The sequence below is a fragment of the Bacteroides difficilis genome (genome assembly GCF_048319815.1).
Lineage (GTDB): Bacteria > Bacteroidota > Bacteroidia > Bacteroidales > Bacteroidaceae > Bacteroides > Bacteroides zhangwenhongii.
Genome location: NZ_CP182814.1, coordinates 1,557,127 through 2,018,499, shown reverse-complemented (window position 1 = coordinate 2,018,499; position 461,373 = coordinate 1,557,127). Strand labels below are relative to the sequence as shown.

At 42.1% G+C, this 461,373-nt stretch carries 344 protein-coding genes, 11 tRNA genes, 6 rRNA genes and 10 pseudogenes (2 of these 371 cut by a window edge); 101 read left to right on the top strand and 270 right to left on the bottom strand.

Annotation, left to right across the window (positions count from 1 at the left end; genetic code table 11):
* The 13 genes from ACNOGP_RS07490 to ACNOGP_RS07430 form a co-directional block, all read right to left on the bottom strand.
* A protein-coding gene (locus ACNOGP_RS07490; protein WP_418214443.1) for a hypothetical protein crosses the window boundary here: on the bottom strand, positions 1–1,348 show its 5' portion. The gene continues 386 nt to the left of window position 1, outside the view; only the first 1,348 of its 1,734 coding nucleotides appear in the window; it begins with the start codon at positions 1,346–1,348; its stop codon lies off the left edge, out of view.
* A gap of 14 nt (positions 1,349–1,362) precedes the next feature.
* Entirely contained in the window at positions 1,363–2,877 is a 1,515-nt protein-coding gene (locus ACNOGP_RS07485) for a glycoside hydrolase family 28 protein (protein WP_418214442.1), read from the bottom strand.
* Positions 2,878–2,963: 86 nt separating this feature from the next.
* On the bottom strand, positions 2,964–5,441 hold the full coding sequence (locus ACNOGP_RS07480; RefSeq protein WP_418214441.1) for a hypothetical protein: 2,478 nt from the start codon (positions 5,439–5,441) through the stop codon (positions 2,964–2,966).
* Positions 5,442–5,558: 117 nt separating this feature from the next.
* A complete protein-coding gene (locus ACNOGP_RS07475; protein ID WP_418214440.1) occupies positions 5,559–7,895 on the bottom strand; it encodes a hypothetical protein in 2,337 nt (778 codons plus the stop codon).
* 22 nt (positions 7,896–7,917) lie between these two features.
* Positions 7,918–9,192, bottom strand: coding sequence for a DUF4861 family protein (locus ACNOGP_RS07470; RefSeq protein WP_418214439.1), 1,275 nt, complete (start codon positions 9,190–9,192; stop codon positions 7,918–7,920).
* Positions 9,193–9,197: 5 nt separating this feature from the next.
* A complete protein-coding gene (locus ACNOGP_RS07465; protein ID WP_418214438.1) occupies positions 9,198–10,361 on the bottom strand; it encodes a glycoside hydrolase family 88/105 protein in 1,164 nt (387 codons plus the stop codon).
* 21 nt (positions 10,362–10,382) lie between these two features.
* Positions 10,383–12,548 carry a formylglycine-generating enzyme family protein gene (locus tag ACNOGP_RS07460; protein WP_418214437.1) on the bottom strand — a complete coding sequence of 722 codons (2,166 nt, stop codon included), beginning with the start codon at positions 12,546–12,548 and terminating at the stop codon, positions 10,383–10,385.
* Between the two features lie 36 nt (positions 12,549–12,584).
* A complete protein-coding gene (locus tag ACNOGP_RS07455; RefSeq protein ID WP_418214436.1) occupies positions 12,585–14,114 on the bottom strand; it encodes a RagB/SusD family nutrient uptake outer membrane protein in 1,530 nt (509 codons plus the stop codon).
* A gap of 12 nt (positions 14,115–14,126) precedes the next feature.
* Positions 14,127–17,318 (bottom strand): SusC/RagA family TonB-linked outer membrane protein, encoded by a 3,192-nt coding sequence (locus tag ACNOGP_RS07450; protein ID WP_418214435.1) that lies wholly within the window; start codon positions 17,316–17,318, stop codon positions 14,127–14,129.
* Positions 17,319–17,458: 140 nt separating this feature from the next.
* Positions 17,459–21,430, bottom strand: a complete 3,972-nt coding sequence (locus ACNOGP_RS07445; protein WP_418214434.1) for a two-component regulator propeller domain-containing protein — start codon at positions 21,428–21,430, stop codon at positions 17,459–17,461.
* A 131-nt stretch (positions 21,431–21,561) separates the two neighbouring features.
* A complete protein-coding gene (locus ACNOGP_RS07440; protein WP_418214433.1) occupies positions 21,562–22,431 on the bottom strand; it encodes a TIM barrel protein in 870 nt (289 codons plus the stop codon).
* Positions 22,432–22,437: 6 nt separating this feature from the next.
* Positions 22,438–24,012 (bottom strand): glycoside hydrolase family 28 protein, encoded by a 1,575-nt coding sequence (locus ACNOGP_RS07435; protein WP_418214432.1) that lies wholly within the window; start codon positions 24,010–24,012, stop codon positions 22,438–22,440.
* A gap of 58 nt (positions 24,013–24,070) precedes the next feature.
* The gene (locus ACNOGP_RS07430) at positions 24,071–26,035 is read right to left on the bottom strand and encodes a hypothetical protein (protein ID WP_418214431.1); all 1,965 of its coding nucleotides are present in this window, start codon (positions 26,033–26,035) and stop codon (positions 24,071–24,073) included.
* A gap of 398 nt (positions 26,036–26,433) precedes the next feature.
* Here ACNOGP_RS07430 and ACNOGP_RS07425 point away from each other — a divergent pair, with 398 nt between their 5' ends.
* Positions 26,434–27,300 carry a hypothetical protein gene (locus ACNOGP_RS07425; protein ID WP_195531610.1) on the top strand — a complete coding sequence of 289 codons (867 nt, stop codon included), beginning with the start codon at positions 26,434–26,436 and terminating at the stop codon, positions 27,298–27,300.
* Here the strand turns inward: ACNOGP_RS07425 and ispF are convergent.
* The 3 genes from ispF to ACNOGP_RS07410 are packed head-to-tail and all read right to left on the bottom strand — an operon-like array spanning position 27,297 to position 29,057.
* Entirely contained in the window at positions 27,297–27,776 is a 480-nt protein-coding gene (gene ispF / locus ACNOGP_RS07420) for a 2-C-methyl-D-erythritol 2,4-cyclodiphosphate synthase (RefSeq protein ID WP_418214430.1), read from the bottom strand. The two genes, ACNOGP_RS07425 and ispF, sit on opposite strands and share 4 nt — an antisense overlap.
* 16 nt (positions 27,777–27,792) lie before the next feature.
* On the bottom strand, positions 27,793–28,407 hold the full coding sequence (locus ACNOGP_RS07415) for a fumarylacetoacetate hydrolase family protein (protein ID WP_186966654.1): 615 nt from the start codon (positions 28,405–28,407) through the stop codon (positions 27,793–27,795).
* Positions 28,407–29,057 carry a redox-sensing transcriptional repressor Rex gene (locus tag ACNOGP_RS07410; protein WP_143868369.1) on the bottom strand — a complete coding sequence of 217 codons (651 nt, stop codon included), beginning with the start codon at positions 29,055–29,057 and terminating at the stop codon, positions 28,407–28,409. Before ACNOGP_RS07410 ends, ACNOGP_RS07415 begins: the two co-directional genes overlap by 1 nt.
* A 165-nt stretch (positions 29,058–29,222) precedes the next feature.
* Here ACNOGP_RS07410 and ACNOGP_RS07405 point away from each other — a divergent pair, with 165 nt between their 5' ends.
* The gene (locus ACNOGP_RS07405; protein ID WP_007764314.1) at positions 29,223–29,573 is read left to right on the top strand and encodes a translation initiation factor; all 351 of its coding nucleotides are present in this window, start codon (positions 29,223–29,225) and stop codon (positions 29,571–29,573) included.
* A gap of 62 nt (positions 29,574–29,635) precedes the next feature.
* Here ACNOGP_RS07405 and tsf read toward each other — a convergent pair whose 3' ends face one another.
* From tsf to rplM, 4 genes are all read right to left on the bottom strand, one after another.
* Complete coding sequence (gene tsf, locus ACNOGP_RS07400; RefSeq protein ID WP_302827554.1) at positions 29,636–30,628, bottom strand: translation elongation factor Ts; 993 nt, start codon at positions 30,626–30,628, stop codon at positions 29,636–29,638.
* A gap of 121 nt (positions 30,629–30,749) precedes the next feature.
* On the bottom strand, positions 30,750–31,586 hold the full coding sequence (gene rpsB, locus ACNOGP_RS07395) for a 30S ribosomal protein S2 (protein WP_007749457.1): 837 nt from the start codon (positions 31,584–31,586) through the stop codon (positions 30,750–30,752).
* A 120-nt stretch (positions 31,587–31,706) separates the two neighbouring features.
* A complete protein-coding gene (gene rpsI, locus ACNOGP_RS07390) occupies positions 31,707–32,093 on the bottom strand; it encodes a 30S ribosomal protein S9 (RefSeq protein WP_005679151.1) in 387 nt (128 codons plus the stop codon).
* Positions 32,094–32,099: 6 nt separating this feature from the next.
* Positions 32,100–32,561 (bottom strand): 50S ribosomal protein L13, encoded by a 462-nt coding sequence (gene rplM, locus ACNOGP_RS07385; protein WP_007749464.1) that lies wholly within the window; start codon positions 32,559–32,561, stop codon positions 32,100–32,102.
* Between the two features lie 365 nt (positions 32,562–32,926).
* Between rplM and ACNOGP_RS07380 the strand changes: the two genes are divergently transcribed.
* Positions 32,927–34,060: an AAA family ATPase gene (locus ACNOGP_RS07380; RefSeq protein ID WP_418214429.1), complete on the top strand. Its 1,134-nt coding sequence runs from the start codon at positions 32,927–32,929 to the stop codon at positions 34,058–34,060.
* A 328-nt stretch (positions 34,061–34,388) separates the two neighbouring features.
* Here the strand turns inward: ACNOGP_RS07380 and ACNOGP_RS07375 are convergent.
* The 11 genes and pseudogenes from ACNOGP_RS07375 to carB all read right to left on the bottom strand — a co-directional run.
* Positions 34,389–34,568, bottom strand: a pseudogene (locus tag ACNOGP_RS07375) (glucuronyl hydrolase); the annotation flags it as partial.
* A 47-nt stretch (positions 34,569–34,615) separates the two neighbouring features.
* Positions 34,616–34,999, bottom strand: coding sequence for an L-rhamnose mutarotase (locus ACNOGP_RS07370; RefSeq protein WP_007764308.1), 384 nt, complete (start codon positions 34,997–34,999; stop codon positions 34,616–34,618).
* A 74-nt stretch (positions 35,000–35,073) separates the two neighbouring features.
* Positions 35,074–35,565: a DUF4488 domain-containing protein gene (locus tag ACNOGP_RS07365; protein WP_143868400.1), complete on the bottom strand. Its 492-nt coding sequence runs from the start codon at positions 35,563–35,565 to the stop codon at positions 35,074–35,076.
* 139 nt (positions 35,566–35,704) lie between these two features.
* A complete protein-coding gene (gene asnS / locus ACNOGP_RS07360) occupies positions 35,705–37,108 on the bottom strand; it encodes an asparagine--tRNA ligase (RefSeq protein WP_007764306.1) in 1,404 nt (467 codons plus the stop codon).
* Between the two features lie 25 nt (positions 37,109–37,133).
* A complete protein-coding gene (locus ACNOGP_RS07355; protein ID WP_007764305.1) occupies positions 37,134–38,597 on the bottom strand; it encodes a pseudouridine synthase in 1,464 nt (487 codons plus the stop codon).
* Positions 38,598–38,670: 73 nt separating this feature from the next.
* Positions 38,671–40,017, bottom strand: coding sequence for an adenylosuccinate lyase (purB, locus tag ACNOGP_RS07350; protein ID WP_007749493.1), 1,347 nt, complete (start codon positions 40,015–40,017; stop codon positions 38,671–38,673).
* 141 nt (positions 40,018–40,158) lie between these two features.
* A tRNA-Val gene (locus ACNOGP_RS07345) sits at positions 40,159–40,233 on the bottom strand.
* Positions 40,234–40,269: 36 nt separating this feature from the next.
* A tRNA-Val gene (locus ACNOGP_RS07340) sits at positions 40,270–40,344 on the bottom strand.
* A gap of 159 nt (positions 40,345–40,503) precedes the next feature.
* Positions 40,504–41,055: a sugar O-acetyltransferase gene (locus ACNOGP_RS07335; protein WP_418214428.1), complete on the bottom strand. Its 552-nt coding sequence runs from the start codon at positions 41,053–41,055 to the stop codon at positions 40,504–40,506.
* 3 nt (positions 41,056–41,058) lie between these two features.
* Entirely contained in the window at positions 41,059–41,832 is a 774-nt protein-coding gene (gene yaaA / locus ACNOGP_RS07330) for a peroxide stress protein YaaA (RefSeq protein ID WP_418214427.1), read from the bottom strand.
* 91 nt (positions 41,833–41,923) lie between these two features.
* Complete coding sequence (carB, locus tag ACNOGP_RS07325; protein ID WP_418214426.1) at positions 41,924–45,145, bottom strand: carbamoyl-phosphate synthase (glutamine-hydrolyzing) large subunit; 3,222 nt, start codon at positions 45,143–45,145, stop codon at positions 41,924–41,926.
* A gap of 347 nt (positions 45,146–45,492) precedes the next feature.
* Here carB and trpS point away from each other — a divergent pair, with 347 nt between their 5' ends.
* From trpS to ACNOGP_RS07295, 6 genes are all read left to right on the top strand, one after another.
* Positions 45,493–46,587 (top strand): tryptophan--tRNA ligase, encoded by a 1,095-nt coding sequence (gene trpS, locus ACNOGP_RS07320; RefSeq protein WP_022274822.1) that lies wholly within the window; start codon positions 45,493–45,495, stop codon positions 46,585–46,587.
* 236 nt (positions 46,588–46,823) lie between these two features.
* Entirely contained in the window at positions 46,824–49,022 is a 2,199-nt protein-coding gene (locus ACNOGP_RS07315; RefSeq protein WP_418214425.1) for a TonB-dependent receptor plug domain-containing protein, read from the top strand.
* A 24-nt stretch (positions 49,023–49,046) separates the two neighbouring features.
* Positions 49,047–50,282, top strand: coding sequence for a DUF4374 domain-containing protein (locus ACNOGP_RS07310; RefSeq protein ID WP_195476674.1), 1,236 nt, complete (start codon positions 49,047–49,049; stop codon positions 50,280–50,282).
* A 91-nt stretch (positions 50,283–50,373) separates the two neighbouring features.
* Entirely contained in the window at positions 50,374–51,531 is a 1,158-nt protein-coding gene (locus ACNOGP_RS07305; RefSeq protein ID WP_272721331.1) for a PepSY-associated TM helix domain-containing protein, read from the top strand.
* 130 nt (positions 51,532–51,661) lie between these two features.
* Complete coding sequence (locus tag ACNOGP_RS07300; RefSeq protein WP_272721332.1) at positions 51,662–52,270, top strand: TetR/AcrR family transcriptional regulator; 609 nt, start codon at positions 51,662–51,664, stop codon at positions 52,268–52,270.
* A 118-nt stretch (positions 52,271–52,388) separates the two neighbouring features.
* Complete coding sequence (locus ACNOGP_RS07295) at positions 52,389–53,090, top strand: hypothetical protein (RefSeq protein WP_195476675.1); 702 nt, start codon at positions 52,389–52,391, stop codon at positions 53,088–53,090.
* Positions 53,091–53,249: 159 nt separating this feature from the next.
* Here ACNOGP_RS07295 and ACNOGP_RS07290 read toward each other — a convergent pair whose 3' ends face one another.
* The 12 genes from ACNOGP_RS07290 to tig form a co-directional block, all read right to left on the bottom strand.
* Positions 53,250–54,437, bottom strand: coding sequence for an OmpA family protein (locus tag ACNOGP_RS07290; RefSeq protein WP_007764270.1), 1,188 nt, complete (start codon positions 54,435–54,437; stop codon positions 53,250–53,252).
* Between the two features lie 103 nt (positions 54,438–54,540).
* Positions 54,541–56,442 carry a DNA mismatch repair endonuclease MutL gene (gene mutL / locus ACNOGP_RS07285; protein ID WP_418214424.1) on the bottom strand — a complete coding sequence of 634 codons (1,902 nt, stop codon included), beginning with the start codon at positions 56,440–56,442 and terminating at the stop codon, positions 54,541–54,543.
* Between the two features lie 17 nt (positions 56,443–56,459).
* On the bottom strand, positions 56,460–56,759 hold the full coding sequence (locus ACNOGP_RS07280; RefSeq protein WP_007764266.1) for a hypothetical protein: 300 nt from the start codon (positions 56,757–56,759) through the stop codon (positions 56,460–56,462).
* 4 nt (positions 56,760–56,763) lie between these two features.
* Positions 56,764–58,467, bottom strand: coding sequence for an OstA-like protein (locus tag ACNOGP_RS07275; protein ID WP_143868415.1), 1,704 nt, complete (start codon positions 58,465–58,467; stop codon positions 56,764–56,766).
* Positions 58,468–58,488: 21 nt separating this feature from the next.
* Entirely contained in the window at positions 58,489–59,871 is a 1,383-nt protein-coding gene (locus tag ACNOGP_RS07270) for a peptidylprolyl isomerase (protein WP_007749541.1), read from the bottom strand.
* A gap of 9 nt (positions 59,872–59,880) precedes the next feature.
* Positions 59,881–60,723 carry a peptidyl-prolyl cis-trans isomerase gene (locus ACNOGP_RS07265; protein ID WP_418214423.1) on the bottom strand — a complete coding sequence of 281 codons (843 nt, stop codon included), beginning with the start codon at positions 60,721–60,723 and terminating at the stop codon, positions 59,881–59,883.
* A 54-nt stretch (positions 60,724–60,777) separates the two neighbouring features.
* Positions 60,778–62,325 (bottom strand): peptidylprolyl isomerase, encoded by a 1,548-nt coding sequence (locus ACNOGP_RS07260; protein ID WP_418214422.1) that lies wholly within the window; start codon positions 62,323–62,325, stop codon positions 60,778–60,780.
* Between the two features lie 100 nt (positions 62,326–62,425).
* Complete coding sequence (guaB, locus tag ACNOGP_RS07255; RefSeq protein ID WP_007749555.1) at positions 62,426–63,904, bottom strand: IMP dehydrogenase; 1,479 nt, start codon at positions 63,902–63,904, stop codon at positions 62,426–62,428.
* Positions 63,905–63,990: 86 nt separating this feature from the next.
* Positions 63,991–66,171, bottom strand: a complete 2,181-nt coding sequence (gene recQ / locus ACNOGP_RS07250) for a DNA helicase RecQ (RefSeq protein WP_007749569.1) — start codon at positions 66,169–66,171, stop codon at positions 63,991–63,993.
* A 169-nt stretch (positions 66,172–66,340) separates the two neighbouring features.
* A complete protein-coding gene (gene clpX / locus ACNOGP_RS07245; protein WP_418214421.1) occupies positions 66,341–67,585 on the bottom strand; it encodes an ATP-dependent Clp protease ATP-binding subunit ClpX in 1,245 nt (414 codons plus the stop codon).
* 2 nt (positions 67,586–67,587) lie between these two features.
* On the bottom strand, positions 67,588–68,250 hold the full coding sequence (gene clpP, locus ACNOGP_RS07240) for an ATP-dependent Clp endopeptidase proteolytic subunit ClpP (RefSeq protein ID WP_004297164.1): 663 nt from the start codon (positions 68,248–68,250) through the stop codon (positions 67,588–67,590).
* A 142-nt stretch (positions 68,251–68,392) separates the two neighbouring features.
* Positions 68,393–69,748 carry a trigger factor gene (gene tig / locus ACNOGP_RS07235; RefSeq protein ID WP_143868423.1) on the bottom strand — a complete coding sequence of 452 codons (1,356 nt, stop codon included), beginning with the start codon at positions 69,746–69,748 and terminating at the stop codon, positions 68,393–68,395.
* A 397-nt stretch (positions 69,749–70,145) separates the two neighbouring features.
* On the opposite strand from tig, the gene ACNOGP_RS07230 reads away from it, so the two are divergent.
* Positions 70,146–70,391: an RNA recognition motif domain-containing protein gene (locus ACNOGP_RS07230; protein WP_007757556.1), complete on the top strand. Its 246-nt coding sequence runs from the start codon at positions 70,146–70,148 to the stop codon at positions 70,389–70,391.
* Positions 70,392–70,468: 77 nt separating this feature from the next.
* Here the strand turns inward: ACNOGP_RS07230 and ACNOGP_RS07225 are convergent, their stop codons facing one another.
* Together ACNOGP_RS07225 and ACNOGP_RS07220 are read right to left on the bottom strand one after the other, a co-directional pair.
* The gene (locus ACNOGP_RS07225) at positions 70,469–71,239 is read right to left on the bottom strand and encodes an ABC transporter ATP-binding protein (protein WP_007757557.1); all 771 of its coding nucleotides are present in this window, start codon (positions 71,237–71,239) and stop codon (positions 70,469–70,471) included.
* Positions 71,236–71,979 carry an MlaE family ABC transporter permease gene (locus ACNOGP_RS07220; RefSeq protein WP_007757558.1) on the bottom strand — a complete coding sequence of 248 codons (744 nt, stop codon included), beginning with the start codon at positions 71,977–71,979 and terminating at the stop codon, positions 71,236–71,238. Before ACNOGP_RS07220 ends, ACNOGP_RS07225 begins: the two co-directional genes overlap by 4 nt.
* A 75-nt stretch (positions 71,980–72,054) precedes the next feature.
* Here ACNOGP_RS07220 and lptB point away from each other — a divergent pair, with 75 nt between their 5' ends.
* A complete protein-coding gene (gene lptB, locus ACNOGP_RS07215; RefSeq protein WP_004308626.1) occupies positions 72,055–72,816 on the top strand; it encodes an LPS export ABC transporter ATP-binding protein in 762 nt (253 codons plus the stop codon).
* Between the two features lie 175 nt (positions 72,817–72,991).
* On the opposite strand, the gene der is transcribed toward lptB, so the two are convergent.
* The 13 genes and pseudogenes from der to ACNOGP_RS07150 all read right to left on the bottom strand — a co-directional run.
* Positions 72,992–74,305: a ribosome biogenesis GTPase Der gene (gene der, locus ACNOGP_RS07210; protein ID WP_007764253.1), complete on the bottom strand. Its 1,314-nt coding sequence runs from the start codon at positions 74,303–74,305 to the stop codon at positions 72,992–72,994.
* Positions 74,306–74,352: 47 nt separating this feature from the next.
* The gene (gene era, locus ACNOGP_RS07205; RefSeq protein ID WP_007757561.1) at positions 74,353–75,234 is read right to left on the bottom strand and encodes a GTPase Era; all 882 of its coding nucleotides are present in this window, start codon (positions 75,232–75,234) and stop codon (positions 74,353–74,355) included.
* Between the two features lie 90 nt (positions 75,235–75,324).
* A complete protein-coding gene (locus ACNOGP_RS07200; RefSeq protein WP_007757562.1) occupies positions 75,325–76,329 on the bottom strand; it encodes a beta-ketoacyl-ACP synthase III in 1,005 nt (334 codons plus the stop codon).
* An 87-nt stretch (positions 76,330–76,416) separates the two neighbouring features.
* On the bottom strand, positions 76,417–76,602 hold the full coding sequence (gene rpmF, locus ACNOGP_RS07195; RefSeq protein ID WP_004296852.1) for a 50S ribosomal protein L32: 186 nt from the start codon (positions 76,600–76,602) through the stop codon (positions 76,417–76,419).
* A 12-nt stretch (positions 76,603–76,614) separates the two neighbouring features.
* Complete coding sequence (locus tag ACNOGP_RS07190; RefSeq protein WP_007757564.1) at positions 76,615–77,202, bottom strand: YceD family protein; 588 nt, start codon at positions 77,200–77,202, stop codon at positions 76,615–76,617.
* A 165-nt stretch (positions 77,203–77,367) separates the two neighbouring features.
* Positions 77,368–77,478, bottom strand: a 5S ribosomal RNA gene (gene rrf, locus ACNOGP_RS07185).
* A 77-nt stretch (positions 77,479–77,555) separates the two neighbouring features.
* Positions 77,556–80,435: ribosomal RNA gene (locus tag ACNOGP_RS07180) — 23S ribosomal RNA — on the bottom strand.
* A 139-nt stretch (positions 80,436–80,574) separates the two neighbouring features.
* A tRNA-Ala gene (locus tag ACNOGP_RS07175) sits at positions 80,575–80,648 on the bottom strand.
* Positions 80,649–80,683: 35 nt separating this feature from the next.
* A tRNA-Ile gene (locus ACNOGP_RS07170) sits at positions 80,684–80,760 on the bottom strand.
* Between the two features lie 232 nt (positions 80,761–80,992).
* A 16S ribosomal RNA gene (locus ACNOGP_RS07165) occupies positions 80,993–82,521 on the bottom strand.
* Together the 16S, 23S and 5S rRNA genes with 2 tRNA genes alongside form the textbook arrangement of a ribosomal RNA operon.
* Before the next feature lie 1,471 nt (positions 82,522–83,992).
* Positions 83,993–84,901, bottom strand: a pseudogene (locus ACNOGP_RS07160) (IS3 family transposase); the annotation flags it as partial.
* Positions 84,902–84,933: 32 nt separating this feature from the next.
* Positions 84,934–85,302: a hypothetical protein gene (locus tag ACNOGP_RS07155; RefSeq protein ID WP_270539437.1), complete on the bottom strand. Its 369-nt coding sequence runs from the start codon at positions 85,300–85,302 to the stop codon at positions 84,934–84,936.
* Between the two features lie 39 nt (positions 85,303–85,341).
* Positions 85,342–85,580, bottom strand: a pseudogene (locus tag ACNOGP_RS07150) (Arm DNA-binding domain-containing protein); the annotation flags it as partial.
* A gap of 533 nt (positions 85,581–86,113) precedes the next feature.
* On the opposite strand from ACNOGP_RS07150, the pseudogene ACNOGP_RS07145 reads away from it, so the two are divergent.
* Both ACNOGP_RS07145 and ACNOGP_RS07140 read left to right on the top strand, forming a co-directional pair.
* A pseudogene (locus ACNOGP_RS07145) lies at positions 86,114–86,592 on the top strand (hypothetical protein).
* Positions 86,593–86,825: 233 nt separating this feature from the next.
* Entirely contained in the window at positions 86,826–90,626 is a 3,801-nt protein-coding gene (locus ACNOGP_RS07140) for an NACHT domain-containing protein (protein ID WP_186968554.1), read from the top strand.
* A gap of 223 nt (positions 90,627–90,849) precedes the next feature.
* On the opposite strand, the gene ACNOGP_RS07135 is transcribed toward ACNOGP_RS07140, so the two are convergent.
* Both ACNOGP_RS07135 and ACNOGP_RS07130 read right to left on the bottom strand, forming a co-directional pair.
* On the bottom strand, positions 90,850–93,171 hold the full coding sequence (locus ACNOGP_RS07135) for a DUF2357 domain-containing protein (protein ID WP_418214420.1): 2,322 nt from the start codon (positions 93,169–93,171) through the stop codon (positions 90,850–90,852).
* Between the two features lie 3 nt (positions 93,172–93,174).
* Entirely contained in the window at positions 93,175–95,061 is a 1,887-nt protein-coding gene (locus ACNOGP_RS07130; protein ID WP_418214419.1) for an MrcB family domain-containing protein, read from the bottom strand.
* Positions 95,062–95,439: 378 nt separating this feature from the next.
* Here ACNOGP_RS07130 and ACNOGP_RS07125 point away from each other — a divergent pair, with 378 nt between their 5' ends.
* Positions 95,440–96,126: a hypothetical protein gene (locus tag ACNOGP_RS07125; RefSeq protein ID WP_186968551.1), complete on the top strand. Its 687-nt coding sequence runs from the start codon at positions 95,440–95,442 to the stop codon at positions 96,124–96,126.
* Positions 96,127–96,190: 64 nt separating this feature from the next.
* Here the strand turns inward: ACNOGP_RS07125 and ACNOGP_RS07120 are convergent, their stop codons facing one another.
* Complete coding sequence (locus ACNOGP_RS07120; RefSeq protein WP_186968550.1) at positions 96,191–96,898, bottom strand: TIGR02757 family protein; 708 nt, start codon at positions 96,896–96,898, stop codon at positions 96,191–96,193.
* Positions 96,899–96,940: 42 nt separating this feature from the next.
* On the bottom strand, positions 96,941–98,233 hold the full coding sequence (locus ACNOGP_RS07115) for an MATE family efflux transporter (protein ID WP_418214418.1): 1,293 nt from the start codon (positions 98,231–98,233) through the stop codon (positions 96,941–96,943).
* 438 nt (positions 98,234–98,671) lie between these two features.
* Between ACNOGP_RS07115 and ACNOGP_RS07110 the strand changes: the two genes are divergently transcribed.
* Complete coding sequence (locus ACNOGP_RS07110) at positions 98,672–99,985, top strand: aspartokinase (RefSeq protein WP_418214417.1); 1,314 nt, start codon at positions 98,672–98,674, stop codon at positions 99,983–99,985.
* Between the two features lie 62 nt (positions 99,986–100,047).
* On the opposite strand, the gene ACNOGP_RS07105 is transcribed toward ACNOGP_RS07110, so the two are convergent.
* Positions 100,048–101,388 (bottom strand): sigma-54-dependent transcriptional regulator, encoded by a 1,341-nt coding sequence (locus ACNOGP_RS07105; RefSeq protein ID WP_418214416.1) that lies wholly within the window; start codon positions 101,386–101,388, stop codon positions 100,048–100,050.
* A gap of 129 nt (positions 101,389–101,517) precedes the next feature.
* Between ACNOGP_RS07105 and ACNOGP_RS07100 the strand changes: the two genes are divergently transcribed.
* From ACNOGP_RS07100 to ACNOGP_RS07085, 4 genes are all read left to right on the top strand, one after another.
* Entirely contained in the window at positions 101,518–103,998 is a 2,481-nt protein-coding gene (locus tag ACNOGP_RS07100) for an FAD-dependent oxidoreductase (RefSeq protein WP_418214415.1), read from the top strand.
* Between the two features lie 34 nt (positions 103,999–104,032).
* Complete coding sequence (locus ACNOGP_RS07095) at positions 104,033–104,398, top strand: winged helix DNA-binding protein (protein ID WP_418214743.1); 366 nt, start codon at positions 104,033–104,035, stop codon at positions 104,396–104,398.
* 235 nt (positions 104,399–104,633) lie between these two features.
* Positions 104,634–105,269, top strand: a complete 636-nt coding sequence (locus ACNOGP_RS07090) for a DUF4136 domain-containing protein (protein ID WP_195477155.1) — start codon at positions 104,634–104,636, stop codon at positions 105,267–105,269.
* A 15-nt stretch (positions 105,270–105,284) separates the two neighbouring features.
* Positions 105,285–105,911 (top strand): outer membrane beta-barrel protein, encoded by a 627-nt coding sequence (locus ACNOGP_RS07085; RefSeq protein ID WP_007756808.1) that lies wholly within the window; start codon positions 105,285–105,287, stop codon positions 105,909–105,911.
* 98 nt (positions 105,912–106,009) lie between these two features.
* On the opposite strand, the gene ACNOGP_RS07080 is transcribed toward ACNOGP_RS07085, so the two are convergent.
* From ACNOGP_RS07080 to ACNOGP_RS07070, 3 genes are read right to left on the bottom strand one after another with little or no spacing between them, the layout of a single operon-like run.
* Positions 106,010–109,021: a glycoside hydrolase family 3 N-terminal domain-containing protein gene (locus ACNOGP_RS07080; RefSeq protein WP_418214414.1), complete on the bottom strand. Its 3,012-nt coding sequence runs from the start codon at positions 109,019–109,021 to the stop codon at positions 106,010–106,012.
* The gene (locus ACNOGP_RS07075) at positions 109,018–109,848 is read right to left on the bottom strand and encodes a bifunctional metallophosphatase/5'-nucleotidase (protein ID WP_007764175.1); all 831 of its coding nucleotides are present in this window, start codon (positions 109,846–109,848) and stop codon (positions 109,018–109,020) included. The genes ACNOGP_RS07080 and ACNOGP_RS07075 overlap by 4 nt, the downstream gene beginning before the upstream one ends.
* 26 nt (positions 109,849–109,874) lie before the next feature.
* Entirely contained in the window at positions 109,875–110,660 is a 786-nt protein-coding gene (locus ACNOGP_RS07070; RefSeq protein WP_007764172.1) for a 5'-nucleotidase C-terminal domain-containing protein, read from the bottom strand.
* Between the two features lie 155 nt (positions 110,661–110,815).
* Here ACNOGP_RS07070 and rplS point away from each other — a divergent pair, with 155 nt between their 5' ends.
* Positions 110,816–111,166 carry a 50S ribosomal protein L19 gene (rplS, locus tag ACNOGP_RS07065; RefSeq protein ID WP_007764170.1) on the top strand — a complete coding sequence of 117 codons (351 nt, stop codon included), beginning with the start codon at positions 110,816–110,818 and terminating at the stop codon, positions 111,164–111,166.
* Between the two features lie 160 nt (positions 111,167–111,326).
* Here rplS and ACNOGP_RS07060 read toward each other — a convergent pair whose 3' ends face one another.
* A complete protein-coding gene (locus tag ACNOGP_RS07060) occupies positions 111,327–112,307 on the bottom strand; it encodes an ROK family protein (protein ID WP_022275422.1) in 981 nt (326 codons plus the stop codon).
* 179 nt (positions 112,308–112,486) lie between these two features.
* Here ACNOGP_RS07060 and ACNOGP_RS07055 point away from each other — a divergent pair, with 179 nt between their 5' ends.
* The 6 genes from ACNOGP_RS07055 (at position 112,487) to msrB (ending at position 119,334) form a co-directional block, all read left to right on the top strand.
* A complete protein-coding gene (locus ACNOGP_RS07055; RefSeq protein WP_186968543.1) occupies positions 112,487–113,203 on the top strand; it encodes an ABC transporter ATP-binding protein in 717 nt (238 codons plus the stop codon).
* A gap of 13 nt (positions 113,204–113,216) precedes the next feature.
* The gene (locus ACNOGP_RS07050; RefSeq protein WP_418214413.1) at positions 113,217–114,476 is read left to right on the top strand and encodes an ABC transporter permease; all 1,260 of its coding nucleotides are present in this window, start codon (positions 113,217–113,219) and stop codon (positions 114,474–114,476) included.
* Between the two features lie 4 nt (positions 114,477–114,480).
* A complete protein-coding gene (locus ACNOGP_RS07045) occupies positions 114,481–115,722 on the top strand; it encodes an ABC transporter permease (RefSeq protein ID WP_418214412.1) in 1,242 nt (413 codons plus the stop codon).
* Positions 115,723–115,772: 50 nt separating this feature from the next.
* Positions 115,773–116,873 carry an efflux RND transporter periplasmic adaptor subunit gene (locus ACNOGP_RS07040; RefSeq protein WP_418214411.1) on the top strand — a complete coding sequence of 367 codons (1,101 nt, stop codon included), beginning with the start codon at positions 115,773–115,775 and terminating at the stop codon, positions 116,871–116,873.
* Between the two features lie 9 nt (positions 116,874–116,882).
* Complete coding sequence (locus ACNOGP_RS07035) at positions 116,883–118,220, top strand: TolC family protein (protein WP_418214410.1); 1,338 nt, start codon at positions 116,883–116,885, stop codon at positions 118,218–118,220.
* An 85-nt stretch (positions 118,221–118,305) separates the two neighbouring features.
* Positions 118,306–119,334: a peptide-methionine (R)-S-oxide reductase MsrB gene (msrB, locus tag ACNOGP_RS07030; RefSeq protein ID WP_418214409.1), complete on the top strand. Its 1,029-nt coding sequence runs from the start codon at positions 118,306–118,308 to the stop codon at positions 119,332–119,334.
* A gap of 207 nt (positions 119,335–119,541) precedes the next feature.
* Here msrB and ACNOGP_RS07025 read toward each other — a convergent pair whose 3' ends face one another.
* The 3 genes from ACNOGP_RS07025 to ACNOGP_RS07015 form a co-directional block, all read right to left on the bottom strand.
* Positions 119,542–120,666 (bottom strand): hypothetical protein, encoded by a 1,125-nt coding sequence (locus ACNOGP_RS07025; RefSeq protein ID WP_418214408.1) that lies wholly within the window; start codon positions 120,664–120,666, stop codon positions 119,542–119,544.
* 57 nt (positions 120,667–120,723) lie between these two features.
* Positions 120,724–121,401 (bottom strand): DUF4476 domain-containing protein, encoded by a 678-nt coding sequence (locus tag ACNOGP_RS07020; protein WP_007764148.1) that lies wholly within the window; start codon positions 121,399–121,401, stop codon positions 120,724–120,726.
* Between the two features lie 114 nt (positions 121,402–121,515).
* Entirely contained in the window at positions 121,516–122,355 is an 840-nt protein-coding gene (locus ACNOGP_RS07015; protein WP_143865289.1) for a S1 RNA-binding domain-containing protein, read from the bottom strand.
* 304 nt (positions 122,356–122,659) lie between these two features.
* Between ACNOGP_RS07015 and ACNOGP_RS07010 the strand changes: the two genes are divergently transcribed.
* Together ACNOGP_RS07010 and ACNOGP_RS07005 are read left to right on the top strand one after the other, a co-directional pair.
* Positions 122,660–124,147: an RNA-binding domain-containing protein gene (locus ACNOGP_RS07010; RefSeq protein ID WP_418214407.1), complete on the top strand. Its 1,488-nt coding sequence runs from the start codon at positions 122,660–122,662 to the stop codon at positions 124,145–124,147.
* 244 nt (positions 124,148–124,391) lie between these two features.
* Positions 124,392–125,393 (top strand): malate dehydrogenase, encoded by a 1,002-nt coding sequence (locus ACNOGP_RS07005; RefSeq protein ID WP_418214406.1) that lies wholly within the window; start codon positions 124,392–124,394, stop codon positions 125,391–125,393.
* 68 nt (positions 125,394–125,461) lie between these two features.
* Here ACNOGP_RS07005 and ACNOGP_RS07000 read toward each other — a convergent pair whose 3' ends face one another.
* The 3 genes from ACNOGP_RS07000 to ACNOGP_RS06990 all read right to left on the bottom strand — a co-directional run bounded on the left by ACNOGP_RS07000 (position 125,462) and on the right by ACNOGP_RS06990 (position 129,585).
* Entirely contained in the window at positions 125,462–125,896 is a 435-nt protein-coding gene (locus ACNOGP_RS07000; protein ID WP_186968535.1) for a Fur family transcriptional regulator, read from the bottom strand.
* An 8-nt stretch (positions 125,897–125,904) separates the two neighbouring features.
* Positions 125,905–127,857 carry a heavy metal translocating P-type ATPase gene (locus ACNOGP_RS06995; protein ID WP_418214405.1) on the bottom strand — a complete coding sequence of 651 codons (1,953 nt, stop codon included), beginning with the start codon at positions 127,855–127,857 and terminating at the stop codon, positions 125,905–125,907.
* A 231-nt stretch (positions 127,858–128,088) separates the two neighbouring features.
* Complete coding sequence (locus tag ACNOGP_RS06990) at positions 128,089–129,585, bottom strand: hypothetical protein (RefSeq protein ID WP_418214404.1); 1,497 nt, start codon at positions 129,583–129,585, stop codon at positions 128,089–128,091.
* A gap of 609 nt (positions 129,586–130,194) precedes the next feature.
* On the opposite strand from ACNOGP_RS06990, the gene ACNOGP_RS06985 reads away from it, so the two are divergent.
* On the top strand, positions 130,195–132,291 hold the full coding sequence (locus ACNOGP_RS06985) for a BT4734/BF3469 family protein (protein WP_287666575.1): 2,097 nt from the start codon (positions 130,195–130,197) through the stop codon (positions 132,289–132,291).
* Positions 132,292–132,413: 122 nt separating this feature from the next.
* On the opposite strand, the gene ACNOGP_RS06980 is transcribed toward ACNOGP_RS06985, so the two are convergent.
* Genes ACNOGP_RS06980 through rpoN form a run of 6 tightly spaced genes read right to left on the bottom strand, consistent with a single transcriptional unit; the run spans position 132,414 to position 137,845 of the window.
* On the bottom strand, positions 132,414–132,848 hold the full coding sequence (locus ACNOGP_RS06980; RefSeq protein WP_418214403.1) for a DUF6078 family protein: 435 nt from the start codon (positions 132,846–132,848) through the stop codon (positions 132,414–132,416).
* Positions 132,849–132,893: 45 nt separating this feature from the next.
* The gene (locus ACNOGP_RS06975) at positions 132,894–134,732 is read right to left on the bottom strand and encodes a 4-hydroxy-3-methylbut-2-en-1-yl diphosphate synthase (protein ID WP_418214402.1); all 1,839 of its coding nucleotides are present in this window, start codon (positions 134,730–134,732) and stop codon (positions 132,894–132,896) included.
* On the bottom strand, positions 134,732–135,241 hold the full coding sequence (gene purE, locus ACNOGP_RS06970; RefSeq protein ID WP_007756780.1) for a 5-(carboxyamino)imidazole ribonucleotide mutase: 510 nt from the start codon (positions 135,239–135,241) through the stop codon (positions 134,732–134,734). Before purE ends, ACNOGP_RS06975 begins: the two co-directional genes overlap by 1 nt.
* 16 nt (positions 135,242–135,257) lie before the next feature.
* Positions 135,258–135,638, bottom strand: coding sequence for a glycine cleavage system protein GcvH (gene gcvH / locus ACNOGP_RS06965; RefSeq protein ID WP_007756779.1), 381 nt, complete (start codon positions 135,636–135,638; stop codon positions 135,258–135,260).
* A gap of 29 nt (positions 135,639–135,667) precedes the next feature.
* Positions 135,668–136,339 (bottom strand): membrane protein, encoded by a 672-nt coding sequence (locus ACNOGP_RS06960; RefSeq protein WP_007756778.1) that lies wholly within the window; start codon positions 136,337–136,339, stop codon positions 135,668–135,670.
* Positions 136,340–136,360: 21 nt separating this feature from the next.
* Complete coding sequence (rpoN, locus tag ACNOGP_RS06955; RefSeq protein ID WP_418214401.1) at positions 136,361–137,845, bottom strand: RNA polymerase factor sigma-54; 1,485 nt, start codon at positions 137,843–137,845, stop codon at positions 136,361–136,363.
* A 139-nt stretch (positions 137,846–137,984) separates the two neighbouring features.
* Between rpoN and ACNOGP_RS06950 the strand changes: the two genes are divergently transcribed.
* The gene (locus ACNOGP_RS06950) at positions 137,985–139,358 is read left to right on the top strand and encodes an aminopeptidase P family protein (RefSeq protein ID WP_418214400.1); all 1,374 of its coding nucleotides are present in this window, start codon (positions 137,985–137,987) and stop codon (positions 139,356–139,358) included.
* Positions 139,359–139,428: 70 nt separating this feature from the next.
* Positions 139,429–139,577 (top strand): annotated as a pseudogene (locus ACNOGP_RS06945) (acetylxylan esterase); the annotation flags it as partial.
* A 210-nt stretch (positions 139,578–139,787) separates the two neighbouring features.
* Here the strand turns inward: ACNOGP_RS06945 and ACNOGP_RS06940 are convergent.
* From ACNOGP_RS06940 to ACNOGP_RS06910, 7 genes are all read right to left on the bottom strand, one after another.
* A complete protein-coding gene (locus ACNOGP_RS06940) occupies positions 139,788–141,914 on the bottom strand; it encodes a hypothetical protein (RefSeq protein WP_418214399.1) in 2,127 nt (708 codons plus the stop codon).
* Between the two features lie 24 nt (positions 141,915–141,938).
* The gene (locus ACNOGP_RS06935) at positions 141,939–143,540 is read right to left on the bottom strand and encodes a RagB/SusD family nutrient uptake outer membrane protein (RefSeq protein WP_418214398.1); all 1,602 of its coding nucleotides are present in this window, start codon (positions 143,538–143,540) and stop codon (positions 141,939–141,941) included.
* Positions 143,541–143,552: 12 nt separating this feature from the next.
* Positions 143,553–146,462, bottom strand: coding sequence for a SusC/RagA family TonB-linked outer membrane protein (locus ACNOGP_RS06930; protein ID WP_272719595.1), 2,910 nt, complete (start codon positions 146,460–146,462; stop codon positions 143,553–143,555).
* A gap of 128 nt (positions 146,463–146,590) precedes the next feature.
* A complete protein-coding gene (locus tag ACNOGP_RS06925; RefSeq protein WP_418214397.1) occupies positions 146,591–150,607 on the bottom strand; it encodes a two-component regulator propeller domain-containing protein in 4,017 nt (1,338 codons plus the stop codon).
* Positions 150,608–150,689: 82 nt separating this feature from the next.
* Positions 150,690–152,654, bottom strand: a complete 1,965-nt coding sequence (locus ACNOGP_RS06920; RefSeq protein ID WP_418214396.1) for a beta-L-arabinofuranosidase domain-containing protein — start codon at positions 152,652–152,654, stop codon at positions 150,690–150,692.
* A 313-nt stretch (positions 152,655–152,967) separates the two neighbouring features.
* Positions 152,968–153,369 (bottom strand): hypothetical protein, encoded by a 402-nt coding sequence (locus ACNOGP_RS06915; RefSeq protein ID WP_007767559.1) that lies wholly within the window; start codon positions 153,367–153,369, stop codon positions 152,968–152,970.
* Positions 153,370–153,466: 97 nt separating this feature from the next.
* Positions 153,467–155,140 (bottom strand): nucleoside kinase, encoded by a 1,674-nt coding sequence (locus ACNOGP_RS06910; RefSeq protein WP_143865298.1) that lies wholly within the window; start codon positions 155,138–155,140, stop codon positions 153,467–153,469.
* Positions 155,141–155,223: 83 nt separating this feature from the next.
* On the opposite strand from ACNOGP_RS06910, the gene ACNOGP_RS06905 reads away from it, so the two are divergent.
* The gene (locus ACNOGP_RS06905) at positions 155,224–156,921 is read left to right on the top strand and encodes a Na/Pi cotransporter family protein (protein ID WP_186968527.1); all 1,698 of its coding nucleotides are present in this window, start codon (positions 155,224–155,226) and stop codon (positions 156,919–156,921) included.
* Between the two features lie 96 nt (positions 156,922–157,017).
* On the opposite strand, the gene rd is transcribed toward ACNOGP_RS06905, so the two are convergent.
* Positions 157,018–157,182, bottom strand: a complete 165-nt coding sequence (rd, locus tag ACNOGP_RS06900) for a rubredoxin (RefSeq protein WP_007767584.1) — start codon at positions 157,180–157,182, stop codon at positions 157,018–157,020.
* Between the two features lie 223 nt (positions 157,183–157,405).
* Here rd and ACNOGP_RS06895 point away from each other — a divergent pair.
* The 5 genes and pseudogenes from ACNOGP_RS06895 to ACNOGP_RS06875 all read left to right on the top strand — a co-directional run.
* Positions 157,406–157,888, top strand: a pseudogene (locus ACNOGP_RS06895) (hypothetical protein); the annotation flags it as partial.
* A 108-nt stretch (positions 157,889–157,996) separates the two neighbouring features.
* The gene (locus ACNOGP_RS06890) at positions 157,997–160,702 is read left to right on the top strand and encodes a calcium-translocating P-type ATPase, PMCA-type (RefSeq protein ID WP_418214395.1); all 2,706 of its coding nucleotides are present in this window, start codon (positions 157,997–157,999) and stop codon (positions 160,700–160,702) included.
* Complete coding sequence (locus tag ACNOGP_RS06885; protein WP_143865310.1) at positions 160,692–161,315, top strand: HAD family hydrolase; 624 nt, start codon at positions 160,692–160,694, stop codon at positions 161,313–161,315. Before ACNOGP_RS06890 ends, ACNOGP_RS06885 begins: the two co-directional genes overlap by 11 nt.
* 10 nt (positions 161,316–161,325) lie before the next feature.
* Positions 161,326–162,306, top strand: coding sequence for a riboflavin biosynthesis protein RibF (gene ribF, locus ACNOGP_RS06880; protein ID WP_418214394.1), 981 nt, complete (start codon positions 161,326–161,328; stop codon positions 162,304–162,306).
* A gap of 143 nt (positions 162,307–162,449) precedes the next feature.
* A complete protein-coding gene (locus tag ACNOGP_RS06875; protein WP_418214393.1) occupies positions 162,450–163,223 on the top strand; it encodes a lysostaphin resistance A-like protein in 774 nt (257 codons plus the stop codon).
* On the opposite strand, the gene ACNOGP_RS06870 is transcribed toward ACNOGP_RS06875, so the two are convergent.
* The 8 genes from ACNOGP_RS06870 to ACNOGP_RS06835 all read right to left on the bottom strand — a co-directional run bounded on the left by ACNOGP_RS06870 (position 163,213) and on the right by ACNOGP_RS06835 (position 175,204).
* Entirely contained in the window at positions 163,213–164,100 is an 888-nt protein-coding gene (locus ACNOGP_RS06870) for a ChaN family lipoprotein (RefSeq protein WP_418214392.1), read from the bottom strand. The genes ACNOGP_RS06875 and ACNOGP_RS06870 overlap by 11 nt on opposite strands.
* Positions 164,093–166,939: a M16 family metallopeptidase gene (locus ACNOGP_RS06865; protein ID WP_418214391.1), complete on the bottom strand. Its 2,847-nt coding sequence runs from the start codon at positions 166,937–166,939 to the stop codon at positions 164,093–164,095. The genes ACNOGP_RS06870 and ACNOGP_RS06865 overlap by 8 nt, the downstream gene beginning before the upstream one ends.
* Positions 166,940–166,957: 18 nt before the next feature.
* Positions 166,958–168,178 carry a DUF4929 family protein gene (locus ACNOGP_RS06860; RefSeq protein WP_418214390.1) on the bottom strand — a complete coding sequence of 407 codons (1,221 nt, stop codon included), beginning with the start codon at positions 168,176–168,178 and terminating at the stop codon, positions 166,958–166,960.
* A 26-nt stretch (positions 168,179–168,204) separates the two neighbouring features.
* Positions 168,205–169,596 carry a RagB/SusD family nutrient uptake outer membrane protein gene (locus ACNOGP_RS06855; protein WP_418214389.1) on the bottom strand — a complete coding sequence of 464 codons (1,392 nt, stop codon included), beginning with the start codon at positions 169,594–169,596 and terminating at the stop codon, positions 168,205–168,207.
* 12 nt (positions 169,597–169,608) lie between these two features.
* Positions 169,609–172,665 carry a SusC/RagA family TonB-linked outer membrane protein gene (locus ACNOGP_RS06850; protein WP_418214388.1) on the bottom strand — a complete coding sequence of 1,019 codons (3,057 nt, stop codon included), beginning with the start codon at positions 172,663–172,665 and terminating at the stop codon, positions 169,609–169,611.
* 140 nt (positions 172,666–172,805) lie between these two features.
* Positions 172,806–173,231, bottom strand: coding sequence for a SufE family protein (locus tag ACNOGP_RS06845; RefSeq protein ID WP_007756730.1), 426 nt, complete (start codon positions 173,229–173,231; stop codon positions 172,806–172,808).
* 10 nt (positions 173,232–173,241) lie between these two features.
* Entirely contained in the window at positions 173,242–174,225 is a 984-nt protein-coding gene (locus tag ACNOGP_RS06840) for a M20 family metallopeptidase (protein ID WP_418214387.1), read from the bottom strand.
* 70 nt (positions 174,226–174,295) lie between these two features.
* A complete protein-coding gene (locus ACNOGP_RS06835) occupies positions 174,296–175,204 on the bottom strand; it encodes a S66 peptidase family protein (protein WP_418214386.1) in 909 nt (302 codons plus the stop codon).
* A 187-nt stretch (positions 175,205–175,391) separates the two neighbouring features.
* Between ACNOGP_RS06835 and ACNOGP_RS06830 the strand changes: the two genes are divergently transcribed.
* Together ACNOGP_RS06830 and buk are read left to right on the top strand one after the other, a co-directional pair.
* Complete coding sequence (locus tag ACNOGP_RS06830) at positions 175,392–176,351, top strand: phosphate acyltransferase (protein ID WP_418214385.1); 960 nt, start codon at positions 175,392–175,394, stop codon at positions 176,349–176,351.
* A gap of 23 nt (positions 176,352–176,374) precedes the next feature.
* Positions 176,375–177,436, top strand: a complete 1,062-nt coding sequence (buk, locus tag ACNOGP_RS06825; protein ID WP_418214384.1) for a butyrate kinase — start codon at positions 176,375–176,377, stop codon at positions 177,434–177,436.
* Between the two features lie 548 nt (positions 177,437–177,984).
* Here buk and pnp read toward each other — a convergent pair.
* Positions 177,985–180,111: a polyribonucleotide nucleotidyltransferase gene (pnp, locus tag ACNOGP_RS06820; protein ID WP_007767627.1), complete on the bottom strand. Its 2,127-nt coding sequence runs from the start codon at positions 180,109–180,111 to the stop codon at positions 177,985–177,987.
* Positions 180,112–180,306: 195 nt separating this feature from the next.
* Here pnp and ACNOGP_RS06815 point away from each other — a divergent pair, with 195 nt between their 5' ends.
* The 3 genes from ACNOGP_RS06815 to ACNOGP_RS06805 all read left to right on the top strand — a co-directional run bounded on the left by ACNOGP_RS06815 (position 180,307) and on the right by ACNOGP_RS06805 (position 182,551).
* Entirely contained in the window at positions 180,307–181,458 is a 1,152-nt protein-coding gene (locus ACNOGP_RS06815) for a DUF4369 domain-containing protein (RefSeq protein ID WP_195533820.1), read from the top strand.
* A gap of 183 nt (positions 181,459–181,641) precedes the next feature.
* On the top strand, positions 181,642–182,106 hold the full coding sequence (gene greA / locus ACNOGP_RS06810; RefSeq protein ID WP_007756719.1) for a transcription elongation factor GreA: 465 nt from the start codon (positions 181,642–181,644) through the stop codon (positions 182,104–182,106).
* Positions 182,107–182,158: 52 nt separating this feature from the next.
* Positions 182,159–182,551 (top strand): HIT family protein, encoded by a 393-nt coding sequence (locus ACNOGP_RS06805; RefSeq protein ID WP_007756718.1) that lies wholly within the window; start codon positions 182,159–182,161, stop codon positions 182,549–182,551.
* An 80-nt stretch (positions 182,552–182,631) separates the two neighbouring features.
* Here ACNOGP_RS06805 and ACNOGP_RS06800 read toward each other — a convergent pair whose 3' ends face one another.
* Positions 182,632–183,546 carry a DMT family transporter gene (locus ACNOGP_RS06800; RefSeq protein ID WP_418214383.1) on the bottom strand — a complete coding sequence of 305 codons (915 nt, stop codon included), beginning with the start codon at positions 183,544–183,546 and terminating at the stop codon, positions 182,632–182,634.
* 3 nt (positions 183,547–183,549) lie between these two features.
* Positions 183,550–184,773 carry an MFS transporter gene (locus ACNOGP_RS06795; protein WP_418214382.1) on the bottom strand — a complete coding sequence of 408 codons (1,224 nt, stop codon included), beginning with the start codon at positions 184,771–184,773 and terminating at the stop codon, positions 183,550–183,552.
* A gap of 190 nt (positions 184,774–184,963) precedes the next feature.
* Between ACNOGP_RS06795 and ACNOGP_RS06790 the strand changes: the two genes are divergently transcribed.
* From ACNOGP_RS06790 to ACNOGP_RS06765, 6 genes are all read left to right on the top strand, one after another.
* Positions 184,964–186,406: a glutamate decarboxylase gene (locus ACNOGP_RS06790; protein ID WP_143865334.1), complete on the top strand. Its 1,443-nt coding sequence runs from the start codon at positions 184,964–184,966 to the stop codon at positions 186,404–186,406.
* Positions 186,407–186,413: 7 nt separating this feature from the next.
* Positions 186,414–187,379, top strand: coding sequence for a glutaminase A (glsA, locus tag ACNOGP_RS06785; protein WP_007767643.1), 966 nt, complete (start codon positions 186,414–186,416; stop codon positions 187,377–187,379).
* 179 nt (positions 187,380–187,558) lie between these two features.
* The gene (gene gadC / locus ACNOGP_RS06780; RefSeq protein WP_418214381.1) at positions 187,559–189,208 is read left to right on the top strand and encodes a putative glutamine/gamma-aminobutyrate antiporter GadC; all 1,650 of its coding nucleotides are present in this window, start codon (positions 187,559–187,561) and stop codon (positions 189,206–189,208) included.
* Between the two features lie 185 nt (positions 189,209–189,393).
* Positions 189,394–189,466 (top strand) — tRNA-Phe (locus ACNOGP_RS06775).
* Positions 189,467–189,479: 13 nt separating this feature from the next.
* Positions 189,480–189,552 (top strand) — tRNA-Pro (locus ACNOGP_RS06770).
* A gap of 71 nt (positions 189,553–189,623) precedes the next feature.
* Positions 189,624–191,261, top strand: a complete 1,638-nt coding sequence (locus ACNOGP_RS06765; protein ID WP_418214380.1) for an alpha-galactosidase D — start codon at positions 189,624–189,626, stop codon at positions 191,259–191,261.
* A gap of 92 nt (positions 191,262–191,353) precedes the next feature.
* Here the strand turns inward: ACNOGP_RS06765 and ACNOGP_RS06760 are convergent, their stop codons facing one another.
* The 12 genes from ACNOGP_RS06760 to ACNOGP_RS06705 all read right to left on the bottom strand — a co-directional run bounded on the left by ACNOGP_RS06760 (position 191,354) and on the right by ACNOGP_RS06705 (position 202,810).
* Positions 191,354–192,820: a tetratricopeptide repeat protein gene (locus tag ACNOGP_RS06760; protein ID WP_418214379.1), complete on the bottom strand. Its 1,467-nt coding sequence runs from the start codon at positions 192,818–192,820 to the stop codon at positions 191,354–191,356.
* A 21-nt stretch (positions 192,821–192,841) separates the two neighbouring features.
* Positions 192,842–193,789: a PstS family phosphate ABC transporter substrate-binding protein gene (locus ACNOGP_RS06755; RefSeq protein ID WP_418214378.1), complete on the bottom strand. Its 948-nt coding sequence runs from the start codon at positions 193,787–193,789 to the stop codon at positions 192,842–192,844.
* A gap of 4 nt (positions 193,790–193,793) precedes the next feature.
* A complete protein-coding gene (locus tag ACNOGP_RS06750) occupies positions 193,794–194,609 on the bottom strand; it encodes an energy transducer TonB (RefSeq protein ID WP_007758107.1) in 816 nt (271 codons plus the stop codon).
* Positions 194,610–194,635: 26 nt separating this feature from the next.
* Positions 194,636–195,289: an ExbD/TolR family protein gene (locus ACNOGP_RS06745; protein WP_186927314.1), complete on the bottom strand. Its 654-nt coding sequence runs from the start codon at positions 195,287–195,289 to the stop codon at positions 194,636–194,638.
* 16 nt (positions 195,290–195,305) lie between these two features.
* A complete protein-coding gene (locus tag ACNOGP_RS06740; RefSeq protein WP_007767754.1) occupies positions 195,306–195,911 on the bottom strand; it encodes an ExbD/TolR family protein in 606 nt (201 codons plus the stop codon).
* 29 nt (positions 195,912–195,940) lie between these two features.
* Positions 195,941–196,744 (bottom strand): MotA/TolQ/ExbB proton channel family protein, encoded by an 804-nt coding sequence (locus ACNOGP_RS06735; protein ID WP_143865346.1) that lies wholly within the window; start codon positions 196,742–196,744, stop codon positions 195,941–195,943.
* 164 nt (positions 196,745–196,908) lie between these two features.
* The gene (locus ACNOGP_RS06730) at positions 196,909–197,349 is read right to left on the bottom strand and encodes a hypothetical protein (RefSeq protein WP_186968508.1); all 441 of its coding nucleotides are present in this window, start codon (positions 197,347–197,349) and stop codon (positions 196,909–196,911) included.
* A 251-nt stretch (positions 197,350–197,600) separates the two neighbouring features.
* Positions 197,601–197,711, bottom strand: a 5S ribosomal RNA gene (gene rrf, locus ACNOGP_RS06725).
* A 94-nt stretch (positions 197,712–197,805) separates the two neighbouring features.
* A 23S ribosomal RNA gene (locus ACNOGP_RS06720) occupies positions 197,806–200,685 on the bottom strand.
* A 139-nt stretch (positions 200,686–200,824) separates the two neighbouring features.
* Positions 200,825–200,898, bottom strand: a tRNA-Ala gene (locus tag ACNOGP_RS06715).
* Positions 200,899–200,975: 77 nt separating this feature from the next.
* Positions 200,976–201,049, bottom strand: a tRNA-Ile gene (locus tag ACNOGP_RS06710).
* A 232-nt stretch (positions 201,050–201,281) separates the two neighbouring features.
* A 16S ribosomal RNA gene (locus tag ACNOGP_RS06705) occupies positions 201,282–202,810 on the bottom strand.
* 405 nt (positions 202,811–203,215) lie between these two features.
* Between ACNOGP_RS06705 and ACNOGP_RS06700 the strand changes: the two genes are divergently transcribed.
* Positions 203,216–203,392, top strand: a complete 177-nt coding sequence (locus tag ACNOGP_RS06700) for a hypothetical protein (protein WP_418214377.1) — start codon at positions 203,216–203,218, stop codon at positions 203,390–203,392.
* A 251-nt stretch (positions 203,393–203,643) separates the two neighbouring features.
* Here ACNOGP_RS06700 and ACNOGP_RS06695 read toward each other — a convergent pair whose 3' ends face one another.
* From ACNOGP_RS06695 to ACNOGP_RS06630, 14 genes and pseudogenes are all read right to left on the bottom strand, one after another.
* Positions 203,644–204,006 (bottom strand): hypothetical protein, encoded by a 363-nt coding sequence (locus tag ACNOGP_RS06695; protein ID WP_229092508.1) that lies wholly within the window; start codon positions 204,004–204,006, stop codon positions 203,644–203,646.
* Between the two features lie 1,117 nt (positions 204,007–205,123).
* Positions 205,124–206,338, bottom strand: coding sequence for an IS256 family transposase (locus ACNOGP_RS06690; RefSeq protein ID WP_121765586.1), 1,215 nt, complete (start codon positions 206,336–206,338; stop codon positions 205,124–205,126).
* Positions 206,339–206,561: 223 nt separating this feature from the next.
* Positions 206,562–207,470 (bottom strand): annotated as a pseudogene (locus ACNOGP_RS06685) (IS3 family transposase); the annotation flags it as partial.
* Positions 207,471–207,502: 32 nt separating this feature from the next.
* Positions 207,503–207,871, bottom strand: coding sequence for a hypothetical protein (locus ACNOGP_RS06680; RefSeq protein ID WP_186968665.1), 369 nt, complete (start codon positions 207,869–207,871; stop codon positions 207,503–207,505).
* Between the two features lie 326 nt (positions 207,872–208,197).
* Positions 208,198–209,196, bottom strand: coding sequence for an aldo/keto reductase (locus ACNOGP_RS06675; protein ID WP_418214376.1), 999 nt, complete (start codon positions 209,194–209,196; stop codon positions 208,198–208,200).
* 43 nt (positions 209,197–209,239) lie between these two features.
* Entirely contained in the window at positions 209,240–210,727 is a 1,488-nt protein-coding gene (locus tag ACNOGP_RS06670; protein WP_418214375.1) for an MBOAT family O-acyltransferase, read from the bottom strand.
* Positions 210,714–211,631 (bottom strand): SGNH/GDSL hydrolase family protein, encoded by a 918-nt coding sequence (locus tag ACNOGP_RS06665; protein ID WP_418214742.1) that lies wholly within the window; start codon positions 211,629–211,631, stop codon positions 210,714–210,716. The genes ACNOGP_RS06670 and ACNOGP_RS06665 overlap by 14 nt, the downstream gene beginning before the upstream one ends.
* Positions 211,618–213,009: an SGNH/GDSL hydrolase family protein gene (locus tag ACNOGP_RS06660; RefSeq protein WP_418214374.1), complete on the bottom strand. Its 1,392-nt coding sequence runs from the start codon at positions 213,007–213,009 to the stop codon at positions 211,618–211,620. The genes ACNOGP_RS06665 and ACNOGP_RS06660 overlap by 14 nt, the downstream gene beginning before the upstream one ends.
* A 167-nt stretch (positions 213,010–213,176) precedes the next feature.
* The gene (locus ACNOGP_RS06655) at positions 213,177–213,470 is read right to left on the bottom strand and encodes a PG0541 family transporter-associated protein (protein ID WP_007758092.1); all 294 of its coding nucleotides are present in this window, start codon (positions 213,468–213,470) and stop codon (positions 213,177–213,179) included.
* A gap of 12 nt (positions 213,471–213,482) precedes the next feature.
* Entirely contained in the window at positions 213,483–216,641 is a 3,159-nt protein-coding gene (locus ACNOGP_RS06650; RefSeq protein ID WP_418214373.1) for an efflux RND transporter permease subunit, read from the bottom strand.
* Between the two features lie 28 nt (positions 216,642–216,669).
* A complete protein-coding gene (locus ACNOGP_RS06645) occupies positions 216,670–217,689 on the bottom strand; it encodes an efflux RND transporter periplasmic adaptor subunit (protein ID WP_007761911.1) in 1,020 nt (339 codons plus the stop codon).
* Between the two features lie 33 nt (positions 217,690–217,722).
* Entirely contained in the window at positions 217,723–219,069 is a 1,347-nt protein-coding gene (locus tag ACNOGP_RS06640; protein WP_007761914.1) for a TolC family protein, read from the bottom strand.
* Positions 219,070–219,116: 47 nt separating this feature from the next.
* Positions 219,117–219,773, bottom strand: coding sequence for a TetR/AcrR family transcriptional regulator (locus tag ACNOGP_RS06635; RefSeq protein WP_007747978.1), 657 nt, complete (start codon positions 219,771–219,773; stop codon positions 219,117–219,119).
* A gap of 318 nt (positions 219,774–220,091) precedes the next feature.
* Positions 220,092–220,736 (bottom strand): DUF6563 family protein, encoded by a 645-nt coding sequence (locus tag ACNOGP_RS06630; protein WP_418214372.1) that lies wholly within the window; start codon positions 220,734–220,736, stop codon positions 220,092–220,094.
* A gap of 133 nt (positions 220,737–220,869) precedes the next feature.
* Between ACNOGP_RS06630 and ACNOGP_RS06625 the strand changes: the two genes are divergently transcribed.
* Positions 220,870–222,684 carry a MutS-related protein gene (locus ACNOGP_RS06625; RefSeq protein ID WP_418214371.1) on the top strand — a complete coding sequence of 605 codons (1,815 nt, stop codon included), beginning with the start codon at positions 220,870–220,872 and terminating at the stop codon, positions 222,682–222,684.
* Positions 222,685–222,759: 75 nt separating this feature from the next.
* On the opposite strand, the gene ACNOGP_RS06620 is transcribed toward ACNOGP_RS06625, so the two are convergent.
* The 37 genes from ACNOGP_RS06620 to pckA all read right to left on the bottom strand — a co-directional run bounded on the left by ACNOGP_RS06620 (position 222,760) and on the right by pckA (position 244,224).
* A complete protein-coding gene (locus tag ACNOGP_RS06620) occupies positions 222,760–223,299 on the bottom strand; it encodes a hypothetical protein (RefSeq protein WP_007761922.1) in 540 nt (179 codons plus the stop codon).
* A 108-nt stretch (positions 223,300–223,407) separates the two neighbouring features.
* On the bottom strand, positions 223,408–223,803 hold the full coding sequence (locus ACNOGP_RS06615; RefSeq protein WP_418214370.1) for a hypothetical protein: 396 nt from the start codon (positions 223,801–223,803) through the stop codon (positions 223,408–223,410).
* Between the two features lie 148 nt (positions 223,804–223,951).
* Positions 223,952–224,458 (bottom strand): 50S ribosomal protein L17, encoded by a 507-nt coding sequence (gene rplQ, locus ACNOGP_RS06610; protein WP_007761926.1) that lies wholly within the window; start codon positions 224,456–224,458, stop codon positions 223,952–223,954.
* Between the two features lie 3 nt (positions 224,459–224,461).
* On the bottom strand, positions 224,462–225,454 hold the full coding sequence (locus ACNOGP_RS06605) for a DNA-directed RNA polymerase subunit alpha (RefSeq protein ID WP_004296325.1): 993 nt from the start codon (positions 225,452–225,454) through the stop codon (positions 224,462–224,464).
* 11 nt (positions 225,455–225,465) lie between these two features.
* Positions 225,466–226,071: a 30S ribosomal protein S4 gene (gene rpsD, locus ACNOGP_RS06600; RefSeq protein WP_005675444.1), complete on the bottom strand. Its 606-nt coding sequence runs from the start codon at positions 226,069–226,071 to the stop codon at positions 225,466–225,468.
* A gap of 118 nt (positions 226,072–226,189) precedes the next feature.
* Positions 226,190–226,579, bottom strand: a complete 390-nt coding sequence (rpsK, locus tag ACNOGP_RS06595; RefSeq protein WP_004296327.1) for a 30S ribosomal protein S11 — start codon at positions 226,577–226,579, stop codon at positions 226,190–226,192.
* A gap of 11 nt (positions 226,580–226,590) precedes the next feature.
* Complete coding sequence (gene rpsM, locus ACNOGP_RS06590) at positions 226,591–226,971, bottom strand: 30S ribosomal protein S13 (protein WP_004296328.1); 381 nt, start codon at positions 226,969–226,971, stop codon at positions 226,591–226,593.
* Positions 226,972–227,004: 33 nt separating this feature from the next.
* Positions 227,005–227,121 (bottom strand): type B 50S ribosomal protein L36, encoded by a 117-nt coding sequence (gene ykgO, locus ACNOGP_RS06585; RefSeq protein WP_002558051.1) that lies wholly within the window; start codon positions 227,119–227,121, stop codon positions 227,005–227,007.
* A gap of 8 nt (positions 227,122–227,129) precedes the next feature.
* Complete coding sequence (infA, locus tag ACNOGP_RS06580; protein WP_002558052.1) at positions 227,130–227,348, bottom strand: translation initiation factor IF-1; 219 nt, start codon at positions 227,346–227,348, stop codon at positions 227,130–227,132.
* A gap of 1 nt (position 227,349) precedes the next feature.
* Positions 227,350–228,147, bottom strand: coding sequence for a type I methionyl aminopeptidase (gene map, locus ACNOGP_RS06575; RefSeq protein WP_418214369.1), 798 nt, complete (start codon positions 228,145–228,147; stop codon positions 227,350–227,352).
* Between the two features lie 15 nt (positions 228,148–228,162).
* The gene (gene secY, locus ACNOGP_RS06570; RefSeq protein ID WP_007761929.1) at positions 228,163–229,503 is read right to left on the bottom strand and encodes a preprotein translocase subunit SecY; all 1,341 of its coding nucleotides are present in this window, start codon (positions 229,501–229,503) and stop codon (positions 228,163–228,165) included.
* A 4-nt stretch (positions 229,504–229,507) separates the two neighbouring features.
* Positions 229,508–229,954 (bottom strand): 50S ribosomal protein L15, encoded by a 447-nt coding sequence (rplO, locus tag ACNOGP_RS06565; protein WP_007761937.1) that lies wholly within the window; start codon positions 229,952–229,954, stop codon positions 229,508–229,510.
* Between the two features lie 32 nt (positions 229,955–229,986).
* Positions 229,987–230,163 carry a 50S ribosomal protein L30 gene (gene rpmD, locus ACNOGP_RS06560; protein WP_004296332.1) on the bottom strand — a complete coding sequence of 59 codons (177 nt, stop codon included), beginning with the start codon at positions 230,161–230,163 and terminating at the stop codon, positions 229,987–229,989.
* Positions 230,164–230,172: 9 nt separating this feature from the next.
* Positions 230,173–230,691: a 30S ribosomal protein S5 gene (gene rpsE / locus ACNOGP_RS06555; RefSeq protein WP_007747952.1), complete on the bottom strand. Its 519-nt coding sequence runs from the start codon at positions 230,689–230,691 to the stop codon at positions 230,173–230,175.
* Between the two features lie 5 nt (positions 230,692–230,696).
* Positions 230,697–231,041 (bottom strand): 50S ribosomal protein L18, encoded by a 345-nt coding sequence (gene rplR, locus ACNOGP_RS06550; protein WP_007747951.1) that lies wholly within the window; start codon positions 231,039–231,041, stop codon positions 230,697–230,699.
* Between the two features lie 21 nt (positions 231,042–231,062).
* Positions 231,063–231,632: a 50S ribosomal protein L6 gene (rplF, locus tag ACNOGP_RS06545; protein ID WP_004296335.1), complete on the bottom strand. Its 570-nt coding sequence runs from the start codon at positions 231,630–231,632 to the stop codon at positions 231,063–231,065.
* Between the two features lie 15 nt (positions 231,633–231,647).
* Complete coding sequence (gene rpsH, locus ACNOGP_RS06540) at positions 231,648–232,043, bottom strand: 30S ribosomal protein S8 (protein ID WP_004296336.1); 396 nt, start codon at positions 232,041–232,043, stop codon at positions 231,648–231,650.
* A gap of 53 nt (positions 232,044–232,096) precedes the next feature.
* Entirely contained in the window at positions 232,097–232,396 is a 300-nt protein-coding gene (gene rpsN, locus ACNOGP_RS06535; protein ID WP_004310885.1) for a 30S ribosomal protein S14, read from the bottom strand.
* A 5-nt stretch (positions 232,397–232,401) separates the two neighbouring features.
* Positions 232,402–232,959 carry a 50S ribosomal protein L5 gene (gene rplE / locus ACNOGP_RS06530; RefSeq protein ID WP_004310886.1) on the bottom strand — a complete coding sequence of 186 codons (558 nt, stop codon included), beginning with the start codon at positions 232,957–232,959 and terminating at the stop codon, positions 232,402–232,404.
* Entirely contained in the window at positions 232,959–233,288 is a 330-nt protein-coding gene (gene rplX / locus ACNOGP_RS06525) for a 50S ribosomal protein L24 (protein ID WP_007747948.1), read from the bottom strand. Before rplX ends, rplE begins: the two co-directional genes overlap by 1 nt.
* Before the next feature lie 20 nt (positions 233,289–233,308).
* On the bottom strand, positions 233,309–233,674 hold the full coding sequence (rplN, locus tag ACNOGP_RS06520; RefSeq protein WP_004296340.1) for a 50S ribosomal protein L14: 366 nt from the start codon (positions 233,672–233,674) through the stop codon (positions 233,309–233,311).
* Between the two features lie 2 nt (positions 233,675–233,676).
* Positions 233,677–233,946: a 30S ribosomal protein S17 gene (gene rpsQ, locus ACNOGP_RS06515; RefSeq protein ID WP_004296341.1), complete on the bottom strand. Its 270-nt coding sequence runs from the start codon at positions 233,944–233,946 to the stop codon at positions 233,677–233,679.
* On the bottom strand, positions 233,943–234,140 hold the full coding sequence (gene rpmC, locus ACNOGP_RS06510) for a 50S ribosomal protein L29 (RefSeq protein WP_007747942.1): 198 nt from the start codon (positions 234,138–234,140) through the stop codon (positions 233,943–233,945). Before rpmC ends, rpsQ begins: the two co-directional genes overlap by 4 nt.
* Before the next feature lie 5 nt (positions 234,141–234,145).
* Positions 234,146–234,580: a 50S ribosomal protein L16 gene (gene rplP / locus ACNOGP_RS06505; RefSeq protein WP_004291234.1), complete on the bottom strand. Its 435-nt coding sequence runs from the start codon at positions 234,578–234,580 to the stop codon at positions 234,146–234,148.
* Between the two features lie 23 nt (positions 234,581–234,603).
* Entirely contained in the window at positions 234,604–235,335 is a 732-nt protein-coding gene (gene rpsC / locus ACNOGP_RS06500; protein ID WP_005675430.1) for a 30S ribosomal protein S3, read from the bottom strand.
* Between the two features lie 5 nt (positions 235,336–235,340).
* A complete protein-coding gene (rplV, locus tag ACNOGP_RS06495; RefSeq protein WP_005675428.1) occupies positions 235,341–235,751 on the bottom strand; it encodes a 50S ribosomal protein L22 in 411 nt (136 codons plus the stop codon).
* A 35-nt stretch (positions 235,752–235,786) separates the two neighbouring features.
* Entirely contained in the window at positions 235,787–236,056 is a 270-nt protein-coding gene (rpsS, locus tag ACNOGP_RS06490; RefSeq protein ID WP_007747939.1) for a 30S ribosomal protein S19, read from the bottom strand.
* A gap of 20 nt (positions 236,057–236,076) precedes the next feature.
* Positions 236,077–236,901, bottom strand: a complete 825-nt coding sequence (gene rplB / locus ACNOGP_RS06485; protein ID WP_007747936.1) for a 50S ribosomal protein L2 — start codon at positions 236,899–236,901, stop codon at positions 236,077–236,079.
* Between the two features lie 5 nt (positions 236,902–236,906).
* Positions 236,907–237,197, bottom strand: a complete 291-nt coding sequence (gene rplW / locus ACNOGP_RS06480; protein ID WP_007747932.1) for a 50S ribosomal protein L23 — start codon at positions 237,195–237,197, stop codon at positions 236,907–236,909.
* 16 nt (positions 237,198–237,213) lie between these two features.
* Positions 237,214–237,840 carry a 50S ribosomal protein L4 gene (gene rplD, locus ACNOGP_RS06475; protein WP_007747930.1) on the bottom strand — a complete coding sequence of 209 codons (627 nt, stop codon included), beginning with the start codon at positions 237,838–237,840 and terminating at the stop codon, positions 237,214–237,216.
* A complete protein-coding gene (gene rplC, locus ACNOGP_RS06470; protein WP_007761947.1) occupies positions 237,840–238,457 on the bottom strand; it encodes a 50S ribosomal protein L3 in 618 nt (205 codons plus the stop codon). The genes rplD and rplC overlap by 1 nt, the downstream gene beginning before the upstream one ends.
* An 18-nt stretch (positions 238,458–238,475) precedes the next feature.
* Entirely contained in the window at positions 238,476–238,781 is a 306-nt protein-coding gene (gene rpsJ / locus ACNOGP_RS06465) for a 30S ribosomal protein S10 (protein ID WP_002558075.1), read from the bottom strand.
* Positions 238,782–238,862: 81 nt separating this feature from the next.
* Complete coding sequence (gene fusA, locus ACNOGP_RS06460) at positions 238,863–240,980, bottom strand: elongation factor G (RefSeq protein WP_007747921.1); 2,118 nt, start codon at positions 240,978–240,980, stop codon at positions 238,863–238,865.
* Between the two features lie 46 nt (positions 240,981–241,026).
* On the bottom strand, positions 241,027–241,503 hold the full coding sequence (rpsG, locus tag ACNOGP_RS06455) for a 30S ribosomal protein S7 (protein ID WP_005675420.1): 477 nt from the start codon (positions 241,501–241,503) through the stop codon (positions 241,027–241,029).
* 144 nt (positions 241,504–241,647) lie between these two features.
* A complete protein-coding gene (rpsL, locus tag ACNOGP_RS06450; RefSeq protein WP_005675419.1) occupies positions 241,648–242,049 on the bottom strand; it encodes a 30S ribosomal protein S12 in 402 nt (133 codons plus the stop codon).
* A gap of 136 nt (positions 242,050–242,185) precedes the next feature.
* A complete protein-coding gene (locus tag ACNOGP_RS06445) occupies positions 242,186–242,494 on the bottom strand; it encodes a DUF3467 domain-containing protein (protein WP_186968308.1) in 309 nt (102 codons plus the stop codon).
* Positions 242,495–242,616: 122 nt separating this feature from the next.
* The gene (gene pckA, locus ACNOGP_RS06440) at positions 242,617–244,224 is read right to left on the bottom strand and encodes a phosphoenolpyruvate carboxykinase (ATP) (protein ID WP_007761960.1); all 1,608 of its coding nucleotides are present in this window, start codon (positions 244,222–244,224) and stop codon (positions 242,617–242,619) included.
* Between the two features lie 270 nt (positions 244,225–244,494).
* Between pckA and upp the strand changes: the two genes are divergently transcribed.
* Complete coding sequence (upp, locus tag ACNOGP_RS06435) at positions 244,495–245,148, top strand: uracil phosphoribosyltransferase (RefSeq protein ID WP_186927610.1); 654 nt, start codon at positions 244,495–244,497, stop codon at positions 245,146–245,148.
* Between the two features lie 4 nt (positions 245,149–245,152).
* Here the strand turns inward: upp and ACNOGP_RS06430 are convergent, their stop codons facing one another.
* The 8 genes from ACNOGP_RS06430 to ACNOGP_RS06395 all read right to left on the bottom strand — a co-directional run bounded on the left by ACNOGP_RS06430 (position 245,153) and on the right by ACNOGP_RS06395 (position 257,139).
* Entirely contained in the window at positions 245,153–246,028 is an 876-nt protein-coding gene (locus ACNOGP_RS06430; protein WP_186968309.1) for an AraC family transcriptional regulator, read from the bottom strand.
* A gap of 38 nt (positions 246,029–246,066) precedes the next feature.
* Positions 246,067–247,704, bottom strand: a complete 1,638-nt coding sequence (locus ACNOGP_RS06425) for an MFS transporter (protein WP_418214368.1) — start codon at positions 247,702–247,704, stop codon at positions 246,067–246,069.
* Positions 247,705–247,774: 70 nt separating this feature from the next.
* Entirely contained in the window at positions 247,775–248,866 is a 1,092-nt protein-coding gene (locus tag ACNOGP_RS06420) for an HlyD family secretion protein (protein WP_418214367.1), read from the bottom strand.
* Between the two features lie 11 nt (positions 248,867–248,877).
* The gene (locus ACNOGP_RS06415; protein ID WP_418214366.1) at positions 248,878–250,209 is read right to left on the bottom strand and encodes a TolC family protein; all 1,332 of its coding nucleotides are present in this window, start codon (positions 250,207–250,209) and stop codon (positions 248,878–248,880) included.
* Positions 250,210–250,433: 224 nt separating this feature from the next.
* Entirely contained in the window at positions 250,434–252,956 is a 2,523-nt protein-coding gene (locus ACNOGP_RS06410; RefSeq protein WP_418214365.1) for a YfhO family protein, read from the bottom strand.
* Between the two features lie 17 nt (positions 252,957–252,973).
* Positions 252,974–254,392: an adenosylhomocysteinase gene (gene ahcY, locus ACNOGP_RS06405; RefSeq protein WP_418214364.1), complete on the bottom strand. Its 1,419-nt coding sequence runs from the start codon at positions 254,390–254,392 to the stop codon at positions 252,974–252,976.
* 23 nt (positions 254,393–254,415) lie between these two features.
* Positions 254,416–256,104, bottom strand: a complete 1,689-nt coding sequence (locus tag ACNOGP_RS06400) for a S41 family peptidase (RefSeq protein ID WP_287669548.1) — start codon at positions 256,102–256,104, stop codon at positions 254,416–254,418.
* Between the two features lie 45 nt (positions 256,105–256,149).
* The gene (locus ACNOGP_RS06395) at positions 256,150–257,139 is read right to left on the bottom strand and encodes an adenosine kinase (RefSeq protein WP_418214363.1); all 990 of its coding nucleotides are present in this window, start codon (positions 257,137–257,139) and stop codon (positions 256,150–256,152) included.
* A 77-nt stretch (positions 257,140–257,216) separates the two neighbouring features.
* Between ACNOGP_RS06395 and ACNOGP_RS06390 the strand changes: the two genes are divergently transcribed.
* Both ACNOGP_RS06390 and ACNOGP_RS06385 read left to right on the top strand, forming a co-directional pair.
* Positions 257,217–257,290 (top strand) — tRNA-Asn (locus ACNOGP_RS06390).
* A gap of 28 nt (positions 257,291–257,318) precedes the next feature.
* A tRNA-Asn gene (locus ACNOGP_RS06385) sits at positions 257,319–257,392 on the top strand.
* Positions 257,393–257,453: 61 nt separating this feature from the next.
* Here the strand turns inward: ACNOGP_RS06385 and ACNOGP_RS06380 are convergent.
* The 10 genes from ACNOGP_RS06380 to ACNOGP_RS06335 all read right to left on the bottom strand — a co-directional run bounded on the left by ACNOGP_RS06380 (position 257,454) and on the right by ACNOGP_RS06335 (position 279,456).
* Positions 257,454–258,479 (bottom strand): GntR family transcriptional regulator, encoded by a 1,026-nt coding sequence (locus ACNOGP_RS06380; RefSeq protein ID WP_186968320.1) that lies wholly within the window; start codon positions 258,477–258,479, stop codon positions 257,454–257,456.
* A 131-nt stretch (positions 258,480–258,610) separates the two neighbouring features.
* Positions 258,611–260,863 (bottom strand): FAD-dependent oxidoreductase, encoded by a 2,253-nt coding sequence (locus tag ACNOGP_RS06375; protein WP_418214362.1) that lies wholly within the window; start codon positions 260,861–260,863, stop codon positions 258,611–258,613.
* Positions 260,864–260,936: 73 nt separating this feature from the next.
* Positions 260,937–263,432, bottom strand: a complete 2,496-nt coding sequence (locus ACNOGP_RS06370) for a beta-glucosidase H (protein ID WP_418214361.1) — start codon at positions 263,430–263,432, stop codon at positions 260,937–260,939.
* A 16-nt stretch (positions 263,433–263,448) separates the two neighbouring features.
* The gene (locus ACNOGP_RS06365) at positions 263,449–265,494 is read right to left on the bottom strand and encodes an SGNH/GDSL hydrolase family protein (RefSeq protein ID WP_229092506.1); all 2,046 of its coding nucleotides are present in this window, start codon (positions 265,492–265,494) and stop codon (positions 263,449–263,451) included.
* A 2-nt stretch (positions 265,495–265,496) separates the two neighbouring features.
* Positions 265,497–268,925, bottom strand: a complete 3,429-nt coding sequence (locus ACNOGP_RS06360; protein WP_418214360.1) for a hypothetical protein — start codon at positions 268,923–268,925, stop codon at positions 265,497–265,499.
* Positions 268,926–268,928: 3 nt separating this feature from the next.
* Positions 268,929–271,541 carry a glycerophosphoryl diester phosphodiesterase gene (locus tag ACNOGP_RS06355; RefSeq protein ID WP_418214359.1) on the bottom strand — a complete coding sequence of 871 codons (2,613 nt, stop codon included), beginning with the start codon at positions 271,539–271,541 and terminating at the stop codon, positions 268,929–268,931.
* Positions 271,542–271,559: 18 nt separating this feature from the next.
* Complete coding sequence (locus tag ACNOGP_RS06350; RefSeq protein WP_287667635.1) at positions 271,560–273,266, bottom strand: DUF5017 domain-containing protein; 1,707 nt, start codon at positions 273,264–273,266, stop codon at positions 271,560–271,562.
* A 31-nt stretch (positions 273,267–273,297) separates the two neighbouring features.
* A complete protein-coding gene (locus ACNOGP_RS06345; protein ID WP_272720643.1) occupies positions 273,298–274,905 on the bottom strand; it encodes a RagB/SusD family nutrient uptake outer membrane protein in 1,608 nt (535 codons plus the stop codon).
* 23 nt (positions 274,906–274,928) lie between these two features.
* Positions 274,929–278,069, bottom strand: a complete 3,141-nt coding sequence (locus ACNOGP_RS06340) for a SusC/RagA family TonB-linked outer membrane protein (protein WP_255508142.1) — start codon at positions 278,067–278,069, stop codon at positions 274,929–274,931.
* Positions 278,070–278,418: 349 nt separating this feature from the next.
* Positions 278,419–279,456, bottom strand: a complete 1,038-nt coding sequence (locus ACNOGP_RS06335) for a LacI family DNA-binding transcriptional regulator (protein ID WP_186968328.1) — start codon at positions 279,454–279,456, stop codon at positions 278,419–278,421.
* A 211-nt stretch (positions 279,457–279,667) separates the two neighbouring features.
* On the opposite strand from ACNOGP_RS06335, the gene ACNOGP_RS06330 reads away from it, so the two are divergent.
* On the top strand, positions 279,668–281,347 hold the full coding sequence (locus ACNOGP_RS06330) for a sodium:solute symporter family protein (protein WP_418214358.1): 1,680 nt from the start codon (positions 279,668–279,670) through the stop codon (positions 281,345–281,347).
* Positions 281,348–281,580: 233 nt separating this feature from the next.
* On the opposite strand, the gene ACNOGP_RS06325 is transcribed toward ACNOGP_RS06330, so the two are convergent.
* Both ACNOGP_RS06325 and ACNOGP_RS06320 read right to left on the bottom strand, forming a co-directional pair.
* Positions 281,581–282,288, bottom strand: a complete 708-nt coding sequence (locus tag ACNOGP_RS06325) for a ComF family protein (RefSeq protein ID WP_186968330.1) — start codon at positions 282,286–282,288, stop codon at positions 281,581–281,583.
* Between the two features lie 36 nt (positions 282,289–282,324).
* Positions 282,325–283,128, bottom strand: coding sequence for an inositol monophosphatase family protein (locus tag ACNOGP_RS06320; protein ID WP_186968331.1), 804 nt, complete (start codon positions 283,126–283,128; stop codon positions 282,325–282,327).
* Between the two features lie 283 nt (positions 283,129–283,411).
* Here ACNOGP_RS06320 and ACNOGP_RS06315 point away from each other — a divergent pair, with 283 nt between their 5' ends.
* The 10 genes from ACNOGP_RS06315 (at position 283,412) to ACNOGP_RS06270 (ending at position 297,990) form a co-directional block, all read left to right on the top strand.
* Positions 283,412–284,398, top strand: a complete 987-nt coding sequence (locus tag ACNOGP_RS06315; protein ID WP_418214039.1) for an IS30 family transposase — start codon at positions 283,412–283,414, stop codon at positions 284,396–284,398.
* A gap of 643 nt (positions 284,399–285,041) precedes the next feature.
* On the top strand, positions 285,042–286,589 hold the full coding sequence (locus tag ACNOGP_RS06310) for a hypothetical protein (protein ID WP_418214357.1): 1,548 nt from the start codon (positions 285,042–285,044) through the stop codon (positions 286,587–286,589).
* 183 nt (positions 286,590–286,772) lie between these two features.
* A complete protein-coding gene (rbsK, locus tag ACNOGP_RS06305; protein WP_418214356.1) occupies positions 286,773–287,696 on the top strand; it encodes a ribokinase in 924 nt (307 codons plus the stop codon).
* 29 nt (positions 287,697–287,725) lie between these two features.
* Entirely contained in the window at positions 287,726–288,634 is a 909-nt protein-coding gene (gene rbsK, locus ACNOGP_RS06300; RefSeq protein ID WP_418214355.1) for a ribokinase, read from the top strand.
* 101 nt (positions 288,635–288,735) lie between these two features.
* The gene (locus ACNOGP_RS06295) at positions 288,736–291,630 is read left to right on the top strand and encodes a SusC/RagA family TonB-linked outer membrane protein (protein ID WP_418214354.1); all 2,895 of its coding nucleotides are present in this window, start codon (positions 288,736–288,738) and stop codon (positions 291,628–291,630) included.
* A 12-nt stretch (positions 291,631–291,642) separates the two neighbouring features.
* Positions 291,643–293,085 carry a RagB/SusD family nutrient uptake outer membrane protein gene (locus ACNOGP_RS06290; protein WP_418214353.1) on the top strand — a complete coding sequence of 481 codons (1,443 nt, stop codon included), beginning with the start codon at positions 291,643–291,645 and terminating at the stop codon, positions 293,083–293,085.
* Positions 293,086–293,112: 27 nt separating this feature from the next.
* Positions 293,113–294,270: a hypothetical protein gene (locus tag ACNOGP_RS06285; RefSeq protein WP_418214352.1), complete on the top strand. Its 1,158-nt coding sequence runs from the start codon at positions 293,113–293,115 to the stop codon at positions 294,268–294,270.
* Positions 294,271–294,288: 18 nt separating this feature from the next.
* Entirely contained in the window at positions 294,289–295,896 is a 1,608-nt protein-coding gene (locus ACNOGP_RS06280; protein ID WP_418214351.1) for a DUF4832 domain-containing protein, read from the top strand.
* A 25-nt stretch (positions 295,897–295,921) separates the two neighbouring features.
* The gene (locus ACNOGP_RS06275) at positions 295,922–296,974 is read left to right on the top strand and encodes a nucleoside hydrolase (RefSeq protein ID WP_418214350.1); all 1,053 of its coding nucleotides are present in this window, start codon (positions 295,922–295,924) and stop codon (positions 296,972–296,974) included.
* A gap of 11 nt (positions 296,975–296,985) precedes the next feature.
* Positions 296,986–297,990 carry a GRP family sugar transporter gene (locus ACNOGP_RS06270; RefSeq protein WP_418214349.1) on the top strand — a complete coding sequence of 335 codons (1,005 nt, stop codon included), beginning with the start codon at positions 296,986–296,988 and terminating at the stop codon, positions 297,988–297,990.
* Between the two features lie 64 nt (positions 297,991–298,054).
* On the opposite strand, the pseudogene ACNOGP_RS06265 reads toward ACNOGP_RS06270, so the two are convergent.
* The 6 genes and pseudogenes from ACNOGP_RS06265 to ACNOGP_RS06240 all read right to left on the bottom strand — a co-directional run.
* Positions 298,055–299,323 (bottom strand): annotated as a pseudogene (locus ACNOGP_RS06265) (DEAD/DEAH box helicase); the annotation flags it as partial.
* A 116-nt stretch (positions 299,324–299,439) separates the two neighbouring features.
* Positions 299,440–301,265 (bottom strand): annotated as a pseudogene (locus ACNOGP_RS06260) (endonuclease/exonuclease/phosphatase family protein).
* A 170-nt stretch (positions 301,266–301,435) separates the two neighbouring features.
* Positions 301,436–302,419, bottom strand: coding sequence for a glycosyl hydrolase family 18 protein (locus tag ACNOGP_RS06255; RefSeq protein ID WP_418214741.1), 984 nt, complete (start codon positions 302,417–302,419; stop codon positions 301,436–301,438).
* Between the two features lie 60 nt (positions 302,420–302,479).
* A complete protein-coding gene (locus ACNOGP_RS06250; RefSeq protein ID WP_418214348.1) occupies positions 302,480–304,153 on the bottom strand; it encodes a BACON domain-containing protein in 1,674 nt (557 codons plus the stop codon).
* A gap of 23 nt (positions 304,154–304,176) precedes the next feature.
* Positions 304,177–305,811 (bottom strand): RagB/SusD family nutrient uptake outer membrane protein, encoded by a 1,635-nt coding sequence (locus ACNOGP_RS06245; RefSeq protein WP_009001007.1) that lies wholly within the window; start codon positions 305,809–305,811, stop codon positions 304,177–304,179.
* 20 nt (positions 305,812–305,831) lie between these two features.
* A complete protein-coding gene (locus ACNOGP_RS06240; RefSeq protein ID WP_418214347.1) occupies positions 305,832–308,792 on the bottom strand; it encodes a SusC/RagA family TonB-linked outer membrane protein in 2,961 nt (986 codons plus the stop codon).
* A 367-nt stretch (positions 308,793–309,159) separates the two neighbouring features.
* On the opposite strand from ACNOGP_RS06240, the gene ACNOGP_RS06235 reads away from it, so the two are divergent.
* From ACNOGP_RS06235 to ACNOGP_RS06225, 3 genes are all read left to right on the top strand, one after another.
* A complete protein-coding gene (locus ACNOGP_RS06235) occupies positions 309,160–313,107 on the top strand; it encodes a hybrid sensor histidine kinase/response regulator transcription factor (protein WP_118299412.1) in 3,948 nt (1,315 codons plus the stop codon).
* Between the two features lie 188 nt (positions 313,108–313,295).
* Complete coding sequence (locus ACNOGP_RS06230) at positions 313,296–314,003, top strand: hypothetical protein (protein WP_258977350.1); 708 nt, start codon at positions 313,296–313,298, stop codon at positions 314,001–314,003.
* Between the two features lie 50 nt (positions 314,004–314,053).
* Positions 314,054–316,570, top strand: a complete 2,517-nt coding sequence (locus tag ACNOGP_RS06225; protein ID WP_418214346.1) for a glycosyl hydrolase family 95 catalytic domain-containing protein — start codon at positions 314,054–314,056, stop codon at positions 316,568–316,570.
* 167 nt (positions 316,571–316,737) lie between these two features.
* Here the strand turns inward: ACNOGP_RS06225 and ahpF are convergent, their stop codons facing one another.
* Positions 316,738–318,288: an alkyl hydroperoxide reductase subunit F gene (ahpF, locus tag ACNOGP_RS06220; RefSeq protein WP_418214345.1), complete on the bottom strand. Its 1,551-nt coding sequence runs from the start codon at positions 318,286–318,288 to the stop codon at positions 316,738–316,740.
* Positions 318,289–318,300: 12 nt separating this feature from the next.
* Positions 318,301–318,867, bottom strand: a complete 567-nt coding sequence (ahpC, locus tag ACNOGP_RS06215; protein ID WP_004307892.1) for an alkyl hydroperoxide reductase subunit C — start codon at positions 318,865–318,867, stop codon at positions 318,301–318,303.
* Positions 318,868–319,078: 211 nt separating this feature from the next.
* On the opposite strand from ahpC, the gene ACNOGP_RS06210 reads away from it, so the two are divergent.
* The 3 genes from ACNOGP_RS06210 to ACNOGP_RS06200 all read left to right on the top strand — a co-directional run bounded on the left by ACNOGP_RS06210 (position 319,079) and on the right by ACNOGP_RS06200 (position 324,444).
* Positions 319,079–319,600, top strand: a complete 522-nt coding sequence (locus ACNOGP_RS06210) for an NUDIX domain-containing protein (protein ID WP_418214344.1) — start codon at positions 319,079–319,081, stop codon at positions 319,598–319,600.
* A 70-nt stretch (positions 319,601–319,670) separates the two neighbouring features.
* Entirely contained in the window at positions 319,671–322,688 is a 3,018-nt protein-coding gene (locus ACNOGP_RS06205; RefSeq protein WP_418214343.1) for a tetratricopeptide repeat protein, read from the top strand.
* A gap of 28 nt (positions 322,689–322,716) precedes the next feature.
* Positions 322,717–324,444, top strand: a complete 1,728-nt coding sequence (locus ACNOGP_RS06200) for a TonB-dependent receptor (protein ID WP_418214342.1) — start codon at positions 322,717–322,719, stop codon at positions 324,442–324,444.
* 66 nt (positions 324,445–324,510) lie between these two features.
* Here the strand turns inward: ACNOGP_RS06200 and ACNOGP_RS06195 are convergent, their stop codons facing one another.
* The 14 genes from ACNOGP_RS06195 to ACNOGP_RS06130 all read right to left on the bottom strand — a co-directional run bounded on the left by ACNOGP_RS06195 (position 324,511) and on the right by ACNOGP_RS06130 (position 348,741).
* Positions 324,511–326,511 carry a glycoside hydrolase family 97 protein gene (locus ACNOGP_RS06195; RefSeq protein WP_418214341.1) on the bottom strand — a complete coding sequence of 667 codons (2,001 nt, stop codon included), beginning with the start codon at positions 326,509–326,511 and terminating at the stop codon, positions 324,511–324,513.
* 66 nt (positions 326,512–326,577) lie between these two features.
* Positions 326,578–327,666, bottom strand: coding sequence for a hypothetical protein (locus ACNOGP_RS06190; protein WP_418214340.1), 1,089 nt, complete (start codon positions 327,664–327,666; stop codon positions 326,578–326,580).
* Positions 327,667–327,673: 7 nt separating this feature from the next.
* Positions 327,674–329,875, bottom strand: coding sequence for a glycoside hydrolase family 3 N-terminal domain-containing protein (locus ACNOGP_RS06185; RefSeq protein WP_418214339.1), 2,202 nt, complete (start codon positions 329,873–329,875; stop codon positions 327,674–327,676).
* A 224-nt stretch (positions 329,876–330,099) separates the two neighbouring features.
* Positions 330,100–332,958, bottom strand: coding sequence for a sugar-binding domain-containing protein (locus ACNOGP_RS06180; protein WP_418214338.1), 2,859 nt, complete (start codon positions 332,956–332,958; stop codon positions 330,100–330,102).
* 132 nt (positions 332,959–333,090) lie between these two features.
* Positions 333,091–333,813 carry a gamma-glutamyl-gamma-aminobutyrate hydrolase family protein gene (locus tag ACNOGP_RS06175; protein WP_418214337.1) on the bottom strand — a complete coding sequence of 241 codons (723 nt, stop codon included), beginning with the start codon at positions 333,811–333,813 and terminating at the stop codon, positions 333,091–333,093.
* Positions 333,814–333,833: 20 nt separating this feature from the next.
* Positions 333,834–336,023, bottom strand: a complete 2,190-nt coding sequence (locus ACNOGP_RS06170; RefSeq protein ID WP_418214336.1) for an alpha-galactosidase — start codon at positions 336,021–336,023, stop codon at positions 333,834–333,836.
* A 75-nt stretch (positions 336,024–336,098) separates the two neighbouring features.
* The gene (locus tag ACNOGP_RS06165) at positions 336,099–337,187 is read right to left on the bottom strand and encodes a hypothetical protein (protein WP_418214335.1); all 1,089 of its coding nucleotides are present in this window, start codon (positions 337,185–337,187) and stop codon (positions 336,099–336,101) included.
* A gap of 10 nt (positions 337,188–337,197) precedes the next feature.
* Entirely contained in the window at positions 337,198–338,361 is a 1,164-nt protein-coding gene (locus tag ACNOGP_RS06160) for a hypothetical protein (RefSeq protein ID WP_186925889.1), read from the bottom strand.
* 15 nt (positions 338,362–338,376) lie between these two features.
* Entirely contained in the window at positions 338,377–340,008 is a 1,632-nt protein-coding gene (locus tag ACNOGP_RS06155) for a BACON domain-containing protein (protein WP_418214334.1), read from the bottom strand.
* A 32-nt stretch (positions 340,009–340,040) separates the two neighbouring features.
* Positions 340,041–341,777 carry a BT_3987 domain-containing protein gene (locus ACNOGP_RS06150; RefSeq protein ID WP_418214333.1) on the bottom strand — a complete coding sequence of 579 codons (1,737 nt, stop codon included), beginning with the start codon at positions 341,775–341,777 and terminating at the stop codon, positions 340,041–340,043.
* 14 nt (positions 341,778–341,791) lie between these two features.
* On the bottom strand, positions 341,792–343,648 hold the full coding sequence (locus ACNOGP_RS06145; protein ID WP_022276228.1) for a RagB/SusD family nutrient uptake outer membrane protein: 1,857 nt from the start codon (positions 343,646–343,648) through the stop codon (positions 341,792–341,794).
* A 20-nt stretch (positions 343,649–343,668) separates the two neighbouring features.
* Entirely contained in the window at positions 343,669–346,809 is a 3,141-nt protein-coding gene (locus ACNOGP_RS06140) for a SusC/RagA family TonB-linked outer membrane protein (RefSeq protein ID WP_272720665.1), read from the bottom strand.
* 314 nt (positions 346,810–347,123) lie between these two features.
* Positions 347,124–348,077: an Rpn family recombination-promoting nuclease/putative transposase gene (locus tag ACNOGP_RS06135; RefSeq protein WP_186965965.1), complete on the bottom strand. Its 954-nt coding sequence runs from the start codon at positions 348,075–348,077 to the stop codon at positions 347,124–347,126.
* A gap of 61 nt (positions 348,078–348,138) precedes the next feature.
* Positions 348,139–348,741 carry a DNA-binding protein gene (locus ACNOGP_RS06130; RefSeq protein WP_195532017.1) on the bottom strand — a complete coding sequence of 201 codons (603 nt, stop codon included), beginning with the start codon at positions 348,739–348,741 and terminating at the stop codon, positions 348,139–348,141.
* Between the two features lie 406 nt (positions 348,742–349,147).
* On the opposite strand from ACNOGP_RS06130, the gene ACNOGP_RS06125 reads away from it, so the two are divergent.
* Positions 349,148–353,227: a two-component regulator propeller domain-containing protein gene (locus ACNOGP_RS06125; RefSeq protein WP_418214332.1), complete on the top strand. Its 4,080-nt coding sequence runs from the start codon at positions 349,148–349,150 to the stop codon at positions 353,225–353,227.
* Positions 353,228–353,362: 135 nt separating this feature from the next.
* Positions 353,363–355,711 (top strand): type I DNA topoisomerase, encoded by a 2,349-nt coding sequence (gene topA / locus ACNOGP_RS06120; protein ID WP_418214331.1) that lies wholly within the window; start codon positions 353,363–353,365, stop codon positions 355,709–355,711.
* Positions 355,712–355,784: 73 nt separating this feature from the next.
* Here the strand turns inward: topA and argS are convergent, their stop codons facing one another.
* The 10 genes from argS to ACNOGP_RS06070 form a co-directional block, all read right to left on the bottom strand.
* Entirely contained in the window at positions 355,785–357,602 is a 1,818-nt protein-coding gene (gene argS / locus ACNOGP_RS06115) for an arginine--tRNA ligase (protein WP_143866163.1), read from the bottom strand.
* 39 nt (positions 357,603–357,641) lie between these two features.
* Positions 357,642–361,955 carry a two-component regulator propeller domain-containing protein gene (locus ACNOGP_RS06110; protein WP_418214740.1) on the bottom strand — a complete coding sequence of 1,438 codons (4,314 nt, stop codon included), beginning with the start codon at positions 361,953–361,955 and terminating at the stop codon, positions 357,642–357,644.
* A gap of 210 nt (positions 361,956–362,165) precedes the next feature.
* Positions 362,166–363,872, bottom strand: a complete 1,707-nt coding sequence (locus ACNOGP_RS06105; protein ID WP_272720670.1) for a sialate O-acetylesterase — start codon at positions 363,870–363,872, stop codon at positions 362,166–362,168.
* A 14-nt stretch (positions 363,873–363,886) separates the two neighbouring features.
* Positions 363,887–365,629 (bottom strand): RagB/SusD family nutrient uptake outer membrane protein, encoded by a 1,743-nt coding sequence (locus tag ACNOGP_RS06100; RefSeq protein ID WP_418214330.1) that lies wholly within the window; start codon positions 365,627–365,629, stop codon positions 363,887–363,889.
* A 12-nt stretch (positions 365,630–365,641) separates the two neighbouring features.
* Complete coding sequence (locus ACNOGP_RS06095; RefSeq protein ID WP_418214329.1) at positions 365,642–368,815, bottom strand: SusC/RagA family TonB-linked outer membrane protein; 3,174 nt, start codon at positions 368,813–368,815, stop codon at positions 365,642–365,644.
* Positions 368,816–368,854: 39 nt separating this feature from the next.
* Positions 368,855–370,546, bottom strand: coding sequence for a fasciclin domain-containing protein (locus ACNOGP_RS06090; protein WP_418214328.1), 1,692 nt, complete (start codon positions 370,544–370,546; stop codon positions 368,855–368,857).
* 24 nt (positions 370,547–370,570) lie between these two features.
* Entirely contained in the window at positions 370,571–372,370 is a 1,800-nt protein-coding gene (locus ACNOGP_RS06085; protein WP_418214327.1) for a fasciclin domain-containing protein, read from the bottom strand.
* 12 nt (positions 372,371–372,382) lie between these two features.
* The gene (locus ACNOGP_RS06080) at positions 372,383–374,005 is read right to left on the bottom strand and encodes a RagB/SusD family nutrient uptake outer membrane protein (protein WP_418214326.1); all 1,623 of its coding nucleotides are present in this window, start codon (positions 374,003–374,005) and stop codon (positions 372,383–372,385) included.
* A 12-nt stretch (positions 374,006–374,017) separates the two neighbouring features.
* On the bottom strand, positions 374,018–377,347 hold the full coding sequence (locus ACNOGP_RS06075; RefSeq protein WP_272701936.1) for a SusC/RagA family TonB-linked outer membrane protein: 3,330 nt from the start codon (positions 377,345–377,347) through the stop codon (positions 374,018–374,020).
* A gap of 30 nt (positions 377,348–377,377) precedes the next feature.
* Positions 377,378–379,819 (bottom strand): fasciclin domain-containing protein, encoded by a 2,442-nt coding sequence (locus tag ACNOGP_RS06070; RefSeq protein WP_418214325.1) that lies wholly within the window; start codon positions 379,817–379,819, stop codon positions 377,378–377,380.
* 327 nt (positions 379,820–380,146) lie between these two features.
* On the opposite strand from ACNOGP_RS06070, the gene ACNOGP_RS06065 reads away from it, so the two are divergent.
* Both ACNOGP_RS06065 and ACNOGP_RS06060 read left to right on the top strand, forming a co-directional pair.
* Positions 380,147–381,637 (top strand): glycoside hydrolase family 28 protein, encoded by a 1,491-nt coding sequence (locus ACNOGP_RS06065; RefSeq protein ID WP_195476505.1) that lies wholly within the window; start codon positions 380,147–380,149, stop codon positions 381,635–381,637.
* Positions 381,638–381,657: 20 nt separating this feature from the next.
* Positions 381,658–383,544 carry a rhamnogalacturonan lyase gene (locus ACNOGP_RS06060; RefSeq protein WP_418214324.1) on the top strand — a complete coding sequence of 629 codons (1,887 nt, stop codon included), beginning with the start codon at positions 381,658–381,660 and terminating at the stop codon, positions 383,542–383,544.
* A gap of 309 nt (positions 383,545–383,853) precedes the next feature.
* Here ACNOGP_RS06060 and ACNOGP_RS06055 read toward each other — a convergent pair whose 3' ends face one another.
* From ACNOGP_RS06055 to ACNOGP_RS06035, 5 genes are read right to left on the bottom strand one after another with little or no spacing between them, the layout of a single operon-like run.
* Positions 383,854–384,786 carry a GDSL-type esterase/lipase family protein gene (locus ACNOGP_RS06055; RefSeq protein ID WP_418214323.1) on the bottom strand — a complete coding sequence of 311 codons (933 nt, stop codon included), beginning with the start codon at positions 384,784–384,786 and terminating at the stop codon, positions 383,854–383,856.
* Between the two features lie 40 nt (positions 384,787–384,826).
* Positions 384,827–385,615: a fimbrillin family protein gene (locus ACNOGP_RS06050; protein WP_418214322.1), complete on the bottom strand. Its 789-nt coding sequence runs from the start codon at positions 385,613–385,615 to the stop codon at positions 384,827–384,829.
* Positions 385,616–385,661: 46 nt separating this feature from the next.
* On the bottom strand, positions 385,662–387,476 hold the full coding sequence (locus tag ACNOGP_RS06045) for a fimbrillin family protein (RefSeq protein WP_418214321.1): 1,815 nt from the start codon (positions 387,474–387,476) through the stop codon (positions 385,662–385,664).
* Positions 387,477–387,496: 20 nt separating this feature from the next.
* Positions 387,497–388,396 carry a fimbrillin family protein gene (locus ACNOGP_RS06040; RefSeq protein ID WP_418214320.1) on the bottom strand — a complete coding sequence of 300 codons (900 nt, stop codon included), beginning with the start codon at positions 388,394–388,396 and terminating at the stop codon, positions 387,497–387,499.
* A gap of 49 nt (positions 388,397–388,445) precedes the next feature.
* The gene (locus ACNOGP_RS06035) at positions 388,446–389,315 is read right to left on the bottom strand and encodes a FimB/Mfa2 family fimbrial subunit (RefSeq protein ID WP_272720688.1); all 870 of its coding nucleotides are present in this window, start codon (positions 389,313–389,315) and stop codon (positions 388,446–388,448) included.
* Between the two features lie 255 nt (positions 389,316–389,570).
* On the opposite strand from ACNOGP_RS06035, the gene ACNOGP_RS06030 reads away from it, so the two are divergent.
* From ACNOGP_RS06030 to ACNOGP_RS06005, 6 genes are all read left to right on the top strand, one after another.
* Entirely contained in the window at positions 389,571–391,691 is a 2,121-nt protein-coding gene (locus tag ACNOGP_RS06030) for a hypothetical protein (RefSeq protein ID WP_418214319.1), read from the top strand.
* A gap of 119 nt (positions 391,692–391,810) precedes the next feature.
* Positions 391,811–393,052: a rhamnogalacturonan acetylesterase gene (locus ACNOGP_RS06025; protein ID WP_143866201.1), complete on the top strand. Its 1,242-nt coding sequence runs from the start codon at positions 391,811–391,813 to the stop codon at positions 393,050–393,052.
* A 27-nt stretch (positions 393,053–393,079) separates the two neighbouring features.
* Positions 393,080–395,605, top strand: coding sequence for a glycosyl hydrolase 115 family protein (locus tag ACNOGP_RS06020; protein ID WP_418214318.1), 2,526 nt, complete (start codon positions 393,080–393,082; stop codon positions 395,603–395,605).
* Between the two features lie 21 nt (positions 395,606–395,626).
* Positions 395,627–397,561 carry a hypothetical protein gene (locus ACNOGP_RS06015; RefSeq protein ID WP_418214317.1) on the top strand — a complete coding sequence of 645 codons (1,935 nt, stop codon included), beginning with the start codon at positions 395,627–395,629 and terminating at the stop codon, positions 397,559–397,561.
* 12 nt (positions 397,562–397,573) lie between these two features.
* On the top strand, positions 397,574–400,402 hold the full coding sequence (locus tag ACNOGP_RS06010) for a glycoside hydrolase family 2 TIM barrel-domain containing protein (RefSeq protein ID WP_418214316.1): 2,829 nt from the start codon (positions 397,574–397,576) through the stop codon (positions 400,400–400,402).
* A gap of 56 nt (positions 400,403–400,458) precedes the next feature.
* Positions 400,459–401,223, top strand: a complete 765-nt coding sequence (locus tag ACNOGP_RS06005; protein WP_418214315.1) for a hypothetical protein — start codon at positions 400,459–400,461, stop codon at positions 401,221–401,223.
* 76 nt (positions 401,224–401,299) lie between these two features.
* Here the strand turns inward: ACNOGP_RS06005 and ACNOGP_RS06000 are convergent, their stop codons facing one another.
* The gene (locus tag ACNOGP_RS06000) at positions 401,300–401,572 is read right to left on the bottom strand and encodes an HU family DNA-binding protein (protein ID WP_007762033.1); all 273 of its coding nucleotides are present in this window, start codon (positions 401,570–401,572) and stop codon (positions 401,300–401,302) included.
* A 218-nt stretch (positions 401,573–401,790) separates the two neighbouring features.
* Between ACNOGP_RS06000 and ACNOGP_RS05995 the strand changes: the two genes are divergently transcribed.
* From ACNOGP_RS05995 to secDF, 5 genes are all read left to right on the top strand, one after another.
* A complete protein-coding gene (locus tag ACNOGP_RS05995) occupies positions 401,791–402,465 on the top strand; it encodes a rhomboid family intramembrane serine protease (protein WP_007762035.1) in 675 nt (224 codons plus the stop codon).
* Positions 402,446–403,351 (top strand): rhomboid family protein, encoded by a 906-nt coding sequence (locus tag ACNOGP_RS05990; protein WP_288213771.1) that lies wholly within the window; start codon positions 402,446–402,448, stop codon positions 403,349–403,351. The genes ACNOGP_RS05995 and ACNOGP_RS05990 overlap by 20 nt, the downstream gene beginning before the upstream one ends.
* Positions 403,352–403,355: 4 nt before the next feature.
* The gene (locus ACNOGP_RS05985) at positions 403,356–404,441 is read left to right on the top strand and encodes an endonuclease/exonuclease/phosphatase family protein (RefSeq protein WP_143866209.1); all 1,086 of its coding nucleotides are present in this window, start codon (positions 403,356–403,358) and stop codon (positions 404,439–404,441) included.
* A 31-nt stretch (positions 404,442–404,472) separates the two neighbouring features.
* Positions 404,473–406,560, top strand: a complete 2,088-nt coding sequence (locus ACNOGP_RS05980; protein ID WP_418214314.1) for a M3 family metallopeptidase — start codon at positions 404,473–404,475, stop codon at positions 406,558–406,560.
* A gap of 165 nt (positions 406,561–406,725) precedes the next feature.
* Positions 406,726–409,740 carry a protein translocase subunit SecDF gene (gene secDF, locus ACNOGP_RS05975; RefSeq protein ID WP_418214313.1) on the top strand — a complete coding sequence of 1,005 codons (3,015 nt, stop codon included), beginning with the start codon at positions 406,726–406,728 and terminating at the stop codon, positions 409,738–409,740.
* A 172-nt stretch (positions 409,741–409,912) separates the two neighbouring features.
* Here secDF and ACNOGP_RS05970 read toward each other — a convergent pair.
* The 24 genes from ACNOGP_RS05970 to ACNOGP_RS05855 form a co-directional block, all read right to left on the bottom strand.
* Positions 409,913–409,993: transfer RNA gene (locus tag ACNOGP_RS05970), tRNA-Arg, on the bottom strand.
* Positions 409,994–410,209: 216 nt separating this feature from the next.
* Positions 410,210–410,827 (bottom strand): DUF6549 family protein, encoded by a 618-nt coding sequence (locus ACNOGP_RS05965; RefSeq protein WP_008642540.1) that lies wholly within the window; start codon positions 410,825–410,827, stop codon positions 410,210–410,212.
* Positions 410,817–411,413, bottom strand: coding sequence for an N-acetylmuramoyl-L-alanine amidase (locus ACNOGP_RS05960; protein ID WP_005650556.1), 597 nt, complete (start codon positions 411,411–411,413; stop codon positions 410,817–410,819). Before ACNOGP_RS05960 ends, ACNOGP_RS05965 begins: the two co-directional genes overlap by 11 nt.
* Complete coding sequence (locus ACNOGP_RS05955) at positions 411,410–412,009, bottom strand: hypothetical protein (protein ID WP_009038912.1); 600 nt, start codon at positions 412,007–412,009, stop codon at positions 411,410–411,412. Before ACNOGP_RS05955 ends, ACNOGP_RS05960 begins: the two co-directional genes overlap by 4 nt.
* Entirely contained in the window at positions 412,006–412,386 is a 381-nt protein-coding gene (locus ACNOGP_RS05950) for a hypothetical protein (RefSeq protein ID WP_418214312.1), read from the bottom strand. The genes ACNOGP_RS05955 and ACNOGP_RS05950 overlap by 4 nt, the downstream gene beginning before the upstream one ends.
* Positions 412,383–412,811, bottom strand: coding sequence for a hypothetical protein (locus tag ACNOGP_RS05945; RefSeq protein WP_005650561.1), 429 nt, complete (start codon positions 412,809–412,811; stop codon positions 412,383–412,385). Before ACNOGP_RS05945 ends, ACNOGP_RS05950 begins: the two co-directional genes overlap by 4 nt.
* Complete coding sequence (locus tag ACNOGP_RS05940) at positions 412,774–413,961, bottom strand: reverse transcriptase/maturase family protein (protein WP_008642534.1); 1,188 nt, start codon at positions 413,959–413,961, stop codon at positions 412,774–412,776. Before ACNOGP_RS05940 ends, ACNOGP_RS05945 begins: the two co-directional genes overlap by 38 nt.
* Before the next feature lie 332 nt (positions 413,962–414,293).
* The gene (locus ACNOGP_RS05935) at positions 414,294–415,655 is read right to left on the bottom strand and encodes a hypothetical protein (RefSeq protein ID WP_418214311.1); all 1,362 of its coding nucleotides are present in this window, start codon (positions 415,653–415,655) and stop codon (positions 414,294–414,296) included.
* A 2-nt stretch (positions 415,656–415,657) separates the two neighbouring features.
* On the bottom strand, positions 415,658–415,954 hold the full coding sequence (locus ACNOGP_RS05930; protein ID WP_024986348.1) for a hypothetical protein: 297 nt from the start codon (positions 415,952–415,954) through the stop codon (positions 415,658–415,660).
* Between the two features lie 173 nt (positions 415,955–416,127).
* Positions 416,128–421,521: an N-acetylmuramoyl-L-alanine amidase gene (locus tag ACNOGP_RS05925; protein WP_279071721.1), complete on the bottom strand. Its 5,394-nt coding sequence runs from the start codon at positions 421,519–421,521 to the stop codon at positions 416,128–416,130.
* Positions 421,503–422,687: a hypothetical protein gene (locus tag ACNOGP_RS05920; RefSeq protein WP_418214310.1), complete on the bottom strand. Its 1,185-nt coding sequence runs from the start codon at positions 422,685–422,687 to the stop codon at positions 421,503–421,505. The genes ACNOGP_RS05925 and ACNOGP_RS05920 overlap by 19 nt, the downstream gene beginning before the upstream one ends.
* A 1-nt stretch (position 422,688) precedes the next feature.
* Positions 422,689–423,198 carry a hypothetical protein gene (locus ACNOGP_RS05915; RefSeq protein WP_005655404.1) on the bottom strand — a complete coding sequence of 170 codons (510 nt, stop codon included), beginning with the start codon at positions 423,196–423,198 and terminating at the stop codon, positions 422,689–422,691.
* A 2-nt stretch (positions 423,199–423,200) separates the two neighbouring features.
* Complete coding sequence (locus ACNOGP_RS05910; RefSeq protein WP_418214309.1) at positions 423,201–428,612, bottom strand: tape measure protein; 5,412 nt, start codon at positions 428,610–428,612, stop codon at positions 423,201–423,203.
* Positions 428,612–428,740, bottom strand: a complete 129-nt coding sequence (locus ACNOGP_RS05905; protein WP_005655406.1) for a hypothetical protein — start codon at positions 428,738–428,740, stop codon at positions 428,612–428,614. The genes ACNOGP_RS05910 and ACNOGP_RS05905 overlap by 1 nt, the downstream gene beginning before the upstream one ends.
* A gap of 104 nt (positions 428,741–428,844) precedes the next feature.
* Complete coding sequence (locus ACNOGP_RS05900; protein WP_032592241.1) at positions 428,845–429,501, bottom strand: hypothetical protein; 657 nt, start codon at positions 429,499–429,501, stop codon at positions 428,845–428,847.
* A 68-nt stretch (positions 429,502–429,569) separates the two neighbouring features.
* A complete protein-coding gene (locus tag ACNOGP_RS05895; RefSeq protein ID WP_024986349.1) occupies positions 429,570–430,079 on the bottom strand; it encodes a hypothetical protein in 510 nt (169 codons plus the stop codon).
* A gap of 11 nt (positions 430,080–430,090) precedes the next feature.
* Positions 430,091–430,519 carry a hypothetical protein gene (locus ACNOGP_RS05890; protein ID WP_024986350.1) on the bottom strand — a complete coding sequence of 143 codons (429 nt, stop codon included), beginning with the start codon at positions 430,517–430,519 and terminating at the stop codon, positions 430,091–430,093.
* Positions 430,516–430,986 (bottom strand): hypothetical protein, encoded by a 471-nt coding sequence (locus ACNOGP_RS05885; protein ID WP_005655410.1) that lies wholly within the window; start codon positions 430,984–430,986, stop codon positions 430,516–430,518. Before ACNOGP_RS05885 ends, ACNOGP_RS05890 begins: the two co-directional genes overlap by 4 nt.
* Complete coding sequence (locus tag ACNOGP_RS05880; RefSeq protein WP_005655412.1) at positions 430,977–431,309, bottom strand: hypothetical protein; 333 nt, start codon at positions 431,307–431,309, stop codon at positions 430,977–430,979. Before ACNOGP_RS05880 ends, ACNOGP_RS05885 begins: the two co-directional genes overlap by 10 nt.
* A gap of 1 nt (position 431,310) precedes the next feature.
* On the bottom strand, positions 431,311–431,646 hold the full coding sequence (locus ACNOGP_RS05875; protein WP_005655413.1) for a DUF6706 family protein: 336 nt from the start codon (positions 431,644–431,646) through the stop codon (positions 431,311–431,313).
* Positions 431,647–431,651: 5 nt separating this feature from the next.
* Positions 431,652–431,978: a hypothetical protein gene (locus ACNOGP_RS05870; protein WP_024986351.1), complete on the bottom strand. Its 327-nt coding sequence runs from the start codon at positions 431,976–431,978 to the stop codon at positions 431,652–431,654.
* 11 nt (positions 431,979–431,989) lie between these two features.
* Positions 431,990–433,225, bottom strand: a complete 1,236-nt coding sequence (locus ACNOGP_RS05865; protein WP_065539753.1) for a hypothetical protein — start codon at positions 433,223–433,225, stop codon at positions 431,990–431,992.
* 19 nt (positions 433,226–433,244) lie between these two features.
* Positions 433,245–433,892 (bottom strand): hypothetical protein, encoded by a 648-nt coding sequence (locus tag ACNOGP_RS05860; protein WP_065539754.1) that lies wholly within the window; start codon positions 433,890–433,892, stop codon positions 433,245–433,247.
* Positions 433,893–433,900: 8 nt separating this feature from the next.
* Entirely contained in the window at positions 433,901–434,512 is a 612-nt protein-coding gene (locus ACNOGP_RS05855) for a hypothetical protein (protein ID WP_118337020.1), read from the bottom strand.
* A 476-nt stretch (positions 434,513–434,988) separates the two neighbouring features.
* Between ACNOGP_RS05855 and ACNOGP_RS05850 the strand changes: the two genes are divergently transcribed.
* From ACNOGP_RS05850 to ACNOGP_RS05775, 16 genes and pseudogenes are all read left to right on the top strand, one after another.
* Complete coding sequence (locus ACNOGP_RS05850; RefSeq protein WP_418214308.1) at positions 434,989–435,240, top strand: hypothetical protein; 252 nt, start codon at positions 434,989–434,991, stop codon at positions 435,238–435,240.
* 11 nt (positions 435,241–435,251) lie between these two features.
* The gene (locus ACNOGP_RS05845; protein ID WP_005655422.1) at positions 435,252–435,617 is read left to right on the top strand and encodes a hypothetical protein; all 366 of its coding nucleotides are present in this window, start codon (positions 435,252–435,254) and stop codon (positions 435,615–435,617) included.
* Positions 435,618–435,658: 41 nt separating this feature from the next.
* Entirely contained in the window at positions 435,659–435,799 is a 141-nt protein-coding gene (locus tag ACNOGP_RS05840) for a hypothetical protein (protein ID WP_162487773.1), read from the top strand.
* An 11-nt stretch (positions 435,800–435,810) separates the two neighbouring features.
* A complete protein-coding gene (locus tag ACNOGP_RS05835) occupies positions 435,811–435,990 on the top strand; it encodes a hypothetical protein (RefSeq protein WP_024986356.1) in 180 nt (59 codons plus the stop codon).
* Between the two features lie 11 nt (positions 435,991–436,001).
* Positions 436,002–436,214: a hypothetical protein gene (locus ACNOGP_RS05830; RefSeq protein ID WP_008642513.1), complete on the top strand. Its 213-nt coding sequence runs from the start codon at positions 436,002–436,004 to the stop codon at positions 436,212–436,214.
* 164 nt (positions 436,215–436,378) lie between these two features.
* Entirely contained in the window at positions 436,379–436,654 is a 276-nt protein-coding gene (locus tag ACNOGP_RS05825) for a DUF3846 domain-containing protein (protein ID WP_024986357.1), read from the top strand.
* A pseudogene (locus ACNOGP_RS05820) lies at positions 436,654–437,714 on the top strand (DNA cytosine methyltransferase). The gene ACNOGP_RS05825 and the pseudogene ACNOGP_RS05820 overlap by 1 nt, the downstream one beginning before the upstream one ends.
* Positions 437,715–437,719: 5 nt before the next feature.
* Positions 437,720–437,953 (top strand): hypothetical protein, encoded by a 234-nt coding sequence (locus ACNOGP_RS05815; RefSeq protein ID WP_128824230.1) that lies wholly within the window; start codon positions 437,720–437,722, stop codon positions 437,951–437,953.
* Positions 437,950–438,183, top strand: a complete 234-nt coding sequence (locus ACNOGP_RS05810) for a hypothetical protein (protein ID WP_024986359.1) — start codon at positions 437,950–437,952, stop codon at positions 438,181–438,183. Before ACNOGP_RS05815 ends, ACNOGP_RS05810 begins: the two co-directional genes overlap by 4 nt.
* Positions 438,184–438,361: 178 nt before the next feature.
* Positions 438,362–438,616, top strand: coding sequence for a hypothetical protein (locus ACNOGP_RS05805; protein ID WP_024986361.1), 255 nt, complete (start codon positions 438,362–438,364; stop codon positions 438,614–438,616).
* A gap of 11 nt (positions 438,617–438,627) precedes the next feature.
* Positions 438,628–438,912 carry a hypothetical protein gene (locus ACNOGP_RS05800; protein WP_289689544.1) on the top strand — a complete coding sequence of 95 codons (285 nt, stop codon included), beginning with the start codon at positions 438,628–438,630 and terminating at the stop codon, positions 438,910–438,912.
* A 5-nt stretch (positions 438,913–438,917) separates the two neighbouring features.
* Positions 438,918–439,247, top strand: coding sequence for a hypothetical protein (locus tag ACNOGP_RS05795; protein ID WP_024986363.1), 330 nt, complete (start codon positions 438,918–438,920; stop codon positions 439,245–439,247).
* 95 nt (positions 439,248–439,342) lie between these two features.
* Complete coding sequence (locus ACNOGP_RS05790) at positions 439,343–439,594, top strand: hypothetical protein (protein ID WP_024986364.1); 252 nt, start codon at positions 439,343–439,345, stop codon at positions 439,592–439,594.
* Positions 439,587–439,862, top strand: coding sequence for a hypothetical protein (locus tag ACNOGP_RS05785; RefSeq protein ID WP_024986365.1), 276 nt, complete (start codon positions 439,587–439,589; stop codon positions 439,860–439,862). The genes ACNOGP_RS05790 and ACNOGP_RS05785 overlap by 8 nt, the downstream gene beginning before the upstream one ends.
* Before the next feature lies 1 nt (position 439,863).
* Positions 439,864–440,637 carry an ADP-ribosylglycohydrolase family protein gene (locus tag ACNOGP_RS05780; RefSeq protein WP_024986366.1) on the top strand — a complete coding sequence of 258 codons (774 nt, stop codon included), beginning with the start codon at positions 439,864–439,866 and terminating at the stop codon, positions 440,635–440,637.
* Positions 440,630–440,953, top strand: coding sequence for a hypothetical protein (locus ACNOGP_RS05775; RefSeq protein WP_024986367.1), 324 nt, complete (start codon positions 440,630–440,632; stop codon positions 440,951–440,953). Before ACNOGP_RS05780 ends, ACNOGP_RS05775 begins: the two co-directional genes overlap by 8 nt.
* Positions 440,954–440,993: 40 nt before the next feature.
* Here the strand turns inward: ACNOGP_RS05775 and ACNOGP_RS05770 are convergent, their stop codons facing one another.
* From ACNOGP_RS05770 to ACNOGP_RS05640, 27 genes are all read right to left on the bottom strand, one after another.
* Entirely contained in the window at positions 440,994–443,603 is a 2,610-nt protein-coding gene (locus ACNOGP_RS05770) for an ADP-ribosyltransferase (RefSeq protein ID WP_065539757.1), read from the bottom strand.
* Positions 443,604–443,737: 134 nt separating this feature from the next.
* Positions 443,738–444,067 (bottom strand): hypothetical protein, encoded by a 330-nt coding sequence (locus ACNOGP_RS05765; protein ID WP_024986368.1) that lies wholly within the window; start codon positions 444,065–444,067, stop codon positions 443,738–443,740.
* On the bottom strand, positions 444,067–445,491 hold the full coding sequence (locus ACNOGP_RS05760) for a phage portal protein (protein WP_005655441.1): 1,425 nt from the start codon (positions 445,489–445,491) through the stop codon (positions 444,067–444,069). The genes ACNOGP_RS05765 and ACNOGP_RS05760 overlap by 1 nt, the downstream gene beginning before the upstream one ends.
* A 15-nt stretch (positions 445,492–445,506) precedes the next feature.
* Positions 445,507–446,937: a phage terminase large subunit gene (locus ACNOGP_RS05755; protein WP_418214307.1), complete on the bottom strand. Its 1,431-nt coding sequence runs from the start codon at positions 446,935–446,937 to the stop codon at positions 445,507–445,509.
* On the bottom strand, positions 446,924–447,397 hold the full coding sequence (locus ACNOGP_RS05750) for a hypothetical protein (RefSeq protein ID WP_118337034.1): 474 nt from the start codon (positions 447,395–447,397) through the stop codon (positions 446,924–446,926). The genes ACNOGP_RS05755 and ACNOGP_RS05750 overlap by 14 nt, the downstream gene beginning before the upstream one ends.
* 99 nt (positions 447,398–447,496) lie before the next feature.
* Complete coding sequence (locus tag ACNOGP_RS05745; protein WP_118337035.1) at positions 447,497–447,736, bottom strand: hypothetical protein; 240 nt, start codon at positions 447,734–447,736, stop codon at positions 447,497–447,499.
* Between the two features lie 32 nt (positions 447,737–447,768).
* Positions 447,769–448,374, bottom strand: a complete 606-nt coding sequence (locus ACNOGP_RS05740; RefSeq protein ID WP_148332181.1) for a hypothetical protein — start codon at positions 448,372–448,374, stop codon at positions 447,769–447,771.
* 6 nt (positions 448,375–448,380) lie between these two features.
* Positions 448,381–449,496, bottom strand: coding sequence for a DUF4417 domain-containing protein (locus tag ACNOGP_RS05735; protein WP_418214306.1), 1,116 nt, complete (start codon positions 449,494–449,496; stop codon positions 448,381–448,383).
* A complete protein-coding gene (locus tag ACNOGP_RS05730) occupies positions 449,486–449,923 on the bottom strand; it encodes a hypothetical protein (protein WP_065539758.1) in 438 nt (145 codons plus the stop codon). Before ACNOGP_RS05730 ends, ACNOGP_RS05735 begins: the two co-directional genes overlap by 11 nt.
* Positions 449,924–450,007: 84 nt before the next feature.
* Positions 450,008–450,448 (bottom strand): hypothetical protein, encoded by a 441-nt coding sequence (locus ACNOGP_RS05725; protein ID WP_065539759.1) that lies wholly within the window; start codon positions 450,446–450,448, stop codon positions 450,008–450,010.
* Entirely contained in the window at positions 450,448–450,864 is a 417-nt protein-coding gene (locus tag ACNOGP_RS05720; protein ID WP_065539760.1) for a hypothetical protein, read from the bottom strand. Before ACNOGP_RS05720 ends, ACNOGP_RS05725 begins: the two co-directional genes overlap by 1 nt.
* Positions 450,861–451,118: a demethylase gene (locus ACNOGP_RS05715; RefSeq protein ID WP_065539761.1), complete on the bottom strand. Its 258-nt coding sequence runs from the start codon at positions 451,116–451,118 to the stop codon at positions 450,861–450,863. The genes ACNOGP_RS05720 and ACNOGP_RS05715 overlap by 4 nt, the downstream gene beginning before the upstream one ends.
* A gap of 1 nt (position 451,119) precedes the next feature.
* Positions 451,120–452,127 (bottom strand): Fe-S-oxidoreductase, encoded by a 1,008-nt coding sequence (locus ACNOGP_RS05710; RefSeq protein ID WP_065539762.1) that lies wholly within the window; start codon positions 452,125–452,127, stop codon positions 451,120–451,122.
* 12 nt (positions 452,128–452,139) lie between these two features.
* Complete coding sequence (locus ACNOGP_RS05705) at positions 452,140–452,316, bottom strand: hypothetical protein (protein ID WP_167371346.1); 177 nt, start codon at positions 452,314–452,316, stop codon at positions 452,140–452,142.
* A gap of 5 nt (positions 452,317–452,321) precedes the next feature.
* A complete protein-coding gene (locus tag ACNOGP_RS05700; RefSeq protein WP_165450631.1) occupies positions 452,322–452,483 on the bottom strand; it encodes a hypothetical protein in 162 nt (53 codons plus the stop codon).
* The gene (locus tag ACNOGP_RS05695) at positions 452,480–453,295 is read right to left on the bottom strand and encodes a ParB/RepB/Spo0J family partition protein (RefSeq protein WP_065539763.1); all 816 of its coding nucleotides are present in this window, start codon (positions 453,293–453,295) and stop codon (positions 452,480–452,482) included. The genes ACNOGP_RS05700 and ACNOGP_RS05695 overlap by 4 nt, the downstream gene beginning before the upstream one ends.
* Positions 453,296–453,615: 320 nt before the next feature.
* Positions 453,616–454,086: a hypothetical protein gene (locus ACNOGP_RS05690; protein WP_065539764.1), complete on the bottom strand. Its 471-nt coding sequence runs from the start codon at positions 454,084–454,086 to the stop codon at positions 453,616–453,618.
* A 7-nt stretch (positions 454,087–454,093) separates the two neighbouring features.
* Positions 454,094–454,357, bottom strand: a complete 264-nt coding sequence (locus tag ACNOGP_RS05685) for a hypothetical protein (protein ID WP_007219318.1) — start codon at positions 454,355–454,357, stop codon at positions 454,094–454,096.
* The gene (locus tag ACNOGP_RS05680; protein WP_225665232.1) at positions 454,354–455,013 is read right to left on the bottom strand and encodes an AAA family ATPase; all 660 of its coding nucleotides are present in this window, start codon (positions 455,011–455,013) and stop codon (positions 454,354–454,356) included. The genes ACNOGP_RS05685 and ACNOGP_RS05680 overlap by 4 nt, the downstream gene beginning before the upstream one ends.
* Positions 454,934–455,749 (bottom strand): hypothetical protein, encoded by an 816-nt coding sequence (locus tag ACNOGP_RS05675; protein WP_418214305.1) that lies wholly within the window; start codon positions 455,747–455,749, stop codon positions 454,934–454,936. The genes ACNOGP_RS05680 and ACNOGP_RS05675 overlap by 80 nt, the downstream gene beginning before the upstream one ends.
* A gap of 47 nt (positions 455,750–455,796) precedes the next feature.
* Positions 455,797–456,555, bottom strand: coding sequence for a hypothetical protein (locus tag ACNOGP_RS05670; protein WP_065539766.1), 759 nt, complete (start codon positions 456,553–456,555; stop codon positions 455,797–455,799).
* A 26-nt stretch (positions 456,556–456,581) separates the two neighbouring features.
* Complete coding sequence (locus ACNOGP_RS05665) at positions 456,582–457,016, bottom strand: hypothetical protein (protein ID WP_007219315.1); 435 nt, start codon at positions 457,014–457,016, stop codon at positions 456,582–456,584.
* 44 nt (positions 457,017–457,060) lie between these two features.
* Positions 457,061–457,642 carry a hypothetical protein gene (locus ACNOGP_RS05660; protein WP_418214304.1) on the bottom strand — a complete coding sequence of 194 codons (582 nt, stop codon included), beginning with the start codon at positions 457,640–457,642 and terminating at the stop codon, positions 457,061–457,063.
* Between the two features lie 131 nt (positions 457,643–457,773).
* A complete protein-coding gene (locus ACNOGP_RS05655; protein WP_065539768.1) occupies positions 457,774–458,205 on the bottom strand; it encodes a hypothetical protein in 432 nt (143 codons plus the stop codon).
* A 4-nt stretch (positions 458,206–458,209) separates the two neighbouring features.
* Entirely contained in the window at positions 458,210–458,938 is a 729-nt protein-coding gene (locus ACNOGP_RS05650; protein ID WP_065539769.1) for an MBL fold metallo-hydrolase, read from the bottom strand.
* Between the two features lie 6 nt (positions 458,939–458,944).
* Positions 458,945–459,883 (bottom strand): recombinase RecT, encoded by a 939-nt coding sequence (locus ACNOGP_RS05645; RefSeq protein WP_008642484.1) that lies wholly within the window; start codon positions 459,881–459,883, stop codon positions 458,945–458,947.
* A gap of 8 nt (positions 459,884–459,891) precedes the next feature.
* Positions 459,892–461,373, bottom strand: partial view of a hypothetical protein gene (locus ACNOGP_RS05640; protein WP_032530963.1) — the 3' portion only. The gene runs 480 nt beyond the window's last position; 1,482 of the gene's 1,962 nt are visible here — the last part of the coding sequence; its start codon lies off the right edge, out of view — the gene reads right to left on this strand; it ends in the stop codon at positions 459,892–459,894.

The following is a 461,373-nucleotide window of genomic DNA, read 5'->3' as shown; positions in this document are numbered from 1 at the left end:
GCATCTCATATAAAGCCTCATCTACCGCATCTTTAGCTATAATCTCATCAAAAATATGACTCAGTCGATCCACCCCTCCTAAAAAATGATCCCGCGTCCAAGCAACGTTAACCGGATGTATCAAGGAACCTCTCCCACGTATTATAGCATCGGGAGTCAACAGACATAGTTTACGGAAATAAGGTAATGTTTCTGGAGTTATTCCTTTCTTTATAGCATATTCATTAAATATTTCTTCCTCGCTACGTTCCGTTTTTACCGCCCAGTGACTCATTACATAGGTATTTAAATCACACCAAAGTTCGTTCGTTATATAAGGCCCTTGCCATCCGCCGCCACGCGACCATGTCCATACACCATAAAATAACGGATTTTCTTTGATATCATTCAAACAACGAGGAAGGGAATCATGTTTGTTTTCTTCAAAACCATTAATAACATCATTAGCAATATAATTCGGATAAGCCCCTTTTCCTTCATATTCTCTTTGACATTGGACTTCGACCACCTGCTTATGTTTTCCCAACATCAATGTCTTGTTAAAGGGAAACGTACGAAAATAATCTCCCTGAGTATGTTTCACCGCAATGTACAAATTAGAATGTGGTTCAACCGCATCTGTCACAGATAAATAATACTCCGGTCGTGTATGGAAGAATCCAAAATCCCATGTTCTATATACAATCTTTTTATTCCGTTTTACACAAACTTCCTCCCTGAGTAAGTTTAGTAATTGTGTATGTATCTTTATACTCTCATCCAATTTATTTTTGTAATCTACCGGACCGTTCCCAATATGATAAGGAATATTATGAATATAAGTTTCCCCTGTACGTATGACCAATCCATCCATTTCAGGGAATAATTCAAACAACTCGTCCAGCATTATCTTGTGAATTTCCCAGGTTTTAGGTTTTTCAAATGATATATGCCCATCCTTATCACAAATCTCATCTTTATACAATTCGATCAGTTTCTTGGGCAGAACAATTATATCAGTAAAATAAAAAGCCTGTAATCCATTCTTATGACATTCTCTAATCTGTGCGCGTATTTCTTCCGCTAACAGATTGATCCATGTACGTTCCGGAGATTTTCGGGGGAAAATATTCTTATTCAATTTATCAAAAGATACGGCACATTGAGGAAACTTAAATTCATTTATCACCATGCCATTAAAATGATAGGAAGCTAATTTCCCCGGATCACGAAACGAGGTTTGTGTCATAGCCTCCCCCGGATTATGATGTACCATATCCATCACCAGATATCCCTCTTTCTTACATTGCTGGGCACCAATGGCAGAGATAAAAAAACAGAATATAAATAGTAAAGTGTATTTATTCATGATATTTTGATACATTATTGTTGTAGTAGCTTCTTGTCAACTGACAAATATTCAACCTTTACATCTTTTAGGATGATATGTGGCATATTTTCTCCTCCCTGCACATCTATATCCTGAAGATTTAAACCATTCACATCGTCAAAGACAAAAGCTGGTCTGAAATCTTTAGCCATCGCCTTCACTGATACATTCTTCATCTTCAACCCCTTGACATGACGAACATAAAATCCCCATGCCGGTAATTCACCGAACATTGAAAATTCAGGATATGCAGTTTCCTGTTCCGGCACATCATCCAGTCTGTCCAATGGGATGATAGCCATTCCTTTATTTCCTCTACCCGGGAATATTATTTCTATATTTTCCAGTGTTACATTCTCTACACAATGTCCGGGTATTCCTGTTATAGATGAAGGTATGGGATTATGCAGCACAGATAAATCCGGTCCACGTAATTCATAGTTTTTATCCGGACGATCGAACGGAACTTCCACCTTTATATTTTTCAAAGTAACATTCCGCAATGTTCCCACATCTCCCTTATTACGATGTCCTAGTCTTACCAAAATAGCATTTCCGGTATTCGTTGCATTAATTCCGTCCACCAACACATTTTCTAAACATCCACCATCGACAGATTCAATAGCAATAGCAGAGCGAAATGTATCAAAAACCCGTATATTTTTAATAACTACATTTTTAAACCCACCTCTAGACACAGTTCCAAACTTCACGGCATTGGCACTAGAACGTACTGTACAATTTTCAATGTGAATATTATCATTCCAACATCCTTCTGTATGTGATTTAAGACATATACCATCATCTGCAGAATTTACATAACTATTAGTAATACGCACATTCTTACAATCACTGACATCAATACCATCATTATTCCAGTAAGCATCACTTTCAACTCTAATACTATCCATTACAAGATCTTCACATCTATCATAAGTCTGTAGCCAACAAGCTCCGTCTTTAATTGTAACCCCCTTTATCTGTATGTTTTTACACTTTACCATTTCTATGATTTCTGGTCGAGCTCCTTCGTTTGGTCTTTTTCGTGAACGGTTATACAATCTAGGTTCTAATTTTCCTACATAAAAAAGGCTGTCTATATACAAAGCCAACTCACGTCCCTGACCATCAATCACTCCTTCGCCTGTAATAGATATATTCTCCTGGTGATCTGCAAGAATTAATGCCATTCGTCTTTTCAAGCGGGTATAGTCTTCTACTTTTGTACTTCCCAGCAAAGTCCCACCTTTTTGAATATGGAGTTCCACATTAGATTTTAAAATAACACTACCAGTCAAGAAAGTGCCTTCCGGAACAATAACTTTTCCTCCTCCTGCATCCGCCGCAGCATCTATCGTTTTTTGTATAGCCTTGGTATTCAATACTTCAGAATTTGATTTAGCACCATAGCGTGTTATATCATAATCTTTTTCTTTCAGACTATCACTTTTCACCTGCGCCAACAGAAATAAATTAGCAGCTACCAACAAAAATATCTTTTTCAACATAAGCTCTATCTCTTTTATAGATTTATAATTATAAAACCGTGAATTAACTCATTACCAATGATTACTTATCAAAATATCCCCAAGTACTACCGTGTCCGGTTCACCTTCCATTGCTCATCCGTTTTTAAAAGAATCTCCAGCGAAGGAGTTTTCCAATATTTATCAGACAAAACAACCCTTACTGTATATTCTCCGTTACCCTTATTCACAATCTTTACCGCTTTAGCTATTTTTCTACTATCCAGCTTTTTATGATGTGGAAGCAATACGGAAAGCCAACGAATAGGTTTTCCTGCTTTCAAAACATGTTTACTATAAATCGCATAATCATCATTCTTCCAATGCTTCGGCTGATACTGTATTCCCTTCTCACTACTTCCAGGAGCATCGAATGTTATAAACAGTTTTTTATCCGCTTCTCCATATTTATCAGTAAAAGCCCTGACCAAAGCCGGATAATGTAATAAAGAGGCATCAAACCAAGTAGCTGTTGCCCCATCAGCATCACCACATTGAGGAGCAGAAGGAACATGCCATACAGGTCCCGCAACCAATCCGTCAGCTTCTTTACCTGGCATAAATTCATCTAAAACAACTAATACTCCTTCTTCTGTCAACAACATTCTTCTTTTCCAAGAAGAGTCATGTGTCCAAATTTCACGATAAGAAACTGATCCATAACTATCCTTTTCTTTATTCTCTACTGTTGCACTAGTTAAAATACCTCCTTGTTGACGATCCAAACGAAGATTATATTTCAGGTCACATCCATTTATAGCCAACTGAATAGGTACTCGCGTCCATCCTTCAATAGGAGTCACATATTTATAAGATAATCCCATACGACTATACTCTTCTGTCAGACTGAATTTTTCATTTAACTTGACACGCAGTATGGTACGTCCATATCGAGTTCGCAAACGAAGCACTTTCTTTCCTGTTTCTGTATCCGTCACTATCGCATAGTCCTCTTTAGCCAATGGTGTTTCTGTAAAGGTCTGCGTATTATCCGGACCTGTAAATGAAAAAGTTATATTGTCGTTCAACTCATCGAATACCACCATTTTTTTTTCGCCTTTAGCCCCTCCAATAAAAAGATCGCTGATATATACATCGACAGGGATATCCGAAGGACACACATTTCGATACTCATATCCTCCAAACCAAGTACGACCTGGAAAAATTTTACCCACAGATTTTTCACCGGCAGCAGGTAACAAAGCGAATTCAATCTTGACTTCCTGCAAATCCAGCAGATCGTTTTTTCCGGCAATAGCATCCGGATTCCCCCACATATAGCCTAATGGATTTTTCACTTCTGTCAATGCATAATTTACACCAGCAGTTTTTTTGTTATTAATCACATAATCTTTAGAAGGCATATGCGTCCGCGCTATTCTCAAATTGGCAGAAGAACGGTACCAACGTCCTGAAAATACTCCGGAAGTTTCACGGAAAGGATATTGTGCATCCGGCTCTGAAACCAATAAAGTATTATTCCATGCAGGCCATTCATAACGTCCGCGATCCGTAATAATCATAGTTCCATCGACTTCATAATGCACTAAATCCCCACGTGTATCAGCTACTCCTCCGTGATACAACATATTGCAGTCATCTTGAATCCAAAACTGCGCAAAAGGTGCTCCCTTTTCTCGTGAAGGAGCTAGTATTAAGCGATCCTTACTCTTATAAGTATCCGGGAAAATACATTGTACAGCCGCTCCAACTTCAGGCTCTTTCACCTCACTATCCGCATATTGAGGAAATGCTTTGGCGAAAGCTTCTTCGGGCAAGCGACCGGTCTTCATATTCCCCGCCAGATAAGTCTTCTTCAATGCCCATAAAATAGTAGGATCCGGACAAACTTCCATTATGGTGGTAAATGCCTTTACATAAGATTCCTGATCATACGGTTCTCCATCACCTGTAGACGAAACCAAACCTGAAGAACTGATATGGTCTCTATAACGATAATAAGCTTTCTTCAACTTCTCACTTTTCAGTTCTTTCAACTTTCCCAACCTTACTCCTAAAGCTATCAACCGGGGAACATTATGAGCAACATAAGCCGGTTCATAACTATCTCCAGGAATATACCAGTCATTCCACACCGCCTCTGCATAAGTTCTCCATTTTTTCATATCCGGATGTTTAGGATATAATTCAGCAGCAGCCAACGCGCCAATAGCATAATTGGCAGCCCGGTTATTCGGCCCTCGCTCCTCACATAAATTTAACTGATTTATAACTTCATCTGACAACCGCTTAAATTCCTGATCCATCAAGCCTTTTTCTTTCAATAAACGCATTGAATCAAAAAACTTTTCTCGAGCAAAAAAGGAGATTTCGAGTTTTCTCATTCCAGAATGTTTCTTCACATAGTCAAATGCATCAAGAATTCCCATAATAATTGTTTTTCCTTGCTCTTGTTCAGTCCTGCTATCTGATACAATTAAATCATAAGCCGCATAAACATCCACATCATTACTATGATAGAATGTGACCTCATCGGGAATCTTAATCTTGTCGAGAATCTTATTCTTCACTTCTATGCGTGTCATACTCTCAATCTTTTTATCTTGAGCAAATGCATATCCACCTAGTAAAAAAGAGATAATATATAATACAAACAGGTTTATTCTCATGGCTTTCATGTTTTTAAATTCAATCCGCAATGATTATTTACGTTCTACATTCCATCTACCATCTTTAGCAACTTCGATATGCAATACCGTTTTATCAGCTAGTTTAATCTGTATATTGCTACGCTGCATTTCATCTGTTTTAGTTGAAATAGACTTGGCTATATCCTCTGAGCGCCAACCTGCTGAATGAGGAACAACCACCGTTACGAAAGTTACAGGTTCTCCCGGCCTTACTTTTTGTTTAGCAAAAGCCGTTACCGGTTTCACCGTATATTCCTGCTGTTGCGCACCGTAACTACGTCCTTTCTGCTTATCAAAATAAACGAGTAACTGACTTCTGCCAATTTCCTCATTTGCACGATTTTTCCAAACTTTCGTCTCGCCCAAAGAGTTAAACCAGTTCTTACCGCTCTTATCTAAAGAATACAATTGCCACAAGCTACCAGCCACACATTCTTCAGTCCCCTGCCCCGGTAACAAGCAATCTTGTAAAACAAGGATACCTTCTTTTGTCAGCACAATATTACGCTGCAAAGTCGTTCCCTCCACACATTGATCATCCAGTATGATTTGTCCATAAGAATCTCCACCTTTCGTCTCTGCCTTTGCACTTTTCACTGTATTCGAATTTAACAATGTACCCGCTTTTTCATGAATATATTCTTCACCGGGAAGAGTTACTTTATTATATGCACGTATTACAAAATCAAGAGTGGACTTCTCTGTTTTCTTTTTTGATATGTGCTTCCAGTCGCAACCAATATAACGATATTCATTCAAGTCAAAATTCATCGCCACATTCAAATTAACAAACGTAACATTTTTATCACGAAGTACAATCTTTACAATCTTTCCCTCTTTGCCATAATCTACCACCGTTGCATTCTTGCTCCAATATTCTTTAAACGTGGATTCATGAATGTTTTTTTCTCCTGCTTTTCCCATCAATCTCACATTCTTAATATAGATTGTTTCTCCCGGCTCTCCCTGAAAACGGAACGACAGACTTTTCATTCCCCGCATGGACGGATTAGCGGAAATTTCCGTAGATTGAGTGAAATCTATAAAATCAGAAAACCATGTATTAGTCAACAAACGACTTTGCTTCATTTCAAAAGGAAATCCGTCAGCCGATTCTTTCATCACAACGACTGTATTGCCATGACGGGCATCAGTAGCATGACGCTGTACTCCATGAAACAGAGGATTATCGTCTACTTCAAAATAGTTAATCGTACCGCGTAAATTAGGATGCTGATGTGTACCGGAAGCATATAAATCACTCATGATAAAAGGAGTTCCCGGTTCCGTTGAAGCACGTAATAACAATTGGTCGGGTATTCCTGCTTTCCCCTTTCTATTTACACGGGCCGTTACCATAGAAAGCCCAACAGGAGAATCTATTTTACCTTTAAAAGTAGGCAATAAAGCCACTTCTGCCAAAATGGCCCAATCACACGCCTGACGAAGATTCCAACCCGGCTTAAAATACTTGTTTTCATCTAAATTGGGATAACCTATCGTAAACAATTTCCAGGCAGCCTTCCGAAAAGAAGCATCTCCCGTCAAACGGGCTATTTTCTCAAATACCAATATCCAATTATTATATGCAAAGAAATAATCGTCACCATACTCCGGCATATATCCACTCGGTGCTTGCTGATCACGATAACGTTCAAACCACTTTTTGATTTCAGGAGTCTTCAACAATTTAACCTTACCACTTTCGATGGCGATGGAAATGATATCATTCAAATGAATAGAAGCATATAAAGTAGCAGCTTCGTCCACATCTTTATTCCGATACCAAAAATCCCACATTTTATCAATATACTTTTTCCATTGAGGAGCATTCGGTGCTTCGGGGAATAAATTATACATCCGTACAAATCCTAAAGCGCGTTCCTGTCCCTGATTATTATCAATGACAAATCCTGGTTCAAAATGAAGATCGGCAAAACGCACCATCACATCATCAGCCTCATTGTTCAAACGCCCATTATCTCTCAAAATTTCATAAGTTAATGTAAGATTCTGCAAAGCAAAAAAATCATCTCGTCCACGCATAAGCTTTTCATCTTTGCGCCAAGCGAGTATTGCACTTTTAAATACTTGCTCCGACATATTCAAATAACGTTCCTGATGCGTTGCTTTATAAAAAAGTGCAAATGAAGACATTAGATTGGTTATCCAACGAACATTTTTATTTTTAATTTCATTTGCGATACGCGCTTCACTATACCCCAGTGTTAACCGATCAAATGCTTTCACTGCCTTTGGCAGAAAATCTTCTTTTTTCAGTTCCTGTGACCAGGCATAACCAGACAAAAACAAGCAGCAAACAACCAGTAATAAATATCTAAGTTTCATAACCATCTTACTTTTTATTAATTTACTTAATCGTGACAACAACAGGATGATTTATATTTTCAGCGTACATATCTATCAGATTTATGAATTCATCTCTTTTAGAAAAACAATCCACACCAAGTTCCCATCCAGCATATACTTGATAACGGTATCCATCTTTTCCCGGTTTCAATTTAACACACCACGTCTTCAGAATACCATAGCCTTCATCCGGCGTATGATAAGTTTCCAAGAACTGCTCACAAGGAATAAGTAAAGCCATTCCCAGCCCATAATCTCTGTTAACTGTCTGTTTATCATACGTAATCATTGATACGCATTTATTATCATACTGCTTTTCTATCGGCTTCCGAGTATTATAGTTAGCTACAATTCCTGTAACCAGTACTCCATTTTCCGGTAGAGGTGAAGTACGAATCTCTTCCTCATAGCCACACTTCCCAGCCCATATTGTCACTTTTTCATGAACATCCACTTTACTTCCCAATACATCCCAACCTATAAAATCCAGCCTAAAGACAGAACGTACCGGTCCTTCGGTTATCACCTCAAAATGAGAAGAATCAATAATGTCAACCGTATCTTTATAATCCACTCCCATACGAACTAACGTATCCGGCAATTGTAAAGCAATACCGCCCAATCCAAAAGAATTGGCCGCACTTAAAATATCTCCTCCCCATTCTCTTAACTCCTGGTAAGTATTACTAGGATGACCATCAGCACAAATTCCCACAGTGTCCAATACCATATCGGAAATTCTTTTGCCAAATAAATCACGACAATTACGTCCATCAAAATAATGGCGGAAACCAACTTTATCATTTTCCCATGCCGGGCCGTCCATTTGATAGGGATAATCAACTCCTCCCCTAGGAAGACTCTGTTTTCCATGAGTATCGGAAACCAAATCTTCTATATGACCGGGAGTAGTCATTTTTCCATAACGAATATTGGTACGTCTTTCAAAAGCCGGATACTTAGTTACATCAACCCACTTTATGCACAATTCAACATTCTCATTTCTTTCTAATGTATATACAAATGCCAACTCATCCCATACACCGTCCTGATTTATATCATCCACTTGGCAAGGAATACGCGTTCCATCGGTTTTCTCTATTACAGGCAACAAGCTATTCTCTACTGCTCTCAGATCAGCACGCGACAAAGTAAAACTTTCATCTATCCGTACCCTGTCTGTAGGATTCTGAAGTAGCACAGAAGTAGCAGAGTGCTCTCTCATACATGATGAGAACACTACCACCAATACATATAAATAACCGATTATTTTCATTTGTATTATTTGAAATCCGTAACTAAAGCATATGCACACCAAAGCATCGGTGCTTGTCCGTGAAGATCTCCCGTCAATGGAAGACGATTCACATAATGTTCGCGACTATCTTTAATCGAAGTACCTTCGCACACATCCTTCACGTCGCCTTTTTCATCAATGTATGTACACAAAGTAATCCAACTTTTACGAACGGCTTCTCCATATTCTTTCTCGTCAAGCCATCCTTTCTTCAGACCGACAATCATAGCATATGTAAACATGGCACTTCCGGAAGTCTCTTCCCACAATTCAGGGTCATCTACCAATTGTCGCCACATTCCTTTCTCATTCTGCATCTTTTTCAATGTCTTCATCATTTTAAGATAAGCAGTCATAATTGCTGGTTTATCCGGATTACTTTCCGGCAGAATACGTAATAATTCTGCCATACCAACCGCCATCCATCCATTAGCACGTCCCCAACAATAAGGGGCTGAAGGAGCGTGATAAAATAAACCATTATCCAGTTGTAAGGAGTCCAAGTAGACGACCATCTCACTGGCAGCACGATTAATATACTTTTCGTCTTTTGTTACCCGATAGGCTTGTGCTTGAATGGCTGTGATCATAAACATATCATCCATCCACAAACGCGTTTGCCAAGAATACCCTTTATCAGTCCATACTTTTTCTTCAGCAGTTAATTCCTGTGTAGCGGGAGCATTCCACTGTTCATCTGCATATTTCATACCCAATTCCAAATATTTATCATCCTGTGTTTGTAGATACAGTTCCAAAGGAACTGTACCAAACACATTATTATCTACATGATTAGCTTTAGGCTGCAAATAAGCTTCAGTTGTAAAAAGCGGTTGAAAACGTGCTTCCAATCTATCTTTCAATCCAACATTATGGGTAGCTTGCGCAAACCATAACCCTCCCAACCAAGTACAGACATCCGGATAGGTTATTTGTGTACGCGGCTCATTTATGCGTAACGGACTACCATATTGTGAATGCCATTGTTCCAAATAGCGGTCTGCTAATTTATTACCGACTTGTACCGGATCTGCCTCTACCGGAAAATTACTCAATAAATCATTTACAGTTTGTTGTTTTCCCGACTTACAAGCACACAAACCTACACAAATCATTACCCAAAATACAAGAATATTATTCTTCCTCATTTTCACCTTATTTTAATACATTTATTTACCTGTCGGCCTACATACCACCCTGAAACCAATAGTTATATCACGTGCACTCAAGCTTTTTCCATTACGCACCAGCACCCGACATGGACTAGGTCTGTCATTAAATCCTCCTCCACGAATCACTCTCGTCAAAGTAAAATCTGTAATTGATGCCTCTTTACCTGGATTAATCTGCTCATCCGCTGTATAATTTTTAAATTCATCCTTACAAATTTCAATTATGTTACCGGACATATCATACAATCCCAATTCATTGGGCTCTTTCTGCTTCACACGTTGTGGCCATGCTTCTTCCTTACCTGATACCCCATTGAGACGAACACAATCTTCATTACAAAAACCTACTTTTGTAAAATCATTGCTTCCGGAGAACATAGTCTGCTTTCTTTTTCTTCCACCACGTGCTGCAAATTCCCATTCTGCTTCTGTAGGGAGATCGAATGTATATTTGTTTCCCGTTAACTTGGATAGATTTTCACAGAATGTTTTAATATCACTCATATTACGCTTATCAGCAGGATAGTCAGCATACAACCCGTCGCCGTAACTCCAAATATACCATTTACCGATAACATAAGAATATAACTCTTGAGTCACCTCAAAACGACACATGTAAAAATCATCTACTGTCACTTTGTGTACCGGAAAGACATTATCGCTTAAACCGTCACCTTGTTCAGCCGTTCCTCCCATCAAGAAAGTTCCGCCTTCCACAAACACCATATCCTTATCAAAAAAATCATTAAAATACTTAATTCGCTTTTGACCGGCATCAGTCGCAAGCCAATCCCACCTTGCCTGTTTAGCATTCGCATCCTTAGAAGATACATTCGGCAAATCCGAAGCGTAAAATTCATAGAACGGTTTTGTTGAGTTATAATCGTTCTTATCAGAATATATCACCGGAATCCTATTCAATAACTCTGTTTTTAGCTCATCTGTCAACAAAGACGCACCTTCTTTCAGCGGAGCATCACTAAAATATGCATCCCCCGGTTCTTCCGGGCGAGTCTCATCTGTTTCATCTCCATCATCAGGCGCCTCGGTAGAAATTCTACATATCACTCTAAATCCAATAGTGGCATCATTCTTTTCCAAGTTCTTTCCACCACGCACTGCGATCCGACAATAATCAGGAGTCACACTGTATCCTCCTCCACGAGTTACCCTTAATAAATCAAAATTTGTAGTATTGATCATTTCATCTTTTCCCGGATTTACTTGATCGGATTCAGTATAGTTTTTAAACTCATTCTTACAAATTTCAATCATATTGCCGGACATATCATATAATCCTAATTCATTAGGTGCTTTCTGCATTACACGTTGTGGCCATGCCATCATTTTGTTACTAACCGCATTGAAACGGAAACAATCTTCATAGCAATTTCCTACTTTCGAAAAATCATCGCTACCTGCAAACATCGTAGAAACCCTCTTTCGTCCACCACGCGCAGCAAATTCCCATTCCGCCTCCGTAGGAAGGTCAAATATCAACCTTTTCCCTGTTAGCTTAGACAAATTATCACAGAAGGTTTTAATTTCTGACATTTTACGTTTATCTGCTGGATAATCAGCATACATACCATCGGCATAAGACCACTTATACCATTTTCCTATAACATAGGAGAACAACTCTTGAGTCACCTCAAAACGACACATATAGAAATCATCTACTGTTACTTTATGTACTGGAAAAATAGAAGTATGTAAGCCATCACCTTGTTCTGCTGTTCCTCCCATCAAGAAAGTACCACCTTGTACAAATACCATATCTTCTGTCAGAAACTTCTTAAAATATTCTAATCTCTGTCTACCCGCTTCAGTCTCCAACCATTCTTTTCGTGCTACAGTGGCATTATAATCATCAGAAGCAACATCGGGTAAATCCGACACATAAAAATCAGCAAACACTGTCCCTGCTGTATAATCATTTTTATTAGAATATATCGGCATTATATTTTTCTTCAATGCAGCTTCAAGCCCTTCAATATTCCACAGCGATGCACCTTCCGTTATCGGTGCAGAACTAAAAGCTGCATCTCCTGGTTCTTCCGGACGGTCATACATTGTATCATTGGATGTATTGTTGTTATCATCATCATTACAAGCGAATAGGGATATAGACAATGCAAGTCCCCATAATATATGTTTCATCATTTTTTGTATCATAGTTATTTCATTATTGACGAATTATTAATAACCTTCATTCTGCCACATAATATCTTCATTTCCATAAGTCAACAGATCAGACAAAGGAATAGGAGCCAATTTATTATATGATTTCATACTATAGGTTGGAACATTAGAATTTATATTATATTCTTCCGAAGCCAATGCAAAGTGTTTTTCCATCGCATCTTCTGCCAAATCCCAACGAATCAGATCCGGCCAACGAATCCCTTCGAAAGCGAACTCCACAAAACGCTCTTTAACCAAACGATCAAAAACATCTTTCTTACTTGCAAAATTCCCATTTTCGAATGTTTCCAAACCAGCTCTTTCTCTGACTTCATTAATAATGCCTACAACTTCTGTTAGATTCCCATAGAAATCTAACTCATTTAATGCTTCAGCATACATCAATTTGACATCTGTATACCTCAAAATAGAGATATTATTTCCAAATTCATCATAAGCAGTCGGAGTCGTTTCCGACATTTGTAAGAACTTACGGACAAAGTACTGGTCCGTCACCGGTTTGTCCTTATCCAAATACAATCCTGTTACAACCGTAATATCTTTTCTTTTATCACCCTCTTCGTATGTATCTCCTCCCCATAAAGATTCCGAAGCACGAATAGACCCGGAAGCTCCAACAAAAGAAACGCCATTCATCAATTTAGAATCCTTAGAAACATTAATATTAGAAGGAATGAACCAACCACTAAAACTTTGGCTAAGCCCTAAGGCCTTACCACTTTTTCCACCTAAATATTGTACCTCCCAAACTCGCTCCGGACCATTATTATATGCATCACTAAAACAATCTTCATATTTTGTGGCCATTTTATAAGGTGCCCCCTCTTTATCCACTACTACTTTCAACCAATTAGCTGCTTCTGTATAATTTTTCATATACAGATATATCCGTCCCAACATTCCTGCCGCAGCATACTTCGTTACTCTTCCGGCATTGGCATCCGTCCATTTTTCCGGAAGATTATTCCAAGCATCTTTAAAATCAGAAATAGCCTGTTCATAGGTCTTCTCCTGACTCTCTCGACGGACTGTATATATTTCTTCACGAGGCATTTCATGAATAATCAGAGGTGCTCCTCCCCAACACCATGCAAACTGAAAATAAGCTAAACCACGCATTGCATACGCTTCACCTTTCAAATTTTTCTTTTGTTCCGCTGTAGCAGATCCCGTAAATTCAATGGGTTCAATTCTGTCTAATAACTGATTACAACGATATATCAACGTCCACCAATCCGACCATGGTCCTTTCCATTTTGGCTCCATAGCCGTATCTAAAAAACGACTGATTTCTTTATAATTTCGCGCTTCATCTCCACGGCTAACAATAGCCTCCAACCAATTTTTATTATACAATTTCTGTAACTGTGCATAACAACCATTAATCGCCAATTCAAAATCCGACGGTTTTTTATAATAATTCTCATCCGTATAGATAGAAGGCTGTTCTACATCCAAATACCCCTCACAAGCAAAGAGAGAGAGAAAACAGCACAAGGTCAGTAATTTAGCAAATATTTTCATAATAATAGTAGATTAAAAAGTCAAATTTACTCCTAAAATATATTTTCTCGCTTGAGGATAAGTCGTATAATCTACTCCACGAATCATCGGGTTATTCGGTGAATAACTATTCACATCCGGATTACCAACATAATCAGTAAAAGTATATAAGTTCTCTGCTGTCACATACACTTTAGCAGATTGAATATGAGACTTCCTCAACCATTTAGTCGGTAACTTATAACTCAAACTTATATTCTGTATACGCAGGAAAGTTGCATTATAAATATACTGATCCGTCGTGTGTAGTACTCCGTCTCTTAATGGAGAGTTATTACCAAATCCATAAGGCAACGGTGTCTTTCCATCCCAAGACATATCAACTCCAAGTCCTGTCGGGATAGGATTTCCGCCTGCATACTCTTCTTTATAACAATGTAGCCATTGCTTCATCTGATTATAATTAGAACGTCCGGAACTCAAATTACGACTAGCCAAATAAAGAACTTTACCACCAATCTGCCCACGTAAGAAGACACTTAATTCAAAACCTTTGTATGAGAAACGATTTGTAAAGCCATAAAGCAAATCTGGATCATTAGAGCCATAAGGTATCATATCATCAGAATTGATTTCCCCATTACCATCCGTATCTACATACTTTAAGTTTCCTGGAATCTGATTTTCCAAAACCGGAACCAGAGGCTTACTCTTATCATATTTTCCATCAGCCCCTACACCGAAATCAGCACTCGTCAACAAACCATCGGTTTTATATACATAAAATTGAGAAATCGGTCCACCAACCTTAGTGATAAAACGAGCATCCCAAGCTTCTGTTATAACATTGTCATTGCCTCCCATATCCAATACTTTATTCTTATTGGCAGACAAATTCAGTGTAGTAGACCATTTAAAATTTCTCTTATGAATATTCACAGTAGTCAAATCCATTTCCCAACCTCTATTTTCAATGGATGCCAAGTTTGTATTCATCGTATTAAAACCTGTAGCAGCAGGTAATTTCAAAGAATAAAGCAAATCATCAGTACGATTAATATAATAATCAAGATTCAACTGTACCCGGTTACGGAACAAAGAAAGGTCAAGACCGAAATTCAATGCTTTTGTTGTCTCCCATTTCAAGTTACTATTTGCTAAATTTTTGGCATACATTCCAACATGAGAGGTCCCTCCATATACCGCATTGATTACATTATAATTCGAAATATAATCAGCCACTCCTACACGGTCATTTCCCGACATACCCCAAGAAGCACGTATTTTTAGCAAATTGATAACTTTGATATTTTTCATAAAGTCCTCACCGCTTATTTTCCAGCCGGCAGAAACAGAAGGAAATAATGCCCAGCGATTACCTGGTCCGAAACGCGAAGAACCATCACGGCGAATAGAAGCTGAAGCCAGATACTTATCAGCATAATTGTAATTCAAACGACCAAACAAAGAAGAAGTACGTAAAATCTGTCTGGCACTATTAGCCTTATTCGGGGTAGCTCCCATATTCAATGTTGACACATAATCTAAAGGGAAATCAAGAGCACCGGCGTCACTATTAAAGTAGTTACGTTCATCAATACTCTGCCCCAATAAAATATCCAATTTATGTTTCTTCCCAAACTTCGTTACATAATTCAGTGTATTCTGAATACCCGTACGAGATATGGAGGAAGTAGCTGTAGTACCAATAGCACTTGAAGCAGAAAACGGTTGTACATTCAACGGAAGGAAATATTCTGAAATTTTAGACTCTGTATTATAATTAAACAACGTCTTAAATGTCAATCCTTTCAATATCTTCACTTCTGCCCACAAAGCAGTGTTATATACTCTTTTCTCAATTTTATCAGTGACATTCATCAAACGCTCATAAGGATTCACTTGTGTCTGGTAACTAGGATTAAATCCAAAATCCCGCGTATTTTCATCCAAACGTAAAGTTGCCGGCAAATAAAGAGAACTCATTATCACTTTATCCTTACCTTCAGATTCGCCACGGTTCTGTGTAGAAATAGTAGGTGCAAAGTTAATTCCTGCTCTCAAATATTTATTAATATCCAATGCAGCATTCATACGGAAATTAAAACGTTCGTAATCAGTATTCTTCACAATACCATCCTGATTCATATACCCTGCGGACAAGTAGATAGCATATTTTTTACCCTTAGAAGATACAGATACTTGATGATTGTGCGTCCATGCAGTTCTCAAAATCTGATCCGTCCAATCCACCGTAGAAAGTAACGGATTCAATGACCAGTCCGCTGTTTCCGACTGCGGGTTGGCCAACCAATCTTCATTTATCCTACGATTGGATGGTCTGTCTTTATTAGGAGTTGTCATGCTATAACCCTCTGAAAGATATTTAGCATTCATGTACCATATATTATAAGCTAGAAACTCCTTAGCACTCATTACTTCCGGTAAGTCATAAGCATTCTGCACACCCAAATAAGATTCCCATGTAATGATCGGTTTCGCTCCTTTAGCCTGCTTGGTTTCAATCAACACGACACCAGCCGAACCTCGGGCACCATAAATAGAGGTAGCAGCAGCATCTTTCAAAACCTGGATAGAAGCTACATCCGAAGGATTCACATCACTCATAGATTCAGTAATTACTCCATCTACAACAATTAATGGAGACGATGAACTATTAATAGAGCTGGCCCCTCTGACCAAAATTTGCATTTCTTCACCAGGAATACCACTAGCCGTTTGCGTCTGTACACCGGATAATTGTCCGGAAAGAGCATCGCTTAAACTTGTAATAGGACGCCCTTCAATCGCATCCGCAGAAATCTTTGCAACAGAAGTAGTCAGGTCCGACTTCTTCATTGAACCGTAACCCACAACTACTACTTCATCTAATGTCTTTGAGTCTTCTTCGAGTTTAATCAGAAGTTGTTGCTTACCATTCACACTGACTTTCTTTTCCACATAGCCCACATAGGTAACAATCAGTGTGGCATTCTTCCCTACATTTAAGGTAAACTTACCATTCAGGTCTGTAATCGTTCCTACAGCTTTATTGCCATTCTCTACAATATTGGCACCAATAATGGGTTCCCCCATCATATCGACCACAGTACCTGTTACTTTCATTTGCGCCCAGACGACGCTACTTAAACATAATACTAAAAGAGTCGTCAAGAGTCTATGTTTCTCATAGAGACTGCTTCTCCGATTTACTTTGTCGTTCATACACTAAATTTTACAAGGTTAATAAATCGTTTATCATTCCTTAACGCCGCAAATATAGATATACGATATCCAACAGATTGGGAATATTGTATCAAACACTCGAAAAATAGGGTACACTTCCTCCTTTCCGGACTTTTTTACTAAGAAATGACACTTTTATCATGTTGTTTCAAGTAACTTGTAGGTGCAATACCATAAGTTGCCTTAAAAACTTTACCAAAATAGGACGGGTCAGAATACCCAACACTATAGGCAACTTCAGAAATAGAATATTGACCGGTTGCCAACATCTCAACGGCCAATTTCATACGAACGTTTTGAATCAATTTATTAGGAGAGACATTCGATATGGCTCTCACTTTCCGAAAGAATTGAGAACGTCCCATATTTAAAGTTTCATATAAGTCGTTAACAGACAGTTCCGGTTCATGCGCCTTTTCACGAATTAGATCCATTACTTCCTGTATAAAACTATCTTGCGCGCTCAATTCAGCTACCGGCACTTCAATAGAATCCAACTTCTCCCTAAAAATCAGACGAAGTCTGTTACGATTCTTAAGTATGCTATCTAACTTTGCCAAAAGTACTTTAGGAATAAATGGCTTCAATACATAGTCGTCTGCCAAAGCCTCATACCCCTCTTCGATATGCTCACTCAAAACCTTTGCAGTCAACAATACTACAGGAATATGAGCTGTAATCTTTTCATCTTTGACAGCCTTACATAATTCAACTCCATTCATGACGGGCATCATAACATCACTGACAATCAAATCCGGAACTTGCTCGACAGCAATTTCCAATGCTTTCTTACCATTGGAAGCCGTATTAACAACATATTGTTTTGATAATAAAAGAGAAGTATACTGCCGCATATCATCGTCATCTTCTACCAATAATATATGAGGGCGTTTCTCTCCCTCCTTCTGTTTTACATTTTTTTCTTCAATAGGAGTTATACACTCACGTTTTATTTTTTTCAAGTATGTATCCTCGTCGTTTTCCACAAATTCGACATTGGCTTCAGCGAAACATTCTTTACCTAAATTCAATTCTACAAAAAATTCCGCACCACATCCGAGAGTACTTTCCACCCATATCTTTCCTTTATGTAGCTTTACTGCATATTGTGCCATGTTCAGCCCTATACCACTGCCAAATAAATTAGATTTACCACCTTGCTCTACTTGAAAGAACAAATCGAATATTTTAGATATATTTTCTTTTGAAATCCCTTCACCACAATCTTTTACTGAAATCACAACACTACTTTCTCTTGCAACGGAACGTACCAAAATGCGTGTTCCCTTAGGTGAATGTTTCACAGCATTTGACAGCAGATTAAATAAAACTTTCTCCATCAAATCTATATCAATCCAAAGTTCTTCACCATAATAATTATTAGTATAGCCAATAGTCAACTCTTTCTTCTTTAGCAAATCAGAAAAGCTATCTATCTGACCTGTCAGAAACACTCCAAGGTTGACCCTACTCAGTCTCAATTGCATAGCACCATATTCGAGTTTCCGGAAATCCATTAACTGATTTACCAAAAGTAACAAACGATTAGAATTCTTGTATATCTGTTTCATTGGATACAAAAATCGTTCAGGTAAAGTGTCATCCTGCAGAATATCCTCAACCGGTCCCGTAATCAAAGTCAATGGAGTACGTAATTCATGAGAGAAGTTTGTGAAAAGCTCCATCTTCATCCGATAGTTACGTTCCACATTTTCTTTTTTAATTTCTTCTATCTTTCTTTTATATTTATCAGTTTTACGCTTATACCAATAATACAACGCAAGGGCAATTATCATTAATGACAATAATACATAAATAACTTTTGCCCATAAAGTGAGCCAAACCGGTGGATGAACAATTACATTAACAGTCGTTTCCTGTCCCCATATACCATCACTATTGCAAGCTTTTACATAAAAGGTATAGTGACCAGCAGAAAGATGTGAATAGACAACTTCATTCCGGTCACTATAATTCCAATTATTATCCAACCCATCCATCCGATATGCATACCGATAAGCCTTAGGAAAGATATAGTCCAACGAAGAAAATTTAATAACCACAGCAGCATTTTTATAGGAGAGTTCAACATGTTCCAAACTACGTGCATTATCATACTTCACCTGTTCTGTCTGGTTATCAGAAGCAAGACTATTTATAGAGGACAGATAAACAATCGGCTTCTCTCCTTCCTCCCATTTGACAAGCTCTTGCGGATCAAATTCAGCAATACCATTATTTCCACCAACATAAATCCGCCCCTCTTTCGTCTGTAATAATGCTTTTCTGGACACCTCATTCAATGGAAAAGCTGTATCACAGGTATAGTTTACAATTTTCAAATCATTGAAAGATAATCTAGACAACCCAATGATGGTAGAAATCCAAATATCACCTGTCTTCCGATCCTCTACCACACCACAAACAGAATTATGTATCAGACCTTGCTCTACACCAAAATGTTCAATCGTCTTTTTCTGTGGTTCGTAACAATACACTCCTGAATCAAATGTTCCAACCCACACATTTTTATTTTTATCCTGATAAAGGACACTTACATTTTTATTCTCCACCTCTTCAAATCCGGTATGGTCACCTTTAAAATAAGGAGCTTGTTCATTGGGGGAATAATTAAAATGCCAAACTCCACTCGTACGTCCTCCTACAAGCATAGAGGTTCCATACGCAAGTAAATCTTGTGTAAGCATGAAACGAGTGCTTCCATCCTGATTGGTTGTAAATGAACGATTCAAGATCTTTGTGTGAGGATCATAGCACGTAAGTTCATCTTCAGCAATCCATATATTGCCCACAGAATCCTTCGCCATTGATCGTACCTGCCGCTCCGAAGAAAGAACCGTTATCTCACGACAAACAGTACTCGTTTTCATATTAAGCGAATAAATTCCTTTATTCAATATATAAAATAGAATTTGATCCGCTTCATAAGGGAACATATGATACACTTCATCCTTCGTTGCCATCTGTGATTGTTCATCCGACAACCTGATCTCATTTACATGACCATCTTTTAAATCAAGCGTACAAATTCCCTCATTATGTCCTATCCACAATTTACCTTCACCTTCGATCAACTGTCCGTTTACTCGCACAGAATGAAAAGGATCAGTAGTCAATGGATGATAACGGAACAGATATTGCCTAGGATGATAAAACAAAACTCCTTCATTGAAAGTTCCAGCCCATAATCCCCCCTGACGATCCTCGTAAAGACTCATTAAACGACAGCTACCAAATAAACCGGAAGGTTGCCATTCTCCCAATTGTCGTCGAATGGCATGAGTCCGTTCATTCATCGCCCAAAGTCCATTATCTGTAGCAAATAATAAAATAGAATCATTATAGACGAGCATATCATGAATCTGCCCCTTCCAACTAGTAGCATCAACTGGCAACAAAGTCTTTATCTTAGTAACAGAGTGATTCTGTGGCTGATAAAGCAGTACATTATCCAATCCTGACGCCAACCATGTCCTTCCTTTACTATCCTGGAGTATTTTCAGAAAAGCCTGATAGTTGTCTCCATTTATATCATAAAAAGCTTTCATAGTTTCGGTATCCAGACGAGCAATTCCCCGTCCGGACACACTTAGTAATAGCTGATTATTTCCACCAGGAGCCATACTGTTTATATCCAACCCTCTAAATTCATCCAATCGGGTACATCTTCTGTCATGCATCACATAAACTCCAATTTTGGTAGCTACCCATACAGCCTCATCTGGCGCAATCCAGACTCCTACAACTACTCCTTTAGGTAACTCCTCCCCTTGATACATAATGGAAATATCCAAATATTTTTCACTAAAAGGATCAAACACAGTAACCCCATTAAATGTACCAATCCACATCCGTCCCTGTCGATCGGAAGTTATGCTAACAATATCATTTGATTGCTTTACATTTGTATCCGACTTGTAGAAAAAGTTTTTTACTTCGTATCCATCCAAACGGTTCAAACCATCCCTTGTTCCTAACCATATATATCCCATATTATCCTGATAAATTGCTTTTACCGAACTATTAGATAAACCATCAGTTACAGTGTACGAACGATATGGAGTCTTCATGCTAAATAATTCTAAGCAACTTAATAATATAGTCGACAATAAGATAATTCTCTTCATCCTGTAGTCATATTAAAAAAAGTTTCTTACTCAAGTTCTTTCAAAGGAAATGATGGGAACACTTATTTGCACATTCATATTTTAGGTAAAGTTTCTTCCAGTTCAAATTCCAAAATCTTAATAGATTTTTGTATATGAGGAAATACTTCTCTTGTTATCAAATATTCATGACCAATATATCCATCATATCCATAAGAATAAATAGTCCTCATTATTTCTTTAAAATCAATCGGTTCATTATCCGATAAAGCTTTTCTCCCATCACCTGCTACGTGATAATGGGCAATATAGTCATGATACTTACGAATATCACTTAATATATCAAATTTCATATCATACATCTGCCAAATATCATATAGTAATCTGAAACTCTTCGACCCTAGCTTTCTACATAACTCAACTCCCCACTTCACATTATCACAGGCATAATGAGGATAACTATGTTTGAAATATTCTTCTTTTCCCTCATTTGAACTAAATAATTCCATGACAAGGACTACATTATTCTTTTCAGCAATTCTCATCAAAGGTTGTAATCCACGGACACAATTTTCTAAAGCCTCTTCTGAAGAAAAACTAGTATTGAGTCCCGAATAGCAGATTATTTTACGTATGCCATTCTTTGCAGCCAGCGGAATAAGCTGTTTATACCTCCAGATTAGTTCTTCATGAAAGTCCGGATTACAGAACCCCCTTTCTACTCCTAAATCGGCTCCATCAGCTACCGCTATATCATACCCATAACTTTTTATCAGATCCCATTTTTCCGGTCCAACCAGTTCTATAGATACTACCCCTAAAGACTTAACGCCTTTGCACAGTTCTTGTAATGGAAAACGGAAACTCCATTGGGATAACGAATGTTTTATCTTTGTAGCTTGCACTATACCACAAGACAATATCAAGATTACAATTAATAAGATTCTTCTGATTGATATTTTCATTTCTACTTATTTTTCAATATTAGACATCATAATCACGTTCTCTTTTTCAACCTCTGGCGAAAGTTCCACGACTTTTTTCACCGTAGAAAAATCATTCATCATCAATTTTATTCGAGAATTATCCTTACCCTCTGTTTTTAAGAACAAAGGCAAAACATTAGGAGAAGAATAACCGGATACTGTTACATTATTGGAATTCTTAACATACACTAATGCCTCATCTGAAGTATGATCATCAGACTCCGGATTCAAGACTTTTACATTGAAAGCATCATCCAGCCAGAAAGCATGACGAACATCTTTATATCTCAAATTAAAACACACATTTTCCAATGTTACATTGCGGGCATGACGAACAAAAAAGCCATAAGCCGGCAAATTGGGACCAAACATTTTATTTTCAGGATAAGTTTTCTCTTTTTCAGGAATCTCTCTTTTCACATGATCTATCAATCCTCCTCCGGGACAATTGAATATCACATTACTGATTTTTATATTTTCTGCATAATATCCGGGAATACCTGTAATTGAACTCGTCATCAGGCTTTCACCATTAGCTATAATATTAGAAATTACAATATCCTTCAAATACTTGACCGGGCGAGGACGCCGCGCCCCCAATCTTATAAAAATAGGTGTCAAGACATCCTGCATAGTAATATTGGTTATCGAAATCTTCTCCAATATACCGGCATCAACCATCTCAATAGAAATACCGGAATTATTATTTACCGGTGCTGTCACACCCGGCACCATATGTGCCTTATACCCGAACAAATCATTTTCAGACGGAGTTTTTATCACACAATTACTAACTGTTATATTCTTAAATCCGCTCATAGAAGCTGTACCAAATTTGATAGCATTGCAATTGGAAGCAATTATACAATTAGTCACTGTCACATTCTCACAAAGTTTTTCCTTATGATTGCTTTTAAAACAAATACCATCATCGGTAGACTCAATCATACAATCGCTAACCACTACATTACGGGCATCAATATCGATTCCATCATTATTAAAATTACAATGTGAATATATGCGAATACCATGAACAAACACTTCATCACAATCCCAAATACGGAAAGTCCAGTTGGCCGAATTACGCAAAGTCACATTCTGAATATGCATCCTTCGACAATTCTTGAAAACAACGACATAAGGTCGCAACGGAGCACTGTCTCCACTTTGGAATACTAAGTCACATCCGTTACCATTAATTGTGCCAAATCCAGTAATGGATGCATCTTCAATATTGGCCGCATGTACAATTCCCTTCCTATCTTTCGCTAAATTAGGATAATCATCCAAGTCTTTACTACCTGATAATTCAGCATTCTGTTCCAAATGTAAATTGACATGACTTTTCAAGAAAATAGTACCAGTTACATACACTCCGGAAGGAATAATCACTCTCCCCCCTCCTTCTTCCGCGCAACGATCAATAGCTAGTTGAAGATAAACTGTATTTTTTGTATTCCCATCACCTATCGCCCCAAAATCTATGACATTATAATCCTTTGCATTCATTACAAAAGCCAATAGGACAAACAATAAACATAAAAAGTTTTTCTTATTCATTCCCAATCTATCTTTATCACAAGTTTGTTAAAATAAATTCTATTACCAATACAATGGACTATTCTAGCAACAAAGTCTTAATACCTGTCTTCGTATTAAATCGAACACTACCATCACCAGCCTTTTGTTGCATATAATCACTTCGTGATATACATTCAGTATTTAAGTCCACCACTTTTCCATTAATCTTATACTGCCCATCGTAAGGTGCTTCCGGTGAAAAGAAAGTTAGTTCCAATACATCACCCTTGATATTCATATAAGATATAGCCGGTGCATTGCTTGTTTCATAATCCTTTGAAAGTTGAATTTTTACCTTTGTACCAATATCATCGGCAAATCTCCCCAATTCAATATCCATATCCCCTTGTACATCCTTATATCGTTCATCAATCTCTGTCGTTTCCAATACCCATGCTCCCCTACGTCGGTTACTATCCTTCAATGTCAATATATCATGTTCCTTGATAATATATTTAGTATCCTGCAGGCCGAAATCCCAGTCCTCCGGAGTAGCAAAAGCAAACATCATCGTCCCGGTATGACACAATACCCAACGCATATCATTAATTTTTCTAATAACTCTTTTCTTAATTCCTTTACGAGTGAAAGGCACATACATTTGATAAAATTTAGGTTGGTCCATATAATCATCAGCCACATTATATACTCCAATAGCACTTTTTTCATACCCTAATACCCGATGATAAGGATTTTCACCATACCCCGGTTTATTCGACACAGTCTGATTTCTCTGTGGGCGCTCCGGATTGTCAAGACACACGCTGAATATAGAAACGTCCGACAAATCAGATTGCCACACTAAATGCAGATTTTTAGTTTCTTTAAAGGCATATGTATATTGGAATGCTTTCAGTTTATCAGAAAACGCCTCAATAGTTTGTGTAGACAAACCATATTTTTCACTTTGGTAGGTATATCTACAGCAAAAATGGTCATCATTTATCCTCAAAGCTTCAAAACTATAAGGATAGTGTTTACCTGCGTTTAAGGTCTGAAGAAAAGAAAGTGGTTTGACTGTTCGCTGATAAGCCATCCAGAAATTTATACAACCAAAATTATCCTTATCAGCTGCTAAACGAATCATACGTTTGACTTGTCCACCATAAAATAACCAAGCCAACTGTACAATCTGTACATCCACATTCAAATTGCCTGTACATAAATTTGCCCAGCCTTTACTACGAGAAGGATTAGCACAATAAATTCCCCGATTCCACGGTAACATTAATTGTGCTACCATATGCTGATAAGTGGCTGTCGCTGTCTTTCTGATTTCTTCATTGCGACTAAATTCAGCCAACATTCTTACATATTGGAGATTAACCCCAATATAAGTAAAACCATCTGCTTCGGGACAGTTGTCTGTAAAAAACAGCCTCAAATCTTTTATTATCTTATCATGTAAAAAGCCTTTTAACCACACTGCAGTATTACCATCCGCATCTCTGAAATCAGTCCATTCTTCTGCTGCAAGATAACCACTTGCCTGACGCATCAATCTCATATTCAAGGTTCCTTTTTCAGAAGCATATTTTCCCAACTGCATAAAGTTTTTCACTTTCTCCCGCAATTGTTCCGGCATACGCTCTTTAGTAAGCATATATCCATGCATAGTAGCGTGAACGGAAAACTCAAGATCAGAATCGGAATTATAAATTTCATCCATATGTTCCAAATGATATTGATATATCTCGGTTAACTTTATTATTGCCTCTGCCATCTCATAATTACTCCATAACCTAGCATAGTAGAATGGAGACAAATATTTGATACTGTACCCTTTGTTTAGAGATACACGTAGCATACAATTAATAAGCGACTTTCCTCTCTCTTCATAGGTAGTCCCCTCCATAAAAGGACCTTCATTTCCCGAATTTTCCTCTGGAGGTAACGGAAAGTATTGATTGAAATTATCATTGACATCATTATCGCCACAAGCCGAAGTGCTTAAGGAAAAGAATATACAAATGATCAAATACAAATAAACTCTCGATTTCATTATTTTTAGAAGTTAAAAAGTTTCTAATTTATCTCAAAATTACAAGAAAGCAGCCTAATTATATTCATATACCATCGTATGAAAGATAAACTACAAAATTTTTATCTGGATTAAAAAACTCCTAGCCTTCAGATTTTCCCAAATACATAATATCAAATAAAAAAAGCCATACAAACAACTGAAAATTCTTTCAAATATAAGCATTCATTTGAAACAAGACAAAAAATATTAGATTTTAAAGATACATAAAGAGAATTTTAATAGATTAAGAGACTGATAACAAGAAAGATGGACACTTATAATAAAAAAAAGAATAAGTCAATGGATAAAGTAACCACCAAAGTTGTTTCTTTCAATTAAAATCCTTATATTTGAGATATACAAAAGCAAGAACAATTATGGCTAACCCAAGATTACCGGGCATTTCCGAAAATGAGCAAGCCTTATTGTATGCCAAACTGAATGAATACAACCGAGGTAGGGCCTCTTTCAAAGAGGCGGGAGTTTACTTGGTGGTATTACCCCGACCGGGTAAACCCAACTATTCGTTATGGCTTTATTCTCCTCTACCGGAAAAACAATCCATCCTTTACATACATGATTTGTCACCGGACATTAACGAATCCCTCCGTATGGCAAGTACTATGTTCTATTATTCAAGGCGCTGCCTGATTCTTGTAGATTATAACGAAAAGAGAATGCAAAGCAATGGCGACGACCTTATCTTTTTCGGGAAGTATCGGGGGCATTTCCTACATGAGATATTGAAAGTGGATCCGGCTTATTTGAGTTGGATAGCCTATAAGTTTACACCGAGAATCCCCAAACAGGAACGTTTCGTCAAGATAGCGCAAGCTTATCACTCCGTACATTTAGACCTCATGCAAAGGAAGTCGAAAGAGAAACATTCAGCAAGCCGGTATTTGGGTGAGCTGGGGGAGAAACTCACGGACCTCAGATTAAAAGTCATACGGGTGCGGTTGGAAGATGATCCGTATAAGACAAGAATAAATGGTACTGTACCACAATTCTTTGTAAAGCAGGTACTGACATTGGCCGATGCAAGCGGCAACCTGGTTATCATGAGTATACCGTCAAAAAATCCCAGTGCGGTTTCATGCACACTATCCGGGATAGAACATGAATACCGACCGGGAGAAATCATTTATGTCGCATCTGCGCGGGTGTCACGCCGATACGAAAGTTACGGATCAAAGTATACCCGTATCAGTCACGTCAAACTTGCTATGGCCACAACAGTTTAATCCTTTTCTATCAGTACTGTGGCATAAGCCGAGATACCTTCTTCCCGACCAGTAAATCCGAGTTTCTCGGTAGTGGTCGCTTTAATGGAAATATCATCAACGTCGATACCCATCACGTTTGCCATTGTTTCCTGCATCAAAGGAATATGCACTTTCAGCTTCGGGCGTTCGGCGCAGATAGTCGCGTCAATATTACCGACCTTATATCCTTTGGAAGCAATCAGTTCTACAGTCTTTTTCAGAAGGATTTTGCTGTCGATATTCTTAAATTCTCCCGCTGTATCCGGAAAGTGATAACCGATGTCACGCATATTCGCAGCTCCCAGCAATGCATCACAGACGGCGTGCAATAGCACATCAGCGTCCGAATGCCCCAGCAATCCTTTTGTGTGTTCCAGAAGAACGCCTCCGAGCCACAGCTCACGTCCTTCAACCAATTGGTGCACATCGAAACCAAAGCCTACTCTTATCTTCATAATTTACCTTCCTCCATCAGCGGACATAGAAGTCCAATAGTTTTTCCCCCTCCAGATATCCTTGCAAATGTTGTCCGATACTGACCGGACCTACACCGGCAGGTGTACCGGTAAATAGCAAATCACCTATTTTCAGTGTCACGAATTGACTGACATACGCTATGATGTCATCCACTTCGAAAAGCATATCCGCCGTACACCCTTTTTGCACTTCTTTACCGTCAATCAACAGATTGAAGTTCAAATGCCGGATATCCTTGTAACGGTCTACCGGAACAAAATCTCCGATAGCCGCTGAAGAATCGAAGCCTTTGCAAAGTTCCCAAGGATTTCCCTGCTCACGGAACTTTCGCTGAAGATCACGGGCAGTAAAATCGATACCCACAGTCACGGCGTCATAATAGCGGTTAGCAAAACGAGGAGCGATGTTCTTCCCCAAACGGTTGATACGGACTACCAATTCCGTCTCATAATGTATCTCGTTAGAAAAGTCAGGAATGAAAAACGGCTTGCCGTCCTTTAAAATGGCAGAGTCCGGCTTCATAAAAATGACCGGTTCCGTATTTACCTGTGTATGTCCCAGCTCCTGATTATGCTGAGCGTAGTTCATTCCTACTGCGATAATCTTCATTATTTCTCGTTAAAATTCAATCGGTTAAACATAACGGCCAGATGCGCATAAAGAGAAGTGTTCTGTACGACAATATTTTCCGGCACGCGAATACGGAAAGGAGTAAAGTTCCACACTGCCTTTATACCTCCGTCTACCATCTTATTTGTAATTTCCTGAGCGATATTAATAGGCACTGTCAGCACACCGATATTCACATCATATTCCTTCATCTTTGCTTCAAAGTCATCAGAATGGAAAATTGGAATTCCACCTAAGTCCTTCCCTACCAATTCCGGATTGACATCAAAAGCCGCCACGATTTCCAGGCCGAAATGACGCAAACCTGAGTCACGGAGTAACGCACCTCCCAAACTACCTACACCAAACAAAAAGGCTTTGTGCATATTAGTAAATCCAAGAAAGCTTTCCAAAACCTCAATCAGCGCATCAATATTATAGCCCACTCTCGTACGTCCCGATATGTTCACATACGACAAGTCTTTGGCGATTTGAGAAGCGTCAATATTTATTTCCTTAGAGATTTGTGTCGAGGAGACATATTGCTCTCCTTTTTCTTTCATTAGTTTTATATTGGACAGATACCAGGGAAGTCTGCGCAAGGTAGGCTCCGGCACTTTATCCGCCTCTTTTCGTATATAAGTGCTCATACTTCTTACAAAATTTGGTATTTTGCAAAAGTACATTATTTTTTGAGACTGACAACCCAATAACGGAAAACCTTAATAGAGATTAAACAAAACAAGGAAAACAGGCTCAAATTTTGCCCTTTTCCATAAGTTTGATACTTTTGAGAAGAAATAAATATGACGAGTATGAAAAAGAATGATTGGAAAGATCGATTGAACGTTGTGTATTCTACTAATCCCGACTTCGGCTATGAGATGGACGATGATGAAGAACAGTCCACCCTTGACAAAGACAAACAAAACCTCCGGGTTTCCATTGATAAGAAGAATCGCGGCGGAAAAGTGGTAACATTAATTACCGGATTCGTGGGTACGGAGAATGACTTGAAAGAATTAGGCAAGCTGCTTAAAAGCAAATGTGGAGTAGGCGGTTCGGCCAAAGACGGAGAGATAATGGTACAGGGAGACTTCAAGGTCAAAATTATAGAACTGCTCATCAAGGAAGGCTATACCAGAACCAAAGGGGCAGGCGGTTAATCCATTCAATAAAAAAAGGGGAGCTTTGACACCTCCCCTCCATATCTTATTTCCGAAGAAAATTATTCAGCTTTCAAAGTGAAACGTTTGAAGTCAACAATCTTCAATTCAGGATCAGCAGCAGTCAATACTTCTCTTACAGTCTTCTTACCGTCCATGATATCTTCCTGATTCAGCAAGCAAACTTCTTTCAAGAACTTAGCCAAACGACCCTTAGCGATATTCTGAATCATCTGTTCAGGCAAGTGTGCAGCTTTCTCAGCAGAAACAGTAGCGATGATTTCTTTTGCTTTCGCTACATCTTCAGCTGTAATCCAGCCCTTAGCCATGTTGCTTTCCATGTGCTCTTCGCTGTCTACGTGAGCCGGGTTGATATTAGCTTTCTTCAAAGCAGCCTCAACTGCTTTCTGTACCTGTTCAGCTTTTGTCTTCTCAATAGCAACTTCGATTTCTTTCTGTTTGATTTCTTCTGAAACACCGTCCTCATCAATAGCAATCGGGTTCATAGCAGCAATCTGCATAGCTACCTGCTTAGCCAGTTGCTCGTCAACAGACTTGTTGAAAGCAACAATCGTGCAAAGGCCATTTCTGTTCATGTGATTGTAAACAGCAGTGCTTACACCTTCTACAGTCATGTAGCCATCCAATTCCATTTTCTCACCTGTGATACCGCTACGGTCAGTCACTGCATCCTGTACAGTACCGTTACCCATAGGCAATGCCTTTACTTCGTCCAAAGTCTTGCATTTGTTAGCCACAGCAAGATCAAGAATATCCTGAGTCAACTTCACGAAATCAGCGTTCTGAGCCACAAAGTCAGTTTCACACTTCAAAGCAACGATAACAGCACGGTCACCGGTAGTCTTAGCAAGAACACAACCTTCAGAAGCCTCACGTTCCGAACGCTTAGCAGCAACAGCTTGTCCTTTCTTACGGATAATCTCCATTGCCTTGTCGAAATCGCCCTCAGCTTCAGTCAACGCGTTTTTGCAATCCATCATACCAGCTCCGGTCATTTTACGCAGCTTGGTAATATCAGCCATACTTACAGCCATAATAATTTCCTTTATTTAAATGAATAATAATTTCCTAAACAAAAAATGTGCCAATCTGCCAATCAAGATACAAGTGTATAAGCATACTCTTGCACATTAGCAAATTGGCACATTTTATATATTAAGCCTCTTCGTCTTCCTTGATGAAAGCAGCAGCTTTAGCTGCGTTGATAGCTTCTTCGTCAGACTTGTCGAGTCTAGCTTTCACTGATTTCTTCTTGCCTTTGTTGGCAGGAGCTTCACCAGCAGCTTCCATGTCGATCTTTTCAGCTTTTCTTTCTTCCAAACCTTCGATCATTGCAGCACAGCAAGCATCCAAGATAACTTCTACAGATTTAGTAGCGTCATCGTTAGCAGGAATTACGAAGTCGATGTTTGTAGGATCAGAGTTAGTATCAACGATACCGAACACAGGAATACCCAAACGGTTAGCTTCGCGAACTGCGATATTTTCTTTCATCACGTCGATAACGAACAAAGCAGACGGCAGACGAGTCAGGTCAGCGATAGAGCCCAAAGTCTTGTCCAATTTTGCACGTTGACGAGAGATCTGAAGGATTTCTCTCTTAGAAAGGTTAGCATAAGTACCATCGTTAGTCAATTTATCGATAGTAGCCATTTTCTTCACAGCCTTACGGATAGTCGGGAAGTTGGTCAACATACCACCCGGCCAGCGTTCGATTACATAAGGCATATTAACAGATTGAGCTTTCTCAGCTACAACTTGTTTCGCTTGTTTTTTAGTAGCAACAAAAAGAACTTTCTTGCCGGATTTGGCAATCTGTTTCAAAGCTTCAGCAGCTTCGTCTACTTTTGCAACTGTTTTGTGGAGGTCAATGATATGAATACCATTGCGTTCCATGAAAATATAAGGAGCCATTGCAGGATTCCACTTTCTCTTAAGGTGTCCGAAGTGGCAACCAGCTTCCAATAATGTATCAAAATTTGTTCTTGACATCTTGTTTTTCTTTAAATCGTTTACTTTCTTTTTTGTTTTTTCTAAACCAACCGCCGGGTAGTCCGCAAGCAGAGTCCCAGTAGTTTAGATACTAAACATATTCCTCTGTCAGGCAGCCCATTAACGCTTGCTGAACTGGAATCTTCTACGAGCTTTCGGCTGTCCCGGTTTCTTACGTTCAACAGAACGCGGGTCGCGAGTCATGAAGCCTTCAGCACGAAGAGCAGCTTTGTCTTCAGCGTTGATTTTCACCAGTGCACGGGCGATTGCCAGACGCAAAGCCTGAGACTGACCTGTGAAACCGCCACCACACAAGTTAACCTTGATGTCATACTTCTCAGCAGCACCAATCTTGTTCAATGGTTGTTTTACAACATACTGAAGAATAGTTGATGGAAAGTACTCTGCAAGGTCTCTCTTGTTAATAGTAATCTTTCCTGTACCTTCGCTTACGAATATGCGTGCGATAGCACGTTTACGTCTGCCTAATGCATTTACTACTTCCATTATATCTTATTTATATGAATTAATATCAATCATTTTCGGGCTTTGAGCTTCGTGCTTGTGTTCGCTACCAGCGTAAACATACAAGTTGTTCAGCAATTTAGCTCCCAGAATGTTCTTAGGAAGCATACCCTTCACTACTTTTTTCAGTAATCTCTCTTCACCGTTCGGTTTAGCGATCAAACGGGCAGGAGTCATTTCTCTCTGACCACCGGGATAACCAGTATATGACAAATACACTCTGTCATTCCATTTGTTACCAGTCAGTTTTACTTTGTCTGCATTGATGATGATAACGTTATCACCGCAGTCTACGTGAGGAGTAAAGTTCGGTTTGTACTTTCCTCTCAGCAATTTTGCAACTTTTGCCCCCAGACGACCTAAAGTCTGGTCTGTAGCGTCAACAATAACCCATTCTTTGGTTACGGTTGCCTTGTTTGCAGAAATGGTCTTGTAACTTAAAGTATCCACTCTTAAATTTGTTTTTTAAATGTTACTACTAAAATTTCTTCACCACTTATTAGTCCTCCCCGGACAAAGGACGACTAACTCGCTATGAATTAATCTCTTATCATTTTGTGATAATAATCGGCTTGCAAAAGTACGGCTTTTCTTTGAATTGGCAAACAAATTCTTCCTTTTTTTGGATTTATTCGGTTGAATGACAAGGAGTAGATAATAAGGTATACAAAAATTCGGCACTGGGAAACATCCGGAAAACGGAAAGACACTATTTACCAGATTTATCCCCAATCTTCACTAAATATCGGGGCTGATACAGCATTATTATAAATACAATTATTATATTTGCAATAATTGTATTTATAATAATCAGTATGGCAGCCATTCATAACCCTTTTATTGTAGGCGGATACATATCCCCTCATTATTTCTGCGACCGGGAAAAAGAAACAGAACAGTTGATACGCAACATTACGAACGGAAGAAATGTCGTTATCATTTCTACACGCCGTATGGGAAAGACAGGCTTGATTCGCCACTGCTTCTATCAAAACGAAATAAAGGAACATTACCATACATTCTTCATTGATATCTATGCCACATCCAGCCTGCGGGAGTTCGTTTTTGCACTCGGAAAAGAGATTTTTGAGAAACTCAAGCCTAAAGGCATGAAATTTATCGAACGCTTCTTCTCTGTCATTTCTTCACTACGCGCAGGGTTCAAGTTAGATTCCATTACAGGCGAACCGACTTTTGATATCGGTCTGGGAGATATTCATGCGGCGGAAGCCACATTGGATGAAATCTTTGCTTATCTGGAGCAGGCAGACAAACCTTGTATCGTAGCCATTGATGAACTCCAACAGATAGGCAATTATGCTGAAAAGAATGTAGAAGCCATCTTGAGAACCAAAGTTCAGCATTGCCGGAACACTCATTTTATTTTTGCCGGGAGCCAAAAGCATATTATGATGAATATGTTCAACAGTCCTGCCCGTCCTTTCTACCAAAGCGTCAACATGATGCAGCTACAAAGTATCCCGCTCATTGCATATAAGCCATTCGTGGAAAGGCTCTTCCTTGAAAACGAAAAGAGTATTGAACCGGAACTGATAAAACAGGTATATGATTTCTTTGAGGGACACACTTGGTATGTACAGCTTATGTTTAATGAACTATACATACTGACCGGAAAAGGGCAATTATGCGACCGCTCCTTACACGATACTGCCTTGACCAATATTCTTCAAATGCAAGATTTCACCTATCAGGAGATTTTCTCCCGACTTCCGGAAAAACAAAAAGAAGTACTGATTGCCATCGGAAAAGAACGAAAAGCAACAGGAGTCGCTTCCGGAAAGTTTATCAAAAAGTATAGGCTAAGCACTCCAAGCTCCGTACAGGCAGCACTCAAAGGGCTACAGGAGAAGAATCTGGTATCTCAAGAGCAGAATCAATATGAAATATCCGACAAGTTACTGGGGGTATGGTTACAAAAGAATTATTAATAAACATTCTTATCCGAATAAATCCTATAAAAAGCGGTTTATACATCAAAACCGCTAAATACGGATACAGATTACATACCATTTCTTTCTGCCCCACTCTTGCTTTTCTCTATTTAATTTTGTATCTTTAGGGATTTCTCTCCTCTTGAAAAAAGGTAATCACCTTACAGAGTGACAATGGTCACCTTACAAAGTGCCATTTATCACTCTATAAGTGACCATTGTCCCCTTATAACGGGACGACTTCCCGGCTCCCTAAAAGGCCACTGTTTTGTGCGCTGAAAGACCTTGGTCTTCGCACCGGGGAACCTTAAAACTGGTAGTCTAACTAAAATTTCTTCAAGTCTTTATACCGTTTCATTGCTTCCAAATAATAATAGTCGGCATAGTTCAACGGAACATTCACCTCGCTGTCATGCGGGAAACTGCCTACAGAATGCATCAGGATAAATCCCTTATTCTCATTCTCCTTCGCCAGATAATCCGGTGAGGACAACTGCTTTAATATATCCTTTCACGGATAATGTACGCAATTCACTTTATCGAAATGCTATTTCATTTATATAAATAGAACATACGATCCATCAATTGCCATTTCTCAGCAGAAGTCGCTGTTGCATCCGCCTGCTGGAATATAGACATATAGGCTTCCCATTCAGCCTGACGAGGCAGGGTGGCGAGACGTGCCATCGCAGTCTCCCAATCAAAATCAAGCGGTGTCTCGACTATCATGAACAGACGGGTCCCCAATATATAAATTTCCATTTCCAGAATACCCACTTCACGGATTCCATCCCGGATTTCCGGCCACGCCTCTGCTTCACTATGACGCTTTACATATTCTGCTATCAATTCGGGGTTGTCTTTCAAATCCATTGTCTGGCAGTACCTTTTCACCGGAACTTTATATTCCTGTACTACATAACCATTTTCTTTCATTTTCTAGTGTTCCTTAATTCAATTATATTTTAATTAGTTGGATATATGTTCTTTTTATAGCTAAACAGACTAGACTATCTCACGATGTCTTCCGGAAACTTGGCCGGCATTCCCAGTCTCTTCCAAGTCTCATAATACCAGGCATTGAGTTCGTTTCCATTCAAATCGTTCTTGATAAAGTATTTCAGATGCAAGTAATCCTTATCCTTGATTTCGAATTGCAGAATATTATCCTGATTGTCCAACATCGGAAGATGGATATTCTTCTCGATACTCTCTTTATAAGAATCATCCGTCAGTTGCTTCCACGTTCCATATCCCGTGATAATAGCATCGGAACCGGGAATAATCGTGAAGTTCACGATTCGTCCGTCATCACTCAGAACCTTGAACGTGTTACTGGGCTTTAAGGCTCCCGGAACATCAGGAGATTCGGACACATAATGGCAAAGCTGCCAAATACCTTTCAAATCGGCCAATTGGAATTTTGTTTTCTTCTGGGCCATCGCACCTGTTACCGCCAACAACATTATTGAAAGCATGGTAAAGAAATAGAGCTTTTTCATGATAGTATTATTTTAGTTAACACTCTCGAATGCGTATGTCCAAATATAAAGATTTATTTTGAGAAAAGAAACAGAAAGCGCATAAAAAAACTCGCATAACCAGAAGATTATGCGAGTTTTACATAAATATACCGAAATATTAGAAATCAGCATTTCGCGGTGTACGCGGGAACGGTATTACATCACGGATGTTGGACATACCCGTTACAAAGAGCAACAGGCGTTCAAAACCCAGTCCGAAACCGGAATGAGGACAGGTACCGAACTTACGCGTATCCAGATACCACCACATATCCTTCATCGGAATGTGAAGTTCTTCGATACGGGTCATCAGCTTGTTGTAGTCCGATTCACGTTCGGAACCGCCGATAATTTCACCGATCTTCGGGAAAAGAACATCCATCGCACGTACCGTCTTGCCATCCTCGTTCTGCTTCATATAGAAGGCTTTGATTTCCTTCGGATAGTCAGTCAGGATGACCGGACGTTTGAAGTGATCTTCCACCAAGTAGCGTTCGTGCTCGGAAGCCAAGTCCACACCCCAGTAAACGGGGAACTCGAACTTATGACCTTTCGCTACGGCATCTTCCAGAATCTTGATACCGTCTGTATAGGGCAGACGAACAAAATCATCTTTCAATACACCTTGCAGACGCTCAATCAAGCCCTTGTCGAACATATCGTTCAGGAACTTCACATCATCCGCACAGTTATCCAACGCCCATTTCACACAGTACTTGATGAACTCTTCAGCCAAGTCCATATTATCTGTAATGTCGTTGAAAGCAACTTCCGGTTCAATCATCCAGAACTCTGCCAAGTGACGGGGAGTATTGGAGTTTTCGGCACGGAACGTGGGACCGAATGTGTAAATAGATCCCAAAGCCGTAGCAGCCAACTCACCTTCCAACTGACCGGAGACTGTCAGACTTGCCTGTTTGCCAAAGAAATCGTCATCATAAATGATAGAGCCTTCTTCGTTTTTCTTCAAGTCATACAAGTTCATGGTGGTCACCTGGAACATCTGTCCGGCACCTTCGCAGTCGGAAGCCGTAATGATCGGTGTATGGAAATAGAAGAATCCTTTTTCATGGAAGAACTTATGGATAGCGATCGCCATATTGTGGCGGATGCGGAACACAGCACCAAATGTATTGGTACGCGGACGCAAATGAGCTATCTCACGCAGGAATTCCATGGAATGACCTTTCTTCTGCAATGGATATGTATTGTCGCAAGTACCCAGCACTTCGATTTCGCGAGCCTGCACTTCCACCTTCTGGCCGGAACCTACTGATTCTACCATTTCCCCGTTCACGCTGATACAAGCGCCGGTGGTGATCTGCTTCAACATCTCTTCGTCGAAATTAGCCAAGTCTACTACAACCTGCAAATTATTTATTGTAGAACCGTCATTCAGTGCGATAAAGTTTACTTGTTTGCTACCTCTGCGGGTGCGAACCCATCCTTTCACATTGACCATAGCGCCAATATCCGTGCGCTTCAACAGATCAACAATTTTTGTTCTACCAATCTTTTCCATTTAACTTATTCTTTTATTAACGTTCTTATTCAAACGAACCCATACGGAGGTAGTTTACTTCTGCTTCCGTCAGGTAACGCCAGTCTCCGCGTCGCAGACCTTTTTTAGTCAGCCCAGCGAAGAATACACGGTCGAGTTTCACTACTTTATAACCCAGTGATTCGAAAATACGGCGAACGATACGGTTCTTGCCGGAGTGGATTTCGATACCTACCTGGTCTTTTTTAAAGTCATCTGTATAGCTGATGGCGTCTGCATGAATCTCGCCGTCTTCCAACTGGATACCGGCTGCAATCTGATCCATATCCGCTTTCGTCAGGTTCTTGTCCAGATGAACATGATAAATCTTCTTCTTCAGGAATTTCGGGTGTGTCAGCTTGGAAGCCAGATCACCGTCATTCGTCAGTAACAGCACCCCGGTGGTGTTACGGTCAAGACGTCCTACCGGATAGATACGTTCATTGCAGGCGCCTTTTACCAAATCCATTACTGTACGGCGTTCCTGCGGATCATCCGATGTCGTAACCGTATCTTTCGGCTTATTCAGCAACACGTATACTTTGCGTTCAATGCTAACCGGTTCTTCGTGGAACTTAACCACATCCGAGCGTTTGATCTTTGTACCCAATTCAGTTACTACCTCACCGTTTACAGAAACCACACCCGCCGTAATAAATTCATCAGCCTCACGGCGTGAACAAACACCGGCATTTGCCAAGAACTTATTCAGACGAATCGGTTCGTTCGGGTCAACAAACTGTTCCTTGTACTCAATCTGTTTCTTCACGCTGTACTTAGCATTCGGATCATAATCAGCGGTACGTGGACGAGGACGGTATCCTCCTTGACGGTCGTTGTTGAATCTCGGACGGTAACCTCCGCCATTGTTGCTGCGATAGCCGCCACCTTCACCGCCATTGAAACGGGGACGATAGGGACGGTCACCACCTTCGCGGTTGTAAGGACGCTGAGGACGGTCGCCACCTTCACCGTTATTGAAACGGGGACGATACGGGCGATCACCACCTTCACGATTGTAAGGACGCTGAGGACGGTCGCCACCTTCACCGTTATTGAAACGAGGACGGTAAGGACGGTCACCACCTTCGCTATTGAAACGGGGACGTTGAGGACGGTCACCGTATGAACCACCTTCGCTATTGAAACGGGGACGTTGAGGACGATCACCGTATGAACCTCCTTCGCTATTGAAGCGGGGACGCTGAGGACGGTCACCGTAAGAACCACCTTCGCTATTGAAGCGAGGACGTTGAGGACGGTCGCCGTATGAACGCTGCGGACGTTCACCTCCTTCATTATTGGCATTAAATCTCGGGCGATACGGACGATCCCCTCCTTCACGATTGTAAGAAGGACGATACGGACGGTCGCCACCTTCTCTGTTGTAAGACCTGTTACCATCACGGCCGGCACCTGCATTCTCTTCATTGAAAGAATTTTCGCGCCATTCTTCGTTTTCTGTGCTCATTTTTTTATTCGAATAAAATTAGACTTTGGCCTCACGGCCTATTTAAAAACACGTTTATTATATTAGTAAACAATTAAAGCCCCGTATAAGTATGGGGAGTGATTGCTCTTAACTCTTTTTTAATATCTTCGCTTACATTCAATTCTTCGATAAACTCTTTAATAGAACTTTCTGTAATAGCCTGGTTGGTCCGGGTCAAAGCTTTCAAAGCTTCATACGGATGCGGATAAGCCTCACGGCGCAGAATTGTCTGAATAGCTTCTGCCACTACACTCCAACAGTTATCCAAGTCACGATAGATAGCCGGCTCGTTCAGCAACAGTTTGCGCAATCCCTTCAAAGAACTTTGGATGGCAATCACAATGTGACCGAAAGGCACACCCACATTACGCAACACCGTTGAATCTGTCAAGTCACGCTGTAAACGGGAGACAGGGAGTTTCACGGCCAAATGTTCCAGAATGGAAGTCGCAATCCCCAGATTACCCTCCGCATTTTCGAAGTCAATCGGGTTGACCTTATGCGGCATAGCGCTCGAACCAACTTCTCCGGCTTTGATCTTCTGCTTGAAGTACTCCATAGAGATATACTGCCAGAAGTCACGGTTCATATCCACCATAATGGTATTGATACGCTTCATTGCATCAAAAACAGCAGAAAGGTTATCATAGTTCGAAATCTGCGTTGTATACTCTTCGCGCTCCAACCCCAACTTCTCTGCAACAAATCTGTTACCGAATTGTTTCCAATCGTACTGGGGATATGCGACATGATGTGCATTGTAATTTCCGGTAGCGCCACCGAACTTGGCAGTAATCGGACTGGCTTTCAACGTTGCCAACTGACGTTCCAGACGGTAAACGAATACCATCACTTCTTTACCCAAGCGGGTGGGAGAAGCCGGTTGACCGTGAGTTTTGGCAAGCATAGGGATATTTGCCCAGTCCGTTGCGTATGTTTTCAATTGTGCAATCAGTTCTTCAATCAACGGATAGTAGACCTGTTCCAATGCTTCTTTGATAGAAAGAGGAACAGACGTATTGTTGATATCCTGAGAAGTCAGTCCGAAATGAATGAATTCCTTATAGTCATCCATCCCGCCCATCTTGTCAAATTCTTCTTTCAGGAAGTATTCTACTGCTTTCACGTCGTGGTTAGTCACACTCTCGATATCTTTAATGCGCTGTGCATCCGCTTCTGAGAAGTTACGGTAGATATTCCGTAAAGTTTCAAACACGCTGCTATCGATTCCTTTTAATTGCGGCAAGGGAAGTTCGCACAAGGTGATAAAGTATTCCACCTCTACCTGTACACGGTATTTGATCAGTGCAAATTCAGAGAAATAAGCTGCCAAAGCTTTCGTTTTGCCTCTATATCGACCATCAATCGGGGATATGGCCGTCAATACATCAAGTTCCATACGTTTTCTTAGATAATTATCAGAGCGCAAAATTAACTCTTTTTCCTGAGTTATAAGGCAAAAGGATAAAGAAAGTTTGTATAAAAGCGGTAAGAAATAAAAAAAGTCTCACGAATTTCTTCGCAAGACTTCTGTTTTATGTGGGCGTTGACGGATTCGAACCGCCGACCCTCTGCTTGTAAGGCAGATGCTCTGAACCAGCTGAGCTAAACGCCCTTGTTAATGAGCCGGAAGTGTTTCGTTTTTTTCGTGTGGGCGTTGACGGATTCGAACCGCCGACCCTCTGCTTGTAAGGCAGATGCTCTGAACCAGCTGAGCTAAACGCCCGTACACTTCCGTTTCAAAAGCGATGCAAAGGTACGGCTTTTTTTGAAACCTCCAAACATTTCTAATAATATTTTTCAAGAAAGTTTTTATCCGGCAAACGAATCTACTGATTATCAGCAAATAATAAAGGAGATTTTTTCATGCAATTTTTCCTGACGGTTACGCTTGTTTCCGAATTACACGTGCCGGATTCCCGACTGCAACACAATCGTCGGGTATATCTTTTGTGACGACACTACCCGCCCCTATCACACAGCGACTGCCAATCGTCACACCGGGACAGATGATAGCTCCACCGCCAATCCAGCAATCTTCACCAATCATCACTGGATAAGCGTATTCCTTAGAGCCTCTTCTTTCCAGATAATCCATCGGATGATGCGGAGTGTAAATCTGTACACAGGGGCCAATCAACGTATGAGCGCCAATCGTGATATATCCGCCATCCAGGAATGTACAATTGGCATTGACAAAAACGTGCTCGCCCAGTTTGATTCCATCTCCATGATCACAATGGAAAGGCGGACAGATAATCGATGTCTCAGGTATCCCGGGCACTAATTCCTCCAATAGCTTTCTGTATCCGTCTTCGTATGTACTCATTCCTCCCATACGAGCCAGCAGTGCTTTGGCATGCGCAAAACGTTCTTGTATTTCCGGCACAGCCATATCGGCCAATCGACTGCTACGCATTTTTTCTACTTCTGTCATACATTATATTTCTTTACCGTTAGTAAACACAAACTTTTTCTCATCCGAAAGAGACTCATTAAACTCGAATCCTTCCCAAGAGAAATGTTTCAGTTCTTCCGGATTTTCTATTTTATTCTTTAGGACGAAACGTGTCATTTCACCACGCGACATCTTTATATAGATAACAACCGAAGCCCACTTCCCGTTTTTCCACACCTGAAATTCTGGAGTAATGACACGTACTTCTTTTTCTACCCGCTTCCAGTCGAACAGGCTTTTCATCTCATCACTTGCCAAATTGCAGAGTATACCACCCGCGTTCTTTATATCTTCTATGAATATATCCGTCAGACGGGACTGCCAATAAGAGAACATTGTCTGATTCCCCAGTTCCGGCAACACGACATCCCCCTCCAACCGATAAGAACGGATAATATCCAGCGGCCTCAACAAGCCGTAACAGAATGAAGTCAACCGTAGATGTTCCTGTGCATATTCAAATTCTTCTTTGGAGAAATCTTTCGCATTCAAACGCTTGAACACGATTCCGGTGTAAGCCAACAAGGCCGGAAGTTCCGGAGTGCCTTCCGCATGAAAAACCTGATAACGCCTATAATTCTCCACAGCTATCTTTGCGTTTACACGCAACAGACGTTCCAGCTCGTCCACCGAGAACTGCGACACCTGCAAAGCTATCTCGGACGCTTCTTTTTGAAAACGCGGAACTGTGTTCAAAGGAACTTTCACCTTTGAAGTCTCACTCATAGTCTTGGCGCAAGATAGAAGTACTAACATGATGAATCCTATTTTATCTACAACTCCCTCCTTGAACAAGCCAAAGAGGGAGTCTTACTTAGTTTAATATACCATACCGCTCAAGCAGTTTTTATTTATATTCTTGCCAGCTCTTAATCTGAATATCATTCAATTTCAAGTCACAGAATGCTTCGATAAAAGCACTTGCCAGACGAGCATTTGTAATCAACGGGATGTTATGGTCAATAGCGCCACGACGGATACGGTAACCGTTTGTCAGTTCACGTTTGCTATGATTCTTCGGAATGTTGACGATCAAATCAAACTTGTGATCGGCAATCATCTTCATCACGTTATTTTCTGCACCCGTTTTTTCATCCGGCCAATAAACCGGAGTAGTATCCACACCATGAGCATTCAGGAAGGCTGCGGTTCCGGCAGTAGCGTAGATCTGATATCCCTTAGCGAATAACATACGGCTGGCATCCAGCAAATCAACCTTTGACTTCATGGCACCGGAAGAGAACATCACTGCTTTTTCAGGAATCTTGAAGCCGGTAGCAATCATTGCATTCAACAATGCTTCAGAGAAATCATCACCGATACATCCCACTTCACCCGTAGAAGACATATCCACACCCAATACCGGGTCAGCCTTGTGCAAACGGGAGAAAGAGAACTGAGATGCTTTTACACCAATCCAATCGATATCGAATGCAGATTTATCCGGACGTGAGTACGGAGCATCCAGCATGATGCGGGTAGCCGTTTCAATGAAGTTACGTTTCAGTACCTTAGAAACAAACGGGAAGCTACGAGAAGCACGCAAGTTACACTCGATTACTTTCACCTCATTGTTACGGGCCAAGAACTGAATATTGAACGGGCCGGAGATATTGAGTTCTTTGGCAATCTGACGGCTGATCTTCTTGATACGGCGTGCTGTTGCAAAATAAATCTTCTGAGCCGGGAACACCAGTGTAGCGTCACCGGAGTGAACGCCTGCAAATTCCACATGTTCGGAGATTGCATACTCTACTACTTCACCGTTCTGGGCAACTGCGTCAAACTCAATCTCTTTTGTATTTTCAAGGAATTGAGAAACAACCACCGGATATTCTTTAGAAACTTCGGCAGCCATCTTCAAGAAATTCTCCAGTTCCTCGTCATCGTAGCAAACATTCATTGCAGCTCCCGAAAGTACGTAAGAAGGACGAACCAATACCGGATAGCCTACTTTTTCTACGAATCCTTTGACATCCTCAAGGCTCGTCAGCTCTTGCCAAGCCGGCTGGTCGATACCCAGTTGATCAAGCATAGCGGAGAATTTGTTACGATTCTCGGCGCGGTCGATCGAGATTGGAGAAGTGCCCAATACAGGAACCGACTGACGGTAAAGTTTCATGGCCAGGTTGTTCGGGATCTGTCCACCTACGGAAACAATCACCCCACGAGGCTGTTCAAGATCGATTACGTCGAGCACACGTTCAAAAGAAAGTTCGTCGAAGTACAGACGGTCGCACATATCATAGTCTGTAGAAACTGTTTCCGGGTTGTAGTTAATCATAATTGATTTATAGCCCAGCTTACGAGCGGTCTGAACTGCATTCACCGAACACCAGTCAAACTCAACCGAGCTACCGATGCGATAAGCACCCGAGCCCAACACGACTACTGATTTTTCGTTCTTATAATAGTTTACATCATAACCTTCCACTGCATATGTCATATACAGATAGTTGGTCAGTTCCGGATGTTCAGAAGCAACTGTATTGATACGTTTTACAGCCGGAAGGATACCCATAGATTTACGATGAGCACGTACCGCCAAGTTTTCTTTCTCCATATTTCCTGTCGGATTCAGAACAAAACGTGCGATCTGGAAGTCAGAGAAACCTAAAATCTTTGCTTCACGCATTACATCAGCCGGAATATCTTCTACCTTATTATAAGTAGATAACTTAGCTTTATAATCAACAATATTTTTTAGTTTGCCGAGGAACCAAGGATCAATCTTTGTCAGATCATGGATACGTTCGATAGTGTACCCTTCTTCCATAGCCTGCGCAATGGAGAAGATACGCAAGTCAGTCGGACGTGAAAGTTCCCTATCGAGATCGTCGAAATGGAGTTCGTCATTACCTACGAAACCATGCATACCCTGTCCAATCATACGAAGACCTTTCTGAATGATTTCTTCGAAAGAACGACCGATAGACATGATCTCACCTACCGACTTCATGCTCGAACCGATTTCACGAGATACACCGGCAAACTTTGTCAAGTCCCAACGAGGGATCTTACAGATATAATAGTCAAGCTGAGGAGCAACATATGCAGAGTTAGGAGTTCCCATCTCACCAATCTGGTCGAGCGAGTAACCCAAAGCAATCTTGGCTGCGACAAATGCCAACGGATAACCGGTAGCCTTAGAAGCCAAAGCGGAAGAACGACTCAAACGAGCGTTTACTTCAATCACACGGTAATCATCCGTATCAGAGTTGAAAGCATATTGAATATTACATTCACCTACGATACCTAAATGGCGGATACATTTTGTAGAAAGCTCCTGCAACATTTTCAGTTCCTTGTCGTCCAGTGAGCAAGTCGGAGCAACAACGATAGACTCACCGGTATGAATGCCCAGAGGGTCGAAGTTTTCCATGCTCGCTACTGTAAAACAGTGGTCATTAGCGTCACGGATTACCTCAAACTCTATTTCTTTCCAGCCCTTCAAAGACTCTTCAACAAGAATTTGTTTAGAGAACGCAAATGAACTTTCAGCCAGCTTCAGGAATTCTTCCTCATTAGCGCAAATACCGCTACCAAGACCTCCCAGCGCATAAGCCGAGCGCACCATAACCGGATAGCCAATCTTACGGGCAGCAGCAATCGCGTCTTCCATACTTTCTACAGCTTGGCTGACAGGAGTTTTCATACTGATCTCATCGAGCTTCTTCACGAACAGATCGCGGTCTTCAGTATACATGATAGCCTCAACAGACGTACCAAGCACTTTTACTCCATATTTATCAAGAATACCCTGTGTATAGAGTTCTGCCCCGCAGTTCAACGCGGTCTGTCCGCCAAATGCCAACAGAATACCGTCCGGACGTTCCTTCTTGATAATTTCTTCTACGAAATAAGTAGTTACGGGAAGGAAATACACTTTATCGGCAATGCCTTCAGAAGTCTGAATGGTTGCGATGTTCGGGTTTACCAATACTGAGCTGATACCTTCTTCTTTCAAAGCTTTCAGTGCTTGTGAGCCTGAGTAGTCGAACTCTCCGGCTTGTCCGATTTTGAGTGCTCCAGAACCCAAAACGAGAACTTTCTTGATTTCCTTTTCCATTTCTTTTGTTGTTATAATAAGTTGTTATTTCTAAGTTCGTCCATAAAAAAAATGCGTTACCCTCAAAAAAGGATTAACGCATTACCAAAGAACTAAAATATCGTTTTTGGAGAAAAAAGAAGAAGCCTGCCGTTTCCGGGTGCAAAACATCCGAATGTAGATAATACTTACTTCTGATTTCCTGTTGATTCATTGTCGGTTCCAAAATTTGTGCAAAGTAACGACATATTTTGCAAATGGCAAAAAGAAACGTCTACTTTTTTACAGTGAAGTGCTCCCATTTTGATACATCTTTCAGTTTTTATCCGTATCTTTGTCGCTAAATAGATATTAATAAGGTAATAACAATGGGAAAAGAAAAAATAATATTGACGGGCGACCGTCCTACCGGCAGACTTCATATCGGCCATTATGTAGGTTCGTTGAAACGCAGAGTGGAGTTACAAGACGCGGGTGATTATAGCAAGATGTTTATCTTCATTGCCGATTCGCAGGCATTGACAGACAATATAGACAATCCGGAGAAAGTACGTCAGAATGTTATTGAGGTTGCCCTCGACTATCTGGCTTGCGGAATCGATCCTTCCAAAGCGACCATCTTTATTCAGTCGCAAATACCGGAACTGTGCGAACTTAGTTTCTATTACATGGACCTTGTAAGTGTATCGCGTCTGCAACGTAATCCGACGGTTAAAGCGGAAATCCAGATGCGTAATTTTGAAGCAAGTATTCCTGTAGGTTTCTTCACTTATCCTATCAGCCAGGCTGCGGATATCACTGCTTTCCGTGCTACGACTGTTCCCGTAGGTGAGGACCAGGAACCAATGCTTGAACAGGCACGCGAAATTGTCCGTCGTTTTAATTATATTTATGGTGAGACATTGGTAGAGCCGGAAATCCTGTTGCCTGACAATGCCGCTTGCCTGCGTTTGCCGGGAACTGACGGTAAGGCAAAAATGAGCAAATCACTTGGGAACTGTATCTACCTTTCGGAAGAGCCGGAGGAAATACAGAAAAAAATCATGAGTATGTACACCGACCCGGGACATCTCCGTGTGCAGGATCCGGGAAAAATCGAAGGCAATACCGTGTTCACATATCTCGATGCTTTCTGCCGTCCGGAACATTTTGAACGTTATTTACCGGATTACCCGAATCTGGCTGAATTGAAAGCTCACTACCAACGCGGCGGACTGGGGGATGTAAAAGTAAAACGCTTCCTGAATTCCATCATGCAGGAGACGCTGGAACCGATTCGCAATCGCCGCAAAGAATTCAGCAAAGATATTCCTGCTGTCTACGAAATGCTCCGAAAAGGATGCGAAGTGGCAAGAGCTACCGCAGCCGAGACATTGGCTGATGTAAAGAAAGCAATGAAGATCAATTACTTCGATGATAAAGAACTGATCGAAGAACAGGTAAAACGCTTCTCTCAGGAATAAGAGATTAATCTGCGTTTTAGCAGACTCTCCTACACTAAAAAAGTCCGGACTCATTTGCCCGGACTTTTTATTTCTATGAATAAATTCCAAACTACGGTTTCCCAATATACCAATAAATAATGATTGCGTAAATCCTCCGACAAACAGCAGCCGTACAAATACCCAAATATAGCGATTGCCAGGCATATCCCGTTTATCTACTTTTGCACCGCAAACTATTCAGGATAACGATTGATATGAAAAGAAAGAAAAAAAGTATGTTTAAATGGTATTTGTCGGTTATACCTATTCTCATTAATATTCCTCTGATTTCTGAAGCTCAGAACACAGTTTCCGAAGAACACACTTCGATACCGGACATCAAAAACAGCAATTATGTAGAACTCGACGAGGTAGTTATTGTCGGTAAAAGTGAGGCCCGCCGACAGCAAGAGCAGGCATTCGCCATCTCGGTTGCCGATTTGAGCAAGAACTATAATACTTCTGTCGATATCGGTACTATCACCAACCGTATGGCAGGAGTCAAACTCCGTGTAAATGGTGGAGTCGGCTCTGATTACAATTTCACCTTGAACGGTTTTTCCGGACGACAGGTAAAATTTTTCATGGACGGTCTGGCAATGGACAATTTCGGTGATGCTTTCAGCATAAATAACCTTCCTGCCAATATGGTGGAACGAGTGGAAGTCTACAAAGGTGTACTCCCCGTAGGCTTGGGAGCTGATGCTTTGGGTGGTGCGGTCAATGTAATCACCCGCAAGACTGCAAATTATTTGGATGTTTCATACTCCTTCGGCTCATTCAACACACACAAAGCCTCCATTAACGGAGCATATACTAACGGAAAAACCGGACTCACAACCCGCCTCACTTCTTTCCTCAATTATTCGGATAATAATTATAAGGTATATGTACCGATCATTGACTTGGAAAGCGGGCAGAAATTGGGCAATCAATGGGTTAAGCGTTTCCACGACGGATATAAGTCGTTGGGAGTACGATTAGAAACCGGTTTCGTAAACCGTCCGTTCGCTGATTATCTGCTGGCAGGCATTATTGTTGCCGGAAACGACAAAGATATTCAGAACGGAGTCGTCATGGATCTCGTATATGGAGCTCGAACAACGGACAGCCGTTCGGTCATTCCAATGCTGCGTTATAAAAAATCAGACCTGTTCATAGAAGGGTTGGGACTTTCTTTTTACGGTTCTTACAGTGACGTTGACAATAACAGTACGGATACTGTCCCAAGGCGATACAACTGGCTGGGCGAATGGGTGCCAAACGCTTCCACCAGTTCAGGCGAAAGATCGCGTTCACAACTCCATATCAATAACAGAGAATGGAGAACAAATACCAGTCTGAACTATACATTCAATCAGTATCACACTTTATCACTAAATCATGTCTACTCCGGACTGACACGCAAAGTGTCCGATGTAGAAGATCCTGCCAACGAATACAATAAAGTTCCTCAGAGTATTGACAAGCATATACTTGGTCTGGGATGGATGACCAAATATACACGATGGAATGCTACCTTGTTCGGTAAGCTATACGAAATGAAAGGAAAGACATATATAACTAACACCCATGCTTCAGGATTTGAAAATGTAACGAACCATTACACTGAATATGGTTACGGCGGGGCATTTACTTATTTCCTATTTTCCAAACTGCAAGCCAAAGTCTCTTACGAACATACTTACCGTTTGCCGGAGGCTTTTGAGATGTTCGGCGACAACCAAGAGAACAGCCGTAATGCCGAGTTGAAACCCGAAAGCAGTGATAACATAAATCTGGGGGTCATGTATGAAGTCAACTTCCTAAAGAGAAACACCCTGCAATTTGAACTGGGACTACTCTACAGAAATTCCAAAGATTTCATTCACCGGGAGCTGAAACAGCCCAGCATGATGTATATCAACTTGGGGAAAGTCTTAACGAAAGGTGTTGAGTTTAATACCCAATATACTTGGAACAGCCTCATCCATGCAAGTATAAACGTGACATATCAGCATATCACCGACAATAGGAAAACAACCCCTTCGCAGACGATCGGAGGCACAGAAAACGAGAACTTTAATTATAAGGAGAAACTACCGAATATTCCTTATCTGTTCGGCAATGGAAACATCGGGCTAAACAAGAAGGATCTTTTCATCAAAGACTCCGAACTTACCATAGAATACTTCCTCAATTATGTGAAGGAATATTATCTGTCATGGCCCGGCCTGGGTTCAAAAGACAGCAAAGATCAGATCCCCCAACAACTGTCACACGACCTAGCCATCAGTTATTCATTGTGCAACGGACGTTACAATTTTGCGCTGAGTTGCGATAACATGACTAACGAGATGCTGTATGACAACTTCAAACTCCAAAAACCGGGTCGTTCATTCACTGTGAAATTCAGATATTATCTTAGTAAATAAACCATTAATTAATAGAAAGATCAAATGAGAAAATTTAAAGTATTCGCCAGCTACTTATTGAGTGCAACTTTCCTATTAGGAGTTACCTCCTGTGACAATGATACAGATTTCGAGGGAGATAATACTCTTGCCAATGCTCCTTATGTGGTCTGTCTAGGCATTACATCAAACAGTGCCACCAGTTATTACGTCGTTCCGGTATCCGATTTCATGAACGGTACCATCTCGGCTTCCGGCAATCAGGGAATTGAACAGAATGGATATCGTTCGTTCCAAATCGGCAACAATTCTATCTTCAGTATCGGAGGATTGGGGCTGACTGACGCTAATATCATCACCAAAGGAGCAGATGGGAAACTGCAACAGAAAAGTTCCTTCGTTTTTGAACAGTCTTTGTCCGGCATAGAACAGGCAGATTCTGAAAATATGGTAGCAGTAGACATACCTACATCACCGACAGGAGGTAATCAATTCAAGATGTATTTACTGAACATCAATAGTGGAGCTATTACTAAAAAGGTGACAAAACCTGTGAATGAACTGTCAACTTCGGACTGGCCCCGCCTTACCGGTATGACTGTCAGTGACAACAAGATTTATATCACATATTACTTGACAGACGAAACACAAAAGCCGAGTGTAACACGTTACATCGACAAAGCGTATGTAGCTGTATACTCTTATCCTGAACTGGAATATATCACGACAATGGAAGATGAACGTGCAGCCATAGCCGGTTCATGGAATGCTTACAATGGGATCTTCCAAACCGAATCAGGTGACATGTACACGTTCTCAAATACATCCATAGCTAACGGTTTTACAGAGAACAGTACAAAGAAAGCCGCATTCTTACATATCCCGAAAGGAACAACCCAATTTGACGACTATTACTTTGACGTTGAAACCGCAGCCGGAGGTCTGAAACCCGTTCATTTGCAATATTTGGGTAACGGTAAGTTCTTTGCTCAAGTAAGTACATTGCAATCGGAAGAAATGACTAGATGGGCAGATAAAGAATTGAAAGCCTGTATTATTGACGTAAAAGAGAAAACGGTAAAAGATATTCCTCAAATTCCTGTTCATGATGGCGATGGCGGTCAGCGAATGAGCGGAGTAATTGAGAATGGCTATTTCTATATACCGCTTGCTACAGACGGCGCACTCTATTTCTACAAGGTCGATATCAACAATGCGACTGCCGAACGTGGAGCTAAAGTTGCAAGCAACTTCGTCTCTGCCACTTTTAAAATGAACTAACAGCGATATCAAAACTCAGATTATCGCAGATTTATGTAGAGATTAAAAACAATCCGTGATAATCTGTGTTTTGAATGAATAATTAACAACAATGAATCTCATCCACAAAAACTTCAGAAAGTTCTGTCTGCGACTCCACCTGTGGTTGGGCTTGCTTTCGGGTATCGTCGTATTTATCGTATGTATCACCGGGTGCCTTTACGCCTTTAAGGATGAGATCAACGATGCAACCCAGCCTTGGAGATTCGTATCACCGAAGCCCTCCCCCCTATTAATGCCGGAAGAGATTTTGAAAGTTGCCAATAACCATACGGGCAAAAATACTCCCACCGCTATCACTTACGGTGAAACGACAGATGCGGTATTCGTTGATTATATGGATTTCAAAACGACTTCCTACACTGTCTTTATCAATCCTTATACGGGAAAAGTCATTCACAGTGTCTGCAAAGAACCCGGAGAAACGGATTTTTTCTCCTTTATCTTGAAAGGTCACAGAACATTATGGATACCCGGCAAGGCGGGAAAATTAATGATCGGGTACAGCGTTGTAATATTCGTAATTACATTAATAACAGGGCTTGTACTCTGGTATCCCCGGAAATGGAATAAGAAAACTGCCCTCCGTAATTTCACACTGAAAATCAACTCTCCTTTTGCACGGCTCAATTATGACCTGCATAATGTTTTAGGCGGATATGCCGCCATCGTATTGTTCGTCCTCTCTGCTACCGGACTAGTATGGAGTTTTAACTGGTTCAGCAAGGCAACATATTACATCACTTCCGGAGGAAAAGAACTGAAACCTTATGTACTTCCGCAATCGGACACTTTACATATCGAAGCAGGAAAAGCCAGTCTGAATGTCCTCTTTAAGAAATTAAAAGAAGAATCTCCCAACGCCGCCACATTTTATTTTGCCCTGCCACAGAAAAAGGAAGAGGTAATACGTGTCAGCGTAGTTCACGAAAGAGGCTCTTATTATAAAACCGACAACTTATTCTTCGATCAATATACACTTGCTCCCTTGCAAGGCTCAGGAGCTTATGCCGGAAAATACACAGAAGCATCACTTGCCGACAAACTAAGACGGATGAATCTTGAAATTCACGATGGAAGAATTTTGGGTATCTTCGGGAAAATCATTGTATTCGTATGTGCACTAATCGGAGCATCGTTACCTGTCACCGGCTTTATTATTTGGTTCAAAAAGAAACGGAATCATTCATTACACCTTCGTAAGTCTTAAGTACTACATTTCTCACCATAAGCATACAAAAATTGAATAAAGCTAATTAACAAACTCTATCCAATAAAAATAAGGAGCAATTTGAAAAATTCTGTATCTTCGTAATAAAAATATAAAACCTGCAAGAAGTATGATTACCAATCGGGAAGAAGTGCTGGAAAAGGCCTTTAAGGTATTTGTCAAAATGAACTACGAGAAAGCCAGCTTTACAGAGATTGCGAAAGCCTGCGGACTATCAAGAGCAGGCATCATCCACTACTTTCCATACAAATTAGATTTATTTGTAGCAGTAGTGGACAAATTTGTATTTCAAATCCATCATCCGAATAATAAGTTCGATGTAAAAGAATGTACCTTAAAAGATTTTATCGAACTGTATTTGAAAGGTGTAACCGCTACCATGAAGCGATTGGTGGAATTAATAGATGACGGCGACAATCCTTATGATTCTTGTCCCAACTTTTACTATTTTCACTTCTTCACACAGGTCAGGATGTACTATCCCAATATCCGGAAACAGATACCCAAGTTTTATGAACAAGATTATCATTTGTGGACTACCATTATACAACAAGCAAAAGATAGTGGAGAAATACGTCCTGATATAGATGTGAAGAAGGCGGCAACCATGTTCCGTCAAATGTATTTCGGCCTGTCTTATGAGCAATCATTCTTAAACGGATTGGATGTCGATCTTCTTGCTGAAAATTTCCGTTATATTTACTCATTACTGAAATGATAAGCCACTGATAAAGTGTACATTGACAGAAAGTTAAGCAAAAACCAAACAATTGTATGGTTTTTGCTTAACTTTTTTATATATTTGCACCTAAGTCAATAACTTAAAAAGATAAATTATGTCAATTTACACACTCATTCCCATCGTTTTTATCGCCCTATATTTAGGGTATTGGTTCTATATAAAGAACAAGAACTCACAACAAGCTCAAATTGTCAGCAACACTGATTTCAAAGCAGAATTTGCAAATGCCGAGAAGTATAAAAACCACTTCCTGACTTCCGAACTACCTTTCTTAAAGAAAGCGATGGAACAGGAAAAGATTGATGCTTTCAACTATGCCAGCAATGAATATGGGGTAGCTTCTGCCCTCAAAGACGGAGTAAAAGATAAATTAAAAGGAATGGCAACTTTGGGAGCAGTACGTTTCACCACAGTGCAAACACCTAAATATCTCGTACTAAGCGGAAAAAACTTACATTTATTCGACACAGATACGGACGGTGAGATCGATCGGCACTTTATCTTCGATGCAGCACGTCTTGAGAATTCCAGACTTACCAAACTTCCACTGACCGGTTCGGTACAGGCACAGGCTCAAGCTCGTGGAAATAACATAAAAGCCTATAAGTTATCACTACAGACTGATGACAAACCTGTCGAACTCATCATCTACTCTTGCTTGATTTTTACAAATATTGCAGAAATACCAACGAATCCCCAAGAGACAATAGAAGCCATTATCATAGCAAATGATTTTTTGAAACAACTAGGCGACCTGTATCCGAACCTAAAAGTTTCACTGCCGATATTCGACTAAAAGAAAAATATAGGAGAGAAAAATAAAACTGTATTCAACAGGGTAACTAATAAAAAGACGGCTGAAAGCGAGAACACCTACTTTCAGGTTTCGCTTTCAGCCGTTTTTCTTTTTTCAGCAAGCGACTATAAAGAATCGTTGAATGCTGAAATCATTTCGTTACTGTGCTGATTCTACTAATACTACACGGTTCAGGATCGGTTGACCGAATTTATCGACACCACCACCGGCAGCAACTTTCAGTCTATCGGCAGAAATGCCATACTTCTTGACGAGCAAATCTTTAACAACTTGTGCACGTTCCAGACTCAACTTCTGGTTGAAAGCCGGAGTACCGGTTGCAGAGTCTGCATATCCATTGATTGTGTACGTAGTATTCGGAGATTCTTTTATCTTATTAGCAAGGTATGACAAGTTCATTTCTTCTTGCGGAGACAACTTATCAGAGCCAATCTTGAAGAATACGGTACGTGGAGCAATGTTGGTATCTGCAATCACAACTTCCTCAGTGTCTTCTATTTCCACCGGTTGTTGTGCGTTAGCCAACTGCTGTTGCAACTGCAGATTAGCGGCAGCCATCGCATTCATCTGATCACGCATCTGACTTAATTCGATTTCAGAGATAATCTGTGGTACAGGACGTTGGAATCCACGAGTCGGGAAATAATAGGTTACACCTACAGTAGCACCTAAGATACCGTCATAGTCACGTTTACCTCCGTGTTCACCGTCAAACTTACCTTCCAGCCCTGTTGCACTCAATTCCAGATTCAAATCGACAGCATTCGACAAGCGGAAACGGTTGATGATACCTGCATTGAAAGTAGCCGAATTGGTATGAGGACGAGTATAGGAGTGAGCCCAACCTGCACCGATATAAGGTATGATCTCATAAATACGATCCGGATTATATCCACCGAATAATGCATTTAAGTTAATCATCAAATCACCGTGAAGGTTCATATAATCCCATCTCTGTTTGTAAGAACCATCTTCTCTCGGACCACCGACTACATAATCGGCCGTTTCATTCATTGTGAATCCCTTAGCTTGCAGTCCGCTGTATTGCAAACGTACACCAAAACCCGGAGTCACCCATTTGCCGACAGATACATTAAAAGTAGGAGCGACACGGTCTCTGAATTTGCCGATATGGTCATTGTTGCCATACAGCACCTGAGCACCACCTCCTACAGAGAAGAACCAGTTACTCCAGAAAGGATTGGTTATTACTTGATATTTATCCTGTACCTGAATCACTTCGTATTCAGTTACCGTCATAGTCTGCTGCGCAGAAGCGACAGACGCAACGCCGGCAAAAGCCAGCAACATCAGAATCTTTTTCATATACCTAATAGTTAAGTGGTTATTTAAATCTTTTTCTTTGTTTAACTAATTAAATAACACGAACCGAACTAAAAGGTTTTATGAATAGAAAAAATAATTTGTTTTATTTGAATAAACGTTCGATATCTTCCTCCTTGATCGTTGTCAACACTGTTTTCCCATCCGGAGTGTAATTCGGTGAAGGACAGGCAAAAAGATTATCGACAAGGCTTACCATCTCTTCATTGCTCAATACTTGTCCGTAAACGATTGCCGCCGCACGCGCCAATGTTAAAGCCAATATATTTTGGATTTCTTCCTTTACATCGTTTCCTTTTTCCATTGCCGTATGCAGCATATTACGCACCAATTCAACCGGATTCAATCCTTCGATACCCGATGGAATGCCATTTATAGCATAACTTCCGCCACCTAAATTACTCAAATCAAAACCTACCGCTACCAAATCATCCATGATACCTTGCAACACGGCTGCTTCCGAAGCCGGCAACTGCAATATCTCCGGGAAGAGAACACCTTGAGATACTCCTTGTTTCTGCCGAATCTGTTCCATATAACGGTCAAAAAGTACTCGGATATGTGCCCGGTGCTGATCGATAAGCATCAAACCGGATTTCACAGAAGTCAGAATGAAGCGCCCTTTAAATTGCAAATGTTGGTTTCCTTTTTCCACCACAGGCTCATCGCCATACAAGGTCGAAGCTATGGATGTCAGCGTTTCTCCCTCTTCCTCCGTGACAAACGATTGTTGTTCACCACTAAAAGGGTTTTCCCAATCTGTCTCAGGCTCGGGCATCGGATTGTTCATTTTGCTAGCCTTTGTCAATCCCCCGTATAAATCTTCCCATTCCACTTTGGAGCGACTATATGAGCCGCCATTACTGCCTCCGACCGAAACCTTGAACGGATTATAATCTGAATTATAATGAACTTTAGGAGGTTCGGAAGAGGCGCCCTGCTCAAACGCCGGAATATCGGGCATGTCTTCCGTATCAAAATCAATAGAAGGAATAGCGCTGAACTTACCCAATGATTCTTTGACAGAAGCCGAAAGAATCTGCCAGATAGCCTGTTCATTCTCAAACTTGATTTCTGTTTTTGTCGGATGGATATTCACATCGATATTAGCCGGATCTACTTCAAAATAAATGAAGTAGGAGATCTGTTCACCGGCGGGAATCAACTGCTCATAAGCTTCCATCACCGCCTTGTGAAAGTAAGGATGGCGCATATAACGTCCATTGACAAAGAAATACTGATGTGCACCTTTCTTGCGGGCAGTCTCCGGCTTAGCTACGTATCCGGAGATTTTCACCATCGTAGTATTCACCTCTATATTCAGCAGTTGCTGATTGAGCTTTTTACCGAAAATAGCCATGATACGCTGGCGCAACGGAGATACGGGAAGATTGAAAAGCTCGGAATCATTACTGTAAAGCGAGAAGGCAACTTCCGGATGAACGAGAGCGATCCGTTCAAATTCAGCAAGGATATTACTCAGTTCGGTGGAATTAGCTTTCAGAAACTTACGCCGGGCCGGCACATTAAAGAACAGATTCTTTATAGAGAAATTGCTTCCTTTAGAACAGGAAACAGCTTCCTGACTCTCCACTGTAGAGCCCGCTATCACCAGCTTTGTCCCTAGCTCTTCTGATTCCGGCCGTGTCTTCAGCTCCACCTGCGCCACTGCGGCTATGGAAGCCAAAGCTTCTCCTCGAAATCCCATCGTGCGCAAAGCAAACAAATCGGAAGCCTCACGTATTTTGGATGTAGCATGGCGTTCGAAAGAAAGACGGGCATCCGTTTCGGACATTCCCTTTCCATCGTCAATAACCTGAATACTCGTTTTCCCCGCATCAGTCACCAGCACATGTATATTTTGCGCCTCTGCATCAATTGCATTCTCCACTAGCTCTTTGACTACAGACGCCGGACGTTGTATCACTTCACCGGCAGCAATCTGATTGGCTACCGAATCCGGCAACAAATGAATAATATCGCTCATACTTCGTAAATTAACAATTAAAAACTCCAGCTTCCTGTTGCTAAATAATGCCACAGATAGAGAAGAAAGGCAATGATAATCAATATGATTCCGAAAGAGACCGGCTTGCGGCCACTTGCTTTTCTTCTTTTCAAGTGGGTAGTTCCTTCGATAAACTTACCACGGATATCTTCCGGATTAAATTCTTTCTCCGGCAACATCCCCAAGTCGCGTTTAGCGTTCTCTTCCATCTTGGCGAGTTTCTCTTTACGCTCGTCTACATAAATGTATTGATGATTAAAGCCACGGGGTTTCCTCATCGAATTAAACATTCCCATACTGCTACATATTAATTAAGTTACGCTTATCTGTCTTTGGACGTCTGTCGGTAGTCGGTTTTAACGTTTCTCCCGCACGTTTGCCACGCCAGTTGAAAATATCATCTTTATTCAACGGACGGACATAGTCAAACCAGGCAAAAGTAGGGAGACGCAGTTTGTCAGGAGGGATTTGGTCCATCGGATACATCGTTCCGTTAGATTTGCCGACAAACAACCCTTTTTCCATTTTCTTATCCTTCATATAAAGATGGAGCACGCTGCCCTCCAAACAGTTAAATCCCGTCATAGTACTGTCTTTCTCTTCCGGATAGAAAGCCGTTTGCACATTACCGACTACCTCGATATGACGCATATCACCATTTATGAAATAAGCCTTCATCTCCTTTCCGGACACTTGATTATAGTGAATGGAATCCTTCATCTCCACCGTTAATGCCTGATTGATGATATGTGCCCAGTCGATAGTACTGTCGTTCATATAAATCTTGATTTCCTCACCTAATAACTGCTGACCGTCATTCCACAGAATCGGATCGGTATACATGGTCATACAAGAATCTTTCGAATTATAAACCAGTGAATCGCATACTCCTTGCACGTCTGTACGATACATACGTACTTTATGATAAGCTTTCATTAAACGATACAACGAATCGGTATTCAGATTGTAAGACACCAGCTGCAGAGTATCTCCGTGCATAAAGAGGCTATCCCCCTGTGAGTAGTCGATAGCCACAGCCCGTTTTGTTGCGAAGGCGGAGTCAGTCAATTCATTGTAGAAACAATAATCGCCTGTCAGCATATTCTTATTGATGGTATCCGTCATCTTTACATTGTCGAACGCTTCCCCATAACCGGCAACACGGTCGTAGAACAGACTGTCGCCCACCAATTTCTTTCCTTGATTGGTCAGAATGGAACGGTCCAACAGTTCAGCTTGCTCGGTCAATGTATTATAGAATCCACGCTCGGAGTAGATATGGTTATTGTCACTAACGATGTTTGAAGGACCGAGAATAACCGCGATTTTGTTCTCTGTATTATACCTTAATGTATCGGAAGTCAATACAAACTTCGGGTTAACCAATTTCACGTCATGATTAAACACCGACTGTTTGGTAGCAGGACTATACTCCCCCCAGTCGGAAGTCAGCACATTCTCTTCATCCATCAAAGTCCCTCCCTCGAAGTAATACCCGAGATCATAAAGACGGTCATAATTCAAGCTATCCGTCAGCAAAGTCGTATTACGGTTAATCATTTTCACGTTTTCACGGAGTTGCGCAATCTGCGTCATTCCGTCGTAATATAGATAATCACCGTAAATAAACAAGGTGTCTCCCTGCTCCATACGAACATTACTGAAAGCCTCTACGGAATTGGTTTTCTCAAAAATCAGCGCACTGTCACAATACATATACATACTGTCATGGCGCATTTTCACATTACCGATCAGTACTTGCACGTCCGGACGAGACAGTTTATCCGCCTGTCCCTCATCCGCATGAAGCAAATAAACCTTTGTCTTTTTATTTTCCGGCTGCTTCTTACTTTCCGACTGTTGCTTATTCGCCGGTTGTTGTTTCTTATCTGCCGGTTTCTTGGGGTTTTGCGCCACAAGACATACGCCAAACAGGCATAGAAAGCCTATAAGGAGCCATCTATGCCTGTCTTGTTGTTTATCTTTCTTATTTCGTTTCAGCATATAAAATCAAGCTGTTAAACATCAATCCTTCTTCACCCAACCCGGGTATTTGAAGTCACACTTCTGCCAGTTTTCGTTGATACGTACATAGGTATGTTTCTGTTTGTCCAGAATCCATTTTTGTAACATCTCTTCACGACGCTTATCCATTACAATTTCTTTCAAGTCCTGATAATCTTCCGCAATGGTAGCCTTATGACCATTGATCTTTGTTTTCAACTTCACAATTGCACAAACTTCTTTTCCATCCTTCTCGTTTATCATTGTAAAGGCTTTAGAAATCTCTCCCACATTCATCTTGTCCACAACTTTGGCAACGTCCTGTGGAAGATCCTGCATCTGGAACTTAGAAGTAGTAATACCCGAGTGCTCATTAACATTCACCATGATACCATGGTTGTTACGGGTATCCTTATCTTGTGAGATAACGGCTGCTGCTTCATCAAAAGAAAATTTGTTCGCACGGATATCGTCAGCAATAGAATCCAGACGTGCACAAGCTTCGGTCAGTTCTTTCTCCGATACTTTCGGACGCAACAGGATGTGGCGGGTATTCACACGGTCACCGCGCTTTTCAATCAACTGAATGATGTGATAACCAAATTCCGACTCCACGATCTTGGAAACTTTCTTCGGATCCTGCAAGCTGAATGCTACATTCGCATAGGCCGGATCCATCATACCGCGTCCCATAAATCCACACTCACCACCTTTGATGGCAGAAGCTTTATCCTCAGAATACAAACGCGCCAATGTAGAGAAGTCAATTTCCCCTTTTGTCACACGATCTGTGTAGTCACGCAATTTCTTCTTCACATCTTCAATTTCCGAGATAGGAATCTTCGGTTGCAACGTGATAATCTGCACTTCCACCTGTGTCGGGATATAAGGAATGCTATCCTGCGGAAGATCTTTGAAGTAACGGCGTACTTCCGCCGGAGTCACCTTGATCTCTCCCACCAATTTCTGCTGCATCTTCTGCACTGTCAACCCGTCACGCGCATTATCACGCAAAGTTTCGCGAATCTGTGTCGAAGTCTTATTGAAGTATTCCTCCATTTTTTCTTTTGAACCGATCTGCTGGATATACATATTGGTCATCATATCTACACGCTGGATGATCTCCGCTTCGGAAACCTCAATACTATCCAACTTAGCTTGATGCAAAAATAACTTCTGCACGGCAATCTCTTCAGGAATCACACAATACGGATCGCCTTCGAATCTGCGTCCATTATACAGGGCATCCATACGAGCCTCTTCTACATCTGATTTCAAAATAGCTTCGTCACCTACTACCCAAACTACTTCATCAACCACATTATCCTGAGCATAAGTTGCCACATTAGCAAATACTGCCAAGACAAGGGTAACAACAAATCTAAAGTTCACAAACTTCTTCATTCTTTGTATTTAATAATTATATATAATCTTCTTGCTTACTGCCTGCTGATAGAGATCATTCTTCACTCGTTCCATAAAATCTACCCGCTTCTGATTGACCAGCAGGTCTTTCACTTCCGGACGAGCAAACTCATACGGTTTTTCCTCTCCCGCTCCACGATAGTCACTCACATTCAGGAAATAACAGAATGCCGTATCTTTCAATTCTATCTGACGGTGTTTATTCACATATTCTTCCGGAGCTTCCACTTTCAACGGAATCATATCCAGCACATCCGTCACGGATACCCATTTGTCGTAAAAGTACTCATATTTCACCGCATTCTGCAAACTATATTTTTCAAGACTTTCAATAGCATCCTGTTTATCAGATTTATACCACCTGCGCACATTATTCAGTTGGGGAGCCGTCAACGGCACTTTGATAAACAACCCCTTAATCAACGGATTCTCCAATTTGAACAGTTCCTTGTTCCGTCCGTAATAATCCGTAATTTCTTGTTCGGAGATATCATTCGTCAACTTCTGGTTTATCAATTCCTGCTGATAAGTATGCATAATCAACGCTTTCCGATAATTTTCCACCAGTTTGTCCACATCGACATTGTCCGGAATATTGTTTGCCGCTTTTTCATACAATAAAATCTCTTCCGCCCAGCTACGAATATAATGCTCGGCGAAGAGAATACTATCATCTTTTGACAATCCGACAGGAAGCACGGACATCAAATCTTCTTTATACAAAAAGTTACCGTCCACCTCTACCAAAGGAGTCTTTCCTTTGTGGTCGCGCTGTTCCTTGCACGCCCCACAACCGAGAAGGGTAATCAGTAAGAGGACTAATATTCGCATTGTCAACTGAAATCTACTTATTTAAGGTACGAAGATAGTGAATAATCGGTTACATCAGTTATTATTAACTGTTTTTAAAACCTCTTGGTTTATTTCAACCTTACCAGCCTCCCTCAATTCCCGCGTCCAGCACGTGTCAAGATAGGTTCTATAATCCTTCCGTACCCCGTCTATTACTTCCCGATAATCATCCGGACCTTTCTGCTTTTTGCCGACAACTATAGTAAAAGGATAAGACAATAAAGGTTCAAAATCTCCGCTCTTAAAAACCAGTTTATCGACATATTTATTCTCTCCGTCGGCAAACGTTCCCTGTTCAATCTGTATCTTTTCCGTTCCGGATGTATTAAAAGTTTGCCGGAGCTTATCCATCCATTCATCGGCGGGTAACTTCTTCAACATCTTTTTTGCCCGCTTCGCAATCTTTTTATCGGCACAGTGAAGAACAACACCTTTGTAGCGAGGGCTATCCCAGCGGTAATCAGATGAATGAAATTTAAAGTAAGTAGCCAATCCGGCCCGATCATTCATTGCAGGCAACTCCACTTTCTGCCGTGTCATTCCCTTTATAAGATAATCTTCATCCGCTTTTTGCAATGCGTACCGAACCTCCGGATACTTTTTATCCAAATTTCCACTTTCATAGTCCAATAGAGACTTTGCAACAAATTCCTCAAGTTGACGTTTCACAGTCATAGGATGGGAAGCGGCAAATTGTTTGAACCGACCTCCTGTATACTCCTGCCCATCAATAGCAAACAATGTCCGTTCCGTATCTCCTTTTGTCAACAGTTCCTCTATACCTGTCTGATTCGGAGTATACCTCCACTCCCTTTTCAGTCGCTCTATTACTTTTCCGATCCCCTGATTCCGAATTTCCTTATGTAATATGCGCTGTACAATTCCATCGACTACATCCTCATACACAGGCAACTCCTTCCTGTCCATGACCTTCAGAATATGGATTCCCGCAGGAGTAAAAAACGGTTCGGAGATTTCTCCCTTCGACAAAGCAAAAGCAATATTTTCAAACTCAACAGTAGTTTGCAATCCTTCAATCCAACGGCTTTGCCTATCATCCGAATAACGTTCCACCAAAGCAGAGAAATCCAATCCGGGCTGATTCCGGATAGCCTGATAAATAGAGTCCATCCGAGCTTTTTCTTCTTCCAAATGTCGAAAAGTTATTGTCTGTGGCAAATACTTAAAAATCTGCATTACTTGCACTTGCCCATTATGTGCTTTCAGTGCCATTTTCTGATAGGAAACACGAGCACAGCTATCTACCGTCTGTTTATCAACCAGATAATCCTCCATCAATTCAATCCGGTTCTCCTCTTGTTGTTTGCGAAAGGCAGCAGTTGTATCAAGTCCGATAGCTTTAGCAGCTTCAACTTTCTGTATTGCCTGAGAAAACAGCAGCGCATATTCTTTAGGGGAAAGCTCCCTCCCCTCACCCGTCCTATAATGATGATACGAATATTCAAATTCCGAACGGGAAACCTCTCTCCCGTTAACACGCATCAGCACAGGATCTTCCTGCGCAAAAGCCAGAATACCAAAGAGACAGGCACATAGCAGCAACAAACATCTTTTCATCATCAATTCTCATTTTACAAACAACAAACGGTGAGCAGCGAACATCTGCTGATTCATACAGCCTGTTCACCGTTCACCGTTAACAGTTCACCGTTTATATTTATTATTCCGGACGACTATAATTAGGCGATTCACTGGTAATCGTCACATCGTGCGGATGGCTTTCCATTACACCTGCATTGGTAATACGGGTAAACTTCGCGTCATGAAGTTTTTCAATATTAGCAGCGCCACAGTATCCCATACCTGCACGTAAGCCACCTGTCAATTGATAAACCACTTCGAAAAGCGTACCTTTATAGGGAACACGGGCAGCGATACCTTCCGGAACCAATTTCTTCACGTCAGCCGTTCCACTTTGGAAATAACGGTCTTTTGAGCCATTCTCCATTGCTTCCAATGAACCCATACCTCGATAGGATTTGAATTTACGACCGTTGAAGATGATTGTATCACCCGGAGACTCTTCCGTTCCGGCAACCAATGATCCGATCATCACACAATATCCACCGGCGGCCAACGCTTTTACCACATCACCCGAATAACGCAAACCACCATCGGCAATCAAAGGAATACCTGTACCTTTCAAGGCTTTCGCTACATCATATACAGCCGACAACTGCGGAACGCCTACGCCTGCAACCACACGAGTAGTACAGATAGAACCCGGACCGATACCGACCTTCACCGCATCGGCACCTGCTTCCACCAACGCTTTCGCAGCTTCTCCGGTAGCAATGTTACCTACTACAATATCAATATCCGGGAAGCGTTTCTTAGCTTCTTTCAGTTTCTCAATCACGTACATCGAATGTCCGTGAGCCGTATCAATGACAATAGCATCCGCACCTGCATCTACCAAAGCCTGCATACGGTCCAACGTATCGGCAGTAACACCCACACCGGCAGCTACACGCAAACGACCTTTGGCATCTTTACAAGCCATCGGTTTGTCTTTTGCTTTTGTAATGTCTTTATAAGTAACCAGACCGATCAACTTTCCATCCATTCCGACAATCGGAAGTTTCTCAATCTTATGCTTCTGAAGAATCTGGGCGGCAGACTCCAAGTCAGTAGACTGGTTAGTAGTCACCAATTTTTCTTTCGGAGTCATGACAAGATCGATATGCTTAGTCATATCTCTTTCGAAACGTAAGTCTCTGTTGGTAACAATACCTACCAAATAGCCTTCGTCATCTACCACAGGGATACCACCAATCTTGTATTCTGCCATAATGTCCAAAGCGTCTTGAACGGTAGAGCCTCTTTTAATCGTTACAGGGTCATAAATCATACCATTCTCGGCACGCTTCACAATGGCAACTTGTCTTGCCTGTTCTTCGATAGACATATTTTTGTGAATCACTCCGATACCACCTTCACGAGCAATGGCAATAGCCATTTTCGCTTCGGTAACCGTATCCATGGCAGCCGTCACAAAAGGAATTTTTAACTCAATGTTTTTTGAAAACTTTGTCGAGAGATCGACAGTGCGCGGTAAAACTTCAGAATAAGCGGGGATCAACAATACGTCGTCGTAAGTCAACCCGTCCATTACAATCTTATCAGCAATAAATGACATAGGGCTATGCGTTTAAAATTTATTGCGTGCAAATATACGTTTTTTATTCAAAACCGCATACCTGCACGCCTATTTTTTCGCTTTTTTTAATTAGCCATTTCAGAGATGAACTTAATACGTACCAAACGGACTTCCTCTTCCGTGAAGTCATCGCCCAGTTCATCAAGCGCATCATCAATCTTATCCGTAGTAGATTCCTTGAAGTAATCGTAGATATCGAGCATATGGTCTTCGTCCATGATCTCTTCCAGGAAATAATCGATATTCAGTTTCGTTCCCGAATAAACAATCGCTTCCACTTCATCCAGCAATTCGCCGAACTCAATTCCTTTAGAAAGAGCGATATCATCCAACGCCACTTTACGGTCGATAGCCTGAATGATAGACACCTTCATCTTCGATTTATTGGCAACCGTACGTACACGTAAATCTTCGGGACGTTCTATCTCATTCTCTTCACAGTGACGCTTGATCAGTTTACAGAACTCCTCACCATAACGTTTTGCCTTTCCGGCACCCACACCGGGAATGTTCTGCAACTCATCCAATGTTACCGGATAGATAGTAGCCATCGCTTCCAAAGACGGGTCCTGGAATATCACGTAGGGCGGAACTTCCAGTTTTTTCGAGAGCTTCTTCCGCAAATCTTTCAACATTGAATAAAGAGCCGGATCCACCGCACAAGAGCCACCGCCACGTGCCGGTGCTTCCTCTTCAGTCTCTTCAAAGTCGTTATCTTCAGTAATCTTGAATGATTTCGGCTTCTTCAGAAATTTGTGTCCCTCTTCCGTTACCTTCAGAAGTCCATAATGTTCCACGTCTTTGCTCAAGTAACCTCCAATCAACGCCTGACGGATCACCGCATTCCACGTCTTATCCTCTTCGCCCATACCGGAACCGAACACCTCCAGGTCTTCATGCAAATGAGCCTGTACTTCTGAAGTTTCTCTACCTTGTAGTATGTCTATAATATAATCTGCTTTAAAATTTTCTTTCACCGCGATAATCGCTTCAATCACGGTACATAATAAATCTTGAGCCTCCACTTGTTTTTTAGGGTTTAAACAGTTGTCACAATTTCCACAATTTTCTTCCGTGTACTCCTCACCAAAATAATGTAGTAATGTCTTGCGTCGGCATACGGAAGATTCGGCATAAGCAGCGGTTTCCAACAGAAGCTGCTTGCCAATTTCCTGTTCTGCCACAGGTTTGCCTTGCATGAACTTTTCCAGTTTCTGCAAGTCTTTGTTTGTATAAAAGGTTATGCACTGGCCTTCTCCGCCATCTCTACCGGCACGTCCGGTTTCCTGATAATACCCTTCCAGACTCTTCGGAATATCGTAGTGAATCACAAACCTTACATCCGGTTTGTCTATCCCCATACCAAATGCGATAGTCGCCACAATAACGTCTACCTTTTCCATCAAGAAGTCATCCTGATTCTTGGTTCTCGTCACCGAGTCCATCCCTGCATGATAGGGGCGCGCATTGATACCGTTTGCTTGCAGGATTTCAGCAAGTTCTTCCACTCTTTTCCGGCTCAGGCAATAGATGATACCCGATTTCTCCGGATTGTTCTTGATAAACTTGATTATATCCCTGTCGATATTAGCGGTCTTCGCACGTACCTCATAATACAAGTTCGGACGGTTGAACGAGGATTTAAAGACTTGTGCATCTACCATCCCCAGATTCTTCTGGATATCATGTTGTACCTTCGGTGTTGCCGTTGCTGTAAGCGCAATCAGCGGTGCCTTTCCTATTTCATTGATAATCGGACGGATTCGTCGGTATTCAGGTCGGAAGTCATGTCCCCATTCCGAAATACAGTGGGCTTCGTCCACCGCATAGAACGAGATCTTCACCGAACGCAAAAATTCCACGTTTTCCTCCTTTGTCAGCGACTCAGGTGCCACATATAGTAATTTTGTTTTTCCGGCAAGGATGTCAGACCTCACTTGTTCTATCGCGCCTTTATTCAATGAAGAATTGATGAAATGGGCGATGCCATCCTCTTCACTGAAATTACGCATTGCATCCACCTGGTTTTTCATCAACGCAATAAGCGGAGAAATTACGATTGCCGTACCTTCCATCAAGAGCGAAGGTAACTGATAGCATAAAGATTTCCCGCCACCGGTAGGCATCAGTACAAAGGTATCTTTGCCACTAAGCAAATTCTGAATGATTGCTTCCTGGTTTCCCTTGAACTTATTAAATCCGAAATACTTTTTCAGTTCATCTGTTAAATTAATCTTCCCTGCCATCTTAACTTAGGTTGTTTTATTCAGTTCATGGTTTAACTTCAAGTAAACCTCTCTTTTTCAAGAGAGCCAAACAAAGTTATAAACAACTTCGTAATTACCAAGCAAAAAGTGACTAATATTTTCAAGAAAAAACAGAAACAATCAATTCCAGTTACCTTACGTTCTGATTTTAAGCCGTTTGCAATCGTGCCATATTCGCTTTTTCCAGTTGGCTTTTTGCATATTCCAGCGTCACCTCATACGTTTTCTTGTTCTCTGAAGGGATTTCAAACATGACATCCATCATGATTGTTTCCACAATAGAGCGCAATCCGCGGGCACCCAACTTATATTCCACAGCCTTGTCGACGATATACTCGAAAACAGACTTCTCGAATGTAAGTTTAATACCATCCATCTCAAACAACTTGATATACTGTTTGATGATTGAGTTCTTGGGTTCGGTAAGGATAGCACGAAGCGCATCACGATCTAACGGATTCAGATAAGTCAGCACCGGAAGACGTCCGATAATTTCGGGAATCAGCCCGAATGACTTCAAATCCTGAGGAGCGATATATTGCATCATGTTGTTCCTGTCTACCGTCGCTGTTTTTTGTGAAGCCGTATAACCTACGACGTGCGTATTCAACCGTTGAGCGATTTTCTTCTCGATACCGTCAAAAGCACCGCCACAGATAAAGAGGATATTCTTGGTATTTACCGGAATCATCTTCTGGTCAGGATGCTTACGACCTCCCTGAGGAGGGACATTCACCACCGAGCCCTCAAGCAATTTCAGCAATCCCTGCTGTACACCTTCACCACTCACATCGCGAGTAATAGAAGGGTTGTCCCCTTTACGGGCTATCTTGTCAATCTCATCGATAAACACGATCCCCTGTTCCGCTTCGGGTACATTATAATCTGCCACCTGAAGCAGACGGGTTAAAATACTTTCAATATCTTCGCCCACATAACCGGCTTCCGTCAATACCGTAGCATCCACAATCGTAAACGGCACGTGCAACAACTTGGCAATGGTACGTGCCAACAACGTCTTTCCTGTTCCTGTACTACCCACCATAATGATATTAGATTTCTCAATCTCCACATCATCGCCGCTATCTTTCTGCAGCAGGCGCTTATAATGGTTGTAGACCGACACGGAAAGGAAACGCTTCGCGTCATCCTGTCCAATCACATACTGGTCGAGGAATTTCTTGATTTCTACCGGTTTGGGGAGTTCTTTTAAATTAAGCTTGGTAGCTCCGGCACTTTTTTTACTCTCTCCCAAAGCCTCCTGAGTTATCTCGTAAGCCTGAGTAGCGCAACTGTCGCAGATGTAGCCATTCATCCCGGTAATCAGGAGTCCGACTTCATTCTCCGACCTGCCGCAAAAGCTACATCTTTTCTTTGTCTTTGAATCAGCCATTTTTATTTCTTAATCAATACCTCATCAATCATACCGTATTCTTTCGCTTCCTGAGCTGTCATCCAGTAGTCACGGTCTGAGTCCGCCCATACTTTATCGAAATCAGTATGCGAATGATCGGCGATGATCGTATAAAGTTCCTTCTTCAATTTCTGAATTTCACGAGCTGTGATTTCAATGTCCGAAGCCTGTCCCTGTGCGCCTCCCATCGGTTGATGAATCATCACGCGTGAATGAGGCAACGCAGAACGCTTGCCTTCGGCACCGGCTACCAGCAATACAGCTGCCATTGAAGCCGCCATACCCGTACAAATCGTAGCGACATCGCTTGATATAAACTGCATGGTATCATAAATACCTAATCCGGCATATACACTTCCACCCGGTGAATTGATATAAATTGAAATATCCTTGCCCGGATCAACGGAATCCAGATACAGCAACTGTGCCTGAAGCGTATTGGCTGTATAATCATCCACTTGTGTACCTAAGAAAATGATGCGGTCCATCATCAAACGGGAGAAAACGTCGAGTTGAGTTACATTCAACTGTCTCTCTTCCAGAATATAAGGATTCAAATACCCGGCCTGCGATTTAATCACATCATCCAATACCATGCCATTCATTCCTAAATGCTTGGTTGCGTATTTTCTAAAATCATCCATATTAATTGTTCCTTTCTATAAATTTAAAATAAATGTAAGCGCAAAGAAACGAAAAAGAATACAGAGACACAAAAAAACACAGAGTTATAATTCTATAAAAACTCTGTGTTTCTGTGACTTTATGTTCGGTTCAACCGAATGATTATTCAAACATCTTATTGAATTCTTCGATAGAAACGTTCTTGTTTTCCAAAGTTACCTGTGCTTTCAAGGCAGCAGCCAACTTCACTTCCACAACGCGGCTCACCAGGTTGTTTACGGTTTCTTTCTTCTTCAACATCTCCTGTACGTAGTTGTCGAGTACATCATCAGGAACAGACAACATGCCATATTGGGCGAACTGTGCCTTCGTTGTATCTTTTGCTACTTTCAGAACATCTTCCTGCTCCACCTTGATATCGTTAGCCTCTACCAACTGTTCCTTAATCAAATGCCAAGTCAACTCCTCAATGCTCTTATCATAGTTCTCAGCAACATATTCTTCTCCCTTTTCTTCGTTGTTCAGCAACATGATGCGTTTCAGCAGTGCATCCGGGAATTCCAGCTTACCCACTTTCTCCATCATCATCTTGCGAACATCGATCAAGAACTTATAATCGCTGTCAGCAACGAATCTTGCTGCGATTTCTTCCTTAATCTTAGCACGGAATTCTTCTTCTGTCTTCACAACACCCTCACCGAAAGCCTGATCGAACAGTTCCTGATTCAATTCACCAGCAACAAAGCGAGTGATTTCTTCTACCTGGAAGCTGAAGTTGGATTTCACATCCTTAGCAATATTCTTGTCGATTTTCAGCAAAGAACCCAGTTCCGTCTCGTTTCCGTCAAAAGCAACGTTCGGATTGAATACCAATACATCGTTTACTTTTGCATTAGCGAAGATAGCTTTCTGTTCGTCATTCTTCATATAAGAAGGCATCATAACCGCACCTTCTACCTGAATGCCGCCTTCTTTCGTATTGCCTTCTTCGTCCAACTGAGCCAACAGACCTTTCAGCATATCATTATCCTGATAAGTATCTACTGTATCGTATTTACCGGTGCGTTGAGTATACATCTTCACCTGGTTGTCGATCATCTCGTCAGATACTTCAATCGTATAATAATCTACCTTATCCTTAGCACTTACTTCTGCCTTGAATTCAGGTGCCAAAGCAATGTCGAACACGAAATCGAATTCATCCATTGTATCGAAATCAATATTCTGTTGCTTTTCTTCGTTAGGCAACGGTTCGCCCAACATATTCACCTTATTTTCTTTGATATAATTGTAAACAGCCTCTTGCAGTGTCTTATTCACTACCTCGGCAATTACAGACTTGCCATACATCTTTTTAACAAGACTTGCAGGAACCATACCTTTACGGAATCCCGGCATATCTACCTTTTGGCGGAGCGTTCTCAACTCTTTGTCTACTTTCTCCTGATAGTCGGCTTTCTCAAGCTTCACAGTAAGCTCGGCGCTTACTTTGTCAATGTTTTGTAATGAAACGTTCATTCTGACAATTATTTATTTGATTTATACTTTGTTCTATCCTTAAATGAGGGTGCAAAATTAGTGCTAATCTTTTAAATTTCAAAAGACATTGCAGATTTATTTCGTATCTATTTGGAATACCCGTGCAACAATTCACTGACACAGAGGGCTTCTTTGAAACCTCCGGTATCTTTTTTTCTCATTTTTCACAAATTAAACCTACAAAAAGATGGTCAATCCAAAAATTATGCTTTTCTTTGCTGCGGATTGATGGACCATTAGTTTCTCGATTTGATTACAAGGTTTTTACTTCCGTTCTAAAAACGCATTTGTAAACTCTCTGTCGTTTTAATCCTTTTATTAGTAACCATCTATCCAGAGAGTTTTATTCATTTATTTATTTTTTATCATTTTCATTATGAACATTTATGTTGGAAACCTTAACTACCGCGTTAAGGAAGGAGATCTGCAACAAGTGATGGAAGATTACGGAGCAGTATCATCAGTCAAAGTTATTATGGACCGTGAAACCGGTAAATCCAAAGGATTCGCTTTCATCGAAATGGAAGACGATGCTGCAGCTGCTAAAGCTATCGCTGAATTGAACGGAGCTGAGTACATGGGCCGCACCATGGTAGTTAAAGAAGCTAGACCTAAAGCTTAAATGCCGACGCTACATAGCTAAGAAAAAAGAAACTTCTGCCACCCGATGACAGAAGTTTTTTTATTGCCTATATACAATCAGCCTTCCATATTCTGTACTTCCAGCTCCTTCACCTTACGAAGCAAGTCGGAGGCGAAAATAAAGTTATTCAGACGTTCGTTGGTAGAAGTGAAGATATCGTCTTTCGTCCCTTCCCACTCCTTGTGACCTTCATAAATATAAATCACCTTCTCGCCGATTCCCAAAACGGAATTCATGTCATGCGTATTAATAATGGTGGTCATATTATATTCCTGAGTGATGTCATGAATCAAGTCATCAATCACCAATGAGGTTTTCGGGTCTAGTCCCGAGTTCGGCTCGTCGCAGAACAAATATTGCGGATTCAAAGAAATAGCACGTGCAATAGCTACACGTTTCTGCATACCTCCACTGATTTCTCCGGGATACTTGTCCTTCGCTTCGGACAGGTTGACACGATCCAGGCAGAACATAGCCCGTTTGGTACGATCGCGCAACGTATCGTTGCTAAACATATTCAAAGGAAACATCACATTATCCAACACCGACATGGAATCGAAAAGAGCCGCACTTTGGAAGATCATTCCCATCTCCTTGCGAAGCATCTTTTTCTCTTTCTTCCCCATCAGCACAAGGTTACGTCCGTCATACAAAACCTCCCCTTTCTCCGGTGTGAGCAACCCCACAATACATTTCATCAACACCGTCTTTCCGGAACCACTCTGACCGATAATCAAGTTCGTCTTTCCGTTCTCAAAAGTTGCATTGATATCACTCAATACTGTTTTATCATCAAATGATTTATAAAGTCCTTTAATATCAATCATCCCATCAAAAGTTTAGTTAATACCAAGTCCGCAAACAGAATCAACACACTGCTGGATACTACGGAATCCGTCGAGGCTTTTCCCACAGCAATCGAGCCGCCGTCCACCGTATATCCGAAGAAAGCGGATACACTTGCAATGATAAAGGCGAAGAAGAGAGATTTGATGATACCCGCCCAGATAAACCATTCGTTAAACATATATTGCAAACCATATTCCAGATCGACGGCATTCATCACACCGGCAAACCAACAGGTACAAAAAGCGCCGATAATCCCGGCAAAAATACTGAACGTCACCAATATAGGAATAACAGTCACCATTGCCGTAATTTTAGGCAATATCAGATAATTGGCCGAGTTGACTCCCATGATTTCAAGCGCGTCGATCTGCTGTGTCACCCGCATGGTTCCCAGCTCCGAAGCAATATTCGATCCGACCTTTCCCGCAAGAATCAGACACATGATAGAAGAAGAAAACTCCAACAACATAATCTCACGTGTCACGTATCCCACTGTCCAACGGGGCATCCACGGACTTTCGATATTCAACTTAATCTGAATGGTAATCACCGCGCCGATGAAAAACGAAATCAGCAGCACGATACCGATGGAGTTTACACCTAGCTGCTCCAACTCGTTTAGGTATTGCCGGAAAAACATACGCATCCGCTCGGGACGGGAAAAAGTCCGCCCCATCAGCATAAAATATCTTCCGACGGTTCTCAATGCTTTTATCATAACTCACACTATTTGTCTGCAAATGTACATTATTTCAGCTTATTTTTACTACATTTGCCGCAAAATAACTAGAATATGGAAGAAAGCAAGATGGTGCTCCGCACGGAAGACCTGGTTAAGAAGTACGGTAAACGGACCGTTGTAAGCCACGTTTCCATCAATGTGAAGCAAGGTGAGATTGTAGGTTTGCTGGGACCGAACGGTGCCGGTAAGACGACTTCATTCTATATGACCGTCGGGTTGATTACCCCTAATGAAGGCCGTATCTTCCTCGACGACTTGGAGATTACCAAATATCCGGTTTACAAACGGGCACAAACGGGAATCGGATACCTTGCACAGGAAGCCTCCGTATTCCGCCAGATGAGTGTGGAAGACAATATTGCTGCTGTGCTCGAGATGACCAACAAGCCTAAAGAGTATCAGAAGGAAAAGCTCGAAAGTCTGATAGCGGAATTCCGTCTGCAAAAGGTGCGCAAGAACAAGGGTAACCAGCTGTCCGGTGGCGAACGCCGTCGTACGGAAATCGCACGTTGCCTTGCCATTGACCCTAAATTCATCATGCTTGACGAACCATTTGCCGGTGTCGACCCGATTGCCGTAGAAGACATCCAACAGATTGTATGGAAACTGAAAGATAAAAATATCGGTATCCTGATTACCGACCATAACGTACAGGAAACACTTAGCATTACCGACCGCGCCTATCTACTGTTTGAAGGAAAGATTCTTTTTCAAGGCACGCCGGAAGAATTGTCGGAGAACCAGATTGTGCGTGAAAAGTATTTGAGTAATAGTTTCGTACTACGCCGCAAAGATTTCCAATTGGAAAAATAGGTTCACCACAGAGGACGCAGAGGACACAGAGGGAAATAATGGATTTATCCGAAATAATCAAAGATGATTCGGTGAATATCTCAGATCTCCAATCATAAAAAAGCAACCGACTCTTCATGAATCGGTTGCTTTTTATATTAAACCTCTGCGTCCTCTGTGTCCTCTGTGGTGAGTCTTATTTCTGACGGATATAGATATTAATCGGTGTACCTGTCAGATTCCACTTTTCGCGCATTTTGTTTTCCAAGAAACGTTTGTAAGGCTCCTTCACGTACTGAGGCAAGTTGGCAAAATAGACAAATGAAGGTACTTGCGTATTCGGCAACTGTGTGATATATTTAATCTTGATATACTTACCTTTATTTGAAGGAGGTGGATATGCCTCGATCAACGGAAGCATTTCTTCATTCAGACGGGCGGTCGGTATCTTTGTTGTACGGTTCTCGTATACGTTACGGGCTTCTTCAAGCACTTTCAGAATACGTTGTTTAGTCAGTGCCGAAGCAAAAATAATCGGGAAATCGACAAACGGGGCAAAACGCGAACGGACAGCTTCCTCAAATGTTTTCTGTACTTTCACTGATTTATCCTCCACCAAATCCCATTTATTAATTACAACTACCAGCCCTTTCTGGTTCTTCTGAATCAAAGAGAAGATATTCAAGTCCTGGCTTTCTATACCTCTTGTAGCATCCAGCATTAGAATACACACATCCGAACCTTCGATGGCACGAATAGAACGAATAACCGAGTAATATTCCAAATCCTCATTGACCTTGCTCTTTTTACGGATACCGGCCGTATCTACCAGATAAAAATCAAAGCCGAACTTATTGTAACGGGTATAAATAGAATCGCGGGTCGTTCCCGCAATCTCTGTCACGATATTACGGTCTTCACCGATAAAAGCATTCACAATAGAAGACTTACCGGCGTTCGGACGGCCTACCACTGCAAAACGGGGAATATCATCATCCAGAATCTCCGACGTTTCTTTCTTGAATTTGCTGACAATCAAATCCATCAAATCACCAGTTCCACTTCCCGTTATGGCAGAAACACAATACGGATCCCCCAATCCCAGTTTATAGAATTCCGGAGCATTATATTGTAACTCATGATTATCCGTCTTGTTGGCAACCATTATCACCGGACTTTTCGCACGGCGCAAGATAGCCGCTACCTGCATATCCAAATCAGTCACTCCGTTCATCACATCCACTACAAACAGAATAACATCCGCTTCTTCTACAGCCAGCAATACTTGTTTACGAATCTCTTCTTCAAAGATATCATCCGAGTTTACCACCCATCCTCCGGTGTCCACCACCGAAAACTCACGGCCCAGCCACTCGGACTTACCATATTGTCTGTCGCGGGTCGTCCCCGCAGTTTCATTCACAATAGCCTGACGAGTCTTCGTCAGACGGTTAAATAAGGTAGACTTGCCCACATTGGGGCGTCCTACAATTGCAACTAAATTTCCCATAGTTCAATACCTTGTTTTTCACGACTATCACAGTCGCATGAATACTCTTAATCTAACTGATAACCAAAATTACGCAACTCTTTATCCGAACTGCGCCAATCCTTATCAACTTTCACATACGTCTCCAAGAAGATTGTCTTTCCGAAGAAACGCTCCAGTTCACGGCGAGCCTCAGTAGCAACCTTCTTCAACGCCTTTCCCTGTTTGCCGATGATAATTCCCTTCTGCGATTCACGTTCCACATAGATGACTGCCCGTATATGAATTTTCTTGGCTTCTTCCTTGAATTCTTCCACAGCCACCTCTACCGAATAGGGAATCTCCTTGTCGTAATACAACAAAATCTTTTCCCGGATAATCTCGTTCACAAAGAAACGGGCAGGTTTGTCCGTCCACTGGTCCTTCCCGAAATAAGGAGGGGAATCCGGCAACAATTCCTTGATCCTCTTCATCACGTAATCCACGTTGAACTTAGAAGCTGCAGAAATCGGAATAATCTCGGCCTGCGGAAGCAGTTCCTTCCAATCCTCCACCAACTTGACCAGCTTCTCCTGGTCAGTAAGGTCAATCTTGTTAATGAGCAACAATACAGGCACCGTCATCTGACGCACCTTTGCCATAAACTCATTATTCTTATCCGGCGTCTCTACCACATCCGTCACATAAAGCAAGATATCCGCATCCGTCAATGCCGAAGTAGAAAAGTTCAACATAGACTCCTGAAGTTTGTAATTAGGTTTCAATACTCCCGGAGTATCAGAAAAAACTATCTGCATCTCATCCGTATTATAGATTCCCATAATCCGGTGACGAGTAGTCTGCGCTTTGAAGGTAGCGATCGAAATACGTTCACCCACCAAAGCATTCATTAATGTCGATTTTCCGACATTCGGATTTCCTACGATGTTCACAAAACCAGCTTTATGCATTTCTCTTCATTTTATTGGTTGAGACAAAAAAACGCATCGAATCGAAATAGGATGCGTTTTTGAGTGTTATAGTTCAGTAACTTTTGTTACTTATTCCTTCTTTCCGTCATAACCCCACTTCACGTATACCGCACCCCATGTAAATCCGGCGCCGAATGCAGTGAAGATGATGTTATCGCCTTTCTTGAGTTTATCCTCAAAATCCCAAATACACAAAGGAAGCGTACCGGCACTAGTGTTACCGTAATGTTCGATATTTACCAGCACTTTATCCATCGGCACTTCCATGCGATGGGCTACCGCCTCGATAATACGGACATTTGCCTGATGCGGCACAATCCAGTCGATATTATCTTTTGTCAGTCCATTCTTTTCCGCGATTGCGGCAGAAACATCCGACATACTGGAAACAGCATATTTGAACACTGTTCTTCCTTCCTGATGCAGATAGTGCATTTTATTGTCTACTGTGAAATAAGACGGAGGACAAACCGACCCGCCGGCTTTCATGTGTAGGAAAGGCAATCCTTTACCATCCGTTCTCAGTATCGAATCCATAATACCCACATCTTCCGTAGTCGGCTCCACCATAAAAGCGGCAGCACCGTCACCAAAGATAGGACAGGTAGCACGATCTGTATAGTTGACCATCGACGACATCTTATCGGCACCGACGATGATAATTTTCTTATATCTTCCCGAACGAATAAAATTCGCAGCCGTCTCCATCAAATAGAGAAAACCGCTACAAGCAGCCTGCAAGTCGAAAGCGAATGCATTTTTCAGTCCGAGTTTATCGCAAAGAATAGAAGCTGTAGAAGGGAAGTGATAGTCAGGAGTACTAGTAGCAACAACAACCAAATCAATATCATCAGGATTGGCGCCAGTTTTTTTCATCAACTGTTTGGCAGCCTTACGCGCCATATACGAACTACCTAATCCTTCCTCATTCAGAATGTGTCTTTCTTTTACTCCAATACGAGTCATAATCCATTCGTCGTTGGTATCCACCATCTTTGATATCTCATCGTTAGTCAAGATATAATCCGGAACGTATCCGCCGACTCCTGTGATTACTGCATTTATTTTTTCCATCAAACCTATTTTAAATTAGCAATACTATAATACTTAAAGCAGCCGGAGAGATTTACCCTCAGGCTGTTTTCAGTATGACTGTACTAATTATACAGCTGCTTCTTTCTCGATAGCGAGCTTACCTCTGTAATAACCGCAAGCGCCACATACAGTGTGGTAAACATGCCATTCACCGCAATTCGGACAGATAGCCAATGTAGGAGCTACCGCCTTATCGTGAGTTCTTCTCTTCGCTTGTCTCGTACTTGATTGTCTTCTCTTAGGATGTGCCATTTTCTTAAAACTTTAATTATTATCTAATATTTTTTTTAATTCATTCCAGCGAGGATCGATTTGTTCCTCCACTTCTTCCTCTATTACGATGTCTTCGCCACCACCTGCATCGAAGCTGTCATCTACATCGCTATCCTCATTCGCATTTGTCTTCAAATGCTTATTCAATTTACTAGTCATTGCTTTATTGCACTTACCGGGAGCATGTATATGCTTCATCGGAATAGCGAGCGCAATAAACTCATACATGAACCATGCTACATTGATTTCTCCTTCCTCTTCGGGAATCACGATAAGGTTATCTCCCTCTTCCGCATATTCATGTCCAAATTTCACCATCAGCTTATCAGAAGAGCTGATAGGCAACTCCATATCATCCAAACAACGGTCGCATGGTACCCATACCATTCCATCTGTCTGAAAACTCAGCTCGAAAGCACGAGAGGTTCTTTTTACGGTCAATGTAACATTCACCTTTCCTTTCTGAACTTCAGGACCATCAATGTGAGCGAAGTAAAGGTTATCCAACACAAACTCATACTTAGCAGAGTCTGCCTGCATACCTTTCAAGTCAATTTTATATTTATCAAATTTTCCCAAAGCTTCTCTCTTTTTAAAATCGTTAGCTTACAATTCGGGCGACAAAGATACAAATAAATATCCTCATAACATACAAATTATCAGTAAATATTCACTTTTTTAATAGGTATTATGAAGAAAAACAGAAAGCCTCGCCCGTCCAATAGACAAGCGAGGCTTCTTCAAAAACGGCGGCTACCTACTCTCCCACTGTTACGCAGTACCATCGGCGTGACGAGGCTTAACTTCTCTGTTCGGAATGGGAAGAGGTGGAACCCTCGTGCTATAACCACCTGAATAAGGGTATGACATGATGAAAAGTAAAATTTCAGTGTCTAGAAAGCTAAACGTATATACCCAACCGGTACATGTCCGAAAGAAAGTGAACGGGCAATTAGTAATGCTCGGCTTTGATGTTACCACCTTTACACCTGCATCCTATCAACGTCATCGTCTTTGACGACCCTAAGAAATCTAATCTTGTGGCTGGCTTCGTACTTAGATGCTTTCAGCACTTATCCAATCCCGACTTAGATACCCAGCAATGCACCTGGCGGCACAACTGGTAAACCAGAGGTCAGTCCAACACGGTCCTCTCGTACTAGTGTCAGAGCCACGCAAATTTCATACGCCCACGATAGATAGAGACCGAACTGTCTCACGACGTTCTGAACCCAGCTCGCGTGCCACTTTAATGGGCGAACAGCCCAACCCTTGGGACCTTCTCCAGCCCCAGGATGTGACGAGCCGACATCGAGGTGCCAAACCCCTCCGTCGATATGAGCTCTTGGGAGGGATCAGCCTGTTATCCCCGGAGTACCTTTTATCCTTTGAGCGATGTCCCTTCCATGCGGAAACACCGGATCACTATGCTCTAGTTTCCTACCTGATCGACTTGTATGTCTCCCAGTCAAGCGCCCTTATGCCATTACACTCTGCGGACGGTTACCAATCGTCCTGAGGGCACCTTTAGAAGCCTCCGTTACACTTTTGGAGGCGACCACCCCAGTCAAACTACCCACCAAACAGTGTCCTCGTTTCTACGAGTTAGAACTCAAATAATCAAAGGGCCGTATTTCAACAGCGACTCCACACAAACTGGCGTCTGCGCTTCAAAGTCTCCGGCCTATCCTACACATCAATTACCCAAATTCAATGTTAAGCTATAGTAAAGGTTCACGGGGTCTTTTCGTCCCATCGCGGGTAATCGGCATCTTCACCGATACTACAATTTCACTGAGCTCACGGTTGAGACAGTGTCCAGATCATTACACCATTCGTGCAGGTCGGAACTTACCCGACAAGGAATTTCGCTACCTTAGGACCGTTATAGTTACGGCCGCCGTTTACTGGGGCTTCAATTCAATGCTTCTCTTGCGATGACATCTCCTCTTAACCTTCCAGCACCGGGCAGGTGTCAGGCTGTATACGTAATTTTTCAATTTGGCACAGCCCTGTGTTTTTGTTAAACAGTTGCCTGGACCTATTCTCTGCGCCCAACTCTCGTTGGGACCCTTTATCCCGAAGTTACAGGGTCAATTTGCCTAGTTCCTTAACCGTGAATCACTCAAGCGCCTTAGTATATTCAACCCGACTACGTGTGTCCGTTTGCGGTACGGGTACCTCAAGGATTAAGTTTAGCGGATTTTCTTGGGAGTATGTTTACACGCACTATTACCTTATTCCGAGGAATTTGGTATACTATCAGGTTCGACTCTTATCCTGGATTTGCCTGGGATAATCAACATCTACACCCTTCAACGGACTATTCCGTCAGTCCGCGGCGCTGTCACTCCTCCGTCTCCACGTCACTCCTTAAGGTAGTACAGGAATATTAACCTGTTCTGCCATCGGCCTCACCCTTCGGCTGAGCCTTAGGACCCGACTAACCCTGATCCGATTAGCGTTGATCAGGAAACCTTAGTCTTTCGGCGAGGGGGTTTCTCACCCCCTTTATCGTTACTTATACCTACATTTGCTTTTCCACACGCTCCAGCAAGGCTCACGCCTCACCTTCGACGCAGAGTGGAATGCTCCCCTACCGATGTTTACACATCCCATAGCTTCGGTAAGATACTTAATGCCCGATTATTATCCACGCCAAACTCCTCGACTAGTGAGCTGTTACGCACTCTTTAAATGAATGGCTGCTTCCAAGCCAACATCCTAGCTGTCTTAGCAATCTGACTTCGTTAGTTCAACTTAGTATCTATTTGGGGACCTTAGCTGATGGTCCGGATTCTTCTCCTTTAGGACATGGACCTTAGCACCCATGCCCTCACTCCTGTGATAGGACTAATGCGCATTCGGAGTTTATCAAGACTTGATAGGCGGTGAAGCCCTCGCATCTTATCAGTCGCTCTACCTCACATTAGTAACTCACAAGGCTGCACCTAAATGCATTTCGGGGAGTACGAGCTATCTCCAAGTTTGATTAGCCTTTCACCCCCACCCTCAGTTCATCCGGAAGCTTTTCAACGCTTATCGGTTCGGTCCTCCAGTTAGTGTTACCTAACCTTCAACCTGACCAAGGGTAGATCACTTGGTTTCGCGTCTACTCCTTCCGACTGGTCGCCCTGTTCAGACTCGCTTTCGCTTCGGCTACACATTTTAAAATGCTTAACCTTGCCGGAAAAAGTAACTCGTAGGTTCATTATGCAAAAGGCACGCCGTCACTGCTTACGCAGCTCCGACCGCTTGTAGGCGCATGGTTTCAGGGACTATTTCACTCTTCTGTTCGAAGTGCTTTTCACCTTTCCTTCACAGTACTGGTTCGCTATCGGTCTCTCGGGAGTATTTAGCCTTACCGGATGGTCCCGGCAGATTCACGCAAGATTCCTCGTGTCCCGCGCTACTCAGGATACCACTACGCTTCGTTTAGCTTCGAATACCGGACTATCACCGTCTATGGTCCCATTTTCCAAAGGGTTCTTCTCACTAAAGTTCTTGCGATGTCGTGGTCCTACAACCCCAATATTGCCGTAACAACATTGGTTTGGGCTAATCCCCGTTCGCTCGCCACTACTTGGGGAATCATTATTATTTTCTTTTCCTACAGGTACTAAGATGTTTCAGTTCCCTGTGTTAGCCTCCATCCAGGATGGATGACATTCCTTCAGAATGTCGGGTTATCCCATTCGGAAATCTTCGGATCAAAGGTTATTTGCACCTACCCGAAGCTTATCGCAGCTTATCACGTCCTTCATCGCCTCCGAGAGCCAAGGCATCCGCCATGCGCCCTTGCTTACTTTCTTTCAAACTGACTTCCCTGTATATTAGACTATTGCTAGTCCGCATACCGGAAACGTACGGTTCGATATATACTTTTAGCTCTTACTAAAATTTTACTTTTTGTATCATCATGTCAAAGATCGTTTCTCTTTTCAGAGATCGTGGAGAATAACGGATTCGAACCGTTGACCCTCTGCGTGCAAGGCAGATGCTCTAGCCAGCTGAGCTAATCCCCCAAGAGGTTATCAAGAATTACTGTCGTTCTTGAGTTTGGTAGTCCCAGGCAGAGTTGAACTGCCGACCTCTACATTATCAGTGTAGCGCTCTAACCAACTGAGCTATAGGACTAGTTCAACCTTGTCTACCTGTTGAGTTAGACTCGGCTTCTTTTTCTCTTGTTTATCTCTATCTATAATTCTATAGATGGTTGATCTATATCTATAAATAAACAAGTACCAGTAGTACAAAAACAGAACCTTTAAAGTCATCATTTTTTTCAGTGAGAAAGCAAGTCCAGATAATGGGAGTAAACTCCTGGCTCTCAACTCTCAACTCTCAACTTATTACGGCATCGCTCCAGAAAGGAGGTGTTCCAGCCGCACCTTCCGGTACGGCTACCTTGTTACGACTTAGCCCCAATTACCAGTTTTACCCTAGGACGCTCCTCGCGGTTACGTACTTCAGGTACCCCCGGCTTTCATGGCTTGACGGGCGGTGTGTACAAGGCCCGGGAACGTATTCACCGCGCCATGGCTGATGCGCGATTACTAGCGAATCCAGCTTCACGAAGTCGGGTTGCAGACTTCGATCCGAACTGAGAGAGGTTTTTGGGATTGGCATCACGTCGCCGTGTAGCTGCCTTCTGTACCCCCCATTGTAACACGTGTGTAGCCCCGGACGTAAGGGCCGTGCTGATTTGACGTCATCCCCACCTTCCTCACATCTTACGACGGCAGTCTCTCCAGAGTCCTCAGCATGACCTGTTAGTAACTGAAGATAAGGGTTGCGCTCGTTATGGCACTTAAGCCGACACCTCACGGCACGAGCTGACGACAACCATGCAGCACCTTCACATTTGTCTTACGACTAACCAATTTCTTGATTATTCAAATGCAATTTAAGCCCGGGTAAGGTTCCTCGCGTATCATCGAATTAAACCACATGTTCCTCCGCTTGTGCGGGCCCCCGTCAATTCCTTTGAGTTTCACCGTTGCCGGCGTACTCCCCAGGTGGAATACTTAACGCTTTCGCTTGGCCGCTTACCGTGTATCGCAAACAGCGAGTATTCATCGTTTACTGTGTGGACTACCAGGGTATCTAATCCTGTTTGATACCCACACTTTCGAGCATCAGTGTCAGTTGCAGTCCAGTGAGCTGCCTTCGCAATCGGAGTTCTTCGTGATATCTAAGCATTTCACCGCTACACCACGAATTCCGCCCACCTCTACTGTACTCAAGACAGCCAGTATCAACTGCAATTTTACGGTTGAGCCGCAAACTTTCACAACTGACTTAACTGTCCACCTACGCTCCCTTTAAACCCAATAAATCCGGATAACGCTCGGATCCTCCGTATTACCGCGGCTGCTGGCACGGAGTTAGCCGATCCTTATTCATACGGTACATACAAAAATCCACACGTGGATAACTTTATTCCCGTATAAAAGAAGTTTACAACCCATAGGGCAGTCATCCTTCACGCTACTTGGCTGGTTCAGACTCCCGTCCATTGACCAATATTCCTCACTGCTGCCTCCCGTAGGAGTTTGGACCGTGTCTCAGTTCCAATGTGGGGGACCTTCCTCTCAGAACCCCTATCCATCGAAGTCTTGGTGGGCCGTTACCCCGCCAACAAACTAATGGAACGCATCCCCATCGATAACCGAAATTCTTTAATATGATTATCATGCGATAATCATATGCCATCCGGTATTAATCTTTCTTTCGAAAGGCTATCCCGGAGTTATCGGCAGGTTGGATACGTGTTACTCACCCGTGCGCCGGTCGCCATCTCCAGTTTGCAAGCAAACTGAAATGCTGCCCCTCGACTTGCATGTGTTAAGCCTGTAGCTAGCGTTCATCCTGAGCCAGGATCAAACTCTTCATTGTAAAAGTATTTTCATCTATCCCATAGGATAGCGTTTTGCTCTGTTCAGGATGCCGTACAATTTATTGACTCTATTACCTATACCTATATTATATAAGCATTGACGGTTCTATTTTAACTTGTACTACTTGTATTGTTTATCAATATTTCAAAGAACTTGCGCTTCGTTTTCAAAAGCGGGTGCAAAGGTAAGGGGTTTTATTTTAACTGCCAAACTTTTCGGAAGTTTTTTTCGTTTTTTCTTTTTCGGTTCGTTTCTCAGGCTCTCTTGGCGAAAGGGAAAGAAGGGACGAAAACGAAAAACGCTAAACCGCGTCTCTTTGCGAATCGGACTGCAAAGATAAGAACTTTATTTATTATGATCCAAACTTTTCAGGAGTTTTTTTGTTCTTATAGTTAGGCGGTCCTACGCTTTGTCATCATGTCAATTCCGCAAGGCTCTCCTCTCCTGGAAAGCGGGTGCAAAAGTACTCGCTTTTCGGATATACTCCAAATATATTCCACTGTTTTTTTGAAGTTTTTTGGAAAGGAAAAGATAAACCGCTGAAACATAACCAAGTGACGGGACATTTTTTTAAAGAATGGATGGGGCGGGGAAAAAGGCTGGAAGGAAAGGCACATTATTATATTCATGCGTGCGTATGTGTGCGCACGAAGGGGGAAAAGAAGGAAGCGGGCAGGACGGATATACACAGAAGTTTTTCGCACTTTCCTCTATCACCTATCACCTGTAATCATAAGCGTCCCTGTTCATCGGGGTTTAAGGCATGGTGATAGGTTGCTGTCAACCTATCACCACACCTGTCACCTATCACCCGCCTATCACCCGACGGAAGACGATGAAGGGGAACAATAAACAATAGATATACAGGATATTAACAGGCTAAATACGGGATAGGAATAACCAATATATAGGATATTAATAACTCACATATAGGATATTAACAACCTATGTACAGGGTGTTAATACTCAATACATAGGCTATTAATGACTGAGAAGACAGGTAGTAATGACTGAGAAGACAGGTAGTAATGACTGAAAAGCAAGTATCAAGAGCCGAAAGAGAGCGGTAGAACAGACAGTTTCAAGTAACAGAAAATGTAGTTTCACCACAGGAAACTAGAAGTTCAAGCAAATGAAACTAAAGGTTCAAGCAGGGGAAACTAAAGTTTCAGGCAGATGAAACCAAAGTTTCAAGCAGGAGAAACAAAAGTTTCAAGCGGGGGAAACTAAAGACACATTGTGGTTTAATGTTTTTAGTTGACCACTTTAAGGCTTATTTTCAAAGTCGGTTGACTCAGTTAATACTTATTTTTATTACAAGTTGACGCTCTTTTTCGCTATTTGCTATTAAGGTTGACTTTAAAAAATATCAAACAATAGCGAGGAGATTATCTTAGGGTATGATTCCTCTCTCCCTGCGGTTGTGTAGGACATTCTTTGTGGGTCAATGCAAAGTTAGTGATATTTCCCTAAGTTGCAACCTCTTTGATGGCTTTCTCGCGGTAACTGATCCATCTTTTTTTTATTTCTCCAACCTGCTTGCCCGCCTCTGTCGGCGTCATTCCGTCCAAACTCATGTGAGGCCGTTCGTTGTTGTAGAAGTCTATGGCGGCTTCGACGGCAGCTTTCACCCCGTGGATGCTGAAAAATTCCATATCCTTGAGCAGTTCGTTTTTGATGGTATTGTTTACCCTCTCGGCCACAGCGTTGTCCTTCGGATCCCCAGTTTCAGTCATGCTGATCTTGATGCCGAGGCTCTTCAAGCGACCGGTGTATTCGTAGCTGGCGTATTGCACGCCACGGTCAGAATGATGGATGAGAGAGTCTTTCAGGACTTTGACATCCTTTATACGTCTCAGGGCCATCTCCAGAGCCTCCATCGGGTATAGAGTTTCCAATGTTGCGCCAACGCTGTAACCGACAATCTCCTTGCTGTAACAATCTGTAACCAGTGACAGATAGCAGAAATCATATAGACCCTTTTCCGGTACAGTCCAGAATGGTATATAGGTAATATCGCTTACCCATAACTGGTTGGAGGACTCAGGGATGAGCCGTCGTGTCAGGTCGGGATAGGTAGGATAGGCATGATCGGAGTTCGTGGTGCGGGCGCGGCGATTCTTCTTGCGTACCTTGAGGTTGTACTTCTCAACGATGTCGTAGAAATGATTGTAGCCCACACCGTGATCTTTACCAAACTTCTTGTTGTACATCTCCCATAGCTTGCCCCCACCTATACCGGGATCTTTACCGCGGATTTCCCTGATATACTCCACGCAGAAAGCCTCTTCGGCCAGTCTGGACATCAGGGTGTCCACATGTTTGTAATAGGCTTGTTTGTTCTTACCAAGCAGTCCACACAGCGACGTCACAGGATAAACCCTGACATCGCGTGTGTGAAGCCTGCTGACTACTTGGTGCCAGCTTTTTTTAAGTCAATGCCATATACTTCCTTACCGAAGTTGACCATCTCTTCATAGAAGTCGGCACGCAGCTTCTCTGTTGCCAGTCGCTTCTTTAATAATGCCACTTCCTGCTTGAGCTTGTCATAATCTGCCGGAGTGACATCCTTGCCTTGTTTCTTCATCTCTTCAGCGATTTGGGGATTACAGGACTCAAAGGTACGAAGAACTCGATAGAAAGAAGAACGGGAAAGACCTGTTTCCTGAAAAATATCCGCTTTTGATTTTTTGTTGACATAATACATCTCATAGATGTGATGATGCATTTTCACCCGCTCCAAGGCAGATGACAGACGTAATGTTTGATCCTTTTCCATAATTGGGATTTTAGGAGTCAACCTTTTTTAAAACAAGACAATCTGATTCCGCATCTTCCGTAGCTCGCTGTTCATTTTCACGACCTCTGCAGCGGTAAAAGTAGAACCTACGCCATTCATAATCTTCCTTTCCGACTCGTCAAATACTTCTTCTTTCATCCGGTAGCCTGTATACAGTAATTGTTTCTCCGATTGTGTATCACCTGAAATACTAAAGGGTAACTGCCATTATTCAATATCCTACTCTTATTCAGCATAAGTTTCACTGATGTTATCATATCTTGTTTTTTTGTTTGAGACGTAAAAGTACGAAGTTCACCTTACTTATCAGAACTATTTTTCCGCCTGTTATGCAAGAAACAAGAAATGGAATAAGAAGTTTTTCCACTTTAAGAATAGTTATCGAATAAATATAGTTAAAATACACGTTCTACTAATCAGGACATTTTTGTTACATAATTCCAATATACATACACATAAATTAAATATATATGTAACTTACGATATTTCATTACATAATATAAATATTACCGATATTTATTATTTTGAAAATTTAGAATATTAGGCATAGCTTTGCACTATGGATTTTAGGGAGTCATCCGCTCCTTTAAAAGGAAGAGGTCATTCCTCGGTGTGCAACGGGTCGTTCCTTTAAAACCAACATACGTAACCATTTAAATTTCAACCTCTTACCGATTTAAAAATCCGTTCTCGTAACCCATGAAAGTTTTTCCAACAGACACGACGGAATCTACCGCATGAAGCGACAATCAGTATACAACAAATTTCAACAATTCAAAATTCAAATCCCATGGTTATAGTCACGTTTACCATTAAGCTATATCTGGCAAAGTATATGTATGTCCGATACGGACAAAGTTTAGAACTTCAATCGCACAGCAATCCACCATCAAGGCTCCACATTCCAATCCACCTCTCCCACCTCACTCCCATTTATCACTTCTTGCATCAATTATCTGTTCCTCATCCGCAAGGCGTTTCCTGGAAAGAGACTGGAAATATCACTTTTGTTCTTCCCAGCCCAAGGCTGGGGAAGAATCCGGAAGTTTATAATTATTTCGGCCAGGACAGTATCTTTATTATTGAAAAGGAAATTGAAGTGGAAATGAAAGCGGAGCTTTATTCATTCCCGTTGGAAAATAAGTTCAAAAATGGAGTGATGTATATAAAGTCAATGCATGATTTGTGGTAAAGTATGATATGGCGGAGTCGGTGGAAGAGGAAAGTTTGATGAGAGGTTTTCAGAGGTGGAGAAAGAAAATGAAATAAGAATTAGAATAATATTAAGATCTTTCTTGCAATAAATATATCACTACATATTAATACTATCAATTTATCAAGTAAGTAATGCAAATTAATAATTTCAACCAATATAGACTTATCTGAAAATCAAATACCTTAAGATCGATAACAAAAAAGTTTGAAAATCTAATTAACATTATAATTATTATTACTAATTTTGACTCATTAAAAACAATCTGTGAACACCAAACACATTAATTATGGACTATTTATACGAAAACTTGGGCGATGAAAGATTTCAAGAATTTTGCAGTACATTAATTGCAAAAGAATTTCCTAATTTGCAGGCCTTTCCTGTAGGCCAACCAGACGGTGGACGAGACTCTCTTGTATATATCATGAATTCCCTAGAAAAAAAGTTTATTGTTTTTCAAGTAAAATATGTTAGAAATCCAAAATCTATTACAGACCCACACAAATGGCTTACTAAAATAATAAAAGAAGAAAGTCTCAAAATTAACAGATTAATACCCAAAGGAGCAAAAGAATATTATTTGCTAACAAATATTGATGGAACTGCTCATTTTGAAAATGGATCCAAAGATAAAGTCAATGAAATATTAGAAAATAATATATCTATCCCTGCCCAATGTTGGTGGAGAGATGATATTTCACGCAGATTTGAAAAAGATCCAATATTTAAATGGTCTTTTCCCGAAATTCTTAATGGGCAAGACATTTTAAATTCATTAATATTTTATAATCTAAATGAGAATAATGAGCTCAGAGAAGCAGTAATAAAAGCCTATTTATCAGACCAATACAGAATAGACAACGAAGTAAAATTCAAACAAATAGATCTACAAAACAAACTTATTGATTTATATACAGATGTTCCTGTACGTATTAAAGAATTTGACCATAAAAATAAGAAAATAAAAAGAATTCTAGAAACTATAGACAATGCTAACATAACAATCAACAATGAATATTATAACATTAATGGAGGATTCCACCGAGAAGTTATTTTTGGAGCTGCCAAGTTTCTATTAAGTTCAAAAGTTCAAAATGGCATAGAACGTATCTTACTTGAGGGAGGACCAGGACAAGGAAAATCAACAATCTCCCAATATATTTGTCAAGTCCACAGAGCAAAGCTCTTAAATAAAATCGAAGATCTGAAATTACTACCAGATGACATTCGTAAGAGTCCAGTAAGAATTCCATTCAAAATAGATCTACGACATATTGCCTCTTGGATTGAAAAAAAAAATCCTTATGATTCGCAACTGAATGAATATACTTTTAATCATATCTGGGCTAAATCATTAGAATCATTTATGATTGGACATATATCATATCATTCACCCAACAGTAATTTTACGATTTCTGACCTAACTGCTATAGTCAAGAAAAATCCAATACTAATAGTTTTTGATGGATTTGACGAAATTGCGGATATTAATATACGACAAGAGGTTATAGACTTTATTGACAAAGGAATAGAAAGACTAAAAGCAAACACTAATCTTATACAAGTTATAATTACATCACGTCCAGCTGCATTTTCTAATGCAACTGGATTCCCGGTCGCCACATATCCACATTTCGAATTAACAGATATAACTCCTCAATGTAGCAAAGAATATGTCGATAAATGGGTTAAAGCCAATAAACTCGACAACAGAGAAGGAAATGATATAAAAAAATTAGTAGAAGAAAAATTACAAATTTCTCATTTAAGAGAACTTGCAAAAAGTCCAATGCAACTAGCTATTTTTATAAGTTTATTAAGAACAAGAGGAGAATCCTTACCTAATAAACGAACTGCATTATATGATAGTTATATTGACCTCTTTTTCAATAGAGAATCTGAAAAAAATCAAACAATCAGAGAAAACCGTGATTTAATAATAGATATCCATAAATATATTGCCTGGATTCTTCATTCAGAAGCTGAATTATACAATAACAACGGAACAATCACATTCAAAATATTAATAGAGAAAATTAAAGATTATCTACACAAAGAAGGTTATGAAACAGAAATTGCAGATAAGTTGTTCCAAGCAGTACAAGAACGTGTTTGTGCATTGGTTTCAAGAGTGCAAGGAACATATGAGTTCGAAGTCCAACCTCTTCGCGAATATTTTTGTGCAAAATATCTATATCAAACAGCTCCATATTCTCCTGCAGGAAAAGAACGTTCTGGCACTAAGCCTGAACGCTTTAATGCTATAGCTAGAGACTTCTATTGGAATAATGTAGTTCGTTTTTATGCTGGATGTTTTGATAAAGGCGAACTAGCTATGCTAGTAGATGAATTGAAAGAGTTACAAAACGACAATTTATTGAAATATACCAATTATCCAAGATTACTTACATCACAATTACTATCCGATTGGGTATTTACTCAATATCCCAAATACCTCAAAGAGGTAGTAAAAATCATATTAAACGGCATAAATATAAATGGGATAATTAATCAAAATAGACATTTTTATGGAAGCGAGGAACCAATTATGTTACCCAATGAATGTGGACGTCTTGAAATTATAAAAGAATGTTTTGAACAATTAAAACAGTATCCGCATCGAGATTATGCTAATGAACTAATAGGATTAATTAATAATAATCCCCATGAAGAAATTATAGATATATGGAAAAAAGAATTGAATAATATCTCCATAGAACGAACATTACAATGGTTAGAATATGGATACAGGATGCAAATTATTCACAAAATAGAAGACAATGTATTAACAGATCTAATCTTACAAGACACAAATACTTATTCACAAGAACAAAAAATTCAAATCATTATCAACGGAAATAGATTAGATATAATCAATAATAATATTAACATCAAAAAAATTACATTGAATGGAATTTTAGCTGGTAGAATTTCTATAATGCTTCAGAGAAAAAAACAAACTTCAAAGTTACAATATTTACTTATACTATTGCAACCATTTATCATTGCTAGTATAGTACATGAAACAGAGTCAACTAATGAAAGCCTCAATTCATATATACACAATAGATTTAGAATTAATGATTTTTTCAACGAAGAAGATAAAAATGATTTAGGTAACAAAATTTTTCCCGATGATGAAATAGATAATTTAATCAAGAACCTAGAAGATGAAATATCTAATTATCTAAATTTAAGTCTATCCGCATGGAGAAATGATTTAAATAATTGGGACTTACTTATAGAAAAAATGAGAGAAATTTTTAGTGACAGATGGATTTTCCACGTATTAGCCACTATAATCTCAGGTATCAAAGATAAAAAAGTACCTAGCAAAAAATATCAATCTTTAACAGATGCTTCATTATCATTATGTCAAAGAACAAAATACGCTCGTACAAAAAGTGGAGATTTAAATTATTGGAAAGAGCAATTTAATCAATCTCACAACCTAGACTTTATTTACCTTGTTTTTTTAACCTGGGCTACACCAAGAAGTATTATCAATTTATCTAAAGAAATCAAAAACTCTTTCAGCCACATCACAAAGGAAAATATTTTACGATTATCCAATAGTTTAATGAGTACCTCTTATTACACGAGAATAAAAAATGCGCAAGCTAGAGAGATAATAGACTCCACACAGTTTAAATCCCTACCTTTTGATATCCAATACTTAATTAGTTTTCGATTTCCAGATGAGCTACGCTCCAAATTTATATGTAATCAAGAAAATAATATCTCCACAATTTTCAATGCAGATATCATAAAAACTAAATTTGAGTCTTTAACTACAAAGTATTTAAATGACACCCAAAACATGGATTTACTAAATTCAATAAAAGAATATTATCTTCTTTTCTCTAATTGTCATATCAATGACGAGTATATTTTTCATCGATATTTCAGGCTACAAAAGGAAAATATATTAACAATACCAATTAATATAGCCCAAAATATTATGAATGACTCTAAATCTTATCCAAGAATAATAACATCAATTGCAGAAAAATCATGTAGACTATATGCTAATAGGAATGTAAAAATAGTGGGACAAGTGGCTAAAGACTGTAATTGGTTTGACTAAATAATACATATTACAATTTTCATGGCATAAACGTAAGCATCCGATAAAGTACCGGTTTTCTCTGTTATATTTTCATTATAAGGTACTTTATCGAATGCTTACCAAGATACAAAAATCTCAGAAATCGAACCTTGTTTAGACTTTACAGAGGAACATTTACTGAATATCCCTACGTATCATCCATACTAAAGCAGTTGTTTTCTATCTCGTTAATTCTTGAAACTCACCTATTACCAGATTGAAATTCATTAGTATACTCGTATTCATTACAAACTTTAACTTTCATCAAATCAGCCAACGAAACAGAAAAAGCACTTGCTGACAAATTTCCCTTCTTATACCCATCTAAAAGCCTTATATCCCATTTCACGCCTTCAAATTCAGGTTCAGGTATTCCTTCTATATTATAAATTAAATAGTAATCTCCCGAAGGTTCTTTATACCCTATTTTTTCCAACTTTTCTTTCGAAAAGATCCGAGGCCCTTTAGGAACCAATTTATATAATCTTCCAGTCAATAACTCTCCTTCTCCATGTAATAATAAATAACGCGCAGATATAACTTCTTTACTCAAATGTAGAGAACCATTAGCACTACCAGTACGAGTATTATATAATTTTCTTTTTAGAATCCAATCTAATTGTTGTTCATTTTTATAATACCCAATTAAGACGTATGTTTCATCAGGTAATAGATCACGATTTTTCCCATAAGGTTCTGGTAAAGGCTCACGTAAACTACGACTATTATTTTTACTCAATACAGAATATGTATGATAAGCTAGCTTCTCACGTAAAGAGGTTCGATTTAAGAAATTATCAACTACATCATCAAGAAAAGTTAGAAATGCCTGTATACTCTTATCATAATCCCTAGGAGAAATAGCAAAAGCGCCCAACCCAGGAATGATTTCATGAAAGCCATGAATAACTTGATTTTCTGTTCCTGGGTAAAGGATATAAGCTCCTCCTGTTCTTCGAATAGCATCTTTATAAGCATGCATTTTTAATAAATCAGCGCGCTTATAAGTTCCTCGCTCTTCCTCTCGCTTCACCTCCGATAAGTCATCGGATACTTCATCATCATTCTTATTTGTATTATCACGAAGAAATAATTGTTCTATTCTATATTTTGCATCAAAATGTATATGCGTAATCAGCTCTTCTCGTTCAGCTTCTTCACTAGTTATGTCTCCTGGCCATATTGTCAATGTATAGTCGGGACGAAAACTCCGAGTCCAGCTTCCTGATAATTGATAGTTATCTGTATAACTAAAAGTGCGATTATAAGAAAAACATATATTTAATTTACGACTATCTGTCTCATATATGCCACTCAACATAATCATTTTACCTTGCTTTAAGGTTAGATTTAACTCATTACTACAATCAATGAGTTCTTCTTTACTTTTTGGTGGAATGTGAAACTTCTGGCTCAAAACATCTAATAATTTGAAGAAAAGCCAATACTCATACAATCTGGCAATATCCTTTTTTCCAGCTCCATACACATCTTCACCACCTTGCCAAGTAAGTCGAGCAGCCATATCAAACATTAACCATTTCTGAAAGATTTCCCGATACCCTTCTTTTCTTTGTAGAATTGGACTATTTAGAGGCAGTACATTTATCTCTGAAATATTACGGAACAAAGGATATGACAGATACTGTAACAACTTCTCACAGACTAAAGAGGCTTCCTGTTTTAATCGTTGTCCAGCCTTAGAATGATGTTGTATAGAAGAACAAAATGTTAAAAATGAACGCAACGCATACTTTATAAAACGATTTTCTGGAATATCAGCAGTTTCTTTTCTAAAAGCAACAGGTACGCAGCGTGGCAATGTATCGAAACGCTCTTTCAAAGGATGTTGATTAGGCAAAGAAACTCTACTAGTTGCACGAGCAAGTTGCCTTAGCGTATGTTGCCCCCAACGTTTTACATTGCAAAGTTGTCTTTCTTCTTCTGAATCAATCCATCTTTTAACTGGAGACAACTGAATTTGATACATTGCATCGACAAAAGAGTCGCTATCAACAAGCGAACGGACAAAAGCAAAACGCTGATAATCTGATCTAGGAGCTTTAGTTATATCTACCTCATAACGTTGTATCACAGGAGAACTTTGCTGCATAAGTAGTTCTGTACAAAATTCTGTGATATCCTCTAACATTCTACGGTAGTCATCACGATAACCGACTTTGGCAGAACGAATCTCAAAAACAACTTCACCTACCTTTTTATTATCTTCTTTTTGTAAAACATCAATGCTATATGTACCCACATAAATTCCTGTAGATATACCTCCACGACTAATTGCTTGGCGACTTTTGCTATTAGTTAAAATATCTCTATCTTCTTGTAAATAGTAGCTATTCTTATCAAGCTCAAAATCATACATACAACCTTCTTGTAATTGAAAAGGAGATTCTCCATATTCTTTGGCGTCCTCACTTTTAAACAAAGTATTCTTTCGCCTAGCAAAAACATATAAGGTTGTACAATCACCATTATTTAAAGCAATATGTATTGATAACTCATCCATACGTCATGCTTCAGCAAAACTAGTAAAACCATTATCCAACGCAGCACAATACATACGCCATATTTTTTCTGCAGACAGTGGATATTTAAATTGGTCATTATGAACAAACTCTATTGTATTTTCTAAGGTTAACTCGGCCCCCTTAACAAGGCAAAGATTCCATAATGCTTTTAATACAGGTTCCACCTTCTTACGAGAACCATGTAGTTTTGGCAACAGTTTTTGTATAATTGCGGCATCAACAATAGCATCACCTTCCAACTTAGTGTTAACTTTCTCTGCTAAAGCCATAAATCGAAAAATCTCACAGGCTGTGCGATACCCAAATTCTGCATGTATTTTTTTTAACTCATAAAAGAAACATTCTAAAGAAGCAATAATAGACGCTTTACGTTCTTCAGGAATTTGCAAGTTCCAAGAATTAACTGCCATATTTACAAAGGAAGTTGCTTGCTCAACGCCTTTATTATTGATAATATCTTTATGAATAGGCTGAAGTTTCTGCAAGAAATCTTTCATATCCTTCTCCATAATACGAAATTCTAAGACATTTGCACGGTCTAAAACCTTAGGGCTAAACATATAAGTCGTCTCATCTACATTAATTGTTCCTATTATAAATAAGTTACGAGGCAATTTTATAACAGGAGCAATTTCTTTATCTAAACAATCCTTCATTAAAGGAATCCCTTCTTCTGACTCCATTACACTCAAAAAATCAGAAAAATAACGTTCAACATAACTTAGATTCATTTCATCAAGAATTAAGAAGTATGGCTTTCTTGGATTCTTGTTTGCTTCTATTATAAGATCCAATGCTCCATTATCGGGTTTTACATAAGCTCCTTTTTCCAGTGCATTAGGATATCCAATCAAGAATTCTCGATTTGTCCAATCTGCTCCAACAGGAATCATACAAACCTGTTTATCTACATCTTCACAAATCCATTTTGCAAACATCATAGCTAATTGCGTCTTACCAGAACCAGCTAAACCACTTAAAATAACAAAAGGCTTTGTCAACAATGACAAGATAAAACGAGAAACAAACTCTGATGAGAAAACAAGCCCTGTAGAATTTAAATCGCTCATAAATGATTCAGGCTCAAAATCTTTCTCGTCGTACTTTTTACTTTGACCAGATAAAGCAATTAACGAGTTTTTATCTGAAGTTACTATGTTCTTATACTGGGCTATTATTTTTTTCAAGTCTTCTTCAATTAAAGCATAATTCAAAGGTTTGGTTGTATCGTACACCGCATAAACATAAGAATCTCCATATCTATCTGGTATTATATTTCTTTTTTTTAAATAGGAATTAATTGTTTCTACATTATTATCTAAATTCCAGGTAACAGCCGGTACAGTCCCTTCGCTGACTCCATAAGCCAATACCAAAATATTATATTTCTTATAAAAGAGATATACAGGATATATTCCATTACTTGTTTTTTGTCCATGTGCTAAAAAAGAGATCCATGGCACACGTGCTAAACTGGCCATTCCGAAGCTTACTTTCACTTGTAAATCATCAAAATACCTTATATAATCTTTGGTTTTCAGACTATTACTTTTGGCTTGCTCCAAAAACTTTACTAATGTTTCCGATATAGAATTGGATTCGTTCTTCAAAACTATTTCAAAACCATTATCTTTCAATATCTTAAAACAAGTAGTACCTTTTCCGCCTTCAAATTCATTACGATCTAATTCTTCTCCATTTGCAAAAACATTAGCATAAGCCAAAACCAATTTAGGTGGAAACCTTTTTCCATTGTATAACAGATCATAAGTGGACGAATGAGCTTGAGGTGGAATACCCTCTTCTTCTATTTTACGGATACCCTGAAGAATATCATCGCGTTTTATGTTTCTAGGTAATTCTTTCATAATAAAGTTATTTGTACTTTTAACTTCCTAACTAAATCACCGTAAAAGTACAAATTATTTATATAAATCAAACAACAAACGGGTATATCATAATTATTATTTTACAGGATGTTATAATAACAACTATCATCGCACTATAACTATACCTAAAGAGGTATATTAAAAACATTAATCATCATTTTTACACCCGAAACAGACAAGTTAAATTGACTTTCTCGGTTATTATCAAATAAGGCCAAATGACCTAGACAAGAATCATTTGGAAAAGCTTCAAGCCAATGCGGTCGCTATCTGATGTACATTTTCTTAAAATAACAGGAAAAAAGATTCCATTCTCAAAAACAATCACTATATTCGAAAATTAATAATACTTTATTTATGGACACTGACATTATTACATTTCTAAGACTAAACTATAGTTTATCATCAAGCACCGGAAATATTGAAGAAGAGCGTTATATCAATAAATATAACATCGAGGTATACGAAGTCCAAATAGATGAGAACGACAAAGAAAGTTCTTCGCTAATAGGAAAAGTAGACGTTAAACTTTTCTTATGGGAGCTATGTATAGAAGATAATTATTGGGTTGATGATTTATTTTCCCAACTCGATCATAACGAATTAGGAGGTCTATTATTTGATTATGAGACTAATAGCTTTAAGAAAGAATGGCAAGAAGAAATCGATGAATCATCCAATTCAAATATTCTATATTTAGACCGAATTGAAATTTTACCAGAGTATCGCGGAAAAGGATATGGTAGACTCATTACGAAAGACATTCTCCTTCGATTAAATAGTTCATATGGAATTGCGATTCTAAAAGCTTTTCCATTACAATTAGAAGCCAGCCATCCTAACCCTTCTAAACAAAAAAATGAATGGAATACTAAAATGAATTTTAAACAAATGGAACAAGATAGTAATATCGCAAAAAAACAGTTATATAACTTTTATAAGGAAATGGGATTTAAACGTTACAAACGTAGTGAATACTTTTATTTAAACCCTGCTTTCCAAAACCCCAAACTAGATAAAATAGATATTAATGAGTTGTCCTAACAGGATCTTAACAACTCTCTGATTTTTCGATTATAATCGAAAAAATGTCTTATCAAATCACTCATTAAATCTCCCCATTCACCCCTAATCCGAATAAAGCAAAATCGCCCAGGCAAGGATCATCCGGAAATACTTTGGCCAATGCCATCGTTATCTGACGGGCATTTTTCAAAGAAAAAGTTTCCGTATCCGTCAACTTGAAATAATGTGCTACCCGGCATACATGTGTATCTAAAGGAACAATCAAATCTCTGCGATCAAAACTTTCCCAAATCCCCAAATCGACCTCCGAATCCCGACGAATCATCCAACGCAAAAACATATTCAGTTTCTTTTGAGGACTTTTGGCAGAGACTTCAAGAAATGCACATAACTTTTCCATTGGTATTCCGGGATATAACATCAAAGCTTCCTCCAGACTTTCAAACTGTGTATAAGCTGTATATAATCGCCGAAAGTATCCATAAAAATCAGCATACGACAACATCCGATAAAAGCTATTGGTCGCTCCCGAAGGAAAATCCTTCTCCCACTGGCGGGACAATACATATTGATAAGGTGAATCTCCCATTAATCTATGCAGTTCGTCCGCCTTCTTCAATATCTGTTTGCGATTGCCAAAACTCATAATTGCCGTCAACAGACCACTGATTTCAATATCCTGTTTCAACGTATATCGATGAGGGAACTGCACCGGATCACTTATAATAAAGTCTGCACGATGATAAATCTCCGCACACATCAAAAGTTTATTCTTTATATCTTCAGTCATTTTGAGAAAGTATCAAGTATTGAAAGCACAAAAGTACATATTCTAGTTGGATTTCCTCTTTAAGTAAATGACAGATTGTATCCCTAATAAAATAACAAACAGATATTCTGCCGTCATATACACAGTCAGAGAAGCATGAAAACATTCACTTAACAGATACAGATAAATCAAATATACCAGAATAGTGATTAACTGGAAGATAAAAGCGAGCTTCGTCTTTCCTGTACCGGTAACAGCATTAATATAAACATATCCGGGCAGTGCAAAAGCATAATTCAACAGCATAACTATAAAAGGATAGAAAGCTAATCTCACCAGATTATCGTTATTCGTATAAAATCCGACAATCCATTGATTGCTCCAAAGAGCTATCCCTATCAACGGAAGTCCCACCACATAGCCCAGCTTAAGAACTTTACGACAAACAGGAAAAAGTTCTTTCCCCGCTCCTGCTCCAATCAAATTACTGACTAACGCTCCCGTAGTGGATGCAAAAGAATTGACTATCACAAAAAAGACGGTAGAAACACTACGGGTAATATTGGAAATAGCAAGCTCTGTCTTTCCCAGATGCTCGATAGCAACGAAGAACAGAAACCAGGGAGCAACGCTGATAAAAGAGTGAAGCATACTCCATACAGATAGCCTCAACAACTTTATTAACAATTTCCCATCATAAACGACCTTCAGCCCATATTTCACTTTATCTACCCTCACCCACATATATAATAGGAGTACGATAAAAGCTCCGAACTCTGCCAAAGAAGAAGCCATCGCCGCCCCGGATATACCCAGATTCAGTTTGAATATCAGCAGATAGTTAAAAGGAATATTGATACAGATAGCCATGATAGCTGCTGCGGACAATGCTTTGGTCGTTGTTATCCCTACCAGAAAAGACCGGAAAGCTAAAAAAGGAAATGAGAACAACAAACCGAAGCTACGCCAATCCAGATAATGAATCACTGCCCGGTAAATTTCATCCGAAGTTATCAACCGGCGTAAGATAAATGGAGAAACAAACAAAATCAGCAAACAAAGAATGACTGCCATCCCCGACAGGAAATATAATCCCTGAAAAAATGTACGTCCCGTCTCTTTATAATGTTGTTCCCCATTTCTCCGGGCAATCATTACCTGCAGCCCGATGCTGAATCCGAAGCCCAGCATATAAACAGCCAAATAATAGATTCCGGCAAGCGCAGAAGCTCCCAGTTCGACTTCTCCCACATGCCCCAGGAAAATAGCGTCGGTAATATTGATTAATTGTTCCATCAGAATGCTCATCATCACAGGAAAGTTGATGAGCCATATTTGCTTATATGTATAATTCATTGCTCAACTTAAAAATAATACGATACGGTATACCACATCATAGCAGCACACAATTCCGTAAATTTATAAAAATGGATATAAAACTCTTTGGCAGGCGAGTAGTTGCCTGTCGGATAGCTGAATAGCCCTGTTAGAAATGATGCTATTCGTTGAGCGTAGCTATATGCAGAGTTTCATAAATAGATGAATACTGTTGGTTTATCAATCAATTACGCTACAAAGATAATAAATCTTACTCTATATCACAATATGGTACGGTATTAGCAGATTACTTATAGTAAAGAGATGTATTAAAAACATTGATCACGACATTAACAGATTGATTTATAAAGATATACCATATTCTAAAGCTAAAGAATGATTCTTAAATATCTTTCTCTTTTGAAAAAGGGCATATCATTTTGAAAAGAGTAGTAACCAATAAATAACCAGATAACAATGAAAGTTTGTAAATTCGAGAAAATTAAAGATGAGGATGAAATGAAGCAAGTAATCAATTGTATTCAGAAAGAACATCCTTATGTAGCTGTAGTCCCTATATTGGCACAATTACAGGAGTGGTTACAGGCTATTTCCATCAGTTGGTTTCACGAAGAAGATGAAGCTTCTCATGCCACAGTCAATGCCATCGAAACATATTGCTGTACCCTTGCCAATCATCTCATTACAGATTCGCACTTAAATCAGGAAATTAAAAACCGGATTCTGGAGTGCATAAAGAAAATACATATACTTGTAGAAGACAAAGCAGATTTACTGATTGATAAAATGATAAAAGCGGAAGTATACGGATTATCCAGCGATTTATTCACTTATTGCTTACGTCAACAGGGTCTTCGTGCCCAAACATTAGATACCGGCAAACTTATACAGATCAACCTGGAAAGAAAGCCGGATATCCCATATATTCAGGAATCTATCCAACAATACATTGACGAGAACCGGAATGTGGATATTTTTATCGCCCCACTTTCCATTTGCAGGAATGTGTATGGTGAAATAGACTTCATGAGCGAACAACGCAATGATTACTATGCAACAGTGCTTGCCACCCTATTCAAAGCGGACGAAATACTGTTATCCACCCCTATCAATCATATCTACGCAAACCGAAATTGCCTGCGAGAACAACATTCACTAACTTACATAGAAGCCGAACAACTGATTAACAGCGGAGTACACCTGCTCTACGCAGATTGTATCACCCTTGCGGCACGCTCTAATATAGTTATCCGCCTAACCGATACACACGATCTGTCAACAGAACGCCTCTATATATCTTCCCATGACACAGGCAACAGTGTCAAGGCCATCCTCTCACAGGATTCGGCTACCTTTGTACGTTTTACCTCATTAAATGTATTGCCCGGATATTTGTTTATGGGTAAGATATTGGAAGTTATCAACAAATATCAAATCAATGTCATCTCAATGGCCTCATCCAATGTATCCATCTCGATGATGCTGACAGCCAGCCGGGACACCCTGCGAATCATTCAAAGGGAACTACATAAATATGCCGAAATGGTTATGGACGAAAATATGTCTGTAATACATATCATCGGCTCCCTTCATTGGGAACGCACACAAGTAGAAAGCCATATTATGGATACTATCAAAGATATCCCCGTATCTCTCATTTCTTATGGAGGAAGCGATCATTGTTTCACACTATCTGTACATACCACAGATAAAAACAGACTGATTAGTTCGCTATCCAGACAATTTTTCGAGAGCCAGTATGCAGCCTGATCCAAAGCAAAAACACTTTCCAACATATCTTTCGTGTCCAGAATATGTATCCTTATCCGGCTTTATATCTTATATTCCTCTATCTTCCGATACAGGGTAGTAAGTCCAATTTTCAGCAAACGGGCAGTTTCCGTTTTATTTCCCTTAGTGTATTCCAAAACACGGGCAATATGCCTCCGCTCCATTGCCGCCAGTTCAAAGCCCTCCGCACTATCGTCCGAACATTCGTAATGAGTATTTTGAATTTCCAAAGGTAAATCGCAAACATCCAACCGCCCACCTTCGCAGACAATCAGGCTACGCTCGATAACATTTCGCAATTCGCGGATATTTCCTTTCCAAGACTGTTTCTCCAAAGCCTCCAGAAAAGCGGGAGTCATCTCACTAATAGAATACGAAAGTTTCTCGGAAAAGCTCTTGGCAAAAGCTGCTGCAAGAATACTGATATCCCCTGCCCGCTCACGAAGTGCAGGGAGATGCACCTGAAATACAGAAAGACGATAGAACAAATCTTCACGAAAACGTCCCTCTTTGATTTCTTCCTGCAGGTTGCGGTTCGTTGCAGCAATGATACGCACATTCACCCTGGTAGGCTTTGTGTCACCAACTTTTATATACTCGCCGATTTCAAGAATACGCAGTAACTTGGCTTGCAGTTCAAAAGCCATTTCCCCTATCTCATCCAGAAAAATCGTTCCGTTATGAGCTTCCTCAAAAAGCCCTTTCTTATCTTTCAAAGCACCGGTAAATGAGCCCGCCTTGTGCCCGAACATCTCACTCTCTAATAATTCCTTACTAAAAGAGGAGCAGTTAACCGCTACGAAATTCTGTTTACTCCGCTTACTATTATAATGGATAGCCTGAGCAAAAACCTCTTTTCCTGTCCCGGTCTCTCCGGTAAGTAATACCGGAACATCCGTGACAGACACCTTCTGTGCCAAAGAGATAGCCTCTTTCAGCACTTTCGATTCTCCTAAAATAGCATCGAACGAATACATCTGCCCGACTTTCTTCTCCAGTTTTTCCAACCGGACATTCATTCTTGCTTTCTCCGCAGCACGACTAATCAAAGGAATGATCTTATTATTATCATCTCCCTTCGTTATATAATCGAATGCACCATTCTTGATCGCCTGCACCCCGTCAGGAATATTGCCATGTGCGGTGAGAAGAATCACTTCCACATTAGGAGCCTGCTTCTTGATATTCAGCACTAAATCCACCCCATTCCCATCAGGAAGAAAAACATCACACAGAACCACATCGGGCGATTGGACTTCAAGTTGTTTGACAGCAGCTTTACAATCGCCAGCCTGACACACTTCGTACCCTTCAAGTTCCAGCATACGTGCCAAAAGGCTACGAATCTGGATTTCATCGTCAACAATAAGAATCTTACTCATACAATTTACTTACATTTAATGGAAGAATAAAAAACAGGGTGCGCAAATATAACTTTTTTCGATGAGTCTATGAACATTTCTTATATATAGTTCGTTATTTCCATAGGAAACTATTTACACTATAAAATTATGAAGATTATCATTATCGGAGGCGTTGCAGGAGGAGCTACCACTGCTGCCCGAATCAGACGAGTAGACGAGACAGCAGAAATTATCCTTTTGGAAAAAGGAAAGTATATATCGTACGCCAATTGCGGGCTGCCTTATTATATAGGAGGAGTGATTGAAGAACGGGAAAAATTATTTGTACAGACTCCCGAAGCATTCTCGACACGCTTCCGTGTTGATGTCCGCACGGAAAACGAAGTGATTTTTATTGACCGGAAGAAAAAGACGATCACCGTACGTCAGAGTAGCGAGGATACGTATGAAGAGAGCTACGACAAACTGCTGATATCAACCGGAGCTTCTCCCGTACGGCCGCCATTACCGGGAATCGACCTTCCGGGTATTTTCACGCTAAGAAATGTCACAGATACAGACCGTATCAAAGAATATATCAACAGCCATTCTCCCCGAAAAGCGGTAGTGGTAGGAGCCGGATTTATCGGTCTCGAAATGGCCGAGAACCTGCACGCACAAGGGGCGAAAGTCTCGATTGTGGAAATGGGGAATCAGGTAATGGCTCCTATCGACTTCTCGATGGCTTCGCTCGTGCATCAACACCTGATGGACAAAGGAGTGAACCTGTATTTGGAACAAGCCGTAGCTTCTTTCGAACGGGAAGGGAAAGGACTGAAGGTTACTTTCAAGAACGGACAGTCGATTTCTGCCGATATTGTCATTCTATCTATCGGGGTACGGCCGGCAACCAGTCTGGCCCGGGCTGCCGAGCTAACGATCGGCCCTGCCGGCGGTATTGCCGTGAACGACTATTTACAGACATCCGACGAAGCCATTTATGCTATCGGTGACGCTATCGAATATCGCCATCCAATCACCGGAAAGCCCTGGCTCAACTACCTTGCAGGCCCTGCCAACCGTCAAGGACGCATCGTTGCAGACAATATACTGGGAGCTAAAATTCCATACGAAGGTTCCATCGGCACTTCCATCGCCAAAATCTTTGATATGACGGTGGCTTCCACCGGCTTGCCCGGCAAACGGCTACGCTTGGAAGGTATCGATTATATGTCGTCTACCATTCATCCCGCTTCTCATGCCGGATACTATCCGGACGCTATGCCGATGAGTATAAAGATTACGTTCGACAAACAAACGGGACGGCTGTACGGAGGACAGATTGTCGGCTATGACGGAGTGGACAAGCGAATTGACGAGCTTGCGCTTGTCATCAAACATCAAGGTACGGTATACGACCTGATGAAAGTAGAACAGGCATACGCTCCTCCATTCTCCTCCGCCAAAGATCCTGTAGCAATAGCCGGATATGTAGCGGAAGATATGATTACGGGTAAAACGAATCCTGTCTACTGGAGGGAGCTGAGAGACATCGAGATGGAGAATAAATTCTTACTGGATGTCCGTACACAGGACGAGTTTGCATTAGGATCATTACCGGGAGCGGTCAATATCCCGTTGGATGAACTCCGGGACCGGATGTCGGAATTGCCGAAAGACCGTATGATTTATACGTTCTGCGCCGTCGGCCTGCGCGGTTATCTCGCTTACCGGATATTGACGCAACACGGATTTGACAAAGTACGTAACCTTTCGGGCGGATTGAAGACTTACCGTGCGGCCACAGCCCCCATCGTTATACACCAAGAGAATGAAGACCAAACAGACGAATCCCCTTCACCGCAAGAGAAGACACTTTCGAGCGAGCCATCAGCCGCACCGGAAATTCCCGTAGCAGCTGCAAAAACAATCCGTGTGGATGCGTGCGGACTGCAATGTCCCGGTCCAATACTGAAAATGAAAAAGACGATGGACGGACTGGCTTCCGGCGAGCGGGTAGAGATTACGGCTACCGATCCGGGATTCCCGCGTGATGCTGCCGCATGGTGCAGCTCGACCGGCAATCAACTCATTTCCAAAGAGGCATCCGGAGGAAAATCTGTTGTTATTATAGAAAAAGGAGAACCAAAAGCGTGCAATATTGTTACTTCTTGTGAGGGCAAAGGAAAAACTTTTATCATGTTCAGTGATGATTTAGATAAAGCTTTAGCTACCTTTGTACTTGCCAACGGTGCGGCAGCCACAGGACAGAAAGTTACAATTTTCTTCACTTTCTGGGGATTGAACGTTATCAAGAAACTGCATAAGCCGGAAACCGAGAAAGATATTTTTGGAAAAATGTTTGGCATGATGTTGCCTTCCAGCTCGAAGAAACTGAAACTTTCAAAGATGAGCATGGGAGGAATAGGCGGAAAAATGATGCGGTATATCATGAATAAGAAAGGTATTGATTCTTTGGAATCACTGCGTCAACAAGCTCTGGAGAACGGAGTGGAATTTATTGCCTGCCAGATGTCGATGGATGTGATGGGAGTGAAACAAGAAGAACTTCTGGACGAAGTGACTATCGGCGGTGTAGCGACTTATATGGAACGGGCCGACAATGCCAACGTTAATCTGTTTATTTAACGGAACGAAATAATAAATATATGCAATGAGAAATATGAAAACAATATGTGCCATACGCGATGTATTCAGAGCTATGACCAATTTTGAGGCTAGCTTTGAGCAAGTCTACCAGATAACGCTGAACGAGGCCATGATTTTGTGCGCTCTCAAGTGTTCTTCGGAAAGAATGACGGCAACAAACCTGTCGAAGCAAACGGATTTGAGCCCTTCCCATACATCAAAAATGCTCCGGATACTGGAAGAAAAAGGACTGATCATCAGAACTTTGGGAAGCGAGGACCGGCGGCAAATGTATTTTACCCTGTCTGCTGCAGGAAGAGAACGGGTTTGTGATATGGAAATACAGAAGGTGGAAATCCCCGAATTACTGAAACCTCTGTTCAAAGACGCAGAATCTTAAACGGATCTCTGCAAATCATAAAGAGAGTTCTAAACGCGGATTAATTCACGTTAATCCGCGTTTTATTATTCATTATGCCACACTCTCTTCTTTATTACAGACACAGAAAGAAAAATGTTAATTTTCCGGCAAAATAATTCTTCGTGCGAACCTTTTTATTTCTTTGTTGTTGTTTGTAACAAAAGCCCCAAGGTACCAGGGCCTGATTTTTATATAACCTAAACATTATAAAGATATGAAGAAATTAATTCCTATTTTATTGGCGGTCTTTGCACTCGCATCCTGCGAAAAAGACCCGGACATGGGTAAGCTGGATAACAACTATCTGGTATACACTAACTACGACAAGAAAGCTGACTTCAAAGTTCCTACATTCTATCTGGCAGATCAAATTCTGGTAATCAACGACAGTAAAGAACCGGAATATCTCGAAGGAGAAGGCGCTGAACAAATTCTGGCTGCTTACACGGAAAACATGGAAGCCAGAGGCTATACAGCCGCTGATACCAAAGAAAATGCTGATCTTGGTATCCAAGTAAGCTACATCGAAAGTACTTATTATTTCACCAGCTACAATCAGCCCGAATGGTGGTGGGGCTATCCCGGCTATTGGGGACCCGGTTACTGGGGCGGAAACTGGGGTGGCGGATGGTACTATCCGTACGCTGTAACTTACAGTTATAGCACCAACTCATTCCTGACGGAAATGGTGGACTTGAATGCCGACCAAGGTGAAAAAGCCAAACTCCCTGTTATATGGACCAGCTATCTGACCGGATTTGAAACAGGTTCGAGCGCTGTCAACCGTACTCTTGCAGTGGAAGCTGTCAATCAGTCATTCACTCAGTCACCTTATCTTACTAACAAATAAACAACTACAACTGTTATGAAAACAAGAAAAAATATATACTTCAAGGTAGTAGCCTTGGCGGCTATTGCCATCGCCTTCGCCATGCCGGCTAAGGCACAGCTATCAGACAACGGATATGCTAATATCGACTGGCAGTTTAATGTTCCCCTCGGCAATCATTTTGCCGACAAGTCCAGTGGTTGGGGTATGAACTTTGAAGGCGGTTATTTCGTGACTCCCAATATCGGTTTAGGTCTTTTCCTGAACTACCATACGAACCACGAATATGTAGGCCGTGAAACCTTCCAACTGGGAGCCGGTGAGGTTACTACCGACCAGCAACACACCATGTTCCAATTGCCTTTCGGTGCTGCTGCCCGTTACCAATGGAACCGCGGTGGATCCGTACAACCATACGTCAGCGCTAAACTAGGTGCCGAGTATGCTAAAATCCGTTCTAACTTCAATATGCTCGAAGCTAGAGAAAACAGTTGGGGCTTCTACGCTTCTCCTGAAATCGGTATCAATGTATTTCCTTGGGTATACGGACCGGGACTACACTTCGCTCTCTACTACAGCTATGGTACCAACAAGGCTGATGTACTGCATTACAGTGTAGACGGACTGAACAACTTCGGTTTCCGACTGGGTGTATCATTCTAAGGCTAAACTCTATCAGAATTACGTTAATAAAAAGAATGCCTCTCTGCTTCCACGAGCAGAGGGGCATTTCCTTTTATAGCTTGCCGGAAAAGGAGTGATTACTTTTTCTTCATCGCATCATAAATCGCTTCCTGTATCCTTTCACGAATGTGCAATTGATTCAATTTACGGTTGGTCGCGTCCGGATAAACCCGGTTACTCAAAAAGACATAGACCAACTCATTCACAGGGTCCACCCAAGCACAGGTTCCGGTAAACCCGGTATGGCCATATACTTCGGCAGGTACACCGGGAGCACAGTTCCCTTTTTTCGAATCAGTCATATCCGGTTTGTCGAATCCCAAACCGCGCCGACTTATCTTTGAAACTTCCGTAGTAAACAGTTGACAGGTTTCCTTACTCAGATAACGCTGTCCGTCCAACTCCCCTCCATTCAATAACATCTGATAGATACGGGCAACCTCACGGGCTGTGGAAAAAAGTCCGGCATTCCCGCCCAATCCACCAAAGAAAGCGGAAGCCTCATCATGAACAAAGCCTTGCAAAGTCTCTTTTCGCAAGAAACGATCTTTGTTGGAAGGCACAATCTCCGATTTGGCAAAGCAGCGTAAAGGCAAATAACCCGTGCGCTCCAGCCCCATCGGCCCGTAAAATTCACGTTGCAGATAGGCTTCCATCGGCATTTCCGCCAACTGTTCCACCAGCATTCCCAACAGGATAAATCCGATGTCACTATATACATAGCGTTTCTGTCTCAATGGAGTTTCCGCTATTTTCTCTTCTATCACTTTCCTGAATGAACGGTTCAGCCATATACTATCACAGATTTGAACGGTATAATCCCCGGTCCCGACAGACGAGATATATTCTTTTTTAAACTTAAAATCCGGATTCGCCCATGTGGTCGTACCAATCCGTAACGGATGTTTCGCATCCCTACGCGCACTGAACAATCGTCCGTCGTAACTATCCTTGTCTATCACTTCCTGATAGAACGGTATCCAAGATGGCAAACCGGACTGGTGAAACAGGATTTCCTGAATAGTGATATCTTTCTTGTCTGTACGTTGCAAGAACGGCAAATAATCCGAAATCTTATCGGTAAGGCTGAAACGTCCTTTATCGTAAAGTTTCATAATAGCCAGCAGAGTTCCCGTAGTTTTGGATAAAGAGGCCAAATCGTAAATATCCGTAGATTCGACACGAGGGCTGCCCTTTCCCGCATACGTACCGAACGCTTTATCATACATGATATGCCCGTTTCTCAAAACAACTATCTGGCAACCGGGATAGGCTCCCTGCTGAATGCCGTCCAGTGCAATGGCGTCAATCTTTTTCAGAAGAACGGACGAAAGACCGTGCTCCTCCGGAATGAAATGTAAAGGCGTTCTCGGTGTAATGGTCACTCCCGCCCCTGTGGGAAACAATCCGCCTATGCTTGCCGACAACCTGCCGTCCGCCGTGGCTTTGGCATATAAGATATCAGCCACCTGCCGCTGCACGTCACTATTATGGCTATGCCCCAATATCACGGCTGATGCGCGGGACACCGCACGTTGAATCTGCAACATCATTTTGCCGGGTGTAAAAAACAGATAGATAGTCGGGCTTTTAGGAACAAACTTGGCAAAGAAAGGCTGATAAGCCCCCAATCGTTGTTCACTGACCGCTACCACAATCCGTTTATAAGCAGCCAACGAATCACGCAACTTCTGATTTTCCTGTTCAGTCTGATTGGCACGAAGACGGAAACGTACCAATGAAGTATAACGGGACATCTGACTCGCCAGCGCATTCGTCTCACCCGGTTTTCCGACTTCGAGCAATGCAATCTTCTGTTCCTTGTCCGCGTGCAACGGTAAAATATGGTTCTTATTATTCAGCACAGTAATCGCCGCCCAATTCAACCGACGGATTAAATCGCGCGTCTGAGGAGTGTTAATACGCTGTTCCAAACCGGATACTTGCACAAACGGCTTTTTCTTTAATCCCAGTGCATATTTATAAGTCAGCACCTTACGGCATTTACTCTCAATATCCTCCCGGCTCAACTCCCCTTTTTCAATGGCTTCCAATACGGCAGATATCTCCGCTTTCAGATTACGGGGAGCCAGCACCATATCATTTCCCGCTTTCAATGCTTGCAGACTGACACTTCCATTCCCCGACACCCCTTTCATGGCAAGCGCATCTGTGAATATCAGCCCTCTAAAAGCCAATTCGTCCGTCAACAAATCATACACCACATTGCGGGACAATGACGATGGGAGTCCGCCCACCGGTTCTATGATGGGCACTTGCAAATGGCCGACCATCATACCGCCCAATCCTGCCCGGATCGCTCTTTTAAAAGGATAAAGTTCCACACTGTCCAACCGCTCGCGAGTGAAAGGAAGCACAGGCAACGCCTTATGCGAATCGACATCCGTATCTCCATGACCGGGAAAATGCTTGCATACAGACAGTACTCCTCCTTCTTCCAGACCAGATGCGTAAGCGATAACCTTATCTGCCACCTGTATCGGATTTTCTCCGAAAGAACGGGTATTAATCACCGGATTCTTCGGATTGATATTCACATCCGCCACCGGAGCAAAATTAACCTGAGCCCCAATCTGTTTGCACTGGCGGGCTACTTCACGCCCATACGCATGAATCAACCGATTGTCCTGAATACAGCCCAGTACCATATTTCTCGGGAAAACAGGTGTGCCGCGCAAACGCATTGCCAGCCCCCATTCTCCATCGAAAGTAATCATAACAGGTACTTTGGCTTGCCGCTGCGCCCGATTCGTCAAGTTGACCTGGTTCTGCAGTTTTCCACCGGAAAAAAGAAGTCCGCCCACTTTATAAGTATCAACAGCTTCACGCAGCAATTCCAGATTTCGTTTGGTATCCACAGGAGCGATGGTATAGATAAATAACTGCCCGACTTTTTCTTTGAAGGAAAGCCTATCCATTACCGAGTCTACCCAATGGCGGCAGTCCTTGTTCTGGAGAGCCTTATATACCAACTGCGGTTCAACGGCAGCAGCATTTTGAGCCGAACCCGTTACCGGTCCGGCTGAAATAAGAAATAAAAACGCTAAGATTGAGGAAAGTTTCTTCATTTATGTTCCAAAGTCAAATCAAGACGGCCTACACGCACACCACTCTTCCCCGTGTGCATGACAGCCACTTCTTCTCCATCCATGTTCAAATATGTTTTCGGGCCTTTCATAAAGGTGTGCGAATGCCCGCCCAAAATCACATCGATATTACGTGTATTCGCCACCAGGCGTTCGTCCATCTGAATTCCCAAATGCGACAGACATACCACAACATCACATCCTTTCTCTTTCAGCAAAGCAGCCACTTCATTCGATACCCCGACCGGGTCCTCATAAACTACTCCTTCACATTTATTAGCCTGAATCAGTCCTTCCGGTTCCGCTCCCAGACCGAAGACACCTATTTTCAAACCATATTTCTCTAAAATAACGTATGGCTTTACAATATCCTTCAATACCGTAGCTTCCAAATTATAATTGGCACAGACTACCGGAAACTTTGCCATCTTGAAAATACGGGCCATGTTATCCACATCGAAATCAAACTCATGATTGCCGATAGTCATCGCGTCATAGCCCATTTCGTTCATCAACTTAATTTCCACTTCCCCCTGAAACATATTATAATAGGGAGTCCCCTGCGAAATATCCCCGCAATCGAACAACAATACATTGTCGTGCTCTTTGCGGAACTGTTCAAGGAAAGTAGCCCGGCGGACAAATCCTCCTTCATTATAATTGCGGTCACCTTTCTGATTGACCGGTTCAATACGACTATGCACATCGCTAGTCTGCAAAAGTATAAGTTCTTTAGTATCCTGCGCAAATAGGGAAAAGGCAAAGCTTACCGCCAGGCACAGCAGGAAAGATATCTGAATTCTTCTCATATCCAACATTTTTAGTTTCTCCTTTTTTATTTTATAGAAATACGTCCATCCAGTTTGGAGGTAATCAGCTTACCTTCGGCAGTCTGCTTCCGCACATATTCAAGAAACAGGCCGCGCAAAGTAGCGTTCTCCGGACACACACGTTTCTCCGCTTGCAGAAGAGCGTCCATCCGCCCGTTTCCATCCGCCAGATAATCGATGGTAGCTACCGTATAAGATTGGTCATCCTTCACCGGTTGTCCGCCAATGGTTACATTCAGCAGTTCGCCTTCCTTACTGATTTCCATACGAATGCCGCTCACTCCTTCTCCATGCAAGGAAGCGATAGCCTTAAAAAGACGTTTCATGTCCGTCCCCTTCATTGTCAACACACAAAGCGAATTCTCGAAAGGAAGGATTTCGAAGATTTCACCAACGGTGATATCTCCCTTCGGCAGGATATTGCGCAACCCTCCCATATTTACCAATCCCATATCGGCAGGTTTACCCAATACCCGAACCGCCGCCTGCTGCAACACACCTGCCACAAGATTGGAAAGGAGGCTTTCCGGATTCCCTTTATCCATTATCATTTCACTGGTGCCAATGACTTCATACATCATCGCATCTACTTTGTCCTTATAGGGCTTCAATATCTCAGCAGCTCTTTTGTCGGGATTCGCATCCCAGACTGAATCGATCGTAATCATACTGCCTTTTACTCCAACCACTTCGTAGTTAGCCGTGGTTTCCCGTGCCGAGCGACAGGACGTAAAGAGGAAACCTCCCGCCAACACGGCTACAATCAGATACTTCACATAAGTCTGTTTCATGTTCGCTATTTTTAGATATGCTACAAATATACGAAAACATTTGGCTATCTGACAAATAATTCGTTACTTTGCACCGCTTTCGCGCAATCGCTGTCAAGAGAAGAGATACTTGGTATGTTGCGTTGTAACGATGAAACAATTTAATAATAACAACAATGGATTTAATTAAAATTGCAGAAGAAGCATTTGCTACCGGAAAACAGCACCCGAGCTTCAAAGCAGGAGACACTGTAACAGTAGCATATCGTATTATCGAAGGTAACAAAGAACGTGTACAGTTGTATCGTGGTGTTGTTATCAAAATCGCCGGTCACGGAGACAAAAAGCGTTTTACTGTACGTAAGATGTCCGGAACTGTAGGTGTAGAAAGAATTTTCCCAATCGAATCACCGGCTATCGATAGCATCGAAGTGAACAAGGTAGGTAAAGTTCGTCGCGCTAAATTGTACTACCTGCGTGCTCTTACCGGTAAGAAAGCTAGAATCAAAGAAAAAAGAGCTAACTAATCCTAGTTACTTTTCGATTCGAAATAAAAAAGGGAACTTCCATTACAGGAAGTTCCCTTTTTTATTGTCATTTCTCCCTCTGATCTTCCACTCTGAAACATAAAGCCCCGAAAGTCATAAACTCCCGAGGCTTCATTACCTTTATTACAATAATGATATATTATTCTTTCAGATCCTTCAATTCCCAAGCCAATGCACTGGCACCCAGTACGGCGGCATCAGAATCCTTCAGTTCGGAAACGAGCAATTTCGTCTTACCTTTATAGATATTCAGGATATTCCTATCGATTGATTCCTGAATCGGTTTCATGATATAGTCACCGGACTTAGCCAGACCACCGAACAATACAATTGCTTCGGGACTGGAGAATGCGATAGCGTCCGCCAAAGCTTCACCCAAAATATTTCCGGTAAATTCGAAGATTTCCTGTGCCAGTTTATCGCCTTGAACGGCTGCGTCATATACATCCTTTGAAGTAATGTTTTCTGCAGGAATATTACGGAGCAGACTTGCATCCGTGCGGGCAGCCAAAAATTCGCGAGCAGTGCGGGCTACACCGGTAGCCGAACAATAGGTTTCCAGACAACCTTTACGGCCGCAACCACAAAGACGACCATCGCGACGAGCGATAACATGTCCCAACTCACCGGCAAAACCGTCATGACCATACACCATCTGGCCGTTGATAACGATACCGCTACCTACACCTGTACCCAGTGTAATCATGATAAAGTCTTTCATACCACGGGCAGCGCCGTATGTCATTTCACCGATAGCGGCAGCATTAGCATCGTTTGTCAGGGCTGTAGGAATGCCCAGTCTTTCTTCAAACATAGCAGCCAACGGAAGAATACCTTTCCAAGGCAAATTCGGAGCGAACTCGATAGTTCCTGTATAGTAGTTACCATTCGGAGCACCCACACCGATACCTCTGATTTTATCCACACCGCCATTGGCGATAATCAATGGAAGAAGATTTTTGCACACTTCATCTGCATATTCTTCTACCGTAGGATAACCGGATGTTTTGATAGAACTGCTTGCTATAATAGTTCCGCGTGCGTCTACAATTCCAAAGACGGTATTTGTTCCGCCTATGTCAATACCTACTACGTAGGGTTTCTCCATGTTTGAATTCATGATACTTTTATTTAAAAGGGTTAGTTAATCATTAAGTTTACTGCACACAAATTACGTAAAGAAGATTGAGTCTACAAAATGTTTTTCAAAAAAAGTTCAACCTCTTTGCAACTTTTCTTATCTCGCTACCGTCTAATAGAAGAAATTCATAAGAAAACTGAAACTAAATAAAGGAAACTGTGATACAACTGACAAATATCAATAAGACCTATAATAACGGAGCACCTCTTCATGTGCTCAAGGGTATCGACCTTCACATCGGGCAAGGTGAGTTTGTTTCCATCATGGGAGCGTCAGGGTCAGGAAAATCGACTTTACTTAACATATTAGGTATTCTTGATAATTACGATACCGGAGATTATTATCTGAACAACGTACTCATCAAAAACCTAAGCGAAACCAAAGCCTCCGAATACCGGAACCGCATGATCGGATTTATTTTCCAATCATTCAATCTGATATCGTTCAAAGACGCAGTAGAGAATGTAGCACTTCCTTTATTCTATCAGGGAGTAAGCCGTAAAAAGCGCAATGCACTTGCTTTGGAATACCTCGACCGTCTAGGGTTGAAGGACTGGGCACATCATATGCCGAACGAGATGAGCGGCGGACAGAAACAGCGTGTAGCCATCGCCCGCGCACTCATCACCCAACCGCAGATTATTCTGGCGGACGAGCCCACAGGAGCATTGGATAGCAAGACCTCCGTAGAAGTGATGCAAATACTGAAAGACCTGCACCGGACGGGGATGACCATCGTAGTCGTCACACACGAAAGCGGAGTTGCCAACCAGACCGACAAGATAATACACATTAAGGACGGTATCATCGAACGAATCGAAGATAACATTGCCCATGACGCTTCTCCTTTCGGCAAAAACGGATTCATGAAATAAAGACCAATCAGACATGATCGACATCTGGCAAGAAATATACAGCACCATTAAGCGCAACAAGCTAAGGACTTTCCTCACAGGGTTCGCTGTGGCATGGGGAATATTCATGCTTATCGTCCTCTTAGGGGCCGGCAACGGACTGATTCATGCTTTCGAAGAGGCTTCTTCAGAACGTGCACTGAACAGTATCAAGATCTATCCGGGATGGACTTCCAAGTCTTACGACGGACTCAAAGAGGGACGGAAGATCCAGCTGGACAACAAGGACTTACGGATCACCGACACTCATTTTCCAGATTATGTAATTAAGGCCGGAGCTTCCATCTGGCAAGGTACCGTCACCATCAGTTTCGGCTCGGAATATGCCAGTGTCGGGGTGGCAGGCGTCTTTCCCAATCATATAGAAATAGAAACCATAAAGCTCTTTAAAGGACGTTTCATTAATGAGACGGATATTAAAGAAAGACGGAAAGTTATCGTCCTACATAAAAAAACGGCTGAGATTCTTTTTCATAAGACGCATACCGAACCTATCGGGCAGTTTGTCAATATGGGAAATGTTGCTTATCGGGTAGTGGGACTTTGCAACGACAAAGGAGATAGCGGTGAGAAACCTGCCCTCATACCTTTCTCTACCCTGCAAACGATCTACAATAAAGGAGACAAGCTGAGCTGTCTGACCATCGCTACGAAGAATCTGGAGACGATCGAAGCGAATGAAAATTTTGAAAAAGAGTATCGGAAAGCGTTGGGAGCCAACCACCGTTTCGATCCTACCGACAACAGCGCCTTATGGATATGGAATAAGTTCACCAATTATCTGCAACAACAAAAAGGTATGACCATTCTACGTACCGGAATCTGGGTGATCGGCATTTTCACTCTTTTAAGCGGCATTGTAGGAGTGTCCAATATCATGCTGATCACCGTTAAAGAACGTACACGCGAATTCGGTATCCGCAAAGCATTAGGAGCCAGACCGAGCTCGATCCTTTGGCTGATTATTGTAGAAAGTGTAATCATCACTACTTTATTCGGCTATATAGGTATGGTGGCGGGCATCGGAGTAACCGAATGGATGAATGCCGCTTTCGGCAATCAAGTCATGGATATCGGCGGATGGACAACAACCGTCTTCCTGAATCCGACCGTCGATATAAAAATCGCCATTCAAGCTACACTTACATTAATAATCGCCGGAACGTTAGCCGGATTGTTCCCTGCCCGCAAGGCTGTCAGCATCCGTCCGATTGAAGCACTTAGAGCAGATTAAGATTATGAAAATAGACATGGATACCTGTGAGGAAATCCTCATTACCATCACAAGAAATAAAACAAGAAGCCTGCTGACCGCATTCGGCGTGTTCTGGGGAATCTTCATGCTCGTAGCCCTTATCGGAGGCGGACAAGGATTGGAAGAGATGATGAAGAAAAATTTTGAAGGATTTGCCACCAATTCCGGTTTCCTTGCCGCACAAAGAACGGGTGAGGCTTACAAAGGTTTTCGGAAAGGAAGATGGTGGGATCTGGAAGCAACAGATATCAACCGCCTCCGGTCCCAAATCAAAGAAGCGGAAGTGATTACTCCTTCCGCAGCCCGCTGGGGCTCCAAAGCCGTATACGAAGATAAAAAATACGATTGCAGTGTAAAAGGACTGTATCCGGACTATCTCCATATCGAATCACAGGAGATAGCATACGGCAGATATATCAATGATGTAGATATAAAGGAAAACCGCAAAGTGTGCGTTATCGGGAAAAGAATCTATGAGAGTCTTTTCAAGCCGGGCGAAGATCCGTGTGGCAAATACATACGTGTGGATGGAATTTATTATCAGGTCATCGGAATGTCCGCTTCCGAAGGAAACATGAGCATACAAGGACAATCTTCGGAGGCAGTCATCCTTCCTTTTACTACCATGCAGCAGACTTACAATCTGGGAGGGCAGATTGACGTGATCAGTTTCACCGTGAAACATGGAGTCAAGGTATCCGACATACACCCCCGAATGGAACAGATTATCAAAGCTGCGCATTATATCGCTCCCAACGACAAACAGGCACTTATGTTCCTGAATGCCGAAGCGATGTTTTCTATGGTCGATAATTTGTTTACCGGTATCCATATACTTATCTGGATGGTAGGATTGGGAACTTTGCTGGCGGGTGCTATCGGCGTGTCCAATATCATGATGGTCACCGTAAAAGAGCGTACCACTGAAATCGGTATCCGCCGGGCAATCGGAGCACGTCCGAAAGATATCCTGCAACAGATTCTGTCTGAAAGCATAGTGCTGACCGCCCTTGCAGGAATGTGCGGAAACTCCTTTGCCGTCATAGTGCTGCAACTAACAGAAATGGCAGCTAACTCAAATGGAGGTGATATCCGTTTCCAAGTTACCTTCGGACTGGCAGTCGGAACGTGTATCTTACTGATTGGGTTGGGTATGCTAGCCGGGCTGGCACCTGCTTACCGGGCTATGGCTATCAAACCGATTGAAGCGATCCGGGAGGAGTAGAAGTTGAGAATGGAGAGTTGAGAATTAGAAATTAAACATATATATCCAAGATGAAAAAGTATCTGAAAATCGCATTATTGGTAGTCGTTGCTATCATTTTTGTCGGAACATTTGTGTTTCTTTATCAGAAATCCAAGCCTAAAGTAATCACTTACGAAACAGTTAGACCGGAAGTGACAGACCTGCAAAAGACAACAGTAGCTACCGGAAAGGTGGAACCGAGAGACGAAATCTTAATCAAGCCGCAAATTTCGGGCATTATAGACGAAGTATATAAAGAAGCCGGACAAGCTGTGAAAAAAGGGGAAGTCATAGCCAAAGTAAAAGTAATCCCTGAACTCGGACAACTGAATTCAGCCGAAAGTCGGGTGCGCCTGGCGGAAATCAATACCACACAGGCCGAGACGGACTTCGCTCGCGTCAGGAAACTGTATGAAGACCAGTTAATCAGTCGGGAGGAATACGAGAAAAGTGAAGTAGCCCTGAAACAGGCACGCGAAGAGAAGCAGACAGCCAAAGATAATCTGGAAATCGTAAAAGAAGGAATTACCAAAAACAGTGCCTCTTTCAGCAGTACCCTGATTCGTTCCACTATCGACGGGCTGATTCTGGATATACCTGTCAAGGCTGGTAATTCGGTGATTATGAGTAACACGTTCAATGATGGAACCACGATTGCCACAGTAGCCAACATGAATGACTTGATTTTTCGCGGCAATATTGATGAAACGGAAGTCGGACGCATTCACGAACAAATGCCGATAAAGTTGACAATCGGAGCTTTACAGAATCTGACCTTCAATGCCATTCTGGAGTATATATCTCCTAAAGGAGTAGAAACGAATGGAGCCAACCAGTTCGAGATAAAAGCCGCCATCTCTGTTCCGGATTCTGTTCAGATTCGTTCCGGATATTCGGCTAATGCGGAAATCGTGTTACAAAGAGCCAATCAGGTATTGGCAGTGCCCGAAAGCACTGTTGAATTTAGTGGTGACTCTACATTTGTGTATATCATGACAGATTCAGTGCCCGAACAAAAGTTCCAGCGTACACAGGTGACTGCCGGTATGAGTGATGGAATCAAGATAGAAATCAAGAAAGGGGTAACCGTTCAGGACAAAATACGTGGTGCAGAGAAAAAAGATAAATAATTGAATCCGATGAAAATAATTCGTAAAACCATATCAGCCCTTCTGCTTGCCGGAGTCGGAATCACCTCCATCCAGGCACAGAACAACTCTTCGCAAGCATGGACGCTGCGGCAATGTATCGACTATGCCATTGAGCATAATATAGAAATCCGTCAATCGGCCAATAATGTCGAAGCAGGCAAAGTGAGTGTAAACACCACTAAATGGGCACGCCTTCCGAATTTGAGCGGTAGTGCCAGCCAAAACTGGAGTTGGGGCCGTACTGCTTCTCCGATAGACAACTCGTATAGTGACATTAACAGCGCCAATACCAGTTTCAGCTTGGGAACAAACGTACCTATATTTACCGGTTTGCAATTGTCCAACCAATATTCACTTGCCAAACTGGATTTAAAAGCTGCCATAGAAGATTTGAATAAAGCCAGAGAAGATATTGCAATCAATGTCACTTCGGCTTATTTACAGGTTTTATTCAATCAAGAATTAAGTAAGATTGCTCATAATCAGGTCGATTTAAGCAAAGACCAGTTAAAACGTATTCAAGGTCTTCAGGGAGTGGGTAAGGCATCCTCTTCTGAAGTGGCGGAAGCACAAGCCCGTGTCGCACAGGATGAAATGACTGCTGTACAATCAGACAATACGTACAAACTATCCTTACTGGATCTCACCCAACTCTTGGAATTACCCACGCCTGAAGGATTTGTACTCGAAAGCCCTAAGGAAGAATTAGAGTTCGAATCTCTCACTCCGCCGGATGACATATATACACAGGCACTTACTTACAAACCAAGCATTAAGGCTGCAGAATATCGTTTGCAAGGTAGTCTTAATAGTATTCGTATTGCCCAAAGTGCATTTTATCCACAACTCTCTTTCAGTGCCGGTCTGGGAAGTAATTATTATACGGTTAGCGGAAGATCAGAGAGCAGCTTCGGCAGTCAGATGAAAAACAATCTGAATAAATATATAGGATTTAATTTGAGCGTGCCAATCTTCAACCGTTTTGCCACAAGAAACCGGGTACGCACGGCTCGTTTACAACAAATAGATTTATCCTTGAAGTTGGATAACAGTAAAAAAGTACTCTATAAAGAAATTCAGCAAGCCTGGTACAATGCTCTGGCAGCAGAAAGTAAATACAACTCCAGTGAAGTGGCAGTAAAAGCCAACGAAGAGTCTTTCCGTCTGATGAGTGAGAAGTTCAATAACGGCAAGGCTACCTTTGTGGAATACAATGAAGCCAAACTTAATCTGACGAAAGCTCTTTCGGATAAGTTGCAGGCAAAATATAACTACCTGTTCCGGACTAAAATTCTGGATTTCTACAAAGGACAAGTCATTGAATAAAAAAGAAATAAAGTTGAGTTTAGTATAGTAGTTCCTTAAAACATATCCGTTGGTTCATTCGTTATTATAGAAAGAACTAACGGATATGAAGTATTTTATCGCTATAGTGATTGTAATGATTAGTAATACATTTTTAGGAGTTGCTAAACCAATGAAGAATCAAGCAGAAATCTATTTTGCGGGAGGATGTTTCTGGGGAACAGAACATTTCCTGAAACAAATTCGAGGAGTAGAAAGTACTCAGGTAGGATATGCCAACAGTAATGTTGCCAATCCGAGTTATGAACAGGTCTGTTCAGGAAAAACCAATGCTGCCGAAACAGTAAAGGTGGTTTATGATCCGAAAACGGTAGATTTGAATTTACTGCTCGATCTATATTTCAAGACAATCGATCCTACCAGCCTCAACCGGCAAGGTAATGATAGGGGAACGCAGTATAGAACCGGAATTTATTATGTAAATAAAGAAGTTCTCCCTGTCATCAAGCAGGCAATTCAATTATTATCTGCGCAATACAAAACTCCTATCGTCCTAGAAGTAAAGCCATTGACAAATTTCTATCCGGCAGAGACTTACCACCAGGACTATCTGGATAAAAATCCGGGTGGATACTGCCATATCAATCCTGCTTTATTCGAAATGGCACGCAAAGCGAATGCGCCGAAAGCTAAAGTGTATCAAAAAGCGGATGATGCAACCCTCCGTAAGGAATTGTCGGCGGAACAATATGCCGTAACCCAAAAGAATGCCACCGAACCAGCTTTCCACAATGAATACTGGAATGAGCATCGTCCCGGCATTTATGTGGATATTACTACCGGAGAACCTCTGTTTGTCTCTACCGACAAATTCGATTCAGGTTGCGGGTGGCCAAGCTTTTCCCAACCAATTCAAAAAGATCTGATCGCAGAAAAGAAAGATACTTCGCACGGCATGATACGTACGGAAGTACGCAGTAAAACCGGAGATGCTCATTTGGGACACGTATTCACAGATGGGCCGAAAGAGAAAGGTGGATTACGCTATTGCATCAATAGCGCTTCACTTCGTTTTATCCCGAAAGAGAAAATGAAAAAGGAAGGTTATGGAGAATATCTACCACTCGTCAAATAGATATTGAAGAATTACAAAAGCTAATCGTAACTGTTCATTAGAAAAATAGAACGGTGTACGAAAACGAACGAGGTTGTGTCAAAATGCTGACACAACCTCATCCAAGTTACGGGCGCTGCCCGGAATAGTCTAGCCGGTGAAAACCCGGAGTCTAGTTCTCCTTCCGCTGAGGAGCAATGAGATTGATATAAATAATAAAGGAATAGGTTATCTTCTTGAACCGCTGCTGTTTCTTTCAGAGGAACGGGAAGAACTTTGAGTGCTATTGCTTCTCGCACTTCCGGAAGAAGAGCGTCTTTCTGTTTGTCCACTAGAGACATTGCTCCGGGTAGATCTACCACTACTGCGACCAGAATCACTGCGACTGGAGCTACTACGACTGGAACTACCGCGCCTGGAACTGGAAGAGCTGTTATTTCTCTCAGAACTGTTATTTCTATTATAGGAACTACTATCGTTTCGTCTACTTGAACTTCCTCTCGAACTACTACTTGTTTTTCCACTTTCACGATTGGAGGAACTGAAGCCAGTTGAACTTCCGCTTGTTGGTCTGCGATTAGAGCTTGAAGAACCGGGACCTGTTTCCGGACGACGACCGGAATTACGATCACTTCCTACTCTATTCGTATTCCTATTTTTATCAGGAGCAACATTGCTACCAGGTCTTGTTGTCGTTCCCGGACGGTAAGAATTACCCGGACGTGTCGGTGCATTATGCGGACGTACCGAAGAATTCGGACGAATCCGAACCGAGCCAAAATCCGAACGGCGGTAAGAGTGATACACTCTTTGATCCCTTACCCGATGAGGCGTAGAATAATGGTGAAAATTATTGTATCTACCCCGATAATAGCTGGCATGATGAATATGCGAACGATAGTGCGCTCCACAATAGGTATGATAATGATAAGGCACACCGAAATAGAACAAGCCGCGATTCGGATAATTGATATAAACCCGTAAACTCCATCTTCCTCCGGTCACATAAATCGGCCGATAAAAATAATCGGCTCCCATGAACCGGCGATATTGCCCATCACTCAATACCCAACGAAGATCGTCATTACGGATGTCCAACGCTTCATAATAGTCATCCATCGCCCATTCATAACCACGTGCCACGTAATCCATGATATTACGGACCGAATAAATAAAGTCGTAATTAATCTCATACGCATCATTATATTGCTGAGTGGTCAGATTCAGTTCATACGCCATCTTATCTGTAAGAAAACGCGTTTCCTTACGTATCTTGCTAGTACTCATTCCTGCCATCACAGTCATACCTGCACCCAAACCGATAGCAAAAAGTAAAAATAATATCCGCTTCATAATTCAACCTCCTATCATTTATTATTTCAATAAACACCCACACTTAATCATTTATCACTATCGACGTCTGCCGTAGCTTTGCACAAACTTATTCATCTCATCCTTGTTAGACGAAAATGTCAGCGTAGCAATGACTGTAAAGAAAGCCCCTTTATCAACGATACGCGGATACATCATCTTCATAATCTCCATCCGGTCATCATCAAAAGTATAAAGTCGAGTCAATTCAAGACATTGTCCGGAAGTAAAATCCGAACCGGCCAACGCCGTCTTAATCATCTCCATGCGGTCATCCTTAAAAGGTTCTTTCTTCACCTCACTGAGAAACTTCTTAAAAAGTCTCTCACTCATCACTCTGTCATATTGACCATTATCCGGACAATATCCCTCTTGTCCGGGGCGGCCAGGCCTACCGGGACGAATCTCTCCACGTCCATCCACATAAATCTCTTTCACGCTATTCCCATCAAAATAAATACGTTCATTATATAACCGCCTCCCTTTCCATACCCTCTCTCCCGGACGGGCAGAGCGTGTAGCATACACTTCAACGGTGTAATATCCTGATTTCAAGTTAGCGACAAAACATGTTGTAGTCGGCAGACACATCTGGTTTCCTCCAAAATATACAAGAATCGGGGTATCTCCGCCATCAATACGGATTCCACTTACAGTCTGAGCCTTTAAAGAGAGAGCAGCGAGTAGGATACAGAAACTTATTACAATCTTACGCATACTTATCCAGTTTTTATTATTAATATCTCTAATCTGATAGTACAAAAATAGGGTGAGAAAACTCCCCACCCCAATGATTCCCTCTATTCGTGCATAGGGATTTCCCTATTCTATTTAGGATTCCACCAAAGCAATGCCATCCTCATGCAAGGCAATCAGACGTTTCTTATACAAATCGCCTACTCCTTTCTTAAAGGTTTTCTTACTCACACCGAACGTATCATAAATATCTTCCGCAGGACTCTTGTCGTTCAGATGAATCCGTCCTCCCTGCTCTTTAATATAATCAAGCAATGTCTTCGCAAAATCATCGACCTTTTCAAAGCCCGGTTTCTGAAGAATCAAATCCACCTTTCCATCCTCACGCACCTGTTTCACAAAAGCCTTCATCTCCATTCCGGTCTCTATCGAACTGAATATTTCATTCTCATACAGTAAGCCGCTATATTTATTATCTATAATTGCCTTAAAGCCCAAGTCTGTTTTCTGCCAGATAAGAATATTTACCTCTTCCCCCGCAGTGTACTCCGGTTTATCCTTCGACAGATAACGTTCCACCTTTGCCGAGGCCACAATACGGTAACTTTCTTCATCAAGATGCGCATGAACCACATACTTCCGTCCAACCTGCATCTTCATCTTCTGTTCTCTGAACGGTACGAACAAATCCTTCATCAGTCCCCAATTCAGAAAAGCCCCATACTGATTCACCCAAGACACTTCCAGACAAGCAAACTGTCCTACTTGCACAAACGGAGTCAGCGTAGTAGCAATCAGCCTTTCATCCATATCCAGATAGAGAAACACATTCAAGATATCCCCTATCTTACAATCTTCGGGCACATAGCGGGTAGGCAATAAAATCTCACCTTCTTCCCCTCCATCAAGATATACGCCGAAGTCTACCTCCTTCACAACTTCAAGCTGATTGAACTTTCCTAATTCGATATTCATATTTTTCCTATTTATACACTATCATATTTATATCCATCGCAAAGATAGGAAATATAATCGAGACTTAGGGTAGAACGCAGTAATAAGACTGATGAATAGCGGTTTAGGTCACGGCCTTTTCATTTAAGAAATATTGCTCATTATTATTCAAAATAATTTCCTATATTTGAAATCTAATAGACGATATAAGCAAAATCAAGGAATTGCCATATCTATATTCATGGTGATAGACAGCTAATCGAACAAGGAGAAGACAAGAAAGGCAAGCTCTATAAAGCTTATTACAAAGAAGAACAACAGAAGTATGAACATAAAAGAGATACTTAACCAGCCCGAAGGGCGTAGATTGGAATTTAAGGCAGAGTTGCCGGAGCATTCCGATTTGGCTAAAACGGTTGTGGCATTTGCCAATGATGCAGGTGGCGACCTGTATATTGGTGTGGCAGATGATCCTCGTGAAGTGATAGGATTGGATGAGGACAAGTTGGTGGCTATCGAGGAGAAAATAAGTAATATTATTTTTAACCGTTGCTATCCTGCGATATTGCCGGAGATAAAATTTATAAGCGAAGAAAACAAACACTTGATTCAGGTGACTGTTTTCAGAGGTAGTACGCCACCTTATTATCTCAAAGAGAAAGGTAAGTTACAAGGGACATTTATTCGTGTAGGCTCGACCAATCGACTTGCGGATGAAGCTATCATCTCGGAATTGGAACGTCGGAGACGAAATATCTCTTTTGATAGCGAAGTTATACCCGATAAGACTGTAAATGATTTGAATATAGATGGCTTTAAGGCTATATTCAAGGAGAAAACAGGGGAAGAATTATCTAACCAAGCGTTAAGGAAATTAGATTTGGTTAAAGATATGCAAGGAGTAGAATATCCAACCAATGCGTTGATTCTATTCTCTGACGACCCTTTGCGAAACTCACTGTTTCACTATGCAAAGGTGGAGTGTGCTCGTTTTAAGGGCGTTAGTATTGACGATTTTATAGACCAAAAGAGTATTACGACCAATATTGCCACACAAGCAGAGGAAGCGTACAACTTTGTGTTACGTCATATCAATAAAGGAGCGACCGTTGAGGGAGTGTACACTGTCTCTCGTTGGGAGTACCCTGTTAAGGCAATACGTGAGGCGATTCGTAATGCGGTGGTTCATCGGGATTATTCTCTCACAAGAAAGGACGTTAAGATTGCAATCTATGATGATATGGTAGAGATAACCAGTCCCGGACTTCTGCCACCATCCATTGATTACGCTGCGATGGAAAGCCGCCAGAGCGATGCACGAAATAAAGTTATCGCACCGATTTTCAAGCGACTCGGAATTATAGACCAATGGGGCAATGGTTTAAAACTGATAGCGGATGAACTGAAAGAATATCCTAATATCGAACTTCGTTGGAAAGAAGTGGGATTGTCGTTTCAGTTACAGTTTGTGAGGCTGGATTATCTGCTGAATGCAGAGCGGATAAAAGATGTACAGCAAGAGTTACAGCAAGAGTTACAGCAAGAGTTACAGCAAGAGTTACAGCAAGAGTTACAAAAGACGACATTGTATTCAGAGGTATTGCGTTGTATAGTAAGTAATGCTTTATCAAGGCAAGGTATATCCCTTGCATTGGGACAAAAAAAAGTATCGGGACAATTGAATAAAATTATTCAAAAACTGATTGCCCACAACCTGATTGAAAGAACTATCCCTGAGAAACCTAACCATCCTGCTCAGAAGTTCCGGCTAACAGAACGTGGACAGTTATTTCTTGGTTTACTTGCAAAATGAAATGACTATGATATATAGCTATCTACATTGAAATAAAACTTTTCTAACTTTGTAACGAGATACAGAAAAGTGTCTTATCCGTATAAAAGATAATCTATTTTGAACAGAACTACCCTTTCAGGCACTATAACTTTTCGTTATCGGGTAAAACTATTTACAATGAACAATCAGGCTCGCAATATGTTAACTTTGTAACGGCAAAAAGAAATGAAAAAGTTATTCACCTTTAAATATATTAAGCTTTATGGAATTTTTGACTAACGAGAAACTTACAATTGTGGGAGCTGCCGGAATGATCGGCTCTAATATGGCGCAAACAGCCATGATGATGAAACTGACTCCGAATATCTGTCTGTACGATCCATTCGCCCCAGCTTTGGAGGGAGTGGCGGAAGAACTGTATCACTGTGGCTTTGAAGGCGTCAACCTCACTTATACCTCCGACATCAAGGAAGCGTTGACCGGAGCTTCTTATATCGTATCTTCCGGTGGAGCAGCCCGCAAGGCTGGCATGACTCGTGAAGATTTGCTGAAAGGTAATGCAGAAATTGCCGCTCAGTTCGGCAAAGACGTTCGCCAATATTGCCCGAATGTAAAGCACATCGTAGTCATTTTCAATCCTGCGGATATCACCGGGCTGATTACCTTACTATATTCAGGTCTGAAACCTTCACAAGTTTCCACCCTCGCCGCATTGGACAGCACCCGCCTACAAAACGAATTGGTGAAATACTTCCATATCCCCGCTTCCGACATTCAGAATTGCCGCACCTACGGCGGTCATGGCGAGCAAATGGCAGTATTTGCCTCTACAACAAAAATAAAGGGAGAACCGCTGACTGACTTTATCGGTACCACCCGCCTGCCATTGAACGAATGGGAAGAACTGAAAGTACGCGTCATACAAGGTGGAAAACATATCATCGACCTGCGCGGACGTTCTTCTTTCCAGAGTCCGGCCTATCTTTCCATCGAAATGATTGCCGCCGCTATGGGAGGACAACCTTTCCGCTGGCCTACCGGAACCTATGTCTCAAACGGGAAGTTCGATCATATCATGATGGCAATGGAAACTTCGATCACCAAAGATGGCATTACTTATAAGGAAGTAGCGGGAACACCTGCCGAACAGGAAGAATTGGAAAAGAGCTACGAACATCTGTGCAAGCTCCGCGACGAAGTCATTGAAATGGGAATCATCCCAGCCATCAAAGACTGGCATACATTAAATCCAAACATCCATTAAACGGATAATATTAGTATAACGCCGGAACTGAACGATATTTTCTATATCGGAGTTCCGGCTTATTTTGTTTATGAGTGCGACGCAGGCAGGGAAGAACATTCCGGGCAAACGCCCTTCAACACATAGTTTATACTACGCAATGCAAATCCCTTCGGCAGATCAATGACCGGAATATGCGTGCCTTCCAGGCAGAATGTCCTGTGACATTTCTCGCAATAGAAATGCGAATGTAAATCCTGAACCACACAATTGCAGGAATTATCACAAACAGCATATTTCAACGACCCGCTTCCATCATCTATACTATGTATCAGGTGATGCGATAAAAAGAGAGCGATTGTCCGGGATATAGTCGACTTGTCAACCGTATCCAATAACGTTTCCAAATCGAGCAATGATACCGCACGCCCGACTTCCATCATATTCTTCAGTATGAGAAGCCTTATCGCCGTCGGTTTGATATCTCTCCGCGCCAACTTATCCAAATAAATATTCTCTTCCATATTCTCTCCTATTTTATCATTTTCTGTATTCTTACAGCATTCATAATAGCAAGCAACGTCACACCGACATCCGCAAAAACGGCTTCCCAAAGAGTAGCGATTCCACCCGCTCCCAATATCAGCACTAACAGTTTCACTCCGAATGCAAGCGTAATATTCTGCCAGATAATCCGGTGCGTCAGTTTTCCTACCTTTATAGCTTCCGCCACCTTAGACGGCTGGTCTGTCTGAATCACCACATCAGCGGTTTCTATTGCCGCATCACTGCCCAAGCCACCCATAGCGATACCGACATGACTCAACGCCAATACGGGCGCATCATTCATGCCATCGCCTACAAACGCTATCTGATTAGCCTCATCCTGCCGCAGTTCTTCCAGATGTCGCACTTTCCCTTCCGGCAGCAAGTCTCCATACGCTTTCGATATACCTAGCTTTTCAGCAAAGTTAGTAACAATACTTTGTTTATCACCGGACAATATCTGAATGTTTTCAATATTCAACGCTTTTAGGTTATCAATCGCTGTCTTCGCATCGTCTTTCAGCGTATCAGCTAATAACAAATAACCGGCATAGTTAGTTCCGATGGCACAGACCACAACCGTATCGGTTATCTTCAGCAATTCTGCCGGATATGCAATATTAAATTTGGACAACAGCCGACTGTTTCCGACCAACACAGTATTTCCGCCAACCGTCGCCTCCAGACCAAAACCGGCAAACTCTCTCGTATCGGAGGTTGACATCAGTTCTACATTCTGTTGTTTCGCATATTCCACAATAGCTTTAGCTATCGGATGTGTGCTATTTCGTTCTACCGAAGCTATCAATCGGATCAGCTCTTCTTTCGCAATACCGGACACCGGTTTACATTCCTGCACCTCAAACGTTCCTTTGGTCAGAGTCCCTGTTTTATCGAATACAACTGCATTGATTTTCGTAATAGCATCCAGATAGTTCCCGCCTTTAAACAGGATGCCAAGCCGGGATGCGGCTCCGATACCTCCAAAATATCCCAACGGGATACTCACCACCAAAGCACATGGACACGAAATTACGAGAAAAACCAAAGCTCTGTACAACCAATCATTAAATGTAAATACAAAGTGCGTGCCAAACAACGAATAGACAAATGGCAGAAGAACGATTAATACTGCCATTCCTATTACAATCGGGGTGTAGACACGCGCAAACTTCCGAATAAACAACTCTGCCGGTGCTTTCCGTTCGGAAGCGTTCTGAACCAGTTCCAGTATCCGGGCAAGCGCACTTTTATCAAAAGGTCTTGTCACCTTTATACGAATAACCTTATCCGTCACAATCATTCCGGCAAGTACTTCCTCTCCTTTCCGAATATTGCGCGGCACACTTTCACCCGTTAGCGCCGCTGTATTGAATGCAGCGACCTCACTCTCCATCGTTCCGTCCAGAGGTACCCGCCCACCTGCTTTTACTTCAATTATCTCACCGACTTTGACATTCTTCGGGCTCTCTACAATCAGTTCATGATCTCTCAGCACCAAAGCTTTTTCCGGTCTCACATCCAAGAGAGCGCCAATATTACGTTTCGCTTTATCAACCGCTTTCTCCTGAAATAGCTCTCCGACTGTATAGAACAGCATTACAGCCACCCCTTCCGGATACTCGCCTATATAGAACGCACCGATTGTAGCCACAATCATTAAAGTAAACTCACTGAAATAATCGCGTTCCTTCATGCTTTCCCAAGCCTCTTTCATCACAGGAATCCCTACCGGGAGATAAGCTATGACATACCAGGCCAAAGCAACATATTCCTTCTGGAAAAATGCCACATCCAAAGCATTCATCACGATACCGGCTATCAGCAATATAAATGAAAGTCCGACTTTCCAATATTCTTGAAATACAGACCTCTTAACTCCAATTTCCTTTTCAGACGCACACCCGTGTCCGTGTGCACAACAACTGCAATGTCCCATATCTTTCCTCTTTTAGTTGCTGCAAAGATAGCGAATGATTCGTGCAACAAAGTTGCAAATTATCATACAACAGCAGTTCACCTTACCACAACAACCATTTCCAAACAGATACGACTTCTATGTCCAACTCATTTTCTGAATTAGAACGACAACTCTCTCCGGATTCGTATAAAAAAAGGTGTACCTTGTTTTTTACAGGCACACCTTTTAATATGTGTTATCAATCAACTTTTACTTATCCTTTACCGGACGGACTTTCATTCCAAAACAACGGTCATAACCGTTCAGTTGAGTGTAGTCGAAACCCATTGTCGCCAAGCTTTCATCACACCATCCTAACTTTTGACCGGCGCCAAAAAGGTAACCTCCATGACGTTTAGTACTTGCAGAAATCTGCGTAGACAAATCACTTGTCCAATAATACAATCCCGAATAAGGCCACCAAGCATCATCCAGTTCCTTTATAGTAATACTTTTATCCGTATCAGTTTTTTCATTACTGCCGTAATATCCGGTTTTAGGGAACACGATAGTATTGTTGGTGATTGTTGATGTAACCATCCACGCATCTACCTCTACCTCATAAGATTCACCCGTTTCATGGTTATAGCGACTAACTTTTGTTTTACCCTGTACGCACATTGTATTCGGACCGTTAAACAAGTCGTTCATTTCTTCACTGGTCGGCATACGCCATCCGTTTCCCCAACGCATCACAGCTACATCATCCGTAGGATCAAGACGCGTCTTTCCGTCCTGTGACACTTTATTTTCCGTCCACTGATATTTGGTCAATTTAGTCGTACCGTCAAAATAACGGTAATTATTGTAATTATAGTAGTTCTTGCCGGCTTTGTTGGTATATGGATAATAAGATGCATCGTTCTTATAAGTTACATCCCCATACGTAAACGAGGTATTCTCATTGTCTCCGGGATGGTCAATCGTTTTCCCTGTGAAAATCTCACCCCATGCATAGTAACCTTCGATATTCTCTTCAGACCAGATAATCTTACCCATATCTTTGCCCGGATGAGGATCTTCAGGAGTACTGCTTTTTACGCACATTAACGGATCGTGACTGTCAGCCAGAGCTTTAAGTTCTACTTCCGTCCAAGTATGCCCTGCGGTATTCTGCGGCCAAATCCACACTTCGAAAGTATTAATCACCGGTTCTTCATCACCGCCCTGCTTATTGCCTTCATAAAGATTGTCAAGACCACCGATAATAATATCAAAATCACCGGAAACCGACAAGTTGCCGTATTTATATTCGTTGATTTTATTTCCCTCTGCATCAACCCCATAGCAACCATCAAGATAAGTTCCATCTGTAGAACGGATAGCAAAGTCATCGGCTTTGCATTCAAGATGTTCGATATCTTTAAATGTAAGACGTAATTTCTCACACTCACTGGCGCACTCTTGATAGACGTGTACTGCTACTTTTATGTAGGGCACTGTGCCGTTTGACTGAAATCCGGCAGCCACATCATATTTGGCACAAAGAGTTTCCTCTTCACCTACAACAAGAGATCCTCCACCACGTGTAGCACTTTGCTTCTGTCCAATGCTCAGATTCGTTCCATTGGTGAAAACTGAAGTAATTTTTGATACCGTAGGAATAGAAGTTCCACCATCGGGGATTTGCTCGCCGATTGAATCATCAGAACAGCTGCCTGTTAACAGAGCACCCGCAACTAACAAATAAAAACTAAGCTTTTTCATTATCATCCTATTACATTACATATAAAGACTTAAACCCTTATTTACATATTTGCTTACCGAAATGAATATATAAATCAAGCAAATATACATATTATACAAAAATAATCAAGTTTTCCGTTACATCATTTAATATTAATTATCTTATACTGCTGAAAGGTCCGATGAAATATGAAAAACATCTGCCACCCTACACCATCTACAACTTATTTCACTGAACAACAACAAATTAGGCAGGTGTAGGATACAGGTGACAGATGGTGTAGGATATACGTATCTGTCACCCAATACGACTATACGATTCGCCCCATACGACCACACGATTCGACTAAAACGACTATACGTTTCACCCTAAACATACGGCATAGAGTGGCGTTTCATCAGCGTGAAACAATATGTTCGCCAGCGTGAAACAAAGTGTTTACCACCGTGAAACAGAATGTTTCACCACATGGAATAGAGTGTTTCAAACGCCTATGAAACAAAAGAATAAAGAGCAACAGGAACATTCGACCGGAGATTTCTACAAAGGACCTATATAACAACGAGTTTTCTTGCATGAACAGAAGAAATGTACTACCTTTATAGGATATTTCAAACAAAAAACAATTCATGAAAATTACTCAGTTAAGAGACAAAGAAGAGACTACTGCCCTCACCACAATGGACATAGAAACATGGATAGAAAAAACAAAAACTGAAATCAAGGCACGACCGGTTACCGTTTTCAGAGAAATGCTCAAGTATACCCTACCCGATGAACGCTGCTACGGAGCAGACAAGTTACCCAAGATTCTACCCGCCGCCGATTTCCGCCGGACAGAAGGGGGGAAACAAATGAAAAGCTATAACGGAATAGTAGAATTGACCGTCGGTCCGCTTTCCGGAAAATCGGAGATCGCATTCGTAAAAAAGCGGGCTTGGGAACAACCGCAGACATTCTGCACCTTTACAGGCTCAAGCGAGCGAACCGTAAAAATCTGGGTCCGGTTTACCCGTCCGGACGGTTCTCTCCCGCAAAAGAGAGAAGAGGCGGAAATGTTCCATGCGCACGCCTATCAGTTGGCTGTGAAATGTTATCAGCCGCAGATGCAGTTCAATATCTTACTCAAAGCACCTTCGCTGGAACAGTTTTCACGGTTGTCGTTCGATCCGGATCTGAAGTACCGCCCCGACTCCGTACCGTTCTATCTGTCGCAACCCGCCGGGATGCCCGAAGAGCTGTCCTATCGGGAAGCAGTACGCTCGGAAAAATCACCCTTGACACGTGCCGTTCCGGGATATGATACGGAGCGGGCGGCATTCATGCTCTTCGAAGCCGCTCTGAAAAAGACACGCGAAGAAATTTATAAAGCGGAAAATGACGGAGCACGTCCCAAAGAAAATGATTTTCAAGCCATAGTGACACGACTTGCCGCCAACTGCTTCTATTCGGGCATTCCCGAAGAAGAGACGTTGAAACGCACGGTCTACCATTATTATCTGCAAAGGCAGGAAACACTGATCCGGCAGTTAATCAGGAATGTATATGAAGAGTGCGAAGGCTTCGGCAAGAAAAACAGCTTAGGCAAAGAGCAACTGCTCGCCATGCAGACTGAAGAGTTTATGAAGAGACGTTACGAATTCCGTTACAATACTCAAATAGGGGAAGTGGAATATCGTGAACGAAACTCGTTCCGCTTTTATTTCAATCCGATCGACAAGCGGATATTGAACAGTATCGCGCTGGACGCGCAAGCGGAAGGTATTCCGTTGTGGGACCGGGATATCAACCGGTATATTTATTCGAATCGTGTGCCGGTATTCAATCCGCTGGAAGATTTTCTTTACCATCTCCCTGGCTGGGATGGAAAGGACCGCATCCGCAAATTGGCGCAAACAGTGCCTTGCGGAAATCCGCATTGGGTGGAGCTGTTTCACCGGTGGTTTCTGAACATGGTCGTTCATTGGAGAGGTACAGATAAAATGCACGCGAACAACGTTTCTCCGCTATTGGTGGGCGCACAAGGCACGCGTAAGTCCACATTCTGCCGCAGCCTCATCCCTCCTGCCATACGTGTTTACTATACGGATAGCATTGACTTCTCGCAAAAGAAAGACGCCGAACTTTATCTGAACCGGTTTGCGCTCATCAACATTGACGAGTTCGATCAGATAAGTGCTACGCAACAGGGATTTCTGAAACATATTCTGCAAAAGCCCATCGTTAATATACGCAAGCCTCACGCTACCGCCGTGCTGGAGCTGCGCCGTTATGCTTCTTTTATCGCCACGAGCAATCAGAAAGATCTTTTGACCGACCCTACGGGCAGCCGTCGTTTCATCTGTATCGAAGTGTTGGGAACAATAGATACCAATCGGGCGATAGACTATGAACAACTGTACGCACAAGCCATGTATGAGTTGGATCATGGCGAACGCTATTGGTTTGATCCGGCCGAAGAGCGGATTATGACCGAGAGTAACCGTGAGTTTGAACAGGTTTCACTAGAGGAGCAACTGTTTTACCGTTATTTCCGTGCCGCCAAAGAGGAGGAAGTCGGTGAATGGCTTTCCCCGGCAGAGATTCTGGATGAGGTTGGCAGGAACAGTGCTATTCCTTTGTCCAACAAGCGAGTAAGTGTGTTCGGGCGGGTGCTTCGCAAGCATGAGATTCCTTCGAAACGCACGAAACACGGGAGTGTTTATCATGTAGTAAGGCTTTCATAATATAAGGAACAGATGGGTGTAGGATAAAGTATCCTACACCCATCTGCAACCCCTATCTTACACCCCGTCAACTCACTGTCATTCAACAGGATACATACCATCCGGTGTAGGATGGCAGATGATTACCATTCAAATTCTTCTGTGTAGGAGTCGAACACAGGTTCTTCCGTAATACCTTTCTGACGGAACAGTCGACAAATGTATTCTTGTTGTTCGGGAGCAATATATTTCTCCTTACGATAAAAGCGATAATACATGGCACGACCGAAATGCCCTAGCAACATATTCTTCAAGGACACTGCATCCCGATGCGGAACTGTATCCAGCAAATGGGTAACTCCCCAAGCGACCCGTATCTTCCGAACCGACTTATAGAACGGACAGGTGTTCACCTCTTCCGGAACACATTTCGGATTTACCACAGAAATGATGGAATGCAGATCGGTACTGTGCACCGCCACCAAATGACGCAAACATTTTTCTCCTTTCGGACACCTGTCATTAAAGCAGTGGGCAAAATTGTATGGTACTGCCCCATAGTCAAAATTATCTTCCATTATCGTTTTTATTAGTCACACAGATATACTCCACAGAAAATGCTATCAGGAGTTTTCTTTCCTGTCATTCCGGATAAACTCCAGCAGCCTTTCCACCGCTTCTTCTTCCGGAATATTCTTTTCTACACAGACTTTCCCTTTATACAGGCTGATCTTACCCCGTCCCGCACCGACATAGCCGTAGTCCGCATCCGCCATCTCACCGGGACCATTTACGATACATCCCATAATGCCGATTTTCAGTCCTGTCAGATGTGAAGTAGCCGCCTTGATACGGGCAATCGTCTTTTCCAAGTCGTAGAGTGTACGTCCGCAACCGGGACAAGAGATATACTCCGTCTTTGAAGTACGGGCACGTCCCGCCTGCAAGATTCCGAAAGCCGTCGCATCAATTACCGCATGACTGAGGTTACCTTGATTGAATATAAAGATTCCGTCACAAAGCCCGTCAAAGATCAGAGCCCCCATGTCCGCCGCAGCTTTTATCTGCAAGTCCTCCGCATCATCCTCCGCATAATGCTGGAAGAAAACAACCGGATTTTGCAGCCCTTCTGTCATCAGTTGATGTACCAACGCACGATGTTCGCCCAAACGGTTCGGATGGTTGCTTTGAGAAACGACAACCACTTCGGGATGTTGTTTCAGACAGGCAATCACTTCATCCGTCTGTGCCATATAAGGCATAAACAGGAATTTGAGTTCCGCATTACATCCTCCCATCAACGGCAGTTGCTGATGATTATAAGCAGGCCAAGTTCCGGCTTCTCCGGTCCATACGTCCGCATCAAGAATATAGTCCACACCTTCTTCCCGTTGTTCGGGCAAAGCACGTCCGGCATAAATATAGTCCGGAGTAAATTGCGGATTCACTTCGGTCTTCCCGTCCATACGGTCGGCAATGACCACAGGCACGTGTTCACCTCCTATATTGCGGACAGCCCGCGTCTTACGGCGTTCGGGCGACAAATAGTTAAATCCAGGCGCTTCTAGTCCGGGAATATAAGGATGATTCCGCCTCAACAGTATATAGTCAACCAACTTACGGGCAACAGGAATTTCCGCTTCGGGAGCTTCGCTCAAAGATACCCGTATAGTATCCCCCAGTCCGTCGGCCAACAGCGCACCAATGCCGAGAGCGGACTTGATACGTCCGTCCTCACCGTCTCCGGCCTCTGTCACTCCAAGATGCAACGGGAAAGCCATCCCTTCTTTCTCCATCACAGCTACCAACAGACGGACGGTTTTCACCATGACAACCGTATTGGACGCTTTGATGGAAATAACCACATCGGTAAAGTTCTCTTCAACACAAATGCGAAGAAACTCCATACAAGACTCTACCATGCCTTCGGGCGTATCACCATAACGGGACATGATGCGGTCGGACAAAGAGCCGTGGTTCACACCGATACGGATAGCCGTGTGATTCTCTTTACAGATATTCAGAAAAGGCACAAAGCGGTCATGAATTTTCTGTATTTCCTGCGCATACTCTTCGTCGGTATATTCCAGCTTCTTAAAAGTACGTGCAGCGTCTACATAATTCCCCGGATTGATGCGTACCTTTTCCGCATATCGGGCTGCCACATCGGCAACTTTCGGATTAAAGTGTACATCGGCAACCAACGGAACCATATATTCCTGACTGCGCAAACCTATATTAATATTTTTCAGGTTCTCCGCTTCCTTGATACCTTGCGTCGTCAGACGGACATACTCACCACCCGCGTCGACAATACGTTTCGCCTGTTCCACACAAGCCTGCGTATCCTGCGTAGACGTATTGGTCATCGACTGGATACGAATAGAATTGGGGCCACCCAACGGTACGGCCCCAATATTCACTTCGGTAGTTTCCCTCCGAAAATAATTGAATAGATCCATTAGTTCGTTTTATATTCAAACTTGACTTCTTTCAGTTCTTCGTTTGCTTTTACGATTTTCTTTTTCAGTCCTTCTTTGTAAGCTGCAAATGCTTCCGCCAGCTTTTCATCACTCAAAGCAAGCATCTGAATGGCCAGAATAGCCGCATTCATCGCTCCGTTGATAGCAACAGTGGCTACGGGAATGCCCGGAGGCATTTGAATGATGGAATAAAGTGCGTCCACACCATCGAGCACGGAGCCTTTCACCGGCACTCCGATTACAGGAAGTGTAGTGTTAGCCGCAATTACACCGGGAAGGGCGGCAGCCATTCCGGCAGCAGCGATAATTACTTTAATGCCACGGGTACGGGCATTCTTAGCAAACTCTTCCACAGCCTCAGGCGTGCGGTGAGCGGAAAGCGCGTTCATTTCGAACGGTACATGCATATCATTCAGCAGTTGTGCGGCCTTTTCCATAACTGGAAGGTCGGACGTACTGCCCATGATGATACTTACAATTGGAGTCATATTTTTAATGTTTAATTTATCCGTTAATCACTTCTTTATACCCTTCCGCATCCAGCAAGTCTTCTACCGCCTTCACATCAGCAGGTTTCATCTTAATCAGCCAACCCTCGCCGTATGGGTCTTTGTTCACCAGTTCCGGGTTCTCTTCCAGCGCTTCATTCTGTTCCAGCACCTCACCTGCTACCGGCAGGAAAAGATCGGAAATTGTTTTCACTACTTCGATAGTTCCGAAAACCTCACCGGCTTCCAGCGACTCACCGACCGTCGGTATGTCCACAAACACAATATCGCCCAATTGCTCCTGAGCATAATCGGTGATACCTACGTATGCAATGTCTCCTTCTACGCGAATCCATTCATGTTCGTTCGTGTACTTCAAATTCTGTGGAAAGTTCATAATAATTAGTTTTTAGGATTTATACTGTTTTAAAATAAAAATACTCGAAATAAGATATTACTCACCGGATGAAGCACCAAAAGGGCGCATACCAGGCCGACCGTAAAACCGGAAATGACCTCTCCCAGCGTATGATGTCCCAGAATGATACGGGCAGAACCCAGCACACCGGCTATCAATATAAACAGGCACAGCCACCCTACCGGATTATAACCGAACAAGGCGCTAAAGGAAACCAATCCGCCTATCACTCCGCCTATGCCCGCCATATGCTCGCTCAGTTTCCATCTCAGATTTACTGCTATGCAAATGATGGAGACTACGAGAGAAGCCAAAATAATGCCGGTCATGTACCAAGGCAGATTCAGCCTACGCATCATCAACAGGCAGAATACATACGAAATGATAGTCAGCAGGATAGGTACAAAACGTTTCTTCCGTTCGCCCAGCTCCTGACGGGCAAAACCGTTGATCTTGCGGAACAGAAAGATGGTTATAGTGGGAGTCAATATAGTAAAGCAATAGACAATTCCCAATACAATCAACTTATATACCATCGGCATGATGCGGAGATAAGAAAACAGGAATAACACCAGAAATGACAAAAACGGAATAGAAAACGGGGTAAACACCATCGAAGTGACTCTTGCCACCTGCAACATTGTCTTATCCGCTATGATATGCTCTTTCTCTCTGTCCATTATCAATTATCTATTAATCAATTATTTTCTAAGTCTTGCCACCGGGATATTCAACTGCTGACGGTATTTCGCCACTGTCCGACGTGCAATGGGGTAGCCTTTTTCTTTCAGTATGTCCGCCAATTCATCATCTGTCAACGGTTTCTTCTTGTCTTCTCCGTCGATACATTCTTTCAAAATCTTACGAATCTCGCGGACAGACATCTCTTCCCCGTCTTCCGTCGTATATCCGTCGCTGAAGAAGAACTTCAACGGATAAATACCGAAATTGGTCTGCACATATTTACTGTTGCTGACACGGGAAATGGTCGATATATCCAGTCCCGTGCGTTCGGCCACATCTTTCAGAATCATCGGTTTCAGCAGGGATTCGTCCCCTTCGAGAAAGAAAGGACGCTGCAGGTCGATGATAGCTTGCATAGTAGTCATCAACGTATTCTGCCGCTGTTTGACCGCATCTATAAATCCTTGCGCCGCATCCATCTTCTGTTTCAGAAACATCATCGCTTCTTTGGACTCTTTGGACTGGTTGGCCTTATTCTTGGTATGTTCCTCCACCATCTCCGTAAAATCACGACTCATACGAAGCTCCGGAACATTGCGGTTATTAAGGCTGACATTGATAGTACCGTCATCATACGTTTCTACGATGAAGTCGGGGACTATCTGCTGGAGGTTCCTCCCGATAGCCTCTCCCAAAGAAGCTCCCGGACGGGGATTCAGCTTTGTAATCTCACTGATAGCTTCATTGAATGTCTCTTCATCAACATCCAGCTTTTTTATAATCTTTTCCCAATGCTTCCGGGTAAATTCTTCATAACAATCTCTGACGATGCGTTCTTCGATATCCAATATAGGAGCGGGATTCATCCCTTCTTCCTTCTTCCGGCGGATCTGTATCAACAGGCATTCTTGAAGGTCACGTGCTCCGATACCTGCCGGATCGAAATCCTGCAAGATGCAGAGTGCTTCTTCCTGCTCCTCTTCCGTAGATTCTATACCGGCATAAATAGCCAGTTCGTCACAGATACTTTCCAAAGATTTGCGGAGCAAGCCGTCATCGTCCAACGAGCCGATCAGGTATTCCACCAGTTCATGCTGGTGTTCTGTCAAATTGCGTTCACGAAGCTGCTCTTTCAGTATTTCGTAGAAAGAGGTAGAGTCGGAGAACGGAATATCTTCCGCCTGCTCGTCTTTGGATCGGTTGTTCTCTTGCAGTTTGTAGTCGGGAATATCGTCTTCGGTGAGATAATCACTCAAAGAATCGTATTCGTTGGCATCATTCTCCATACCCTCTCCGGAAGTGTCGCCATCGGAATATTCATCTGCGACATTCTCTTCTTTGCCCTCCTCAAGTGCCGGATTTTCAAGCAGTTCAGCATGGATACGGTCTTCCAGCTCTACTGTGGGAAGCTCCAACAGTTTCACGACTAGAATCTGCTGAGGCGAGAGCGTTTGGATTTGCTGCTGTGCCTGCGATTGTATTTGACGGGAACCTTGTGCCATATTCGTTTTTGCTTTCTACTCTGTTTCTCGCTACAAAAGTAACTTTTTAACCAGAGATTACACAGATTAGAGGAATAATTTTTAATCCTATAACACAAAAATCGTTATCTTTGTTGCACGAACTTAAAATTAGAACAATATGTTTGCCAAAGAAACGTATATGCAGCGAAGAGCCCTGCTGAAAAAGAAATTAGGCTCCGGAGTTTTGTTATTTCTAGGAAATGACGAGTGCGGACTAAATTACGAAGATAACACCTTCCGCTATCGTCAGGATTCTACTTTCCTTTATTATTTCGGACTGTCATGTGCAGGACTTTCGGCAATAATCGATATTGACGAAGACAAGGAAATTATTTTCGGTGATGAATTATCAATTGATGCCATCGTGTGGATGGGGTCACAACCTACACTACATGAAAAATGCGAACGGGTGGGCGTGGCTAACTTACTGCCATCCGCAGAAATTGTCAGCTATCTCCATAAATGTGTCCAGAAAGGGAAGTCTGTGCATTATCTGCCTCCTTACCGTCCCGAACATAAGCTAAAACTGATGGATTGGCTGGGTATTCCCCCTGCACATCAGGAAGGTTCCGTTCCATTCATCCGTGCCGTAGTAGCCCAGCGGAACTATAAATCGGCAGAAGAAATCGTAGAGATAGAAAAGGCCTGCAATGTGACTGCAGATATGCATATCACCGCCATGAAAGTACTTCGTCCGGGTATGTATGAATATGAAGTGGTGGCGGAAATGAACCGGGTAGCGGAGTCCAATAACTGCGAACTTTCTTTCGCTACAATCGCTACCATCAACGGACAAACTTTGCATAACCATTATCACGGCAATAAAGTAAAACCGGGTGATCTGTTTTTAATAGATGCCGGCGCGGAGGTTGAATCGGGATATGCAGGAGATATGTCATCTACCATTCCTGCCGACAAGAAATTCACGCCCCGCCAACGGGAAGTCTGCGAGATACAGAATGCCATGCATCTGGAATCGGTTAAAGCACTCCGACCGGGCATTCCTTATATGGATGTATACGAATTGTCCGCCCGTGTCATGGTTGATGGGATGAAAGTTCTCGGACTGATGAAAGGTAATACGGAAGACGCTGTTCGCGAAGGTGCGCACGCCTTGTTCTATCCGCACGGATTAGGCCACATGATGGGGCTGGATGTACACGATATGGAGAATTTGGGAGAAATATGGGTAGGCTACAACGGTCAGCCGAAGAGTACGCAGTTCGGCCGCAAGTCACAACGCCTTGCCATACCTCTGGAACCTGGATTTGTACATACGGTAGAACCGGGTATATACTTTATTCCGGAATTGATCGATATGTGGAAAGCGGAAAAGAAATTTACCGATTTCATCAACTACGACGTAGTGGAAACTTATAAAGATTTCGGCGGTATCCGCAATGAAGAAGATTATCTGATTACCGAGACCGGCGCCCGTCGATTAGGCAAGAAGATTCCTTTAACGCCGGAAGAGGTGGAGGCTTTGCGATAATAACCAATTATCGAAATAAGGCGAGATTATATTTATTTTCGCCGAAGTACCTAGAAACAAGAAATAGCATATGAAAAAATTACTTTTATTCGTATGTCTGTGTCAATCAGTTTATTATCTGCCATAACCGAGAACTATCCTTATAGAAGCGATGTACTTTGGATTACCGTTCCCAATCATGCCGATTGGCTTTATAAGACAGGAGAAAAAGCAACGATTCATTTCTTCAGAAAATCCGTAGATATGCATTGATCACTCCGATTAATGACCATTGGACATCAAACGATACCGAATACGGGCACTTGCTTTGGATAAAGAAGCATCTGAAATAAAGTATCGTTATCTTACAGGATGACAATATTTAAACGCCGGATAACTGACCCTTATTATCAGTATATCCGGCGTTCAAACATACTTTCATTAAACTTTTCAGTTCAAGCCGCACCATTCCAAGAACTCACTCTTCGCAACAAAAGCACAACCTGTAGTAGAATGACCGCCACCAAAATATGGATAGTCACGATCGGGCACCGCACCTTCGCATCCCCAACCTTCATAATACATATATAGCTTATCTCCGTATTCCAAGACCTCTCCAAACCATATTCCCCCCTGATCCCAAGTTTCAGCTTCTCCTCTTTTAAAGAATGGTTTTGTATTATTTACCTTTGTCCAATTCAATAGATCATCAGAATAAGCCACATGAAAGCGTTCCGGAAAGTCAAAATGCCGTGTACTTCCCTGATAAACCATAAACCATTTGTTCACATCTTTTAAACGAAATATACGAGAACCATTCACTGTCATACAATCGTGATTGGCCGGTCCACCTCCCGGAGTAAGTATTGTTCGAATTTCAGCATTATCAAAGTTCAGCGGGTCCGTGGTAATAGCACAATCAATTTTCATATGTGAACCATTATCATAACCGTAGCCATAGAATATATAGTATTTTCCATCATAAAATATAGCGTCACTGCATCCTACCCCATCACGTAGCATAATAGCATCACTAAATGTATATCCACCATCTACCGAATATCGACACGCCAGCGATCCACAACGATCCGCATCTGATGTACCCCGTACTGCCTGATAGTAAAAATACAGTCGCCCATCTCCCCCCATTACCGGCGCACAATCAAGTAAATGCAGTTCATCGCAAGTACCTTTTGCCCCATGTGGAATAACCGGATTAGTCGGATATGCTTCCCAACCTCCAACAGGATTAAATGAGTTCACATTCTGTCGAAAAAGTCCAATCTGGTCATGATACTCATTCATTGCATCATAGCCGCTCCCTCTTGCATACATCCACCAATTTCCATCAGGTGATTCTGCCGGAGACAGAATTGCAGCATTGGCAATATGTTCGCACATCCAACGTTCAGCCCCTTTATATGTCAACACAGGGTTGGCCTCATAACGGGTTAATAACTGTTCAGCCTCATTATTAGGTCCGATAATATCGTCAAAATAATATACATCTCCTACCCCACCTACATTGCCGGCATCAAAAACAAGTACAATTTTATCATAAGTCTCATCAGGAAGATTCCATGAACTAAAGTCAAAAGTCAATGTTTCCCATTGATTAGCTACCGTTGTCTTAACATTCTGTATCTCTTTACTATCCGCTCCACCGGTACTCTCCAATTTGAAATAAACAGGACTCCCCACTTTAGGAGAATAGACTTTTACCGTAAAACGTCCGCCATTCTTAGAAAAATTAAACTTTGAATTGTATCTGGACGTAACAGGTTCTGACCAGATAAGTTCCCATTGGTCACCTGCCGCAACGACTTTTCCACACTTACTGCTCGTATTTATACCGCTCATATGAGGATTATCCACAATGCTATACTCTAGCCGGTCATTGGTACGGAATGTGACAAGTGAAGTTTCGAAATTACAATAATTAATATATTGTTTTTCACCCGGCTCCGGTTCCGGCTCTGTTTTCACACCTGTCTTTTGGCGAATATTATCAAAATACCACTCTTCCCCCGAACCAGTTTCACCGGCATCAAAAAGTATAATCACTTTATCATAGACATTATCCGGCAGATTCAATAACGAGAAATCAAATTCCAATGTTTCCCATTCATTAGCAACTTTAGAAACCACGTTCGAGACTTCCTTAGCGTCTGCCCCCAACGAACTTTCAAGTTTAAAGAAAATATGACCACCTACTTTGGGAGAACGTACCTGCATGCTAAAACAAGCACCATCTTTCGTAAAATCAAACTTTTTCGTTAACGGATCAGACCAAATCAGTTCCCACATATCACCTGCAGAAACAACCTTTCCACATTTGTTACTTACATTGATACCCTCTTTATACGGATTATCAACAATATTATATTTCAATTGGTCATTGGTATGAAATGAAATGAGTGTAGTCTCGAAATTACAAATATCCACAAACGTTTCCTCTTCAACTGGCGGTTCAACAGGCGGCACAATCGGATTTTGCGCCGTTGTATCATCACTACAGGAGAAGAATGCAGTCAATGCCAGCAACCATAAATAGCTCTTTATTTTCATTGTTTTCATCTTCATACAAGTTTATAACATTCATCAATTAGTTGGATAACCTGGATTTTGTTCCAACTTCGGATTCGCCAAACGTTCTTCACGCGGAATGGGGAACAAGTTGCGATAAGAATCACTGGAATCATGCAAGAACCATTTCTTGGTAGTAAACTGTCCGAAACGGATCAGTTGTTGACGTCTATGACCTTCCTGACAAAATTCCCAAGCGTATTCTTGTAAAAAGCGATCATCATTCAATTCGGAAACTTTCAAGACCTTATCACCTGTAAAATCGGTAAAAGCACGTTTACGAACGTCATTTATAAGATCAACGATGTCCTGAGTGGCTACTTTTCCTGCTTTGCGATACATTGCTTCAGCTTTCATAAAAAAGACATCAGCGTAACGGAATAACACAAAATCATTAGCCAGCGTATTCAAGGCACCTTTTTTTACTTCATATTTATTAAGACGAGCCCCTGTCTGTTCACCTGTAGTCGGTATATCATCCCCCTCGAACAAAGGTACTTCTTTTGTGTAACAAAGCAATTTTCCCGCATCACGAGGGTCCCAAGGATCGCAATACATAGGAGCACCCGGTGTACCAAACTGCCCTGTATTATCATACAATTGACCAATCATCCATGATTTTTCAAATCGTTTATCATCAGGGTGATAACTATTAGCAAACTCAGGTGTAGCGCAACAGCCACCCCAAAAGCCTGTAACAGTAGCAGCATGATACTGATATTTCCAATGTTGCGTCCACAAGTGAGGAAGGAAAGTACCTTCTCCATCATAAATATCATCATTACTGATTCCCATTACAATTTCAGGCGAATCCTCATTATTAGTCACAAAAGGAGATTTATAATCAGCCTCCAACTGATATTGATGTGAGCCAATGATGTCATCACACAATCCTATCACTTCATCCCAATAAGTAACTCCCTTTCCTTCCCATATTTCCGCATTTAAATAAACCTTTGCCAATAACATGGAAGCAGCATTCTTATCCCAACGGCCATAGCTTTTATCGGCCAAATGTTCCATATTTTGAGAAATTTCACTTACTATGAACTGAAACACCTCTGCACGTTTTGAAGTTTCAGGCAACCATCCTTCCGGAGTATCGTATTGAGTCACCAATGGAATATTGCCAAACATATCTATAAGTATATAATACCAAAAGGCGCGCGCTACCTTAAGCTCTGCCATAACCATATCATTATTGACACCCGCATTGGCAAATTCGAATAACAATCGGTTACAATTATTAATAGCTGTATAAGCCCTGCGCCAATTACCCAAGAAATGAGCATCGTCATAAAGCCACTTGTGTTGATTCAACCGAAAATAAATTCCACCATCATACCAAGAGCCTCCACGTTTTGGAGTCACCCATAAGTCTGAGCATTCTTCATTCGTATATAGATAACAACCAGCCGTATGAGCATCGAAGCCACCATATAACATTTTCAAGTCATTATAGACTTTTCCTAACGCTCCGGGCACATCTTTATCCGTAAATCCCTTGAAATATTCATCTGCCGTAAGTTGGTCATAAACATTCTCGGTCAGATCGGTACATGAGCTAAAACCAATCAAGGAGAGCATCAGACCGCATATAATCTTTGTTCTTTTCATTGTCATTCAGTATTAAAATTCTATTTTTACTCCAAGTGAAAATGTTCTCGTTGTTGGATATCCGGTATAATAATCCATACCCGGAGTCAATCCGTTGAAGTTGACTTCCGGATCTACACCTTTATATCCGGTAAATGTATAAAGGTTCAACCCCGAAAGATAAACCCTCAGATTTTGCAGAACCGAAGACTTCAGCTTGAAATTATATCCTAATGTTACATTATCAATCTTCACATAATCACCATTTTCAATATAATAACTTACATAAGCCGGTGACTTCCTTACATACTGTCCATAAACCTTATCCAATAAGGTTTTCGGATAATTAAATTGCGTTCCCTTTTCAAATGTTTCATACAACATACGATATTGATTTAATATCTGATAGTCAAATGCTCCGCGAAGTGATACTGTCAAATCAAAATTTTTGTAGGATAATGCAGCTGTAAACCCTGCTCTCATTGTAGGGATACCATTTCCAAGCACAGTACGACTACTATTATCACCATATTCTCCTCCTTCAATAATCCACTCACCACTTTCCGTCATACCTACACTTTTCCATCCATAGAAATTACCAATAGCTCCGCCTTCTTTTACCAGATGGGTGGATTTTTGTACAGGTGCACCTGTAGAGCCTAACTCAAGAAAGTCTCTTTGGTATTTCTCATTCGATAGTTTCTTCAATTTGTTAGTATTATAAGAAAAGTTAGCTGTCAAATTCAACTTCCAATCCCGATTATTAACAACTAGTCCTGATAATACGGCTTCTATCCCGGAGTTTTCCACCGTACCGACATTGGCCAACGTAGTGGAAGCCAAATTAGGAGGTACCGGTACATTGTATGTATATAACAGGTCTCTAGTCTCTCTCCGATAATAGTCAACAGAACCTGAAAGGCGGTTCTTAAACAAGGCAAAATCCAAACCAATATTTAACTCATGTTTTTCTTCCCACTTTAAATCAGGATTGGCATTTTCTGTCGGAGCCACTGTTCGCACCCATTGTCCGTTGATCAAGACCGGATCACCGAATGCATAGCGCAAATGAGATTGATAAGGATTTGTCGGTTCAATGCCCGTTACACCATATCCAACTTTCAATTTTAGTTCATTGACAAATTTGATATTCTGCATAAACTTCTCCTGTGAAATACGCCATGCCCCAGATGCCGCATAAAACAAACCCCATTGGTGGTTTTTACCAAATTTGCTGGAACCTTCATAACGTAAACTGCCCGAAAACAGATATTTCTCATCATAATTGTAATTCACGCGTCCAAAGAAGGAGATCAGTTTGTTCATAAACTTATGTCCGTCCATAGATGCAAGTCCTTCTTTTAGCGCCATTCCTAAACCTGGTTTCGCATAGCCTAGAGCATCTGTCGGATAATTATAATTGTACAGATTAAAATTCTGTTCTTCAAAATCATTATAACTATATCCCCCAAGTATACTGAAATCGTGTTGTTTGATTGCTTTAGAATATTGTCCGTACAGTTCTAATGTCTTTGATTCATTATACATCGCTTCACGCCACACTTGTCCATCGTGTATGTCATCGTAATTACGGGTAGCAAATGTTCCGTTATTATTATTGTAAGTCCGCAGGCTTCCCAATGCAGTTAATGACAGTTCTTCTATCGGTCGGTAGACAATCTTGCCGGTAGAGGTGAACTCATTCCATTTCAAGTCTTTCTGGTATTCATTTATCAATCTTACCGGATTCTCTACTTCATAGAAAGTAGAATATTTCCCCGTATTTGCATCGTATACCGGATTTGTCGGATTTCCCGTTAGCGTAGCAAAATAGACTGCTCCCTGATCGACTGCCGAACCTTTTACTATCACATAATTAATATCTCCGCCTACTGACAATTTTCCATCAAAAAAACTACGGTCCAGCCCTATTTTAAAAGTAGTCCTTTCCTGGTCAGTATTTTTCATAATACCTTCCCGCTTCCGGTAATTCACACTGGCATAATAATTGGTTTGTACATCTCCACCCTGCAAGGAGATATGATGAGTATGACTCCAAGCATCCCGGAATACCTTATCTTTCCATACAGTATTTGCCCCTCCATCGTTAATAACGGAGACCAATCCGTCCGTCAACTCCGGCAGTCTACGAAATTCATCAGGAGAAAGGACATCTATTTCATTAGAAATTTGTTCGAGACTAAGATAGCCGTGATAAGATACGGTCGCCTTCCCTGTACTTCCTTTTTTGGTTGTAATCAAAATAACTCCATTCGTTCCCCGTGTGCCATAAATGGCAGCGGCCGAACCATCTTTCAAGACATCAATCGTCTCAATATCATCTACCGATACATTATTTAATGTACCAGGTACTCCATCAATAACAACAAGAGGCTGCTGATTGCCCGTGAGTGTGGATACACCGCGCAACATAAGCTGAATACCACTATCATTCGGGTCTCCCGAAGTGGTATTAATGGCTAAACCCGCGACCTTACCTTGTAACAACTGAAGCGGAGAAGTAACAGCCCCCTGCACGAACTGATCGCTGTTGACAGAAGATACGGCATTAGTCAAAGTGCTTCTTTTGACTGTTCCGTATCCCACTACTACGACATCGTCAAGTACAGTGACATCCTCCGACATTCTGATCTGAAGATTTGTTTGCGAAGATGTCACTGTTTTTTCTATTGTCACATAACCTATTGAAGAAAATACAAGCACAGGATTTACACCTGTCAATGTTAACGTAAAAGCCCCGTCGAGGTCAGTGCTAACCCCGTTGGTCGTTCCTTTTTCGACTACTGTCACTCCGGGAAGGCTACTGCCGTCAGCATCTCTCACTGTTCCTGATACTTTCCTGCCTTGTGCCGATATACTTACGGCAACCCAAAACAGAAAAACACTTAACATGATTTTTTTAAGTTCCAATGTTCCAATCATATGTACTAGTTTTTGTTAATAAGATGTATTGTTTACTCCGCAAACTTAGACATTTGTACATTTTAGAGGATGGACAATTATTTCAAATGGATGGATAATACCTCTAAAGGAGCTATTTATGAGTTTTTTCAGCCATTTTCGGACATTATGCCTGATTCACGCCACTGCTTGGGAGACTGTCCGAAACATTTTTTAAATGCACGACTAAAATAATAAGAATCAGAGAATCCCACGTCATATGCTATTTCAGCAACCGTCTTATCCGTCTCTATCAGTAAACGGGCAGCATACTTCAAACGTATATTCTGAATAAACTCATTGATAGACTGTCCAGTAATAGCATGTAGTTTACGGTAAAGGGAGGCTTTACTCATACCCAGTTCGTTACACAGGAAATCAACATTGAGTTCCGTATCGGCCAAATGTTTAAACACAATGGCCACAGCTTTATTCAAAAATTCTTCATCCGAATTTGAGTGAGTAACTTCCACATTAGACAAATCAATATCAATCTTATATTTTTGTTTCGCCTTAAAACTATTATAAAGTAGATTTCTAATCCGCAGTTCCAACAGGGACAACTCAAAAGGTTTGGTCATATAGGCATCTGCTCCCGACTTATATCCGGAATATTTATAACTATCCTCCGATAATACGGTCATTAAGATTACTCTAATATGACTCGTTTCGATATTACTTTTCAAAGTCTTGCATAAATCGTATCCACTCATCTCTTTCATCTTCACATCACTTACAATAATATCCACTTTCTGTTCTGCAATAAAAGAGATTGCAGCCTCAGCGCTATCCACTACCGAAACCTTGAATGAAGCTGACAGATAATCGGTAATAATCTCCCGCAAGTCCTGGTCATCTTCTGCTACGAGTACATGAGTACTCTCACACATTTTTATAAACTCCGGATCAGTGAACCCCTCATTATCAACATTCTGATAGGGATTCTCTGAAAAGACGTCCAATCTGTAATCGACCACCGCTCTAGGTGCTGCCTGTGCCAAATTATCACGAAGCGGTATAGAAAAACAAAAACTAGTTGTCTCTTGGGGCAATGAGGTCGCTGTGATTACTCCCCCATGCATCTCCACCAATGACTTCACATAGGAAAGTCCGACACCGGACGAATATCTGTCATAGGAGCTATTGGTAAAGAAACGTTCGAATATGAACGGCATTTTTTTCGGATCGATACCGTCTCCTGTATTGGTAAGTGTGGTAGTTACCTGCCTGACATCAGACTTCACTTCAACAGAAATGATGCCATTCTGATTGGTATATTTATAGGCATTCGATAGAAGGTTGTCGAAAATTTTTTCCAACTTATCTGCATCGGCATGAATCATCACATCTTCTTCAAATCCTTTTACTTCGACATGAATTCCTTTAGATTCAAACATCAGTGTATGCTTATGTAACACAGAGGCTATAAACTGCTCGTATTGAATAGGCTCTATGTGCAGTTTCAGATGTTCTAATTCTCTGAAGGCCAGCAACTCATTAATGAGATTCAACAGTTTATCCGCATTCTTCTTGATTATATTATAATAATGGTCAGCATTTGACTCCTTCACGCGATTCTCCATAAATTGATTGATAGGACCTAATATAAGAGAAAGAGGAGTTTTAAATTCATGAGATATATTCACAAAGAACTTGAATTTCAGTTCGTTTATTTCCTGATCTTTTTTCCTTTCCAACTTTTCCAATGCAAGTGCATGTTTACTTCGGGCATTGGCAAACAAAAGGAAAATTAAATAAAAAGCCGAGCCTAAAAGAATCAGTGTAAACGATAGTTTTGCAGGAAGCCGCTGCCACCAAGGAGGACGGATATAGACATTTAGAGTGCGCTTGTTATCAGCTAGATTTCCTTCTTTATCTACCGTGCAGATGCTCAACTGATAGTGTCCATAATTCAATCCCGTAAAGTCGATCCTGGTTTTGCTGCCCAATTTATGCCATCGTTCATCCTGACCGGAAAGTTGGTAAGCAAACTGCGGGCGATTGTAAGGTTCAAACACGTTACACGTAAAGTCAACCCCCCAAGAGGTATTGCGATAATCCAGGCATATTTCATCTATGATATTCAAATCCTGATGTAATACATTGTCTTTCCCTATTGCTTGTTTCTCACCATTAATATAAAAATTATTCCACCATATCGGATAGATATACGAGTCATTTTTTTCCTGTTCCGGTTCTACCACAACTAATCCTTCAGTACTCCCGAAATAAAGTTTACTTCCGATATTTGCCCCTGCTTTATAATTGAAACGGTTCGTAGGCAGACCGTCATTAATGGTATAATGCGTAAAAAGAGAGAAATCAGGATTACATTTACACAACCCCTGATTAGTAGACAACCAAATCTGATTATTTTTATCTTGCAAAATGGCATATATTGTATTATCGCACAAACCATTTTTCTCAGTATATCGACAAATAGACAAATCGGCAGGATTGATAATAGCAAGCCCAGTATTTTCCGAACCGACAGCTATTCTGCCGTCATTCAACTCACGAAGGGTTATATTGTTGTAAACCTGTTCCGGTAATGCTACAACTTTGTAATTCTGTGATTTATCCAATAAGAAGACTCCGTAATTATAAGAAGCAATCCATATATTACCACGTCTATCTTCCAATAAATCCCAGACAAAAAGATCGGTAGGTAACTCTACAGCAGCACGTTCAATGGTGTGGGTAACGGGATTATATACACACAATCCACCAAATTGTGTCCCCACCCAGATTGTTCCCTTACTATCTTGCAATATACAATATACATTATTGTATGAGATATTCTTCGAGTTCTGAATGTGTTGTCGATAATGCTTGAATAAAGAACTACCTTTGGAAAGAAGATTCACTCCACCATAATAAGTGCCAATCCAAAGATTCTGCAGATTGTCAACGCAGAGTGAATGTATATTGTTACTGCTGATATTACTATTATCCGTATTTAACATACCTACCAAATCATGATTCATATTAAGAACAAATAATCCGTAGTTTTCTGTCCCTACAAAAATTTTTTCTTTTTCACAAAGAATGGAACTAATGGCCCCCTGTTGGATTGAATACTCCCCTTTATTAGCAGCCACTGTGTGGAAAAGTCCCGAATGGGCATAATGCACATTCACTCCTCCGAAGAAAGTGCCTATCCACATATTCTTCTTTTCATCTACATAAATGCAATAAATAGCATTATCAGACAGCCCGTCTGTCTGTGTGCTTTTAGCATATACATATTCTGCTCCTATCCGGTTACAAACTGTAATGCCTTTTTCTGTTCCTATCCAGATATTACCTTTCACATCTGTACTAAAATCACGGACTATATTATTAGAAAGGTTGTGCTTTTCTTCACAATAATGAACAGAATGTAATGTTTGCTTATCCAGTTGGAAAGCTCCATCCCCATTACTTCCAACCCAAAGTTTCTTGTTTTCATCCTCATACAGTTTGTTGATATTCTCGCGACAAGGAAGCTGCTCATAAGATAAAGTTTTAAACTCTTTCCGTTCACGATCATACTTCGATACCAACCCATTTCCACCCCCTATCCACAAATTTCGGTCTGTATCTAATAATATAGTATAAATAAGATTAGTAACACGAGCATCTGTTGAATCATACAGACTTTGATAAACAACATTTGTACCGGCTACAATATCTAATTTATTAATTCCCCGATCTGTTCCTACCCAAATAATGCCATCTATATCTTCTTTCATGCAAAGTATGATATTGGAAGATAGACCAATAGGAGATTCTTTTTCATCGCTATATCGGATATATTGATTAGACAACCTGTTATAAAGGTACAACCCATGATCCGTACCGAACCACAGGTTGTTTTTAGAATCTTCATAAACGAAGTATATCTTTGACCGAAAATCGTTCTCTAAGTATTTGAAAGTATACTCTTCAAAACTATATCCATTATAGCGATAGGCACCATAAGTTGTAGAAAACCACATATACCCTCTACTATCTTTAAAGATATTCCATACCCAAGTATATTTAAGCCCTTCCCCACTGGAGATATGTCTAAAAGACATATCTCCAGCCCAGATTCCTATATGGTAAAAGAGTATTGTAAATACAAAAATAATACGTAGTCTCATCAATTATCATAGTTTTATGTTTTCATAGCCAAAGATATTAAAAATAGTTATGCTGATTATTTTTCAAGCATACTTTTAAGTGTCATTCAGGACTGTACTCTCCAATTTGGGGAAATTCTGTAATCCTGAGCGTAGTACAGCCATAAGGAATCAACTCAATATTCTCTATTTCTTCAGCAACTTCAGCACCATACATCACTGTATATGGTAAAGGGCCAGCACTTTTGTTGTACGATTTCCAATTTGGCATAAGCCTCGCCTTTGTCTTTATAGTGATAGGGGCATTAGCTACATTCCAAGGGTAGTTATTTTCCTTATTGACTTCGCCCACTTTACTCAAATCTATTTTGTAGTGCACCTGCATATTCTCTTTAGTAGTTTCAATCAGTGCATAATTCCAAGGGGTCTTGGCTATATGCTGATAATAACTAAGCCCCTCTGCTCCATTCTCTACTTTCTGTTGCTCCGTATCTATTTTAAGTGCATAAACAAGAGGTCCTCTCTCCACACTGCGTGAATTTTCTTTCCAAACGCTCAACCTTACTTCAGGAGTAAATGTTATATCTAATTGATCTCCTTGTTTCCACGTTCTCATGATAGTAACCAAATTATCTGAATCAGCCGTATACGAAACCTGTTCACCATTAACTTTTACTATGTTTTCAGTACTCCATGCAGGTATTCTAAAAACAAACGGAAAAGTAGTTTCCTTACTAATATCTGCAACAGTAAATGTTATTTGTTCACCGAACGGATAACTAGTATCTTCTATTATATGTACGTTTACGTCATCACCCACCTGTGTAACCACTTCCGAAGGAGCATACAATGTCGCAGCAATGCCTTTATCAATCGTAGCATACCATAAGTTTTGCACAAACTTAGGCCATCCCTGATGCATATTTGACGTACAACAAGGATAACCAGTCAACAAACCAAAACAATTGTCTAATCCAGAATGATTGACATCAAAATTCCGCTGATATTGTGACAATTCTATTTGGTTAACTTGTTGAAAATATTGCCGAGTCTGAAAATGGTCATCTACATGTGCCGGCAGAGCGTTATAGGTTACTTTTTCCAATAATTCTGCAAAACGCGGATTTCCAGTTATTTTATACATAGTTTCTAAAGAGAACATAAACTCCACAATTCCACACAATTCTATACCTTGTGTCGGGTCATTACCATGAATTGCCTCATCCACACTGAACATACCGATAGGATAACCCTGAAAATCACGAAGATCATCAAGGGCTATATCCAAAGCTTCCAAATATTTTGCTTGAGGATCTGCTTGATAATATACAATAGGAGTCTTTATGCCTTGCGCCAGATTGACTCCATGTATAGTCCCTACTTTCCTCAACATCTCACGTTTAAGAAATAAATCAGTATAGGGCTCCGTTTGTTCATAAACTAATTTACCCAATGTCAGCAGATCATTATTTCCTGTTATATTATAAAGCCAATATATCATCATCAAATTATCACCACCACGCATTCTTGCCCAGAAAGTCCACTTATCCAACGGCGTTTCTTTCAGATTTTTGAGCTGGTAGTCGAAATATTTCGTCATGAAGTCTATTACTCTTTGGTCATTTGTAGCCGAATAATACTGCTGTAGGATTTTAAGAACGACCATTCTAGGCCACCAATCCTGACAATTATCCCTTTGCAGACCGATTTCGAAAGGATAATCTTTCTCAGGACCAAAATATCCATTTTCCTTTTGACTATGTAAGGCCCATTCCACCCAAGGCTTTGTCTTTGCAATCAAAGCTGAATCTTTCAGAATATAGGCTAAAGGAAGCAAACCATCAATCCAATAAGGACCACGTTCCCATTGATCTCCGTCTCCTCCGAGCCACCCATTTCTAGCTCCCATCACCTCAGGATAGAGTACATCCAAGTTTCCGGTAGCTCCCTCTTTTTGCCTTATCAACATTTCTTTGATCCATCCTTTCGGCGAAATACTTCCCAAGGGTAGTTCTGCAAACCGATTCATGACTAATGGTGCACGATTAAACCCTTGTTGTTTTGTCATAGCTTTTTCTGTTCGTGTACAACCAAAACACAAAAGTGATAAACCACCCACAATGATACCTAAACTAAATAGTTTCATAATATACCTTATCAATTTAATATTAGAATTATGTATTATCGTTTTTTTGATAGGAGCAAAAATAGGGCTTATACTTCTGAATCGAATGGACTAACCATTCAATAGGATGGACAAACGGCTCAAAAGGGAAATAACAAGGGCTAAAGAAGAGTTATCAAAGGGGGAGAATAAATAAAAAGCTCTTTGTCTTCCATGAAGAGACCAAAGGGCTTTTTATTTGTTTACTTGTTTGTTGTCAATCATCCCAATCGGATAAAGGTAATACTTTCTTTCCATACCACCTCATCCAGGCATACGCCTTCCTTTTTCTAAGATAAAGTGTATCACCACAATTCTCCAGTGCCTCCCAATCAAAGACAGAGTGAGGACGGAACGACTTTTCCAACCAATAAAAGATATGGTAAGTCGCAAAGGGAAGCAACATCCACCACCATGAGAAGAACAACGACAAGACCAAAGCGGGTAGCAACGTCAACAAGAAGCATTCCCAGAACTGCCTTGCATGGATTCTGACTTCCATATCTTCCCAAATCTCCAAATATTTATATCGGGTAAAAAAAAGACCACCCAACATAAAACAATGCTTCTTTCCTTTTCCTAAGAACCATTTTGCCAAAAGATTATTATAAAAAATCATACTCTTACTATTTTTGTATATAATCTACTTAACAGAATATGAAATCAAAGGTTTAGGCTTTTAGCGTTTAATATCATTATACACACCCTCTTTCCACTTAATATTTAAAGCTGCTTCCCCCAAGAAATTCGCGAAGCAAAGAAGTCGGCGGAATTTCCTTATCCTGTACGGGAACGAAATATTTGATAAACTTCAATAACCGATAAGCCTCGCAATATTCGGGACAATTACGCGGTACTCCCATCAATATAGGCTCGGCATGGAGACGAAGCACGGCAAACTCGAAAAGCAGTGCCGAGTTAAACATTACATCTGCATTTTCCTGATAAGGGAAGATCCACTTGTCTTCACCCGCACGCACACTAGGCCAACGCGAGATTGTCTCACGGGCAGAATATCCCCGATAATTGAAATCACGGATAATACGGCGTAACAAACGATTGTCCGTTGTCGGAATCCAGTTGTGATCGTCCAACGAAATAGTCGTCAACGCAGAAACATAAATCTTGAACTTCCGTTCTGCCGGAATATGAGGAGTAAGCTCGGGATTTAAGGCATGAATACCTTCCAGGATTAAAATCGTATTATCTTCAATTTTCAGTTTATCACCCTTATACTCTTTCTTTCCGAGTGAGAAATTAAAACGGGGAAGTTCCACCTCCTCTCCACGAAGCAATGCCTGCAACTGCCGATTAAACAGTTCCAAGTCGAGCGCGTAAAGCGATTCATAATCATAGTTTCCGTTCTCATCCAACGGCGTATCTTCACGGTCTACAAAATAATTATCGAGAGAGATAGGATACGGCTTTAACCCGTTCGTCATAAGCTGAATAGAAAGGCGTTTGCTGAAAGTAGTCTTTCCCGAAGAAGACGGTCCGGCTATCAGCACCAGTTTCACCCGGTTTCCGTTTTCTCCCCGATGGAAGATGGTATCAGCAATCTGAGCAATCTTCTTTTCCTGCAATGCTTCCGCAACGTTTATCAAATCCGTCGCGTGTCCTACTTCACATGCCAGATTGAAATCACCCGCATTGTTAAGCCCCATGATATAGCTCCAATTCAGATATTCCTTAAAGACATCCAGCATCTTCTCCTGCTTCACGACATCTTCCAAGACTTCCGGATTCTCACGGCTCGGAATGCGAAGAAGTAATCCATCGTAATATTTCACAATGTCGAACAGCTTCAGATATCCGGTGCTGGGCAGCAGATTACCATAGTAATAATCAACCGTATCTCCCAACGTATAATAATAGGTATAGAGAGAACCGGAAGTTTCTAGCAATCTGACCTTATCATTCATTCCCCGTTCGCTGAAAATACGCACAGCCTCAGTTGTATGGCATTCAATGCGATGATAAGGAATATCCTCAGCAATAATTTCCTGCATACGCTGCTTGATACGCATCACGTCTTCCAGCTCCACAGGACGCCCAATCCGCAAATTGCAAAAATATCCTTTTGAAACAGGGTGCTCTACAAACAATTTTCCTTCCGGGAACAGTTCCGTGACAGCCTTGAACAGTACAAAGCAAAGCGAACGGACATAAGTCCGCATACCGGACTGGTCACGCACATCCAGAAACTCTATATCCTTATTATTATAGACTCTGAAATTAAGCCCTTCAGATCGGTTATTGACTTTGGCGCTAACCACCTGGTAAGGAAAATTAAGATTAAAACCGTAATAAATATCCAAAAGTGAGCTCCCGATAGGGAATTCTTTAGAAATATTATTATTTTTGCAACATATTTGTAACATCTGTTTCATCGAGTTCGTTAAAAGGTGAATATTATGGGACTAAATATACTTATAATCAGATTGAGAACAAATAACCATTAAAAATATTATAGATGGAATATTCTTTTTATGATTTTTTAAAGCTCATCGGTTCACTGGGACTCTTCTTGTACGGAATGAAGATCATGAGCGAGGGCTTGCAAAAGGTCGCGGGTGACAGGCTACGAAGTATCTTGACGGCAATGACTACCAATCGGGTAACGGGTGTTTTAACAGGTGTGCTAATCACAGCCCTTATCCAGTCCTCTTCAGCAACGACTGTAATGGTCGTAAGTTTCGTTAATGCAGGACTGCTCACTCTTGCCGAATCCATCAGCGTCATTATGGGCGCCAATATCGGTACTACCGTAACCGCCTGGATTATTTCTATTTTCGGATTTAAGGTTGACATGGCTGCATTCGCCCTTCCACTTCTGGCCATTGCCCTTCCGCTTATCTTCTCAGGCAAAAGTAACCGCAAATCCGTCGGTGAATTCATTTTCGGTTTCTCTTTCTTATTTATGGGACTTTCTTACTTGAAAGCCAATGCTCCCGACTTGAACGCCAATCCGGAAATGCTTGCCTTTGTACAGAACTATACGGATATGGGATTTTTCTCCATCCTCCTGTTCTTATTCATCGGTACTATACTGACCATGATCGTACAGGCCTCCGCCGCTACGATGGCAATCACGCTAATCATGTGTGCCAACGGCTGGATCAGCCTGGAATTGGGAGCTGCCCTCGTATTGGGTGAAAATATCGGAACAACCATCACCGCCAATCTCGCCGCATTGACAGCCAACACACAGGCTAAGCGGGCAGCATTGGCCCATTTTGTATTCAATGTATTCGGTGTTATCTGGGTGCTGATTATTTTCCATCCTTTCATGCAGATGGTTAACTGGGTAGTAGACACTTTCTTCCAAAGCAGCGATCCGGAAGTCGCCATCTCCTACAAGTTGTCGGCTTTCCACTCTATCTTCAACATCTGTAACGTATGTATCCTGATATGGGGTGTGAAATTGATTGAACGTACCGTATGCGCTCTCATCCACCCGAAAGAAGAGGACGAAGAACCACGATTGCGCTTCATCACCGGAGGTATGCTTTCCACTGCAGAGCTCTCTATACTTCAGGCACGTAAAGAAATCCATCTCTTTGCAGAGCGTACCCATCGTATGTTCGGCATGGTGCAAGATCTGCTACACACAGAAAAGGATGATGATTTCAATAAAGTATTTAGCCGTATAGAAAAATATGAAAATATCAGTGATAACATGGAACTTGAAATTGCCAATTATCTGAATCAGGTTTCTGAAGGACGCTTAAGTTCGGAAAGTAAATTGCAGATACGTGCCATGTTGCGGGAGGTGACGGAAATCGAAAGTATCGGTGACAGTTGTTATAATCTGGCACGTACTATCAACCGTAAACGCCAGACCAATCAAGACTTTACCGAGAAACAATATGAGCATATCCATTTCATGATGAAGCTGACTGACGATGCGCTCGCACAGATGATCGTAGTGGTGGAGAAACCGGAACATCAGAGCATCGACATCAACAAGTCGTTCAACATTGAAAATGAAATCAATAACTACCGAAACCAACTGAAGAACCAGAATATTCTGGACGTAAACAACAAAGAATATGATTATCAGATGGGAGTTTACTATATGGATATTATCGCCGAATGCGAGAAACTGGGTGACTATGTAGTAAATGTGGTAGAAGCCAGCAGTGATGTAAAAGAGAAGAAAGCTTCTTAATGGATTATAGAAAAAGAATGAGAATGTGTCATAATGAATAATCTCCGTTTTGACACACTCTCATTTTTCTCTCAATAAATTCTCTCTCTTTTAATTTTAACCTTCGTACGGTTCGAAATCTTCCTTTCCAACTCCGCACAGAGGACACGTCCAATCTTCCGGAATGTCTTCAAACGCAGTTCCCGGTTCAATTCCGCTTTCCGGATCTCCTTGTTCAGGGTCGTAAATATATTCACAGACCGTGCAAATGTACTTCTTCATAATGTTCGTCTTTTTATTGGTTTTCTGTATAATAAAACACATAAAGCAATATATTTGTTCAACACTTTATTCAAATATTGAAAGAAAAAACTATCTTTGTAGCTAGATTCATCAAACTAAAACAAAGATACCAGCCATGCTCATCGCATTATCATCCACTTTTATAGTCTTATCCATTATACTATTAGTCAGCTTCTTATGGGAGCGAAAGAAATGTCTTCGGATACAAAAACGATTATTCCGGGAATCCAGGAAATTAGACCGCACCAATCATATCACCAGCGCTATTCTAAAGAATGTACACGCCTACATCCTGCTGATAGATAATGATTTCAAAGTGCTCAAGACCAATTACTATCAAAAGACAGGGACAAGAAAAGGGCTGGAAGAAAAAAGAGTGGGTGACTTGTTACAATGCCGTAATGCCTTATCCTCTCAAGGAGGTTGCGGCACGCACGATCTTTGCGGCTTTTGTCCGATACGCCAAGCCATCCGTCAGGCTTTCGAACACAAAAAAAGTTTCACCGATCTCGAAGCGGCACTGACGGTTGTAACAGCCGATGATCAGGCCGTTGAATGCGATGCTATCATATCCGGCTCCTACTTTCTTCTGAATGATGAAGAAAACATGGTACTCACCGTGCATGACATCACCCGCTTGAAGAATACGGAAAAAGAGTTGGAACTTGCCAAAGAGAAAGCCGATAACGGAAAATCACAGTAATAAATCCAACTTCATAAAAAGTTTTAATTAAACAGTCAATCACAATTTTATATTGTACTTTTGCAACTCAAACTAAACGCATGTATCTGCATGAGTACAAATAAAGATGATATCTATCACATAGGACTTACTGATAATGAAGTCCTACAAAGTAGGGAAAAGAACGGCGCCAACCTGCTAACACCTCCCAAGCGTCCCTCTCTGTGGAAGCTGTATTTAGAGAAATTCGAAGACCCTGTTGTACGTGTACTGTTGGTAGCGGCGGCATTCTCGTTAATCATTTCTATCATCGAGAATGAATATGCCGAAACTATCGGAATTATAGCCGCTATCTTGTTGGCCACCGGAATTGGTTTCTTCTTCGAATATGATGCGAACAAGAAATTCGACTTACTGAATGCGGTCAATGAAGAGACTTTAGTTAAAGTCATCCGGAACGGTCGTGTACAGGAAATCCCACGCAAAGATATAGTAGTAGGTGATATCGTTATTCTGGAAACAGGCGAAGAGATTCCTGCGGACGGAGAGTTGCTCGAAGCCATTTCTTTACAGGTAAATGAATCGAACCTGACGGGGGAACCTGTTATCAACAAAACAACCATAAAAGCGGACTTCGATGAAGAAGCGACGTACGCTTCCAATCTGGTAATGCGAGGCACTACCGTAGTCGACGGTCACGGCACGATGCGCGTTCTCCACGTAGGCGATGCTACTGAGATTGGAAAGGTAGCTCGCCAAAGTACCGAAGAGAAGCTCGAACCGACTCCGTTAAACATACAGTTGACCAAGCTTGCCAACCTGATCGGAAAGATCGGTTTTACGGTTGCCGGACTCGCTTTCCTTATTTTCTTTGTCAAAGATGTACTGCTCTACTTCGACTTCGGAGCATTGAACGGGTGGCACGAATGGTTGCCGGTTTTTGAACGGACTCTCAAATATTTCATGATGGCTGTCACCTTGATAGTAGTGGCCGTCCCCGAAGGATTACCAATGAGTGTCACGCTCAGTCTGGCGTTGAATATGCGCCGTATGCTTGCTACCAATAACCTGGTACGCAAGATGCACGCTTGCGAAACAATGGGGGCCATCACCGTGATATGTACGGACAAGACGGGTACACTGACGCAAAACCTGATGCAAGTGCACGAGCCCAACTTCTATGGTTTAAAGAACGGCAGCGAATTATCCGACGACGATATCAGCAAACTTATCACCGAAGGTATCAGCGCCAATTCTACTGCTTTTCTTGAAGAGACCGGTACCGGTGAAAAGCCGAAAGGTGTGGGAAATCCCACCGAAGTAGCGCTATTGCTATGGCTCAATAGTCAAGGAAGAAATTATCTGAAACTCCGTGAAAACGCACAGATCCTCGATCAGCTGACTTTCTCCACAGAACGGAAGTTTATGGCAACGCTTGTAGAGTCGGCCTTGCTGGGAAAGAAAATTCTCTATATAAAAGGTGCTCCGGAGATAGTGCTCGGGAAGTGTAGAAAAGTCATGTTGGACGGACAGCAGGTAGACGCTACCGAATATCGTTCGACAGTTGAAGCACAACTGCTGAACTACCAGAACATGGCCATGCGCACATTGGGATTCGCTTTCAAGATTGTAGAAGAGAATGAACCGGACGACTGCACGGCATTGGTATCGGCCAACGACCTAAACTTCTTAGGTATCGTAGCCATCTCCGACCCGATTCGTCCGGATGTGCCGGCCGCAGTTGCCAAATGTCAGTCGGCAGGTATAGGAATCAAGATTGTGACCGGTGATACTCCGGGAACCGCTACGGAAATCGCACGTCAGATCGGTCTTTGGAATCCGGAAACGGATACGGAGCGGAATCGCATCACCGGAGTTGCTTTCTCCGAGTTGAGTGATGAGGAAGCATTGGACCGTGTGATGGATCTTAAAATCATGTCCCGTGCCCGTCCTACGGATAAACAACGTCTGGTGCAGTTGCTCCAACAGAAAGGGGCGGTAGTAGCCGTGACCGGCGACGGAACCAATGACGCTCCGGCTTTGAATCATGCCCAAGTAGGCCTGTCAATGGGAACAGGTACTTCCGTTGCCAAAGAGGCCAGCGACATTACCCTTCTCGATGATTCGTTCAACAGTATCGGAACCGCCGTGATGTGGGGACGTTCACTGTATAAGAACATCCAGCGTTTCATCGTATTCCAGTTGACTATCAATTTTGTCGCGCTATTGATTGTCCTGCTCGGTTCGGTGATAGGCACGGAACTGCCGTTGACCGTAACACAGATGTTATGGGTAAATCTGATCATGGACACTTTCGCCGCTCTAGCTTTGGCTTCTATTCCGCCAAGTGAAACCGTTATGCTTGAAAAGCCCCGTCGCAGCACTGACTTTATTATCAGTAAAGCGATGCGGTCTAATATAATAGGTGTAGGTTCTGTCTTCCTTATCATACTGCTCGGAATGATCTACTATTTCGACCACAGCACACAAGGTATGGATATACACAATCTTACCGTTTTCTTTACCTTCTTTGTCATGCTGCAATTCTGGAACCTGTTCAATGCCCGTGTATTCGGTACTACCGATTCGGCATTCAAAGGCCTTTCCAAATCGTATGGGATGGAGTTAATTGTATTGGCCATCCTGGTCGGACAGTTCCTGATCGTACAGTTCGGTGGAGCTGTATTCCGTACAGAACCGCTTGACTGGCAGACGTGGCTTCTTATTATAGGCGTTTCGTCCATGGTGTTATGGGTTGGAGAACTTATTCGCCTTGTTCAACGTATGATTCACAAAAAAGAAAGAAATGAAAAATAAAGGGATCAAAAACCTTCTTATTGATTTGGGCGGTGTACTTATCAATCTCGACCGCCAACGATGTATGGAGAACTTTAAGAAATTAGGGTTCACGGATGTAGAAGAACGTTTGAATATCCAACAGTTGAACGGTATCTTCATGCAACAGGAAAAAGGCTTGATTACTTCCGCAGAGTTCAGGAACGGGATGCGGGAAATGATCGGTAAAGCAGTCAGCGACAAACAAATCGACGAGGCTTGGAACAGTTTCCTGATAGACATCCCCACATACAAGCTTGACTTACTTTTGAAATTGCGTGAAAAATATGTAGTCTATCTGCTTAGCAATACGAATGAAATTCATTGGAAATGGGCTTGCGAGAATGCGTTCCCATACCGTACGTTCAAAGCAGAGGACTATTTTGAAAAGGCATACCTCTCATACGAAATGCATCTGGTAAAGCCGGAGCCCGAAATTTTTAAAGCAGTCATCGAAGATGCAGGCATCGAACCGCAGGAAACATTTTTCATTGACGATTCTGAGATAAATTGCAAAGCAGCCCGAGAACTCGGTATCTCGACTTATACCCCCAAAGCCGGAGAAGACTGGAGCCACCTTTTTAAGAACAAGTAAATTCGTAGAGATGCAGATTATACGTGACATATCGACTCTTCGCCCGGAACCCTCCGTAGCTACCATCGGCTTCTTCGATGGAGTGCATACGGGACATCGCTATCTGATCCGACAAGTGAAAGAGATAGCGGTCGCCAAAGGTTTACGTTCTGCATTAGTGACTTTTTCGGTACATCCCCGCAAGGTGATGAACGCCGATTATCGTCCTGAGTTACTGACTACTCCGGAAGAGAAAATAAGACTGCTGGATGACATCGGAGTAGATTATTGTCTCATGCTTAACTTTACTCCTGATATTTCCCGGCTGACAGCCCGCGAGTTCATGGCTCAAGTGCTGAAAGAACGCTATCAGGTAAAATGCTTAGTCATCGGTTACGATCACCGTTTCGGTCACAACCGCAGTGAAGGTTTCGAGGATTACGTACGTTACGGTAAGGAAATAGGCATAGAAGTGATTCGTGCTCACGCCTATACCGATAATATAAAGATAGGAGAACATCAGAATACCCCGATCAGCTCCTCCCTGATCCGCAAACTTCTGCATGAAGGAGAGGTGGAACAGGCCGCTCTTTGCCTGGGATACGAATACTTTCTGGACGGAACAGTAGTAGGCGGTTATCAAGTAGGCCGGAAAATAGGTTTTCCTACCGCCAATTTAAGTGTAGACGATCCGGATAAACTGATTCCCGCAGACGGAGTTTATGCCGTATGGGTCACATTCGACGGACAAACCTATATGGGAATGCTGAACATCGGTGTCCGCCCGACTATCGACAACGGTCCTAACCGTACAATCGAGGTGAATATCCTTCACTTCCATTCTAACATATATGACAAGTTTATCCGGCTTACGTTTGTCAAACGGACACGCCCCGAACTGAAATTCGCCGGCATTGACGAGCTGATAGTGCAATTGCATAAAGACGCCGAAGAGACGGAAACAATCCTTCTTGGCAAACAAGCAGAGCGGTCAAAATTACGACCGAACTAAATAACATATAACTGAGTAATAACTTTAAAAGCAGATTCGTATGCAAAAGACATTCATGAGTATCTCCCTGGTGGTAATAGCAATATCAATGCTAGCCATGTTTATATGCAGTTTCTTCACAACCCGATAAGACGTAAAGTGGTATGAAGACGGCTATCAAATTAATATTAATAGACCTTGTCATCGCACAGATCGCTGCCCCTATTCTGGTAATGATTCCCTATACCATCTATTTATTGGTCACTACCGGGAATCTGGATAAAGGTATACTGACACAAGCGATTATGATTCCGGCACAATTGGCGGGACAAGTGATGATGGGTATTTATTTATGGAAAGCCGGTTATATCAGTACGCAAAAAGCTACATGGTCTCCCGTATCAGCAGGCTATCTGTCATGCAGCGCATTGGCCATTCTCACGGCCGGATTTGCAGTATCCGCATTGATGGGGCTGCTGGATTGTATTCCTAATATCATGGAACAGTCTTTCGATATTCTCCAATCCGGATGGGGAGGCATTCTTGCCATATCCATCATAGGTCCTGTGCTCGAAGAGTTATTGTTTCGCGGGGCAATCACCAAAGCATTGTTACAGCAATACAGTCCGGCAAAAGCAATTCTCATTTCAGCATTCCTATTCGGTGCCTTTCATATCAATCCAGCCCAGATACTTCCGGCATTCTTAATCGGCATCCTGCTGGCATGGACATTCTACAAAACCGGCAGCTTAATTCCCTGCATACTCATGCATATACTGAATAATTCGTTGTCGGTATATCTCAGTATCAAGTTTCCGGAAGCTGAGAATATGGACGACCTGATAAACGGCAATTTATATATTTACGTTCTTGCAGGAGTCTGTCTCATATTCATAGCAACCATCCTGTATATGCAGCGCATGACCTCTAATAAGTAGAGGTCATATCTTCCGGAACACAAATATAGAAATCCGCTCTTCCTTTATTCTCTTCATCCAATTGTCCGATACTCTCCTGGCGCACCGAACAAACGGTCTTTACCGTTGTTCCCGGACGATATTGAAGCAGATACGGAATGATTCCGCCTTGAAAGTCCGAATGGTAGTTTCCATTGAAATGAAGGAACTTGCTTTTCATATTACGGGCAATAAACCATCCCATCGTAGCATCTTTGATGGCCTGTGCCTGTGCCAGATATTCCGCATTTCCCTTGCTTTTCCCCATCATGTGCATCAATGCGAAAGCTCCCTGTTCCTCTTCTTTATATGTGAACGATACCGGGAGAGGCGGCAAATAGCGTTTAGCCTCATCGGACAATGAGTCCAGATACTGCAATCCCCTGTCTTTCACCACGTTTGCATATCGACGGGGAACATTGGTCGCAATGAACGGGATACGGTTCTCCTTAGCAAAGAACACAAACGGAGCATAATCCGTACTATAATTGTCCCACAAACGCGCTTCCGCTTCAAAACGGTCATAAGAGATCTGCCGATTCATATATTCATCCAGAATCAGTTGATTGTCGGCCTCCAGCATTTCCGCCCCCATCATCAGTTTATCCTTATGAATGGCATACAAAGAACGGGCAAGCTCGTACTCCAACCAATGAGTAATGCAGCAATTATGAATCTCACCGATAAACACGACGTCCGGTTGCGCCAACGCAGCAACCAGTTCGTCATATCCAATCTCCTTGCCGTTCGCATCAAACAAGGTATACGCTTTCTTATAGCCTTTTTGGGCAAAGGCTGTCGCTCCTACCAAACATAGGAGTAACAACACACATACTTTTTTAGAAAATAGTTTATTCATTGTATTTCTGATGTTTTCCGATATATAATAATACAAACTTGTCAGGATTCACCAATTCCTTGAATGCTTTCCGAATATCCGTGGTGGAAATAGAAGACAGGCATTTTTCGTACTGTTCAAAGTCATCTATCGTCTCTCCGTTCTTCAGCAAATTCACCAGATTGGTACGCCATTCCGCAGACGCCTCGTTTGAAAGGACCTTTTGTTTTGTCAGCAAGAACGATTTTTTCATTGCATCCAGTTCCTCTTCCGACACTTTATGAGTACGGAGTTCATGAATGATTTCCTTTATCAATCCTTCCACTTTCTTCGTATTGCCCCAATCAACGGAAGCAGACAAATCAAAATAAAACACCTGCTGCGGCAGTCCATTATAAAACAAAGAAGCATACGGAGAATAAACGATATTTTCCCGTTCGCGCAATATACTCAACACACGGTTCTGCAAAATATCACGCATCAGCTTCAGTGTAAGACTATTCCTCAAAGAGGGTTGGTAATTGCCACAGAATACATAATCGAATATAGTCTGCGTATCATTCTCATTCGGGAATGCTTCGACATACGTTTTTCCGGGCAATTTGAATGGTTTGTCAGAAAAGGACAATCCCGTCTCTACTTTTTTCATACGGGCAAAAGTAGCGGTCAGCAACTTCTTAATGCTGTCCGTATCAAACTTACCGGTCACGACGAACACCGTTTGCGAGGGATTGGTATATAAGGAACGGTAATAGGCAGCAATCTTATCCAGATTAAGCGACTCTAAATCTTTCTTTGTCAACGCCGGGCGGGAAACCATATTCCCCATCAGCGAATCCAGACGATTCGTCAAGGCACGGTCCGAAGCACGTTTCATCATCTGCTCAAGTACCGTTTCCTTTCCCAAACGTTCTATCTCGTCCTGCCGGATTTCATCGAAGTCTTTATAACAAAGTTCCGGACGATAAATCTTCTCATACATCAGGTTAAACAATTCTTGTGCTTTGCCGGCAGGTGCCATTCCCATTATATCATGCCAGAAGTTACTAATGGCAAGGTTCATGGATATTTCTTCTTGTTGCATATAAGAAGACAGTGTATCATAAGGCACACATGCTATTCCTCCCATTTCCATATAGCCACCCGTTCCTTCGTAAAGCGGATAATCCTCATCCGACAAATCTCCAACGCCTCCCCTACCGAAAGCGGTCACAAAGAGAGACTGATTCTCATCATCCGTAGGACGGAGCAGAAAGCGCAGCCCGTTCTTCAAAAAGACTTCCGTCAAGTTCATCTCCGGATATTTCTTCTCACTGACAATATCAGAAGCATCAAACACGTGGCTTTTGGTCAGACATACAGGTGCCGTTACCGTCTCTTCCTTCACCTCTTTGGGTACGTAGACAAATTCTTTTAACGGACTCCGGATTCCTTTTTCCCATGCACGTAGTATGTCTTCTTTCTGAATAGAGTTCTGCTTACCCGTATTATTGCGATAGGCAACCAGCAAAGCCTGCTCTTTGTAGGAAAGCCATTCCTGCAATAGTTTCTGCAAAGTTGCACTGTCAGTCGACTGTACCTTTTCAAGCAATTGGCGCATCTCCTCCTCCGACTGTATGTAGCGGTCGCCGGATATAACGTAATCTACAAAATCATCACACCACTTGCCGGACAACTGTGCGGAACAGTCCACCTTCAATGTTCTGGAAAGCTCTTTGATAGCATCATCTAGCTCTTCCGGCGTAAAACCGTTCTTCAAGATACATTCCAGCTCGTTAGACAAATCGGATACTTGCTGCAAAAGACCGGATTTATCCGTTCCGGAGAAAGTAAACACAAAATGATTCTTATCGGAAAGGAACCAGGCATCGGATACATTACTACGAATCTGCCGAGCTTGCAAACGGTTAGTAATAGCCCGTACCAACAAAGAACCAAGCTCTTTACGGTAGATAGTTCCAACAGTATTTCCCACCACGCAAGGATGAGGGATCATCAATTCCAGTTCAGAACTACGTTTGAGATCATCTCCTATCTCATGAAGAGCTATTCCTTTTTCATAAGTAAGAGGATAAACACGATACCCTTTCACCTTCTTACGGGGAATGGAAGCGAACATTTCTTTGATCTTCTTCTCTATGGAAACCGGATCTACATCGCCTACCACTACAACAGTGGCCATTTGTGGAGAGTACCATTGCTGATAAAACTCAATCAGTGTTTTACGGTCAATGCTACGAATATCCTCCGAACTACCTAACGGCATACGGTCGGTAAAACGGTTTTGACCGATCTTCAAGCTATAAAAGTCATCTCCTATGTCATAGCCGCGCAACTCTTCCAAAATCACTCCACGTTCTTTCTTCGTCCGTTCTTCCTCAAAGGAGAGTCCGTCCAACCAATCTTTCAGTATCAACAGAACTTTATCACTTACGGCAGAATCAGTCTTATCCATCGGCACTGTCAGCATGAAAATAGTACGGTCATAGCCGGTCACAGCATTGATATCCCGTCCAAATTTCATTCCTAGACTTTCCAAGTAGTCCACCATGCCGCGTCCGGGAAAGTGTTTGCTACCGGCAAAAGACATATGTTCCAAAAAATGGGCGGCTCCCTTTTGCTTATCCGTCTCCTGTGCCGAGCCGAGCCGCATCACCAAACGAAACTCCGTTGTATGAGCCGGTGTCCCGTTCGGGAGAATCAGATAGTGCAAACCATTCGGTAATACACCTTCAACGGTGTTGGGAGGTAAACCGATTTTCTTCTCTGAAACGGATTGTTGCGCAAGCATATCTACAGATATTCCTCCTAAAAGAAATGCTAAGACTAGAATAGCTTTTGTTTTAATTTGTTGTAGCATAAATTAATTATAAGTCTGTTATTTATTTAAGGTATAAGTTACATAGATTTGGGTGTAACCACCTGAATTATAATGATCCCACGAAAATTGGAAAGTAAATGTATCCTCGTTAAAAGAGCCTTTCGGTTCAATAAAATCGGAAGGTTCATTTCCCCATCCATCTTCATCAATAGAAGAATAAAGGAGATAAGCTATCGGATCCAAAGTTGTAGCATACTCTGTTATTAGTTCAGCAACCGAATACTCTACCCAATTATTACCTTCCAACACAGATACAGTTTTTCCTTGCTCTCCCATAGTTTTCCATCTATCCCATGCTGTAAATGAATACTCAAAAGGAACATTTTCTAAATCATATCCATAAACATCCTGTACTGTCGTCACAAAAGAAATTGATTGCGCTTCCGGCTCCAGTTCAATATTATCAAGCAAAACTTTGAATTCTTCCTCATCTTCACTGAAATTAATAGCTTTCACCATTGCCTGATTATAAGGCTGCTCCATCCAAACCTCATCATCCTCTATCGTTTCTTTCTTTAATATCTCCCACAGGAATGAGGTCAGCCCCAACGGATTATCAATCATCTTCAATATCGGTCGTTCCGCAGTAGCATTATCACTTAATGTAATCACACTCTTACCTTCAAAAGAACGGGTTTCTTCATCATAGAATGTTCCAATATCATCTGCTGGATATATGACTGTCACATGACATTTCACCTCTCCTATAAACCGATTTAAATTCACCCCATATCTTTCTCTATATCCCTCTATCAACTCTATCTGTTCTTCAGTCAATTCGGGTAAAGTCGGGCTAGGTTTCGCTATTAATTTTAATTCATTCCACACACGCATACGTGAATCCGTAAAGTCTTTAACTTTAAGGGTCAGTACCTTTTGAGTATTCAACAAGCTCTTATGATTAGAAGCTACCTTAAAGCTCGCTTTTTTTTCGCCAGCCTTAATCAGCACACTCCCATCGTTCTCCATATTCAAAACTCCATCCTCATTGCCCGACAATTCAAAATGAATTGTAGCATCTGTTTCTACAGCAGTAGCCAAAAGCACATCTACAGTAACAGGACGATCATCATTTTCCGCTATGGCAGGGTCATCCGCCGTACTGATCTGTATATAATTACTTCCTTTGTAAGTATAATCAATATCGTTACTACAACTTGTCACTAATCCCAACAAGAAAAGGACGTGTAAACACAGATAATAATAGTTATATCTCATAATCTTCCTTTTTTATTGAATCAATTTTACCTATTCAAAGGCCATCCTTCATTCTGAGTTATATTCTCATTATATTTATATTCCGAACGAGGAATGGGAAAACACCAGCGATAATCATCCACCTTTATTTTGGTATCCTCTCTATCTCCCCACTGCGACAATCGGGACAAACCTCCCGAGTGCGAACGCTTCAAATCGAAGTAAAGCACGCCCTCACCGGCAAATTCCTTTTGTTTTTCTTTATGAATAGCCTCTATCAGATCGGTTCCCGTCAAATCATCCTCCATAGGAGTAGCTTGGCAAGCCTCCAGATATTCATTCATCTTTTCAATCGCCTTGCCTTCTTGCCCGGTCTGCCGACTATAAGCCTCAGCAGCAATAAAGTAAGCACCGGCATAGCGCATCACGTTGATGTACTGTATACTTTTGGATTCCTTATTCCATTTATTATATTTCCCCATCAGATTTCGGGACTCTCCATCCATCTCGAAAGGATATACATTGTAAGCTTGACGTATATCATCGTCTCCATAAGTGATAGCGGGATTCAATGCAAAGTAATCACCGTTCGTCGCATCAAACTGAATACCTGCATAAAAACTCTTCGATGTATAAAAAGCGAATATACGCTCTTTGCAGGAAGCCGTTTCCCAAAGTCTTCCGTAACCATTCTCCGTGAACATATCATCCGTCGCTTTTTCCAACACCTTCTCCGCATAAGTTGCGGCTTGCCCATACTGTCCGACATACAGTTCCAACTCTGCCAACAGATAATAAACCGCAGTCTGAGACAGCCAGCCGTTCTTATCCGGATTATTCTCAACCGCCACAGCTTCCGTCAGTAATGTACGGATAGTAGTCGTACAGGTTTCGATGGAAGAACGTTTCGGAAAAGCAAGTCCCAGTTCATCCTTCAATACAATCCCGTCCGCTTGCGGATTCTTGTCATAGGCAGGAGCAAACAGTCTCAACAGATTGAAATAGCAAAGCGCCTTTAATGCTTTCGCCTCACTAATGATAGCCGCTTTATCCTTCTCCTCCGATGCATTCTCCAGCGTTATGTTATCCACGCGTTCCAATAAAGCGTTGCAGGAAGCAATCGTATTATAATACTCCCCCCACAAACTTTCGGCAAGAGTCGTTATAGAATTATCCTGCCAAGCATAAAGGTTCTTCAGGCTCATATCTTTTCCCACAATGGAAGTCGGGCAAAAATCATCGCCCAAAATAGAAAGTTCATATTCGTAATGTGGATACAAACTATAAACAGAGGACAAAAGAGAGCGTGCCGTTGAAATATCCACAATAGCATCCGGATCCGAATACTGATCGGAAGGGGGAATGTCCAATGAACAAGAAGACAATCCCGACAGACTCCCCACCATGACGGCACATATATAAATGAGTTTCTTTATCATAATCGTTATCCTTTAAAAAGTCAGATTCATATTGAATGTATAAATAGGCTGCATACTTCCTGCAAGTGTACCGCTTTCCGGGTCGGACTCTTTGTATGAAGTCCAGGTAAACAGATTGGAACCTTGAAAAGCAAAAGTAGCATACTTCACGAACGGTATCGTTTTCCGCAAGAAACGTTGGTCTACACGATATCGCAGAGAAACCATAGAGAGTTTCAGGTAATCACTCTTTCCCACAGTCAAGGAGTTGGGATACAAAGTAAGGTTCTCTTCCGCAGTAGCCGAAGTATAAAAAGGAGTAGGATATACTTTCCCTTCATCACCGGCTTTGAACCACATTCTTTCCGTCTGTCCTGCCACAGCGTTCCGGTTCACATTATCCTTATCACGCACATACGAATAGTTGAATTGATGAATGCCGCCGTGTACATAATAGAAATCCACATCCAAGTCGAAGGCTTTGTAAGAAAGAGACAGGCCGAAGCTTCCGGTATACGGTGGTGTAGAATGCCCCAAAGCTACCACATCATCCACTGTCAATGTTTCACTCGCCTGCTTCTCCTTATTATCTTTCACCAGGAATACCGGATAACCGGTCAAAGGATTAATGCCTAAAGACTGAGGACCATAGATCATATCGTATGACTTGCCCACTTCATAATCCGGAATCAACGCATCCTCAGACGCATATATCTTGTCTGCATAATACAAGTCAATTACCTTGTTACGATTGTACGCCATATTCCATCTCAAATTCAAAATCCAATCTCTTGTATCCAGGACTTTCGCTTTCAATCCGAATTCGATTCCCCGGTTTTCCAATATACCGATATTGCGCTTCAATGTGGTATAACCGGTGGAAGAAGGAATGGGCACATCAAGCAACGCTTGTTCCGTGCGGCGATTGTACCAGCTTGTCTCCAAAGTCACCCGATTAAACAACTCGATACTGACTCCCGCATCAATGGATTTCGTCTGTTCCGGTTTCAAGTCCTTATTATAAAGTCCCATCAACTCCAGAACACGCTGATCCTCATACGCATTATTGGAATAGGCGAAAGTAGCTACCGTAGAGGAAACGGAAACACCATTCAGATTGGCTGTATATCCGTAAGACGCTTTCAGATTCAAGCGGGTCAGGACAGTATTGTCTGCCAAGAAAGAGTAATAGCTGGGAGTCCAGCCGATACCGACTGCCCAAGCGCTATTCCAACGCTTGTCCGAAGGCAGGATAGAAGACGCGTCCGCTTTATAAGTCGCATAGAAATCGTAAATATTATCAAAGGTATAACCTAATACAGCTCCCAATCCCAACTGCGCGTTTTTATCTTTCAGAGCGCCGACTTCCGCCTGACGGGTTCCCTGAATGGAGTGATTGATGGCAGCAGCCGAATTAATCGTTCCCACGCCATAACCGGTTATGGACACATTATCCAACTGAGTGAGGTAGTAGTCCATATTAGCTCCCAACGTAAGGTCATGCCTACCGGCAAATACATGATTATAAGTCGCACGAATGTTAGTAGAGATGTTCGTGGTCGTATTCTTTGATTTTGCGAAAATACCCCGTTTAAGTTCCGGAATACCACTTGTCATTTCCGAATAAGAAGTAGAAGGGGTAAACTGTTCCGTTTCATCCAACAGAAAGTCCAATCCCGCCACTGCGGCAATATCCAGTCCGGGCAAGGGATTCAAGGTCAGGCTACCACTGATTCCGGCAGTTTTCGCCGCACTCTCCTGGCTGAACTGATTCATCAAGTCCTTATAAGTACGTCCCGGATAAGAAATCAGTTCGCCACCGTCTTTCGTTTCATAAGGATTCAACTCATAAACCAACTGAGTCGGATCGGAAGTAGATCCGTTCGGGGTATTCGTCTTCGCATATCCACCGTTCACACTCAGCAGAGCGTAACCGATATGCCCCAGTTTCTGATCCAGATTCATACGCAAACTCATACGCTGCTTGTCGTTACCCGGCAAACGTCCTCCTTGCTTGGTATAATTGGCGGATATATAATAGGTAGTCTGTTCGCTTCCGCCCCGAATGCTTACATTATGTTTCTGATACAGATTGTTACGAATCAACTCTTTGAACCAATCTGTATTGATATTCCTCAATTCGTTCAACTTCTGTTCCCCCGACGCAATCAATTGCGACAGGTTAGGATCGCCCGCATAGTATTTATTGTAGTAATCAGCACTGTAACGATATCCCGGAGTCTCCGGATTCTGCAACAACCGTTCCAGCTCCAGTTTCTCCGCTGAGTCCATCATAGACACGCCGCGACGACCACGCGTCGTGACTCCCATGTCCAACGTATAAGTAACCATTGTCTGCCCGCTGACACCTCGCTGGGAAGTGATTTCCAATACCCCGTTGGCAGCCTTGATTCCATACAAGGCACAGGCAGCCGCATCCTTCAGCACCTTTATTTCCTTGATGTCCATCGGGTTTAGATTATAGAAAGTTTCCGGACTGATGACCTTACCGTCCATAATATACAACGGTTCATTCGTCGTATTCCCTTTACGTAAAGAAGAGTTTCCACGAATACGGATTTCAGGAGTCGACCCCAGTTCTCCGGTATTCTGGATAATCAATCCGGGAACAGAACCTTGCAATGCCAGCCCCATATCGATCATCGGCTTACTATTGATGCGTCGCATATCCACCTCTTGCACCACTCCGGAGCGGGCACGAATATCAATCTCGTTAATATTAGCTTTGGCTGTGACAACAACCTCATCCATATTATTCACATCATCAAGCAAAGTCACATCCAGCCGTGTTTGTCCTTTATAGGTAACTATTTTCCGCTTCATACCGATAAAGGAAAACTCAATACTCACACCGGACTCCCACTGTCCCTTCAACACATACTCCCCCTTTTCATTGGAGATAGCTCCATAAGGCGTATTTTTTACCTTAATATTAACTCCCGCTAACGGAAGATCCTGCGCATCGCGCACATGACCAGAAATTCGTTTTTCATCTCTTTGCGCTTGCAAAATGACACAAAATGAGAGAAAAGCTAAAAACAGTATCCGTCTCTTTAAATAGTAGTTCATACATTTTGTCTTTTAACTATATGGCATAAAAGAACAAAGAAAAGCTAATAAAGACAAATAATGTCTACAATAATTAAACTATTTTAAGGATTATACCTATCAATAGGTAGAGCGAGAACTGCCATCTGTTTTACTTTTAACTACTTCCCCTCTTTGGCTTTGAATGCCAACGCATACATCCGTATTTGTTTTACCATCGACAGCAAACCGTTGCTACGGGTAGGTGACAAATGTTCCTTCAACCCGATTTTATCTATAAAATAAAGATCGGCATTCAAGATTTCATCAGGAGTATGATCCGACAATACCTTGATCAGCAAAGCTATAATTCCTTTAACAATCAAAGCGTCACTTTCCGCCTTAAATACAATCTTACCGTCTACATCGTCCGCCTGAAGCCATACCCGGCTCTGACAACCTTCAATCAGATTCTGTTCTGTTTTATATTTTTCATCCAGCGGTTCTTGCTCATTTCCCAAATCAATAAGTAGCTGGTAGCGGTCCATCCAATCATCGAAGTCACTGAACTCTGCAATTACTTCGTCTTGTAATTCATTAATTGACATACTATTTATTTTATTTCTCGTTATAGATTACCTCCAATACAGTCTGACCGACTGCTTTCAATGTATTCTTATCAATGTGATCCATATTATCCGTGAGGGTATGCCAGGTAGGAGTAAATCCACCTTCCGGATCAGAAGCAATGATATCAATCGTCTTGATACGCGCCAACCGGTTAATGAACAAATGATCGTCCGTCACCCCTCCTCCATCTTCATTGATAAACAGATTGCCGTATCCCAGCTTCCGGGCAGCCTTCCAGACCTTCTTATTAACGTCCGGCGCAAACTTCTCGGAATAGGATTCTTTCAGAAAGACCGTATTCTTACCTCCTACCATATCAAGCAGAATTCCGAAACGGGCATTGTATCCTTGAACATGAGGATTGCGCGCCCAATACTGTGCTCCCAGGCACCATGACTCTTCGTTATCCTGATCGTGCGCTCCATAATCTTCCGCATCAAGAAAGATGATGTCGATTCCAAGCTCCGGTTGCTGTTGATGAACCAGACGGGCAATCTCCAGCAAAGCTCCCACCCCGCTTGCTCCGTCATTAGCACCGAGAATAGGTGTTTTATGATTCTTTTTGTCAGGATCATTGTCGGCCCATGGGCGTGTGTCCCAATGTGCGAACAAAGCAATTCTTTTCTTACTTTCCGGCTTATAGGAGCCAATGATGTTTCTAGCCTTCAGCAAAGTACCGTCATAAGCTATCAAGTCGGCATACTGATCGGTCACCTGTGCGCCAAACTCTTTCAATTGCTGCGCCAGATAGTTTCCACAAGCTATATGTCCCTTTGTGTTGGGGACACGAGGTCCGAAGTCCACTTGATTCTTTACGTACAAATAAGCACTGTCCGCATCAAACTGAGGTACATTCACCACCATCTTTTCGCTTTGTTCATTAGTTGTATTCGCTTTGTTGCCTCCTCCGCACGAAAATGCAGACAGTAGCAGAAAAGCAGTCGTCAGTAACATCATAGGTTTCTTTTTCATTATCCTCTTATCTATTAAGGTCTCAAAATTAGTTATTTTCATCAGAGTATCACCCGGATGAAATAGATTATTAACATATAAACTTTAATTCCACATTTTTCTTTCCAACGGTGAACTCCACTCTGGCTCCGTTGATAAGCGGCAGATTGTGCGCGACATGTCCCACCGGAAAATTAAAACAAACGGGATAATCATACTCTTTCACCAAATCCGCCAAAGCCGCATACAGTTCCTTTCCCAACGAACGGTCTTCTTCATATTCGGTAAACTGTCCGACGATGAGCCCGGACAATTTTTCGAGCACACCACCCAATTTCAAGTTATACATCATACGCTCAATAGCATGAGGACGTTCGCTCACATCTTCTATAAAAAGCACTGTTCCCGCTGCCGGAATATCGTATGGAGTGCCGCGTAAGCCATAAGCCACCGACATATTTCCGCCCCGCAAAATACCTTCCGCACTGCCCTGCCTGTTCAACTTATGCTTCTCACAAGTATAAACAGGAAGATTGCCCGACAATATATCCTTCAAATAAAACGAACACGGATCATCCTCCGGCTCCACCGTAAGATGGCGCGCCATCAATGAATGCAACGAAGCATAACCGTTTTTCTGGAACAGGTTATGCAGAGCGGTAATATCACTGAAACCAAGCAGCCATTTCGGATGTTCGCGGAAAGCGGTAAAATCAAGTTTGTCGATCAGGTGAACCGCTCCATACCCGCCCCGACTGCAAAGAATGGCTTTTACTTTCGGATCATCCATTGCATCCTGCAAATCATCCAAGCGTTGTTTGACTGTTCCGGCAAACCGACCGGAAGAGCCACCGGCATGCTTTCCCATAGCGACCTTCAAGCCCCATGACTCCAGCCGTTTCTTCGCACCTTTCAAGAACAGCTTGTCTATCTTACTGGAAGGTGATACGATGACCACTTTATCGCCTTTCTGCAAAAAGGGAGGAAATTGAATATCCATACTTAATAATCTATTTATGATTCGGTAGATTTACTCATGCAAAAATACACGAAAAAACGATTCTAAGCGCATCTACCCGACAAAACAAACAAAATATAGCAAAATGTTACACAACAAGCGCAACTTTTCGGTTTGGAATCGTTATTTTTTCAATGATTTTTCAGATATTTGCTAAAAATCTAACGTTATGGAACCTATTCGAAATTTCGCTCAACTGACAGCCCATCTTAAAGTACTGAACCGCAGAAAACGTATCGCCGTAGTCTGTGCCAACGACCCCAACACGGAATACGCCATTTCCCGCGCTTTGGAAGAGGGCATTGCGGAGTTTCTCATGATCGGAGATTCAGCCATTCTGGAGAAATATCCCACACTCAAGCAATATCCCGAATATGTGAAAACCCTTCATATAGAGGACCCCGACGAAGCGGCGCGTGAAGCGGTGTGTATCGTCCGCGAAGGGGGAGCCGATATCCTGATGAAAGGGATTATCAATACGGACAATCTGTTGCACGCCATCCTCGACAAGGAGAAAGGCTTGCTCCCTAAAGGAAAAATCCTGACTCATCTTGCCGTCATGGAGATACCAACGTACGATAAGCTGCTTTTCTTCTCGGATGCGGCCGTCATTCCGCGTCCTACATTGCAGCAACGCATTGAAATGATCTGGTATGCCATCTGCACCTGCCGTCATTTCGGGATCGAACAACCGCGCATCTCATTAATACACTGCACCGAAAAGGTCAGTGCCAAATTCCCTCATTCATTGGATTATGTGAATATCGTAGAGCTTGCCGAAGCCGGCGAGTTCGGCAATGTAATTATTGACGGACCATTGGACGTGCGTACTTCCTGCGAACAGGCAAGCGGGAATATCAAAGGAATCGTCTCCCCCATCAACGGACAGGCAGATGTACTGATTTTCCCGAATATCGAATCGGGGAATGCTTTTTACAAGTCCGTTTCCCTCTTCGCCAAAGCAGAGATGGCGGGATTGTTGCAAGGACCTATCTGCCCGGTGGTTCTTCCTTCGCGCAGTGACTCCGGATTGTCCAAATATTACAGTATCGCTATGGCGTGCCTGCAGGTGTCGGGAGACTGTGAATGCAGGAAGCAGGGTACTCAAGTTGCAAGTTCATCCATCTAAATCACACTTAAGCCTCACGATCCATGAAGATTCTAGTTATCAACCCCGGCTCCACGTCCACCAAAATAGCTGTTTATGAGAATGAAACGCCATTGCTAATCCGCAACATAAAACATACGACAGAAGAGTTAGCCGCATTTCCACGTATTATCGATCAGTTTGAGTTCCGCAAGAACCTGGTACTGAAAGTGCTGGAGTCCGAAAAGATACCTTTCGACTTTGATGCGATCATCGGACGGGGAGGACTGTTGAAACCGATTCCCGGTGGAGTGTATGAGGTAAACGATATCATGTTGGACGATATCATCCATGCCATGCGCAATCACGCTTGTAACTTGGGTTGTCTCATAGCTTCCGAACTCAGCCTCTTGCTTCCCGGTTGCCGGGCTTTCATCGCAGATCCGGGCGTTGTTGACGAGCTGGAAGACGTTGCACGCATCACAGGCTCTCCACTCATGCCGAAAATCACTATCTGGCACGCATTGAACCAACGGGCCATCGCCCGACGCTTCGCCAAAGAACAGCGCACAAAGTATGAAGATTTAGATCTGATTGTCTGCCATTTAGGTGGAGGGATTTCCGTAGCCGTCCATCGGCACGGAAGAGCGATAGACGCCAACAATGCATTGGACGGCTCCGGTCCTTTCTCCCCCGAACGTGCCGGTACACTGCCTGCCGGGCAGTTGATTGACTTGTGCCACAGCGGCCGGTTCACGAACGACGAACTTAAAAAACGTATTTCCGGACGTGCCGGACTGGCCGCCCATCTGGGAACAACCGACATCCCCACCGTCATACGTTCCATTGAAGCAGGCGACCATCACGCCAAACTGATATTGGATGCCATGATTTACAATATCGCCAAAGAGATAGGAGCCGCCGCTACCGTACTCTACGGAAAGGCGGATGCCATTCTACTGACAGGCGGTATCGCGCATTCCGATTATGTAATCAGCCGATTGAAAGAACGCATATCATTCATTGCTCCCGTATATGTGTATCCCGGAGAAGATGAATTGGAAGCATTAGCCCTCAACGCGCTCGGTGCATTACGGGGAGAATTGCCGATACAAGTATATAAGTAAGGTTGCTCCACGCAGAGAATAAGGAATTGACGCGCACAAAACAGTACCTTTTTATGCACGCGGGTAGTCGTCACCTTACAAGGTGACCAATGTCCCCTTATAAGAAGACAAATGGCACTTTATAGAATGACAAATATCACTTTGCAAAGTGACCACCCAAACAGGCAAAAACAAAATTTCTTAAGATACGAAATTAATATAAGAAAAACAAGAAAAGCGACATTAAAAGCCAAGTAAACTCACTCCTTTATAACAGCCGATAAACATCCCAAGCAACAACAAACGGAAAAGCATATTATCCTCGCAGTCTAAACTTTTTTGCGTAAAAAGTCCTTTCTAAGAAAAAAATCTCATATATTTGCAACGTGTTAAGTTAATAAATTGATTAAGGTCGATTTTTGACTGTTTCGAATCGGGAAGTATGGGGGTACTTTCCGATTCTCTTTTTTAGCCCGATTCTCTCTCCTTATTCCCTATTCATCGTATAAAAAAATAGCCCGAAAACTAAGTTTTCGGGCTATCCTTACTATTATAAAGCTATTCGCTCTTTACTTCTTTTCCGGTCTTGGCAACAAAACTTTTCTAGAAAGTTTGAATTTACCTGTTTTCGGATCGATATCGATCAACTTCACGTCAATCTCATCACCTTCCTTAATTCCGGCTTCTTCTACAGTCTCAAGACGTTTCCAATCAATTTCGGAGATGTGCAGCAAACCGTCTTTGCCCGGCAAGAATTCGATAAACGCACCATAAGGCATGATAGAACGAACTTTACCTTTATACACTTCGCCTACTTCGGGAACAGCAACAATCGCTTTGATCATGCGCATTGCGTCATCAATACATTTCTTATTTGTTCCTGAAACCTCGATACGTCCCATACCATCAATTTCCTCGATAGTAATCACAGCACCTGTCTCTTCCTGCATACCTTGAATAATCTTACCGCCAGGACCGATCACTGCACCGATAAATTCTTTAGGAATCGTCATTGTCTCGATGCGCGGAGCGTGTTCTTTCAGTTCAGCACGCGGCTCGGCAATTGTTTCGGTAATCTTGTTCAGGATGTGCATACGACCTTCTTTTGCTTGATTCAAAGCACGTTCCAAAATTTCGTATGACAGACCGTCTACCTTGATATCCATCTGAGTAGCAGTGATACCATCCTTTGTTCCGGTCACTTTGAAGTCCATATCTCCGAGATGATCCTCGTCACCGAGTATATCGGACAATACGGCATATTTTTCTTCACCCGGATTCTTAATCAGTCCCATAGCGATACCTGATACCGGCTTCTTGATCTTCACACCTGCATCCATCAATGCCAATGTACCGGCACATACGGTTGCCATAGAAGAAGAACCGTTAGATTCGAGGATATCGGAAACTACACGTACTACGTACGGATAGTCAGCAGGAATCTGTCCTTTCAAAGCACGCCAAGCCAGGTGACCGTGACCGATCTCGCGACGGCCTACACCACGCTGTGCTTTTGCTTCACCTGTAGAGAAAGGAGGGAAGTTATAATGCAACAGGAAACGTTCTTTTCCGTGTTCCAGAACATCGTCGATAATCTTTTCGTCCATCTTAGTACCCAACGTAACAGAAGTCAATGACTGAGTCTCGCCACGAGTAAAGATAGCGGATCCGTGAGGACCGGGCAACGGACCAACCTCACACCAGATCGGGCGGATTTCAGTAGTCTTACGGCCATCCAAACGCTTGCCTTCGTCAAGGATGGAACGGCGCATTGCTTCTTTTTCCACATCATGATAGTAACGGTCGATCAGAGGTCCTTTTTCTTCCAACTCTTCTTCAGAGAACTGAGCCTTGAACTCTTCACGGATAGCTTCGAAAGCGTCAAAACGCTCGTGCTTATTGTTATTTCCTGAAGCTGCTACGGCGTAAGCCTTGTCATAACAAGCCTCACGAACTGCCTTACGCAATTCTTCATCGTTCACTTCGTGGCAATATTCACGTTTTACCGTCTTACCTACCGCTTCTGTCAACTCCATCTGAGCCTTGCAATGAATCTTGATAGCTTCGTGAGCCACTTTCATGGCTTCCAGCAATTCAGCCTCAGACACTTCCTGCATTTCGCCTTCCACCATCATGATGTTCTCATAAGTAGCGGCAACCATAAGGTCCATATCTGCTTTTTCGAGTTGTTCAAAAGTCGGGTTGATAACGAACTGACCGTCGATACGTGCCACACGTACTTCAGAGATAGGTCCGTTGAACGGAATATCGGAAACGGCAAGTGCTGCAGAAGCTGCAAGTCCTGCCAACGCATCCGGCATATCTACACCATCAGCCGAGAAGAGGATGATGTTCACATATACCTCTGCATGATAATTATCAGGGAATAAAGGACGGAGAGCACGGTCAACGAGACGGCATGTCAGAATCTCATAGTCAGAAGCTCTACCTTCTCGCTTGGTGAAACCACCCGGGAAACGGCCGAATGCCGCAAATTTTTCTTTGTACTCTACCTGTAAAGGCATGAAATCTGTTCCGGGAACTGCATCTTTAGCGGCACAAACAGTAGCTAATAACATGGTGTTGCCCATGCGTAGCATTACAGAACCGTCTGCCTGTTTTGCCAACTTTCCCGTTTCGAGTGTAATGGTTCTTCCATCCGCCAACTCGATCGTCTTAACAATTGGGTTAATCATAAAAATTGTTTTATCTATACTTTTTCTTTCAAAATTCCTGCAAAGATATACATTTATCGTGGTAATCAGGTGGAAATGAGGTAAAAAGTTAGTTGCAAACCGATTTTTTTTCAAAATTAGGAGAAGAACACAACAAAATGCTTTGACTAATCTCGAAAAGAAGTATATTTGCAACTCGTAAATAACACACGCTATATGAAAAAGATAACTTTTGCAGCACTTGCCGCACTTACTATTACAGCTTGTAGTACCGGTCCTAAATTCCAGGTGAACGGGGATGTATCAGGAGCCGACGGCAAAATGCTTTATCTGGAAGCTTCCGGTCTGGAAGGTATTGTTCCGCTCGATTCAGTGAAACTGAAAGGTGAAGGTACATTCAGCTTTAAACAAGTTCGTCCCGAATCTCCCGAATTTTACCGTCTGCGGATAGACGACAAAGTAATCAACTTTTCTGTAGACTCTATCGAAACGGTTCAGATCAAAGCTCCGTATGTGGACTTCTCCACCGATTATACCGTAGAAGGTTCGGAAAACAGCAACAAGATAAAAGAACTGACGCTGAAACAAATCCGTCTCCAGAAAAATGTGGATGACCTGTTGGCTGCACTGCGCGGCAACAAGATAGGACACGATGTCTTTGAGGACAGTCTGGCAACATTGCTCGGTAAATATAAAGAGGACGTGAAAGTGAACTATATCTTCGCAGCTCCCAACACGGCAGCCGCCTATTTCGCACTGTTCCAGAAGCTGAACAATTATCTGATATTCGATCCGTTGAATAATAAAGATGACGTGAAATGTTTTGCAGCCGTAGCGACGAGCCTCAACAACACATTCCCCAATGCTGTACGCTCCAAGAATCTTTATAACATTGTTATCAAAGGTATGAAGAATACACGCCAGCCGCAAGCGAAAGCTTTGGAGATTCCGCAAGACAAAATTGTAGAAACAGGAATTATAGATATCGCATTGCGTGACGTAAAAGGAAATGTACGTAAGCTGACCGACTTGAAAGGTAAAGTCGTATTACTTGACTTCTCCGTGTTCCAGTCGCCGGCAGGTGCTCCCCACAACCTGATGCTTCGCGAACTATATAATACATACGCTTCGCAAGGTCTGGAAATTTACCAGGTATCTCTCGACGCGGACGAGCACTATTGGAAAACATCGGCCGCCAACCTTCCGTGGGTATGCGTACGCGATGGCAACGGAGTATATTCTACGAATGTAGCTGTATATAATGTACGCCAAGTACCGTCCATCTTCCTGATTAATCGCAACAACGAACTGAAACTTCGCGGCGAAGATATCAAAGATTTGGAAGCTGCCGTCAAGTCATTGCTCTAAAGTTGTTATAAATTAGCATATTTCATTTAAATATGTTACATAGCAGCTTTTTTAACTTGACACGTATCACTTAAAAGGCTATCTTTGCAAAGAAATAATGAAAAAGAGGGTTCCAACATGACTCATGTTGGAATTCTTTTTTGTTTATATGACCATAAAAAACAATTAAAGGAGGAAAACATCATGGCTTATATGTCAGAAGAAGGTTACAAAAAACTAATGGCGGAACTTAAAGAGCTGGAAACAGTGGAACGCCCGAAGATCTCTGCGGCAATAGCCGAAGCCAGAGATAAAGGAGACTTATCGGAAAATGCAGAATACGATGCCGCCAAAGAAGCGCAAGGTATGTTGGAAATGCGCATCAACAAATTGAAAACGGTGATCGCAGATGCAAAAATCATTGATGAGTCCAAACTCAAAACAGATTCCGTACAGATTTTAAATAAGGTGGAACTGAAGAACGTGAAGAACGGTATGAAAATGACTTATACCATTGTTTCTGAAAGCGAAGCTAACTTGAAGGAAGGCAAGATTTCCGTTAACACTCCGATTGCACAAGGACTGCTTGGCAAGAAGGTAGGTGAAGTTGCAGAAATTACAGTTCCGCAGGGCAAAATTGCATTGGAAGTAGTAAACATATCATTTTAACAAAAAGGCAAGTCTCCGTGTGAGGCTTGCCTTATTTTATCAATAAAAAGTTATGGCAACAATATTCAGCAGAATCATCGCAGGCGAAATCCCCTGCTACAAGGTGGCGGAAAACGAAAAGTTTTTTGCTTTCCTCGATATCAATCCGTTGGTAAAAGGACATACATTGGTAGTGCCCAAACAGGAAGTAGACTATATTTTCGATTTGAGCGATGAAGACCTGGCCGCAATGCACGTATTTGCAAAAAAGGTAGCCCGTGCCATCGAAAAAGCTTTCCCATGCCAAAAAGTGGGCGAAGCAGTTATCGGACTCGAAGTTCCTCACGCTCATATTCATTTAATTCCTATCCAAAAGGAATCGGATATGTTGTTCTCAAATCCGAAATTGAAATTGTCGGATGAAGAATTCAAGTCGATAGCACAAGCAATCAACTCCTCTCTATAAAACATGATGATGACATAAGCAAGAGGGCAGCCTGCGATGGGTTGCCCTCTTTTCTTTTCATACGGCAGAAGTAAATCGTTTCAAGCCGGTTTTGTACAGCTTTCCTTGCTTTCCGCCACTTCCACCAGGTAAACCCCGATGCAAATAAAGAGGATGGCAAACATTTGTGTCCAACTGAAGCGGTCTTGCCCCAATATCAAAGAAGCAACGGTCGCGACAATCAGAATCAAGTAACCATAAATGGCAACAACCGTCGTTTTCAGGTATTTCAATCCGACAGGAAGTAACATATAACTCAAAGTGGTCGGGAAAATCAGTACGAACATCAGCACAAGGAAAGGCGTCCAATGGAAAGGCATGGACAATACCGGAGCTTCAAATCCTGTAATCAGTGTCACTATGACAGCAGAAACGGCTGCGCCCGAAAATGTGTATTTAAGCATTGTCATCGCACCGATAGCGGTAAGTATACGCTGACTCAAAATGAGATAGACAGCATAAACGACAGAACTGAGAAGGCAAAGCATATTACCTAAAAAGGCGTCGGAGGCGAGGTCGTCACTCTGTTGGGTCAGGATGCAGACCAATGCGCCGGTCAATCCGATGGAGATACCAATTATCTTTTTTCTTGTCGCCTTTTCCTTATAAAAGAATACCATGATCAGAAATACCCAGATAGGTTGAAGGCTGGTAAAAATAGAGCTGGAGACAGGCGTTGTCTTACTCAAACCGGTCAGGTAGAGAAACATAAAGCCATAAAGCCCCCAAGCGCCTAATAAGAAAAGAAGCCATTTGTCTTTGGCAGTTGTCTTCTCCGGGGGCATGAAGCAGCTGATCACCCAAAATGCGACGGCAGCAAAAGTACATCGGAAAGCAGCCCCTGTCAGCGGACTCATCCACAAAGGCAGGAGGAACTTCAAGGCATTCACATTCAAACCACTAAACACTTTCGAGACAGCCATACTCAAGTTGGCCTCCAGTTTCTTATTCTTCATTTGTTATTTCAGTTGATCATTAAACAAAAAAGTATTACGGCGCAGATAAGCCCAACAGAAAGTGACAACGGTAATCACCAGATTGAATATAAAAGGAAATTCCTGAGACTTGGTATGAAATATCCATTGGAAGAAATCAACGATGAAAGGATAAAGTAAGATGGCAAGATAGTTCATCATCATTACAAATGCCAGTGCCAATGTGGCCTTTTCCGGCAATGCGGTATGCGTAGTCTTATCATAAAGCATGGGTTGGATAACACCATAGCCCAACCCCACAAACAGACATCCGGGAATAATCAGCCATTCAAGCGGAGCTATCCAAATGAGCAACAATCCCAATGCCATGAACAGCAAGCTGTATGCTTTGGTACGTTCTTTCAATGTAGCCGCAATCTTATCCAGACAGAATCCCGGAGCCATAATCGCCAGAAAGAAAAGAGAAATCATCAAGCCCGAATTTCCACTTGAGAAATGATGCTTCTCCATCAGGAAAGGCAGATTGAATATCACCGCCAATACGATATAAGTCGTCACTCCGTAGAAGAACATCAATTCTATCAAATGCTTCACATGGATACCATATTTACTACCGCCGGTATCTATCGCCGCCCGTTCTTCTTCCGAACTTGCACTATCCGCAGCGGCAACTTCCGGCCGGTCTTTCTTCAGACGACCGATCAACAGAATAGAAATCAGCGGAAGCAAATAGACCAGAAAGGGTAAATGCCAACTGACTTCCGCCAGATAACCGGTGACGGCAGTCGCTATCACCAACGTAAAATTAGTGATTGCTGAACTAAGGCCGAATTGTTTTACCCGGTAAGTTCCGGTAAAATACCTCGACACCAGACCGGTAGATAACGGAATAATCAGCCCAGCCCCGATACCCAGTAAGGCACTTACTACAATCAATTGCCACATCTTATTGGAAACCAGATACAACATACCGCTCACCGCAAAGAGCCAAAGTCCGATTTTCAGGATACGGACAAAGTCGACTTTCTCCGTCAACTTACCACCCAGCAGAATGAAAGGAATAATGAGCAAGGAAGGAAGCGAAGTCAACATCTGGATATCCAAATCCGTAGCTTCCGGAAATATCTTCGTAAGATCGCCCAATATAGGCGAAACGGCCAGCCCCGGCAGAGAAGTCAGTGCCGAAACAGACCAGATGGCTATTAAAGTGATAAGAGGAATCGTTCCTCTTCCCGTCTGTATTTTCATACGCAAATTCGTTAAAAGTTTAGGTTTGATGAGAACAATACTCATCGCATAAAGTTCAAAACGAATCCCCCCCTTAATAAACGCCAAATAATGTAAAAGCCGAAAACTTTCAAAACTGCCTGCTGTTGTTGTGGGAAATTCGACGGGGAAAATCCCCATCGCCCTAAACCTTTTAAAAAACAAATTAAGTATGGAAGATTTAAATTTCAGAAAAGGCGATGCTAAAACAGAAGCATTTGGTTCAGACAGAATGTTGCAACCCTCTCCGGTAGAGAAGATACCTGATGGACCTACTACTCCTGAAGTCGCCTACCAGATGGTAAAAGACGAAACATTCGCTCAGACTCAACCGCGCCTGAACCTGGCTACTTTCGTGACTACCTACATGGATGAATATGCTACCAAGCTGATGAACGAAGCCATCAACATTAACTACATTGACGAAACTGAGTATCCGCGTATCGCAGTGATGAACGGTAAATGTATCAACATCGTTGCCAACCTATGGAATTCTCCGGAAAAAGATACTTGGAAAACCGGTGCTCTGGCTATCGGTTCCTCAGAAGCTTGTATGCTGGGTGGTGTAGCTGCCTGGTTGCGCTGGCGTAAGAAAAGACAAGCTCAAGGTAAACCGTTTGATAAACCGAACTTTGTTATTTCTACAGGTTTCCAGGTTGTATGGGAGAAATTTGCACAGTTGTGGCAGATTGAAATGCGTGAAGTGCCTTTGACACTTGACAAAACCACACTCGACCCCGAAGAAGCCTTGAAAATGTGTGATGAGAATACAATTTGTATCGTACCTATCCAGGGTGTTACATGGACAGGACTGAACGATGACGTAGAAGCATTGGACAAAGCACTCGATGCTTACAACGCCAAGACCGGTTATGACATTCCTATCCACGTAGACGCTGCCAGCGGTGGTTTTATCCTTCCGTTCCTTTACCCGGAAACAAAATGGGACTTCCGCCTGAAATGGGTGCTTTCCATCAGTGTATCCGGTCATAAGTTCGGTCTGGTATATCCGGGACTCGGTTGGGTGGTTTGGAAAGGCAAAGAATATCTGCCAGAAGAGATGTCGTTCAGTGTAAATTATCTGGGTGCTAACATCACTCAAGTAGGTTTGAACTTCTCTCGCCCGGCTGCTCAGATTCTGGGACAGTACTACCAGTTCATCCGTTTAGGATTCCAAGGTTACAAAGAAGTACAGTACAACTCTTTGCAGATCGCTAAATACATCCATGACGAAATAGCCAAGATGGCTCCGTTCGTCAACTACTCTAACGAAGTGGTAAACCCGTTGTTCATCTGGTATCTGAAACCGGAATATGCAAAGAACGCTAAATGGACTTTGTATGATTTGCAGGATAAACTATCTCAACACGGTTGGATGGTTCCGGCTTATACATTGCCTTCCAAACTGGAAGATTATGTAGTGATGCGTGTCGTTGTCCGTCAGGGATTCAGCCGCGATATGGCAGATATGTTGCTGGGCGACATCAAGAACGCCATCGCAGAACTGGAAAAATTGGATTATCCTACTCCTACCCGCATAGCACAGGAGAAGAATCTTCCGGTAGAAGCTAAAATATTCAACCACGGCGGCCGTCGTAAAACAGCTAAAAAATAAAAGATCTATGAATAAAAAAGTAACACTCGCTCAATTGCAAGAAGTGGTACAGGAGGCATACGATCAGGTAAAGACGAATACGGGAGGCAAGAATGCCGACTATATTCCTTACTTGGCCAATGTCAACAAAGATCTCTTCGGAATCAGTGTCTGCCTGCTCAACGGGCAGACCATCCATGTGGGGGATACCGACTACCGCTTCGGAATAGAATCCGTATCCAAAGTACATACGGCTATCCTGGCTCTGCGCCAATATGGCGCTAAGGAAATATTGGACAAGATCGGAGCTGATGCGACAGGCTTGCCTTTCAACTCTATCATCGCCATCTTGCTGGAAAACGACCACCCGTCTACTCCATTGGTAAACGCCGGCGCCATCTCCGCTTGCAGTATGGTGAAACCAATAGGCGACTCTGCCAAGAAATGGGACGCCATCGTAGGAAACATAACCGACTTGTGCGGCAGTGCTCCTCAACTGATAGACGAATTGTACAAGTCCGAATCGGATACTAACTTCAACAACCGCTCCATTGCCTGGCTGCTGAAGAACTACAACCGTATCTATGATGATCCGGATATGTCCCTAGACCTTTATACGCGTCAATGTTCATTGGGAGTGACCGCATTGCAGCTTTCCATCGCTGCCGGAACAATCGCCAACGGCGGTGTGAATCCGGTGACCAAGAAAGAAGTGTTCGACGCCAGCTTGTCTCCTAAAATCACAGCCATGATTGCCGCGGTAGGTTTCTACGAACATACCGGCGACTGGATGTATACTTCCGGCATTCCGGCCAAGACAGGTGTAGGAGGTGGTGTGATGGGTGTGCTACCCGGACAGTTCGGTATCGCAGCATTCGCTCCTCCTTTGGATGGATCGGGTAACTCTGTAAAAGCACAGTTGGCTATCCAGTACATCATGAACAAACTAGGACTGAATGTATTCGGTCAGAATCATATCACGATCGTTGATTAAAAAGACTTTCCCGATAAAAAGTGAAGGGTTACTATTGCGCGATAGTAACCTTTTTCTATTACAATCTATCTATTTTACGATGTTAATTAACGAACTTTGAAAGAGATTGCGGGAACATCTCGTACAAAATGTTGTTATAACACTGACTTTAAAATATTTTTCACTTAAAACCTTAACTTATGGCAAATATTAAAAATGCAGTGAAGCTGGGTGTGTTTACCCTCGCTATCATGAACGTTACGGCAGTAGTATCATTGCGTGGACTACCGGCCGAGGCCGTATACGGAATGAGTTCGGCCTTTTACTATCTTTTTGCAGCTATTGTCTTTCTTATTCCTACATCGCTCGTCGCAGCAGAATTGGCGGCCATGTTCCAGGATAAACAAGGCGGTGTGTTCCGGTGGGTAGGTGAAGCCTACGGCAAGAAACTGGGATTCCTCGCCATTTGGGTACAATGGATTGAAAGTACAATCTGGTATCCCACAGTACTAACATTCGGTGCCGTATCCATCGCCTTCATCGGAATGAATGACGTACATGATATGTCACTGGCAAACAACAAGTATTACACGCTTGTCGTCGTACTTATCATCTATTGGCTGGCAACATTCATTTCCCTGAAAGGTATGAGCTGGGTTGGTAAAGTGGCTAAAATCGGCGGTTTGGTCGGTACGATTATTCCGGCCGGATTGTTGATTATCCTAGGTATCATTTATCTCGCAACAGGCGGACACTCTAACATGAATTTCGACAGCAGCTTCTTCCCCGACTTTACCAATTTCGACAATGTCGTTCTAGCCGCCAGTATCTTCTTGTTCTATGCCGGTATGGAAATGGGCGGTATCCACGTGAAAGATGTAGATAATCCATCCAAGAACTACCCGAAAGCAGTATTTATCGGTGCGCTTATCACCGTTCTTATCTTTGTGCTGGGTACTTTCGCACTTGGTGTTATCATCCCCGCAAATGATATTAACCTGACTCAGAGCTTACTTGTCGGTTTTGACAACTACTTCAAGTATATCCATGCTTCCTGGTTATCACCGATCATTGCCATCGCCCTTGCCTTCGGTGTATTGGCAGGTGTATTGACATGGGTTGCCGGTCCGTCAAAAGGTATCTTTGCCGTAGGTAAAGCCGGTTATATGCCTCCGTTCTTCCAGAAAACAAACAAACTGGGTGTACAGAAAAACATTCTGTTCGTGCAGGGTATAGCAGTAACTGTATTAAGTCTGTTGTTCGTCGTTATGCCTTCTGTACAGAGTTTCTACCAGATCCTGTCTCAGCTGACAGTGATTCTTTATCTTATCATGTATCTGCTGATGTTCTCCGGAGCAATCGCACTTCGTTATAAGATGAAAAAACTGAACCGCCCGTTCCGTATCGGTAAGAGTGGCAACGGTTTGATGTGGTTCGTCGGCGGACTCGGTTTCTGCGGATCATTGCTTGCCTTTATCCTTAGCTTTATCCCACCCAGCCAGATTTCTACAGGTAGCAACACTGTATGGTTCTCCGTACTGATTATCGGTGCTATCATTGTCGTTGTTGCTCCATTCATCATCTATGCAGCAAAGAAACCGTCTTGGGTAGACCCGAATTCCAATTTCGAACCGTTCCATTGGGAAGTACAGCCTCAAACTGCGAATATAGCTGCCGGTAGTGTCAGTACGGCAACTTCCAATGCGGCAACTTCTGGTGCAACAACTTCCAATGCAACAGCTTCCGGTGCTACTCCGTCAGGAAGTTCTAAGGTTTCAAGCGGAAGTGCAACCCCTAATAATACATCTCCGGAAACCGGAAACACCAAAAAGGAGATACCTAAGTCCTAAAAGGTAAAGGTATATCTCTGTATATAAAAAGTAATCCCGTATCGGCTATTCAGGTAGTTGATACGGGATATATATTATCTAAAAAATACAACTATTATTCTCCATATCAGAAATTGGCGAAAATTTCTTCCAAAGTTATTGCGGTATTAAAAAATATACTTATCTTTGCACCCGCAAACAAGAAAGGTGTCATAGCTCAGTTGGTAGAGCAAAGGACTGAAAATCCTTGTGTCCCCGGTTCGATTCCTGGTGACACCACTTCTTAAGCAATCGGAATGTAGCGCAGTTGGTAGCGCACTACGTTCGGGACGTAGGGGTCGGGCGTTCGAGTCGCCTCATTCCGACAATCAAAAGGGTAGCTTTCTGTTTTTCAGTAAGTTACCTTTTGTGTTTTAAAACACCAACCTATTATATCATGAAAAACAGATCCTTTATCTTTACAGCAGTAGCAGCTTCTCTTTTGTGCGTCAGTTGTACAAAGCCCCAAACCACTCTTTCAGAGAATGAACGACCGTTCAATCCACCTATTATGGGATGGAGTTCGTGGAACGCCTTTCTGGTAGACATCAGCGAAGACATTATTAAACATCAGGCCGACCTCATGGTGGAGAAAGGATTGAAAGATGCAGGCTATCAGTACATCAATGTAGATGACGGATACTTCGGCAAAAGGGATGAAAACGGAGTCATGCAAGCAAACGAGAAACGTTTTCCTAATGGCATGAAACCTGTGGCAGACCATATACACAGTTTGGGAATGAAGGCGGGACTCTATACGGATGCAGGGACTAGAACGTGCGGCTCTCTCTGGAACAAGGACTCTATAGGAATAGGAGCTGGTATCTACGGCCACGAACCGCAAGACGCCCAATTATACTTCGGCGACTGGGGCTTCGATTTCATCAAAATAGATTATTGCGGTGGAGAAGTGCTAGGACTGGATGAGAAAGAACGATATACCTCTATCCGCAACAGCATAGATAAAGTGAATAAAAATGTTTCCATAAACATCTGCCGATGGGCTTACCCCGGCACCTGGGCCAAAGACGCAGCAACTTCCTGGCGTATCAGCGGCGATATCAATGCACATTGGAATTCATTAAAATATGTAGTCGGGAAGAACCTCTACCTGTCTGCCTATGCCGGAAACGGACATTATAACGACATGGATATGATGGTGATCGGATTCCGTAACAATAGCAGAGTAGGCGGCAACGGTCTTACTCCGACCGAAGAGGAAGCCCATTTCGGCCTATGGTGTATCATGAGCTCTCCGTTACTCATCGGATGCGACTTGGAAAAAATGCCGGATTCTTCGCTCGAATTACTGAAAAATAAGGAATTAATCGCACTCAACCAAGATCCTTTGGGATTACAGGCATACGTAGCACAACATGAAAACGAAGGATACGTATTGGTGAAAGATATCGAGCAGAAACGTGGCAATGTGCGTGCCGTAGCATTGTACAACCCGTCCGACACCGTATGTAGATTCTCCGTTCCATTCTCTTCTTTGGAATTCGGTGGAAATGTGAAAGTGCGTGATTTAGTAAGACACAGTGATTTAGGCAGTTTTTCCGGTATTTTTGAGCAAACGCTCCCTGCCCACAGTGCCATGTTCCTCCGCATGGAAGGTGAGGCACGCCTGGAACCGACTTTGTATGAAGCGGAATGGGCTTACCTGCCTCTTTTCAATGACTTAGGCAAAAACGCCAAAGGTATCCAGTATGCTTATGACAAAGAAGCCTCCGGCAAAATGAAAGTTGGATTTCTTGGTGGAAAACCGGAGAACTATGCCGAATGGCGCGAAGTATATAGTGAAAACGGCGGACGTTATAATATGACCATCCACTATTCACACGGAAAAGGACGGCAGATAGAGGTAGATGTCAACGGTATCATCACAAAAATCAGCTCTTTGGGAGAGGACGATAATCACAGCCAAATCTCAATTCCGGTAGAACTGAAAGCCGGTTACAATACCATTCGGATCGGCAACAGCTACGATTGGGCACCGGACATAGACTGTTTCACATTGACAAAGACATTATAAATTGCAATAACAATAAATAGAAAAAGTGCAAAAAGGAGGAGCTAAGATCACTCTCCACTCCTCCCGTCACGACAAACAACTAAAATTATTCACTATTTGATGCCATCCAATGCTCTTTTAGCAGTAGCATTAGCGGGGTCTATAGCCAGAATTTTACTCCAGTAGTCCCTAGACGTCTCCTTGTTCGCTTTCGCTTCGGTCTTCAATGCCGGATTCTCGATAGCCAACAAATAATAATAGCCCAGATAACTGTAGCACTCAACCAAGGCAGCATTGTAACGAGGATCATTTTTACTTTCCAATAAAGTAGCCACTTCCTCATAGAAAGGTTTAGCCAATCCTAAAGTAGTCTCGGGGTCAAGTGCGGAATTGGCACGCGCCCTCCAGAAATTACCCAGATAGCTATCCGGTGCTGCCACTGCGATAGCTTGGAAAACAGAATCGGCAGACGCCAAAGCCTGTTTACGCTCTTCGACAGTGATTGTCAATGAATCAGATTGCGTACCCGCTCCATAATAAAGTCTGCCAAACTGGAACTGTAAGTCCGGAGTTTGCTTTGCCTTATCAAGAGATGAATAATATTTCCGGTAAGCACTGATCGCCTTTTTATAATCATTCTTCCGCTCGTAAGCAGCAGAGATGTTTTTGTATAAGTTCGTATTGGAGGGCTCCAATTGAACCGCCTTTTCATATTGTATCACAGCTTCATCATATTTTTTCAAATCTTCCAGCAGATGTCCGTAATACATATAGTCCAAATAAGAATAATCGGCTTTATCGGTTTCATTAAAGAAAATATCCGCAGCTTTCATCGCTTCGTCAAAACGCTTCAAGTCAGTATAATTATACATTGCCAGGCGGTTGAACGCAGCATGGCGAGGATTCTTTTGCAGTCCCATGTTGGCTACTTCAAGCGACTTCTCGAAATCATGGTTCAAGAATAAAGCAAACGCATACTTCACTAAATCCTCCTCAGTAGCTGCCGGTCCCATAGCAAAACGCGAATAAGCATCCGCAGCTTTGCTGAAATCATTCTTCAAATAATAAATCTCGGCCAGCTTCTTGTCTACACCGGTGTTAGACGGTTGCAAAGCTTTCAGTTGATTCAGCTTTTCGATAGCAAGACTCGAATTTGCCATCTTATAGATATCCGCAAATTTCAGATAAGCCGCCGCACAGCGCGGATTAAAGTAAATGGCTTCCTCATATTTTTGAGAAGCAAGACCGGCATTCTTCTGTTTGAGGGCAATATCTCCCTCCAATACGGCCGCATCAGCCGATTTGCCGTTCGCTTTTTTGGCAAGAGCCGCATATTGCTGAGCTTCCGGTATTTTGCCGGCTTCCAGATAAGCCTCACCGATAGCCACCAACAGCTCTATATTCTTTTTATTCTTGCCTTTTATCATTTGTTCAGCCTCTTCGGCCGCTTGTGCCGGATTCGCCTGAATAGTTTCTTTCAATTTTGCAACACCCGCTTTCCATTCGGAGGCAGGAGTTTGTGCATAGAGCGACCCAACTGCTATAAACGCTCCAGCTAAAAACATTTGTACTCGTTTCATGATAGTCTCTAATTTTAGTTATTATTCGTCATTCACATGGACTACACGTATCGGCTGAGTAGCCGGGACAAGTCCGGATTTTAATATGATGCGCTGCCCCTTGTCGGAGGTCATAAAAGAAGTGAATCCCCAAGGCAGCCCGTTGCGAGGATCATTCAGAATTGCATAAATCGGCCGTGCCAATGGATAATTGCCATAATACAAATAAGCCTGATAAGGTTTATAGCTGTTTCCGGGAGTCGCCACATCTTCGGCACTCACCGCCATCACCCTAATTTCCTCCCTGAAAGAGAGATTAGTAGTATCACTGCGGTTTCCCAACCAGTTCACACCTATCACACCTATCGCATCAGGATTCCGCGCTACATAATTTATCACCTGTTGATTTGTCCTCAAAGCACTCACATTTCCTTCCGCCAACGGTTTTCCGTTGCAGATCGAATCCATCGCAAAGCGTACTGTACTGGAGTTCTTATTGTCGAACACCACCCGAATACCTTTCAGACGGGAACCCGGATTCACCTGTTTCCAATCTTTCACTTCACCCGTCAAGATACGGCGGAAATCGCGCACACTCAACAATGAATCCGGATTCTCACGGTTCACAATCAGTGCCAGTCCATCCGTAGCCAGCTTAATCTCACGAGGATAAAACTTACGGCTGTGAAACGAATTCATTTCTTCCTCTGTCAGTGTCCGGGTTGCGATTGCCAACCGGACACTGTCTTTCAGAAGTAAATTAATCGCCTCTACTTCAGTAGTGTAGCGAGGAACAATTCCGGCCAGAGGATACAAACTCTCAAACACATCGATTTCTTCCTGCACAATGGGTTCGAAACTTTCATCCGCCGCAATAGCTATCACCCCGGACGAATACGTATCCGTCGGTCCGTCTTTCGATTTAGAACGGCAAGCACTTAATGCCGCCAGCAAAACGATTCCTATCAGCCAAAATTGTCTTTTCATCATCTTTTTATTGTAATCTGAACATTACCGGAACTGTAAACTTCACACGCACCGCCTTACCGTTCTGCTTGCCCGGAATCCACTTCGGCATACTCTTTACCACACGTACAGCTTCCTTATCCAGATAAGGATCTACACCACGTGCCACACGCACATCCGAAATAGTACCGTCGCGCTCTACGACAAACTGAATGATAACACGTCCTTGTGTTCCGTTCTCCTGTGCAATAGTAGGATATTTGATGTTTTTTCCCAGATAAACCATCAATTCCTGCATTCCGCCCGGGAAGGCAGGCATCTGTTCTACCATATCGAACACTTTTTCCGGTTCCGGCTCAGCCTGTGTTACTACCTGCTTCAAGTCGGCGATATCCGCACCATTCTCTTCATCATTACCTTTCACATCGGCAATGGAGATCGCTACTTTAGTAGAAGTCAACTCTTCCTGACTCTTGATCTCATTATCCTCGTGCACCTCTTCATCCTTCTTGATGACGGGAGCCGTAAACTTAATAGAACTCTTCAATGCAGGGGGGGGAGGAGCTACAGGTTCTACTCGCTTCATCTCTTCCTGCTTGATTTCCGGTTCTTCCAATTTCGACAGAGTAGTAACCTCCGTCATCACTTCCTTTTGTTTCGGAGTTGCCAACTTGAGCAACGTAGGAATCGTAAACCCGATCAATGCGATGACCAATACAGCAAACATTGCCAGATTATGCCGTTTTGTCGAATTGGCACGCATCTTATAGGCACCATACGCCTGATTCTTGCCTTCAAAAATCAGTTGACACCATTCCGAAGAAGTCAAATCTATTTTTGCCATTTTACTTTTCTGTTTTAGGTGTTACATCATTTATCGGCCAGATTCTGTGACAAGGCACCCTTCTCATCGAAATTCTTCATCAAGAATTCGTCTGCTTCGGCAATGTCCGTAATCACATACTTACCTATATTACATATCTGCATCTCGTCCAGCGCGTCAATCAGATTCTTATAAGAAGCATCATCCGTCGCCTTGATAATCACGGTCGGCGTATCTTTTCCGCTCTTAATTTCGGAAACCTGTTTCCGGTATTCCTCTTCTGAAATCTTAAGGTCCAGCTTCTGCTGCTTCAAAGCCCTCACTTTGTTCACGGCAGCCGCATTCTTCTGAAGAAGTATGGAACGTATTCCATCCGGAGTGTAACTCGTCTCTTTCAGCGAAGTGTAATCCTTATAGTTCGGTTCACCCTCGTAGTAATAGAGCTTATTGTCCGCTCCTAGCAGCAATGTGATTGCCTGCGAAGCCTTCACCATACTCTTCTGTTGTTCTGTTATACTCTTATCATTACTCGGCATGCTTATCTCCATCGTCTGAGGCTTGCTCAGGGTGGTACAAAGCATAAAGAAAGTAATCAGCAACATATTCATATCCACCATCGGAGTGAAATCCACCCGCACGGCAAACTTTTTCTGTTTGCTCTTTCCATTTTTTCCGCCGCTCTCTTGTACTTCAGCACTCATACTGTTTTCCTCCTTTCTATTCTTCAGATTCCCCTTTGAGAGAAGTAATCAGGTTGTACCGGTTCTCTCTCAAATCCTGAAGTGAGTTCATAACGTTCTTTATCACCGAGTATGGAGTAGATGCATCCGCCTTGATAGCGATTCGCAAATCAGCGTTGGCTGCACGCGCATTGCGTACCCATGCCTTAAACTGGTTGTCGGTACTATCACATGGAATTCCTTCGTTTTTAAGAATCTTATCCCGTTGTTCTTCAGGAAGATCGAGGAATTTCTGCATACTTCTGATAGGCACTCCGAAAGTGGAAGCTAACGTAAACCGCTTCTGCTGTTCCGGAGTAAACTTAATGCCATACTCTTCACCCATGCTCTCCAAAACAGCCTGCATATCCTGCTGTTTGTCGAGGCTCATAAATATCTTTCCGCTAGGATCTACCAGAATCTGGAGCACGTTTGTCTCCGGAATCTTGATTTCCGATACGGAAGCCGGAGTGTTTACCTGCACCGGTTCTTTCTTCACGAATGTTGAAGTCAACATAAAGAAGGTAAGAAGCAATACAGTAACGTCACTCATAGCGGTCATATCTATGAACGTACTTTTCTTTTTAATTTGCGCTCTACCCATGATTTATAGATTTTAAAGGGTCCGCAGAATTAGTGAGTAGCGGCAAAAGTTTGCACGATAGAGAATCCGACTTCGTCGAGACCGTAAGTCAGTTTATCAATTTTGTTAGTGTAATAGTTGTAGGAAATAACAGCCAATGCACCGGTCAAGATACCGAAAGCAGTGTTAATCAAGGCTTCGGAAATACCTTGTGACAGAGCCATAGAGTCAGCACCACCACCTGCAGACAAAGCGGCAAACGAACGGATCATACCGATTACAGTACCGAGCAATCCCATCAATGTACCCAATGTAGTGATTGTGGCAATAATCGGAAGATTCTGTTGCATCATAGGCATTTCCAATGCAGTAGCCTCTTCCAGCTCTTTCTGGATTGCCAATAACTTCTGCTCCTTAGACAAAGCAGTATTCTTCTCCATTTCGTCATATTTACGAAGAGTGGAAGTAACCACATTAGCTACCGAACCTTTCTGATTATCACAGATTTCCTGCGCTTTCTTAATATCCCCCTCAGCCAATGCAGCTTTGATATTAGCAACGAATTTAGCTAAAGAACCTTTTCCGAAAGCAGAGCGGAGAGCAAAATAGCGTTCGATACTCAATGCAAGTACAGTCAACAGCAATGTCTGAATGACAGGCACGATAATACCACCTTTGTAAATAGTACCCAAAAAGTTTCCTGGCAACGGGTGATTGTTCGGATCATTGTTCATAAAGTTTGACGGATTTCCCAATAGGAAATGATAAATACATACTGCCAGAATAAAACAGCAGATAATAACGATACCGGCATTCTTTATACCTACGACATGAGTTTTTTTAGTAGTTTCCATAATAAGTTTTTTGTTAAGATATTAATTTTAGTTATTTAGAAAAAATTGTCAACAGAATTAGACACACTGCGCTATAGACCCGGTAACTTTTTAGATACAAAAAGCCACACAGTTCATACAGGGTATGAAAAGTAAATTACTAATTGAAGTGAAGGGAATAAATACTAAATAAGGATACGTCTCAGAGCGAACACATAATAGTCGCTGCAGATAATGGAATAATGAGGATCCTTATCCGAGTAATAGGATTTACTTTGATCTAATACCAGTGAGTTTTCTCTCAACAAGAAAAACTTATTAATAATGTCTTTCAAAGAGTCATTAATTTCAATGATTCTACGCAGACGATAATTAGAATTCGTTTCGGAAACAGGCTTAAAGCCCAATTCTACATCAGAAATGGATAAAGACTGTGTGTTATCATAATCCACATGATGACCACCTACAGAAGAACGATGATTAGTATTGTCTGAAGATGATTCAGAGAACTGACAAGTCGATTCACAACTAGATATGCAAGTAGAGAAATCCATAGCATTTCCACTTATGCTAAAAGATAGCATCAGCAGAACACAAGCCAATATGAATCTCGGAGAACTTTTCATTATATCTTAGTTGTTATTTATTAGTCTTACCTAATTCGGTCGCAAATATAGTCATTAAATTGATTAAGTTTATCATCATTCACATCATTTAAACTATAAATCTTAATCATACTATTAGAACAAGCCAGAAAGGATTTTGTTTCCAAAGAAAGCCATTTAATATCTTAAAAAAGATTTATAACAATCATTTTCAGAAGCGACAGAAAACAGAAAGCCCCTTGAGTCATTGCTGAATCAAGGGGCTTCTTAAAAAACGGCGGCTACCTACTCTCCCACTGTTACGCAGTACCATCGGCGTGACGAGGCTTAACTTCTCTGTTCGGAATGGGAAGAGGTGGAACCCTCGTGCTATAACCACCTGAATAAGGTTATGACATGATGAAAAGTAAAATCTCAGTGTATTACCCGTTTCCGAGGTAATCCGCTAAACGTATATATCGCGATCCGTACAAGTCCAAAAGAAAGTGGACGGGCAATTAGTAATGCTCGGCTATGATGTTACCACCTGTACACCTGCATCCTATCAACGTCATCGTCTTTGACGACCCTAAGAAATCTAATCTTGTGGCTGGCTTCGTACTTAGATGCTTTCAGCACTTATCCAATCCCGACTTAGATACCCAGCAATGCACCTGGCGGCACAACTGGTAAACCAGAGGTCAGTCCAACACGGTCCTCTCGTACTAGTGTCAGAGCCACGCAAATTTCATACGCCCACGATAGATAGAGACCGAACTGTCTCACGACGTTCTGAACCCAGCTCGCGTGCCACTTTAATGGGCGAACAGCCCAACCCTTGGGACCTTCTCCAGCCCCAGGATGTGACGAGCCGACATCGAGGTGCCAAACCCCTCCGTCGATATGAGCTCTTGGGAGGGATCAGCCTGTTATCCCCGGAGTACCTTTTATCCTTTGAGCGATGTCCCTTCCATGCGGAAACACCGGATCACTATGCTCTAGTTTCCTACCTGATCGACTTGTATGTCTCCCAGTCAAGCGCCCTTATGCCATTACACTCTACGGACGGTTACCAATCGTCCTGAGGGCACCTTTAGAAGCCTCCGTTACACTTTTGGAGGCGACCACCCCAGTCAAACTACCCACCAAACAGTGTCCTCCATTTTTGGAGTTAGAACTCAAATAATCAAAGGGCCGTATTTCAACAGCGACTCCACAAATACTGGCGTACCTGCTTCGAAGTCTCCGGCCTATCCTACACATCAATTACCCAAATTCAATGTTAAGCTATAGTAAAGGTTCACGGGGTCTTTTCGTCCCATCGCGGGTAATCGGCATCTTCACCGATACTACAATTTCACTGAGCTCACGGTTGAGACAGTGTCCAGATCATTACACCATTCGTGCAGGTCGGAACTTACCCGACAAGGAATTTCGCTACCTTAGGACCGTTATAGTTACGGCCGCCGTTTACTGGGGCTTCAATTCAATGCTTCTCTTGCGATGACATCTCCTCTTAACCTTCCAGCACCGGGCAGGTGTCAGGCTGTATACGTAATCTTTCAATTTGGCACAGCCCTGTGTTTTTGTTAAACAGTTGCCTGGACCTATTCTCTGCGCCCAACTCTCGTTGGGACCCTTTATCCCGAAGTTACAGGGTCAATTTGCCTAGTTCCTTAACCGTGAATCACTCAAGCGCCTTAGTATATTCAACCCGACTACGTGTGTCCGTTTGCGGTACGGGTACCTTAAAGATTAAGTTTAGCGGATTTTCTTGGGAGTATGTTTACACGCACTATTGGATTGTTCCGAAGAACGCTCCATACTATCAGGTTCGACTCTTATCCTGGATTTGCCTGGGATAATCAACATCTACACCCTTCAACGGACTATTCCGTCAGTCCGCGGCGCTGTCACTCCTCCGTCTCCACGTCACTCTTTAAGGTAGTACAGGAATATTAACCTGTTCTGCCATCGGCCTCACCCTTCGGCTGAGCCTTAGGACCCGACTAACCCTGATCCGATTAGCGTTGATCAGGAAACCTTAGTCTTTCGGCGAGGGGGTTTCTCACCCCCTTTATCGTTACTTATACCTACATTTGCTTTTCCACACGCTCCAGCAAGGCTCACGCCTCACCTTCGACGCAGAGTGGAATGCTCCCCTACCGATGTTTACACATCCCATAGCTTCGGTAAGATACTTAATGCCCGATTATTATCCACGCCAAACTCCTCGACTAGTGAGCTGTTACGCACTCTTTAAATGAATGGCTGCTTCCAAGCCAACATCCTAGCTGTCTTAGCAATCTGACTTCGTTAGTTCAACTTAGTATCTATTTGGGGACCTTAGCTGATGGTCCGGATTCTTCTCCTTTAGGACATGGACCTTAGCACCCATGCCCTCACTCCTGTGATAGGACTAATGCGCATTCGGAGTTTATCAAGACTTGATAGGCGGTGAAGCCCTCGCATCTTATCAGTCGCTCTACCTCACATTAGTAACTCACAAGGCTGCACCTAAATGCATTTCGGGGAGTACGAGCTATCTCCAAGTTTGATTAGCCTTTCACCCCCACCCTCAGTTCATCCGGAAGCTTTTCAACGCTTATCGGTTCGGTCCTCCAGTTAGTGTTACCTAACCTTCAACCTGACCAAGGGTAGATCACTTGGTTTCGCGTCTACTCCTTCCGACTGGTCGCCCTGTTCAGACTCGCTTTCGCTTCGGCTACACATTTTAAAATGCTTAACCTTGCCGGAAAAAGTAACTCGTAGGTTCATTATGCAAAAGGCACGCCGTCACTGCTTACGCAGCTCCGACCGCTTGTAGGCGCATGGTTTCAGGGACTATTTCACTCTTCTGTTCGAAGTGCTTTTCACCTTTCCTTCACAGTACTGGTTCGCTATCGGTCTCTCGGGAGTATTTAGCCTTACCGGATGGTCCCGGCAGATTCACGCAAGATTCCTCGTGTCCCGCGCTACTCAGGATACCACTACGCTTCGTTTAGCTTCGAATACCGGACTATCACCGTCTATGGTCCCATTTTCCAAAGGGTTCTTCTCACTAAAGTTCTTGCGATGTCGTGGTCCTACAACCCCAATATTGCCGTAACAACATTGGTTTGGGCTAATCCCCGTTCGCTCGCCACTACTTGGGGAATCATTATTATTTTCTTTTCCTACAGGTACTAAGATGTTTCAGTTCCCTGTGTTAGCCTCCATCCAGGATGGATGACATTCCTTCAGAATGTCGGGTTATCCCATTCGGAAATCTTCGGATCAAAGGTTATTTGCACCTACCCGAAGCTTATCGCAGCTTATCACGTCCTTCATCGCCTCCGAGAGCCAAGGCATCCGCCATGCGCCCTTGCTTACTTTCTTTCAAACTGACTTCCCTGTATATTGAACTATTGCTAGTCCGCATACCGGAAACGTACGGTTCGATATATACTTTTAGCTCTTACTAAAATTTTACTTTTTGTATCATCATGTCAAAGATCGTTTCTCTTTTCAGAGATCGTGGAGAATAACGGATTCGAACCGTTGACCCTCTGCGTGCAAGGCAGATGCTCTAGCCAGCTGAGCTAATCCCCCGGAATAAGTTGAGACTGGAGAATGGAAAGTTGAGAGTGATACTTACAACTGCCAGACAATCGTCAACATTCTCGAAGTAGTCCCAGGCAGAGTTGAACTGCCGACCTCTACATTATCAGTGTAGCGCTCTAACCAACTGAGCTATAGGACTAGTTCAACCTTGTCTACCTGTTGAGTTAGACTCGGCTTCTTTTTCTCTTGTTTATCTCTATCTATAATTCTATAGATGGTTGATCTATATCTATAAATAAACAAGTACCAGTAGTACAAAAACAGAACCTTTAAAGTCATCATTTTTTTCAGTGAGAAAGCAAGTCCAGATAATGGGAGTAAACTCCTGGCTCTCAACTCTCAACTCTCAACTTATTACGGCATCGCTCCAGAAAGGAGGTGTTCCAGCCGCACCTTCCGGTACGGCTACCTTGTTACGACTTAGCCCCAATTACCAGTTTTACCCTAGGACGCTCCTCGCGGTTACGTACTTCAGGTACCCCCGGCTTTCATGGCTTGACGGGCGGTGTGTACAAGGCCCGGGAACGTATTCACCGCGCCATGGCTGATGCGCGATTACTAGCGAATCCAGCTTCACGAAGTCGGGTTGCAGACTTCGATCCGAACTGAGAGAGGTTTTTGGGATTGGCATCACGTCGCCGTGTAGCTGCCTTCTGTACCCCCCATTGTAACACGTGTGTAGCCCCGGACGTAAGGGCCGTGCTGATTTGACGTCATCCCCACCTTCCTCACATCTTACGACGGCAGTCTCTCCAGAGTCCTCAGCATGACCTGTTAGTAACTGAAGATAAGGGTTGCGCTCGTTATGGCACTTAAGCCGACACCTCACGGCACGAGCTGACGACAACCATGCAGCACCTTCACATTTGTCTTACGACTAACCAATTTCTTGATTATTCAAATGCAATTTAAGCCCGGGTAAGGTTCCTCGCGTATCATCGAATTAAACCACATGTTCCTCCGCTTGTGCGGGCCCCCGTCAATTCCTTTGAGTTTCACCGTTGCCGGCGTACTCCCCAGGTGGAATACTTAACGCTTTCGCTTGGCCGCTTACCGTGTATCGCAAACAGCGAGTATTCATCGTTTACTGTGTGGACTACCAGGGTATCTAATCCTGTTTGATACCCACACTTTCGAGCATCAGTGTCAGTTGCAGTCCAGTGAGCTGCCTTCGCAATCGGAGTTCTTCGTGATATCTAAGCATTTCACCGCTACACCACGAATTCCGCCCACCTCTACTGTACTCAAGACAGCCAGTATCAACTGCAATTTTACGGTTGAGCCGCAAACTTTCACAACTGACTTAACTGTCCACCTACGCTCCCTTTAAACCCAATAAATCCGGATAACGCTCGGATCCTCCGTATTACCGCGGCTGCTGGCACGGAGTTAGCCGATCCTTATTCATACGGTACATACAAAAATCCACACGTGGATAACTTTATTCCCGTATAAAAGAAGTTTACAACCCATAGGGCAGTCATCCTTCACGCTACTTGGCTGGTTCAGACTCCCGTCCATTGACCAATATTCCTCACTGCTGCCTCCCGTAGGAGTTTGGACCGTGTCTCAGTTCCAATGTGGGGGACCTTCCTCTCAGAACCCCTATCCATCGAAGTCTTGGTGGGCCGTTACCCCGCCAACAAACTAATGGAACGCATCCCCATCGATAACCGAAATTCTTTAATAGGATTATCATGCGATAATCATATGCCATCCGGTATTAATCTTTCTTTCGAAAGGCTATCCCGGAGTTATCGGCAGGTTGGATACGTGTTACTCACCCGTGCGCCGGTCGCCATCTCCAGTTTGCAAGCAAACTGAAATGCTGCCCCTCGACTTGCATGTGTTAAGCCTGTAGCTAGCGTTCATCCTGAGCCAGGATCAAACTCTTCATTGTAAAAGTATTTTCATCTATCCCATAGGATAGCATTTTGCTCTGTTCAGGATGCCGTACAATTTATTGACTCTATTTTCTATACCTATATTATATAAGCATTGACGGTTCTATTTTAACTTGTACTACTTGTATTGTTTATCAATATTTCAAAGAACTAACGTGGCTTCTGCCGCGCCTGCTTTCTTTGCGAAAGCGGATGCAAAGATAAGGACTTTTTCAGATAACCTCCAAACTTTTTCGAAAGTTTTTTGTTTTTATTTTCTGAACCCTTATTCTTTAGCAGAATGTCAATCATTAGGCTCTGTCTCTCTAGCAAAGCGGGTGCAAAAGTAGACACTTTATACATAACATCCAAATATATTCCACTATTTTTTTGAAGTTTTTTGAAAGGAAAACGCTAACTCATTGAATCATAACGATGTTGCAGAACATATTTTTTCAACAGCGGGAGAAAAGGACAATGGAAGCGAGGGAAAGGATACATTATTATATTCATGCGTGCGTATGTGTGCGCGCAAAGAGAAAAGAGAGAAAAGAGAGAAAGAGAAGAGAAGTGAGAAGAAAGAGAGCACCAACGAATAAACGTCGGACACTCTCTTTCTGAGGAGGACTAAAGGCAAGAAACCTTCAGACTTTCAACGCCTCTCAAATCAACTGGTTAGGGATAAAACGAAATAAGAGCTAGGGTGAAACCAAACAAACGGCGTTAAAAGCATTTCTCCTCCAGACTAAAAGATTCTCTATCTAAACATAATTTCTCCAGAATAGACTACTCTCTCTACGCAAGACCGGCATCTTATCCGTATAAAGCAAAAACAAATCGGATTTTCATCTTACAGCTCCTCAGAGATCCGCAAACTTACCAACTCAAGCCATTTAGCCAGACTAAGGTCAATACCGCTTTTCTGCAGAAAACGCAGGGAGGAGCGGAAATGCCTGATTGTCTTTTCAGGGTCTTCACCCATGACATAGGAAAGTTCGCCCCAAGCATAGTACAAACGGGAGATCTGGAGAACATCAACAAGAGTGAAGGATTCATCACCGGAAGAATCTATCAGACGACGAAGGATGTCGTGAGCACAGCACAGTTCGGATTCACTCAGATCACCGAGAGGCTTTTTCATTATGGGATGCTGCATCAGGCGGACAATATCGACTTTAAAATCTGCATTCATCACGTATTGTTTTGTACGCATCAGTTCCCGATGGTGCGAGGGTTCATTAAAAAAGAGAGCGCAGGAACTATCTGCTTATGCCATATATAGGTATCCGCTAAGACCCCCAGTGAACATAAGTGATAGTCCCACGCTCAATTGGACATATAACAAGGTTATATATACAATGTTGCGTGAGACCTGTCACTCATTGCCATTCACTGGTAAAAAATTAGCGGATTTTCATATATGAATGCAACAAATAACCGTTCTCGATAAAAAACAAAACAAAGCTCCTTTCAACGCACGAAAGTATGCTACGACAAAAGTAGCTATAAATTTCTATTAAACAAGTAATACAGAGAAAAAAATAATCAGCCCGGAAAACTTATACATAGATATTTTTCGCACTTTCCTCTATCACCTATCACCGGCAATCGTGAACGTCCCTGTTCATCGGAGTTTAAGGCATGGTGACAGGTTGCCAGCAACCTATCACCGCATCTGTCACCTATCACCCGCCTATCACCGGACGGCAGATGATGAGTAAAAAGTATAAACAATAGATACTCAACACATTAACGACCTAAATACAGGATATAAATAAGCAATATATAGGATATTAATAACTCATATATGGGATATTAACAACCTATGTACAGGGTATTAATACTCAACACATAGGCTATTAATGACTGAGAAGACAGGCAGTAATGACTGAAAAGCAAGCATCAAGAGCCGAAAGAGAGCGGTAGAACAGACAGTTTCAAGTAACAGAAAATGTAGTTTCACCACAGGGAACTAGAAGTTCAAGCAAATGAAACTAAAGGTTCAAGCAGGGGAAACTAAAGGTTCAGGCAGATGAAACTAGAGTTTCAAGCAAGGGAAACAAAAGTTTCAAGCGGGTGAAACTAAAGTTTCATACGCAGGAAACACTTGATGAAAAGCAGGATGGCAAGGAAAAGTGTGTGGTTTAATGTTTTTAGTTGACCACTTTAAGGCTTATTTTCAAAGTCGGTTGACTCAGTTAATACTTATTTTTATTACAAGTTGGGGGGCGTAAAATAAACTGTGTCATGCTCTATTTTCCTTTCAAACTCATCGGTCGGGGAGCGGCCAGCGCCAAGGGGCGGGACCACCCGTCCCGACGAGCGTAAAATTACAATAATTTAAATCTATCTCCAAACTTTATCGCTAATTGCCCAGCGATGGCCGCCCAATTAGCAATGGGCATGGTCCATTTCTTGCGTATGTTGCGGTAAGCGAGGTAGACAAGCTTCTCAAGGGCGGTATCATTAGGGAATACGCCCTTGTTTTTTGTAACTTTCCGTACTTGGCGATGATAGCCCTCGACAGTATTGGTGGTATATATCATGCGGCGTATATCCGGTGTAAACTGGAAGTATTCAGCAAGCCTTTCCCAGTTGTCCTGCCATGACCTGATGACAATCGGATATTTCTCACCCCATTTCTCATCCAGATTAAGAAGCTCTGTTTCCGCGGCTTCCTTGCTTACAGCGCCATAGACACGTCTCAGGTCTTTCATGAACTCTTTTTGATGTTTGCTGCCGACATACTTGACGGAATTGCGTATCTGATGGACGATACAGAGTTGGACGACGGTATTGGGGAACACGCTTTGGATGGCATCGGGGAAGCCTTTCAAACCGTCGACACAAGCTATGAGGATGTCACGCACGCCACGGTTCTGTAAATCGGTCAACACATTCAGCCAGAAGTTTGCGCCCTCATTTTTAGAGATATACATGCCAAGTAAGTCCTTACGTCCTTCCTTGTCTATAGCCAGGACATTGTAGATCGCACGGCTGACGGCACAACCTCTGTCATCCATTACCTTGTAATGAATGGCGTCGAGCCAGACTATCGGATAAACCGGGTCCAGACTCCGGGAACGCCATGCCTTTATCTCCGGAAGTACACGGTCGGTGATGGAACTGATTGTCTCGGCAGATACACGGTTACCCAGATTCTCTTCCATCCAGTCGCTTATCTCACGTGTGCTGTTTCCCAAAGCATAAAGCCCGATGATGCGGTCTGCAACACCCTCGGCAAGAATGGTCTCACGCTTCTTTATAAATTGAGGCTCAAACGTGGCATTGCGGTCACGCGGAGTAGATACGGTCACTTCACCCATGGAAGTCTGTACCTGCTTCCGCATCTTTCCGTTACGACGATTGCCACTCATACGCTCTTCATCGGAGAGATGGGCATCCATCTCGCCTTCAAGGGCCGCATTTAAAATACTCTCCAATAAGGGAGCAAACGCTCCATCCTTTCCCAACAAGGGCTTACCGGCTTTTAGCTGTTCGATGGCCTTGTTCTTGATACTTTCAAAATCAAATTCTTCGCTCATAAATAAACTGTGTTTGCAAAGTTAATATTTTATTCATTCCCTTTGTTGACACAGTTTAATTTACAACCTCTACAAGTTGACGCTCTTTTTCGCTATTTGCTATTAAGGTTGACTTAAAAAATATCAAACAATAGCGAGGAGATTATCTTAGGGTATGATTCCTCTCTCCCTGCGGTTGTGTAGGACATTCTTTGTGGGTCAATGCAAAGTTAGTGATATTTCCCTAAGTTGCAACCTCTTTGATGGCTTTCTCGCGGTAACTGATCCATCTTTTTTTTATTTCTCCAACCTGCTTGCCCGCCTCTGTCGGCGTCATTCCGTCCAGACTCATGTGAGGCCGTTCGTTGTTGTAGAAGTCTATGGCGGCTTCGACGGCAGCTTTCACCCCGTGGATGCTGAAAAATTCCATATCCTTGAGCAGTTCGTTTTTGATGGTGTTGTTTACCCTCTCGGCCACAGCGTTGTCCTTCGGATCCCCAGTTTCAGTCATACTGATCTTGATGCCGAGGCTCTTTAAGCGACCGGTGTATTCGTAGCTGGCGTATTGCACGCCACGGTCAGAATGATGGATGAGAGAGTCTTTCAGGACTTTGACATCCTTTATACGTCTCAGGGCCATCTCCAGAGCCTCCATCGGGTATAGAGTTTCCAATGTTGCGCCAACGCTGTAACCGACAATCTCCTTGCTGTAACAATCTGTAACCAGTGACAGATAGCAGAAATCATATAGACCCTTTTCCGGTACAGTCCAGAATGGTATATAGGTAATATCGCTTACCCATAACCGGTTGGAGGACTCAGGGATGAGCCGTCGTGTCAGGTCGGGATAGGTAGGATAGGCATGATCGGAGTTCGTGGTGCGGGCGCGGCGCTTCTTCTTGCGTACCTTGAGGTTGTACTTCTCGACGATGTCGTAGAAACGGTTGTAGCCCACACCGTGATCCTTACCAAACTTCTTGTTGTACATCTCCCATAGCTTGCCCCCGCCTATACCGGGATCTTTACCGCGGATTTCCCTGATATACTCCACGCAGAAAGCCTCTTCGGCCAGTCTGGACATCAGGGTGTCCACATGTTTGTAATAGGCTTGTTTGCTCTTACCAAGCAGTCCACACAGCGACGTCACAGGATAAACCCTGACATCGCGTGTGTGAAGCCTGCTGACTACTTGGTGCCAGCTTTTTTTAAGTCAATGCCATATACTTCCTTACCGAAGTTGACCATCTCTTCATAGAAGTCGGCACGCAGCTTCTCTGTTGCCAGTCGCTTCTTTAATAATGCCACTTCCTGCTTGAGCTTGTCATAATCTGCCGGAGTGACATCCTTGCCTTGTTTCTTCATCTCTTCAGCGATTTGGGGATTACAGGACTCAAAGGTACGAAGAACTCGATAGAAAGAAGAACGGGAAAGACCTGTTTCCTGAAAAATCTCCCCTTTTGATTTTTTGTTGACATAATACATCTCATAGATGTGATGATGCATTTTCACCCGCTCCAAGGCAGATGACAGACGTAATGTTTGATCCTTTTCCATAATTGGGATTTTAGGAGTCAACCTATTTTAAAACAAGACAGTGTGTAAGGATAAGTAAAGCAAGGCATAAGGATGAGCGAGGGAAAGGTGTAGGATACACCGCATCTGCAACCATCCTACACCACTATCCTACACCCTATTAATATACTAGTATTCAACAATATAAGGTGTAATTGGTGTAAGATGGCAGATGATTTATCTATTCAAACTCATAAAGAGGAGAATACAATGTATTATTTATCTGAATGCCGAACGGATAAATTTTATTGCTCATACTCTCTTCTTTATGATAACAAAGATACCTTTCTTACAAAGATAGGAATTTTTTATAATATTCGTTCAATCTCTTGCAGTTCTTCTTCTGCAAACTCCAAATGCTCCAATGTTTTCAGATTGTCCGCCAACTGCTTTACAGAACTTGCTCCTACAATCACCGATGTCATTCGTTCATCTTTCAGTACCCATGCCAAAGCCATTTCCGCCAAAGTCTGTCCACGACGACGGGCAATCTCATTCAATTGCCGGGCGGCTTCTACTTTTTCGGGAGTTACTTGCGAACGCTGGAGGAAGCCGGAAGAACGTGCAGCACGGGAACCTTCCGGAATGCCGTTCAGGTATTTATCTGTCAACAATCCTTGCGCCAAAGGAGAAAAAGCGATGAAACCGGAACCATATTCCGCCGCCAAAGGAAGTGATTCAGCCTCCACCGCACGGTCGAACATACTATACCGGTATTGGCTGATAAGACAGGGTACACCGGCTTTTGCCATCATCTCATAGGCGATACGGGCTTGTTCGGGGGGATATTTAGAGATTCCTATATACAGCGCTTTCCCTTGCTTCACAATGTCAATCAATGTCCGGACGGTTTCTTCTACCGGAGTCACTCCGTCATAACGGTGACTATAAAAGATGTCAAAATACTCCAAACCTGTCCGACGGAGACTTTGGTCAATGCTCGCCATCAGATTTTTACGGGAGCTGTTGCCGCCATAAGGTCCCGCCCACATTTCATGTCCGGCCTTGGAAGAGATAATCATCTCATCCCGATAACCACGAAAGTTCTCTTGCAGAATCCTGCCGAAATTGGATTCCGCACTTCCAGGAACAGGACCGTAATTGTTTGCCAAATCAAAATGAGTGATTCCATGATCAAAAGCAAACTTAATCATGTCGGTCGCTATCTCGAAATTGTCCACACTGCCGAAATTATGCCACAATCCCAAAGAGATAAGAGGAAGTTGCAGACCACTTTTGCCGCAATATTTATAAGGCATCCGTTCGTAACGGTCGGCAACAGGCTGATAATTGAGAGAATTTTCCATAAGGCGATATTTTTATAGGTTTCAATTAGAACTATAACCGGAATTAGAACTGAAAATAAATGAACGGTTGTATTTCCGAACTCTTCATTTGAATAACAAGATAAATCAAAGCCACCATCAACACAGCTTTGCCTGCGAACGGCAGGCGAATCACTCCCCGGCAAACTGCATTTTCCCAGCTATCGGGAGCAAAATGAAGCAGGAAGCCAAGCAGCATTAGCGCGAATACTTTCCAATAGCCTTCAAGTAACTGAGGGAACAGTTGGGGACGGAAAGTCGTAAATATCTGCCCCAGCATATCCATCGAATTCTGAAAATCGGCGTTACGGAAGAATATCCAGCAGAAACAGACAAAGTGGAAGGTAATGATAATGCCAAACACACGTCGCCAACCGTAACTTTGTTCTCCTTTCCTCCGTCCGGTTATCGTCATCCAGATTTTATGCATCGCCAGTGCAACACCGTGAAATGTGCCCCAAAGAACAAAATTCCAGGAAGCTCCATGCCACAACCCTCCCAAAAACATGGTAATAATAAGGTTCAGATATTGCCGGATCTTCCCTTTCCGGTTTCCACCCAAAGAGATGTATAAGTAATCTTTCAGCCAACTGGACAAAGAGATATGCCAACGACGCCAGAATTCGGTGATGGAGGCCGACTTGTAAGGAGAATTAAAGTTAAGGTTGAAGTGGAAGCCCAATAACAGTGCGATGCCGATAGCCATATCACTATATCCGGAAAAGTCGCAATAAATCTGCAAGGCATAGCCGTACACTCCCATCAGATTCTCAACACCCGAATAGAGCGTCGGATTTTCAAAAATACGCTCTACGAAGTTAATACTGATATAATCGGAAATAATGGCTTTCTTGAACAGGCCGGAAAGAATCAGAAAGATGCCCCGTCCGAACATCTCCTGCGAGACAAAAAGAGGTTTCCTGATTTGCGGAATAAAATCGCGGGCACGGACAATAGGACCTGCCACCAACTGCGGGAAGAATGATACGTAAAAGGCATAATCGAGCAGACTCGTCAGCGGCTGGATTTCTTTCCGGTAGACGTCGATGGTATAGCTCAGCGACTGGAACGTGAAGAAGGAGATACCGACCGGCAGGAATATATCAAGGGCCGTGAACTCTCCCCCCATCAGGGACGCGATGACACCTCCCAAGAAATTGGTATATTTAAAGTAAGCCAGAAGTCCCAAGTTGACACCCAGACTCAAGGTGACCAACCCTTTGCGTTTCCAATATCCTTCAGTGCGGTACATCAGTTGCGCCAACAGAAAGTCGCAAACCGTGACAATGGCAAGCAGGAAAAAGTAAGTACCGCTACTTTTATAGTAGAAATAATAAGAAAAAAGGGTGACAAACAAGATGCGGGCGGTATATTTCTGTTGCAACAATACGTACACCACCATAAAAGCGGCAAACAACCAAAGAAAGATACCACTACTGAATATCATCGGTGCCTGCGGATCGTAGGTAAACACCTCTTTTAATCTACTGAAATCTATATCAATGGGAAACATAATCGTTGTATGCTTTGATAAGGGCTTGGTATAATAAATTTCCTTGCAGGATATATCCTTCGGGAAGATAATGCACATGATCGGGACGCATCAGCTTCGCTTCCGCCCAGTTCTTACAGGCACGTTTTTTGCCGCCGACTATCTCATACATATCCCACACCAGCAGACGATGGTCTCCGGCATAGCGGCGAATGGTTTCCACCGCAGTCGCCGTGCGGGGATTGACGGCATACGTACGTCTCCGCCTTCTTTGACGGAAACTCTCATACGAACCGGGCGGAGTAGTCAGCAGGATAGGCACATCAGGGAGTGCGGCACGCAGGAGTCTGACTAGTTCATCCATCTGGTTGTAATGCACATTACTATTGTAACGCCGGTTATGGCTTTCATTGGTTCCGAAAGAGAGAATCAGCAATTCGGGTTTGAGCGCTGCTATCTCGGCGATGCGGTCGGGATGGGTGAAAGTAAGGCAAGTGGCGCCGTTCACTCCTTTATCTATATAGGAAACAGCACCGAAAGTTTCGGCCAGCCGCATACCGGTGGTTTGAGGATAGATATGCCCACGAATATGGCTGTCGCCAATATGTACGATACGCACCGTATCTTCGGACAGTCCCGCACGTACTTGACGGAGTCGTTCGAGCACAGGTGTCAGCAGGGCAATACTGTCGATAATTTCATTTCGCCCGGTTTCACGGAAAGCGGACGGGAAGGAAGTCTGCACAGGGATGGTATCATTCGCCCAAATCATTTCCCGCAAAGGTTTGACGCCTTTCTGCACCTTGTTCAATGGAGGACAAACAGGGATACGGTCTTGCGCCATCATCCTCGAAAGAGAACAAGGAGCAAACAAAATGCCTGCCAGAACAAGCACAAAGAAGGGCAACAGGCTATTCTTTCTCATAAGCACGCCTCCTGTCGTATTGTTCTTTGCCATATATCAATGTCTCATAGAGAAGTCCCGCCAAATGTTTACCGCCACGGAAGTTGATATGTGTATAATCATAGTTTGCCATAGACGGTTTGGCATGGACAAGTTTTGCCATACTCCCTTCTCCTCCCATAGCCTCGAACATATTCCAGAATGCGATACCGCTTTCGGCGGCAATATTCTGCTGATAACGAATCAGGTTCTTGACTCCCGGCATGGTGCGGAGGTCGCCGTTTTCGTTCTTGTAATCACGGTCGCCCACGCTCAACAACAGGATTCCCGCCTGCGGGAAACACGTTTTGAGATGTTCGATGGCTGCCAACAGCCCTTTCTGGTAGTTATCGTAATTGCGTCCGCGTTCCGTTGCGACATTCAATCCATATTCAAGAATAATCAGATCGTAAGGACGCTGGCGGTTAAACTGTTTCAACATTTGCTGCGGAATGCCGCGCAGGGAAAGTCCGGAACTGCCGCGCAGCGAGAAGTTATCGAGAATTATTCCTTGCTTTCCATCCATCGCCAATCCATAAAAGAGCGTAGAGTCGGCACGGTCCACCGTCCAACGTATGGAACCGATGCGTCCGTCCACCCGCACTTCCTGTAAACCGCCCGAAGGAGACAGCGAATAGTTACGGCTTTCTCCTTTGTTCACACGGGCGGAAAGATGAAGGGAGTCTCTATTGTAAAAGAAGATGGAAGCACGCTGACAGGTATCAAGCAACGAAGCGTATTTGTCTTGTCCACGCAGTTCCACGTATGCGCCACTCCGGGGTACGAAATAATGTCCGGAAATCCCCTGCTTCTTCCTGTCGAAATAGACGCTGTCCGTCACCGCATGGCTGGACCATCCGCCAAATGTATGCCGCACCGTAGGACGGTAACCGCTTGTCATGGAGGTGATGGTCACGAAACCGACACCGCAACCTCCAAACCGTTTTTGAAGCATTTCGCGAAGATCGGCCGTAAAGATATCAGCTTCTATAAAGGAGTCGCCGAACACAGCTATACGTACCAGATTGTCGTCTTCGGAACCGGAAGAAAGGCGATTGAGAGCTTCATAAAAAGGAGCCATGCCCCGATGGGTGGAATCACTGTAATCCTCAATGCAAGTCATTCCGGCACGGCAGGTATCTACAAAAACCGGTTTTATCACAGGTGGCAAGGGTATACTGTCCGAATCGGCAGCAACGGACTCCGGTTCCGGATAACGAAGGTCGCTCAACAAGTCCACGCGACGCATCGTATGTCCGTCGATGGTAATGGCCGGAAGCCAATGAAGCCCCAATAAGGCTGCAAAGACAATCAATACAAACCACAACGAATATTTCAAATAGTTCTTTATTATCTCCATAATGATCTAAATCCCAAACGACCGCAAAGATAGATAAAAGCAGTAAGAAAAAGCGGTGTCGGAAATAATAATTAAGCGCGGATTAACACAGATTTTCGCAATGATTACATTCAATCTGCGATAAATCCGTGTTAATCCGCGCTTGGTCAACTGAAAGTAGACGGATATCAAATAGTCCGCTCAATGTTCCATACAAACGCGCGCAAACCCAATTGCTCCGTTTCCAGGTCCATCTTATGCAGCGTATCCAGCAATGGGTCTACTTTGTGATCTTCGACTACCGTGATGATGGCCGAGCACATACTTGGCCAGGCGTGACTTCCAAAATGCGGGTCGCCCGTCTTCGAACCACGTCCCTGCACCTTCTCAAGGTAGGTGAAGCCACGACATCCCAAACGGTCGAGCAATGACATGATTCGTTCGTAATAGGCCTGGTCGAATGTTATCAGTACTGATTTCATATTTCTTTCTTGTTATTTCTTAATAATATCATTTTTATGCTCCTGGAAGTAAGCGTCCAATTCGCGTTGGCGACGAAGCTTACGACGCTGGTTCTTGATGCCGGTTCCTGCAAAGACACAATACAAAGTAGGAATCAGAATCAATGTCAACACGGTCGATATTGTCAAACCACCGATTACGGCAATTGCCATCGGACTCCACATCTCAGAACCCTGGCCACCGCCGATAGCCATCGGGATCATACCGAGAACGGTTGTGGCTGTGGTCATCAATACCGGACGAAGACGGCTCTTACCGGAAGTTACCACAGAATTTACAACTGCCAGCCCGCGTTCCCGACAAAGGGTGATGTAGTCGATGAGCACAATACCGTTCTTCACCACAATACCAATCAGCATGATACCTCCCAACAGGCTCATGACGCTCAACGTACTGCCCGTAAAGAAGAGTGCCATCAAGACACCGCTAAACGCAAACGGCAGAGAGAACATGATTATGAACGGATAGGTGAGCGACTCGAACTGTGCAGCCATCACGATAAATACAAGAATGACTATCAGAATACCAAGCGTTCCCAAATCGCGGAACGAATCCTGCTGGTCTTCGAACGAACCGGCAACCTGGATAGTCACTTCTCCCGGTATGTCCATCTTGTCGATGATCTCGTTACCGGCAGCTACTACGTTGCCCAACGGCGCACCAGAGATTACAGCAGAAACGGTCACGATACGTTCACGGTCTTTACGTTCGATAGTAGGAGGTGCAAAACGCTCGACTACCTTTCCGACATCTTTCACACGGACGGATTGTCCTTGCGCATTATAAATAAGGATGTTCTCCAGACTTTCCAGACTTGTACGGTATTCCGGCGCGTAACGCACTTTAATGTCATACTCGTCTCCGTCTTCACGATATTTCGAAGCAACCGCACCATTGATCCGGTTACGCAGATAGTTACCGGCTGTCGAAAGGTTCAGTCCATGCATTGCCAGTTTCTCACGGTCGAAGTCCACCTGATATTCCGGCTGATAATCGCTACGGCTGATATTCACCTCACTCACTCCGGGAACTGCCAGCAACTCACGCTTCAGGCGGGCTGCCACACTGTCGGTCACTGTCATATCATATCCATACACCTCAAAATCGGCACTGGCCTGAGCAGACATCCCCGTGTTGCTACCTCCGAGTATAACTTGTGCCTTGCTGAATTCCGGATAGGCTTTCAAATCTTCACGCATCTCGTCGCAGACAGCTTCCAATGTGATATCACGATCACCCGGATCTACCAGACTGATATTGAATGAGATGATATGCGAACCGTTATCCTGCATAGAAGCCCATGTGTTGTCCGAATCGGCCTGCCCTACGGTATAGTTGCAGACTTTCATAATGTCTTTATACTTCGTCAGCCATTGATTGGTCAGTTTCTGCGAAAGCTCCTGAGCTATCTCTTTTCGTGTTCCGATAGGCAATTCCAACTGTACAGCGATACGGGCATTATCTTGTGCCGGGAAGAATTCCGTACCAATCCCCTTTGCACACAGCAAGCTGACAACGAAGAAAGCGATACATCCCGTAATGACTATCGGACGATGGCGAACCGCCCAATTCAACATCTTGCCATACCAAGTGTCGAGTCCGTCCAACGCTTTTTCAATCGGAGTGAAGAAGAGCTTGAACAGCTTTGACGGCTTTTTCTGCAAACGAAGCAACTGGGAACAGAGCATGGGGGTCAATGACAAAGCAGCAACCGTAGAGATAAACATGATGGCACACATCATCCAACCAAGCTGTTTGAAAAGTACACCGGACATACCGCTCACCATAGTCAACGGGAAGAACACGGCAATCATGGTCAAGGTAGAGGCAATTACGGAAATCGCCACCTCATTGGTTCCATGCACGGCGGCTTGTTTGGGGTCGGAACCACGCTCGATATGGGTTGTCACGTTCTCAAGTACCACAATCGCATCGTCCACCACCATACCGATAGCGATGGAAAGTGACGAAAGCGAGATAATATTGATCGTGTTTCCGCTAATCGCCAGGTAAATGAACGAAGCTATCAAAGAAAGCGGAATGGTGATACAGATAATCAACGTCGCACGCCAGCGTCCCAAGAAGAGGAACACAACGATAACAACGAACAGCAAGGCGTAGACAACGGTTTCGGTCAAACTGTCGATTGTATTCAGGATGTTGTCGGAGGTATCGACAATGACACCGATCTTTACATCGCTCGGCAGGTTCTTCTGAAGTCTCGGCAACGCTTCGGCCACTTTCTTGGAGATTTCTACCGAATTGGCTCCGGATTGTTTCTGAACAACAATCATGGCGCCTTGCACACCGTTATTATAGGTTTCCTGCGCGCGTTCTTCTACGGTATCGACTATCCGGGCCACATCACGCAAGAAGACGTTCGCTCCATTGTGAGTACCTACTACGACATCCGCCAACTGCCGGGAATCATCGAACTCTCCTTCCACCCGCAACGCGTAGGTTTCACTACCGATATCGAAGTTACCGCCGGGAATGTTCTTGTTCTCCGCTCCGATAATGGAGCTGATGGATTCGATGGTCAGGTTGTATGCTTCCAACTTGTTAGGGTCGCAATATACCTGAATCTCACGCTGCGGAGCACCACTGATGGACACGGTTCCGACTCCCGGAATACGCGCCAAGGGGTTAACCACACGGTCGTCCAATATTTTGTAAAGCGCCGACTGGCTCTCATTGGCCTGTACGGAAAGCAACACGATAGGAATCATATCCGTACTGAACTTGAAGATGATCGGATTCTCGACATCGTCGGGAAGCTGCGAGCTTACCATGTCGAGTTTATCGCGCACATCATTGGTCAGAACGTCAATATCGTTACCGAACTCGAACTCCAGCGTAATCAATGACATATTTTCGGAAGAACGGGAGGTGATATGTTTCAGGTTGCTCACCGCATTCAAGGTGTTCTCAAGCGGACGAGTAACGTTGTTTTCTATATCCGAAGCACTTGCACCGGGATAAGCGGTCATCACCATGATCGTATTTGTATCAATATCCGGATACAAGTCGATAGGCAATTTGGACAAAGAGAAAAGACCAAAAATCACCACTGCCAAAAAGCAGAGGGAGGTCATAATCGGTTTCTTAACCGCACCTTCGTATAAACTCATTTTTGTAAGGGATTAATTTGTTAGTGATTTATTTCTCAACTGCCACTTCCATGCCATTCACCAAACGCGACTGACCGGCAACTACAACTTGAGAATTATCGGGCACACCGGATTTCAACTCGTATTCCGTACCCATACGCCGACCTAACTCTACCTTATTGTAAGATACTTTACCATCTTTATATACAAAGACATAACGGTCGCCGGAACCTGCCTGCTTAACAATGGCCAGATCGGGAACAACCACGTTGTCCGCTGTGCCGAAGTTTAATGTAGCACGGGCAAACATTCCCGGACGCACACGCTGGTCTCTATTATCCAGCTTGATTTCTACCTGGAACGTGCGGGTAGCAGCGTCTATCGTAGGGTAAATCAGACTGATATTTCCGGTGAATACTTCGTCGCCGTATACATCCAGCTTCACATCTACGGGCGCGCCTTTCTTCACTTTGGTAAAGTAGGTTTCGGAAACATTGATAAGAAGTTTCACCGGAGTGATCTGCTCTACAACCAATACCGGGTTTCCACCACTATACATATCGCCGTTATCATAGTTGCGGGCAGTAACCACGCCATTGATGGGGCTTAGCAAAGCGGTATTCTCCAACAGATTCTTATAAGCCGTCTTTTTCACGTCGAGCTGCATCTTCGAAGCATCCCATTCCGATTTAGAAGCGCCACCCACTTTATAAAGTTCGTCGATACGCTTAAATTCGATTTCCTGATTATCCAGTTGCAACTTGGTCTGTTTCAGATTAGCCGCATCCATCTGCACTAATTTCTGGCCTTTGGATACACGGTCGCCCACTTCTACAAAGATCTGGTCGATACGCACGGGAGAGGAAGGGGCTATATTGTTTTTCACTTCCGCTTCTACCGTTGCCGTGTAATCCTGTATCTGATCTACGGGACGGGCTTTTACATCTGCCAGTTTCACAATGGGTTTCTCGTCCGCTTGTGCTGCCACAGCTGCTTTGTCTTTTCCACCTGTACACGAGCCCATGAACGCTGCTAACAGCAAGGCTACTAATTGGATACCTTTTTTCATATTCCTTAGTTGTAATTTTTTAGTTGTCTATCTTTATTCTTTTCCTAACACCTGATCGAGATCTGCCTTAGCAACCAGGTAATCGTATATTGATTGATTGTAGGTGAGTTGTGCCTGCGTCAATGATACTTGAGAGCTGTTCAGTTCGAGCACCGTACCTTTACCTACGTCATAACGTTTCTCGGCAATCACTACCGCTTTCTTAGCCTGCATCACATTTTCCTTATTGCTGACCACTTGCTCTGTGCTCGCACTCATATTGTTACGGCAACTGACAATCTGCATATTCAACTTTCTCTCCGTATCGATGCGGTTCCAATCGAGCTGACGCATTTGTATACGGGCGGATTTTACTTTTGTAAAGTTGCTTGCCTTATACAGAGGTATGCTGATGTTAAACATCAGGTTGGAACTGTTACTCCAACTGTAATCAAAGAAGTTGATGTTCGGATTGTACAAAGATTGATATTTGTAGGAGAAGCTCATTGAAAGGGTCGGTATAAAGTTCGTTTTCAATGACTTAACATTCTTCTCCAATAACTTCATGTTCAAGTCCAACTGCTTCATCGTGGTATTGTTGTCCAAATTCACATCCTCTTCTTTCAGCTGTTCGGCAAACATGGAGGTCTCATAGTTAGTCAGATTGTCATTAATCTTAATCTCTACATCGGCAGTGATACCCATCAAAACTTTGAGCTGCAATTTAGCCAAAGTCACTGCGTTGGCCGCCGATATCAAGTTGGGCTTGATACTCCGCATCTGCACTTCCGCACTAATCTTATCGTATTCGCTCACTGTCCCCTGCTGATATTTGGCATTGACAACATTGTAGTTATCTTCCGCCAGTTTATAGCTTCCTTGAAGTACCTCGTAACTGTCCTGCGCAAGCATCAACTGATAATAAGCCTTGCTCACCTGATTCACCAGATCCAGTTTGGAAGCGCGGGATTTCTCTACCGCAAGTTCAATATCCGTCTTTGTCATCGACATGGCGCGATAAACTCCCGGCACAAATAAAGGCAGGTTTATGTTCAATCCGGCATTGGCGGTATTGGTTCCGTCTTGCCCCATCTTGAAGGACATATCATTCAATTTCATCTCAGCCGCTTTAATGGTATGGTCCACCGACCCGGATATGCTGGCTTCCGGCAACAGATTTTGCCAAGCTTCCTTGCTGGCTACTTTCTTTAAAGCGATCTCTTCTGCAGCCACTTTCATTGTGGGATTTTCATCCAATGCAATTTCGAGGGCTTTGTCTAAAGTTAAGGTCAGTATCTCCTTTGCCCCTTGGGTATTCTGCGCCTTTGCAAAGCCGAACGTGCAGAGTACCGCAACTGCCAGAAGAATCTTCTTTCCTGTCAATTCTTTAATTTTGTTCATAAACTGGTTTCTAATTTAATCTTAATTGTTTGTCAATGGGGTACACCTTACTCTCTCGGTGTTCCAATACGATTTTTACGATATTCTTGTATAAAGTCTTCCAGAACCTTCGCTCCTTTCTCTGTGGAAATGCCACGAATATAGGTGAACATGATGGACTCATACACTTCTATAAAAGGATATTCATTGCAGATATCCGTATTCAAAAGTACATCAAACTGTTCTTTCACTAACATATTGACAATGCCAAAGTTTACGTCCGAACGAAAAATTCCCTGTTCCACACCCGCCTTAAAGAAGGACATCGTTTTCTCCGAGTCGCTGTCCTGACGGTCTCTCATTAAACTGTATACTTTCGGATATTTCTTGATGTCTTCAAAAAAACGCTTGTTCGTCTGATGGAACACTTCAATGCTCTTCTGAAACACTGCCAATATCACTTCCAGTACATTGTGAGACTGTTCATATACTTCCTGCAAATAAGCCTCCCTATCGGACTGTGCCTTCAAAATACATTCCTTCAGCAGCGATTCTTTGTCCGAGAAGACTTCATAAAGAGTACGTTTGGAAATACCCAATGCTGCTGCAATGTCGTCCATTGTTATACTCTTGATACCTTTTGAAGCGAAAGCTTCTGTTGCCGTCACCAGAATCCGTTCTCTTAGCTCTGCCCGTTGGGAAGCGTCTTTTCCATGCTCTGCCATCGTCCGTTTTCAATTTTATTAAAATACAGTTTTCATTTTATATTCGTTTCCAAAGGAAAAACAGAACAAAGATATATAGAAAACTTAATTAACGAATTAAGTTTTCGTCTATTTATAGTCCATTTGAGAATTATTATCATTCAATAGAGCAATATGAAAACAAGTGTTAATTAGGAAATACAGACCAAATGGGGTAGAAAGATAGAAAGTATAAAAACTAGAAGTAAAGTTTTATCGCTATAAAAGGGGAATGCATTTTGACACACTCTCAATAATCAGTATCTCTATTAACGTAAAATAAAAGCTTATTATTAGGGGTTATGGTTTCTGTTGCTCCTTCAACTCCAATAGGTATTTGAATGTGTGTTTTGCTTCCTGACTATCCTCTTTGAGATAGGCTTTCTTTAGTTCAGGAGATTTCTTCAACAATTCAACCATTTTGTTCTTATCCAGAAACTCAATCTTCCCGGTCTCGCCATTAAGTTCATAACAAACCCGCTTTGTCACCAGACTCGAGGCAGCAAGAGCGTCCCCTATATTCCCACCTAACTTGACATCATCTTCCTCCACAAAATTTCCACCGACAACAGATCCTAAAGGCATAGCACAAAAATAGATCTTCTTACCTAACTGAACAGCCGGTGCATACCAAGCTCCAAAACGTAACTTTTTATATCGCAGTTTACGGCAGTTCAGATATAAGTCTCCTTTTTCATCACGCACAGCAAAACAACGCTTTTTCAAACGCCGACACATGGACTCGTCATTTCCGGCCGTTATCCGGTAATCAGCTCCTCCTGTCAATACTATCTGGTTCTTGGAACGTCTCTCTACACGCAACACAGCAACAGTATCACCGTCTTGAGCCAACAGTTCTTTCAAATTAGAATAAATAATATTCTGCGCAATTAACGGGAGGCTAATCACGCTCATCAACAACAATAAGATACATCCTTTCTTCATTGGTCTTCCTCCTTTCCTGTCTAAACGCATTTTTCGAGTGGAAAGTTATACATTTTAGCGGATAAATGCAAGGGAGAAAAAGAAATATTTAAATATACTTTGATTACCTTTGCGAAAAAGTATTGAGTTTATTATGGAAAAATTGGAACAGATCATTGAAACATACCGGCTTACCATTCAAAAAGCTGAACTGGAGTTACGAAATGCTCGGAAACGTATCTATTATATCAGTCTTTTGCGACTCGTTTTATTTGTGGGAGCCACAGCAGGAGCTATCATTTTCTGGCCGGACGGCTGGCTGTATATTTCCATATTTGCTATTTTACCTTTCATTTTATTTATATGGTTGGTCAAACGGCACAATTTCTGGTTTCACCGAAAAGATTTCCTGAAAAAGAAGATTGTTATCAATGAACAGGAGTTGCGCGCTATTCAGTATGATTTCTCCGATTTTGATGGGGGAAAAGAATATATTGATCCGGGACATCTTTATACTTTTGATTTGGATATCTTCGGAGAGCATTCTCTTTTCCAATATATAAATCGTACTTCAACGCCTGTCGGCAAGGAGCACCTGGCAAAGTGGTTCAATGTGCATTTGGAAAATAAGGAGGCTATTGAACAACGGCAGGAGGCTATCCGTGAGTTATCGACAGACCTGGAGTATAGACAACAAATCCGTTTATCAGGGTTGCTTTATAAAGGAAAACCTGCAGATACTTCCGAAATCAAGGAATGGGCAAATAGCCCAAGCTATTATCGGAAGCATAGGCTTTTACGCATGATTCCTGCCGCCGTAAGCGTAACCAATCTGCTGTGCATAAGTCTTACCTGTCTGGATATCCTTCCCGCCAGCATTGCCGGAGGCGTATTTGCTTGCTTTGTAGTATTCAGTTCTGTCTTTTCCAAAGGAATCACTAAATTGCAGGCTACCTATGGCAAAAAGCTACAAATTCTCTCTACGTATGCTGACCAGATTCTTCTTACCGAGAAAAAAGATATGCACAGTCCTGTATTGCAAGAGTTGAAAGCTGAACTTACCAGCCGGAATCAAACGGCTTCTCGGGCAGTACGCCGACTCTCCAAGCTAATGAATGCACTAGACCAGCGGAATAATCTGTTAATTAGTATGCTTCTCAATGGACTTATATTTTGGGAATTACGCCAGGTTATGAAAATTGAACAATGGAAGGAGGTACACGCTTCGGATCTACCCCGCTGGATAGAGACTGTCGGAGAAATCGACGCCTATTGCTCTCTGGCAACATTTGCCTATAACCATCCGGAGTATATCTATCCTAAAATCAACTCGCATTCTTTCCATATGCAAGCGAAAGCATTGGGACATCCTCTGATGGATCGTAACAAATGTGTGCGTAACGGAATAGACATCGACAAACGGCCTTTCTTTATTATTATCACTGGAGCTAATATGGCTGGCAAAAGTACGTATCTACGCACTGTAGGCGTGAATTATCTTTTAGCATGTATGGGTGCGCCTGTCTGGGCGGATGAAATGGAAATATACCCGGCACGCCTTGTCACCAGTCTGCGTACCAGCGACTCATTGACCGATAACGAATCTTATTTCTTCGCTGAACTTAAACGACTAAAATTAATCATCGATAAATTGGAAGCTGGGGAAGAACTCTTTATTATCCTTGATGAAATCCTGAAAGGTACAAATTCTATGGATAAACAGAAGGGGTCTTTTGCCCTTATCAAACAATTCATGAGTATGAATGCTAACGGTATCATCGCCACTCATGATCTCCTTTTAGGTACTTTAATAGAAGCCTTTCCGGAAAATATCCGGAATTATTGCTTTGAAGCAGATATCACAAATAATGAGCTTACCTTCTCTTATCGGATGAGGAACGGGGTTGCCCAAAATATGAATGCATGTTTCTTAATGAAGAAAATGGGGATTGCCGTTATTGACGACTAATCCCCATCCCACAACATATAAAAATCAAAGTTTTCTTTTTATGCGATTGCTAACTCAAATAAGTGTGCCTATACCTTAAATCTTGCTTTTGGAAAGAAATGCAACAACAGCAGACGCACTTTCATTGGTGTAGTACTGTACCGATGTTATAGGTTGATAATTATAAGGTACAAATTGGAATAGCTGTACCGCTGCAAACTTTTTGTCCTCAGAAAGTATAATATCCATTCGTATGTTACCATTAGACTCACTCTTTATTGCAGAATCTGCAGAAAAAGAACCGGAATTCACTATGTTCACCAACGAATCCATATGTTTTAGGTCAAAGAATACACTATGTTCTTTTGCAACACTGCCTGTCGGTAAATAAACCACCTCTTTTGATTTCCAGAATAGCCGGAAAATGCCCATAAGAAACAGCCCTGTTCCTAGAACCATTAAAGCCATACTGACTGTCGAAGATTTGTCTTCCAGTCCGAAGGTGGAAGCAAATGCTATAACACCGACCACCAACATAATGGAGGATATTAATACACCTGAAAAACTAGTACGTTTTGCGATATCGGGATGTGAAGATGCAAATATAGTAGCATCAATAGCTTGAGTAGTTGCCATAATATTTAAAGTTTAATTTATTAGTAAAAATATAAAGGTGATAGGATGACCGGTAGATAATAAGTTATACCGGTAATCTTAAAAGAAATAATACCAATAAATAAACTGCTAAATAATAATACGCCTTAAAGCAAATACATAGTACTCGCTGGACGGTTGACAATAATAGGATATCGTAGTATTATAAATCTTTCCCAAATGCTGGGAGAGAGAATTTTCATAGTCTGCACAGCACTGTAACAGATTCTTTAGAGTAGAGAAATATTCGCCAAGTTGTACACGCTGGACACGAGTTACCGAAGTCTGATAACTTTGCAAATTATTTAATTCAGCCACAGGCGAACAAGGAAACTCCGGTTCACTGATCTGCTCATGCTGATTCATCGAATATGTTACGGCATACTTTCCCTGTTCCACTGCTTTTCCAGTGAAAACATTGCCTGCTACCCCGTGAAGGGTAACCGTCAACAACAGAAACAATATAACCTTTACAAATTTTGCCATAATCTCGTACAAATATAACAGATTCTATCCAGGTAAGGTTCATTGAAGAAATCTTTTAATTTATCTTAGGATTAGTAACAGGATCATAACAAAAAAGGCTACCCCGTTGCCGGAATAGCCTTTATATTCGATATGAACAATCGTTGAATTATTCTGCAGACTCTGCTTTAGGTTCTTCAGCCTTAGGAGCTTCAGTTGCAGGAGCTTCAACAGCAGCAGGTGCTGCAGCCTCTGCACTCTTCTTAGAACGACGAGTACGAGTAGCTTTCTTAGCAACTTTTTCCTTAGCCATGTTTTCATTGTAGTCAACTAACTCAATGAAGCACATTTCAGCGTTGTCACCCAAACGGTTACCAGTCTTGATAATACGAGTATAACCACCCGGACGATCAGCAATCTTAACAGAGATTTCTTTGAACAACTCTGTTACTGCAATCTTATCTTGCAAGTTGCTAAATACAACACGACGAGAGTTCGTAGTATCTTCTTTAGACTTAGTAATCAAAGGCTCAACAAACTTTTTCAAAGCTTTTGCCTTTGCAACAGTCGTAGTGATTCTTTTGTGCTTGATCAAAGAGCAAGCCATGTTAGATAACATAGCGCTTCTATGAGAAGCAGTACGACCTAAATGATTGAATTTTTTATTATGTCTCATTTTTTATTCTTTATCTAATTTATATTTAGAAATATCGGTTCCAAACGACAGATTCAGACTTTCCAGCAAATCATCAAGCTCGGTAAGCGATTTCTTTCCGAAGTTTCTGAATTTCAACAGGTCAGTTTTGTTGAACTGTACCAAGTCGCCGAGAGTTTCTACGTCAGCAGCCTTCAAGCAGTTGAGGGCACGAACTGACAAGTCCATATCAACGAGTTTAGTTTTCAACAATTGACGCATATGCAATACTTCTTCATCAAACTCTTCATTGCCGTCAGTATCATTACTTTCAAGCGTGATCTTCTCATCTGAGAATAACATGAAGTGATAAATCAGAATCTTTGCAGCCTCTTTCAGCGCTTCTTTCGGATGTATAGAACCGTCGGTACTAATTTCAAGTACCAGCTTTTCGTAGTCAGTCTTCTGTTCTACACGGAAGTTTTCTACAGCATACTTGACATTACGTATCGGTGTATAAATAGAGTCGATTGGAATTACATTAACATCCGTACAGTACTCGCGATTTTCATCAGCAGGCACATAACCACGTCCTTTGTTAATTGTAATATCAATCTGCATAGTTGACTTAGAATCTAAATGACAAATAACTAATTCCGGATTTAACACTTCAAATCCAGTCAAATACTTACCTATGTCACCTGCTTTAAATTCACTGGAATTCTCGACAGTGATGCTCACTTTTTCGCTCTCGAACTCTTCAACTACTTGCTTGAATCTCACTTGTTTCAGATTCAAGATAATGTTGGTAACATCCTCTTTTACTCCAGGTACACTAGAAAATTCATGCTCCACACCATCGATTCTGATAGTTGTGATAGCAAAACCCTCTAATGAAGAGAGAAGGATACGGCGTAACGCATTACCTACAGTAATACCAAAACCGGGTTCCAACGGACGAAATTCGAATTTACCGAATCTGGAGTCCGCCTCCAACATTAATACTTTATCAGGTTTTTGAAATGCTAATATCGCCATGAAATTAATTATTATTTAGAATACAATTCAACGATCAAATGTTCTTTAATGTTCTCAGGAATGTCTGCTCTCTCAGGTATGTGCAACATTTTACCAACCTTTGAAGCTTCATCCCATTCCAACCAAGCATATTTGCTATGATTGAAACCAGCGAGAGAATTAGCAATTACTTCCAAAGATTTAGATCTTTCACGAACACCAATCAATTGTCCTGGTTTTACTGCGTATGAAGGAATGTTTACTACTTCACCATCTACAGTAATATGTTTGTGACCAACCAACTGACGAGCAGCAGCACGTGTAGGAGCAATACCCAAACGGAATACTACGTTGTCAAGACGGCCTTCCAGCAATTGAAGGAGTACCTCACCGGTAATACCTTTCGCAGTAGCTGCCTTTTCAAACAAATTGCGGAATTGTTTTTCTAAAACTCCATAGGTGTATTTAGCTTTCTGCTTTTCACGAAGTTGCACACCATATTCGGAAGTTTTTCTTTTTCTTGAATTTCCATGTTGTCCGGGAGGATAATTCTTCTTTGACAAAACTTTATCAGCTCCAAAGATTCCTTCACCGAATTTACGGGCGATTCTTGATTTTGGTCCAGTATATCTAGCCATTTCTTTTAAATATTTAATTGTTTATTCATGAACTTAATTTGTTGCAGCCGCGATTACAGAGAGAAATTAAATGTAATCCAAAAACAAAATCAAGATCATTGTGTAAGTTAAAGGTAAATTAAACTCTACGTCTTTTCGGAGGACGACAACCATTATGTGGAAGCGGAGTCACGTCAATGATTTCAGTAACTTCGATACCAGCACCGTGGATAGTTCTAATAGCAGACTCACGTCCGTTACCTGGACCCTTCACATATGCTTTTACCTTTCTTAGGCCAAGATCGAATGCAATTTTAGCACAATCCTGGGCAGCCATCTGCGCTGCATAAGGAGTGTTCTTTTTAGAACCTCTAAATCCCATTTTACCAGCAGATGACCAAGAGATAATCTGCCCTTCACTATTTGCAAGAGAAACAATAATATTGTTGAAAGATGAATGAACATGCAACTGTCCATTAGCGTCTACTTTCACATTTCTCTTTTTAGCTGCAACTGTTTTTTTTGCCATATCAACAATTATTATTTAGTAGCTTTTTTCTTATTAGCAACGGTTTTCTTTCTACCCTTACGAGTACGTGCATTGTTCTTTGTGCTCTGACCTCTTACAGGCAGACCAATACGGTGACGTACACCACGATAGCAACCAATATCCATTAATCGCTTAATGTTCAATTGGATTTCAGAACGAAGATCACCTTCTACTTTATACTCTGCACCGATAATCTCACGAATCTTAGCAGCCTGATCATCTGTCCAGTCTTTAACCTTCAGATCTTTATCTACACCAGCTTTATCTAAAATTTTTGCTGAACTACTGCGACCTATTCCATATACATAGGTCAACGCAATTTCACCTCTTTTGTTCTGAGGCAAATCTACACCAACTATTCTTATAGCCATATACTAAATTATTTTTTTTGCAAAAATAACAAATTATCCTTGACGTTGTTTATACTTAGGATTTTTCTTGTTAATAACATACAAACGGCCATTACGTCTAACGATCTTACATTCTGGCGTGCGTTTCTTTAATGATGCTCTTACTTTCATATCTTATTTTATTTATATCTAAACACAATTCTTCCTTTCGATAAGTCGTAAGGAGACATTTCGACTCTCACTTTATCTCCCGGCAGGATCTTGATGTAATGCATCCGCATCTTACCTGAAATATGTGCAGTAATCTCATGTCCGTTTTCTAATTCAACACGAAACATTGCATTAGACAATGCTTCAACTATAACTCCATCTTGTTCTATTGCAGATTGCTTTGCCATATTATATTGCTTTATCTCCTAAAACTTCTTCTATGAATTTGAATGAAGACAAAATATCAGCTTCACCAGCTCCAACAGCTACCGTATGTTCAAAATGTGCAGCACATTTACGATCTCTGGTCCTCACAGTCCATCCGTCACGTTCCATAATCACTTGTCGATCTCCCAATGTTATCATCGGCTCTATCGCTATGCAAAGGCCTCTTTTCATCAAAGGTCCATATCCTCTTTTACCATAATTAGGCACTTGAGGATCTTCGTGCATCTCTTTACCGATGCCATGACCTACAAACTCACGCACCACACCATAAGAGTGAGACTCACAATATTGCTGAATAGCATACCCGATGTCTCCGATTCTCTTGCCTTGCACTGCGTTTTGAATACCGATATATAACGCTTCTTTAGTAACCTTCAACAAATTACGAACTTCCTCGTCCACCTCTCCTACACAAAAAGTATAAGCAGAATCACCACAGAAACCATTCATATAAGTTCCACAATCCACAGATACGATATCACCATCTTTCAGAACAATATCATTCGGAATTCCATGTACTACCTGATCATTTACAGAAGTACAAAGGGATGCGGGAAACGGTTCTCCATATTGATTCGGAAATCCTTTGAAAGTTGGAATCGCTCCATGATCTCTAATGAACTCTTCGGCAACTTTATCCAACTTACGTGTAGTCACACCAGGCTTCACCAGTTTGGCAACCTCAGCAAGAGTCTTGCCAACAAGCAGGTTGCTCTGACGGAGCAATTCTATTTCATCTTCTGTTTTAAGAAATATCATTTCTAATCTAAAGAATTAATATGCCGCTACACCAGCGCGCCCTTTGATACGACCGGATTTCAACAGACCGTCATAATGTCTCATCAACAAATGACTTTCAACCTGTTGCAGCGTATCTAGAACTACACCTACAAGAATTAACAAAGATGTACCGCCGAAGAATTGAGCGAATCCGGCTTGCACTCCGAATATACCGGCAAAAGCAGGCATAATGGCAACCAAAGCCAAGAAGAAAGAACCCGGCAAAGTGATACGTGACATAATATCATCGATATACTCTGCTGTCTGCTTTCCCGGTTTGATACCAGGAATGAAACCATTATTTCTCTTCATATCCTCAGCCATCTGAGTCGGATTGATTGTAATTGCAGTATAGAAATATGTAAATAATATAATCATTACCGCAAAGACAAAGTTATACCAGAAACTTGTATGATCTGTAAACGCATGCAAGAAACCGCCTGCATCATTTACATTTGAGAAACCGATAAATGTAATAGGTATAAACATGATTGCCTGAGCAAAGATGATAGGCATTACACCGGCAGCATTCACTTTCAAAGGAATGTACTGTCTAGCGCCACCATATTGCTTGTTACCTACAATTCTTTTTGCATACTGTACAGGAATCTTTCTTGTACCCTGCACCAAAAGAATAGCGGCACCAATCACTAATAACAAGAATACAATTTCAATTATAAACATGATCAAACCACCACTCTTATTTGCTACTCTGGATACAACTTCTTGCAACAAAGCATCAGGGAAACGAGCGATAATACCAATCAAGATGATAAATGAAATACCATTACCAATACCTTTATCAGTAATTCTTTCACCAAGCCACAAAATAAACATACTACCAGCTGCCAAAATAATGGTAGAGGTAATCATAAACAGAGTCCAATCTAATGAAGCATTCAAGGAAGGACCAGCCTGCATTTTAAGATTGAGCAAATAAGAAGGGGCCTGAACTAACAATATAGCAATCGTCAGATAACGAGTATATTGATTCATTTTTCTTCTGCCGCTCTCACCTTCGCGCTGTAATTTCTGGAAATACGGCACAGCGATTCCCAACAACTGGATCACGATAGATGCAGAGATATAAGGCATAATTCCTAATGCAAAAATAGAGGCATTAGAAAATGCTCCTCCAGAGAACATATTTAACAAGGCTAAAAGGCCTTCACTTGTTTGTTCGTGCAATTTTGCCAACATCGCCGGATTGATACCCGGTAATACGACGTATGACCCAAAACGGTAAATTGCCACAAACAATATGGTGATGAGGATCCGCTGTCTCAGATCCTCAATCTTCCATATATTCTTTAATGTTTCAATAGCTTTTCTCATTGAATCAGAGTTTTACTACAGTTCCACCAGCAGCCTCGATAGCAGCAGTTGCAGTCTTAGAGAATGCATGAGCTTCTACTTCCAGCTTGTTAGTCAGAGTTCCGTTACCCAATACTTTTACTAACTGATTTGAAGAAATAAATCCTGCTTCGATAAAGTCGTTTATACCAACTTTTACCAAACTCTTAGCTTCAGCGAGTTTTTGGATAGTATCCAAGTTGATAGCTTTATATTCTACACGATTGATATTCTTAAAACCAAATTTAGGAACTCGACGTTGAAGAGGCATCTGACCACCTTCAAAACCGATTTTCTTAGAGTATCCAGATCTTGATTTAGCTCCTTTATGACCTCTTGTAGAAGTACCGCCTAATCCAGAACCAGCACCACGTCCAATTCTTTTTCTTGTCTTAGTAGATCCCTCTGCAGGTTTTAAATTACTTAAGTTCATATTGTAATTTCGTTTTATTATTCAACAAATAATTACTTAACAATGGCAACCAAGTGTTTTACTTTATCTACCATTCCAAGAATTGAAGGAGTGCTTTCGTGTTCAACCACGCGGTTCAGCTTACGAAGTCCCAGTGCATCAAGAGTTCTCTTCTGATCAGCCGGAGCACCAATTCTACTTTTAACTTGTTTAATCTTTATAGTTGACATATCTCCTCCTTATCCTCTAAATACTTTTTCAACACTAATACCTCTGTTCTGAGCAACCATTCTTGCATCACGCATCTCACTCAAAGCTTCAATTGTAGCTTTAACAAGGTTGTGCGGATTTGAAGAACCCTTAGATTTAGCCAAAACGTCAGTAACACCAACACTTTCCAATACAGCACGCATAGCACCACCAGCTACAACACCTGTTCCGTGAGATGCAGGCTTGATGAATACTTCAGCACCACCAAATCTAGCTGATTGTTCGTGAGGAACAGTACCCTTTAAAATAGGTACCCTTACCAGGTTCTTTTTAGCTGACTCAACACCTTTAGCGATAGCAGCTGTTACTTCACCTGCTTTACCAAGTCCCCAACCAATGATACCTTCTTCGTTACCTACAACAACGATTGCAGAGAAACTAAAAGTTCTACCACCTTTGGTAACTTTAGTAACACGATTGATAGCAACCAATCTATCTTTCAGTTCTATATCGTTAGTAATCTTAACTCTATTATTAACTCCTGCCATAATGATTAAAATTTAAGTCCACCGTTACGAGCAGCATCAGCTACTTCTTTTACTCTCCCATGATACAAGTAACCATTACGGTCGAAAACTACAGTAGTTATACCTGCTTCCTGAGCCTTTTTAGCAATCATTTCACCCACTTTAGCAGCTTGTTCTTTTTTAGCGACTTTCTCAGTCAAACCTAAAGAAGAAGCGGCAGCCAGAGTTTTGCCAGAAAGATCATCGATAATCTGGACATAAATTTGCTTGTTACTTCTAAATACACTCATACGCGGACATTCAGTAGTACCTGAAATTTTGTTGCGTACTCTATATTTGATCTTAATTCGTCTTTCTATTTTTGTTGTCATAATAATCTAATTTTATATGATTTACTTAGCACCGGCTGATTTACCAGACTTTCTACGAATTACTTCGCCAACAAACTTAATACCTTTACCCTTGTATGGTTCAGGCTTACGGAAAGAACGTATTTTAGAGCAAACTTGACCAAGCAACTGTTTGTCACACGATTCCAATATGATAAGAGGATTCTTATTTCTTTCAGACTTAGTTTCAACTTTCACCTCAGCAGGCAATTGAATGAAAATATTGTGTGTATAACCTAAAGCCAGTTCAATGATGTTACCTTGGTTAGAAGCACGATAACCTACACCAACAAGTTCCAACTCTTTCTTATATCCTTCAGATACGCCCACAACCATGTTATGAACCAATGAACGATACAAGCCGTGGAAAGCATGTTTCTGCTTCGGATTATCAAGCATTTCCTTATCGTTTTCTGTTAAAGTTACGTGTCCGTCTTCAATCGCAACATTGATAGCAGGATTCACATATTGGCTCATTTCGCCTTTGGGTCCCTTTACGGTAACCACATTATCCTTCAGAGTGACTGTCACTCCAGCAGGGATACTAATGGGTAATTTTCCTATTCTTGACATTCTAATTCCTCCTAATTAATATACATAACACAAGACTTCACCACCGATCTTCAGTTCTGCAGCCTCTTTGTTAGTCATTACACCTTTGGAAGTAGATATTATAGCAATACCCAACCCATTAATAACACGCGGCATATCTTTGTAACCGGTATACTTACGCATACCTGGAGAAGATATTCTTTCTAACTTCTTGATTGCGTTAACTTTGTTAACAGAATCATACTTCAAGGCAACTTTAATAGTTCCTTGAGGACCATCTTCTACAAACTTATAATTAAGAATGTAGCCTTTCTCAAAAAGAATCTTAGTGATTTCTTTTTTCAAATTCGAAGCGGGAACTTCAACAACTCTGTGCTTTGCACCAATCGCGTTCCGCAACCTCGTCAAATAATCTGCTATTGGATCAGTCATATAAAAAATAAATTAAATTAATCAGGACTACCCTGACAATATTTAAACAATAATTACCAGCTTGCTTTTTTTACGCCTGGTATCAGTCCGTTAGACGCCATCTCACGGAATTGAATTCTCGAAATTCCGAATTGACGAATATAACCTTTAGGACGTCCAGTCAGTTTGCAACGGTTGTGCATACGAATCGGGTTAGAATTCTTTGGCAACTCTTGCAATTTCTGTGCAGCTTCAAAAGCATCAGCAGGATCACCTGTTCTTACGATTTGCTTCAAAGCAGCTCTTTTTTCGGCGTATTTGGCTACTAATTTAGCACGTTTAACTTCACGTGCTTTCATTGATTCCTTTGCCATATCTATTAGTCTTTTTTAGCGTTTTTAAAAGGTAAACCGAATTCCTTCAGCAATGCATAACCTTCTTCATCTGTTTCCGCAGAGGTTACAAAGGTAATATTCATTCCGAGAATTCTTGTAATACTATCGATATTTATTTCAGGGAAAATGATTTGTTCCTGAATACCAAGGGTATAGTTACCTTTACCATCAAACTTACTTTCGATACCTTTGAAGTCACGAATACGAGGAAGAGCTACACGAACCAATTTTTCAAGGAATTCGTACATTCTTTCACGACGTAAAGTCACCATAACACCAATCGGCATTTTTTTACGCAACTTAAAGTTCGCGATATCTTTACGAGAAATGGTAGCTACCGCCTTTTGACCTGTGATAGCTGTCATTTCATTGATTGCAACTTCAATAATCTTCTTGTCAGCAACAGCCATACCTAAACCCTGATTGATAACAATCTTCTTAAGTACGGGTATCTGCATTGTAGAAGAATACTGGAACTGTGATTTCAATGCAGGTGCTATACGCTCTGCATATTCTTTCTTAAGACTAGCAGTATTACTCATTACTTAATCTCCTCTCCTGATTTTTTAGAATAACGCACTACAGTTCTTTTACCTTCCAAAGAACTTACTTTTCTCCCAATACGCGTTGCTTTACCAGTTTTTGGATCAACCGGGTTCAAGTTTGAAATGTGGATAGAAGCTTCTTGCTTCACAATACCACCCTGCGGATTCTTAGCATTCGGCTTTGTGCTTTTAGATACCATATTGATACCTTCTACAAATGCACGTCCTTCTTTAACAAGAACCTTCAATACACGACCAGTTTTGCCCTTATCTTCACCAGCATTTACGTAAACTGTATCGCCTTTTTTAATATGTAATTTACTCATTACTTAAATCTTTTACAAAATTAAAGTACCTCAGGCGCAAGTGACACAACTTTCATGTTTGTAGCACGAAGTTCTCTTGCTACAGGACCGAAAATACGACTTCCTCTAATTTCACCTGCATTATTCAACAACACGCAAGCATTATCATCAAAACGTATATAAGAACCATCAGGACGACGGATTTCTTTCTTCGTACGTACAATCAAAGCCTTTGATACTGCACCTTTTTTAACATCACTAGAAGGGATAACGCTTTTCACTGAAACAACAATGACATCCCCCACTGAAGCATAACGACGACCTGTGCCACCCAAAACGCGGATACACAAAGCCTCTTTCGCTCCACTGTTATCACATACTGTAAGTCTGGATTCTACTTGTATCATAATTACTTAGCTCTTTCAATTATTTCTACTAATCTCCATCTTTTAGTCTTGCTCAAAGGACGAGTTTCCATGATGCTTACAGTATCACCGATATTGCATTCATTCTTTTCATCGTGAGCATGGTACTTCTTCGTTTTACTAACGAACTTACCATATATAGGGTGTTTTTCCTTAAATTTGGCAGCAACTGTGATAGTCTTATCCATCTTATTGCTCAACACAACCCCTGTTCTTTCTTTTCTTAAATTTCTTGCTTCCATCAAGCTGATCATTTATTGTTAAGTTCTCTTTGGCGTAACTCAGTTTTCATACGCGCAATAGTCCTGCGTAATTGTTTGATTTGAGCAGGATTTTCCAAAGGAGAAATAGAATGATTGATAACCATCTGGTCATAATTAGCTGTTTCTGCCTCTACTCTTTCTACTAAATCATTAGTAGTCATTTCTTTAATTTCTGCAATTTTCATAACACTTACGCATTTTGATTTTGAATATCATAATCACGTCTTACGACAAACTTCGTTGTAATAGGAAGCTTTTGAGCAGCTAAGCGCAATGCTTCTTTCGCGATTTCGTAAGATACTCCCTCAGCTTCAATAATGATTCTACCTGGAGTTACGGGAGCCACAAATCCCTCTGGAGCACCCTTACCTTTACCCATACGTACATCGGCAGGCTTTCTAGTGATCGGCTTATCCGGGAATATACGGATCCAGATCTGTCCTTGACGTTGCATATATCTTGTTACTGCAATACGAGCAGCTTCGATCTGACGGCCTGTAATCCACTTAGTCTCCAAAGCCTTTATGCCAAAAGAACCGAAGGCCAACTGGTTACCTCTCTGGGCATTACCTTTCTGACGGCCTTTCTGTTGTCTTCTGAATTTTGTCTTTTTCGGTTGTAACATAGTTTCCTAAAATTCAAATTCGTTTAGCGATTATTTTTCTTTCTTTTGAAGTTCTTTCCGCCGTTGTTTCCACCATTGTTTCCACGACCACTTTCTTTGCTTTGTGTAAAGTTCGGAGCCAATTCTCTCTTACCAAACACTTCACCTCTACAAATCCAAACCTTGATACCCAGCAAACCTACTTTAGTCAATGCTTCTGCATGACAGTAGTCGATATCAGCTCTGAAAGTGTGCAACGGAGTTCTTCCTTCTTTATACATTTCAGAACGGGCCATTTCAGCTCCATTCAAACGTCCTGAAATCTGAATTTTGATACCTTCAGCACCCATACGCATAGTGTTTGCGATAGCCATCTTGATGGCGCGGCGATAGGCAATTTTACCTTCTACCTGGCGAGCAATGTTATTAGCAACAATCACAGCATCCAGTTCCGGTCTTTTCACTTCAAAGATATTGATTTGAATATCTTTGTCGGTAACCTTCTTCAACTCTTCCTTCAACTTATCAACTTCCTGGCCACCTTTACCAATGATAATGCCTGGGCGAGCAGTACAAACAGTAATAGTAACGAGCTTCAGCGTACGTTCAATTACGATTCTTGATACACTTGCCTTTGCAAGTCTTGCATTAAGATATTTACGGATTTTGCTATCTTCCAGCAAAGAATCACCGTAATCATTTCCACCATACCAGTTAGAATCCCATCCTCTGATAATTCCTAAACGGTTGCTTATTGGATTAACTTTTTGTCCCATCTACCTTAATTTTGATCTTCGTTATTACTTTTAGCACCAACGAACAATGTTACGTGATTTGAACGTTTGCGAATTCTATAACCTCTACCCTGTGGTGCCGGTCTCATTCTTTTGAGTGTAGCTCCACCATCAACAAAAATCTTTGTTACGAACAATTCTCCGCTTTCAGCTTTACGTTCGTTTTTCTGTTCCCAGTTAGCAATTGCAGAGCGAAGCAATTTTTCCACTCTTGCAGCAGCTTCTTTTGAAGAAAATTTCAAAACACCAAGTGCTCTGTTCACTTCCATACCACGAATCATGTCTGCAACCAGACGCATCTTACGCGGAGAAGTAGGAACATTTTGCAATTTTGCAAAATACATGGTCTTAAGGGCTTCTTTTCTTTTTTCAGCCGATATTTTTTTTCTTGCTCCCATTATTATTATTACTTTATTATTTCAAATAAATCCTGTTATTTTTTCTTATTACCAGCGTGTCCTCTGAATGTACGAGTTGGAGCAAATTCGCCCAACTTGTGTCCTACCATATTCTCGGTAACATAAACAGGAATAAATTTATTTCCATTGTGAACTGCAACTGTATGGCCTACAAAATCAGGCGAAATCATTGAAGCTCTGGCCCAAGTCTTTACTACGACTTTCTTACCTGATTCATTCATGGCAAGAATTCTCTTTTCAAGCTTAACGTTAATATATGGACCTTTTTTTAATGAACGACTCATAGTTTACTCAATTAATCAGATTACTTTTTTCTTCTCTCAATAATGTACTTAGATGATTGTTTCTTAGGAGCTCTAGTCTTAAGTCCCTTAGCATACAATCCCTTACGTGATCTTGGGTGACCTCCGGAAGCACGTCCTTCACCACCACCCATCGGGTGATCAACCGGGTTCATTACAACGCCACGGTTACGAGGACGACGTCCTTGCCAACGAGAACGTCCAGCTTTACCTGAACTTTCCAATCCATGATCAGAGTTACCTACACTACCGATAGTAGCTTTACAAGTGCTAAGAATCTGTCTTACTTCACCTGAAGGCAACTTAATTACACAGTACTTACCCTCACGAGAAGTTAACTGAGCAAAGTTACCAGCTGAGCGAACCAGAGCAGCACCCTGTCCCGGACGTAATTCGATATTGTGAATCACAGTACCCACCGGAATGTTTTGAAGAGGAAGAGCATTACCAATCTCTGGCGCTGCTGTTTCACCTGACATCAGAGTCGCACCAACTTGCAATCCATTGGGAGCAATAATATATCTTTTTTCTCCATCAGCATAAAATAACAGAGCGATACGAGCCGAACGGTTCGGATCGTATTCAATTGTTTTAACCACTGCTGGAACACCGTCCTTATTTCTCTTGAAATCAACAATTCTAATCACCTTTCTATGACCGCCACCAATGTAGCGCATAGTCATCTTACCTTCGTTGTTACGACCGCCAGATGATTTCTTACCATATACAAGAGACTTTTCTGGTACTGATGCAGTAATTTCTTCGAAAGTACCAATAATTTTATGTCTTTGCCCCGGTGTTGTGGGCTTAAATTTACGTACTGCCATTTTTATTAAATATTGCTATAAAAATCAATAGTATCTCCTTCTTTCAATGTCACGATTGCTTTTTTGAAAGCATTCGTACGACCATTGATGATACCTGCTTTGGTATAACGGCTCTTATTTTTGCCAGCATACTTCACAGTATTCACATCAACTACTGTAACATTATAAAGAGCTTCAACTTCCTTCTTAATTTCCAGTTTGTTAGCATCAGGACGCACAACAAAGCCGAAACGATTCAGCTTATCTGTAATTGCAGTCATTTTCTCTGTTACCAACGGTTTAATAATAATTCCCATTATTTAAGCCTCCTATTTAAATTAAGATATTGTCAATAGCTTTCAGAGAGTTTTCTGTAAGCATAACAACCCCAGCATTCAATACTCTGTAAGTATTTAATCCTGAGATAGTCTGAACATTAGCACCCTCGATGTTACGAGCTGACAAATATACGTTTTTATTTGCTTCCGGTAAAATCACAAGTAGCTTTTTATCGGAAACTTTAAGATTTTTTGTCATTGCAACGAAATCTTTCGTCTTTGGAGCTTCAAAATTGAAATCTTCAACGACAACGATCGCATTGTTTTGAGCTTTATAAGACAAAGCGGACTTACGAGCCAATGTCTTAACTTTTTTATTTAACTTGAAGAAGTAGTCTCTTGGTTTCGGACCGAATACACGGGCACCACCAACAAGAACCGGTGAATTCATATCACCACGACGTGCTCCACCGCCACCTTTCTGACGACCGATCTTACGAGTAGAACCACTGATTTCACTTCTTTCTTTTGACTTATGAGTACCCTGACGCTGATTAGCCATAAACTGCTTTACGTCCAAATAAATAGCGTGGTCGTTGGGCTCAATTCCGAAGATAGATTCGTTTAACGTAACCTTTCTCCCAGTGTCTTCACCTTTAATGTTATATACGTTAACTTCCATTATTTCTCAATTAATACGATTGAACCTTTGCAACCCGGGATAGAACCTTTAACCAAAAGAAGGTTGTGATCCGCGATTACTTTTAATACCTGCAAGTTTTGTACAGTGACTCTGTCGCCACCAAGCTGTCCACCCATACGCATTCCTTTGAATACTTTTGCAGGGTAAGAACAAGCACCGATAGAACCTGGCTTACGAGCACGGTTGTGCTGTCCGTGAGTAGTCTGGCCTACACCACCAAAACCATGTCTTTTTACTACGCCCTGGAAACCTTTACCTTTAGAAGTACCAACAACGTCAACAAAGTTAGCGTCATTAAACATTTCTACAGTAACTGTATCACCCAGATTCAATTCTGTTTCAAATTCTTTGAACTCAGCCAAGTGTCTCTTCGGTGTTACTCCAGCTCTTTTAAAGTGACCCATCAACGGTTTAGTTGTGTGCTTTTCCTTTTTGTCTTGGAAACCCAACTGAACAGCTTCATAGCCATCCTTTTCTACAGTTTTAACTTGAGTAACAACACAAGGACCTGCTTCGATAACAGTGCATGGTACATTTTTACCATCGGCACTGAAAACGGATGTCATTCCGATTTTTTTTCCTAATAATCCTGGCATTTCACTAATTTTTAATTATCAAACTTTAATTTCTACTTCCACACCACTCGGTAACTCCAACTTCATCAGAGCATCTACCGTCTTAGCTGTTGAGCTATAGATGTCGATCAATCTCTTGTAAGAAGAGAGTTCAAACTGTTCACGAGACTTTTTGTTTACGAAAGTCGAGCGGTTCACTGTAAAGATACGCTTGTGCGTAGGAAGAGGAATTGGACCACTAACAATAGCACCCGTAGCCTTTACGGTTCTTACAATCTTCTCAGCTGATTTGTCAACCAAGTTGTGGTCGTAAGATTTCAATTTAATTCTAATTTTCTGACTCATTACAATTTTAAATTTAGATAGTTATAAATAAGATAAAGCCGCAGGCTAAGAGTCATTCGCTAGCCTGCTGCCTTAGATATTTTAGAGTAAATCAGCACGTCCCTTCACTTCTTCCAATACAGCCTTAGCAATAGAAGTAGAAACCTGAGCGTGATGAGAGTAAACCATAGATGAAGTTGCACGACCTGAAGTGATTGTACGCAACGCTGTTACATAACCAAACATTTCAGCCAACGGAACCATTGCTTTCACGATACGAGCACCTGAACGGCTGGACTCCATACCTTCAACCTGGCCACGACGTTTGTTCAAGTCACCAATGACATCACCCATATTTTCTTCCGGAGTTACAACCTCCAGCTTCATGATAGGCTCCATCAACACCGGACCCGCCTTAGCACATGCATTCTTATATGCTTGGATAGCACAAATTTCGAAAGACAACTGGTCTGAGTCAACCGGATGGAATGAACCATCAACCAAAGTTACTTTCAGTGAATCCAACGGATAACCCGCCAATACACCATTTTTCATCGCAGTTGTGAAACCTTTCTGAACTGACGGAATAAATTCTTTAGGAATATTACCACCTTTCACTTCATCAACAAATTGCAATCCGCCTTCCTTGAAATCTTCATCAACCGGACCAATCTTAACGATGATATCAGCAAACTTACCACGACCACCGGATTGTTTCTTATAAACTTCACGAAGATCAACTGTTTTTGTAATTGCTTCTTTGTAGTTAACCTGCGGTTTACCTTGATTACATTCTACTTTGAACTCACGTTTCAAACGGTCGATAATGATATCCAAGTGAAGCTCACCCATACCAGAGATAACAGTCTGACCTGTCTGCTCATCAGTTTTTACCGTAAACGTCGGATCTTCCTCAGCAAGCTTAGACAAACCATTAGACAATTTATCCATGTCTTTCTGAGTTTTAGGCTCAACTGCAATACCGATAACCGGTTCCGGGAAATCCATAGATTCAAGCACAATCGGAGCACTTTCGTCACACAATGTATCACCTGTATGGATATCTTTAAAACCTACACCCGCACCGATATCACCAGCACCGATTACTTCAACCGGATTCTGTTTGTTTGAGTGCATCTGGAACAGACGAGAAACACGTTCTTTCTTTCCAGAGCGAGAGTTGTAAATATAAGAACCAGCCTCGATCTTACCTGAATATACACGGAAGAAAGTCAAACGACCAACATACGGGTCAGTAGCAATCTTAAACGCCAAAGCTGATGTCTTTTCATCATCACTCGGTTTACGATCTTCTTCAGCACCAGTATTCGGGTTTGTTCCTATTACATTTTCGGTATCCAATGGAGAAGGCAAGAAAGCACAAACGTAGTCAAGCAAAGTCTGTACACCCTTATTCTTGAATGAAGAACCGCAAAGCATTGGAACAACAGCCATCTGAACAGTTGCATTACGAAGAGCTCTCAAGACTTCTTCTTCTGTAATAGTAGAAGGGTCATCGAAATATTTCTCCATCAAAGCATCATCAAATTCAGCTACTTTTTCGAGCATTTTATCTCTCCATTCGTTTGCTTCATCAACAAGGTCTGCTGGAATTTCTTCTACAGTATAGTCAGCCCCCATTGTTTCATCATGCCAATAGATAGCTTTCATTTTGATAAGGTCAACAAGACCTTTGAAAGATTCTTCAGCACCGATAGGAACAACAATAGGACAAGGATTAGCTCCAAGAACATCCTTCATCTGACGAACCACTTCAAAGAAGTCCGCACCAGAACGGTCCATCTTGTTTACGTAGGCAATACGAGGTACATTATACTTGTCAGCCTGACGCCATACAGTTTCCGACTGAGGTTCTACACCACCTACTGCACAGTAAGCAGCAACAGCACCGTCCAAGATACGCAATGAACGTTCTACTTCAGCAGTAAAGTCAACGTGTCCCGGAGTGTCAATCAAGTTAATTTTATAGGTATCACCTGCATATTGCCAACGTGTAGTAGTCGCTGCAGATGTAATAGTAATACCACGTTCTTGTTCCTGCTCCATCCAGTCCATAGTAGCAGCACCATCATGCACCTCACCAATCTTGTGAGTCAATCCGGTATAGAACAGGATACGTTCAGAAGTTGTTGTTTTTCCGGCATCGATGTGAGCCATGATACCGATATTACGAGTCAAATGTAAATCTTGCTTAGCCATCTTAATTCCTTTTACTTTAAGTTTTTAATAATTGTATCTTATAGTATTAGAATCTAAAATGAGCAAATGCACGGTTAGCTTCAGCCATTCTGTGCATATCTTCTTTACGCTTGTATGCACCACCTTGTTCATTGAAGGCATCCATGATTTCAGCAGCCAGCTTATCAGCCATTGATTTACCACCTCTTTTACGAGCAAACAGAATCAGATTCTTCATTGAGATGGATTCTTTACGATCCGGACGGATTTCAGTAGGAACTTGGAAAGTAGCACCACCTACACGGCGAGACTTAACTTCCACTTGCGGAGTCACATTATCCAAAGCCTTTTTCCAGATTTCGAGAGCGGATTTTTCTTCATTAGGAAGTTTCACTTTCACTGTTTCCAGAGCGGCATAAAAGATTTCATAAGATGTATTCTTTTTACCATCATACATCAAATGGTTTACGAACTTAGAAACCTTTTGGTCATTAAACACGGGATCCGGAAGGATAACGCGTTTTTTTGGTTTTGCTTTTCTCATTTGTTTGAAAAATAATGTTTTTTGTTCTTGGTTGTCTACTTCTTGACTTCTTCAACTCTCCCACCGGAGAATTTACTCAACCTTTAGCATCTCCAACAAACTAAAACGTAAGTTATTACTTTAATTTTAATTAGGTTTTAATCCTTATTTTTTCTTAGCCGGTGCAGCTTGTCCCGGTTTCGGACGCTTAGCGCCGTATTTAGAACGTCTTTGAGTACGACCAGCAACACCTGCTGTATCAAGAGTACCACGTACAATGTGATAACGCACACCCGGAAGGTCTTTCACACGACCACCGCGCACCAATACGATTGAGTGTTCCTGCAAGTTGTGTCCTTCTCCCGGAATGTATGAGTTCACCTCTTTTTGGTTAGTCAAACGTACACGGGCTACTTTACGCATTGCAGAGTTCGGCTTCTTCGGAGTAGTAGTGTATACTCTCACGCAAACGCCACGTCTTTGAGGACAAGAATCCAAGGCCGGAGATTTACTTTTCTCCACCAGCACTTCGCGTCCTTTTCTTACTAATTGCTGAATTGTAGGCATTTTAATTGTTTTTTGATTTATATTATTGTTATATTAATTTCGCAACTATACATTTTGGGCTGCAAAAATACGAATAATATTTGAATATTCAATGCACTACAACCTTTTTTTATTTTTTAATATTTTTATATCAGCCTCACGCTTCGCCTTTTACACCCGCCAAAGGAGGAATCGAAGATTCGTCAGAAGTACGTATCGGACCAAATACCCGTTCATATTTAGCGATATTATCTTCTAAAGCCCGTAACAGACGTTTTGCATGCTCAGGAGCTACAACAATACGAGATTGTACTCCAGCCTTAGGCATACCCGGCATTACACGTATAAAATCAAGAATAAATTCTGAACTTGAATGGGTAATGATAGCAAGATTGGCATATGTACCCTGTGCCACTTCTTCCTTCAATTCAATCTGCAATTGACCGTTATTATTTTGTTCTTCCATATTTTATATGATTAATAGTTATTCTGCAAAATAACGCAATTTTCTTTAGATATTTTCATGTTGAGCAAACAAAAAAGCGGTCCGACATTCGAACCGCTTTTCTATTATATCTGATTTTCCAATTAGAGCTTCGGACCAGCAGCAACCAAAGCCTTACCAGCTTCGGTACCTGTAAACTTAGCGAAGTTCTTAATGAAACGTCCAGCCAAATCTTTTGCTTTCTCTTCCCATTTGCAAGCACATTCGTAAGTATCGCGCGGATCAAGGATTTTCGGATCAACACCCGGAAGTTCTGTAGGAACAACAAAATCGAAATAAGGAATAACCTTAGTCGGAGCTTTGTCGATAGAACCGTCAAGGATAGCATCGATAATACCACGAGTATCTTTGATAGAGATACGTTTGCCGGAACCATTCCAGCCAGTGTTAACCAAGTATGCTTTAGCACCGGTCATTTCCATTTTCTTAACCAGTTCTTCTGCATATTTAGTCGGGTGCAATGACAAGAAAGCAGCACCGAAGCAAGCTGAGAAAGTCGGAGTAGGTTCAGTGATACCACGTTCTGTACCAGCCAACTTAGCTGTAAATCCAGACAAGAAGTAGTATTGAGCCTGTTCCGGATTCAAGATAGATACCGGAGGCAATACACCGAATGCATCAGCAGACAAGAAAATAACTTGTTTAGCGTGAGGGCCTTTAGATACAGGTTTAACGATGTTTTCGATGTGATAAATAGGATAAGAAACACGAGTATTTTCCGTTACACTCTTATCCGTGAAATCGATCTTGCCATTAGCATCAACAGTTACGTTTTCCAGTAAAGCGTCACGCTTGATAGCATTGTAGATATCCGGTTCACTGTCTTTATCCAAGTTGATAACTTTAGCATAGCAACCACCTTCGTAGTTGAATACACCTTCGTTATCCCATCCGTGTTCGTCGTCACCGATCAATTTACGTTTCGGGTCAGTAGACAAAGTAGTCTTACCTGTACCTGACAGACCGAAGAAAATAGCAGAGCTAGTACCTTCCATATCTGTGTTAGCAGAACAGTGCATAGAAGCGATACCACGAAGCGGGTTCATGTAGTTCATGATAGAGAACATACCTTTCTTCATTTCACCACCGTACCAAGTGTTCAGGATAACTTGTTCTTTAGTCTTCAAGTTGAATACTGTAGCAGTTTCTGAGTTCAAGCCCAGTTCTTTGTAGTTGTCAACTTTAGCCTTAGAAGCGTTGAAGCATACAAAATCAGGTTCTCCGTAGTTAGCAAGTTCTTCTGCCGTCGGGCGAATAAACATGTTAGTTACGAAGTGAGCCTGCCAAGCTACTTCCATGATAAAACGTACTTTCATACGAGTAGCTTCGTTAGCGCCACAGAAAGTATCAACAACGAACAAGCGCTTGCCAGACAACTGTTTCACAGCTTTAGCCTTCAAGTCAGCCCAAGCTTCTTCAGTACAAGGTTTGTTATCGTTTTTGTATTCGTCAGAAGTCCACCATACTGAATTTTCAGAAGCTTCATTCTTAACGAAGAATTTATCTTTAGGAGAGCGACCGGTATAGATACCTGTCATTACATTAACAGCACCTAATTCAGTTACTTGACCTTTTTCAAAGCCTTCCAGACTCGGTTTTGTTTCTTCAGCGAACAAAACATCATAAGACGGGTTGTGCAGGATTTCTGTTACACCTGTAATACCGTACTTGCTCAAATCTAAATTTGCCATTTTCTTTTGAATTAATTAAAATTGGTATTTTGTTTTATTATCTCTTTCTATGATATATAAATGCAGAGGAGATTGGATACCCTCTTGTAAATCCGGGTACAAAAGTAATACTTTCTTTGGAATGCAAGAAGGGATTAGAGAAATTTTTCCCTAATTGAATCTCTTTTATAAATTCCTAACAATATCTGCAAACTGAATATTGCAATTTGAAAGATTATCGCTTACTTTGCAAAACAAAATAATGCGGGATACATTAAATAATTATTCATCATGAAAGTAGTTGATTTTAGCAAAACAAATTCGATTCTAAACCAATACGTCTCCGAGATTAGAAATGTAGAAGTTCAGAACGACCGCCTGCGTTTCCGCCGTAACATTGAGCGCATCGGAGAAATCATGGCTTATGAAATGAGTAAGGAGTTTACCTACTCGGTAAAGAACATTCGGACACCTCTCGGAATCGCTCCGGTCAGCACTCCGGACAACCAATTGGTTATCAGCACTATTCTACGTGCCGGTCTACCTTTTCATCAAGGCTTCCTAAGCTATTTTGACGGAGCGGAGAACGCATTTGTTTCTGCTTACCGTAAATATAAGGATACACTGAAATTTGATATACACATAGAATATATTGCTTCACCACGCATTGATGACAAAACACTAATCATCACAGATCCCATGTTGGCAACGGGTAGTAGCATGGAACTCAGTTATCAGGCAATGCTGACCAAAGGTCATCCAGCCGAGATTCATGTAGCTTCCATTATCGCCAGCCAACAAGCCATCGAACATATCAAAAATATATTCCCCGAAGACAAGACTATTATCTGGTGTGCCGCTATTGATCCTGAAATCAACGAACATTCTTATATCGTTCCCGGATTGGGCGACGCAGGCGACCTTGCTTACGGAGAAAAGGAATAATCCTTTAGAGGCTCTTCCGATATTGTTGTGGCGACATCCCCATTTGCTTCTTAAAGAAAGTGCCAAAATAGGAAGCATTTGGGAAGCCAAAGTCATTGGATATTTCCTGAATATTTTTTTGAGTATTTTTAAGCAAGGAGATACATTTACGAATAATCGCCTTAAAAACAAGTTCCTGTACCGTATATCCACAGATACTTTTAGATACAGCAGACAAGTATTTGGGTGACAGACATAATTTATCTGCATAAAATTCGACTCCCCGCTCCTGCATATAATGCTGCTCGATCAGTTGAATCAAGCGGATAAAGGTTTCACGCTTACGCCCTCCCGCATCTCGTCTTTCACTAACAAGTTTACGATTATAAATAGAGCAAATCCGGTATGTCAGCGCAAGCAGAAGCAACTTCTGTTCATAGAACTTAAATGAATTTTCTTCAGGCTGCAAAGCACTATCCAACAAAGACATATATTTCAAAATATCTTCCTCCTCACCGGTATTCCACACGCAAGAGGGGGCTTCAGATGTCAACCGAGAATACATATACATGGAAACAACCAGATTACCCATAATATCCCGAATTGGATCTATCTGATAAAACAACATCTGTATTTCCAAATCCCTAGATTCTTCGAGGATCTGAAATTCACCATCTTCAGGAATAAACAAACTTTCACCCGCCTTAGCCAAATGTTTCTTCTGATTGAGTAAAAACAGAAACTCTCCTTGCCCACAAACAATCACCCCCAACCCCTTCATATGAAAAGGTGCTTGCAGCGGGGAGGGAAAAGTCACAAATATTCCTCTTGAACTACATATATTTTTTCCGTTTAGCAAATCGCGTTCAAACTGCAACAAACGATCTCGTCCAATTCCCATTATAACAGCATATTAACAGAGTACTACTAAAAACGGCACTAAGTTAACAATTTCCGTTTAGGATAAGGAACAACAAGCACAAATATCATACAAATTAATCCACCATAGATCGTCCATCCCGCCATTTCTTTAAGAGCGGAAAGTGTAGCCTGCACCTGAATACGGCCTTTGGTAGATATGGCAGCCATATTACGAGCTTCCGTCTCACTCTTCCCCTGATATTTCATTCCTTGCACCGCACCGAGAAAAGAAGCGGAAGCATCCGGATTAAGCAGGTCCACATTCTGTGCATAACGGGTTACATAATGCTGTTGACGTTCCTGCAATACATTTGTATAGAGTGCTCCTCCAATGCTTGGCCCCACAACCATACGCACGGTAAGCATAATGCAGATCCATGTGGAAAGATATTTAAAGGGCATACGTTGGTTAGCATAGGCAGCCGTCAGCGCATATAAAATCATCATACCCGTGGCACGGATAATAACCGCATATTTCAAACGCTCATAAACTCCTGCGGTCTGCACTTCAAAATACATGAATACGGCAGACAAAGACAGAAAGAAGAATCCCATAGCAAATAGATACTTAAAATGCAATCCTTTACTTCCCAACGCCATAGCAAGTACAGCACCAATAGCATACCCCACCATGCACCAGTTACCCAACGCCGCATTCTGTAAATTATCAATATGCATACCGACCCCCGCAAACACATTGACAAACATTGCACTGGAGTTTATCACCATCAACAACAAATAAAGTAATGCTCCCATACGTATGGTACGCAGTTTAAACGCATCCAACAATACATAAGGAGAGCGGCGCCTCGCATCCATATAAAGAAATATTCCCGCAAAAAGAATACTGACAGCCGTCGCCCACCGGATGGACTCATCAGCATACCAATCGAGTACTTTCCCATAGACCAGCACATAAGTGAGACACGTCAAAGAGATGCAGAACGCTGTAACATTGCCAAATTTACGAAAATTAATAGGAAACCGTCCCGGAAACTTATAATTCGGCATAGTTATAAAAAGAAGTAAAATAGATACCAGCAGAATCCCCATCATAAAATAGTATACATATTTCCACTCATATTCAAAGGACAGCCAGGCCGTCAGCGCCGTACCTGACTGTCCCAGAATCATAAAAAACAGATAAACTGCCGGTTGACTCACACACCGGTCAATATCCAGCTTATTCCATCCGGAAGCGTCTTTTGGTTCCAAACCAGGAGTAATGTTGCGGGTAGCTTCCATGCCACCGGCATACCAGATAAGCGTAAACAAATTGACCATCATCAGCACCATGCGCAAAAATCCTGTCAAAAGACTACAAAGTGCCAACAGAAAAACACTATCAGTCTTTGCACAGATATAACTGAATATATACATGAATGCAAACCCGACAATACACATCATCTTTTCCCGTCGCACACATACCAGTTGATAAAGAAAGGGAGCAAAAACCGCCATACCTATCGAAGTCACAAAGTTGGCAAACTGTATATGTTCGGAGATAATACCAAGCCCACTCATCATTTCGGTACTATTGACCGAATAAACCCCACCTACCGTAAGAATCGGCAGAAAGAAGAACAAAAGAATTATAATACCCAACGGTTTGGGCATCCAACTGTAAAAAGGATAGTTTTTAGGATAAGAGGGCATTGGGTTTAATTAAAAATTATAAATTAAAAATCAAAGAAGGAGATATAGTGCGGGAGGAGGTGGTAGGTAATTAGAGTTTGGCTTTCACCACTACCATCATGCCTGCTGCCAGTCGTTCATTATCCTCCTTGGACAAATCGGTAAAATCAATTCGCACCGGAATACGCTGCTGAATCTTCACAAAGTTGCCTGCCGAATTGTCCGTTGGTACTAATGAATATTTGGATCCGGTAGCTCCGGATATGGAGGTCACCTTCCCTTTGAACTCTTTATCACTGATCGCATCTACCGTAACAGATACCTCTTGTCCAATACTCAGATTTTCTATCTGTGTCTCCTTATAATTAGCCACAATCCATTTTTGCGTATTGGGGAGAATATACGTAATAGTCTGTCCGGCTGCAATAAATTGCCCCTCTTCTAAGGAACGACGTCCCAGTTTTCCATCACATGGAGCCACCACAACCGTATAAGAAAGATTCAAACGTGCCATTTCGAGTGCAGCCGTTGCTCTTTGGATGGCAGCTTCAGTACTCACACGGCGATAAGACACTTCATCCACACCGGAAAGAGCTGCCTTTTTCTGTCTTTTCACAGCCTCCAGCTTCTTACGTGTAGCTTCATAGTCCGTGACAATCTGTTCCAACTGAATGGGGGTAGCCGCTTTCCGTTCCACCAGATTCTCATATCGCTTCCTGTCTTTTTCCAACTTCGCCAAACGCACCTCAATCTCCGCGATAGACGCGTCATAAACGGTTGCTGTTGTCTGTGTTGTATTGAGTGTCGCATTGATAACCGTTGCACCGGCTTGCGCATCTTTCAAAGCAGCCTCCGCTTCCATTACCCGAATCTTATATTCACGGTCGTCAAGTACTAGTAACGTATCTCCCTTACGTACCTCCTGATGCTCGGTAAAATAGATTTTGTCAATATAGCCGGATGCACGCAAGTTGATAGGCGACACATATTGCTCTATCTGTGCATCGTTACTAGTCTCCGTCCGACTATAATTCAGGAAAAGACAGATCACCTCAATCACTCCCCAGACGATAATAGCCACTCCCAAAAGGCTGACTGCTATCTGCCACCGACGAAGTTTCTTCATCTTCTTCGCTTTCTCCTGATGAGTAGCGGAAGGAATATAATTTTCCATTGTTTCCATATTTATGATTATTATTTGACTAATGATTCGATTTGTCCGGTCAGTTTCAACAACATCAGGTTAGTGACCCGGTAATTATAGTGCGCGTTAATATAATTATTCTGCGCCTCACTCATTTGCATCTCATCCTGCAACACTTCAGTCATAGAAGCAATTCCTTCACGGTAACGGTCGGATGTGACCGTATACACATCTTCCGCCAACAAATAATTATCCTTCTGCTTCTTAAAGTTACGCTGATTGTTCATCAAGTCGTTCACGGCATTCAGATACTGAGTTTGCAGACTCTTCCGGGCATTTTCCCATGCCAACTTACTGTTCTCGATATCAATCATCGCCTTCTTGATTTTATATGTCTTATCCAGCCCGTCGAAGATAGGAATACGCAACGTCAGCCCCAACCCGTAAGAGCGGAACCAATGGTTGGATGGGCCGGAGTGAAACCAGTGGTAGCCTTTATCCGTATAAGCAGCATATCGCCAACTACCCGTCAAGCTCAGTGAAGGTATATAACCGTTACTAATTATCTTCTTTTGTTTCTCTGACAGTTGCACTTGTGATTGTGAGAGTTGAAGTTCATAGATATTTTCCGACAAACCGGTCAAAGCCACTGTAGTAATACTATCGGTATTTACCGGTGTTAATACAAACTCCTTTTCAGCCGGATAATCCATTATATATTTCAACATATTCAACTGCTGTTTCATCATAGCCTGTGCATTGTCATATTGTACCTTCAGATTTTCCAAATTTATATTCACTCTTTTCAAATCGACTTCCATAGACATTCCGTTATCAAAAAAAGCTTGCGTAATATCCCTCAATTCTTCCAAACGAGTGATATTAGCTTTTATCAGTACTATCTGTTCGGCCGTAACCTGTCCGAGATAATACATCTTACTGATTTGCATAATGATATCCTCCCTAGCCTTTCCATAAGACAGGCGGCTGATTTCCTCCATCACCTTAGCTATGGACATAGAGGTATAGAGTGTCTGATTGAAAAGCGGCATTTGCATTTCCAACCCCGCATTGGCAGTATGCTGCAATGTTTTCGTAATATTATAAGGGACACCATAAGAAGAGCCGTCAGTAACGGACACAGGCGGATCAAAATTGTTATTATAACCGGCTATCGCCGTTATCTGTGGTAATAACTTCGACCGGTTCTCAGATACGCCATACTTGCTTTTCTGTATTTCTTTGCGTTTCCCCTCCAACGACAAGTTATTGTCAATACCAATACGAAGGCAATCCTCTAATGTCAGGGTCTCCACCTCTTGCGCTTTTCCGTCCACAACAAGTAAGGAAAGAAAGGAAAATATGAATAGTAGTCTTCTCATAATATATATGCTATTATTGGCTACAAATTTAGCAGCTTATGACATAATGAGAGTATCCACAAACTATTTGTTTATATTCATATTTTCCCTTTTCGAGCAATAATCTACCCAAAACCGGACTATTCCGGATATACTGCATAGAAAAACAAACGACTCTCTTCCTTCCGAAGAGAGCCGTTCCTATCAAATTCAGCTACTTTAATTATTCAAAAGCAAATATTCATTTATTTCGCTTCAATTTTTCCAGTAAACTTATTACGTTTCGTCCACACAAGGATCATCACTCCGACCAACAATAAAGCCAACGCGACATAAGCGATACTTTCCGTGACGTGTATGCTCTGCGGATTAAACCACATTTCAATGGTATGTTCACCGGCAGGTACATTCATGGCACGCAAGATATAATCTGCACGGGCAATATCTACAGGCTGACCATCAATTGTCGCTTGCCATCCCGGATAATATACTTCAGAGAATACCACAACTCCATCTTTAGGAGTAGAAACTTTATAAACCAATCGGTTAGGTTCGTAATCCGTCAACCGGATAGTAGACAAAGAATCCTTGTATCCTTCCGTCACCCCTTTTAGCTGTTCTTTAAATCTCACATCCACCACAGCAGTCTCCGTCGGGCGAATATCATTCAAAGCGTCAATTTCCTCATTCGCATTATTCACATACTGCACTTTATCCACAAACCAGGCATTACCATATGCATACGGGTTCTCAACAGGAACAGGCTGTCCTTTCTCTCCGGCTGGGAAAATAAAGTATTTCGTATTCAGCATATTCAATACGCGGAATTTGGAAGCGTCCACACTATCCATCCTACCTCCGGCAGCAGCCACAGTCTGATAAGTATCCTGCATTTCGGGCATGATATGATGATCGATCATCTCTTGATAGCGACGTAATTTCGCTGCATGATAACCACCGACACTCTTATGCCAGTAAGCAGTATTGTTCTCATTAAACGTATTGCCCGGAAAACCGACAAAATTCAGTACACGATAATCCGGAGCTGTATCCCGAAGGATAATCTCATCCGCCTGAGTCTTCACAAATGCTTCTGTCCGTTTTGATTTCGGGACAAACTGTTCATCATACAAATAGCGTTTATTGACACACCACATATCCGCCAAACACAAAAGTACAATACCGACCAGCGTGAAAGAAGCTTTCAACCTCTTCTGCAAGAATAAGAACAGCAAGAAACATCCCACAGCTATAATAAAGAAACTGCGCCATGCATCCGAAGCAATGATCGCTTTGCGCATCTCCGTCAGATTTGTCACAACCGGAGTAAGGTGTTCCGCCGGAAGGCCTTGTTGCAAAGCCGCCATCTCCTGCGCCGTTACGAAACTAGAAAAGAAAACACCGGGAGCAACAGCCAGGACCAATGAGACACCAGCTGTCAGCACAAGCGATACGATCACACCTGTACGGTTCTCTTTCAATTTCAAAATTTCCGGTCTGCCCAATATTTCCTTCAATGCAAAAATAGCCAATAACGGAATAGTAAATTCAGCAATAACCAAAATAGACGATACAGCACGGAACTTATTATACATCGGAACATAATCTATAAAGAAATCCGTCAGTCCCATGAAATTCTTTCCCCACGAGAGTAAAACGGAGAAAATAGTAGCTCCCAATAATGCCCATTTAAGCGGACCTTTTACGATGAAACACCCAAGGACGAACAAGAACATAACAAATGCCCCTACATACACCGGACCGGCAGTCCACGGCTGATCACCAAAATATTGCGGAAATTGCGAATAGATACTACTATACATCGGATTTGCCTTTTCCATAGCAGCCTCACTCTGTGACAAATTATCCGACGACGCTCCTCCTTTTACATTAGGTACCAATAAAGTCAGGGTCTCTCCAATTCCGTAACTCCAGTTCGTAATGTAGTCACGGTCCAATCCGCTGCTGGTCTGATTGGCAGCATTCCCTTCCTGCTTTAACTCGCTCTTTCCACGCATAGTCTCCTTACTATACTCATACGTATGGTACAAGTTAGAAAGATTAATGCAAACGCCTACCATAGCAGCCAACGCCAGAATTGCACTAGCCTTGAAGAAATGCGTCAATTCTTTCTTCTTATAAGCATCTTCGAAGTAAGCTCCTATTATAAACAGAATCACAAACATGAAATAATAGCTCATCTGTATGTGATTGGAACGAATCTGAAGAGCTATAAACAAAGCCGTAATTATTCCTCCCAACAGATACTTCCTTCGATAAGCCAGGACAATCCCTGCAATCGTAGGCGGAATGTAAGCCAATGTCACAAACTTCCAGATATGCCCTGCCGGTATCAGAATAAAGAAGTAAGACGAGAAAGCCCATATTATACCGCCAAACCCCGCCAACCAAGCCGAAATTCCAAATGCCCGTAAGAGAATATAGAATCCCAACATCATGATAAAGGTCAGTACTACATAATCCGGAAGGTAAAGTTGATAAGTCTTCTCCACCCAAGACAAAGATTTTGTCGAGTCATAACTCGGAGCCATCTGGTAGGTAGGCATACCACCGAAAATCGAGTTTGTCCAGCGGCTACGTTCACCGGTACGTTCAAAATACTCTTGAGCATCCCGTCCGGCTCCGGCACCGGCAGCAGAGTCATGCTGAAACAGAATGCGCCCTTCAATATCTGCCGGAAAGAAGTAGACAAAAGAAATAACAACAAAAGCCAATATAGCAACTATGTCAGGAAGGAGTTTCTTCATATACTTTTCAACTTAAATCAATATCTATAATGATCAGCCTTGTAAGGTCCGTCTACCGATACACCGATATAGGCAGCTTGCTCCGGAGTAAGTTTCGTCAGCTTTACACCGATCTTTTCAAGATGCAGACGAGCTACTTCTTCATCCAGATGTTTCGGCAAACGATATACATTGATATCATATTTATTATTAAATAACTCAATCTGAGCCAAAGTCTGATTCGTAAATGAATTGCTCATAACAAACGACGGATGTCCGGTTGCACAACCCAGATTGACAAGACGTCCATCGGCCAACAGAATAATACTATGCCCATCCGGGAAATAATAACGGTCCACCTGCGGCTTGATATTCACACATTTAATACCCGGATAATGTTTCAAAGCATCTACCTGGATCTCATTATCAAAGTGACCGATATTGCAAACGATAGCCTGATCTTTCATTTTCTCCATGTGGTCAATACGAATAATATCGATATTTCCTGTGGTAGTCACAAAAATATTACCTTCCGTACAAGCCTCTTCCATAGTTACGACTTCAAAACCTTCCATGGCGGCCTGTAAAGCACAGATCGGATCTACTTCGGTCACAAGCACCCGTGCTCCATAGGAACGCATAGAATGAGAGCACCCTTTACCCACATCGCCATAGCCACATACTACCACAACTTTCCCGGCAATCATTACATCCGTCGCACGTTTGATACCGTCAGCCAATGATTCACGGCAACCGTACAGATTATCAAACTTAGATTTCGTTACCGAATCGTTGACATTAAACGCCGGGAACAGCAATTTGCCTTCTTCCTGCATCTGATACAGACGGTGTACACCGGTCGTCGTCTCTTCCGATACACCACGTACCTCCTCTGCAACCCGATGCCAACGCGTTTTATCTTCCGCTAAAACCCGCTTCAGAATAGCATTCAATTCTATTTCGTCTTCAGCGTGTACTTCTTTCTCCAGCACAGCCGCATTGTTCTCCGCATCATATCCTACATGAATCATCATTGTCGCATCACCACCATCATCCACAATCACATTCGGACCTTTGCCACCGGCAAAGGTCAAAGCCTGCAATGTACACCACCAGTAATCAGCCAAAGTCTCGCCTTTCCAAGCAAATACGGGCACACCTGAAGCTGCAATGGCAGCAGCAGCATGATCTTGCGTCGAGTATATATTACAAGAACACCAACGTACTTCAGCTCCTAAAGCCACCAATGTTTCAATCAACACGGCTGTCTGAATAGTCATGTGTAACGATCCCATAATACGGGCGCCTTTCAACGGTTTGGATTCTCCATACTTTTCGCGAAGAGCCATCAGGCCGGGCATTTCTTTTTCTGCCAAATCGATTTCCTTGCGTCCGAAGTCAGCAAGCGTAATATCTGCCACTTTATAAGGCAGAGTAGAGAATAATTCTGTAGACATATTGTAAATCATTTAATATATTATTATTTCTTAGCAACCGGTGCACTCAGCATTTCCTTATATTTCACCGGATCATTCAATATCTTCACCGCTTCTTTCAAGCCGTCGTCGTCTTTCAGCTGCTGGATAATATTACCACGCTGATAGTAATAACGCTTAATAATTTCCGAAGCGATCATCTTCTTTATATCACCGGAAAAGTAATCCAAATCACGGTCAAGATCGTGATTCAACTTCTTCTCAAGCGCCTTGAACTCTTCCGAAGCATCCGCCATATATCCTTCAAACTCGGCTGCCTCTTTCAAGGTTTTCAGAATCTTTTCGCTTTGCTGGTCATACTTGAAATCAGCTTTCTTTACCAATGCCTTGAAGTCATTATAATCAGCGTCGGTTACTTCAAACTTCTCCGGAGCAACAATGGTAGGATGCTTTAAACAATATTGGGTAGCATAATCGAAAATTAAATTATCACGTACCAGATAGAATAAAATATTCGGCAACTTCTCTTGCTTGATAACAATATCCGGCATTACACCACCCCCGTCGCGGACCTCACGCCCTGCAGCGGTATGAAACACCTTAGTCAAACTATCCGGAATGGTTCCAACACTTCCATCTTCATTACGATGCTTGTAGTCAATAGCCTGCACACAACGTCCGCTTGGAATATAGTATTTGGAAGTGGTCACTTTCATTGTTCCCCCATAAGGCAAAGAACGCGGAACCTGAACCAATCCCTTTCCAAAAGTACGGTTACCGACAACAACCGCGCGATCGAGGTCCTGTAAGGAACCCGATAAAATCTCAGAAGCAGAAGCAGTTCCGCTATTTACCAAAACCGCTACCGGAATATCCAAATCCAATGGTTCACGTAATGTTTTATAAGTATTGCTGGCTTGTTTGATTTTTCCCTTAGTCGTTACAATCACCTTTCCACGCGGCAAGAAATAATTTGCTATCTCTACAGCCTCGTCCAACAAGCCACCCCCATTCCCACGAAGATCGATAACCAACGAGGAAGCTCCTTGCTTCTTCAAATCCAAGAATGCTTTCTTGAACTCCTTCGAAGGATTGCCGGAAAAAGTACTCAGATTAATATATCCGATATGATTATCAAGCACTGCAGCGTATGGAATGGCCGGATTCTGAATAGATTCACGTACAATGGTGAACTCCATCGGTGTACGTCCCCCCTTTACATTCGGACGTTCCACTTTCAGCTTAAAACTAGTTCCCGCCTGCCCACGTAACATCTGGCTGACTTCTGCATTGTTCTTGCCTGCAAGGTCTTTTCCATCAATTTCCATCAAAACATCTCCGGCTTTTAATCCAGCCTTAGCCGCCGGTGTGCCCTCGAAAGGTTCGGAAATCATAGAGCGTTTCAATTTCGTATTATAAGTAATGTAAGAACCGATACCACCGAAAGATCCTTTTATCATCTGCTCCAACTCACTCTGGTCTTCCTCCGGAAAATACTCCGTATAAGGGTCCAACGTGAAAAGCATATTATCGATCCCCTCTCTGATCGTCTTATTCGGATCAATCGTATCGACATAGAACATATCCAATTCTTTCACAATCGCATTAAATATATCCAGGTTCTTGGCGATCTGGAAATTGCGGTCGTCACCACTCTTGAAACTAAAGAAAGCTACGATAGCCGTAACCGCTACCGCAACAACAGCTATCCGCCCATTCAGCAATTTTTTCATACCTCTTTTCATATAAATGAATCGTAAAAGTAACTCAATACTTGGTTATTCAGCCAGAACCCTGTTAATATTTAACTTAATTTCATCCCAGCGTTCTCCTGATATCGTCGTACCGATTGTCTGGATAACATTTCCCGATAGAATAGAACCTATTTTAGCACACTTCTCCAATGAATATCCACACGTCAGACCATATAGAAAACCTGCAGCAAAATAATCACCGGCTCCGGTCGTATCCATCACTTTCTTTACCGGAATAGCGGAGACTTTTATTTCTTCTGTCCCTTTGCGAATATAAGAACCATTTGCCCCCACTTTTACGATGGCAATACTGCATTTCTTCGCAATGATTTCCAAAGCCTCCTCCGGTTCCTTACCCGTAAATGCTTTCGCCTCTTCCTCATTTGCAAAGACAATATCTACATACTTATTTATCAATAAGGAGAAAAAGTCCATATCACCGGCAACTATATTATAACTTGCCATATCAAGACAGATTTGCAAACCCGCCTCTTTCGCCAACTCAATGGCATGAAGAATCATTTCATGGTCCTGCACCAGGTATCCCTCTATGAACAAGTATGCATATCCTTTAAACATATCGAGAGATAACTCTTCAGCTTTCAAAGAAGCAGCAGCTCCCAAATAAGTCCCGAAAGTACGTTCTCCATCCGGTGAAATAAAAGTGGATGCAACACCGGAAGGCAACTGTTCAGACACCAATACTTTATCCTCAATATTGTTTTTCCGAAGATTTTCACGAAAAAAATCTCCATAATGATCATTTCCTACTTTTCCGATAAAACCAGTTCCAGCTCCCAGACAAGCTAGTCCAAGTATAGTATTTCCTGCCGATCCGCCTGTTGCCAGATGCGTTTTCATCTGCGAGAATTTTGTGTTAATCTGCTGTAGCTTAGCATCATCAATAAGTTGCATGCTTCCTTTGGGCAGCCCCATTTCATCCAAAAGCGTATCATCCTTTAGGGTTGCAAGTACGTCGACTAGGGCGTTGCCCAATCCTATTATTTTATCCATTTCTAATATTTTTTTTGCAAAGATATTGCATATTTCAAAAAAACCTAGTACTTTTGCATCGCAATTGAGAAAAACATTCTTCCTTAGCTCAGTCGGTTAGAGCATCTGACTGTTAATCAGAGGGTCCTTGGTTCAAGTCCAAGAGGAAGAGCAAAGTTGAAAATCTTGATTGCAAACATTCTTCCTTAGCTCAGTCGGTTAGAGCATCTGACTGTTAATCAGAGGGTCCTTGGTTCAAGTCCAAGAGGAAGAGCAAAAAAGAAGCCACCTGAATGGGTGGCTTTCTTATTTAATATCATTAATAGAACTTTCTTTTAAAGAGAGTTACGTATAATTACTTTCGTCGGGTTACGCTTATATATTATATTTTTATTCAAGATAACAGAAGCCGCAGCCTTCCCCATCATCTCAAAATCTGTAGAAATGACAGTAATACCTCCTTCCAATATTTCTTTTACAGCTGTGTCATTATAAGAAATCAAACCTATTTCCTTACCTAACTCATATCCTTTCTTCTTTGCCAGTTTAATCAAGGATACATCATCCGTATCATATCTACTAAAAGTAATATAAGCATTCCCTTTACGGAAATTTTTCTCTTCTACATTCGATTCTATAGAATATGGCAGTTCACTTTTTACACAATAGTGTAGAAAACCATCAATTACTTGTTGTGCATGAATTGCTTCCGGACGCGCTATCAGAATCAGTTTTTCATATTTTTTCAACCGATCCTGCAACTGTAAAAGACTACAATAGATATCATAGCCATAATCTTGATAAATACAACTATAGTTACCACTCAATCCTTGTTGGTTATAATCTATGATTATTCTTTTTTCAGCCGGAATCAGATTTAAAACATCTGTCACATCTTCCTTCAAAAAAGTAGCTATAATATAATGCGTATAATTGCCCAAGTTTTCTTTAATGAGTTTCTCAAAAACTTTATAGTTATGATGATGAAAGTAAATGTCAATATCTCCCACATCCTTCAAAGATTTGAAGATAGAACGATAGATCTGTTCACGCATCACATTCATCTTATCCAATAACAGAAATACATGACAAGAATGGTTTATAGAGACCTTCTTTACAAAATACCCTTTTCTATAAATCGCTTCAATTACCCCCATTTCCAATAAGTAATTCAACCCTTTCAGCAAAGTCTCCTTACTCATGCGTAATTGTGTTTGTAGCTGGTTTAGTGAAGGTATTTGATCGCCTATCTGAAGTGTTCCATCTTCAATTAGTGAATTAATATAATCCACTAACTGAAGATACTTCATTCGTGAAGCAGGTTTCTTCTGTTCCGTTATATCAAGATTCTCGTTTTGCATTACGATCAAGATTAAATAAAATTTTAGCAAATATACTTAAATACCATGATAAAGCAAACTATTAGACAGACAAAATCTTGTACCTGCTCCACACTCTCACAAGAACAATATTTTATTTAAAATATATTGAGTTATTCATAACACTTTACGGCAAATAAAGCTGCTGGGATCAGGCCGGAAGGATGTTCCAGAACGATTCTGATCTCATCCGTAACCAACTTCTCTGGAAATATGATCTCATTTATCGATTGATGATTATCATTCTTCTCATAAATCAATTGATTTGCACCATCATATATTCTATATTTCTCTACACAGAACGGCATTTTATTTTCCGGATGTGTCATTTGAACTGTTTCCATAGGCTGATCATAATCTGTATCAAAAAAGAGAGAGAGCTTCCCGACAGAAATAGCAGCATCCCATTTAATTGTCAAAGTCGGATTCGGATCTTTCAATTCTGCCACCCAAGCATTTGGTGATTGAACCGGACGGTCAATACCATTATTAATATTCGAAACAGAAAAAGCATAACAGTCTTTTTCTGTTCGAATAGCGATATTATATCCCTCTGGTCTCCGCTTCGGACACCAGAATTCAAAGTCCTCTATTCCAATATCTTCTGGGGGAGTTTGTTTTCCAAAATTGGAAACAGCTTCATTCACCGTATTAAATACAGACAAAATTCCAGTAATCCTTTCTTGAGTATATTGTAACTGCACCAAAGGATTTTTCTTGAAAACAAGAAAAACATATTGCTCCTCCGGCATCACAGTTCCAAAAACTAACTCTAACTGTTGTTTACCTTGATGCAAAGCTAGTATTTTAGTTTCCAGAACCACATCCGGAGTATGATTGAATGCTTTACTGCTAATACGAAGTTCCACTTCCAAAGCTGTTTCTTCAGAAGCACAAAGATCAACTTGCACTTTTCCCAATACATCCCCTTTTTGTAAAGGAATCATTTGAGCTACAGACTCATCCAGCACCTGCATCTCCCCATCCGCCGGAAATCCCTTAAAATGGTACTCACTGGATGCAGTCAAAGTCGCTTTCGTTACCAAATTCTCTTCGTCCCTGATTATCATATCAGGGATATACTGCCCCATTCTTGATAATTTCTTCTGCAATTCAGATACTTTCCCTAAAGAATATACTTCTCTCGGAGAGATGTTTTCTTTCAGACACATCGCCGCAGCCATCGCAACAGCCTGAGCACTGTGTGCAGAAGTAGCCATTACACGGGTTGAACCGAAAGCAACATGCGATACACTAATAATTCTTCCTGCAAGAAAAAGATTCTCAATTCCCCTGCTATAAAGACAACGATAAGGAATCTGATATACCCCTTTCGCATGCCACTGATTACAAGCAGATTCCTCACCGAACACGCCGGCTGCCGGATGTAAATCAATACTCCATCCGCCATAAGAGACCGCATCTTCATGATGTCTTTGTTCTATGACATCCTGCTGAATCAGCATATAGTCGCCTTCAAACCTTCTGCTCTCCCGTTTTCCGGGAATACAGCCTACCCATTCCAGCGTCATTGTCTCCGCTTCCGGATATTTTCCCGAGTTCTTGATATAATCCCAGGCTCCATAAATAACCTTCCACAGTTCCCATTTAATTTGTTCCGTATCATGTACCGTATCCAAGTCGCCGCCGTATTCAACCCACCATAATTTACAACCATGTTCTTTCGCATTGAAACTACGAAATCGGGGAACAGTCTTCGTAACATCCATTGCATAAGAAGGAGCTGCATATTTAACCGGCTTGCCAGTATCCTTTGTGTAGAAATATAAACTGTGTCCCAAAAGTTCACCATAATCCTCTGCCGGTGCAAACTTTTCGCCAAACTCCTCTCTGCTTTCAGCCCCCATACGGTAAGGAGCCCCGGAAAGAAAACCGACAACGCCATCACCGGAAGCATCACAAAATAAAGGAGCAGTTATTTCGTACATAGTACTGTTCTGGCTACAAAACCCTCTGACACTTTCTATTTTATGACCGGCACTCTTTTTTACCTCATACACGCAGGTATTCAGCAATAAAGTTATATTTGGTTCGCTTACCACCTTGTCAAGCATGACAGAATCAAAAATGATCGGATTTCCCTCCGGATTACGGAACGTATTTTCCACCATAATTTCATCTATCACACCGCCTTCACGCGCCCAGCGATTATTATTTCCCATATGAGAAGTTGCTCCAAGCATCCACAACCTTATTTCGCTGGAACCATTCCCCCCCAATACCGGACGATCTTGTATAAGCACTACTTTCAGACCTTGACGAGCCGCAGTTATAGCAGCACAAACCCCTGAAATACCTCCGCCTACTATTACAAAATCAGCCTGAAGGGCATCCGTGTTAAACATTCTCACACTATTAAACTTATCAAGTACCATCTTCTCGTATCTAATTAATTTTACTTCTATTTTAGCTCTAAACCTACTTTTCTATCTGTATCACCTTACGCAACCGGATGTCGTCGGACGCACTTCCTACAAGCACTTCGTAACTTCCAGCATCATAATCAAAATCTTTCAATTCCGTCTTATAATAAGAGAAAGCATCCTTATCCAACGTTATTTCTATTTCTTGTACGGCATTTTTCCTAATAAAATGCTTGGCAAACCCTTTAAGCTCCTTATAAGGTCTTTCAACCTTCGGGTTTATAGGCCGAATATATACCTGTGCTGTTTCTGCTCCGTCATGCTTCCCTGTATTTTTTACAGTAAACCGGACCTTAACCGCCAAGTCTCTGCCTTTTTCCCTGTCTATACGTAAGTCAGAGTATTTAAACGTGGTATAAGACATTCCATAGCCGAATGCAAATTGGGGTTTCGTTTCACTGACATCGTAATGTCTATACCCCATAAAAAGTCCCTCTTTATATTCTACCCTCTTATCACCATCCCTATCGTAATAATATGGATAGGCCGGATTATCTTCCCATTTCTTTTCAAAAGAGATAGGTAGTTTCCCACTGGGGTTCACCTTCCCAAACAGAATTTCAGCAACAGCCGTTCCACCCTCCTGACCGGCATACCACAAATGTAACAAAGAAGGAACTTTATCTATCCATTTTGACATATCCACATTTCCACCCGCATTCAGCAACACAACCGTATTGGGATTGGCAGCCGTAATACACTGTACTAAACTATCCTGATATTCGGGCAACTCGAAAGGACGATCATTACTTTCACGTTCACTACTTTCATTAAATCCAATGTTCACAATAGCCACATCAGATTTCCTGGCAATCTCTACAGCCTCATCAAAAAGCAATCTATCCTCTCTCCATCCAAAAGAAATATCAACAGGATGTACATTAGCAAAATATTCAAGGACAATAGGATATTCCTTCCCGGCCTCCAACGCCAATACAGTCTCACGAGTCGTTATTCCTTGGTCTCTCCACTCATTAATCACCATTTCCGTACCAATCTTCAAACGGAACCCATCGAACCCTCTGACTATGAACCGGTAATCAGCAGTCTTCCCCGGACGTACGACTCCACTCCATCGCATGGAACAGTGGTCATACGGAATGCCTTTATTTTCGGCAGCAATATGCCAGCCGTTACCTATATTAACAATCGTATCTATCACAGTTCTTGCCGGCGCTCCCTTTAAACGGATATTATCAAAGTATTCAGCTTTAAGTCCTTTAATCCGACTTCCCGCTTCTGTAAAGAAAGTAGCATTAACCACTGTTTCTGTCAAGGTAGGTACTCCGGGTGCATACGCAATCTGAAGATCCTGTCCGACATTCTTTAACCCATCCAATACTGAAACAGAATGAAACGGAAATGTATAAGAACTTCCACCTCCCGATATATAAGAGTTTGCATTAGGACCAATCACAGCAACAGACTTCACTTTTGAAGGATTCAATGGAAGTAGGCCATTCTCATTCTTCAATAATACAATACCTTCTCTAGCCAACTCCAATGCCACTTTTGCCGCTTCCGGGTTATTGTATGGAATAGAACTATCCAACTGTTCATTATCAAAAAAACCGAACCGGAACATTATTCTCAGAATTCTCTTCACTTTCTCATCAATAGTCGCTTCCTTCACTTTCCCAGCTTTTATCGCAGGAATCAGATTCTCCTTATTCATCCATTTGGCACGCGGCATTTCCAAGTCCAAGCCACCATTAGCCGCCCCCACAGCGTCATAAGTAGCCGACCAGTCACTCATTACAATCCCGTCAAATCCCCATTGTTTTCTCAACACCTGATTGTTCAGATAATCATTCTGCGTGGCATGCACTCCATTTACCGGATTATAACTGTCCATAACAGCACCTGCCCCCGCTTTCTGAATGGCGGCTTTATAGACAGGCAGATAAATTTCATGTAACACCCGTTCATCAATATCACTGCTTACATTGTTCCTGTCCCACTCCTGATTATTCGCAGCGTAATGTTTCAGAGTTGCCACAACTTTCTGATCCTGCAATCCTTTTACATAGCCTATGGCTACCTGAGAGTTCAAATATGGATCTTCCGTGAAATACTCAAAATTTCTTCCGCACAAAGGAGAACGCACGATATTCACGCCCGGTCCCAATAATATATGTACACCACGTGCTTTGGAATCTCTCCCCAATTGCTTTCCCAATTCATACACCAGCTCTCTGTTCCAGGTCGAAGCAGTCAGTACCCCTGCCGGATAAGCTGTCGATTTTCCATCTTTATGCGTACCGACAGGACCATCCGTCAACTTTATCTCGGGCACACCCAGACGTTCGATTCCCCTTATATAAAAGCCTTTATATCCTCCTATATAATCTAATTTTTCTTCCAATGTCATGCGGTGGAGCAAATCATTCGTCCTGTCCTCCACAGGAGCTGTCTTATCTTTATATATCTGAGCAAAGCCGCCCATAGAAAAACAACTCAAAATCCCAACGATCACTAAATGCTTCATCATTCTATTCTACTATTTGTTATTTAATATACTTGGAGATAACCTCTTTCCATACTGCATAACCTTCAGCCGTCAAATGTAACCCATCCTCCCGATAATGTTCCGGGAATAATTCCCCTTTTGGTGTAAACATCGGATTATATACATCTGCGTAAGCAGTATTCATTTGTTGCTCTACAAACTCTTTTATCAACGCATTTGTCTGCTCGATCCTCTCTTTGTCCTTCAATCTCCGCACAGACGGTTTGATAGAAATAAAGATAATTTCCGCTTCCGGCTTTTCTTTCCGGAGAATAAAGAACAATCTCTTCATCTGCTCCAATATTTCATCCGGAGTCCATTGGTAACCAATATCATTATCTCCTTCGTAAACAAAAATCTGTCTAGGATGATAAGGGCTTATCAAGCGATCTTTGTAATTAATCAAATCTATTGTTTTAGTACCGGAAACTCCCCGGTTAAGAACCGGCTTCCCGGGAAAATCATCTGCCAAAGTTTTCCAATTCTCCATCGTCGAACTACCCACAAAAAGAATCAAATCTTTTGCCGGAGGATTGATGGAATCCGCCTTTTCATAACGCTTCATTTTCTGTTCCCACTTCAGTTGCTGTGCCAGTTTAGGCACTCCCTTTATGCGTTCGCATGGAATCGGTTTTCCACGTAAGAGTATCCTTCCCAAATAAATTGCAGACTGATCATACTTTTCAGGATGTGCTGTTATATCCTCCCATTGTTTATTACCGAGTATTTTTTTCTTGTCAGCTTTCTCAGAGGAGACTCGAATAGTTACTTGATGAATACCTTTTTCCAACTTTATCACATCATACTGCCCCCGATAACGATTGTTACACCAGAAATTAAAACGATTCAAAGTATAATTCCCGATACGGTCATTCGCTTCATATAGATGAAAACCTTTAGTACTAACCTCTTTCAATCGAACAAATTTTCCATCAATCAGAACTTCCACTTGCCCTACTTCTGGACCGCCAATATCAAACAGACCTATCATATCTCCTTCAAAGCCAAAAGAAAATGATGCCCCTTCCTTACTACTGGTCATCACTGTATCGAACCAGCCGGAAAACTTCTTTAAAGAAGGGGTCACTGATGTATTAATCTCTTTCCATGACTTATCAAAAGAAGCAATCTGTGAAGGGATATACATTTCGGCTTCTTCCCACTCCGAACCGAAAAGCGGTTCAGGAAGCATATGTACCTGCGAAGCACTATTTTCTTTTCGTATTTTCTCCAGTCCTCGTGCAATCGCGGAAGCATATAAGTTCCCTCCATCGGTAATAGGATGTACCCCGTCATTAGAGAATAAAATTTTCCCAACGGCAACTTCTTTGGTCCCTTTCCAAAGTAGCTTACCTGCCTTTTCAAGTGCTGCCGCCTCCATGCCTAAATGAATAGAAGGGAGTTGGTAATACGTTGCAATATCTTCCAATCTTTTAATCACTTGTGGAACATCCCCTTTCTGATAGACAGTAGTCTGATTCGTATAAATCGTATAAATCAAACAAATATCCGTATGAGGATTCTCTTTTATAATCTTTCGGATCATTCCCTCCATTCCGTCAGGATAACCACCATTTACGGCAAATTCAATAAAAATAAGATCCGGTTTGTACTGCAATACTTGTTCCCGAATCCGGAAAGCACCCAAATCCGTACCCGTACCGGACACTCCGGCATTAATCCATTTAAAACGGGTATTAGAAAAAGTATTTTCCATGTATCGGGTAGTTTGCAAACGATAGCAGTAATCTCCTTGCGTTATGCTACCACCAATAAAAGCAACCGTAATTTCCTGCTCTTTCTTTATTTTTGAGTAAAAGTTAGGAAGCCCCTTTCTTACCGCGCATTCTTTCTCATCATAATAATTTCCGAGTTGTATCAAGGGAATTTCCTTATCTGCCGTTGTATACACCAAAGGAGAGGCCCCTGCCTGCGAAGCTGCAATCTTATCCAAATCAGCGCGACTTTGTCCATAAACGCAGGGAAATACTGTCATTAATACCATCCCTGCAATAATAGTCCCTAATTGTCGTATCTGTATCATTTTCATTTTGAATTAAGTATGATTTCTTCCGTTTTATCTACCTGTCCTTTCGAACTCACCGTTACTTTGACAACGGCTTTCTCGTCCATTCCCAATTTATAGAAACTCCATTCAAAGGGATAAGAAGAAACAGTACAAGATTGTCCATTACATTCCACCGATACGGACATTTCTTTTTCCTTAGCCGGCGCAGTTTCAGCAAACCCATATACCGAATCCCATCCGAATGGAGAACGGATACGGAATAAGAACACCTTACCGAAAGGTTCCCCCATATCAACCACTTTTATTCCATTTTTCAATACAGGGTAACGATTCTCCTTACGAGTTTCAGCCAAAGGAAACGCCAAAGCCCTGAAACCTTTCCCCGGAACAGATACCTTAACCGCATTTCCAACCCGGTTTACTTTTGCTGTCTTCCCTTTCTCCGTATATTGTACAATATCACCTTGACCAACCAATTCGGCAACCTTGTCCAAGCGAATAGTAAGTGATTCTTCTTGTTTAGATTCACCGGATAAAATCACCCAAAAATACTTATCGGAAACCGCAGTCAGATAGTTTACTGTCGGATTATCTATCTGAATCAACCCTTTCTTTATCCAAAGTTTTGCCTTGCTGTCTCCAAATATTTTCCCCTTCTCATTCCCGTAGATACGGTTCGTAAACCATACAAAGCCTTCCTGCTTGCAGAATGGAAAGTTAATATTCCCATTAGAACGTTCTATAGCTTCAGACACCAGGTAATCCCACGTAAATGCCAAATGGGGCGGAATATGGTGATAATAGATAGAGCTTACATCCGGACCCTTATAAGGAAAGTCAGGTGACAGAGTAATATCTGTATATCCTGTAGCATAATATCCCGGATAATTTGTAAACCGCCCAATCACTCCATTCCGGGCATAAGTCTCGTAAATAGGCTTACGAGTATATTGATAGAGACGAAGCAGATGAGGAGCCCAATTGCTCATAAAGACCGGACGCACTTGCTTTCCCTTTGTCCGCAGGAAATAAGTGGAAGGCTGTTCAAAACCTAGTCCGACCGGTGAAACAAGCCATTCCGGCACTTGCTTCTCTTGCGCATCGTTCGCCACGCGGGGGAATCCCAGACGATATTTCTCTTTTCCTTTCCACCACAGGTTTGTATTCCCATCAAAACGGTTTCCCGGATGAATCGTTTGTAAATCCTCTGTAACGGTAGGGAAAGATCTGATTCCCGCGATGGTATTAGAAGCTCCATATTGAGCCGCTTTCAAATATTTCTCTTCTTTTGTCAACTCATACAAGTCAATCAAGTCCCACCACGGAGCATACACATTCGTATTATAAAAAGACATCAATCCCACCGGTTGGGATGAGTTCTTATATATCTGCAAATCTATATACCGGTCGGCTGTAGAAGTAGCAAACCGTTTCCATTTCTCGTCTCCTGTCAAATTATAAGCGGAGATAGCCTGCACCCAAGAGAGAACTTGTGTAGAATATCCCTTTGTTTTTCTCAATGTATCCCCCGGCAAAGCAATAGAAACCAGCCACGGATTCAACCCTCCTAACAGACGATGTAAACCTTCATAATAAGAAGTATTGAACTGCGAATTAAAAGGATTGAGCCGAAGCGTCTCAAGCGTTTTGTTGTATCCGCTTGGCACCAAGTCTGTAGCCCATCTGTATCCACTCCGAGACAATGTATATTCTATTGTTGGCAAAGAGCGTGACAGATAAAACTCCTCGTCTTCCGAGAAGACAGACGCTGCGATAATTGCCAAAGGAGCAGCATGTACTACCGTCGGAGCCGTTTCTGGATCCCCTTCAATATCATAGAATCCTTTAAGACGGGCATCCCATCCGCCATACTCTTCATTACGCATCAAATCCAGAATATTAAACATTGCCTCAGTCAGTGATACCTCTTTTTGCTTCCTGTAATCTTTTACCTTATATACTTGATCCGAAATATATTCTATCACCTCATTCCAACCTGCCGGAAGTATGCCTACCACAAACTTACGTTCAATCACCTGTCCTGCCTTCACATGAGAATCCCTCATCCCCATAACAGGAGCAAAAGCTACCGGCTGAACCACATTCTGCTCATTCTTGACGGAAAATCCCATCGGAGAAAAATCTACACTTCCCCATTCTTGCGGGAAAGTACTATCATCCCCACATATAAACGATGACATTACTCCACCCAAAGGAGTAGCAGATTCTGCAATAGCTAACGGCTGTTGCATCATTGAAGAAAGCATCATCACCGGATGTGAAGAAACTCGTTTATACTGAAACATCGGTGGAAGAAGTATATTACTCACATTCGGTTGGGGCACAGGCTGAAAAGCTGAAAGCCCCATACTATACATTCCATCAGTAGCCGGACGACAAGATAATCTCACCTCAACATGATTGCCTTTGGCAGGCAGCGTCCAGTAACCAGTGATAGAAGATCCATTCTTCGTAATATATTGTACTTCAATACTCTTATCGTCCTTGTTCACAGCTTTCACCGGAATAGCTTCACTGAGCACTCCCGCAACATAAGGATTCAAATAATCCTCGTCAGACTGTACCGTGTATTCTTTTCCACCAACAGTAAATGAACTTCTTGACACCGCATTCTTCCAAGAAGGAAAGAATTTATCATTATCTACCGGACTTTGCTCCGCAGTGATAAGAAATACCTTATGATCTTCCATAGTAGACAAGAAACGACGCCAGATTCCTTTCACCTTAATTTCTGTCCGGCAAGCAATCGCCTGGTTGTTTGCTCCAGCTTTTACAAAGCTCATCCGAATATTCGGGTTCTCGATATTAGCCACCACCTCTGCATCGGGCGATAATAAAAGCGGAGTAGACACATTATCAAAACCTGAACCTTTCGTCTCTATTTTAACGGGATTTTTTCTCCATTTGCCCACTTCTTTCCTATCCATCTCATTGGGGTTGATAGAGTGATCTTTTACTAATAGGATTGCGTCACATCGGCCGAAATTCCTCTTCGTATCATGCAATCGCAATAATACCTGTTTTTTTGCCAACTGCACACAGCCTGCATTCTCCCAATAGAATCCGACTTTTCCATGTTTTCCAGATTCTTTCATTGGTTTCTCATCCACACTTAAACGGAATAAGCGTGTCCCCGGCAGTTTATCATAATCCGCTGACCTCACCCATACATTATAGTCTCCTTCTTCCATTATATTGACGACTGTAAGCGCATCAAACTGTTCATCAAGACTTCCGCCACCGTTCAAACGGAGCATGGCACTCCCCATGCAATCAGCCGATCTATCTGTTGACCATTTTCCTTTGAACTGGAAAGCCTCAGCTTCAATCAAATATTTATCTTTCTGCGCATACATATTCAGTCCTCCAACCGCAAGAAGAAGGGTGCAAACAAGATTCTTTACTATCCAGTGATTTATGCTCATATCCTATTTATATTTAATCTTTAAAACCGTCAAGCCATATGCATCAATCGTCACATTCCAATTCTCCACCCCATCTACAAGTGTGGAATGACCTTGATTATTCAAGCTAGCAACGTTCTTCACCCGGATTTTCTTTCCGGAGAACAAACATTTCGTATCCATTTCAATCAGAGAAGTCTGCTTTTCATCATCATTATTCAACAAGATAAGGAAAACTGTTTTCTCCTTCTTGTTCAAAGCAGCCATATATTCTATATAAGGATTATCCAGTTTAAATAGTCCCGGACGCATTATCAAATCGGCTTTCGTACCAAATACCGTACCAGACGTAAAACCATAAGTTAGATGGGAGCCCACCTTAGGAGTAATGAATCCACCCGGATAAGTTATCCCGCCATTTGAACGGAGAGATATTTCAGACAATAAATAGTCGGTAATCCATCCCACCTGCCACCAAGCATGATGTGGATAAGGTCCGGCTCCATTATTCATCGAGTCCCAATAATAGGAAGCGACTCCCGTTTTAAAATCCACAAATGCATCTCTTCCTATGGCAGCCGCACGTGCCATATTCAAAAATAATGAATCTTTTGTCAGCCTATACATCCGTACGAACATTCCGGCATGGCTAGCCAATAATATTGGTCCGCGATGATTGGCAGAACCAGCTACTCCACCATGCTCAAAACTCAATCCCACCTGACTGATCTCCCAATCTTTTCGTTCTACCCCTTTCACTTGTTTTACTACTGATGTCGGTATAGGGTGCGTATAAACCGATGCCGTATAAATCTTAGCAGCTGATATAGCAGCTTCCTTATACTTTTCGTTTCCCGTCACGTTATACAGTTCCAATAAGGCTTGTACACTTTGGGCTGTAGCGAAATCCGGAACGAAACGAGTATCACCGCAAACGCCTAGGAAATGTCCTTTCTTTACAGCGTTCTCCACATACCAATCCGCTCCTTGTATAGCTGCCTGCAGATATTTCTTATCTTTCAATATCTCGTAAGCAATCAATAATCCATAAAACGTTGGTCGTAAATCTGTAATATCAGTAAAAGTAGGCTTTAATGTCTTATTCTCATAAGCTACTTCCCATTGTCCGTTGGGCTTCATCCATTCCAACAAACGGTCGGCAGCCAGTTTGACATGCTGTTTTAATTCCTTCTGCTGCGGTTCAAAAAGCAGAATATTACCCATATCCATCAACATATAATAAGTGGTTGCAATAGGTTCCGTATAAGGTCCCCACTCTTCGGTAAACCGTTTGCTTTTATACAAATAATACTGTCCGGCAGAGGAACCATAGAGGAAACCTTTCTCCGCATATTGCTGCATCAATTTAAAGTTCAACGCATTCGGCAGTCTTTTCTGTGTCAAACGAGGATCATCCGTCAACTTTGCCAACATCCACATAGCTCCATAATCGGAGTTTTTCATGGCATCTTTTTCTGAATCATACACACCACCCAGATAATCTTGTGCTCCAATTGTTACTCCCTTATATACAAGGTTATGCCATTTGGAAGTGCTGTCATTAGTAAGATATGCGTGCATATCATAAAGTCTTTGTGTCAATGAATATTTTGTCTGTTTCAACTTTAGAAAATCAGTAAAACGATAAATATCATTAATCGTATGTTTCAGTACGGCATACCAATCTGCTTTCTGAATAGTATAACGGAAAGAGAAAGAAAGGCTATCCCCTACATTCACCAATGAGTTCTTCTCGCCCAACACAGGATGATAAAGTGTAGGTGAGAATTCCCCCTCCCGGTTCATAACCGACAATCCGAGTTGCCATTCCGCATGCATCTTTTTATCCTTCGGCCAAGGATCTCTGCCAGTACCAGGTTCCGCTGTTACAGCAATAGTCACACCCTTTCTATCCGTTATCAGTGAGGATAATGTAGAAGCAGTACGTTCTCTTGCCACTACCGGTATGTCGGGGATTCCCTGACCATAGCCATACGCTTGTACAAAGTCTGTATTTATAGCATTCCCCTGAAATATTCCGGGAACGGTAGCCCATTGGAAATTATATTTATCTATTGAAACCAGCGAAGGGGTTGCCAAAGAATAATAACCTGTCTTCTTGGAATGCAATATAAAATCAACTTTTATATCATTCTGATGAAGCGAATCCAGACACCATTTTTCTGTAATCCGCATCGTCTCATTTTCGTACCGGAAACAAATTTCCGTATCAGAAACACGCTTCACTGCCGAAGGATGAAAAACCATATTCTCTCCTGCTTTATTCATGGCAACAGCATTTGTGTTCTGTTGCCATGAAGGTATAATATAGCGATATTGCGGAGCTGGGAAAAGAATCTCTTTTCCCGTATTATCATATAGTGCCTGTGGTGCCGTTTCCGGTTTTGAGGAAGCATATAAAACATTATGCTGATACTTAGCTATTTCCATTATCTCCCAACCATTCGTTCCCTTCACTTTCAACGTTTCTAATGTATATCCACCAACACCCTTTTTCCATCCAAGTTCAAGTTGCTCATTAGTCAATCGCACAACGGACAATTCCTGGGCTGATAAAGCGATAGATAAGCTTAAAACTACGACTACAGAAAAATAGTTAATGAAATTCTTTGGCATCCCTTTCATTTTTATCAGTTATTCTTTTACCTCAATATTTAATTTCACTTGCGAATAATTACTTCCATCATACCAGTCAAATACAACCTTATAAACACCGGGAGTATTGTAAGTGTATGTATAATCTTTGGAAGTAACACTATTTAAAGAGACTCCTTTATCGGGGGTACCTTTTCTGATATAAACAGGTTTGGAGATAACCCAATCGTCATTAGTTGGCTTATTAGTACCTCCTATTAACACTAGCTGTTGAAGAGATACATTCCAATTTCGGCTCGGATTTAAACAGTCAACGGCTGTCCACCAATCTTTCGTAGACATCTTCGCTAAATTACTCCTAAAACCTTCCGGAGAAATCAAGTCCATTTCGAACGTTCTGACAATCCAATCATTCCGTTTCTCTACAGCTTCCTCTTCATCTTTATGATGAAAAGCCACAAATATCCGGGCATTAGGATCATCACCAGCAGCTTCTTTCAGACTAACTTCACCTGAAGGCGTTTTATCTGCTCCTGTCGAGAAAGCAAATTTATCTGACAAATCAACCCACGTAGCAGCTTCTACATGTCCCTTTTCATACACACCATCAAAATCTGTTGATATTTTAAACTTTAAAAGTTGATCCACATCATAACGCACCCATGTCGAAAAATTCACCACGATGTCATTATCCGCATAAAACCTTTCTCTGAAATCAAAGTTATGTCCACTTTCTCCAGAATAGAAAACTACATTGCTGGCATTATTACCTGTCAAACTAAACGTTATAGGCTCTCCTACCTTACATTCCACTTTATCCGGCAAGACACTCAACGAAGCAGGAATCTCTTCTTCTACTTTACCTTGCACCTCCACAGTAAGCTTCGTCAATGCATGATCATTGCCATTATACCAGTCAGATGTGGTTTCGAATACAACCTCATAGATTCCCGGTTTAGTATATACGTACTTATACTCATCCATCGTGGTACTGATATTCTTCAACGCAACGCCCGTATCCGGAGTTGTTTTTCGGACATCAAAAGCCTGCGAAATAACCCAATCTACATTCTTCGGCTGATTAGCTCCACCATCAATTAATATCTGGCTGGTAGAAGCAACATTCCATGTCACTGCTGGATTTTCAAAATCAACCACCTTCCAGCCCATAGTAGGCATCGTAGCCAAATTGCTTCGTACCCCTTCGGCAGAAACGCAGTCAAGTGTGATGGAACGAATAATCCAGTTATTCTGCCGTGCTTTCTGTTCATCTTCATAACGGAATGCAACAAATAACTTTGCATCCTCTTCCGCACCGACATACTCTTTCAAATTCACCTCTCCGGAAGGAGTCTGATCATCCCCTACTGAAAAGCGGAACTTATCAGACAAATCAATCCATGTAGCTGCTTCCACATTCTCTTTGTCATAGATTCCACTAAAATCAGAAGAGACCAAGAATTTCAGATTATGATAAATATCTCCATAACGCACCCAAGAATTGAATTTGACCAACAGGTCACCATCCGCATGATATCTTTCTTTATAAGCATAATTATGTCCTACCTCTCCCGAATAGAACACTATATTATCAGGGGTTCCGTTCAACTTGAAAGTCACAGGTTCGCCCACCTGATAGACTTGTTTATCCAGCGCCACGTTCAGTTCCACACTTGGAGCCTCATCTTCCATGCAGGAAACCAGCCCCACAAGTAACAAACCACAATATCTTATTATATTTTTCATGTTCGATTATTTTAAAAAGATAAAAAATCAATTACCAACCCTCATTCTGCGTCATTAGCTTGTTGACGGTAATCTCCGTATTCGGAATCGGGAAGAGAACGTTACGGTCCGTTATATTCTGCCCTACTCTACTTGCATATTTGAATTCCGACGGAGCAGTCGTTGAAATTTCCGTACCAAAAGCCTTCATCGTAGCCACATATTCTCCCCAACGGAGCAGATCGAGTTTACGCATCCCCTCAAAGCAAAGTTCCCTAAAACGTTCTTTTTTTACTTCTTCCAAGAAATCTGTCTTAGCCAAATCTGCGGGAAGGTCCACTGTCGCATCAGCAGTATGAATCGGCTTCCCATAAGCTCTTCTTCTCACCTGGTTGATTGCATCGTACGCTTCGTCGGTAGGACCGTTAACTTCATTCTCTGCCTCTGCTTTCATTAAAAGGACATCACTGTAGCGGATAACAGGAAAATTTGTGGAATTAAAGAGACGTGCTTTTTGTCCTATTTCGTACTCTCTTCTCCATTTACCCGGATTACGATTATATATCTGAGTAGCCGAGAACATTACTTTCTCAGTTACCTGAACCACTTCTACCTCCTGTGTTTCCTCATTGACCTTTCTTTTTTCCACTACATTATAGTAATAAGGAGCTACGTTCCAGTCCTTACGCAAATCACTTTCTCCATATAAATCATAAAGTCTTTTAGAAGCCTTCATCGGACCTCCTGAGTAGCCTATTGATTCATCACGGCACAAAATGCCATTCTCCACTCCTACGGAGCCGGCCAAATCTACCGTACCAATTTTGTTACCATACATACCTATTTCCCAAATACACTCCTTGCTTTCATTAATATCTTGCGAATGATTAATAAAGATTTGTTTATAATCGGGGTTCAACTCATGCTTCGTGGAAGCAATCACCTTGTTGGCATATTCCAAAGCATCCGCATAGCGCGTTTCGTCTTTCAGCGGTTCACCCGCCATTTTAAGAAATACTCTTGCCAAAATAGCCTGAACCCCCGTTTTGGAAATTCGTTCGTTATAGCCAAGTGCATCAATATCCAATACCAGTTTTTCCGCCTCTTGCATATCCTTTACAATCTGTTTGTAAATATCCGTCAATGGCGATTTCGCCAAATAGTTATCATTGGCAGACATTGTCGGAGCAAGTTTCAAAGGTACTTCACCAAAGAAAGAGGTCAGCAAATAATAGTAATATCCTCTCAAGAAAAGTGCCTCTCCCTTTGCTGCTTTCATCATATCAGTATCCAATTCTTTACCTTCAACACTATACAACAGAAGATTGGCTCTGTTCACTCCTTCATACAACACTTCCCAGAAACGTCCGACATCCAGATCAGCGGCATCCATTACGCCTGCACGGATATTAGTGTTATTAAAATTATTAGTATAAAAAGACTCGTCACTCAGTACAAATAAGCTAAAAAGTCCCTTACTGTACATTCTTCCGTTTGTGTCAATCAGACGATTATACACTCCGTTCAACGCCTGCAACAGTTCGCTTTCCGTATTATAATAATAATCAGGAGAAACAAAATCAGGTTCCTTATCAAGTATGTTCGAGCAAGAAGTTGCTAACAGACATACGGTTATCCATAACAATATATTATGCTTCATATATACGATTTGATTTTAAAGGTTTAAAAAGAAATATCAACTCCTAATGTCAAAGTTCTCGGCCTTGGATAAGGAGACCAATCGAAAGAGGGCGTCAACGCTGTAGGGCGAGTAGAAACTTCCGGGTCCGGTCCTGAATATTTAGTCCATGTAATCAAGTTCTGCGCAGAAGCATATACTCTCAATGACTTAATATTTATCTTTTTCAGCCATGCGTTCGGCAACCTATATCCTAATGATATCGTTTTCAAACGCAAGAAAGAACCGTCTTCAATAGTACGCGACGAATAAACAGCCGGTCCTTGCCCACCTATCCGATAGAGCTCGTTTGTCTGGTTCTCGGGAGTCCAACGGTTGGCAAACGAAGCAAACATATTGAGTGAGGTACGGGCATTCGGATCACCACCTTCAAACTCAATACGGTTGGCATTCAGCACATCACCGCCATAGCTCCATTGGAAGAATACGTTTAAGTCAAAATTCTTGTACTGAAAGTTATTACCAAATCCACCGATATGCTTTGGATTCGGATTACCGATAATAGTCAGGTCATAGTCATTCACCACTCCATCGCGATTAATGTCCTTGAATTTGATATCTCCCGGCTGAATTTTTTCACGTGCATTTCCATTATTAGGAACACCGTCTTTCAATATATAAGATTCCCCTACCTTATCGAAATCTGTATACTGATAAACTCCATCAAAAATATGTCCGTAGAACATAGCAATCGGATGTCCCGGAATAGCAATATAAGGATAAGCATTGTTGAAATTACCCCAGTTCACACGGCTTGCCAAACTCGGTTCATCATCGTTCAATGACAAAACTTTGTTGCGATTGAATGATATATTGAAGCTGGAAGTCCAGGAGAACTCTTTCGTTTGTATATTTTTAGTGTCAATGGTCAGCTCAAGTCCCGAATTGGAAACCGATCCAACATTTCTATAAGCAGACAAAAATCCCATACTAGGTGCCAATGTAGCATTCAACAACAGGTCTTTCGTTTTCTTATAGTAATAATCTGCCGTCAACGAAATCCGATTATCCAAAAACGACATATCCAATCCAATATTAGTCTGTACGGTAGTCTCCCATTTTAGTTTGGGATTTCCCAACGTTTTCGGCACTACCCCTTTACCCGGTGTATTACCTGTACTGTACCCAGAGTCTGCCGTTATCTGTAAGGCTGTCAGTGCAGCATAGTCCGTCACACGATTGTTACCTGTCGTACCGATACCTGCCCTCAGTTTACCACTACTAATCCATTTTACATTTTTCACGAATTTCTCTTCACCAAATCCCCAAGCAGCGGAGGCAGACGGGAAATAAGCCCAACGGTTATCTTTTGGGAACTTCGACGAACCGTCGGCACGGAATGAAACGGTCAACAGATATTTGGACTTATAATTATAATCCGCTCTTCCTAAATAAGAGACCAAGCCGTTGGCTGTCTTACTGATAGTGGCGGACGCCAGTTCACCCTCATCCAGTCCGGCGATCCCCAACGCCTCATTAGGGACATTTATCGCTCTGATTTCATCAATAAATGTACTATTATCCTGCACAGTGAAACCGCCCAGCACTTTCAGACGATGTCCCTTCTTCAAGGGAACATCATATGTCAACGTATTTTCGTTCAACAGGCTAGTTCGCTCCGTGTTGGTTATCCAACCATTCACCTTATTATTAGTATAACGATGTCCCCCACGAGAGTTAGAGTTGAAAAAGACTTCTTTCCGTTGATGTATCTTATTATATCCACCGGTAATCTTGAGAGTCAGGTTCTTTAAAATTTTATACTCAAAATAAGCGTTACCGATGAAATTGTAAGTAAACAATGGGTTATACTCATTTTCAGCTGCCATCAGAGGATTGATTCGAAGATCGGTAGTCGGATCGGTTGATTCATCATACAAATCGTTCAACAAGTCACTATCATTGACACCTGCTACCGGACGGTATCCCCACAATGCATACATCAAACTCGCTGTAGGGCTGGTCTGCGATTCAGATACAATGGTACCATATTTCTTCGAATATGTATAATTGGCATTAATACCTACTTTTATTTTCTTGGTGATTGTCTGATCCAATACAAAACGACCTTGATACTTTTTATAACCGCTGTTCAACATAATACCTTGCTGATTCACCAATGAACCGGAAACTGAGTATCTCGTCTTTTCAGTTCCACCCCTGACAGCTATATTGTGGCTATGCACCAAAGCATCCCTATACACCTTGTCCTGCCAGTTAATACCTTCGATATTCCGATAATCTTCCAATGTCCTTTCGCCAGCCAAGTAGCGCTTACTGTAAACGTTGTAGTCTGCTTCCAACTGATAACGCACAAATTCATAAGGATCAAGCATTTCCTGCTTCTTGATAATCTGTTGTACACCTACCCAGCCACTATATGTCACGGTAGGCGAACTAACTTTTCCTTTCTTTGTAGTTACCAAAATTACCCCGTTCGCACCTCTCGCACCATAGATAGCCGTAGCCGACGCATCTTTCAATATTTCAATAGACTCGATTTCTTCGGGGTTCAGCATATTCCCCACTGCCATTTCCAGCGGAAAGCCATCCACTACATATAATGGGGAATTATCCTGAGTTACCGAGTTATTACCACGGATAACAATCTGCAAGTCACTACCCGGCTGTCCGTCGGAGGAAGTCACCTGTACACCTGCCACACGACCTGCAAGACTTTCTTCAAAATTAAAAACCGGCGCTTTACGCATATCTTGCACATTCGCCTTTGCAATAGCTCCTGTCAAATCCTTACGAAGTCCGGAACCATACGCAGTAATCACCACTTCATCTAACAATTCTGAAACGGCACGCAAGCGAATAGTCAGCTTCTTTCCATCCTCTACCGTCACTGCCTGTTTTTCGTACCCAATAAAAGAAATCTCTAATTTTGTATTATCTCCATCTATCCGGATAGAAAAATTCCCATCCAAATCACTGATAGTACCCACACTTTTCCCAGCAACTGCCACAGAAGCCCCAATAATAGGTTCTCCTGTTTCAAAATCAATCACCGAGCCAACTACCGTTCGCGTTTTTGCCTGTTGGGCAATCTCCATACTGTTCATTTTTGAGACATCTTCTGCCGAATGTACTACAGAAGAAAAGGAAATAAATAAGTACATAAGACTACAGCATCTAATGTACCACTTCGCTTTTGAAATAACTGCGTTCTTCATGGTGCAATACTTTATTTCTCGTTAACAATTTAAATGGTATATCTAAGTTTTCAACCTTAGCAACTGGTCTACTCTGGTCTGTTAGATTTTGCAAACATAGTGATTATTTATTAAACTCCAAATAAATTTAAAGAAAAAAGCATAATCATTCTTTCAAAGCTCCCTAGAAAGCCCATAAACAAAGGAAAGTGCATTTTTTTTATTTTTCAGAAACAAAAAAAAGAAAAACGGGACATACCTCTTTAATATAAAAAGGCTGTGTCCCGCAAATAATTTGGTCCGAGAAAACGCGATTTCAACTCATCTTCCTAAGAGAAGATTCCCTGATATTTAATTTTGCATCCAGAATAACCGACTTCGACAGCATTTTATCCTCATTATTGACATTATGCTTGATTTGCTCCAATAATAATTGTGCAGCATTCCGCCCCATTTCAAAAGTAGGTTGCTCCACGCTAGTCAGATTAGGTTCCACAATAAATGCTTCCTTAGATTCGGAAAAACCAACTACTGCCATATCCTCCGGAATTCTAATCTTGTTTTTCTGAAGAGTTTTCATCGCTCCTATTGCCACCGGATCGTTCACTGCAAAGATTCCATCCGGCATTTTTTCCATTTCAAGAATCTGATGAGCCGCCATGATTCCTTTCTCCATCATTATTCCGCAGTCGATGATCAAAGACTCTTCAACCGGCAAACCATACTTTCGCAAGGCATCCATATATCCTTTTTTGCGTTTCTGTGCGATAAGCAAATCTTCAGAACCTGCCAAATGAACAATCCGTCTACACCCTTGCTGTATCAAATGTTCAACTGCAGCAAAAGCCCACTTATAATCATCAATAACCACATAAGGAGCACTCAACTCTGCACAAATCCGATTGAAGAAAACCACAGGAAAATTATTCCTAATCAAGTCAGAAAAATAACTGGTATTTTCCGATTCCTGGGTCACCGAGATCAGAAAGCCATCCACCATCTGCGCTTCCAACGCCTTCATATTCCGCAATTCATTCTCATGCGATTCATTAGATTGCATTATCAGCACATGATATCCTTCAGGATTCAGCACACTCTGAATACCCATAATCACTTCAGAAAAGAAAGAATTGACAAATTCAGGTACAATCACTCCGATAAACATGGACTGGCTTTGTTTCAGACTCAAAGAAATCGGATTTGGCTTATAATTCCATTTTTCTGCAAGTTCCAGAACAGCTTTGCGTGTTTCCGGATTAACGTCCCATTTATCACACAAGGCTCTGGAAACTGTAGAAGTCGAAATCTTCAGTTCCTTGGCTAAATCCTTGATGGTCACTCTTGGTTTACTCATAAACTATCGCTCACTCTAAAAAATTTCCCGAATATAATGAAATTCCGGCAATTGGAATGTTAAAACTCCAAGAGTTTAATTTCGGGAACGTTTGCGGTAACGTTCCCGATGATTTATATTCCGAATTACTTGTTTATCTGTAGAATCAAAAATATATTTGCTGCCAGCTTAGATGTTTTTCAAACCTATTTTGTTAACTAAATCATTTGATATGACTACTCTCGACATCATTACTATCATACTATTCTCCCTTGGAGTTGTTTTAGTCGGATTGGCTTTCTCCCAAAAAGGTAAAAGTATGCAATCTTTCTTTGCCGCCAACGGAACCATGCCGTGGTACATGAGCGGCCTCTCACTGTTTATGGGATTTTTCTCTGCCGGCACATTCGTTGTATGGGGTTCTATAGCCTATTCCATGGGCTGGGTTTCAATCACTATCCAATGGACAATGGCAATCGCCGGTTTCATTGTGGGATTATTCATCGCGCCCAAATGGCATAAAACGGGGGCACTCACAGCAGCAGAATATATACATAAGAGATTAGGCAAATCCACACAGAAGATATATACCTACCTGTTCTTATTTATCTCTGTATTTCTTACAGCATCTTTCCTATATCCGGTAGCCAAAATATTAGAGGTTTCCACCGGGCTGCCTTTAAATACTTGCATTTTATTATTAGGAGGGTTATGTATTTTGTATGTGTCTGCAGGAGGATTATGGGCAGTAATTTCCACAGACGTACTTCAATTCGTTATTCTGACAGCAGCGGTTATCATCGTGGTTCCTTTATCTTTCGATAAGATTAACGGAGTTACCGCACTAATAGAGCAGGTGCCCGACACATTCTATAATCTTCTGAACGATGAATATACTTTTGGCTTCCTGGTAGCTTTTGGAATCTATAATACTATATTCCTGGGTGGAAACTGGGCATATGTGCAGCGATATACCTGCGTCAAAACACAAAAAGATTCCCAAAAAGTAGGTTATTTGTTTGGAGCCCTATACATAATCAGTCCAGTGCTATGGATGCTTCCACCAATGGTTTACAGAGTATATGACCCTTCGCTCTCATTACTTGATGCAGAAGGCGCATATCTGATGATGTGCAAGGAAGTACTTCCTAACGGGCTTTTGGGCTTAATGATCGGTGGCATGATTTTCGCAACGACCAGTGCACTGAATTCAAAGCTGAATATTGCTTCAGGAGTCATCACCAATGATATATTCAAAAACCTAAGGCCAAAAAGTTCTGACCGTACCCTTATGTACGTCGCAAGAATCTCGACTATTCTCTTCGGAGTATTCAGCATATTGATAGCCATGCTTATTCCTAAAATGGGGGGAGTTGTAAACGTTGTTATCAGCTTGGCGGCATTGACAGGCGTTCCTTTATATCTGCCTATCATTTGGACACTATTCTCTAAAAGACAGACTGCGACTTCGAATATCACGACCACTTTATTAAGCTTGGCAGTCAATGGTTTATTCAAATTCATCACTCCACTGATGGGTTTCTCCCTCAATCGTGCCGAGGAAATGATTCTTGGAGTTACTTTCCCAATCCTATGCCTGGTCATTTTTGAGATATATTATAAAGCAAAGAACAAGGAATCGGAAAAGTATCAATCTTACTTAATATGGAATAAAGAAAACAATGCCCGGAAATTGAAAGAAATCGAAGAAAATGAATCGGCAGAGAAAGCGGGCAATAATTTCAGCAAACGGGTAATCGGTTATGGCATCTTCGCTTCCGGAACTGGCATTGCGATATTGGGTGGTATGGCAGATAACGGACAAAAACTTATCATCACAACTGGCGTCGTTTTTGCTCTGCTCGGATTACTAATGACAAGAAAGTCCAAACCAACAATATCTAAAGATTGAGAATTATGAAAAGTAACTATATTCTTATCACAATGATAAGTATTTACTTCATATCCAATACTATACAGGCATGGTGGCATTATTTATAATTCCTAATATTGTCATGTGTTTGATATATGGAAACCGGAAATGCCAATTGAAGGACTTTATATATGGCTACCCATTAAGTTTCATAATTAAGTATCGAGTGGAAAGACAGGTGGAATTTAAGTATTTTTCCCGATCAGGAGTAATCAATCCGCCATCGCCAAAGTCAACACACTAATCCGTGTTCCTTCGACCTCCGCCAGCCGTGAAGCACACGCGATAATCGTGGCCCCTGTAGTCAATACATCGTCCACAATCAAAATATGCTTTCCGGTCAGAGAATCCGCATGATTCAGTTCAAAAATTCCATCTACATTCTCCCAACGTTCGAATACGGATTTGCGTGTCTGTGTCTCCGTATTCTTTCGGCGAACCACCGATTCTACACATACGGCAATACCCGTCACAGCCGCAATACCCCGTGCTATACATTCGCTTTGATTATAGCCACGAATCTGTTGCTTCTTTTTATGCAACGGTATGGGAATTATCACGTCAACTCCTCCGAAGAAACCCGAGTCCAATAGCTCGGCAGCCATATATCTTCCCATGATTATTCCAACCTCTTTCTTTCCCCCATACTTCAACTGATGAAGAATCTGTCGGAAATCGCTCCCTTTCCGGTAGAAGAAAAAAGAAGTGGCTCGTTCTAGAGGAATTTGTCCCCAGAAAAGTCGCTCTACCGGATTATCCTTCCGGAGATGATAGTTCGTACGCGGGAGATTGATATTGCACATAGTACAAAGACATTCTTCACCTTTTGCCAGCGGTCTGCCGCAAACTACGCAACAATGGGGAAACAATAAAGATAAGAATGAATTGAGCCAGTCTTTTATAAAAAATGTGTGTTTCATAATAGTAGCAAGGATTTAATAAGCAGGCCGTTTCTCCTACATATCTAACGGAGGGACCTCCGCCAATAGTTTCTGAAATAGAGAATGAAGGTATCCGTTCGTTGCAATGATATGATGTCCTTCTATAAAGTGGTCCTCACCATAGAAATTAGTAACTTTTCCTCCTGCTTCCTGCACAATCAAAGCTGCCGCCGAATAATCCCACTTTCCAATAAAAGCTTCCGCCCAAGCATCAAAACGCCCCATAGCCACATAACAAATGGCTGCGGCGGCCGAACCATTCATTCGAATACCACCTACTACCCCATAAAGCCGATCTATCAAATGGAGAGCCGTTTGTTTATATTGCAGATGGTTATAAGGCAACTCGGTAATGACGAACGCATCTTTTACATCCCGAATATCCGATACATGGATTTCCTTACCATTCATAAAGGCCTTTCCACCTTTCCACGCATAAAAACATTCATCCCGACAAACTTCATAAACGACCCCCAATAAAAGCTCGGTACGATTGCGCAAAGCGATACATACACAATAAGGAGCCTCATCATGGATATAATTCGTAGTGCCGTCCAACGGGTCAATCACCCAAAAATAAGGTTCATCCTGGTAAGTGACCGACCCTTCTTCCGTTATAAATCCAGCTTCGGGTAGTAAAGCGGAAAGAGCTTTCACTACACGTACTTCCGACTCCTTATCTACATAAGAGACATAATCATGCGCATGTTTCTCTTCAACACGTTCACGACGGAAATTCTTACGCTCTTCTTTCAAAAAATGTCCAGCCTCAGTTGCAATACGGCACACATCTGCTGTAAGTTGCTTTAAATCTAACATTCCAATATCTATATTAAAAGTGCCTCGAAGGTATAGCTTTTCTCACGAAAAACCATTGAAAGGAATTGCTATTTTCATAAGAGTAGCAAACTTTAAACATTCATAGTAAGAAAACAAAAATCCCGGCATACCCTAAGTTCAAGTTATAAATGCGACAGTTGAGTGAGAATATAGTTTAGAAAAATATTTTTAGAGAGAAGCGGATGAAAAAAATCTTCATCTTGCTTCTCCCTTGGAATAAAGTTTCTATCTTGCTCCCTCAATCTCCTACCAAATCAGTCGCATGATGAAACAATTAACCGAAGGACAAAGATACAAATTACAAGCGTATCTGCAAGCAGGAATTAAAAAAGATGAAATAGCCCATTTGCTGGGTATTCATCGTAGTACCCTTTATCGTGAGTTATGTCGCAATAAATGGAATTCCACGGACTCTTATGATGCTGACTATGCACAGTATCGTTACGAACGTCGTAAAGAGCAACGTATTCGTCCACAGAAATTCACAGAGTGTGTCAAGGCCAGAGCCACAGCCATGCTTGTCCAGCTGAATTATAGCCCGGAACAAATAGTAGGAAGATGTAAGGGGCTAGGCTTCCCGATGGTTTCCGTGGAGAGGCTTTATCAGTGGATATGGGACGATAAACGAAAAGGCGGGGATTTATATCGGTCACTTAGAAGAAAGGGGCGGAAGCATGGAAAGAGAGGTTCCGCACATAATAGTAGAGGATGTATTCCCAATCGCAAGGATATTTCGGAAAGACCTGCTATTGTGGAGAAAAAAAAGAGATGGGGAGATTTGGAAATGGATACTATTATTGGAAAGAATAATAAAGGGGCTATTCTTACAATAAATGAAAGAAAAACTGGGTGGCTATGGACATACAAGTTGCCAAGTAAGGAAGCTAAATATGTGGCGGCAGCAACCGTGCAACTATTGAGACCATATAAAGGGCGAATACATACAATTACTTCAGACAATGGATCAGAATTTGCAGACCACCAATATATTGCGAAAGAATTAGGGATAGATTTTTACTTTGCAAAACCACATCACCCATGGGAAAGAGGAGCAAATGAAAACCTAAATGGATTAGTCAGGCAATATATACCGAAAGGCATTTCGTTCGAATATATTACACACCAATATATAGAGGAAATTACATTAGAAATTAATCAAAGACCAAGAAAAAGATTGGGATTTTTATCACCCAAAGAGGCACAAAATTTTAGAAAGATTAAGCAGCTCAAGAAAAAATTGAACTTATAAAATAAGGAGGTGTCGCATTTACAAATTGAATTCAGCTACTAGAACGTTTTTTTTATTTTCATCTCTCATATCTCTCATAAATTACAGTTAACACATACACTATCAATAGAATAGCAAATGAGAGATGCTCCTACCAGCCTGTATCTCTCATACTTTTCCCATCATCTCTCATACTTTCCTCAATATATCTCTCATAGCAATTTGCATTTAAAAAAACAACCAACCGTATTTTACAGACCAAACTACTACGTTTTATGCACAGAGTACCTATTAACTATCTGTTTATTAACTATAAATATCACATTTTCAATAAGCCATCACAACCGTTCCACTATAGTGAACAGATCCGTCTACTCTAGTGCACAGTACTGTTCACTGAAGTACACAAAACCGTTCACTAGAGTGGAACGATTATCATGCCGGTTAAATCATCTGTAAACAAAAGCAAGATATGACAATTACATAAGTAATTTGACACAACAATAGCAAAGATTCGAGACAAAAACTCCGGTCTCTTATCCCTTGATATCTAAACGAATCCGGTCTGACATCATTCAAACCAGATCTTTTAAATATCTCTAAGATTTGCTTTTTCCACAGAAATTCCCGAATATTGCACTCTAATATTAATCGAAAAGGATTCATGAAAAGAGTCGATTCTGTTATTTCCCTGATATACTCACTCTCGAAATCAGAAAAAAAGCACTTTTCCTCGCAAGTCGTCAAGGACAAAGAAGAAAAAGACTATCTAGTGATTTATGATATCATCACGAAAAGCAAACAGCCTAATGGAAATACTGTAAAAGAAGAGTTCTATCAACGGAGACCTAACGGTTCTTTTGAAGTATCCATCCAATATCTATATGAAAAACTGGTAGACACGCTACTCACGCTAAGAAAGAGAAAAGACATCTATTATGACCTATTGAACGATCTGTGCAAAGCTCGTATGCTTTATGAACGTTCCTTATTTGAAGAATGCTTTGAGATCTTATCCAATACAATAGAACAAGCGCAATTTTACGAAAACAATGAAATTTTGACGATTGCACTGAAACTGGAACTGGAATATCTACTCCATCTGAATTTTCCCGGCATGACAGAGCAGGAGCTATACCATAAACATTTCATCCAGAATGAGGCACTCAAAAGAACCCGGAAAATCACGGAACAATCTTCTTTACATAATCTTTTGAAATATCGGCTCTCACGTAAAGGTACTATTCGCACTCCCAAGCAGAAACAAGACATGAATGACCTAATGGTGAATGAGCTCTATATTGCCGCATCTTCCGACTCGGAAAGGAACTTTGAGCTGACAAGAAACCATAAACTATTTCAAGCAAGCTATCTGATGGGAGTCGGTGACTACGGAAGCGCACTGAATTCTTACAAAGAACTTAACGATTTGTTTGAAGAGAACCAACAATTCTGGGCCAATCCACCCATTTACTATTTATCTGTGCTCGAAGGAGTACTAGATAGTCTACGTTCCATCGGAAACTATGATGAAATCCCCTACTTCCTTAATAGATTACAAAAACTGACAATTAATACTCCCATAGAATTTAAAATAAACATCATCTGTCTACTTTTTCAGTATGAATTGTTTCCTCATCTTGACAAAGGAGACTTCACTAAATGTATAGAGATTATTAATCAATATAAAGAACCCCTATATGACAAAGAGTCCTGGTTGAATCCTATACGAAAAAGCGAATTACTATTGTACACTGCTATTGTCCATATCGGAAATAACAATTTCAAACAAGCAAAAAAATATATCAGCAATACTATTCTCGACCACAATCTCCGCTACCTCCCCATAATGCGTACCATACGTCTAGTACGCCTCATCGCCTACTATGAAATACAAGATTTTGAACTTATCAAGCACGAGTCTTTCTCCATTTACAGAGGACTTAGCAAAAAAAAAGAACAGTCTTTCAGAACCGAACATATCATACTGCACTTCCTAAATAAACGCGATCTTCCTATATTAAAGAAAGATAGAGAGGCTTTATGGGAAAAACTATCTCCCGAAATTAATAATCTCCATAATGACAAATATGAAAATCAATTGCTACGGATTTTCGACTTTACGGCATGGATAGAAGCTAAAATTCTAAAAGAAAAGCTATCAGACGTCTTGGCACGTCATGCAGAAGTTAAAAAACACCATTCAAGGTAATCATTTCCCTGCATTTTTTGTTTTTGGTTTTATCAATATAGTCGGAAGGAAAATCGGCTATAATGGATATTCACGGCTTTCAAACAGCAATAAATCTCCATTTGAAATTATATAAATTGAAGTTTAATGAAGAAAACGGCCTATGAATAATCGTTTAATTTGTCTCGTTCAAAATTTAATTCTATGGAGATCCCTTACATACATAAAACAAAGATTGTTGTCATTGGCAGTTGCAATACCGATATGGTAGTAAAGGCCAATCGATTACCCGTTCCGGGTGAAACAATTCTAGGAGGATCGTTTTTTATGAATCCGGGGGGTAAAGGTGCCAACCAAGCGATTACTGCCGCCCGACTCGGAGCGGATGTTACTTTCATATCTAAAATAGGATACGACCTTTTCGGACTGCAAGCACTAGAAATATATAAATCAGAGAAGATTAATACCGAGTTTATTTTTACCGATTCCAAGAAACCTTCGGGGGTAGCTCTCATTTCGGTCGATTCCTTCGGTGAAAATTGTATTATTGTAGCTTCTGGTGCCAATCAGTCACTCTCTCCAGAAGACATTGATAAAGCTAAAGACAAAATCCGAGAGGCAGACACTATTTTGATGCAATTGGAAATTCCATTGGAAACGGTAGAATACGCAACAGCTCTCGCTTACGAATATAAGAAAAGAGTAATTCTGAATCCTGCACCGGCTTCTTCTTTAGACAACAACCTCCTGAGAAAAACAGATGTTATCCTTCCCAACCGTATCGAGGCAGAAATGTTATCAGGAATCAAGGTTACCAATCTTGCGAGTGCACAACGAGCAGTACAAGCCATTAGCGAGAAAGGAATTGAAAATGTGGTTATTACATTGGGAAAAGAAGGAGCATACGTTAAAGAAAAAGACAATTATGTCATGATTCCTGCCAAAGAGGTAGATACCATCGATACAACAGGTGCTGGAGATGTCTTTTCGGGAGCGCTAAGTGTTGCGCTTTCAGAAGGTCGCTCATTGATAGAGGCAGTAGAATTCGCAAACTCGGCGGCTGCAATTGCGGTCACACGGATCGGTGCACAAAGTGCCATCCCTTATAGAACTGAAATCAACATATAATAGAAACAATCTTAAAAACGACAAGTATTATGAAAATCGTAGTCATCGGAAGCTCTAACATCGATATGATTGCACGAGTCAATCATCTGCCCATGCCTGGAGAAACTGTGGGACAAGCACGTTTCATGCAAGCCTATGGGGGAAAAGGAGCCAATCAGGCAGTAGCGGCAGCACGTATGGGGGGAGAAGTAACCTTTGTCACAGCCTTGGGTAACGATATGTATGCCAATATGTTAAAAGAGCATTATTGCAAAGAAGGTATTGTAACCGATCAGATCATCATTGACAATCAGAACCCTACAGGCACAGCACTCATCCTAGTTGCTGAAAACGCAGAAAACTGCATTGCAGTAGCTCCAGGGGCAAATGGTTCATTATCTACCGCACATATCGAACAAATATCAAAAACATTGGAAGATGCGGATATCGTTGTGATGCAGGCTGAAATTCCCTATGAGACAATCAAGCAAGTGGCATTAATGGCTCATCAGAAAGGAATCAGAATTATGTTCAACCCGGCACCGGCATGTCATATCGACTCTGAATTAATGCGTATAATCGATATTCTGGTTGTCAATGAGAGTGAAGCCCAATACATCAGCAATAGCCTCATCAAAGAAGATAATATAGACCAAATAGCACAGAGACTTCGGGATGCAGGAGCCAAAGCCGTAATTATCACCTTAGGAAACAAAGGCTCTTACCTCAAAACCGATTCGGAAGCTTACTTTATCCCTAGTTATCCAGTGAAGGCTGTTGATACCACCGCTGCGGGAGATGTATTCTGTGGTGCATTGGCTGTTGCCTGTGCCGATGGATGTATCGATAGCCATGCCCTTCGCTTTGCCAGTGCAGCGGCAGCCATTGCCGTAACCCGTGTAGGAGCGCAACCCTCTATTCCGATATTGTCTGAAGTCGAGGACTTCATGAAACAATAACGCAATAAATCTAAGAACTTCGAACAACAACACTAAATGTAAAATTTATGAAAAGAAAGATGTCTTTATTGAGTTTAATATGTTTATTTACAAACATATTAATGGCACAGACCAGAATAACAGGTACTGTAACAGATGTCGACAAAAACCCTTTACCGGGTGTTTCTGTAGTATGTAAAAGCACTTCACAAGGAACTGTGACTAACATTAACGGTAAGTATACCATTGAGATTAACAAAGGAAACACACTAACATTTTCGCTCGTCGGAATGCAGACACAGGACGTAAAGATAGCTAATCAGACTATTATCAATGTCGTCATGCATGAGTCTACCATCGAACTGGACGAAGTAGTGGCTATCGGTTACGGTACAGCCAGAAAAAGTGATCTGACAAGTTCTATTATCTCAGTAAAACCGGATGAACTGAAGAATATGAAAGTTGGTACCGCTGCCGATGCATTGCAGGGACTCGCCACAGGTGTGCTGATTTCCAAAGGTTCTTTCAAGCCCGGAGGTTCTTCCAATATCATCATACGAGGCAACGGTTCTTTTGGAAACGGAGGTGCCAGCACTACTCCTCTATATATCATAGACGGAGTAATGTCGAATGCCGGTCTGGACGTTATCGCACCTTCTGACATCGAATCCATCGAAGTATTAAAAGATGCTGCCTCTACAGCTATTTACGGTTCAAGAGCTTCCAATGGTATTATCCTTGTCACCACCAAAAAAGGAAAAACAGGAAAAGCTAAAATCACTTTCAATGCCAATATAGGTGTACAACAACTCATAAACAAACAGAAAGTGCTTAATGCTTCTCAATTCAAGGAAATACTGGATGCAGCAACAGAGAACACCTATTTATGGGATCAGGAAGAACAACGTATGTTCAACGAAGGCTGTTCTACTGATTGGCAGGATTTAATTACGCAAAACGGAGTTTATCAGAACTATAATCTAGGCATTACCGGAGGTAGCGAGAAAACGACTTATTATTTGGGATTGGATTGGGTAGACCAAGAAGGTATTATTAAGAACACTGGTTATCAGAAAGGGAACATTCGTTTCAATCTAGATTCCAAACTAAATAATTGGCTGACAATGGGTGCCAAATTCAACGTTATCCGTTCCTCTACAAATTCAAGTAATACAGACGGGGTAGCCGGTATGAACAGCCTGGATCAAGGAACTATGGGAAGCGCCATTGCCTCCAAGCCTAGTGCTCCGGTGTTCAACGAAGACGGAACTTATTATGACAACTTGCTATTAAGACCAAATCCGGTAGCAGCCGTTACCTATTTCAAGAATAATTTCACGCAGACACGTATCAATGCCTCTTTTAATCTGGAAGCGGAGATTCTGAAGAACTTAAAGTTACGTACTGAAAACGGTATGGAATTCATCAATAACCAGAGTAATGTATTCCAGGATTCCCGCATGACAGGTATTTACAAGAATGTAAATATATCGGATAGAGAGAACGGAGAACAATTTTATATGCAAACCGAAAACACATTGACCTACCAACTGAACAAAGGCATCCATCGCCTGACAGCAGTCGCTGGTTTTTCGGCTTCCGTATTTAACTGGACAATGATGTCTACGCAAGTTTTGAATGCTTCCAATATCACCCAAAACGACAATTTGGGCACAGGTACACCCAAAACAGTAAATTCGGATAAAGTCAAGTCATCTTTAGCTTCTTTCTTCGGTCGCGTAAACTATTCTCTCGCCGATAAATATCTGTTGACTGTAACTCTTCGTGCGGACGGTTCTTCCCGTTTCGCCAAAGGAAACAAATGGGGGTACTTCCCGTCAGGAGGTTTAGCATGGAGAATCAACCAGGAAGATTTCTTGAAGGACGTAAGTTTTCTTGATAATTTAAAACTCCGTACGAGTTATGGTATCGTAGGTAACCAGGAAATCAGTTCTTATCAATCCATGGCACAAGTAGACGCAACCAGTAGCAGATACACTGATTATGTGTTTGGCGGTATACTAGCCAACGGTTCCCGTACATCTATACTTGCACAGCCGGATTTAACCTGGGAGAAGTCACGTCAGTTTGACATAGGAGTCGATTTTGGCTTCTTCAATAATAGATTATCCGGTTCTATCGACGGATATTACAAATATACATACGACCTTTTATACAATGTACCATTACCACTAGAATCCGGTTATCGTACCGCACTAGTCAATGTAGGCGCTATGAAAAACAAAGGTTTTGAACTCACATTGAATTCAGTCAACATCGATACAAAAGATTTCACTTGGCAGACAAGTTTCAATTATTCTTTCAATAAAAACGAGATCGATAAACTATACAATGACTTAGACCGGGTAGGAAATTATTTTGTCGGAGAATCAATCAATGTTATCTATACTAAACGTTTCGGAGGTATATGGCAAAATGATGAAGCTGAAATCGCCAAAATATACAATGCAGAACCTGGTGACTACAAGATAATCGACCGCAACCGCAATAATATTATAGATGACGACGACCGTGAATTTATTGGTCAAACTACTCCACAATATTTCGGCAGCTTCTCCAATACGTTCAAAAGTCACGGGTTTGACTTAACTATTTTCCTGACCTATGCGGGAGGACACAAAATTTACAATGCGTTTGCCTACCTCGATTCGTATTCGCCAAGTGCTAATATGAGCCCTGACTATTATCATAATTACTGGACACCGGAACGCCCCAGCAATAAATATCCACGGCTTGGCAGTACAAACTCACAATTGTATGAAACCGACGGTATGTATCAGAAAGGAGATTATATCCGACTGAAAAACCTAGAATTGGGATATACACTCCCCCGCAGCCTCACCAATAAAATATACGCCAGCAATATCAGAGTATATGCATCTGTACAAAATTTGGTCACATTTACCAAATATACCGGATTCGATGTAGAAACCAGCAATGCGAATCCCTACCCTGCAAGCCGGGTATTTATGGGTGGACTTACCGTTAACTTTTAAACTTATAATCATATGAAGAAGATTCTATTTATATCCTTGCTCAGCTTTACAATGTGTAGCTGTGCCGATTTTCTTGAGGAGAAAACATATAGTCAGCTTACTCCCGAAAATGCTTACCTAACCAAAGAAGGAGCCAATAAGGCGATGAATGGTGCCTACGCTATGTTACAAGACGGATTCGACTACAAGTTTTCCATAGGATTAGGAATTCTCGGAACGGACGAAGCTACCTCTTATAACGATACATACGGTGATCATGAAGTACTCCTAGACAAATATACTTATTCTTCTGAATACGATATATTTGAGGCTGTTTACATTGATTTATTCGAAGGAGTAAAACGATGTAACGTCATCGTCGACTTACTTCCCGCCGACGTGGAAGACCGTGACTTATTCGTAGCACAGGCCAAGTTCCTACGGGGCACGTATTATTTCGAACTAGTGAATCTTTTCGGTGGTGTACCCTTATGGCTCTCCGCCTCTGCTGACAAAGACAATCTTAAAAAACCACGTGCCAGTGTAGACGAAATCTACGCCCAAATCGAACAAGACCTCCTTGCTGCAGAGGAAGTTCTTCCGCTCCGCAATGTCTGGGAAGAAGGACGGGCCACGAAATATGCGGCACAGGCTATGCTTGCACGAATGTATCTTCAACGGCATGATTACGAGAATGCGCTAAAATACTGCGATCTAGTCATTGGTGATGGAAACAATTTTCATCTATATAAGAATTATGCAGATATATATGATCCGGCAAATAAAAATCAAGGCTATGAAAACATCTTCGAGATACAGCACCGTGCCAGTCTGAAATCGGAAGATGAAGGCTCTACCTCAACAGACTACTTTTTGCCGATCGAACTTCAAGGGACAATTTATACTGGATGGGCTATGTATGGTCCCACCGATTATCTATACAACAGCTATGAAGCAAAAGACAAGCGTAAAGCTGTTACTTATATTACCAGTGGCGTAAATTCAGCCGGACAAACCGTAACATTCAAACCACACTGCTTCAAATACTACAATCGTACGGCGGGATTCCCCGTCAATGACGGAGAGCAGAACTTTCCGCTCATCCGTTATGCTGATGTCTTATTAATGAAAGCAGAGGCAATCAATGGATTGCCATCGGAAACCGGAGACCAGACGAAAGCTAAGTTTCGTTGCCTAAATGACGTGCGTTCAAGAGCTGGACTTGATGAGATAGATAATTCCGGGGAAAACGCGACCAAAGAGGGTTTCCTTGAAACACTGCTCGAAGAACGTCTCCACGAACTATGTTTTGAAAAAAGCAGAAGAAAAGACCTGATACGCAATAACAAACTTCAAGAGTATGTGAAGGAACGTAAACCTGAACGTCCTGTCCCCGACAAAGCCAAAGAGTATTATCCGTTACCTCTCAAAGCAACAGATGCAAACTCTCTGTTGGAGCAATTACCAGGTTATTAACACCAGAAATCTATAAAAGATAAAATTATGAGAACAACAAATATACTAAAAGCATTTATCCTGTTTGGAATAATATCTATCTGTTCTTCTTGTATAGAGGACTACAAATATGAAGAAGTGGTAGGACCGCCACAGATAGCTTTCTCCACTAATGAAACCGAATTTACTAAACAATCAGGCAGTATCCTTTCAATCAAAGCTATTGTCATTGACGGACAAGACGTAAGACACGAATGGAAGTATAACGGTGAAGTATGCAGTGAGTCTGCCGAACTGGCATATGAGTTAACAACAGTCGGAACGTTCAAATTGGAATACACTTGTACGGACGTACATGGCTCAAGCAATAAGATATTTACTGTCAATGTAAAACCAGGCGATATCGAAGGAGTCGTTTTTTCTACAGATAAAAGTGAATTCACCAAAAGTATAGGTGAATCACTCCGTATCTCTGTAACCGTGAAAGGTACTGACCCGGCTACTCATGAATGGAAAGTCAATGGAGCAGTTTACTCAACTACTACCCAATTTGACTATCCCATTATTGAAAGTGGAGACTATGAGGTTGTATATACCATCACAAAGAAGAACCAAGAACTCAAGAAAACATTTAAACTCACTGCAATTGCCAGCGAGCATAGCAGTAACTGGTTTGTATGGCAAGATATGAAACAATATGTGATCTGTCTTAAGGACGATGAAACCAAAGTAGTCACTCACCACAATGGTAGCTCACAATTCGTAATCGAGACTTATAATGGAAGTAATGATCAAAAATTCATGAAAGGAAACTATTTCGGCTATAGCGCTGGAGATACACACCTCGAATATACGAATATCTACAATGTCGGGACAAACATGACCATGAACGAAAAAGGGGCAATTGTCAGTGCTGACGTCACCGCTCCCGGTAATTGCGCCGCCGACGGTTGGAGAGGCTGGTACTTCATTATTGACGAACATGCAAACGCACGCATGGTTCACTTCCTGGAGACCTGGGATTATACCGCAACCTACACCGTTGCTATTAAAGGCTGCATATTGACGGTATCGGATGACAAACGGACAGTTGTTCCCGTATTTTATGATAGATGCAAAGAGGATGGCGTAAGAGACCATAACGATTATAATGCCCTCGAAGGACAATACTATGACTTTAAGATAAAAGCCGTAGAAGACATGTAAAACCTAAAAAAAACAATTATGAAATTTAGATTTTTCTTATTTTATTTTCTGCTCGCATTCGTAGGTTGTTCATCAAGTAATGATGATATTGAAAAACCTGATGGCAATAAGAATGAAGAAGGAAATGTAACGGTTACCGGCGACAAAGTAACAATCAATCCATTGGCTTACGACCAGGCATTCCGGAATCCGATGATGGGATGGCGTGACGTATTTTCTGTTGGTTTGGATCCTATTCCTGACAAATACCCTCTCCCGTTCGGTTCCGTATATAAAGAGTATATCCCATGGGACCGTATAGAAAATGTAAAAACGGACGGTGTAGATAAAGTGATTGCATACAGCAATCACAGATGGGAAGGTATCGAAAAAAAGAACATCAAAGTTATCCCGCGTGTATATATTCATTGGATGGGCACACCGACTGTCAGTGATCCAGACAGATTGGACGGTATTCGTTTCCCATCCGACATATCTTACACACAAGAGCCGGGTACTCCTTATCCTATGATAGGAGGCTACTTCGATCCGACCTTTCAGGATCGTGTAAAAGAATTAGTCAGAAAAATGGGTGAAGCCTGGGACAATGACCCTAGAGTTGCCTATATTGAAATGGGCATTATCGGGCAGTGGGGAGAACAGCACTCCCCAATGATCGGAACCTATTGGAAACCTCATGATGCAGATGTACACGAAGCTAACAAAACATGGATTCCCGGAATAGAAAAGACTCTAGGAGATGCTTTCACAACCGCATTTAAAAATAAAAAAGTAATGGTGCGCTACGCATACGATTTTAAAGATTATGAATTCGGTTACTATTGGGACTCATGGGGCATTGCAGAAGAAGACGTAAGAGGATATGAAGAAATGATGAAAATGGGTGACCGTTGGAAAGTACAACCCATCGGAGGAGAAATCTGTTGGAATTGGGGAGACTTCAGCCGCTATAGCAGTCTTGCGGATATATTGTCCAACGATGCAACCCGCAAGAAAATCATTAAACAAATACGCGACCTGCACTGTAACCATCTAGGTTATTTCTCTTATGCGCGCCCTGAGGTTGATTTCAGCCAGGAAGCATTGTTAAAGAATGCGCAAACAGTTCAGAAGGCTTTGGGATACCGTTATATTTTAAGTGAGTTTACCTATACAAAAAAGATTGAAAACGGTCAGGCATTCGACATTTCATTCAAAGTAAGAAATGAAGGTTCTTCTCCTTTTTACTATAACTGGCCTGTTGAAATAATGCTTTTAAACAAAAATACAAAAGCAAAAGTATGGAGTACCGTTCTCAACAACATAAATATCAGCCAATGGTTTCCCGGAGAGAATTGGGATGATACTACCGAGAAATATACCGTCGCTCCACAAACATATGAAGTGCAACGTACTTTAACGTTGGATAAGAATCTAGCAGCAGACGAATACATCATTGCCATTGCAATACTTGACCCTGCCGGTATGGTACCTTCAATACGTTTCGCTACCAAGAACTACTTCACCGGAGGTATCCATCCGATGGGATACGTTGGTGTAGGAAAAGATATCTCAAAATATGGTATTGCTTCGTCTGCATTCAATAATATGTATACAGACCTTACATTACACTACGAAGTAGATTGATTGTATAAATATAAAACAGGACGAAATGACAAAAATATTATCAATAATTACTTTGGCACTGATCACCATATTAAGTTTCGGTTGCCAAAACAAAAAGACTATACCAGTCACTCTCCCGGATAAACCGGGAGTTATCTTTGATACAGATTTAGGCAGTGACATTGATGATGTGTTCGCTCTTCAAATGATACTTAACTACGCCAACCACGCTAAATATGATTTATTGGGAATCACCATCAGTAAAGACTATCCCAAAGTCATAGACTATGTAGATGGCTATTGCCGGTTAAACGGTTTTGGAGATATTCCGCTAGGATATGCCTACAACGGTTCCAATCTTGGTTTCAACAGAGAATGCGGAAAGTATATTTGCGCCACATTGGACACAATTATTGATGGGAAAAGCCTGTTACCTGTCAAACGCACCATGGCCGACAGTATTCCCGAAGGATATAAAATGATGCGCAAGGCCCTTGCTACACGAGCAGATTCATCCGTAATCATCATCACAGTAGGGTTCGCCACCAATTTATCCCGGCTTCTCAATTCAAAGCCCGATAAATATAGTGAACTTAACGGTATCGAACTGGTAAAAAAGAAGGTCAAACTATTATCTATAATGAGTGGTACGTACAATGATGACACCTTTAATAATCCGGAATGGAATGTACTTCAAGATCTGGAAGCTGCCCAAAATGTATACAACAATTGGCCAACAGAAATTATAGCAAGTGGATCGGAAGTTGGAGTCAGAATTCTCTATCCTCATCAGAGTGTATTAAAAGACTATCCTGGTGGTGAAAAACATCCGCTTTGTGTGTCATACAAGGCTTACGAGAAAATGCCTTATGACCGCCCCTGCTGGGACTTAACCTCTGTACTTTATGCTATTGAACCGGAAAACAGTGCTTTGGATATCTCTCAGAAAGGGAACATCTCTATTGATACCAAAGGATACAGCCGTTTTACTCCCTCGCCTAAAGGAAAACACCGTTTTCTCATTATCAATAAAGATAGCATACCTACCGTGGTTAATAAACTAGTAGAAGTAGCTACTCATATACCATCAATCCATTAACTAGCATCATTATGTATATAGTCAATAGTTATACACTGGCTGTCATTTTCTGTTTTATAACCATGATCTGCTGGGGTTCTTGGGGCAATACTCAAAAGTTGGCAAGCAAGAACTGGCGTTATGAACTTTTTTATTGGGATTACACTATCGGCATTTTGCTTTTCGCTCTATTGCTAGTATTCACATTAGGAAGTCTCGGCAGCTCCGGCAGAAGTTTTCTGGAAGACATCCAACAGATAGAGCCCCAATACATTGTCAGTGCATTGATTGGGGGAGTTATCTTCAATGCCTCCAATATATTACTTTCGGCTTCAACTTCTATTGCCGGAATGGCTGTTGCTTTCCCATTAGGCGTAGGATTAGCATTAGTATTAGGGGTATTCATCAATTATTTCAGTACGCCTAAAGGAGACCCTTTCTGGCTATTCACCGGAGTAGTACTGATTGTTGTCGCTATTATCTGCAATAGCATAGCAGCTGGGAAAAACCAGAAAGAAGGGACTAACAGTAGTAAGAAAGGTATCGTACTCGCTGCCATAGCCGGCATTCTGATGTCTTTCTTCTACCGTTTCGTAGCCGCTGCCATGGATTTAAATAATTTTGAATCACCTACAGCAGGAATGGCAACTCCATATACTGCTTTCTTCATCTTTGCTATCGGCATTTTCCTCAGCAATTTCATTTTCAATACACTTGTGATGAAACGTCCGTTTGTTGGTACATCGGTCAGTTACAAAGAATACTTCAGTGGAAAAATGAGTACCCATATGGTCGGAATTCTCGGTGGATGTATTTGGGGGTTGGGAACTGCACTCAGTTATATCGCAGCTGGGAAAGCCGGCGCAGCCATTTCGTATGCATTGGGACAGGGAGCTCCTATGGTTGCAGCTTTGTGGGGAGTTCTTATTTGGCAAGAATTTAGAGGAAGTACTCGATCAACAAACAGACTGTTAGGGGTCATGTTCGTATTGTTTATATTGGGATTATCTTTTATTATTCTTTCGGGAGGCAATTAAAGATAAAAAGCCATAGGAAAAATGTCTAACATCTTTCCTATGGCTTTTATCTTATATAGTCATTTCATATGCATCCCCCCGACAACAACTTGCCGAATAAATTCAAAATATTGGTGACACTTTCCTTATCAGGTACCGGTATGCGCAACGAGGTCTGTCCGGTCTCCTTATCTTCTTCCACGATAGAATCCACCAGCTTTTGAGTAGTTTCGGGAGAACTTAGCGCCTGCGCCAATCCCGTAAAAAAAGAAACTCCCTGCCGTACCAATTGTTCCGGATGTTCCGCCAAATCCTTAACCTCAGCATTTCCTACACTCTCCAAATTTTCTACCATCATATCCTGTTCCACTGACGACTGTTCCGTATCGAATATAGTTTCACGATTAGCTGACAATTCCGCTTTTTCCTCATTGTCATCAGCCTTAATATCACAACCGCCATTCTCGTCCATCTCAGCCGCGGTGTCGGAAGGTTCAGTCATCATCTTGATGCTGTCCATTATCTTATCCAACTTACTGTCTTCCAAGAATATCGTATCTTCACCATTATCCAAAATGCCCTCAAACAAAGAAGACTTGAAATTCAAGGTCGACAACATTCGTTCTTCTATCGTCTGACTAGCTACAAGATTAATCACCTGAATATTCTTCTTTTGACCAATACGATAGATACGAGCGATACGCTGTTCCAATACTGCAGGATTCCAAGGTAAGTCAAGGTTAATCAAAATAGAAGCTACTTGCAGATTCAACCCTGTACTTCCGGCATCCGTCGATAAGAACACACGACTATCGCGTTGTTCCGTAAAATTGTCCATTAACCGTTTTCTGGCTTCGGAAGGCACACCTCCATGAAGATACTCGTAGCGAATGCCCAGCACATCCAGTTCTGCCGCAATCAAACGGGTCATTCGTTCCCATTGGCTGAAAATCACCACTTTCTCTTCACCACTATCAAATACATTCCGAAGGATGTTCATCGTTTCCTCCACCTTAGTATCATAACGGCTTTTCTGATCGAGAATATACGTACTATCACAAATCATACGCATCTGACTAAGCAGCAACAGCAAACGTTTTCTGTCTTTTTCGCTAAGGAAACGCATTCTTGTCCATTTGTAAACCAACTGCGAGACGCTACTCTGACACTCATCATGCATCCCACGCTGCTGTTCCGTCATCGGCACAAACAACACTTTGTCCATACGTCCCGGCAACTGCAATGCCACATCTCGCTTTCGCCTCCGGATAAGCACATCCTTCATCCGCTCGCCTACCGCATTCAAATTTTTGTAACCAATCACCTTGCCCGTATCCGCCTTCACCACTGTCTTGCCACTCTTCCAAAGTCAGGTTGTCCGGCTTATAATGACAAGAAACTTTTACTATTGACCCTTTCCTTTTTTGGGCTGTTTTACTCCTCTATGCCATATTTTATATCTATAATTATTTAAACTGTAATATCCAGCAAAACATCTCCTTTTACATTCAATACCTTAATCCTCAATTCATCTTTCTTCTTTTCCAGAATCATCACCGTAGCACTATCCATCTTATATCCTCCACCAATAATGACCGGGTAATTGTTTCCCAACTCACCTTTCGGATGATAGGCATACGTATGAGTATGAGCATTCAGGCTCACATTGAAAGGTGCTTTTTCCAATAATTTAGTCCATAGATCTGCACAGAGATTCTTTCCATCATTACCATAAAGCGGAATATGATGAATAAAAACACGTTTCTTCGCTTTCTTGAAGTCTTTGGCAGATAACTCCTCTTTCAGAAAATCGACTTGTTCATTACGTAACTGTGTGAAATCATTCAAATCGTAATACACCCAGTGAGAGTCTAGCTTATCCTCTCCACAATCAAGCATGACAATACGGGTATCGCCCCAATTAAAAGAACCATAGGTCTTATCCCCTACATAGTCATAATGGTCACGCAGACCGATAGAATAAGCATTGCGAATCTCGTGATTGCCACGCATAAAAAAGTTGGAATGCGATCACTGCGTACACCTTCGGTAAGTTCACTAATAAAAGTCGTTGCTTGTTCGTGGTCGACAGGGTCGTCTACACAATCACCATTGAAAACTACAAAGTCATAGTTGATATTCTGTATCTGTTTGCATAAAGCACGAAAGGTTTTTGTATGCTGGTGCAAATCATTGAAAACAATGGCAGTGAAAGAATCTGTATCCGTTTCCGGAAGCGTAAATTCAGAGAAATCTGACTGGGCAGTATTTCCGAATACTTTCTTATATGCTTGATAAAGCAATATTTCTTGCGAACATACACGGTAATAATATTTCTGTCCCGGTATCAGATCGTTGATACGTATTTTATGTAGTTTATTATTGCAGACTACCTGCCCGTCAACAATTGTACGAGCGCGTTTCAGTTGAGTAGTGTCTGTTCCATATTCCACCCAACAATATGCCGGAACGGTAGTTTCCCACATAACTGTCATACCATTACCTATGGGATTCTGTAAATAAGGTTTAGTACGGAATATTTTATCTGCCTTTTCAGCGGTACGCAGTTCTACAAGGATAGGGCGATGATCGGAGGCCATCGGTTCATCCAACACTTGAGAGGATATAAGAGCGAAGCCATTAGCATTTGACTTCAATGCGGTAATATAATCTATAGTCTCCTTGGGATCAGGAGCCGGATAAGTAGATTGTTTAGGATTGGAGAGTATCTGGAAGTCTTTCTGTAACTCCTTTATAAAGTCGGATTCCGGTTCAGCATTCATGTCCCCAGCCAGAAAAAGAGGCTTTTTATAGGAAGCAGTAAATGACTTCACTATTTCCAGGGACTTCATGCGATCTTCTTCCGTTAATGACAGATGAGTACAACAATAAATATAATCCTCAAATTCTGCCAGAATCAAGGTGCGGGCCTCTTCTCTACCAGGTAAAGGGATAGCTTGTAAACGTAGCGGAACTTGCTTTGTCAGCAGTCCGATTCCATATTTACCTCCATCAAACTTTATGGCAGGTGCAAAACAAGCATGCATCTGTGTACGTTCAGCTATCTCACCCAGCACATATTTCTGTCCGCTCCGACGGGTCATACTGTCTACCTCTTGTATAGCCACAACATCAGGAGAAGCATTATTTATCACATTGGCTACCCGTTGAAAATTACAAATATCATCCATGCCGTTCGCATTTTTAATATTATAAGTCATCAGTCTCAATGTATGCTGGGCCTGTACCGGAAAAATAAATAGGATTACGGAAATTAGTAAAAAGATCTTTTTCATGTTTTCATTTTTGGGGGTTAATGTTAAGCCCTCAAAGGTAAGAAAAAAATAAAAAGCCACAAAGATATGAATTCATACCTTTGCGGCCTCTTATTGCCAAGAATAGCTTTTCTCTAAATGGGGGGATGAGAACAAAGCTATATTATTTACAAGGTCGATTTATTATCTTATTATTTCTTTTTCCACTTTGCGGTAGTATCCCACATTTGCGAGTCTACGCTATTAAAGTGCCAAAAACCGATTTGAGAGATTCCCAGTTCATCGGCTAGTTCAAGTAGTGCTTCTGTACTTTTGGCATCACTTGCATAAAACATATGCCGATTACCATCGGTACCATCATACAGATACATGTTTACCTTTTCGTAACATAACCAAGTAGGAGAAGGCAAAATTCCATTTATACTGTCAGGCACAGATTGATAAACCTGCCTTCCTTTAATGTCACCAGTTACAGCATAATCATTTGCATAAGCAGGCAGTGCCATCACTAATTTATCATTCGGAATGTGTTTCATCCAGAAAAGCATCGCTTCTTTAGTCCATGGATAGTTGGACGTAGGTCCAATGCCCATACAATCATCTCTGTGCTTGAGCTCGGGCTTATTTATTCCCGGTGCAAAATACATATCGTAGCACATCACTCTCACTAAATCACAGGTAGCATTCAAGACTGCCGGATCGTGAAACATCTTAGTTTCGTTATCCTGATACAAAGCCGGATAAAAACTCACGCAATGGCTTAATTTCTTTCCAACAGCATGAAGTTCTTTTGAAGCAAGTTTCAGGAATTCGGTATATGCATCCTGAATATCAGGACGCAAATGTTCGAGATCAAGATCTATTCCATCATATCCATTTGCATTGCAATCGCTTACATACTTCTCAACAAGTGCCTTTCTTTTCTGTGGCGTATCAATCGTTTCTTCATTTCCACCTACAGCCTGATATACTTCAATATGATTCTGATGACACTCATCGATAAATGATTTCAGAGGATTCCCGAAAACGCTAATGGAACTAATGATCTCTTTCACTGGCTCTACATCCTTAAAAGAGCTTCCATCTATATAGACATACCAAGGAAATACTTTTTTCTCCAAGGTGGTGGAAGCGAGTGCTTCCTGCTTGCAGGAAACACTCGTCATTAACAACATTACACAGCATATAGCTGTTCCAATTATACTTAAATACCTCATTGAATGTAAAGTAAACTGTTATTCTTCATCATAGTTATACTTCTTATATTCTATATAGTCATACTTAGCTGTATACGTTTTTGCAGTAGGCTTATCTCCTTGCCAGCCACCGCCGTCAGCAAAGGTCATTATTGAGAATCCAAATTTGAACTGTGCCGGAGTATACCAGGTAGTGAATGTTTTCGCCACTTCACCGTCTATAATCCATGCCGCCCAATATGCACCATCTGCATTAAGTCTGAGGTCAATAGTCAGAGTATGTTTACCCGGATCAATAGGTACACCGTAAACTCCCATAGACTCTGTATAACAACGTACCAGCATTTGACCTGGAACAGGAGGAATAGTACAAGCCGCACGATCATTTTCAGTACCTGCGAAAACAAACATAGAGAATGATCTTTCTTCAGCGTTAGTTGCAGCGATATTACCACCTGCCAACCATTTTTCACCTACCCCTACCAAAGGAACATCTATTTCCCATGTATATTTTCCAGCTCCTATCTCCGGACCATAAACGAAGTTATTCCCGTTAGATAGATTCAAGTTTCCATCTGCAATCGTTCCTCCATTATTAGTCCATCCAACAGGTACAAAACCTGCTTCCTCAAAGTCCCACTTCACTGTTGTTCCCTCTGGTTCGGGAGGAAGCTGACCTTCAACAATCGGCTTCATTGAATAATCATAAGGAACATATTCAAGATAATCAAATAAGGCATAATTTTCTTGAGTTGCCGCATGATCGCCCATACCATAAAGATTCTCGACACTAGATATAGCACGGAAATAAGCTTCTTCACCATAATCTAATTGTGCCCTCTTTAAAACTTTACCATCAACCGACCACTCCGCCAGATATTTCTTATTCTCTAACTTCAAATCCAAAACAAACGTATGCCAAGCTTCAGCCTTGATAGGCGTGAACTCAGAGAAAAAAGGATTAGCCTGACTAGTCACAAGACACAGCATATCATCTGGTCCGGCACTATGTGCTGCACGGTCTGCAGCCGTACCGGAACAAATTTCAAAATCCAACTCATGCCCATCGTCAAAATATAAGAATGCTCCAATACTAGCTCGGTCATTCATTCCGAATTTAGGGACATATATCCTCCATTCATAACGACCTGATCCGAATTGTGTTGTTGTTTGCACTTTGAAACGATCTCCATTAGTACCTTCATACTCTTTACCTGGCCGTGTATAGATTCTTAACGCTTTTCCATCTTCACATTCGTCATTGTCTACGATAGTGATCGGATTGATCCCTGCCACAAGTCCTGTTTTTTGCAATCCAGTAAAGTCACCGTAATTATAAATGGTTCCTTTATAGCCATCCTGAATAATTGTAATGGTTCGAAGTTCAGCACCTTTCGCTGCTATGGTCAAGGTTGCACTGCGTTTTGGACCGCTATTCTTATCAGCAGAAATTGTTAGCGTACCATTACCAGTTCCTTCCAAAGGAGAAACAGTAAGCCAATTACCACCTGCCTGATCCACTGCTACTTCCCAAGCTGCTTCTGACGTAATATCTACAGTCTGAACTTCAGTAGAGGAGACTCCGAATGTTAAAGCATTTATGGAGATTCCGCATGCAACAATCTCTGTTTTCTCTTTGAAGCTATCGCCGCATGATACTAAAGAGGCATTACATAATACACCTATTGCTAAATATAAATATCTTAGTTTCATAATGATGGTTTTTATTGTTTCACTCAGTTCTTCAAATTCGGATTAATAGACGAGTCTACAAAAGGACGGGGAAGATACATCTTACTGTCATTCCACGTGCCAGATACGGAAACAGCTTCTTTCCTAAAGACTCCAGGAGCCACTTCAATCTCCGGATTCAATTTTCTGTATTCAAAATGATCTTTAATACGATTCATGCGAAACATATCCCTTGCTCTGGTGGCAATATTTCCCCAATAATATCCGGCTATTTCCCAGCCATGTTCATTATAGGCAGCTTCTGCCAGATCATCATACGACATGGTTGTCTTATAAATATCCCGGTCTGCAACAACAGATCCATTGGCACGATTACGTACCTCATTCAATAAGTTGACAGCTTCCGTGATACTACCTGTTTTTGAACGACCTACAGCTTCGGCGTACCAGCAATATACTTCTGCCAAGCGAATAATCTGATGCGTCTTTTCTCCATTCTGATTCATCGAAATTTTCGGATTCGTATAGTCGAATTCTTCTCCAGTAGTCGTTTCTACTTTCTTCATGAAACAGGGAGCAACAACCACACGTGGTGCTTCCGGATTGGGGTCTTCCCACCAATCACGCAACTTCGTCTCATTCTTCAATATAATTTTCGGGAAATAAGATGCATCTTTGCGCGAGCCTTCCGGGAAATCATACCAGAATTTAATTTCTCCGTTCGTATCTCCCCAACCACCGCCACCATAAGCATAGTCTGCCAGGAAATCGGCTAAAGGAGCATTGGTAAGTGCATCTATTCCTAAATTATAGTAAACACCAAGTAACACTTCTGGATTATTCTTATTATACTCCATCGAATATACTTGCTTGTAATCAGGTAATAGCTTGTAGTAGTAAGTACCTTTCTTCGCAGCATCGATTACTTCTTTTGCCTTTGCAGCGGCCAGTTGATAATATTCTGTTCCTTTGTTCAACGGCCATCCCGCCATTGCCATATACACATAAGCCAATGTTGCTTTTACAGCTCCTTGACTAACAGCAATGTTTACCCCATTTCTTGCGTAGGGATCTTTAGTATAATTGGCAGGGACCATTGTTTCTGCCTTTTTCAGGTCAGACACAATCAGTTCATAAATTTCAGGAACGGTTGCCAATGGCATGTTGTAATTGATTTCATCTTTCACAACCATAGGTACCTCTCCCCAAGCCATTACAAAGTAAAAATAAGAATAGGCGCGCCAATAATAAGCTTGTCCAATGGCCGCATCTTTCTCTTCCTGGCTCACCTCCGGAGTTCGTCCGGCATTATCTATAATGAAATTAGCAGCTTTTACCAATCTCCAACGAGCTCCCCACAATTCAGTCACCCAAGTGTTATTGTCCGAAACATTATAAGTATCTACCTCACGCAACCCCTGTTTATTAGCTGCAGGGTGTGTAGAAATATCATCACCCATCACTGATTCGAAACCTGCCCAGATATTTGCATACATATCACTCGCAACTTTGGAATACATTCCATTCAGAGCCAAGTCCAGATCACCTTTTGAATTGAAGAAATTAGTTACCGCCAACTGCCCTTTAGGATCTTCTGTCAGTAAATCCTGGCAAGACACCATCCAAAGTGCTATCAATGCTAGTCCGACAGATTTGAATATTCTATATATTGTTTTCATATCCATGTATAGTTAAAAGATTAAAAGTTAAGTTTCATACCAAAAGTGAAAGTTCTTGGAACAGGATAAGAGCCCATATCTACGCCATTAAAACCGTAATCGGATTCACTGTACACTTCTGGGTCCATACCTGTGTATTTCGTTAATGTAAACAGGTTTTGAGCACTGACCGACAATTGAATATCGGCTACTTTCGTTATCTTCTTAGGAATATTATACGTAAGGCTTATATTTTTCAGTTTCACAAATGATGCATCTTCAAGCCAGAAATCGGAATCAGGATAGTTTCTATTATCTGAATTTTTATGACTTGCATACACAGCATCTGCTTTATTGGCTACTTTATCCCAACTTTTGTAATAAGCATCAGATAAAGAGATGAAACGATATACACCTGTCATAGATCCCATCGCATAGCGGCTTACATTCAGTCTATCTTGTCCTAATGCAGCATTGATGAAGAGATTGAGCGTCCAGTTTTTCCAAGTAAATGTATTATTCCATCCGAAAGTCCAATTAGGCTCGGCCTGCCCTTTAGTAACCAGATCGTCAGCACCCGGATTGGTTGTCAAACTTCCATTAGATTGATGTTTATACAAGTTGGCGCCCTGGTCATTAAAGTTTGCCCATTCATAAAGATAGAAAGAACCAATCGGATACCCTACTTTTTTAATTTGAATGGGACCACCGCCAATACTTGTATAATTCTCCCCAACGATAAAATCACTACCTGCCAGATCAATTATCTTATTCTTTAAATAAGATGCATTCAGCGATGTTTCCCAACCAAATATATCTTTGTCTGTCAAAGGAGTAGCTGTGATGGTGAATTCAACACCAGAGTTTCTAACTTCACCTTGGTTGACCCAGAAAGAGCCACCTCCGTTATATTGAGGAGCAGGTTTGCGAAGTAACAAGTCCTTAGTATCCTTCCGGAACCATTCGGCTGTAAAACTCAAGCGACCGTCTAAAACACTGGCATCCAAACCTATGTTATACTGATAGGTGCTTTCCCAAGTTACATCTGGTGTGGCAAGATTTCCAGTCCAATAACCGGTATGGATTGCATCGCTACCATAACCGTCATAATTTGTAGGAGCCAACATACCCAATGTTGTGTAAGCACCGATACTTTGATTACCAACAACACCAAAACTGGCTCTTAGTTTCAATTGCTGGACAATGTTTTGTTTGCTCATAAAGTTTTCTTTAGCAACATCCCAAGCAACAGCTGCTGACGGAAAATATCCCCATTTATTCTTCTTCTGAAACTTAGATGAACCATCGGCACGGAAAGTACCTGTCAGCATATACTTCCCTTTGTAATTGTACATAATTCGACCAAGTCCCGACACAATAGCTTCTGCGGAATAGCCATTCTCTCCATCGCGTGTCTTTGCATTTTTTGCATTCCAATAACCAACAAACTCATTGGCTAAATCACTACCGGTCAGTTTTAAATTTCTACCTTCGGCGCCACTTGCTTCAAACACAGCTGTTGCAGTCAAATGATGATCGCCGAAACTTGTGTTATAAGTCACATTATTGGTATTCTGCCAGAATAGATTCATCCTGCTCGCATTTTCCATACCACTAATTTGTCCGGGTTTTGCTAACGACGAGGTGAAAGAGTAACTCGGAACATGAGAGTAATTAGCAGCACCCTGTACAGACAATGTCAACCCTTTCATTATTTTGAAAGTCAAATCCATATTAGTATTCAAAGCATACACATATGAGTCACCATAATTTGCGACACGTGCACCATAAGGGTTTCCATTTACTGAATTATAAGGGTCCATATTATAAACGCCCGTTACCGGATCTTTCATTTCCATCGTAGGAGAATAGTTCAGGAAGTTCATAATGTCAATCCCCCCGTTATGACTGTGAGTACGTGAAGCATTAATTTTGGTAGAAAGTGTCAACCACTTAGTGAGTTCATTATCCAAATTTATCCGCAACTGTGCACGTTGATACTTGGTCGTGATGGTCATGGCTGTCATATTCAATACATTGGCTGAAATAAGATACTTATTTTTAGCCGTTCCACCCGAAATACCTAATTTATAGTCCTGACTAATACCGGTCTGCAACATCAAATTCTGCCAGTCAATGCCTTTGGAACCATTTTTATAGGCTTCCATCTCATCATCTGCAAACGAAATACCATTATATTCCTTTAATGCTGTCGCATATTCATAAGCATTCAGTAAATCATATTTTTTAAGGATGTTCGATACGCCTATAGCCACATCTGCATAAATCTGCACTTTACCTTCCACCCCTTTTTTAGTAGTTACCAAGACCACACCATTAGCACCGCGTGAACCATAAATAGCTGTTGCCGAAGCATCCTTCAGAACTTCAATAGATTGAATGTCAGCAGGATTTACATCTAGTCCACCAGACATAATGCCATCGATGACATACAAGGGGTCATTGCTGGTATTAAGAGAAGTAGTACCACGAACACGAACTTTAACTGTGCCACCAGGTAAACCATTTACGCTCGTCACTGCCACACCTGCAGTACGTCCTTGCAGAATATCTTCCACCCGCTTTACCGGCTGATCCTTAAATTGTTTGGAAGAAACAGAAGCCACAGCACCTGTTATATCTGATTTTTTCACTACACCATAGCCGATGACCACTACCTCACTCAATTGGTTCTGATCTTCCAGCATTGTAATCTTCAAACTGGTATTCGTTCCCAGTTTAACCTCTTTAGTCACGTATCCGATATAAGAAAATGATAGTGTAGAACCAACAGGAGCACTAATCGAGAACTTTCCGGAAATATCCGTTACGGTACCAGTTTGTGCATCTTTAAGGGTTACGTTGACACCGATGATAGGTTCATTGCTGTCGGCATCCATAACAGTACCCGAATACTGCTTTGCAACCTGTGCATAAGTAGATGTAACTGCTGCAAAAAGAAATAGTAGCAAGCAGCCAAGCGTTTTTCTTAGATTATCCATATACTTTTCATTTAGTTAGAATATAATGATATTAGATTTTTAGGAATTTTAGATATAAGTCAAGGCATTCAAAATGTTCCCAACATTACTCCGCCTCTTCATTCTACTGTTTTAGGATGTATTCATAGTAAATAGTCTTTTTTTAAGGTTTAATACTTTTCCGTATTTAGTGTTAACTATGCAAATATAGGTGCAAAGCATGGAAATAGAGATCAAATAACATCCATAATTAGTCCGCTACTGTTCAAAAGGAGTATTCTGAATATCCTTTCGAGCCATCTAATGAGCTTTGTGGACAAAAGAAGATGAAATCTATTGTACAGTTTCATAACTTCTTTTATATTTGCTATATCAAAAGAACATAACTATGTCAAAAGCACACATACTAAAGAGGTATTCTTCCCTAATTTGGATATTATTCTTTGTTCTTTCTACAAAGGCTGAACAACAAGACTACTACTTCAGACAAATTTCTTTAGAACAGGGATTGTCACAATCAAGAGTGCAGTGCATTTACAGAGATCATTTAGGAGTAATATGGATAGGTACCAAATGGGGGTTAAATAGTTATGACCAATCTGAACTGAAAAGTTATTTTCATGACCGGGAGCAGCCCAACTCATTGCCCGACAATTTCATTCGTTTTATTACAGAGGATCGTTTCGGCGATTTATACGTTTCTACCAATAAAGGAATTGCCATCTACAATAAAGCAGAAAATCAATTTCAGCCATTGAAATATAACGGAAAACCATTTACCGCTTGGTCTTATCTTCAAATAGATGACAATTTCCTGTTTGGAGGAGAAGAAACTTTATACCAATACAATCTGGCGGATAAAAGTATTACGACGATCTTCCCCGACATCGATGGAGACAAGTTGAAATGTATCAACCGCATCTTTCAGTGGAGTCCCAATATACTGATAACCAGCAGTAAGAAAGATGGGCTTTGGATGTATGATCTGGCTAAAAAGAAAATGTATCGATGTCCATTTGTAAAAGAGCGCGAGATAAACACCATATTTGTTGACTCTCAAAACCGGCTTTGGGTATCATTCTATGGCAAAGGAATGGCCTGCTACTCGAAAGAGGGGAAAAGACTTTTCAGTTTATCCACCAGGAATTCCGAGCTCAACAACGACATCATTTTTGATTTTCTTGAAAAAGATAATCAACTTTGGATAGCCACTGACGGAGGAGGCATCAACATACTTGACCTCCAGACTATGAAGTTCTCTTATCTTAAACATATTTCCGATGATGAGCAATCCTTACCGAACAACTCTATCTACCGGCTCTATAAAGATCAAATGGACAATATATGGATAGGCAGCATACACGGAGGATTATTCGCTATTAAGAAAGTATTCATCAAAACCTATAAAGATGTTCCACTGAACAATCCCAATGGAGTTAGTGAACGCATCGTGGTTAGCATCTTTGAAGATAAGGATACATTGCTTTGGATTGGAACAGACGGAGGAGGTATCAACTCATTTGACCAAAAAACGAATACATTTCATCATTACCCTACTACATACGGAGAGAAAGTCACCTCTATCACAGATTTTTCTGAAAATGAGCTCTTATTATCATGTTTCAATAAAGGGGTCTATACCTTTAATAAGAGAACCGCACAGATGCAACCTTTTCCCATTATCAATGACTCTATTTCGAAAAGAGAATTTTCATCCGGCGACTTGGTAAACCTATATGCTACAAAAGATAACATTTACATATTAGGAGCAAAAGTCTATATCTACAACAAGCATACCCGGCAAACATCTATTCTCTATGCACCCCAAATAGACATTCAGCGCCAAATAGCTATGCAGGCTATTTATTCCGACGATACCCATCTGTATCTAATGGGAACCAACAACCTGTTTAAACTAAACTTCAAAACCAACGAACTGTCCTCATTGGTCAGCATGAAAGAGGGAGATGATTTCACATCGGCCTGCCGAGATGATAAAGGTAACTTTTGGATAGGAAGTAATTTCGGATTGCTCTTCTACAATAAACAGACTGGAAAAACAGAAAAGATACACACCAACTTGTTCAACAGTGTATCCAGCCTTGCCTATGATAAAAAAGGAAAAGTCTGGATAGGAGCGCAAAATATGTTCTTTGCGTATATTATTAACGAAAAACGTTTCGTTATCCTGGACGAATCCGATGGAGTTCCTTCCAACGAATTGATATTTACCCCTATTCCTGCTCTTCGTACTCCCAATCTGTATATGGGAGGCACTATGGGACTGGTACGCATTAATACGGATATTATTTTCGAAAGTAATTCGTCTCCTATTCTCAAGCTACTTGAAGTAAAACTAAATGGTAAATCAACTCTGAAACAGGTTAATAATAACTGTATTTCGATTCCCTGGAATCATTCATCGTTCAACATCAAAGTGATTGCTGACGAAAAGAACTCCTTCCGAAAACACCTTTTCCGGTATGTCATCACAGGAAAAGACAAAATGGTGATCGAGAGTTATCTCCAGACACTCGAATTGGGTACCTTAGCATCAGGGGAATATACCATCAGCGTATCCTGTGATACCCCCAACGGTGAATGGAGCCAGCCGACAGAGATCTTAACTATTATGGTCTCACCTCCTTGGTGGAAATCTACCTGGTTTATTATACTATGCATTTTCTTTGCATTTCTAGTTGCAGGAGTAGTCTTCTTTAGTTTGATAAGAAAAAAAGAAAATCGGCTGAAACGTGAGATGCGGGAACATGAGAAGAAGATATATGAAGAGAAAATACGCTTCTTAATCAATATCAGCCATGAGCTACGTACCCCTTTGACACTCATTTATGCTTCCCTGAAACGAATTCTAAATAAAGAGGTAAAGCAAGATGAGCTACCAGAATATCTACAGGGTGCATTCAAGCAGGCCAATCAGATGAAAGATATTATCAACATTGTGCTTGATGCACGCAAAATGGAGGTAGGACAGGAAGTGCTACACATCTCTTCGCATCCTTTGCACAAGTGGATACAGGAAGTGGCAGAAACATTTCAAACTGCATCGAAGGCCAAAGAAATTGAAATTACATACGACTTTGACGACAGCATACAATATATCGCGTATGACGACACCAAATGCAGAGTTGTTCTTTCCAATCTGATTATGAATGCTTTGAAATATAGCCCCAATCAGACTCGTATCGTCATAAAAACAATCCGTACAAATGAAAGTATACAGGTACACGTACAAGACCAGGGAATCGGATTGGATAACGTAGATATAAAAAAACTCTTTACCCGTTTCTACCAAGGCAAACATAATGAGGGAGGAAGTGGTATCGGTTTATCTTATGCTAAAATGTTGATTGACCTGCATGGAGGCAGGATGGGGGCTTTCAATAATGAAGACAGAGGGGCCACATTCTTTTATGAAATACCGGCTAATCTACAAGAGCAGGAAGTATCATGTCCTCAACATTCCTACCTCAACGAACTTTTAAGTTCTCCGGAGGAAGAAGAGAAAATAGAATCCGGTTCTTTCTCTCTACAAGGATATTCGCTGTTGATTGTAGAAGACAAACAGGACTTAAGGGAATTCTTAAAAAGTGCCCTTAAGGATAAATTCAAGAAGATCTATCAGGCAGAAAATGGACTGGTAGCACTGGAAGTTATTAAGCAACAGCAACCGGACATTATAGTAAGTGATGTAATGATGCCACAAATGAATGGCTATCAGCTATGCAAGGAAATTAAAGAGAATCTGAATATTAGCCATATCCCTGTCATCCTGCTTACCGCCAGAGCCGATTCTGAAAGCCAGATGTTAGGATACAAATTAGGAGCTGATGCCTATTTACCCAAACCATTTGAAATGGAAATGCTCCTCAGCGTGATCCAGAATCAGATGAGAAACCGTGAATATATTAAGTCTAGATACAGGGGCAATCAATTCATTCTGTCTCCGCAAGAGGCTACTTTCAGCAATGCAGATGAACAATTTATGATTAAATTGAATGAAATGATCGATCAGAATCTGTCTCAACCAGATTTGGATGTGAAATTCCTGACTGCTCAAATGGCAATGAGCCGGACATCCTTATATAATAAGATCAAGGAACTGACCGGCATGGGAGCAAACGATTATATCAATCGTAGAAGAATCGACAAAGCAATCATTCTTTTAACTCAGTCTGACATGAGCATTACTGAAATATCAGAGCAGGTAGGTTTCACTTATCAACGATATTTCAGTACGTTATTTAAAGAAATGAAAGGAATGACTCCTTCTCAATTCAGAGCGCAACACGGTTCTACCCAACAACAATCAGAGTAGATTCAGCACTTTAGTTTATCATTTATATAGAAATTATACTTTCCGGGACAGAGCGATTAGGATTTCCAGTGCAGATTTGGACGTTTCATGATTTGAAATGACTAAAATCTGATGAGCAGAATAGGGTATTCGACTACTTTTGCAACGAAGCAATTTAAAGAAAACGAATACACTTAAATTCAATTATTATGAGAAACTGCTATTTGACTCTGTCATTCATATGCATTTGCAGCGTTTGTTTTGCACAGCAACAGACCAATGAAATCAGTACTAAAAATCCGCCAAACAAAGAATGGAACTTCAATAATCTGGATGGATGGGAATATGGACATCAGGATGACAACCCGGATAATCAATGCATATTAGAGAATGGTTACTTACGGATTTTTACCCGGGCTAATTCAGTGGACCGGAAAAAGGTTCGCACTGTAGAACGGATTTATACAACAGGAAGATATACCTGGCGCACTCATATCCCACAAATGGGAATAGGAGATCAATGCAGCGTAGGTTCGTGGATATACCATGACGACCAACATGAATTGGATTTTGAAGTCGGATATGGCAAAGACACAGTTCGCAGGGAATTAAATGCCGCTCCGGACGAAATGATTGCTTATATGACATCGCAGGCATATCCTTTTTCTTCTGTTCCTGTAGTAATTAAGACCGGATGGCATCTGTTCGAAATTGATCTGACATTAAAAGATGGGAACTATTACATCACCTGGTTAATAGACAACGAGCCCAAACATGAACTTCAACTGAAATTTGGAAAAGACATTGCATTCCATATTTTTTGCAGTGTAGAGAATCTTAAATTTATTGGAGACCGACCGACACAGCAGGAAAATTCCGGATTGTTTGATTTCGTCAGATATACATATCATGACTAAATAAATGAGCTTAGCACATATTTCTTAAAAGCCCCCAAAAAATTAATACCATGAGAACAACGTTCATTTCACTTTTCCTGATATTCATGAGCACTTGTCTCAATGCGCAAGATAGAGCAGACTACAAATATCTTAATATGTCCTCCTCTCCTTTCAAAGTTGATGAAAGTTATCTGTCAAAACATGATATCGTTTATTTTTCTCCGACTCAATTAGAAGCCGAGGGGTTTCCTATGGGAAACGGGAACATAGGAGGCATGATCTGGAACAACGACAATGGTATTGAACTCCAGATAAACAAAAACGATTTATGGAGCAAACCAGATAAGGAAGAAAACGACCTATCCGTCCTAAAGCATGCAGCGCGTCTAAAGATAGATTTCGGTATTCCTGTTTTTAGCTGGATACACTTGAAGAACTTTGAGGGACGATTATCATTACAGAAAGGTGAAACGACTTATAAAGCCGCCACTCCTTATTCGACAACCACTATCCGGACCTGGCTGGCTCATGATCGAAACGTATGGATACTGGAATGTGAAAACCTGCCCAATGAAGAGCTAACAGGAGCTGAACAGAAAGCAACCGTTTCACTCGAAAGGCTCGGCAGTCGTTCTTTCTCCGGATGGTATGCCGGACGATTTCCCAAAGATCCAAAGATAGGCATAGGCAAAACCCAGTCATTACTCAACGGCAATGATATGATTATTGAAGAAAATGGCGACGGACTGCATTTCGCCGTAGCGTGCAGAATCATAAAAGAACCGGCTTCGCCTGTGATTATCAATTCACATCGCATGGAACAGAAAACGGTTAAAAACAAGTTCACAGTCCTGATTAGTGTAGTGACAGATCGTGAGAATAAGGCTCCTGTAGAAGCTGCCCGAAGATTACTTGATGAAGCGGAAACAGATGGCATTGAACAATTAAAGGCAGATAAAGATAATTGGTACAAAAATTTCTGGTCTAATGCTTTCATGAAATTAGGAGACGATTATCTTGAAAACATCTATTATCTGCGCAGATACCTGATGGCTGCCGGTTCGCAAGGAGAATTTCCTGTTGCATTCAATGGAGGATTGTGGCGTTGGAATCGCGATGTCATGAATTGGGTAACTCCTCATCATTGGAATACACAACAGCAATACTGGGGATTATGTGCGCAGAATGACTGTCAACTAATGGCTCCGTATCTCAACACATACTTCAAGATGATTCCATCGGGAGAAACGCTCGCAAAAGAATATGGAGCATCAGATGATGCATTACTTATCACTGAAGCCCATTGTTTCACCGGAGAGCAGACAGGGAAAGACCGTGAAGATATGAGAAACAACTTTACTCCTGCTTCACAAATAGCTTCTCTCTTTTGGGATTACTATGCGTTCACCGGAGACAAAGACTTTCTGAAAAGCAAAGCATACGTTTTCATGAAAAAGGCTGCTAATTTCTATCTCGATAAATTACAATGGGATGCAGAAAAGAAAGAGTTCTATTTTCTTTCTTCTTTATATGAGTCAGCAGATATCAGCTATGCAAAGAATACGATTAGTGACAGGAATTGCATCGAACAGCTTTTCAGAAATTGTATCAAAGCAGCCACTCTATTAAAGACGGACAAAGATAAAATTGCCCAATGGAAACACGTATTGAATCACTTATGGAAGATTTCTTACGAGCCGTTTGAATCATGTGGAGAAGTTATCGCTCCGGGGGAAGAATACTATACAGAGTTACGATACTCTCCCTGGATGTGGGCGAGTGCCGGCTCAAGTGCCTTTCCAACAGGTCTGATTGGCATTGATGATAAAGATTCGCGCATGGGAAAAGCTATAACCAATTTACTGAAATGTCGTGAGAGTGCAAATGCACACTACCCTCTCCCGGAAATTGCAGCACGAATGGGACTTGGAGACGAAGCTCTTAAATACCTTATGAATGGAGTGAATATCCATCAAATGTATCCACAAGGACTGATGCACAATGTCACCGGATATCCGGATAATATTTATGACCTCCAATCCGTTCACGACTTGTTGGGGCATATTTACACTATCCGTTCGCATGATTTCTTCCAATGTGGAATGGAGCCTATAAGCAATTATAGTACAGCAATGAATGAGATGATGCTCCAAAGCAATGAAGACAAAATCAGAGTATTTCCTGCAATACCAGCAGCATGGGATACAACACGAATAGCTTTCACCTTACTGGCAAGAGGAGCATTCATTGTGTCGTCCGAAAGAGATGAACAAACCAAAGTAACCCAGATAGGAATAAAAAGTCTGAAAGGAAATATCTGCAGAGTTCAAAACCCATGGCCGGTTAATGATATTGTGGTGATATCAGTCAATGATAAAAACAAAGTAAAATATAAAATTGAGAAGAATAATGTGATTACGTTTACCACAATCACAGACGGAGAATATATTGTTAAGCTCAACAGTGATAAAGAAGTAAATGTCCCAACTGTTTATTCCGGAACTCCTAATAGCAAGGTAAAATATTGGAAACAGCGTACTTTAGGTAAAAATAGCGGATGGAATGACAATCCCATCCAACATTAGCCCACATCAAATGAACAGGTCTTTCACTGCCATTCAAAGAGAACGTCATGCTCTCTAAATGTAAAATAGCCCTCGCTACAAATCTGTAACGAGGGTGTTTTTTAGAGGAGTCATTTCTCCTCTTGCTAATGTTTTGTTTATGTGCTTTTTATATCTGAATATATCAATCAGATAATCCCTCTCACTCTATCGTCAAATGCAGAAAGCGCAGCTTTCGCCCCTTCGCCCATAGAGATAATAATTTGCTTATAAGGAACCGTAGAAACATCTCCGGCTGCATAGATACCCGTCACATTCGTACGGCAATGTGCATCAATCATGATTTCACCCGGACGGTTGGTTTCCACTATGTCGCGGAATACACTGCTATTCGCAGAAAGCCCGATCTGTACAAATACACCATCCAATTCCACCAAACGTTCTTCTTCCGTTTTGCGGTCTTTGATGCGCAGGGCAGTCAGTTTATCACCATTCCCTATCACTTCCGTAGTCTGTGAACTTACAAACACTTCCACATTCGGCAATGATTTAAGTCGCTCTTGAAGTACACTGTCTGCTTTCAACTCATCCATAAATTCAAAAACAGTCACTTTGGAGCAGATACCGGCCAAGTCAATGGCTGCCTCAATACCTGAATTTCCTCCACCTACTACTGCTACATGCTTTCCTTTATAAAACGGACCATCGCAATGAGGACAGAAAGCGACACCACGACCTATATATTCGGCTTCTCCCGGAACATTCAGTTTACGCCAGCTTGCACCAGTTGCAATAATCAGCGCCGGAGTCAGGAATTTCTCACCAACAGAGGTCGTGATCTGCTTCTGTTTTCCAACCACTTCTACTTTTTCTACTTTACGATGCTCCAGTAAATCCACCGGATAGCGTAAGAGATGTGTTTTCAGATTATCGGCAAGTTCATTTCCTGTCGTTTCCGGAACAGAAATTAAATTCTCAATACCCACCGTTTCTTTCACCTGTCCGCCAATACGCTCGGCCACGATAGCTACACGGAGTCCTTTACGGGCAGAATAAATAGCCGCCGATACTCCTGCAGGTCCTCCACCGGCTACAATCACATCATATTCTTTCACCTCTGCATTCGCTTTGGTTTCGTCAATACCATATTGTTCTTCCAACTTGGCAAGCAATTCGCCAAATTCACCACGGCCTACATGAAGTAATTTTCCGTCTGCAAAGACAGAGGGCACTCCTTGTATCTTCAGTGCATCTACTTCATCCTGATAAAGCGCACCGTCTACCATTTCATGCGTAATAGCCGGATTCAAAGTAGTCATTGCATTCAGAGCCTGCACTACGTCAGGGCAATTCGTACAAGTCAACGAAACATAAGTGGTCAGATGTATCGGACCTTTCAGTGCTTTCACACGGTTGCAAACAGCCTCATCAGGAAAGTTCTTTCCTTTGCCATCCAGATTCAGGATAGCCAAAAGCAATGACGTGAATTCATGTCCGTTAGGAATACCCCGGAATGTAATTCCGGTGCGGTCGCCATTCTTCAGTAAAGTAAACTTCAATGCGTCTCCCTCATTCACTACACAAGTGATATGATTGGAACAATCCGCTACATCTCCCAGCAGCTCCAATAATTCTGTTTTGTTTTCGTGGCTGGATGATACGGATATATCAAAAGTAAAGTTTGCCTCCAGCCCAGCAAAAATACCCTTTAATTGTTCTTTTAATGCAGATTCTAACATATCTTTTGGGGGCTAAATCTTACCTACCAGGTCGATGCTTGGTTTCAAGGTAGACTCACCCTTCTTCCATTTAGCCGGGCAAACTTCTCCGTCATGGCTGGCTACAAACTGTGCAGCTTCCACTTTACGAAGCAATTCACTTGCATCACGGCCAATATTGTTATCATTCAGTTCCACCACTTTAATCTTTCCTTCCGGATTGACAACGAATGTACCGCGATAAGCCATACCTTCTTCTTCGATATATACACCCAGTGCACGGCTCAAAGCGCCAGTCGGGTCTGCCAACATCGGGTATTGAATCTTGCGAATGCTTTCAGAAGCATCATGCCAAGCTTTGTGCACGAAATGAGAGTCAGTACTTACCGAATAGATTTCTACACCCATTGCCTTGAACTGATCGTACTTTTCAGCCATATCCACCAATTCAGTAGGACATACGAAAGTAAAGTCAGCGGGATAGAAGAAAAGAATCGCCCATTTACCTTTCAGGTCATTGTTGGTTACAGTCTTGAAAGCTCCGTTGTGAAAAGCCTGAACACTGAATTCAGGAAGTTGAGAATTTAAAATTGGTTCCATAATCTTTATTGCTTTTATTGTTATTAATTGATTTGACTTATAACATCAGAAACAATGTTTTGTTTTTTGTTTCTGATGCAAAGATAAAGGCAGAACCCCCGCCTTTGCAAAAAAAGTCCAATCGAATATTTCTATGCTATGATAGATGAAATTAATAAAAGCATTTTATAACTTTGCATGCATAAATAAAAAACTGAAAGTATACACGATCATGAAACATCCTCTTGCCCAGTTCCTATATTGCCCTGAATGTGGTTCCTCTCATTTTGAGGTCAACAACGAGAAATCTAAAAAATGTGCAGATTGCGGCTTTGTCTATTATTTCAATCCTTCTGCTGCTACAGTAGCACTCATCTTGAATGAGAAAAGTGAACTGCTTGTCTGCCGACGTGCCAAAGAGCCAGCCAAAGGGACTCTCGACCTACCCGGCGGATTCATCGATATGAATGAAACAGGCGAAGAAGGTGTTGCCCGCGAAGTACTGGAAGAAACAGGGCTGAAAGTTAAAAAAGCCGTTTACCAGTTCACACTTCCCAATATTTATATTTATTCAGGTTTTCCTGTACACACACTCGATATGTTTTTCCTCTGCACTGTAGAAGACATGAACCATTTCTCCGCCATGGATGATGTAGCAGATTCTTTCTTCCTACCTCTCTCCGAGATTCATCCGGAAGATTTTGGGTTGGATTCTATCCGGCGAGGACTTAAAAAGTTCTTATCTGGCAGATAATTCGTTAAAATATAACAAACTACAGAAACATATCCCCTTTCATTCTGTACTTTTGCATAAACACCCGATTATGAAAAAAGAAATTACTAGACTCATTTGTGCGGCTATCTGCTGCACACCTATTATAGGATTTGCCCAGACAAGTGATAAATTCACTTCGACCGACAACCTTTATAAAGAAGGGAAAGAACTTTTCCAGGAAAAAAATTATGCAGCCGCCCTGCCGGCACTGAAAGCATTTGTAAAACAAAAGCCTGCCGCCAGCCTTCTTCAAGACGCAGAATACATGCTGGCCTGTTCCGCTTATGAACTGAAAGACAAGAACCGGATCGAAATCCTGCGCAAGTATCTCGACCGCTATCCTGACACTCCTTACGCCAATCGTATTTATGCGCTATTGGCCTCCTGCTATTTCTATGAAGGAAAATACGACGAAGCACTGGCGCTCTTCAACTCTGCCGACCTCGGTCTACTGGGTAACGAGGAACGGGATGACTGCACTTACCAATTGGCTACCTGTTATCTGAAAACCGATAATCTACGAGAAGCCGCAATTTGGTTTGAAACATTGCGCGCCAACAGTCCCAAATATACCAAAGACTGTGATTATTATCTCTCTTATATCCGCTATACGCAAAAACGCTATAACGAAGCACTGAAAGGCTTCCTGCCGTTACAGGACGATTCGAAGTACAAGGCACTTGTCCCCTACTACATTGCCGAAATTTATGCACAGCTAAAAAATTATGATAAGGCACAGATTGTAGCTCAGAATTATTTATCAGCTTATCCAAACAACGAACATGCTGCAGAAATGTACCGCATTCTGGGAGATGCCTACTACCACTTCGGACAATATCACCAAGCAGTAGAATCATTTAACGAATATCTTGATAAAGATCACTCAGCACCTCGTCGTGATGCACTTTATATGTTGGGACTTTCTTATTATCAGACAAAAGTCTATTCCAAAGCAGCCGAAACATTAGGTAAAGTGACAACAACCAACGATGCCCTCACACAAAACGCCTACCTCCATATGGGGCTTTCCTATCTGCAACTGGCAGAAAAAAACAAAGCCCGTATGGCTTTCGAACAAGCAGCCGCCTCCAATGCTAACATGCAAATCAAGGAACAGGCAGCCTACAATTACGCTCTTTGCCTGCATGAAACTTCCTTCTCCGCTTTCGGCGAATCCGTCACTGCCTTCGAGAAGTTCCTGAATGAATTCCCGACTTCTCCTTACGCTGAAAAAGTCAGCAGCTATTTGGTAGAAGTTTACATGAATACCCGCAGTTATGATGCAGCCCTGAAATCCATCGACCGGATAGCCAAGCCAAGTGCGCAAATATTGGAAGCCAAACAGAAAATATTGTTTCAGTTAGGTACACAGTCCTTCGCCAATGCCAACTTTGAACAAGCCTTGAAATACCTGAATCAATCCATAGCTATCGGACAATACAACCGTCAGACGAAAGCAGACGCGTATTATTGGTGCGGAGAATCCTACTATCGCCTCAACCGTATGACGGAAGCCGCACGTGACTTCAATGCATATCTGCAACTGACAACCCAACCCAACAACGAAACGTATGCACTTGCCAATTACAATTTAGGATACATCGCTTTCCACCGAAAAGATTATTCCCAGGCAAGTCACTACTTCCAAAAATATATCCGCCTGGAGAAAGGAGAAAATACAACCGCACTTGCCGATGCCTATAACCGTGTCGGCGACTGTTACCTACACGTACGCAATTTCGAAGAGGCCAAGCATTATTATTCACAAGCCGAACAAATGAATACTCTCTCCGGAGACTATTCTTTCTATCAATTGGCTCTTGTGTCCGGTCTACAGAAAGATTATTCCGGCAAAATCACCCTACTGAATCGCCTGGTAGGAAAATATCCGGCTTCTCCATACGCTGTGAATGCCATTTATGAAAAAGGACGGTCGTATGTGCTGATGGATAACAATAACCAGGCTATTACTTCCTTTAAAGAACTAATGAACAAATATCCGGAAAGCCCTGTCAGCAGAAAAGCCGCTGCAGAAATCGGTTTGCTGTATTATCAAAAGGATGATTACAACCAGGCAATCGAAGCCTATAAACAAGTTATCGAAAAATATCCGGGCAGTGAAGAAGCCCGGATGGCTATGCGCGATCTAAAATCGATCTATGTAGATCTCAACCGCATCGATGAATTTGCTGCTCTTGCCAATGCCATGCCGGGACATATCCGCTTCGACGCCAATGAACAGGACTCTCTGACATATACTGCCGCAGAAAAAATCTATATGCGGGGACGACTGGAAGAAGCAAAAACAAGTTTCAACAAATACTTGCAGACTTTCCCGGAAGGAGCTTTCAGCTTGAACGCACATTACTATCTTTGCCTGATCGGAAGCGAACAGAAGAACTATGATATGATTCTTCTCCATTCCGGGAAGCTATTGGAATACCCCAACAATCCGTTTGCAGAAGAAGCTCTTATTCTTCGTGCCGAAGTACAGTTCAATCAGCAACAGACTGCAGACGCTTTGACCAGCTATAAAATGCTGAAAGAGAAAGCAACTAATGTGGAACGCCGCCAGCTTGCTGAAACCGGAGTACTTCGTTGCGCTTTTCTGCTGAGAGACGACATCGAAACAATTCATGCCGCTACCGACTTGCTGGCAGAAGCCAAACTTAGTCCGGAGCTAAGAAACGAAGCCCTTTATTATCGCGCCAAAGCATATATCAAGCAGAAAGCCGATAAAAAAGCTGTGGATGATTTGCGTGAGTTAGCCAAAGATACGCGTAATGCATATGGAGCTGAAGCCAAATATCTGGTGGCACAATCGCTTTACGATGCAAAAGAATACAACGCCGCCGAGAAAGAACTTCTCAACTACATAGAGCAAAGTACACCACACGCTTATTGGCTGGCACGCAGTTTTGTCCTTTTGTCCGATGTATATGCCGCCATGGGCAAAGACTTGGATGCACGCCAATACCTGTTGAGCCTGCAACAGAATTATCAAGGCAACGATGACATCGCAACTATGATCGAAAGCAGACTGAGCAAATTGAAAGTTAAAAATTGAAAGTTGAGAACTAAAATATAAAACTAAAATGAAACGATCTCTTTATATAATAGGTGGAATCACATTGGCAATCTCCATGCCATCCCATCTCCTAGCCCAAACGACACAGCCGAAAGATACGACCATGAATCGTACCGTCGTTGTGGAACAAGAATACAATCCGGACATCATGGATGCTTCCAAAGTGAACGTCCTGCCTAAAGTCGAAGAACCGACTGTCAGCAAAAAAGAAGTGGAATATGCCACTACATTTTTTCCGGCAACTTCCGTTCCGGCAGGGTTGATGAATCCTTATACCGGAAAAGAAATACAACCCGGAAGCGCCCCCGGATATGTACGTGCCGGTTACGGCAATTTAGGCAATCTGGACATCCTCGCCAATTATCTATTCCGTCTGTCGAAGAAAGACAAGCTGAATGTACGTTTTCAAATGGACGGTATGGATGGGAAGTTGACTCTCCCTTACACAGACGGCGAAAAATGGAATGCTTTTTACTACCGCACACGTGCCAATGTGGATTATACGCACCAGTTCAATAAATTAGACTTGAATATTGCTGGAAACTTCGGGCTAAGCAACTTCAACTTCCTGCCGGGAAGCGTCAACAGCAAGCAGAAATTCACCTCCGGTGACTTCCATGCGGGTATTCATTTCATTGATGAGACTGCACCACTGCGTTTCAATGCAGAAACGAACCTGTTGATGTACGAACGCCAACACAATATGATCAGTGAAAATGATGCAAATACAGCCATCAAGGAAACAATCATACGCACCAAAGGTGATGTCACAGGAGCCATCAACGATCAACAATCCGTTACTATCGCTCTGGAAATGAATAATCTTTTATACAGTGGATACACTAAGAACCCATCTACGGGAGATGAATATTTCAAGAACTATACGACTCTACTTGTGAATCCATATTATGAATTGAATAATGACGATTGGAAATTACACATCGGAGCCAATGTAGATTTATCTTTCGGATTTGACAAGTCATTCCGTATTTCACCGGATGTCACTGCACAATACATATTCTCGGATAGTTACATTGTTTATGCAAAAGCAACTGGCGGTAAGAAACTGAATGATTTCCGAAGGCTGGAAAGCCTTTGTCCATACGGAGACTCTTACTTTTCAACAACATCTGCCGAATCAAGCAACCGCCGTCCTTATGACATGTATGAACAACTGAACGCTAGTCTAGGACTGAAAGCCAGCCCCTATCCAGGTATATGGTTCCAACTGTTCGGTGGATACCAGAATTTAAAGAATGACTTGCTTTACTCCTATTCAAGCTTGTCCGATACAAGCATCGGAACAGTAAGTACCATGCTCGCTTTCACACAAATACACACCGATAATGTCTATGCCGGCATAAAATTAACTTATGACTACAAAGATGTACTGTCCCTGTCCGCCCATTACATATACCGCAACTGGAACAGTGACAATAACGAATATCTACTTGCCGTAAAGCCTGAAAATGAAGCATCCATCTCTCTCAACGTACATCCCACCTCTGCACTCCAACTGAATGCCGGTTTTGATTACATCAGCCGCAAGAAGGAAGCAACATCTTTCAATATGTCAGATATTAGCGATCTGCATATCGGAGCCAGCTATAATGTATTCAAAGGAGTATCCGTTTATGCGCAAGTACATAACCTGCTGAACAAGAAATATCAATATTATTTGGGCTATCCCGCCGAAGGATTCAACTTCTTAGGAGGACTGAGTTTCCGGTTCTAAGATAAAGAAAAAGGGGGTATTCCTACTTATATGAATACCCCCTTTACAAACCAAAACAACCTTCAATTATTTTGTTATCCTTATAACAAATCCACCACCAGGAACCATGTGTAAATTCAACTTCTTATTGGCTGATACGCGGATCACTTCACGCTTATAGTCTTTCCCAACACGATCGGCATTGATACCATCTCTAAATATTTCCGCATTGAACTCACCATCAGCCAAGAAAGACAGATCGACTTCAACATCACGCTCTTTCCAGTCGGTCAATCCACCCACATACCAGATGCCGTCTTTCTCACGTGCCATTACAATATGTTCGCCTACTTTTCCGCTTATTGGAAGTGTCTGATTCCATACAGTAGGAATGGCAGCGATAAACTTCGTACATTCTTCCTCTTTCAGATAATTAGTAGGTGCATCACACAGCATATTAATAGGAGAATCAAAAATAGTATACAATGCTAACTGACGGCAACGGGTACCCTGACTCATCGGTTCTGTATAGACAGCATGAAAGTTCTTCATGATTACGTTATTCATCGCTCCCTGTGTATAATCAAGCGGTCCGGCAACCATGCGGATGAAAGGAACTGTCACATCATATATCACTTGATCTGTTCCCGGTTCTGCCCACTTCATTTCTTCCAGTCCATGGACACCCTCGAAATTGATCGTATTCGGATAAGTACGTTGCAAGCCAGTCGGTTTGAACGTTCCATGGAGATCTATCAGCAATTTGTATTTTGCTCCGGTTTCAGCCGCTTTACGGTTAAACTCAACTACTTGTTGGTCGTCACGGTCCATAAAATCAATCTTGAAGCCTTTGATTCCCATTGCGGCATAATGCTTACATACACGATCCATGTCTTTTTCAAAAGCACGATAGCCCGCCCAAAGTATCAAATCTACATTTTTGCTTTTTGCATAGCTAATCAACTCTTTCAAATCGATTTCAGGAATCACTTCAAACAAATCCGCTTTACCCGGCACTGCCCAGCCCTCATCCAATATCACATATTCGATACCGAATTTCGAGGCAAAGTCAATATAGTATTTATAAGTCTCATTGTTGATACCTGCGCGGAAATCCACGTTGTAGAGATTCCAGTCGTTCCACCAGTCCCAAGCCACTTTACCCGGTTTAATCCAAGAAAAATCTGTAAATTGTGCCGGAGTAGCCAGTTTATATACCATATCATTACAAAGCAGTTCTGCATCATCCTTGGCAATGACCATGACACGCCAGGGAAATGCTGTGTTTCCCTCCACTTTAGCAATATAGGGTTCACGAGATTTTACTACCCCTTTCAGCCCGCGAACTTCGTCTACTATCGTTTTCGGATAAGCTGCAAAGATTCCATCCAGAGAATATCCATGCTCACCATGCTTCACATACATACCCGGATAGTTCATCAAATCGGCTTCAGTGATACAGATTTTTTTTCCGTTCTTTCCCTCGACCAAAACCGGTAAAAAGGCAATCTGTTCCTTATCCCATTCAGACAAGGCAGTTTCTAGATACGTATTTTGGAAAGAACTGTAGAAAGGATCTTTCTTGCCCTCGTTCATTCGGCCTTTCGGTGAAGCTACAAAAACTTTCGGATCATTCGGAAAACAGAAAGAAGCCTGCTCGCTTTCCACCATAAACGGCTTCTTCAGTTCAGAGACAAAACGATAGGCTGCACCATCTTCATAAGCTCTGAACACCAAGCTATATCCTCCTTTAAAGTCAATGGTCAGTTCATTGAACTGGTCCTTGATTGATTTCTTCTTATAGATGGGAGGATAGATAGTCTCATTTACAGAACGGCGGCTAATCTTCTTTACTTTTGGATTGAGTCCGAAAGCTGTACCATCAGTTAGTTTCATGAAAATAGGAGACGGAGCCACCATCACATCGTTGTCGTGAAGAACGGAGTATTCCACATTCTTATCATTCACAATCACGTTCACCTGCACTTTACCGGAAATGTCTTTCAGCTCGTACACTTTTTGTGCACAAATGGTTAGAGGTGCGATAGCCATTAGAACCGGCAAAAGTCTTTTCATCATACGTTTCATAAACTAATACTTTTTGTATTTCACACGGTTTTTTATTTACATATTTATCATAAGAGTACCATTTTTTTAGAAATCAATTGTCACCTGATAGGTATCCTTATTCTCAAAGAAAGCCTGTTGCACCTCATATTCGGGAAGCCATACGTATTTCTTTTCCCCTTTATATTCGGCTTCGAGCAAGAAAGTGAACCAGCGATTATAAGGCAATTCGTCGGTATGCAAAGGAGGTGCGGGACTATCATATAAGTTGGGGACACCAGTTATCAGATATTCTCCTTTCTTATCCGTCTCATAAGTACGGTAAGGAGTAGCGATCAGATCATTAAATTTTGCACGTGAACCATACAGATTCAGCTTTACCCCTTTTTGCTTTTTACCTTTCACTTTTACAGATACCTGTATGTTTTCGGGGAACATTTGTTTGAAGAATCCGTCGAAATCACGTCTCGGACGTTTGGATTTGGCGGTGTGATTGATTATATGAACTGCATACGAGCTCCATTTATATGTTTTATAATGACTGTTCATCACACAAGAGTCAGGTTCATATTCGATATGGTTCACCGGATTGTTCTTTGCCCGGATTCTATCAGCATACAAGTCGGTTACCCCACGATAATGTCCGAACTCATGTGCCACTCCTCTATGAAAATAGTCGATACCAAACAGATCTTCATGTTCCGTCTTGCTGCGGCTACGACAAATTACCATATTCAGATCGTCCGCCCCACCACCGCAATACCATCCTTTAGCCGATTCTTCATCGTCAAAATCAAGAATAGAATCTATAATCAGCAGTACATCGTGATTGGGAAAACCGGCACTTTTCTGATAGATTTTCTCCAATTGGCGGGAGGAGCAGTCGTAAATCACCTGCAGATCCGGTATATAACGGAAATAGTAGTTGAAACGTCCATTGCCGGCTTTGTTCCAGAAGTCGTTCACTTGGTCGAAAAAAGCATTCAGCTTCGCTTGATAAGCTTCTTTACCTCCCCAATGCTCCACTCCGGCCTTATCGACAGCCGCAAATACCCGGTATTCAATGGTGTCCAAAGATTGTTGAATCAGATTTTCCTCCAATGTCTTTGCCTCCATCCAAGAGAAGAAAGGCAATAGAGCAGGAAATATAAGCCATCTTTTCCAGTTGTTTTTCATATAGTTCTTAGTTAAGAATGTATTTTATTTCTTGTAAATCACGACTATTTCCACCGACCATCAAAGTGAAGTCTCCTTTCTCCACAATGAACTTCATTTGATTATTGTAGAATCCTAGTTGTTCATCTTTTACGTCGAAGGTGACCGTTTTGCTTTCACCTGGATTCAGCTTAATCTTTTCAAAGCCTTTCAATTCTTTGATAGGGCGAGTGATAGAAGCCACCTCATCGCGTACATACAACTGAACAACTTCCTCTCCCTCGTATTTTCCAGTATTGGTAACCGTTACAGCAACACGTGTATAAGTACCTTTTCCATCACCCGGAAGCAGTTTCACATCCGAATAATTGAAAGTAGTGTATGACAAACCGTAGCCGAACGGATAAGCAGGCTCCGTAGGAATATCAATGTACTTCGCACACCACCCGCCCAATGCAGTGGGGCGTCCTGTGCTCTTATATTGATAATACAATGGTATCTGTCCGTTATGCTGCGGAAAAGTCATTGGCAGCTTACCCGAAGGATTATAATCTCCCCAAAGTACATTACAAATAGCATTACCAGCTTCACTCCCCAGCCACCAGGTACATAAGATAGCGGGAGCATCCCGACGAACTTCATTGAAAATAACAGGACGACCACACATCATTAGTACAACTACCGGTTTGCCAGTCTTCACCAATTCGGAAACCAAACGCTGTTGTTCGGCAGCAATAGAAATATCTCCTTTCGAACGCATCTCACCACTTTCCCAAGCTTGTTCTCCCATTGCAACGATAACCACATCCGATTGGCGGGCAGCAGCTAAAGTCTGATCCAGATTTACAATTTTATTCGTTTTCAGATCGTACCCATCATTATAGTTGATGTCTACTCCTCGTTTCTCCATTGCCTCATACAAGGTTACTACTTTACCAACCTCTGCACAGGACCATGCACCGCACATATCTTTCTGCGACTTGGAAAGCGCACCAATCAAAGCAACTTTCTTGATAGAAGAAGAAAGCGGTAACACCGAGTTTTCATTTTTCAAAAGAACAATAGAACGTTCGGAAACGTAGCATGCTTCCTTGCGGGATTCCTGTGAACCAATCACTGTACGTTCCCTTTCTTCATCACAGTATCGGAACGGATCATCAAATAATCCCAGTTTATATTTCTGTTCCAAAATACGTCTGACAGCATCATCCACCAGCTTGATAGATACCTTACCCTCTTTTACCAGAGACACCAGATTCTTGGAATAGCATTCACTGACCATCTCCATATCCAGTCCGGCCTTGATTCCTTTATAAGCAGCTTCTTTTTCATCTTTCGCATAACGGTGGTTCATCATTTCTCCCACTGATCCCCAGTCGGATACTACAAACCCTTTAAATCCCCATTGATTCTTCAGGAGCTCCCTCAACAGAAAAGTACTTCCGGTAGACGGTTCGTTATTAAAGTCATTGAACGCACTCATGAAAGTAGCAGCACCGGCCTCTGCACCAGCCTTGTAAGGAGGCATATAGAAATTGGCAAACTGTCCCATCGACATATCCACACTATTATAATCTTTTCCGGCAATAGCTGCACCATATCCGGCAAAGTGCTTAATACAGGATAAAATAGTATTCTCTTTCGATAAATCATCTCCCTGTAAACCATGTACACGCGCCTTAGCAACCAACGAGCCATAATAAGGATCTTCACCGGCCCCTTCCATCACACGCCCCCACCGGGCATCCCAGCTAATATCCACCATTGGAGCAAACGTCCAATGCAACCCGGCTGCCGCAGCTTCCTTTGCCGCACATCTCGATCCTCTTTCTATAGCATCCAGATCAAAACTCGCAGCCTCTGCCAATGGCAACGGAAAACCTGTTCTATATCCATGAATAACATCCAATCCGAAAAGCAAAGGAATCTGTAAACGTGATTTCATAGCTGCCTCCTGATATTTACGAGTATTAGCAGCACCGGATACATTCAGCAAAGAACCGATCAATCCCTTACTTATATCTTCTGTCCGACTGATACGTGTATTATCAGGACCTGTGGCAAATCCACCGGAACATTGGCTTAACTGCCCCACTTTTTCTTCCAGTGTCATATTTTTCATCAGACCGGATATGAAACGATTCATTTGAGCCTCATCCTTTTGATTCTGCGCCATGCTTCCCATAGCGAAAATCGCCATACACGAATATGTAATTAGTCTTTTCGTCATTTTATTATAAGAGTTTATCTGTATTAATTTAAATGTTAATATCCTCCATACGTTTTACTTTCTATCGCAAAGATAGCCGCTGGTCAGATTCACATTGGCGAATTGCGTACAAAAGGACAATAATATCGTAAAGTCTGCTTTTTTTCTATTTCTTTCCGTATAGCATTCAAGCACTTCTGTCATTTTTTTGCCTTTATTGATACGATTTTCTCCTTACTCTTCACTTATTCGTAAGAGATATTATCCAGCACTTTTATTCCCTCTTTCCGAACACCTGTCTCAAACAGATTCTTAAACGATTCTACCGACAATGAAGTGGACGGTTTAAAATCTGAAGAATTCATATACGCCAGCAAAACGGCATAGAATTGTAATCCTTCCGGTGTGTCACGTACCGCTTCCAAGTCGGACATACAAAGCAGTAATTTACCGCCCTCTACATTCAACTCCATCAATAAGCCGAGTTTATGATTTCGTTCCACATTGTCAATTACCTGCACAATAGGGCGGTATTCTTTTGGCATACCATCCAGAATAAGCGGATAGCTATGTTTGATGATTGGATACCACTGCCAGTTCGTATGGTATTCGGTCGGGAAGTCATTGAATACCGGATGCTCGGGATTGGTCAGAATCCCCAATGTACCAGGTGAAGCAGGTTTCTTGATGCGGTCACAGATACTTTTGAACATACGATAATTCCAATAGTCGGTCTGGAACAATCCTCCCACTGTTACTTCTTTACAGTCTTCCCCACGAGGCATCAACAGTACCTTTCCACCTTGCTTTAAAGCATTCAGCACATCATCCGTTAGTTGGCGGGCAACTACAACATTACCTGTCTTCAATTGCTTCTTTGCAGGATATATCCATAGCGGATAACTATTCTGATAGGAAGTTCCGGATACTTTCAAAAGTAATTCGGCTTTATACGCTTGCTCCACATCGGGCAATGTCAAACGAATAGTTCCGGCAGTCAATAATCCTAATCCCGATGGAATAGCCATCTTACCTTTGCCAAGGCTTTTCTTCCCATTTTTGAGTTCCCATGAAATACTTTTTTCGTTCAATGAAGTTTCTCCATAATTGGCAATCTCAACAGTACCTGCGAATGATTCACCGCCTGTCCAACAGAACTTGGCAGTTGTCAATAAAGGAACCACTTCACTACAGAATTCTCTCCATTTCTTCGGTTCAACCAATCCTTTACTATCCATAAAAGCATCCAGAATACCAACATAAGCCGACCCTTGTCCCGGATAATCCTGTAAATCGAGTAACTGAAAACCAGCCATCCGTTTGGAGCGGAGATTCATTTCAATATCTGCCCGATAAAGTTCCACAGACCATGCACCCGATGCTTTAAAAAAATCATCCGCCTGCTCCAGCATGCCGGCTTTCTCCAAGCGGTCACGAAACACTTCAAAATTCCAGGGCGCCAAGACTCCTGTATATTTCTTCATCTCCTCATAATTCGGGTAAGTTTGAAACTGTCCGGTTTCATGTCCGATCACCGGAACAAGAGATTTTTCCAGAGCCTCATCAAAGTTCATTACCGAATTAGGATAGGTATTATTAAGATAGCCACCTTCTTCCGCATCTGCGAAAGAGAAAGAAGCACGAGCATGAGTAGAATAACCCTCACCACTGCCTACACGACAAGTTACCAGAAAATCCTCACCCGGAATATGTCCTCGTGAGCCTAAAAAGATATTCGAACCATACGTGTATAGGTGCCTCGGCTCTATGGAACGGAAACGATCTACAAACTCTTTCATCACATCGATGTCACCTCCCAGCTCATTCCCCAAGGCAAAGAGTACAAAAGAAGCATGGTTACTATATTCACGCATGATATTCTCTCCATCTTTCATCAGAAAATCCATCAGCTCGGCAGATTCTTTCTTAAACCCTCCCCAGATAGGTAATTCTGGCTGCAAGTAAATACCCTCCAAGTCCGCAGCTTCAAAACACGCAGTAGGTGGGCACCAAGAATGAAAACGACAATGATTCAATCCATATTCCTTACAAATCCTGAAATAACGACGCCATTGTTCCAAGTCCATCGCCGTATGGCCCGTCAAAGGGAATACACAGGCATCATGTTTTCCCCGAAGAAATGTTTTGGCGCCATTGATAGTGAAATGCGTCTCTTCAGTCTTAAAGTCGCGCAAACCGAAACGAACTGTTTTCTCGTCTATGCCATTTATCTCTGCTTTCAGTTGATATAGAGCCGGCTGGAGGTCACTCCACAATACTGCATTATCTCCCAACTGATAAGTGAATTCATATTCCTTGCTCCCCTCTTTCAAATCATATTCCGCAGATCTGGCTTTATGCTTTTTGGCAGTATTGAAAGCAGAAGCTGACAACTGCAGTTTCTTCCCACCAATGCCTGAAGAATTGGAAAGAGTTATTTTCACTTTTACGGAGCGGTCTTCTACCTGAGGAAAAGCCTGAATGGACTCAATAAACAATGGATTCATTGCCTGCAATTCCATCCGTCCGATAATACCGTTCCAGTTTGTCTGGGTAGATTCCGTACAAGCGTGAGAACTTGAACGAATCTGCCCGGGAATACTTTTTCCGTTATCTACACGAATAGTCAGCTTATGTGAACCGGGAGCCAGGAAGTGAGTGAGATTAAATTCCTGTGGGGTAGATAAATAGTTGCATTTACCCACTTCCCGACCATCGATCCACACGGTTGTCGGACGAGTACGTTCCAGAAACAACACGATATGCTTTTCTTTCCAGTCGGCTGGTATTTCTATATTCCGGCTATACCATGCCGCACCTTCATATTTATAATATCTGGACAAATAAGTGGTCTCCGACTTGTTGGTGTTCTCTATTCCTTTTCGATTTGAATCTGTTGTACCGGGTAAAGTCACAGTTTCTGCAAAATCCATGTTCCACAGTTTTTCCTGTTCTCCCTTGCCGTGAGGGTCCAATGCAAAACTCCACGTTCCGCTCAAATCAATCATTTTGCGCAAACCTGATGTCTGCGCCCATGATGTACACAAAAAAACAAATAATAATAAAAGAGTTCCAGCTAATCGATTACGCATAACTTTATTCATAATATATGATTTAATGTCCTTAATTTATCTGTTTACAAAGATAGGACGGAGAACAAACCACAATGACAAATCCCGTACAAAAAAACAATAATATCGTAAAAGATACTGTGTATCATCCCTTTGATATCACTATCAGCATGATAATGTCCTTGCCTGACTGATAAAATACACAAATAGTTTTTTCATAGCTTCATCCCCTTCCACAGCCTGCAACTCCGGGTGGAACTGAACCCCCCAAATATGTTCGGAATCAGATTCGATTGATTCTATGACTCCATCATCAGCGAAAGCAGATGCCTTGAATCCACAAGCCAATTTCTTAACGGCTTGATGATGAATGGAGGAGACTTTCAAACTTTCCTTGCCTGTAACAGAATACAACTTTCCGGTCCTCAAACATCGCACATTATGCTGTAATATCATAAACGCATCCGGTGACCGATGATTAATTTCCGAGGGATATTGAGCAGGCAAATCCTGATATAATGTTCCACCAAAATAAGTATTAATAATCTGCATTCCCCGACAAATACCTAAAACGGGAATTTGCTTTTCGGATGCCAAGCGCAGCAAAGCATAATCAAAGTCATCCCTATCCCGGCAACATTCTCCACATTCAGGAAGAGTCGATTCTCCGTATATCACAGGCGATATATCTCCCCCACCTGTCAGGAGTAAACCATCAATAGAAGAAACCACAGATTGTAAAATCTGTACATTGTCGGTAAACGGAAGAATAAAAGGGATGCCGCCCGCTTGAAGGACAGCATCCACATATTTTCTTTTCACAGATATTCTTCCCGGAATATCAATTTCAGTAGAAATGCCAATAACAGGAATTTCTCTTTTTATCATTCTCATTGTCTTTTATCAACTTAATCCACAGCCTGTAGTTGTAAAGCCAAACTTGAATATTCACTTTTCAGCAATGATTTTAATGCAATGCCTTCTTCCATCAATATCTTTCCACTAATGATTTTACCATTCAGGTCACAAGGTTTGCTACTGTCCACAGGTGTCAAATCTACCAAACGATAATTCTTCGACGGATCCAATCCATTCATACAAACCTTCGGAATAACCATATTGATGAAATGAGAAATCTTATATGCATAAAAGACCGCCTTATTCTTTTCGGAAGTGACATACATCAGAGAGGATACTCCTTTATTATCGTATGGAGACACCAACCGATACAAATCACCGAACTGAACCACAGGACGAATATCTTTATACGCTGCAATAGCACGCTTGGAGAATGCCTTATCAACATCATTCATGTCTTTCGGCTGAATTTCCATTCCCAATCGCCCGGACATTGCCACATCAAAACGGAATTTCAATGGAATACGGCGTCCGGTCTGATGATTCTTGTCCGCACTTACGTGAGATGCCATCGCAATAGCCGGAAAGAAACCGGAAACTCCCCATTGCATATAAATTCTTTGCAAAGCATCCGTATCATCACTCGTCCAGAACTCATCAAAATACGGAAGCAATCCATAATTGACGCGGGCACCGCCACCAGCACATAGCTGCATCACGAGTTCAGGATACTTGGCACGAATACGCTGAAGTACTTTCTGTAAACCCCTATTATACTCAATATAGAGATGTGATTGCTTGTTTTTTGGTAAGTAGGAAGAACCATAATCCAGCAAACTGCAATTATCATCCCATTTCATATAGGCAATTTCCGGATAGTTCGTCATCAAATTATTAACCACTCCAAAAACAAAATCCTGCACTTTCGGATTAGTCAAATCCAAAACTACCTGCGTTTTGCCACGCCCAGTAGATAAAGGACGGTTATCAATTTTCAGAATCCAGTCCGGGTGCTTTTCGAACAGTTCGCTCTTAGTATTCGACATTTCCGGTTCAATCCAGATACCGAATTTTATATGATGCTTCCTGGCAGACGCAAGCAATCCTTCAATACCTTCAGGCAGTTTTTCTTTGCAGACTTCCCAATCACCCAAACTACTGTTTCCACCATTACGGGGATATTTATTTCCAAACCAGCCATCGTCCATGACAAACAACTCTCCACCCATGGCAGAGAAAGCTTCCATCATCTCATCCATCCCTTTTTGGTTCACCTTGAAATAAACACCTTCCCAGCTATTCAACAAGATGTCATGCAGCCTTTCACCCTGATTCATTTTATATTGGCGTGCCCAATGATGAAAAGCACGACTCACCCCACCTTTGCCATTGGTACTATATGTCATGGCAAATTCAGGAGTGACGAATGTTTCTTTCGGTTCCAATATGTATTGTGAACTTTCCTCATTCATACCGACTATTATATTCAGTGCTGTGTTGCGAACATCCAGCTTCAACTTATAATTACCACTCCAAGCCAAAACGCCCCCAAAGACTTTTCCTGTTTCTTCCTGCGGTTTGCCGTCCAACGACAACATAAAAGAAGGATTATCCGTTTCCGTATTCGCCAGTCCGTCTTTGTTAGCAATCACTTTTTGCCCGTTCGTCAGTTTCTCTTCATCCATCGTATGTTCCGCGCCCCACGAACCATGAAAATGCGTCAGCCAGTTGTCCCCGCGAGACATCGGCAAATAAGCGGAAGCAAACTGAAACAGTGTTACCGGTTTCTTACCTGCATTGCCAATCTCAACCCAAGTGGTAATTATATCCGTTCCTTTATAAGCCTTATAACATTGTTTCACCCAAACAGGATATATCTTATCTTTCAGAAGCACTTCCAAAATCTCACCATCGTCAATCCCGTATTGCTTTACATTATCTACTCCCAAATCCAATGACATATTGCCGTCGGCATGGGTAATTGCGACCGCCTTTTCGCCTACGGTCTGAAGACCGAATGCTGGATAACTATCCGCTTCGAAAGCCAAACCGGCATCATAAATATTCTGGATCTGAACGGGAGTGATACTCACTCCATAATATTGCATTTTTGACTTTTCACCCTTATTGGCCGTAATCAACAATGAGGTCCGAGGAGTGGAAATCAAGTAATCTTTTGACAACAATGGAGCTGATATCAACAGCCCCATTGCCATCATTAAACCCATCTTTTTATTCATGGCTTTATTGATTTAATTCATTGTATCGTAAACAATACCTATAGAAAACGTTGTAAACTAACGATCTTTTTACCCTTAAAATTCAACTTTTACTTCACAGACATCGTTACCTGTTTCCAAATGTTGTCTCTGTAACTCTACATCCGGTAACCATACATATTTCTTCTGCCCCGCATCATCTATCACCTCCACCAGGAAACTGAACCAATAAGAGTAAGGAAATAAGTCCTGCGGTTCCTTAGGCGGAATATTGGGGTCAGTCATATCGGGATGATACAGTTTATACAGATTGGTCAGTTCAACTTTTCCCTTTTTATCCGTCTGATAAGTCCTGTACACCTTTGGGTATACATCACGCTTATTATATCTACCACCGGCACGTGTACCATAGAAATTCACAGTATAGTTGGATTTCGCCTTTACATTCTTTTCTACCTTAATCACCAGTTTACGCGGAAATACCAGATCTGACAAGTTCTTATCGAGCGGCTTCATCTTCGCCGTATAATTGAACAATGCCGAGCAATAATCACTCCATACACGATAACCCGTCCCCATATTACATTTAGGTGGAGTCAGTTTCTCGTGGCTCACAGGATTGTCTTCTGCGGCAATCATATACTGATATAAATCCGTAGCACCACGCATATGACCATATTCATGTCCTAGATTGCTATACGTTCCCTGATTGGGATAAAGCGCATCCGTAAAGATATTATGAGGTTCGCGAATATAACACATCACTACAGATTGCCCACTCGCTCCACCTCCCCCACAGGAAAGCCCTTCATTCTTTGCACCCAACGCCAAGAACAACACAAAATCATATTTCGACAAATCCAATGGTCCATAAGCCTTATTCTTAAATTCATCATATTTGTTTTTGTCTCCCTGAATGTCGTAGACGTACAATTCTTCAGCAGGAACAAAGCGAAAATAATGATTGAATTTATTAGGACTTTCATTCCAAAAACGCGTAGTATTATGAAACATCTTTTTCAAGTTCTTCTTGAAATCCTCTTCTCCACCATAACGTTCCAGGTCTGTTTTATCAACCCATACCTGGGCACGATATTCTATTGTATCTTTCGCAATCGGAGATTGAGCATGAGCTGCCCCAATCAGGCAGCTACATGCAATCAGTAGATATTTTAAAATATTCATGCTAAACTTATTATAACTGTATTTCAAACACATAAGGTTCTTGCTGCCCGCCATCCAGATATTCAGGAACAATATCCAAATCCGACAACCACACACATTTCGTCTGTCCACCATCCAACTCGACTTCTACTACAAAACAATACCAGCGTGAAAAAGGAAATTCATCAACCGGACTCTTAGGGGGAAGATTCGGAGTATTATTATAATCCGGAATAAACATCCGGTATATATCATTAATGGTAAATTCACCGTTTGCATCTGTTTTTTTCTTCATATATGGAGAATTGCCCGGTTCTGCATATATATCCCTAAAAGTGGCACGTGAGCCCCAAAAATTGACTGTGGCACGTTGTACCGGTTTACCATCTTTTGTTACCCTGACCAACATCTGCTTAGGATACGTACTTCGGGTCATATCAGCAGTAATTTGTTTATATTGGGCATTATGGTTAAATATCGCCGAACAATAATCACTCCATTCCTGATAACCCGTCCCCATATTACACTTAGGGTAATCATAAGCAACATGACTGACCGGATTGTTTTCAGCCGGAATCATATACTGATATAAATCCTGCGCGCCACGAACATGACCATATTCATGACCTAAATCACTATATGTACCTTTTTCCGGCCATTTCTTTGCAAAAATATCATGCCCTTCCTCAAAATAGGCCTGTACAACTGACTGCTTACTTGCTCCGCCACCGCCACAAGAGAGTCCACCTTTTGTACAACGTAAAGCCAGAAAGAGAACAAAATCATACTTCTCTGTATTCAAAGTACCATAAGCCTTATCTTTATACACATTGTATTCTGCCTGGCTTTTTACACCACTTTTTATATCGTAAATAACCAAATTGTCATCTCCTTCACCCATAGCCCATTCAAAGCGATAATCAAACTTGTTCGTACTTTCATTCCAAAAAGTAGTCGTATTGCGGAACAACGCTTCCAAATTCTGTCGGAACAAACGTTCTCCACCATATAATTCTTCCATATCGTTTTTCTCTACCCATACTTGTGCACGATAGGTAATCGTTTCTCCTGCCTGAGGTCTATCCGGTTTCTCTTCTGTAATAAGTCCCGGATTCGTTATATCAATTTCGAGATCACACGCAGCCAGTGTGAACAGGCTGCATGCGATTAATATATACTTCCTTAAGTTTTTCATAACTTACTAAATTTATTATTCAACAACATTTGAACGATCGGACACAAAAACTTCATCCAAACACAGAACTTTTTTATTCCAAAAAGTTTCATATATCGTCAAACGAATATAGCGTTTTTGCAATTTCCCTAACTCAAACCAATGGATTATACCTTCACCATGGTTATTATAACTTCCTGTTGCTCCTTTTAATTCAGCCTCAGTAAAGCCATTACCATCATTTTTGGTAACAACTGTTATCCATCCTTCATTAAGATCATCACTAACCTCTATTTGAACAGTTTTTGGAGCAGGTGCAGTCCATTGAAGTCTTGGCACAATACCAAAACTGTTGTATTCACGCAGATTCTCACCTAAGTCAAAAACAAGTACATAAGGTTTACCATCAGCTCCACCGTCAGTAGTAATTCCTTTATTGAATTCCACGTATATATCATTTTCTTTCAGTCCTGTATCCCACCAAACATTATCATACAATCGCGGGAAATATTTTTTCATTTCTGTTTCACTGTACTGACTACTAATATTAGTACTATATGCAGGTATATTCCAAGTAGACTTATTCAATATAATACCATACCCTTTCATTCCTTGTCTGAAATCTATTTTTCCTTCCATGCCGGTTTTCACATTTTTCACTCCAATCTTTGCTGTACGTTCCTTATTGGTACTGATATTAGCGGTAACCTCTGCATAAACCTTACCATCTTCTTGACTCAAGGTCAGCCACTCATTCTCACCGCTCATTTCTATATCTGCGGGATTTATATTTTTACAGGTGGCAACAAGAATTTTTTCATTCGCATCTGAAGATACTATAAATTCTCTCTCCTGTTGATAATATTCTGGATTCCAAATAATCTCCTCTATTCCAAACTGAATAACCGAAACAGACTTTCTCACCGTAATATCACCAGCAGTAGCCGTAAAATTAATCATTGCTTCACGGTATACATTAGTAGTATTCTCCTTGATCAGCAAAGACAAAACCTTAGTATCGGTATCTATCTGTGCCACAACATCTTCCTTTAATTCTATCCAACTTTGGTTATCCTCATCTGGAAAATCGATATCTATCACAGGCGACGCCGTACCTTCATAGGTCAAAAGTTTCAGCTCTCTATCCCCCGTTTCTGTAAAGTCTTTAGGCAAAGTAACAGAAAATGCCCCATCTGCTTTCTCAGTAATAAATACCTCTTCCGGAAATTCTGATTCATCAATAGTTCCTACAGTCAGAAGTTCTTCTACATTTCCCTGAATAATTGTTACTATTTTTTTCACCGGGATTTCTCCTCTGGTAGTAATCACTACAGATGCTTTGCGGTCTTTTGCTGTTACATTATCAGCAATGACAAGCGACAATGATGCTGCACCTACTCCACCCTGCACTGAAGGAGTAATCCACTCTTCTTTTTCATTTGTCATATATAAAACTTCCACTTTCCATGCCTTGTCCGTTTTAATCCCCAAGGTCACACTCCCTTTATACTCAGTTGGCAAAGTCACTTTCCAGTGTCCGTCTCCAGCTTCCTCCAAAGTTTCATTGCATGATACTGTCAACGCATCAGGTGTCCAGTCCACCTCTTTTTCATCATTACAAGCCTGCAAACAGAGCAGACACGATAGTAGTAAAAATAGATTTTTCATAAATATATTGTTTTTACTATTTCTATATTCCATTATCTTTTAGAAACAAATATTTCATCCAAGCAGTGGGTGCTATACCATGAATCCCACATAGACAATCGTATATACCGATGACTCATATTTTCACCCAAATCATACCATTTTACAAACTGTTTGTCAGTGTACCAATCCTCCCAGTTACCACTATCATGAGCATCCAATTCCGTCTTTGTGAATGCATCCCTTTTAGCACTGCCAACAAGAATCCAATTCGTAATGTCTTCACTGCGTGTCAACACAGCATCACTAACTTCGATCTTCAGGTATTTAGGTGAATTTCCTACCCATTGGAGCCTCGGTATCAATCCGATCGAATTATATTCATGAGGATTCTCACCTAAATCAAATACGATCTGTACCGGATTCTCTTCCGACCCTTTATCACTTATCTCGATGTATGACAAAGTACTTCCGGAACCTACCTCCGCCTTACTTGTCGGCCAGAAATTATCAAATAGTCTGCCTAATACAGATTCTTTTCCGGAGACATGTTCACTATAGCCTACCACACTCCACAAAGATTTATTCAGAGTAATGCCGTATCCCTTCATTCCTTGTCTCACAACAATCTCTTTTTCAAGCCAAGTTTCATTGTCCACGAGTGTAATCGTTGCAACACGTTCCTTCCACGTCGAAGTATTTGCACTGCTCACAGTAATCTGAAGTTTACCGCTTGCTTCATTCACCTGCAGCCAATCGGGTTCATCACCATATTTATCTGCTACGGAATAAGATAAATCACCGATCTGACTTATATCAGCAATTGATTCGCGGGATGGTGTATTATCCGAAGAAAGAATAATATCACTTCCTTGCACATAAATTCCTTCCAATTCAACCTTGGAATCCAGTGAACCTTTGACAACCGTCAATTTTATCCAATTCTCTTCCGCGTCAGAACCAACTTTATCATTCGTAGTTCCCACACGTACCGGAAGTATCCATTTTCCGTCCGGCATTTCCGACGGTTTCAGGGTCAGATAATTCTCTGCATATTTCTCGCCAACCGGAATCTTCACGCTCTGTGCATATTCAAAACCGGCAGTCAGCAAACGAGATTTTTCATCTTCTGTCAGCAGATTATCCTCTTCTTTATCATAACCATAGGTAACAACCAATTCTTCCGTCGTATTGATATCCAATTTAGCTGTAATATCTATCTGACGCTCTGTTGTCGCTTTAGATAAATCCATAAAGACTTCTCCTCTTTGTTCTCCTGCGGCACCGTCAATCACCAGTACCGGCTTTCTGATATCCAAAAGCAGAATAAAGTGAGATTTATCTACATAAACATCCTCTTCCGGCGTACGGCTATTGACAGACAAAGGAATATAATAAATACCATAACCTCTATCCTGAAGAAGCTGTTCTATCTTCAGACTCAATGGCACAGCTGCCTCATCCGCTCCGGCTTCGATAACGAAATCACGTTCGAACGAGTAATACTTTTCATCCAACATCTCGTAATCAGTGCCGTTCTCTGTATTATACTGAACCAGATAATTATAATCCAGCTCTACCCTTCCGGCAAATCTATTCTGATAGTAACCCGCCTTATGAATCCAAACGTTGTATACATAATCATTGGCATTCATCACGTAAAGGGTTTCTTTCTGCAAATCACTCTTAGGGAAATATGCAGTATCTCCCATCATGTAATCAGTTCTAGTATCAGTACAAGAAGTCCCCAATAAAAGAGCCGCAAATAAAAAATTTATATATTTCTTCATTGTTACCATCTTCTTTACCATTTATAGTTTTGTACTAAATCTTGGTTTTTATTAATCGCACTTTGCGGGATAGGGAACAGATAGAAACTCGGTGTAAACACTCTCTTTTCTATTACCGTACGTTGGAAGAAATCTTCCGGATATTCTTCCTTGCCGGGAGTACCCTTAGCCTGAATATTCATACCATGAATATCCCCTTTTTCCGTTTCTTCTGCTGTCAGCCAACGACGGCTGTCGTAGAAGTTGATACCCTCGAAAGCAAATTCCACACGACGTTCACGATGAATCAAATCCCTCAATTTATCCTGATCATTCATAGCTTCAGGATATGCTTCCTCAATATTCTTCAGTCCGGCACGATTGCGAACCGCATTCCAATAAGTCAATAAATTCGGATCTTTCAGTTCACCCAATTCAATAGTAGCCTCTACATAATTCAGCAGAATCTCAGCATAACGGATATAAGGTAATTCACGTTTTACGTTCTTCGTAGGACTTGCTTCATATTCCGGCATGGCCAGTTTCACCATATTATATCCTGTTGTAAAGTGATTGTGAGAAGCATCCGGACCATTATTCCCATTTTTATACATCTCCAGATAGATTTTTTCACTTGCTTTTTTCGGAATAAACCAAGACATACCGCCATAGACTATCGACACATAGAAACGAGGTTCACGACCTACAAACATATTATAGGTTTTCCGCTCTTTGCCTTCACATGGATTTGTAAACTGAGAGTATCCGACTTCTTGATATCCTGCATCCGGATCAATAATCGGTGTGGTACGGTCATCATCCGTATACCCTGTAATCGGGAAACGTCCGGTTTCCAACATAGCATACGCATCCACAATTTCTTGAGTAGGATTGTAACCTCCTCCCCAACCACCATTACTATTAGGCGCAAGACGTTTATCAATAGTACCATTATCTTCCAGGAAAGAGAAGATCATTTCTTTATTTTGCGAAGTAGTAAATACGGATTTATAAGAAGTATAGGGATCAATTTCACCCATATTCGCACCACTTTCATAAAGTACTTTGACCAAATCATAATTACCATCCTTTATAAGACTCAGAGCAGCCTGACGGGCCAACTCCCATTTATTCTTGTCATACGTCAACGGAAATAACGGAGTTCCATCCGCATTACGAATATTGGCATACTTAGAATTACCATTGAACTGTGGACTGGCAGATTGTAAAAGAATACGTGCCAAATAAGCTTTAGCAATCCCCCTATTCATTCGAGCATAAGTCTCGCCCTCTGACTTTAAAGGTAAGGGAGAATTTTCTATCAAATCCGTAAACTCTTCTGTTATCCATTGCACACATTCATCCCAAGTATTACGTTCACGAAACATATCCGTACCAGAGAAATCCGGCTGTTCATCTTTCAATAGAATGACCGGTCCATACATACGCATCAACTGTGCATAGTAATAAGCACGCACACAACGAATTTCCGCCTTCCACTGTTCACGAGTATCATAAGTCAACCGTGGATCCGGGCATTTATCTACATTCTGAAGAAAGTATGTAGCTTCGCGAATCGCTTTATAAAAAGTATACCATTTATCATATTGTGCAGATGAAGCACTCCATACCCCCATATCAAAAGTATGTACATTGGTATAGGCCACATCTACATCACTAGTACTATAAGTATCCGGCATATTAAACGGGTATGTATCGCGGATATAAGAATATACTCCGAACATTGCGTTCTGTGTAGACGAGTAAGTCTCATAAATCTGTTCCGGAGAACGCAAATCCTCGGGAGACGTATCCAAAAACGAATCACAAGATGATATAGTCAAGGCTGCGGCAGCCAAAAACATAATACGTTTCATATATTTGGATTTCATAATCAACATGTCTTTTAGTATTAGAAATTAATATTTAAACCTACATTAAATACACGTGTCGGCGGATACTTTCTTCCGTCACCGGAGCCTAGTTCCGGGTCGAACAGACGAACATCCGGTGCCCAAGTCAACAAATTTACTCCTGATACATACAGACGTAAATTTTGTATAGCCATCTTCTCCATCCATCTCTTTGGGAATGTATAACCTATTTCAGCATTCTTCAGGCGAAGGTAAGCCGCATTACGTACCCAAAATGATGATTTTTTGGTATTATTATTATCCAAGGCATCACTCGGACGGATTGTACGCGGATAGCGTGCATTGGGGTTAGGATTATCCACAGTCCAGCGATCTTCCATCACTCCTTTCAGAAATCCGTTATTATTTTTGTAACCGGAAGAAAAAGGAACCACAGCAGAGCCCTCTTCAAAAATAGATACACGTGCAGTCCCCTGGAAGAATATAGAAACATCAAACCCTTTCCATTCTATAGCTCCCCCAAATCCATAAGTGATTTCAGGAATATCACAGAAACCAACAGGCATCTTGTCGTAATCATCAATAACGCCATCGCCATTCAAATCGCGATATTTAATATCTCCCGGACGTAAACGGCTATGATTACCTTCGCTAAACTGAATCGGGCTACGGTCAATCTCTTCTTGTGATTCAAACAACCCGACTGCCTCCCATCCGAATTTCTGATAGATTTTCTGCCCTACAGAATTCATCCATGGATATTTATTCAGAGCATCGCCATTACGAAGAATCTCATTGTTCGCATAAGTAAATGTTCCACGTCCAGTCACATTCACCTGACCAATTTTATCATGGTATTCTAATGAACCGTCAAAGCCCCAACTCTTCATTTTCCCGATATTCACCATTGGTACAGTAGTCATACCGACATAAGCAGGAATATTATTATTGCGTACAAAGATATGATCACGCACATCATGATACCAATCTCCCTGAATTTCCAGTTTATTAAATAATCCCAATTCAAATCCATAATTTTGCTTGGTGGAAACCTCCCAACCAACATTGGGATTTGCTACTTCATTCACACGCTCACCACTCGTCTTAGTATAGTTTCCATAAACATAACTACCTGTACTAGCAACTGTCCCCAAATAGATAAAACGAACATCCCCACCAATCTGATCATTACCTACTTGTCCGACAGATGCTTTCAATTTCAATTTTGAAACGACATCTGTCAATGGCGAGAAGAACTTTTCATTGGATACATACCATCCCACAGCCACCGCCGGAAAGAAACCTACCCGATGACCAGCTGCGAAATTCTCCGACCCATTGTATCCGAAATTTCCTTCTATAAAATAGCGGCTATCATAATCATAAGTCAAACGTCCAGCTAGACCCTGATTCTTATAAGGCAACGATTTGATAGAAGATATATTATCCTTATAATCTTTATTTCTGTACGTTTCATTTTTAATCCGCTGGTTATACAGGAACAAACCTCCCACACGATGTTTTCCAAACAAGCGATTATAAGTAATAGAAGCCTCTAAATAGGTCGCATTATTTCCTCCGGACTTATTATCAAACCATGGACCTCCTTTGGCAGTTTCCGGTTCTGAGTTGAATACAAGTTCTCCATTTGTATCACGGCGTATAGCATGCCATATTTCATCCTGTTGCGTATATTTGTTACCATGCCATGCCTGTGTATCAAATGCAAACTTGATATTAGCCTTCAATCCTTCGGTAATGAAAGAGAAATCCTGATCCAGACTGACCATTGAATTTAATGTGCTTTGCCAATCTTCCACATATCCTCCCCTAGTGACTTGCCAATAAGGATTCGTTACTCCTTTTTCTCCACCCCAATATCCATTGGAATATTGAATGGGAAACGCGTTCGGTTCAAGAGCGAATGCATATTTCCAAATATCATCAGAATTAGCAGCATCCCTCTTTTTGGTAAGAAATCCTCCTAAGGTCAACGAAAGAACCGTAGTAGGATGTAAATTAATATCTACATTCGATCGAAAATTATAGCGTTGATAATCTGGATTACCATTATAAGACTCTCCTTTGCCGGTCATAAACAAACCATCTTCATGATAATAGCCGGCAGAAATAAAGTAACGTGCAATTTCACCGCCACCACTCACATTGGCAGTGACACGTTGATTGAACGTATGTTTCTTGAAAACAGACTTCAGCCAGTTTACATTCGGATACAAGTCTCCGTCTGTATGATTTCTATATTTTTCAATATCACTTTGGCTGTAAGTTCCCGGCACAGCCTCATTATACATATTGGCAAAATCCACAGCATCCGCCATTTCAGGGATTTTGGTAGGAGCTACCATACCCGCTTCCATTTTGATGGAGATTTTCGGCTTACCTTCAGAACCACGTTTTGTTTTAATCAATACAACACCGTTTGCACCGCGTACACCATAAAGAGCAGTAGCAGTAGCATCTTTCAATAAAGAAAAACTTTCAATTTCTTCCGGATCAAGCAGGTCGAGCGAACGCTCTACACCGTCAACAAGAATCAGAGGTGTCTTATTCGCACCAAAAGTAGAAATACCACGAATCCAAAATTCTGCCGAGCTACCTGGAGAACCATCACGCTGAATAGAAACAACACCTCCTAACTGACCAGCCAAATTGGTAGATATAGAAGCACTGGGAACTTTCAGATTACTAACACTCAACGTACTGATAGAACCAATCACACTTTCTTTACGTTGCGTACCGTAACCCACTACCTGTACTTCTTCAAGCACTGTATCATCGGTACTCATCTCAATAAGCAAATTATTTGCCGAGGGGGAGATCTCCTTTTCTATATTAGCATATCCCAAATAGCTGATTACCAATGTTACGGTCTTCCCCCCCGGAACGTTGATATTGAAATTACCATCCATATCCGTAGTACCTCCGATACTAGTATCTTTCAACCACACACTGGCACCAATAAGAGTCTCCTTCGTATTCTTATCTATAATCTTACCTGCTAATTTTCTAGTAGCAGCCTTCTTCCCTTCCTGAAATACTTCAGCCACTGCACCTGACGCATACGTCGATGCAAAAGGTGCCGCAAAAAAATAAATGATGATAAGAGCACTAACCAAGCGTCGTAATGAGAAATCTAACTTACGTGCAATTTCATTCATAATACATGATTTAATGTTATTAATTTAAGTTTGAGATGTTTTAGATTGTTGCAACCAATTTCTAAATTCATATTCGCAAAGATAAGCGAGAGAATCTTTTTTCATGGCGAATCCCGTACAAAAGAACAAGAATATCGTAAAACTACACTTTTTTCTTACCGCCATACCACCGTCTTATTTCTATTTGTTCTTAATGTGAACGATTTTATCGTTACCCCTAACAAAAAAAATGTCTCATCTCAATCGTCCTGATATAAAATCAGAATAATTCAGATAAGACACACTAAATTTATAAGAAAAGCTATCAGTGATAACTAAATTTTCAAATCACGTATTTTTTCTATTTCCAGCCCCGTTATCTGTGAGATAGTATCAAGGGGTATATTCAAAGACTTCATATTTCGTGCCATTTCTTTCTTTTCTTCCTCACGTCCTTTCGCAAGTCCTTCTTCAAGTCCTTCCGCACGACCTTCCGCACGACCTTCCGCACGGCCCTCTGCACGACCTTCTGCACGCTCCGTAAATATATTATCTCTCAATATTACAATATTATCCAAATGCCGATAATAAGCTTCAAGTTCGGTTTTCGTCATTTTGTCAAGTTTCAATCGCTCGCGAGCCTCCTCCAGTCCCGGTGCTGTGGCACTGTCGGGGATATCACCTGTATTCAAATAACATATCCATTCTTCCAACGGACTCTTGGCTACCTGATTGAAATCATTCACTTTCAATATGTAATATTCCGGATAAAGTTGGCTCACAGCATCTACCTTGAACGTTTGTCTCTGAAAAGGAGTCAACTCCAGCACATCATTCTGATGAATACCCCTGAACTCCGTTTTTCCGTGATAAACCGTATCCTTTCCGCTGCCTAGTGAAAAATAGACAATATTGATACTATATATTTTACGTACTTTATCATAGCCTTCTCCACGATTAATGTATTCGGTCACCAACTTGGAAGTTCCGAACAGCATACGTTGAAAATAAGCATACTCATTATTATTCTGAACTTCGATCAGAATAAGCTCTCCCTTAGAGTTTTCGGCAAGCATATCTACCCGATTATACTTGTCAAACTCGTCCTCTTGATTGCTTTCGCTTTCCAACAACTTCTGAATAACAATTTTCTCATTGAGAAGTGTTGTCAAAAAGCCCTCAAGAACTGCAAAATTGGCTTTATTACGCAATAAGCGCTTCATAGCCCAATCGAAACGAATATAATTACTTGCCATAGACTCGTCTCCTTTCTCGTTATCTTTTTTCATGCAAACAAAGGTAAGCAGAAAATGTTTAATATCAAGTATATATATCCAATAAAATGATTTACTATACCTTTATATATACTACCGAACGCCCCACTCCATACTTCTTCAAAACACCTTGTTCGATGAAAGCATTAATATCCTGCAATGCCTGTGTTTTCGTTTTTCCAACGAGCAGGGCATAATCCTGCCGATTAATGCATGGGTGCTCTTTTAGAAACCTTTCTAACCGTTGCAGGCACTTTTCCTCTGGCAACGGATTTTTCACACGAAAGGGTGAATGATAACGCTGTAATTCAAGACCACTCTCAATATCCTTCTTAAATTGGCGATTCACACGAAAATTAATATCTTTCAGAGATATAGACGGCGAACGCAATTCTTTTGCCTCCTTCACCTTCCTGTCAACACTCAACGAAAGGCTAAAATAACCGATATCCCCTAATTCAACAGAGAATCCTTTTAAAAGCAAATGCCTCAATTCTTTCGATATAGCCTCTATGATACCCACCACCTGCGCATGGGGCATATGCTGAAGCGTAGTCACTTGTTCTACAAATTCTTCGGCTGTATAACTTCCCTTCAACACTACACGTGCATGCAAAGGCTGTTCTTCTCCGCTTTTAGCAAGGTCGGGAGTTTCATAAAGATCATAATTTACACTCATTATTGATTAGTTCTTTATTAGGAGAGATAAACATCTTCCCTCCCATAGATTTATTTTCTAAAGTACATTTCTATTTTCGTTTGACTTAACTCAAGCGATAGTTCAACTTAAGTCATTCTTTCGTTTAACTTAAGTCAAACGAAAACAAACATACTAACGAGACAAATGTACATAGAATATACAGATACTAATCTATACTAACCGAGATTTAATTTCATTCGATAAATTATTCCAAAGAGCATAAACATATTCACCAGTAATTATCCAAGATTTGAACGATTTTTTTGTTCGTTTTCAAAAGTTTTGTTCCACCGCCAAAAAGATTGCCTATCATTTGTTTATGCAACTTATTCTTCCTAATATTGTCCTATACTAATGAAAACCAATACAGATAAAACGAATCCCCATGCAAAAAGTATTTCTTTTGATAGCCATACAAATCCTGTGCTTACATTCATTCGTGGTGAATGCACAGCGTATTTTCTCCACCTCTTATACAATGGATGATGGATTAGCCGCCAACAGAGTATACAGCATTTTGCAAGATTCATGCGGATTCATGTGGTTCGGAACCGATGACGGCTTGAGCAGGTTCGATGGCATCTCATTCAAGAACTACTATCTATCAGAGTATATCAACGCAACAACCAGTAACAGTGTCAAAAAAATATTTATCGACCGCAGGGGCAGAATGTGGATAGGATTGGATACCGGAATCGTCATTTACGACTCGAAGACAGACACTTTCCAACCTTTCCATGCCAAAACTGAAACCGGAGAGATGATACAAACATACGTCACCGATATGATAGAGGACAGCGACGGAGAAGTATGGATTGCAACAAGCGGAGAAGGACTTTACCGTTTTTCTCCCCATGATGAAATCAGACTCAGAGTCTATCGGAATATTCCCGGAGAAACGAACAGCATTTCGCAAAACATCATCATGACATTACAGCAGGACAGCAAACAAAACATTTGGATAGGTACTTATTCAGAAGGTTTATGTTGTTTCAATAAACAAAGTAACACGTTCGTCACTTACAAAAAGAGCAGTCACCCTAATAGTTTATCAGATAATTCCATTCAGAAAGTGTTTGAAGACTCACACGGCAATTTATGGATAGGAACTTTTCAGAACGGGCTCGACCTGTTCGATCCTGTGGCTAAAACTTTCACCAACTACCGGGACAGAAGTCCAAACAACCTATTATATCATATCCACGATATTAAAGAATACAGACCTGGCGAGTTGTTCATTTCATCCGATAACGGTATGGGAATTTTTAAAGCAGACAAAGGAAAAATTATACAATCCGACAATCCGAATCTGAAAATAAGAACCGGAGCCAATAAGTTTATATATACCATCTATATAGATAAGGAAGAAAGCCTTTGGCTGGGCTCCTATTTCGATGGAATCAAATTCTATTCGGCATTTCAAAATAATTTCAAATATTATAGCTGTTCATCATCGTCCACGCCACAATCAGGAAAAGTAATCAATGTTATCAAAGAAGACAAAGATGATAAATACTGGATAGGTACGGATGACAATGGCATTTTCCGATTTGATGCCAAAACTCAAGAAATTACCCCTTTCCGGGATGCAGCTAGTATAGGCACAACTTACTATTGTATACACGATCTGCTGGTAGACGGAGATAAACTATATGCCGCCACTTATGGAAGAGGTTTGGAGGTGATTAATTTAAAAACAGGAAAAGTGGAAAGTTTTCTCAATAATCCGGAAGATTCAACATCTATCCCCTCCTCACGGGTATTCACTCTATATAAAGCCAGTAATGGATGTATTTACGTGGGCACTTCTGCAGGATTCTGTTACTATAACCCCGAAAAAAACAATTTCATCAGAATTGGTTCTTTTACAGGCAAAATATCGGATATCATTGAAGATTATTTCGGAAGAATATGGATAGGAACAAGCATCAGTGGATTATATTCATACAATGTCAGAACCCAAAAGATAACATCTTATCAACGTTCAGACCATCCGAATTCACTAACAAAGAATGTAATCACCACACTAGCCATCGACAACAAGAAACGTCTATGGGTGGGAACGTATGGGCAAGGCCTTTGTAGATATAATGATGAAACAGATGATTTTACCAGATACGACTACCTAAAGTTGCCGAATAAAATCATCACTTCCATTATCCCTAAAGGAGACTTACTATGGATTAGTACCAATAAGGGACTTGCTGTATATAATCCGGATACAGAATATCTGAAAACCTATTCGAAATCAAACGGACTATACAATGAACAATTCACACCATGTTCAGGCTTTGAATCTTCTGACGGTAGACTATTTTTGGGTTCGACAGACGGTTTCTGTTATTTCTTCCCGCAAGACTTAAGAGAAAACACATACAATCCACCTGTCGTCCTCACCAATATGACCATTTTCGGAAAAGAGATACAGGCCGATACATCCCATTCACCCATTCGCCAATCCATAGGATATACAGATGAGATTGTGTTGAAATATAACCAGTCCATGATCGGATTCGATTTTGCCGCACTAAGTTACATTGCTCCCAAAGAGAATGATTATCAATATATGCTGGAAGGTCTGGATAGCGAATGGCAGTTCACTAAAGGAAGTAATAACCATCTTTCCTATGCAAACTTACCCGTCGGTGAATATGTATTAAGGATCAAGGGAACGAACAGCGATAAACTATGGAGCAATAATGAAGTACAGCTAAAAATCAAGGTGCTGCCTCCATTCTTCCGGTCGCAACTGGCTTATCTGATCTATGCCCTCGTCCTGTTGATTGCGATTATGTTAACCGTATGGTATTACGTAAAACGCACGGAGAAACGTCAGAAAGAACGTATCAAGAGGCTGAACGATGAAAAAGAAAAAGAGCTCTATAACTCCAAAATAGATTTCTTCACTAACATTGCCCATGAAATTCGAACTCCTTTGAGCCTTATTATCGGCCCATTGGAATACCTAATGAAAACTTCAAGTATCAACAATGTGTATGGGGAATACCTAAGTATTATTGAACAGAATTACAAACGCTTGTATGCGCTTGTCACCCAATTGCTGGATTTCCGCAAAGTAGATACGGGATCTTATAAACTATCGTACGACTGTTACCGGATTAAAGAAATAATCTGCAAAGTAAGCTGCATCTTTGAATTATCTGCCAGACAAAAGAAGGTGACGATTGACACTTCCTCTATCCCGGAAGAACTGAGCATCGTCATAGATGAAGAAGCTTTTACCAAGATTATCAGCAATCTACTAAGCAATGCCTTGAAATATGCCAAAAGCACGATTCGTATTACGACTATAGAAAAGGATTCCGAGATAGTAGTCACCGTAACCGATGACGGTATAGGAATCACCGATCAAGAAAAGACTAAAATATTCGACGCATTCTATCAGGTTAAGAACAACAGTGAAATAAATAAACTGGGCATTGGTATCGGGCTTCACATGACACGCTCACTCGTCCAATTGATGAATGGAAAGATCGAAGTCAGCGATAGGGAAGACGGTGAAAACGGTGTTTCTATTTCTGTCTATTTCCCTAAGCAAGCAGCCATCACTGCGACGCCACAAGTAACAAAACGGGTAGAAGACACAATTATTCCTGAAAGCAGCCCAGAAAATATAGAAGAAAATGAACTGGAAAGCACTCTTCCCGGTGAACCGTTGAAAAAACAATATGCCATTATGGTTGTGGACGACAACCCGGAGATTCTGGATTTCCTTTCCAGAATTCTGTCTGAGGAATATTTTGTCATATCGGCTTCGAGTGGAGAGGAAGCGTTGCAAATCCTTGAAAAAAATAACATTGACCTCATCATCAGTGATGTGATGATGGAGGAAATGGACGGGTTCGAACTCTGTGGGAAAATTAAAAGCAACATCAATATTTCCCACGTTCCTGTCATTCTGCTGACAGCCAAAACGGATACGGAAAGTAAAATCAAAGGACTGGAAGCCGGTGCGGATGCATATATAGAGAAACCATTCTCACCTTTCCACCTGAAAGCACAATTGCTGAACTTACTCAAGAAAAGGGAAAGTCAGCAGAAGACGTATGCCTCTACTCCGTTGTCCGATCTGCACTCCGCTGTCCACAATAAACTGGATGAAGAATTTATGAATAAATGTACCGAAATCATCCAGAATAATATTGAGGACTCCGAATTTTCGGTAAATACACTGGCACAGGAACTGGGAATGAGCCGTACCTCTGTATTTACCAAAATCAAAGGTATTATTGGCATGACTCCCAATGATTTCATCAAGGTCACTCGATTAAAGAAAGCCTGCAAAATGATGGTGGAGGGAGAATATCGGGTTACCGAAATAGGATTCCTCGTCGGGTTCAGCTCTTCTTCCTACTTTGCCAAATGTTTTCAAAAGCAATTTGGAATGTTACCGACAGAGTTTCTCAAAAAAATAAAAGAAGCCCCCTCATCCGCAACAAAATAAGTCGGCAAGCATCCTCCCTCTAAGCTAAATCTTAAGATTTTATTAAATTCTCCTTATAATATAAGGTAAGGAGAATCTTTTTTTTTACTTTTGTCCCCAAATATTATGGTACAAGCCATTCTAAAAGAAAGAATTATGCAGAAAAACCTTGTCATTGTCGAGTCTCCGGCAAAAGCAAAAACGATCGAGAAGTTTCTTGGGAAAGATTTCAAGGTCCTTTCAAGTTATGGACATATACGCGATCTGAAGAAAAAAGAATTCAGCATTGACGTAAAGAAGGACTTCAAACCCGACTACGAAATTCCGGCAGACAAAAAGGCTCTGGTTAGTACACTGAAAGCAGAAGCAAAAAGCGCAGAAACCGTATGGCTCGCATCCGATGAGGACCGCGAGGGGGAGGCTATTGCCTGGCATCTGTACGAAGTCTTAAAACTAAAACCTGAAAACACCAAACGAATCGTATTTCATGAAATTACAAAGAGCGCAATCTTAAAAGCAATCGAACAACCACGCGATATTGATCTCAACCTCGTAAATGCACAACAGGCACGACGGATTCTGGACCGTATCGTAGGTTTCGAACTTTCACCTGTACTCTGGAGAAAAGTAAAACCGGCCCTCTCTGCCGGACGTGTTCAGTCGGTTGCTGTTCGTCTGATTGTAGAGCGTGAACGTGAAATACATGCCTTCAAGACAGAAGCCGCTTATCGCGTCACCGCCATATTCCTCGTTCCGGACACAGATGGCAAGTCGGTGGAGATGAAAGCGGAACTGACACGTCGCATCAAGACGAAAGAAGAAGCAAAAGCTTTCCTCGAAGCTTGTCAGGGAGCCACTTTTACAATCGAAGATATCACTACCCGTCCGGTAAAGAAAACACCTCCTGCACCGTTCACCACTTCTACATTGCAACAGGAAGCTGCACGTAAATTGGGATACACCGTTGCGCAGACCATGATGCTTGCACAACGCCTGTACGAATCGGGATTTATCACTTATATGCGTACAGACTCTGTCAACCTTTCGGATTTTGCAACAATAGGAAGCAAAGAGGCTATCATTAAAATGATGGGAGAAAACTACGTACATCCCCGTCACTTCGAGACAAAGACCAAAGGTGCACAGGAAGCTCATGAGGCTATCCGCCCTACCTATATGGAAAACCAATCCATCGAAGGGTCAGCACAGGAAAAGAAATTGTACGACTTGATATGGAAACGTACCATCGCTTCTCAGATGGCAGATGCGGAGCTGGAAAAGACAACTGCTACAATCAGCATAAGCGGTAACAAAGATGTATTCACAGCTACCGGCGAAGTGATCAAGTTCGACGGATTCCTGCATGTATACCGTGAGTCCTACGATGATGACAATGAACAGGAAGATGAAAGCCGCTTATTACCTCCTTTGAAAAAAGGTCAGCGACTGGAATACGGCCCTATCATCGCAACCGAACGGTTCACTCAACGCCCGCCACGCTACACGGAAGCAAGTCTTGTGCGCAAACTGGAAGAATTGGGTATCGGACGTCCGTCTACGTACGCTCCGACAATTTCTACTATCCAACAACGCGAATATGTGGAGAAAGGAAACAAAGATGGGGAAGAACGCCTGTTCAACGTATTAACCCTGAGAGAAAATCAGATTAAAGACGAAAATCATACTGAAATAACCGGTGCGGAAAAAGCGAAATTATTTCCTACGGACACAGGTATCGTAGTCAATGATTTCCTCACTGAATATTTCCCGAACATTCTGGATTACAACTTCACAGCCAGTGTAGAAAAGGAATTTGACGAAATTGCAGAAGGAGAAGCGCAATGGACTTCCATCATGAAAACTTTTTATGATAAGTTTCATCCGTCTGTAGAAAATACTTTGGCTATCAAGACTGAACATAAGGTAGGAGAACGCATATTGGGCGAAGATCCGGTAAGTGGCAAACCTGTTTCAGTTAAGATTGGACGTTTCGGTCCTGTCGCACAGATCGGCACGGCAGATGATGAAGAAAAGCCTCGCTTTGCACAAATGAAGAAAGGGCAGTCTATGGAAACCATTACATTGGAAGAGGCACTGGAATTGTTCAAATTACCCCGTACATTAGGCGAATACGAAGGAAAAGCAGTAAGTGTGGGTGTGGGGCGTTTCGGTCCTTATGTTTTACATAACAAGGTATATGTATCTCTGCCGAAAGCTGCCGATCCGATGACCATCACTTTGGAAGAAGCGGAGCAACTAATTCTGGAAAAACGCCAGAAGGAGATGGAACGTCACCTCAAGAAGTTTGAAGAAGAACCGGAACTTGAAATTCTGAACGGACGTTACGGACCTTATATCACTTACAAAGGTTCCAACTATAAGATTCCCAAAGATATTGTTCCACAGGATTTGACATTGAAAAGTTGCTTGGAACTAATCAAGGCACAGAACGAAAAAGAGCCTGGTACAACCAAGAAAAGGAAAACGGCTCCAAAGAAAAAATAAACGGAAAAAAGGTGTTGCAATGATTATCAGAGCAACACCTTTTTCCGTTTATAACATATTGTTCAAGAGAATATTACATTCTGGCAGGAACTTCAATACCCAGCAGTCCCATTCCTAAACGAACGACTTTAGCCACATTGGCAGAAAGAGCGATACGGAATACTTTCACCGCTTCATTTTCTTCACGTAAAATGCTGAAGTCATGATAGAACTGATTATATTCTTTCACCAAATCGTATGTATAGTTGGCAATAATAGACGGGCTGTAATCTTCACCGGCCTGCTTCACAACGGCTGCAAAATCAGCTACCATCTGAATCAGTCCTTCTTCCTTTTCACTCAATTCGATTCCTGCCGGGATTTGTTCGGGAACAACAATGCCGGATTCGGCCGCTTTCCGCAGAACCGATTGGATACGCGCGTAGGTATATTGTATGAACGGTCCTGTATTACCATTGAAATCAATGGATTCTTTCGGATTGAATGTCATATTCTTACGGGCATCAACCTTGAGAATAAAGTATTTCAAAGCACCCAGCCCCACAATACGGGCGATATCATCCGCTTCTTCCTGTGTCAAGCCATCCAACTTGCCAAGTTCCTGTGAAGTTTCTTTAGCGGTAGCGATCATCTCTTCCATCAAATCGTCGGCATCCACTACTGTACCCTCACGGGATTTCATCTTACCTTCCGGCAATTCCACCATTCCGTAAGAGAAATGCACCAGACTCTTTCCCCACTCAAAACCCAATTTATCGAGCAAGATAGAAAGTACCTGGAAGTGATAATTCTGCTCATTACCCACAACGTAAATCATCTTGTCAATCGGATAATCAGCGAAACGAAGTTTGGCCGTACCAATATCCTGTGTCATGTAGACAGAAGTTCCGTCACCACGAAGCAGCAGTTTGTGATCCAATCCTTCGGCAGTCAGGTCCGCCCATACTGAACCATCTTCTTTCTTGAAGAAGAAACCCTTCTCGAGCCCTTCCATCACCTTCTCTTTTCCTTCGAGGTAAGTATTGGATTCATAATATATCTTGTCGAAGCCGACACCCATCATCTTGTAAGTCTCATCAAATCCTGCATATACCCAATTGTTCATCATCTCCCACAATCCGCGTACTTCCGGGTCACCGGCTTCCCACTTCACCAACATCTCACGGGCTTCCTGCATCAACGGAGATTCCGCTTCGGCTTTCGCCTTCGCTTCTTCATCGTTCATCCCCTGAGCTGTAAATTGAGCCATCAGTTCCTTCACTTCGGCTTTATAATGCTTATCGAAAGATACATAGTAGTCACCCACCAGATGATCGCCCTTCTTGCCCGAAGTCTCAGGTGTTTCACCGTTTCCGTATTTCTTCCATGCCAACATGGATTTACAGATATGGATACCACGGTCGTTTACAATATTTGTTTTAACCACCTTATTGCCGTTCGCAGCCACAATGTTAGCCAATGCGTTACCTAAAAGGTTATTGCGCACATGTCCCAAGTGAAGCGGTTTGTTCGTATTCGGAGAAGAATACTCAATCATCACCAATGGAGAAGTCTCGGTAGCCTGCACCAACCCGTACTGTTCATCGGCTTGAATCTCATTGAGCAACTCAATCCATGTAGCTGACGCAATAGTCAGGTTCAAGAACCCTTTTATCACATTAAAAGCAGCTACAGCCGGTTCGTTGGCTTTCAGATACTCACCGATTTCCTGAGCTGTCTGCTCCGGTCCTTTTCTTGACATTTTCAGGAAAGGGAACACGACCAGAGTCAGATGTCCTTCAAATTCTTTCTTCGTTTTTTGCAACTGCACCATCTTTTCAGGGACTTCCTGACCGTAGAGTGCTTTGAGTCCGTTGATGACGGACGCTACAAGTTTATCTTCTATCTTCATATTTACAATTATTTTCTGCGTACAAAGATACAGGATAATTTATAAAGGTTGCTCTTCTGAAGAAGAATTATTCTTCGCACCACGCTGATATATAGAAGGTGAGACTCCGAATTGCATCTTAAAACGTCTGCTAAAATAGAACGGATCATCGATACCTACCCGATAGGAAACCTCAGCCACTGTCAAATTTTCACCGGAAAGCAACAGTTCCGCAGCCTTTTTCATACGGATGATACGCAAGTATTCGTTAGGAGCATAACCGGTTACCCCTCGTATTTTCTTGTAAAATGCGGTACGCCCCATCTTCATTAGTGAAGCAAATTCATCAATAGTCAGTTCCGGTCGGGAAAGATGTTTCTCCAAAACAAGATTCAGACGATCGGCAAATTCCTTATCCCTGTCTGTAGAACAGACTGCCGGACGCATGATTCCCGGCTCATTCAAGTACTTCTCACGCAGCTTGTCACGCTGTTCGATCAATTGGAATACACGTGCCAACAGTAACTTAATGCTGAACGGTTTAGGAATATAAGCATCCGCACCGGACTCTATACCTTCCAGATATTTCTCCGGCGAACTCAAAGCAGTCAGCAGAATAATGGGAATATGACTCGTATCAAAGTCCGACTTCAACTTCTTTGTGACCTCAAAGCCTGTCATTCCAGGCATTAGAACATCGCAGATAATCAGATCTGCATCATAGGAACGTGCCTTCTCGAAACCGGATGTACCGTCGGCAGCCACTTCTACTTCAAAATAAGCCCCGATCTCCTCTTTCAAGAACTGGCGGATATCATTATCATCCTCTATTATCAATATCTTCCGTTTATTCAACGGATTTTCTACTTTCCCAAACTCCTGCAGTTCACGTTCTTCCTCTCCGAAATCGTTCCCCCCTGCCCAATGGACATCATGTGCATTGGCTTCTCTCAGCAACGCATTATTCGCAACAAGAAAATCTTTTTCTTCATAGACTGATTTGTCCGTCGGAACAGAGACAGTGAATACAGAGCCACCACCCTCGTTATCCGCATACTTGATTGTTCCCTTATGAACCTGCACCAATTCATGAGTCAGATGTAGTCCTACACCGATACTGTCGCCAGAGAAACTGCTTTGCATAAAACGTTTGAACAACTCAGCCTGTTTTTCTTTAGGTATTCCAACTCCGGTATCCGAAACCTGTATCTGTAGCATTTTCTTCACTTCATCCACCGTGACGGATAAAACAATACACCCATTGGAAGGAGTATATTTAAAGGCATTCGACAACAGGTTATAAGTCACCTTATCCAGATTTCCCTTATCAATAAACATCTTATAGGAAGGAACAGAAGGATTAAACCGGAAATCCATCTTCTTCTGTTCGGCTATATCACCAAAACTCAGGAAAATCTCATAAAGAAAAGCTACCACATCTGTCTCTTCCAACGACAAAGCCAATTTATTATTCTGCATTTTGCGGAATTCCAACAATTGATTAATCAGCCTCAACATACGCTGCGTACTCTTATCCATCGTCTTTAAAGGATGCACCAATTCTTTAGGGATATCACTGATACGCTGTATCCGTTCCAACGCACCTTGAATCAACGTAAGCGGAGTGCGGAACTCATGGGAAATATTCGTAAAAAAGACCAGTTTGTACTCAGTCAACTGTTTCTCCACACTGATACGATTTCGCAAACGGCTGAAATTACGGACAACCCGGTAAGTAAAGTACAGAGCGACCATGACCAACAAAGCATAACAGAGGAAAGCCCATCCTGTTTTCCAGAACGGAGGCTTGATCACAATAGTCAGAGTTGTCTCCTTATCATTCCAAATACCAGCCTCATTGCAAGACTTCACATGCAGGATATACGTTCCGGGATTCAGATATTTATAGGAAGCAAAATTAAGTGAGGAAGGAGCACTCCATTCCTTGTCGTAGTTTTCAAGCCAATACATATATTTAGCCTGTCCGCTATCAGAATAATCGAAGGTAGAGAAGTCTATCAGGAAAGAATTCTGAAAATATTTAAGTTCCATTCTGTCGGAGTAAGCCAGTGAATGTGTTAATGGAGAGTCCGTAGTTCCGGGAACTACTTGAATCCCATTGACATATAAATCCGTAAGAACCACCGGCAAGAAGGATTCATTGCTTTTTATCTGCTCGGGATCAATAATAGTCAGTCCGTAATTCGTACCGAACAGCAATCTGCCATCCGCCCCCACGTATGCACAATTCTCACTATATACATTACTCAATGTATACGAAGAGAAGAAGTAGTTGTCGAACGACTTCGTATCCGGATCAAACTTGGAGATTCCATATTCAGTTGCAATCCAGAGTTTTCCATGCTTATCCTCCAGAATGGACTGGACTACATTATTGACCAGCCCTTCATTTACTCCATAATGTTCATATCTCAGTACATTATAGTTATCTTCCGGTTGGCAGAGATTAAGCCCCATCCCCGAAGTTCCGGTCCATATCCGTCCCTTACTATCTTGAAAAATACATTTTATCTCATTACTACAAAACTTTCCGTTCGTATGGCTGAACCAATGATAATTTTCAGGGTCGGCAATTAAAGAATCCGGATGGAAAATACAAATCCCCTCACTAGTTCCCATCCATATCATTCCATTCTTATCTTCCTGAAATGCACGGACCATCTGTACCCCATATCTCCCCTGAAAAAAATGCCGGAACTTATAGGTACCCTCCGAAGCAGGTTCCGCCAGATCAAGCCCGCCCCCAAATGTCCCGATCCACATCCGGTCCTTAGCATCCCGACAAATAGCAAATATATTATTGTTGGATAGTGTCGTAAGATCCAGCTTATCATGCCTATACCAATCCTCTCCTATCTTCAGTCCTTCGCCACGTGTTCCCATCCAAAGCTTTCCTCCGGCATCCTTCTCCATCGCATAAATGTTCGATTGGTAATAGGTTTTATCCATCTTCCGGTTGAAATACGCATCATAAGTAAAAAGACCACCTTTACGAGTAGTAATTCCGATATCACCATTCGGCATTTCCTCTATCATACGTATAGCATTAGAACGGTCGAACAGCTCCGGACTTTCCGGATAAATACGGGTAGTCCCCTCATTCAAAACCGAAATGCGGGCTACTCCCGAATATTCGGAACTCACCCATATTCCTCCTGCCCGGTCCTCCATAACAAACAACAGGAAATCAGAATTGATATAACTGTTTTCAGTAATACCTGCTGCAAAATGTTCCAGCTTGTCTTCAATAGGATCATAAGCAAACAGCCCGTTTCCATAAGTCGAGATCCAAATGATTCCTCGAGAATCATGAACAATATGATAGCGTTCAAAATCAATATGGTCGAGTTTATCCTCCGGTATAAACTGAAAAGATTTCACTTTACCGGTGGCTGCGGAAATGTAATGAACACATCCCGTGCGGTTATAAATCCAGTAGTCTCCACGATTGTCACAAATCACTTCTCCTTTTTTTATATCCAAATGAGTGTCAGGAGTCAACGTATATTTTACGAGATCATAATTATACACCCCCGTACTGGTAAATATCACCCATTTATCTTTAATACGAAAATCATCCGTAAGAGACATCTTTCCGGCAACCGCAGAAAGTGCAGCTTGTTTCAGCAGTTCCTGAGTCTTTTCCTGATAAGAATAAATATCTCCATTTTCTGTAAGGAAATAAACTCTATCCCCATTAGCCAGCATAGAGACAAAATGTAAGGCACGGTCTACGATCTTAACCTCACCGTCTACGACCAAAGCCACCCCCCGTTTCGTGCCGATCCAAATACGTCCGTCATTATCCTCGCGTACAAAGTTCACCCGATTATCCGGTAAGTTTCCCGCTTCCGTCTTAAATACAGTAGAAGTCAATATCCCCTCTTCTTGATGTATAACTCTTCTAACTCCGTTATCCGGATGCCACAACCAGACATCTCCACAAGAAGCCAGGAATAGTTTCGAATAATTCCGGTCCTGATCCTCCGGTTCCATATATTCTACAAAACACGCCTTCTGCAGATCATAGCAGCTATACAGACGAACAGTAGTTCCCATCCACAGAAAACCATGTTTATCTTCGGTGATATTAAAGATCCGGTTATCTGCCAACGATGGCTTCCCATCATTTCCCGGCTGGAAAGTCAGAAAAGAATTACCGTCATAGCGGCTTAATCCGTTCAATGTGCCAAACCACAAGAAGCCTTTGCTATCCTGGTACATATACCGTACGGAGTTACTGGGCAATCCATCACTCGTTTTCATCTGGCGGGAACGTAATTCAATACCCGCATAGGTATTAAGAACAGAGATTAGAAACAAAATAAAAGCGAACAGGAATCTTTTCTTCATCATAGATTTCAAGATTAATAATAAATGTCTAACAAAAATAGCGAAGAATTTTGGAATAATAAAATTAGTCCGAACCGGAAATAAAACAAATCCATATTCCCCGGTCCAGACTATCCCAATTATCAAACAACCTAAAAACCTCTATATCCACCCTTTCCTGTATATCCAAACAATACCTATAATCTTTAAATTGAGCTTATTTATACACATTTATAAAGTCATTAGCCAGTTTTCCAGATCCTCCATCATTTCAGCACGTTGAGCAAATGGTCTTTTGTTGTATCCCCAACCATGCTTCCCGCTACTGTAAATATGCATTTCCGAAGCAATTCCCAACCTTCTCAATGCCTTGTGATAATTCTCCGAGTGAATAGGTTTCACACTTTGATCGTCACCTGACAGTGCAATAAATGCACCCGGAGTTCTTTTATCTACCTGTAACTCATTACTATATCTTTTCACCAGTTTCTCATCCGGATTTTCTCCCAGAAATTGCTTCTTTGATCCCTTATGCGCATTTTTTTCTTCCATTGTAATTACCGGATAAAGAAGAATTTGAAAAGCCGGGCGCAATTTGGCTGAAGCGTGGGTGGCAATAGTAGAGGCTAAATGCCCGCCTGCGGATGACCCCATTACTCCGATACTATCCGGAATAATATTCCATTCTTCAGCATGTGCTCTAATATAACGCATTGCTTCACAAGCATCCGAGACAGGTACTTCCGGATTGCCATTCGGCATCCTATATTTCAATACGATTGCTGCCATATTCCGTTTATTAAAGTATAAAGCCCAGTCGTACCCCTCATCTTTCATTGCCAAGTGATCATATCCACCTCCGGGACAAATTAGAATTGCTTTTACCGGTTTCTTCGAGACAGGAAGAAAAACTCTGACAGAAGGTTTATAATTATGCTTTTTATCATCGTACCCTTCCGTTTCTTTACCATTCGAATTAGGTAATCCTTGCTCCCATAAGTCAATATCAAATGGCGGTTGTGCAACGGTTACGTTCGCGGAAGAAACCCGCAGCATTGTCTCATACATTTGTCTCCCTAGATACTCGGCAGATGTTTTATCAAAATGAAGCCTGTCTTTCAGTAAAGTAGCTTTCGACATATCTACCAGATAGGCATTCTTATCCTCCGAAGCCAACCGTTTCATCGCTGCTTCTACCTCAGCATTATAACGTTTGTTCGATTTGGCTACAGAACCGAAGATGAAAGGCAGTTCCGAATAATCCTCACCGGTTTTCCGGGTGAGATGAGTACGTACATAAGCCAGTACATTTTTCAGATTATCGTAATAATCCGGACCATAATCCGAATCACTTTCTCCTTGATGCCAGAGGAAAGCATCAATGTGGTAACCTTCCGGCAAGCGAGACAGCGTCTTTGTTATACTATTACTTATTTGCTGGGCAAACGAAAGGAGCAACGATTTTCCTTTTTTCGCAGTAGGAGTATTTTGCGCTAACCATGCCGGGTCAGCAGACCAGTGTCCTCCACGAGAACTTGTATTCTCTGGTGTTATTGACGTGCCTCCTACTGCCCACTTTATTACGTAAAAGTCTTTTTGATACAACTGTTCCAACAGATAATAGGTAACAGCATCATAGCCCCAACGATTACGACGAGGCCAAAAAGGAACAAATTTTCCATCCACACGATTCTGTGAGATTTTGCAATATTTATAGGCCCCTTTCGTGAAACCGGTACTATCTATTCCCATACTCCTGATATATTCCGGCAAGTCCGAGACAGGCACCCTCCCATCGGTATTAGACTGTCCGGCCACAATAACAACATGAGCCCGCTCCTGTGCATATACTGCAAAACATAAAAGCCCTGTTATCAACAAACAAAAATAACGTTTTAGTTCTTTATTTTCAGACAAGTGTATTAAAACAGTCTTCATCGCCCCTCCCGTTTTCACTTTGATACATTCAAATACCACTTCTCTTCAGATGAGAAATCCGGCATGGATAATCCCGAACGCTCATATTTCCTGCCTATCACTTCTTTCAGATACTCACTGCCGGAGCCTGCCTTTTCCTTATTCATACGTCTGGCCACACGAATCAGATCACCCCAACGATGTCCTTCAAAAGCCAGTTCCAAAGCAGATTCTTCTATCAACAGTTTCTCCATACATTGTACATCTGTTTCACCGGCTTCCGGTTCCATCTCCTTAGCTTTCAACGATACACGACCGCGAATTCCCGTAAACTCACGCCAAGGACTACGATAGTAAGGCGCATCTATACTTCGTGCATCAAAGTAAAAAGGTTCCGGATAAGGCTGTCCGTATTCATAACTGGTCACACAGTCCCATTCTCTTTTAGCTTCCGATTCCGGAGTATAACGGTAAGTTGTTTTGAATCCTTCATTCAAAATCGAATAAGCAAGTTTCGTATACCCACAACGGTTCACAGCCTCCGCGTAACGTAGCAACACCTGTGCGGCACGATTCAAGAACCAACGTCCCTTTTTCTCATACGGCTTTGCCGGATCATAATCATATAAATACTTCTGAACTACATATTCACCATTTACCAGTTTGTAAGAAGAGTCACGCCCACGTCCGTCAAATTCCGCACCGTTCTTTTGTTCCTCCTTTTCCCATAAGTCGGTAACCGCATAGGCTGAAGGCATCAACTCATACTTTCCTTTTCCTTCATTGGCAAACAGTTCAATCAAGGGATAATAAGGTTCAAAAGCCGGTTCATAGCTTATTGTCCAAATCAACTCACTCCACAAAGCAGACTTATCTGCCGGAAAAGCGAACATATTCAGCCAAGTATTCTTGTAACTGTTCATATCGCCATCCATATATCGTTCATAAAAGACCTGAAAATAAGTATCTCCACCGGTAGAATAGCTTCCGCAACGATACCTGACCGCATTAGCCGTAGAAGCCTTATTCTCGTCGGTAGACAGGAATTTACGATATTGCACGGCAGCCTCCCGGTAATTCCCGTTCCAAAGATAAAGATCTCCCAAAAGAATACGCTTGTTAACAAAGAATCGTTTTAGGTCATACGTATCCAGTTTATACTTTATCAAGTCACTATTCAGGTAATCCTCCAAAGTCGGCAAGTTCTCCATACATTCGATCAAACGGGGCAAGAGTTCATCCAACCCGATTTTCGGCAGTTGCTCCAGCTTCGAGGCATCTTCAACGGATACAGTAGGCTTCGTTACGTAAACCGCCTTTCCGAAATACATACCTACTTGCAGATAAGTCCAGCAACGAAGAGCTGCTACATCCGAATAAAGTTCCGAGTATTCTTCCTGTGTCAACCGATTATTGGCAAGCATATCCTCAAAGCCTGCCAAAATATCATTACAGTTCTGAATGACGGAATAATAATTCGTCATATCCGCATATTTATTTCCCGAAGAAGGAGTATTAGCATTGATTTCCTGCAATTCTATAGATGCATTATCCGTCACATCCATCAAATCGGCACGAAGTTCTCCCAAAACGATAGTCTGCTCCGCCAGCCCCATAAATTTTCCATACAATCCCAATATGGCACTATTCGCATCATCGAGGGTCTTATAATGATTCTTATATTCCACTACCGATTCCAGTTCCGCATCCACACAAGAGCCGAACAACGTACAGGCAAACAGCCCGCCAAATATGATGACATTCTTTATTGATTTCATGGTTTACCTTATTTAGAGTCCGAGTTTTAATCCTACATAAAAAGTACGTGCCTGCGGTGTCGTAAAAGAGTCGATTCCATAACTCAGAGGACTGGTACTAATGCTGGACTCCGGGTCATAGCCTTTGTAAGCAGTCCAAGTGCACAGATTCTCTGCTACGGCATATACCTGCAATCCGGTAACAATCCCCTTTTTGATAGGCACATCATAAGCCAGTGTCAGATTCTTGAATTTCAAGAAAGAGCCATCCTCTATCCAACGGTCAGAGAAGTGGGAATTCTGCATCGGGTCACCATAGGTAGCTTTCGGCATGCTTGCCGCTTGTCCGTCCATACGCCAACGGTTCATCACAGCTTTGGTCTGGTTTTCCATGCCGGACATCGCCTCCAATGTCTGACGGGTATAGTTATAGATATCATTTCCTACAGAATACGTAAACTGCGCAGAAAGCGTAAAGTTCTTCCACAAGATACGGGTATTCAATCCTCCATAGACATCCGGATTAGGATCCCCTATCACAGTTCTATCTTTTTCGTCGATATATTCATCTCCGTTCATATTGACAAATCGCATATCACCGGCACCGAAAGGCAGGTCCTTTAACCCGGAACGTACGTTCAATCCGTCAGTCTGCGCTTCCGTTTCCGTGCTATACACCCCGTTTGTCCTATATCCGTAGAATACTCCTAACGGTTTACCTACTTCTGTCAGAACCGTACCGCCGGCTATTTCCGTCTGATAACTTTCGCCTTTCAATCGGGTTACCTTGTTCTTATAGTGTGAAGCGGTAATCCCCAAATCCCATTTTAGGGAAGCTGTATTCAACAGGCGGGCATTGACAGCCACGTCCACTCCTATATTTCTCATTTCCCCTCCATTATCCACATAAGTCGAGTATCCCGAAAAAGGAGTCACGGAAGAGTAGGTAAGCATATCCTTTACTTTCGAGCGATATACATCAGCGCTTAAAGACAAACGTTCGTTCATAAGCGCTACATCCAAACCAATATTCAGTTTGCCCACCCGCTCCGGTTTCAGATTCAGATTAACCAGATTGCCGCGTACCAATCCGTAGTTACCCATCAGATTTTGTGAAGTATAATAGCGACTCCCTGTATAATTGCCGATATCGTCATTCCCGGCTACCGAATATCCTGCACGTATTTTCAGCAGGTCTATCCATGACAGTTCTTTCATAAATTTCTCCGACGATAATACCCAAGCGGCAGACACAGCCGGGAAAAGCCGGAAGAAGCCGACATTCTGTCCATAGCGGGAGGAAGCATCCGTCGACAATGTAGCATTGACAAAATAGCGGTTCTTCAAAGAGTAAGCCGCATTGCCATAGATGGAAAACCAGTTCCATGTTCCGAGTGCCCCTCCCATCTGCCGCAATGCATCCAAACCGGACTGCAAAGATTTAAACTCATCACTCGACGAATTATACGCCTTCGTCCAGTCGTCTTCCGCCTTATTGGTGGCATATCGTAAACCTACGGTTGCATCCAATTGATGTTCCGGACCGAATTTGAACAAGTAGTTGGCACGCGTTTCATCAAACAGCGAGAAAATACGCTCCGTATGATATTGCATTTCGTTTGTCACCAATGCAGTAGGGAGCTCATCGTACGGAATCCCTTGTCCCGGGTGAAAGATACTCTCTTTCGCTTTAGTCAGACGAAGTCCGAACCGCGTGCTCAAAGTCAGATTCTTCCATATATTATACTTCACATGAATGTTAGCCGTAAAACCATAATTGGAATTTTCCTGCTGCACACTGCCGGTCACTGCCGCCGGATTTGCCATACCGAAGAGATCCGTATCTTCATAATTCGGTGAGAGCTGATCCTGTTCATTATATACATAGCTTGACATAAAAGGCGACTTGACCAAAGAAGAGTAAATCGGATTCAACGGAGTCGCATTTCCTTCCTGCATCAAGTTCTTCTTACCATAGACAAAATTCATGTTTGTCTGTACCATAAACTTCTGTGAAAAAGTAATATCTGTATTAATTCTTGCAGAGAAACGGTTAAAGTCCGTACCTTTCACTACTCCTTCATTTTGCAGATACCCCAACGACAAAGCATACACGGCAACATCGTCACCACCGGTCACCCCTATTGAATAGTTATTCTTCAAACCTTCTACAAACAACTCATCCTGCCAATCGGTGCTTTTGTTATACCGATAGAAGTCCGGATTACCTTCATATCCCCAAGCTTGCTGTACAGGTCTTTCATTATTTATGAAAGGCAGTTTTTGAATATCACTACTAGAATATCCCCGACTTTGATATACATCCATCAGATAACGTTTCGACTGAGCAGCATCCAACATCGGAATACTACCAGGTTTCATATTCATCCCCATCACCGCTTGCGCTGTGATTCGTGTTTCAGGATCTTTACCTCTCTTTGTTTCTACAACAATAGCGCCATTTGCCCCTTTCACCCCATAAAGGGTCGTTGCATCCTTCAATACGGTAATCCGGTCGATGTCCTTCACGTCAATATCACAGAAAGGAGTGGAAAGATAGCCGTTTATCAGGGACGTACCGGCCGAAATATTCTCGATTACCATCCCGTCAATAATCAATAAAGGCTGATTATTTGCATAGATCGAATTGAATCCTCTCATAAACATATTCATCCCCGCATTTTCCATTCCCGAACGGGAAATCACATTCAGACCCGCTACTGTTCCTTGCAACAAGGTCTCACCGCTGGTAGACGGATTTAACGAGTTATCACCGTCCAACTGAACCACAGAAGTAGTAAGATGGCTTCCCGCCACTTCCCCCAACGGAGTTGTCACATTCCCGAATACACTCTTATGTGTTTCGTCATAGATACGTATATTCACCTCGTTCCGTCCTTTCAGCGCAACTCTTTTCTGTTGGTATCCGGGACCGGAAATCAACAATTCTACATCATAAGACGGTACTTTGATAGAGAACTTTCCGGTTTCATCCGTCATTGCCGCACTGATATCCGAGACAGTCACTCTTATTCCATTAACCGGATTTCCGGTAGCCGCTTCCACGACTGTTCCCGACACTTTCTCCTTATACTCGATACGTTTCTTCACTTTCAACGTACGAATCTTCTTATTGAACTTCTGCGCATTCGCAGACAAAGCGAACACACAAGCCAGCAAAAGAAATATATATTTTATCTTATTCATAGCATTTTCTTTCCTTTAATCGTTTCATCTGCATCCGTATCATTCACCGTCCGGAATACGAGGGACAAATTTTATATAATCAAGAAACATCATTCCGCCACTCTGATTGGCCTTGGAGTACGGATGAAAACCCGCCGTATTACAAACCATCAACTGTACTTTGCCCATTCGCGGAACATCGAAATCATATCTCTCTTCTCCTTCCACTTCTTCTTTCGGAATCATTCGGGAGCTACCGGTATCCAACGTATATTTCCGAAGCTGTACCGGATAATCCCTGTATGTCTTATCTCCCGCTACCGAATAAGCAGCAAAAGCAACCGAGTTTCCCCAATAGTTATTTTGTATCGAGCCACCGGATGAGCGGGCAAGCTGTGCATCACCCGGCATTGCCGCAAACATCTTCTGGCAGACTACCAACGTGGAAGCCTCACTTGCCGGATCTTTTGCGATATGTTCAGCCATATCATCGTAAGAAAGCCAATAAACGTCATAGGTAACAGAGTTCAACCGTACTTCATACAGCAGATAAAAATTCATATCCGTGTTATAATTACTCGTATTGAAAACAAAAGAGTACTCTGTACCTGTAACGGGGTCCTTCTGGTAAGTCCGCGAAGACACCATCACATCCTTTCCTCCACTTGCCCACGACGAGCGTGAACGGGTGTACACTTTAGAAGGTGAGTATGCACTCAAATAGTCTTCGGCCTCTACCACCACTGTCTTTATTTTGTTCTCTTTCATCTTGACATCCACCCCATTCAGAAAACGAACCACTCCATTGGAGGCTTTATATTCGCTGACTTCTATCGGCAAAGGAACGAAGTCTGCCGCTCCTGAAAAATCTACCTTCACACCACTCAGGGCTGTCGTTTCCCCTTGCTTGAAAACCAAGTCGCGAATCAGTTCGTCAACTACCAGCGAATCAGTCTGTTCCTCGTCGCCCAAACTCATATACCTCGCATATTTAGCTTTCAACTCCCGGAAGTTAAGATCTCTCAATACAACGAATGTGTAGGAAGAGTCTTCATCGTTAATCGGCATTTCCTCGAAAAAGTAATTCCGTGTAGTCCACACCGTATCATATACGGGCTGCCCCAGTTCATTCACCCCTGTCTGTACACTTCTCTCCGTATCCATTACTTTGGTAGCTTTCGCATACAGGCTGTCCAACTGTTCGTATTCTTCCGGAAACATTCTCCGAACATATTGCAGATACTCATCAATATTCATCAAAGGTTTATACGCCTTATCCACTATATGCAGGACTCCATTATTGCAAAGCACATTTGAATGTTCCGAGTCAAAACTCACAGTACTCATGGATTGGTTCTTTCCGTTTATCATTTTCAAACGACTGTCCGGTTGAGTTAATGTCTTCATATTATACAAACCAAAAGCAATATGATTCTTCACTATCGCAAGTTTCTCCTGCTCATTCCATTCACCTTCTTCATAATCTGCCACCAGCTCTGAAATCGCGTCATTATCCGGCGCAAGAATTGTATACTCATATTCTCCATTCAGGATATTGACGTAACCGGTTTCCTCCAGCAAAAGATAAAAGGCAGAAAGATCCTTGTTCGCCTTTACGGCATCCAGCACACTTCCGTCCAATGTAGGAGTATCTACCTCCACATGATTGTCCCACTGGTTGTTACAGGCTGTAATCAATACCACAACTGCCAACAGCCATACCTCTCTTATTATATTGAGTTTCGTTTTCATTGCTACTAATTTATCCGTTGATTTTTATTTATAAGGCCAGATATCTCCTATTCCCGGAGAATTCTCCTCTATTTGGTTACCTTTCATATCAAGCATCGGCCATACTTGATTTTCCGTAGCCGGTATAAACTGAATCATATCAAAATAATAATACTTACCACCATACTTCTCTACCATGTCGAAACGTATCGTATGGCGGCCACTGGAATATACTTTAATCGTTCCCAGCAGAATACTGTTCATACTCTTATCCGGTTTGTAAGTATACTGTTTCCACCCGTATTCCCTTTCCATTTCCGCATGATTGACCATATCCACTCCACGAAAGTCCTGCTTAGTCTTACCATTCGCATCCTTTTCATAAACAATCGTTTTGACCTGTGCTATGGTTGCTGTTTTCTCTAAGACCTGATCATCCCGGTTTTCCTGTTTAAAAGTTGTTTTCAGTATCGGTCCTCTCTTTGATGAACTGGAATGGCAATAACATAACCATACTTTATAAGTACCGTCTATCAATAAAGGTAACGTGAACTCAAAGGCCTTCACAAAGCCACCGGTAGTGATGGAGAACGTCAGATAATCACCATTTACATACTGTTGGTTCAGATTCATCGAAGGATTATCATCACTCATATTTACTACTCCATAAGTAATATCCGGATTACCGCTACCTCTATCCGATTCGAATTTGACATCTTGATTTAAGTCTTTCATCTTAAACTTCTTGGTCTCCTTGCGATAGGCCGGATCCGATTTAATCTGTGGCAGGTCACACATATCGAAATCCACCCGATAGGCAGAACGTATCTTAATCTCCAATAACCCTCCGACTTCCTGCATCACTCCGTCCTCACAAGTCAAGTCGGTGTATTCACTATTTCTTAGCAGTTCGATTCCTGCTTCATAACTGGAAGCGCTCTTAAACCGGTTCAGCACAATGGACTGTCCGTCCATGGTACTGGTGATCACCTGATTCTCCACTTTAGTCATAACGGCCGATGTCCCTCCCAATAAATCAACAATATACCGTCGTCCTATTCCGATATGATAAGCCAGGAAGTTCTTTACCAATTCATCTTCCGCTATCCCCACCATATTCTTTTTCAAACGTACCAGCAGTTCCGCCTTATTATGGATACCTTCATCATTGAAAGTCTCATTACTCTGCACATAAACGGTATAAGTAGTATCATTTGTCATGACACCGGCCAAATACTCTTCATACTCGGCAAATAAGTCTTTGAACAAAGAATACTTTTCGGTAGGCAAAACAGCGACTTGCTGTCTCAAAGTCAATTCCGGTTTTTCCAATACCGCGTCAATCACGTGCAATACTCCATTCCCAAGTAAAACATCTTTTGTCACCATCCGTGCCTTACGGTCTACCATTACGTACACATTCCCGCTTTCATCACTCTCCGTTTTAGTAGTCAGATAATATCCCCGTATATTCGGAGTCGGCATTTTGCCGTCTTCAAAACGTGCCGAAGAAATCGTATCGCCAATAATATGGTAACCGACGTAAGCATCCGCTTCCTCTTTTGTCAGTTCGTCAATCGTCTTTCCTTCTTTCTCCATAAACTTTCTCACAGCCTCATCCGTCGGAGCCAGACAAGTATATGCCCCATAAGCATGAAGCATGCCCCGATAATCGGACTTATGCACTATTTTAAGAAACTCTCCCAAATGCTCGTCCATATATTCATCCAACATCTGTTCGCTCGTTGTTTGATATACACTCCCCATCAGACTGTCTTCGCACGCATTCAGAAAGAAAAGCGATAAAACACCCAGAAAAGTGTTCAGCAATATATTGTTCTTCATGTCCATATAGATTTAATTCGTTGCATAAAACTCATTTTGTTCCAGTAGCGGGTTCGCATCCAATTCCTCACTGTAAATAGGAAGATAATGGCTGTGATAATTCCTATACTTCGCTTTCAGACTGGTCACCTTACTCGCCGGAGCACTATATTCGGCTAACGTCATCAGATAGTTAAGGTTGTCACCTCCATAGTTATCACGTTTAGCCTGGCGTAGCACGTCAAACCAGCGTTTCCCCTCATAAGCCAACTCGCGGGCACGTTCATCCAAAATGAATTTCTCCATATCTTTACCCACATAAGAACCCTCCGACGCACCCAGATCCGTTGTTTCCACAGCGTTCGCACGATCCCTGATTACTTTCACCAATCTATAAGCCTCTTTCAGCAACTCCTGATTTTCATTATCCGCAATTGCCATCTGTGTCAAGGCTTCGGCTTTCATCAGATAAATCTCAGCCAAGCGATAAATAATAAAGTTACCGGTATATTCTTCCTGTGCCCGTTCCGCACTGGATGCTTTAGGCTCAACACCTATATATTTCCAAAGGCAAGATTTATTCTGACAAATAATATTGCGTATATCGAAAAAGAGCATATCTCCCGTTGCCGTCGGAATGAAAATATTCGACTCCAAGTTGGCCGTATTAATACCGATATAACCTCTTCCCGAACTCATCATAGAATAAAACGGATTCAGGTTCTCTGTAGAAAACTGCAATTCAAAAATACTTTCCATCGAATTGCCCTCGTAATACATCTGATTAAACAGAGCGAAATATGTAGACGGGTCGGGATAGTAAATAGTCACGCCGGACTCCTCCCCATCTTCTCCGCTTTCCTGTTTCTGCCGGGTAACCGGAATCAGCGTATACTGTCCGGAAGCAATGATCTCTTCGCATTTACGGTTGCACTTTTCATAATCTTCCATCCACAGATAAATATCAGCAAGCAAAGCCTTGACCGCCCATAAGGTCATTCTACCCTTATTTTGGGCTGCATCGGTAGTGCTGTAATGGCTAGGCAGATAATTGCCTGTCTCCAACGATTCCAAATCGGCGACTATTGCTTCCAACACTTCTTTCTGGCTACTTTTGGCAACGCTCATTTCCTGAGCAGCACTTATATATGCCTTACGGATAAGCGGCACATCACCGAAAGCACGTACCAGATAAAAGTACATCAGACTACGGATAGCAATCGCCTGACCCTCATATTCTTTTAAGGTAGCCGGAGAGAACGAAGGGTCATTGGCCTGTGCCGTCGGAGCAAACTCCAATATTGTGTTACAGATATTAATAGTCTCATAGAAAGAAGCCCAATCGAGCAAACTATTATCAATCGAGATCTCTCCGTTGAACACACTCACCACATTCGAGTTTGTCCTTTTTCCGGAAGTGATCATATCCGCCCGCCATTCTCCGTAGAGAAACAAGCGTTGTACCATAGCACTGGAAGCCATTGATAAATAAGCACCGTTCAGTACCGAACGCACATCTTCCTTCGTTTTCCAGAACTCATCCAACGGCACACCGTCATTGGGCATCAAATCCAGCCAATCGGAGCAAGAGGTAATTGTCAGGCCTTGCAAAGCCAATACGAACATCGTAATATATCTTGTTAGTTTCTTTTTCATAATCTTCCGGTTTTAAAAAGTGACACTCATACCCAACGTAGTTGTGAGCGTACGCGGAACACGCGAACGGTCATAACCGATATTAAACGGAGCACCAGTCAGGGCTATTTCTGGGTCCATGCCGGAGTATTTGGTCCAAACGTACAGATTGCTCATCGTCATCCATAGCTGACAGGTTTTGAGGAATGTTTTCTGCAAACGTTTCTTATCGAATGTATATTTCACAGTCAGTGATTTGAAACGCAGGAAAGAGCCGTCCTCCACAAAACGGTCGGAACCGAGATAGTTGTAAGCATTCTTCGAACCATAGACAGCTCTCGGCAGCAAATCAGTCGGCGCGGTCGCTTCATCCTCATACGGATGTCGCCAACGGCGCAACACTGCCTTACTCTGGTTATTGTAGGATGACATATTTTCCAGACTCATCCGCATCTGGTTAATAACCTTGTTTCCATAGCGGAAATTGAAAAAGGCGCTCACACTGATATTCTTATAACGGATATTCGGTCCGAAACCTCCTGTCAGTATCGGATTGGAATTACCTAAGTAAACAATATCCTGATGATCGATATTTCCGTCGTGATTGATATCCTCGTAAATAGCGTCTCCTGCCTGAAACTGATAATCAATGGTAGGATAAGCAAAACGCATTCTGACAGGAGTACGGTTGCCGTTCGCATCATAAGTAAATATCTGCTCACCGGCCGCGTCACGGGCGATGGTCTGGTTGTCGTTCAGGTAAACTCCTTTATAACGGAAGCCGTAGATAGCCCCCATCGGCTGTCCCAACTCGAAACGGCGGATATATTGCCCATTGGAAGTAGAGACTCCTTTTTGCATCGGATACTGATCGGGCACATCCAGAATTGAGTTGACGTTGCGCGCCAGATTGAAGTTGAAAGAAATGCTCCACTTCTTATTACGATACGGAACGGTATTTACCGAAAGCTCAAAACCCTTGTTCTCCATCGAGCCGGAGTTGACATCCGCTTTAGAGAATCCACTCGTGGAAGGAAGAGACAGGTTTTGGAAATACTGGTCTTTCGAGCGTTTCTGATAAACTTCCACGTCTATATTCAGACGGTTCTTGAAAGCAGCAAAGTTCAGTCCGAAGTTGACTTGGGTACTCGTCTGCCATTTCAGGTTGCTTAACTCCAAGCTGGAAGGATATACACTCGCCTCACCCAGATAAGAATATTCGTATGGCTCATACAGGCTGATATGTTTATAATTGTTGTTCGTTTTTGGAGAAGAGCCGTTAAGACCATAACTTGCACGAAGGCTCAACTCATTCAGCCATTTCCGCCAAGGTTTCATAAACGGCTCACCGGAAACCCTCCAACGCATGGAGACACTGGGAAACAACCCCCACTTATTGTCCTTACCGAAACGGGAATTCCCGTCGTAGCGGGCAGTTCCGTTAATGATATAGCGATCGAGCAAACTATATTGGATACTTCCCATAACACCCACCGAACGCTCCTGTTGAAGAGTCGTAGTGGAAGTTAGATAAGACGCTCCCGTCAAACGGGAAGGAATGGAAGGATCTTTCAGATAAGTACTGGCCGTATTACCTCCGGTCATGCGGAAATTGGTAGAACGTTTGTCTGAAGTAGTCAACGCCAGCAAACCCTGAAAACTATGCATCTTGCCCAAGTCCGGCGTAAAGACGATTTTGTTCATTGTATAAATGGTGAAAGCTTCTCCGTCACGATCATCGGCACGATTCACTGTCGCTTCATTCCACGGGCGACCGGTAGCCGTCTGCGGCAGGAAAGCGTTCTTCTTGTTATTGGAAACATTCAAACTAAAATCCGATTGATAACGCGCCCATGAGAAAGGTCGCCAGATAAGCGAGAGATTAGATACCACATTATTGGAAAGTGTTTGGAAATAACCGTCGTTCGCCATCGCCACAGGATTGTAAACGCCTCCCGACGAACTGCTGGGATTCCATTTTCCTTGAGGAGATTCCAATGGAGTGAAATAATTATCGGTTAATATACCAATCTCATTATACTCATAAACACTCATGTTCGGCATACGTGTGAAAGCCATGTTACTTACATTCTGGCTGGTAGAGAAATAGGAAATATAGTTCTTACGGTCGTCTGTCCGGGTATATGCCATGCTTGCAGAAAACTTAATTTGTTTGGAAACATTATAATCCACGTTCAATCGGGCATTCATACGGTTCAAACCGGTTCCGATAACAACACTATTGGCGTTGTAATAGCCGATAGAAGCACGATACTGTGCCTTGTCGCCACCACCACTGATAGAAGCCGTATGATCCTGGCTGAATCCGGTATGGGTAATCTCATCATACCAGTCCGTATTCTGACCATAGTTGTAGAAATAATATGGTTGATTCACATCATAAGCAAATTCAGGATCGGAAGTAGGGTCATACATCTTTCCGCTATTCATCAGAGCCTCCTGTATCAGCGTCGTGTATTCATCACCGGACAACACCTGAATACCTTCCGGCTTATTTATCATCGTTCCTTTGAACGTATAGGAAATACGGGGCTTGCTTACCGTTCCCCGTTTGGTGGTAATGAGCAATACACCGTTGGCGGCTTTCGCTCCGTAAAGAGCGGTAGCAGCCGCGTCTTTCAGGACAGCTATCTCCTTGATATCGTCCGGTGAGATATTCAATAACTGCGAATATTCCTCTTCGTCGGCTGTGGCAAAGTCAAAGTCATCGTCTACCGACGCATCATAAGGAAACCCGTCTACTACAATAAGCGGTTGTGAAGACCCCGTCATAGAAGTGGTACCACGAATGCGGAGAGACATTCCGGCACCCGGATCGCCCGAACTGGCTGCAATATCCAAACCGGCGATACGCCCCTGAAGAGCATCTTCCACACTGGGTGCCGTCATTCCATCCTCCAGATCTGCCATCGAAACTTTTCCCATAGCCGTCGTGAGGTCGCGTTCGTTGATGTCCATCATTCCGTTGCTGGTTTTCTTACTGGCAACGATGGTGGCTCCTTCCAACATCACAGTTTCATCCTGCATCACAACATTAATCGTCATCCTTCCTTTCACGGGAATGGTAGCTTTCTTCATACCCGTATAGGAAACCACAAGATTGTCTCCTGCACGTGTCTCCACACGCATACTATAATTACCATCCATATCGGCAATCGCATTCCCTACCACACGTCCGTCTTTATTGAGAAGCATGACGTGCGCTCCCGGAAGAGGTAACTTATCAATGGCAGCAGTCACTACACCCCGAATCACGACTTTCGTGACCTGTGCCGTCGCCAGAGTAGTTATGCTACATATTATCATCAACAGGATGAATAGATATAAGTTCTTTCTCATCATTGTGTTTATTTAGATAAATATTAGATTTTCTTATTCCTGAGGATTTGTTTTAAACCAGATAATTCCGTCCACTGCATGAATGACAGACAAAGGTCCCATATAATTGCTCTTTCCTTCGCCACGTACCGGTGATACCGGATCTGTCCCTTCCACTTTCACCCAATTGTTACTCTTAATATCCTGAAAACGGAACTTCAAAGAGTTGCTTTCATCCTTATAGACATCTACCAATGTATTGGCAGACCATAAATCCACATCGGCAGCGGTCAGCTTATAAGCCGTTGTCAACGAAAGGCTCTTATTTTTTCCCGGTTCCATATAAGGCAATCCATCATCCACAACGACTGTTCCGCTAAGGAAACACAGCTGCAGGAAGCGTTCCACCAAAGGTTTTTCCTCTGTAGAGAATTCTGCACTACCGACAGGTAATGCAGGAATCTTTCCGGCGGTTACAGCGGCTTGTATAGCTGCATCGGTAGGGATCAGGACGGTATAGAAAGTTCCGGACTTAATAAAAGAAGGGGCACTTCCACCATACACTCTATCCATATATTGTTTGAACAACCGACAATCGCTGTTCTGCTCGGTATATGAAGCAATACGGCTGTACAGAGTCGGATCTGTCCAGGCAGCCACCCCGCTACCAGTCTTGCGAGGACTGTATTGCAACATTTTTCCCGCCGCAATATCTTCGTCCTTGATTCTGAATACCCGCCCGTTGTTGTAAGCGAAATCCGTCATTTCTTCCACTTCCACCTCTTCGCCATCCAGAATATTGCCCAGTCCTTGCAGTTTATTGTTCTTGAAACGAACGACATCCCCATAAGCATTTACCGCATAGCCGTAACCATCGTATCCCAAAGCCGAGAAGCCATTAAAATCCTCCAACTCCGTCGCTCCTTTGGTGCGCTGAAAAATACACATACGGAGTAGTCTCTTCAAACGATCGTCCACTGAAGAAAGTCCGGCGTTCTTTGCATCCTCATTCACAAACTTACCGTTTATCTCATCATACGAATATCCGTCCATTTGCAGCAACCTGTCGGAAGGTAACACCAACAGATAATCTACCTCTTTATTTCCGTTCAAGACACTTTTAGTCAGCTCTATCAGCCAGTCACCGGTGAAGAACTTGCCAAATGCCACATCCGCCAACGTACGGCAATCCTCATTCAACAGAATTTCCGAATAGACGGTATTAAAATATTTGCTCTTAACAACTTCCTTCGTATCATACAGCACTCCATTGCTAGCGAAGTGACTTCCTGTGACACAGTCCTCAAGCCGGGGACCGTCTATCCCTTCCCCATTCAAAAATTCGCCATTGGTATTCTGTTCATTCGCGAACTGAGAAGGCCAGATAATACGGTCTACCATATGAGCTTTCAGAAAATAACCTAATGTAGTCAATGAAAGATCGGATAGTTTCTCAACACGGGCACGGGCAAGTACGGTTTCTTCAAACTGAGTAACTGCCTCATTGGAGGGAACCAGCAATGTATACCCCTGCTGTTCGGTAGTAGCGGTCTCTGTACCTTTGTAATCTTCGTTATTAAGAAGGTAGGGGAGATTAAGGTATGTCTTGCAATAAACAGCCGAAATGTTACGGTCCGGATAGAGCTTTTTATAGACTTCCGTCGTATTCTCTCCAAGCAAATAAGACATAAACAAATAGGAATCCCCGACTTTTGTCTCCAGAACATTCCGGAACTCTTCACGTCCGTTTGCCTTCAACATTTCATCAAGATTATCCAAAGGTTCGTTGACGGCCGACACCTCATGTATAATCCCGTTTTCAGCATAGATATCTTTATTAATGACACTGCCGGCTGCCGCATGCAAACCGGAATAGGCCGTTCCCTGAAAGAATGTTTCATAATCGACTGGCAACAGTTTGCCCTGCGAGAAATATGTTGAAGTAAGGATAGGCAGATATTTATACGGAGTCAGTACGGCGGTAACATCTGCCGGGCTGTCCACAACCCATTGCTCCTTTCCGTCAATCGTCTCCCTGTAGAGAGTCTTATAATAAGAGGTACGTTTCTTTACGGAACTTCCTTCTTCCCATACGGAACTCGAAAGTACATCTCCCAAACGGGCAGACTCGAAACGGTTGAAGACCATTGAATAGGCCACAATTTTAGTCAGTACCTCGACAGGAACTTCATCGATAGAAGAATAATTGTGTTCGGAAAGATAATGGCGGAAAGCCTCATCATTCGGAGCAAATACCGTATAATTAGCCGCCCCTTTGAGGATAGAGCTATACAAGGTTTTATCCACTGCATACAGATACAGGGAGAAATTCCCCCTCTCCGTCAGCACATCGTAAATAGGAGGTTCCAGCCAGGAAGGACGTTCATACTGTTCTTCCCTATCAGTACAACCTGTCAGCACCAGCAAAAAGACCAGCCAACAAGTCCCCAGCCAACCAAAACTCTGTTTACATAAACTCAACAATGTGTGTATCATAGTCTTAAAATTAAAATGGAGTTACGAACAATTTTTATTATGCCACAAAGATAAGCGCAGACGCATACTGTTAAGAATGGACTATCGTACTTTTGTATGGACTATCCATGTATCCCACCCAGAAGGCCTTCAGACTGCGATTATCAGAGACGCATGGACTTTTTATGTAATTCATGGACATTCTATCGCACACGGTTAACACCCAAGAAATAATCCATGCTTTCGTACATCACTCCATTCGCCTCCTTGATAAAAGCCGCTAATTTAGTCGAAAAAATAACGAGGGCAATTGCTCCATATAAATCTTAATCATCTAAAGTTGATCAAATGAGAATTAACAGCATTCTTACTTCTCTTCTAACCACCGTATTCCTGACCGCCTGCAACTCCGGCAGACAGGCGGAAAACGCCTATGACTGGGGAAAACTCCCTCAGCAGGCGGACTTGAACTGGGCGGACAGTGTAGGCAGCAGAAAGCAACCGAAAGGAACAATCGTATCTGCCAACTCTTTCGGTGCGATAGCCGACAGCACCAAACTTAGTACGGAAGCTATCCAAAAAGCGATTGACAGTTGCGCTGCTTCAGGAGGCGGAACCGTAACACTGGCTCCCGGGCACTATCTGGTAGGCGCTTTGTTTATCAAAAGCGGTGTCAATCTGCTACTGGACAAGGGAGTTACTCTACTTGCCTCTACCGATATTAATAATTATCCTGAGTTTCGTTCCCGCATTGCCGGCATTGAAATGGTATGGCCATCCGCCGTCATCAATGTTGTCAAACAGAAGAATGTGGCTGTCAGTGGAAAAGGAGTTATCGATTGTCGGGGAAAGAAGTTTTGGGAACAATATTGGAAAATGCGTAAAGAGTACGAATCGAAAGGCTTGCGATGGGCTGTGGACTACGACTGCAAACGCGTACGAGGTATTCTGGTAGAACGTAGTACGGACGTAACTTTAAAAGACTTCACCTTAATGCGTACAGGTTTCTGGGCTTGCCAGATTCTTTATTCCGACTATTGCAGTATCAACGGACTCAAGATTAACAATAATATTGACGGACGAGGGCCGAGTACGGACGGGGTAGATATCGATTCCTCCTCGAATATACTGATAGAAAACTGTATGATAGATTGCAACGACGACAATATCTGCCTGAAATCGGGCAGAGACACAGACGGGCTGCGTGTCAACCGTCCAACGGAGAATGTAGTGATACGTCATTGCACCACCCATAAAGGGACAGGGCTTATCACTTGCGGAAGCGAAACTTCCGGCAGCATACGTAATATTTTGGGGCATGACCTCACTGCTCAGGGAACCTGGAGCGTTTTGAGATTGAAAAGTGCCATGAGTCGGGGAGGAACCATAGAGAATATCTACATCACCCGTGTGAAAGCCGACAGCGTGCGGAATGTATTAGCCGCCGATTTGAACTGGAATCCGCAATATAGTTACAGCACACTGCCCGAAGAATATTCCCATCAGGAAATACCCGAGCACTGGAAGACACTGCTTACTCCGGTAGTTCCAGAGGAAAAAGGCTATCCTAAGTTCCGCAATGTATATCTTTCACATATCAAAGCGACCAATGTAAGGGAATTTATCTCCGCTTCCGGATGGAACGATACATTACGCTTGGAGAACTTCTTCCTGTATGCCATTGAAGCACAAGCACAGAAAGCGGGACAAATCCGGTACAGCAGAAACTTTAATCTGGCAGAGGTCACACTGGATACCAAGGACAATACCCCTATTATCTCAGAGCACAATGACAAGTGTAATATGCAGCTTAAAAGCTCTTCCACCGGGAATTTATAGAAACTAAAAAATAAAACAATATGAAACGATGTATTTATTGGTTGATATGCGCATTGTCATCTATCATAACGATGAACGCCCAGCCCAATTATAATTATTCAAAATTGCAAAAAGAAAAGCTCGGACGAGGTGTGGTTGCCATCCGTGAGAATCCTTCAACCGTAGTAGTCTCATGGAGGTATCTCTCTTCCGACCCGATGGAAACGGCTTTTAATATATATCGGGATGGAAAGAAACTGACCTCCCAACCGGTAGTGACGGGTACGCTATTTCGTGACGAGAACAGCAGTCAGAAAGCTGCGGTCTACGAGGTACGTCCCGTAGTAAAAGGAAAAGAAACGCATCTACTCGACGGGAAATACACGCTTCCCGCCAATGCCCCCTTAGGCTATCTGCAGATCCCCTTAAAGAAACCGGCAGAGGGGATCACTCCGGCAGGCGATACATATACATACAGCCCGAATGACGCTTCCATCGGTGATGTAGACGGTGACGGCGAATATGAAATCATCCTAAAATGGGAACCTAGTAATGCAAAAGACAACTCTCATGACGGATATACGGGTGAAGTATATATCGATTGTTACCGGATGGACGGCAAACAGTTGTGGCGCGTTAACTTAGGGAGAAATATACGCGCCGGAGCACACTACACTCAGTTCATGGTGTACGACCTAGATGGTGACGGGAAAGCGGAAATGGTGGCACGTACTTCGGATGGTACTGTAGACGGGAAAGGGAAAGTGATAGGCAACGCCAAAGCCGACTATCGCGAACCCGGTGTGTTCGACAAAAAGAAGAACAAACTCACCCGTCAGGGACGTATTCTGGAAGGTAACGAATATCTGACTGTATTCTCCGGACTTACCGGCGAGGCTCTTTATACCACCGATTACATCCCTGCTCGCGGCAATACCAAAGACTGGGGCGATACACGTGCCAACCGCAGCGATCGTTTCCTTGCCTGCATAGCCTATCTGGATGGCATCCGTCCTAGTGTAGTGATGTGTCGCGGTTACTACACCCGTATCGTACTGGCTGCTTTCGATTGGGATGGAAAGAAACTGAAAAAACACTGGGTATTCGACACAAATACTCCCGGAAACGAGGATTATCTCAAACAAGGCAACCACAATCTCCGCGTAGGAGACGTAGACGGTGACGGATGCGATGAGATTATTTATGGTTCGTGTACAATCGACCATAACGGCAAAGGGCTCTACTCCACCAAGCTCGGACATGGAGACGCTCTCCATCTGACACAAATCGATCCAACCCGCAAAGGTTTGCAAGTGTGGGCCTGCCACGAAAACAAACGTGACGGAAGTACTTACCGTGACGCCGCTACGGGAGAAATCCTGCTGCAACTTAAAAGTTCCAGAGATATAGGCCGTTGTATGGCAGCCGACATCGATCCGACATCTCTTGGAGTAGAGTTATGGTCATCGGGAACGGGCGGCATTATCAACTGCAAGGGTGAACTGATTGCACCAAAAACAAAAGGCTTCCCTATTAATATGGCTGTCTGGTGGGATGGAGACCTACTGCGGGAAGTACTGGATAAAACGTATATCAGCAAATATGACTGGGAACAGAAACGTTTCATCCCGTTCATCGAATTTGAAGGAGTAGCCTCCAATAACAGTACCAAAGCTACCCCCTGCCTGCAAGGAGATATCATCGGCGACTGGAGAGAGGAGGTCCTTTTCCGCTCGGAAGACAACAATTCCCTACACCTGTATGTATCGACAATCCCAACTGACTACCGTTTCCATACTTTTCTGGAAGATCCGATATACAGAATCAGCATTGCCACCCAAAACGTAGGATATAACCAACCAACACAACCCGGTTTCTATTTCGGAACGGACTTAAAAGGAACTTTCAGAGGATATAAGTTCAAATAAGAGTAAACAAAGAAAATTCATTCATGAATTTATTCGTCTGACAACTGTTTCTTTTTCGTCTGACAACTGTTAGACGAAAGAACAACAACTGTCAGACGAAAGTTTAACAGTTGTCAGACGAATAGTTTTATGTAGCATTAGGGATAATTTCATTAAGTATCAGAAACAAATATATATACTAACAGGAACTAAATTATAAAACAACCGGAACGGCTCATGTTTTCAAGACATGAGCCGTTCCAGTATTGTGGTAAAAATGAATTATTGTTCTTCTATTTCTTCTCTGAACTTTAAAAGTAGCGTTTCTCGCTAAATTACCGGAGTCCCATAAGTTACGCCTTCATCTTCCGTAATCTTTATCAACTTGTTCTTAATTTCCGGTTTCGGACCATATTGCCCTGTACGTACGAGCACTTTACACTTCGTCTTTGCAGGAATTGCCTTTAAAGCCTCATCCAAAGTAAAGAAGTCACCACTTCCGTCCGTAGCTACCACATAATCAAAGTGGCGAATATATTTACCCAATTCAGGAATTTTCTTACTGACCGCATCAATCGCCATTCCGGCAAAGACGCGGGAACCTTTGATATTCAGATGTGTATCGTCCTTCTTTCCTGCCCACATATACAGTTCCTTCGACTTTTCCGGTCCCATCTGACACACCAAATCATGAGTCATCTTATTCATATCAATAAAGGGTACATTCAGTTTTTCGGCTACCCGCTTGGGAGAAAGGAGATACTCGCCATGTGTATCCAGCAAGGAATCTGTGAACTGCCCTGCTGCGTCCTGACAGAACTTACGACGAACGATAGAGTTGAAAAGAACGGGGATACCGCCTTTTGCACGGGTTTCGTTCACAAACTTACGCAGGTTATCATCAAATGTGCCGCCCGGTTCGGTATAAAGTTTCGGGTTTTCCTTTTTCTCGTCATTATGTCCGAACTGGATAAACACATAGTCACCCGGTTTAATCAGAGCGACTACTCTCGCCCATCTTTTTTCGTTGATAAAACTCTTGGTGCTACGTCCACTGGCAGCATGGTTGGAAACAACCACTTTATCGGACGGAAAAAAGCTGCCCAGCATCATCCCCCATCCACGTTCCTTGTTCTTCGGATTTTTGAGGTTACGGTTCGCCATAGTTGAATCGCCAATCATATAAATCGTTACCGGAGACTTCTCTACAATGGCAGAAGTAGAAAGCACCAAAAACGCTAAAAACAGTAATTTCAGTTTCATTATCTTTCTTATTTTAATTTAGTAGGTTCATATCAAGTTTTTACTCCGCATCCACTTTATACAGCAAATACTGTGCAGGAAGCAGTTCGGATACTTCCGCCTGAATCTTAAACTTCTGTGTACCGCTATAATAAGGATAGCCTCCTTCTAAAGAGATTGCCACATTCGGTTTTACAAGATAACGAAAAACTCCTTCCTGACCAACAACAGGATAAGGAATCTTTCCGTCCTCCCATGAAACTACAGGAGAGGTTTCCGCCAGATCAGAAGGGTATTGAACTTCAACTACAATCAATGCCATCAGGTGTTGCAAAGTTACGGTCAAAGTAGTATTAGATACAATGCCTTCACCTTTCATCAGGTCGCTATTGGTGTATCCTTCAGGAGTCGACTGATCTTGCAGAGGAGTAAAATCTGCAAGATACGCATTCAGCTCCACTTCATCGTTCACCTTCTGATAAGGATAATAAGCAATGTAGTTTACATTGCCGGATTGATGAATCAAGGGCTGATCTGAAGACCAATTCCCGTCATCACCAACCGTACAACAATAATTCTTATATTGTTTTTCTCCATTGTCGGGAGCTATTATCTGCAATATGCCAATCCGGTCGCCGAAAGTAAAACGGGTAGTATAGCCTTCTTCCGAAGTACGTGTTCCAGTGTTCTCTACTCCAGCTGGTGCATAGCTATCGGAAACAACGTTGAGTGATAAAGGCAAGCCCTTTTCCGGCAAAGCACTTTCGGAGAATTCTTCGTGCGAACAAGAATTCAAACCTGCTAACAGAAGAACGGAAGCCAGTAACATAAATAATCTATATTGTTTCATAATACTCTTTTTTATTATTCATAAATGAAATGTTGTAATAGGTCGCTTAAAAAGCCAGGATACAACGGACAACAGTAGAAGGATTATTCTTTCTATTATCGGCTAAACGCAAACTATAATTATTTCCACCTGCCGCATCAAAAAGGACGCGACGTGCATTATCTTTATCCTTCTCCGAACTAGACCAGTAATGTACTCCCTCTACAAAAGGAGCTATCCCCTGATTATTTTCCCCCATCCGTTCATTCAATTTTTTAATGATGGCAGTAGACATCTTTATATCCCCTGTTGATTTTAACGTGACAGTGCTTCCGGTATTATCTCTATATCCTAACAGTCCAACAGCTTCTCCTAGATTTTCGAGAATATCCCACCACTGGCCGATAGTCGGCAAATACCAACCTGAAGTCAGATTTGATTCTTTACCGGGAGCAGCGTATATTTGGCTATCACCTGTCCCATAATATTCAGAATAATAAAAAGCAGCATAAGAAGTTTCTTTTACATCTGTCACTCCTGCAAGTTTATTATCAGCAATATACATTTTCTTTCCATATCCGTCGACATCCTGATACATCGTATTATTTCTCGTTACATTTGGAAAATAATTAATACCACCAGTCTGACTTTCAGTCTTTTCATCTTCTCCCACAGTTCCCCAAGTACAAGCCGCAGAGGCATTAGTCAATGCCATCACATATCCATGCGTCCATCCTTTTGATTTCTCCAACTCGCTCATTCTTCTAGGATCTGTTTGGAACACGACACCAATATAGGCTCTTCCATCTTTGAAATCTGCCGGAGTCTGAGACGGGGTTTCCCAAACTTTCTCTCCTGTCGTGTTATCCACCTCGCGCAAACCGCCATCACTCACGAGCCAACTATTTCCATCCGCACTACGATAAAAGAAATCACCGGGTTTTATATCATCTGCCGTATAGCAAGTGCGGCTCGTCACCAAATGTTCATCTCCATTCGGAGTCCATTCCGGTCCTGAAACGGCTAATGAAACTTCAACTTCTCCTTTATTATTTACTGTAACATTATAGACATACAGATAACCCGATTGCAGGTTTGCATCCTCCTCTTCCTCCGGAATGTAATAGGCCGGAACATTATTTATGACAATTTTTATAAAAGGGATACCTTTCATTTGCTGAGGAACAAGCAATGCCTGCACGGTTTGCAGATAACCTTCCGTTATCTTGTCACCAGAGAACTTTAGAGGAACAATCTCTGTGTTTCCGGAAGTCTGCGCCACTGTCCCCGAAATCATATCCAACTCACCGGAGGTCAACGACATATTGACAAAACTAATAGAGGCATCTTTTATTGTTTCCTCATTTTCCACTCCCTCACCTGCTTTCAAGTTTAATTGTACTTTTGCAGGTAAATGATAAAAGTCTAAGGTCGGTTGGTCCGAAAAAGAAAAATGATTTCGAGCTCTCAAAAAATCACTATTCTGATAACCATTCCCCAGATTCTGATCTTGCTGTACAGAAAATGAAACAGGAACTTCCGTCTCATTGCAAGGATACCAAGCCAATACGTCAACTGCCTCAGTTTTATTTTCCCAATAAAAAGGTTCATCGGCAGTCAGTCCGCCATTTTCGTCGGCAGTATACAGCTTCACTTCCTCACCTATCTGTATGGCTACTTTTTCCGTACCGTCCCAACTTCCTTCCGAAGTTGTCCGTGTCAACGGCCGATCGAACACTTGTCCTACAAACGTCATCGGATAGGTGCCGTCAAGCACACTGTTTCCCCTTTCTTCATCAGAGGTACATGACATCAATACATTGCCTGTGGCAACAACGAACAGCCATGCAAATAATCGTAGTTTTCTATTCTCTATTATCATACTATTCAGATTCTAAAGTTCTACAAGTTTATATCTATATCTTTGTCGGGAAGTTCATCATTCCATCCATGAATGGCGGAGGAAGAAACGGCAAGCCCGGTACGGTTCACTTTAACGTTATATTCATATACTTTACCGCCTGTCAAAACCAGATCAAAAGAGTCCTTGCTTTTTAAATGAACACCTTCATAAGCGGTCCCGTTATGAATCAGAGAGAGAGCGGCCCCTCCGGAGACAGTTTCCGGAAATAATATAAACGAATAAGTATTCGCATTTGCCGCAACGGTGCTTCCATCCGTAAATTCCAACCCTCTGGCAGTTGCCGTATTCGCCTGAGCAATTCCCGCCAACGTATCAAACGAACCGGAAGCATGGAGAGAAGCCAGACGGACTGTGCAACCGCTAAAGTCTGTATCTACGGCAAAACCTGTGCCCGGAATAAAATTCAAGACCACCTTACACATGGTATGATAAAAGTTAAAGTTCAGCATCGGAGACGATAAAGAACCTTTGGCGGTGGCATACAGATAATCAAAGTTTTTACTGCCTGTCTGGTTGCTTATGTTCGCTTCGAGTAGCGTGTGCCCCGATGCAGTATAAGGATAATATGCGGAAAACTCCGATTCTTCCTCATCGATATAGTAGATAACAGCACCCGGTGCAGGAGTAAAGGAAGAACCTCCGGTAAAGTTATGTCGCCTGTTTGTATAAGTCACATCCCCACTTGTTCCGGATATGCCGATTGCATCTTCCTCCTCCCACGTATCATTCGCCATTCTCGAAGCCGCTTCTTGACTGATCATTCCCGATACACCGGCAGATACCGGCATTTGTCCTGTCGTATCTCCCATCTCTTGCTGGTTATTGCAGGCGGTCAATACCATCAATGATAGGACCGTCAAAAGAATTCTGTTTTTCATAATTCACTAATTTATCAAGCTATAATTAAGAAGTCGTTTTAAGAATTGTTTATTGAATCTCCACATTATCCGGACCGTCTGTAAACTCCGGCTCCCACGTATGGATATTGCCTGACGTTCCGGCTCCTTCGGGAAGTTCGAGCGCAGCCTTGAGATAAAGCGGAGAGATATCGTTTCCGAAGTATCTCAGTTCCTCTGTCATATCACTGACCAAAGAACAGGTCCTGCCTCCCGTCAACGGTAACGACAAGGAAAGTGTCTGCTCATTCCCCGCTATACCTATTATATAGATGGTAGCCGAATAAGCTCCAGTAGACAATTGCTTTGTGAACACCGGCTTTATACTTTTGGGTTCAGACAGTTCTCCCGTAGACAGGTTAAAGGTGGAAGCAATGCCGGATAATGTCGCCTCAATCTCTCCTGCCACCTGTCCGGGCTCTCCGCCTTGAGGAACCAGTGTCAATGTCAACTGACGGACACGCTGTTTCATTTTAATAGAGGTCTTCACCGTTTTGTCGGGTTCCACTACCACCGCTTTAGTCCGGGCATTAGAGAAAAACCAGCCAGGCTGTTGCAAGGTCCCGTCTTCTCCAAGCGCAACGCTGGCTGTAAGATTATTCACAGTCATATTGGCAGGCTTATTATAAGCTACCACATCATACGTCCCGACATTCAAGGCAGATTGATAAGTTGCAGTCCGGTTATCCACATTCCGTTCGCCGATTCCGGTAATAAAAAGAGTGTAATCGTCCGGAAGTTGCGCTTCCGCAGAATAATCCCCCCAATCGGCAGTGATTTCGACAGTACCTTGCTTGGATATTTCATCTCCTTCATTATCGGAACAGGAGATGTGCAAGAACGTAATTCCCAATAATAAAAGAGGGAAAACATACGCGGTCATCATTTTACGAGTTTTCATAATAGTATAAATTCATGTTTGATTAATAGCTCAAAATTCTAGCATACAAAGGTTTGCTTTCACTTTATGGCAAAATTAAACGGAATAGAAATAATAGAAAATGGATAAACGTACACAAACCAGCACAGATTATCAAACCGGCACACGAACGGAGGTACCATCGGCAAATAATCCATGTAAACGTACAAGTATCCATGTCACAAACGCCAGACTCTCCTCATCTTTGTATTCGAACGTTAACCAAATATATTCACCATGAAATATTTACGCTATTTGTCATTGATCGGAATGCTGCTCTTTATTATTGCTTGCGGAGATGAGTCCATACAGTCACCGGAAAACAATAACACAAATAATGCAGGGAATCAAGAGGAAGAACCCAAAGAGGAAGTTATCAAAGGAGAGCGCAGTATGTGGGTCAGCTACGACCCTAATTATAAGGAAGTAAAACAGCATACTTCCGGTTATTCCCATGCACTAATCAGTTGGAGACTACTCCCGACAGATCCGGATAATATTTCCTTTGATATTTATAAAAGTGAAGATAACGGACAAGAAACCAAACTGAACGAAACGCCTATTGAGCATACCACCTGTTGGGCGGACAAAGATATTAACCCTCAAACCACGAACACATATCGCGTTACCATATCCGGTTCAAAAGAGACACTGTGCGAATATACCCTGACTTCCTCAATGGCGCAGACTTTCTACCGGGCTATCCGGTTGAACGCCAACGTGCCAAACCCCGCTATCACATATAATGCCAATGATGCACAAGTGGGTGACCTCGACGGTGACGGAGTAATGGAAATCATATTGAAACGCCAACCCTATGACGGTGCCAATAAAGGCGGATGGCAGGAAGGAACCACTTTGCTGGAAGCTTACAAGCTGGACGGAACCTTCCTTTGGCAGATAGATATGGGAATCAATATACGCTCCGGTTCCCATTATACTTCTTTTATCGTATATGATTTTGACGGTGACGGAAAATGTGAGATCGCTTTCCGTACCTCCGAAGGAACCAAATTTGCCGACAATACGATAATAACAGCCGCCAACGGAGAGGTAAACGATTACAGGCAGCCGGTTGATTCTCCCGGGAAAGGATGGTATTCAGGGAAATCACTACACTCCACTCACGGACTAATCTTTGACGGGCCGGAATATATATCCATTGTCAACGGACAAGGTGTGGAAGTGGCACGTACCAACAATATTCCACGCGGAGGAGAAGGCAGTAATTACGAACGTGCCAAATACTGGCACAATTACTGGGGAGACGACTACGGCAACCGAATGGACCGTTTCTTTATCGGAGCCGCTTATTTGGACGGAATTCCTCAGAATGGCGTCAGGAAAGCCAATCCCAGCCTGATCATCACTCGGGGAATTTACAAAAACTGGCAGGTATGGGCGTTGGACTTTAACGGTTCCTCATTATTGCCCCGATGGAAATTCAATACAAACGATAAAGGATGTGAATCGTACAGAGACATGGGCTCACATTCTTTCAGGGTAGCAGACTTAAACGGGGACGGTTACGATGAGATACTTTATGGTTCGGCAGCCATCGCACGCAACGGAAAAGGTCTCTACTGTACAGGAAACGGACATGGGGATGCGTTGCACGTGGGCAAGTTTACCCCCGACCGTTCGGGACTGCAAGTAGTAGCTTGCTTTGAAAATCCTAACAAATATATGAATAGCGGCTTCGGCTACGGCTGTGCCGTATTCGATGCAGCGACAGGGAAGTTTATAACCGGCCATGCAGGCGGAGCTACTTCCGGAGATAGCGGAGACAGTGCCGACGAGGATGATGAAGACAATAACCCTCCGGGAGACGTGGGAAGGTGCCTGGTAGCGGATATTATTCCGGAAAGTCCCGGACACGAATATTGGTCTGCCGAAGCCAGCGGAGTATACAGTTGCCAAACCGGACAATTGCTTAGCACAACATTGCCTTCTGCCAAAACCGGATCCAAAAGTTATAATAACGCTGTTTTTTGGACCGGAACATTAACCCGTCAGATGTTGGATGATGTAATGGTTCATAGTTATACGAAATCCGCTCCCTGGAATATGTCGCGGGTGATAACTTTCGAAAAATACGGTGGCGGTGTAAAATCCAATAACTCAACCAAAGCCAATCCTTGTTATTATGGAGACTTTCTGGGAGATTACCGCGAAGAAGTGATTTATAGAAGCAGCGACGGATTGTCCATCTATATCTTTTCGACCAATCATCCTACCGAGTACCGGTTTGTACATTTGACGAACGACCATACCTATGATATGTCACAAGCTATGCAGAATATAGGATACAATCAGCCTACACATTTGGGCTATTATATTGGAGAAGATGAAAAATAGCACAATTTATCCATCTTTTCACACGTATATCCATTATACATAAACAAAAAACGCAATACTTTAGCTGCGGAAACAGAAAAGATAAATTTCACTTATTACATATTTAATTTTTACCTGGAATGAAAACAACCTTATTAAGCCTTTTATTACTGGCAACAGCAGTTAGTATAGAAGCACAAAATCTGCCACAGACTTTTCAATTAGCCGATGCTCCACGTTACTCGGAAAAAACCGGATACGGATTCGACCGTGTAGATACACCCAAGAAAAACAGTAATGATCCTTTCTATTTCTCGGTACGTGTGCCGGACGGAAATTACCGTGTCACGGTACGTTTAGGCAGTAAGAAACAGGCAGGGAATACAACTGTACGTGCAGAATCACGCCGCCTGTTCGTAGAGAATCTGCCTACTAAAAAAGGAGAATTCGTAGAAGAAACATTCATCGTCAATAAACGTAGTCCCCGTATCTCCGCCAAAGAATCCGTAAAGGTCAAAGACCGTGAAAAAAGCAAATTGGACTGGGACGACAGACTGACAATCGAAATTAACGGAGATGCTCCCGTATGTGAAAGTATCCGTGTAGAAGCAGCAGACCCTGCCACTCCAACTATTTTCTTATGTGGAAACAGCACAGTAGTAGATCAGGAAAATGAACCTTGGGCCAGCTGGGGACAAATGCTTCCCCGTTTCCTTACGGACAAAATATCGGTAGCCAACCATGCAGAGTCCGGATTATCCGCCAATACATTTATCAGCGGGAACCGCCTGAAAAAGATTATGTCGCAGATAAAGAAAGGAGATTATGTTTTCGTTGAATTCGGACACAATGACCAAAAGCAGAAAGGTCCCGGTAAAGGCGCCTATTACTCTTTTATGACCAGTCTGAAAACCTTTATCGACCAGATACAGGAGAAAGGCGGACAGCCGGTGCTGGTTACTCCGACACGTCGCCGCAGATTTGACAAGGAAGGCCGTACCGTCAATACACATGGCGAGTATCCGGATGCAGTACGCTGGATTGCAGCAAAAGAAAATGTACCTTTGATAGAACTGAACAACATGACCGGTACACTGTATGAAGCATTGGGCGAAAGCGGTTCGAAAAAGGCTTTTGTACACTATCCGATGGGCAGCTTTCCCGGACAAAAGAAAGAATTGGCTGACAATACCCACTTCAACCCTTACGGTGCTTACCAAATAGCGAAATGTGTGATAGAAGGAATGAAAAAGGCTACCCCGGAACTGACGAAATATCTGAAAACAGATACTTCTTACGATCCCGCCAAGCCGGATAACGTAGACAGTTTCCACTGGTGTCCGGCCCCTTTCTGTGAAATGGAAAAACCCGACGGAAATTAATAGTACATAACCATAAAAACTAATATCATGCTTTTACGTTCTTTCTTACTAATCATCGTTTTCGTATGTAGTCAGATTGTACGCAGTAACGACTTCGTTTGGTACAATGGAAAACAGGCTATATCATACGCCATGCCCCAGTCTACCGCCCCAGTTGTAAAAATAGCTATTGACATGTTCACGGAGGACATGAAACAGGTGACAGGTTTATCACCCAAACAAAGTCCTGCATCCCAAGCAACAATCCGCATTATACAGTTGGACAAAGCGGATAAAAAACAACAGAAGGAATTGCGCGGACTAAATATCCCCATTGATGAAATTGCCGCTAAAAAGGACGGTTTTTATATGGCAGTGGCCGGAAGCTCTACGGGAAAACAGCTTTTTGTTATAGGTAGCGACGGCAGAGGAACTGCTTATGGAATATTGGAATTGTCACGTCTGGCAGGCGTATCACCTTGGGTATGGTGGGGAGATGTCACTCCGGAAAAGCAGAACCGGCTCGCTGTAGCCGATACGTTTCAGACTTTTCAGAGTCCGTCTGTCGAATATCGCGGCATTTTCCTGAATGATGAAGACTGGTCTTTACAACCCTGGAGTTGGAAAACGTTCGAACCTTCCAACATCAAAGGACGTATCGGAGCCCGTACTTACAAAGAGATCTTCAAATTACTGTTGCGGTTGCGCGCCAATGCGATTTGGCCGGGTATGCATGGCATCACCACTCCTTTCTACTTCGTGCCCGGTGCAAAGGAAGTGGCCGACAGTTGCGGCATTGCTATCGGTACCTCGCATTGCGAACCTTTAATGCGCAACAATGTAGGAGAATGGAGTGTAAAACGACGTGGAGCCTACAATTACATTACCAATCGTGATTCCGTACAGGCTTACTGGATAGAACGGCTGAAAGAAGCTGGGAAGTATGAGAATATGTATACGATCGGTATGCGAGGTATTCATGACGGACACATGGAGGGGGTAAAGACTATGGATGAAAAAGTCAGCGCTCTTCAGCAGGTCATTAACGACCAGCGTAAATTGTTGGCTAAATATACTAATCCGGACGTTACAAAAGTTCCGCAGGTGTTTGTTCCTTATAAAGAAGTATTGCAGATCATGGAAAACGGTTTGCAAGTCCCGGAGGATGTTACACTTATGTGGTGTGACGATAATTACGGATACATGACACGCCTCAGCGATGAAGAACAGCAAAAACGAAGCGGTGGCGGCGGTGTTTATTATCATCTAAGCTACTGGGGACGTCCACATGATTATATGTGGCTGTGCACCACTCAGCCGGGACTTATCTATAATGAGATGAAGCAGGCATACGACCATAATGCCCGTCGTATATGGATAGTCAATGTGCACGATCTGAAGCCGTCGGCTTATAATCTCGAACTGTTTCTGGATATGGCCTGGGACATCAATTCCGTAGGTCCTTCTACCTTAAACGCACACCAGGAAAAATGGCTCTGCCGGGAATTTGGCGAACAGGCCGGAAAGAAACTGTTCCCTGCCATGCATGAGTTCTACCGCTTATGTAGTATCCGTAAACCGGAACACATGGGATGGACACAAGTAGAATTAGATAAAAGAAAGTACCCCAGAGGGCGTTCACAAGTGATTGATACCGAATTCAGCCTGACTGAATTCGGCGGAGAGCTAGACCGTTATCTGGATTCGTACGAAGCAATCAAAAAGACTGTTACCGAAGCAGAAGCCCTGATTGCACCCGAACGAAAAGACGCTTTCTTCTCACATATCAAATATCAGGTATTTGCTGCCGCCGCCATGAGTACCAAAATGCTGGAAGCACAACGCGCCCGTTCCTACTCTACCGGACAGTGTGATGAATCTCTTTGGGGACGTGACAAGGCTATGTTATCAGCCTGTGCCAGAAGTACGAAAGCTTATCAGGAAATCAAGGAACTGACTGATTACTATAACAATGAGATGGCGAACGGTAAATGGAAACATTCCATGTGTTTCTATCCGCGCGATTTGTATGTGTTCTATCCGCCAACTCTTCCTATAGGATTGACCGACAAAGAAGTAGATAAATATCTGGCTGAAGGTCCAAAGAAAACATCTTCCCGTAAGATTAAAACAGATAAATGTATCAGTTACAATGCCTGCAATTATACCCAAGCATCGGAAGGAGCTACGCCTATTCAGGCACTTGGACACAGTATGAACGCCGTTGCCCTGTCTAAAGGTGGCTCACTGACATTTGAATTTGACTGTCCGTGGGAAGGAGAAGCATTGTTACGTACTGCCGTCATACCGACTCAACCGAATGACAAAGGAGATATCCGCTTCAGTGTCAGCATAGACGGAGGAAAACCGCAGGTGCTTTCTTTCCGAGAAAAGGGACGTACGGAGACATGGAAACGTAATGTACTGCGTGGGCAAGCCGTCAAGGAGACTAAGCATTCACTTAAAAAAGGCAAGCACACGCTGACAATCAAAGCGTTGGACAAGCACGTTGTAATAGACCAATGGATGCTCGACTTTAAGCCGAACCGTAAATTTTATGTGTTCCCACAGTAACCTTAAAAAGGTATCAACGCCATGAAATACACGCCATTATTTATCATCGGATTTATACTTTGCTTATCTGCATGTACGGATAATCAGCTTCTTCCGTCCTCTTCGGATGACGGAGAGAAACCGGTGGTAAAAGAAGAAAGGAACTATACTCCAAGAATGTTATGGGCATCTATCAACGGCAGGGCAGACGCTACAAACGACAAGAACCAAATACATAATAAAAAGATTCTTGTCAGTTGGCGCATGCTGCCCACTGACGATACGGAAGTAGCGTTCGACCTTTACAGAAAAAGTGGCGACCGGGCTGAAATCAAAGTAAATGAGAATGCTATCACAGTCAACAATTTTCAAGATGTTTCGGCCGATCTTTCGGTAGATAATACATATAGACTCTGTTACCATTCGAGTACAGTAACGATAGATACCTATACTATCACCGCACAACAGGCTTCCGCCGGACTGCCTTATATATCGATTCCCTTGCAAGGAACGGAAGGCATCACTCCCGGATTAGTGTACAAAGCCAATGATATAAGCATAGGTGATCTGGATGGCGATGGACAATATGAGATCGTATTGAAACGGCTTATCTCTTCTCCAGATGATGATGAAGACAGCGAGACGGGCGACACGAATGACGGCATACGCCACTCCGTATTGCTGGAAGCCTATCACCTGGACGGCACATTCATGTGGCGAATGGCAATGGGGCCCAATGTGCCAACCGGAAACGGAAGTTCATTCGCTGTATATGACTTCAACGGGGATGGTAAATGCGAAATTGCATTGCGTACCGCCGAAGGCACCATTTTCGGGGATGGACAGGAAATTGGTGACACCGATGGGGATGGAAAAACGGATTACCGGGTAGCGGGCAAGAAATATATACATGGCGGACCCGAATTCTTATCCGTGATAGAAGGCGCTACCGGCAAGGAGCTGGCACGAACGAATTACATCGCTCTCGGACAAAGTGAAGACTGGGGAGATAACTATTATAAGCGCTCAAGTAGTTATCGGATCGGAATGGCACGTTGTTCCAACGACGCTATCTCTATCATTATAGGACGGGGATGCTACGCCAAAATCGTAGTGGAAGCATGGAACTTTAGCGATAACCAACTGTCCCGCATCTGGCGCTTCGATACTACCGACGGTATTCACAGCGATTATGACGGTCAAGGATATCACAGCATGAGCGTGGGTGATGTGGACAATGACGGATTAGATGAAATAGTATACGGTTCATGCACCATAGACCACAATGGAAAAGGGCTCAACTGTTGCGGACTGGGACATGGCGATGCATTACATCTCGGAAAATTCGACCCTTCAAGAAAAGGACTTCAAATATGGTCTTGCTTTGAAAGCGGTACGGTAGGCGCTGCCCTAAGAGATGCCAATACGGGAGATATTATATGGAAATTTGACAAATCAGGAGATGTGGGACGGTGTTTGGTGGCAGACATCGATCCGGATAGTCCCGGCTGCGAAATGTGGTGGTATAAAGGAAATGCTCATTCTTCGTCCGGCGTTGATTTGGGTTATGTTCCAAGTTCGTGCAATATGGCAATGTGGTTCTCCGGCTCCCTTAACAGGCAATTATTGGATAATGGCACTGTTAATTCCTACAAAGACGGGAGGGTATTCACCATATATCGTTATGGCGTTACCACCATCAATGGCACGAAAGCCAACCCATGTTTCTATGGAGATTTTCTAGGTGACTGGCGGGAAGAAATTATTCAACCGACCTCCGACAATACGGAATTACGCATATTCAGCACCTGGTATCCCACGGAATATCAGTTTCCATATCTGATGAGTGACCATATTTATGAAATGAGTGCTCTTAATCAGAATATCGGCTATAATCAGCCAACTCATACCAGTTATTATATCGGTTCCGACCTGATAGAGAATAAAGAAATAAGAAAATATTGCTCAAGCAAATAACGATAACGCTATATGATAAAAATAAAACAACTACTCTCACTTGCATTTCTCCTGTGCTTCAGCAGTATAGACGCACAGAATACGGAGACTCTGTATCTGTCCGGCACCGGACTGGGAAACACCGTGACTTGGGATTTTTATTGTTCCGGAGGCATGAACAGTGGTAAATGGAGTAAGATAGAAGTACCTTCACAGTGGGAACTGCAAGGTTTCGGAGAATATACATTCGGCCGTTTCTATCTGGTAAAAGGAGCCAAGCCAAGTGATGAAATGGGGCTCTACCGTTATAAATTCAAAGTTCCCGCTGACTGGAAAGACAAGCAGGTCAGCATTGTTTTCGAAGGAGTAATGACTGATACGGAAGTGAAGATTAACAACGAACTTGCGGGAGATATTCATCAAGGCGGTTTCATCAGTTTCAATTATGACATTACCGACAAACTCAAGTTCGGTAAAAGTAATGAACTGGAAGTGAAAGTATGGAAAGAGTCTGCCAATAAATCGGTGAATGCGGCGGAACGCCGGGCCGATTGGTGGCTGTTCGGTGGTATCTACCGTCCGGTTTATCTGAAAGCCATGCCTAAGATACATATCGAACGTATTGCCGTGAATGCAACAGCCGACGGCAAGTTATCAACAGAAGTTCATATGAATAATCTACCAAAGGGGTATTCTCTGGCAACTTCACTGGCTCCGGTAGGAGAAAACAAGTCCATCGGAAGGCAAACAACTACTTTGGATAGCGGGAATGTACAAACCATCTCGACTGACTGGGAAGGTATCCGCACCTGGGATTGTGAACATCCCAACCTTTATCTGCTCCGATTGGAACTGCTCGACAATCAAAAAAGACTTGTACATATACACGAAGAACGAATCGGATTCCGTACCGTTGAGTTCCGCCCTAAAGACGGGATTTATATCAATGGAACAAAAGTAGTAATGAAAGGCGTCAACCGTCATAGTTTCCATCCCGATGGAGGACGTACAACAAACAAAGAAATCAGCCTGCAAGATGCACTGCTAATCAAAGAGATGAATATGAACGCGGTCCGCTCACATTATCCACCTGACAAGCATTTCTTGGATGTATGCGACTCTTTGGGAATCTTCTACCTGGAAGAGTTTCCCGGTTGGCATGGAAGATATGATGAGAAAGTGGGAGAGAAACTACTAAAAGAGATGATGGCTCATGACGTGAACCATCCCTGCATCTTCTTATGGAGCAACGGCAATGAAGGAGGATGGAATAAGAAACTGGATACCCGTTTTGCCGATTATGACCCACAAAAGCGGCATGTAATTCATCCGTGGGCAGATTTCAACCAACTGGACACTCATCATTACCCTGCATACCAAACGGGAACGGCACGTCTCGCCAATGGATACAACGTTTTCATGCCGACAGAGTTCCTGCATGGACAGTATGACAAAGGACTGGGCGCGGGGTTGGAAGATTATTGGAGCAATTATACTTCCAATCCGTTATTTGCCGGTGGTTTCTTATGGACTTTTATGGATGAAGCCGTTACACGTAGTGACAAGGGAGGAATTCTCGACTCAGACGGGCCGAACGGTCCTGATGGTATTGTAGGTCCCAGAAGGGAAAAAGAAGGTAGCTTCTACACAGTCCGCGAAGTATGGGCTCCCATTCAATTCAAAAATATGTTTATCACCCCTTCTTTCAAAGGAGAATTTGCGGTAAGTAATACTTATCTGTTCACCAATTTGAAAGAATGTAGCATGAGATACCGCCTGTATGCTACTCCTTCTCCACTAAAGGGAGGTCAGCGTTCATTACTGAATGAAGGGACGGTCAGCCTACCGCCTATTGATCCGGGAGAAACAGGGAAAGCACGCATGAAACTACCGGCTAATTTCTTTCAAGGTGATGTATTGGAACTGGAAGCTTACGATAGAAACGGGAAGTCTATTTGCACCTGGACATGGCCGGTAAAATATGCCGATGAATATTTTAAAAGCCAACGTACACAAAGCACCCCTGCAAAACCTGCAGAGATTAGAAAAGAAAATGAAGATATCATTCTTTCCGCAAACGGAATTTCAGTAACCTTCAGCGGTAAAGACGGAGCATTGACTAAGGTAAAATGCAATGGTCAAGTCATTCCATTAAATAACGGTCCGTTACCCGTAGGCATAAAAGCCGATTTCAAAAAAGGAGAGTCCCACATGGAAGGTAAAGATGCACTTTTCGTTGTTAAATATACAGGGGCCATTGATTCCATCGTCTGGCGTATGACAGCAGACGGTTTACTAGGCATGGATGCTCGTATGTTGAATCGTGGTAACGGAGGTGGATACAAAGGAGAATTCTTTGATAAAAACATCTATTATTTGGGACTCAGTTTTTCATTTCCGGAAAAAGAAGTAAAAGGAATGCGCTGGATGGGACGCGGTCCGTATCGTGTCTGGAAAAACCGGATTAAAGGAACTAATTACAATATATGGGAGAAAGAATATAACAATACCATTACCGGAGAAAGTTTCGAGAAACTAATATATCCTGAATTTAAAGGATATCATGGCAATCTATATTGGGCAACCCTACAATCGGATAAAGCACCTTTCACCATTTATTCGGAAACAGACGGGCTATATTTCCGGGTATTCACTCCGGAAGAACCGATACATCGAAGAGATGGGGAAAACAGTATGCATAGTTTTCCGGAAGGCGATCTTTCCTTCCTTTATGATATTCCCGCCATACGTTCTTTCAAATCAATAGCAGAACATGGTCCGAAAAGTCAGCCGAGCAGCATTCGCATCAAATCGGGAGACGACGGGTTACGCATGAAACTTTGGTTTGATTTCCGTCACTAAAAAATTATAACTGAATGAATTAACAACATAAATTTTAATTAATAACAGAAATAGCCATGAGAAAAGTACTATTAACACTGGCATTAGTTACCACAGCTTCATTAAGCAATGCGCAAGTATTGAGAAACAATTTCCTCAACGGATGCAAAGAAGGGGAACCTATCGAAAAGGCAGCCTACACAGCCAAGAAAGCACCTCTTAATAAAGATGTATGGAGTGCTGTATTCAATGAGAAAGCACCTTATATAGGTGAGAGTCCCGTAGCAGGCAAAGAACTGTCTTACAAAGGATACAATGAGAAAGGACTGTCGATTATTTGGGGCGGACTACCCGAAGACGCAACCTTCCGCCCCAGTATCTACGGCTTGGAATCAGGAAGAGCGTATTCTACCGGAACTTATTATGTGTCATTCCTGGTAAACTTCTCCAAATTCAAGGCAAAAGGTAATATGGATTTTATTTCTACAAGTACCAATCACGCTGCCGGAACAAGTCGTGGATTCATTTTTGCTTCCAACCAAGGCAGCAAACTTAAATTCGGAGTGGGTATACACAAACAACGTGCTTCTTCTCCTAAAACGTATGACCTGAATGCCACACACCTAATTGTATTAAAAATTGATTTCGCACAGAATCAAGCTTCATTATTTGTCGACCCGGAACTGAAGGATAAAGAGCCCACACCGGATGCGGTAGCTACTGAAGAGGGGGCTTTGAAGGCCGGAATAAAAGGAATAATGCTAAAGAATCGCAATAATTACGCAGGAAATATAGGTAATTTCCGCTTTACGGATAGTTGGGCAGGAATTATTGGGAAATAACCATAGCCTACTTATTGATAATTAAAAAAGGTGTCTTTTAAAGGACACCTTTTTTAATTTCTTTCAACTATCTATCTTATTCAACAGCTGCGGATAATTCAGCACCGGCTTTAAATTTAGCTACTTTCTTAGCGGGAATAGTAATAGTTGCTTTTGTAGAAGGGTTAATACCTGTTCTTTCAGCTCTTTCGCTTACAGAGAAAGTACCAAAACCAACGAGAGATACTTTCTCACCGGCTTTCATGGCATTAGTAACTGAAGTGACGAAAGCATCAAGTGCCTTTTTTGCATCGGCTTTGCTCATTTGAGCTTCGGCAGCCATTGCATTAATAAGATCAGACTTATTCATAATACGTAAAATGATTAATTAATATATATAACAAAAGATTCTCCCACAATGGATTAATTCCACAAATATAGCCGAACAAAACAACATATCAAATAAAAACATAAAAAAAACGCAGCAAATTATTGAAAAAGAGCTAATAGGAAGCACTTTTCATGCTTTAAAACAGAATTTATTCGTACTTTTGCATCTATTATCATAATATTCAGAATAAAAAAATGATGCCAACTGTAACTAAAAACCTGATAATTATCAATGTACTAATGTTTTTCGGTACATTCGTAGCACAACGCTATGGAGTAGATCTGACTAATTATCTAGGATTACATTTTTTCCTCGCAAGTGACTTCAATCCGGCGCAACTTATCACTTATATGTTCATGCATGGCGGATTCAGCCATATTTTCTTTAATATGTTCGCCGTTTTCATGTTCGGTCCGATTCTCGAACAAACATGGGGACCCAGACGTTTTCTGTTCTATTATATCCTTTGTGGTATCGGTGCGGGAGTTATCCAAGAAGGAGTACAATATATTCAATATGCAACAGAACTCAGCCAATATTCACAAGTAAATATAGGTACCGGTATTATTCCCATGGAAGAGTATCTGAACATGATGACTACCGTAGGTGCTTCAGGAGCTGTCTATGCCATATTGCTGGCATTCGGTATGCTGTTTCCCGATAATCGGTTGTTTATCTTCCCGCTACCTTTTCCGATCAAAGCCAAATTTTTCGTAATCGGATATGCCGCAATTGAGTTATGGTCAGGACTTGCCAACAACATAGGAGACAACGTCGCCCACTTCGCCCATTTAGGCGGAATGTTGTTCGGACTGATACTGATTTTGTATTGGAGAAAAAAAAGTAATAACAATGGGACATATTATAGCTGATTTGAAGGAAACATTCAGAAGAGGAAACATTTTTATCCAACTGATTTATATCAATGTCGGTATCTTTGTGATCGGCACATTGATTCATGTTTTTCTACGACTGTTTGAAGTCAACACTCCCGATATATTCAACATATTCGCTTTACCGGCCTCTTTTATCGGGTTTATCCATCAACCGTGGTCATTGTTTACCTATATGTTTATGCATGCCGGTATTCTGCACATTCTATTCAATATGCTTTGGCTATACTGGTTCGGGAGTTTATTTCTTTATTTTTTCTCGGCAAAGCATTTAAGAGGGCTATATATATTGGGAGGTATCTGCGGAGGTTTGCTTTATATGGTCGCCTACAACGTATTTCCTTTATTCAGCTCACAAGTGACCGGAGCAACGTTAGTCGGGGCTTCCGCTTCCGTACTAGCTATCGTAGCGGCTACGGCCTATCGTGAACCCAACTATAGGGTGCAACTTTTTCTTTTCGGTGCTGTCCGTCTCAAATATCTTGCACTGGTCGTTATCGGAATTGATGTACTGTCCATTACCTCAAGCAATGCCGGAGGACACATTGCCCATCTAGGAGGTGCTCTTGCCGGGCTTTGGTTTGCAGCCAGTCTGAGTAAGGGGATTGACTTAACTTCCTGGATTAACTGGATTCTGGATGGTTTCATCTCTCTTTTCCAAAAGAAAACATGGGAACGCAAACCTAAAATGAAAGTACACTATGGCAGCAATGCTACCGAACGACGGAAAGATTATGATTATAATGCCCATAAAAAAGCACAATCTGACGAAGTGGACCGTATTCTGGAAAAGCTGAAAAAATCCGGTTACGACAGTCTGACGACAGAAGAAAAGAAAAGCTTGTTTGACGCAAGCAAAAGATAAAAGAATGGAACATATTGGCAAAATTGTCGCATATCTGATACTGGCTATCAACGCATTCTTCGTGGGAACGCTGATATTAAGCGCTTATAGCCCCTATCTCAGCCCCAAAGTCAATCCGTTAGTTTCCTGTCTCGGACTTGCATTTCCAATATTCCTGATTATCAATCTATTTTTCCTGTTTCTTTGGGTATTTGTCAATTACAGATATGCACTACTACCCGTCATCGGTTTTCTGATTTGCTTTCCGCAAATACGGACTTATATTCCTTTCAACTCTACTACCCGGACAATACCGGAAGGAAGTATCAAAGTTCTGTCTTACAATGTAATGAGCTTTAGTAATCTGAAGAAGAAAGATGGGAAGAATCCGATTTTATCTTATCTGAAAAACAGCAATGCAGACATTATCTGCCTGCAAGAATACAACACAGCCGGCAATAAGAAGTTCGTAACGGAGCAGGATGTAAAGAAAGCGTTAAAAGCGTATCCCTATCAATCCATTCGCCAACAAAGGAAAGGAGATGTGCAGCTTGCCTGTTTCTCCAAATTCCCGATACTCTCGTCACAACTTATTGAGTATAAAAGTGATTATAACGGTTCTATGAAATATGTGCTGAATGTAAATAATGACACTATTACATTAATCAACAATCACTTGGAATCCAACAAGCTCACCAAAGAAGACAGAGGGATCTATGAAGATATGATAAAAGATCCGAATGCTAAAAAAGTAAAGACCGGACTCCGCCAACTAATTCGAAAACTAGGGGAAGCATCGGCTATCCGTGCCTCTCAAGCAGATTCCGTAGCGAGAATCATTACAGAAAGCCATTATCCTACAATGATTGTATGTGGAGATTTCAACGACGGTTCTATTTCGTATACCCACCGGGTTCTCACTCAAGAACTGGATGACGCTTTCACACAGTCCGGTAAAGGATTGGGAATCTCCTATAACCAGAACAAGTTCTACTTCCGAATCGACAATATCCTGATTAGTCCTGACCTGAAAGCCTATAATTGTACTGTAGACCGTTCTATTAAGGCTTCGGACCACTATCCGATTTGGTGTTATATCAGCAAACGATAAAAACGGAAAATTCTATATTATAAAACACATAATGATGATTAAAAAGACATTAACCCTTTTAGCAGTAAGTTGTATGATGTACTCCTGTGCTACCAAAACAGAAAGTAATCCTTTCTTTGCAGAGTTCCAAACCGAGTATGGCGTTCCTTCCTTTGACAAAATCAGATTGGAACATTATGAGCCTGCCTTCCTGAAAGGTATCGAGGAACAAAATCAAAATATCGAAGCTATCATCGAAAGTCCGGAAATCCCTACATTCGAAAATACCATCGTGACATTGGATAACAGTGCACCAATCCTGGATCGGGTAAGCGCTATTTTCTTCAATATGACAGATGCTGAAACGACCGACTCATTAACTGCGCTATCCATCAAGCTGGCTCCGGTTCTTTCGGAACATGAAGACAATATATCCTTGAATAAGAAACTTTTCAAGCGTGTAAACGATGTCTACCAACAAAAAGATTCCCTGAATCTGACCACAGAGCAGAAACGCCTGCTGGACAAGACCTACAAACAGTTTGTCCGTTCAGGCGCCAATCTTAGCGCAGAAAAACAGACACGTTTGCGTGAAATAAACAAAGAACTGTCCACACTCGGTATCACATTCAGCAATAATGTACTGAACGAAAATAATGCGTACCAGCTCTTCGTCGAGAAAGAAGAGGACTTAGCAGGATTGCCCGAATGGTTCCGTCAAAGTGCAGCTGAAGAAGCAAAAGCCGCCGGGCAACCGGGCAAATGGTTATTTACCCTGCATAACGCCAGCCGTCTGCCATTCCTGCAATATGCTGAGAATCGCCCGCTTCGGGAACAAATATACAAAGCGTATATCAATCGGGGAAATAATAACAATGAGAACGACAACAAAGAGAACATCCGCAAAATCGTTTCTCTCCGTCTGGAAAAAGCTAAATTGTTAGGTTTCGACTGTTACGCAAATTTCGTGTTGGATGAGACGATGGCTAAAAACGCGACGAACGTAATGGATCTTTTGAACAATCTTTGGAGCTATGCACTGCCTAAAGCCAAAGAAGAGGCCGCCGAGCTTCAAAAGCTGATGGACAAGGAAGGTAAAGGCGAAAAGTTGGAGGCATGGGACTGGTGGTACTATACCGAAAAGCTACGAAAAGAGAAATACAATCTGTCCGAAGAGGAGACAAAGCCCTATTTTAAATTGGAAAATGTACGTGAAGGTGCTTTTGCCGTAGCCAACAAGTTATATGGTATCACTTTCAACAAGCTGACAAGAATTCCGACCTATCATCCGGATGTTGAGGTGTTTGAAGTGAAAGACGCTGACGGCTCTCAGCTCGGTATTTTCTATGTGGACTATTTCCCACGTGCCGGAAAAAGCGGAGGTGCCTGGATGAGTAATTACCGTGAGCAGCAAGGAGCAACCCGTCCGTTAGTGTGCAACGTTTGCAGTTTCACCAAACCGGTAGGCGATACTCCATCACTATTGACAATGGATGAAGTAGAAACCTTGTTCCACGAATTTGGACATGCCCTACACGGCTTACTGACAAAATGTGAATACAAGGGAACATCCGGCACAAACGTAGTACGTGACTTTGTAGAACTCCCTTCTCAAATCAACGAACATTGGGCTACCGAACCGGAGGTACTGAAAATATATGCCAAACATTATCAGACCGGAGAAGTAATCCCCGATGAAATCATCGAAAAGATACTGCAACAGAAGACTTTCAATCAAGGATTCATGACTACCGAATTGCTGGCAGCCGCTATCCTCGACATGAACCTGCACACAGTGACAGATGTAAACAATATGGATATACTTTCATTCGAGAAAGAAGCGATGGACAAACTCAATCTGATCCCTGAGATAGCGCCACGTTACCGCGTTACTTACTTCAATCATATCATCGGTGGATACGCTGCCGGATATTACAGTTATCTGTGGGCCAACGTATTGGACAACGATGCTTTTGAAGCTTTCAAAGAACACGGAATTTTTGATAAAACCACCGCAGACCTGTTCCGCCACAATGTTTTGGAAAAAGGAGACAGTGAAGATCCGATGGTACTTTATAAGAATTTCCGAGGAGCAGAGCCTAGTTTGGAACCATTGCTGAAAAACAGGGGAATGAAATAATTCTGCAAAAAAGCCCTTAAACATCAAATATTTGAGGGCTTGTTACATATAAATGTGAAAAAAAAACTATATTTGCAGCCTTGTATGCGGCAAAAAGAACTTGTATACGACAGAATTTAACTGAATATTAAATTAAAAAAGTAATCATCATAAATTAAAAGTAAAATGCAAAACAAAGGATTTGTAAAGGTTTTTGCGGTATTACTCACGCTGGTATGCGTGTTCTACCTCTCCTTCTCCTTCGTAACACGCCACTATACCAACAAGGCGAAAGAAATTGCGAACGGCGACCCGAAAGTAGAACAAGACTACCTCGACTCTCTCTCCAACGAGAAAGTCTGGCTGGGTAACTGGACGCTGAAACAATGTCGTGAGATGGAGATTAGTTTAGGTTTGGACCTGAAGGGTGGTATGAACGTTATCCTTGAAGTTTCTGTACCCGATGTTATCAAAGCACTGGCCGACAACAAGCCGGACGAAGCTTTCAACAAAGCATTGGCAGAAGCTGCAAAGCAGGCAATCAACAGTCAGGATGATATCATTACACTGTTCATCAGAGAATACCATAAGGCTGCTCCGGAGGCGAAACTTTCCGAACTCTTCGCAACACAACAGTTGAAAGACAAGGTTAACCAGAAATCAACAGACGCTGAAGTTGAAAAAGTATTGAGAGCAGAAGTAAAAGCTGCCGTTGAGAACTCATACAATGTACTCCGTACCCGTATCGACCGCTTCGGTGTTGTTCAGCCGAATATCCAAAGTCTGGAAGACAAAATGGGACGTATCATGGTGGAGCTGCCGGGTATCAAAGAACCGGAACGTGTGAGAAAACTTCTCCAAGGTTCTGCTAACCTGGAATTCTGGGAAACTTATACAGCCAAGGAAGTTCTTCCTTCCATGCAGTCTGCTGACGCCAAATTGCGCGCTATCTTAGCTGAAGAAACAACAGCTGATGGAGATACAATAGAAGCTGCCGTTCTCACTGAAGCTACTCCGGTGGAGAAAAAAGCTGTAAGTGCCGCCGATAGCCTTGCCGCTGCACTGAAAGGTGACACAACAGCCTCTGAAAAGCCTTCTGTAAACATGGAAGAGCTCAAGAAACAATATCCTCTGTTGTCTATGCTTCAATTGAATTCAAGCGGACAAGGTCCTGTTATCGGTTATGCAAACTATAAAGATACTGCTGATATCAACAAGTATCTGGCTATGCCGGAAATCAAGGCAGAACTTCCGAAAGACCTTCGCCTGAAATGGGGCGTTTCTCCTTCTGAGTTCGACAAGAAAGGACAAACATTCGAATTATACGCGATCAAGTCTACCGAACGTAACGGTAAAGCTCCGTTGGAAGGCGATGTAGTAACAGACGCTAAAGACGAATTTGACCAATACAGCAAACCGGCTGTAAGTATGACAATGAACTCTGACGGTGCACGCCGTTGGGCTCAGTTGACAAAACAGAATATCGGTCGTTCTATTGCTATTGTTCTTGATAATTATGTATATTCTGCACCGAACGTAAATTCAGAAATCACAGGCGGACGTTCACAGATTACAGGTCATTTTACTCCTGAACAAGCAAAAGACTTAGCAAACGTATTGAAATCAGGTAAGATGCCGGCTCCGGCTCACATCGTACAGGAAGATATCGTTGGTCCGTCGTTGGGTCAGGAATCTATCAATGCCGGTATTTTCTCATTCGTTGTAGCTTTGATCCTGTTGATGATCTATATGTGCTCTATGTATGGTTTCATCCCGGGTATGGTTGCCAACGGTGCTTTGTTCCTGAACTTCTTCTTCACATTAGGTATCCTTTCTTCTTTCCAGGCTGCATTGACGATGTCCGGTATTGCCGGTATGGTATTGTCGCTGGGTATGGCAGTGGATGCGAACGTATTGATTTATGAACGTACTAAAGAAGAACTTCGTGCAGGCAAGGGAGTGAAGAAAGCATTGGCTGACGGTTATTCTAATGCCTTCTCCGCTATCTTTGACTCTAACTTGACATCTATTATTACAGGTATTATTCTATTCAATTTCGGTACAGGACCTATCCGTGGTTTTGCAACGACTTTGATTATCGGTATCCTTGTATCGTTCTTTACCGCAGTGTTCATGACCCGTCTGGTTTACGAACATTTCTTGAGTAAAGATAAATGGCAGAACCTGACATTTACCACTAAGATCTCAAAGAACCTGATGACCAATACACACTTCGATTTTATGGGAACAAACAAAAAGTCCTTTATTATCACTAGTGTGATTATCATCATCTGTATCGGTTCATTTGCTATTCGCGGTCTAAGTCAAAGTATCGACTTTACAGGTGGACGTAACTTCAAGGTACAGTTTGAAAACCCGGTAGAACCGGAACAGGTACGTGAGTTGATCGCAAGCAAGTTCGGTGATGCAAACGTTAGTGTTATCGCCATCGGTACAGATAAGAAAACAGTTCGTATCAGTACTAACTACCGTATCGAAGACGGAGGCAATAATGTTGACTCGGAAATCGAATCTTATTTATATGAAACACTGAAGCCGTTATTGACTCAGAATATTACATTGGCTACTTTCATTGACCGCGATAACCATACAGGCGGTAGTATCGTAAGTTCACAGAAAGTAGGTCCTAGCATTGCTGACGATATCAAGACCGGTGCTATCTGGTCAGTTGTTCTGGCATTGATCGCTATCGGTTTGTACATCTTGATCCGTTTCCGTAACATTGCATACAGTATCGGTTCTATTGCGGCATTGACTTGTGACACAATCATGATTATCGGTGCTTATTCATTATTCTGGGGTATCCTGCCATTCTCACTGGAAATCGACCAGACCTTTATCGGTGCTATCCTGACGGCTATCGGTTACTCTATTAATGATAAGGTGGTAATCTTCGACCGTGTACGCGAGTTCTTCGGATTGTATCCGAAACGTGACAAGCGCCAGTTGTTCAATGACTCTCTGAACACTACACTGGCTCGTACCATCAATACTTCATTGAGTACATTGATCGTATTGCTGTGTATCTTCATCCTCGGTGGTGACTCTATCCGCAGCTTTGCATTCGCAATGATTCTCGGTGTTGTAATCGGTACTTTATCTTCACTGTTTATTGCATCTCCGATTGCATACAACTTTATGAAGAACAAAAAGACTGTAGCAACAACTGCGGGAGAATAAAATATTCCAGAAATAGAAAAAGCCTCTTCCGAAGTTCGGAAGAGGCTTTTTCTATTGATTATTAAAACAAATAGAAGCTATAAGACGTTCATCTTAAAAGAAGCCATTGTAAAACTTAAAACTCGATACAGCATGAAAGCATCCAACACAACTTCCTATAGATTCTTTGTAGTAGCCCCGAGGGGAATCGAACCCCTATCTAAAGTTTAGGAAACTTCTAATCCAACTTTGAGTATCAGTCACTTGCGAGACTATTTCAATTTTTCGTAGAACTATAGTAGAACTTTTGCATTTTTGTTGAATACCCCTGCCTCTCCAAAAGAAGAATACAGGGGTACAATGCAACACCGATTTTCAGAATCGGTACTGCAAAGATATGACTTTTATTTCAAAGGACAAAGAAAAACCGGGCGCACTTCACAGCGAACCCGGCTCAGAACAAAAGTTCTACTCTATTACTAACACCTAATCATTTCTTTTTCCGTTTCTTCAATTCTATATATTCCGAATACACTATTTTGGTATGGGGATTGCTACTTACAACTTCTTGCCTAATAGCCTTTGTTCCCCATCGGAAAAACAACCATTGCTTAGGCACTCTATGCACTACTTGAAATAGGGTATCTACAGATTGTATGCGTAAATCCAGTTTCTTATCGGGCATGATTAAGCCATCAACATTTATCCACGGGTCTTTCCATCGTATCGCTTGGACTTTAAGATAGGATGTATCACGGTATATAATGCTATCCTTAACTATGGTTTGTACCTCCACCTCCGTTTTTGTTGCATTCGTGGAAGCCGCTTGTAACCTCTTTACTTTCAAGTCAAGTTCCTTAACGGTATTCGTCAAGTCGGCACAATGCTTTTCCACCTCAGACTTGGATAAAGTCAATGCCTGTACAGAAGCAGCGGATTTTCCGGATTCTGTTTGGTAAAATTCAATTTTCTCCAACAAGGCGGTTTGGTTGCCATCCAATCTTTCCTTTTCTGATTTCAACTTGGAACAATAAGCCCATAGCCCAAAGGTAGCCGCCATCAAAAGCCCACAGAGGGCGATTAATATCAAAAACGCTTTATTTCTCATATTCCTTGATGTATTGGATTATACCCTCTACGTGGGTGTTCACAATGTTTTGTTTCCCCTCCATAGATGTAAGGTAAGCAATATCTTCCTTGTTATCCATGAAGAAATTTTCCGTCAATACAGCCGGGCATTTCGTCTTGGAAAGGATGTAAAAATTTTCCTCCCAATCCGGGTCGCCATCCGAATAGTCACGCCTAATCTTTTGCCCGGTAATAAAGCAAGCGGCAGCATCATACATTCGGTTTGCCAGTTCGTCAGCTTTCGTTTTGCCCTTAGTGGTATAGGCAGACCATCCACGGGCATTCATCCATTCGCCATTCCCGGCAGCATTGCAGTGGATGGAAACAAGCAACACGTTATTAGCTCCATATCGGGCGCAAATCTCGTTCACACGCCTTGCACGTTCAGCCAAAGGCACGTCCAAGTTCTCCTTAACAATGCGTTCCGCTACATAGCCACGTTTAGCCAGTTCACGCACGACTTCATCCGCAATTTCTCTTGTATAGGCATACTCCCTGAAAGTTCCATCCGGGCTGCGTTTACCCGGTGTATTTTCTCCATGCCCATTGTCTATAAGTATCTTCATTCTTGATTCAATTTATGGTAAAAATCTATTTTAATTCTGTCATATACCATTTGTACATTGGTATAAGCTCTGCCATTGTTCACCGTTTCCGCATAAACCTCTGACAACACACATTGCTCTACCCATTCAATCCATTCGGGCGAAGTGTAGCTTGACAATCGTTTCCCTCGATACGAATGTGCATCAAATCGGCTGTTTCTGTCCTCGTGCATATTCATAATCAAGGTGTGTACTTTCGCTTTCGTGGCTTCACGGTCTGCGATGTGGTTTTCTTCACGCACTTTCTTTATTATACGGCAAACCCTCTCAACGGCAAGGTCAAAGTAAATGCTTGATATGTTTTTTATCCGCAACTGCGTTTCGGGTCTTAACCCCTCTGCAATGTCAGTGAGCATATCATTTTGGGTTTTGGTTTCCGTCAGAAGTTCGGCTACCATAGACTGATTGCTTTTAATCATGTCGTTAATGATAGACTTGAACCACTTGAAACAAGCTACCATAAGTGCAGCCGCCAAACAGAGAAACACAGCGCACACTATCACCATAAAGCCAAAATCGCTTATGCCTTGTGCTACTTTCAAACTTTCTTCCATCATCGGTTTTTCTTATACTTGTTTCGCTTGTAATACTCAAAGTTATCCCTATCCTCCTGCGTGATTGGAGTATTCGGTGGAAAGAACTTAAACCCGTACATCGTTCCATAGCGTACCACTTTGATTACGGCACGAAATGGATATTTGCGCTTCGGGTCTAAAACAACATCTTTCAACTTCTTACTATCAGTATAGAAAGCGGATGCACCGATACCCTCGCCATAGGCGATTAGTGTTCTCGTTCCGTTCTCTGTCTGTCTTTCCTTACATCCCGTAAACACCGTGACCTCATTAATCACGGCATCTACTGAGGTGTATTCACAATCGGAAATATCTTCATTCAAGGATTCTGTTTCCTCAAAGTCCATTACCTCGTTCATAAGTCCATCGGTATATTATAGGTTTCACAATCGGCATCCACCATTTCACGGATAGCCAAACGGTCTTTCAAAAAGTTCTCATAGGGGGATTTCGCACTTTCGGCAAGCAATCCCAGCATGGCAGACTGATATTCGTTTACCAGCTTACTTTCTGTCTTAGCCGGGTATCTTGCAGTAAGCAACGTGCTGAAAATATTATCAGCCGTTTTTGGATATTCCACCCTCACGCTGTCATATTGGAACATCGTGCCTGTGGCACGTTCCGCATCAGTCGTAATCTCAATGCCACCCTCTTTGTCTGCAATAACCTTAACCTCTTTGATGTTATGGTTATAAAGGAACGTTCCCTGCCCGTTATTAAGAGAATCTATCACCTCCGGCTTAGTCTTAGCCAGCAGCCCTGTAGTCAAAACATTTGCTTCCATCGTTCAAACAATTATTAAAAATGAATTTACTGTGTTCCTCCGAGCATCTGATTATCCAGCCATATTCAGATGGGAAGAAGTGTTTAATATCCGTTTCATCTTTGATTTCGTATTTATTGATGGTGCGGTGGAATTTCTTATAAAACCTTTTCAGAATACCGCTTCTTAGCAATATGCCGTAATGGTTTTGTTTGAATCCCACATAATCAATGCTACGAGCATCAACCGGGAATATCTGCCAGTTGCTTTTAATCTCTACTTTCAATTCGCCACCCAAGTAAAGCCCCATCATGTCGAGTACGAAATGCAGTGCCTCTTTGTCAGCGCATAGTATCACCATATCATCCATATAGCGATAGTAGTAGATTTTCACCCCAAAACGCTTCATCACTATCTTAGCCAGTTCTTCTTTAACCCAATGGTCGAAATATGCTAAATAGAGATTAGCCAAATATTGACTTGTGAAATTGCCTATTGGCAGCCCCTTGTCTTTACCGTTACTATCTATTATCTTATCCAACAGCCTTAACAGTTGTTCATCCGCTATAGTGTAGCGGATTATCCTTTTCAATGCTGCGTGGTCTATGTTATCATAGAACTTCTTGATGTCAATCTTCAAACAGAACCTTGTACCTTTTCTGTCTATGATTAAAGCCGTATGCACATCCTCCATACATTTATGAATACCACGCCCTTTGATACAAGCGTATGTATTCGCAATGAAGAAGTTAGTCCAGTAACGCCCCAACACATTGATAATGCAATGGTGTACTATCCTGTCCGGGAAGAACGGGGCAATCATAATCACCCTTTCTTTCGGCTCATATATAACCTTAATCCGATATTCACCGGGGGTATAAGTTTCATTGCGCAAGTCCCAGTACAAGCTATCCAAATTCTCCAAAATGTTCTCATTGAACTTGGATATTTCGGTACGCTCTCCTTTGCCTTGCTGTGCCTTATATTGCGCCCGTATGAGGTTGGAGCATTCATATATCAGGTGATAAACATTCTTAATTTTCTTAGCTTGGGAAATGAATATCTTTCCTGTATCACCGACATATAAACCGCAATCCTCAAAATCCGAGTATTGATTAAAGCAGGTATCAGCCGTATAACATAACCCGTATTCAGTCTTTACTACACCCATTTGTGCCGTTGTTCTAAAACAGAGCTTTCAATTACTTACTTGCACCGTCCTAATCCATATTATTTTACCAACTATCAGACGTGCCGATAGTCCCTGTGAGGTAAGGGCGTGGCAGCAACAGTTATAAGTTGAAACCACGGTAAAAGCGGAACCCAATGTTCGCATTCGCATTCGAGGAACGATTATTCGCATTCAGATAACCGAAACCCGCATTCGCACCATTATTCGCATTAGCAGACAAAAGGGCACCAGCCGCCACAACCCTGTTATGTTTTTATTTTTTTCAATCCAACGCCATTTTCGTTGCTCCGTTCACCGAGTTTTGCAGTCCGTCAAAAACGGCACAAGCGGAACCCAAGGTACGCATTCGCACCCGAGGAACGAGAAAGCGCAAGCAGACAACCGAAACCCGCATACGCACCAAAACCCGCATGAGCAGACAAAAGGACACCATACCAGCCTACAGCAGACCACGTACTACCACCTGTGGGAGTCCAATAGTAATCGCAATACCCTTTATTACTTGAACCTCCTACTTTTTCGGCAAAGGAATAACCTTTAGTGGAATGAGCCATAGAAAGCACATAGCCCTCAGTTCGTGGAAGCTCCGTAATGGCTTCATATCCGATAGGTACGGTAGTAGCACTATCTGAATGAGAGGTGAATTTTGTCGGGTCTTCGCATACATAGGCAATAGACACATCCGCTTTATGCCAAATTAGTACATCATCAGCAAGCATCCACAAGTATTCATAAGGAGTTTCCAAGCCACGGTAAGAGGTTACTTGTACCACCTTATCGCCACCAGTCCATCCCTTGATGGTGTAGGACACCTTACCCGTGTTGTTTCCCAGCGTTGCAGTAACACCGCAAGGCACAAAGGGTCTGTAACCTCCCCATGTATTCCACTCCGTACCATTAACAACCGGACCACTCCCTAAGCCTCCTTGATGGAATCCGTCAGCAGTCAGCGTTTCGGTGTAAGCATCTTGGCAGTGCAATGAGGCATATTCCACACGTTGCAACCAAGCAATTTCATTGTACACCCTGTACGCCCCGTGGTGTGTTCCGTTCTTGCAAAGAGGACGAACACCAGCCTTTGAAATGGAAGTACGAGGCATACCCAACATGGAGTTGTAAGTACCATCCTTAGCGGCATCACCAGCACCCGAACCACCTCTGAATTGTGCGGCATTCGCTTTGAGTATAACAAATCCGTCTGAATCCCTTGCAATTTCATCGCCATTCCAAGTGAGCCAACATCCCGAAACGGCTACAGAGTTGGTAATATCCACCGTTGCATACCACGGGCTTACCGTCTTTCGTTCCATCTTGATAAAGCCGGGCAACGGATATTCGGAATAGGCACGAATCCATTTCGTCCCCTCTATCTCCAACTTGAAGTAATATTCCGGCTTTTCAAGCATTACATTACCGTCCGTGCTGTCAATCACAGCCGTTGCACCCGAATCCTTTTTACGGCTGTCATTTTGGTTAAGGTAATACTTAACCGAGCCGTCAGGGTTTTCCACAAAGCGTTTCAGCTTCGCTTGAATGGGTAATGTACGGTGCAAATCCAAATTACCCACACGCTTTAGTTTGTAGTCCTGTGAGTTGAAATCACCTTGCACCCCATACCATTGGTCGTAAGGATATTGCGGTTTCGTGTTTCCGCTTCCCAATAATAATCCCATAGCTATAAGTTATTTAATGTTTCACCAGCACCCCAATACACATCATATACCGAAAGGTCGATACCGTTTGGGGATATTACGGTTATCGCTCCGGGCGTCCAATCCCCGATAGGTACGGGGAACATACTAAATTCCTTATCACAAATGAGCTTGCATTTAAGCAGCGTACTTGTTTCCATCGTAACCTCTTTAGGTCGTACAAAGATGGTAAACGGAACACCACCCAAAGCAAAACCATTGGAAAGGTCTGTAACCTTGCCTTTGGAAAGAATCCGCAGGCTATACATTGTTGTTTCCATAATTCACTAAGTAAATCAAGTTTATCTAACTGCAAATATAATCATAAATGTGTTCGCTAAACACATTTTCAGACAAAACTAAACACATGAGGGCTATTTACATCCACCCTTGCCTTTTTTACTTGTTTTCTTACCGCCTTTCTTTGCCATTATAAACACCTCCTTTCAATATATCAATATTTATAATCCCAATCCGGGGCAAACACTACAAAATTGAAATTGCCGTCATTCCTTGAACTATCATCGGAAGTCATTACCTCAAAATAGGTAGAATATTGTACATACACATTCGCCTTTAACGGGTTAGAGCCTCCGCTTATAGTACCATTTCCGCAAACCATTACCATGTAGCCGCTTGGCAGTGTACCATTCGCAAACGAAAGTCTGTAACGCCCGGTATCTTGTCTTGATGCGGTAAATACCTCTCTTAGGTTTCTGCCATCGAAAAACTTGCCGCTTACACTTGCGCCACTACTACCATAGAACGTACCCATCGCCATAATACGGGCAAAACGCCCAGTAGCTCCATTTGTTATAAAATCATCTCTTGAAAAACGGCTTGTTATCGTCCACTCTCCAAGAATTTTACTTGGCGTACTTCCATTACGCTCAAAACAAGTCATTTCGACAATTTCTTGCGGTCTTATTAAAGCATATAAAGATGAACTTGACGAAGTAACATTATCAGTTATTGAAAACGTATTCATCTCAACAAGATAATTGGCTTTACCAAAAGCCCCACTATTATAAAGCCGACATACTTTACCTATATCCTCTTTTTCATAGCCCATAGTAATATTGCGTTCGCTTGTCGTTTCCGGAAGATAGAATAGGTTTACATCGGAGAAATTGCCGCTAAATCCTGTTGATAGTTGCAATGTGCCTTTTAGACGTACTTCGCCTTTATTCCCGTCCATATATACATTTCCATTCTGACTTTCCAAACGTCCGTTACGGAATACCCACCCGGCTATATTGGCGTTTTCAGCCAACAATAGGTTGGTTGCCACACTCTCGAATTGCGCCCCAAAAGTATTCCATTTGCTTGTGTTGGTCGGCACGACACCCGAGAACGTTCCTGCATCAATACGGGCAACATAAAACACATTATTGTACTTTACCACATCTAACCTGTATTTGTTGCCGTAATAAGTTTTGCTACTACTGTACAATCCTTGATATACAGCAGCCGGGCTATCTCCTTTTTCGCCCTTATCACCCGGTTCGCCTTTATCACCTTTCGACCCCGTGACACATATTGCAGCCGTGGTGTCGCTCGTTCCATTCGTATAAGTGATAACCGAGCGTGTCCATATATACCATTTATCTTTCCAAGTTGGGCGTGTTGTACCCCATGAGCCACCAAGCAATGAGGTTGCCGAACTGGATAGGTAGTATTGCTCCACAATGGACGATACCCCAACACCAGTAGTACCCTTGCCGCCTGTAATACAAACCGCCTTAGTGTATGTGGTCGTATTATCGGAATAAGACACTTTCGTTCTACTCCATATATACCGCCCGTCAATCCATGTAGGAGCGGTTGTCTGCCACCCCGTAGTAGGCGCAACGGTATTAGACGTGCTTTGCGCATACTCCACATCTGCCAACGTTACACTCGTACCCGGTTCGCCTTTATCACCATTATAGGAGTTTATACGTACAGGGGTACTCCATTTCTGTACCATCGTGTCTGCCTTGCCATTCATCACGGAAGCAATATCATTCACAGGCAAAGCTCCCATCAGCAAACGCACATCATCGAAATATACGGCAGAGCCGAATACATCATCATCGTAAATAGCAAAGCCTACAGCCATGATATTAACACTGCCACTATGTAATTGCTCCCCGTTTTTGAATACCGTAACGGTGCGGTCATTGAAGCGGAATGCAAGGTGAAACCACGTGTTAGGCGTGATTGCAATACTCTTTTCCACATAGTGCCTACCGTTATACCCGTTCAACATCCACTTTATTTGCCTTTGTTCTGACTTCATCCAAAAACAGAGTGTAAAACTTTCCCCAAAGGGTAAATCATAAGGAATACGGCTCTCCATTCCACCACTCAGATTGAGGGCATATCTCGTTCCGTCCTTTACCACCGTTCCACTACCCAATACGCCATTGTAGCCATTACCCGAAACATCAGAAAAATTGTTTTCCTCAATGGGCAAATAGAACTTGGTACGGTCTGCAAGCCCGGACTTCTTAGCCATGATGCACCACAAGTATTCAAACTCATCAAGTGTTGGCATTTCCGTAGTCCATCCGGCAGGATTGGAAGAATTAATATCCAAAGTGGGGGGCGTTGAAGTCGAGCCATTTTTAGCGTAACGGTATTCGTAGTATTCGCCAGCTCCGGCATCCGTTCCACCCGTACCCGATTCTCCTTTAATTAAAGCCCACGTGTAATCCATCGGGTTGTCGCTGTCTTTCTGCACATAGTCGGTGTATTGCCCTATGTAATCGCCCGGCTCTTCACCATTGTTTGCAGTGAACGACATTCCCCCGTTGTCCGAATACTTGATATGGAAGTATGGAGTACGCCCATCTTCACCGGGTAAACCGGGCGTTCCGTCTTGTCCTTTCGTGTCGCTCCACTTGTAGGCACTTGGTTTGTCGCTATCGGTGGGTATCATATCCACATACAAACCCAACCATCTTCCGGGTGTTTCACCGTTTCCGGCTGTGAACGTTTTGCCGCCATCATCGGAATACTTCTTATGAAGATAGCTACTCTTTCCATCTTCCCCCTTAATAGCTCCAACATCTTTCCAGTTCGTGCCATCCCAAATATAGAGGTTGCCCCCGATTAGATAAGCATCGCCCTCTGAATTTCCAACGGTAGGCAGTTGTGAAACATTGTCCTTAGAACCTTTGATATTGATTGAAGTACCATCAGCACCACGCACACGAAAAGGAATACCCCACGCACCCTCCGTATCGGTCTTGGCGTTCTTTATACTCATCCAAACCACGTTTTCGGACGAAGTTCTGTGCCAACCTCCCGTAGAGCCATCCCCCGTAGGGGTGGCAGGCTTGGTTTCACTGTCATTATAGGTATAGAATACGGATAAACCGCTTTCTCCCTTATCCCCAGTAGAACCTTTCGCCACAACCGACCAATATACGGAATTGGTAGGCAGGTTGCCCATGCTTGGCGTGGGGTTGGTGTATCGGTAAGTACACGTTTCACCATTCACCGTATAAGTCACCTCATCCCCGGCATAGTACACGTACTTCGGATTATATGTGCCACGGAACACCCCGATATGTGAGGTGTCCCCACTATCAGAAAGCAAACGGACGTTGTGCAATGTTAATTGGCGTTTTGCCGTTACGTTCCAATCAATAGAACTTGAAGAATCACCGATACGGAACTTGTTGCCGTCCAAATCCAAATAGCACTCCTTATCGCTTGTTATAATCTTACCCGTAGTGATAGTGTTTCCGTTGATACGGGTAAATCCGTAGGTAGTGGTAAAGTCCCTGAAATCATCATCCGAATGCACCGACCCCAATATACCCACTTGGAAATAATAGTTGTTCGGGTCTTCGGTTGGTTCAACCTTTAGTTGTTCCTGTGTCACATACCAAATGCCATCCGTGCTTTTCTTGGAGCACTTGGCAAACACATAGTACCCCTTTGGGCTTGATAGAGTGAATGAGCCAGCCGCCATGTTCCAATGCTTGATTATCTCATCATCAATAGTCAAGTGAGCCAATACCCCGGCAGAAGCATCAAAACGATTGGATATTCCGTTTACGTTGGCTTGCAGTATCACATCTATCAAAACAAATTGTTGGCTCTTAGACCCCACCGTAAGCATATTGGTGTCAATGGAATTGGGCTTGATGTTTTCGGGGTCAAAATAACCGTCCGTATCATACACCATTGTACGCAGTTCCTCTGTTGTACGCCATCCCCTCCGTGCCTTAGTCAAGTCCCGAAGCCGATTGTTTTCTATGATTGTTTCGTGCCGTCCCACATCCACAACCGTTTGAGTGATTGGGGAAATGGCTGTAATGTCCGAAAGGGTCAGTGTATAGTCATGCTCCACAAGCAGGTTCTTTGTCACCTTTTGGATGCGGATATTCTTCTCAATACCGAAACGCTCATCTTTCACGGGTACATAGTTACCCACATGAAAGACGGTTGTTTCGCTATCGCTTGGCAAAGCGTTCAGAAAGTAGGAGCGTTCAAAGGTAAGCTGATATTGCGCCCGTGCCTGTGTGCGTGGCTTGAACTCGTTATATCCGGCATACCATAAATCTTCCTCTGCATCATCTTCATAAGATTTAGGCAGGTGAATATCCGTAATCTTATACGTGTCACCCTCCGTTATTCGGTAAGCCTCGCTTTCAGTGGTAGGAATAGTTAGCCCCCTGTTGTCCGTAAATGGAATGAGCGTAAACCTTTTTGTTGCATGGTCGTATCCTCCCTTTTGCGCCAATTCAAATTGTTGTCCGGCTAATTTACCCGAAATGAAAGTAATCTTTGCCGATACCTCGTTAATCAGATACTTTGTACCTTTATCGTCTTTCTCGTTCAGGTCAAAGTCCATTGTATCATCAATGAAGCTGTTTATATCATCAGCCACCAAAGCAGTAACCGTACCCGTCCGTTTCGGGAAAATATTATCATACGTCACAGCATCCTCATCACTACCCAGTGCATCCCTCAAATCGCCATCCTCCAAATAACGCTTGTTATCATCGGATATGCCTATATATTCGCTCTGAGGCGGTACTATTGTACCGTCCCATAGTCTGTGTTCCTTTTTGTTCAAACGCACTGGAAACGGAAGCTGTAGGCGTTCTGAATAGTCCCTGTAATCACTCCGAATGTTGGTCGTGCCACCCTCCACCCAAAGTCTTGTGATAATGGTCTTATCATCTACCTTTTGCTCTTTGAGCTTGTACAAGCCGTTGCCTTTGCCCCACTCAAAGAAAGCGTTGCCACCCGGGGGCACAACTTTTGCACCGAACTTTCCTATGTGGATGGTACGCACCCCGTCCTTTTGGGTAATGAGAAACTCCAAATCAAATTCACGGTCACTGCAAAGCATTTGCAAAACCTGTAGGCAATTGTTACGGGCAAAGGAAATGGTACGGGGTTCTGTGTCCGGGCAATTAGCTTCATCGAAAGCCCATAAGCCCGGATAGTCACGGCTCACGTTGTAGATAAGCACCTTTACAAAGTCCCGGATATTATAAGTGAGGTCAAACGTGCTTTTGCTGGATTTCCCGTTTGCATCGGTGTTTCGGTACAGGCTTTTCATCAGCTCGTACATCACTCCGTAGAAAGTGGCATCATGCACATAATGGTTGTCCGAAAGCATTTCACGGTTCACCTTAGTACGGATGGTGTATTCTTCACCCTCCACTATGATTTTATCTCCCTTGCCTAAATTAAGCAACTCAGAGGAAACAATGGAAAGCTGTACGTTATCATCCCCCATTAAGGAACTGTTTTGAGCGGCTGATTTCAGCGTACAAAACGGCTCTTTGGAAAACAAGCGTACCTTTTCACCGTTGCGCCTGATTATTTCAAGAGTTCCCATATCACAATAGCATTGGTTTCAAATTTTTCAATGTCTTCAATCACGCCCGAAACGATTATCTCGTATTCACCGGGTGTAACGTAAGTGTGTTCTATCGTTTGTTCGCTGCCGGACACATCGTAAGTGTGCGTGCCGTCACCCCAATAGATATTAAGCAGCTTGGACGAAGTGACGGTAATCGTAGCCTTGCCGTTTGCAGTTCCACCTATATATCTAAGCACTTTTTTCACAGGTTCATCTTCCACCAGCTTTAAACGGAATGTACCCACCATCAAATCGTTGCTATATTGTCCCCAGCTCTTTTTCGGGTCTGCCTCATCCAGCAATTCCACTTCATATACCAAAGGCTTTGCCTTTCCGTCATAGTCCACACGCAAACGGTGGTTCCCCTCCGCATCGAATTGGGAAAAGAAAAGGTTTACCCATTCCACATAGGCGGCACGTCCCGAAGCCTCAATAAAGCAATCCAGCGTAATGTTGCGTTCCTTGTAGCGTGGTCGCTTCTTATCCCTTACAATACCGTGGTAATTGTTCCAGTTCACTTGCAAGGCTTCTTTGCGCTCCAACCGTCCAACCAATCCGGCACTTTTGGAAACGAATACCCCAAACTCCTTGAAGTTCTTTCCGTCTATGAAATATTCCACATCCGTATCTTTCTGCAACTCGAATATTTCACGGGGTTCTTTCGCCACGTCAAACAGTTTCACTTCGTCCAGCAAGGCTTTCGTCCCAAAAAGTGATTGGTCGTTGATGGAAAGCCCCGTTGGTGTCTTTGGTAATATTTCACTGAATATCCGGGTCGTGTTCTCATAGACGGTAAACATATTGCCGGACTTAACGAAAGCAAAGAAAATCCAGCCATCGGGCATTACATCAAGCCATTGCTCTTTATAATTGTCTATACCGGGCATATTCAGCACCCAGCCTAACTTTTGAGAAACAGGCAGCACCCAAAAACAAAGTGTAAAATTACCGCTAAAGGGTATGGAACGAGCTGTTTCGCATTCGCCCGTACCATTCAAAGCAAGTGATTTACCCACTTTAGATTTCTTAGAAAAATCCGCACCATCCGATAAGGTGGCATCGTTGCGGTACTGTGAAAAGTCGTAAGCTATACTACCGTCCGGGTCATCGAAAGGCAGGTGTAAAATCATGTTCTTATCCATATCAGTAAGTATTTTTATTCATTTGTCTAACTTCTATCCCCACTCCCTCTATATCCGCTTTGGCATTGCCATACAGATTCACAAGCACCTTTGCATCCGTTCCGGCTACCGCCACATACAGATACGAGTTATCGAAAGCGTCTATGGTAACAATCGCATTGTCCGACACGTTTACGGCACTATGGGAATCATGCCGTGCATATACCCGTGAAACAGAATAGCCGTCATACTCCAACATAGCTTTGCAGTCACCATTCAGCACCACATCGGGTAAATTCACCTTATCCGTAACCTCATCATCCACAAACACCCCGTAAACCTCGCATTTGCCTTTGAAGTGTTCCCGTATAAAGTCAAGCGTGGGGTAATTCTCCGATATACAGAAATCTATGCCCTTAATGTAAAGCTGTATCAGTTGCTCATAGTCAAGCCCCGTTCTTAGCTTCATTTGCCACATCCGGCAAAGCCCCTTTGCCTTGCCATCCTCTTTAAGTTGTTGTACCAGTTCCATAACTATGCTATTCCTTGTGATAAAAGTGAACTATCTTTATTTTCAATGCGCTTCAAAGTAGTTTTAATCTCCGTCAGCTCTGATGCACTCAACTTCGTGTTGGCGGCTATTTCTGCTTGGTAAACAAGTGCCTGCCTCATAATAGAGGTTTGGTCGCTTTGGTTTATGACAAAGGCATTCAACCGCCCGGCTATCACACCGCCCGTTTCCTCACTCATGGAAGTAACCGCACCCGTAAGGGGGTCTTGCTGTACGGTTTCTTCCTCCACATCCTTAATCCAATCACCAATACCCTCCAATGCGGAATTGAACAAATCCCCGGCAGCGTTCACCATCCTTTCAAATTCTCGCTTCTCTACATCGGTCAGTTTCCCGTCTTTCATGGATTCTCCCAAATAGAGAACGGCATCATTGATTCCCTTTGCCAAAAACTCACGTTTCAACGCTTCCACAACCGCTTTTTTAAGGACTTCTTTTGTCTTTTCGCCCAATGCTTCCGCTGCATCCTCACCTTTGCAATAAGCATCTACCAACGCATCGGCAAATTCATCAATGGCGGTTTTTACATCCGTTCCGGCAAGCGTTTCCATCATTGACCTATCCAAATCCTCTATCTGTTGGGTAATGGATTCTATTTGCTCGTTCCACTGTTGGATTTTTCCGTTATCGGTTTTCTTCTTATCCTTTTCAGCTTGAATTTGCTTTCTTAAATCCTCTTGTTGCTGTTTGAGGTTCTTTTTCTGAGCCTCATAGATAGAAAACATATCTCCGTTTTCTTCCGCATTCTTCAACTGTTTGTTGAGTTCCTTAATCTCCTTGTTGAGTTGAGCGTAACGGGCAAAATCCCAATTCTTCTTTGCTATATTGGCTTCTTGTTCCAAAGCCCGTATTTGGTCGTTAATCAGTTGGATATTCTTTTCGTAGGCTTCACGTTGGCTATCATTGGACACCCAATAAGTATTATTGTAGGCTCGTTCCAAACGGTTGTAGGATTGTTCCAGCGCATCTATTTCCTTTTGCAGATTTTGAATTTTCTTCTCATACTTGGAATCATGCAATTTGGCAAATATGCCCACTACAGAAGTAACGGCACTTACCATACCTGTAACGCCTCCCAATATGTCACCGCTCATCATTTTACCTACAGAGGCGGCGGCATTGCCCAACTGCCCGAACAACTCCATTGCAGTGCCTAAGCCGTTTGCCAAATCATCCTGTCCCAAATCAGAAAACATGGATGCAATGGCATTGCCGCACGTGGTAGCCGTATCGGTAATCGTTTCAATGGACTTGGTTACGCCTTTGGCGGCTCTCTTCATGTCAGCCTCTGCCTTTTTCACATCCTTATCCGTACCCTTTCCGGCAGCAACATTCGCTTTGGCTTTTGCCAGATTCTTTTTGGCTTCAATGTAATCATCATAGAACGTGCCTAAATCCTTAAAAGAATTCTTTGGAATAAGCGTTTCCTTTACTTGATTCAAACTATCAATCAAAGCACGGTAATCTACGGGATTCAGTTTCAAATCCGCATCTTTTAGCTTTGTTTCAATATCAGCCACCAACTTATCTATTTCAGCTACAGAAAGGCTATCCAAATCGCCAAATAACTTCTTCCAACTATCCGATTGCTTTAACATATTGGCGGTAAGGGTGCTTAACGCTTCTGCCTCCGACTTGTTTACTTGGTTAATCCGTTCTTGGTCGCCCGTCTTTTGAGCGGCAGCACGCAGCAAGGCGTATTCCTTTTGGATGTCATTTCTTTGTTCCTCAAAGGTTCTGTAAGAGGAAAGTATCTTTTGCTGTACTTCTTCCTGTAACTTTTCATCTTCTTCTGAAACAAATAAAGTGGCTTCCGCTTTTTCGTCAGCACCCACAAGCCCGGAACTTCCATTAGCCAGCTTCTCTTTTGCATCGGCTATGGCTTCCAACTTCTCGGCAAGTGTTTGGGCTTGCTGAATGGTCTTAGATACAGATTCCTTGAAAGAATCCATAGCGGACTTTGCCCCCGTGATTTCATTGTATTGCATATTAAGGGAAATAAGTTGGTTACTTTCTCCCTCTGTGAGTGTTCCGGCTTGTTGTTTATCCTTTAGAGCCTTGATTTCATTTTCCACATACTCCTTGTACGATTTACCGCCTTTTAAAAGCGTGGCAAATTGGGTATTGGCTACATCTTCGCCCATGTTACGCACCCAACGGAAATACAAGGCATATTGCTGTTTCTTGTACTCTATTTCACCGTCAAAGAGTTTGTTTTGGGCTTTGTCATATTTCTTGTTTTCAAGTGTTCGCCTTTCATCGAAGCCGTCCTTTTCAGACTTAGATAAGCCACCTTTTCCGGCATCCTTACGAGCTTTAGCCAAAGCCTTTTCCTCTTTGTCTATATTATCCAATGCCTCCTTGTGTTGGAGCGAAAGGGTGCGCTTGCGTTTTTCGTAGCCCTCTTCCAAGACTGCAATACGGTCAGCCTCCAATTTGCGGTCAGCTTCAAGTTGCCTTTCACGTAGTTGCTTGGCGGCACTATCCGCTTTATCCCCCGTGGTATGCTTGGGTAAACGGGCTTCCAACTTCTTTATTTGCGTATCATAGCTCTTATAGTCAGAACTACCGATAATGGCAGCTTCACGCAAATCTTTAAGCTGCTTGATACGGTCTGATATTCCCTTTTCCGTGTTAAGGTTTGTAGTCTTGGTGTTTACAGCACCATTCAATTTATCCAACAAGTCTTTCAACTCTTTCAGTTGGGTATTATCGGCTTCCACCTTTACCTTTTTGGCATTGAGGGTATCAATACTTTTCTGAGTTTCACCTATTTTCTTATCCAGCTCGTTAAACGACATAGCCACATAGTCGGTACTTTCTGTTACAGAAGTCGTATCTTTCGGAGCAATGAACGCTTCTAATTCCTTATTCACCTTGCCTATGGTTTCATCCGCCTTTTTTGCTGATTGTACAATACTTTCAAGATATGTTTTTATGTTACTTTTGAAAGCATCCATTTCTTTATCAGTCGCACTTGTACTTTGCTTGACTTGTGAAACAATGCTGTTTAATGAGTTATTGAACGCATCGGTATAGGCTTGACCTGTTAGCCCTTTCAATTGGTTTGCGGATTCTACCGCCATAGATTCTACCGCATCCCATACAGCCCCCGAAGCTCCACGAATAGAACTTGAAGCCACATCAACAACCTTATTCATCATAACGGTTACACCCTCCGGGGTGGTTTCCATAACTTCTTGAATTTCTTTGTAGGTTGCATCTTCGGCATTCTCTTTCAGCTTATCAAGTGCATCCGTTTGGCTTTGTACCAGTTCTTGCATAGCTTGTTCGGTATATTTAGCCTTGATTTTTTCGGCTGTAGTTTGCTGAATGGCTGTAGTCAATTCCTCATATTTAAGACGCTGTAAATCAAGTGTAGCGTTTTCATCAAGCAATGTCTTATTATATTGTTTACATACGGCATTGATTTTTTCAATCGTATTTTTATGTGTTTGAGTTCCTTTCTCCGTATTTTGCAATACGGCAAAAAGTAAATTCAAATCGTCAATCTCTTTTTTCGTGGTATCTTGAAATTCACCCGTTGCCGTGGTCGCTTCTTTTTGTTTGCCCGTAAAAAGAGTAATTACACTGACTAATGCACCTATCAATCCCATTACCCAGCCGATAGGATTGCTCATCATGGAAGCCCAAAGAGCTTTCACCGCTACCGTTGCTTTTGTCGTGATTGCAGTCAGTACGGAAGTTACAGCCCCTTGTGTTGTCTTTGCCGTAGTATCTGCCACGGAAGCGGCTGTGGATTGCTTGGTGGCTGTAGCTTCAAGTAGTTTTTTCTTTGCGTAAAAATCGGATTGGGTGGCTAAAGCCGTCTTTCGTGCGATAGCTGCGTTATCCTCCGCTGCCTCCATCTTCTTAGTGGCAATGGCTATCTTTTCAGCGTTCCCAGTCTGTTGTGCCCTGTACACTTCCAAATAGGCACGTTCTACAGCCGCCTTTGCCGCCAGTGCATCAGCCCGTGCCGATTCCATCTTTACGGCTGCTGCCTTGACATCGGTACGCATGGCATTTAAGGTAGCCGCACTGTTTTGTGTCTTAACGGCAACCTCATTTTCCAAAGCGGCACGATACACGGCACTTTTAGCCGACAAGTCTAACTTGCTTAGAGCTTGCTTTTGTTCAACGGTAAGAACACTCAGAGCCACCGCCTCATAATTGGCAGAAGAAGCCGTTAGATTCAAATTGGAAAGGTATTCTGCTTGTTGGATGGTAAGCATTTGTTGAATGGTGGCAATGCGTAACTGCTTTACCATGTTGGCGTGTTCCTCTACCGTCAGTTGCGCTTGCAATGCTGCGACATGGCTGTTTTGGGCTGCAACCATCGCTTTTGTCTGAGCTACCATCTGCCCAGTAGCAACGGCTTCCAACTTCATTAAGGAAATCTTAGCCTGCCTTGCCGTGTTATCCAAAAGAGCAACGCCCGTATATCCCTTTGTGGCTAATGTATTCAGTACAATAGCGGCTTTCACGCTTCCATAGCCTATAGCAACGGCTTTCAAAATACGCAAAATATCATCCAAATGCTCTGCCATATAGGTAGCACTTTCAATAGCTCCGGCAAAAACATCTTGGTTATCCGCACCCAACTTGTTTAACGATTGTTCCCACGCATCACCCATGTTGGAAATCATACCCGTTAGGGACTTGCTTTGTTCTTGCATGAGGTTGTAGTAAGTCCCGGCTTTACCCGTCATGTTTTGGAAAGCCTTTTCTACTTCCGCAAAGCCAACCTTACCCTCCGTTACAAGGTTGGAAACTTCATCTTTGGTTACGCCAAGCACTTTAGCCAGTTCCTCATAGATGGGAATACCACGCCCGGCAAACTGCCTAATATCCACGGTAAATGCCCTGCCTTGTGTCCGTAGCGTTCCATAGAGGTAGGCAATATCCTGTAGTGGCGCACCCACGCCCGAAGCCACGTTACCAAGCATTACCAGCTCATCCACCACATTATCCACGGTTGAGCCGTAAGCAAGCATCTGTTTGGCACTACTCGCAATGCCCGAAAGGTCAAACGGAGTTTTGGCGGCTGTATCAATAAGCCTATCCATCAAGCCCTTTGCTTGCGTACCACTTTTGAGCATGGTTGTAAAGGCAATTTCCAACTGTTGAAACTGCCCACGTGTTTGCACGATACTTTGAAGCAAAGTCCCCATACCCTGCCCAACGAGGTAGGAAACAATGTATTTCGCCCCATTTTGCGCAAAGCTCTGAATGGAGTTATCCATCACAGACGATTCCGATACGGCTGTGGATGAAACCTGTTTGATACTCCTTTCCATCGCTTGTGCCGACACGTTGAAATCATTTATATCAAGGGTGGCTTTGAACGCCAACGCTCCGTTTATATTATCCATTACATTATTCCTTTCAGATAATTCTTAATATCATCCTTTGTCTTTAGCTGTACAGGCGGCTTCCCACCATCTTTGTTTCCGTCCGTTTGCTCCGGCTCTTGTTCCACACGTGCCGCATCTGCCAGCATGATTTGTACGTTTAGCCAACTGATACCCCAAAGCAGATAATCGTAAGTCCAGCCAAAGGACTTGATAATTTCCCCACGATTACCCCACGGGCTATTTAGCCCGATTACTCTACTCGGTTTGCTTTGAGTTTCTTCGGATTGGTCGTTCCTATCTCCCGTATTGACCGAATAGAGGACGTAAAACCCCCGGGATTCATCATTTGGCTTATCACGTCTGCCAGCTTTTCAAGCCGGGTAGATGTAAGGTGTTCCATGAAAAACGCTTTCAAGGCTTTCACCTCTTTGTCTTTAGAGGGGTCAGCTACCACGGGATTGTTAAGCACGGCTACGGCTGCAATCTCAGCCATCAGAGGAATATACTTGAAAAGGCGTTTGCTTTCCTGTATGGGTTCGGCTTGTATCTTTTCCTCATCGTATTCTATATTCAGATACAACCGCCTCAAACAATCCATCGTACCCAAATAAAGAGGCTTCAAATGGAAGTGGCGCATATATACACGCTCCATAGTTTGCAAAGCGGCATTGGGTACTTCTGTTTCGGACACATCCCAGCCTTTGGGAATACGTTTGTCACGCCACATCCTTACATGGTTCGGAAAATGCTTATTCCACCAACGGATGAAGCGTGGCGGTTTTACCGGGTTAATTTTAAGCGGTACATTGAATTTCACTCCCATGTTCACAAGTGCCTGTATCGCCTTTTCTTCGATTTCCAAGCGTTCTTCACGGGTCAATTCACGTTCATTATTCAGTTGTTCCATTTGTCTTAAAAGTTAAAAAGCCCCCCATCCGGGGATAGGAGGCTATCGGTTCTCAGACTTTTTCAGTGTCATGCTACTGTTGGGTCGCTCATTTCCTCGCTTGCTTGCAAGTTTGATTGGAACTTGATAGTCATAGGCACAAGGCAGATACCCTTTGAAGAATAGGTAATTTCGAATGTCGGGATGATACGCACATTGGCACATCCGACAAACAAGCCCTCTTCCGGCTCAATCCACATAGCCCATTCCTTGTATTCCAACTTCTTGGGACGAATCCAAACACGCTTACCATCTTCCCCGGTAGGTGTTCCACCGAAGTAACGTGCAAGCTGTGTCAAATCCGGGTCCATCAAGGAAAGTTCAATAGCCGTAGGTGTTTCACCAACAAGCGTGATAACCTTGCTTGAAGTTTCCGACTTGTGTTCCGTGATTTCCGGGGAATCGTCTTTCAGACTACAAGTGTCTTGATAGACATCGCCCAAATCAAGCCATTCATTGCCTTTTGCGGGCATATTTCCGTCACTTTTGGCAGGGGCGATATAAATCTTTTTCAACCCCATTGTTGCTAAAATCGGCATAATCTTAATTTTTATTGGTTGATACTCTTTTCTCTTACTGTAAGCTCCAAAGCAAGGGAAACAAAATGTTCGTTTTGGTCTTTCTCCTTAATCGGTGGGTTAAACCGCCCTATGTTCCAGTTATAGCCTTTCCCACTTTCATAATGGTTTTTCAACACCTCAACCACCTTTGCCCTTATCTCTATGAGCCTCTTAAAATGTGTCCTGTAAACGGCTTTCCCCTTGCCTTTGGCTATCACCTTATCCGGCACATGAATATTCACGTTTATCTGACCGTAGCGCACGGATGCTTCACCGTCTATCGTATGAGGGACAATTATCACATCCTCTTTGGTGTAGTCGTTACGCTCGTAATCAATCACACCCGAAATGAAGTTTTTCACCTCGCTTGCTTGAAGCATGGCGTAAATCCTTGTTGCTATTTCCTCAGTCGTTATCATGCTGCGTTCCCGAATAATTCGATTGCTTTCTTATTAGCTTTCATCACCAACTTGTTAATCTCGGCAGGTAGTTCGCTTTTGGCTTTCAGTTCGGCAGGTAGAATCACGTTGTACCCTTTGGCTTCCACGTAGGCGGCATAATTCATTCCGGCTACTATAATGAGGGAAAAAGTGTTTGGCAGCGTGGCGGCATACTTCATTGCAGCCTCCAACATGGCTTTCGCACCCTCTCCGGGCTGGTCTGACCCACCATAGTAAACGATTTCCTTATTCTGTACCACGGCATAGCCTATAGAGTTGGTTAAATTGCCCGTTTGGTCTTGGTAGTTGTGGCTATCCTTAGCATACTTAGCCAGCTTTTCGCCCATGTATTTTAACAAGGTTACGAAAGCCAATTCAAGTTGCTTTTGGAAAGCAGCCACGGGGTTTAAGATAGCCCCTTTGTCAAACATCGGCATTATCCCCATATCTCTATGTATTTAGGGTTTGTATCATCTATTCCCGAAATGGTGAACTCATCCACACCTCCACGCTCCAAAGTCACTTCCACACGTGCGCCTATACTCAAATCACCCTCAAAGTAGGATGGTAAAAACACATCAAAGGTGTATGAATACATTTGCCCGTCCGTTCCCAATCGTTGCTTGGCAGGTATGAATTTCTCCACTTGACACTCACAGCCTTTCACCCACACGGGCGCATCATCGTCCGTGTAAAATCCCGTTGCTTCATCCCTCGTTGCTTCAAGGGGCAAAGCGGTGTATCTGAAAGTTCCGTTATTCCGTGCCATATCACCACAAATTAGAGCCGTCCGTAATGGAAGAAACTTCGACAAAATCCGAAACGTCCAAACCGTTCTCGTTGCAAAGGTCTTTAATGCGCTTCTCCAACTTCTCCACGCTGTAGCCTTGTGAGGACTTACCTAACGTGTCATTGGTAAGCACAATCATCCGCTTTAGCACCTTTATAGCGGCTATGGCTATCGTGCGTTGGTCTGTGTCGGCATTGTACTCACTATCCCAGTCGCTTATCTTCACATCAGCAAGTGCCTTTTGCAAAGCAAGGCGGCTTGGGGTATAGGGTTCAAGCTCACCCACCAACGCATTGTATTTTGTCAAAGTTCCCATCACTACTATTTTTCAAGGGCTTCTTTCAAAGCCGTTACACTCTCATCTGAAAGGGCTTCAATCGCTTTGGTTACACCTTTAACCCCGGCATTTTTGGCAACGGGGGCATTGATGGATTCCAAAGCATCCTTTACCACATTCAAATCATATTCATTGTCTTGGAAAGTGACCTTTTCAGCCTGTTTGCTTTCCAAAGACTTAATCACACAAATGCCCCTTGCAACCAAATCATTAACTCGGTTAAGCTCATCGGTATGCAAGGTTTCACCTACCTTGTAGATTTTGCCTTTGTCGTTTTTGTCTATAAACGCTTTCTTTACTGTCAGTTCCATAAGCAAAAGGTTTAGCCTACTTCAAGAGCTGTTGCACTCTCAAATTCGGATTTAGTCCAATAGGTACGTGCCACACCGTTTGCATCGGCTGGTACTTCCTTTTCCTCAAAGCCACGCACCTGTAAACAGATGATAGCACCAATTTCAGTGATAAGAGGCAACAAACGTCCAGAGCCTTGTGTATATTCGGCTGCAACTTGACCAGTGGATTCCCCGGTACGCCACTTGGCGATACGAATACCACCGCCAGCGTTCATGTAGTCCACGTTTTCTTCCTCTATCAACTCGCTATCTTCAATGGCGGGCTGAATTTCACCGATAACCCCGGCAGGCTTGATACAGATAAAGTTGTGATTCCACGGTTCAAGCGATTTACGCTTACCGTCCATATCCATACCCATTTTACGGGTAATCACCGTTACAGGGGGGATTTCATTACCAGCAAGCAAATCTGCCATCTGAGCCGTTGTTACGGTCTGAGCCTTTTTATCGTTACCATGTACCAACAAACGGGTCGTTTCGTCCATACGCAACCAAAAATAGAGGTCTTGGCTCATAAGGATTTCGCCCGGCTCAATGCCACGGTTACGCAGGTCACTACAGATAGCCGACAACATCAAGACTGGGGACAACTTGCCAGCTTTGGTATTGGCAGAGTTCCACAAGAAAGCTGATACCAGCTTGTTTGTTTCCGGCATTTGATAATCCACCTCGTACTTACGTCCACCCGGATTGTTGATTTCCGGCACGAACTGAGCCACACCCCAATTAGAGAATGCCATCAGAGCGATAAAGTCCATCACGTCCTTACAGCCCAAATAAGCATCTTTCATGTCGTGGGTAAGGAGCTTTTCAATTTGCTTCACCTTAGCTGATTCACTCAAACGGGGATTTTCGTAAACCTCCATCAGTTTACGGTAATCACGTGCGTACATGGGGAACTTGTGACCCACACGGGGGATTTCCTTAGTCCACACATCGAAGCCGTCAGAACGCCTCATAGGTGTAGGTGATTCATCACCAATCAATGTAGCCATGAAACGCAAGTTGTACTTACCTACAAGTGCCTCGGCAGTCAATGACATTTGGGGCGTGTTGGTAGTAAACCAGCTATCACAGTACATCTTCTGAAAAAGGGTTGTTTCACGTTCGGAAGCCTTATCAAAAGTCTTTTTCCACGTTGCCAAAAAGTCAAGCGGTTTGCCGTCCTTGTGAAGCCCTTTGAATGTTGAAAAAATAGATTTCATGTCGTTACGCTAATTTTAGTTAGTGTGATTTCGTTAATTTCACGTGGGGATTCCCTTTCAAGTAATCGCCCGTAGTGTCCTTTTGCCCGGCAGGGATAGGCGGCACACGTCTTTCGTACATCGCGTATTGCATGGTGTCGGCAGAAACATCTACAGAGGTTTCAAACTCGCCTACTTCCACATCGGCAATCAGTACGGAGTTGGAAGTGCCACGCTCCTTTGATTTTGCGGCAGCTTGTCCGTCCGAAACAACCTCTACCAATACATCATCCTTTACAAGCCCGGCAATGGCTTTGGAGAGAGTGACAATGTAATTGTTTCCGTTTCGCTCAATCTTTTCGATTGTGGGAACATCGGCAATGGCTGTAGCGGCTGTGCCGTCTTTCAGCACCAAATCACCAACGGCAAAGCAAGGCTCGTAGAACTCATCTACGTACAGGCTTACTTTCTTGGTGTTTTCCGCATCCACTTCCACCACTTTTGCAGTCTTGATGACTTGCACCGTCCTTTTCACCTCATCCTTGATAGCAAGCGTTCCGGCAGGCACGGTATCGCCAACAGCGAAATGTTGGTTTTCCACGTCCAGATTGAAGCCGCCTTGCACGATAGAGGGCGAACCCGTGAAAATGGGTCGCATCCCGGTAAATGAAGCAGTCTTTCTTTTCATTTCATCTTTTATTTTACGGTTATTGATTCCAGCAAGCTATCAGCAGCTTCATCAATTTGCTTTTCACTTGCCGCCTTAGAACCCCCTGAGTGTTCATCATCAAGCCCATTTGTAATAAGCTCCTGTTTGTAAGCGGAAACGGCATCCTCAATATCTTCATCATCGGAGATTGATTTTGCCAAACGGTCACGGAGATAAGCCGGGATTTTGTGCTTTTCCATAGCATTAACTACTTCCTTAGCACGGGCTTCCTTGCTTTCTTTGGCTTCGTAGCCAGCAATCTTTTCCTCCATTTCCTTTAACCTCTTTTCAGTTGCTTCATCCAAAGCCACCTTACCTTTCAGCCGTTCTTCCTCTTCTTTCTTTTTCCTCTCCTCTTCGGCTTTCTTTTCTTCTTCGGTCTTGGTTTCTTTGTTCTTGTTCGCCCATCGGGTTGCTTCACCTTGACTTTCCTTAGCCACTTCCGCAATCAGATTTGCTGTACTTTCTATTGCCTCATCATCGGTAGAATCATCCTCAATGCTGCCACCCATTTTTTCGGTTATCGCTTTAAGGTACTTCTCCGAAAGACCAGTGTCTTTACACAAGCCTTTGACTTTCTCAAAGAGTTTCTTATTCATTGTTGCTTTTGTTATTTAGTAAGTTGAACTTCTACAGAGCAAAGATATGAAATAAAATCATATATGCGTTCAATAAACACATATATTTTACTCGGTAAATTACTTGCCTATTAGCATCTTACGCTTAAAAACAAGACGTAAAAGCGATTTTTCATTTACTATATTCAATATAACAAATATGTGTTTGATTAACACAATAGGAATAATATTTTTCACTCAACAAAAATATATCCTCAAAAAAGCACAAAATATATCCTGTTTTGCAGTAAATATATCCATTCGAGCATTTCCACCCATCTTAAATAAAGGAAATTACCACTAAAAGACTATCAAAACCAACTATCACATAGGTATTTTGAAAATATATCCAAAAATATATCCGAATACTTTGTTATATTAAATATATAGCCTATATTTGCATCGTAATTGAATTGATTACGAATAAAGAATATGTAACACCTAACAAATTTCAGATTATGGCAATTAAGAGTATTGATAAAAAGAAAACATTGGAATATGCGGTAGCATTTTACTTCTATGATTCGGGATGTGTAAACTTTATGATGGGTAATATCATGTACCAGCATATCAAAACCATTTATGACGAAAGGGCAGACGGCAGAGGGCAAAACACATTAGAGGTAGTTTACAACTACAAAAAAATGAAATATGAAGTGCTGTGCCTCACAAACAGCAAATTAGCTCAAAAAGAAATATCAATACTATAATACATATTGCCATGACACAGAAAGAATTTGAAGAAAGAACCGGGTTGAAGCTAACAGCGGACAACTATATAGAGGTTGAAACTTGCTACATGAATACAGACCTTGATAAAGATGCGTTTTGCAAGTTGTGGATGAAAAACCCGGCAGCTCTGAAAGAAATAGAGCAAAAAACGGTGTTAGTTCGTGAACTTTACGAAGAACGCAAATGTCTTGCAAACTTTCTTATAGAACAAGCCGAAAAGTGGAGTGCATCAGATTTAAGAGAAAAAGCAATAGCTATGATTGGAGAAAGAGAGTATCTCAGAAGAAAAATAGCCAAAGGGTACAACCTTTGGAAATTAGACAAAGAACTATTAGACGAAATTTTAAGAAAGTAATAACCAGTAGGGTAGCAATCCCCTACACAATGCAACACCGTATGAAAAAATATTATTTGCAAGGCAAAGAGATTAGCGAAAAACAAGCTAAAGCCATTGAAGCCAAAAATCAGAAGTACATAAGCAGCAATGATTTTACGCTTTGGGCAAAGTGCCAATTTGTAACAGTAGTAACCAAGTAAATTTCAGAATTATGAATGAATACACTTACATCATTTTCGACCATAACGGCAGACGTTTGGGAAAGATTGAGTTTGGAGTGCGCAACAGCGTACCATCCGCAAAAGAAATAAAAGAAGCCATTAAAGATGGCTTTCCCAACGGGACGACTTATAAATTACTCGTTCCAATAAGCGTGTGTATCAACCAATAAAATTTTAGTATATGGGAATATTGAAAGATGCAATTTTAGCAGCAATACAGCAGGAACACCCGGATGCTCATTGGGTGGGAAACGAAAAGCCCCACATGATAGAATCTACAGCGCAAGCAAAATACAATGACGTTAGACGTGTTGAACGCAATTATACTAAAGGCGTTCACAAGGCAAGAAAGGAGGCTCACAATGGCAATAGTAACAGCACAAGACATTTATAGATGTGATTCATGCAAGGCAGCATCAGACGAATTTGGAAGAGGATGTAAGCATGGTATGCTCTTCCCTCTAATGCTTATAATGGGAAACTTTACTAAGTGTATGAACTATGAGTTTGATGCCGAAAAGGTAAAACTTCAACTAAAACGAAAGGAGGCAAAATAAGATGGCAACACTGATAAAGACAGACGGAAGTAAATTGGAAATCCAACCTCAAAACGGGCTGGACTTCCAACTGGATGAACTGCAAAAGTTCGTAGATGGTTACATTGATATTATAAACCTACACAATGGGGATATTCTCGTAATCAATGATAATGGGAAAGACGTTTTAGATTCCAACGAAACAGCCACGGAAATAGCGCATAAACACAATGCTATTTTTGGTTGGGATTATATTTGTGGCGATGTCGTTATGTGTAAAGATGAGGAGGTGCAATAATGGAAATTCATAAATTCCCTTATAACTGGAAGCTGGCAGAAGCCAATTTCACTAAAGACAAAGGCAAAGTGTTTTCTTGTTTTGCGTGTGGTGGCGGTTCAACTATGGGCTACAAGTTGGCAGGGTTTGATGTGATAGGTTGCAATGAAATAGACCCTAAAGTGAATCAGGTGTATGTAACCAACCATGCACCACAGTTCAATTTTTTAGGGGATATAAGAGAATTGAGAGAGAGCTACCGCCCGAACTTTATAACTTGGATATTTTGGACGGTTCACCCCCATGTTCCACTTTCTCCTTATCTGGCAACCGTGAAAAGGATTGGGGCAAAGAAAAGGTGTTCAGAGAGGGGCAAACGGCACAAGTTCTTGATACACTTTTCTTCGACTTCATTGCTTTGGCAAAAGCACTTCAACCAAAGGTTGTGATAGCGGAAAATGTGAAAGGCTTGCTTATGGGTAATGCCATAGATTATGCAAGACGCATTTACAAGGACTTTGAAGATGCTGGGTATTATTGCCAACACTTCTTACTTGATGCTTCTAAAATGGGAGTACCACAAATGCGAAATCGGGTGTTCTTTGTATGTATTAGGCATGATTTGGGCGTGAATTTCTTGAAAGTGTCTGACCTCTTCAATGTTGAGCCACATATTAGCATGGACTTCAACGAGCCGGGGATTTGCTACGGAGAATTTGCGGATTACATGGGCAAGCCATACGGCAAGCGCATGAAAGAAATGTTTGATAATAGAACACATGGGGATATTGATATGTCAAATGCTTATCGGAAGCTGACAGGCAAAAGAGGATTTTTCAATCAATGTTATTTGTATGAGGATAAAATTTGCAACACGCTTACGGCTCATGCAGACAGCACGATTCCTTTTAATAAGCCTGTGTATTTATCAAAATCTGAGGTGTGCAACGCTTCTACTTTCCCGCAAGACTATGATTTTTGCGGTTTTTCACCGCACTACATTTGCGGTATGAGTGTACCGCCTGTTATGATGGCGCAAGTGTCTACACGAGTTTACGAACAATGGCTATCAAATTTATAATTGGAATGAAAACACTAACAGTTGGAGAACTTATACAAAAACTTAAAAAAATGCCTAAAGCAGCCAATGTTTGGATGCTAACAGATAGAAAAGAATCAAATTGGGATGAAGATAATGCGACTTTTAGGCGTGTTCATGGAATAACTTACGTTGAAAAAGAAATCGTATATCCAAACGATGGTTTTACAGATAAAACAGAAATTAATGTTTTACTTGAAATAGAAGAGGATGAGATATGAGAAAGTTACGTGCAATATGGCAGCTTATCAAAGCTGATAAATGGGCTTTATTCACTTATGAAAATGCCCCGGAAGACCCAGTATGGGCAACTTTCCCATTTTTTCGGTGGAACATATCGGAGAAATGCGACTACTTTTTCAGACTGATTAAAGAACGTCTGTATAGTATTGATAATTACAACAGTGCTTTAACTAATGAGCGTAAAATATATGAGGATAACGAACAATGATTGAAAAATGGTACGAGGTATCTTGTGATATATGCGGTTGTAAACTTATTCAATATGCAATGTTTCAGCCAACGCCTACCGAATTACGGAGAAACGGTATAAAAGTTAAAATCTATAATGGCAAGATTCACACTTATTGTGATGAATGTTATGAGAAGATAAGAAAAGGAGGTAAACGATGAACACTACATTAAGAAATGCTTTCAAGAAAGCGGAAGATAAACACCGTGAATCAATTATAGCACTACAAGCTATTGATAAACATCTTGCTTTTTCAGGATTTAGAGGGAACGAGCCTAAAATATCAATGGCGGCAGGGGATGATATTTTACTTGTGTGGCAATGTAAAGAAATGGATAAAGAAACAATCATCGAAATCATGGAATCAAGAGGGTATATAACACCCGATGATTTTGTAGGAGTGTTCGACTAAAGTATAAAGCAATGAGGTACGCACTTAGGAAGCAAGCTAAAATAGCCTCTGTGTATAGTGAGGCTTATTTGAAAGAACACATCATAAGCAGCCTTGATCCTTATTTTGGCAAATGCGATGATGAGCGTATAACGGATGATATTTCACAAGAGGGATATGTAACCAGTACTGGAGAAGATTATCCACTTTTGAAAATAAACGACCTTGCGGATGATAACGCTATGTTGGAGTTCGCCGTTATAGGTTTGGAATGTGATATATTAAAATTGTCTTTTTTAGGACGAATAAAAGGATAAACACAATGAATAAAGAACTGATTAAAAAGGAAGCAGATGAATTTGCTAATAAAGAATACGAGATAAGCGATATTGATAGAGATGCTTTACATAAAGGGTTTTATCATGGTGCGGAATGGCGCATAAATTCGGTATGGCACAATGCGGATAAGAAACCAAAAGACGGAAAGTATCTAACAATAATAAAGGTGAAAGGAGAGCTTATAATTGAAATAGCCCCGTGGAGAAATGGAAAATATCAAGGGACACACCATATTGGAGTGTATTTTGGTCATGCTACGATTGTCAAATATGCCAATATTTACGATTTACTACCATCAGAACAAATCGAATAAGAAAGCATTAACCATACTAAGTACAATAAACTTGGTAAACATTTGTTTTATTAAATATAATATGGTAATTTTGCGTTTATAGAACACATATAGCAATGAAACAGCAAAGAAAGGTCATTCATGTAGAATTGAAAGAGCCATACAAGGGCAAACGTCACTACTATTTTGGCAGCATTACCGCTATATATGAGCTGTTGCCCACCGAAGTAGTAGGATGCTCGAAAGAAACCCTTTGGAATGTTCTAAGGAATGACGAACACAAGGGTAGAAAAGCCATTATACGATATGGCACACTCCATACAAAACAATCAAATAGAGGCATAAGAAAGGAGGCTAACAATGGATGAATGTATTACGAAAGAAATGACAAAATCCCTTTTGAAAGCATTTGAGGGTATAAACGAATCTTTAGAAGATTTTCAAAAGGCTTGTGCATCTACAATAGAATCTACAGAAAAGCATATTGTATCGGCTCTTTTTTTAAGAGAATCTGCAATGCTCATTAAACTGGCAGAATCTTCATTTGTTACACGATGGTACTACAAACATAAGTACCGTGAAGCTAAATATCATAGAATTAAAGCAGAGCGTTTTTTTAATCAAAATTTCAAGTAATATGTTAGGAGCAATTATAGGCGATATTGTAGGCTCACGCTTTGAGTTTAACAATACAGATAACTACAACTTTGAATTATTCACAAAGGATAGCACGTTTACAGACGATACCATTTGTACTATAGCGGTAGCGGATGCAATCAATACGGGCGCAAATTACAAAGATAAGTTTCTCCAATGGTGTAGAGCATACCCCAATCCGAAAGGGGCATACGGCGGCAGCTTTGCCCGCTGGATAGCCTCAGACACCCCACAACCATATAACAGCTTCGGCAATGGCTCTGCAATGCGTGTTTCCCCGGTTGCATGGGCTTATGACAACTTGGATAAGGTTTTGATGGAGGCAGAGAAAACGGCTATAGTAACCCATAATCACCCGGAGGGAATTAAAGGAGCTGTAGCAGTCGCACACGCTATTTATTATCTGAGGACAACCCACAATCAGAAAGCATTTGAGAATATAATGCAATCGTACTATCCGCAATTCATGGTAAACGATTATTATGCCGGAGTATTTGATGAAACGTGTCAAGGCACTGTGCCGCTTTGTTTGAAAATTATTCGTGTAAGCACCTCTTTTGAGGATGCAATCAGACGGGCTATTTCATGGGGTGGAGATAGCGACACGATAGGGGCAATAGTCGGCTCAATGGCAGAAGCCCTTTGGGGTGTCCCCAAAGAAATTTCAGACAAGGCATTTGACTTGTTGCCTACTGATATGCTCAATGTAGTTGGTGATTTTTTCGGAAACTTAAATAGAAAACAATATGTATAAAAACGATTTACAATCATTTTGCCGCTTCTACAAAGGCGAAACGGTATGCCCGTTCAAAGATGGCGATAAGCAAATGTTTTGGCTTTGTGAAAAATGGTGGACTGAGCAAACTATACCTGCCACCGATGCTGGATGTGAACTCATTACCCCAATTCTAAAGGAATACACTGATGCCGGATTATCCAGTTTTGAATTGTACGATGGTGTGCCCATCACATTGAAAGCGGTGCTTTTCAATAGGTACTGCAAATATGCTGAAAGGGTGGATATAGAGGATTTTAGAAAGCTGTATCGGACTACATACATAAAAGATTAAAGTAAAGGCGCACCGTAATTGATGCGCCTTTCTTTTGTTGTCAATACTTGCAATAGAATCCCATTGGAGTAGAAACCATTTCCTTTATCACTTTCGGGCTTTGTTCCAAAACTTCCATATCTATATACCATTTGCCATTTGTGTATTCGGCTTTAGTGATTCTGAATTTAGTGCCACGCTGTAGGATAATTTCATTTTCCCCCGTTGTTGTAGGCTTAGAAGTTCCGTTCCACTTCTTACCCGGACAATAGTCCCCATTGTCATGGCTTGAACCAAATGCAGAAAAAGGCTCTGCGTAGGTCATTTGTGTACCTTTCGGACAATAGATATTCAGACAAACGGGCTTACTTCCAAAGTTCGTATTCCGGCAATTACCACACGACATAAAGGAATCATCCGTACCAACCTTGCCAACAAGCTTAGACGGGTCAGATATATAAGCATCCAAATCAGACAGCCCAAACCGATAGTTTACAAAAGCACTGATTTCGTCACGCTTTACCCAAACATCATCTTTAAGTGTGCTTCGGGCTATATATTGGGTCATATCGGCAATATGCTTTTCAGCTTCGGACAATCTACTACCATAGTAGTGATAATATCCCTTGATAGCACGCAAAGGCTCTGTTATGTAACTACTACCAGCCGTATATTGATACATAGCCGCCTTTTCATTGGTGCTTGCAAGTTTCCACATATCCACGGCATTATCAAAGAAATAATCGTTTGCATCTGAACTATGAATAAACCATTTCGCCTCATCCTTTCTTTCCTGCGTAAAATCGGAATCCTTAAACTTAACCTCCTTTACTTTTGATTTACGCTTGGCAGCGGCTTTTTCAATGCTTTCTTTCCTTGCATTAAGTTCCGCAATGGTTTGTTGTGCCATTGCTTTATCATTGCCATTGATTGCATTTTCAAGCTGTGCAATGAGCGATTGGTAAGGCTTGGACTTGGTAGAGAACTTAGATAGGTCGGCATAGCTATCCTTAATGGCATTCCAATCTATCTTATCTTGAACAATGCCAAGCTGTTTAATATAGGCTTGTTGTGACACCTGCCACGTTGGGTACTTCTGTTGTACATTATGATAGTTACCACCTAAAAAGTCGTATACTTCAAAATTCAGTTTCTTTAATTGTTGTTCCAAAGAAAGGCTATCCCATTGTGCCAGCTTATCAGCAACCGCCTTGTTTACGGCTTTTGCATCGGCTAAAGAGAACTTTTTAGCCACCTCCATAGGGCTATCTATGTAACCCAGTGAATAAATCTCCTTACCTATGGCTTTCAGTTTATGGGCTTCCAACATGATAGCGGACAAATCAGGGTGTTTTAGAGCCTCAGCTAAAGCCGTAGTATCAACGTCTGAAATACCACCCATAACACGGAGCATATTATTACCATAGTGATAGGTCGCTTTCCTCACATTCCACCGTTGCCGGATGGCATTTGCTTCCGCTTCCGTCCGGGCTTCGTGCCGGGCTTTTGCTATCTCTTTTGCTGTCGGTGGATAGATAACCTTTTCATTGTCCCGTAGGAAGTAGGGCAAAGTCCCTTTCTCCGTTGCATCCTTGATGCGTTGCTCATTATCTTGCATCCACCCGGTAAATTGGGATGGCAGCTCTTTTACCTTTTCCTCACATTCCACCGTTGCCGGATTATCCCCGTCCAAAATCTTATCCAGCATTTCGTCCAATTCTTCTTGCTTTGCCAGTACGGGCACTTGATAGCAACGGCAATTCGGGTGCCACCCTTTCCAACGGAATGTTTTAGGGTACACACCTTTCAAATCATCGCAAATGTCAGATACGGGATGATTGTTGGATAGCTTGATTTCAATGCCTACCACAAAGTCGAGTTGCGCCCAACGCTCAAAATCGGCTGTACGATACGCAATGTTGGTTTCAGTCCGTGCAAGCCTTTGGGCGTTACGTGCGGATGAACGGTACACGCCACGCCCGGGATGAAAATGTTTCGGGTTATCATCCACCCATTTGTAGGAGTTGGCTTCTTTGTCCCAAACCCTGCGTTTCCACTTTCTACCATAGATAGGTTGCCCGTTCTCATCTTCCCCTACCTTGATACGGAAACGCCTGTAAAACTTATCGGGGTCTTGTAGATACTTCTTTATCTGAGCCGCCAAACGATTAGCCGGAACACCCTCACCAATCGCCAAATCTAAAGTATTTTCCAGCTCATCACGGAACATACCCGTATATCGCCAAACCTTTTGAGAGAGATTCAAACCACCGTCACCACTCTTACGGGCAAAGAAAGCATCCATAGCCTCTTTGTTGCGCTTGAAGAAACGTGCAAAGTGATTATCTTTTATTGATTGTTCACCGAACACACTTTTAACCAAAGCATCGTTATTCTCGTTAGATGCAAGCCATTCCTTTTCTACACCGCCCCGGATAACTTGGTAAACACGGCTGTACATATCCCTAAGAATGGGCGTAACTTCCTCACTATACCCATAGTCGGCAAAAGAGAAAGGCTTCCCATCCTCCAACTCCGTACCCTTTACCAAGTTAATTATTCGCTCAAATGCTTGTTGGTAGATGATACGGACATTGGCAGCGTAACCCTCCGTTCTATTGAAAAGCTCCGCTTGCATCTTCTTATAGTCTATGTACTTCTTCTTTGCCATGCCACTACTTTAGTTTGAAGTTGGTGCAATAGTCCTTATCTAAAAACTTGCTGTATTTATGGAAAGGGCATTTGCATAAGAACGGTTCGCCTTTCCAGTTCAATTCGTGGAAGTCGAAAGCGTGTTTGCAGTCCCTACAATGGTAGTTCTGCGTTGATGCTTGTTTTTTCTTTGCCATAGTCGCTATCATCTAAGAAACTGTATAACAAATCTTTTTTAGTATTGAAGCAATTACATTCATTATGCTTACAAATTGGGTCTTTATCACCAAAACTTCTATACTCACTTCTTTGCACCTCTACATATATAATTTTGGTATAATACTCCCCCGAAAGGGAACAAGTACCTACAGGTACATCACCTATTACCTCCACTTCAATATTGCTAATTTGGATTTTCTCCGGCTTATTATTGCGCATAATCCAAACCTTATCGCCAACATTGTATTTTGTCTTTATTTCCATTATTCAGCCCCTCCGAAAACGTCCATTTTGTTTAACTCCATTTGTTGCTCCATCCGTTCCGCTTCTTCTTGTTTTAGCCGCTCTATTTCTTGTTTCGCATCTTTTACAAGGTAGGACAATTCTACATAGGTTTCACGGCTCAATGCCCCATCATTGTATTGCTTAGATAAGTCGGCAAGCAATTCGCTCACATCTTCCCCGAAAGGCTCTTGGAACTCATGCCTTAACAGCAAGGCATCATATTCAGCCTTATGCCGATAGTCAAGCACATTACCTAAAATAGCTATCATAAGGTTAGCGTGGCGTTTCATATAATCATCGTGCTTTTCCTTGTGGCGTTCAGCCTTAATAACGGCAAGCAACATCACTTTGCGTATAGCCTTTGCCGAAAGGTTGCCTAATGATTTCATATTGTCAAAATCAATGTTGGGCGTGAAAGACTTTGAAAGAATGTGTTTATCCAATCTTTCAAACTCATTCTTTTTGCTTTCGCTCGCCTCATTCCATGTAAGGTAGCGTACATCACCGCCATTTTTGAGAATAAACAGTTTGGCTTCTTCTTCCGACTTTGGCAAGCTATTGAGGATTTCAGAAGTAGCCACCATTGCCGGGTTAGAAAAGCGGTCATTAGTATCTGCATCGGTGCTTTCCATTATTTCAGAGCGTTCAATCATGGGTTGCACCTCCTTATGTTCGGGCGTTTGCTCAAATATCAGCACGGGAATTTTCCCTATTGGATTATCCTTTATCTCAACCTCCCAACCCATTTTGCCACGTTTGGCACGATATACAGTCTCTTTAGTGTATATATCCACATGGTAAACGGTATTGTTGCCTGCCTCTGTCAGATAGTAACCCCATGCAAAAGCGGTAATCCGTTTGTATTGGTCACGAATGGTATAAATATCATCGTTGTTTTCCCGGCTCAACACATTCAGCAAAAGGGATGGTTTATTATCACTATCCCGGTACACATGGTAAAGAATGGCAGAAATGCCCTCCGCACCAGCCAAACGTTTAGCCTCTCTAACTTTGGCATTGAAATGTATTTCATTCAGCCAATCTTTGTAGTTCTGAAAAGCATAATCCGTACCCGTTGAAAGCTGTTGCCATTTTACGGGTCTGCCATAGAGAAACACCAAAGAAATTTCATTGATGAATTGAGGGTAAGGAATAGGGATTTTCCACCGTTTACTCCAACGTAGAAAGTTGCCTTTCTTATCGTAAACGGCTCTATCCTTACGCTCCATCACTTTGTGAGTGTCAATCTTATACTCACGTAAATTATTGGCGGCTTCTTCCGCATGGGCTTTCATCATGGAAAGAGCACGGGTCACATCCTTAGCCGTCAAAAGGTCGGCAAAGTTTTGTTGGTAGCCAATAGCCGCCTTTACCTCGTTAGAAATAATGTTTAATAATCCCATTTTGCTTTATTGTTTTTAAGCGGTTATACCTAATCTGCGTTCTATATCATCGGGTATATCATACTCGTTATAGTCAAACCATGCTCGCATCAGAAACATATCCCTCCAGTCCGGGGAACAACCAATATCCATCTTGATTTCTTCTTTGGGTTTCAATTTTAGTTTCCCGTCCGAATCAGCTTTCCATGTTTGCAGTTGTTCCAGTTCCCTTATGATTTCTTCCTTATCGGCAGTGCTTATCAAATCCTCATCTATCCCCACTTCCGTAGCGTTTATGTGGTCTGCCAGCTTGTAGCCGCATTGAGTCTGTAGGTTTTGGTAGTTTTCACCATTGAAAGGGGTAGAGTTGTTCACGAATCCCTGAATGTCGCAATTATCCACCACTCCACCGCCTACACCGTCCTCATCAACGATACATTTATGGTTGGGTATTCTATACTTCTTTTGCTTGTTGATTATCCACGTCTGAATGTCGGTAGTCTTAGACACGGGAAAACATTGTAGCTCTATGATATGCCAACCGTCCCAAACGGCAAGACGGGCATAGTCAGCTCCGAAGCGTGCAATATCGCCTGTAATATAGTTTGTACCTGTCTTGATTGAAATCTTATTCCCGAATATCTCACAGATTGCATCATGTGAGCAAAGGGCGTTGGGGTTATCGTCATACTCCCAATTACCTTTCAAAAGACGTTCACGCTTTACCTTATCCTTTGTAGTTTTCAAACCCTCTATATAATCGGGGTCTATGAATGGGTTTTCTTGCACAAGGCAAGCAAGGTAGTACATATATTCGGGTAATTCCCCTTTCTTATCCGGCTTGTAGAATGTATCGTACATCCAGTTCTTTTTAGGATTGCAAGTAATGAATAGTTTTCGCCTCAGCCCCAATTCATTGTTAAGGTGTCGCCCGATACGGGTTTTAAGGGTGTCGTATGCACCGAAGTTCACTTCGCCACCCTCTTCAATCCATCCACCTGTATATTCGATTGAGCCGTAACGCTCATACAGAGGGTCGCCCGGTTTATATTGCAAGTCCAGCAAGTCAATACGTGAACCATTGAAAAATTCGATATAATTGTATTGCCCGTTATACTTATACAAGGTGTCATCAACCCCATACTGATTGCAAACCTTGTAAAATGTGATAAGTGTAGATTGTGTGATACGCTTTAACTCGGCACGTCCGATAAACCACTTTGAACCGGGATAACAGAGGCACATAAACAGAAGCCACACCGCCCCCGTCCATGATTTTGCACCCCCGGCAGCACCTCCGTACAAAAGTTCAACGTGTTCATTGTCGGTAAGTATCTTCAAAGCGTGTTCTTGCTTCTCATGCTTCAAACCATCCTTTACGGTAATGAAGTCGAAACAACCACGCTTGAAAAGCTCAATCTTCACTGCAAGTGCCATCGGCACGTATGTAACCTTACTTCGTGCCATTGCCTGCCTTTATTTTTTCCAGCAAGGAATTGTATTGTAGCAACTCATCCGTAGTAAGAGCCGACAAATCCATGCTGTTGTTGGTTACTTGTGCGTTTACTTCGCTCTCTATCTGTTGTGTGGGCTTCCCGAAAACCCTATCAAACAGACTATCCACCGTATAAGTCCTACCATAGCGAATATCTGCGTTAATGGCAGATACGACATTCAGAACCCAAACGGGTGTTTTCTTATTGGGTGTTCCGTCCGGGTTCTTTACAAGCCCCTCCAATATTTCGGGGGTGCTTTCCATCAGAAAGCGGATAACCTTGTGGTAATCCTCTTTACTCATTTCGGGTGCAATCTTCTTACCCGTTATATCCTTGACGTATTTATATATAGAGGGCTTCCGACCGGGATTTTTCGGTTGGTTCTCGCTTGTGAATCTGTTACCAAATTTATGTCCTTTTTCAAAAGCCATTCTATTGTTTTCGTATTGATTTATGTGTTTACTAAACACACTATAAGAGCAAAGAAAATCGGATAGCACAATACCGTCCGATTCTCTTTACTCGGGTAATTATTCTATGATACCCTCTTGCGCCTTGTACTTATCCCAAAACCAAAGAATGGTATCACCGTCCTTTTCGTCTATCATTTCATCGTAGGCATCCAATTCCTCCAAAAGAGCGTCTGCCTTATCAATTACCGAAGTGAGATGCTTTTGCTGATAATCATCAGCATTCCAAACCTCAATCTCACCGTTTAATTGCTGCTTGATTACTTTAATCTCATCAGCGGTTAATTCTATCTTATTCATGTTACATTGAATTAGTTTAAGCAAAAATACCTCTATAGTTTGTATTTCTTGCAGATTTCCTTTACTTTCTTAGTATATTTATCACTTTTACCATGTACCGCTTTGGTAACGGTTTCAGCCCAAAATTCCGACACATTGGTTTCCGCATACTTTCCATACCCAGACTTCTTCTTGTCTTTCTTCCAAGAATTAAATAACTTTTTCACTTCCTTTCCAGCCGCTTTTTGGTTTGCCCCTGTCATGTGGGCATTCCATGTAGCGTGCGCCAGCTCGTGCGTTACAGTATGGGCTACCGCCTTGTTGGTCTTTGTACTCCATCCGCTTGCATAGCCTTTCTTGTGTGAGGCTTCCACCGATTTTTTCGTTTGCATGAAATGCTTTTTGTTAAGGTAAACGCCCTCAGACTTCCCATTAGCCGTAACGTGTACGCCATAAGTGCCAGCCGATAGCTCTGCCAACTTTACATTCCTTTGCCTTACACCAAGTACGGCATGATAGCGTGAAATAGCTTCTTTGGTTGCCTTATACAGAGCCGGGTCTTTCATGTTTACCAAAGGCTCAGGCTTACCAACAGAGCCTTTATATGTTGCATCACCCGGTTGCAGTCCTCCACGTGTTCCGCTTGAATTTCGTCCCATAATACTTTACTTCTTTTTTGCGTTAATAAAATCTGTGACGTACAACAGCCCATGTTTACGGCAGAACTTCTGAATTTCCGTACCCCCACCGTAAACGATAAGGTTTGGTTTTTCAAGCCCGCTTATTTCTTGGGCTACTTGCAAATCAGATTTAAGGCTTTCCATCCAACCGTCCAGCCCACGGGTAAAGAAAGCATTATATCCTTTGGGAATACCCATTTTGTTGTACTCAATAAACTTGTGAGAAACATTCAAGTCAGCATAAACCTTGATTCCGCATTCTTGGAAGTAACGGGAAAGCCAGCGTTTCTTGTAGATAAGCTGAATGCCCCACGCTACAGGTGTTTGGTCGTGGCAGCTACAATTCGGCTCTACCACCGCCTTGCATCCGCTTGTGAGTAAATTTATCGGGTCTTTGAAAAGAGCCTCAAAGCGATAATCGTCCACATAGAAATGATATGTCGCCACATCTTTACGCAAACGGCTGTTAGCACCCCACGGAGATAAAGGCAATTCTACCTTTCCAGCTTGCATATCCAATAAGAGATTGGGAATTTCAAAGACGTTATCGCTTTCATAAAGAACGTCCTTAAACATGGAACGGTAGAAAGATTCCTTTTCGGCTTCTTCCTCGCTTTGTTCCTCATCGTCCATTTCTTCCTCTGCGCTTTGGTCGGCTTCCGTTTCCTCTGCCTCTTTAGCCGCTTTCTTCTTACCCTTTCCGGGCTTCTCATCATCGGATGGAAAATCAAGCCCAATAAAGCCGAAATCTACATCTTTCCAAAACTCATCCATTTGTAAGGCATTGTAAGCCCAATCGCCATTGTTGATATTATCCCTCAGAATAATATCCTTTTCCTCATCCGGGGTCAGTTCCGAATAAAGAATAACGGGCACATCGGCAAGTTTCAGCTTTCTTGCAGCCTTCAAGCGTTGGTTTCCTGCCAATACCACCAGTTTACCGTCACGCTCCATAACCGCCAAAGGTCGGTGTTTCCAAAAGCCGTTTATCTTTATGGAATCCACCAGCCTTTCAAAGTCATTCTTCGTAATGGTACGTGGATTTTCAGGCAACAAAACCAGCTCCGAAACTTTCTTGTATGTAATCTCACTACATTTCATTCTCAACCTCCGTTTCGTCTTTGGTTTCGTCATTCTCCGAAGAATGGGAATCCGGCATTAATTGTTCCTCATCATCTTCTACACAGAAGCCCTTTCTAAAAAGTTCACAGAGCTTCACAAAGCGGTAACGCCTGCGGTACTTCACATATACCAGCTTTGCACCTACGGAATCTTTGCCAATGGCATAGAAAGAACCCCGGTAATCAACGGGCAATGCCACCGCACCATAGATACTAACCGAATCATCGGACACGCTCGTAATGGTTGCGTGCCTATCGTATTTGCCATTGATATAAACGTGTATCTTTTCCCCTTGCTTCAAATGCTCTTTTGGGGCAAACCTCCAAAAGTTCCTACCTATATACTCAGACATGAGCAACAAGGCTAAAAAAAACAGCGTTAATCCGATAAGAATATACATACCCATAGCTTATTTGTTTACTTGGTGAATCATATTGCAAATATACTAAATATGCGTTTATCAAACACATATTTGACCGTAAAAAGAATACTAAAAGCCATAAACCAACATTGCGCCATCACGTCCATGCTCATTTGTCTGTTTTTGCCATCCAGTCAAAGCCCTAAACCGTTCTTGTGTCAGCTTGGTTACATTGCGTTTCGGGGCAACCATTTCATACTCCACGCCCAACTCTTTTAGATAATCATCCCATATAGAGGCATCCCGTTTCACAGAGCCTACACCTTGCAACTTCTTACGTTCCATTTCACGGCTCATACGTTCCGTTCCGAACCACGTTCTTTGCCGGGGGTCTTCCACCCTTACAATCACTTTGTCACCTATACCAGCCTTATACTCATCATACAAGGAACGTACACGCTCCATCGCTTTATGTATAGGCAAAGAGCATACTTGAAGTAGGGAACGCTGCTTGCTATCCCAAACAGCGAACCCAGTATTTACACCCGTATCAATCCCTACATAAATCATTATTCAGCCTCCATTTCTCCGTTGGGAATCTGATACAGAATAACGCCCTTAATCTCGTTTGCTTCGGCTCTATCTCCGAAAATCTGAGCCATCATAAGGTTATTAGGCAGATATTTGTACCTCACCTCTTTAATGAGCGGCAAACCTATCGGGGCTTCACTTATCACGTGCAACGTCCATAGCCCATCATCTTTAGATATGGTTACAAAGGCATTCTTATAGAGGAAAGAACCAACTTTATACACTCCGTAATCATCCACATCGGTAAAATCCGCTTTTGCAGTTTCTTCCAGCTTCTTTATGAAGTCGGGGCGCATACGCTTCTTTTTCTTCTTGAAGTATTCAGGGTAAACCACCATACCTTTGTTCTCTGCGTTGGCTTTCGCCAATTTTGCTTGCAATTCCTCTTTGCTCATAGGTCAAATAAATTTTTATAATACTCAAAATTCTTGTTTTCTATCTTTATATCTTCCGGGTAATGAGTGGCGCATCCGTACCATTCATTGTAGCATTTAGGACAAAACCAGCAATTTAGCACGGCTACATAATAGCCAGTATTAGAAGTACCGTTACATCTATCGCAAATACCAATACCGCCAATTTTAGCCAACTCGTTTCGGCTCAATTCAATCACCTTAAACCTTTTGGGGTTATCTACTATTTTAGCCATATCAGTATATTGTTTCTTGGTAACTTGAAGTAGGAACTTTCCCGGATAGGATAGCGTTGCCACACGTGATAAGCCCGTTATCTTCATCATAAGAGGGGACAAACACAATAACATCGAATCCGTTGCCTTTCAAATCTTCCTCCACGGCTTTATATGGGGTAAACAGCTCATAGCCTCCGCTTGTGTGCAAATCGTTCTCATCACAGCTATTTGTTCGGTGCAATGGGGTAATCTTACACATAAATTTATCGGGGTTGAAAAGCTCTCTCAAACGCTTGCCGTCTATATGCGTATCATCAGCCAAAGCAAAGTTTAAGGCATATTTCCTGCCAACAGGCATAGGCAGCGACTTTCCAATTTCTGATATTTCACCAAGTGAAAGCGAACTACCCGAAAACAGATAATTTCTTTCTTCATCATTCGTTGTATTGATGGAGAATTGAAGTCCGGCATCACCTTTATAAAACTCGTTCTTTATGTAACACCACTTATGTAAGAACTCAACCAGCTTCTTATTTTTCTTTGGCAGCATTGTACTTATAACCGGGTGTACCAAAGAATCGCCTATAAACGGCTCTATGTCTTTCTTTATACTGATTGCATGAAGCAACACATTTGCGTTCCATGTAGGCTCTCCCATACGTGCATAATGTATGTTTAGACGTTTCGTGTGCTTCACTTCCGGGTGTTGCTTGATAGCCGTTAGCACTTCTCCTTTCAAATCATTAAAAGTGGCATTTCTCCCAATACCCACTTTTGGAACATCGCAGAACTTGCAGCCCATAGAGCAACCGTACTGTGTGGAAATGGTAATCACCCATTTTTCAGTAAGAGGCATCGGCTCGCCATTGGGTACACCGTTCAAATCACGGGTAATCCCCAAAAAGTCCGCTTTGATATTAGCGTTCTTACCATAATCTCCAACCGTAAGGAACTCCAACATTCCCTTTTCACCTATAGCGGTATATATTTCGCCCGTAGGCACTACTATCTTCTTTTTAATTTCCATATCTTCAAATCATTAAAATGCAAATACTACTTTTTCACCATTCATAGCCCTTTTTCGCAGGGTGGGGTATCGCTCATAAACTTTGTTAGCCATATCCTCAATATCGAATTTGAAAGCCGGGCAATACCTATATCTGAAAGCCGCATAAAAGCGGTCATTCAGCATTATGTCAATCATCAGCGTTTTCATGCCATCTATTTACCACAACAAGGTAATTTAGTGTTAAACACGTCTTTCAGCCATTGTTTGTACGGGAGAATTGGCTTACCGTATAAAGTCATATTGGCTTTGTAGCTCTCATACATTTGTTTGCGGAAATCCGCAGGTATTTGTTCCTTTTCTTTCCTCAGTTTCATTTTATACCCTCTTTCTTGTATTCTCTCATCGCTTGGCTAAGGCTTTCCGTCTTATCCAGTAGCTTTGCCAGCTTATCCACGTCCACGATAACCTCACCATCCAAATAAGCCCAAACCTTTCTCAGAGCTTCCGCAATGGCTTTTGCTTCTTTAGAATCTTTCAGAGAATTAAGAACCTCCTTATTGGTAGCTGTAGCCCTACCGTTTTCTTTGGCGTTATCCACAGCCGACTTTGCAGCATTTACCTGTTCTTTCTCACTGCCATAATTGGCGGCAATCTCCTTAGCTGCCTTAACCGACAATTCCCCTTTCATAATCCTTTCTTGAATGTACGGGGGCAAATCCAACAAGGAAAGGCATTTGCTTATGAAAGCCGGGCTTTTCTTGAACTTATCCGCTATCTCAACTTGGCTATATCCAAATTCTTCTTTGAAACGTCTGAACATGATAGCGCACTCGTATTCGGTAAATTTCTTACCCTCGTTACGCATCATCTGTTGAATGTACAATTCTTCAGTAGAAGCGTCCTTTCGGGCTTTCATGGCACGAACATAAGGAATATCCGCACCCTCGGATATAGCCAACATGGTAGCCCTATACCTGCGTTCACCATCCACCAATTTGTATTTCTCGTTGCCATCATCATCCTTAAAGGCTATAACCGTCAGAGGATTTAAAACACCCTTTGCCTTTATTTGCTCTTTCAGTTCGTCAAGGTCAAAATCACGTCTTACATTGAAACCGTCCACAACCACGATATTACGGGGGTCAATCAAAAACAGGTCTGTATTTTTTGTTTTATTCGTTTCCATACTACTATCATTTATTGGGCTTATAATGTTTACAATACTTCTTTCTTGCTGTTATGCGCCTACCTAATTTGTAGCAATACATTTGGGTTGTATGAGGATAACACCAATAGTATTTACATTCGCTACAGTGTCTTATTTCATTCATACTTGCAATTGAATTTGCCACAATTACATTTGAAATGAGGAAGTACACCTTTGGGGTCTGTATATTTAGTACCACCCTTAACTATTGTATGAGCCATACAGCAATAAGCACTATAACCGTCCCTTATTTTTTTCAACTTCATAAAAGAGCAATTATTACAAATCTTTTCCATGTCTTAGTATCTAAAAGAGGTAAAATGAATAACAACACCTTCAAAAACATTCTCTTTGTTGTTCCCGAAAAACCATTCTACAAAGTCCTCCACGCTCAAACCATCATTCTTTGCTACTTCATGGATTGAAACTTTCTTGTTGTCTACCCATACTTTGGGTATGGTATCATCGCTTCCATAGGTCATAGTAATATGCTGTAAACCTATCTTCTCATACCGGGCAAATTCCCGTTGCTCTGAGTTGTACGGTCTGCCCGTCCATTCACGCACTGAAAGATATTTTTTACCGGATGCAATATCTTTATATCTCTTATCCCACACGCCATTTTTATTGTAGCGTATAGTATGTATCTTCTTATGCTCTTTTAGTTTGCCCTCAAACTCTGTAGGCTTTCCAGCCAAAGAATGTGTAACCGGGAATACACGGCATAAGGTCACAACCACTTTTTTCTTTTCTGATTTTTGGTGTTGCATAGCTTTATTATTTACTTGGTGTATTACTCGCTGAATAATAAGCAAGCGTTATCACATCCCACATTTCGCTCACAATGGCAAACGAAAATGTCTTATCCGGGTGGGTACTACTTGGCATATCCAGCATTTCTTTTTGTATCGCCTCGTTCCAATAATGGCAATCGGGCGTGTAGTTAGATTGAAAGCTATTAATGCTTGCAATAAGTTCGTTGTAATACGCTTCACCGAAAGCATTAATGAGCTTTGTTTTGTTTCTGAGCGCAAATCTCATTTCCGATAGCTTTTTTGACTGTAGTGCAGCCGTTCAAACATTTCTTCCATCCTATCAGCAATACGCTCTCCGTATCTGTCGCCAAATTCCTCATCTGCCAAATTGGAAGTGGCTATAGTGAATAGCTGCCTGTCATATCGGGCATAGATTAATTCAGTAACCGGTGAAAACTCGTTGCCCCAACTTTTCACGCTTGCTGGTTCAGTGCCCACATCATCAATAAACAAAAGTTCTTGATTCTTTAGCTTGTTGAAATAAGTCGGGTCATCGGCTATTGACTTGGCAAGGTTCAGAGCTGATATGCGGTACACTCCCTTTCTTTCGGAAGATAAATCACTATTGTACAAGATACCTATAATGTTGCATATCGCCTTTGCAAGCGTGGTTTTACCACTCCCTACCGTACCATACAGAAGCAAGCCGAACTTTCCGTTTCCGCAAAGGAACTTAGCCGCTTTGCCTATCTTTTCCAACGTGGCTTCATCCGAAACATACTTCATGTTTCTGCGCTCAACTTCTGACTGATAACACATCCTTAGCATTTCCGCTATGTCCTGTTCGGGAAACTTCTCAATCTTAAAGCGTGTCCCTAAAAGTCCTCTTTGCGCTTGGTTTGCCAATATCTGTTGCAGCCGTTGTACCAGTTTGTTGTCCATATCTATTCATATTTTCGTAATACTTATCTTTTACCCAGCCCCTAATAGTCAGGTAATCGGATTTATACTTCTTACCCTTAGAACCTTTGTAATTGTTGAGAATATCAATCATCGCTTTAGCGGCTTCTTCGCCATATTCGGTACATAATTTTGCATATTCATCACGTGTCAAAGTAACGTAATCAGCATAATTGTACTTCTTGGCTTTTTTAATCTTCCGCTGTTGTTCATCAGTCAGTGGCGGTGGATTCTCCGGCAAATCATCGGGAAATAGGTCTGCTTGCGCCCCGTGTTGCGTTTCAGCCGTTGGGGAAGGTGTATGTGGCATTTCTATCGGTGGCGTTTCCACAAGCGCATCAACTTTGGCTAATATCCGTTTACCCATAGTTACACCACCTTTTTTCCCAGCCTCAGACCGTTTTACCCGTATTGATTCCATCTTGACCATATCAGCGTTGTACAAAGCCCCATCATTCCTTACAGACAATAATTCAGCGTTAATCAATGATTCTATCAGCTCCTTTGTTCCACTTCCGTAAAGGGCTTCTAATTCATCAACCGTGTACGCACCGCCAATAGGTTTCAGCATAACCCCACGCTCTATACTCACCCACATACAGCAAAGCATATCCAGCCACAAGCCCTTACAAGCAAATGACAACCTCATAGCCGCATTGTTGGATAACCAAGCGGTGGCATCGAAAGGCATAGGCGGTATAATTTTTTTATTAGCCATATTATGAGCTGTTATAAGTGGGGGATTGCTCCCCCACGATATAGTATTTAGATTTCAAGAATAGCAATATCTGGGGCAATGGCACGAATACCGTCCAACACCTCATCAATACACTTATCTCTGTAGTCCTCTGCCAGTTCGTTAGCACCGGGCGAAACAAGTTGCAACAACACATCACCATTAGAAAGATAGTGGTCGAACTCAACTTCAATAGGTGTTTTTGCAGTTCCCTTGAAAATGGAGATGTTAATCGTGAAACTCTTGGGCAAATTACTTTCTACTTGTGAACGGTACACCTCAGCCATAGAGCCGGATGGGTCACGCTGTTTCTGAATTTCAGTCTTGGCGTTAGCCGTAAAGTTCTTTAACACCGAAACGAGCTTCATACAATCCTCTTTTTGCATAAATACGCCACGATTCAAACGCAGGAACTGCCCCAGTTTAGCAGGAATCCAGCCACATTCTCCGTTATTGATACCAAACTTTGAAAAGACTTCCGATAATTCCACCGTACCTACAAAGGTGTTTTTAGTGTAATAATCATCCTCATTCACGGTAAGCGTGATACTCATTTTCTCACGGTTTACCTTAACATTCGCACGCTTTTGGTCGATGGTGTCAATACGCTTTTCCAACCAATCTAACGGAGTTCTGATAACACCTGATACAGAAATACTTTCCGGTTGCTTAATGGGCAATTCGTCCAATGCTTTAGGAGCATTACCAATTCTGTACACTACTTCGATAGGTTTTTCACCCTTGTACTCACCGATGTTTACGGTTAATCCTTTTTCTTGATTTTCCATTTTACTAAAATTTAATGTGTTAATAATCAATCATTCGTGCCCGTTCTATCCGTTCTAATGGCACGGAATACGTTACGTTGTCTTTCTTCTTGCGTCATGGCACGTTGCTCCAGCAAATAACCCTCCGGGGTGTAGAATCCAACCATGCCCTCATCTTCATCTACAAACTTGAAGCAATCACCTTTTACATAATCGCCTCCGGCTTTCAACTCATCACGAACCTTTCCAATTCTCTCATCCAAAGGCTTAATTTTGGACTTGTATTCAGCTCTGATTCCAGCCAACTCATCTTCCAAATCAGCTTTTTGAATTGCTACGTTTGCAAGTTCAGCACGTCTTTCGTTAATCTGTTGCGTGTCAAATTTGCGTGTGTAGCTACGTTCTACAATTTGGTCGCAGCTATCACGTAGAATCTGTTCCCTTTGTTCCACCGGGGTATCGGCTAACATGATGTCTTTCATTTCACTTTATTTTTTAGTTGATAATATGTTTGATAAACACACTTTTATTTCAAACGATTTCCTACGGTAAAGTTGAATTTCAAATATTCAGCCCAAAGTTCAATGAATTGCTGCCCAAAATACTTAGCCTTTTCTTCCGTTTCTTGGCACAAGCGGAACCCAATGTACGCAGCCGCATACGAGGAACGATTAGTCGCATTCAGAGAACCGAAACCCGCAGTAGCACCATTATTCGCAGTAGCAGACAAAAGGGCACCTCTTTGTTCGGGATTCATATCCTCAACCTCTTTCTTAGTCCATAAGGCAAACCACGGATACCAATACACTTTGCTTCCCTCTCCATCTGGCTTTGGTTGGAAATTTCTACCCCACAAAGCCCGGCTAATAGTTTCCAACTTCATAAGGGCTATGATATGATTGGGCAAATTATTAGGGTCTTCAAAAATAGGCTCACCAAGTGCCTTACAAGCATCCTCATACGTGCGAATTGTCTTGTAATCGTCCAGTGTAGGTTTTACCATTTCTTCCTTGCAGAACAAAGCCGCCAATATTTTCTTTGCTTCTCCACTTTCCGCTTCACGAAATGCAGCCGCTACTTCTTTCTCTGTAATTTCAAATGTTCTCATCTTTCAATGTTTTTAATTTGTTGATAATCTTTTTTGTTAATCTTATTGCGTTATCCACTCTCGTACTTTGTCCGGGTGGAATATTTGCTATCAAAATGGGCACTAAGCGTATCAGCTCAGATACCACGCTGTTAGGTATTCTTTTCATGGCTTCTCCAATATTTATCCGGGTCGGGAATATCCACATTCAGAAACTCTTTGGCGTACTCCCTCAGTTTTTCGCAATAGGTGGAGAATGTCACCGTGTCCATAGCGGCTGTAGAACACGGGAACTCTATAATCTCCCCCGTGTGCTTATTTACCACTTTGTCAGCCGTCATTTGAGCCTTAAAAAACTCATGCACTTGTTCTACTGAAACGAACTCCCAACCAGCTTCCAAAAGAGCGTCTAAAAGGATAGGGTAAATACACCCGAACAACCACCCGTTTTGGTCTAAAGAACGTGGCTTTCTGACTTTCTTAACCTCTATCCTATAGATACCATCCAAAGCGTTACGCATCCATTCGTATAGAGGCTTCAAATCAAATAACCCGTTTCTCTTTTCTACTTGGAGTTTAGCCATATCCTTATATTCTGTCTAAATCAATCGTTAAACCCAGCTTTGCCGCATAAACCACTTTCCCCGTATGCCTTTCCACTTCCGATATGAAATAAGGCTCATCGCTATTATTCTCGGAAAGGTGTAAAAGCACGATTTCCGAAACATGGGATAAGTCGTTTGCTTCCAAAAACCCCTTGCACGTAGTAAGCTCCATGTGTGAGGTAAGCAGACGTTCACGCTGTGAGGGCAACGTGCGCCCGGTTGTAATCGCCTCGATGAGCTTCTTATCAGAGTAATTGCACTCTATCAGCACATGGTTAAGCCCCTTGAACTGATATTCGCACATACAGCTATCGGTAAGAAATACCATCTTTCCCATATCGGGGTGGTCTATCAGATAGCCGACACATGGCACATCATGGCAAGCAGGAAAAGGAAGTACCTTAAAATTACCCATCTTATAGCCTTTGCCCTCTTTAACCACCAAAGAACGGGAATCCCAAACGCCCTTTGCAGTCCATACCTCCCGTAATGCCAACGTGTGAAATCCACTATCCACCATTGCCTTAATATATTTGGCGTGGTCGTTGTGGGCGTGCGTTACCACACACCCTACAACCTTTCTCAGATTGAAATCCAACGCTTTCTTGACTTCTTGGAAACGGATTCCAGCCTCTATAATCAGAGCTTCATTACCGTTATCCAAAATGTAACAGTTGCCACTACTACTTGAACCAAGAACTATCAGTTTCATACGCTATCAATATCCGGGGTCAATAGTTTCCGCTTGTTGCTCGCTTGACACGCTTTCAAAGCTCACATCTTCCGCATCAATCAACTGTTTGTTTGCGTAATTGTCGGTCAATATTTCACGCTGTGAAGTTTCGTCACCCTCGTAGTCATTGGTGATGGCATTTTGCATTTCTACGGACAAATAGCCGTATTTACTCAGTAAATTACGGATAACGGTTTTTTGTGCCATTCCGTGAAAGTTACCCATCCAACCAACCTTGTTGCTATCGGGAGAAACGGGCAAATTAGCCAAATTCAGCAACTTTTCAACCGTTACATCCTTATCGCTTGTGATGGCTTTACTGTATCGCTTTGCATGGTTTGCCATTTGCTCCACTGTCATGTACAAAGTCTTGCTAAAGCCGTTCATAAGTTCAAAGTAACAGAAATAGCCTATCACCTTATCGCTTTTCCTTTCACCGTCAAAGGCTATTTCCCCGGTCAGTTTGTTTACCTTGCGCAACTCACCATCATACACCACATCCGCATTGATGGTACGGTATTGTCCCGTGCGCATGGCAAGCTGAATATAACCCTTATAGCCCATTTGAAAAGTCGGCTCATACACTTTAATCCAGTTGCCCTTTTCATCCTTTTTGGAGTTTTTGAACGGGATAATGAAAGCATAGCCCAAAGCCTTGTTTATTGGCAAATGTAACGTGGCAGCTTTGAGTGCTTCCATTACCACCTGTTTAGGATTACAGAGTTGCAGATTGCTATCTCCGTTGTATAGGTCAATTACAGAGGCTACGAATGTTGCCGAATTTTTACCAAGCGCATTTTTGAATTGTTCTTGTACGCTTTCGGCATTCATCATGCTTTTAAGAATATCTACAGGCTTTCTTTGAGTAGCTACCTGCCCACCATTTGCAGCCTGTTGTATGGTTGTAGTCGCTTGCTGTGTCATAATCGCAATTATTTAATGGTTAGTTCTTTGTCCGTAGTTACCACCAGCCGGATAATCTGACTGAGTGATGGGATTATTTGATTCACGCTTTCCGCATTATCAACGAAAATCGGTGCAGATACCCCCTTTGCCGTGCAAATGGCATTGATTATATCTATTCCGGCATTGATTTGTCCGGCATTGTTCACGTCAAGGAAAGGTGTACCGTTCACGGTGCATACACACGTAAGTTTTTCGCCTCCGTTCAGTTGTTCGTTCACAAAGGAGAATGATACATATCTGAACATTCCGTTAATGCGTTTCAACAGCTCCGCATCCTTATCCTTTTGGAATTGGAGTGCCGTAAACTCCCATTTTTCAAGGTCTGCCAACTTTTGATTGTTGGCAATGCGCTTTTCTTCCAAAGAAGCGATTTCCTTTTCAGCCCTGCCGATTTGTTCACGGTTTGCCAAACGCTTGTATAAACCTTGCACGGCTTCATTCAAAGTTCTTTTCTCCGATTGCAGTTCCGACACGTCCACAATCTTTGCATCCACTTTGAGCTGATTTTCAAGTTCTACAATCTCGTTCTTGATGTCAATGTAAATTTGGTCGGATGCTATCATTGCTTCCACGTTTTGCGCCTCGGGGATAGAAGCCTTTGCTTGTTGAATATCGGCATTGATACGCTCTATCTTTTGTTCCAGCTCCTCGATTTCGGCATTGGTACGGTCTTTAAGCCCTTGCATTTCTTCAAGCCGTTGCTTTTTAGCCATGCCAGCCTCTTTATTCGCTTTCAGACGTGCCGCCTTATTAGCGTTGAAATTGGCTTGCATTTCACGCTGCTTGGCTTCTATATCCTCAATTTCCAAAGGACGTTTGCAAGTGGGGCAAATAAATTCACCCTCATTATAGGTAAGTTCCTCCTTGCTGATAAATGAAAATTCACCACGCAATGCGGACAATTTGGTATTAAGCTTTTCTATCTCAATATCCATATCCGCAACCGATTGCCTTTTTCTGTCTAAAGAGGCTTTTTCAGTACGCAACGAATATTCCAATTCGTTCAGCTTCAAAGATGCCTCATTGCGACCTTTGTTAGCTTCTGTAGCGATTTCATTCATTCTACTATTGAGTTGTAGGCGTTTTTCACCTATTTGCTTTTGGATAAAAGCCTTACGTTGATATTCCTGCTCATTCAGCTTTGATTTGTCGGCAATTTGTTCCTCTATCTGCTGAATACGGGCATTTTTATCCTCAATCTCACTATCAATGGCTACCCAATCCTCTTCCTCCGGCATAAGTTTACGAGCCGTTTCTATCTGAGAGGGAATAACTGACAATTCATCTTTGCAAGCCTTTTTCTTGGCGGCTACCTCTTTGGCGTATTGGGCGATGCTCCTGCCGGACAACTGAGCCAGCAACTCCAAATATTCGGGCTTGGTCTGCGCTACGTCTTGGTCGGTAAGCGTTCCTACCATATCCAAAAGGATTTCTTTTTGCGCTTCCGG

Excerpts from the sequence above, each read along its gene's own strand:
- ACNOGP_RS05945 (WP_005650561.1), bottom strand. The coding sequence starts at position 412,811 with ATGGAAGCAAATGTTTTGACTACAGGGCTGCTGGCTAAGACTAAGCCG.
- ACNOGP_RS06325 (WP_186968330.1), bottom strand. The coding sequence starts at position 282,288 with ATGAAACACACATTTTTTATAAAAGACTGGCTCAATTCATTCTTATCT.
- ACNOGP_RS07025 (WP_418214408.1), bottom strand. The coding sequence starts at position 120,666 with ATGAAGCGGATATTATTTTTACTTTTTGCTATCGGTTTGGGTGCAGGT.
- ACNOGP_RS05750 (WP_118337034.1), bottom strand. The coding sequence starts at position 447,397 with ATGGCTTTTGAAAAAGGACATAAATTTGGTAACAGATTCACAAGCGAG.
- ACNOGP_RS06805 (WP_007756718.1), top strand. The coding sequence starts at position 182,159 with ATGGCAACAATATTCAGCAGAATCATCGCAGGCGAAATCCCCTGCTAC.
- ACNOGP_RS05770 (WP_065539757.1), bottom strand. The coding sequence starts at position 443,603 with ATGGCAAAGAAGAAGTACATAGACTATAAGAAGATGCAAGCGGAGCTT.
- ACNOGP_RS07200 (WP_007757562.1), bottom strand. The coding sequence starts at position 76,329 with ATGGAAAAAATAAATGCAGTAATCACAGGAGTCGGCGGATACGTTCCG.
- ACNOGP_RS07260 (WP_418214422.1), bottom strand. The coding sequence starts at position 62,325 with ATGATGAAAAGATGTTTGTTGCTGCTATGTGCCTGTCTCTTTGGTATT.
- rpsI (WP_005679151.1), bottom strand. The coding sequence starts at position 32,093 with ATGGAAGTAGTAAATGCATTAGGCAGACGTAAACGTGCTATCGCACGC.
- rplR (WP_007747951.1), bottom strand. The coding sequence starts at position 231,041 with ATGACAACAAAAATAGAAAGACGAATTAAGATCAAATATAGAGTACGC.
- ACNOGP_RS07480 (WP_418214441.1), bottom strand. The coding sequence starts at position 5,441 with ATGACACGCATAGAAGTGAAGAATAAGATTCTCGACAAGATTAAGATT.
- rpmD (WP_004296332.1), bottom strand. The coding sequence starts at position 230,163 with ATGTCAACTATAAAGATTAAACAAGTTAAAAGTAGAATTGGTGCTCCG.
- ACNOGP_RS05650 (WP_065539769.1), bottom strand. The coding sequence starts at position 458,938 with ATGAAACTGATAGTTCTTGGTTCAAGTAGTAGTGGCAACTGTTACATT.
- rpsL (WP_005675419.1), bottom strand. The coding sequence starts at position 242,049 with ATGCCTACAATTCAGCAATTAGTAAGAAAAGGACGCGAAGTGCTGGTG.
- ACNOGP_RS06755 (WP_418214378.1), bottom strand. The coding sequence starts at position 193,789 with ATGATGAAAAGACAATTTTGGCTGATAGGAATCGTTTTGCTGGCGGCA.
- ACNOGP_RS07050 (WP_418214413.1), top strand. The coding sequence starts at position 113,217 with ATGATCGACATCTGGCAAGAAATATACAGCACCATTAAGCGCAACAAG.
- ACNOGP_RS07290 (WP_007764270.1), bottom strand. The coding sequence starts at position 54,437 with ATGAAAAAGATTCTGATGTTGCTGGCTTTTGCCGGCGTTGCGTCTGTC.
- ACNOGP_RS06135 (WP_186965965.1), bottom strand. The coding sequence starts at position 348,077 with ATGAAAAAAGATAACGAGAAAGGAGACGAGTCTATGGCAAGTAATTAT.
- ACNOGP_RS06745 (WP_186927314.1), bottom strand. The coding sequence starts at position 195,289 with ATGAGTGCTGAAGTACAAGAGAGCGGCGGAAAAAATGGAAAGAGCAAA.
- ACNOGP_RS06925 (WP_418214397.1), bottom strand. The coding sequence starts at position 150,607 with ATGAGACTACGTATTATTTTTGTATTTACAATACTCTTTTACCATATA.
- ACNOGP_RS05935 (WP_418214311.1), bottom strand. The coding sequence starts at position 415,655 with ATGGGATTATTATTGGGAAGCGGAAACACGAAACCGCAATATCCTTAC.
- upp (WP_186927610.1), top strand. The coding sequence starts at position 244,495 with ATGAAAGTAGTTGATTTTAGCAAAACAAATTCGATTCTAAACCAATAC.
- ACNOGP_RS07015 (WP_143865289.1), bottom strand. The coding sequence starts at position 122,355 with ATGAATATCGAATTAGGAAAGTTCAATCAGCTTGAAGTTGTGAAGGAG.
- ACNOGP_RS06445 (WP_186968308.1), bottom strand. The coding sequence starts at position 242,494 with ATGGAAGAACAAAATAATAACGGTCAATTGCAGATTGAATTGAAGGAA.
- ACNOGP_RS07440 (WP_418214433.1), bottom strand. The coding sequence starts at position 22,431 with ATGAAAATATCAATCAGAAGAATCTTATTAATTGTAATCTTGATATTG.
- ahcY (WP_418214364.1), bottom strand. The coding sequence starts at position 254,392 with ATGTCTACAGAATTATTCTCTACTCTGCCTTATAAAGTGGCAGATATT.
- ACNOGP_RS06295 (WP_418214354.1), top strand. The coding sequence starts at position 288,736 with ATGGCACAGACCAGAATAACAGGTACTGTAACAGATGTCGACAAAAAC.
- ACNOGP_RS05955 (WP_009038912.1), bottom strand. The coding sequence starts at position 412,009 with ATGATGGAAGAAAGTTTGAAAGTAGCACAAGGCATAAGCGATTTTGGC.
- ACNOGP_RS05860 (WP_065539754.1), bottom strand. The coding sequence starts at position 433,892 with ATGAAAAGAAAGACTGCTTCATTTACCGGGATGCGACCCATTTTCACG.
- ACNOGP_RS05745 (WP_118337035.1), bottom strand. The coding sequence starts at position 447,736 with ATGAATAAGATAGAATTAACCGCTGATGAGATTAAAGTAATCAAGCAG.
- ACNOGP_RS06175 (WP_418214337.1), bottom strand. The coding sequence starts at position 333,813 with ATGATAAAAAGAGAAATTCCTGTTATTGGCATTTCTACTGAAATTGAT.
- ACNOGP_RS06890 (WP_418214395.1), top strand. The coding sequence starts at position 157,997 with ATGAGTACAAATAAAGATGATATCTATCACATAGGACTTACTGATAAT.
- ACNOGP_RS06395 (WP_418214363.1), bottom strand. The coding sequence starts at position 257,139 with ATGGATAAAATAATAGGATTGGGCAACGCCCTAGTCGACGTACTTGCA.
- ACNOGP_RS06150 (WP_418214333.1), bottom strand. The coding sequence starts at position 341,777 with ATGAAGAAATATATAAATTTTTTATTTGCGGCTCTTTTATTGGGGACT.
- ACNOGP_RS07475 (WP_418214440.1), bottom strand. The coding sequence starts at position 7,895 with ATGAAACTTAGATATTTATTACTGGTTGTTTGCTGCTTGTTTTTGTCT.
- guaB (WP_007749555.1), bottom strand. The coding sequence starts at position 63,904 with ATGTCATTTATTGCTGATAAGATTGTAATGGACGGGTTGACTTACGAC.
- ACNOGP_RS05995 (WP_007762035.1), top strand. The coding sequence starts at position 401,791 with ATGCCAACTGTAACTAAAAACCTGATAATTATCAATGTACTAATGTTT.
- rplV (WP_005675428.1), bottom strand. The coding sequence starts at position 235,751 with ATGGGAGCAAGAAAAAAAATATCGGCTGAAAAAAGAAAAGAAGCCCTT.
- ACNOGP_RS06015 (WP_418214317.1), top strand. The coding sequence starts at position 395,627 with ATGAAATACACGCCATTATTTATCATCGGATTTATACTTTGCTTATCT.
- ACNOGP_RS06915 (WP_007767559.1), bottom strand. The coding sequence starts at position 153,369 with ATGATTTTTTATAATAATCTTTTGGCAAAATGGTTCTTAGGAAAAGGA.
- ACNOGP_RS05815 (WP_128824230.1), top strand. The coding sequence starts at position 437,720 with ATGAAAACACTAACAGTTGGAGAACTTATACAAAAACTTAAAAAAATG.
- ACNOGP_RS07275 (WP_143868415.1), bottom strand. The coding sequence starts at position 58,467 with ATGCTGAAACGAAATAAGAAAGATAAACAACAAGACAGGCATAGATGG.
- ACNOGP_RS06425 (WP_418214368.1), bottom strand. The coding sequence starts at position 247,704 with ATGCCCTCTTATCCTAAAAACTATCCTTTTTACAGTTGGATGCCCAAA.
- ACNOGP_RS05645 (WP_008642484.1), bottom strand. The coding sequence starts at position 459,883 with ATGACACAGCAAGCGACTACAACCATACAACAGGCTGCAAATGGTGGG.
- ACNOGP_RS06765 (WP_418214380.1), top strand. The coding sequence starts at position 189,624 with ATGAAAAACAGATCCTTTATCTTTACAGCAGTAGCAGCTTCTCTTTTG.
- ispF (WP_418214430.1), bottom strand. The coding sequence starts at position 27,776 with ATGAAGATAAGAGTAGGCTTTGGTTTCGATGTGCACCAATTGGTTGAA.
- ACNOGP_RS07410 (WP_143868369.1), bottom strand. The coding sequence starts at position 29,057 with ATGAGCACTTATATACGAAAAGAGGCGGATAAAGTGCCGGAGCCTACC.
- secDF (WP_418214313.1), top strand. The coding sequence starts at position 406,726 with ATGCAAAACAAAGGATTTGTAAAGGTTTTTGCGGTATTACTCACGCTG.
- ACNOGP_RS05755 (WP_418214307.1), bottom strand. The coding sequence starts at position 446,937 with ATGGCACGAAGTAAGGTTACATACGTGCCGATGGCACTTGCAGTGAAG.
- rplP (WP_004291234.1), bottom strand. The coding sequence starts at position 234,580 with ATGTTACAACCGAAAAAGACAAAATTCAGAAGACAACAGAAAGGCCGT.
- purE (WP_007756780.1), bottom strand. The coding sequence starts at position 135,241 with ATGACTCCAATTGTAAGTATCATCATGGGCAGTACGTCCGACCTTCCA.
- ACNOGP_RS05890 (WP_024986350.1), bottom strand. The coding sequence starts at position 430,519 with ATGATAACGACTGAGGAAATAGCAACAAGGATTTACGCCATGCTTCAA.
- rplQ (WP_007761926.1), bottom strand. The coding sequence starts at position 224,458 with ATGAGACATAATAAAAAATTCAATCATTTAGGTCGTACTGCTTCTCAT.
- rplO (WP_007761937.1), bottom strand. The coding sequence starts at position 229,954 with ATGAACTTAAGTAATTTAAAACCTGCAGAGGGATCTACTAAGACAAGA.
- ACNOGP_RS06920 (WP_418214396.1), bottom strand. The coding sequence starts at position 152,654 with ATGACAAAACAACAAGGGTTTAATCGTGCACCATTAGTCATGAATCGG.
- ACNOGP_RS06845 (WP_007756730.1), bottom strand. The coding sequence starts at position 173,231 with ATGTCAATTAATGAATTACAAGACGAAGTAATTGCAGAGTTCAGTGAC.
- ACNOGP_RS06360 (WP_418214360.1), bottom strand. The coding sequence starts at position 268,925 with ATGAGCATAAATCACTGGATAGTAAAGAATCTTGTTTGCACCCTTCTT.
- ACNOGP_RS06675 (WP_418214376.1), bottom strand. The coding sequence starts at position 209,196 with ATGGAAAATTCTCTCAATTATCAGCCTGTTGCCGACCGTTACGAACGG.
- ACNOGP_RS07075 (WP_007764175.1), bottom strand. The coding sequence starts at position 109,848 with ATGAGAAGAATTCAGATATCTTTCCTGCTGTGCCTGGCGGTAAGCTTT.
- ACNOGP_RS06170 (WP_418214336.1), bottom strand. The coding sequence starts at position 336,023 with ATGAATAAAAAGATGGGTTTAATGATGGCAATGGGGCTGTTGATATCA.
- ACNOGP_RS07265 (WP_418214423.1), bottom strand. The coding sequence starts at position 60,723 with ATGCGAATATTAGTCCTCTTACTGATTACCCTTCTCGGTTGTGGGGCG.
- recQ (WP_007749569.1), bottom strand. The coding sequence starts at position 66,171 with ATGGCAGGGAAGATTAATTTAACAGATGAACTGAAAAAGTATTTCGGA.
- ACNOGP_RS06130 (WP_195532017.1), bottom strand. The coding sequence starts at position 348,741 with ATGAGTGTAAATTATGATCTTTATGAAACTCCCGACCTTGCTAAAAGC.
- ACNOGP_RS06035 (WP_272720688.1), bottom strand. The coding sequence starts at position 389,315 with ATGAAAACTCGTAAAATGATGACCGCGTATGTTTTCCCTCTTTTATTA.
- ACNOGP_RS06750 (WP_007758107.1), bottom strand. The coding sequence starts at position 194,609 with ATGGCAAAAATAGATTTGACTTCTTCGGAATGGTGTCAACTGATTTTT.
- rbsK (WP_418214356.1), top strand. The coding sequence starts at position 286,773 with ATGGAGATCCCTTACATACATAAAACAAAGATTGTTGTCATTGGCAGT.
- ACNOGP_RS07005 (WP_418214406.1), top strand. The coding sequence starts at position 124,392 with ATGGAATTTTTGACTAACGAGAAACTTACAATTGTGGGAGCTGCCGGA.
- ACNOGP_RS06665 (WP_418214742.1), bottom strand. The coding sequence starts at position 211,631 with ATGAGAAAGAATAGCCTGTTGCCCTTCTTTGTGCTTGTTCTGGCAGGC.
- ACNOGP_RS06205 (WP_418214343.1), top strand. The coding sequence starts at position 319,671 with ATGAAAAAAGAAATTACTAGACTCATTTGTGCGGCTATCTGCTGCACA.
- rpmF (WP_004296852.1), bottom strand. The coding sequence starts at position 76,602 with ATGGCACATCCTAAGAGAAGACAATCAAGTACGAGACAAGCGAAGAGA.
- ACNOGP_RS06000 (WP_007762033.1), bottom strand. The coding sequence starts at position 401,572 with ATGAATAAGTCTGATCTTATTAATGCAATGGCTGCCGAAGCTCAAATG.
- ACNOGP_RS06340 (WP_255508142.1), bottom strand. The coding sequence starts at position 278,069 with ATGTACTTATTTATTTCCTTTTCTTCTGTAGTACATTCGGCAGAAGAT.
- ACNOGP_RS05825 (WP_024986357.1), top strand. The coding sequence starts at position 436,379 with ATGGCAACACTGATAAAGACAGACGGAAGTAAATTGGAAATCCAACCT.
- ACNOGP_RS06250 (WP_418214348.1), bottom strand. The coding sequence starts at position 304,153 with ATGAAACTAAGATATTTATATTTAGCAATAGGTGTATTATGTAATGCC.
- ACNOGP_RS05740 (WP_148332181.1), bottom strand. The coding sequence starts at position 448,374 with ATGGGACGAAATTCAAGCGGAACACGTGGAGGACTGCAACCGGGTGAT.
- ACNOGP_RS07380 (WP_418214429.1), top strand. The coding sequence starts at position 32,927 with ATGGCAGCCATTCATAACCCTTTTATTGTAGGCGGATACATATCCCCT.
- ACNOGP_RS06735 (WP_143865346.1), bottom strand. The coding sequence starts at position 196,744 with ATGGAAACTACTAAAAAAACTCATGTCGTAGGTATAAAGAATGCCGGT.
- ACNOGP_RS07315 (WP_418214425.1), top strand. The coding sequence starts at position 46,824 with ATGAAAAGAAAGAAAAAAAGTATGTTTAAATGGTATTTGTCGGTTATA.
- ACNOGP_RS05790 (WP_024986364.1), top strand. The coding sequence starts at position 439,343 with ATGAAACAGCAAAGAAAGGTCATTCATGTAGAATTGAAAGAGCCATAC.
- clpP (WP_004297164.1), bottom strand. The coding sequence starts at position 68,250 with ATGGATGATTTTAGAAAATACGCAACCAAGCATTTAGGAATGAATGGC.
- ACNOGP_RS06650 (WP_418214373.1), bottom strand. The coding sequence starts at position 216,641 with ATGAGTTTATACGAAGGTGCGGTTAAGAAACCGATTATGACCTCCCTC.
- ACNOGP_RS05785 (WP_024986365.1), top strand. The coding sequence starts at position 439,587 with ATGGATGAATGTATTACGAAAGAAATGACAAAATCCCTTTTGAAAGCA.
- ACNOGP_RS07310 (WP_195476674.1), top strand. The coding sequence starts at position 49,047 with ATGAGAAAATTTAAAGTATTCGCCAGCTACTTATTGAGTGCAACTTTC.
- ACNOGP_RS05965 (WP_008642540.1), bottom strand. The coding sequence starts at position 410,827 with ATGAGAAATAAAGCGTTTTTGATATTAATCGCCCTCTGTGGGCTTTTG.
- ACNOGP_RS06370 (WP_418214361.1), bottom strand. The coding sequence starts at position 263,432 with ATGATGAAGCATTTAGTGATCGTTGGGATTTTGAGTTGTTTTTCTATG.
- ACNOGP_RS07085 (WP_007756808.1), top strand. The coding sequence starts at position 105,285 with ATGAAAACAAGAAAAAATATATACTTCAAGGTAGTAGCCTTGGCGGCT.
- ACNOGP_RS05660 (WP_418214304.1), bottom strand. The coding sequence starts at position 457,642 with ATGAGAACATTTGAAATTACAGAGAAAGAAGTAGCGGCTGCATTTCGT.
- asnS (WP_007764306.1), bottom strand. The coding sequence starts at position 37,108 with ATGGAAAAGATTGGTAGAACAAAAATTGTTGATCTGTTGAAGCGCACG.
- ACNOGP_RS05930 (WP_024986348.1), bottom strand. The coding sequence starts at position 415,954 with ATGGAAACAACAATGTATAGCCTGCGGATTCTTTCCAAAGGCAAGGTT.
- ACNOGP_RS06080 (WP_418214326.1), bottom strand. The coding sequence starts at position 374,005 with ATGAAAAAGAAACTAACAAGATATATTACGATGTTCGTATTGGCTTTG.
- ACNOGP_RS05760 (WP_005655441.1), bottom strand. The coding sequence starts at position 445,491 with ATGGGATTATTAAACATTATTTCTAACGAGGTAAAGGCGGCTATTGGC.
- ACNOGP_RS06185 (WP_418214339.1), bottom strand. The coding sequence starts at position 329,875 with ATGACGAAAAGACTAATTACATATTCGTGTATGGCGATTTTCGCTATG.
- ACNOGP_RS06350 (WP_287667635.1), bottom strand. The coding sequence starts at position 273,266 with ATGAAAAATATAATAAGATATTGTGGTTTGTTACTTGTGGGGCTGGTT.
- ACNOGP_RS07455 (WP_418214436.1), bottom strand. The coding sequence starts at position 14,114 with ATGAAAATATTTGCTAAATTACTGACCTTGTGCTGTTTTCTCTCTCTC.
- ACNOGP_RS06090 (WP_418214328.1), bottom strand. The coding sequence starts at position 370,546 with ATGAAAACGAAACTCAATATAATAAGAGAGGTATGGCTGTTGGCAGTT.
- map (WP_418214369.1), bottom strand. The coding sequence starts at position 228,147 with ATGATATTTCTTAAAACAGAAGATGAAATAGAATTGCTCCGTCAGAGC.
- ACNOGP_RS06240 (WP_418214347.1), bottom strand. The coding sequence starts at position 308,792 with ATGGATAATCTAAGAAAAACGCTTGGCTGCTTGCTACTATTTCTTTTT.
- ACNOGP_RS05990 (WP_288213771.1), top strand. The coding sequence starts at position 402,446 with ATGGGACATATTATAGCTGATTTGAAGGAAACATTCAGAAGAGGAAAC.
- ACNOGP_RS05695 (WP_065539763.1), bottom strand. The coding sequence starts at position 453,295 with ATGGAAACGAATAAAACAAAAAATACAGACCTGTTTTTGATTGACCCC.
- ACNOGP_RS06975 (WP_418214402.1), bottom strand. The coding sequence starts at position 134,732 with ATGGATCTATTCAATTATTTTCGGAGGGAAACTACCGAAGTGAATATT.
- ACNOGP_RS06270 (WP_418214349.1), top strand. The coding sequence starts at position 296,986 with ATGTATATAGTCAATAGTTATACACTGGCTGTCATTTTCTGTTTTATA.
- ACNOGP_RS05835 (WP_024986356.1), top strand. The coding sequence starts at position 435,811 with ATGAATGAATACACTTACATCATTTTCGACCATAACGGCAGACGTTTG.
- ACNOGP_RS05780 (WP_024986366.1), top strand. The coding sequence starts at position 439,864 with ATGTTAGGAGCAATTATAGGCGATATTGTAGGCTCACGCTTTGAGTTT.
- ACNOGP_RS06875 (WP_418214393.1), top strand. The coding sequence starts at position 162,450 with ATGAAGACGGCTATCAAATTAATATTAATAGACCTTGTCATCGCACAG.
- pnp (WP_007767627.1), bottom strand. The coding sequence starts at position 180,111 with ATGATTAACCCAATTGTTAAGACGATCGAGTTGGCGGATGGAAGAACC.
- mutL (WP_418214424.1), bottom strand. The coding sequence starts at position 56,442 with ATGAGCGATATTATTCATTTGTTGCCGGATTCGGTAGCCAATCAGATT.
- rplN (WP_004296340.1), bottom strand. The coding sequence starts at position 233,674 with ATGATACAAGTAGAATCCAGACTTACAGTATGTGATAACAGTGGAGCG.
- ACNOGP_RS06290 (WP_418214353.1), top strand. The coding sequence starts at position 291,643 with ATGAAGAAGATTCTATTTATATCCTTGCTCAGCTTTACAATGTGTAGC.
- ACNOGP_RS06950 (WP_418214400.1), top strand. The coding sequence starts at position 137,985 with ATGTTTGCCAAAGAAACGTATATGCAGCGAAGAGCCCTGCTGAAAAAG.
- ACNOGP_RS06055 (WP_418214323.1), bottom strand. The coding sequence starts at position 384,786 with ATGAAACTGAAATTACTGTTTTTAGCGTTTTTGGTGCTTTCTACTTCT.
- ACNOGP_RS05910 (WP_418214309.1), bottom strand. The coding sequence starts at position 428,612 with ATGGATAATATAAACGGAGCGTTGGCGTTCAAAGCCACCCTTGATATA.
- ykgO (WP_002558051.1), bottom strand. The coding sequence starts at position 227,121 with ATGAAAGTAAGAGCATCATTAAAGAAACGCACGCCAGAATGTAAGATC.
- ACNOGP_RS05985 (WP_143866209.1), top strand. The coding sequence starts at position 403,356 with ATGGAACATATTGGCAAAATTGTCGCATATCTGATACTGGCTATCAAC.
- ACNOGP_RS05795 (WP_024986363.1), top strand. The coding sequence starts at position 438,918 with ATGAATAAAGAACTGATTAAAAAGGAAGCAGATGAATTTGCTAATAAA.
- ACNOGP_RS07125 (WP_186968551.1), top strand. The coding sequence starts at position 95,440 with ATGGACACTGACATTATTACATTTCTAAGACTAAACTATAGTTTATCA.
- ACNOGP_RS05765 (WP_024986368.1), bottom strand. The coding sequence starts at position 444,067 with ATGGAAATAAAGACAAAATACAATGTTGGCGATAAGGTTTGGATTATG.
- ACNOGP_RS07130 (WP_418214419.1), bottom strand. The coding sequence starts at position 95,061 with ATGAAAGAATTACCTAGAAACATAAAACGCGATGATATTCTTCAGGGT.
- ACNOGP_RS07100 (WP_418214415.1), top strand. The coding sequence starts at position 101,518 with ATGAAGATTATCATTATCGGAGGCGTTGCAGGAGGAGCTACCACTGCT.
- ACNOGP_RS07270 (WP_007749541.1), bottom strand. The coding sequence starts at position 59,871 with ATGAAGAAGTTTGTGAACTTTAGATTTGTTGTTACCCTTGTCTTGGCA.
- ACNOGP_RS05905 (WP_005655406.1), bottom strand. The coding sequence starts at position 428,740 with ATGCTGGCAGATGCGGCACGTGTGGAACAAGAGCCGGAGCAAACGGAC.
- der (WP_007764253.1), bottom strand. The coding sequence starts at position 74,305 with ATGGGAAATTTAGTTGCAATTGTAGGACGCCCCAATGTGGGCAAGTCT.
- clpX (WP_418214421.1), bottom strand. The coding sequence starts at position 67,585 with ATGGCTGATTCAAAGACAAAGAAAAGATGTAGCTTTTGCGGCAGGTCG.
- ACNOGP_RS06670 (WP_418214375.1), bottom strand. The coding sequence starts at position 210,727 with ATGTTTCCCATTGATATAGATTTCAGTAGATTAAAAGAGGTGTTTACC.
- ACNOGP_RS07415 (WP_186966654.1), bottom strand. The coding sequence starts at position 28,407 with ATGAAGATTATCGCAGTAGGAATGAACTACGCTCAGCATAATCAGGAG.
- ACNOGP_RS06365 (WP_229092506.1), bottom strand. The coding sequence starts at position 265,494 with ATGATACAGATACGACAATTAGGGACTATTATTGCAGGGATGGTATTA.
- ACNOGP_RS07155 (WP_270539437.1), bottom strand. The coding sequence starts at position 85,302 with ATGGAAAAGGATCAAACATTACGTCTGTCATCTGCCTTGGAGCGGGTG.
- ACNOGP_RS07045 (WP_418214412.1), top strand. The coding sequence starts at position 114,481 with ATGAAAATAGACATGGATACCTGTGAGGAAATCCTCATTACCATCACA.
- carB (WP_418214426.1), bottom strand. The coding sequence starts at position 45,145 with ATGGAAAAGGAAATCAAGAAAGTTCTCGTTTTGGGTTCTGGAGCACTC.
- ACNOGP_RS05865 (WP_065539753.1), bottom strand. The coding sequence starts at position 433,225 with ATGAAATCTATTTTTTCAACATTCAAAGGGCTTCACAAGGACGGCAAA.
- ACNOGP_RS05720 (WP_065539760.1), bottom strand. The coding sequence starts at position 450,864 with ATGAGCAAAGAGGAATTGCAAGCAAAATTGGCGAAAGCCAACGCAGAG.
- ACNOGP_RS06315 (WP_418214039.1), top strand. The coding sequence starts at position 283,412 with ATGATGAAACAATTAACCGAAGGACAAAGATACAAATTACAAGCGTAT.
- rpsD (WP_005675444.1), bottom strand. The coding sequence starts at position 226,071 with ATGGCTAGATATACTGGACCAAAATCAAGAATCGCCCGTAAATTCGGT.
- ACNOGP_RS07485 (WP_418214442.1), bottom strand. The coding sequence starts at position 2,877 with ATGTTGAAAAAGATATTTTTGTTGGTAGCTGCTAATTTATTTCTGTTG.
- ACNOGP_RS06865 (WP_418214391.1), bottom strand. The coding sequence starts at position 166,939 with ATGCTACAACAAATTAAAACAAAAGCTATTCTAGTCTTAGCATTTCTT.
- ACNOGP_RS06680 (WP_186968665.1), bottom strand. The coding sequence starts at position 207,871 with ATGGAAAAGGATCAAACATTACGTCTGTCATCTGCCTTGGAGCGGGTG.
- ACNOGP_RS06415 (WP_418214366.1), bottom strand. The coding sequence starts at position 250,209 with ATGAGAAGACTACTATTCATATTTTCCTTTCTTTCCTTACTTGTTGTG.
- ACNOGP_RS05880 (WP_005655412.1), bottom strand. The coding sequence starts at position 431,309 with ATGGCACGGAATAACGGAACTTTCAGATACACCGCTTTGCCCCTTGAA.
- ACNOGP_RS07435 (WP_418214432.1), bottom strand. The coding sequence starts at position 24,012 with ATGAATAAGAAAAACTTTTTATGTTTATTGTTTGTCCTATTGGCTTTT.
- ACNOGP_RS07305 (WP_272721331.1), top strand. The coding sequence starts at position 50,374 with ATGAATCTCATCCACAAAAACTTCAGAAAGTTCTGTCTGCGACTCCAC.
- ACNOGP_RS07080 (WP_418214414.1), bottom strand. The coding sequence starts at position 109,021 with ATGAAGAAACTTTCCTCAATCTTAGCGTTTTTATTTCTTATTTCAGCC.
- ACNOGP_RS07020 (WP_007764148.1), bottom strand. The coding sequence starts at position 121,401 with ATGCGTAAGATTGTAATAAGTTTCTGTATCCTACTCGCTGCTCTCTCT.
- ACNOGP_RS06960 (WP_007756778.1), bottom strand. The coding sequence starts at position 136,339 with ATGGACAGAGAGAAAGAGCATATCATAGCGGATAAGACAATGTTGCAG.
- ACNOGP_RS06235 (WP_118299412.1), top strand. The coding sequence starts at position 309,160 with ATGTCAAAAGCACACATACTAAAGAGGTATTCTTCCCTAATTTGGATA.
- ACNOGP_RS06345 (WP_272720643.1), bottom strand. The coding sequence starts at position 274,905 with ATGAAGCATAATATATTGTTATGGATAACCGTATGTCTGTTAGCAACT.
- ACNOGP_RS06655 (WP_007758092.1), bottom strand. The coding sequence starts at position 213,470 with ATGAAATCAGTACTGATAACATTCGACCAGGCCTATTACGAACGAATC.
- ACNOGP_RS06225 (WP_418214346.1), top strand. The coding sequence starts at position 314,054 with ATGAGAACAACGTTCATTTCACTTTTCCTGATATTCATGAGCACTTGT.
- ACNOGP_RS05940 (WP_008642534.1), bottom strand. The coding sequence starts at position 413,961 with ATGGGTGTAGTAAAGACTGAATACGGGTTATGTTATACGGCTGATACC.
- ACNOGP_RS07135 (WP_418214420.1), bottom strand. The coding sequence starts at position 93,171 with ATGGATGAGTTATCAATACATATTGCTTTAAATAATGGTGATTGTACA.
- rplF (WP_004296335.1), bottom strand. The coding sequence starts at position 231,632 with ATGTCAAGAATAGGAAAATTACCCATTAGTATCCCTGCTGGAGTGACA.
- ACNOGP_RS06760 (WP_418214379.1), bottom strand. The coding sequence starts at position 192,820 with ATGAAACGAGTACAAATGTTTTTAGCTGGAGCGTTTATAGCAGTTGGG.
- ACNOGP_RS06940 (WP_418214399.1), bottom strand. The coding sequence starts at position 141,914 with ATGAAAACAATGAAAATAAAGAGCTATTTATGGTTGCTGGCATTGACT.
- ACNOGP_RS07445 (WP_418214434.1), bottom strand. The coding sequence starts at position 21,430 with ATGAAGACTCCATATCGTTCGTACACTGTAACTGATGGTTTATCTAAT.
- ACNOGP_RS05710 (WP_065539762.1), bottom strand. The coding sequence starts at position 452,127 with ATGGAAATTAAAAAGAAGATAGTAGTGCCTACGGGCGAAATATATACC.
- ACNOGP_RS06245 (WP_009001007.1), bottom strand. The coding sequence starts at position 305,811 with ATGAAAACAATATATAGAATATTCAAATCTGTCGGACTAGCATTGATA.
- ACNOGP_RS06025 (WP_143866201.1), top strand. The coding sequence starts at position 391,811 with ATGAAAACAACCTTATTAAGCCTTTTATTACTGGCAACAGCAGTTAGT.
- ACNOGP_RS05855 (WP_118337020.1), bottom strand. The coding sequence starts at position 434,512 with ATGAATAAGAAACTCTTTGAGAAAGTCAAAGGCTTGTGTAAAGACACT.
- ACNOGP_RS06790 (WP_143865334.1), top strand. The coding sequence starts at position 184,964 with ATGGAAGATTTAAATTTCAGAAAAGGCGATGCTAAAACAGAAGCATTT.
- ACNOGP_RS05840 (WP_162487773.1), top strand. The coding sequence starts at position 435,659 with ATGAAAAAATATTATTTGCAAGGCAAAGAGATTAGCGAAAAACAAGCT.
- ACNOGP_RS07060 (WP_022275422.1), bottom strand. The coding sequence starts at position 112,307 with ATGAATTCAAACATGGAGAAACCCTACGTAGTAGGTATTGACATAGGC.
- ACNOGP_RS06905 (WP_186968527.1), top strand. The coding sequence starts at position 155,224 with ATGGAATATTCTTTTTATGATTTTTTAAAGCTCATCGGTTCACTGGGA.
- ACNOGP_RS06050 (WP_418214322.1), bottom strand. The coding sequence starts at position 385,615 with ATGAAACAATATAGATTATTTATGTTACTGGCTTCCGTTCTTCTGTTA.
- gadC (WP_418214381.1), top strand. The coding sequence starts at position 187,559 with ATGGCAAATATTAAAAATGCAGTGAAGCTGGGTGTGTTTACCCTCGCT.
- ACNOGP_RS06010 (WP_418214316.1), top strand. The coding sequence starts at position 397,574 with ATGATAAAAATAAAACAACTACTCTCACTTGCATTTCTCCTGTGCTTC.
- ACNOGP_RS06280 (WP_418214351.1), top strand. The coding sequence starts at position 294,289 with ATGAAATTTAGATTTTTCTTATTTTATTTTCTGCTCGCATTCGTAGGT.
- ACNOGP_RS05665 (WP_007219315.1), bottom strand. The coding sequence starts at position 457,016 with ATGAAAGACATCATGTTAGCCGATACCCCGGTGGAACAAAGGGAACAG.
- ACNOGP_RS07115 (WP_418214418.1), bottom strand. The coding sequence starts at position 98,233 with ATGAATTATACATATAAGCAAATATGGCTCATCAACTTTCCTGTGATG.
- ACNOGP_RS07120 (WP_186968550.1), bottom strand. The coding sequence starts at position 96,898 with ATGACTGAAGATATAAAGAATAAACTTTTGATGTGTGCGGAGATTTAT.
- ACNOGP_RS06630 (WP_418214372.1), bottom strand. The coding sequence starts at position 220,736 with ATGAAGAAAGGATGTATCTTATTGTTGTTGATGAGCGTGATTAGCCTC.
- ACNOGP_RS05675 (WP_418214305.1), bottom strand. The coding sequence starts at position 455,749 with ATGGCTAATAAAAAAATTATACCGCCTATGCCTTTCGATGCCACCGCT.
- ACNOGP_RS07335 (WP_418214428.1), bottom strand. The coding sequence starts at position 41,055 with ATGACAGAAGTAGAAAAAATGCGTAGCAGTCGATTGGCCGATATGGCT.
- rd (WP_007767584.1), bottom strand. The coding sequence starts at position 157,182 with ATGAAGAAGTACATTTGCACGGTCTGTGAATATATTTACGACCCTGAA.
- ACNOGP_RS06275 (WP_418214350.1), top strand. The coding sequence starts at position 295,922 with ATGACAAAAATATTATCAATAATTACTTTGGCACTGATCACCATATTA.
- rpsQ (WP_004296341.1), bottom strand. The coding sequence starts at position 233,946 with ATGATCAGCTTGATGGAAGCAAGAAATTTAAGAAAAGAAAGAACAGGG.
- ACNOGP_RS07425 (WP_195531610.1), top strand. The coding sequence starts at position 26,434 with ATGGCTAACCCAAGATTACCGGGCATTTCCGAAAATGAGCAAGCCTTA.
- ACNOGP_RS05705 (WP_167371346.1), bottom strand. The coding sequence starts at position 452,316 with ATGAAAACGCTGATGATTGACATAATGCTGAATGACCGCTTTTATGCG.
- ACNOGP_RS06140 (WP_272720665.1), bottom strand. The coding sequence starts at position 346,809 with ATGAATGAAATTGCACGTAAGTTAGATTTCTCATTACGACGCTTGGTT.
- ACNOGP_RS05875 (WP_005655413.1), bottom strand. The coding sequence starts at position 431,646 with ATGGGAACTTTGACAAAATACAATGCGTTGGTGGGTGAGCTTGAACCC.
- ACNOGP_RS06850 (WP_418214388.1), bottom strand. The coding sequence starts at position 172,665 with ATGAACTACTATTTAAAGAGACGGATACTGTTTTTAGCTTTTCTCTCA.
- ACNOGP_RS05960 (WP_005650556.1), bottom strand. The coding sequence starts at position 411,413 with ATGAAGATACTTATAGACAATGGGCATGGAGAAAATACACCGGGTAAA.
- pckA (WP_007761960.1), bottom strand. The coding sequence starts at position 244,224 with ATGGCAAATTTAGATTTGAGCAAGTACGGTATTACAGGTGTAACAGAA.
- ACNOGP_RS05980 (WP_418214314.1), top strand. The coding sequence starts at position 404,473 with ATGATGATTAAAAAGACATTAACCCTTTTAGCAGTAAGTTGTATGATG.
- ACNOGP_RS07295 (WP_195476675.1), top strand. The coding sequence starts at position 52,389 with ATGTCAATTTACACACTCATTCCCATCGTTTTTATCGCCCTATATTTA.
- ACNOGP_RS06045 (WP_418214321.1), bottom strand. The coding sequence starts at position 387,476 with ATGATAATAGAGAATAGAAAACTACGATTATTTGCATGGCTGTTCGTT.
- yaaA (WP_418214427.1), bottom strand. The coding sequence starts at position 41,832 with ATGTTAGTACTTCTATCTTGCGCCAAGACTATGAGTGAGACTTCAAAG.
- ACNOGP_RS06835 (WP_418214386.1), bottom strand. The coding sequence starts at position 175,204 with ATGGATATTCAATTTCCTCCCTTTTTGCAGAAAGGCGATAAAGTGGTC.
- ACNOGP_RS05805 (WP_024986361.1), top strand. The coding sequence starts at position 438,362 with ATGAACACTACATTAAGAAATGCTTTCAAGAAAGCGGAAGATAAACAC.
- fusA (WP_007747921.1), bottom strand. The coding sequence starts at position 240,980 with ATGGCTAAGCAAGATTTACATTTGACTCGTAATATCGGTATCATGGCT.
- ACNOGP_RS06995 (WP_418214405.1), bottom strand. The coding sequence starts at position 127,857 with ATGGGACATTGCAGTTGTTGTGCACACGGACACGGGTGTGCGTCTGAA.
- gcvH (WP_007756779.1), bottom strand. The coding sequence starts at position 135,638 with ATGAACTTTCCACAGAATTTGAAGTACACGAACGAACATGAATGGATT.
- ACNOGP_RS07450 (WP_418214435.1), bottom strand. The coding sequence starts at position 17,318 with ATGAACGACAAAGTAAATCGGAGAAGCAGTCTCTATGAGAAACATAGA.
- glsA (WP_007767643.1), top strand. The coding sequence starts at position 186,414 with ATGAATAAAAAAGTAACACTCGCTCAATTGCAAGAAGTGGTACAGGAG.
- ACNOGP_RS06060 (WP_418214324.1), top strand. The coding sequence starts at position 381,658 with ATGAAACGATGTATTTATTGGTTGATATGCGCATTGTCATCTATCATA.
- ACNOGP_RS06830 (WP_418214385.1), top strand. The coding sequence starts at position 175,392 with ATGGAACCTATTCGAAATTTCGCTCAACTGACAGCCCATCTTAAAGTA.
- ACNOGP_RS05715 (WP_065539761.1), bottom strand. The coding sequence starts at position 451,118 with ATGGCTAAAATAGTAGATAACCCCAAAAGGTTTAAGGTGATTGAATTG.
- ACNOGP_RS06840 (WP_418214387.1), bottom strand. The coding sequence starts at position 174,225 with ATGAAAAAGAAACCTATGATGTTACTGACGACTGCTTTTCTGCTACTG.
- ACNOGP_RS05775 (WP_024986367.1), top strand. The coding sequence starts at position 440,630 with ATGTATAAAAACGATTTACAATCATTTTGCCGCTTCTACAAAGGCGAA.
- ACNOGP_RS07095 (WP_418214743.1), top strand. The coding sequence starts at position 104,033 with ATGAAAACAATATGTGCCATACGCGATGTATTCAGAGCTATGACCAAT.
- rplE (WP_004310886.1), bottom strand. The coding sequence starts at position 232,959 with ATGAGTAATACTGCTAGTCTTAAGAAAGAATATGCAGAGCGTATAGCA.
- ACNOGP_RS06660 (WP_418214374.1), bottom strand. The coding sequence starts at position 213,009 with ATGGAGATAATAAAGAACTATTTGAAATATTCGTTGTGGTTTGTATTG.
- rplD (WP_007747930.1), bottom strand. The coding sequence starts at position 237,840 with ATGGAAGTTAACGTATATAACATTAAAGGTGAAGACACTGGGAGAAAG.
- ACNOGP_RS06400 (WP_287669548.1), bottom strand. The coding sequence starts at position 256,104 with ATGAAAAAATTGCTGAATGGGCGGATAGCTGTTGTTGCGGTAGCGGTT.
- ACNOGP_RS05655 (WP_065539768.1), bottom strand. The coding sequence starts at position 458,205 with ATGGCTAAACTCCAAGTAGAAAAGAGAAACGGGTTATTTGATTTGAAG.
- ACNOGP_RS06020 (WP_418214318.1), top strand. The coding sequence starts at position 393,080 with ATGCTTTTACGTTCTTTCTTACTAATCATCGTTTTCGTATGTAGTCAG.
- ACNOGP_RS06740 (WP_007767754.1), bottom strand. The coding sequence starts at position 195,911 with ATGGGTAGAGCGCAAATTAAAAAGAAAAGTACGTTCATAGATATGACC.
- ACNOGP_RS06230 (WP_258977350.1), top strand. The coding sequence starts at position 313,296 with ATGAGAAACTGCTATTTGACTCTGTCATTCATATGCATTTGCAGCGTT.
- ACNOGP_RS05850 (WP_418214308.1), top strand. The coding sequence starts at position 434,989 with ATGGCAATTAAGAGTATTGATAAAAAGAAAACATTGGAATATGCGGTA.
- ACNOGP_RS06075 (WP_272701936.1), bottom strand. The coding sequence starts at position 377,347 with ATGATGAGAAAGAACTTATATCTATTCATCCTGTTGATGATAATATGT.
- ACNOGP_RS07105 (WP_418214416.1), bottom strand. The coding sequence starts at position 101,388 with ATGAGTAAGATTCTTATTGTTGACGATGAAATCCAGATTCGTAGCCTT.
- ACNOGP_RS06160 (WP_186925889.1), bottom strand. The coding sequence starts at position 338,361 with ATGAAAAACTTAAGGAAGTATATATTAATCGCATGCAGCCTGTTCACA.
- ACNOGP_RS07225 (WP_007757557.1), bottom strand. The coding sequence starts at position 71,239 with ATGATTGATATTAAAGGACTTTATAAATCATTTGATGATAAAACAGTA.
- ACNOGP_RS06310 (WP_418214357.1), top strand. The coding sequence starts at position 285,042 with ATGAAAAGAGTCGATTCTGTTATTTCCCTGATATACTCACTCTCGAAA.
- lptB (WP_004308626.1), top strand. The coding sequence starts at position 72,055 with ATGGAAGAAAGCAAGATGGTGCTCCGCACGGAAGACCTGGTTAAGAAG.
- rpsE (WP_007747952.1), bottom strand. The coding sequence starts at position 230,691 with ATGGCAGGAGTTAATAATAGAGTTAAGATTACTAACGATATAGAACTG.
- ACNOGP_RS06105 (WP_272720670.1), bottom strand. The coding sequence starts at position 363,872 with ATGAAGACTGTTTTAATACACTTGTCTGAAAATAAAGAACTAAAACGT.
- ribF (WP_418214394.1), top strand. The coding sequence starts at position 161,326 with ATGCAGATTATACGTGACATATCGACTCTTCGCCCGGAACCCTCCGTA.
- ACNOGP_RS06815 (WP_195533820.1), top strand. The coding sequence starts at position 180,307 with ATGAAAAAGATAACTTTTGCAGCACTTGCCGCACTTACTATTACAGCT.
- ACNOGP_RS05915 (WP_005655404.1), bottom strand. The coding sequence starts at position 423,198 with ATGGAACTGGTACAACAACTTAAAGAGGATGGCAAGGCAAAGGGGCTT.
- ACNOGP_RS07355 (WP_007764305.1), bottom strand. The coding sequence starts at position 38,597 with ATGAGCACAGAAAACGAAGAATGGCGCGAAAATTCTTTCAATGAAGAG.
- ACNOGP_RS07000 (WP_186968535.1), bottom strand. The coding sequence starts at position 125,896 with ATGGAAGAGAATATTTATTTGGATAAGTTGGCGCGGAGAGATATCAAA.
- rpmC (WP_007747942.1), bottom strand. The coding sequence starts at position 234,140 with ATGAAAATTGCAGAAATTAAAGAAATGACTACTAATGATTTAGTAGAA.
- ACNOGP_RS07035 (WP_418214410.1), top strand. The coding sequence starts at position 116,883 with ATGAAAATAATTCGTAAAACCATATCAGCCCTTCTGCTTGCCGGAGTC.
- tsf (WP_302827554.1), bottom strand. The coding sequence starts at position 30,628 with ATGGCTGTAAGTATGGCTGATATTACCAAGCTGCGTAAAATGACCGGA.
- ACNOGP_RS05685 (WP_007219318.1), bottom strand. The coding sequence starts at position 454,357 with ATGAGATTTGCGCTCAGAAACAAAACAAAGCTCATTAATGCTTTCGGT.
- ACNOGP_RS06935 (WP_418214398.1), bottom strand. The coding sequence starts at position 143,540 with ATGAAAAGAACAAAGATTATATGCGGTCTGATGCTCTCCTTGATTGGT.
- infA (WP_002558052.1), bottom strand. The coding sequence starts at position 227,348 with ATGGCAAAGCAATCTGCAATAGAACAAGATGGAGTTATAGTTGAAGCA.
- rpsH (WP_004296336.1), bottom strand. The coding sequence starts at position 232,043 with ATGACTGATCCAATAGCAGATTATTTGACGAGGTTGCGGAACGCGATT.
- ACNOGP_RS06980 (WP_418214403.1), bottom strand. The coding sequence starts at position 132,848 with ATGGAAGATAATTTTGACTATGGGGCAGTACCATACAATTTTGCCCAC.
- ACNOGP_RS05830 (WP_008642513.1), top strand. The coding sequence starts at position 436,002 with ATGGGAATATTGAAAGATGCAATTTTAGCAGCAATACAGCAGGAACAC.
- rpsG (WP_005675420.1), bottom strand. The coding sequence starts at position 241,503 with ATGAGAAAAGCAAAACCAAAAAAACGCGTTATCCTTCCGGATCCCGTG.
- ACNOGP_RS05920 (WP_418214310.1), bottom strand. The coding sequence starts at position 422,687 with ATGGATAAGAACATGATTTTACACCTGCCTTTCGATGACCCGGACGGT.
- ACNOGP_RS05870 (WP_024986351.1), bottom strand. The coding sequence starts at position 431,978 with ATGGAACTGACAGTAAAGAAAGCGTTTATAGACAAAAACGACAAAGGC.
- topA (WP_418214331.1), top strand. The coding sequence starts at position 353,363 with ATGCAGAAAAACCTTGTCATTGTCGAGTCTCCGGCAAAAGCAAAAACG.
- ACNOGP_RS06795 (WP_418214382.1), bottom strand. The coding sequence starts at position 184,773 with ATGAAAATACAGACGGGAAGAGGAACGATTCCTCTTATCACTTTAATA.
- secY (WP_007761929.1), bottom strand. The coding sequence starts at position 229,503 with ATGAGAAAAGCTATTGAAACATTAAAGAATATATGGAAGATTGAGGAT.
- ACNOGP_RS07470 (WP_418214439.1), bottom strand. The coding sequence starts at position 9,192 with ATGAAAATAATCGGTTATTTATATGTATTGGTGGTAGTGTTCTCATCA.
- ACNOGP_RS06380 (WP_186968320.1), bottom strand. The coding sequence starts at position 258,479 with ATGCAAAACGAGAATCTTGATATAACGGAACAGAAGAAACCTGCTTCA.
- era (WP_007757561.1), bottom strand. The coding sequence starts at position 75,234 with ATGCATAAAGCTGGTTTTGTGAACATCGTAGGAAATCCGAATGTCGGA.
- ACNOGP_RS05800 (WP_289689544.1), top strand. The coding sequence starts at position 438,628 with ATGAGGTACGCACTTAGGAAGCAAGCTAAAATAGCCTCTGTGTATAGT.
- ACNOGP_RS05895 (WP_024986349.1), bottom strand. The coding sequence starts at position 430,079 with ATGCCGATTTTAGCAACAATGGGGTTGAAAAAGATTTATATCGCCCCT.
- ACNOGP_RS06085 (WP_418214327.1), bottom strand. The coding sequence starts at position 372,370 with ATGAAGAACAATATATTGCTGAACACTTTTCTGGGTGTTTTATCGCTT.
- ACNOGP_RS06800 (WP_418214383.1), bottom strand. The coding sequence starts at position 183,546 with ATGAAGAATAAGAAACTGGAGGCCAACTTGAGTATGGCTGTCTCGAAA.
- msrB (WP_418214409.1), top strand. The coding sequence starts at position 118,306 with ATGAAGTATTTTATCGCTATAGTGATTGTAATGATTAGTAATACATTT.
- rbsK (WP_418214355.1), top strand. The coding sequence starts at position 287,726 with ATGAAAATCGTAGTCATCGGAAGCTCTAACATCGATATGATTGCACGA.
- ACNOGP_RS06065 (WP_195476505.1), top strand. The coding sequence starts at position 380,147 with ATGAGAATTAACAGCATTCTTACTTCTCTTCTAACCACCGTATTCCTG.
- ACNOGP_RS07365 (WP_143868400.1), bottom strand. The coding sequence starts at position 35,565 with ATGAAAAAGCTCTATTTCTTTACCATGCTTTCAATAATGTTGTTGGCG.
- ACNOGP_RS05730 (WP_065539758.1), bottom strand. The coding sequence starts at position 449,923 with ATGGGTATGTATATTCTTATCGGATTAACGCTGTTTTTTTTAGCCTTG.
- ACNOGP_RS06155 (WP_418214334.1), bottom strand. The coding sequence starts at position 340,008 with ATGAAAAATCTATTTTTACTACTATCGTGTCTGCTCTGTTTGCAGGCT.
- ACNOGP_RS06990 (WP_418214404.1), bottom strand. The coding sequence starts at position 129,585 with ATGAAAAAGCTTAGTTTTTATTTGTTAGTTGCGGGTGCTCTGTTAACA.
- ACNOGP_RS05670 (WP_065539766.1), bottom strand. The coding sequence starts at position 456,555 with ATGGAAAATCAAGAAAAAGGATTAACCGTAAACATCGGTGAGTACAAG.
- ACNOGP_RS05810 (WP_024986359.1), top strand. The coding sequence starts at position 437,950 with ATGAGAAAGTTACGTGCAATATGGCAGCTTATCAAAGCTGATAAATGG.
- rpsB (WP_007749457.1), bottom strand. The coding sequence starts at position 31,586 with ATGTCAAGAACAAATTTTGATACATTATTGGAAGCTGGTTGCCACTTC.
- rplC (WP_007761947.1), bottom strand. The coding sequence starts at position 238,457 with ATGCCAGGATTATTAGGAAAAAAAATCGGAATGACATCCGTTTTCAGT.
- ACNOGP_RS06615 (WP_418214370.1), bottom strand. The coding sequence starts at position 223,803 with ATGGCAAAATTTGTAAAGGTTATATTGTTTCTGTTGTTGACGGTTACC.
- ACNOGP_RS05700 (WP_165450631.1), bottom strand. The coding sequence starts at position 452,483 with ATGAAACTGAGGAAAGAAAAGGAACAAATACCTGCGGATTTCCGCAAA.
- ACNOGP_RS06125 (WP_418214332.1), top strand. The coding sequence starts at position 349,148 with ATGCAAAAAGTATTTCTTTTGATAGCCATACAAATCCTGTGCTTACAT.
- ACNOGP_RS06410 (WP_418214365.1), bottom strand. The coding sequence starts at position 252,956 with ATGAAGAAACTCCTTCCTGACATAGTTGCTATATTGGCTTTTGTTGTT.
- ACNOGP_RS06200 (WP_418214342.1), top strand. The coding sequence starts at position 322,717 with ATGAAACGATCTCTTTATATAATAGGTGGAATCACATTGGCAATCTCC.
- ACNOGP_RS06110 (WP_418214740.1), bottom strand. The coding sequence starts at position 361,955 with ATGAAGAAAAGATTCCTGTTCGCTTTTATTTTGTTTCTAATCTCTGTT.
- ACNOGP_RS06870 (WP_418214392.1), bottom strand. The coding sequence starts at position 164,100 with ATGAATAAACTATTTTCTAAAAAAGTATGTGTGTTGTTACTCCTATGT.
- ACNOGP_RS05735 (WP_418214306.1), bottom strand. The coding sequence starts at position 449,496 with ATGAAATGTAGTGAGATTACATACAAGAAAGTTTCGGAGCTGGTTTTG.
- ACNOGP_RS06420 (WP_418214367.1), bottom strand. The coding sequence starts at position 248,866 with ATGGAAACAATGGAAAATTATATTCCTTCCGCTACTCATCAGGAGAAA.
- ACNOGP_RS06320 (WP_186968331.1), bottom strand. The coding sequence starts at position 283,128 with ATGTTAGATTTAAAGCAACTTACAGCAGATGTGTGCCGTATTGCAACT.
- ACNOGP_RS06730 (WP_186968508.1), bottom strand. The coding sequence starts at position 197,349 with ATGAAAAGTTCTCCGAGATTCATATTGGCTTGTGTTCTGCTGATGCTA.
- ACNOGP_RS06040 (WP_418214320.1), bottom strand. The coding sequence starts at position 388,396 with ATGAAAAACAGAATTCTTTTGACGGTCCTATCATTGATGGTATTGACC.
- rplS (WP_007764170.1), top strand. The coding sequence starts at position 110,816 with ATGGATTTAATTAAAATTGCAGAAGAAGCATTTGCTACCGGAAAACAG.
- ACNOGP_RS06430 (WP_186968309.1), bottom strand. The coding sequence starts at position 246,028 with ATGGGAATTGGACGAGATCGTTTGTTGCAGTTTGAACGCGATTTGCTA.
- ACNOGP_RS06985 (WP_287666575.1), top strand. The coding sequence starts at position 130,195 with ATGAAAATTACTCAGTTAAGAGACAAAGAAGAGACTACTGCCCTCACC.
- tig (WP_143868423.1), bottom strand. The coding sequence starts at position 69,748 with ATGAACGTTTCATTACAAAACATTGACAAAGTAAGCGCCGAGCTTACT.
- ACNOGP_RS06620 (WP_007761922.1), bottom strand. The coding sequence starts at position 223,299 with ATGGCAACTACTCAAGCTATTGATGCTACTATATTTGCATCTTCACAT.
- ACNOGP_RS06335 (WP_186968328.1), bottom strand. The coding sequence starts at position 279,456 with ATGAGTAAACCAAGAGTGACCATCAAGGATTTAGCCAAGGAACTGAAG.
- ACNOGP_RS06690 (WP_121765586.1), bottom strand. The coding sequence starts at position 206,338 with ATGAGCGAAGAATTTGATTTTGAAAGTATCAAGAACAAGGCCATCGAA.
- ACNOGP_RS07370 (WP_007764308.1), bottom strand. The coding sequence starts at position 34,999 with ATGAAAGAAAATGGTTATGTAGTACAGGAATATAAAGTTCCGGTGAAA.
- ACNOGP_RS07465 (WP_418214438.1), bottom strand. The coding sequence starts at position 10,361 with ATGAGGAAGAATAATATTCTTGTATTTTGGGTAATGATTTGTGTAGGT.
- ACNOGP_RS06885 (WP_143865310.1), top strand. The coding sequence starts at position 160,692 with ATGAAAAATAAAGGGATCAAAAACCTTCTTATTGATTTGGGCGGTGTA.
- rpsC (WP_005675430.1), bottom strand. The coding sequence starts at position 235,335 with ATGGGACAAAAAGTTAATCCAATAAGCAACCGTTTAGGAATTATCAGA.
- ahpF (WP_418214345.1), bottom strand. The coding sequence starts at position 318,288 with ATGTTAGAATCTGCATTAAAAGAACAATTAAAGGGTATTTTTGCTGGG.
- ACNOGP_RS06195 (WP_418214341.1), bottom strand. The coding sequence starts at position 326,511 with ATGAAACGTATGATGAAAAGACTTTTGCCGGTTCTAATGGCTATCGCA.
- ACNOGP_RS06095 (WP_418214329.1), bottom strand. The coding sequence starts at position 368,815 with ATGAATAAGATAAAATATATATTTCTTTTGCTGGCTTGTGTGTTCGCT.
- ACNOGP_RS06330 (WP_418214358.1), top strand. The coding sequence starts at position 279,668 with ATGACTACTCTCGACATCATTACTATCATACTATTCTCCCTTGGAGTT.
- ACNOGP_RS06145 (WP_022276228.1), bottom strand. The coding sequence starts at position 343,648 with ATGAAATCCAAATATATGAAACGTATTATGTTTTTGGCTGCCGCAGCC.
- ACNOGP_RS06255 (WP_418214741.1), bottom strand. The coding sequence starts at position 302,419 with ATGTTGTTAATGACGAGTGTTTCCTGCAAGCAGGAAGCACTCGCTTCC.
- trpS (WP_022274822.1), top strand. The coding sequence starts at position 45,493 with ATGGGAAAAGAAAAAATAATATTGACGGGCGACCGTCCTACCGGCAGA.
- ACNOGP_RS07010 (WP_418214407.1), top strand. The coding sequence starts at position 122,660 with ATGAACATAAAAGAGATACTTAACCAGCCCGAAGGGCGTAGATTGGAA.
- rpsM (WP_004296328.1), bottom strand. The coding sequence starts at position 226,971 with ATGGCTATAAGAATAGTTGGTGTAGATTTGCCTCAGAACAAAAGAGGT.
- ACNOGP_RS05845 (WP_005655422.1), top strand. The coding sequence starts at position 435,252 with ATGACACAGAAAGAATTTGAAGAAAGAACCGGGTTGAAGCTAACAGCG.
- purB (WP_007749493.1), bottom strand. The coding sequence starts at position 40,017 with ATGGAACTTGATGTATTGACGGCCATATCCCCGATTGATGGTCGATAT.
- ACNOGP_RS06640 (WP_007761914.1), bottom strand. The coding sequence starts at position 219,069 with ATGAACAAAATTAAAGAATTGACAGGAAAGAAGATTCTTCTGGCAGTT.
- ACNOGP_RS06910 (WP_143865298.1), bottom strand. The coding sequence starts at position 155,140 with ATGAAACAGATGTTACAAATATGTTGCAAAAATAATAATATTTCTAAA.
- rpsN (WP_004310885.1), bottom strand. The coding sequence starts at position 232,396 with ATGGCAAAGGAATCAATGAAAGCACGTGAAGTTAAACGTGCTAAATTA.
- ACNOGP_RS07070 (WP_007764172.1), bottom strand. The coding sequence starts at position 110,660 with ATGAAACAGACTTATGTGAAGTATCTGATTGTAGCCGTGTTGGCGGGA.
- rplW (WP_007747932.1), bottom strand. The coding sequence starts at position 237,197 with ATGGGAATTATTATTAAACCGTTGGTAACAGAGAAAATGACTGCAATT.
- rpsS (WP_007747939.1), bottom strand. The coding sequence starts at position 236,056 with ATGAGTCGTTCATTAAAAAAAGGTCCATATATTAACGTTAAGCTTGAA.
- ACNOGP_RS06855 (WP_418214389.1), bottom strand. The coding sequence starts at position 169,596 with ATGATAAAGAAACTCATTTATATATGTGCCGTCATGGTGGGGAGTCTG.
- ACNOGP_RS05950 (WP_418214312.1), bottom strand. The coding sequence starts at position 412,386 with ATGAACGAGGTAATGGACTTTGAGGAAACAGAATCCTTGAATGAAGAT.
- ACNOGP_RS06285 (WP_418214352.1), top strand. The coding sequence starts at position 293,113 with ATGAGAACAACAAATATACTAAAAGCATTTATCCTGTTTGGAATAATA.
- rpoN (WP_418214401.1), bottom strand. The coding sequence starts at position 137,845 with ATGGCACAAGGTTCCCGTCAAATACAATCGCAGGCACAGCAGCAAATC.
- ACNOGP_RS06190 (WP_418214340.1), bottom strand. The coding sequence starts at position 327,666 with ATGAAAAACAACTGGAAAAGATGGCTTATATTTCCTGCTCTATTGCCT.
- ACNOGP_RS07140 (WP_186968554.1), top strand. The coding sequence starts at position 86,826 with ATGGACTATTTATACGAAAACTTGGGCGATGAAAGATTTCAAGAATTT.
- ACNOGP_RS05885 (WP_005655410.1), bottom strand. The coding sequence starts at position 430,986 with ATGGGGATAATGCCGATGTTTGACAAAGGGGCTATCTTAAACCCCGTG.
- ACNOGP_RS07230 (WP_007757556.1), top strand. The coding sequence starts at position 70,146 with ATGAACATTTATGTTGGAAACCTTAACTACCGCGTTAAGGAAGGAGAT.
- ACNOGP_RS05925 (WP_279071721.1), bottom strand. The coding sequence starts at position 421,521 with ATGGGAACTCTTGAAATAATCAGGCGCAACGGTGAAAAGGTACGCTTG.
- buk (WP_418214384.1), top strand. The coding sequence starts at position 176,375 with ATGAAGATTCTAGTTATCAACCCCGGCTCCACGTCCACCAAAATAGCT.
- greA (WP_007756719.1), top strand. The coding sequence starts at position 181,642 with ATGGCTTATATGTCAGAAGAAGGTTACAAAAAACTAATGGCGGAACTT.
- ACNOGP_RS06605 (WP_004296325.1), bottom strand. The coding sequence starts at position 225,454 with ATGGCGATATTAGCATTTCAAAAACCTGATAAAGTATTAATGTTGGAG.
- ACNOGP_RS05680 (WP_225665232.1), bottom strand. The coding sequence starts at position 455,013 with ATGGACAACAAACTGGTACAACGGCTGCAACAGATATTGGCAAACCAA.
- ACNOGP_RS06165 (WP_418214335.1), bottom strand. The coding sequence starts at position 337,187 with ATGAATATTTTAAAATATCTACTGATTGCATGTAGCTGCCTGATTGGG.
- ACNOGP_RS05900 (WP_032592241.1), bottom strand. The coding sequence starts at position 429,501 with ATGGAACAACTGAATAATGAACGTGAATTGACCCGTGAAGAACGCTTG.
- ACNOGP_RS06930 (WP_272719595.1), bottom strand. The coding sequence starts at position 146,462 with ATGATTGGAACATTGGAACTTAAAAAAATCATGTTAAGTGTTTTTCTG.
- ACNOGP_RS06860 (WP_418214390.1), bottom strand. The coding sequence starts at position 168,178 with ATGAGATATAACTATTATTATCTGTGTTTACACGTCCTTTTCTTGTTG.
- ACNOGP_RS07280 (WP_007764266.1), bottom strand. The coding sequence starts at position 56,759 with ATGGGAATGTTTAATTCGATGAGGAAACCCCGTGGCTTTAATCATCAA.
- rpsK (WP_004296327.1), bottom strand. The coding sequence starts at position 226,579 with ATGGCAAAAAAAACAGTTGCAGCTAAAAAGAGAAATGTGAAAGTAGAC.
- rpsJ (WP_002558075.1), bottom strand. The coding sequence starts at position 238,781 with ATGAGTCAGAAAATTAGAATTAAATTGAAATCTTACGACCACAACTTG.
- ACNOGP_RS06030 (WP_418214319.1), top strand. The coding sequence starts at position 389,571 with ATGAAATATTTACGCTATTTGTCATTGATCGGAATGCTGCTCTTTATT.
- ACNOGP_RS07040 (WP_418214411.1), top strand. The coding sequence starts at position 115,773 with ATGAAAAAGTATCTGAAAATCGCATTATTGGTAGTCGTTGCTATCATT.
- ACNOGP_RS06005 (WP_418214315.1), top strand. The coding sequence starts at position 400,459 with ATGAGAAAAGTACTATTAACACTGGCATTAGTTACCACAGCTTCATTA.
- ACNOGP_RS06355 (WP_418214359.1), bottom strand. The coding sequence starts at position 271,541 with ATGCCAAAGAATTTCATTAACTATTTTTCTGTAGTCGTAGTTTTAAGC.
- ACNOGP_RS06210 (WP_418214344.1), top strand. The coding sequence starts at position 319,079 with ATGAAACATCCTCTTGCCCAGTTCCTATATTGCCCTGAATGTGGTTCC.
- ACNOGP_RS06100 (WP_418214330.1), bottom strand. The coding sequence starts at position 365,629 with ATGAAATCAATAAAGAATGTCATCATATTTGGCGGGCTGTTTGCCTGT.
- ACNOGP_RS07090 (WP_195477155.1), top strand. The coding sequence starts at position 104,634 with ATGAAGAAATTAATTCCTATTTTATTGGCGGTCTTTGCACTCGCATCC.
- ahpC (WP_004307892.1), bottom strand. The coding sequence starts at position 318,867 with ATGGAACCAATTTTAAATTCTCAACTTCCTGAATTCAGTGTTCAGGCT.
- argS (WP_143866163.1), bottom strand. The coding sequence starts at position 357,602 with ATGAAGATAGAAGATAAACTTGTAGCGTCCGTCATCAACGGACTCAAA.
- ACNOGP_RS06645 (WP_007761911.1), bottom strand. The coding sequence starts at position 217,689 with ATGAAAAAAGGTATCCAATTAGTAGCCTTGCTGTTAGCAGCGTTCATG.
- ACNOGP_RS06180 (WP_418214338.1), bottom strand. The coding sequence starts at position 332,958 with ATGAATAAAGTTATGCGTAATCGATTAGCTGGAACTCTTTTATTATTA.
- ACNOGP_RS06625 (WP_418214371.1), top strand. The coding sequence starts at position 220,870 with ATGGAAAAATTGGAACAGATCATTGAAACATACCGGCTTACCATTCAA.
- ACNOGP_RS07110 (WP_418214417.1), top strand. The coding sequence starts at position 98,672 with ATGAAAGTTTGTAAATTCGAGAAAATTAAAGATGAGGATGAAATGAAG.
- ACNOGP_RS07405 (WP_007764314.1), top strand. The coding sequence starts at position 29,223 with ATGAAAAAGAATGATTGGAAAGATCGATTGAACGTTGTGTATTCTACT.
- ACNOGP_RS05690 (WP_065539764.1), bottom strand. The coding sequence starts at position 454,086 with ATGCAACACCAAAAATCAGAAAAGAAAAAAGTGGTTGTGACCTTATGC.
- rplB (WP_007747936.1), bottom strand. The coding sequence starts at position 236,901 with ATGGCAGTACGTAAATTTAAGCCCACAACACCGGGGCAAAGACATAAA.
- ACNOGP_RS06635 (WP_007747978.1), bottom strand. The coding sequence starts at position 219,773 with ATGGCAGAGCATGGAAAAGACGCTTCCCAACGGGCAGAGCTAAGAGAA.
- ACNOGP_RS07430 (WP_418214431.1), bottom strand. The coding sequence starts at position 26,035 with ATGAAATCGAGAGTTTATTTGTATTTGATCATTTGTATATTCTTTTCC.
- ACNOGP_RS06070 (WP_418214325.1), bottom strand. The coding sequence starts at position 379,819 with ATGATACACACATTGTTGAGTTTATGTAAACAGAGTTTTGGTTGGCTG.
- ACNOGP_RS07460 (WP_418214437.1), bottom strand. The coding sequence starts at position 12,548 with ATGATGAAACATATATTATGGGGACTTGCATTGTCTATATCCCTATTC.
- ACNOGP_RS05725 (WP_065539759.1), bottom strand. The coding sequence starts at position 450,448 with ATGATTTATGTAGGGATTGATACGGGTGTAAATACTGGGTTCGCTGTT.
- ACNOGP_RS07220 (WP_007757558.1), bottom strand. The coding sequence starts at position 71,979 with ATGATAAAAGCATTGAGAACCGTCGGAAGATATTTTATGCTGATGGGG.
- rplX (WP_007747948.1), bottom strand. The coding sequence starts at position 233,288 with ATGAGTAAATTACATATTAAAAAAGGCGATACAGTTTACGTAAATGCT.
- ACNOGP_RS07300 (WP_272721332.1), top strand. The coding sequence starts at position 51,662 with ATGATTACCAATCGGGAAGAAGTGCTGGAAAAGGCCTTTAAGGTATTT.
- ACNOGP_RS06375 (WP_418214362.1), bottom strand. The coding sequence starts at position 260,863 with ATGTTTAACACGGATGCCCTTCAGGCTGATTTTGTAATAGTAGGCGGA.
- ACNOGP_RS06695 (WP_229092508.1), bottom strand. The coding sequence starts at position 204,006 with ATGCGTACAAAACAATACGTGATGAATGCAGATTTTAAAGTCGATATT.